We start from the raw sequence: 443092 nt of genomic DNA, 5'->3' as shown, positions 1-443092 counted from the left end.
GCGCAGAATCACCAGGCCGACGAGGGCGACTGGACCAACCGCAAGCTTGCCGCGATGCAGGTGTGGCGCGAATGGCTGCCGGTCGGCGAGCAGCCGTGGAAGACATACGAGATCGGCGACTTGGCGACCTACTACCGCACCGACACGCGCATGATTGCGCGGTCGAAGCCCTATGACGCTGGCAGTTTCATGCGTGCGGCCGATCCGGCAAAGGCCTTTGCGGAATTCCATGACGGGCCGTGGCGCGATCCGGCAATGACGATGCTCGGGACCGAGCAGGAAAGCTGGCTGTACCACCGGTTTGCACAGGAAAAGGCGTTGTGGTCGGTGCTCGGCGTTGGCACGAACATGGGGTATAACTATCTGCCCGAGACCGCGATGGCGACGATTTCGCCCGATTCGCCGCAGCGCAACCGCGACTATGTGAAAACCGGGGTGACGGCGGCGAAAGCCGGCCTGCCATACAATTTCGACAATTGGGGCGGCTATCCGGCGGCACGGTCGCGGCTATTGGGCGCGGCGCAGCGGCACGGACGCGACCTCGTGGTGGTGACAGGGGATAGCCATAATGGCTGGGCCTATGATCTGCCCGAAGGCGGCAAACCGGCGGGGGTCGAATTCGGCGGCCACAGCGTGACCTCTCCGGGTTTCGAACAGTCGACCAAGGGCATCGACCCGAAAACAGTTGCGGCGGCGCTGATGAACGCGTCGAATCCGGAGCTGCGCTGGGTCGATACATCGAATCGCGGCTATATGCGCCTGTCGCTGACCCCGCAGGCCGCGACCAATGAATGGGTGTTCATGGATACCGTCCTCGACCTGTCGCGCGGAACCAAAGAATCGAAGCGGATGCGGGTGCGCCCCGGGCGGCGGACGCTGGAAGCGGTGTAGCGATATCGGTGGGACGCGGCTTGTCGCAGGGGCGCGCTTGCGGCTAACCGGTGACGCCAAGCACAGGGCAGCGATCCGCCTGTGCAACCGGAGTTCATCGTGACCGATCCAATCGTCATCGTCAGCTACGCCCGTACCCCCATGGGCGGTTTTCAGGGCGCGCTCGGCAGCGTTGCCGCCACCAGCCTCGGCGCGACTGCGGTCAGAGCCGCGATCGAGCGCGCAGGCGTTGCGGGCGTCGATGTCGACCAGATCGTGATGGGGTGCGTCCTGCCCGCCGGTTTGGGGCAGGCCCCGGCACGGCAGGCGGCACTGGGGGCCGGGCTGCCGCTGTCGATCAACGCGACCACCGTCAACAAGATGTGCGGATCGGGCATGCAGGCCGCGATGATGGCGCACGACATGCTGGCGGCGGGGACGGCGGATGTGGTGGTCGCGGGCGGCATGGAGTCGATGTCGAACGCACCGTATCTGCTGACCAAGCACCGCGGCGGCGCGCGGATCGGGCATGATGCGGTCAAGGACTCGATGTATCTCGACGGCCTCGAGGATGCCTATGATCCCGGCAAGCTGATGGGCGCGTTCGCCGAGGATTCGGCGCGCGATTACCAATTCACCCGCGAGGCGCAGGACGGCTATGCGCTGCGTTCGCTCGACCGCGCCAACGCCGCCATCGGATCGGGCGCGTTCGCGGGCGAGATCGTCGCCGTCGAGGTGCAGGCACGCGGCGGCAGCACGATGGTCGATACCGACGAACAACCGGGCAAGGCGCGCCCCGACAAGATTCCGACGCTCAAGCCCGCCTTTGCCAAGGACGGCACCGTCACGGCGGCGAATTCCAGCTCGATCAGCGACGGCGCGGCGGCACTAGTCCTGACCCGCCAGAGCGTGGCTGAGGCCAAGGGCCTGCCGATTGTGGCGCGCGTTGTCGCCCATGCCGCCCACGCGCACGAGCCGTCGAAATTTACCACTGCCCCGGTGCCTGCCATCCGCAAGGTACTCGAGAAGGCAGGCTGGAGCGTCGACGATGTCGATCTGTTCGAAGTGAACGAGGCGTTCGCCGTGGTCGCTATGATCGCGGCCAAGGAACTGGGCATCCCCGACGACAAGCTCAATGTGAACGGCGGCGCGACCGCGCTCGGCCACCCCATCGGTGCTTCCGGTGCGCGGATCATGACCACCCTGCTCGGGGCACTCCGCAATCGTGGCTTGAAGCGCGGCGTCGCCTCGCTATGCATCGGGGGCGGCGAAGCGACCGCGATGGCCGTGGAGCTGGTCTGACCAAGGACATTGCCTCGATAACCAGGGACGGAGAGCGTGCAGCCCTGTCTGCGGCGCTGCGCCGTGTTGCCGAAGGCGACCGCGCCGCGCTTCAGGAGGTCTATCGCCGGACCTCGTCGAAACTCTTTGGCGTGTGCCTGCGTATCTTCCCCGAGAAATCCGATGCGGAGGACGCGTTGCAGGACGCATTCGTCAATGTCTGGCAAAAGGCGGGGAGCTTCGATCCCGCGCGCGCCAGCCCGATCACCTGGCTGGTGACGTTGACGCGCAACCGCGCGATCGACCGGTTGCGCGCGTCGGGCAAGCGGCTGACTGCGCCGATCGAGGCGGCGTATGACGTCGCCGACGACACGCCCGATGCCGAGGCCTGCCTGATCGCGGCGGACGACCGCGCGCGGATCGCGACCTGTATGGAGACACTGGCTTCGGGGGATGCCACCATGATCCGCACCGCCTTTTTCGAAGGGGCCACGTATAACGACATCGCCGACCGCGCCGCGATGCCGCTGGGTACTGTCAAGAGCCGCATCCGCCGCGCACTGATGAAGTTGAAGGATTGTCTGGCGTGAATCCGGACGACGATATCCTCGCCGCCGAATATGCGCTCGGGCTTCTCTCGCCGGAGGAAGCGGCGGCAGCGGAACTGCGGATGAAGACCGACGCGCCGCTCAGCCTGCGCGTGACGTGGTGGCGCGATCAGCTCAGTCCGCTTGCCGACGAGGCCGTCGCCGAGCCCGACGTTCATGTCTGGCGCGGCGTCGAAACGCGGCTGGGCGTCAATGACAATGCCCCCGATGCGGCGCGCCCGTGGAAATGGGCGACGGGCGGCATGGGTGCAGTCGCGGCGGCCTTGCTGGCCGTGATTGCGTTGCGCCCCGGACCTGCGCCGCTGCCTGCGTCCGTGCCAGCTTCGGTTTCGGAACCACCCGCGCCGATTGTCGCTAGTCTATCGGGTGAGCGCGGCATGGCAGTGACAATTGCCTATGAGTCTGGAACACGGCGTATGCTTGTCACGCCAGTTAAGCTGGATCCCGGCAAAGGGGATGCCGAGCTGTGGATCATTCCCGCCGGGGCAACCGTGCCGGTTTCGATGGGCGTTATCGACGCCGACCGCGCCACAACTTGGATAATGCCCGGCCCCAACAGCGCGGCTCTCGTCGGCGTCGGCGCGACGTTTGCGATCTCGCAAGAGGCCAAGGGCGGTTCGCCCACCGGCAGCGCGCAGGGCCCGATTGTCGCCAGCGGAAAGATTATTCGCGTTTGATTTTCATCGGATGCGTCCGGATGGGCGTCTCCTTCGTATCTGCCCCGTAGCCCTCCAGAGGCTGCCGCTAGATTTCGAGGAGTATCCCCCATGAAGACCCTGTTCCGCGCTGGCGTCGCCGCGCTCGCGCTCGCAACGCTGTCCGGCCCCGCGCTTGCCAAGCCGATGATGAAAAACCCGATGGTCGGTGGTGCCGCGATGTACCCGACGAAAAACATCGTGGAGAACGCCGTCAATTCGAAGGACCACACGACTCTGGTCGCCGCCGTCAAGGCTGCGGGCCTTGTCGAGACGCTGATGAGCGCAGGCCCGTTCACCGTTTTCGCGCCGACCAATGCCGCCTTTGCCAAGCTCCCGGCCGGGACAGTCGAAGCGCTGGTCAAGCCCGAGAACAAGGGCACGCTGACCGCGGTCCTGACCTATCATGTCGTTGCGGGCCGCATGACCGGCATGGATATCATGAAGGCGATCAAGGCAGGCGGCGGCAAGGCCGTGCTGACCACGGTCAACGGCGGCACCCTGACCGCCAGCATGATGGGCAAGACGCTGATGCTGACCGATGCCAAGGGCGGCATGAGCCATGTCACCATCGGCAATGTCATGCAGTCGAACGGTGTCATCCACGTCATCGATTCGGTGCTGCTGCCGTAAAGGCTTTGCGGGCTTAATCCTCCTGCCCGCATCGGTGGGGTCCGGCGTTCTCCACCCCCCCAATTCGGGAACGCCGGGCCCCGTTTTTGCGTCTAGGCTTGAGTTTCAGCCGTTCCGCTGCTACGCGCGCCGCTCTTCACCTGCCGTGACCGGCGGGCGATTCTCTATTCCAGTTACGGAGCCGTCGGTTTTTTATGCAGATCATGGTGCGCGACAACAATGTCGACCAGGCGCTTCGGGCGCTGAAAAAGAAGCTTCAGCGCGAAGGCGTTTATCGCGAGATGAAGCTGCGTCGGCACTATGAAAAGCCGTCGGAAAAGCGTGCGCGCGAGCGTGCCGCCGCTGTCCGCCGCGCCCGCAAGATGGACCGCAAGCGCCTCGAGCGCGACGGCGTTAAATAAATGTCCGAAGTGACCGCGGTCCCGATCGCGCCCACCAAGCGTAGCTGGCTGGTGTGGCTGGTCGGTGCGATCGCGGTCGCGGCATTGTTCGGCATCGTGCTGGCGTGGACCGGTACGGCCAAGACTGTTGCCGAAGCCGGAACCGCCGAGCAATTCCTCGCCTGGCACAAGGGGCGCCCCGGTGTCGTGACGACGGCGAGCGGCCTTCAGTACCAGGTTATCAAAAAGGGTGAGGGCGGCGCGACCCCGACCGACGCCGATGTGGCGCTGGTCAATTACAAGGGCAGCTTGCGCGACGGGAAGGTCTTCGACCAGGCCCAGCGCGCGCCGTTCCCGGTAACCGGCGTCGTCGCCGGTTTTTCCGAAGCGCTCAAATTGATGCCGCGCGGTTCGACCTATCGCATCTGGATCCCGCCGACGCTCGGCTATGGCGCACAGGCGCAGGGCGATGCGATCCCGGCCAATTCGCTGCTGGTGTTCGATGTCGACATGATCGATTTCAAGAACCAGGCCGAATTGCAGGCGCAGATGCAGGCGATGCAGGCACAGGGACAATTGCCCGGAGTCGGCGCCCCGCGCTGAACGAGGCACGGCTCAGCGCTGCAGACCTCAACCCAATTCGATAGACAAGCGATTAGGTTCACCCGAAGCCCCAAAGACACCGCGCTTGGGGAGTCTTCGGGGCTTCGGGTGAACCGTTTTTCCGATTTGTCAGCGCGGCCAATGCCTGCGGCGCTGGTTTCCGTACCGGTCAAACGATACGCCAGCCCAGCGTCTGCCCCGCATGGAACGGCACGATTTCCGTCCCGACCAGCGGCAGCCGTTCGGGGACGGTCACGGCGCGGCGTTCGAGCGTCACTGTCCCCTCGTTGACCGGCAGCCCGTAAAACGCCGGACCATGGAGCGACGCGAAGCCCTCGAACCGGTCGAGCGCGCCTTCCTCATCGAACACGGTCGCGTAACTCTCCAGCGCGAAGGGCGCATTGAAGATACCCGCGCAGCCGCAGGCCGATTCCTTCACGCCGACCGCATGCGGCGCGCTGTCCGTGCCAAGGAAGAACTTGGACGATCCCGATACCGCCGCCGCGCGCAGCGCCAGCCGGTGAACCTCGCGCTTGGCGACGGGCAGGCAATAGGCGTGCGGACGGAGGCCGCCGTCGAACATCGCGTTGCGGTTGATGTGCAGATGCTGCGGCGTGATCGTGGCGGAGAGCGTCAAATCGCCCGCCACCACGAAATCGGCGGCTTCCTTTGTCGTGATATGCTCGAACACGGTCTTGAGTGCGGGAAAATCGCGGCGCAGCGGCGCGAAGATGCGGTCGATAAACACCGCCTCGCGGTCGAACACATCGACGTCGTGCCCGGTGACTTCGCCGTGGATCAGCAGCGGCATCCCCGCCTTCTGCATCGCTTCCAGCACGCCCCGGATGTTGGCGATATCGGTAACCCCATGCGCCGAATTGGTCGTCGCATGGGCGGGGTAGAGTTTGCACGCCGCGAAGACGCCGGTTTCGAACCCGCGCACGATCTCCCCGGCATCCGAACTGTCGGTCAGGTAACAGGTCATCAGCGGTTCGAAATCGGTGTCGGTCGGCAATGCCGCCATGATCCGCGCCCGAAACGCCTCGGCAGCGGCAACCGTCGTCACCGGCGGCGACAGGTTCGGCATGACGATGGCGCGCGCGAACTGTGCGGCGGTATAGGGCGCGACCGACGCCAGTATCTCGCCATCGCGCAGATGGACGTGCCAGTCGTCGGGGCGGCGGATGGTGATGCGGTCGGTCAACGACAACTCCGGCTTGGGTATTGGTCGGCGAGTCCCTAGCTTGGCCGAATGACATCGACCACCCTGCCCCCGACTTTGCCAACGACTTTGGCCGACCGCGCCCTGATCCGTTTGTCGGGCGAGGGCGTCCGTGATTTCCTGCAAGGCCTCGTCACAAATGACGTGTCGGGCAAATTGCCGGTCTGGGCGGGATTGCTGACACCGCAGGGCAAGGCGCTGTTCGATTTTATCGTTTGGGCCGACGGCGACGATGTGCTGGTCGATTGCGAAGCGACGCAAGCCGAGGCACTGGCGCGACGGCTGAAGATGTACCGGCTACGGCTGCCGGTCACGATAGAGATCGATCCGGCGCTCGCAGTGCATTGGGCACAGGATGGCACAAGCGGCGTCCCCGACCCGCGCGATGCGCGCCTGGGTCGCCGCTGGATCGGGCCGCCCGACTCTCCTGTGACCGGCTGGCACGCGCATCGTCTGTCGCACGGGATCGTCGAAGGGCTGGCGGAACTCGGCAGCGATGCGACCCTGTGGCTGGAGGCGAATGCCCGCGAGCAGAACGGCGTGAGCTTCACCAAGGGCTGTTATGTGGGCCAGGAAAACACAGCGCGGATGCATCACCGCAGCAAGGTCAACCGACGTCTGGCGGTGGTGAAGGCGGACGCGGAGCCCGAGGGCGCGCGGGCGTATTATCCCGAACTGGGCCTCGCCGTGGTGCGCGAACGGGTCGGCTGAGTAACTTCTTCGCCGAGCGCCAGCGAGGTGCTCCTTCGAGCGAAGCGAGAAGCAACACAATCTGACCGCCGTTCTCGCTAACGCTCGGCGAGGGGCATCACTTCTGCAACCGGGCTTCGATCTCGGCGATAAGGGCATCGACGGTTGACAGCAGGTCCAGCCGTTCCGCCGACACCAATGTTTCAACCTGCCCACTGCGCTCGACGAGCACCACGGGTAACGCGAGGTCGCGATAGGGCGAATCGTCCTTGTGATAGAACATGCTCGGCACCGGCAGCGCCTTCAGCCACGCCCGCCAGCGCGGGTCCATCGTGAAAGCACCATAGGTGATCGCGCACAGGCTGCACGGATAGGTCGACGGCGACAGCGTCTTGTGCACCGAATCCATGATAGCCTGCGCGATGCCGCCATCGGCGTTGTAAATGAAGATCAGCCGGTCGGGCGGGTCGATTTGCGTATCTGCCATAATGTCAGGAATCCGATCCCCATCCAGACGATATTGAGGACAGCGGAAGGCAGCGCGCCGTTCCAGCCGCTGTTGACGACGAACCCGGCGGCACCCGCGACGTTCATCCACTGATAGGCGCGCGACCTGCCGTCCAGCTTGCCGGTCGAGAGCAGGATATAGGCGGCAAGGATGAGCAGCGCTCCGGCCCAGCCGACGGCTTCGATCAAGGGGGTAAATACTGTCATGTCGCGCCCCCTAGACCCTGTCACTGGAACCGGCCAGACTTGGGCGCAAAGGGGACTGAAAATGCAGCGAGTTTTGCTGGCCGCTATGGCGCTGACGCTTTCGGGGACGGCGCTGGCAGGCCCGCCCACAGCCGAGCGCGAGGCCGCCGCCTATGTCGCGCACATCGCCACGATCGACAGGGCAGGACCACGCCTCATTAGCGTCATCGCGGTCAACCCCGACTGGCGGGCGCAGGCACGGGCACTGGACCGGGAGGCCACGCGCGGGCCGCTCCATGGCAAGGCAATTCTGATCAAGGACAATATCGAAACGAAGGACCGCATGGCGACCACGGCGGGGTCGATGGCGCTTGCTGCCAATTTCGCCAACCGCGACGCGCCGCTGGTCGCGCGACTGCGGCGCGGCGGGGCGCTGATCCTCGGCAAGACCAACCTGTCCGAATGGGCCAACATCCGATCTAGCCGGTCGATGAGCGGGTGGAGCGCGATCGGCGGCATCGTCCGCAATCCTTACGCGCTCGACCGGACGGCATGTGGCTCGTCGAGCGGCAGCGGAGCGGCGATTGCGGCGGGCCTGGCATGGGGCGCGGTCGGCACCGAGACCGACGGGTCGATCGTTTGTCCGGCGTCGATCAACGGCATTGTCGGGCTGAAGCCGACCGTCGGCCTCGTGTCGCGCACGCATGTCGTGCCGATCAGCCATTCGCAGGATACGCCGGGACCGATGACACGGAGCGTGCGCGACGCCGCGCTGATGCTGACGGCGATGGCGGGCAGCGACGCCGCCGATACGGCGACCGCACAGGCCGACACGCGCAAGGCCGACTATGCCGCCGCGCTGACCGGCAGTGTTGCGGGCGTGCGGATCGGCGTCCTGCGCGGTCAGGTCGGCGACAATCCGGCGGTGAAGGCGGTGTTCGAAGCCGCGCTGGCGAAGCTCGCGGGTGCGGGCGCGGTGCTGGTCGATATCGCCAGGGTCGATGTGCCACCGGGGCTGGGGAAGGCCGAAGGGCTGGTCCTTTACACCGAGCTTAAGGTCGATCTCGACGCCTACCTCGCGACGACGCCGACGACGGTGAAAACGCGGACGCTCGCCGAGTTGATTGCTTTCAACCGCGACCATGCCGCGAAAGAGATGCCGTTCTTCGGACAGGAAACCTTCATCAAGGCACAGGCGACCAAGGGATTGAGCGATCCCGACTATCTCGCCGCGCTGAAACTGTCGCGCGACGGCGCGCGGGGCGTGCTCGACCGGCTGATGGCCGATAACAAGGTCGCGCTGCTCGTCGCACCGACGCAGGGCCCCGCCTGGATGATCGACCCCGTGCAGGGCGATCAAGCCGAAGGACCGAGTGCCTCCTCGCTCCCCGCCATGTCGGGCTATCCGCATCTGACCGTGCCGATGGGACAGGTGATGGGCCTGCCGGTCGGGCTGTCGTTCATGGGTCCGGCGTGGAGCGAGGGCGCGCTGCTCAACGCGGGCGATGCCTATGAGCGGGTGCGCGGACCTTTCCCCAAACCGACTTTCGCGCGGACAGTATCGGCGACGCTCGATCCGCCGCGCCGCTGATCGGCGGCGATCTCCCCTTCCAGCTCGAGCAATTCCTCGCGGACGTGCAGCACCGCGACGGCGATCCGCGTCTCGCGCAGGAACAACACCATCGCGCTCGCCAGCAGCGCGATGGCGACGACAAACAATACCGCAATCGCATCGCCCAGATTGAAATCGATCAGCTCGCCGACGAACAAGGTGATGACCAGCAGGCAGACCGCGAGACCGCTGGCCGTCCCGAGATAGATCGCCCGGCTGGCGAGGTTCATACGCTTTTCGATGACGCGCAGTTCTTCGACGAGGCGGACCCGTTCCGCGCCGCGCGCCGCGCCGTGCAGCGCCTCGATATCCCGCGACCGGTCGACGACGCGGGCGAGCCGTCCGGCAATCACATTCAGGAACGCCCCGATCCCCGCGAGCAGGAAAACCGGCGCAATCGCGAGCTGGATCGTACGCGCCATATCGGACCCGTTAAGCAGGTCGTTCATGCGCCGGCCCTCGCATCGAAGGCCGCCAGCGCGGTGCGGACGCTGTCGGGCAGAGGGCGCGGGCGGTGGTCGGACAGGTCGATATGGACGGCAACGAGTTCGATGCTGGCGCGCAGATCGTCGCCCGTTCCCGCGCCATGGATTTCGACGAGGGTCGTCATGCTGGTCGTGCCTAAGCGCGGGGTGCGCGCCATCACATCAATTTCCTCATCGGCGAGGATCGGCTTGCGGAAATTCACCTCGGCCTTGGCGACATGGCATTCGACCGGCGCGTCGTTCCACAAGCCGGCCGCACGGATCGCCCGCCAATATTCGGTGACCGCGACATCGGCATAGTCGAGGTAGCGCGCGTTGAAGACGACCGCCTGCGGATCGACTTCGCCCCAACGGACGCGGAACCGGCAATGGTGGGCGAAATCGGCGCGTGCCATCAGCGAAGCTCCACGAGATTTCTCGCTTCAAGCTCGCTCACGACCCGCGTCCAATTCAATTCGAACAAGGCGAGCAGTTTGGCATTTGCGAGGTTGCCGCATCGGACCCAGACGACGCGTTCGACCGAGGCACCATATAATACGACAAAATCGTCGTCCTTTGTGACCAATACGGCTTCCGTTGCCCGCACCATTTCGCAGATGAAGTCGTCCGGCTTCGACCTCAATCCGTGGTCGAACACATGCGATGCCGTGCAATCGGCTTGCTCACCAATCCAGCGGGCAAGTGCCGGCGGAAGTTGTTCGTCGACGATGAAGTTCAAACGCTCAGTCCGGCCAATCTCATTCGGCTGCAATTGCGAACGGGTGGCTGCTCAATTCCGCGCCATAAGCCAAACAGGCCTTGATATCTTCGTGCGCGACATAGGGAAAATCAGCCACGATCTCGTCGGCGCTATCCCCGGCGGCCAACGCGCCAAGGATATCGACGACGCGCATACGGGTGTCCTTGATGCACGGCTTTCCCCCGCATACGGCAGGGTCTGCGCTCAATCGAGGATAGCCGGGGATTTCCATAGGCATTTAATACGCCAAGTCGGAATCAACCGCAAACCTACGCCGTCCGCGCGCCGGTATTCACGCCCATGCTCGCCAGATATTTCCGTACATTGCGCGCCGCCTGGCGGATGCGTTGTTCGTTTTCCACGAGCGCAATGCGGACGAAGCCCTCGCCGTCCTCGCCGTAACCGACACCGGGCGCGACCGCGACTCCGGCATGCGTCAGCAACTGCTTCGAGAATTCCAGACTGCCGAGATGCGCGACCGCAGGCGGCAGCGGCGCCCAGGCGAACATGCTCGCGCGCGGCGGCGGGATGTCCCAGCCCGAGCGCGCGAAGCTTTCGACCAGCACGTCGCGGCGTTTGTGATACAGCTCGCGGTTCGTCTCGACGATGTCCTGCGGGCCGTTGAGCGCGGCGCAGGCGGCGGCCTGAATCGGCGTGAACGCGCCGTAATCAAGATAGGATTTCACACGCGTCATCGCCGCGATCAGCTTCCTGTTGCCGACCGCGAAGCCGATGCGCCAACCCGCCATCGAATAGGTTTTCGACAGGCTGGTAAACTCGACCGCAACGTCCTTTGCACCCTTCACTTGCAGGATCGAGGTGGTGGGGCAGCCGTCGTAATAGAGCTCGGAATAGGCGAGGTCGGACAGCACCCACACCTTGTTCTCGCGTGCCCAGGCGACGAGGCGCTCGTAGAAATCGATGCCGACCGTCTCCGCCGTGGGGTTCGACGGATAGTTGACCACGAGCACCGACGGGCGCGGCACCGTGAATTTCATCGCGCGGTCGAGCGCCTCCCAATAGCGTTCGTCAGGGGTGGTCGGCACGCTGCGGATGGTGGCCCCGGCAATGATGAAGCCGAAAGTGTGGATCGGATAGCTGGGGTTCGGCGCGAGCACGACATCGCCGGGCGCGGTGATCGCGGTGGCGAGACTGGCGAGCCCTTCCTTCGACCCCATCGTCACCACGACTTCGCTCTCGGGATCGAGATCGACCCCGAATCGCCGCGCGTAGTAATTCGCCTGCGCCTTGCGGAGCCCCGGAATGCCGCGCGATGCCGAATAGCCGTGCGCGTCGGGTTTCTGCGCGACCTCGACCAGTTTGGCGATAACATGCGGCGCAGGCGGCAGGTCGGGATTGCCCATGCCCAAGTCGATAATGTCCTCGCCGCCCGCACGTGCCGCTGCCCGCATCGCGTTGACTTCGGCGATGACATAGGGCGGCAGGCGCTTCATGCGGTAGAATTCGTCGGACATTATTCTCCCTTTCGACGATGCTCCTTACGCCATTCACGCGCGAACGTGAATCCCGTATGGAACGCCAAGGACGAGGAGTCGCCGATGGCCGATAATCCGGCACCGATTGCCGAAACAACCGGGGCATCTGCCCCCGATCTGAAGTCCGGCGTCCGCGCCATCCTCGACGGCTGGGGCGCAATCCTCAAGCCAGTTGCCGAGGCAAACCGTGACAAGGTCGATCCGCGTGACAAGAGATTCTCCGCGCCCGAATGGGACCATCCCGTCTTCGACCTGATGCGGCAGGGCTATGCGATCATGGCCGAAACGATGATGGCGACGATCGACAATGTCCCCGGCGATCCCGACCAGAAAGCGCGGATGACGTTTGCGATGCGGACGCTGGTCGAGGCGATGTCGCCGGCCAATTCGCCCTTCACCAATCCGGTCGCGCTCGACCGGGCGCTGGAGACCAACGGCGCGAGTCTGGCCGCCGGGTTCCAGCATCTGATGACCGACATGCAGCGCGGCCAGTTGACGCACACGTCGCCGACCGCCTTCGAAGTCGGCGTCAATATCGCGACGACACCGGGCAAGGTCGTCCACGAAACGCCGATCTACCAGCTGATCCAATATGCGCCGACGACGCCGACGGTGGCGAAAACGCCGCTGGTGATCTTTCCGCCGTGGATCAACCGCTTCTACATTCTCGACCTCGCGCCCGAGAAAAGCTTCATCCGCTGGGCGGTCGCCGAAGGACTGACGGTGTTCATGGTCAGCTGGAAATCGGCCGATGCGTCGATGGCCGAGGTGACCTGGGACGACTATATTGCCGCACAGATCGACGCCATCGACACGATCCGCGACCTGCTCGACGTGAAGTCGGTCCACACCATCGGCTATTGCGTGGCGGGGACGACGCTGGCCGCGACGCTGGCGGTGCTGGCGGCCAAGGGGAAAGCGAAGAAGGTCAAGTCCGCGACCTTCTTTACCGCTCAGGTCGATTTCAGCGAGGCGGGCGAACTCCTCAATTTCGTCGATGACGCCAATATCGCCATGATCGAGCAGCTGTCGTCGGGCGGATTTCTCGACGGTCGCTATCTGGCGCTGACCTTCAACCTGCTGCGCGGCAAGGATTTGATCTGGGACACGGTCATCAAGAACTACCTGCTGGGCAAGGACTATCCGTCGTTCGATCTGCTCCACTGGAACGGCGATACGACCAACCTGCCCGCGAAATGGCACAAGGCCTATCTGACCGACCTGTATCGCGACAACCGGCTGGTCGTTCCCGGGGCGATATCGGCGCTGGGCGAAGGCATCGACCTGACGAAGATCGAGACGCCGGCCTATATCCAGTCCGGCCGCGAGGACCATATCGCGCCGCTGGCAAGCGTGTGGAAGCTGACCGAACACCTGCGCGGGCCGTTGCGCTTCGTGCTGGCCGGGTCGGGGCACATCGCCGGCGTCGTCAATCCGCCATCGGCGCAGAAGTACCAGCACTGGATCGACGGGCCGATGACGGGACTCGACGATTTCGTGGCCGGTGCGACCGAGGTCAAAGGAAGCTGGTGGCCCGACTGGATCGCCTGGATCCGCGATTTCGGCGCAAGCGAAGTGGCTGCGGAAGGCGCACGGATACCGGGCGAAGGCAAACTCGCCGCCATCGAGGATGCGCCGGGACGCTACGTCAAGGCGCGCTAAATTCATCAAGTTCGCCCATATCGATGAGCGGGGGCGGGCGCGCGGCGTAACGTTTATGTTGCAGTGCAACAAAACCCTTGCAATCCTGATTCGTTGCGGTATATTGTGCACTGCAACATAAGTTCAGGAGGCCGTTTTGGCCAAAGTTCCGACGTCGAAAAAGCCGGTGACCAAGGCCTTGAAGCCCGTTGTTACCGCAGCTGCGAAGCCGGTGGCTGCTGCCCCCGCCGTCGCGAAAAATGCCCCGGTTCCGGCCAAGCCCGTTGCGGCGAAGCCGGTGGTTGCCGCTGTCGTGGCACCCAAGCCGGTCGAAGCCGCACCGGTCGTCGTCCGCAAGGTCGAGCCGGCGAAAATTGCCGAGACCGCGAAGGTCGAGGCCGTCAAAGCCGAAACCCCCGCAGTCGAATTGCCCAAGGTCGAAGCCGTCAAGGTCGAGACCGTCGTTACCGAACCCAAAATCGAAACCCCTGCCGCTGCGCCAGTCGAGGCTGCGGCTCCCGTGAAAGGACCTACCATGACCGATACCGTAAAGAGCGTTGCCGAAGACATGCAGAACCGCGCCACCGCCATGTTCGGCGATGTGAACGCCCGTGCCAAGGACGCCATGTCGAAGGGCACCAAGGCAATCGAAGAGCTCGTCGAATTCTCGAAGGGCAATGTCGAGGCGCTGGTCGCTTCGGGCCGCGTCGCCGCCAAGGGCGCCGAGGACATCGCGAAGTATTCGGCCGAGTACGGCCGTACGTCGGTCGAGAAGGCCAATGCGACCGCGAAGCAGTTCGCCGCCGTCAAGTCGCCGACCGAATTCTTCCAGCTGCAGGGCGATGTCGCCAAGCAGACGCTGGACGCGCTGGTTGCCGAAGGTTCGAAGTTCACCGAGAACTATCTGAAGCTGCTCGGCGAGATCGCCCAGCCGATCTCGAACCGCGTTGCGGTCGCTGCCGAGAAGGTGAAGACGACCGTCGCTGCCTAACTTCGTAGCGTAAGCGTAGGAAAGGCCGTGCCGGGCGACCGGCGCGGCCTTTTCTTTGCCCGCCACCCTTGTCGCACGGCCCCGCTTTGCCATATTCTGCGGAACAGATGATTCCGCAGATGGCCTCAGACGACAGATCGAATGACGACGGACGCGGCACCGGTGTCGGCGTTGCGACGCGGACGCGTACCCGCACCAAGCAGCCGCAGCCCTATAAAGTGCTGATGCTCAACGACGATTACACGCCGATGGAATTCGTCGTGCTGTGCCTGCAGCGCTTTTTCCGCATGAGCCTGGAGGACGCGACCCGCGTGATGCTCCACGTCCACCAGAAGGGCGTCGGGGTATGCGGCATTTTCAGTTACGAAGTCGCCGAAACCAAGGTGACGCAGGTCATGGACTTTGCGCGGAGCCAGCAGCACCCGCTGCAATGTACGCTGGAGAAGGCGTAGCGCGTGATGCCGTCGGGTTCGGCCTTTCTTCGAGCGTAAGCGAGAAGCCCGACCGAGCGCCAGCGAGGTTTCCTGCCGCAAGCAAGCATTCTCGCTGACGCTCGAAGGAGCACCTCGCTGGCGCTCGGCGAAGAGCGACTTCATATCCTCGTTGTCCGCTTGGCGCGACGGCCGGGGCCGCCGCGCCTCACATGGATTAACGGTGCAGGTCGAACCGGTCGGCTTCCATCACCTTCACCCAGGCCGCGACAAAGCCCTGGACGAAGCGTTCGGCCCCGTCGTCGCTGGCATAGACTTCGGCCAGCGCGCGCAGTTCGGAATTCGACCCGAAGACGAGGTCGGCACGCGTCCCCGTCCATTTCGGCTGCCCATCGACCAGCGCCTCGAACGTCTCGGACTGGCGGTCGAGCGGACGCCAAGTCGTGCCGAGCGCCAGCAGGTTGACGAAGAAATCGTTCGTCAACGTGCCGACCCGGTCGGTCAACAGCCCGTGCGTCGTCCCCTTGTGCGTCACGCCCAGCACGCGCAGACCGCCGACCAGCATCGTCATTTCGGGCGCGCTGAGGTCGAGCAAATTGGCGCGGTCGACCAGCAGATATTCGGCAGGCAACCGGCTGTCGGGGCTCTTGTAGTTGCGGAAGGCATCGGCGCACTGTTCCATATGCGCGAACGAGTCGACATCGGTCTGGCCCTGCGTGGCATCGACCCGGCCCGGCGTGAACGGCACGGTGATCGTACGCCCCGCCGCCTTTGCCGCCAGCTCGATGCCGACTCCGCCCGCAAGCACGATGATGTCTGCGACCGACACTGTCTTGCCACCGCTGTTGAACCCCGCGGCAATCGCTTCGAGCTTGTCGAGCACCGGGCCGAGTGTCGCGGGGTCGTTGCCCGGCCAGTTGCGCTGCGGCTCGAGCCTGATCCGCGCCCCATTCGCCCCGCCGCGCTTGTCGCTGTGGCGGTAGGTCGAGGCCGAGGCCCAGGCGGTCGAGACAAGCTGGGTGACCGACAGCCCGCTGTCGGCGATCTGCTGCTTGAGCGCCGAAATGTCGTTCGCGTCGAGCGGCGCGCCGTTCGGCGCGGGCAGGGGATCCTGCCACAACAGGGTTTCGGCGGGGACCTCCTTGCCGACATAGCGGCTCTTCGGCCCCATGTCGCGGTGCGTCAGCTTGTACCAGGCGCGGGCAAAGGCGTCCGCGAATCCGTCGGCGTCGTTCAGGAAGCGGCGCGAGATCGTCTCATAGGCAGGATCGACCCGCAGGGCGAGATCGGTGGTCAGCATCTGCGGCTGATGCGTCTTCGACGGATCGTGCGCGTCGGGAACCGTCCCCGCGCCGCCGCCATTTTTCGGCTGCCACTGGTGCGCACCTGCCGGGCTCCTGGTCAGTTCCCACTCATGGCCGAACAGCGTCTCGAAATAGCTGTTGTCCCATTTGGTAGGCGTCGGTGTCCAGGTGACTTCGAGGCCGCTGGTGATCGTGTCGCCGCCATGCCCGGTGCCATAGCTGTTCTTCCAGCCCAGCCCCAGTTCCTCGAGCGAGGCCCCTTCGGGTTCGGCGGAGACATATTTGCCGGGATCGGCAGCCCCGTGCGTCTTGCCGAAGGTATGGCCACCCGCGACCAGCGCCACCGTCTCCTCGTCGTCCATCGCCATGCGGGCAAAGGTTTCGCGGATGTCGCGCGCCGACGCGGCAGGATCGGGATTGGCATTCGGTCCTTCGGGATTGACGTAGATCAGCCCCATCTGCACCGCCGCCAGCGGGTTTTCGAGCTCGCGGTCGCCGGCATAGCGTTCGTCGCCCAGCCATTCGGCCTCCGGACCCCAATAAACGTCCTCATCGGGCTCCCACACATCGGCACGACCGCCCGAAAAGCCGAAGGTTTTCAGCCCCATCGATTCGAGCGCGACATTGCCGGTCAGCACGAACAGGTCGGCCCAGGAGATCGACTGGCCGTATTTGGCCTTGATCGGCCAGAGGAGCCGCCGCGCCTTGTCGAGGTTGGCGTTGTCCGGCCAGCTGTTGAGCGGGGCGAAACGCTGTTGCCCACCGCCCGCGCCGCCGCGCCCGTCGGCGACCCGGTAGGTGCCCGCCGCGTGCCACGCCATGCGGATCATGAACGGACCGTAGTGGCCGAAATCGGCCGGCCACCACGGCTGCGACGTCGTCAGCATCGTGGCGATATCGGCCTTCAGCGCGTCGAGATCGAGCGCGGCAAAGGCAGCGGCATAATCGAAATCGTCGCCCAACGGGTTGGCGACGGCAGGGTATTTGGCGAGGATGCGGAGGTTGAGCCGTTTCGGCCACCACACCTGATTCTGGCCGCCCTGGGTCGGATGTGCGACCCGGTCGTGCGCGATCGGACATTTGAGGCCGGCGGCGACCGCGCCGTCGGTGTTCATTTCGGCAACAACGGCATCGTCATGATTTACTTCGGCCATGTCAGCTCTCCTCTGGCAGGTTGCACATCACTTACGAATTCGGGTCGGCCGCCGCCGCACAGGGCGCGCAGAGTCCGCGATAGATCACTTCGGCCTCGTCGATGACGAAACCGCGCGCGTCCGACGCCTCAAGGCAGGGTGCCGAGCCGACCGCGCAATCGACATCGGCGACCAGCCCGCAGGCACGGCACACGATGTGATGATGGTTGTCGCGCGTCCGCGTCTCGTAGAGCGCGGCCCCGCCGTCGACGACGTCGATCCGCCGCAACAGCCCGGCGCGGGTCAGGTCGGCAAGGCAGTCATAGACAGCCTGATGCGACACACCCGGCAGGACGACCGAGACCGCCTCCAGCACCGCAGCGGCGCTCGCATGGGGCTTGAGATCGACGGTCGCCAGAACGGCAACCCTTTGCCGGGTGACGCGCAGCCCCGCGTTGCGAATCAGATATTCGGTTTCAGGGCGCGGCGACTCAGGCACGGATCGAACATATCCGTTATTTTGAATCATTCAAATAAAGAATTCAGCTCCGTCAGCGCGGCGACGGGTAAAGATAACGCGCATCGAATTCGGCGATCCGGTGCAACGCGGCGAGATCGTGGACAACGACTTCGCCGCCTGCAAAACTGACGATCCCGCCTTCGCGCAAACCGCGCAGCACGCGATTGGCATGGACATTGGTCATGCCGCAGGCCGAGGCGAGATCGGCCTGTTGCATCGGCAGCGCAAAGCGCAGGCCGTCGCTCAGGCCGACCATCTGCAGGCGTAGCCCGATTTCGGCGAAGAAGTGGGCGATGCGGCCGTTCGCCCCCAGCCGCCCCAGCCGGAAAATCCATTCGCGGTGCATCGCGGCGTCGAGCAAAGTGCTGAACCACAGCAGCCGCCCGAGATGGGGATAGTCGATCACCAGCCGCTCGATGGTCGTGTGCGGATAGCTCGCCACCGTGCACGCGGTCAGCGTCGCGACATCATGATCGAGCTCGTGCATCGGATAGCCGTGCAGATCGACGAAATCGCCGGGCACATGCAGTGCGACCAGCTGGCGGCTGCCGTCGAGGCCGTCCATATAGCGGCAGACGAACCCGTCGACGAGCAGCATGCTGCGCTCGACGCGGTCGCCGTGGCGAACGAGATCGTGGCGCGCTGGAAAGGTAAGCACCGACCCGATCGAGCTTTCGAGGACGTCGATTTCGGCCGCGCTCAGCTCTTCGCGGTGGCGGCCCATCAGGAATCGACCGGTTAGCATGTCCGTTCCCTACCCGATGCGGACTCGTTTCGCACTTGATCTATGTTGTTTGTCCGAAACGATTTTTCGGCCACAGCCCCGCCTCCCATTGTTCGGGAAGAGTGAAGGAAAGCGTAGATGACGGCAATCGACAAGGACTATTATGTCCGGCGGGCGCAGGAGGAACGTGCGCGTGAAAAGGCGGCAACGACACCCTCATCCCAAAAGGCGCACGCCGAACTGGCCCGGGAATATGAGAAGATGCTGCGCGACCTGAAGGACGAACCGGCGCGCTGACCTGCGCTCGCTTGCGCGCAGGCGCGGGCACGCTTAACCCGCGCACATGGACCGTATTCTCATTCGCGGCGGCAACAAGCTGTCGGGCCGTATCCACATTTCGGGCGCTAAAAACGCCGCGCTGACGCTGATGCCGTGCGCGCTGCTGACCGACGAGCCGTTGACCTTGCGCAACCTGCCGCGCCTCGCCGATGTCGACAGCTTCGGGCATTTGCTCAACCAGCTCGGTGTCTCGACGCAGATCGAGGGCGCGCGGCCCGAAGATTTCGGGCGGGTGATGACGATGCGCGCGGCGCGCGTCACGTCGACCATGGCCCCCTATGACATCGTGCGGAAAATGCGGGCGTCGATCCTCGTGCTCGGGCCGCTGCTCGCGCGGATGGGCGAGGCGACGGTGTCGTTGCCGGGCGGCTGCGCGATCGGGACGCGACCGATCGATTTGCACCTCAAGGCGCTCGAGGCGTTCGGCGCGGAGATCGAGATCACGCATGGCTATGTGAAGGTGAAAGCGCCGAATGGCCGTTTGCCGGGCGGGCGGGTGCGCTTTCCGGTCGTATCGGTCGGAGCTACCGAAAATGCGCTGATGGCGGCGGCCCTCGCCAAGGGCACCTGCGTGATCGAGAACGCGGCGCGCGAACCCGAGATCGTCGATCTGTGCCGCTGCCTGGTGGCGATGGGCGCGCGCATCGACGGGATCGGGACGGAGACGCTGACCATCGAGGGGCGCGACCGGCTGCACGGGGCGACCTATGCGGTGATGCCCGACCGGATCGAAGCCGGCAGCTATGCCTGTGCTGCGGCGATCACCGGCGGGTCGGTCGATCTGGTCGGTGCCGATTACGACGAGATGGGGGCGACGTTCGACGCGCTGCGCGAAGCAGGCGTGACGGTGACGCATGAACACGGCGTGGTGCGGGTGTCCGCCACCGGCCCGCTCGCCCCGCTGACCCTGTCGACGGCGCCTTATCCGGGCTTTGCCACCGACATGCAGGCGCAGTTCATGGCGATGCTGTGCAAGGCCGAGGGCGCGTCGATGCTGACCGAGACGATTTTCGAGAACCGCTACATGCACGTGCCCGAACTGGCGCGCATGGGGGCCGATATCACGGTCACCGGGCGGTCGGCGCTGGTGCGCGGCGTGCCGGTGCTGACCGGTGCGCCGGTGATGGCGACCGACCTGCGCGCGTCGATGTCGCTGATCATCGCGGGGCTGGCGGCGGAGGGTGAGACGCAGGTCCAGCGGGTCTATCACCTCGACCGCGGTTACGAGCGGCTGGAGGAGAAGCTCGCGGCGGTGGGGGCGGACATCGAGCGCGATTCCGACGGTTGAGGTGACCGAAGCCGATTTTCTCGCGCTCCTCCGCCCGCTGGCCACGCATCCGGCGGCGCGGGGATTGCTCGATGATGCCGCGGTACTGGGCGATTTGGTGTTCACGCACGACGTGCTGGTCGAAGGGGTGCATTTCCTACCAGATGACCCGCCCGAGGACGTCGCGTGGAAATTGCTCGCGGTGAATTTGTCGGACCTGGCCGCCAAGGGAGCCGCGCCGTTGGGCGTGCTGCTCGGCTATCCGCTGGGCGATCCCGATTGGGATGCCGCATTCGTGCGCGGACTGGAGGCGGCGCTCGCCGGTTTCGAGGTCGCGCTGTTCGGCGGCGATACGGTGAAGGGGCCGCGCGTGCTCTCGCTGACCGCCATCGGGCGCGCGGCGGTGGCCCCTGCGCGCAGCGATGCGCGGGCCGGGGATGCGTTATGGGTGACGGGCGTGATCGGGTGCGCGGGGCTGGGGCTGAGCGGCGATCCCGCGTACCTCGACGCTTACCGCCGCCCGGTGCCGCGCCTTGCCGAAGGGCTGAAATTGGGTCCCATCGTCACCGCGATGATGGATGTGTCGGACGGCCTGTTGATCGACGCGCGACGCATGGCCGTGGCGAGCGGGCTGGCGGTCGAGATCGACCTCGACGCGGTACCCGTGGCGGGCGAGCGGATGGCGGCGGTGACCGCAGGCGACGATTACGAACTGCTATTTGCCCTGCCCGCCGGGGTCGAGCCGCCGGTGGCCGCGACCTGCATCGGCAGCTTTGCAATCGGCAGCGGCCTGACGCTGCGTGACGCCACCGGTCCGGTCGCGCTGCCCGAAAAGCTGGGATGGCAGCACGGCATATAAACTTGCCTTTATGTGTGACGCCCGCCTATAGGCCCGCTCGAAAATGCCGCGCGGGGTCGATTGCGCGTGCCGGATATACGGGGAAGAACTCGCCATGAACTTCATTCTGATCGCCATTTTGTGCGGCTTTGCTGCCGTGCTCTACGGCATTGTCACCAGCCGCCAGGTCCTCTCGGCCTCGCCGGGCAACGCCAAGATGGTCGAGATCGGCGCGGCAATTCAGGAGGGCGCGCAGGCCTATCTGACCCGCCAGTACCGCACGATTGCCATCGTCGGCGTTGTCGTCGCGGTGCTCGTCGGGGTTTTCCTCAATGTCATTCCGGCGGTCGGCTTCGTGCTCGGCGCGGTGCTGTCGGGCGCAACCGGCTTTATCGGGATGAACATCTCGGTACGCGCCAACGTCCGCACCGCGCAGGCGGCTTCGGTCGGCCTTCAGGAAGGCCTGACCATGGCGTTCCGTGCGGGGGCGATCACCGGCATGCTGGTGGCGGGCCTCGCGCTCCTCGCGATTGCGGTGTTCTTCTGGTATCTGACCGGTCCTGCCGGCTATGCCCCCAATGACCGCACGGTCATCACGGCGCTGACCGCGCTGGCACTCGGCGCGTCGCTCGTGTCGATCTTCGCGCGTCTCGGCGGTGGTATCTTTACCAAGGCTGCCGACGTCGGGGCCGATCTGGTCGGCAAGGTCGAAGCCGGAATCCCCGAGGACGATCCCCGCAACCCCGCCGTCATCGCCGATAACGTCGGCGACAATGTCGGCGACTGCGCGGGCATGGCCGCCGATCTGTTCGAAACCTATGTCGTGACTTTCGGCGCGACGATGGTGCTGGTCGCGATCACGCTGGCGGCGACGACCAGCGCGGCGGAACTGATGGCGCTGATGACCTTGCCGCTGCTCGTCGGCGGTGTCTGCGTCCTGACCTCGATCATCGGCACCTATTTCGTGCGTCTGGGTTCGTCGAAGAACATCATGGGCGCTATGTACAAGGGCTTCCTGGTGACCGCGATCCTGTCGGCGGTAGCGATCTGGTTCGCGACCGATGCGGTGCTCGGCGGCATGGAAACCACCATCGGCGCCAGCGTCGACGGCACCGGCGGCTTTACCGGGCGTATCCTGTATTATTGCATGTTCCTGGGGCTGGTCATCACCGGTCTGCTGATCTGGATCACCGAATATTACACCGGCACCAACTACCGCCCGGTCCGCAGCATCGCCAAGGCGTCGGAAACGGGCCATGGTACCAACGTCATCCAGGGGCTGGCGATCAGCCTCGAAGCGACGGCGCTGCCGACGTTGGTGATCGTGATCGGCATCATCGTCGCGTTCAAGCTGGCGGGCCTGATCGGCATCGCCTTCGCCGCGACGTCGATGCTGGCGCTGGGCGGCATGGTCGTGGCGCTGGATGCTTATGGTCCGGTCACCGACAATGCGGGCGGTATCGCCGAAATGGCGGGCATGGACGACAGCGTGCGTGAAAAGACCGACGCGCTCGACGCGGTCGGCAACACGACCAAGGCCGTGACCAAGGGCTATGCCATCGGTTCGGCGGGTCTGGCAGCGCTGGTGCTGTTCGCGTCGTACACGGCGGACTTGCGCGAGTTCTTCCCGCAGATGAATGTCAACTTCAGCCTCGAAAATCCGTACGTGATCGTGGGTCTCCTGCTCGGCGCGTTGTTGCCGTATCTGTTCGGCGCGATGGGCATGACGGCGGTCGGCCGTGCAGCGGGCGAAGTCGTCACCGACGTGCGCGACCAGTTCGCCAAGAACCCGGGCATCATGACCTACGAGGTCAAGCCCGATTACGCCCGCACCGTCGATCTGGTGACCAAGGCGGCGATCAAGGAAATGATCCTGCCGTCGCTGCTGCCGGTGCTCGCCCCCATCGTGGTCTATTTCGCGATCTATGCGGTTGCGGGGCAGGCCGATGCATTTGCAGCCCTGGGTGCACTCCTCCTCGGCGTGATCGTCTCGGGCCTGTTCGTGGCCATCTCGATGACCTCCGGCGGCGGCGCGTGGGACAATGCCAAAAAGTACATCGAAGACGGCAACCACGGCGGCAAGGGCAGCGAAGCCCATAAGGCCGCGGTCACCGGCGACACGGTGGGCGATCCGTACAAGGATACGGCGGGCCCGGCGGTGAACCCGATGATCAAGATCACCAACATCGTCGCGCTGCTGCTGCTCGCAGCGCTCGCGCACGGGGCGATGTAACACAGGTGTAAATAGTTATGCGGCGGCCTTGTCGGCTGCCGCCCCGATACGCTAGCCCCTCCGCAATCAACCGATTCCGGAGGGGTTTCCGTGTCCAGATTTCTTGCAGGCCTGCTAGTTTCAGTCGCCGTCGCAGCGGTGCCGACAGTCGTTAAAGCACAAGGCGCGAGCTCTCCCAATGCCATTTCAACCCCGGCGGCTGCTGCCGCCGGACGTTATCCGATCTGGGTATTTGGGAAGAAGGTCGCATTTCGCGGTCCGAGCATATCGCCAGACGGCACGAAGCTCGCCGTGCAATTTGCCCGAAACGGAAAGGGCGCGATCGGCATCATCGACCTCGCAAAGCCCGGGACGCCACCAACGTTCGTCATGTCGACCGATGAAGTTAGAGAAACGGGTGATAGGACGGTCGATGGTTATACGTGGGTCGGAAACGATAACATAGTAATTACGCTGATTTCCCGAGAAACGATTGGCGGACAGCTAGGCGACGTCACTCGGCTAATCGGTTATAACCTGAATCGCAAAAACGTCATTCCGCTTGCGTGGGACGGAGCAGTCTTTTCGGCTGACGACGTTCTCTACATCGACCACGACAAGGGCACTTTTCTGCTCCAACGCGAAAGCAATGCCTATGGCACTGAAATGATGCGAAATCCTGAGGTCGTGTCAGTGGACGTCAACACCGGCAAGTTCTCGGTCGTTCAGCGTCCCAATGCGATCGTCGGGAACTGGCATGCAGATGCGACCGGCGTGATCCGCGCCGCCGACGCAGGAGATAGCAGCACCGACACCTCTGGTAGGCGCCGCCTTCTTTATCGCTCGAACGGTAAAGAGCCGTTTCGCACAGTGCTGAATGAAGCCGATGCTACTTTCACGGGAACTCAAGTCACACCGTCCTTCTTCCTGCCGGAGCCTGACAGCGCATTGTCGCTCAACAATAAGGACGAATATCGTCGGATTTATAAGCTCGATATGAAGACAATGAAGCTCGGCGACGTCGTATTTGAGCGCCCGGGCTATGATGTGGGCGGCATCGTGACGAATTGGGACGACACCAAGGTCATTGGATACCGATACACCGATACGCGTAATCGGACCGTATGGATCGACAAGGACTGGCAGGTTATCCAGTCGCTAATGGATGAACAATTCGGGCGAGGAAATGCTCAAATCGCGTCGCGCGACAAGAAGGATGAAAAGCTCGTCTTCTATGTCGCGAAACCCAGTCAGCCGGGTGGTTACTATCTGTTCGACACAGTTTCAGGAAAACTACAGTTGATCGGATGGCGCGATGCCGTATTTAAGGACGCAGACCTGAACCCTTCGACGATGATCACCTACACGGCACGGGACGGGACCAAGATTCCTGCGCTCGTCACCCTTCCACGAGCACGTCTCGGCCAGAAAAATCTTCCTGTTGTCGTCCTGCCGCATGGAGGCCCCTTTGGCCTTCGTGATCGAGAGTCCTTCGATACCGAAGGGTCGTGGCATCAGGCGCTTGCCGAGCAAGGTTATGTCGTAATCAAGCCTAACTACCGCGGGTCGGGCGGCTATGGCAAAACCTTCACACTCAAGGGCCGCACTCCCGAGGGCTATGGCAAGACGATGCAAGACGATCTCAACGATGCGGTCGCGTGGTTCGCCAAAGACGGCCTGATCGATCCTAAACGGGCCTGTGTCATGGGCTGGTCGTACGGCGGCTATGCTGCAGCACGTGGCGCGCAGCGGGATCCCGACCTATGGCGTTGCGCGGTCGCGGGTGCGGGCATTTACGACGTACCGATGATGACACGCTGGGACAAGGAACACCTGAGCACCTTCAGCGCGAAATTCCAGGCGACGTCGAACGATCCTGAAGGCATATCTTCAGCACGTCATACCGACAGTAAGTGGGCACCGATCCTCATCGTTGCCGGCCTCCGCGATCAGCGCATTCCCATCGAACAGTCGCGGACGCTGGTGTCCCGGCTGAAGGCATCTGGCAAGAAGGACGGCGTCGATTTCCGTTACGTCGAGCAACCCAAGGGGACGCACCAACTTCCTTACGAGGAACTTCATGTGCAGTGGCTTGAGGAGGCGCTGGGCTGGCTCGAGCGTTGGAACCCCGCCTATGTAGCAACCGACAAGGACAAGCCGTTGCCTTTTATTGCCGTCGACATGTCTTTAAAACCGAAGGCGATGTGACCGGTACTATCCGGTCACCGCGCTTCCCTTCGCGCAACCCTTCGGCTATGGGGCCGTCACTTTCGTGACACAGGTGTGAAAAGGGCTGCATGGCCAAGGAAGAACTTCTCGAAATGCGCGGCACGGTGCTCGAGCTGCTGCCCAATGCGATGTTCCGCGTGAAGCTGGAGAACAACCATGAGGTTCTCGGCCATACGGCGGGCAAGATGCGCAAGAACCGCATCCGCGTGCTGACCGGCGACGATGTGCTGGTCGAAATGACGCCCTACGACCTGACCAAGGGCCGCATCACCTATCGCTTCATGCCGGGTCGCGGCGGCCCCGGCCCGTCCTGACCTGCGTCCGGGGAAACCCGGTGCGTTTGATCCTCGCCTCCGCCAGTCCGCGCCGCCTCGATCTGCTGGCGCGGATCGGCGTCGTTCCCGATGCCATCGACCCTGCCGACTTCGACGAGGCCCCGTTGAAAGACGAGACGCCGCGCGCCCATGCGGTGCGGCTGGCGCGCGACAAGGCGCTTGCTGTGGCGGCTCGCCATCCGGGCAGCGTGGTGCTCGCCGCCGACACGGTGGTGGGGGCGGGACGCCGCATCCTGCCCAAGGCCGAGGATGAGGGCGTCGCGCGGTCGTGCCTGACCCTGTTGTCGGGCCGTCGCCATCATGTCTTTACCGCTGTAGCCGTCGTCGATGCGGAGGGGCGGTTGCGCGAGCGGCTGTCCGACACGCGGCTGTCATTCGCGCTGCTGACGCCTGTAATGATCGACAGCTATATCGCGGGCGGTGAATGGCGCGGCAAGGCGGGCGGCTATGCGATCCAGGGGACCGCCGAGGCGTTCGTGCGCGATCTGGCGGGCAGCCATTCGGGCGTCGTCGGGCTGCCGCTGTTCGAGACGCGTAATCTGCTGCGCAGCGCCGGAGTCGTCGTTGTCTGAGTGGCTCTACGAGGACGGCATCGGCGAGGCGCGGGCCGCGCTGGTCGAGAATGATTGCATTGTCGAGGCACTGATCGAGGTCGAGGGAACGGGGCCGCGCGCCGGGACGGTGGTCGAGGGGCGGCAGACCGCCATTGCGATTCCCGCGCAGCGCGGGTTCGTCACACTTGCAGACGGCAGCGAGGTGCTGGTCGAGCCGCTGCTGCGCGCGTGGACGCAAGGCGCGCTGGTACGGGTCGAAGTCACCCGCGAGGCCATTCCCGAACGCGACCGGGCCAAGCGCGCGAAAGGGCGACCCGCGCCCGACACGGCGCTGGCCGACGGACCGGGTTTGCTGGCCCGGATCACGGCAACGGGAATCCCGGTCCGCACGCTGGCCTTACATGAACCTGACGTCCTCGAAGCTGCGGGGTGGAGCGAGCTGATCGAGAGCGTGCAAACCGGCCTGTGGTCCTTTGCGGGCGGCGAATTGCGGATCAGCCCGACCCCGGCGATGACCCTGATCGACGTTGACGGGCATCTCGAACCCGCCGGGCTCGCGCTGGCGGCAGCGACGGCGGCAGGCAGGGCGATCCGGGCGTTCGGCATCGCGGGGTCCATCGGCGTGGATTTTCCCACTCTCGGCGGCAAGGAGGCACGCACCGCCGTCGCCGCCGCCTTCGATGCCGCGCTGCCACCGCCGTTCGAGCGGACAGCGGTCAACGGTTTCGGTTTCATGCAAGTCATCCGGCCCCGAACGCGCGCCTCGCTGATCGAGCATGTGCAGGGCGATCCAGACGGGCATGCCGCCCGCGCGCTGCTGCGCCGGGTGGGGCGCGAGGGACGGACGGGGGCAACGACCTTGGTCGCGCACCCGCGCGTCACGGCGGTCCTCGACGCCCACCCCGACTGGCTCGACCGGCTGGCCCGACTGCTGGGCGGACCCATCGGCTTGCGAAGCCAGGCGACGACGCCCATGTCGGGCGGATATGCCGAGCGCGCCTAAACCCTGTCCGATCTGCGCCAAGCCCCCGGTGCCCGCGCACGCCCCGTTCTGCTCGCAGGGGTGCCGCGACCGCGACCTGCTGCAATGGCTCGACGACGGCTATCGCATCCCCGGTCCGCCCACCGATGACGCAATGGACTCGCTCGGGCTGGACAGGGACGATATCGCCTCGCTATAGGCGCGGCCTTCGCGGGCGTCTGCTCCGTGTGCCCGGGTAGCTCAGTTGGTAGAGCATGCGACTGAAAATCGCAGTGTCGGCGGTTCGACCCCGTCCCCGGGCACCATTTTCTCCCAGACAGCAGCGGGGCAATCGCTAGGCAGCGAGCCGCCCCGCCACCATCCGCGCGATGGCGGCAAAATCATGGACAACGACCGGTGCGCCCGCACGGCGCAGGATCGCCTCATGATCGGGTCCGCAATGCTGCCCCACAGCCAGCCCGACGACCTGCGCGCCCGAGGCGACCGCCCCGGTGACGCCTACGGGCGAATCCTCGATGATGAGGGTGCGGGCGATATCGGTACCGATCTGTGCGGCGGCATGGAGATAGATGTCGGGGGCAGGCTTGCCGCGCGTCACATGCTCGCGCCCCGAATAGATGTGGGGGCCGAAGGCGTCGCGCAGCCCGATGTGTGCCAGATGGGTCTCGATCCAGTGGGAGGTGCTCGACGAGGCGATAGCGCGCGGCAGGTCGCCGGACAGGCTGCGGACGAACGCGATTGCCCCTTCGACCGCGTCGATCCCCTGTGCCAGCACCCGCGCATCCTCGGCCTGACGCTCGGCGTGGAAGGCATCGGGGACCGGCCCGCCGATATGCCCCGCCACTGCATCGAGAAAATCGCGACCGCCGAGTCCCACGAACTTGGCCAGTGCCTGATCGACCGTGGTCGGGTAGCCGAGCCCGGTCAGCGTCCGCGCAATCTGGAGATTGCCCGCATATTCGCTTTCGATCAGCACGCCGTCGAAGTCGAAGATAATCCCGTCGATGTTCATCCCCGCGCCCCGAACAGCGCGGTACCGACGCGGATGTGCGTCGCGCCAAGGGTAACGGCAGTCGCATAGTCGCCCGACATGCCCATGCTGAGGCCCGGCAAGCTATGGTCGGCAGCGAGCTTGGCCAGAAACGCGAACCATGGTGCGGGGTTAAGACCGGCAGGGGGGACGCACATCAGCCCCTTGACCGGCAGTCCGGCATCACGGGCACTGGCAAGGAGTGCAGGCAGCTCGCCGACCGCACAACCGCCCTTTTGCGGCTCGTCGGCGAGGTCGACCTGGATGAAGCAGTCGGGGAATTTGCCGTTCTGCGCCATCGCCTTGCCCAGCGCCGCGACCAGCGAGAGACGGTCGACCGAATGAATGGCGTCGAACAGCGCGACGGCCTCGGCGGCCTTGTTCGACTGGAGCTGGCCGATGAGATGGAGTTCGACACCGGGATAATCGGCGCGCAGTCCGGGCCATTTGACGGCGGCTTCCTGCACCCGGTTTTCGCCGAAGACGCGGTGTCCGGCCTCGAGCAGCGGACGGATTTCGTTGGCGCTGTGCGTTTTCGACACCGCGATCAGCGTCACGGCATCGGCGGAACGCGCGGCGCGCAGCGCGGCCTTGTCGATGGTCGCGCGAACGGTGGCTAGACGGTCGGCGGGAGTTGCGGTTTCGGTCACGCGCCGCGCTATAGGAGGGCGATGCGATCCCGCAAAGCACCCTTGCCCCGGCTGTGGCTGATGACCGACGAGCGCGGCGGCGACCCGGTCGTGCTGGCGCGGAAATTGCCCAAGGGTGCCGGAATCGTGTTCCGGCACCATGCGACGCCGGCCGGGGAGCGGCGCACGCTGTTCGAGCGGGTCAGGCGCGTGGCGCGACGGCGGCGGCTGGTAGTTTTGCTGGCAGGAATGCCCGGGCAGGCGCGGGCATGGGGAGCCGACGGCGCGCACCACCGTTCGGCCTTGCCGTCGAAGGGACTGCGGAGCGTTGCGGTCCATAACCGGTGCGAAATGGCGCTGGCCATGCGGGTCCGGGCCGATCTGGTCTTCATCTCGCCAGTCTTCGCGACGCGCTCGCATCCGGGCGCACGGTCGCTGGGCGTCGTGCGATTCGGGTTGCTGATCGGCGACCAGCGTCAGCGCACGATTGCGCTGGGCGGCATGACTGCGGCTAAATTCAGAAAGCTAGGCGGAATGGGGGCCCAAGGTTGGGCCGCAATCGACGCGTTCAACTAATTAAAAGCGGAACGCAGTGCCCACATAGACCGCCTGGCTGTCGCGGCGGGTGTCGCTCTGCGGCAGCAACCGGTCGCGGTCGGCGCGGTAACGGACGCCCGCCGTCACATCGAGGTTGCGCGTCAGCGAATAGGAACTGCCGAAATCGACCGACACGCCCGACCCGCCGAGAACTGTCCGCGCCGCCGGACCCGACGTGCGGTCCGCCGCCACCTGAACCCGCGTCGTCAGGCGCTTGGTGGTGTAGCTGACCCCGACATCGACCGTCTCGCGGCGTCCAAGGCCCGCCAGGTCCATTTTCTGCATGTCGCCGGTAACCGCGAATTTGCGCCAGCCGACCGCGGCACCCAGATTATAGGCAATCGGCGCGATCGACGAGGTTGCGGGCTGAACCAGATCGGCCTGATCGCCGACCGCGTCGGGACGATTCGTCCGCGCGCGCACCGCGACCGTCACCGAACGGTTGAGCCGCACCGACGAAGCAGGCGTGAAGCGAAAGCCGCTGCTCGACAGACCCGAACGCGACAAGGCGGCGGCAAGCCGGGCATCGGTGGCGGCGGGGGTGAACGAACCGATTCCGTCGCGCAGACCGAGCGAGGCCGGTGCCTTAGCCGGAAGCGCTGTCGTCGAGGCACCGAAGGCAGGCGTCAGCAGGGCGAGCGACGCCACAAGGGCACCCCCTGCCAGTCCTGCCAAAATCCGCCCCTGCGTCATCGAACGACTCGATTCCCTGTGTTTTTCCGATGCCTAACATAGGCCGTGTACGATTCGGTTCTACCCCCGGCCGACATTTATTGCGCCGCTGTTGCACCAGGCACACACATTGTAACGCCCGGAGCAATCGATTTTGCGCTCGTCCGGCAATCCGCCCCCCCAATCCGCGATGACGATGCCGTGCTTGCGGGCGCGGCGATAGCGCACTAACGCTCTTCGCCAGCCTGCCAAGGCCCGATATCCAAGGACAATTCCGCCGATGATCCGCCGTTCCGTACTCGCCGCGATGATATTGGTCGCCCCGCTCGCTGCCTGTGGCAAGAAGGAGCGGCCCGGCCGCGTCGCCGATCTCGCCGCATCGCGCACGACGACGATCGGCATCAACAGCTATTTGTGGCGCGCTGCGCTCGACACGGTCAGCTTCATGCCGCTGGTCCAGACCGATTCGAACGGCGGCGTCATCGTCACCGACTGGTACGCCAATCCGAATTCGCCCGGCGAGCGGATGAAGCTGACCGTGACGATCCTCGATCAGGACCTGCGCGCCGATGCCGTCCGCGTCGCCGCCAGCCGCCAAGTGCAGCAGGGCGGCGGCTGGATCGACGTGCCGGTGCAGGCCGCAACGGTGCAAAAGCTCGAAGACATCATCCTGACCAAGGCCCGCGACCTGCGCCGCAACGCCATCGCGGGGTAACGCTTCCCTTATGAGTACGCGCTTCAACCCGCTTGCCGCCGACAAGCGCTGGCAAGCCGAATGGGAGGCGCGCCAGTCGTTCGCCGCCGATTCGTCGAGCCCCAAACCGCGCGCCTATGTGCTCGAGATGTTTCCCTATCCGTCGGGGCGCATCCACATGGGCCATGTCCGCAATTACGCGATGGGCGACGTGCTCGCGCGCTACAAAAGGATGACGGGGCACGAAGTGCTCCACCCGATGGGCTGGGACGCCTTCGGCATGCCCGCCGAAAACGCGGCGATGGAGCGCAAGGTGCATCCGGGCGACTGGACCCGCGCCAATATCGCCGCGATGCGCGCGCAGCTGAAGCGGCTGGGCCTGGCGATCGATTGGTCGCGCGAACTCGCGACCTGCGAACCTGACTATTACGGCCACGAACAGGCGCTGTTCCTCGACCTGTACAAGGCGGGGCTGGTTTACCGGAAAGAGTCCGCCGTGAACTGGGATCCGGTCGACATGACCGTGCTCGCCAACGAGCAGGTGATCGACGGGCGCGGCTGGCGGTCGGGCGCGCTGGTCGAGAAGCGCAAGCTGAGCCAGTGGTTCCTGAAAATCACCGATTTCGCCGAGGAACTGCTCGAAGGCCTAGATAGCCTGGACCAGTGGCCCGACAAGGTGCGGCTGATGCAGGAAAACTGGATCGGCAAGTCGAAGGGCGTTCGCTTAAGTTTTGCGCTGTCCGACGGCAGCGACAGCATCGACGTCTACTCTACCCGCCCCGATACGATTTTCGGCGCGAGTTTCCTCGCCATCGCCTGCGATCACCCGATTGCGCAGGAAATGGCAGTGCGGCGGCACGCGCTTGAGGTGTTCATCGAGGAGTGCCGCAAGGGCGGCACCACGGCGGCGGAGATCGAAACGGCGGAAAAGCTGGGGTTCGACACCGGGCTGACTGTCGATCACCCGTTGATTCCCGATGCAAAGTTGCCTGTGTTCGTCGCGAATTTCGTGCTGATGGACTATGGCACCGGCGCGGTCATGGGCGTGCCCGCGCACGACCAGCGCGATCTGGATTTTGCGCGCAAATACGAACTGCCGGTGCGGCGGGTCGTAGCCGACGGCGATGACGTCGATCCTTATTTCCGGGGCAACACCGCGTTCAACGGCGACGGCGTGATCGTCAATTCGGGCTTTATCGACGGGATGTCGGTCGGCGATGCCAAGGCCGCCGTCATTGCGCGCGCCGAAGTCGAAGGCTGGGGTGAGGGGCAAACGCAATACCGGCTGCGCGACTGGGGCGTCAGCCGCCAGCGTTACTGGGGCACGCCGATCCCGATCATCCATTGCGAGTTCTGCGGCGTGATGCCGGTACCGCGGTCGCAATTGCCGGTGGTGCTGCCCGAGGATGTGACGTTCGACATCCCCGGCAACCCGCTCGACCGCCATCCGACGTGGAAGCACGTCGCCTGCCCGAACTGCAACGAACCTGCGCGGCGCGAGACCGACACGCTCGATACCTTTGCCGATTCGTCGTGGTATTTCATCCGCTTCGCCAGCCAGCCCAAGGATGCGCCGTTCGACCGGGCGGAGGCCGAAAGCTGGCTGCCGGTCGGGCAATATATCGGCGGGGTGGAGCACGCGATCCTGCATCTGCTCTACGCACGCTTCTGGACGCGCGCGCTCAACCGCATCGGCAAGATCGGGATCACCGAGCCTTTCACCGGGCTGTTCACGCAGGGGATGGTGACGCACGAGACGTATCGAGCTCGACTCGAAAGGGCCGAAATAGAGGCTGTTGCTGCTGGGAACTTGGAAACGACCACAACCTATATGTGGGTTGCTCCAGATGAGATTGCTGAAAAGGACGGCAAACTCGTCTGGCCAGCAATGATGGATGCTCCTGTGGAACGCGGTCGCATCGAGAAGATGTCGAAGTCTAAGCGCAACACCGTCGATCCCGAGCCAATGTTCGACCATTATGGTGCCGACGCGGTGCGGTGGTTCATGCTGTCCGACTCGCCGCCCGAACGCGATTTGCCGTGGAGCGAAAGCGGAATCGAGGGGACATGGCGCTTCGTCCAGCGCCTGTGGCGGTTGTTCGACGCGGAAACGGGCAACGCGGGCGCGGATCCGGCCATCGACCGTGCGCTGCACCGCGCCATCGCGGGCATCGGCGCGGATATCGACGGTCTGGGCTTCAACAAAGCGGTCGCCAAGGTCCACGAACTCGCCAATGCCATCGAAAAGGCCGCACCGTCCGCGTCGCGTGACACGGCCATCGAAACACTGATCCGCCTGATCGCGCCGATGTTGCCGCATCTGGCCGAGGAAGCCTGGGCGGCGCGCGGGAACACCGGGCTCGTCGCCGACGCGCCCTGGCCCGAGGCCGATCCGGCGCTGCTGGTCGAGGACTCAATCACCGTCGCACTTCAAGTCAACGGCAAGCTGCGCGATACGATCACCGTCGCCAAGGGGACCGACAAGGCCGAAATGGAGCGCCTCGCGGTCACCAATGCCAAGGTATTGGCGATCCTGGCGGGCGCGACGCCGAAGAAAGTGATTGTCGTGCCCGACCGCTTGGTCAATCTGGTGGCATGACCCGCTCGCTTTTCCTCGCGCCCCTGCTCCTGCTCTCGGCCTGCGGTCTTCAGCCGCTGTATTCGGGCGGCAATGCCGGGCCGGTCGCGGCAACGCTCGCGGGCGTGTCGGTCGCACCGATCGAGGGCAAGGCGGGCTGGCTGATGCAGGCAGCACTTGCAGACCGCATTCAGGCCGCAGGAAGCCCGCGCTACAGCCTGAAGGTCGAGCTCGACGACAAGATTACCGGCTTCGGTGTGCGCCGCGACGATGCGGTGACGCGCGAACGGCGGACTCTGCGCGCGCGCTATCAACTCGTCGAGACAGCGACCGGGCAGACCGTGCTCGACGCGACCGCCGGATCGGACGCGGGGATCGACGTGGTGTCGTCGGACTATGCGACGATTGCTGCCGAGAATTCGGCGCTGGAGCGTTTGACCGGGGTCGTCGCCGACCAGATTGTCGCGCGTGTGGCGCTTTATGCCCGGCGAACGGCGGACGCGCCGGCCAAGTGAAGGCGAACGAGGCCCAGATCGGGCGCGCGCTCGACGCCCCGGGCTCCGACTGGAAACTCGCGCTGCTCTACGGACCCGACGAAGCCGGATCGCGCACACTTGCCGACCGGCTGGCCGCCGCGATGGGCGCCGATGCCGAACGGGTCGATCTCGATGGCGCGACGCTGAAGGAAGACCCGGCGCGGCTGCCCGATGAGGCAACCGCGATCACGATGTTCGGCGGCCCGCGCTGGATCCGCGTCACCGGCGGCGAGGAATGCCTGCGGGCGGTCGAGGCGCTGCTCGACGCGCCCGAGGGCTGCCCCGCCGTGCTGGTCGCGGGCAATTTGCCCAAGACCTCGGCACTGCTGAAACTCGCACTGGACGACAGGCGCGTGCTCGCTTTCCAGAGCTGGAAGCCCGAGGGGCAGAAGGCCGACGCCATTGCCACGCAGACCGGCCGCGCGATGGGCGTGCGGCTCAGCCCCGATGCGGCGCGGTTGCTGGCGGATGCGACGCAGGGCGACCGCGCGCTGATGATGCGCGAGCTCGAAAAGCTCGCGCTTTATGTCGATGCCTCGCCCGATCGCCCCCGCCCGGTCGAACGCGCCGATATCGAAGCCGTGGGCGCGGCCATCGACGTGCGCGAGGCATGGGACACGGTCGATGCGCTGTTCGACGGCAAGGTCGCCGAGCTGGCGCAGGAAATTTCGGGCGAGGCGGCGGTCGAGGTCATTCCCGGACTGCGGGCGGTCAACCGGCGCGCGCTGATGGTTGCGCGCGCCCTGTCGGCGCGACGCGGCGGGCAAATGCCGCGCGGCAACAAGCGCGAATTAGATGCCGTCGAGCGTGAGGCGCGCCACTGGTCGCCCGACGCCGCCGCGACCGCGCACCGTCTGGCGATGGAAGCCGAAGCGGGCGTCAAGATGCCGGGGACAGCAGGCGACGTGCTCGCCCATGCCGCGATGCTGGGCATGGCCCGCGCAGCAGCGCGGCGGCGCTAGACCGGCCCGCCGCTCAGCCGCTGGCAGATCATGTCGAGCTGATCGAGCGTGGCATAGGACACGTTCACTGCCCCTGCCCCACCCTTGTGGCTGATCGCGACTTTGAGGCCCAGCAGGTCCCCAAGTTGCCGTTCGAGCAGCGCGATGTCGGCGTTCGAACCGCGTTCGGGCATCGATTTATATTCGATGGGTGCGGGTTTTTTCGCTTTTTTTACAATGGCTTCGACCGCGCGCACCGACAGGCCTTCGGCGACGATTCGCTCGGCCAGCGCTTCGGCACCATCGAACCCCACCAGTGCACGGGCGTGGCCCATCGACAGCCGTCCGTCAGCCACCATCGCCCGCACCGGCGCGGGCAGGTCGCCCAGCCGCATCAGATTGGCGATGTGGCTGCGCGACTTGTGCAGCAACTTGCCCAGCGCATCGGCGCTGTGGCCATGCAGGTCGATCAGGCGGCGATAGGCCTCGCCTTCTTCGATGGCGTTCAATTGTTCGCGCTGGATATTCTCGATCAGCGCGATTTCGAGCGTCGTCCCTTCGTCGAAAACGCGGACAATGGCAGGAATGCTGTGCAACCGCGCCGCCTGCGCGGCCCGCCAGCGGCGCTCGCCCGCGACGATTTGATAACGATCGCCGACGGGGCGCACGACAATCGGCTGAAGCACGCCGCGCGTGCCGATCGACGCCGCGAGTTCGCCCAGCGCTTCTTCGTCGAAATGGCGGCGGGGCTGGCCGGGGTGCGGGGTAATATCGGCAATCGCAATTTCGCGGACGCCATCCAGGCGGTTGGTTTCGACCGGCGTCGCGTCGCCGAGCAGCGCCGACAGCCCGCGCCCTAGTCCCGGCGCACGGCGCTTTGGCGTGATTGGCTCAACGTTGTCGCTCATGCCGCTTTCGCCTGGACGAGCGGCGGCAGCCGACCGAGCAGTTCACGTGAAAGCGCCATATACGCCTCCGAGCCGGCACAGCGCATGTCATAGATCAGCGCGGGCAGCCCATGGCTCGGCGCTTCGGACAGCCGCACGTTGCGCGGGATGACGGTCTGGAATACCGCATTGCCGAGGCAGGCGCGCACGTCCTGCGCGACCTGTTCGGTCAGGCGGTTGCGCCGGTCGTACATGGTCAGCGCGACGCCCAATATGCCAAGCGATGGATTGAATTTGGCACGAATGCGCTCGATCGTCTGGAGCAACTGCGACAGCCCCTCGAGCGCGAAAAATTCGCACTGCAGCGGCACCAGCAAAGACTGCGCCGCGACCATCGCGTTGATGGTCAGCAGGCCGAGCGACGGCGGGCAATCGATCAAGCAGATGTCCCAGCGTGCATCGGCGGCCGCACCGAGCGCCAGCCGCAGGCGATCGGTGCGGTTCTCGTAATCGACGAGCTCGATTTCCGCGCCCGACAGGTCGACGGTCGCCGCGATCAGGTCGAGCCCAGGCACTTTGGTCGGGATCACGGCCTCGGCCAGCGTGCAGTCGCCGGTCAGCAATTCATAGCTCGACCGCAACCGGTCGCCGTGATGGACACCAAGGCCGGTCGACGCGTTCCCCTGCGGATCGAGGTCGATCAGCAAGGTGCGCCAGCCCATCGCGGCGAGCGCCGTGCCGACGTTGATCGCCGTCGTCGTCTTGCCGACGCCGCCCTTCTGGTTCGCGACGCAAATGGTAATCACCGTCGCACCCCTTTAGGTTTGACGCCGTGCGCGACGATAATCGCGCTATCGGGATCGGTGACGCTCGGTTCCATGTGAAAATTACCGTGCCACGTCGTCGCCACCGACGCCAGTTCTTCCGCCGCTGAACGACCCTTTGGCAGGATCCAGCATGTTTTTCCGTGGGAAAACCTGTGGGCAAGTGCGAACAGACGCGGCAGCGGCGCGAACGCCCGCGCCGTGATGACGTCGACAGGCGTCTCCGGGACAAGTTCGAGCCGCGCGGCCTCGATCCGGACGTTATCGAGTCGCAGGGCATCGGCGGCGCGCTGCAGCCAGTCGGTACGAAGCCGTCGCGACTCGACGAGGATGACCGGCGCTTCAGTGAGAATGGCCAGAACCAGTCCCGGCAGACCGGCCCCGCTGCCTAGGTCGAGCCATGACCCGGCATCGGGCGCAAGCCGCCAGAGCTGCGCCGAATCGACGATGTGGCGCGCATAGACATGATCGAGGCTGGCCGCGCTGACGAGATTCTGGCGACCATTTTCCTCGTGCAGCATCTCGACGAACCGGTCGATCCGCGCCAGCGTTTCACGTGAAACACCCAGATCGGCGAGCCATGCCTTTGCCGCATCCTCATCCATGGGCGCGCTTGGCCGTCACCATGATGGCAGCCAGCGCCGCGGGCGTCACGCCGCGTACCCGTCGCGCCTCGCCCAAAGTGCGCGGACGCGCGCGGGTCAGGCGTTCGACCATCTCGTTCGACAGGCCGGGAATGCTTGCCCAGGCGAGGTCGTCCCCAAGGTTCAATCCGTCACTCGCCGATAGGCTTCGCCGCTCCGCTTCTTGGCGAATCAGATAGGGTGCATATTGGGCGTCGACGGCGATTTCGGCGGCGACATCGACGGGCACGTCTTTGGCTCCGGCCATCGCACGGTCGAGATCGTCGCGGCGTTTGGTCCACCACTCTTGCCGCGCCTGACCCACACAGCCGACCGCCACACCCGCGTCGGTCAGCCGGGTCGGGGCATTGTCCGCCCGGAGCGCCAGCCGGTATTCGGCGCGCGAGGTCAGCATGCGATAGGGTTCGGTCGCGCCCTGCAAGACCAGATCGTCGATCATCACGCCGATATAGCTTTGCTCGCGCCCGAGCCGCAGCGGCGCGGTGCCCCGCGCATGAGCCGCAGCATTGACGCCGGCGACCAGCCCCTGCGCCGCCGCTTCTTCATAGCCCGTAGTGCCGTTGATCTGCCCCGCGCAGAACAGCCCCGACAACGCCGACAGCCCCAGCCGATGGTCGAGCGCACGCGGATCGAGATAATCATATTCGACCGCATAGCCGGGAACGACCACGTCGACCGCTTCGAGCCCCGCTATCGTCCGCAGCATGGCGACCTGCGTCTCGACGGGCAGCGATGTCGAGAGACCGTTCGGATAGATCAGGTGCGAGTCGACTCCCTCTGGTTCGAGAAAGACCTGATGCCCGTCGCGGTCGCCGAAACGCAGCACCTTGTCCTCGACCGAAGGACAGTAGCGCGGCCCCTGCCCCTCGATCGCACCGGAGAACAGCGGCGAAGCCTCGAGACCTGCGCGGATCGCATCATGCGTGGCCAGGTTGGTCCGGGTAATCGCACAGAACAATTGCGGCAGCGCGCGCTGGCCCAGCGGCGACATCGTCCAGCCGTCTTCGTCCGACAGTTGCCGTTCGAGCCGCGACCAATCGATGGTCCGCCCGTCGAGCCGTGGCGGGGTGCCGGTCTTGAGCCTTCCGATAGGCAGGTTCAGCGCACGCAGCTGATCCCCCAGCGTTGTCGCCGCCCGCTCGCCGACGCGCCCGCCGACCTCGGTTTCGCGGCCACGAAACATCTTCGCATTCAGGAACGTGCCCGTCGCCAACACGACCGACGATGCGGCAATTACCGTCCCATCGTCGAGCACGACCCCGGCGACTTGCCCCGAGGCGAGATTCAGCGACGCTACCCCAGCTTCGATGACGTCGAGGTTCGGAATCTCCGCCAAGAAAGCGTGAATGGCGGCGGCATAGCGCGCGCGATCCGCCTGGATGCGCGGCCCCTGCACCGCAGGCCCCTTCGACCGGTTGAGCATCCGGTAGTGAATAGCCGCCCTGTCCGACGCACGCCCGATCAACCCGTCGAGCGCATCGACCTCACGGACGAGATGCCCCTTGCCCAGCCCACCGATTGCCGGATTACACGACATCGCCCCGATCTTCGCCGCGTCGAAGCTGATAAGTGCCGTCCGCGCCCCGCAGCGCGCCGCAGCAGCCGCAGCTTCGGTTCCGGCATGGCCGCCGCCGACAATGATCACGTCATAGGTCACGGCAAGCCCTTAACGCGCTCCCGTTTCACGTGAAACTCATTTCCCGATGCAGAAGCGACCGAACAGTGTGTCGAGCATCGCTTCGGTATCGGCGGCACCGGTAATGCGGTCGAGCGCGCGCATGGCGGCGCGGAGGTCTTCGGCGCGGAGCACATCGTCGCTCTGGACACTGGCGCCGGTCAAGGCGGTGCTGGCTGTGCGGATATGGGCCTGCTGGACCGTAGTCAGCGCGAGGCTACCGATAGCGGGGAGGAGGAGACTCGCGCGCTCGACGAGCAGCGCGATCAATGCAGTCATGTTGTTCCCGGTAACGGCGGACACATTGAGATCGGTCGGCAGGCGCGCGCCGCCGAGATCGCTCTTGGTCCCGATGCGAAGAACGTGATCGCCTGCAGGAGCCTCCGCCGGTTCGCCGAGCCATAGCAACACGTCGCTGCGCGCGATGGCAGCCTCGGCGCGCGAGATACCGATGGCTTCGATCGCGTCGTCCGTGGTGGCGCGCAATCCGGCCATGTCGACAAACACGACCGGCATGCCACCCAGGCTGACCGGCGTTTCGATGACGTCGCGGGTGGTGCCCGCGACCGGCGAGGCGATCGCGGCCTCGCGGCCAACCAACGCATTGAGAAGCGTGGATTTTCCGGCATTCGGCGGTCCGGCAATGCCGATCCGGACCCCGTCGCGGAGGCGTTCGGCGGGCGGGTTGGCAAGCGCCGCTCCGAGCTCGTCCGCCAACACGCCGCAATCCCGCCGCAGCCCCATGTCGCCGTTCCCGACATCGTCCTCATCGGCAAAATCGATCTGCGCCTCGGCGCGCGCGGCGAGCTGCAGCAGGCGCGCCTGCCAGCGTTCGACTTCGCGGCGCAGCCCGCCCTCGGCCAGCACCAACGCCGCCGTGCGCTGGCGTTCGGTTTCGGCGCTAAGGAGATCGGCAAGTCCTTCGACCTGGGTGAGATCGAGCCGCCCGTTCTCGAACGCGCGACGGGTAAAGGCGCCGGGTTCGGCGGAGTGCAAGCCGTCGATCTCCGACAACGCCGCCTCGACCGCCGAAACGACCGCGCGTCCGCCGTGCAGGTGCAGTTCGACCAGATCCTCGCCGGTCGCGGTGTGGGGTCCGGGGAACCAGAGAATGAGCGCGGTATCGAGCAACGCGCCGCTGTCGGGATGCCGCAACGGCCGCACCACAGCCATCCGCGGATCGGGCACGGCCCGACCGGAAAGCGCCGACAGCGCGTGCACCGCACGTGGCCCACTGACCCGAACAATCGCAATCGCCGAAGGCAATGCCCCGGTCGATCTTGCAAAGATGGTGGGTCGCTCCGTCACGACTTGGGACGCGCCGCAGGGCATCGGATTTGTTTCACACGAAGCTCACGAAGACGCGAAGGACGAAGAGCGAAGGAAAGGGGACGAACCTCTTTGTGCCTTCGTGAGCTTCGTGTGAACCACGCTCTGCTAAAACCGACCAAAAGCCTGCGGCGCAAAGGGTGCTATTTCTTGCCCGCACCCGTCACATTGTCGAACAGCTGGGTCCACATCTTCATGCCGGTTTCGCCCATCGGCATCCAGTTTTTCATCATGCCCTCCAGCGTGTCGCGGGACACGCCGCCGGTTTTCACCACGTCGAGCATCTGGCCGATATAGGCATCGTGCACCGGCGTCAGGTCGGGCAGCCCCATGAACCGCCGCGCTTCCTCGGGCGTGCAATCGACGTCGACGGTGATCTTCATGGGTTCGTCCCCTTCGCGCGCCGTTATGCGGGCAAGACGGACGGCCCGCAAGCCAGCCGCTCAGCCGCCGATCAGCGCCTGCGCCGTCGGCGCGAAGTCGTGCCAGCCGTCGTAGATCATCTTGCCCGCGACATAGATGATGATGATGAGGCCACCCCAGGCGATCCAGCGATAGCGCTCGATATATTTGGCGATGACGTTGGCCGCGATCCCCATCATGGCGACCGACAGGATCAGGCCGATGACCATGATGCCGGGGTGTTCGCGCGCCGCGCCCGCGACGGCGAGGACATTGTCGAGGCTCATCGAGACATCGGCGACCGCGACCGCCCAGGCGGCACTGGCGAAGCTCTTGGCGGGGCGGATGCCGCTATGCTCGTCGCCCGACACTTCGTCGGAACCGCCGGGCGCGCCCTTGGGCTGCAACTCGCGGTACATCTTCCACGCGACCCACAGCAGCAACAGGCCGCCGCCGAGGACAAGACCGTATTCCTTGAAGCGTTCGAGGCCGTAGAGCACCGCAACCGCGAACACGATCCGCAAGAGGAGCGCGGCGAGGATGCCGATCGCAATGACTTTCTTGCGCTGCTCGGGCGGCAGACCGGCTGCCAGCGCACCGACGATAATCGCATTGTCGCCCGCCAACGCGATGTCGAGCAGCACGACCGTGCCGAATGCCGTCATGGCCGACGCCGTGCCGATGTTCTGGAAGTCGGAGACGATATGGCTCCACAGCCACGACATCGACATGGGTTCGGTCGCGACGGCAGCGAGTATCGGCATAAGGGTCAGCATGGGGACGTAACGATCCCGGCGATCAAGAGTTCATCGAATCGAAGAAATCCTCGTTCGTCTTCGAGTCCTTCATCTTGTCGAGCAGGAATTCCATCGCGTCGGTGGTGCCCATCTGCATGAGGATGCGGCGCAGTACCCACATTTTCGAGAGCTTGTCCTTGGGCAACAGCAGTTCTTCCTTGCGGGTGCCCGACTTGCCGACGTCGAGCGCGGGGAAAATGCGCTTGTCCGCGACCTTGCGGTCGAGGACGATTTCGGAATTGCCGGTGCCCTTGAACTCTTCGAAGATGACTTCGTCCATGCGGCTGCCGGTGTCGATCAGCGCGGTCGCGATGATCGAGAGCGAACCGCCCTCCTCGATATTGCGCGCCGCACCGAAGAAGCGCTTCGGCCGTTGCAGCGCATTGGCATCGACGCCGCCGGTCAGCACCTTGCCCGACGACGGCACCACCGTGTTGTAGGCGCGGCCCAGACGCGTGATCGAATCGAGCAGGATGACAACGTCCTTCTTGTGCTCGACGAGGCGCTTGGCCTTTTCGATCACCATTTCAGCGACTTGAACGTGGCGCGTCGCGGGCTCGTCGAAGGTCGAGGAGACCACTTCGCCCTTCACGCTGCGCTGCATGTCGGTGACTTCCTCGGGCCGCTCGTCGACGAGCAGGACGATCAGGAACACTTCCGGATGGTTATCGGTGATGGCCTTGGCGATGTTTTGCAGCATCACCGTTTTGCCCACGCGCGGCGGGGCAACGATCAGCGTGCGCTGACCCTTGCCCTGGGGCGAGACGAGGTCGATGACACGCGCCGACTTGTCCTTGACGGTCGGGTCGAGCGTATCGAGGCTGAGTTTCGATTCAGGATAGAGCGGCGTCAGATTGTCGAAATTGACCCGGTGACGTACCGCTTCGGGGTCGTCGAAATTGACGGCGGTCAGCTTGGTCAGCGCGAAATAGCGTTCGCCGTCTTTGGGCCCGCGGATTTCGCCCTCGACGGTGTCGCCAGTGCGCAGGCCATGCTTGCGGACCTGATTGGGCGAGACATAAATATCGTCGGGGCCGGCGAGATAATTCGCTTCGGGCGAGCGCAGAAAGCCGAAACCGTCCTGCAGCACTTCGATGGTGCCGATGCCCATCACCTGTTCGCCGTTTTCGGCTTGCTCTTTCAGAATCGCGAACAGCAAATCCTGTTTGCGCAGTGTCGACGCGCTTTCGACGCCCAGCGATTCGGCCATCTCGACCAGATCGGCAGGCGATTTTTTCTTCAATTCTTTCAGATGGATCATGTGTATTTCCGGGAGATAGGCAACGCCGTAAAGGGTCGCGCGAGGACGCCGAGGACCGGCACTCGATGCAGCAGACAGGACGTCGCTGCTGGCGAGGATGTCGGCGCGAGCGGCACGAAAGTCAAGGCTTCTAGAACGGGCGGACGATCACCAGAATGACGATGACGATGGTGGCCAGGCTCGGAATCTCGTTGAGCAACCGCAATGTCCGGCCCGACGCCGTGCGCTGCCCCGCCGCCAGTTTGCGGGCGTAACCGACCATCCACATGTGGAACCAGGTGAGACCGACGACGCTCAGGAATTTCAGGCGGAACCACCATTCCCCCGATGCGCCAATGTTCACGATCAGCGTCAGACCCAGGGCCCAGACGGCGACCATCGCCGGATTCATGATGATGGCGATCAACCGCGCCTCGCGGTGCGCCCAGAGTTTTTCCTCCGCCGAACCGGGTGCCGCTTCCTGATGATAGACCAGGAATCGCGGCAGCATGAACAGACCCGCCATCCAGAAGATCACGAACACGACATGCGCGGCCTTGACCCACAGATAGGCCGATCCGAGCATACCGGTGCCGAACCAGTCGAACATGGTCTAGCGGCCCCGCACCTGCGCCAGCACGGCTTCGACATGGGCAATCGGCGTGTCGGGCACGATCCCGTGGCCAAGGTTGAAGATATGCGGGCGGCCCGAAAACGCTTTCAGGATGCGGTCAACAGCGTCGTGGAGTTGCGGCCCGCCCGTAACCAGCGACAGCGGATCGAGATTGCCTTGCACCGGCATGCCTGACGGCAATGACGCATGCGCCCATTCGGGATCGACCGTTTCGTCGACGCCGACCGCATCGACCCCGGTTTCGCGGGCATAGGCAGGCAGCTTGCCGCCGGCACCCTTGGGAAATCCGATGACAGGCGTGTCCGGATGCGATTGTTTGAGCGCGGCGACGATCTTCGCATTCGGCGCGATCACCATCTGCTCGAACTGGCGCGGTGACAGGCTCCCCGACCAGCTGTCGAACAGCTGCACCGCATCGGCCCCGGCGTCGATCTGCGCGCGGAGATAACCGATCGTCGTCTCTGCAATCGCATCGAGCAAGGCTGCGACACGCTCGGGCTCACGGTAGCTCAGCCGCCGCGCTTCGGCCTGTTCACGGCTCCCCTGCCCCGCGATCATATACGTCGCAACCGTCCAGGGGCTGCCCGCAAAGCCCAGCAGCGCCTTGTCAGGGGCCAGAGCCGCCTTGACCCCTGCAACCGTCCGGAACACCGGCTCGAGCCGCTCAGGCGCGGCTGTGAGGCTTTCCAGCAAGGTATCGAGCAGCTTGGGCGCCAATCGCGGGCCTTCGCCTTCCTCGAACCACAGATCCTGACCCATCGCATAAGGCACGACGAGGATGTCGGAAAACAGGATCGCCGCATCGAACCCGAACCGTTTCAGCGGTTGCAGGGTGACCTCGATCGCTGCTTCGACATCATAGACAAGGTCTAGAAAACCACCCTTTTCGGCGCGCAAGGCACGATATTCGGGGAGGTAGCGGCCCGCTTGACGCATAAACCATATCGGAGGCCGTTCGGTCGCTTCGCCGTTTAACACGGTCATGATCGGCACGTTTATCGGGTCGGCCAAGCGGTCTTCCTATCCTAGATTCTTAGAGAAGGTTGATGAGAGTTGATGGGCGTCGATTGACGGGGTTTATGCGGTGTTCGGGATTCTGCCAACAGTTTGACCCGTGGCGATCCGCAGATACCCGCCGATTCGCGCTGATTCGCACCCGTTATCCACATGTGCCCGGGCAAATGATGCGGCTGTGCATGACTCGGGGGAAAGGCATTCAGCCATCGGGGGCGATAACCCTGCCGGATTCCGCCCGCACCGCTGTCTTTGCGCTTTTCCCGCGACTTGTGCACAGGGGCCGGCGTGGCGCGGCTTCATCTCCATCTGCTGTCGGACTCGACCGGCGAAACGCTCGAAACCGTGGCCAAGGCCGCGCTGGCGCAGTTCGACGATGTCGAATCGATGAAGCATTTCTGGCCGATGGTCCGCAGCGAAGGCCATTTGCAGCGGATCATGGGCGATATCGGCAAACACCCCGGGTTGGTGCTGTTCACGTTGGCCAACCATAGTTTGCGGCGCAAGCTCGAGGATATGTGCGCGGCGGCCGGGTTGCCCGCTCTCGCGCCGCTCGACGCCGTCACCGATACGCTGTCGTCGATGCTCGGCCAACAGATGACCGCGCGGGTCGGCGGACAGCATACGCTCGACGCGGCCTATTTTGCGCGCGTCGATGCGATCCAGTTCACCATTGCGCACGACGACGGTATCGGCTGGGAGAATTGGGAACAGGCCGACATCGTGCTGGCCGGCGTCAGCCGGACCTCGAAGACGCCGACATCGATCTATCTCGCCAATCGCGGCTACAAGACCGCAAACATCCCTATCGTTGTCGAATCGCCGCCGCCCGAGCTGCTTTACGACCTCAAAAATCCGCTGGTCGTCGGTCTCGTCACCAGCGCCGACCGGTTGATCCAGATCCGCCGCAACCGGTTGCTGTCGCTTAACCAGGCCCCCGAAACCGATTATGTCGACGAGGATAAAGTCGCGGCAGAGCTGGCGTACGCGCGGCGGATGTTTGCCGACAATGCCTGGCCGGTGATCGACATGACGCGGCGGTCGATCGAGGAAGCAGCGGCCGCAATCATCAACCTGTGCAACGAACGGCGCGGCACCGTCTGATGCTGGTGCTGGCGTCGACCAGCGCGTCACGGCGCGCGATGCTGAGTGCGGCAGGGGTTGTGCACGAGGCCGTGTCGCCGGGCGTCGACGAGGACGCGGCGAAAGCGGCGCTCAGGCATCTCGACGGGCGCGGGCTGGCCGATGCGCTTGCCGAACTCAAAGCCGTCAAAATCTCGTCGCGCCGTCCCGGCGACCTCGTTCTTGGCTGCGATTCGACGGTCCAGCGCGACGATGGGTTGCTGATCGACAAGCCGGGCGAAGGGCTGGCTGAACAATTGCGCGCGCTATCGGGCCGCACGCACCGGCTGCACAGCGCAGTTGTCGCAGCGGAGAATGGCGTGCCGGTGTGGCGGCACGTTGCCCGGGCGACGATGACGATGCGCGCACTGTCGGACGATTTCATCGCCGGGTACGTCCTGCGCGAGGGCACGGCTGTCGCGGGCTGCGTCGGCGGTTACCGGATCGAGGGCGCGGGCGTGCAGCTGTTCGACCGCATCGACGGCGACCACTGGACGATCATGGGCCTGCCGCTGCTGCCGCTGCTTGGCTGGTTGCGCGTGCGGGGCATGCTGGCGTCATGACGCGGCCCTATGCCGAGGTCATCGGCGACCCGATCGCCCAGTCGAAGTCGCCGGTCATTCACAATTTCTGGCTGGAGAAGCTCGGCATCGATGCCGAATACCGCCGTTGTCAGGTGCGTCCGGACGAGCTCACCGATTATTTCGTCCAAAGGCGGGGCGATGCCGCCTGGCGAGGGTGCAACGTTACGATGCCGCACAAGCTCGCAGTAATGGATCTGGTGAGCGACCTGTCCCCGCTTGCGCGAAGGGTGGGAGCCGCGAACGTCGTCATTCCCCAGGACCTTGGGCTGGCGGCGGGCAATACCGATGCGACGGGATTTGCCGAGCCACTGGCCGGCAGGCGTTTCGACCATGCCATTGTCGTCGGGGCGGGCGGGGCCGCGCGTGCCGTGCTCGCGGCGCTGGCGGGACGGGCGACATGGATCACGATCCTCAACCGTGATGCCGACAAGGCGCAGGCGCTGCTCGACGAGCTCGTCCCTGCGGGCGCTGCGACCGCGCTCGACGGCACGATCGACCAGCCTGCCGACCTTCTCGTCAACGCCTCATCGCTCGGCATGGCGGGTCAGCCCGACCTGCCCGATCTTGAGCGGCATGTCATGCCGGATGGGCTGGTTTACGATCTTGTCTATGCGCCGCTCGAAACGCCGCTCCTGAAGGCGGCACGCGCTCGGGGTCTGGCGACCATCGACGGGCTGGAGATGCTGATCGGTCAGGCCGGCGAGGCTTTCGAGCGTTTTTTCGGGGCACCTGCGCCGCGCCAGTACGACGCCGAGCTCCGCGTGTTGCTTACCCCGGATCGGGGTCCGCGGCAGGCCTTATGAAAACCGTCGGCCTCACCGGCTCCATCGGCATGGGCAAATCGACCGTTGCGGCGATGCTGCGCGACCTCGGCGTACCGGTGTTCGATGCCGATGCGGCGGTGCATGAATTGCAGGGTCCGGGCGGGCGACTCGTCGCTGAAATCGAATCCGCCTTTCCGGGCACCACCGGGGCGATGGGCGTGGATCGCCAGAAGCTCGGCGCGCTGGTGCTCGGTGACGATGCAGCGCTCGCCCGGCTGGAGGGTATCGTCCATCCGGCAGTGGCGGCGGACCGGGCCGCTTTCCTTGCCGCGCACGCCGATGCACCGCTCGTTGTGTTCGACATCCCGCTCCTGTTCGAAAAGGGCGGCGCGCAGGCGCTCGAGAGCGTGATCGTGGTGTCCGCCCTGCCCGAGATCCAGCGCACCCGCGTCCTAGCCCGCCCTGGCATGACACCCGAAAAATTCGACTCGATCCTCGCGCGCCAGCTGCCCGATGCCGAAAAGCGCGCACGCGCCGATCATGTCATCGACACCGGCGCGCCGCTCGACGCCACGCGCGCGCAGGTTGCAGAGGTCGTCGCTTGTATCTTGGGACGCGAAGGCCGATAGTCGGGTCTCAATGCGCGAAATCGTCTTCGATACCGAGACAACGGGCCTCGACCCCAACCAGGGCGACCGGATCGTCGAGATCGGCTGCATCGAGCTGGTAAACCGGTGCGAGACCGGCAACACCTTCCACGCCTATTTCAACCCGCAGATGGCGATGCCGAGCATTGCCGAACAGATCCACGGCCTGAGCGATGCATTCCTCGCCGACAAGCCGCTGTTCGAGGATGTGGTGGAGGATTTGCTCGATTTCATCGGCGACGATCCGCTGATCGCGCACAATGCGATGTTCGACTACGGGTTTCTGAACGCCGAGCTCGGGGGTTGCGGGCGGCTGCATCTGCAGCGGTCTCGGATCGTCGACACGCTCGCGATCTCGAAAACGCGTCACCCGGGGGCCAAGCACAGCCTCGACGCGCTGTGCACCCGTTACGGCATCGACCGCAGCCACCGCGTCCAGCACGGTGCCCTGCTCGACGCGCAATTGCTCGCGCAGGTCTATGTCGAGCTGACCGGTGGGCGGCAGATCGGCCTCGACATGGCCGGACCCGAGCCGATCCGCCCGGCAGTCGCGGCATTGATGCCGTCGTCACCGGTTTCAGGCCGTCGTCCGCGCCCGCACCGGCCGTCCGAGGGAGACATTGTCCGCCACCGTGCGTTTGTCGCGACGCTGACCGATCCGGTCTGGGCGTCAGGCGACGACTGGGTGGCGGCGGAAGTGGTTCAGTAGCAAGGAGAAGTCGACATGGACATTCGTGTTTCCGGGCATCAGGTCGCCACTGGCGAAGCGCTCCGCACCCATGTCGACACCCGCATGCAGGGCATTGCCAGCAAATATTTCGCGCGCGCCATCGGTGCCAATGTGACGCTGGGTAAAGGGCCGCATGACAACGGCTTTTCGTGCGACATTGTCGCGCATGTCATGCACGGCGTGATCCTGAAGGGGCACGCGACCGCGATGGAGGCGCATCCCGCCTTCGATGCGGCGGCCGAAAAGATCGAGCGCCAGCTGCGTCGCTATGTCCGCCGGTTGAAGGACCATAACGGCCCCGCCGCGCCCAATGGCGATGCGCTGGCAGGAGCGGTCCCCGACAATGCCCGCTACACCGTGTTCGAAGCCGACGAGGCCGAGGAAGTCGCGAGCGACCACCCCGTGGTGGTGGCCGAGACGCGGGTCGATGTGCCCGAGGCGAGCGTGTCCGACGCGGTGATGATGCTGGACCTGCGCAACACCAATGCGCTGATGTTCAGGAACGCGGGCACCGGCGCATTCAACATGGTCTACCGGCGCGGAGACGGCACCATCGGCTGGGTCGAGCCCTTGCTTAACTGACCGATTTGGGAAAAGGGGCGCGTCAACACGTCTTCATCCGGAACATCTATGACCGAACTTTCCCACTTCTTCGCGCCCGGCGCGGTGGTGGCCGCTTTGCCTGTGTCGGGCAAAAAGCCGCTTTTTCAGTCGCTCGGGCAATTGGCCGAGCAGGTTTACGGGATCGACCAGCAAAAAGTCGTCGAGCGGCTGACCGAGCGCGAGCGACTCGGCTCGACGGGGTTCGGTGCCGGCGTCGCGATCCCGCACGGCAAGATCGACGGGTTGGACAAGGTCATCGCGATTTTCGCGCAGCTTGCCCAACCTATCGATTTCGCGGCGGTCGATGACATGCCGGTCGATCTCGTCTTCATGTTGCTGTCGCCGGTCGATGCCGGGGCGGATCATCTGAAGGCGCTGGCCCAGGTCAGCCGCGCGCTGCGCGACCGCGCTTTTGTTGCGAAACTGCGCGGGGCGTCTTCGGACGATGCGCTGGGGGTGCTGTTCGAGGGCGGCGAAACGCGGGATGCCGCCTGAGCCGGCCTCGCAAGGTGCGGCCGCGCACCACCGCGCGCTCGAATCGCTCTACGCTGCCGCGCCGATCAACCGCCTGTTCCCCTCGACGCTCAGCATCACTGGCGAGGGGACAGCGACGATCCGTTTCGATGTCGGCGAGAATGTCTATCACGCGGGCGGCGCGGTGCACGGCACGGCCTATTTCAAGATGCTCGACGATGCGGCCTTCTATGCCGCGAACAGCCTGGTCACCGACCGCTTCCTGCTGACCACCGCCTTCAACCTGTTGTTCACCCGGCCCCTGAAACAAGGGCCGGTGGTTGCCGAGGGGCGGTGGATCAGCGGGCGGCGGCGGGTGTTCGTGGCCGAAGCGCGGCTGGTCGACGCCGATGGCGAGGAAGTCGCGCGCGGCACCGGCACCTTCATGCGCTCGCAAATCGCGCTGTCGACCCTCCCCGGCTACGCCCGATGAGCCTGACATGACGGCACGCCTGACCAGCGCGATGCTGGTGTCGGCGCTGGTCCGGCGGGTGGGGGCCGAAGGCGGCAATGCCGTGGTGGTTGCGAAGGGCGATGCGACGGCGGGGTCTATCCTGCTGATTTGTCTCGACAAAGGTGTGCGGACGGCGTTCCGCGAGCGCCTGCTGGGGGTCGATGGCGGCTATGGCTGGGCCGAGGTGGGACCGAAGCCGGACGCCGATTACGAAGAGGTCGAGTCGTGGCTTTCCCGTCGCCGCGCGCGTGACCCCGACCTGTGGATCGTCGAACTGGACATCCCGAATGCAGAACGCTTCGCCGCCGAAACGAGTGGCGACGATTGACTTTTTGCAGTGCAGCATTCTAGGCAAAATCCATAAACGCGCAGTCGTGTCGATCTGGGTTTGCAAAGTAAGAGCGAACCGCCGCACGCCGTACGCAGTCGGAAGGGCCGACCGGGGCATTTGTTTCTCGCCCGGCTTATGGTCGCCCAGCCGCATAGTGCAGATTGTAGATGTTCGATTTTCTCCGGGTTGCAGGTCTTGCAACCCTTGCGCTCGGTGCCGCTGGGGCATCGGGTGAACTTCCGGCGGTCGCCAAAACCGCCTTTTCGGTTCAGGCCGTGACCACAGATCCGCTGCCTGCCGCCCCGGTAACGCTGCCGCTGCCCGAAGATGTCCGGGCCCAGGCCGAAGTCGAAGCCGTTACGCCCGCTCTTGTGCCTGCTATCGAGGAGCCCCGCGCCGAATCGCTGGCCGCGTTGGTGCGCCGCCACGCCGGGGGCGAAACCGCCGACCGCGAACAGAATTGCCTGGCGACCGCCATTTACTTCGAGTCGAAGGGCGAACCGCTCGACGGCCAGCTTGCCGTGGCAAATGTCATCCTGAACCGCGCTCAATCGGGCCGCTTTGCCTCGACCATCTGCGGTGTCGTGCTTCAGCGGGGCCAATTCTCGTTCGTGCGCGGCGGTGCCTTGCCCGTGATTTCGCGCGACAATGGCAACTGGCGCACGGCGGTTGCCATTGCCAAGATCGCACAGGACGACCTGTGGGATTCGTCGACCGAAAACGCCCTGTACTTCCACGCCCGCCGCGTTGCGCCGGGCTGGCGGATGGCGCGGGTCGGGACGATCGGCAACCACGTCTTCTACCGTTGAATTCAGCTTGCATCGTTCTTGGCCTGTTCTAGGTTGAGGCGATGCTCGCCACGCCTCAGGACCGGCTGATCGCCGCCCATGTCGTGCGCGGCACGACGCGGCTGCTCGCGCGCGAGGACTGCCTGGCGGTGGCCGAAGTGGCGCTCGGCAACGGGCGTCGCGCCGATCTGATGGGCCTGTGTCCCCGGGGGCTGGTAACGATCGTCGAGGTAAAGGTGTCGCGTGCCGACCTGCTCGGCGATGCGAAATGGACCGAGTATCTCGACTATTGCGACCGGTTTTTCTGGGCGATTCCCGCCGGGTTCGACGCGGCGCTGCTCGACCGGCCCGAATTGCTGCCCGAACGCGCCGGGCTGATCGTCGCCGACCGTTACGATGCGGCCATCGTCCGCGCGCCCGAACAGGTGCCGCTGGCCGCATCGCGCCGCCGCGCCGAAACCCTGCGCTTCGCCCGCCGCGCCGCCCGCCGCCTGATCGGCGACCTCGACGACTCAGCAATGCCCTCGCTGTAACGGTTGCGGCACGATGTAGCGTCTGCTACATATCGTGCGAATGTTGGCGACGGGAGCGCACAATGACCGGATTCCGGACCTACCTCGTTGCGATGGGACTGGCGATCTTCCTCTACACCGCCGTCGTCATCGCGAACCACGGCCCCGATCTGTTGCCGGTGTTCTTCGGCGACATGGCCAAGATGGCCTGGCCCGGCCAGTTCAACCTCGACTTCATGTTCATGCTGACCTTGTCGGCGCTATGGGTCGCATGGCGGCACGGGTTCAGTGCAGGCGGCCTCGCCCTCGCCTTCCTTGCCGCGATGCTCGGCTCGGCGTTTCTGAGCGTGTATTTGCTGGTCGTCAGCTTTCAGGTGAAGGGGGATGTGCGGGCACTATTGTTGGGGGTGCGGGCGTAGGTCGCGGCTGCCTTGCGACATCACCGTAACCGCAATATCCTCTTGGCATGATCTCGGCTGCCGCTCTCGACCCCCATCGCACCGCTGTTCGCGCGCTGGCCGACCGCTACCGCACCGCGAACCCGCGCGTTTTCGGGTCGGTGCTGCACGACCGTGCCACAGCGGACAGCGATATCGATATTCTCGTCGATGCCTTACCGGGTGCGACGCTGTTCGATCTGGGCGGCTTGCAGGTCGAGTTGCAGGAACTCCTCGGCGTTCCTGTCGATCTGCTGACCGCGGACGACCTGCCGCCCCGGTTTCGTGATAGCGTGCTCGCCGAAGCCCGCCCGATATGAGCGTACCGCCGCCGGGCGAACTCGTCGGCCATATGCGCGAGGCGGCAGAACAGGCGTGTCTCTATATCGAAGGGTTGGATAAGGACGATTTTCTTGAGGACAAGCGGACTCAGCAAGCGGTCATCCTCAACCTGATCATTCTCGGCGAAGCGGCGACCAAGCTCATGGACCGCTACCCCGCCATCGCCGACGCCAACCCGGCGATCCCGTGGAAAAGCATGCGCGGCATGCGAAACCGAATTGCCCATGGCTACTACGACATCAATCTCGATGTGGTGTGGGACACGGTCTCGACGGCACTGCCGGAATTAATTGTCGTGTTGGGCGAGGCGGACGGATTGTAACGGTACGCTTGCCACGCAGCACGACTGTTTTCCGCAGTCGGCCAAATACTGCTGAGTCTTGTCGTGAGTACTAACCTGCAATAGGCTCAGCGAATGAGCGCGACCTACGACCACCCACCTGAGTCGACAAGGGCGCGCTACGTCATCCGATTTCAGCGAGCGGCGCGTGACGCCGGAACATTGGCACCATATTTCGATAGCGACAATTTGGGCGATGCGACCCGCCAGCTTAAGGATGCCTATCGCCTATCGACGCGGAATTGTCGGTATTGGATCGAGATTGTGTATCAATGACGTAATTATCGATGTTCTAATTAAATTGAAGTGCAGTATTTTAGATAAAGTTTCCTACTGTCGCTCCCCCAGCTCGCCATTTATCTAAGATGTAATCGAGCACTTCCTGATCATACACCAGTGAGCACATAGCCATTATCTGAGAACCTGCAATCGTTAAGCGAACCTGACCCATTTGAATCTTTTTTTCAGAATTCAGTGTAACAATTACTAATCGATTCGAATATGTCATAGGGATTTCTTGGGTTTTTGCATTAACCTCAAAACCAGCTATATGATTGAAATCCAATAGTCCCAGATCACTTAGATCTGAAAGATACTCAAAATCTATCCCATTTTTACCAAAAATAGGATTTTCTAGATCGTCTACAAACACCATCAATCTGTTACCGATAGAAAAACAGAATCGAGTCAGTTTCTGAAAATTTGCTGCTTCTGTTCTTCCCAACGTTGACAATAGGTCAATTGTCTTTTTATTATAACTTCCGGGATGATTGGCTTCTCCTGCTAGTATCGCTGACCAAATTCTTTGCATTTCACTATCGGATACATTTCGACACCGAGCAAAGAACTCGGTTAGCCAATCCTCCTCGATATCCTGTGGGCGCGCGCTCTCTGAGACAAACTCTGTTGCCTGAGCAGTTATTGATTCAATGTTTTCCTGCCGACGCCCCTCTTCTTTGACCAACCGCTGAATCGCTCGTTGCTCAACTTCAGTTACTTCAATCCGCGCCTCCGCCCGTGCGATATCTGCACGGCCTTCCGCGCGAGCAATACGTTCGATCTGCCAAGGCCTCGCGATCCCTCCCACGGCGTCGGAAACCCGCTCAATTAATATCTCGACCGGCTTGGCGAGTGCGCCGAGGTTTAGATTGATCAACGAGCCTTCGGACATACTCTATTCCGCCGCCACGCTCGTCACCCCGAACATGTCGACCTCGCTCACCCCGACATCCTCGTTTGCCGCCGCGTTCGCCGCTTTCGCCCCCTTACGGGCGTCGAAGCTGCCCCAGACGTCGCCCCAATTGCCACGCGTTGCTGCCTTCGAATATTCGGTCGCGCGGGTTTCGAAGAAGTTGGCGTGCTCGACCCCGTTGAGCAGCGGCGCGAGCCACGGCAGGGGGTGTTCGTCGATCATGAACATCGGCTTGAAGCCCATCTGGTCGAGCCGCCAGTCGGCGATGAAGCGGACGTATTTCTTGATGTCCTTGGCGGTCATGCCGGAGACAGGACCATCGGCGAAGGCGAGGTCGATGAACGCATCCTCCAGCCGCACCGTCGTCTGGCAGCAGTCGAGAATGTCGTCCTTCACGGCCTTGGTCAGGCACTGGCGTTCGGCGCAAAAGGCGTGGAACAGCTTGATGATCCCCTCGCAATGCAGGCTTTCGTCGCGCACCGACCAGCTGACGATCTGCCCCATGCCCTTCATCTTGTTGAAGCGCGGGAAGTTCATCAGCATCGCAAACGACGCGAACAGCTGAAGCCCCTCGGTGAAGCCGCCGAACATCGCGAGCGTTCGCGCGATATCCTCATCGCTGTCGACGCCGAAGGTGCCGAGATAATCGTGCTTGGCCTTCATTTCCTCATATTGGAGGAACATGCCGTATTCGCTTTCGGGCATGCCGATGGTGTCGAGCAGGTGCGAATACGCCGCGATATGCACCGTTTCCATATTGCTGAACGCGGCCAGCATCATCTTGATCTCGGTCGGCTTGAACACGCGGCCGTAATGTTCGTGATAGCAATTCTGCACCTCGACATCGGCCTGGGTGAAGAAGCGGAAGATCTGCGTCAGCAGGTTGCGCTCGTGATCGGTCAGCTTCTGCGCCCAGTCGCGGCAATCCTCGCCCAAAGGCACTTCCTCGGGCATCCAGTGAATCTGCTGCTGGCGTTTCCAGAAGTCATAGGCCCACGGATATTCGAAGGGCTTGTACTGGTTGCGCGCGACGGTGAGGGACATGAGGTTTACTCCGGACAGCTATTTTTTAAGAGGAACATCGACGACGGTAAGACGAGGCTCGCCCCCACTGTAGACATGAAACCAAAACGCCTTTTGTGACGGTTTTGCAGCAGGAGCGAACTTCATACGCATGGCAGAGATTTCGCAGAACCGTTCGGCAAGCCCAGGCGTATCATTAGTTGCCAGCACTTCGCACAACCCGGGCATCCCTTCCTTCGAGACGCTCAACAGAAGTAACGAACTTTTGGTTTGCGCTAGGGGAGTCGTGGGGCGCCCGTCGCCGGGAGAGGGTGGCGCACTCGGTATCATAAACCAAGCAGGCAGATACAGTCCGAGCTTTGCCATCCGCTGGAAAGGATCATTTATCATATGCTTGACGCCCTGAGCATAGGCGTCGGGCGTGAAAAAGCTGAAGGCAACCAATATTGCCATCAGCGAAAACAGGCTCAGCTTGCGGCGTCCCAGCTGTGGAGCGTCCACGCGTACGCAATCAGGATTATTGCCGCTGCGGCCAGCATCGTTGCCGCGATCCGGTGACGATAGATCGCGGCTTCGGTCCGCGCCCGGCGCCGGACCAGCCATATCGACCCCGCCGTACACAGCAGCGCGACGAGCGCCATCAACAGGGGTGCAGTCATCCCGGGGTCCTTCGCATGGCATCGCTGCACCCAATGGCGCGCCAATGCGTTGGGTTCCCGTCACCCCCGCAAAGGAGTTATTTTCATGGTCGATCTTTCCCGGATCAAGGAACATGACGAAGTCATCGGCGCCGATGGCGTCCATGTCGGCACCGTCGACCACGTTGACGGCCACCGCATCAAGCTGACCAAGGCCGACAGCGGTGCCGAGGTTGTCGAAGGCAGCGGAGGCCATTCCGGACATCACCATTATATCTCGACCGGGCTGATTGCTGGCGTCGAGGACGGCAAGGTCCGCTTGTCCGCCAACGCCGATGTGGCGATTACGTTCGAGGAAGAAGAACAGGACGGCTGAACCGCCTGCCCACGACACGAAGTCTCGCGCGCCATCACTGGCACGCGAGGCATTCGTCGTAATCCTTGGTCTCCAGCTCGATCACCGGCGGCAAGGCGGTGTTGTCGGCTTCGACTCCGCCCGCAAAGCCTGCGCGCTGGACGCTTTTCGAGCGCAGATAATAGAGCGACTTGATGCCCAGCTCCCACGCGCGGAAGTGGAGCATCAGCAAATCCCATTTCTCGACATCGGCCGGGATGAACAGGTTCAGCGACTGCGCCTGATCGATGAACGGCGTGCGGTCGGCGGCGAGTTCGAGCAGCCAGCGCTGGTCGATCTCGAAGCTGGTTTTGTAGGTCGCTTTTTCGTCCGTATCGAGGAAGTCGAGGTGCTGGACCGATCCGCCCTGTTCGAGGATCGAATTCCACACCGCGTCGCTGTTCTTCGACTTGGTCGACAGCAGCTTTTCGAGATACGGATTGCGGATCGAGAACGACCCCGACAGCGTCTTGTGGGTGTAGATGTTCGCCGGGATCGGCTCGATGCACGCACTCGTCCCGCCGCAGATGATGCTGATCGACGCGGTGGGCGCGATCGCCATCTTGCAGCTGAACCGCTCCATCACGCCGCGTTCCTCGGCATCGGGGCAGGGGCCGCGCTCCGCCGCCAGCAGCATCGAGGCTTCCTCGGCCTTGGCGCTGATGTGCTTGAAGATTTTCAGGTTCCACGACTTCGCCATCGCGCCCTCGAAGGGCAGATTGCGCGCCTGCAGGAAGCTGTGGAAGCCCATGACGCCCAGACCCACCGAGCGTTCGCGCGACGCGCTGTACTTGGCGCGCGCCATTTCGGGCTCGGCGCGGTCGATATAGTCGGTCAGGACATTGTCGAGGAAGCGCATGATGTCCTCGACGAACATCTTGTCGCCGTTCCATTCGTCCCAGGTTTCGAGGTTGACCGACGACAGGCAGCACACCGCCGTGCGATCGTTGCCGAGGTGATCCTTGCCGGTCGGCAGGGTGATTTCGCTGCACAGGTTCGAAGTGGAAACCTTCAACCCCAGTTCGCGGTGATGGCGCGGCATCGCGCGGTTCACCGTGTCGCCGAAGACGATATAGGGCTCGCCGGTCGCGAGCCGCGTTTCGACCAGCTTCTGGAACAGGCTGCGCGCATCGACCGTCTGGCGGACGCTGTTGTCCTTGGGACTGCGCAGCTGCCATTCGGTCCCGTCGCGTACCGCTTCCATGAATGCATCGGTCAGCAGCACGCCGTGATGCAGGTTCAATGCCTTGCGGTTGAAATCGCCGCTGGGCTTGCGGATTTCGAGGAACTCCTCGATCTCGGGGTGCGACACGTCGAGGTAGCACGCGGCCGACCCGCGGCGCAGCGACCCTTGCGAAATCGCCAAGGTCAGCGAGTCCATCACGCGCACGAACGGAATAATGCCGCTGGTCTTCCCGTTCAGGCCGACCGGTTCGCCGATACCGCGCACCGCGCCCCAATAGGTGCCGATCCCGCCGCCGCGCGCCGCCAGCCAGACATTCTCGTTCCAGGTGTCGACGATCCCTTCCAGGCTGTCGGGCACCGAATTGAGATAGCAGCTGATCGGCAGCCCGCGCCCCGTGCCGCCGTTCGACAGCACCGGCGTCGACGGCATGAACCACAGCCGCGAGATGTAATCATAGAGCCGTTGGGCATGTGGCTGGTCGTCGGCATAGGCCGACGCCACGCGCACAAACAAATCCTGATAGGATTCACCAGGCAACAGATAGCGGTCCTTCAGCGTCTCCTTGCCGAAATCGGTGAGGAGCGCATCGCGCGAATGATCGACCTCGACCGCGAACAGGCGCGGATGCACGCCCTCGATCGGCGCGGCATCGGCCTTGGCCGTCGCCGTTGCGGCGCCTGCCATCGCCTCTGCGATCAACTCCGCCGTGTCCGCACTCATGTCCGCTCTGCCATCGTTATCCCTGAAATCCATCGCCCCGATCCCCGTTCCGCCGCGCCCGTTTATTTTCGACTCACATCCGACTCGGGGCCAAACCCCGATCCTACACGTTTTCGGGGCTGCGAGCGAACAAAACGGGAATTTTCCCCGTTATCCACAGCGCGCAGGTCGCCAGTGCGGAATCAAGGTCCGCAAACGCGACATACAAGCTGTAGTATTGGCTCCCTGCCCCGAACCGCTAGCTATAGTGGCTCAACCATTTTGAGACGCAAGAGGGTAAATTACGGTGTCACCATTCGGTTCGTCGCAGATTCGATTCGTTTCGTCGTTGCTGCACCGCAGCGACGCGCCGGACTTGCGTCGTTTTCGTGACGCGCAAGGGGGTATGGCGCGCAGGAAAAAAGATTTCTTGCGACACAGTGATTTACGATTCGACGTTCACAACGCCAGCGATACGGTTATCCGGTCGCCCTCGACCAGTTTCTCGGACTTACGCACAGCGGCCTTCACCGGCAGCAAATAGCCTTTGACCTCCTTGCTCGGGAACAGCGAGGTGCGCCACTCGGTGCCGCCGATGCGGGCCGTCACATAGACCGATCCCCAGGCCGCCATTCGCCCCGGCGCGGCGGCACGAATCGCGTCGGCGATATCCCCGTCGATGGTGACGAAATGCCACGCCATCGTGCTCGCGGTTCCGTCCTTGGTTTTCCCGCGCCACAGCCAGAGCGGCCCGGTGAAGGTCCAGCTGCCCCCGGCGGGCACGCCCTCGCCCAGTTCCTCGCGCAGGAAACGGATCAGTTCGGGATCGGTGGGCAACTGGCTTTTCACGGGGCGCTCCGGCGCATAGGGGCAGGTGACCATAGCGGGGCCGAGCCATGACCGTCACCATATCCGAATCCGATCTCATCGAAAGCGTCGCCGACGCACTGCAATACATCAGCTATTTCCACCCGATGGATTACATCCGCGCGCTGGGTGCCGCGTACGAGGTTGAACAGGGCCCCGCCGCGAAGGACGCCATCGCGCAAATCCTGACCAACAGCCGCATGTGCGCCGAGGGGCACCGGCCGATCTGCCAGGACACCGGCATCGTCACCGTGTTCGTCAAATGGGGCCAGCAGTGCGTGCTCGACAGCACGCGGTCGCTGCAGGGCGTAATCGACGAGGGTGTCCGCCGCGCCTATCTCCACCCCGAAAACAAGCTGCGCGCCTCGATCCTCGCCGATCCCGCCTTCACGCGGGTGAATACCAAGGACAACACGCCTTGCGTGATGTCGGTCGAAATGGTCCCGGGCGCGACCGTGAGCATCGACGTCGCGGCCAAGGGCGGCGGCAGCGAGAACAAGTCGAAGTTCAAGATGCTCAACCCCAGCGACAGCATCGTCGACTGGGTGCTCGAAATGGTCCCACAAATGGGCGCGGGCTGGTGCCCGCCGGGGATGCTCGGCATCGGCATCGGCGGCACGGCGGAAAAGGCGATGTCTCTCGCCAAGGAATCGCTGATGGGCCATATCGACATGGCCGAGTTGAAGGCGCGCGGCCCCCGCACCGACGTCGAGAAGCTGCGCGTCGAGATTTTCGACAAGGTCAACGCGCTCGGCATCGGCGCGCAGGGCTTGGGCGGGCTCGCGACGATCCTCGACGTCAAAATCCTGGATTACCCGACGCATGCCGCGTCGAAGCCGGTCGCGATGATCCCCAATTGCGCCGCGACCCGCCACGCGCATTTCACTTTGGACGGCAGCGGGCCGGTCTTCCTAGAAACCCCGAACCTCGACGACTGGCCCAAGGTCGACTGGCAGCCCGATGCGGCGTCGATCCGCGTCGATCTCGACACGCTGACCGCCGCCGACGTGCAGGGCTGGCAACAGGGCGACCGGCTGCTCCTCAACGGCAAGATGCTCACCGGCCGCGACGCCGCGCACAAGCGCATCGCGGATATGCTGGCGAAAGGCGAGCCGCTCCCCGTCGAATTCGCGGGCCGCGTCATCTACTACGTCGGCCCGGTCGACCCGGTCGGCGAGGAAATCGTCGGCCCCGCCGGCCCGACGACGGCGACGCGCATGGACAAGTTCATGGACATAATGCTCGAGCAAGGCCTGCTCGCCTGCGTCGGCAAGGCCGAACGCGGCCCCGCCGCAACCGCCGCGATCGCCAAGCACAAGAGCGCGTACCTGATGGCCGTCGGCGGCGCGGCCTACCTCGTGGCACGCGCGATCAAGGGCTCGAAAGTCGTGGGCTTCGCCGATCTCGGCATGGAGGCGATCTATGAGTTCGAGGTGAAGGATTTCCCGGTGACAGTCGCGGTGGATAGCGCGGGGGCGAATGTCCACACGCTCGCGCCGCAAATGTGGAGCGCGAAGATCAGGGAGGAGCGGTTGCTGGAGGGGGTGTGAATCACGTCTCCTCGAGATCGTCCTTGCGTCCGCTTGCAGGTGCAATCCATTCAAGGACAATCGTCGGCAGCATCATTCCTGATCCAGTGAATGACATGATCAGGAAAAAGCCCTTAATACCGCCTTTCAAATCCATATAAACTATAACCGGTAGAAGCAGGACAATCGCTCCGAATATCATCAGCACATAGCTGGCTTCATAGGCGCGGCTGCGCAAGCCGAGTTCGCGTTCGTCGAGATCAGGCCGGTCGTCGTTCCACGGCAGACTAAAGCGGACAATGCGTTCATAAGGCGAAGCACGCACGACGCACTCGAGTACCAAAGCAGCGACCCAAAGGATTAAGCCCGCAGTCCAGATCGGTCCTTCCAACCTGTCCATGCCGATCATGAATGCGCCGACAAACATCGCGAGGCACGCCGCGACCCCAAGTCCTGCTCGATGATTTGTAAAGGTCTTCATCGTGGCTCTCCCGCCGTTTTGAATGCTGGTGCTATTCATCGTCATCGACCGGCGCAGGCATCGTCCAGCTCAGGGCGAGCATCGATACGTTCGCGGCAATGCTGATCAGGAAGATGTAGAGCAGTTGCCAATGCGTCGGCTCGGTCGGTTGCCAAATCGGCGGAAGCATCCCGCTGAGCGAACGCACCATGCAGCCGACAACGACGAGAGTGAGCGCCCAGCTGACACCGATCAGCCGCGCCTTGATATAGCTCGCCCGCTCGCGCTCATCGTAGGGCGCATTCGCACTCTTGCCCCGCATCGGCCCAAACCACTGCACTATGAGTGTGGTGACGAAGGTCATCATCATAACGGAAAGGGCAAATTTCGATCCTGCAATAGCCATGGCCAATGCGACGACCGATGCCGCGATTAACAAGGCCGGCAGAAATTTTCTCGGCCGAGGCCGCTGATTGACCTCGCCGCGCATCATCGCCGGGAAGGGCGTCTTTTCCGAAATGGCATCCAGGCGCCCTATGATACGATCAAATGAATTCGACATCGTTATTCTCCAGTCCGTCGCAGCACCGCCGCGACGCTTTCAAAAGGCTCGAAGGAAAACATCAGCTCGACCCGGACATCAAAGTAAGCGGCAATCCTCATACCGAGCTCGAGACTCGGGTTGTAATCGCCCCGTTCGAGGTAGCCGATAGTCTGTGGGTTGACCCCAACCGCCTCGGCCAGCTCCTTACGTGAAATACCGCACTCGGCGCGAAACAGGGTAATGCGATTATGGATATAGGGCACGAAATGTCTTCTGAATCATTGTTTCATTGTGTTTAAACAACATATTATAATTCTTGTCAACAGATCCTCCTACGCACGTGGTCTAGCCTCCTTCGCCTGCTGCCACGCGCTCGACGCTTTGTCCGCCCGGTGCGCGCTCCTGCCCAGCAGCAAGGCCGGCGTTTGCCTTGGTGCAGTTCCTCCGCCGTCCGCACGATGTGCCGCGCGCAGGTGACGGGTTGTTTGGCGTCAAGGGTTCGGTAATGAACTCGTTGCGACCGAGCAGAGTCAAGCTTTGCCACCGCGCCACCGCCGCTACATCGGCGGTCAGCGCCGCGCGCAGGTCGTCGGGGAGCGGGTGGGCGGTGCCGTCGTGGAGCGTGTCGGGCATAGTGTTAGACTGTCCCTGAGGGCGGGCTTGCACAATTCCTCCCCAGCGAAGCGCATGGGAGGTGCCCGCAGGGCGGAGGGGCCGCCGCGTTCAGCGGCGGACGGTGTTTCGGGTGGCGAGACCGTCGCTCGCTGCGCTCGCGCCCCTCCGGCGCATTCGCGCCACCTCCCCTGCGCTGCGCTGGGGAGGAGTTCTGCGGTCGTCGAAGATCGCTCAGCAGTTCTCGTATTTCCAGTTCCGCTTCTTGCCTTCGACCAGCCATTCGACCGTTTGGGCGACCCGCGCCGCGACCGTTGCCTCGCGTTTCGCCTCGCCGACCCATTCGCAATATTCGCGGCGGTGCGAGGGGGCGAAGGCGTCCCACGCTGCCTGCGCTGTCGGGTTCGCGGCAAGGGCGGCTTGAAGCGCCGGCGGCACGGGGAGCTCGGCGCGCGGCTTTCTCTCGGTCATGTGTTTGGGCGCGATGCCCGCGTCGATCAGCGCGCAGGCCTTGCGGACCATGTCAGCCAGCTCAGCATCGGGCGGCAGGTCGGCCAGCGACGTCAGCCGCCCGAACGACTCCATGGCGCTGTCCTCGACCTCGGACAGCCCGGTGACGGCCGCGCCATGCCAGAAGCCGAAGGTCGCATGCCCCTTGAACGCCGCCATCCCGGCGACGAGCTTCCCCTTCCACAGGAACGCCGGGTGCGACCATTTGACCGCTTCTTTGATGCCCGGCTGCGCAGCGTGGACGATGTCGCGGGCGTGGTTCAGGATCGGCTGCGCGAAGGCGGCGCGCGACGCGATATAGGCGTCGATGGCGGGTAAACATTGCGGGTCCATATTGCCTCCCTCAGAGAGCAAGGGACTGTCCCCACTTGGGGACTGTCCCTCTTTACCTTGGCAGGGGACAGTCCCTAAGTGGGGACAGTCCCCGATCTGCTAACCGACTGGCACGCATTTGCCCGTGCCCGGTCCGGCAACGACACGGCCGGGCTTGGCACCGGTGTGCTCGCCATCCTTCAGCACCTGCACCCCGTTGACGAAGACGTGGCGCATACCGACGGCATATTGCTGGGGTTTGGCAAAGGTCGCGGTATCGCCGACCGTCTTGGGATCGAAGATCGCCATATCGGCGTAATTGCCGACTTTCAGTGTCCCGCGCCGTGCAATCCGCAGATTCTCTGCCGGAAGCCCCGACAGCCGCCGCACCGCATCCGCCAAGGTCAGCGTCTTTTCGTCGCGGGCGTATTTGCCCAGCACCCGCGCGAAATTGCCGTAAGCGCGCGGGTGCGTGCTCGACAGCATGAACACGCCCTCATTGGCCTGGCTAGATGCGTCCGAGCCGAAGCTCATCCACGGCAGCGCGGTTTCGCGCGCGACGTTTTCCGGGCGCATCGAGACATAGGCGACCTGGATGCGCGTGCCGTCGGCGACGATCAGGTCGGCCATCACCTCTTCCGGCCGCTGGCCGCGTTCGCGCGCGACGTCGCCCAGTGTCTTGCCGACCAGCGGGCGCAGGGCGGCGGTCTTGAAGGCGAGCAGCGTGACCTTGTCGGGTTCGTTGACGACGAGGCTGGTGTTCTCGCCGACCTTGCCCTCGCGCATTTCGGTCAGCGCCCGGGCGCGCAATTCGGGCTGCTTCAACCGCGCGACCCACGCCTCGATCCCGCCTTCCTGAATCCACAGCGGCATCGCCGCGTCGAAGCCGGTCGAGCTGGCCGGATAGGTGTACATGTCGGCGGTGATTTTCAGGCCGCGCGCCCGCGCCGCCTCGACCCGCGCGATGGCGGCGTCGATCTTGCCCCAATTGGCGCGGCCCGATTGTTTGAAGTGATAGATTTCGGCGGGTGCGCCCGATTTTTCGGCGATCTCGACCAGCTCGTCGATCGCTTCGATCAGGCGCGGCCCCTCGTCGCGGATATGGCTGATATAGCTGCCGCCGCACGATCCCGCCGCCTTCATCAGCGCGATCAGCTCGGGCGTCTCGGCATAGCTGGCGGGGGCGTAGATCAGGCTGGAGCCGACGCCCAGCGCGCCCTCGTTCATCGCGGTGCGGACAAGCGCCTGCATCCGCCTGAGCTGCGCGGGGGTGGGATCGACATCGTTTTCGCCGAGCACGTTGATCCGCACCGTCGTCGCACCGACGTAGCTGGCGATATTGGGGGTGATGCCGCGCATCGTCAGCCAGTCCTGATACTGGCGCAGGCTGGTCCAGCCGATGGGGAATTTGATGTCCCCCTGCCGCCGGGTGGCGTTGGCTTTCATCTCGGGGTTGAGCGGTCCCATCGACGAGCCTTCGCCCATCACTTCGAGAGTGACGCCTTGTTTGGTGTCGCTCATCCCGCGCCCGTCGGCGATCAGCGATTCATTGGCCCAGCTGAGCATGTTGATGAAGCCGGGTGCGACGGCGAGGCCCTTTGCATCGACTGTGCGTTTGGCCGTGCCGCGTACTTTGCCGACCGCGACGATCCGGTCGCCCTTGATCGCAACATCGCCCTTGTATGGCGTGCCGCCGGTGCCGTCATAGATCGTCCCGCCCCGGACGATAAGGTCATAGGCGGGCGGGGGCGCGGCGCCCGTGAGCAGCAATGCGGCGACGATCGGTATCCGGCGCATGGTCATTTCCCCTTGGCTAATTGCTCCTCGACCGGCGTAAACGCCGAATGCGCGCCTTTGCCGGTCGCGTCGTCGGGCACGGCGGTAGCAAAGAACGCCACGCCCTTGCCGCGCTTCCTGTCGATCCACAGCCCCGAGCGCAGCCCGTACGCCTCGCCCGCATGGCCGATGCGGCGCACGCCGTCGCCGAACAGGTCGTCATGGCAATCGGGCATGTTGGGCGTGGCGAGGATCTGCACGGCGAGGCCATAGCTGCAATAAAATCCGCCCTCGGTATCGCCATTGCCGCCGTCGAACGTCCAGTGCGGCTTCGCCATTTCGGCGAGCGAGGCGGGTTTGAGAAAGCCGGCCCCGCGCTTTACAAACAGCTGCCCGATCCGTGCCAGATCGCGCGCCGAAATCCGCATGCCCCCCTGCGGGCTGAACAGCGCACCATTGCTGCCGGGGGTGTAGGCGTTGAGGTCGCAGGGCGTCGTCGCTTGCAACAGCCGAACCGGGCAGTCGGGGCGCAAGGTCGCAAAGCCATCGGTCCGCACCGGCCCGCCTGCGTCGTAAAGCACGACCTTGCGTGCGAGCTTGGCGTCGCTGCACATTGTCCAGTTGTAGCACGCGTCGATCTTCAGCGGCTTGAACACCAGCCGCGCCATCAACCGGTCGAACCGCTCGCCGGTCGCCGCCTCCATCACGCTGGCAATCACCGGGAAGTTGAGATTGCTGTAGCGGAACCAGTTGCCGGGATGGTGCTCAACGTCCCACGCCCGCCGGTCGCCCAGCCGGGCGCGGACGCTATCCCCGAGCGGGATCGCGTAATCGGCATCGTCGCGCAGGCCCGAGGTGTGCGACAACAGCATCCGCAGCGTCATCGGCACTTCGGGGAAGTCGGGATTGCGCAGCGTCCAGCCGAGATAGGCCGACACATCGCGGTCGAGGTCGAGCTTGCCTGCCTCGACCAGCCGCATCACCCCCAGCGCGACGACCATTTTCGACACGCTGGCGACGCGCACCGGATCGTCGACAGTCGCGGCGCGCGATGTTGTCTTGTCGGCGATCCCCGTCGCAGTTGCGTGCGTGATGCGCTGCGCATTGAACTCGGCCCGCGCGGTGGCGACAGGCGCGGTCGCGACGCTTGCCGTTGCAAACAGAAACGCTATCGCTGTCATCACAGTCAGAGTGGCGAGGCGGGATGCGGCGCGCAATAGTATATGTGGGGCGCGGCCTGTTGTGGCTGGCGGTGGCGCTGTGCCTCGCGATCGTCATCGTCCCCAAATTCCTCGACCGCATCTATTATCAGGGGCCGGTCAGCGCGCACTACGACGGCGCGCGGTTCTTCAATCCCGATGGCGACGATACGCTGGCCCCGCCGGGCGGGCGCAGTCGCGGTAATTTCCTGATCCGCTATCTGTTCGGCACCGACGAACGCCCGCCGTGGCCCGACAAGGTCGATGTCACGCCTGCCAAGCCCGAGCGCCGCGTCGAGGGCGAACGGATGGTGGCGACCTGGGTCGGTCATGCAACCTGGCTGATCCAGACCAATGGGCTGAACATCCTGACCGATCCGATCTGGGGGCCGACTGCAGGCCCCTTCGGCTTCGGCCCGCGCCGGGTGGCGGAACCCGGCATCCGTTTCGAGGATTTGCCGCCTATCGACCTCGTCGTCATCAGCCATAATCATTACGACCACATGGATTTGGGAACACTCAAGCGGCTTTGGGACCGCGACAGCCCGCTCATCGTGACGAGCTTGGGGAATGATGCACTGATCCGCAGCATCGGCGCACAGGCGGTTGCGCTCGACTGGGGCGAACGCCGGGGCGTCGTGAATCGGTGCTTTGTGCCACCGGGTTACCCTCAGGTTAAATGTGAGCCGAAATTGAAAGCGGAAGTCGTCGTCACCCGCAACCATCATTGGGGCAGCCGCTGGTTCGCCGACCGCAACCGGGCGCTGTGGTCGAGTTTCACGGTCGTGCTGCCCAAGGGCGGCAACTTGTTCTTCGCGGGCGATACCGGCATGGGCGACGGGCAATGGCCGCGCGAGGCCGCAAAGCTCGGCCCCGTGCGCCTCGCGCTCATCCCCATCGGCGCGTTCCGCTTCGTGCCCGGGCAAATGGGCATCGGCAGCCATATCGGCCCCATCGACGCCGCCGAAGTGTTCGACCGGCTCGGCGCGGCGCGTGGCCTCGGCATGCACTGGGGCACGTTCCGGCTCAGCTACGAGGCGTACGACACGCCGCCGAAACTGCTCGCCGAAGTGATGAAGTGCCGGGGTCAGACCGGGTTTGCGACGTCGGGGATCGGGGTGCCGGTCGAGGTTGCGCCCTATGCGAAACCGATTCCGGCCAAGCCTCAGGGCGATCTGGCAAGCTGCCTGAAATCGCCTGCGGTTACAGCGCTGCGTTGAGACGTTTTTCTTCGCCGAGCGACAGCGAGGTGCTCATTCGAGCGTTAGCGAGAAAGCGCGGCTTGCGGTGGAAGACCTCGCTCGCGCTCGGCCGGGCTTCTCGCTTACGCTCGAAGAAGAGCGAGAATCGAAGCCGGAATCACCGGCTCCCCGGGCGCCCCGCGCGCATTTCTTCGGTGCGCTCGATGCGCTCGGCCATCACGTCCCATGCGGCGGCAGCGCGCAGGCAGCGGTCGCGGACATTGTCGAGGGTGGCGGCGGCGGCATCGGTCGCGGCCTTGGTCGCCTGGGTGCGGTAGAATTCGAGAGGGCTCATGGCTGGATCGAATCCTTTTAGTAAGACGTAGAAAAGAAAACGGCGGCGGCAGGGTAAGCCCCGTGCCGCCGCCGCCGGTAGCTTGTTAGGCCGACTGCAGGTTCACAGCCGAGGTCTTGCCGCGCTTGTCGGTTTCGAGCTCGTAGGTGACGCGCTGGTCCTTATCGAGGGTGCGCATGCCGGCACGCTCGACGGCCGAGATGTGCACAAATGCATCGCCCCCGCCGCCTTCCGGCGCGATGAAGCCATAGCCCTTGTCGGCATTGAAGAATTTAACGGTTCCGGTGATCATATCGGGCATTCCTTAGTCCGAATTGACGGGCATGGTCCAAAGGCGGGCCATCCCGGCGTCGTGAAGCAAGTTCAGGGACAAAGGGGGGCGTAAGCGGCCCGATATCCGTCGCAGGCGACGTTCAGCACAACCGGTATAGGGCGTGCGGCCCCAAATAGCAAAAAGCAGCTATCAGAGGTCGACGGCAAGCTGCGCGACGAACGTTCGGCCCGGTGAATAGGTGAAGCCGCCGCTGTTGCTGACCAGCCAGCCATATTCGTTGAAGACATTGGTCACCTGTACGCGGAACAGCGCCGCCATGCCGCCGATGCTGGTGCGGTAGCGCGTGCCGAGCGCCAGCGTCGTGCGCGCCGGGGCGACCAGCCGGTTCGCCGTGTTGCCGACCCGCGACGACAGGCTCTCGATCGCACTGTCGAACGACCAGTGCGTCTGGCCCGCCGGTTTCCAGTCGAGATTGAGGATGCTCCGCCGCCGCACCGAGCCGACCGGACGCGGGCCGATACGCCCGCTCGTCACCGCCTCGCCCGAAATACGCGAATCGAGCAGCACGGTCCCCGCGACCATCGACAGGCCCGGCAGCAACGTCCCCGTCAGCGACAGTTCGACCCCGCGATTGTCGACGGTGCCGAGCTGGCCGAAGCGGAGCGCCGGATCGAGGCCGAAATAGGGTTTCTTCACGCTGAACACGCCCGCGACGAGCGTGATCCTGGGCGTGACCGCGACGCGCACGCCCGCTTCGGCCTGTTCGGTGATGATCGCGGGCGGGGCTTCGTTGCGGTTGGTGGCGATATCGGGCGCGATCAGGCTTTCCTCCAGCCCTTTCACATAGCCGCCGAACAGGGTGAGTTGCCGGGAGAGCACAACCGATCCGCTTATGTTGTAGAGCATGGGCGTACTCGACACGGCAAGGTCGGCGACCGCAGGATTGGCGAAATCGACCGCCTTGCGATAATCGCTGCGCGAGACCGACAGGCTGAGCGCGCCGCGTCCCGGCCAGTTGAGGCTGTATCCGACCCCCAGCGTCATCTGTCGCACGCGGTCGTGGTCGTTGGCGCCCAATGTATAGCTCGGCCGGGCGCGCAGGTCGGGCGCGTTGACGGTGCTCGCCCCCAGCGCAATCGTCGCCTGCCCGCCGAAATCGCGGTCCTTGGCGCGGCCCCGTGCCGAGGCGATCAGCCGGTGCGTGACCGGCCCGGTCGCAAAACTGCGCGTCACGCGCACCTCGCCCGACACCGACACGTCTGCATTGTCCGCGTCCGCAATGATAACACGGCTCGCCACGCTGCCGTCGGGCCGCACGCCGCGCATCAGGTCGGAGAACGACGACCCCGTGACCTTGGCCGAACGGAAGACGCCCGCCTCGATCCGCCAATCGCCCAGCGGCAGTTTGCCGACAAGGCCGCCGAGATTGGAGTAGCTGCTCTTGCGATCCCAGTCCTGCCCGAGGAAGATACCGCGCGCCATCGCGGGTGGCAGCTCGTCGCCTGCCGGGAACAGATTCGGTATTGGATCTTCGTCCCGTCCGCCGAAACCGCCGAAAAAGCCGACCAGCTCGGCCCCGCTTTTGCCCTGCCAGCGCAACGTCGCGCCATAGCCGCGCAGGTTGTTGTGCCCGCCTTGCGGCTGGGCAAAGCGCCGCGCGATCAGGTTCGCCGACAGCGCCAGCCCGGGTGCCAGCGGAATATTGGCATCGAAAGAGCCGAACAGCCCGCCGAAAGCCGCGCGCTCGAACTCGACGCCGAACGCCAGCTTGTCGGGCGTTTCGCGAAGCCGGTAATCGACGACACCGGTGGGTGCGGGGAAAGGAAATCCCTGCGCGGTGATGCCGACGCGGATCGTCGATCCCTCGATCAGCCGGCTGGTCGGACGTTCCTGCTGGTCGAAATACAGGCCGTCGATGCGCGCATTGCCCGCCTCGACCGGATTGAACCCGCGGACATCGTCGTTCTGGTAGAGGCCGATACGCTCGTTGCCGATCTGGCTGCCGAACGCATCGCTCGCCGAAGTGACGGCATTCTCCTGCGTACGCTGCGCGCCTGCGGCGGTGGCCCCGCAGGCGAACAGGGCCGCGCAGGTCGCACGGCGCAACGATCGACGCAAAACCAGTCCCCTATTTGGTCGGTGCCGTCCCCGGATAGGCAATGCCGAGCTGGGCCAGATAGCTCGGATATTTCTTCGGATCGTAATAGAATTTTTCCATCGAAGGACGCAACCGCCGCATCGTTTCGGTATTGAGCCAGATCGCGGGCTTGTCCGATGCGGTGATCACCGGATCGTATTTCTGGTCTTTCAGCTGGACGTTCTGCTGATAATCCTTCGCATCGGCGATCAGCTTGGGCGTGGTCATCAGGTCGAGCACGGTCATCGCCACCGCCTTTGCCCCTGCGACCGCGCCCTTGTGGGCGATGGGCGTCGCCATCGCGATGGCGCTTGTCTTGTGGTGGCCGATCATGCTCGGGATGTTCGACGGGTAACGGATCGTGATCGTCGGCACGTTCCACATGATGTCACCGATATCGTCCGACCCGCCGCCCGTCGGCACGCGTTCGTTCGTCGGTCCGTTCATTTCACCGATCGTCGTGGCCAGCGGTTTGATCGTGCGCTTGAGTCCGGTCTGTACGGCCTTGGTGAACGCCTGGTCGTCGTCGGTCCATTTCGGCATGCCGACCGCCTTGATATTGGCATAGGCGGCATCGGCCATCGGCTTGTTGCCATAGTTCGGTGCGGCATAACCAAGCACTTGGCGCGTAACCGTCGTCTCGGTTGCCTTGGCGGCGGATTCGGCCACCGTGTTGCCGATTTCGTACAGGTCTCGGACCTGCTGGAACCCGTTCTGGCGGAAATAATACCACACCGCCGCCCTGTCGGGGACGACATTGGGCTGCCCGCCGCCGTTCGAGATGACATAGTGCATGCGCTGGCTGAGCGGCAGATGTTCGCGGCGGTAATTGAGCGCGACGTTCATGATCTCGACCGCGTCGAGCGCCGACCGCCCGTCCCACGGGTTCCCCGCGGCGTGCGAGGTCGATCCGGTGAACGTATATTCGACCGACACCAGCGCGTTGCTGCCGCCCAGCCCCCAGCTGGTCGAAAAATCGCTCGAGACATGGGTGAAGATGTTCGCATCGACGCCCTTGAACAGGCCCTCGCGGACATAATAGGCTTTGGTGGCGAGCAGTTCTTCGGCGACGCCGGGCCACAGCATCAGCCGCCCCTTGATCCCGTGCTTGATCATCGTTTCCTTGGCGGCGAGCGCGGCGGCGATGATCAGCGGCATCCCCGAATTATGCCCCTCGCCATGTCCCGGCGCACCCTCGACCATCGGCTTCAGCGAGGTGATGCCGGGATATTGCGAAACGCCGAGCAGGCAATCGACATCGCTGCCGAGCGCAATCAGCGGGCCGCCTTCGCCCCAAGTCGCGGTCCAGGCGCTCGGGATGCCCGCGACTCCCTTGGTGATCTTGAACCCGTTCTTGGCGAGAATCGCGGTCAGATATTCCTGCGTCTTGAACTCCTGGAAACCGGGCTCGGCAAAGCTGAACACCGAATCGACCATCTCCTGGACGAGCTTGGCCTTGGCATCGACAAGTGCTGCAGCTTCGGTCTTGAGCGCGGGGTCGGCCTGGGCAAAGCCGGGGCTGGCAACGATCGTGGCAGAGGCAAGCAACAGGGCCTTGGCGTAACGGCAGGTGCGGTTCGGCATGGGATCTCTCCTTGACGGCGGCTTGGGCGGGTGGACTAGAGGCTGAAGCGGACACCGAGGCGGAACACGCGCCCCAGCACATCGTAGAGCAGCCGGTTGGTCTGCGGATAGGCGGGCGTGTTGTTGCCGGTCGGCCCGTTGCCGACCAGCGCCGGATCGACGTTGAAGACGTTCTTGACCGCCAGAAACACCTGTCCCTTCGCATTGTCGATCTTGAACGAATAGTTGATGTTGAAATCGGTGTAGAAGGTGCCCGCGATCCGGTTCTGGTTTACCGTGCGATTGGCGACCGTCGAGACCGGGCAGTCGGTGCTGCACACGACATAGCTGTTGTCATAGACGCCGCTGCTGACCCCGCGACCGATGACCTGAAAGCCGAGTCCGGAGTCGAAGTCGTATCCGGCCGACACGCGATAGGTCCATTTGGGCAGCCCGCCACCGTTCTGGCCCGCCGCCTCGGTCGGCACATCGACGCCGTTGTTGGTGTACAGGCTGATCGCGTTCGAGGCGAGGGCGCGCAGCGCGAGCGTGCCCGGGCCGATCTGTTTGCGATAGCTCGCCTCGATGTCGATGCCGCGCGTCTTGATGCTGACGAAATTGATCGGTTTGATCTCGATGCTGGTGACCAGCAGCCCCGGCGTCGTCACGCCGCGCCCGCCGGTCGTCGAAATGAACGAGCAGGCACTGGCGAGGTTGAGCGTATAGCACTGGTCGATCAGCGTCTGCGCGGTGAGCGACGAGATGGCACCACTCAGCGTGATGTCGAAATAATCGACCGACAGCGCAAATCCCGGCAGGAAACGTGGTGTCAGGATGACCCCCGCGCCATAGGTCTTGGCCACTTCGGGCACGAGCGCCGCATTGCCGACAGTCGATTCGTTGAACTGGTCGGCGCGAACGGTGCCGTTGGCCAGCGGCACGTTGACGGTGTTGGTGCGCCCGACACCCGGCGCGAACAACTCGCCCAGATTCGGCGCGCGGATGTCGCGTGAAATGGTGCCGCGCAGCTTGATGTCGTCGATCATCTGCCAGGTGAGGCCCGCTTTCCACGTCGTCACCGTGCCCGATGTCGAATAGTTGGTCACGCGGAACGCGCCGTTGAAATCCATGCCCTTGAAGAGTGGCACAACGGTTTCCACGAACGCTTCCTTGACGTTGTACTGCCCCTTGGTCGGCAGGTAATTGCCGTAAATCCAGGTGCCGGTGGTGACGCCATTGGCCACGATCGGCTGGAACAGCGGATCGACGAAGCCATCGACTTCCTCCTTGCGATACTCCGCGCCGAAGGCGAGCGAGACCGGCCCCGCCCAGATGTTGAACAGGTTGTTGGTCGAGAAATTAAGCGCGGCCACATCCTGCGTCAGCGACTGGGTGCGAAGCGGCTGCTGGCCATTGTACAAGACGTAATTGATCGCCGCCTGACTCGCGACGCCGATACCGAGCCGGTTGAGCGGGACGCAGCCATTGGTCGGCGCGGTCAGCGTCGAACGGCAGACGATGGTCCCGGCAGCCACGCCGATGGCGTTCCCGGCAGGCGCGAACACCGCATCGGTCGCCAGTGTCATGCGCGCCAGGTTCCACGCATTGGTCAGCAACTCGTTGGTTTTGACGATACCCTTTTGGTAATAAGCGTCCCAGCTCCATTCGGCCCCGATCGCTTCGAACTTGCCGCTGCCGCCGATGACGTAGCGATACACCTCGCGGGTGTTGTCGCTGCCCTGTGGCGGGATGTCGATATTGCTGGTGCCCAGTGCGACCGTCGAAACCCTGGTTGCCGCTGTCGGCTGGCTGGCGTTATAGGCGTTGACGCTGGCGATGAACGCGGCGGGCAGATAGGCGTTGATAAGGTTGCCGTTGGCCGTCGTCGGCGCGACCTGGATCGTGGTGCCGGTCGTCGGCGTCTGCTGGTAATAGCTCTGGCCGCGGTATGTGCTGTACGCGAACTGGCCATAGAGTTCGAAGGCAGGCGAAAATTCGTAACTCAATCGTCCGAACACACTCGACCGCTTCTCCGCCGGGAGGAGCGTCGCGCTCCCCCGGTGGCCCGCGCTGGTGATGTTGTAGTCGCCGCCGACCATCCACTGGCCGTTGGTCGGACCGAAGGCGAGCTGGTTGACCGTGGCCCGCCCGGTCGACGGGTCGATCGTCCCGAAATAGGTGCCCCGGAACGGCCCGGTGCTGATGAGGCCGCCCGGCGTGAACTGGCTCGTGCCGATGCCGGCCTAGATGAGGCGCGCCGGATAGCAGATTGTCGAGGCCAGCGCGTCGGTGCAGCTTGCCGCGACATAGGCAGGATTGTCGATCTGGAAGAACCCCGAGTTGTTCCACGCACGGTTGATCGTCTGGATGCCCTTTTGCGTAAACACCTCGCCGCTGAGCAGGATATGGCCCTTGCCCCCGGCGAACGGCAGGCCGCCCGTCACCGAAATCTTGTGATTGGCGCCATCGCCATAGGTCGTGACCCCGTATTCATATTCGCCCTTCAGCCCCGTAAATTTCTTGTCGAGGATGAAGTTGACGACGCCTGACACCGCATCCGATCCATAGGCCGAAGACGCTCCGCCGGTTACGACTTCGACCCGTTCGATCAGCGCTTGAGGGAAGGTGTTAACGTCGACCGTGCCGGTTGTGGCAGAGGCGACCGAGCGCTGTCCGTCGAACAGCACCAATGTGCGCTGGGCACCCAGATTGCGGAGATTGACGGTATTGATTCCGGCAGCGCCGTTGCTCAACGATCCGTTGCTGGTCGCCGCCGTCCCGCTGCCACGCACGGCGGGCAGCGTGTTGACGAAATCGGAGATGTTGGCCGGAGCTTCGGCCTGGAGTTCCTTGGTGCTGATGACGCTGACCGGGGTCGGCGCGCTATACCCGTCGCGGACGATGCGCGTACCGGTAACAACGATTTCGCCGCCCGCTTCGGCGGTTTCCGTCTCTGCTGTTTCAGGGACCGGAACCGGTGCCTGCTGGGCGAGACCCGGCGCGGCCCAAACGATACCGAGTCCGGCAAGCAGCGCGCGATGTGAAATGGCCATGAAGTCCCCCTTGGCTGGCAGTTCGCCTTGCTCGGGATCCTCATTGTGTCCTTGGCCATCCGGCGCGTCCTCCCCAGAACGCGGCAGCCGTCTTGACAAATGCAAGCTAGCAAGAAAGCCTTGCGCGTGTTGAGCAGAATAAGAAGAATTAAGGGGAGTTTGCGCTGAATTCTGGCATGAAAAGGGGTTTTCATGAAGGAATCTCGCGCGGTCCTGCTGGATGACGCCGACTATCGAATCATTTCCGCCTTGTCTGACGATGCCCGTGCCTCCGACGTGTCGATCGGCGAGCGCATCAACCTGTCGAGCAGCTCGGTCGCGCGGCGGCGAAAGTCGATGGAGGAAGCGGGGGTTATTTCTGGGTACGAGGTGCGCCTCGACCCTTCGCGGCTGGGGTTCAGTGGTGTCGTGGTGGTCTCGGTCGAATTGACCTCCCAGGCAGAAAACGTGCTCGTCGATTTCGAGCGCGAGGTGCTCAAAAGCACGGCCATCTCCTATTGCGGCTTCGTCTCGGGCGACACCGACTTCCTGCTGCTTATCCATGTCAGCTCGTTCAACGACTATGACGCGATTTATCGGCGCGAGCTGTCGATCCTGCCGCACGTCGCGCGCATCCGCAGCAGTTTCGTGCTGCGCCAAGTCGCGAATCGCCTCAATCCGCCTGCCATTCTGACCCGGCGCTAAAATCGCGCGCGACGCGGCGTTTATTTGCCCATTTCTTGTATGAATTCGTCAAAAACCGGCGTTCTGCCGCACAAATCGCGCAGAGTTTAGGCCCGTTGCAATAAACAATTGCCGTATTCGCCATTTTCCGGCCCTTTTACCGCACGCTAGCCGCAATCGATAGCAAGACGGCACTGGGGAGCATGTCCTGATCGCACACGGGTCGAGATCGGGGGATTTGCATGATTACACGCCGCGCAGTGCTCGACGCTCTGGGAAAGACCGGGGGCGTCGCCGCGACAGCCAGTGCGATGCAGGCGATGGGGATGTTCGGTGTCGCGAATGCCGCGCCGCTGCCCGATACCGGTGCAGGGTTCGGCGGCGGCAAATCGGTCGTCGTGCTTGGGGCCGGGATCGCGGGACTTGTTGCCGCGCACGAGCTTGAAGAACGCGGATTTTCGGTGACCGTTCTCGAAGCGCGCCAGCGCGTCGGCGGGCGTGCATGGACGGTACGCGACGGCGACAAGATCGAGATGATCGGTGAGGAAACCCAGACCGCCAAATTCTCCGACGGCGTATATTTCAATGCTGGACCCGCGCGGTTGCCCAGTTTCCACCAAGGCATCCTCGGCTATGCGCGCAAGTTCGGAGTGCCTCTCGAGGTCGAGGTCAATTCGAGCCGCTCGGCCTATGTCGTTGCCAACAACGGCGACAAATTGCGGATGCGGACCGCGATCAACGACACCCGCGGTCATATTTCAGAATTGCTGGCGAAAGCGATCAATCAGGGGTCGCTCGATCAGGCACTGACGCCCGAGGACAAGTCGAAACTGCTGCCGTTCCTCAACTTCTACGGCGATCTCGACGAGAAGGGGAATTTCAAGGGCACCGTCAGGTCGGGCTTCGGCAAGGCACCCGGGGTGCTGACCTTCGAAGAGCCGCCCGAACCTACACGGCTGGGCACTTTGCTCGCCAACGACCAGCTCCGTTCCACCTTGTTCGAAGACCAGCTCTACATGCAGGCGACGATGTTCCAGCCGGTCGGCGGCATGGACCAGATCAGCGTCGGCATCGAACGCAATCTGAAGCGCCGCGCGATCCGGGGGGCCGAAGTCCAGCGCATCCGCCACGATTCCAAGGGTGTCGAGATCGTCTTCCTCGACAAGGCGAGCGGGGCGAGCCGCACGCTCAAGGCCGATTATTGCGTCTGCACCATCCCCTTCCCGGTACTGGCAAAGATCGACAGCAATTTCGCCAAACCGGTCGCGACCGCCATCGCCAGCGTGGTCTATGACAATTCCAACAAGGTCGCATTCGAAGCCCCGCGCTTTTGGGAACGCGAGCAAATCTATGGCGGGATCAGCTTCGTTGGCGGCGAGACGTCGCTGATCTGGTATCCGTCCTGGGGTCTGCACAGCGAACGCGGCATGATCCTCGGTTGCTATAGCTCGGGCGCGGCGGGTGCGAAGTTCGTCAAGCGCCCGATCGCCGAACAGATCGCGATGGCGCGCGCCGCGATCGACAAAGCACATCCCGGCCACGGCAAGGATTGCGTCAATCCGCTCGCGGTCAACTGGAAGAAAGTGCCCTACAGCCTCGGCCCCTGGCCGAACTGGAATCCGAACCAGCAGGGACCGCAGGAATCGCACAACGACAGCGCCGAATTCAAATTGCTGTGCCAGCCCGACGGCCGCGTGTTCTTTGCCAGCGCCGCGCTCAGCCAGACGCCCGGCTGGCAAGAGGGCGGCATCCAGTCCGCCCATGCCGCCGTTGCCGCACTCGCCAAACAGGTCAGCGCCCGCGCGCCGACCGAACCGAGCCGCCTCGCGGCCTGAGACAGGAGGACAGAACCGATACTTTCCGGTGGTTTCGCAGGAACGAACCAACACAGCCGGGCATCAAGTGGCAATGTGCTCGACGCGCCGCTGACGTTCAGCCCCTATGGGATCAACGGTGGCTATTATTATGGCCGGGTGAACTTCAAGTTCCGACTTGTGCCGCGACGACCGGGGCGGGCCGCAGGGTCCGCCCCCTTTTCGATCATAGGAGAGAAGGCAATGACTTCGTTGTTCAAATTATCTGTCCTGGCTGCGACCGCCTTGTGCGGCACGTCGGCGCTCGCCGCACCGATCGTGCGCCACACTAACCCGCCACCCGCGCTCATCCTGGGCGGCGTCACCATCCCTCCGGGTGCCGAAACCGTACTGCTCAGCGGCCAGCTCGCCAATCCGATCGTCGAGGGCAAGACCGCAACGATGGAGGATTATGGCGACACCAAAACGCAGACGATAAGCACGTTCAACAAGATCAAGGCGGCGCTCGCCAAGCTCGGCTATTCGATGTCCGACATCGTCAAGCTGACGGTGTTTGTCGCCGGCGATCCGAAGCTTGGCGGCAAAATGGATTTCATGGGCTTCAACGCCGGCTATAAGGAGTTTTTCGGGACGGCGGAAAACCCCAATCTGGTTGCGCGCTCGACGGTGCAGGTCGCTGCGCTCGCCGGACCCAATTTCCTGATCGAGATCGAAGCGATTGCAGCGAAGGCGCCCAAGGGAAAATAGCTGCTCCCCAGTCCTATGCGGTCGGACGTGCGTTTCAGCCGTCCGACCGCGTACATTACACACTTGATACGATGTATCATCAAGTTTAGGGGCGGTGCAGCATTTCCAGGAGTTTCCATGCGTAAATCCGCCCTGCTCGCCTCTGCTGCTCTTGTCGCGTTCGCCGCGCCCGCGGTGGCCGAGGATACGCCGCCCGCGAATCACGCCGAAACCCCCGTCGAAATCATTGTCACTGCCCCGTTCGAGCGCGACCGGGCCGATGTGTTGTCGGGGACATCGGTTGTTACCGGCACCGAACTCATGCGCGACCTTCGCCCCACCATCGGCGACACGCTGGCGCACCAGCCCGGGGTATCGGCGACCTCGTTCGGCCCCAACGCCTCGCGCCCGATCCTGCGCGGGTTCCAGGGCGAGCGTGTCCGCGTGCTGACCGACGGTATCGGCAGCATCGATGTGTCGAACACCAGCGTCGATCACGCCGTCGTCATCAACCAGCTGACTGCCGACCGTATCGAAGTGCTCCGCGGCCCCGCTGCGCTGTTGTTCGGCTCGTCGGCCATCGGCGGTGTCGTCAACGTTATCGACAGCCGCATCCCGCGCAAGGTGCCTGACGAGGTCGTGCACATAGACGGCATCGCCAGTTACGGATCGGCATCGGAAGAACGTTCGGCGAGCGGCACCATCGACGTGCCCGTTGCGGGCAAGCTCGTTTTCCATGTCGATGGCAGCTACGCCAAGACCGGCAACCTCGACACCGGCGGGTTCATCCTGTCGCCGGCATTGCGGGCCCAGGCGCTTGCCAACCCCGATGCCGATATTCGCGGCCTGGCATCGTTGCGCGGCAAATTGCCCAATAGTGCCGCACGAACTTGGGACGTCGGCGCAGGCGCGGCGCTGATCACCGACGGCGGCAATCTGGGCTTCAATGTCAGCCATTACGACAGCCTCTACGGCGTGCCGCCGCGCTATTCGCTCGATCCCGCTATCGAGACCGAACAGGTCCGGCTCGCGGTCCAGCAGACCCGCGTCGACGGGCGTGCCGAAGTGAATATCGGTGGTGCCTTCCTCGACAAGATCCGCTTCCGCGGCAGCTTTGCCGATTACAAGCATTCGGAGATCGACGACACTGGGGCCATCGGCACGACCTTCCTCAACAAGGGCTGGGAAGGACGTCTGGAATTCGTCCAGGCCAAGCGCGGCGCGTGGCAGGGGGCGAGCGGCATCCAGGTCGCCATTCGCGACTTCGATGTGATCGGCGACGAAGCGTTCGTCCCAAAAAACACCACCAACCAGACGGGCCTGTTCACGCTGCAATCGTTCGATCTGGGGCCGTTCAAGGCCGAACTCGGCGCGCGCTACGAGCACACAAAAATCCAGGCCGACGCCAGTGCCAGGCTGGGTAATCCTGCATATATCCGCAGCTTCGATGCCTTTTCAGGCTCGCTCGGTGCCAGCTATGCTCTGAGTTCGAGTTTGAAGATCGGCCTGTCGGGATCGCACACCGAACGCGCGCCGGGGGCCGAGGAGCTCTTCCCTAATGGCCCGCACGCGGGCACCCAGGCCTTCGAGATCGGCAATCCGAATTTCAGGAAGGAAACCAGCAACGGTATCGAGGCGACCTTGCGCGGCGAAGGCACTGGCTACAGCTTCTCGCTCGCCGCCTATCACAACTGGTTCGACAACTATATTTACGAGGTTCAGACCGGCGCGGTGCAGGACGACCTGCCGGTGTTCCAGTTCAACCAGGCTTCGGCAACCTATTACGGCTTCGAGGGCGAGGCGTCGGTCAAGCTCGCCCAGCTCGGCGACTATGCGATCAATCTCGACGGCGTCGGCGATTATACCCGCGCGACCGTATCGGGTGGTGGCCCCGTCCCGCGCATCCCCCCATTGCGCCTGCTCGGCGGGCTGGAGGCGCAGTCGGACCGGATCGATGCGCGCGCCGAAGTCGAATGGACCGCCGACCAGAACCGCGTCGCCGCCTTCGAAACCCCGACCAGGGGCTATACGATGGTCAATGCCAGTCTGGCCTGGCACCCGCTCGGCAAAGGCAACCGGACGAGCGTCGTGCTGTCGGCCAGCAACATCTTCAACGCCGAGGCGCGCCGCCATGCGAGCTTTCTGAAGGACTTTGCGCCGCTTGCCGGTCGCGACGTCCGCGTCAGTGCACGGTTCGCGCTCTAGGCTCTACAGCTGGTGCCCCGTGCGGTCGCGCTTGGTGGCCAGATAGTGTTCGTTGTGCGGATTGGCGGGCAGCCGGTGCGCGACGCGTTCGATCACGGCGATGCCATGCGCTTCGAGGCCCGCGACCTTGGCCGGATTGTTGGTCAGCAGCCGCACCTTGTCTTGCCCGAGCAATGTGAGCATCCGTGCGGCAACCCCGAAATCGCGGGCATCGACGGCAAAGCCGAGCCGCAAGTTGGCGTCGACCGTGTCATACCCCTGATCCTGCAACTGGTACGCGCGCAGCTTGTTGATCAGGCCGATGCCGCGCCCTTCCTGCCTCAGGTAGAGCAGGATTCCCCAGCCGCTGCGGACGATTTCGCTAAGCGCCACGCGCAATTGCGGGCCGCAGTCGCATTTCAGGCTGCCGAGCACATCGCCGGTCAGGCACTCGCTGTGCAGCCGCACGAGCGGCGGCGAGCCGTCCGGCGAGCCGAGGATCAGCGCGACGTGCTCCGAAATCGTCTCGGGGCTGCGGAATGCGATAATTTCGGCGGCGTCGTTCGCTTCGACCGGCAGGCGCGCCCGTGCGACGATCGCCAGCCGGTCGGCGCTATCATAGGCGGCAACATCCGCGCTGGTCGTCGTGACGTCCGCCGGTCCTTCGGTCGCCACGAAGAATGCCGGCAGGATTCCGGCAAGCCGCGCCAGTTCGAGCGCGGTCTGCGCTGCTGCCGGATCGACGAGCGGCAAGGCGCGGAACGGCCCCTGAAACGGATTGGCGAGATCCGTCGCCGGATCGGCGAGCGCGCGCGCGGCAGGCAGGTCGAGCCACGGCGTCCGCGCGACGGTAACAGGGGCCGTACTGTCGGCTGCGGCCAGCTGGTTCGCCAGTTTCAGCGTTGCGGCGCGAGACCCGGCGAGCAGGATATACGCCTGTCCGTCCGGATCGAAAGCCGCCAGCCGCGCGCTGTCGGCCGTTTCGATGGCGAGCAGCTTCAGCGCGCCGACCGCCACCGGCCAGCCCCGGCGCAGCGCGTCGATAGCGCGGGCTGCGGACCTGGGATCGCTCAAGCGGCGAACTCGGTCACCAGCGGAACGTGGTCCGACGGCTTGTCCCAGCTGCGGCAGGGTTCGTGGACTTTGTGCGCGACGGCCTGCGCCGCAACGTCCGCCGTTGCCCACATATGGTCGAGCCGACGTCCGCGGTCCGATGCCGCCCAGTCTTTCGCGCGGTAGCTCCACCAGGTGTAGAGCCGCGCCGGTGCGGGCACGAACCTGCGCCCGAGGTCGGTCCAGTTGCCCGCCGCCTGCAACCTGTCGAGCGCCGCGACTTCGATGGGCGTATGGCTGACGACGTCGAGCAGCGCCTTGTGGCTCCACACATCGCTTTCGAGCGGGGCAATATTGAAATCACCGACGATCAGCGTGCGGTCGCGGACCCCTTCGGACCAGCGCGTCATCCGCTCGACGAAATCGAGCTTCTGCCCGAATTTGGGGTTGAGCGTGCGGTCGGGAATGTCGCCACCGGCGGGGACATAGACATTCTCGATCCTCAGGCCCGCAAACGCTCCCTCGGTCAGCATGATCCCGATATGCCGCGCCTCGCCATTGTCCTGCCAGTCGTGGCGCAGGTCGTCGGTAAAGGGGATGCGCGACAGCGTCGCCACGCCGTGGTGCATCGGCTGGCCGCAGATCGCGCGGTGCATATAGCCGAGCGGCGCGAACAGGTCGTGCGGAAAGTCCCCGTCGCGCGCCTTGGTCTCCTGCAGGCACAGCACATCGGGCGCTTCTTCGCGCAGAAACCGCTCGACGATCTCGCGGCGAAAGCGGACCGAGTTGATGTTCCAGGAAGCGACCTTGAGCGTGGCGGACATGGCAGGCGCCTTAGCGACCCGCCAAGTCCGATGCTAGCAGCCGCTTTACTTCGCCGTCGGTGCCGCTGCCGCCGCATTGCTTGGCAGGCCGCCGAGTTGCGTAACCAGCTTGGTATAGGCGTCGAGATAGGCGAGCAGGATCACCTGACCGATGGCCGAATCCTGATAACCGCCGCCCGCTGCGCCGCCGAATGCGCCGCCGGCAAAGCCGCCGCCGCCCGCGCCCCAGCTCCAGTCGGTCTTGCGGGCATAGCCCTGGGTCAGCGCTTCCTCTTCGGTCGTGCGTGCGTTGACCACTGACAGCGTGACCGTCGCCTCGCCCTTCTTGACGTTGATGCCGCCCGCGATCGCACCGACCGCACGGCCGAAGCCGCCGAACATGCCGCCGATGCCGCCGAGTACGGCCCCCGCGCCGCCGCCGCCCGAGTTACGGTTGGCCGTCACGATATTGGGCTCGAGGAAATAGTCGGCGGCCTTGACCTGGCCCTTGCCGAGGTTCGATCCGCCCTGCAGCTCGCCTTGATCGGCCATCGCACGCTCCATCGCCCGGCTCTGCATGCTGCGACCGCGGTTGACGAGGCCGAAGCAGCCCGACTGCTGGACGAACACCTTGATGATCGCCTCGGGGCTGCCGAGGTTATATTCGCGCCACCACTGGTTGTCGGGTTCGACGATGGCGATGGTGCCGAGCCGCTTGGTGCAGGTCGGAATTGCGCGCTCGGCGCGCTCCTGATCGCGGCGCGCGGACGACGCGCCCTTGGTCGTTCCGTCCTTGTACGTGCGGCCCGACGATGACATGTCGGTCTGGGCCAGGGCAGGTGTGGCAGCGAGCGCGGCAACGGCGACGCCCAAGATCATTCGACGCATGATGTTCCCCTCAACGCATGGGCGTCCGGCATGGCGGTACAGCCCATGAAACGACGTGCGACCCCGTTTCGAAGCGCCCTGATAGCAGCGCCGTACTGCCTTCGCCAGCGGGAATGGTACGCGGTTGCGGAATTGCCCGTCATTGCAGCAGGATCGCCGGTTTGACCGGCACCTTCGCGCTTCTTAAGCTGGCACTGCGTTTGGGAAGGCGGTCGGGCATGATCGGACACTGTCGCGCAGGGTTGCTGTTGGCGTTGCTGGGGTGTGCCGCGCCGGCGTCGCTCGTCGCTGCGCCGCCTGCCGAGGCGCCCGCTGAGACAATGGTCTGCGATTCGTCGAAAGTGAAGCTGTTCGGGTCGATGCTGCTGGGCAGCCGGTTCGACTCGGTCGCCGACAGCAAGCTCGGACGGCTAGGGATTTCGGGCCTCGACAAGCTCGCGAAACTGGCCGGATCGGTCAGCGACAGCATCGGGCGACGGCTTGACCGTGACGAGCGACGGCAGGCGCAGGCGGCGACGACAATTGCGGTGTGCCGTGGAAAGCCCGGCGAGACCGTCAAATGGGTGAGCGCAAACAACACTGGCGTCAGTGGCAGCTCGACGGTGGCGCGGCGCGATGAGCTGACCGACGGATCGACCTGCATCATGGTGCGTGACGTCGCACTGGTCGCGGGCGAAGAGGTGAAGGTGACGCGGCGGCTATGCCGCAAGCCTGGGGAAACCGGCTACAAGGCAGCGTCGTGATCAGGTGGCTGGCGATGGCGGGCGCTGCGGCGCTGCTCGTAGGCGCGGCGGACAAGCGCAACCCGACCTGCCCTGTCGATCCGAACTGGTCGACGAACGAGACGATGAAGCTGAGCTTTCGACAGGACGGCGGTCGGCGTGTCCTGTTTGCTGAAGGGGCCGTCGATCCCGGACTTCCGGCACGGCTGGCTGCCGCGTTCAAGCGATACAAGCCGATCGAGGAAATCCGGCTGCGCTCGCCGGGTGGCGATGCGCTTGCGGGCAATCAGGCGGGGGCGCTCATCCGCAAGGAAATGGCGGCGACGCGGATTCCGGCAGGCTGGACCTGTTTCAGTGCCTGCAATTTCGTGTTCATGGGCGGCGCGGTGCGGTCGGTCGATCCCGGCGGGGTCTTCATGGTCCATATGTTCACGATCACCGCCGATGGTGGCGTCCGTGCCGAGGCGATGACGCAGAGCTATGACAAGGCGGTGCAGGGGATTGCGGAAGTCGAACAGAGTTCGGCACTTCTCGCCAGCGAGGACAACGCCTTCCTGATCCGCATGGGCGTGTCGCGCAAGTTGCTGACCGAGGTGATGTACCGGCAAAAGGCGGTGCGGGGAAAAGGGCCGGACCAGTCGACCCGCCGCTGCCTGACGCCCGACGAACTGCGGCGCTACAGCGTGACCAACGCCGACTGACTTGGCGCATGCCGTGCGCTCGGCTAGGCGCGGCGGATGACCCCGCTCGACAAGATCCGCAACTTCAGCATCATCGCCCATATCGACCATGGCAAGTCGACGCTCGCCGACCGGCTGATCCAGACGACCGGCGGGCTGACCGCGCGCGAAATGTCGGCGCAAGTCCTTGATAACATGGACATCGAGAAGGAACGCGGCATCACCATCAAGGCGCAGACCGTGCGCCTCGACTGGAAGGGCTACGAGCTCAACCTGATGGACACGCCGGGGCACGTCGACTTCGCCTATGAGGTCAGCCGCAGCCTTGCCGCGTGCGAAGGCGCGCTGCTCGTGGTGGACGCGGCGCAGGGGGTCGAGGCGCAGACGCTCGCCAACGTCTATCAGTCGATCGAGCAGGACCATGAAATTGTCCCCGTTATCAATAAGATAGATCTGCCCGCCGCCGAGCCCGAGATGGTCCGCAAGGAAATCGAGGAGATCATCGGCCTCGACGCCAGCAACGCCATCCTCACCAGCGCCAAATCGGGCATCGGCATCGAGGACGTGCTCGACGCCGTCATCGAACGCATCCCCGCGCCGAAGGGCGACCGCGACGCGCCGCTCAAGGCGATGCTCGTCGACAGCTGGTACGACCCTTATCTCGGCGTCGTCATCCTCATCCGCGTCATCGACGGCGTGATCCGCAAGGGGCAGGAAATCGTCTTCATGGCGGCGGGGACCAAGCACCTCGTGGATCGCGTTGGCTGCATGCGGCCGAAAATGGAAATCCTCACCGAAATCGCCGCGGGCGAAATCGGGTTCATCACCGCGCAGATCAAGGAAGTCGCGCAGACCCGCGTCGGCGACACGATTACCGATGTGAAGCGCCGCGCCGCCGAGCCGCTCCCCGGCTTCAAGGAAGTCCAGCCGGTGGTGTTCTGCGGCCTGTTCCCGGTCGACGCCGCCGACTTCGACAAGCTGCGCGAAAGCATCAGCAAACTGCGCCTCAATGACGCGTCGTTCAGCTTCGAGACCGAAAGCAGCGCCGCGCTCGGCTTTGGCTTCCGCTGCGGCTTCCTCGGGCTCCTCCATCTCGAGATCATCCAGGAACGGCTGACCCGCGAATACGACCTCGACCTCATCACGACCGCGCCCAGCGTCGTGTACAAAGTCCATATCGCGCACAGCGACGAGACGATCGAGCTGCACAACCCGGCCGACATGCCCGAGCCGAACCGGATCGCGATGATCGAGGAGCCGTGGATCGAGGCGACGATCTATGTCCCCGACGAATATCTCGGCAGCGTGCTGAAACTCTGTCAGGACCGGCGCGGCATCCAGAAGAACCTGACGTACGTCGGCGGCCGCGCGCAGGTGACCTATGAATTGCCGCTCAACGAAGTCGTGTTCGATTTTTACGACCGGCTGAAATCGATGTCGAAGGGCTATGCCAGCTTCGACTATCACCAGACCGGCCACCGCGAGGGCGACCTCGTCAAAATGGGCATCCTCGTCAACGAGGAGCCGGTCGACGCGCTCAGCATGATCGTCCACCGTGGCACCGCCGAGGTGCGCGGCCGCGGCATGGTCGAGCGGCTGAAGGAACTCATCCCGCGCCACTTGTTCAAAATCCCGATCCAGGCGGCAATCGGCGGCAAGGTGATCGCCCGCGAAACGATCAGCGCGATGCGAAAGGACGTGACCGCCAAATGCTATGGCGGCGATGCGAGCCGCAAGAAAAAGCTGCTCGAAAAGCAGAAGAAGGGCAAGGCGCGGATGCGCGAGTACGGAAGCGTGAGCATCCCGCAGGAGGCGTTTATCGCTGCGTTGAGGATGGGGGAGGAGTGAGGCGGAGCTAATCGCCGGGAGGCAGACCGAACTTCGCCCGATATTTCCTACGACCGGCTACATTGCTGGCTCGGGTAATGTGATATTCGTTTCCGATCTGTTCGATTTCCACATCTTCGTCGGCACCAAAGGGCAGAGGAAACCCTTCCGGGAAGGTGATGAAGGCACCCTCGTCGTCACCTTCTATCCGGACAATCGCCGTGTCTGTCATAGGACATTTTTACCAGCAATTTTGTGACGTGACAATCGCTCTTGTTCCGTCTACGTTCTCCCTGGCTCTCGGCAAATTGCAGAGCTAGGGTAAGGAGGCGCAATGGGAATGAGCTTCGCCGCTCTTCGCCAAAGAGCTGGATTGGACCTTGCCGACGTGATTAGCGAATTTGCCGCGCTTCCCGAAGTGGCCCATTCGTGGGAAACCGGTGAGACGTCCCCGCCGCCTCAGGTTACGCAGTCACTGAAGCTGGTCGGCGATTTTCGCCCCTCGGTGCCTGTGTCAGCGAAGCCGGCTGCATTTCGCTTTATCGACCTGTTCGCCGGGATCGGCGGCTTGCGAAAGCCGTTCGAAGAGATTGGCGGTCGCTGTGTCTTCACCGCTGAATGGGATCGCTTTGCACGTGAAACATATGCGGCGAATTTCGCCGATGAGCATGGCGATCACGAATTCGCTGGCGATATTCGACCCTATGCCGCTGATCCGGCGAGAGTGCCGTCGCATGACGTGCTGCTGGCTGGTTTCCCGTGTCAGCCGTTTTCAATCGCAGGCGTTTCCAAGAAGAACTCACTAGGCCGTCCGCACGGTTTTCTTTGCGATACGCAGGGGACGCTGTTTCACGATCTTGCCAAGATCATTGCCCACCATCGTCCTTCGGCTTTCCTGCTGGAGAACGTGAAAAACCTTGAGCGCCATGATGGCGGGAAAACCTTCGCAACGATCCGCCATGTTCTCGAAGAAGAGCTCGACTACAAGGTTCAATACCGGGTCATCAGTTCAGCGCCGTGGGTGCCGCAAAAGCGCGAACGGATTTTTATGGTCGGCTTTCGCGACGATACCGATTTTGATTTCAGCCAGCTAGTGATTCCCGACGGCCAAAACCCGGTTTTGGGAGACATTCTCGAAAGCGATCCTTCACGCAAATATACGCTGAGCTGGCACCTCTGGAATTATCTGCGCGAGTATAAGGCAAAGCATCAGAGCGCGGGTAACGGGTTCGGCTATTCGATGTTTGGCCCGACCGATGTGTCACGCACGCTTTCGGCCCGTTATTACAAGGATGGCTCGGAATGCCTCATCGCCCAACCCGGCGGAATTCCACGTCGTCTGACCCCGAGAGAATGCGCGCGCCTGATGGGGTTTGACACCTCGACGGGGAGCGATTTCCGTATTCCCGTTTCTGATACCCAGGCATATCGCCAGTTTGGCAATGCTGTCGTCGTGCCGGTCGTGAGAGCCGTAGCCCTGCTCATGGCGCCGCATATCGTCAGTGCGCTGGCTGCCAAGGAAGGCAAGACGGCGACCGCTCGGGGTGGCTGACGTCGTTTCCTCTGCAACGCGCAGCCGGATGATGGCGGGAATTCGAAGCAAGAATACCCGGCCCGAAATCATCATTCGGCGAGGGTTGCATCGGCGGGGGTTCAGATTTCGACTTCATGTCGGGGCGCTTCCGGGGCGACCTGATCTTGTATTACCGCGCTATCGAGTGGTTGTGTTTGTGAACGGCTGTTTCTGGCATGGGCATCTGTGCCGCCTCTTCAAATGGCCGAAATCTCGGACACAATTCTGGACCGACAAGATCCACGCGAATGTTGCGCGAGACGTAGCCAACCGTGCTCTGTTGAGGTCGTCTGGTTGGCGTGTCGGGACGATTTGGGAGTGTGCGTTGAAAGGGCCTGGCAAATTGCCAATCGACAAGGTGCTGGACATCGCGTCAGTATGGTTACGAAGTGCGGAACCGGAACTAGAAATTGCAGGGCAATGAAGCGAGGACATCTCTCCGATTACTTTGAGGGCGTTGCTGTCAAGACGTTGAGCGCCGTAGAGACTGATCCTAGCCGATCACATCAACACGAGTTCGGCACGACGGAAAAAATGCGACGCTTCCTTGGCGCAAGGCAGCACAAATTTGAAGCTTCGTACATTTGGCTGTCGGGTGAGCAGGAGTCGCTGCCCGAGTACGGTTCTGCGACGATGTATGATTCTCGTCTGAATCAGCCTCATCGAGGGGCGGAATGGCGGATCTACTACGACACTAACGCAGTCACCGCGCTTATGAGAGAGGGTGATACCCTCTTTGTAGCCAAGCGATCAGACAACCATCTGATCTTTATCGTCGTGCCACAAAGCAGTGAAATCCTGAGCCAGCTTCTGTGGCTATTTGGCTTCGAGCACCAGCCCGGCTTGCGCTTTGTTGCCGCTGAATTTGAAGGTAGCGAGGGCGGAGGTCTCGATTTTGCAGCGCGGTTGATTTTGGATGAGATCGGGGTCGAGTACGAAGATCCAAATGCCAACTCTCTAGATTCAATCATTGCCCAGTTTGGCACCACGCTTCCAACAACTGCAATTTTCTCAAAACTCGCTCGCGACACGCTTCCGGAAGTGGATGCCTTTGCGTCCCCTGACCTCGCGCTCATGGCTTGGCTCGATCATGAGGAGGCCATGTTTCGACGGCTCGAAAGGAATGTTGTCCGGGAACGGATTGAACAGGGCTTCATGAGTGGCTCGGAAGTCGATGTTGACGGATTTCTGTCTTTCTCACTGACCGTTCAAAACCGCCGCAAATCGCGAATGGGGCTATCCTTTGAGCATCATCTTGCCGCCCTGTTCGATTGTCATGGCCTGAGCTGCGCTCATCCGGGGCGGACAGAGCGTGGCAACAAGCCCGATTTCATCTTTCCCGGGCAAGCGGCCTATGCTGATCCGGCGTTTCCGGTCGACGCCCTGACGATGCTGGCGGCCAAATCGGTGTGCAAGGAGCGCTGGCGACAGGTCTTGCCAGAGGCAGACCGGATCACGTCGAAGCACCTTGTCACGATCGAACCGGGCATTTCACCCGCGCAGACTGACCAGATGCGCGCGCACGACCTGCAACTCGTCGTCCCGCAAGCGTTGCATTCCAGCTACCAGCCGCAGCAGCGGCAATGGTTGTGGCAGATTGCCGATTTTATCGCATTGGTCGCCGAACGTCAGGCCACCGCAGGCTAATCCTCCCCCACCCCCACATCGCGCCAGTCGGGCTCGTCCTCGTTGTACTCCACGAAATCCTCGTCGTCGGGGATCAGCTTTTCGAGTTCGCCGATATAGGGGTCCGACTTTGCGCCGACGCTGAGGAAGGCGGGGCCGGGGTCGTCTTTGGGGAGCGTCGCGTGGTGCTGGGCGGCGGCGTCGGCCAGCATTTTCTGCATTGCCTCGATTTCGGGGAGGGTCATCTGGACGGGGTCGAAATGCTGGAGGATGGCGGCGTTGGCATCGTCCTTTTCGGCGCGGGTGGGGAGCGGGACGGTGTAGCTCGCGGGGTTCCCGCTCAGCCGGTCAGCGGCGGGGTCGAAATAGCTGGCGGACAGGCGGCGGCCGTCTTCGCTGCGCGCGTTCATGCGCAGGCAGAACATCAGCAGGCGGTCGTTCTTCTTGCGACGGAACCCCATCAGCTTGCCCGCGACGAAGACCGGGACGAGCTGCCCCTCGATCGCGCGTTCGAAGGCAATGTCCTTCAGGCGCTGGACGCCGAAGTCGAGCGCGGCTTCCCACGCGCGGCGGAACCCCTCGGCACCGGGCTGGCGGCGGAGGTAATAGGCGCCCTCGGGTGACATGTTGACCTGGCGGCAGGCGCGGCTGACGCTGCCGGTGTCGGCGAGCGCGGCGATGAACGCGCGCTGGCGCTCGGGCGTCCAGCCGTCATGACGGTATTTGCGGGGAACGGCGGCGAAGTCGGGCAACGGCTCGCCGTGGTTGGGGGCATTGGGGGTGCGGTCCTGCATGGTCGCTGGTCTCTCCGGCGGGAAATGCCGGAACAAACCAGAAACGATTGCTGTAGGACAGCACTATTTTGCCGGGCCGCGGGCAAAGCCCGCGTCGTCAGTCGCGCTGCCGCGCGCTGGCCGGGCATTCGCGCGGCTCTTCGCCTAAAGCGACGATTGCTACGCAATCCCCGCTTTAGTGCTCGGCGCGCTCAGCCCATATTTTCAGGAACGATTCCACCGCTACCGTGACCTCGCGGGCGATGGTTTCGGCGTCGGGGGCGGGGCCCATGGCGAGGATGACGGGCTGGAAGCTTTCGGCCTGGCACAGCGCGACGAATTGCAGCGCGGCGCGCATCGGGTCGCCCGCGCGGAGCCGCCCGTCGGCCATGGCGGCGGCGAAATAGGCGGCGAGCCGCGCCTTGCCGCGTTTGGGGCCGCGCTCCCAGAACAGGGCGGCCAGCTCGGGAAAGCGCCCCGCCTCGCCGGTGACGACGCGGTGGAGATCGATAATCGGCGCGGACAAGATCGTCGCCATCAGCGCCGACGCAAAGATTTCGAGCGTGGGCGCGACCGGTGCCCCGGGCGGGAGTTCGATCGACAGCGCGGTGCCATAACGCTCGACGATGTCGTCGACGACGGCGGCGAACAGCTCTTCCTTGCTGCGGAAATGCGACCAGAGCGTGGTTTTCGACCCGCCGACGGTCGCCGCGATCGACGACATCGAGGTCGCGCCATAGCCCTGCGCGAAAAACGCCGCGCGCGCGGTGGCGACGATGGCGGCACGCTTGGCGTCGCGCAATTCGTCGTGCGCGGACGGCGGTGCTTCGGCGAGGGCAGCTTCGGATGACATATTTGTGATACTAGATGGTATCATTGCAATTGACAACTGGTTTCGGCTGGGGCATCGCAGCGACGATACCGCGCGGTACGCCCCTTTTCGAGTCGCTTGCATGAATGCTCGTTTTGCCCTGATTGTCCCCGTGCTGCTGGCGGCGTGCGCGCCGGTGCCGCAGCTCGGCTCAGCGCCGGTGCCGCGCAGCGCGGGGTCGTTCGCGTCGGCGCAGTCGCTGCCTGCGAGCGCCGTCGACTGGCCAGTGGATCGCTGGTGGACGGGCTTCGGCGACGCGCAGCTCGATACGCTGGTTGCCGAGGGGCTTAGCGGATCTCCCGATGTGGTGCTGGCGGCGGCGCGGGTGCGCAGTGCCGAGGCGCTGGCGCAGCAGGCAGGGGCGGCGCTGGGGCCGAGTCTGGCTATCGACGGCGCGGTCGGCGGTATCAAGCAGAGCGAGAATACCGGCATTCCGCCCGCGTTCGTGCCCAAGGGAGTCATCGACAACGGGCGGCTGACGGCGGCGCTGAGCTTCAACCTCGATCTGTGGGGCAAGAACCGGGCGGCGCTGAAAGCCGCGCGGGGCGAGGCGGTCGCGGCAGCGGTCGATGCGGCGCAGGCGCGGTTGCTGCTGACGACGGGAATCGCGGCGGCCTATGCCGATCTGGCGATGTATCACGAACAGCGCGACGCGGCGGCGGCGGCGTTCGAGGTGCGGACGGCGACGGCGCGGCTGACCGCGCAGCGGGTGCAGGTCGGCAGCGAGACGCGCGGCGGGCAGGCGCAGGCCGAGGCGCGGGTGCCCCAAGCCCGTGCAGACGTGCTGGCGCTCGACGAAGCGATCGCGCTCACACAGAACCGGCTGGCGGCGCTGGTGGGGGCAGGGCCGGACCGGGGGCGGACGATCTCGCGCCCGGTGCTGCGCGCGGTGCCGGTGGGGGTGCCCGCAGGTGCCGGGATCGATCTGGTCGGGCGGCGGCCCGATCTGGTCGCGGCACGGCTGCGGGCCGAGGCGGCGGGCGACCGGATCAAGGTCGCGCGCGCCGATTTCTATCCCAATCTCAATCTGACCGCGCTGGTCGGCCTGCAATCGCTCGGCCTCGGGCAATTGTTCGATGGGGGATCGAGCTACGGCAATGGCGGGCTGGCGGTCAGCCTGCCGGTGCTCGACGCGGGACGGATTCAGGGGCGCTATCGCGGCGCGCGGGCGGATTATGATGCGGCTGTGGCGCGCTACGATGCGACGCTCGTCACCGCGCTGCGCGAAACCGCCGATGCGGTGACGAGCCGTAATGCTGCCGATGCGCGCGTGGCCGCGCTGCGCGGTGCGCTGGCATCGGCCACCGATGCCGCACGGATCGCGCGGCTGCGCTATACGGGCGGGCTGTCGAACCAGCTCCCCGTGCTGACCGCCGACGACACGCTGGTCGGCGTCCGCCGTGCGGTCGCCGACGCCGAAAGCCGCCGCACCGCGCTCGACATCGCGCTCATCCGCGCGCTCGGCGGCGGATATCGCGACACCCGACTTGCTTCAGGAGCCAAGTAATGGCCGACGCTTCCCCCAATGACATGATTGTCGCCGAAACACCTGCGGTGATCGAACCCAGCAAACGCGCGCGGTTGCTGCGGATGCTCGGCATTGCCGTCGTCGTGGCGGCGTTGGTCTGGGGCGTGTGGTATTATCTGACGCAGGCGGGGCGGGTCGAAACCGACAATGCCTATGTCGGCGCGGACACCGCGCAGGTCACGGCGCTGATCTCCGGCCCGGTCGCCGAAGTCCGCGTCGGCGGCACCCAGATAGTGCGGAAGGGCGATGTGCTGGTCGTCCTCGACCCGGCCGATGCCAAAGTCGATGTCGCGACGGCAGAGGCGGCACTATTTCAGGCGCAGCAGCGTTACGGACAGGCGGCGGCGCAGGTCGGCTCGGCACGCGCGAAACTCGCCTCGCGCGGGGCCGATATCGCGCAGGCCCGGGCACGGGTTGCCGAAGCCAATGCCGGATATGAGCGCGCACGCGTCGAACTCGCGCGGCGCGAGGCGCTGGCTGGCAGCGGTGCGGTATCTGCCGATGAATTGAGCGCCGCGCGTGCCGCTTTTGCCACTGCGCGCGCCAGCCGCGATCTGGCGGGTGCGGGCGTCGCCTCGGCGCAGGCCACGAGCCTTTCTGCAGACAGCGACCTAATCGCGACCGAAGCCCTAATCCGCGGCACCAGCATATCGACCGCACCCGATGTGGCGGCAGCGCGGGCGCGGCTCGATGCGGCCCGGCTCAATCTCGAGCGCACGGTCATCCGCGCGCCCATCGACGGAGTGGTCACCAACCGTCAGGTCCAGATCGGCCAGCGCATCGCGGCAGGGGTGCCGATCATGACGATCGTTCCCGTCGCGCGCGCCTTCGTCGACGCGAATTTCAAGGAGAGTCAGCTGCGCCGCGTCAGGGTCGGTATGCCGGTCGAGCTCACCTCCGACTTCTATGGCAGCAGCGTCGTTTTCCATGGCAAGGTCGCCGGGTTCTCGGGCGGCACCGGCGCGGCGTTCGCGCTGATTCCGGCGCAGAATGCCACCGGCAACTGGGTGAAGGTCGTCCAGCGCCTGCCGGTGCGCGTCTCGCTCGACCCGGACGAGGTGCGCGCGCACCCCTTGCGCGTCGGCCTCACGATGACCGCGACCATCGACACGCGCGGCAAGTAATTGTGAGCGCGGCGCTCGACGAGGTGCAGCCGCTTTCCGGCTGGAAGCTCTATCTGGCCGGTTTCGCGCTGGCGCTCGCCAATTTCGTTGTCGTTCTCGACGTGACGATCGCCAATGTCTCGGTGCCGCATATCGCGGGCGGGCTGGCGATCTCGCCGACGCAGGGCACCTGGGTGATTACCAGCTATTCGGTGGCCGACGCGATCAGCGTGCCGCTTACCGGCTGGCTCGCGGCGCGGTTCGGCACGGTGCGCTGGTTCATGCTGTCGTTGATCGGATTCGGGCTGTTCTCCTTTCTGTGCGGCGTCTCGCGCAGCCTCGAAACGCTGGTCGTGTTCCGTATCCTTCAGGGATTGTCGGGCGGGCCGTTGATGCCGCTGACCCAGGCGCTGCTGATCCGGATTTTTCCGAAACACATGACGGCCGCCGCAATGGGGCTTTGGGCGATGACGACGGTGTGCGCGCCGATTGCCGGACCGATTCTGGGCGGCACGATCAGCGACAACTGGTCGTGGCCGTGGATCTTTTTCATCAACCTGCCGATCGTCGGTTTCTGCATCTTCATCGCCCACCGCATGGTCAAACCGTTCGAAACACCGACGGCACGAACGGGAATCGACATTGTCGGCCTGATCCTGCTGGTGGTCTGGGTCGGCGCGTTCCAGCTGATGCTCGATACCGGCCGCGAGAACGACTGGTTCCGGAGCAGTTTCGTCATTGCCATGGCTGTGACGGCGGTCATCGGCTTTGCCGCGTTCGTCATCTGGGAACTGGGCGAGGCGAACCCGATCGTCGATATCCGGGTCTTTCGCCATCTCGGCTTCACGATCGGTACGGTGGCGGTGGCGCTGGGCTTCGGCGCGTTCTTCGCCTCGGTGGTGCTGACACCGTTATGGCTGCAACAGGTGGTCGGCTATTCGGCGACCGAAGCCGGCTATGCGACCGCGTTCGTCGGGGTGTTCGCCGTCATCATGGCGCCGTTTGCCGCGCGGCTGGTCGGCAAGATCGATCTGCGGATCTCGGTATGTGCCGGGATCAGCTGGCTCGCCGCGATGTCGCTGCTGCGCGCGGGATGGACGACCGACTCGGACTTCTGGCAATTGGCGATGCCGCAGTTGTTGCAGGGCATCGGCATGCCGTTCTTCTTCATCGGCCTGACCGCGTTGGCGCTGGCAGCGGTCAAGCCGTCGGAGACGACCTCTGCAGCCGGAATCATGAGTTTCGTCCGGACCTTGTGCGGCGCGGTCGGCACGGCAATGGCGACGACCGCCTGGGACAATGCCAGCCGCGTCAGCCGTTCGGACATGGTCGGACGGCTCAACGGCGCCGATGCGACGATGAATTCGCTGATGGCGAAGGGCATGAGCAGCGATCAGGCGCGGGCGGTGCTCGACCGGCTGGTCGATGCCCAGTCGGCGACGGTCGGCGCAGTGCAGGTGTTCTTCTACGCCTTTGCCGTGTTCATGGTCGCAGCCGGGATCGTGTGGCTCGCCCCGAAAGCGAAGGGATCGGCCGCCGCAATGAGCGCGCACTGACGGTCGTCACTGACGGCCTTCCGTACCTTGGCAAGGGACAGTCCCCGACGGGGACAGTCCCCAATTCCGGTCAGGAACGACGCTCTAGCGCGGCCCTTGCACCGGTTTCGCGACGACCGGTTTGGCCTCCATGATCTCCTTCAGGATCATCGCCGAACGCGGATCGCGCGCGGCATAGGCCTTTGCCGAAAGGCCTGCGGCATTGTCGGGCTTGTTCGGATTGGCACCCGCCGCGAGCAGGATGCGGACGCTGGCGAGATCGCGGTTCTGCACCGCGCGGATCAGCGGCGTTTCGCCGCTGCCGTTTGCGACATCGACTCCGGCGCGGCGCGCCAGCAGCGTCTGGATGCCGTCGGTCCAGCCCAGCTGCGTTGCGATCAACAGCGCGGTATTGCCCTTGCCGTCGCGCATGTCGGGATTGGCCCCGCGCTGGAGCAGAAACCCCAGCCACAGCGAATCGCGTCCCGCCGTCACGATATGCAGCGCGGTTTCGCCGGTCGATCCGTCGCGGGTGTTGACGATGACGGCACCGCTGCCGGGCTTGTTGAGGAATTCGGTGACCTTGGCCCCGTCGCGGTCCTTGACCGCCTTCAGGAAGTTATAGCTCTCGGAGAATTGCGCGTGCACCGCGACCGGTGTGGCGAGCGCCGCGAGGACGACAGCGGCGGGAAACAGTGATCGGTTGGTCATGATACCCCGGTTCATGCAGCTTCAGGACGTGGCAAGCGTCTTGCGTGGCTGTGGCTAACAACGCAAGGCTGAGCAGGTGATGAACCTGCGTCCCCCTTTAATCGCGCTGTTGTTGCTGGCCGGATGTCAGGCGGCGTCGGTGCCTGCCCCGCTCGAGGGTGCCCGCATCGGCGGGCCGTTCGCGCTGACCGACCAGAACGGACGGACGCGTACCGACCGCGATTTCGCGGGAAAATACCGGATCATGTATTTCGGCTATACGTTCTGTCCCGATGTTTGCCCGGTCGATGTCGCGCATCTGGTCGCGGGCTACCGGGCGTTTGCCAAAGCCGATCCGGCGCGGGGCGCACGGGTCGTTCCCATTTTCGTCACCGTCGACCCGGCCCGCGATACGCCCGAGGCGCTGAAGGCGTTTACCGCCGCGTTCGATCCCGCACTGGTCGGGCTGACCGGGACACAGGCGCAGGTCGATGCGACGACCAGGGCCTATGCGGTCGTCGTCCAGATCCAGAAACCCGCACCCGGCAATCCCAATTATCTGGTCGATCATAGCCGCGCCGCCTATCTGATGGACCCGGACGGCAAGCCGCTGGCGCTGTTGTCGCAGGACGCCAAGCCCGACGTCATTGCGGGCGAGCTGTCGAAATGGGTGAAGTAACCGCCCCGGCGGCCGGTCGTTTCTGGGAAGACACGCCGCTCGACAAGCTGGACCGTGGCCAGTGGGAGGCGCTGTGCGACAGCTGCGGCAAATGCTGCCTGCACAAGCTGGAGGATGAGGAAACCGGCGAACTGTTCCCGACCAATGTCGCCTGCCGCCTGCTCGACCGGCGCTCGGGCCGCTGTTCGGACTATCGCCACCGCCACGCGTTCGTGCCCGATTGCGTGCGATTGACTCCGGCCAAGCTCAAGGAGCTGGAATGGCTGCCGGTGACCTGTGCGTACCGGTTGCGCGCCGAGGACAAGCCGTTGCCGTCATGGCATTATCTGAACTCGGGCGACCCCGAAAGCGTGCACCGCGCGGGCATGTCGGTGCGGGGATGGACGATCAGCGAGACCGATGCAGGCGATCTGGAATATCATCTCGTCGACCGTATCGTCTGACCCGGTTTTGCCGGTGTTCAGTGGCGGCGGGCGGACCCGCGCGCTGACGGTCGTGCGCCGCGCGTCGGTCAAGGGCATGAAGCTGAGCGTCGATCCGCGCGATGCGACGGTCCGGCTGACGCTCGGCAAGCGCGCCGCGCTCAAGCCCGCGCTGGGCTGGGCAGCGGACAAGCGCGCCTGGATCGAGGCCGAACTGGCGCGCTTGCCGCAGGCGCAGCCGATCGTGCCGGATATGGTGTTTGGGTTGGGTGACGTGCCGGTTCGGATCGATTGGAGTGCCGCGCTGCCTAGAGCGCCCCGGCTGTGTGCTCCTGCGGAAGCAGGAGCCCTGCCGACCGTGGGAAATTTCGCGCCGCCAATGCTCCTGCGTTCGCAGGAGCACAAGGTTTTGCGGGTCGGTGGTCCACGCGAACAACTGTCTGCGCGGGTGTTACGCTTCCTGCGGAGTTACGCGCTCGACGTGCTGGAAACCGACACCCGCGCGCTCGCTGACACCCATAGTATCACCGTCAATCAGGTCGCCGTCGGCGATCCGCGCGGGCGCTGGGGCAGTTGCGCGGCGTCGGGCGATATCCGGTACAGCTGGCGGCTGATTCTGGCACCCGAGGACGTGCGGCGGGCGACCGTCGCGCATGAAGTCGCGCACCGCGTGCACATGAACCACAGCCGCGCGTTCCACGACGAGGTGGCACGGCTATATGGCGGCAATCCGTCGTCGGCGCGGCGCTGGCTGCGCGCGCACGGCACCGCGCTTCACTGGTTCGGGCGCGAGGGCTGAACGCCAGCAGGACAAGGGACTGTCCCCTCTTGGGGACTGTCCCTCCTCACGCATGGGGGGACAGTCCCCAAGAGGGGACAGTCCCCAAACTCGTTGGGAATTAGCGGGGCGGGGACTCGCGCGGCGGCACCGGTGGTGCCGCAGGGGGCGGAACTCGCCCGCTTTTCCCGACCGCCTCGTCGATGAATTTCTGGTCGAGGCGCGGCGCCGGATTGGTGTCGGGGCTTTCGACGCGTTCCTCGCCCGACTGGTCCATCGGGTCGCGGTCGGTTCCCTCCAGCCCGGTGCCCGGCGGCAGTCCTTCGTCGGCATTGCCGAAATAGGCTTCCTCATCGGGTTCGAGCTGCCATTCGGGCAGGGTGACGGCGGTCTGGAAGGCTTCGACGGGACGTTTGGCGACCGCGACGGTCATATATTGGGCGAAGGCGCGCGCGGGATTGCGGCCGCCCTGCAGCCCTGCGACGGGCTTGTTGTCGTCGCGGCCCATCCACACGCCGGTGGTAAGGCCGCTGGAAAAGCCGAGGAACCAGCCGTCCTTGTTCGACGTGGTCGTGCCGGTCTTGCCCGCCACCGGCCGGCCGATCTGCGCGGCTTTGCCGCTGCCGGTGTTCACCGCGGTTTGCAGCAGGTCGATCATCTGTGCCGCGACCTGCGGCGCGACCAGCACGTGATTGCCCTCGGCACGGTGTTCGTAGAGCACTTCGCCGCCCGCCGTCGTCACCTTGGTAATGCCGTAAGGTGAAACCGCCATGCCGTTGCCGCCGACGCTGGCGAACGCACGGGTCATGTCGATCAGGCGGACGTCCGACGTGCCGAGCACCATCGAGGGATGGGTGTTGATCGGGGTGGTGATGCCGAAGCGGCGCGCCATATCGGCGATCGTCGAGGTGCCGACCTCTGCCCCCAGCTGCGCCGCGACCGTGTTGATCGAATAGGCGAACGCCGTCCGCAGGCTGATCTCGCCCGAGAATTTGCGCGACGAATTGCGCGGCTTCCAGCCGTTGATGTCGACTTCCTGATCGACGACCATGTCGGCGGCGGTATGACCGGCTTCGAGCGCCGCCAGATACACGAACAGCTTGAACGCCGATCCCGGCTGGCGGACCGCCTGGGTCGCGCGGTTGTAGATCGAGCCGACATAGTCCTTGCCGCCGACCATCGCGCGCACCGCGCCGTCGCGGTCGAGCGAGACCAGCGCGCCTTGCGACCCTTCCGGCGTATTTGCGACGATCGAGGCATCGGCGGCGCGCTGCATCGTCAGGTCGAGCGTCGTCCACACATCGATGGGCTCTCCGGTCGGGTCGATCAGCGTGTCGAGCTGCGGCAGCGCCCAGTCGGTGAAATAGCGCACGCTGTTCTGCTGGGCCTCGGGCGCGAACACGATCTTGCCGGGCGCGGCAGCGGCAATCTGGGCATCGCTGACCAGCCCCTGTTCGCGCATCAGGCCGAGCACCACGCCCGCGCGCCCGACGGCCGCCTTGGCATCCGCCGTAGGGGAGTAGTTCGACGGTGCCTTGACGAGGCCCGCGATCACCGCCGCCTCGCCCAGCGACAACCGGTCGGCAGGGTGACCGAAGAATTTACGGCTTGCGGCATCGACCCCGTAGGCGCCGCCGCCGAAATAGACGCGATTGAGATAGAGTTCGAGGATCTGGTCCTTCGAGAATTTACGCTCGAGCGCCAGCGCGAGGACGATCTCGCGCATCTTGCGCGTCCAGGTCTTGTCGTTGGTGAGGAAGACGTTGCGCGCGAGCTGCTGGGTGATTGTCGAGCCGCCTTGGGTGAATCGCCCCTTGGTCGCGCGCACATAGAATGACCGCACGATGCCGAGCGGATCGACGCCGGGATGCTGGCGGAAACGCCGGTCCTCCACCGCGACCATCGCGGTCTTCATCGTCTGCGGCAGCTGGTTATATTCGAGCCACTGGCCGAAGCTCGGCCCCATCGACACCAGCACCGTGCCGTCGGCGGCATGGACGCGGATCATCTGGCCGTTGGGCGAGGATTTGAGCTCGGAATAGCTCGGCAGACCCGAATAGGCGACCGACACCGCGACGATCATCGCCACGATGCCCACCACCGCGCCGACCAGCCCGATGCGGATTACGCGACCGGGCCAGCCCTTCCACCAGCCGGCCTTCCACCAGCCGGATCGGGAAGAAGGAGCAGGGGAACGCACGGCCATCGGCTGCGGGGGCTACGCGCTAATCCGTCGTGCCACAAGTCGGCGCGTTGCGCGGATCACTGGCCCTCGAAATCGAGCGCGACGCTGTTCATGCAGTAACGCAGGCCGGTTTCGGCGGGGCCGTCGGGAAAGACATGGCCGAGATGGCCGTCGCATTTCGCACAACGGACTTCGGTACGGACCATGCCGTGGCTGACATCGCGGTGCTCGACGACGGCGTCGGTATCGGCGGGCTTGATGAAGCTGGGCCAGCCCGATCCCGAATCGTATTTGGCGTCGCTTTTGAACAGCAACGCGCCGCAGCCCGCGCAATGATAGTCGCCGGGTGCCTTGTTGTCGTTATAGATGCCCGCGAACGCGCGTTCGGTGCCGCCCTCGCGCAGGACATTATATTGTTCGGGCGACAGGCGCTTGCGCCATTCGGATTCGGGCAGGTCCATCTTTTCCATGGCACCTAAATGGCGACCCGAGCGGATCGGTTCAATCCCCGATCCGCGTCAGCCGCGCGGCAAATCCGGCAAGCGCAGGGAACGCGTTCAGCAGCGGCACCGCGAGCCGCGCCATCGCCGGTCGTTCGCCCTGATGCCAGAGCATCGACGCGACCGCGACGGGGCGTCGGGAGCGCGCGGCGAAGCGGCGCTGATAATCGGGGGCAGCATCGGCACCGCCCGCATGAAAGGCAGCAGCGGCAGCAGCCCCGCTGGCAAGCGCAATGCCCATCCCTTCGCCCGCCAGCGACGGGATAACGGCGGCCTGATCGCCGAGGCGGAAGAGTCCGGGCGCGGTCGAATCGGTGCGCCAGCCATAGGGAACGGCAGCAATCGCATCGGCAGCGGGCGCTTCCGACAGGAAAGCGAGTCGCTCGCCAAGCTGTGGGTGGTCGTCGCCAAGCTGGCGGAGCAACGTCGCGGCATCGCCCCCGGCCTCGGCGAAGCGCGACTTGCGGAGCGCCATGCACAGATTGGCGCTGTCGTCCTCCTGCAATAACAGTCCGGCATAGCCGCCCTCGAACAGGTGCAGTTCGATGGCGTGTTCGAGCAGTTTGCGAAGCGCAGGATGCGGGGCGAGGCGGATTCGCAGGCCCATCGGCGCATCGCCCGCCGGTTTGGGCCGTCCGAAGCCGCGCACGTCATGTTTGCCGGTCGCGAGGAAAAGCGCCTCGGGCGCGAAGTCGCCGCTGTCGGTCTTGAGGATGCCATCGGCGTAGCTGCGCGCGGTAATCCCGCGTTCGAGGACTGCCCCGGCCTCGATGGCAACCCGCTGCATCACTGTGTCCAGCCGGTGGCGCGAGACGCCGATGGCTAGGTCGGGCAGGCGGGCGGTGGCGCGTTGTTGCCGGTGAAAGACGCGGACTTCGGCAATGGGGTGCGCTTCGAGGCCGCCGACGCCCAGCCGGTCGAGCCGGTCGAGCGTCTGCCAGCTCAGGAATCCGCCGCACAGCGCATCGCCGGTTTCGCGGGTGCGCTCGATCAGGTGTGGCGACGCCCCGCCGCGCGCCAGCGCAATCGCCGTCGCGCACCCGGCAGGGCCAGCGCCCAGGATCAGCGGATCTTGGCGACGCATAGCCGGAAGGGGAAAATGCGCTCGACACGCGCGCCCGCGATGCCTGCTTCGGCAAGGATCGGCGGCCATTCATCAGGGCGGTAGCTTCGCGCGATCGAGAGTTGGCCGTCGTGGCGCACGATAGGGTGCCAGCGCATCAGGCGGGCGAGCAGCGGAAAGCCCAGATATGCGAAACCATGGCGGTGGAGGTCGTTGACGAACCAGCCCTCGGCCGATTCGGTCTCCATGAAGCGCAGGAAATCGACCAGCTGCTCATGCGTCATATGGTGCGCGACGAGGCTGGAGAGGACGATGTCCCAGTCCTGTCCGGCGAGGTCGGCATAGTCGCCCGTCCGGTAGTCGATGTTCAGCTCTGCCGGAGTTGCGTCGCGGGCCGCCAGCGCGCTGCGCGGATTGAGGTCGACCCCGACAAGCGTCAGCTCGACATGAGGGTCGCGTGCGCCCCAGCGTGCGAGCGCGCGCAGCATGTCGCCGTCGCCGAAGCCGACGTCGAGAATCTTGAGCGGCACCGGCCCGATCCGCACCCGGTGTCCCGGTCCGGCGCGGTCCTGCGCTGCACGCAACAGTCGCGCGGCTTTGCGCCCCCGCACCTCGTGGACGAAGCGCAAGGTCGGTCGCCGCGCCAGGGTCAGCGTATTCACCCGGGCGAGGTCGTGGACGACGGCGGCATAGGTCGCAGGATCGAGATCGTCGGCATCCATCAGCTCCTCGGCGATGGCGCGGCTCTCAAGCATCAGTCGGTCCAGCCGAAGCGCAGCCCTTCGGCGGCAAGCCCCGGGCCGAAGGCAAGCGCGACGCCCTGCGCCGGCCGCTGTGCAAACAGCCGTTCGAGGACGAACATCAGCGTCGATGACGACATATTGCCGTTGTCGGCGAGCACCGCCCGCGAATCGGCCAGCGCCGTCTTGTCGAGGCCGAGGCCCGATTCGACCGCGTCGAGGATCGAACGCCCCCCGGCATGGACTGCCCATCCGTCGATTGCGGCGGCGTCCACGCCGCCGGTCAGTGCTGCGCGCGTGTCGGGCACGGCGAGCGCCTCGGCAATCCGCCCCGGCACTTCGCCCGACAAATGCATGGCAAAGCCGGTGTCGCCGATCGCCCATTCGATCAGGCCGGCACTGTCGGGCAATGTCGCGGCAAAGGGGGTATCGAGTGCCAGCCCTGCGCCACCCGATTCGACAATCGCCGCCGCCGCCCCGTCGCCGAACTGGAGCATGGCGAGGAGCGGTTCGAGCGTCGTTGCGGGCTGAAGGTGCAGCGTGGACAGCTCGACGGTCACGACCAACACCCGCGCGTCCGGCTCCGACCGCACGATATGGCGCGCGGTTTTCAGGGCGGTCACAGCGGCATAACAGCCCATGAAGCCGATCAGGACGCGCTCGACCGACGGTTCGAGGCCCAGTCGCGCTGCGATCACCTGGTCGAGGCCGGGCGCGGTAAAGCCGGTGCAACTGGCCACGACGATATGGGTGATGCGGCCGAGCGTGCCGAGCTTGTCGATGGCGGCGAGCGCGAGTTTGGGCGCATGTTCGGCATAGAGTGCCATCCGCGCCGAGGTCGGCGGCATCAGGCCGTCCGCATAGAACCCGTCCGGCCCGACCGGCGATCCGCCCCCAACGGTTGTCGGCAGCACCGACCAGCGACGCCCTATCCCCGACCGCTTGGCCATGCGGTCGAACACGGCGGCTTCGCGCGGGTCGTGGATGCGCGTCCGCGCCCAGTCGATGAAGGCGGTGTGGATATCATGACCGGGCGTCGCACAGGCGATGGCGGTAAGGCGGGGCGGGACCGGCAGCGACTGTCTCATGGATAGCGGAACGCGCGACCTGCGTTCGCGGGCCAATATGGGGTAGTTAACCGATCATTGAAAGGCGCGCCTTTATGGGGCGATCATGGATCCGCGCGCGTTCCTTGTTTTGCCGTTGCTGCTGCTGGCGTCGCCGCTGGCGGCCGAGTGCCGGTTGTGCGCGCCCGATTCGGCCCCGGTTACGAAGGCAGAAGTGCGTCCGCTCAATATCGAGGTCGAAACCGCGCTGGACTTCAGTCGTGCCGCCGGCACCGGCGCGGGCGGCAGCATCGCCATCGACGAGCGTACCGGCGCGCGGCGTGTCGCGGGGCTGGCCGACCTCGGCGGGATCGCGATCAAGGGGACGGTGCGCCTGACGGGCGCGCCGTTCGCGCGGGTCCGGGTCAGCCTGCCGCCGAGCGTCCGGCTTCTTGCCCCCGACGGCAATAGTGCCGAGGCCGTCGATCTGAAGACCGACCTGCCGCCCGACCCGATGCTCGACGCGTCGGGCGAACTGCGTTTTTCGTTCGGTGGACGTCTGGTGGTGTCGGGCAGCGCGGCAGGCGAGTTTCGCGGCCGCATTCCGATTGTCGCGGATTATCAATAGGCTGTTAGCCTTCAGATGCCTCCGGAACGGCGAAATTATTGAAGCGCCGTTAACCACCCGCCGAAAGCGTTCCTGAACGGACGCCCCCCATAAGCGACAGGGTGTGATCGGGGCGTGGGGCTCCGCGCCACTCGTGATGACCACACCTTTCGGGGGACCAGATTACTATGACCAAGACTTTCAAGGCGCTCGCGCTCGTCGGCGTTGCCGCTCTCGGCTTCAGCGGCTCGGCCGCCAATGCGGCGACCGCGTCGGCAACCGCGCGTGCCAGCATCCTCAAGCAGATCACCGTCACCAAGACGTCGGATCTCGACTATGCGACGATCGTGACCGGCGCTGCCGCCTCGACCGTCATCGTGACCCCGGCCGGTGCGCGCACCTGCGGCGTCGGCCTGACCTGCACCGGCACCGCGACGGCGGCGGCGTTCACCGTGGTCGGCACTGTCGGTTCGGTGGCGACGGTTTCGGTTCCCGCGACGGTCACGCTGACCTCGGGTGCGAACACGATGACCTCGACGCTGGTGTCGTCGACGGCGCTCATCACGCTGGCTGCGTCCAACAGCTTCAACGTCGGCGGCACGCTGGCGGTCGGCGCGAGCCAGGCGGACGGTGTGTACACCGGCTCGTTCACCGCGACGGTCGACTACCAGTAAGCGATTCGTAGTTGGAAAAGGCCCGTCGCCCCCATGGGGGCGGCGGGCTTTTTCGTGCCCCGGTCAGGGTTACCGGTAATTTAACCCAAATCGGATAGGCCGTTGGACAGTTCTCAATAGTCCCGGACCCGTCTTTCATGATCCCGACCCGCACGATCGCTTTCGCCCTAGCCGCCACGATGCTCGCGCAACCGGCGCACGCGGCCGGCGACCTTCTCGTTGCCCCGACGAGGGTCGTGCTCGAAGGCGGCCGCGGGACCGAGGTTATCCTCAACAATGTCGGCAACACGCCGGCGACCTACCGCATCTCGCTCGAACTGCGCCGGATGACACCCGAAGGGCGGCTCGAAGAAGTCGTCACCGGCACCGAATCGGCCAAGGAAAAGGCCGTGCTGGCGATGGTCAGCTATGCCCCGCGCCGCGTCACCCTGCCGCCCAACCAGCCGCAGGTGATCCGCGTCGGCGCGCGCATCGCGCCCGAGCTGCCCGATGGCGAATATCGCGCGCACATGCTGTTCCGGGCGGTGCCCGATGCCCAGCCGGTCGTGAACGGCCCGCGCGAAGGCGTGTCGATCGCGCTGACCCCGATCTACGGCGTCACGATTCCGGTGATCGTCCGCAAGGGCGCGCTGAAGGCCACGGCCGCCATTTCGAATATCCGCCTCGCGCGCTCCGCCGGAGAAACCGCGCTGGCATTCGATCTGTCGCGCAGCGGCGATCGCTCGGTCTATGGGCGGGTGCGGGTGACCAAAGCCGGGGTGGCGAAGCCGGTTTATGAAGCACGCGGGATCGCGGTCTATGCCGAATTGTCGGCGCGCACCGTCGCGCTGCCGCTGCCGCCCGAACTCGCGGCGACGCTGACCGGCCCGGTCACGGTCCAGTATCTCGAAGACAATGATACCGGCGGCCTGATCGCCGAAGCCCAGGGCGTGCTGCGCTAGAGCAGCAGGGCCGGGGGCGACGATCATGATCCGGCGGATGCGAGCGGGGCTGGCGGCAATTGCCGCCATGGCGTCGCTGGCGCACGCCGCGCCGGTGCAGGCTGCTGCCTGGTCGCCGAATGCCGACGACGCCCTGCTTTTCGACGTTCGTACCGGTCCGTATCGTGTCGGCGACGGGGTACGCGGCTATGCAACGCCGACCGGCACCTGCGTCGATCTCGCCGATGTGCTGATCGCGCTCGATATTCCGATCCGCCTCGACAAAAAGTCGCGCCGCGCAACCGGCTGGGCGTTCGACGAGCGTCACATCGTGACCATCGACCGGGCGAGCGGTATAGAACAAATCATGAACAACAAGCGCGAAGTTGCGCCGGACGACATTCGCGACACGCCCGAGGGCTGGTGCGTCTCGACCGTCGCACTGTCGCGCTGGTTCGGCGCGACTTTTGCTGCCGATACCAATAACGCGCTGCTCGTCGTCAAGGCCGACCGCAAACTGCCGCCCGAAGCCGCGGCGGAGCGCCGCGCCCGCGCCGCGACGGCGCGCCCCGATGCGAGTTTCGATCTCGGACAGCTCCCGCAATCGCGGATCAGCTTCAAAGGGGCAAAGCCGCCTGCCGTGGATGTCGTTGCCAGTATCGGCGGCTTGCGCGACCGGCTCAGCGGTAACCGCCTCGACGCGCAATACGAACTCTATGCGGCGGGCGAAGTCGGCCCGGTCGCGTACAACGCCCGCCTGTCCTCGGACCGCAGCGGCCTGCCCTCGACCTTGCGCCTGCAGGCCTATCGCACCGATCCCAAGGGCGGGCTGCTGGGTCCGCTCAAGGCCACCACCGTGGCGGCGGGCGATGTCCAGGGCTTTTCGACCCCGCTGGTGGCGGTGTCGAGCGCAGGACGCGGGGCGATGATCACCAACCGCCCGGTCGAACGGTCGGACCGGTTCGACAAGATCGACCTGCGCGGCGAACTCCCGCGCGGCTGGGACGCCGAACTCTATCGCAACGGCCAGCTCATCGCCTTCGCGCAGGACCGCGCCGACGGCCGCTACGAATTTCTCGATGCGGCACTCCAATACGGGCAGAACCGGTTCGAGGTCGTGCTCTACGGGCCGCAGGGGCAAATCCGGCGCGAGGTGAAAAGCGTACCGGTCGGCTTCGACTCGATCCCGCCGCGCAAGACCTTTTACTGGGCGGGAATCAATGAGGACGGCCGCGATCTGATCGACCTCGGGCGAAGTCCCAGCTTCGGGCGCGGCGGCTGGCGCGGCACCTTCGGGCTGGAGCGCGGACTCGACGCCAGGACGTCGGTGGCCGCGTTCGCGCACAGCCTCGTCGTCGACGGCCTCGGTCGCCAGAATTATGTGGAGGCGTCGTTGCGGCGCGCGCTCGGCTCGGCATTGCTCGAAGTGTCGGGATCCGCAACGTCGGGCGGCTATGCCTTCCGCGCCCAGGCGATCGGCGAGATCAGGAAGACGCGCTACACGATCGAGACGATCTGGGCGAACGGCTTCCGTTCCGACCGGCTGCAGGCCGGGGTCACGGGCCTGCATTCGATCACCTTCGACCAACTGTTCGGTAACGGACGCTCGACGATACCGGTCAGTATCACAGCGCGGCTGACGACGCGGTCCACGGGGACCGACACGCTCGATGTCACATCGCGCGTCTCGGCCAATGTCGGGCGGGTCTCGCTCACCGGCGAGCTGCGCTGGCGCGACGATCTGGTCAAGTTCGGCCCCGATCCGCCCGGTGTCATGGAGGCAGGGCTGCTCGCCAACGCGCGGATCGGGCGGGTCCGGCTGCGCGGCGAGGCGCGCTTCCGCCTCGCCCCCGAAACCCGTTTCGACAGTGCGACGCTGGTCGGCGAATGGGCGGCGGGCAAGGCGCGCGATGCCTATGACGACAGCAATGCCTCGTGGCGCGCGGAAATCGGCTATGACCGGGGCCTCGGACGGGGCCGGGTCGGCATGGGCTATGTCCGCCGCTTCGACCGGCTCGCGCTGACCGCAAGCGCCGAGGCGGCGACCGACGGGTCGGTGGCGGCGGGCCTCAACATCGCGTTCAGCCTGGGGCCGGACCCGCGTGCCGGACGCAGCATCCGCATGACCTCCGAAAAACTCGCCTCGCGCGGGACCGCACTGGTGCGCGTCTATCGCGATCTCAACGCCAACGGGCGTCATGACTTCAGCGAGCCGTGGGAAAAGGACGTGGCGGTGACCGCGGGCCGCGTACCGGTCGACAAGCCGACCGACGCGCGGGGAGAGGCACTGGTCGACGGACTCGAACCGTTCCAGCCGGTGCTGATCGGGATCGATTCGGGGTCGCTGCCCGATCCGATGGTCCAGCCGTCGCTGCCCGGCATGGTGGTGACCCCGCGCCCCGGCGTGGTCGCGGTGGTCGAGCTGCCGCTGGTCGGGGCAGGCGATATCGATGGGACACTAGTGCGCGCAGGCGGCGGCTCGATCGAGGGGGTCGATCTCGAACTGCTCGACATCGAGCGCCGGGTGGTGGCGAAGACCCGCACCGACTTCGACGGGTTCTTCCTGTTCGAACGCGTGGCTTACGGGCGCTACACCGTCCGGATCGCGCAGCTCGCGGCGGATGCGGTCAAATTGTCGCCGGTGCTGGCGGGGGTGGCGGACGTCGGGGCGAACGCGCCGTCGGCACATCTGGGGGCGGTGGCGGCGGAACCGGCGACGGTGCGGGCGGCGGGGAAGTGAGCTGGCTGCGGAAACCATCTGGCCCCATGCGTCGCCCCGGACTTGATCCGGGGTTTGGCTTCTTCTTTTGGATGGGTGCGCCGTGGCGAAGCCACGTCGTCGGTCCTCGCTGTAGCGCGCCCGGCCCCCTTCGCTTCGCTCGGGAGTTTCGCGGCTGAAATCGTCCCCCGGACGATTTCATGTCGGCGAAACTGGTGCGGTCGAGAAGACTCGAACTTCCACGGCCTTTCGGCCACAACGACCTCAACGTTGCGCGTCTACCAGTTCCGCCACGACCGCACAGTCAAGCACCCCTGCCGGTGAGGGCAGGCGCAGGTAGGAGCGGCCCCCTAGCAAAGCGATGCGGGCGTAGCAATGCCCCCGTACGTTGCGGTCTCCGGGCAATTATTTCGCGGTCGCGCCGATGAAAACGAACTTCATCTTGATGGCGTTCTTGGGCGGATTGACCGTCGCCGAATCGAACGGGATCGACTTGCGCGGTCCGAGCGTCGCGGCGGGGCGCGGGATCGTCCAGCTATAGACGACGCGCCCCTGCCCGTCGCGCATCTCGACCAGGATGTCGTACAACGGCTGGTCGCTGTCGGTCGGATTGACGACGCGGCCCGAGACGGGGAGCACCACCGCACCGCTCGCCTGGGTGCGCGGCGCGTCGGCCTTGGCCATGATGAGCAGCGGGACATCGAACTCGCCGCCGCCGAAACCGAACAGCGCCATCACCCGCGCGGGGCCGTACCATGCAACCGCGCCGCCGAGCCCCGCCAGCACGACCGCGACCGCGACCGCATAGACCGTCCACAGCCTGGCGGGATTGCGGCGCGCCCGGAACGGCGGCTCATGGGCATAGGCGTCATAGCCCTCGTCTTCCGTCGCTTCGGGTTCGGCGACCGGGGGCAACACAGCGGCAGGAAGCGGTGCCGGTGCCACATCGGGTGTCGGCAATGGCCGTGCGACAGCAGGAGGTGCAACCGGCGCGACCGGGGGTGCGGACACCGTGGCGGCCCGCTCAACCAGATCGAGCGGCGGCAATGCGGGCGGATCCTGGAACCAGCTGTGGCGGCACGACGCGCAGCGGACCTGCCGCCCGGTCGCCCCGACGGCACTGTCGGGCACGACATAGCGCGTGCGGCAGGCAGGGCAGGACAGGATCACCGGGGTACGCGTCTCATAAGTGTCTGACGGTAAAGCACCCTTGCCGCCATGCTGGCAAGGCCGCTCTGACGTCCGTCTTTACCTAAACCCCCCGGCTATGCGATTGGCACAGAGGGCAAAAGGTTATTAGACGGGCGCGCATGGCCAATATCGTCCAGTTCGACAATGTCGGCCTGCGCTACGGCACGGGTGCCGAAACGCTGTCGGACGTGTCGTTCTCGCTGGCGAGCGGCAGCTTCTATTTCCTGACCGGCCCGTCGGGCGCGGGCAAGACATCGCTGCTGCGGCTGCTCTACCTCGCCCAGCGGCCCAGCCGCGGCGCGATCCGGCTGTTCGGCGAAGATCTGGTGACGATGCCGCGCGACCGCCTGCCCCGGCTGCGGCGGCGGATCGGGGTGGTGTTCCAGGATTTCCGGCTGGTGCCGCATCTCTCCGCTTTCGACAACGTCGCGCTCCCCTTGCGCCTTGCGGGCACCGACGAGCGCGAGATTGCGGCGCCGGTGGAGGAAATGCTGGCGTGGGTCGGGCTGTCTGACCGGGCGTCGGCGCGCCCTGCGACACTGTCGGGCGGAGAGCAGCAGCGCGTGGCGATTGCGCGCGCGGTGATCGCGCGGCCCGATATTCTCGTCGCCGACGAGCCGACCGGCAATGTCGATCCCGAAATGGCCTTGCGCCTGCTTCACCTGTTCGACGGATTGAACCGGCTGGGCACGACCATCGTCGTCGCGACGCACGACCTGCACCTCATCGGACGCATCCCTTCGGCGCAGATGATGCTGCTCGACAAGGGGCGGCTGTCAGACCCGACCGGCAGCCTGCGCTATCCGCCGCTATCGCCGGGCCCGATGGGCGGGATGGGCGCATGATGCCGGCCATCGACGGCGCGCCGCGCCGCGTCCTGCCCGAGGGGCGCTTCGCGGGGCCGATGCCCTGGGTGATCGCGATCATGATGTTTCTCGCGGTGCTGGCCGCCGCTGCGGCGCTGGCGATCAGCCACGCGGCGGGCGCGATGCAGGGGGCGATTGCCGGACGCATCACCGTGCAGGTGGTCGAAGCCAATCCCGATGTCCGCGCGCGCCAGCGTATTGCCGTCGCGGGCGAACTGCGGCGGCAATCGACCGTCGCCGAGGTGACCGAGATCGGCGATGCCGAAGTCCGCGACCTGCTGACACCCTGGCTGGGCAGCGACCGGCTCGATGCCGAACTGCCGGTTCCGGCACTGATCGATGCGACCCTGACCGACAGCTCGCCCGCCGCCGTCGCCGATATCGAGCGCACGGTGAAGGCGCTGGCACCGGGCGCGCGGGTCGACCGCCATGCCGACTGGCTCGGGCCATTGGGCGGGCTGCTCGACAGCCTGCGCTGGCTGGCGGTGCTGCTCGTCGTGCTGACGGCGGCGGCGACGGCGGCGGCGGTGATCCTCGGCGCACGCGCCGCGCTCGACCAGCACCGCGCGACCATCGACGTCATGCATCTGATGGGGGCAACCGACCGCCAGATTTCGCGCCTGTTCGAACGGCGCGTCGCGCAGGACGCGATTTCGGGGGCGGCGTTGGGTTTTGTCGTGGCGATCCTTGCGCTCATCCTGATCGGCTGGCGGATCAGTGCGGTCGAATCGGCGCTGGTCGGGAGCGGGACGCTCGGCTGGCTCGACTGGTTGCTGATCGCGGTGCTGCCGGTCGCCGGCGTCGCGCTGGCAATCGGTGCGGCGCGGCTGACCGTGCTGCGCTCGCTGGCGCGCATTTTGTGATCCGCTTCGTTATCCGTGTCGCGGCGCTGCTGCTGCTCGGCTGGATGCTCGGCTTTGTCGCTTATGCGGTCTTCCTGCCGCGCGCCGCCGATGCCGCGATCAAGACCGATGTGATCGTCGTGCCGACCGGCGGCGTCGGGCGCACCGTGCGTGGCGCGGCGATCCTGAAGGCGGGCGGGGCCAGGCGGATGTTCATAAGCGGCGTCGCCGCGACGACGCGCGCGCGCGACATTGCTGCCGAAAACCATCTCGATCCGCACCTGTTCGATTGTTGCGTCGATCTGGGCCGCGAGGCGAGCGACACCCGCTCGAACGCCGAGGAAACGGCGGCATGGCTTGCCGGACGCAAAGCCAAAAGCGTCCGCCTGGTGACAACCGACTGGCACATGGCGCGGGCGCGGTTCGAACTCGACCGGGTGCTGCCCGCCGACATCCGCGTGATCGACGATGCGGTCGACAGCGAGGCCGGGTTCGGCGTGCTGATGCGCGAATATAATAAGTATCTGTTGCGGCGGGTCGCGGTGCTGGCGGGATGGTGAGTCTGGTCCGGTCGGTCGTCTATACCGTCGTTTTCTATCTCGGCAGCGTGGTGTTCACCGTTGCGGCGTTCGCCAGCATTCCGTTCGGTCGCCCGACGATCTATTTCGCGCCGCGCGGCTGGGCGCAGTTCCATTACTGGTGCATGCGCTGGCTGCTCGGCATCCGCGTGGTAGTAGAGGGCGCGCTGCCGCAAACCGGGGCGATCGTTGCGCTCAAGCATGAAGCGATGCTGGAGACGACCGAGATCCTGCGCCTGTTCGACCGGCCCGCCGTGGTATTCAAGGCCGAACTGCTCCGCATCCCGCTCTGGGGACCGGCGGCGGTCGCGCACGGCGTGATCCCGGTGGCGCGCGAAACCGGCGCGACCGCGCTACGCCGGATGTTGAAGGCCGGGCGCGAGGCGGTTGCCGAAGCCCGCCCTGTCATCATTTTTCCCGAAGGGACGCGGGTGCCGCACGGCGAGCCCGCCCCGCTGCGTCCCGGCGTTGCAGGCCTTTACAAGGCGCTCGACCTGCCGGTCGTGCCGGTCGCGCTCGATAGCGGGCGGCTCTGGTCGCGGCGCGGATTCGTGAAGCACGCGGGCGTTGTGACCTTCCGGGTCGGCGAGACGATTCCGACGGGGTTGCCACGCGAAGAGGTGGAGGCCCGCATCCACGCCGCGATCAACGCGCTGAACCTGTGATCTTTGCGTTTGGCACCCGGGGACCGTCCCCCGCCAAGGTGAGGAGGGACAGTCCCCAAGAGGGGACAGTCCCTTGCACTTGAACCGACCAGCAATATTTTGATGCTTAGTGGTCGCTGCGCCCGAAATCGGGCCGCGCATCGTCCTGTCCCTGTTCGATGATCGAGCGCCGCACCGCGCGGGTGCGGGTGAACAGCTCGAACAGCGCATCGCCGTCGCCCCAGCGGATCGCACGCTGGAGCGCGGTCAGGTCTTCGCTGAACCGCTGGAGCATCTCGAGGACGGCATCCTTGTTGGTCAGGAACACGTCGCGCCACATGACGGGGTCGGAGGCGGCAATGCGGGTGAAATCGCGGAAGCCGCCGGCCGAATATTTGATGACTTCGGACTGGGTGACGCTTTCGAGGTCCGACGCGGTCCCAACGATGGTATAGGCGATGAGATGCGGCAAATGGCTGGTGATCGCGAGCACCAGATCATGGTGTGCGGGGTCCATGATCTCGACGTTCGAGCCGAGCCGCTCCCAGAACGTCGAGACCCGCGCCACCGCCGCGTCGGGCGTGCCGGGGGCGGGGGTCAGGATGCACCAGCGCTGGTGGAACAGCGCGGCAAAGCCTGCCTCCGGCCCGCTGCGCTCGGTCCCCGCGACGGGATGGGCGGGGACAATGACGTTGTCTGGCAGTGCTTTCGCCAGCGCCTCGGCCACGCCTGCCTTCGATGAGCCGACATCGCTGACGATGGCGTCGGCGGGTATATCGGCGACCAGCGACGCCGCGACGTCGCCCATCACACCGACGGGGACGCACAGGATGACGAGGTCTGCATCGGTCACCGCCGCACCCGGCGTATCGGCGACATCGTCGCACAACTTCAGCGCACGAACCGTTTCGCGCACACCCACGTCGGCATCATGGCCGGTCAGCCGCACTGTCGGCATTGCATCACGCACCGCACGCGCGACCGAGGAACCGATCAGGCCGAGGCCAATGATAGAGACGCGTTCGAACGGTAGCATCCGGGCGCGCTAGCCGCTTGATGCTTGCGCTGGCAAGGCTTGCCCCCTAGCCGCGCCGGTATGGACGACCGTTTCGGCCTCAACCGCCGCGTGACATTGCCGGGGCCGCTCGCGCTCGACGGCGGCGGTACGCTGTCGCCGGTCGAACTCGGTTACGAAACCTATGGCGAATTGAATGCCGATACGTCGAATGCGATCCTGGTTTGCCATGCGCTGACCGGCGACCAGCATGTCGCGAGCACCCATCCCATCACCGGCAAGCCCGGCTGGTGGGCGCGCATGGTCGGCCCGGGCAAGCCGCTCGATACCGACCGCTTTTGCGTCATCGCGGCGAATGCCATCGGCGGGTGCATGGGATCGTCGGGACCGCAGACCGTTGCACCCGACGGCGCGCCCTTTGCGATGCGGTTTCCCGTCATCACCGTCAGCGATATGGCGCGCAGCCAGACCCTGTTGATGGATTACCTCGGCATCGACCGGCTTCATGCCGTCGTCGGCGGGTCGATGGGCGGGATGCAGGCGCTCAGCTGGGCGGCGCATTTCCCCGAACGGGTCGGCGCGGCGCTGGTCATCGCCTCGACCGCCAAGCACAGCGCGCAGAACATCGCCTTCCACGAAGTCGGGCGGCAGGCGATCATGGCCGATCCGAACTGGCGCGGCGGCGATTATTATGCCGACGGGGTCTCCCCCTCGGCGGGGCTGGCGGTCGCGCGCATGGCGGCGCACATCACCTATTTGTCCGAAACCGGGCTGACCGAAAAGTTCGGGCGGCGCTTGCAGGAGCGTGACGCCAAGACTTTCGGCTTCGACGCCGATTTCCAGGTCGAGAGCTATCTGCGGCACCAGGGGTTGAGTTTCACCGACCGCTTCGATGCCAACAGCTATCTCTATATCACCCGCGCCATCGACTATTTCGACCTGGCCGAGGAGTTCGGCGGGCGGCTGGCGAACGCGTTCAGGGACAGCAAGACGCGCTTTGCCATCGTCAGCTTCGACACCGACTGGCTGTACCCGACGGCGGAGTCGAAATCGATCGCGCACGCGCTGAACGCCGCAGGCGCGCCGGTCAGTTTCGTCGAGCTGTCGAGTCCTTACGGCCATGACGCCTTTTTCCTCGACGTCCCCGCGCTCGACCGCGTGGTAAAGGGGTTTCTGGAGGCGGGGGTATGAGCGGGATCGAGGTGACCGATGACCGCGCGCGGATCGACATCGATCTCGCCTATCGCTGGTTGCAGGACACTTATTGGGGGGCGGGAACCGACCGCGCGACCTTCGACCGGGCGGTCGCCAATTGCTTTTGTGTCGCGGCGTTCGCGGGCGGGGCGCAGTGCGGCTTTGCCCGGGCGATCACCGACTATGCGACCTTTGCCTGGGTGTCCGACGTCGTCGTCGCCGCGGACGCGCGCGGGCAGGGGATCGGGCGCGCGATGGTCGCCTATATGCTCGGCCATCCGCAGCTTCAGGGTTTGCGCCGCTGGAACCTCAACACCCGCGACGCGCAGGGCGTCTATGCGCCATTGGGGTTTAGCAAGGTGGCCGATGGCAGTGCCTATATGGAGCGGCTCGACCCCGCCTATGCCGCCAGCGTGACGCCGGTGCCCCAATGACCTTGCGCCCCGACCTTGCGATCATCGCCGATCACGTCCGCGCAGGCGCGCGTGTGCTCGATATCGGTTGCGGCGACGGCGCGCTGATGACGGAACTGCGGATCAAGGGCTGCGACGCGCGCGGGATCGAGATCGACGGGGCCGACGTCACGGCGGCGCTCGAACGCGGGCTGTCGGTAATCCAAGGCGACGCCGACACCGACCTTGCCGATTATCCCGATGCCAGTTTCGACTATGCGATCCTCAGCCAGACGTTGCAGACGACGCGGCGGCCCGACCTCGTCATCGAGCAGTTGCTCCGCATCGGCGAGCGCGCCTTCGTGTCATTCCCCAATTTCGCGCAATGGCGCATCCGGCTTGCGCTGATGTTCGGCGGGCGGATGCCGGTAACCCGGCAATTGCCGTCGCGCTGGTACGACACGCCCAATATCCATCATGTGACCATCGACGATTTTCGCGGTTTCCTTGGCGAACGGGGCGTGCGGATCGAGGCGCAATGGTTCCTGCGCGACGACAAGGCGATCTCGAACGCTGCGGCAAACATCTTTGCCGAGCATGCGGTGTTCTTGTTATCGCGCTAGCCCGTCGCGGAGCAGCGCATTCGCCGCGCCCGCCACGGCGTCGAGATCGGCGCCATCGGCCATGACGCCATAGCGCAGGCCCAGAAACACGTTCATTCCCATGATTGCCCAGGCCTCGACCTCGCCGATGCCGTCGCGCAATTCGCCCGTGGTTGCGCCTTGCTTCAGGCGCGCCCCGATGCGCGAGGCGGCGTTTTCATAGTGCGCGCGGTAGCTGGCCGGATCGACGAATTCGGATTCGTCGATGATGCGGTAGAGTTCGCGGTGCTCGCGGGCAAAGCCGATGAACGAGGCGAGCACCGCGCGCTCGCCGTCGAGCACGCTGGTCGCGCCCTGGCTCGCGGCGGCACCGACGATTCCGACTTGCGTGCTCATGTCGCGGACCAGCGCGCGGAACAGCTCGTCCTTCGACGAGAAATAGGTGTAGAAACTGCCGAGCGCGACGCCCGCGCGGCTGGTGATCCCGACGATCGAGGTCTCGTGGAATCCGCGCGTGCCGAATTCGGCGGCGGCAGCGTCGAGGATCGCGCGCAACGTGCGTCGACCGCGTTCGGTACGCGGGGTCTTGTCGCTTTCGGCCGCCGTCCCGACTGTTGCCCCCCCTGTTGCAACTGCGCCACGCTCACCCATCAATTCGTCCCCCGCTCCCTGCGCGTTTCATTCCGTAGTTGAAACATGGTTCAACTTTCACTATTCCCCGTTGCCAACGAGCGCAAGATGTCCTGCGCCAGCCTTTGGGGAGAGCTTAAATGGCAAACCGGTTCCGCATTGCATTGTTTTCAGGTGTCGCGCTGGTCGGCACCCTAGCCACGCCGGCATTCGCGCAACAGCCCGCCGAGACCGGAGACGGCGATATCGTCGTCACGGCGCGCCGCCGCGAGGAAAGCCTGATCGATGTGCCGATTTCGATGACGGCGATTTCGGGCGCGCAGCTCGAACGCACAGGTGCCATCGACATCACCGACGTCGCGGCCAGCGCCCCCAACGTGACGCTCGAAGTGTCGCGCGGCACCAATTCGACGCTCAGCGCCTTCATCCGCGGCGTCGGCCAGCAGGACCCGGTCGCCGGTTTCGAAGCCGGTGTCGGTCTCTACCTCGACGATGTCTATCTCAACCGCCCGCAGGGGGCCGTGCTCGATATCTACGATGTCGAGCGGATCGAAGTGCTGCGCGGGCCGCAGGGGACGCTCTACGGGCGCAACACCATCGGCGGCGCGGTCAAATATGTGACGCGCAAACTGCCCAACAAACCCGCGCTGTCGCTGCGCGCGGCCTATGGCAGCTACAACCAGGCCGATGGCGTGATCAGCGCGAGCGTGCCGGTGGGCGACGGCACGCTGCGCCTCGGCGGCGCGGTCGCCAAGCTCACCCGCGACGGGTTCGGGCGCAATCTGACGACCGGCCTGTCGAACTATAACAAGAACGTGCTGGCCGGACGCCTGACCGCCGAAGTGCACGGCACCGACATCTTTGCCCGGGTCGCGGCGGATTACACCCGCGACAAGAGCAACACGCGCGGCGGCCACCGGCTGATCACCTCGCTGGCAACCGCGACGCCGGTCCTCGCCAATGTCTATGACAGCCGCGGCGCGCTCGTCGCCCCGACGCAGGATGTCGAGGCTTACGGCCTGTCGCTGTTCCTTGAGGGCAAGCCGACCGACTGGCTGACTGTCCGCAGCATCACGGCCTATCGTCAGGACGATTCGGCGACGCCCATCGATTTCGACGCGCTCCCCGCTGTCGATGTCGATGTCCCCGCCTTCTACAACAACCGGCAAACCTCGCAGGAACTGCAGTTGCTGATCGACTCAGGTCGCTTCAACGGCCTGATCGGTGCCTATTACCTCAATGCCAAGTCGCGCACGGTGTTCGACGTGCGTCTGCCGGGCACGGTCACCGCGCTCACCTTCGGCAATGTGTCCACCGACACGGCGGCGATCTTCGGCGATTTCACTTATGACCTGACCGACCAGATCAGCCTGTCGGCGGGCGGTCGCTACACTTGGGACAAGCGCACGTCGCAGATCCAGCGCAACGTCTATCTCGGGTCGTCGCCGTTCTTCGGCGGCACCAGCGCGCCGATCGTTCGCCAGACCGATTTCAACGGCTCGGCCGATTTCAAGCAGTTCACGCCGCGTGCCTCGATCAGCTTCAAGCCCACACCGAACCACAATATCTACGCCAGCTATTCGAAGGGGTTCAAAGGCGGCGGGTTCGACCCGCGCGGTGTCGGCACGGCGGCCCCCGATTTCAACGGCAACGGCATCAACGGCGCAGGCGGCGATCAGGCCGATATCTACCGCTTCCTGTCGTTCCGGCCCGAAAAGGTCGACAGCTATGAAATCGGCTGGAAGGGCGCATTGTTCGACCGTGCGTTCACCTTCGCGCTGTCGGCGTTCCACGCCGATTACACCGATGTGCAGGTGCCTGGTTCGGTCGGCCAGACCGTGAACGGGATCCAGACCTTCGTCGGCATCACCACAAACGCGGGGCGCGCGCGCTTTCGCGGGGTCGAGTTCGAGGGCAATCTGGTCGCGCGAGATGCGTTCATCGACGGCGCCAAGCTGGGCCTGCAGGTCGCAGTCGGCTATATCGATGCGCGCTACACCCAGTTCATCGACGCGCGCGGCATCGATGTCGCCAACCGTCGAGCGATCCAGAACACGCCCGATCTGACGATTTCGGAAACCCTGTCGTACAATGTGCCGATTGGCGGGGGTTCGCTGAACATGTCGTCGACGCTCTCCTATCGTGGCGATTCGCAGCAGTTCGAGCTCGCCACCCCCGGCCTCGACCAGCCGCGCTACACGTTGCTCGACGCGAGCCTCGTCTACACGGCGGAGAACGACCGCTGGTCGGTCGGCATCCATGGCCGCAACCTGACCAACCGCCGCTATATCGTCGCGGGCTACAACTTCCTGCGCCAGAACCCCGACACCGGCGCGTTCATCCTCGCCAACGGCACGCCGGGGATCAACTCGACGCTCGGCAACGAAGGCGTGTTGACCGCCTACTACGGCAACCCGCGTCAGGTGTTCGCGACGGTCGGACTCAAGTTCTAACGGTCACGTCCATGCGGAAAGACCGCGCCGCGCCGGGGGCGATGCCCATCACCCCCGGCTTGTCGCGGAAGTCCCCGGAATAGCCCTCGGGGTCGGCATGTCCGGCCCAGGGTTCGATGCAGACGAACGCGGCACCGGGCTTGGTCCAGATGCCGAGGTGCGGCGTGTCGGGAAACGCGATGTCGAGGTGCGGGCCGTCGGGTACGCCATAACTCAGGCGACGGCTGTCGAGGTCGGTCCAGACCAGCGCGTCGTCGGCGAACAGGGCGTCGGTCAGGGCGAAGCTGTTGCCGTCCACTGGCGAAGGCTTCGGGTCGGGACCGATCAGTCCCTCCGGCGTGACACGGCGCAACGGCGCTGGCTCGTCGCACTCGAACACGACCTCGTGCGCGGCCCGCTCCGCGCCGGGCAGCGGCCAAGCGAAGGCGGGGTGATAGCCGAAGCTCGCGGGCAGCGGCGCGTTGCCCGGATTGCGGATTATCACGGTCATCGCCAGCGTGTCGCCCGCCACCGCGAACAGCACGTCGAGCGTGAACGCGAACGGGTACATTGCCCGGGTCGCGGGGCTGTCGGTCAGGCGGAACCGCACCGAACTGGCGTCATGAGCCACGACTTCGAAGCGCACACGCCGCGCAAATCCGTGCTTTTCTAGGGTGTAGCTCTGCCCGTCGACGCGCAGCATGTCATCGTTCAGCCGACCGACAATGGGGAACAGCAACGGCGCACGACCCGACCAGAACGCCGGATCGCCCGACGACATATACTCGCGGCCCCGAACGTCGGTCAGCGACTGAAGCTCTGCCCCCTGCGGGTCGATCCGCGCGGTGAGCGCGCCGGACGAAATCCCGATCATCGCGCCTGCACCTTGCGCCAGGCGTCGATCACGGCGGCGACGCTGGTTTCCCCCTCGGCCATCGTTGTTGCCATCGAACAGACCGACGCGCGCAGGACCCATTGGCCGCGCCATTGCGACGCCCCGAAAAAGGCGACGCCGTCGCGCTGGATCTGCTCGACGGTCGCGAGGGTCAGCGCATCGTCGTCGCCGAAGCGGACCATGAACTGGTTGAGCGTTACCGGGACGACTGCTGCGATGCCGGGTTCGGCGTCGAGACAAGCCGCCATGTGCACGGCGACCGCGCAGTTGCGCTCGACCATTTCGGCGATGCCGCTGCGCCCCAGCGCCTTGATCGTCGCCCAGGTCGCAAAGCCCCGCGCGCGGCGCGACAGTTCGGGGACATAGGTCGAGGGGTCGCGGTCGGACCCTTCGGCTGGCGGCAAATAGCTCGCCGAAATCGCCATCGCCCGGGCATGCGCCCCGGCATCGCGGACGATGGCAAAGCCGCAGTCATAGGGTGTCTGCAGCCATTTATGCCCGTCGGTTGCCCAGCTGTCGGCAGCCTCGACCCCGGCGGTCAGGTGCTTGCGCGCCGGTGCCGCCTGCGCCCACAATCCGAACGCGCCGTCGACATGGACCCATGCACCTCTGGCATGGGCCATCGGCACCAGCGCGTCGAAGGGATCGCAGCCACCCGTATTGATCTGTCCGGCCTGCAGGATTGCGATGACCGGCCCGTCGGACTCATCGAGCGCCGCCGCGAATGCGTCGGGCAGGATGCGTCCCAGATCGTCGCACGCGACTTCGCGCACCCGCCGCGCGCCGAGGCCGAGATATTTGAGGCCGGAATAAACGGTCGCATGGGCGTCGGCCCCGATCAGCACCGTCACCGGCGGCGCGCCGAACAGGCCGTCGGCTTCGACGTCCCAGCCGGTCCGGCGCAGCACTTCGCTGCGCGCGGCGGCAAGGCACACGAAATTCGCGACTGTCGCGCCCGTTACCACGCCGACTGAGGCGTCGCGGGGCAAATCCAGCAGGTCGAGCACCCAGTCGCAGGCAACCGCCTCCACCGCAGCCGCCGCCGGGGCCGCTGTCACATTGGCGGCGTTCTGTCCCCAGGCCGAGGCCAGCCAGTCCGCCGCGACGCCGACCGGGTGCGAATGGCCGATCACCCAGCCGAAGAAGCGCGGCCCAGTCTGCGCGCGAATGCCGGGGGTGGCCAGCCGGACGAGCTCGTCGATGATTGCAGCGGAGTCGCCGGGTTCCTCGGGAACCGGTGCCGCAAAGGCCGCATGGATCGTCCGGTAATCGGCGACCGGCGTGTGTTCGGCAACGGCAATATCGCGGCGGTACGCGGCGGCAGCATCGGCGGCGGCCTGTAGCGCGGCAAGATCGGACGGCGTCATTCGGCTCTCCTCGCGTCGCTCATACCGCCACGCGAGGCCTGCGCCATCCCGCATCTTGCGCCTGAATTTAGCCGCGCAGAACGGCACCCAGCTTCGCCGCCGCCGCCACGACTTTTGCCGCAATGGCGGTCAGATCGTCCTCGGTGAAGCTCTTGTCGACCGGTTGCAGCGTCACTTCGACCGCGAGCGATTTCTGCCCCTCGGGCACGCCGGTGCCGGTGAACATGTCGAACAGCCGCGCGTCGGCGATGACGCCCTTGTCGGCGCCCTTGACTGCGCGAACCAGCGTGTCGCTCGCCAGATCGAGCGGCACGAGGAAGGCAAAGTCGCGGCGCACGACTTGCAGTGCGGGCGGGGTGTAAGCGGCGCGCATGAAGCCGGTCTCGCGTTTGGTTGGAATTGCGTCGAGATGAATCCCCGCCGCGACGACCGGCCCATCGATGCCGAACGCCTTGGCCGTCGTCGGGTGAATCACGCCAAAGCTTGCCAGAACCGTTTTAGGACCGAGCCGAAGCGTTGCCGATTGGCCGGGATGATAGAAATTCCCTGCCTCGCCCATCACCTGCAAATTATCGACAGGTGCACCCGCCGCCCTCAGCAGTTCGATGCACAACGCCTTTGCGTCATAGGCGTCGAATGGCTTTGCCTTGCCGCCCTGCCAATCGCGTGGTGCCCGCTCCCCTGCCATGACAAGGACGAGCGTGGGGTGTTCGCCATCGGCCAGATAGCGACGACCGATTTCGAACAGGCGGACGCTGTCGGCACCCCGGTCGAGATTGCGCCGCGCCGCCGAGAGCAGCCCTGGCAGCAGCGAGGGCCGCATGACCTTCAACTCTTCGCTGATGGGGTTTTCCAGAACCCAGTGGCCGCCGCCGACTGCCGCCGCTTCATTTTCGGATATGAACGACCAGGTGATCGCCTCGTTGAGGCCAAGGCTGGCGGCGGTTCGCCGCATCCGACGCTCCAGCTTTTGGTCAGCCGTTGCCGTCGGACGCGCCACGCCGTCGGTGCGGGGCAGCGGGGTCGAGACGATGTTGTCGAGCCCGACGATCCGCACGACTTCCTCGACCAGATCGGCGGGGCCATCGACGTCACGCCGCCAGCTGGGGATGGTGACGGTCCAGTCCGTCGCCGCTGCAAAGCCGAGGCGGTCGAGGATCGCCCGCTGCCGATCAGGCCGAACGTCGATGCCGCCGAGCTGCGCGCACAACCCCGGGTCGTAGGACAATGTCCGCACCTCGAGCGGCGGCGATCCGGCGCGAACCATCTCCGACGGCGCGCCCCCGCAATGCTCGACGATCAGCCCGGTCAGAATCGCGACTGCATCTTCGAGGAACGCCGGATCGACCCCGCGTTCGAATCTCGTCCGCGCGTCGCTGGTCAGCGCAAGCGTCTGGCCGGTTTTCGCGATGCCTTCGGGCGTGAAATAGGCGACTTCGAGCAGCACATCTGTCGTGTCGTCGGCAATGCCGGAGTGCTCGCCGCCCATAATGCCCGCGACGTCATGGACTTCGTTGGCATCGGCGATGACCGTCATCTCGGGCGTGAGCGTGTAGGTCTTGCCGTTGAGGACCGTCACCGTCTCACCGTCGGTCGCGCGGCGGGCGACGAGCGCACCGCTGAGCTTCGCCATGTCATAGGCATGGCTCGGCCGCCCCAGGTCGAGCATGACGTAGTTGGTGATGTCAACGAGCGTCGAGATCGAGCGCTGCCCGACGGCCTTCAAACGGCGCGCCATCCACTCGGGCGCGGTGCCGTTGGTGACACCGCTGATCGTGCGGCCGTAGAAAGCCGGACAGCCCTCGGCGTCGTCGGTCCGGATTTCGATCTTGCTCGGCCCGTTGCCCACAATCTCGGGCACCGCCAGCGGCTTGAGCGTCCCCAGCCCTGCCGCTGCCAGATCGCGGGCGATGCCACGCACGCCCATGCAGTCCTGCCGGTTCGGGGTGACTGCCACGTCGAACACCGGATCGTCGATCCCCGCATAACCCGCGAACGACGCGCCGACGGGGGCGTCGGCAGGCAGCTCGATGATGCCGTCATGCTCGTCGCCGAGTTCGAGCTCGCGCACCGAACACATCATGCCGTTCGATTCGACGCCGCGGATCGCCGCGACTTTCAGGACCATGCCGTTCGACGGCACGACAGCCCCCGGCGCGCCGAACACGCCGACGAGACCCGCCCGCGCATTGGGCGCGCCGCAGACGACCTGCAACGGCCCGTCGCCCGCATCGACCGACAGCACTTGCAGCTTGTCGGCCTGCGGATGCGGCGCGGCGGTCAGCACGCGGGCAATGCGGAACGCCGACAGTTTCTCAGCCGGATTGTCGATCCCCTCGACCTCCAGCCCGATCGCGTTGAGCGTGTCGGCGACTTGATCGACGGTCGCGTCGGTGTCGAGATGCTGCTTGAGCCAGCCGAGCGTGAACTTCATGCCCCGACTCCTGCCGACAAAGTGGGCACGTCGAGCGCGCCGAAACCGTAATGCTTCAGCCAGCGGTTATCGCCGTCGAAGAACGCACGCAGGTCGTCCATCCCGTATTTGAGCATCGCCAGCCGGTCGACGCCGACGCCGAACGCGAAGCCGCTATATTCGTCGGGGTCGATCCCGCAGGCGCGCAACACGCGCGGGTGCACCATCCCGCTGCCGAGCAACTCCATCCAGCCGCCGGTTCCGCCCAGCACGCGTTTACCCTTTTCGATGCTGAACCCGACATCGACCTCGACCGAGGGTTCGGTGAACGGGAAATAGCTCGGGCGCAGGCGCAGGACGATGTCGTCGCGCTCGAAAAACGCCTTGAGGAAAGTTTCCAGCGTCCATTTCAGATGGCCGAGATGGATGCCCTTGTCGACGACCAGCCCCTCGATCTGGTGGAACATCGGCGTGTGCGTCGCGTCGCTGTCCGACCGGTACACGCGCCCCGGCGCAATGATGCGGATCGGCGGCGCTTGTGACGTCATGGTGCGGATTTGCACAGGCGACGTGTGCGTACGGAGCACCTTCGCCTCCTCGCCCCCGGCAGCTTCGAGGTAAAATGTATCGTGCATCGCACGCGCCGGATGCGTCTCAGGCATGTTGAGCGCCGTGAAATTATGCCACTGGTCCTCGATCTCGGGTCCGGTCGCGACGGCAAAGCCCATATCGGCGAAGATTTCGGCGAGTTCGTCCATGACCTGGCTGACCGGATGCACCGACCCACGCGGCGTTGCGGGCGCGGGCAGGCTCATATCGAGCCGTTCTGTCGCGAGGCGCGCTTCGAGCGCGGCCCCCTCCAGTTGAGCTTTGCGCGCCGCAATCGCGTCGGTCGCGGCGACGCGTAGCCCGTTGATGCGCGGGCCCTCGGCCTGACGCTGCTCGGGCGTCATCCCGCCGAGCGTCTTCAACAACGCACTGATCGACCCGCTCTTGCCGAGCAGCGCGATCCGCACCGCTTCCAGTGCGTCGAGGTCGGTGGCAGCGACAATTTGTGCGGTGATTTCGTGTTCGGTCATGGCCCCAGCCCCATCAAGCAAAAGGGCGCGAGCGGCAACCCGCTCACGCCCCGATGCGCTTTTCGTTACGAATGCGGTTTAGGCTGCCTTGGGCAGTGCCGCCTTCGCCTGCGCGATGATGGTGCTAAACGCTTCGCCCTCGTGCATCGCCAGATCGGCCAGCACTTTGCGGTCGAGTTCGATGTTCGCCAGCTTCAGGCCGTGCATGAACACGCCATAGGTCAGGCCCTCCATACGCACGGCGGCGTTGATGCGCTGGATCCAGAGCGCGCGGAAATTGCGCTTCTTCACCTTGCGGTCGCGATAGGCGTATTGACCTGCCTTTTCGACCGCCTGCTTGGCGATACGGATCGTGTTCTTGCGGCGGCCGTAGTACCCCTTTGCCTGCTCCAGAACCTTCTTGTGCTTTGCGTGCGTTGTTACGCCGCGTTTGACGCGTGCCATCTACCGGGCTCCCTTATGACAAGCCGTACGGTGCCCAGGCCTTGACGGTGGCCGTATCGGCCTTCGACAACAGCTTGGTCCCGCGGTTCTGGCGGATGTACTTGGCATTGTGGCTGATCAGGCGGTGGCGCTTGCCAGCGACGCCGTGCTTCAGCTTGCCGGTCGCGGTGAGCGTGAAGCGCTTCTTCACACCGCTCTTGGTCTTCAGTTTGGGCATTTTCGTCCTTTCGAATGACGTCCCTGAAGTCGCCCTGGCAGCCCTTTCAGCCAGGCGATTCGTAGCGGGTCGTGCTTTGAAGCGGCGGCCTATGGGCAAAAGCGGGTGCAAAAGCAAGTCGTCAGGTGGCGAGCGCCGCGACCGCATCCTCCAGCCGCGCCGGATCGCCGAGCGCGATGACATCGCCCGCGCTGTCGGCGTTGAGCGGATCGCCGGCCCAGTCGCACATCGTTCCGCCCGCGCCTTCGACGACGGGGACGAGCGCGGCATAGTCGTGGAGCTTCAGGCCTGCTTCGACGACGAGATCGATATGTCCTGAGGCGACAAGCCCATAGTTGTAGCAATCGCCGCCATAGATCGGCCCTTGTCTAAGGTTGGAGGCGGAGGCCTTGGCAACCAGACGCAAGAATGCTTCGCCTTCACCCTCATTGAACAAGTGGGGGCTTGTGGTTGCGATCTTGGCGCCGTCGAGTCTTGGGCATCGGCGGCTGGTGGCGGGTTTTCCGTTAAACAGGGTCGGCCGGCCGACAACCCCGACCCAGCGTTCGCGCGCCACCGGCTGGTCGATCACGCCGATGACCGGCCACCCCTCCTCGACCAGCGCCACCAAAGTCCCGAAAATCGGCCGCCCCGCCATGAAGCTGACCGTCCCGTCGATGGGGTCGAGCACCCAGCTCCGCCCCGTCGCGCTGTCCTTGACCCCATATTCCTCGCCGATGATGCCGTCGCGCGGATATTCAGCCTCGATGATCCGCCGCATCGCCGCCTCTGCGGCGCGGTCGGCCTCTGTCACGGGCGAAGCATCCGCCTTGGTCTCGATATCGAAACGGCTCCGGAAAAACGGACGGATTGCGGCCCCCGCCGCATCGGCGAGGCGTTCGGCAAGATCGACGTCGGCAGGACGCATCGATTTCCCCTATCCGCCGACGACGGCATGGGCGCGGACGGGAAACGTGCCCATGCCCTTGATGCGCGGCGGCGCGGCATGGAATGTGAAGCCGGTCTCCGGCAACTGCGCGAGGCCGGTCATATGCTCGACGATCGGGATGCCTGCGGCCAACAGGATCGAATGAACCGGACGGGTGTTGCCCGAAACATCATCGATATTGTGCGAATCGATCCCGACCAGCGCCGCGCCGCCGTCGCGCAGGGCTTCGGCCGCGTCGGCGGTCAGGAACGGATGGTCGCTGAAATAGGTGTCGGTGCGCCAGTGCCGGTCCCAGCCGGTGTTCACAAGCACGGCCTTGCCGCGGACATCGATCCCGGCAAAAACGCCCGCGTCGATCGCGGTCTTTGCCGTCCGCACGACCAGTCCGGGGAGTGCCGAGACGCGTTCGAGCGGCAGTTCGCTCAAATCCGCGCCATCGGCATAACGGTGGAACGGCGTGTCGAGATAGGTGCCGGTGTTGGCGACCATGTCGATCCGGCCGATCTGGAATTCGGTGCCCGCCGCATAATTGGCGCGCGACGCCTCCCGCGACCAGTAATCGCAGATGACCGGCGCGGGCAGCCCTTTATAGGTCACCATCCCGTCTTCGATGATGTGGTTGAGTTCGATGAGGCGACGGGTTGCCATGCGTCAGTCGAACAGCGAGCTGACCGAGCTTTCGTCGGCAATGCGCTTGATCGCCTCCGCCACCAGCGGCGCAATCGTCAGCAGGCGGATGTTCCTGGCCGCATTGGCCGCTTCGGGCGGCTGGATCGAGTCGGTGACGACGAGTTCGCGCAGCACCGACCCCTCGACCCGCGCCACCGCCCCGCCCGACAGGACGCCGTGCGTTACATAGGCCACGACGTCAGATGCGCCCGCGTCGCGCAGCGCCTTGGCCGCATTGCACAGCGTCCCCGCCGAATCGACGATATCGTCGATCAGCACGCAGAACCGGCCGGTCACATCGCCGATGATGTTCATGACTTCGCTCTCGCCCGCTTTTTCGCGGCGCTTGTCGACGATGGCGAGCGGGGCGTTGTTGAGGCGCTTTGCCAAGGCCCGGGCGCGAACCACGCCGCCGACGTCGGGGCTGACGACCATCAAATTATCGGTCGGAAAGCGCGCTTGGATGTCTGCGGCCATGACGGGTGCGGCGAACAGATTGTCGGTCGGGATATCGAAGAACCCCTGTATCTGCCCAGCGTGCAGATCGACCGACAGCACCCGGTGCGCGCCCGCCACCGTGATCATATTGGCGACCAGCTTGGCTGAAATCGGCGTGCGGGGCCCAGGTTTGCGGTCCTGCCGCGCATAGCCGAAATAAGGGATGACGGCGGTGATCCGCTTGGCCGACGCGCGTTTCAGCGCATCGATGCAGATCAGCAATTCCATCAGATTGTCGTTCGCCGGAAACCCGGTCGACTGGAGCACGAACACATCCTCGCCGCGGACATTCTCGTGGATTTCGACGAAGACCTCTTCATCGGCAAAGCGGCGCACGCTCGCCTCGGTAAGCGGCATCTCCAGATATTCGGCAATCGCCTTGGCCAGCGGCAGGTTGGCGTTTCCGGTCAGCAGCTTCATGTCGGTCCCCTGTACGCCAGCCCCTTAATCCGCGCTTGCCCGGTGTCAAAGGCAAAGCCTAGAGCGAGGGGCATGACGGCCACGCTTCCAAATCGTTTGACCATAGCCATTGCCCAGATGAGCCAGCGCGTCGGCGATCTGGCGGGTAACGCCGATGCGATGCTTGCTGCGCGCGGGCGTACCGCTGCCGACCTGATCGTTTTCCCCGAACTGCAGCTGATCGGCTATCCGCCCGAGGACCTGGTGTTGAAACCCGCGCTGGCCGAACGTGCCGCTGCGGAACTCGCGCGGCTGGCGGCGGCGACGTCCGACGACGGCCCCGCCATGCTGGTCGGCAGTATCGAGCGGGTGGACGGCAAGCTCTACAACATCCTCGCGCTGTGCGAGGGGGGTCGCGTGACCGCGACGACCCGCAAGCACGAGCTGCCGAACTATGGCACATTCGACGAAAAGCGCATTTTTACGCCCGGTCCGCTGCCCGAGCCGGTGGTGTTCAAGGGCGTGAAGTTCGGCCTGCCTTTGTGCGAGGATATCTGGTTCCCCACCGTTTGCGGGCATCTGAAGGCGCGGGGCGCGGAACTGCTGATCGCGCCGCATGGCAGCCCGTACGAGATCGACAAGGACGACCTCCGCGTCGCGGGCGTTGCGGGCGTACGCGTGCGCGAAACGGGGCTGCCGCTCGCGTTCGTCAACCGCGTCGGCGGGCAGGACGAGATCGTGTTCGACGGCGCATCGTTCGTGCTCAACGCCGACGGATCGGTCGCGCACCAGTTGCCCGACTGGGAAGAGGCGCTGGTCGAGACAGTGTGGACGCGTGGCGCGAACGGCTGGGTTTGCGAACCGGGCGTCGTCGCCGCGCTCGATCCGCATCCGGCGGATACCTATCACGCGATGCTGGTCGGCCTGCGCGACTATGTGAACATCAACCGCTTCCCGGGCGTCGTGCTTGGCCTGTCGGGCGGGATCGATTCGGCACTGTCGGCGGCGGTCGCGGTCGATGCGCTGGGGGCCGACCGCGTGTGGTGCGTGATGATGCCCTCGCGCTACACGGCGGACATTTCGGAAAGCGACGCTGCAGCATGCGCGCGGCTGCTCGGGTGCCGGCTCGACACCATCCCGATTGCCGAAGCCATGACGGCATTCGATTCGATGCTGTCGGGCGTGTTCGAAGGGCGCGCGCCCGATCTGGCCGAGGAGAACATCCAGTCGCGCATTCGCGGCCTGACCCTGATGGCGATCAGCAACAAGTTCGGCCCGATGCTGCTGACCACCGGCAACAAGTCCGAGATGTCGGTCGGCTATGCGACGATCTATGGCGATATGGCGGGCGGCTATTCGGTGCTCAAGGATGCTTACAAGACTACGGTCTTCGCACTGTCGCGCTGGCGCAACGCCAACAAACCGCGCCTTGGCCTCGGTCCCGACGGGCCGGTGATGCCCGATCGCGTCATTACCCGGCCCCCGTCCGCCGAATTGCGCGAAGACCAGCGCGACGACGATTCGCTGCCGCCCTATGACGTACTCGATCCCATCCTGCGCGGGCTGGTCGAGGAGGAACTGTCGGTCGCCGACATCGTCGCGCACGGGTTCGACCGCGACACCGTGATCCGCATCGAACGTCTTCTCTACGTGGCCGAATACAAGCGCCGCCAGTCGCCGCCGGGGGTGAAGCTCGGCAGCCGCAATTTCGGCCGTGACCGGCGCTATCCGATCACCAATGCGTTCCGGACGAGCTAGACAGCCATCGAGTTCTGGCTATTATTATGGCCAAAGGAAAACGCTATGCGCCAGGTTCCCCTCGCCACGGTAAAAGACAGACTGTCTGAGTATGCAGCTGCTGCGGCGGCAGGAGACGAGATTGTCGTAACCCGTCACGGGCGGCCCTATGTCCGGCTGGTTGCGCTGGCCGATGACGAGGCCGAACGACGTCGTCGCGGCGCCGAGGCGGCCCGGAAGCTGGCGGAGTTGGGGGACGAGGTGCTGCGGCGGCATGGCCCTACCTCGATTGAAGAAATCGTCGGCTGGATCAACGAGGACCGCCGTTGAAGGTCGTCATCGATGCGTCAGCGCTACTGGCGACAGTCCTTCCAGAACAGAATCGAAGCCTTCGCGACACGACGTCGGCAATGCTTGCCGGGCACGACCTTATCGCACCGCCGGTCTGGCCAGTCGAGATCGTCGGCGGACTAGCCAAGGCCGAATGGATGCAACGCATTTCATCGGACATTTGTGATTACTCCTGGTCCATATTGATCGAGGTTTTCGGCGCGGTCGAAATTGCCGTTCCAGCTGAGCTGTCGGCGATCTTGGCAACCTGCCGCCAGCATCAGCTGCGTGGCGCAGACGCCACCTATCTTGAGCTTGCCGTTCGTCTAGGCATCCCTCTGCTTACCGGCGACAAGGCGCTCGCGCGCGCTGCAAGGGCAGCTGCTGTCGATCTTTTGTACGATCCCCACGCATGACCATCACCCGCTTCGCCCCTTCGCCGACCGGTCGGCTCCACATCGGCAACATCCGCACCGCACTCCATTGCTGGCTATGGGCGCGCAAGCACGGCGGGCGTTTCCTGCTTCGCATCGACGATACCGATGCGGCGCGCTCGACCGAGGCTTTCGTCGACGCCATCCGTACCGATCTCGACTGGCTCGGCCTGGCCCGCGACGGCGAGGAGCGCCAGTCGGCGCGGCTCGCCCTGTACGAAACGCAGTTCGATCTGCTGCGCGCGGCGGGTCGCGTCTATCCCTGTTACGAAACGCCCGAAGAGCTGGACCTGCGGCGCAAGGTGCTGCTCGGACGCGGCCTACCGCCGATCTATGAGCGCCCCGCGCCCGATACACCCGTGCCGGCCGACCGCGCGCCGCACTGGCGGTTCAGGCTCGATCATGACGCTGCGATCGCGTGGACCGACCTGATCCGGGGACCGCAGCATTTCGATCCCAAGACCATGTCCGATCCGGTCGTGCGCCGCGCCGACGGGTCGTGGCTGTATCTGCTGCCCAGCGTCATCGACGACATCGACATGGGCGTGACGACGGTCGTGCGCGGCGAAGACCATGTGTCGAACACTGCGTCGCAACTCCAGATGTTTGCCGCACTCGGCAGCGCGCCCCCGGCGTTCGCGCATGAGGCGTTGCTCGTCGGCAGCGAGGGCAAGCTGTCCAAACGCCTCGGCAGCCTCGACTGCGATGCGCTGCGTGCCGACGGTATCGAGCCGCTGGCGGTGGTGGCCCTGCTCGCGCGCCTCGGGACCAGCGATCCGGTCGAGCCGGTCGAAAGCGTTGCGCCGCTGGTCGACGGCATCGACTTCGCCCGTTTCGGCCGAGCGCCCGCGCGGTTCGATATTGCCGAACTCGAATCGCTCAACGCCAAGATGCTGCACCAGACGCCCTATGCGGCGGTGGCGGCACGCTTGCCGGACGGCATGGGCGAAGCGGCCTGGACCGTCATCCGGCCGAACCTGACCCGCCTGTCCGATGCGCACGACTGGTGGCGGATCGTGACCGGTCCACTCGCGGTGGCGGCAGCGCCCGAAGACGCGGACTTCCTGAGTGCGGCAGCCCGAATCGCCGCCGGTCTCGACTGGACGGCCGACCCGTGGCGCGCGCTGACGACCGCGCTGAAGGAGGGGACCGGGCGCTCCGGCAAAGCGCTGTTCCTGCCGCTGCGCCGCGCGCTGACCGGCCTCGACCATGGTCCCGATATGGCGGCGTTGTTGCCGCTGATCGGACGTTCCGAAACGGTGCAGCGGCTGTCCGCCTAAATTATTTGCATCTTAAATAAAACATTATATCATCGCATGCGTGAGCGGGGCCGGGTCGCGGCGTTGCTCGGAACAGGAGGATGTCATGCATGCCCCCAACACTGCCGGACCAGGCGGCTATCTCGACAAGAAGAGCCGTCACCCCGGCCTGCTCGCCGCTGCTGTCGTGCTGCACGTCGGCCTGCTCGGGACGATCCTGAGCTATCATCCCGAACTTCTGGTGAAGCCCGAAGACCCGATGGTCCTCAAGAAATTCCCGCCGATCCAGCAACCGCCGCCGCCCGAACCCGACAAGAAGACGACCAAACCGCAGACAAAGGTCGATCCCAAGCCACAGACCGAACAGCCCAAGGTCATCGTGCCGACCGAACCGACCGGCGAACGCTGGCCCGAACCGCCGCCGCAACCCCCGACCGATCCCGGGCACGGCGATGGCGGCACCGTCAAGGCCGACCCGCCGCCGCTACCGGTCCTGACCGGTGCGGGGATCGACTCGCGTTTCGCCCGCGATCTTCAGCCGCCCTATCCGCCCAATCTCGAGCGGATGGAAGTCGAGGGCAGCGTCACGGTGCGCGTCCAGATCGGTCCCGACGGGCGCGTTGCCGCTGTCGAACTGGTGCGCCCGGACGATCCTGGCTTCTTCGCCTCCACCCGCGACTGGGCGCTCAAACGCTGGCGCTTCAAGCCGGCGACGCGCGACGGCGTGGCAGTGGCGAGCTGGCTGACCAAGACGGTGCAGTTCCGCATCGTCCGCGACAGGTAAGCGCAACTGACGGGTCAAGCGACTGGAACAGGGCGGGGATCGGGCCTATCTCCTGTAACGATGGCCTTTCTTCCCCGCCCTGTACGCCCCACGCGCGCGCTTGCCGACCTCTGGGGTTTCATCCGCGCACGGCGGCGGCATGAGTTGGCCTTCGGCCTGCTTGCAGTCGGGATTACCGCGCTGTGGTTCATGATGATCTTCGACAAACTTAACCCGCCGCGTGAATGGCGACCGCCCGAAGTGATGTACGTCAAGCAATGGCCGAAAACGCGGACTGCTGCCGATGTCCGCGCGCAACAGGCCATCGACGCCCCCCGCGAGAAAGCCGAACGCGAGGCGCTCGCGGCGGCGAAGAAAAAGCGGCAGGACGAATATAAGGCGCTCGCCAAGCGACTCGGCATTTGAACGACGACGCGCGCTGGATGGGCGCAGCGCTGGCGCTCGGGACGCGGGGTCTGGGCCGGACCGCCCCGAACCCTTGCGTCGGTTGCATCATCGTCAAGGACGGACGCGTCGTCGGGCGCGGCTGGACGCAACCCGGCGGGCGGCCCCATGCCGAGGCGATGGCCGTGGCCGAAGCGGGCGAGGCGGCGCGCGGCGCAACGGCGTATGTCACGCTGGAACCCTGCGCCGCCCCGGGACGTGGTCCGGCCTGTGCCGAGGTGCTGATCGAAGCCGGGATCGCGCGGGTCGTCGCAGCGATCGGCGATCCGTTTCCGGCAGTGGATGGCAAGGGGCTCGCGCGGCTTCGCGCTGAGGGTATCGACGTGACGGTCGGCCCCGGTGCGGTCGAGGCGACGCGCAGCATGGCGGGTTTCCTGACCCGCCAGCGCCTCGGGCGGCCGCATGTAACGCTCAAGCTGGCCCTCTCGCTCGACGGCGCGGCGGCAATGGGCGACGGGCGCAGCCAGTGGATTACCGGGGCGGCGGCGCGCGCGCACGCCCATGTCGAGCGCGCCAGTGCCGATGCGATTCTGGTCGGGCGCGGAACATGGGAGGCGGATGCGCCCAAGCTCGACGTCCGGTTGCCGGGACTCGAAGACAGGTCGCCGCTGCGGGTCGTGTTGTCGACAAAAAAAGAAGCCCTCTCCCCGCACGTCATCACGCTCGATGAAGTAGCCGGCCTTCCCGCCGACCGCCTCCTCGTCGAGGGCGGCATGGCGACCGCTGCCTCGTTCCTGCGCGACGACCTGGTCGACCGGCTGCTGATCTACCGTGCGCCGGTCCTCATCGGTGGCGGGCGCACGCTCGGCGATATCGGCCTCGGCGACCTGTCCGACGCGCACGGGCGCTGGACGCGGATCGACAGCCGCCGCCTTGGCAGCGACACGCTCGACGTTTACGAGCGCGTCAGGGGATAAGCGCATATGTTTACCGGCATCGTCACCGACATCGGCACCGTGACCGATAGCGCCGAACGCGGCGACCGGCGCGTTACCGTGCGCTGCGCGCTGGATCTGGACAGCATCGCTATCGGCGCATCGATTGCCTGTTCGGGCGCGTGCCTGACGGTCGTCGACAAGGGCGCGGACTGGTTCGCGTGCGACGTGTCGGGCGAAAGCGTGTCGAAAACGGCGGTGGGCATGTGGGATACGGGCCGTCGGCTCAACCTCGAACGCGCGCTGAAAATCGGCGACGAACTCGGCGGGCATATCGTCACCGGCCATGTCGACGGGGTCGGCACGGTCATCGGCGTGTGCGAGGAGGGCGGCTCGCACCGCGTCGGCATCCGCGTGCCCGCCGGGATTGCCCCGTTCATTGCACCCAAGGGATCGATCACGCTCGACGGCGTCTCGCTGACCGTCAACGGGGTCCGCGATGCAGAGGACGGCACCCATTTCGCGGTCAACATCATTCCGCACACCTGGAACGTCACGACGCTGGGCGATCTGGTCGCGGGTCGGGAGGTCAACCTCGAAATCGATGTGCTGGCCCGCTACCTCAAGCGAATGCGCGATTTCGACACAGCTATGTGAAACTTCGATCTTGAAAGTCACATTGTAGTGTGACACGATCGGTGAATGAGCACATCGACCATCGAGCGCATCCGCGCAGAAGTCGCCGAGCGCGGCATTTCACGTTCGGGGCTGGCTCGCGCCGCCGGACTTCACGCCAACACGTTGCGCGATCTCGATGCGCCCGACTGGAACCCGACGGCGGACACGCTCGGCAAGCTCGAACGCTATCTGTCGGCGAACAGCGACCGTCCCGCGCTCGTCCCCATCGAGGAAATCATCGACGAGGCCCGCAACGGCCGCATGTTCATCCTCGTCGATGACGAAGACCGCGAGAATGAGGGCGACCTGATCGTTCCGGCGCAAATGGCGACGCCCGATGCGATCAATTTCATGGCGACGCACGGCCGCGGCCTGATCTGCCTCGCGCTGGCCAAATCGCGCGTCGAGGCGCTCGGCCTCGAACTGATGAGCCGCAGCAATGGCACCCGCCACGAAACCGCCTTCACAGTGTCGATCGAGGCGCGCGAAGGCGTGACGACCGGGATTAGCGCCGCCGACCGCGCCCGCACCATCGCGGTCGCCATCGATTCGTCGAAGGGGAAGCAGGACATCGTTACCCCCGGCCATGTCTTCCCGCTGGTCGCGCGCGACGGGGGCGTGCTGGTCCGCACCGGCCATACCGAGGCGGCCGTCGATGTGTCGCGACTCGCGGGGCTCAATCCCTCGGGCGTGATCTGCGAGATCATGAAGGACGACGGCACCATGGCGCGGATGGACGACCTCGTGTCGTTCGCGCGCCTGCACGGGCTGAAGATGGGGACGATCCGCGACCTGATCGCCTATCGCCGCAAGCATGATCACCTGATCGAGCGCCGCGCCGAGATTACCTTTACCAGCCGCTGGGGCGGCGACTGGCGCGCGATCACCTTTTTCAACAAGGCGACCGGCGACGAAACGCTGGCGCTGGTCAAGGGCCGCATCGACCCCAACACGCCGACGCTCGTCCGGATGCACACCATGTCGATGTTCGTCGACGTGTTCGGGGAGGAGAACGAGCGGACAGGGCTGCTGCCCGGCGCGATGCAGGCCATTGCCGAGGAAGGCTGCGGCGTGCTGGTGCTTATCAACCGCCGCACCCCCGATTCGACCAGCCGCTTCATGCAGCTGCGTGCGGCCGGCAAGGGCGCGGGCGCACCCGAGGTCGAGGAACTGCGCGATTACGGCGGCGGCGCGCAAATCCTGACCGAACTCGGCGTCCATGACATGATCCTGCTGACCAACACGCATCACACGCTTGTCGGCCTCGAAGGATATGGCCTGTCCATCGTCGGCGAACGGCCGATCCCCGGCACCGGGGGCGAGTGAGTCCGGTCACGCTCGGCCTGTGGCTGGCAGGGTTCTCGGCGCTGACGACCGCACTTGCCCATGCCTCGATCAAATCGGGGCAGGACAAGCTGGCGGTGCAGGCGTGGGTGCGGTTGGTGGGCCTGACCATTGCGACGCCGCTCGCGATCTGGACCGGTCTGCCGCCGGATTATCTTTGGCCGTGGCTGATCGCGGCGGCGGCAACGCATGCGGTTTATCAGGCGGTGCTCAGCTTCAGCTACAGCGTCAGCGATTTCTCGGTCGCCTATCCCATTGCGCGGGGCAGTGCGCCGATCCTGACCGCGGTCATGGGCGTGTTGCTGCTTGGCGATACCCTCGGCCCCTGGCTGGTCGGCGCGATTGCGGTTGTCAGTACCGGTATCGTCATGCTCGCGGCAGGCGGGCGCGTTTCGCGGCACGGCCTGCTGCTTGCCGTTGCTACGGGCATGTTGACCACCGTCTATTCGGTGATCGACGCGCGGGGCATGCGATTGTCGCCCGACCTGCTGACGTTCATCGCGTGGTTCTTCGTACTCGACGCCGTGGCGATGCCGCTGCTGTTCGCGGTGCTGCGGCGCGGTGCCGCGCCAGCGGCGTTCCGCGCCGACTGGAAACCGGGGCTGTCGGCGGCGATCATGGCCCCGGTCTCGTTCGTCCCCGCCCTCTATGCCTTTGCGCTTGCGCCGGTGGGGGCGGTGTCGGCGATCCGCGAGGCCAGCGTACTGGTCGGCATGCTGGTCGCGGGCCGCGTGCTCGGCGAACGGGTTGACGCGCGCCGCCTGATCGGGGCAGCGCTGATTACCGCCGGGATCGCCGGCATCGTTGCGGCTTCGGCGCATTAGGGGACATAGACATGGCAAAATTCCTGATCGTCGAGGCGCGCTTCTACGACCATCTGAACGACATGCTCGTCGCGGGCGCCCGTGCCGCGCTGGAGGATGCGGGGCATCACGCCGATGTCATCACCGTGCCCGGCGCGCTTGAAATTCCCGGCGCGATTTCGCTGGCGGCGGAGAGCGGCCGTTATGACGGCTATGTCGCCATCGGCGTTGTCATCCGCGGCGAAACCTATCATTTCGAAATCGTCGCGGGCGAGAGCGCGCGTGGCATCATGGCGCTGACCATGGACGGCATTGCCATCGGCAACGGCATATTGACGGTCGAGAACGAGGCACAGGCGCTGGTGCGTGCCGATCCGAAACAGAAAGACAAGGGCGGCGAGGCGGCCAAGGCGGCGCTGGCATTGCTCGACCTGAAAGGACGCTTCGGATGAGCGGCTACCCTGTCCTCGAAACCGAACGCCTGATCCTGCGCCTGCCCGAAGCATCCGACCTCGACGGCTGGAGCGCGATGAATGCCGATGCAGAGACCATGCGCTTCATCGGCGGCACAAAGTCGCGGCCCGAGACCTGGCGGATGCTGTGCACGATGCGCGGGGCCTGGGACATCAAGGGGTTTGCGATGTTCTCGGTGATCGAGCGGGCGACCGGCGCATGGGTCGGGCGGCTGGGGCCGTGGGAACCCGAAGGCTGGCCGGGCAAGGAAGTCGGCTGGGGCGTCGCGCCGCAGTTCACGGGGAAAGGCTATGCATACGAAGCCGTCGTCGCGACCATGGACTATGTGTTCGACGTGCTCGGCTGGCCCGATGTCATCCATACCATCGACGCTGCGAACACCCGCTCGATTGCGCTGGCGCGGCGGCTCGGTTCGACCAACCTCGGGCCGACGCGCCTGCCCGAACCGTTTCAGGACGCGCCGGTCGATGCCTGGGGGCAGACGGCGGCGCAATGGCGGGCGCGCCGGAACTAATTCCTCCCCAGCGAAGCGCAGGGGAGGTGGCGCGAATGCGCCGGAGGGGCGCGAGCGCAGCGAGTGACGCTGTTCGCTTGGAGAGACCGTCCGCCGCTGAACGCGGCGGCCCCTCCGCCCTGCGGGCAGTTTCGGCTTGGACCGCCCCAGGCGGTCCAAGCCCCGTCCGGGGGACGGGGCGACCCGAAACTCCCCTGCGCTTCGCTGGGGAGGAATGAGGATCATTGCACCTCGGCGCGATTATGCGTCCTCGCGCGCCAGCACCGGATAGTCGGTGTAGCCCTCCGCCCCCGGCGAATACCATGTGCGAAAATTGTCGGGCGCAATCGGCGCGTCGGCGCGCAGCCGCGCGACCAGATCGGGGTTCGAGATATAGGGCCGCCCGAAACTGATGCCATCGGCGAGGCCACTGGCGATATCGGCCTCGGCGCGCTCGAGGTTGTATTCCTGATTGAGGATCAGCGGTCCCGGGAACACCTTGCGGATATGCGGCGACACCCGCGGCACATCGGTTTTGCCGAAATTTCCGAAATCCTTTTGCTCGCGCAGTTCGAGGAAGGCGATGCCGATCTCGCTCAGCGCCGCCGCGGCGGCAGTAAACAGCGCAACCGGGTCCGAATCGTCGGCCCCTTGCGTTTCGCCATTGGGCGACAGGCGCACACTGGTGCGGTCCGTACCCACCGCATCGGCCACCGCCTGCGTTACCTCGCGCAGCAGGCGGATGCGGTTCTCGATCGGGCCGCCATAGGCGTCGGTGCGGAAATTGCTGTTGTCGCGCAGAAACTGGTCGATGAGGTAGCCGTTCGCGCCGTGGATTTGGACGCCGTCGAAACCCGCGCGGATCGCGTTCTTCGCTGCATGGACATAATCGGCGATGACGCGCGGAATCTCGTCGAGGCGCAGCGCGCGGGCCGGTTCGTAGGGCTTTTTGCCGGTCGCGGTATGCGCGTCGCCGGGCGCGGTCGTGTCCGACGCCGACACCGGCTGCGCGCCGCCGAGGAAGTCGGGGTGGACGAGGCGTCCCATGTGCCACAGCTGGAGGATGATTCGCCCGCCCGCCGCGTGCACCGCCGCCGTTACCGGCTGCCACGCCGCAACCTGTTCGTCGGACCAGATGCCGGGGGCCGAGGGCCAGCCGAGGCCTTCCTGTGTAATGCCGGTGGCCTCCGCAATCAGCAGTCCGGCGGTCGCACGCTGGCTGTAATAGTCGGCCTTGAGCGCGGTCACCGGCACATGGCCCGCTTCGCTGCGCCCGCGCGTCAGCGGAGCCATCAGGATGCGGTTGGGGGCGGCAATCGCGCCGAGCTGGATGGGGTCGAACAGGGTCGGCATAAGATAGATGCGCCTTTCATACGGGTTTCAATCCGGAACCCATGCGATATGGGCACGCATGGCCAGCCGTCCACCCCAAGAAAATCTGCTCGGATCGAAAGCCGATCTCGCTGCGCTGCTTGGGGCCAGCGCGCTGCTTGCATTGGGACCGATGTTCGTGCGCCTTGCCGATGTCGGGCCGGTGTCGTCGGCATTCTGGCGGATGGCGATTGCCTTTCCGCTGCTTGCCGTCATGGCGCGGTTCGGTCCGCGGTCGCGAGGGGCGATAACCCCCGCGCTAATTGCCATCATCGCCGCGTCGGGCGTGCTGTTCGCCGCTGATCTCGCCAGCTGGCATGTCGGCATTACCCAGACCAAAATGGCGAACGCCACGCTGCTCGGCAATTCGGCGACCTTCATCTTCCCGCTTTACGGGTTTCTCGTTGCGCGGGCATGGCCGACGCGAAGACAGAGCGTCGCGCTGGCGATGGCGGCGACGGGTGCGGCGCTGCTGATGGGGCGCAGCGCCGAACTTTCGCCCGAGCATCTTGTCGGCGACCTGCTGTGCCTGCTCGCGGGGGTATTCTACGCGGCCTATTTCATCGCCATCGAACGTGCGCGGGCGACGCTGGCTCCCCTGCCTTTGCTGGCGGCCTCGACGCTGGCCAGCGCGTTGCCGCTGCTGGGGTTTGCGCTGCTGCTCGGCGAAGCGGTCTGGCCGTCGAACTGGACGCCGCTGGTCGCGCTGTCGCTGTGCAGCCAGGTCGTGGGGCAGGGCTTGCTGGTCTATGCACTGGGCCGGGTCAGTCCGCTGCTGATCGGTCTGTCGTTGCTGACCCAGCCGATCATTGCCGCGCTCGTCGGCTGGCTGGTGTTCGACGAGACGCTGGGCGTACTCGACGTGACGGGCGCGCTGCTCGTGGGGCTGGCGCTCGTGCTCGTGCGCGATCCGGCGACGGAGGCAAGCAAGGCGGACTGAGGCCCCGATTGCGTCGCCCGCGCCTTTGCCATAGCCGTTTCGGGCGATGACCCCGTCCGACGCCCGAGCTGTTGTTGGCAAGATGCTGGCCCCGCTGGCGTTGGGCACGTTCCTCGATGCCGTCGCGGCGAGCCGCCCGCTCGAACAGGGCGGCGATGCCGCGCATCTCCGGACCGGACTGCTCGGCCCCGATCCCGAACAGACCATTCTCGCGGCCTTTGCGACGCATGCCCCAACCCTCGATTGCCATGCGGTCGCACCCCAAGGGCCGCCGCCCGGTCCTGCCGTGGTCGCGGATGCGGCGGCGTTCCGCGCGCTGATCGACGCTTATCACGCGCGCGGCTATACGGTCCGCCTCCCCGATGTCCGCGCGTTGTCGCCCGCGTTGCAGCACTTTGTCCGTGCACTCGAAATTGTACTCGACCAGCCGGTCGACACGTCGATATTCTGGAGCCGCGTGGGGGCACGCGCGAAAATCCATTACGACAACAACGACAATATCGCGATCCAGCTGGCGGGGCGCAAACGCTGGTTCGTCTCGACCGATGCGGCGGGGTTGCAGAACCCGTGGCGCGATATCGCCGAGACACCCCCGCATCTGGAGCGGCACAATGTCGTCGATGCGGCGCCCGGCGACCTGCTCTATATTCCGCGTGGCTTGCCGCACAGCGTCGCCTCGACGACCGAGTCGATCCATGTCGCGATCCTGTTCACGCCGCTCACCCTGCGCGCAGCGATGATCGCGGCGATCGACCATCTGGCCGAAACCGCGCGTCCGTTGCGCGCGGCAGCGGGCAGCGCGAACGACCTTGCCCGCGCCTTTGCCGATCTCGCCGAGCGCTGCCGACAGCCGCAATTCGTCGAGGCAGCGCTTGAACGGCGCAGCGGACGGGCGGTCGCCGATCTCGCGCGGCTCGTGCCGCCGGTCGCGGCACCGGTGCTGGGGGTAACGACGCGCGTCCGTCATGCCGCGCTGTCGGCGGCGCACCTGCGCGAGGCCGGGGCGACCATCGAACTCGCGCTTCCGGGCGGACGCATGGCGCTCCACGCAGGAGCCGCGCCCGCGCTGCGCTTCATCCTCGCGACACCGGCTTTTGCCGTCGGCGACCTGCCCGGCCTGACGCCCGACCTGGCCGTAGCGCTGGTCGGGCGGCTGATCGAAGCAGGTCTGCTCGAACCCGAGATTTAGTTGCCGAGGATGCCCTGCGTGACCATCGCGTAGAGCATCGGGATCGACAGGATGGTGTTGATCCGGCTGAACATCATCGCGGTGGTCGCCGCCTTCGCCTTTGTATCGGCATCCGCCTCAACGATTCCCAGCGCCTTTTTCTGGTTCGGCCAGATCAGGAACCAGACGTTGAACGCCATAATCAGACCCAGCCACATGCCGAGGCCGATCAGCCTGAAGCCGGGCTGGAAAGTCAGCGCCGGGATGAAATAGCTCGAAAACCCCTGCGCCGGCGGCGTGCAAGCGACAACGACGCCCATCAGCACGGTCATCAGGGCCGCCCAGCGGAACCAGAACAGCGCGGCAGGCGCGATATATTTCGACACGCCCGGCTTCAGTTCGGCCGGGACCGACGGCATCGTCGGGATTTGCACGAAATTGAAATAATAGAGCAGGCCGATCCACATCACGCCGAACAGGACGTGCAGATAGCGAAAGAGCCCGTTGAGATAGGGCGATGTTTCGGTACCGCCGTGGAATGCGAAGATCACGATGACGAGCAGCGCGAATCCGACGATCAGCGCGTTGCCCAGCTTGCCCAAGAATTTTGCCATGTCCTAGCCCCTGCGACGTTGAGAAGCGCGCCCCTGCACGCCGTTGACGCGCGACGCCTAGCAGCCCATTTCGCCTGTGTCACCGATGCCGTGTCACCGATGGAGCGTAACTTGGCCGACCCCACCCTCGACGAAATGCGCGTCATGCTTGCCGCCGAGCTGCCGCGCCATGCCGGGTTCGACGGCTGGACGCCGGTGGCGCTCGACGCGGCGGCAGCGGCCATGGGCATCGATCCGGCAATCGCGCGCCTCGCCTTTCCCGGCGGCGCGGTCGACATGATCGACGCCTGGTTCGCGCATGTCGACGCGGCGATGCTGGCCGACCTGCCGCCCGAGAAACTGGCCGCAATGAAAATCCGCGCGCGGATTGCGGCGCTGGTCGAGGCGCGGCTGGATCTGGTGGCGGTCGATATAGAGGCGTTGCGGCGTGCGCTCGCCGTGCTTGCGCTGCCGCAGAATCTGGCGCGGGCGGCCAAACTCAACTGGCGCGCGGCGGACGCGATGTGGCGCGCGGCGGGCGATACCGCGACCGATTACAACCATTATACCAAGCGCGCGATTCTCGGCGGCGTTTATGCCGCGACGGTGATGGCGATGCTTGCCGACGAGAGCGAGGACCGCGCCGACACCCGCGCGTTCCTTGGTCGCCGGATCGAAGGGATCATGCGCTTCGAAAAAGCCAAGGCGCGTTTCTCGCATTCGGCGCCGGAGCGGATCAGCCTTGCGCGGTTTCTGGGGCGGCTGCGCTATCCCGCCGTCTAACCCTCCAGCCCGAGGCGACGGACGAGCAGCGCGAGCACCGCCAGCAAGGCGGCGGGCAGCAGCAGCGACGCAAGGCCGAAGACCGGAAACAGTGCCGCACCGAGGACAGCGCCCGCAACCAGCCCCAGCCACAACATCGCATAGGGTACCCAGCTCCAGCGGTCGCCGCCCGACAGCGCCGTGCCCAGCCGTTGTCCGAACTTGACCAGGGTGCCGGTCATATAGGTCAGCCCGATCTGCACCTCGCCTTCGGCTTCGAAAATGGCGTTCTCCGCGCCCATTGCCAGCGCCATCAGGCCCAGCGCGACATGCAATTGCCCCAACGACGACAGCACCATGGCGCTGACCAGCGACACCGCGACAAAGGCGATGACAATCGACCGTTGATGACGGCCTGCACGCCGTCCGACCAGCGAACCAGTGACGACGCCGACGACAAAGACCGCGATCAGGACCAGTGCAGCGGCAGCGTCGGCTGCGCGCTCGACGGTTCCGACGGCCAGACGCGTCGAATTACCGCTCATGAACGACACGAAGAAGCCCTTGCTCGCCAGAAAGCCGGTGGCATCGACATAGCCCGCCACCGCTGCGAGGCTGGCGGCGAGCGCCCGGGTTCGCTGGTCGTAGCGTGTCACGCGCGATCGCTAGCGCATCTCCATCCGCAATTCGACCCGCACCCTACTGGCAATCGCCAGACGATACTGATAATCGCTCGCAAGTGACCCTTGCGGACCTTCCCTTTCAGCGCGAAGCCACGATTTCCAGCATCGACTGGCCGTCGCTGACCGAGCGCGACGGACGGCGTTTGCGCGAGTTGGGCTTCGACGAGGGGGTCGCGGTAGAGCCGCTCCACGGCGCAGGACTCGTTGCACGCGATCCGCTCGCCGTCCGCATCGGCCGGATGACGGTGGCCATCCGCCGTGCCCATGCCGCCGCGATTTCGGTCGAGCCGGTCCAGTGAACGCAGAGACACGCATTGTCGCGACCGAACCGCCAATGGTGGCGCTGGTCGGCAATCCCAATGCCGGCAAGTCGGCGCTGTTCAACGCGCTGACCGGGGCGCGGCAAAAGGTCGGAAATTATCCGGGCGTCACCGTCGAGCGCCATGCCGGTCGCCTGACCATGGCCGACGGGCGACCGGTCGAACTGGTCGATCTGCCCGGCACCTACAGCCTGACGCCGTCGAGTCCCGACGAACAGGTGACCCGCGACACGCTGATGGGCCAGCAGGCGGGCGAACGCGTGCCGTCGGTGCTGGTCGTGGTCGTCGATGCGGCCAACCTCGACAACCATTTGCGCTTCGCGATGGAGTTGATCGCGCTCGGGCGACCGGTCGTCGTCGCGCTCAACATGTTCGACCTGGCGACCCGCGACGGGCTTGCCATCGATGTGCCTGCGCTCGCGCAGACATTGGGCGTAGCGGTCGTGCCGACGGTGGCCGTTCGGAAACGCGGGCTGGACGAGTTGAAGCTGGCACTCGATGCCGCCCTGACCGGGGCACCCGACCGTCCGCACATAATTCTTGAAGAGCCGACCCTTGCCGAGCGCCAGCGCCATGCGCGGCGCATTGCCAAAAGCGTCACGGTCGAATCGGGGACGGCGCGGCGCTGGACCGAAAGTATCGACCGTGTCGTGCTGCATCCCGTCGCCGGGCCGCTGATCCTTGCCGCATTGCTCTTCGTCATGTTCCAGGCGGTGTTCAGCCTTGCCGCCGTCCCCGCGGACCTCATCGATGGATGGATCGGCAGCCTGCAGGACAGCATCAAGGCGGCCCTTCCCGACTCGATCCTGCGCTCGCTGCTGACCGACGGGATTATCGCGGGCGTCGGTGCGGTGGTCGTTTTCCTGCCCCAGATCCTGATCCTGTTCGCCTTCATCCTCGTGCTCGAAGCGTCGGGCTATATGGTCCGTGCCGCCTTCCTGATGGACCGGCTGATGTCGCGGGTCGGCCTGTCGGGGCGCGCGTTCATTCCGCTGCTGTCGAGCTTCGCCTGCGCGATCCCCGGCATCATGGCGACGCGCACGATCGACGATCCGAAAGACCGGCTGACGACGATCCTGATCGCGCCGCTGATGACCTGTTCGGCGCGGCTGCCGGTCTATGCCGTCATCATCGCGGCGTTCATCCCGTCGCGCACGGTCGGTCCGGGCATCGGTCTGCAGGGGCTGGTGCTGTTCGCGCTCTATCTTGCGGGAATCCTCGGCGCGCTGTTCGCCGCACTGTTGTTGCGGCGGACGGTGACGAAGGGCGGCGCGCAGGGTTTCATGATGGAAATGCCCAAATACCAGCTGCCGGTGCTGCGCGATCTCGCGCTCGGCCTGTGGCAGCGCGCCTGGGCCTTTCTGAAGCGTGCCGGGACGATCATCGCCTTCACGACCGTGGTGCTCTGGGCATTGCTCAGCTTTCCGCAGGTGCCTGCCGGATCGGCGAAGAGCCAGATCGACCATTCGATTGCGGGGCGCATCGCCGACGGCCTCGCCGTCGTCGTCAAGCCCATCGGCTTCGACCGCGACATTGCGCTGGCGCTGATCCCCGCCATGGCGGCGCGCGAAGTTGCGGTGTCGGCGCTCGCGACCGTCAACGCCATCGACACGGCGGACGAGGGCGCGCGCGACCAGTCGCTCGCCGCCTCGCTCCGCAACAAATGGTCGCTGCCGACGGCGCTCGCCTTCCTCGCCTGGTTCGTCTTCGCGCCGCAGTGCATTTCGACGATTGCCGTCGTCCGGCGCGAGACCAACGGGTGGAAATGGCCCGGCTTCATGCTAGCGTACCTGTTCGCGCTGGCCTACGCGGCGGCAGGGATCACATATTGGAGCGCGGTGGCGCTCGGACTTTAGGGGAAGAACGTGGCAGGCAGCGTCAACAAGGTCATTCTCGTCGGCAATCTGGGCAAAGACCCTGAGTCGCGGTCGTTCCAGAACGGCGGCAAAGTGGTGTCGTTCAGCGTCGCGACGTCGGAAAGCTGGAAGGACAAGAATTCGGGCGAGCGCAAGGATCGCACCGAATGGCACAATGTCTCGATCTTCAGCGAAGGCCTGGCCCGCGTCGCCGAACAATATCTCAAAAAGGGGTCGAAAGTGTACCTCGAAGGCCAGCTCGAAACCCGCAAGTGGCAGGACAAGGACGGCAACGACCGCTACACGACCGACGTCGTGCTGCGGAATTTCAACTCGTCGATGGTCCTGCTCGACGGTCGTGACAGCGGTGGCGGATCGCGTGGCGGCGGCGGTGGTGGCGACGACTGGAACCGCGACGAGGGCGGACGCGGTTCGGGCGGCGGCAATTATGGCGGCGGCGGAGCTTCGCGCGGTGGCGGAAGCCGTCCGAGCGCGTTCGATTCGGACTTGGATGATGATGTGCCGTTCTGAGCTTGTGTCGGCCCGGACCTGATTCGGGCCTAGGCTGCCGGTGGCGTGAGTTCCCGACGAAGAAGCCCAGCCCCGGATCGAGTCCGGGGCGACGTGGCTATTGGTTTCCCAGCATCCCCTTCAGCCCGGCAAACGGTCCGGCGTCCGCGCCCGCTGCCCATTTGCGCTCCTTTTCGCGCGCCCGCTCGACCGCGCAGCGCGGAAAAGGATCGAGCGCAAGGCCCAGCGTCTGCGCGACCGCTTCGCCCAGATCGACCGCGCCGCCGTCGATCTCGATCAGGTCGCAATCGCCGTCGCTGAGTTCGGTTTCCTCGGCTTCGCTTGCGAGCAGGGCAGGATCGACGAAGCGCAGGGCAAATGCCTCGTCGATGCGCGCTGCCACCGGCTCGCCGGTCACGACGCAGCTCTGCACGACATCGCCGCGCAATCGCCCGACGGCCTCGATGCCCAGCGCGCACGCCGTCAATACGGCTGTAGCGCCCAGCGCTTCCAGCGCCTCCAGCCCAAAGCGGGTCGCCAGCGCCGCGCGCTCCGCTGCGGTGGCCTCGACGCACACCTCGCGCGGTGCCGACCCGATCGTATCGAGCGGATAGCGGCGGCTGAACTCGGGCTTCACGAAATATTGCCCGCAAGCAGCGCATCGAGCGGAACGCCGTCGATCCGCTCGCGCAGCCCGGTCAACGCCGCCACCGCCGCCTCAGCATTTGCGGGCGGTTCGCCGCGCCACAGTGTCCGGCCCAGCGTCGCGGCATCGAACCCCGCGCGATAGGCACCCAGCCGCCCGCCGACGACGGCCATGATGCCGCCGACCTGCTTGCCGACGACCAGGTCGCCGAAGCCGATCTCGCGGATCTGGCCGTCCATATCGGTAATGAACGCCTCGGTCAGCCGCACCGCTTCGACCTCGCGCCCTTCGCGTTCGAGCCGCAGCAGGACGAGCGACAGGACGAGCGATACCATGTCGAATCGCCCGTCGACCGTGTCGGGGACGCCATAGCTCGCGTACCAGTGCGGCTGGCGCGCCTCGGTCACCACGGCGGCATAGAGCGCCTCCAGCCCGTCGTCGTCGCGCCCGAACAAGCGGGCCAGAAACCCGCTCTTCCGCTCTGTGCTTGCCGTTGCCCTCATCTTTGGCATATTGCGGCGCGACCGCGCGGTTGCAATGTCGCAAAGCCGTGCGCCGACGTTCGAAGAGTATTTTTCCATGGCCACACGGCGCATCGTCCCCCTTTTGTCGCTTGCGACGCTCGTGCTTGCCACCGGCTGCGCGCGCGTGCCCGGGCATCAGGGTTTCATTATCGATTCGCAACTTGCTGCGACGGTGAAACCGGGGGTCGATAACAAGGCATCCGTGCAGGGGACGCTCGGCCGCCCCAGCTTCATCGGCCAGTTCGACGCCAACGACTGGTATTATGTGTCGCGCGACACGCGCCAGCTGGCGTACAAGGTGCCACGCCCTTCCGGCCAGACGATCCTGCACGTCCGTTTCGACGGCACCGGCAATGTCGTGGCGACCGATTCGACCGGTCTGGAAAAGGTCGCGATGATCCGTCCCAACAAGGACCAAACCCCGACGCTGGGCCGCAACCGCAGCTTCTTCCAGGAGATCTTCGGTAATATCGGTCAGGTCGGCAGCGTGGGCCGCGGCGGCGGAACGACGGATAACCCGGACGGCAATTAGCCTTCGCGGTCAGTCGGTTATTACGTCGATTGCGAGCGTGATCGCGCCCGTAATCGCGATTCCTACGATTGCGTAAGGTCCGGCGTCCAGTGCGTAAGCCAATCCAGTCGCCGGTATTGTAAGCGAGAGGGAGCCATAGCGCTTCCACGCTCGGTTCATAACGCTAACGTGCCACCCCGCCCGCTGCGAGCACGGCGAGTGTCACCAGCTCGCTCGCAGTCGAAGCCATCGTTGCGATCTGGACGGGCTTTTCCATCCCGATCAGCATCGGCCCGATCACCGAATCGCCGCCGAGTTCGCGCAGCAGCTTTGCCGACAGGTTCGCCGATTGCAGCCCCGGCATGATAAGGACGTTGGCCGGACCCGACAGGCGACTGAACGGATAGCTGGCCATGACCTTGGGATTGAGCGCCACATCGGGCGCCATTTCGCCCTCGAACTCGAATCCGACATTGCGCTTTTCGAGCGCGGTCACCGCGTCGCGCAAGTTGGTCAGATACGAGCCTTCCGGATTGCCGAAGGTCGAGTAGCTGAGGAATGCCACGCGCGGTTCATGGCCCATCGCGCGCGCGACGGCGGCGGTCCCCTCGGCAATATCGGCGAGCTGTTCGGCATTGGGCCGTTCGTTGACCGTGGTGTCGGCCATGAACACCGTGTGCGACTGGCCGACCAGGACATGGACGCCGAACGGGATACGCCCCTCGGCATGGTCGAGCACGCGGCGGACCTCGCGCATCGACTGTGCATAGGTGCGGGTGACGCCGGTTATCATCGCGTCGACTTCGCCCATCTTGAGCATGAGCGCGGCAAAGACGTTGCGGTCCTGGTTGACCATCCGCTCGACTTCGCGGCGGAGGTAGCCGCGCCGCTGGAGTCGCTCGTAGAGTTTCTCGACCATCGCGGGGACCAGCGGCGAATTGCGGCTGTTGACCACTTCGAAGCTCTCGGGCTTGTCGACACCCAGCGCGCGCAGCCGTTCGTGGACATCGTCGCGCCCGACCAGCACCGGAATGCCGTATCCACCGTCGCGGAAGGCGATGGCGGCGCGCAGCACCACTTCCTCTTCGCCTTCGGCAAACACCACGCGCTTGGGATGCGCGCGCGCGCCTTCATAGGCGAGGCCGAGGACCGAGGTCGTGGGGTTGAGGCGCGCGCGGAGCGAAGTGCGATACTCGTCCATGTCGAGGATCGGCCGCGTCGCGACGCCGGTATCCATTGCCGCCTTGGCGACGGCTGCGGGCACGACCTCCATCAGGCGCGGATCGAAAGGCGCGGGGATGATATAGTCGCGCCCGAAGCTGTGCGCGCGGCCCCCGTACGCTGCGGCGACTTCCTCGGGCACTTGCGCGCGGGCGAGTTCGGCGATTGCGTTGGCCGCGGCGATCTTCATTTCCTCGTTGATCGCCGTCGCGCGCACATCGAGTGCCCCCCGGAAAATGAACGGGAAGCCCAGCACATTGTTGACCTGGTTCGGATAATCCGAGCGTCCGGTCGCGACGATGCAGTCGGGGCGTACCGCTTTCGCATCGGGCGGCGTGATCTCGGGATCGGGGTTGGCCATCGCAAAGATGATCGGCTGGTCGGCCATTTTGGCGAGGAACGCCGGGGTCAGCGCATCCTTTGCCGACAGTCCGAGGAAGATGTCGGCCCCGACCAGCGCCTCTTCGAGGCTGCGCGCCTCGGTCTTTGCGGCATGGGCGGACTTCCACTGGTCCATGCCCTTTTCGCGGCCCTGATAGATAACGCCCGACCGGTCGCACATGATGACATTGTCGTGGCGCACGCCCATCGCCTTGATGAGTTCGGTGCACGCGATCGCCGCTGCCCCCGCGCCGTTCACCACCACCTTGACGTCCTTCATGTCGCGCCCGGTCAGCATGACCGCGTTGATCAGGCCGGCGGCGGTAATGATCGCCGTACCATGCTGGTCGTCGTGCATGACCGGGATCTTCATCCGCTCCTTCAGCGCCTGCTCGATGATGAAGCATTCGGGGGCCTTGATGTCCTCCAGATTGATGCCGCCGAATGTGGGTTCCATCAACGCGACGGCATTGATGAACGCTTCGGGGTCTTCGGTCGCGAGTTCGATGTCGATCGAATCGACATCGGCAAAGCGTTTAAACAGGACCGCCTTGCCCTCCATCACCGGCTTCGACGCGAGCGCGCCGAGATTGCCGAGGCCGAGAATCGCGGTGCCGTTGGAGATCACCGCAACGAGATTGCCCTTGGCCGTGTAATCGTAAGCGGTGGCAGGATCTTCGGCGATGGCGCGCACCGGCACCGCAACGCCGGGGGAATAGGCGAGGCTCAGGTCGCGTTGAGTCGCCATCGGCTTCGACGCGACGATCTCGATCTTGCCGGGCCGTCCCGACGAATGGAACAACAGCGCCTCGCGATCCGAAAACGCGACATTCGATTCTTCGCTCATGCGCTAATCCCCTCTGCCCTTCCCCTACGTCATGCGCGCCTTGCGGGGAAAGCCACTTTCGCAGTTTCGCGGGGCGTGTATGCAAATTGGGTGACGTCCGCACCCACTCCGATGATGGCGCAATATCATGCGCTGAAGGCCGAAGCGCCCGATTGCCTGTTGTTCTACCGGATGGGCGACTTCTTCGAGCTGTTCTTCGAGGATGCAAAATCCGCCGCCGCCTGCCTCGACATCGCGCTGACCGCCCGCGGAGAGCATGACGGCGAACGCGTGCCGATGTGCGGCGTGCCGGTTCATGCGGCGGATGCGTATCTTGCCAAGCTGATCCGGGGCGGGTTCCGCGTTGCGATTGCCGACCAGGTCGAAAGCCCCGCCGAGGCGAAAGCGCGCGGCGGCAGCAAGGCACTGGTCGCGCGCGCCATCGTCCGGGTGGTGACGGCGGGAACGCTGACCGAGGATGTGCTGCTCGATGCCAAGGCGAGCAACTGGCTGGTCGCGGTGGTCGCGGTCGGCGAGACCGTCGGGCTGGCAGCAGCGGATGTGTCGACGGGCGCGTTCGAGCTGTGCGAGGTCTCGGGCGCGCAGCTCGAAGCGGAGATTGCGCGTTACAGCCCCAGCGAAGTCATTTGTGCGCCTGCGGAAGCAGGAGCCCTGGCGGCCAAGGCTCCTGCTTCCGCAGGAGCACAAATCGTCCCGCGCGAACAACGCGATTTCGACTCGGCCAAGGGCGAAGCAAAACTCAAGGCTCTCCACGACGTCGCGACCCTCGACGGATTCGGCGCGTTCACGCGGGCAGAACTGGCGGCAGCGGGCGGGCTGCTGTCCTATCTCGATCACGCCGGAAAGGGCACGCTGCCCTTCCTCGCCCCTCCGGTGCGCCGCACTACTGCCGAGCACATGGCCATCGACGCCGCGACGCGCGAGAGCCTCGAACTCACCCAAGCGGCAGGCGGCGGGCGCAAGGGGAGCCTGCTCGACACCATCGACCGCACCGTCACGGGCGCTGGCGCGCGGATGCTGGCCAGCGATCTGTCCGCACCGCTGACCGACCGCGCCATGATCGACGCGCGGCTCGATCTGGTCGCGCACTGGGCCGGGGACGGGATCGGGCGCGAGGAATTGCGCGCCACCTTGCGCGCCATCCCCGATGTCGCCCGTGCCTTGGCGCGATTGTCGGCGGGGCGGGGATCCCCGCGCGATCTGGGGTGCTTGCGCGACGGATTGGCGCGCGCCTGGGAGCTGCGCGAACGGCTCGACCAGCCGCACGTGCCGCCACTGTTGCGCGCGCTTCTCCCCGCGCTCGCCGGGCATGGCGCGCTGATCGACAAGCTCACCCGCGCGCTGGTCGCCGAGCCGCCGGTCGATGCCGCGAACGGCGGCTATATTGCGCACGGGTACGACGCCGCGCTCGACGACCTGCGCGACGCAGGCGGGATGGGGCGGCGCGAGATTGCCGCGCTGGAGACCGCGTTCCGCGACCGCACCGGCATCGCCAGCCTCAAAATACGCCACAATGGCGTGCTCGGCTATCATGTCGAAGTGCCCGCGCGCGCCGCCGACCCGCTGATGGACGCCGCCTCGGGCTTCACCCACCGCCAGACACTCGCCGGGGTGGTACGCTTCAACGCGCCCGAACTCCACGAAGTCGCGATGCGCGTGACGCAGGCGGGCAGCCATGCGCTGGCCGCCGAAGCGGCGCATTTCGAGGAGCTGACCGCGCTCGCGCTCGCTTCGGCCCGCACGATCTCGGCGACGGCGGCGGCGCTTGCCCGGCTCGATGTCGCAAGCGCCAACGCGCAGGCAGCGGTCGAGTGCGACTGGTGTCGCCCGCACCTCGTCGATCACCCCTGTTTCGAGGTCGCGGGCGGGCGGCATCCGGTGGTCGAGGCCGCCGTCGCGAAATCGGGCGCGCGCTTCGTCGCCAACGACTGCGCGCTCGACGCCAGCGACCGCCTCTGGCTCGTCACCGGCCCCAATATGGGCGGCAAATCGACCTTCCTGCGCCAGAACGCGCTGATCGCGGTGATGGCGCAGGCGGGGTGCTTCGTCCCCGCCAAGCGCGCCATGCTCGGGTTGGTGGACCGCCTGTTCAGCCGCGTCGGCGCGTCGGACAATCTCGCGCGCGGGCGCTCGACCTTCATGGTCGAAATGGTCGAAACGGCAGCGATCCTTGCCCAAGCGACCGAACGCAGCTTCGTCATCCTCGACGAGGTCGGGCGCGGCACCAGCACCTATGACGGGCTGGCGATTGCGTGGGCGGTGGTCGAGGCGGTGCACGAGGTCAACCGCTGCCGCTGCCTGTTCGCGACGCACTATCACGAACTGACGCGGCTGGCCGAAAAGCTCCCCGCACTGTCGCTCCACCACGTCCGCGCGCGCGAGTACAAGGGCGACCTCGTGCTGCTCCACGAACTCGCGCAGGGGCCAGCCGACCGCAGCTACGGCATCGCCGTCGCGCGGCTGGCGGGCATGTCCCCCGCCGTGCTGGCGCGGGCGAAATCGGTGCTGGCAAAACTGGAGGCAGGCCGCGCGGCGACCGGCGGACTCGCGGCGGGGCTGGACGACCTGCCGCTGTTTTCGGCTTTGGTCGAGGAAGCAAAGGTCGATCCGCTGCGCGAGGCCTTGGATGCGATCCACCCCGACGCGCTCAGCCCGAGGGAGGCGCTGGAGGCGTTGTACAGGTTGAAGGGGGTGGGGGAGGAGTAAGCGACTACAAAAGTGCGGGTTGCGAAACCGCAACCGAAAGCGGTGCGTGTCGGACGCGAGCGATCGTCTCGATATCCTCGTCGAGCATCAGGAAATCGGGGATCGGTACAGGATCCACGTTCTCCAGCATTTCAGGTGCGACGCGCAACTTATCGCGCAATTCCATCAGCAGTCGACCCAGCACATTCCGTCCTGCGAAGCGGTCATCGTCCTGTGTTGTTGCGCCCCAAAAGTCGTCCTTGCGCGAATCCTCGACGATGGGACGGTCGCCCGTGTCGAGGAGCAACGCCGAAAATCGTGTCCAGTTTTGCGCGAGCTTGACCCGAAGCACCCATTTCATAACGGCTACACGAACATCGTCCCAATCGGGCCGAGACTGGCTGCGGTAGGGTTTGCTCCGCATCTTCGCCGTCATCGGGCTGGCCTCATCGAGGATCATTTGCTGAATCTCGGGCAGATGCGGAAACCGGCAGGCCTGATACAGCGCTTCGACGGTCTTGATCGAATGCCCGTTGACGATCACCGGAAAGCCGGGGGCCATGTTCGACAACCCGCCGAATGCCTCGCCCGTCCGGCGGAAACTGACCACATCCCGGCGTTGATACAGGCGCGTCTCGACCATGGGCATCGTCAATTCGTTTTCCTCGGGAACAGCGGATACCATGGATCGCCTGCCCATAAAACCAGCGGCGTATTGTTGGCGCAATTGCGGTAAGTAACCACCATCGAGCCGAAGCCCATGATCGGCATCATGCTCCGCCCGAGCGGTCGCATATATACGTCGAAATCCGGGCACATCTTCCGCACCTCGACGCCCTGCCGCATGAATTCCTGTTCGAGCAGGTGTCGCCCTTCGTTGCCGGAGAACAGTTGTCGGGCACCGACCTGACTCCCCGACCTGAACACCGGATCCCACGACAATGTGACCATATACTCGGCACAGTGATCGTCGGCGGGCACGACCGCAGGGCGAACGACGTCGGAACTGTCGGTATAAAGCTTGCGATCCTCATAAGTAATCGCGTGCCTGATTTTCAGGGTGAGTGCCTTGCCAGATTGCGCGATCGCCTCGTTCAGCGCCATTTCGGTCTTCCATTTGCCGTAGGCGTGACAGGCAATGACGATCACGATCAGTTCGCCCTGTGCGGGTGCATCGGTTTCGATCCAGTGGCGGAGATCGGCGCCGATCCGGCCCCCTGAAAACAGCGCGTCGTCGACATATACGAATCGTGACGGCGCGTTCGATCCGCATTCTGCAAGGCAGAGGCTGCATTTGTCTTTCAGGGCGGCATCGAAAAGTGCCAGCAGGTCGCGCTGGCTGTTGCCGTCGGCCTGCACGTCGAGAAGCTTCGTCGACTTCCAGAATGCGGCAGGATCGCTGCCGGTCAGTGGTCCGTTCGTGACGACATTCCGGGCAAAACCGATGACGCGCGCCTTGGAAAAATATGTCTTCTGAAGGACGTGAGCCAGCTCCGTTAGCAACGGATTCTGCGTCGGCGCGGGAAACTGCCCGATCCAATGGGCAATGCGGGCCGCATCGATTGGCGGTATTTCACCAGCTCTATAGTCGCCCACGATAGCGGCAAGGCGAGCCAGAAGGGTTTGATCGAGGGCCACGCGCAATATCTAACGTCGGGCAACTATTGTGCAAACTGTGCGCATAGCCCGACGCAACCCCCGTGACGCCGCCCACTCCCTCCTCTATGCCCACCCCCATGTCCGACCGCCTCGACACTATCCCCAACCGCCGTGCTATCGTCGACCGGCGCGTCCTCGCGGCGGCGCTTGAGGAGCTGACCGGCGACGGTACCGCACTGCGCCAAGCGGGGGCGGCGTTGCTGCGGCCTGCGCTCGATGCAGGACGGGCCGAGATTGCGCGGCGGCTCGAGGAGCATCCGTCGCAGGGTGCGCAGGCCGCCGCCGCACAGGCGTTCCTGACCGACCAGATTTTGCGGCTGCTCTATGATTTCACGACGCAGCGGCTGCACCGCCTCTCGAATCCGACCACATCCGAGCGGCTGGCCCTGATGGCGGTCGGCGGGTACGGGCGCGGCGAGATGGCGCCGTTTTCCGACGTCGACATCGCCTTTCTGACGCCGTGGAAAGCGACGGGGTGGAGCGAGGCGGTCATCGAATCGATGCTCTACACGCTCTGGGATCTGGGGCTGAAGGTCGGGCATTCGTCGCGCTCGCTCGACGAAATGGTGCGGCTGGCGAAGAGCGACCTGACCATCCGCACTGCGCTCCTCGAAGCGCGCTACGTCTGGGGCGACCAGGGCGTGTACGATGAGGCTGCGGCGCGTTTCGACCGCGAAGTCGTGGCGGGTACCGCGCGGACGTTCGTCGCTGAAAAGCTCGCCGAACGCGACGCGCGACACAAGCGCATGGGCGACAGCCGCTATGTCGTCGAACCCAATCTGAAAGAGGGCAAGGGCGGCCTGCGCGATCTCCACACGCTGTTCTGGATCGGCAAATACCTCCACCGTGTCGGCACCGTCGCCGAGCTGGTCGACAAGGGGTTGCTGACGGCAGCCGAGCTCCGCAGTTTCCAGAAGGCCGAAAATTTCCTTTGGGCGGTGCGCTGTCATTTACACAGCGTTGCCGGGCGCGCCGAGGAACGGCTGACCTTCGACGTCCAGTCCGAAATCGCGCGGCGGATGCGTTATCGCGAGGCGACCGGGCGCTCGGCGGTCGAACGCTTCATGCAGCATTATTTCCTGACCGCCAAAGCCGTCGGCGACCTGACCGGCGTGTTCCTCGCGCACCTCGACGACAGCCTCGCGCCCAAGGGGCGGCGCTTCGGCGGGCTGGCCGGGTTCATGAAGGCGCCGCGCCAGTTGAACGGCTTCGTGCTCGATCGCGGGCGGCTGACCGTGCCAAACGACAACTGGTTCCGCACGGACCCGGTGCGGCTGGTCGAGCTGTTCGCCGTCGCCGATGCCCAGGGTCTGGAAATCCATCCGACCGCTATGCGGGCGGCGGCGCGCGACGCGCGGCTGATCGAGGCCCGCGTGCGCACGGACAAGCGCGCCAACGAGCTGTTCCTCGGCATCCTCACCTCCCCGCGCGATCCCGAAACGGTGCTGCGCTGGATGAACGAGGCGACGGTGTTCGGTCGCTTCGTGCCCGACTTCGGCCGGGTCGTCGCGCAGATGCAGTTCGACATGTATCACCATTATACGGTCGACGAGCATTCGATCCGCGCCATCGGCCTGCTCTCGCGGATCGAACACGGGAACCTTGCCGAGGATCACCCGCTCGTCACCGCCATCCTCAAATCCACATCGATGCGCCGCGTGCTCTACGCGTCGGTGCTGCTGCACGACATCGCCAAGGGGCGCGGCGGCGATCACAGCGTGCTCGGCGCTGAGGTTGCGATGAAGCTGTGCCCGCGTTTCGGGATGACGCCGGCCGAGACCGAGACGGTGGCGTGGCTGGTGCGCCATCACCTGCTGATGTCGGCGACCGCGTTCAAGCGCGATCTGGCTGATTTCAAGACGGTGCTCGATTTCGCCGAGCTCGTGCAGTCGCCCGAGCGGCTGCGGCTGCTGCTTGCGCTGACCGTCGTCGATATCCGCGCCGTCGGGCCGGGGGTGTGGAACGGGTGGAAGCGACAGCTGCTCGGCGACCTGTTCAACGCGGCGGAGGAAGTGCTGCGGCTCGGCCACAAGCAGACCGGTCGCGCCGAGCGGATCGCGGCGAAGCAAGCCGATCTGCGCGCGTCGCTCGGCTGGGATGCGGCCGCCTTCGCGACCTATGCCAGGCGTTTGCCCGACGGGTACTGGATTGCCGAGCCCGACGATGTGCTGGCCGCCAATGCGCGCACCGTCGAGCGCGCGGGCGACGCGCCGCTCACCGTCGCGGCGCAGGTCTATCCGTCGCGCGGGGCGACGTTGGTCAGCGTCTATGCTGCCGACCATCCCGGGCTATTCTACCGGCTCGCCGGCGCGATCCATCTGGCGGGCGCGAGCATCATCGATGCGCGCATCCACACGACGCGCGACGGCATGGCGCTCGACAATTTCCTCGTGCAGGATCCGTTCGGGCGGATGTTCGACGATGCCGACCGGCTGAAGCGGCTGGAAACGGCCGTCGGCGATGCGCTGGCGAACCGCGGCCGCCTTGCCGAACGTCTGGCCGCCCGTCCGCTCGCGCGCACGCGGGCCGATGCCTTTGCGATCGAGCCCAATGTGCTGATCGACAACAAGGCGTCGAACCGCTTCACCGTGATCGAGGTCAATGCCCGCGACCGGCCCGGCCTGCTCCACGCGCTGGCGCATGCGCTGTTCGAATCGAAAGCGACGATCCGCTCGGCGCATATCGCCACCTATGGCGAGCGCGCGGTCGATACCTTTTATGTCACCGATCTGCTCGGCGGAAAGATCGACGGCACGCTGCGGCTGAAATCGCTCGAACGCCGCCTGCTCGACGCTGCAGAGGGGCTGGGTATCGCCGTCGCTGCATAGAAAAGGGGCGGCGCGTCCTGCGACGCACCGCCCCCTTTTTCCGTATCGACCCGCTCAGAATTTGAAGCGGGCGGTGATGCCATAGGTGCGCGGTTCGGCGAGGAACACGCCGTACAACTGCGTCGAGGCGACATAGGTGCCGTTCTGCACCGAATTCGCCCCTGCGCTGGTCGATGTGGCGGGCAGGCCGGTGGCGCGGGTGCCGCCACCCTGCAGCGGCGCATCGAAGCTCACCTGCTGGTAGTTGGTGTCGAACACATTCTGCGCCCAGACTTCGATACCCCATTTGTTTTCGGACCCGCGGATGCCCAAACGGGCATTGACGATGGCCACGCCGTCCTGCTGCTTTTCGCGGTCGAGGTCGGAACCGGTGTTGACGTCGCTCTGGTAGCGCATGTCGGCGTACACCAGCCCGCTCAGCCCGCTGTTGCCCAGCGGCGGCGTCCACGAGACCGACGCGGTGGTCACGATCTGCGAACTGTTCGACAGACGCGATCCCGGCAGGTTGTTCAGCGCGGCGGGCAATGCCGTGCCGTTGATCCCGACCAGATCATTGCCATAGGTCGTGTTGACATAGGTGAGGCCCAGATTGACGCCGAGATGCCGTGCCGGACGCAGGAACGCCTCCATTTCGAGACCCGCCGATTGCACGCCCGATTTCAGGCCGCTGGTGCAGACGCCCGTCGCACTGTCGGCGTCGCGGTCGGCAAAGTTCAGCGACGTCTTACAGGCGTTGATGTTGACGACGATGAAGTTGACGCCGTTGAAGGTGTTGAGCTGGAACCCGGTGAAGTCCTGCCGGAACGCGGCGATGTTCAGGTCGATGCCGTTACCGTTCCATTTATAGCCGAGCTCGTACGAATTGACGAGTTCGGGCTCGAAGGTCAGCTGCTGCAGGTTCGGCGCGCCATAGGTCAGGCCCGACCGGTCGAGGTTGAACCCGCCCGCCTTGTACCCGCGCGAGAAGCTTGCGTAGACCAGCAGGTTGTCGACCGGCTTGAAGCTGAGCACGGCGGTGCCGGTGATCCGGTCCTCGCTCTTCTTCGCGCCTGTCTGGCTGAAGCTGCCGCCCGGGACGTTGGGGATGACACACGGCAGTGTCGCCAGCCCGGCCAGCGGCGAGGCGCGCAGACCCGCGCAGATCGTATTGTTGTCGCGGAACGTCGCGTCGAGGGTCTTTTCCTCGTTGGTGTAACGCGCGCCCAAGGTCAGGCTCAGCCGGTCGGTGAAGCGGATCACATTGTGCGTGAAGAACGCATAGTTGCGGCTGGTCTGGTTATAGGTGTCGTTGAGGCCGACGCCGACCAGCGTTCCGGCCGGTTGGCCGATGGCGGCTGCCAGCGAACCGAAGCCCGGGCGCAGCGGATTGGCGTTGAGCGCGGCGAGCGTTGCGCTGCCCGTCGCAGTTGCCGTTGCGGCCAGTACCGGCTGGTTGACGCAATTGCCGGTCGGCGTCGGCGCGAGTGCCGAAGGCAGGACGCTCGCAAACAACAGGCAGTTCGCGTAGCGTTCGTAATCCGCACCATAGGTCAGATTGTCGGTGAGGTTCAGCTTTTCATTGGCGAAATAGGCACCGACCAGCCAGTCGAGCTTGTCCCCGAACGCCGAGCCCTGCAGCCGCAGTTCCTGGGTGAAGGTCTTGAAGCTCTGCGTCGCGCCGCCGTTGTTGAGGCGCTTCAGGATATCGAGGTTGTTGAAGTCGGCGTCCTGCCCACGCACCAGCTTCCAGTCGCGATAGGCAGTGATCGAGGTCAGCGTGGCATCGCCGAACTTCCAGTTGATTTCGGCCGACACGCCCGCGTCGCGGACATTGCCCTGGTAACCGACGCCCGGCGTCAGCGCGGTCGTGCGCGCGAAGGTATTGTCGCTGATGATACCGCCCAGCGCACGTTCGATCCCCGCGATCGAGTTGGGCGAGCTGACCAGCGTCCCGTCCGCCGCGCGGGTCAGGTTCTGCGCGGGCAGATAGGTCGCGCCACAGCATTCCTCCTTGCGGTCCGAATAGTCGCCGATCAGGCGGATCGAGAAATCGTCGTTCGGCTGGAACAGCAACTGGCCGCGCAGCAGGTAACGGTCGCGGCCGTTGATCTTGCGGCCCGACACCACGTCGGTCAGGAAACCGTCGCGCTTGAAATAGATGCCATCGAGGCGTGCCGCCACGGTTTCGCCGAGCGGTCCGGTAATGCCGCCGCCGACGCGGATGGTGTTATAGCTGCCATAGGTCGCTTCGGCCTCGGCCCCGAAATTGAATTCGGGCTTTTTGGTGATGACCGAGATCAGGCCCGCGCTGGCATTGCGCCCGAACAGCGTGCCCTGCGGCCCGCGCAGCACTTCGATGCGGTCGACGGCGCCCAATTCAGTCAGGCCGACGCCGGCGCGGTTGCGATAGACGCCGTCGACGAAGGTCGCGACCGAGCTTTCGAGGCCCGGGTTGTCGCCGACGGTGCCGATACCGCGGATACGTGCGCCGCCCGCGCCCGCTTCGGACGAGGTCGACGAGACGAGCAGCGAGGGCGACAGCTGGTTGAGCGCGCGGATGTCGCTCGCCCCCGAATTCTGGAGCGACTGGGCCGTGACCGCCGACACCGCCAGCGGCACGTCCGACAGCGCTTCGCTGCGGCGGGTCGCGGTGACGATGATGTCGCCGGTGCTTTCCTCCTGCGCGGCTTGCGGTGCTGCGCCCTGCTGGGCCACGGCAGGGGACGCAAACGCAACAGCGGCAACAACCGGTGCAGCCGACACCAACAGGCGGAATTTGGACATTGCTCTCTCCTCGAACCGGGAATTGCCATCCCGTTTGGCCGGGTGCTTAGAGCAGGTCGGGTGCCGATACCAGTAATCGCCCGCAAAACTGCGGTTTTCGGGCTTTTACGCGGCTTTTTTGCAACAGTGTAACGATGGTGACGCTACGGAAAGCGCTACTGCTGTTTGGGCGCGATCACCATCAGCATCTGGCGACCCTCCATACGGGGGTGCTGTTCGACCTTGGCGATCTCCGCCGTGTCGCCCTGGACCCGGATCAACAGGTTCATGCCGAGCTGGCCGTGGCTCAACTCGCGGCCGCGAAACCGCAGCGTGACCTTGACCTTGTCGCCCTCGCCGATGAACTCGTGGATCTTCTTCATCTTCGTATCATAGTCATGATCGTCGATGTTCGGACGCATCTTGATCTCCTTGATCTCCTGCGTCTTCTGCGATTTGCGCGCGATGTTGGCCTTTTTCTGGGCCTCGTATTTGAACTTGCCCACGTCGAGGAATTTCGCGACCGGCGGGTCGGCGTTCGGCGACACTTCGACCAGATCGAGTCCGACTTCACGCGCCTGTTCGATGGCCTCGCGGGTGTAGAGCACACCCAGGTTTTCGCCGTTCTCGTCGATCACCCGCACCTTCGGCGACTGGATGAATTCGTTGAAACGCGGGCCGTTCATCGGGACAGGCGGCGCACCCAGCGGGCGGCGCATCATCGGCGGTCGGATAGTGTCTTCTCCAAAAATGGTCATGCCCATGGCTGTGGGCAGTCGGTCACTTAGGGCGTCGTCGCGCTCTTGCAAAGGGGACGCCGGAGTTAACCCGGCTTTAGCAGCACAACCGTTACTTGGCGGCAACAGTCGGACGATGCGTCCGGCCCTGTCGGAGACGCTCTTGGCCTCGATGGCCCCGCCCCTGTCGCGTTCGCGGCGACTTGCGATCCCGCCGGTTGCGGTGGCCGTCGCCTTGTTGCTGCTGCTCGTCCTGCCCAATCCGGCGGGCTATGTCGGCGGCGGCGGCGACGACTGGTATTATGTCGAGGCCGCGCGCTGCGCGGCGGCGCACGGCTGGTGCCTGCCCGAAACGCATTGGGCGGCGCGCTGGCCGCTGGTCGCGCCGATGGGCCTGTCGTTCGCGCTGTTCGGCGACGGCTGGTGGCAGGCGGCACTGGTGCCGTTGCTTTACAGCCTGCTGGCGGTCGCGATGTTCGTGCGGCTGGTGGAGCGCCGTTGGGGTGCGCGCGCGGCGCTGATCGGCGGCATTGCCTTCGTAGCGACGGCCTCATTCGCCAAGGGCTTGCTCCAGCCCAATGTCGAGACAGTCGAACTCGCGCTGCTGCTGACGGCCGCGAATGTCGCGTCATCGGCGTGGCGGCGCGGCGATAGCCGGCTGTGGCTGGCGGCGGGCATCTTGCTCGGCTTTGCCGCACAGGCGCGGATGACGAGCCTGGTTTGGCTGCCGATCGGCGCGCTCGCGCTGGTTCTCGCGCCGCGCGCGCGGCGTCGCTTTGCGCTGCCGGTCCTCGGCGGCTTTGCCCTGCCGCTGGCAATCGAGGCGCTCGTCTACGGACTATGGGCGGGCAAGCCGTTCCTCAGCCAGGAACTCTCCGCCGCGCATACCCGCATCGCGTCGAGCGAACTGCCGACAAGCGTCGATCTGACCCGCTCGCCGTTGTTCAATCCGCAATTCATCGGCGGCTGGCACCCGGCAATGGACATCCATCTCCACTGGACGGTCGACGGCATCGTCAACCTGCTGGCCAATCCGCAGATGGGGCCGGTGCTGCTAGCCGCGCTTGCGGCGATCTGGCTGCGGCACAAGGCGCTGAACTGGCGGCACCCTGCCGTGCTGCTGGCAGTCGTCGCCGCGCTTTACACCGGTGCGCTGATCTACGGTCTTGCGATCGATCCCAAGGCGCGGATGTTCCTGCCGGTGGCCGCGCTCGCCGCCGCCATTGTCGCGCGGTTGGCAACCGATCTATGGGATGCGGGCGAGCGGTTGCTTGTTGGCGGGCTGATTGCGGCGCTGGTGCTGGTCGGCGCCATCGAGACCGACAAACGCTTCGATATGGGCCGGGCGGGTCCGCTCGCGGCCGACTGGGCGCGCGCGCAGCCCGGCGATGTCGCGGTCGAGGATGCGACGCGGCGGTTTCTCACTTTCAATCCAACGGTCCGCGCGCTGCCGGTCGAACCGGCACCGGCACGGCACCTGATCGTGCTGGTCGCGGGTTCGTGCGCCGAAGCCGCGCCTGTGGTCGAAGCGCCGCAGGACTGGGTGCTGTCGCGCGCGGCCGACTTCGGTCGCCCGAACGACCCGCTCAACCTGTGCGAATTCCGCCGAGTGCGTTAAACGGGAATAATTCTTCTTCGAGCGCTAGCGAGAAGCCCTGCCGAGCGTCAGCGAGGTACGCGCCGCACCGCTTCTCGCCCACGCTCGAAGGAGCACCTCGCTCGCGCTCGGCGAGGAAAAAGCCTCCGCCTCTTCAGCCCAGATAGTCTGCCAGCAACGTGTTCGCCCTCGGGCCGTCCCAATCCATGCCACCCGAAATCCGCCAGACTTCCTTGCCGTTCGCATCGTAGAGCACCGTCGTCGGCAACAGCCCGCCGCCGAAGGCGAAGCCGAGGTTGTTTTCGGCATCGCGATAGGGCTGGAGGTTGGCGAGCTTCGCCTTGGCCCACCATTCGGGCACCGGATCGACGGCTTGCTTGGCGCTGTCCTGATTGACCACCATCACGCGTAGCTTGCCCTTGGTGCGCGCCGCCAGCCGGTCGAGCGAGGGCATTTCCTTGACGCACGGCCCGCACCATGTCGCCCACAAATTGACCAGCAGCGGCTGCCCCTTGAAATCGGCGAGCGTCGTGGCTTTGCCCTCGGGCGTCTTGAAGCCGTCTTTCGGCATCGCCGCGCCGCGCTGCGCCATGTCGAGCGTCCCCGCCGGTTCGCCCCCAGCGGGTGCCGCGGCGGTCGCCGTCGCGTTGGGTTGCGGCTGGGGGGTCGATTGCTTATCGCAGCCCGCAAGAAGCAGGGCGGGCACGAGACAGACGATGAACGAGCGCAAGGACAGCTCCAATGCCATGTGGGGCGGGCGCTTTGCCGAGGGGCCCGCGTCCGTGATGCGTGCGATAAATGCCTCGCTGCCGTTCGACAAGCGGCTGTGGCGGCAGGACATTGCCGCGTCGAAGGCGCACGTCGCGATGCTGGGCGCGCAGGGCATCCTGACAGCCGCCGATGCTGCGACAATATCGGAAGGGCTCGACCGGGTTGCAGCCGAATACGCAACAGGTGCGCTCCCCGACGATCCCGCGCTCGAAGACATCCATATGGCGACCGAAGCGCGGCTCGCCGAACTGATCGGGCCGGTCGCGGGCCGCCTCCACACCGCACGCAGCCGCAACGATCAGGTCGCGACCGATTTCCGTCTCTGGGTGCGCGATGCGCTCGATGCGGTCGATACGGGATTGCGCGCTTTCCAGTCGGTGCTGCTCGACCGTGCCGCAGAACACGCCGATGCCGTCATGCCCGGTTTCACGCACCTCCAGAGCGCGCAACCGGTGACGCTCGGCCATCATCTGATGGCATGGCATGAAATGGTCGCACGCGACCGCTCGCGCTTCGCCGATGCGCGCGCCCGGATGAACCGCTCGCCGCTGGGCAGCGCGGCACTGGCGGGGACGGGCTTTGCCATCGATCGTGCGATGACGGCAATGGCATTGGGCTTCGATGGCCCGACCGCCAATTCGCTCGATTCGGTCAGCGACCGCGATTTCGCGCTCGATTATCTGTCGGCGGCGGCGACCTGTTCGATCCACCTCAGCCGCATGGCCGAGGAAATCGTCATCTGGGCGTCGCAGCCTTTCGGGTTCATTACCTTGCCCGACCAATGGTCGACCGGCAGCTCGATCATGCCGCAAAAGCGCAATCCCGATGCGGCGGAGCTGGTGCGCGGCCATGCCGGACGCATCCTTGGCTGCCACACCGCGCTGATGGTCACGATGAAGGGGCTGCCGCTCGCCTATTCGAAGGACATGCAGGACGACAAGGAGCCGGTATTCGAGGCACACGACCTGCTCGAACTGTCGGTCGCTGCGATGACGGGGATGACGGCGGCACTGACCTTCCGGACCGACCGGATGCGGGCACTGGCCGAGGCGGGGTTCTCGACCGCGACCGATCTTGCCGACTGGCTGGTCCGCGAGGCCGATGTGCCGTTCCGCGAGGCGCACCATATCACCGGCCGCGCGGTCAAGGCGGCGGAAGAGCGCGGCTGCGGCCTCGTCGATCTGCCGCTCGACGTGCTTACGGCCATAGATTCGCGCATCGACGCGCGCGTGTTCGGCGTGCTGACCGTCGACGCCTCGGTCGCATCGCGCACCAGCCATGGCGGAACCGCGCCGGTCAGGGTAAGGGAAGCCATTGCCGCCGCCCGGGCGGCCCTGGAGAAGAGCGCATGAAGCGCTGGATCGGTCTTGTCGGCGTTCTCGCCCTTGCTGCCTGCGGTCAGGTCGCGCCTTTGCGTCCGCAAGTCGGCGCATCGCTGCCGCCCAAACCGGCGGCGGCGGCCAAAACGCCCGATGCCGAATCGCTGACCACACCCAGCGACCAGTCGCGACCCAAACGCAACGACGAGCTGCTGCAAAGCTCTGAGAAGCGCGCGCCCGACAAATTCGATCTCCCCCCTTCAGGCTGAATCCATGAACCATTTCCAGTTCCGTGACGGCGAATTGTTCGCCGAGGACGTCCCGCTTGCCCGCATCGCGGCAGAGGTCGGCACGCCGGTCTATGTCTATTCGCGCGCGACGCTCGAGCGCCATGCGCGGGTGTTTTCGGAGGCGGTGGCGCAAGCCGGTGATGTCGAGGTCGCCTTCGCGCTCAAGGCCAACCCCAATCTCGCGGTCGTGCGGGTGCTCGCCAAAATGGGCATGGGCGCGGACGTCGTGTCGGGCGGCGAACTCGACCGCGCGCTTGCGGCGGGGATGACGCCCGACAAGATCGTCTTTTCGGGCGTCGGCAAGACCGATGACGAGATGGTCCATGCGCTCGACACGGGCATCGGCCAGTTCAACATCGAATCGGAAGAGGAAGGGCGCGATCTTGCCGCACTCGCCGCCGCGCGGGGGCTGACCGCGCCCGCGACGTTGCGCGTCAATCCCGATGTCGATGCGGGGACGCACGCGAAGATCTCGACCGGCAAGGCCGAGAACAAGTTCGGCGTCGCGATTTCGGACGCGCCTGCAATCTTTGCGCGGCTGTCGGCATTGCCGGGGCTGAACCTGCGCGGCGTCGCGCTCCACATCGGCAGCCAGATTTTCGACCTCGCCCCGCTCGAGGCCGCCTTCGCGCGCGTCGGGCGACTCGTCGCCGATCTGCGTGCGGCCGGCCATGCGATTACCCATGTCGATCTCGGCGGCGGGCTCGGCATCGCCTATCGCCCCGACGACGTGCCGCAGGAGCCCAGTGCCTATGGCGCCATGGTGGCCCGCGTCACGCAGGGCTGGGGCGTGAAGCTGATGTTCGAACCCGGCCGCATGATCGCGGGCAATGCCGGTGTGCTGCTGACCCGTGTCATCCGCGTCAAGCCGGGCTCGGTGCACCCGTTCGTCGTCGTCGATGCCGCGATGAACGACCTAGCCCGTCCCGCGCTCTACGATGCCTATCACCATTTCGAACCCGTTACCGCGACCACCGAAACGATGACCGCCAACCTCGTCGGCCCGGTGTGCGAAAGCGGCGATACCTTTGCGATGGCGCGCGAGACCGGCGTCGTCGCGCAGGGCGACCTCGCCGTGTTCCGCACGGCGGGCGCGTACGGCGCGACCATGGCCTCGACCTACAACAGTCGCGCCATGGTCCCCGAAGTGCTCGTCGACGGCGACCGTTACGCGGTGGTCGCCGACCGCATCCCCGCCGCGACGATCATGGGCGCGGAACGCGTGCCCGACTGGCTATAGCCGGACTCCGAAGCGCGGCCCGACGAACGCCATCGCCAGATAGAGTGCGATCGTCAACGCGCATCCAGCGATCAGCGCTGTCCAGAATCCCTTGCCGTTCCGCAGCAGCACCGGAACGACGAGGAACATCGGCAGCGACGGCAGCACGTACCAGAACGTCGCCCGGGCATGGTCGGCCAGCCGCACCGGATCGGCGGTGTCGTGCCACAGCCACATCATGCCGAGGATCGAAATGAGCGGCAGCGACGCGACCAGCGCGCCGATGCCGGGACTGCGCCGCGCAATCTCCGACACGGCAGCGACGATCAGCCCCGAAAGCGCAGCTTTGACAGCGAAGTAAAGCATGGCCCCTATTGTCCCAATGCGAGCTTGGCGAATAGCGTAAAGCTCTTCGGGTTGCGCCCGTAAGCCGCATTAAGGGCGGCGGGCTTGGCGTAGAGGCTTGCCGTCCCGCCGAGCGTCAGGCCGAAGGCGCCGATAGGTATCGTGTAGCCATAGCCCAGCGTCGCTTTGGTGACCGTAAAGCTGCGTCCCGCCAGCGGGTCCGGCGTTTCGAACAACTCCTCGTTGTCCACCGTCTCGACTCGCCCGAACACCGCATGGCGCGGGGTGATGTCGAAATTCGCCTCGGCCAGAAACGCGCCATGCGCGTCGCCGCCGTGCACCTTGTGCGAATAGGCCACCGTCACTGCCAGCCGTGCATCGGCATAATGTACGGCACCCACTGTCCGCCGCTCGTTCTCGCCCGGGTGCGTTGTCTCCGGTTCCTTCAGAAAGCCGTGCGACAGCGACACCGCCCAGTTCGGCGACGGCGTCCAGGTCGCGCGGACGCTCCATGAATCGAGCTTGGGCGTTTCGATATTCCAGCGGCTTTCGTCGGGTTCGCGGCCGCGAAAGGCAGAGGCTTCGACCTGCCAGCGGGTGCCGCTAAGCCCCGCCGTCACGACGCCATAGGTAATATGGGTCGAATCGAACCAGTGGTGCGTGATCGGCGCTTCGGGGTTCAGCCGCGCCGAGCGCCGGTGCATGAATGCCGACGGCCCGAGCGCAGGTTCGGCGACCGGCCCGCCGTAGAGAAAGCCGCGCACGCCGCCGAAATCGTGATCAACCCGCGCCGACAGTTCCATGAACAGGTCGTGCGGATGTTGGCGATCGACCAGCGGGACGCCGCCCGCTGTCTCGCCGGTCGCGAACAGGTTCGGGTAACCGCGAGCGCCCATCAACGGATCGAGACTGAGCATCGTACGGAACTGGATGCGGGTCTTCGGCGACAGGTCGCGCGATGCCTCGGCCATCGCCATTGAGGTCACGAACGCCTGACTGTCACCGCGCGGACCGCCTTGGTTGCTATAGGTGCCCCAGGCATAGCCGTGGAGCATCACCGTCCACTCGCCGGGCATGAAATGCAGGCCGTGCATCATGCCTTCTTTTCCCGGCAACCGGCCCGTCCCTGACCCTTCGGCAAAATCAGGCGTAATCGGCACCGTGCCACAACTGGCGGTCTCGCAAGCTGCCATGCCTTCCATCATCCCGTCCATCTTGGACATGTCATGTCCGGCATGGGGATCGGCTGCGGGAGCGGGCGTCGGTGCTGGCGTAGGTGCGGGCATATGCTGGCTATGGTTCATGCCCTGCATCTGCGCGACTGCGGGGGCGGCAATCAGCGTCGCGGCCGCGCCGAGCGCGACCGTCAAAATACGGGTGTTCATTGTCGAAATCCTGTCTCGAACCGGAAAAATGGTCTTGGCGGAGTCAGGCTTCGAATCGGGGCGGGGGCGGGTCGAGCGCGGTGACGCGTGTCGTCAGTGTCCGGTGGACGATAATGTAGCGGGCGGTCGCGGCCATAGGCGTGGCAGGTGCGGCGAACGCAAAACGGATGGGCGTCGCGCAGCCGACACAGGCGTCGGAGACATGTGCTTTGGAGGGCTGATGCTGGTCATGCGCCATACCGACATGATGCGCCGCAGTTGCGGTCAAAGGCACTGCGGCGGCGCAGTGCGGCACCACCGACCCGAATGCGAGCGCGAACACCAACAGGAAACGCCACAGGGCCATTTGACGACCATAGACTTGCGTACAGATTCGCGCCAGTCGGACCAGCGATGCACAGCCTGCCGCTCTTCGTCCGTCTTGCCGGTCGCCCGGTTGCGCTGATCGGCAGCGGTCCGGCTGCCGAGGCCAAGCGCCGGTTGCTCGACCGCGCCGGGGCGGTGGTCGTGGACGAGGAACATGCAGTCGCGCTCGCCATCGTCGCCGATGGGGATGAAGCCGCCACCACGCGGCTCAAGGCGCGCGGGGTGCTGGTCAATGTCGTCGACCGGCCCGAGCTGTGCGATTTCACGCTTCCGGCGATTGTCGACCGGTCGCCGGTGATCGTGGCGGTCGGCACCGGCGGCGCGTCGGCGGGGCTGGCCAAGGCCTTGCGCCAGCGTCTGGAGACTTTGCTGCCTGCCGCGCTCGGCCCGCTTGCGACCGCACTGGAGGAGGCGCGCACCACGATGCGTGCGCGATGGCCCGATGCAGTCGAACGACGTCATGCGCTCGACACGGGCTTTGCGACCGGCGCCGCGCTCGATCCGCTGGCAGAGGGGCATGACGTCGCAGGCTGGCTCGGCGCGACGGCAACGCCGACCGCGCGGCATGAAGTCATCCGCCTGGCGTCGCCCGATCCCGACGAGCTCACCCTGCGCGCGGCGCGCCTGCTGGGCGAGGCCGATGCGATCTGGCATGACGCCAAGGTGCCGACTGCCATTCTCGACCGCGCCCGCGCCGATGCCGAACGCCATGTCGGCGCGCCACCTGCGGACGAGCGCCCCGGCCTGACCCTCGAAGTGCGTTTCGCATGACCGCGCGCAGCTATGTGGTCGACAAGGGCACGGCGCGCACTGTCACCCGCGATGAGGCGACGGCTGCGCTGGGCAAGGCAGACTTCGTGTGGGTCCATTTCGATGACTGCGACACGACGACCGAAGCGTGGCTCAGCGGTCCCGGCGCGCTGGTCGATCTCGTCGTTTCGGCACTCGTCGCGACCGAGACCCGGCCCCGCACCGATGCCATCGACGGCGGCGCGCTGGTCAATCTGCGCGGGCCCGACGCCGATGTCGCGACCAATCCCGACATGCTCAGTTCGATCCGGCTGTGGGTGGCCAAGGGGCGCGTCTTTACCGTGACCCGCCGCGATCTGGCCGCGCTCGATGCGGTCGAGGCGCTGATCCAGTCGGGCGCGGTCCGCGACCCCGGTGATTTCGTGTCGATGCTGGCGAGCGAGATCACCGCCGAACTCGATCCCGATGTCGCCGAGTTGGGCGATACGCTCGACGACTGCGAGGAAATGGTCGGCGGGCGCAACGCGCTGACCCTGCGCCGCACGATTGCAAAGGTACGCAGCCGCGCCATCGGTTACCGCCGCTTCATGGCCCCGCAGCGGACCGCGCTCGAAAAGCTTGCCGGCTTCGATGTTGCCTGGCTGGAACCCGACGACCGGCTGCACCTGAACGAAGCCGCCGACCGCGCGGCGCGGATGGTCGAAGAACTCGAGGCGATCCGCGAACGCTCGGCCTTGCTGCACGAGCAATTGACCGACCTGCGCGCCGAACTTGTCGATACGCGGGGCCTTGTGATTTCCGTGGTGGCGCTGGTGTTCCTGCCGCTGACCTTCCTTACCGGGCTGCTGGGGATGAATGTCGCTGGCATCCCCTTCGCCCACGAACCCTGGGCGTTCGGCGGTGTGGTTGGCGTTTGCGTTGCCATTGCCATCGGCGTTGCCTGGTATTTCATCCGGGCCAAATGGTTCCGCTAGGGGTTTCGACAGGAGAACAAGATGCTGACCATCCATCACCTCAACAACTCGCGGTCGCAGCGCATCCTGTGGCTGCTCGAGGAACTCGACCTGCCGTACGAGATCGTGCGCTATCAGCGCGACGCCACGACCAGCCTCGCCCCGCCCGAGTTGCAGGCGGTGCATCCGCTCGGCAAGTCGCCGGTGCTGACCGAAGGACCGGAAGGCGCGCGCGCCACGATCATCGAATCGGGTGCCATCGTCGATTACATCCTGCGCCATCATGGCGGCGGACGGCTCAGCCCCGCGACCGACAGCGCGGACTATGACGCCTATGTCCAGTGGCTGCACTATGCGGAAGGGTCGGCGGCGCTGCCGCTAATGATGCGGCTTTACACGTCGCGACTGGGCGAGGCCGGTGCACCCCTCCAGCCGCGCATCGACAGCGAGCTCGCCAACCATCTCGGCTATGTCGAGGCGTCGCTGGCGGGGCGTGACTGGCTGGTCGGGGACAGCCTGACCGGGGCCGATATCCAGATGAGCTTTATCGGCGAGATCGCGGGCGTTTACGGCCTGCGCGCAAAATACCCCAACATGGACGCCTGGGTGAAACGCTTCCAGGCACGCGATGCCTATAAGCGGGCGCTGGAAAAGGGCGGTCCCTATAGTTTTGCGTGAACCTCGCCGAAGGCACATCAGCGCTGCCGACAGATTGCAAGGGGTTCACACGAAGCTCACGAAGTCACGAAGCAGTGAGCACTTCTTTGTGCCTTCGTGAGCTTCGTGTGAAACATTACTCCCTGCGGACACTGGATCGACTGCCTGCAACGCTAAGCCAAAAGTTCGATGTCCCAGTACAGCCAGTCGCGCCAGCTCTGGTGCAGGTAATTCGGCGGAAAGCTCTTGCCATGGTCCTGCAATTGCCAGCTCGTCGGGCGGATCGGGCTGATATGCAGCGGCATATGCGCCTGTTTGGGCGTCCGTCCGCCCTTTTTCAGATTGCACGGCGCGCAGGCGGTGGCGACATTCTCCCAGGTGGTGCGGCCCCCCTGTGCGCGCGGGACGACATGGTCGAAGGTCAGATCCTTGGACACGCCGCAATACTGGCACTGGAACCGGTCGCGCAGGAACAGGTTGAAGCGGGTGAAGGCGGGATGCTCCGACGGCTTCACATAATGTTTGAGCGCGATCACCGAGGGCAGCTTCATCGCAAAGCTCGCCGAGCGCACTTCGCGTTCGTAATGGTCGACGATATCGACGCGGTCGAGGAACACCGCCTTGATCGCGGTCTGCCACGGCCACACCGATAGCGGATAATAGCTCAGCGGTGTGTAATCGGCGTTGAGCACCAGCGCGGGGCAGCCGTCGAGATGACGCGTTTCGGGATCGCGCGCCGCTTCCTGGATAGCTAGGACGTCGGGATGAAACATCTTCGGACGCGCGCTCCCCTGGTTTTCCCAAAAGACCCCAATGCCGCGTCTCTCACCCGCAACGATGACATGGGCATGACAGCATTTACTACCGCTCGTGGTCAAGGGGGTAAATGTGGCTGAACACCCCCAAGATATTGTGACGCGCTTTGCGCCGTCCCCCACCGGTCGATTGCACCTCGGCCATGCGTTGTCGGCGGTGCTGTCGCACGACTTCGCGCGGGCGCACCGCGGACGGTTCGTGCTGCGGATCGAGGATATCGACACCGCGCGCTGCCGGACGGAATTCACCGACGCCATTCTCGACGATTTGCGCTGGCTGGGGATCGACTGGGACAGGCTCGACATCCAGACCGATCGCGCGGCCGATCATGCCGCCGCGCTCGACCGGTTGCAGGCGATGGGGCTCCTCTATCCCTGCACATGTACCCGCGCGGAAATCGCGGCCAGCGCGAGTGCGCCCCATGGCGGGGCGGGACCGATCTATCCGGGAACATGTCGCGGCCGCACCGATGCGCCCGAGGGGGCGGCGTGGCGGCTCGACATGGCGAAGGCGTCGGCGATCGTGGGGGTCTCGGGCCGACACGACGATGTCGTCCTCGCCCGCAAGGGTCTGGGCGTCGCCTATCACCTCGCCGTCGTGGTCGACGATGCAGCGGCAGGGGTGACCGATGTCATCCGGGGAGCGGACCTGTTGTCGGCGACACCCGTACAAAACCTGTTGCAGGTGCTGCTCGGCCTGCCGGTCCCGCGCTACACCCATCACCCGCTCGTCGCCGGCTCCGATGGCAAACGGCTGGCGAAACGGACACCGGGGGCGACGCTGGCCGATCTGCGCGCTGCCGGGGCCGACCCCGCCCTCCTCCGCAATGATTTGCGTTCGGGGCGGTTGCCGGTTGGATTCGGCTGGGCGGACGCCTAGATAGTCGCCATGCAAACGCTCCTTGTCATTCTCATCGTGCTCGCGGCCATTGCGGCGCTCGTTTCGCTCATTCGCGGGATTGTCAGCTTTCTGCAGACGACCGAGGCCGAACTCAAATCGGATGCTGGGGGGCCAAGCGTATCGAGCCAGAAACAGAACAAGATGATGTTCGCGCGCGTCGGTTTTCAGGCGATTGCGGTGATCCTCTGCGTCATTCTGCTCGCGCTCAATCGTCAGTAAGTCGTTGGTTAAACTCAATAAAATCTACACGCGTACCGGCGATGACGGCACCTCGGGCCTCGTCGACGGCAGCCGTGTTTCAAAGGCTTCGGCGCTGATGACTGCCATCGGCGATGTCGACGAAGCCAATAGCCTGATCGGTGTCGCCGCCGTCCTGGCCGAGGGCGCGATGTGCGTGAACTTGGCGAAGATACAGAACGACCTGTTCGATCTGGGTGCCGATATCGCCACACCCGACAAGCCGGTCGAATGGACGCCGCTGCGGGTTGTCGATGCCCAAGTGGACCGGCTCGAAGCCGAAATCGATGCCATGAATGCGCATATCGCGCCGCTGACCAGTTTTGTCCTGCCCGGCGGATCGGCGCTGGCCGCCGCGCTGCACGTCGCCCGCGCCGCCGCCCGCCGCGCCGAACGCAGCGCGGTCGCGGCCAATGCCGCAGAGCCGCTCAACCCACAGGCGCTCGCCTATCTCAACCGCCTGTCCGACTGGCTGTTCGTCGCCGCCCGCGCCGCCAACGCCAATGGCGTCGACGATGTCCTGTGGGTGCCCGGCGCGTCGCGCGCGTGAAATAAGTTGATCTGCGCGTAACCGGAACGATATCGTTCCCGAACTGTTCGGACAAATCGTTCAGATGAGCCGTCGGCAGGAACAGGGTGTGATAAGCCAGCAATCCACTGCAACTGCATCTGACTTGCTGCGCGACTTGTTCGTCGCGACCCGAACCGAAAGCGTCGCCCGGGCTGCGCCGCTCTCCGATGCCGAGGCGACGATCCAGTCGATGCCCGATGCCAGCCCCGCCAAATGGCATCTGGCGCATACGAGCTGGTTTCTGGAGACGTTCGTCCTGCGCGATTTCGTGAAGGGCTACGCGCCGTTCGATCCCGCCTATGCCTATCTGTTCAACAGCTATTACGACGCGGAAGGGGACCGGCACGCGCGGCCCCGGCGCGGGATGCTGGCCCGGCCCGCGCTCGACGAGATTTTGGCGTACCGGGCCCATGTCGACACCGCCGTGATAGCGGCATGGCCGACGCTGCCGCCCGTCGCGCGCAACCTGATCGAACTCGGCTGCCACCACGAGGCGCAGCATCAGGAACTGCTGCTCACCGACATTCTCCACGCCTTTGCGCAAAACCCGCTCGAACCGGCGCTTTGGACGCTGCCACCCGCGCGCCGCCCGTCCGCCGCCGTTGCTGCGCCGGGGTGGGTCGCAGGGCCGACCGGCATCGTCGGGATCGGCCACGGCGGGCAAGGGTTCGTCTTCGATTGCGAAGGACCGCGCCACAAGGTGTGGCTCAACCCGCACGCCGTTGCCGACCGCCTCGTCACCAATGCGGAGTGGCAGGCGTTCATCGACGGCGGCGGTTACCGGCGGTCCGAGCTTTGGCTGTCCGACGGCTGGGCCTGGGTGCAGGCCGAAGAGATTGCGGCACCGCTCTACTGGCACGGCGGCACGGCGTTCGGCCTCCACGGTCGCCAGCCGCGCGACCCCGCCGCATGCGTCCGGCATATCGGCTTTTACGAAGCCGACGCCTACGCCCGGTGGGCGGAGGCGAGATTGCCGACCGAATTCGAATGGGAGGCGTCGGCGGCTGCTTTGCCCGATGCGTTCGGCGAGGTCTGGCAGTGGACCGCTTCGGCCTACCTCCCCTACCCGGGCTTTCGTATCGCCGAGGGGGCCGTCGGCGAATACAACGGCAAGTTCATGAGCGGCCAGATGGTCCTGCGCGGATCGAGCTTCGCAACGCCCGATGGAACCAGCCGGATCACGACGCGTAATTTCTTTCCGCCGACCGCGCGCTGGCAGTTCAGCGGGCTGCGGCTGGCAAAGGATCTGTAATGCTGCTTCACGACAGTGCCGCGCCGCCGGTGGCTGATCCGGCGTTTCGGGGCGATGTGCTCGCCGGCCTTGCCCAGCCGCAAAAGGCGGTTCCTGCGCGCTGGTTCTACGACCGGACGGGGTCGGAACTGTTCGAGGCGATCACCGCGCTCCCCGAATATTATCCGACCCGCGTCGAGACGGCCCTGCTGGCGGCGCATTGCAGCGAGGTCGGAACCCGCCTCGGGCCGGGTCGCGCCGTCGTCGAATTCGGCTCGGGGTCGTCGGTCAAGACGCCGCACCTGCTGCGCGCGGTCGCGCCATCGGCCTATGTGCCGGTCGATATCTCGGGCGATTTCCTGCGCGCATCGGCGGCGGCGCTGGCCGCGGATTTCCCGGCGCTGCCGGTCATCCCGCTCGAGGGCGATTTCACCCGGCCGCTGGCCTTGCCTGCTGCGGTCGCCGCCGCACCGAAACTCGGATTCTTTCCCGGTTCGACCATCGGCAACATGATCGCGCGCACCGCGACCGACCTGCTCCGGACGATGCGCACGTCGCTCGGGACCGGCGCGATGCTGTTGATCGGGATGGACCGGGTGAAGGATGTCGACATCCTGCTCGCCGCGTATGACGATGCGGCGGGTGTGACCGCGCGCTTCAACCTCAACCTGCTGACCCGCATCAACCGCGAACTGGGCGGCTCGATCCCCGTCGAGGCATTCGCGCACGAAGCGCGCTGGAACGACCGCTATGCGCGCATCGAAATGCACCTCGTCGCGACCCGCAATGTGGACTTCACGGTCGAGGGACAGCCGTTCGCCATGCCTGCCGGCGCGACCATCCACACCGAGAACAGCCATAAATACGGCCCCCGCGATGCCCGGTTGCTCTTGCGCGCAGGCGGCTGGTCGCCGATTGCCGAATGGACCGACGCAGCGGACAGCTTTGCGCTGATCCTTGCCGAGGCCCGGCCGGAAAAGTCCGCGCCCTAGGAGAAACCGATGAAGACGATTGGCGTGATCGGCGCGGGACAAATGGGCGCAGGGATCGCGCAGGTCTCGGCGGCGGCGGGATATCGCACGTTGCTCTCCGACCGCGATGTGGCGCTGGCGGAAAAGGGCAAGGCGGGCATTGCCAAGGGGCTAGGGCGGCTGGTCGAAAAGGAAAAGATCACGGGCGAGGCGCGCGACGCGACCCTGGCGCTGATCGAGCCGGTCGGCGATGTCGCGGCGTTCGGCGATTGCGATCTGGTGATCGAGGCGGCGACCGAGCGCGAGGAGATCAAGCGCGCGATTTTTGCCGACGTCGCTAAAGTGCTGCGCGCCGATGCAATTCTGGCAACCAATACCTCGTCGATCCCGATCACGCGCCTTGCCAGTGCCTCGTCCGATCCGGCGCGGTTCATCGGGGTGCATTTCTTCAACCCGGTGCCGGTTATGGGGTTGATCGAGGTCATTCGGGGTCTCGCGACCAGCGACGCTACGGTGGCGGCGGTCGAGAGTTACGGCAAATCGCTTGGTAAAGAGATTGTCCACGCCAACGACGCGCCCGGCTTCATCGTCAACCGCGTGCTGATGCCGATGCTCAACGAGGCGTGCTTTGCGCTGGGCGAAGGGGTGGCGACGATCCGTGACATCGACACGGCGTGCAAACTCGGCCTCAACCACCCGATGGGGCCGCTGACGCTCGCGGATTTCATCGGCCTCGATACGTGCCTCGAAATTTGCCGGGTGCTATTCACCTCGACCGGCGATCCCAAATTCCGTCCTGCACCGCTGCTCGTCAAATATGTCGAGGCGGGGTGGATCGGGCGGAAGTCGGGGCGAGGGTTCTATGACTATGCGGGGCCGGAGCCAGTTCCGACGCGCTAACTATTGACATCTCTGTCAGTTAGGTTGCACCTTGCAACCAAACAGCACGGGAGAGGTGCCATGGCGACCGCAGCAATCGAACGCCCCGACGACCAGTTCATGATCGGCCCCGACGCGGCCGACCGGCTCGATGTGACTCAACCGCATTTGTACACGAGCCACACATGGCACGCACCTTTCCGCGAGCTGCGCGACGCGGGCGGCATTTACTATTGCGAGAACGGCCGGTTCGGGCCGTATTGGTCGATCTCGACCTACAAGCCGATCGTCCATGTCGAGGCGCTGCCGAAGATCTTTTCATCTTCCTGGGAAGTCGGCGGCATCACGGTCGCGGGCGACCCCGAGCGGATCCTCGACGGCGAAGTGCGGATGCCGATGTTCATCGCGATGGACCCGCCGCAGCACAACGCCCAGCGCCGCACGGTTGCGCCCGCCTTTACGCCCAGCGAAATCGTGCGGATGCGCGATGATGCGGTGGCGCGGACGTCCGAGGTGCTCGATGCACTGCCCATCGGTGAGACGTTCGACTGGGTCGAGCGGGTATCGATCGAACTGACCACCGGCATGCTCGCGCGGCTGTTCGATTTTCCCTGGGAGAACCGGCACAATTTGACGCGCTGGTCGGATGCGCTCGGCGATGTCGAGGCATTCGGGACGTTCGAGGACCGGCAGAAGCGGCTGGCGACCGCATTCGAAATGGGCACGGCGTTCCACGCGCTGTGGGAATCGAAAAAGAACCAGCCGCAGACCCCTGATCTGATCTCGATCATGCTCCATTCGGACGCGATGGCGGCGATGGACGACGGCGAATTCATGGGGAATCTGATCCTGCTGATCGTCGGCGGCAACGATACGACGCGCAATTCGATGACCGCTTATGCCCACGGCCTTGCACGTTTTCCGGACGAACGGGCGAAGCTGGAAGCCGACCCGTCGCTGATACCCAACACCGTCAGCGAACTCATCCGCTGGCAGACCCCGCTCGCGCACATGCGCCGCACGGCGACCGAGGATACCGAGATCGACGGGCACCAGATCAAAAAGGGCGACCGCATTGTGTTGTGGTACATCTCGGCCAACCGCGACGAGAGTGTGTTTCCGGATGCCGACCGGATCATCGTCGACCGCGAGAACGCGCGGCGGCATTTGTCGTTCGGCTATGGCATCCACCGCTGCGTCGGCGCGCGCGTCGCCGAGCTTCAATTGATTGTGCTGCTCGAGGAAATGGCGAAGCGCCGCCTGCGCGCGGTACCGCAGGGCGAACCGGACCGCGTGCCCGCATGTTTTGTGAACGGCTATCGCTCGCTGCCGGTGAAGCTGGAACGCTATTAATTTCCCTCTCCCTTTGGGGAGAGGGCCCTCGCGCTCCAGCGCGGGAGGGTGAGGGCAGTGCGCTGCTAGTTGAAGCATTGCTATCCCTCACCCCGCCGCGCCTGAGGGGCGCGTGTCGCCCTCTCCCAAAAGGGAGAGGGATAAAAGGAAGTGAAACTATGCAGCTGCCCGAACCGTATATCCCGCAACCCCAGGGAGAAGACGCCATGACCCTCAATCGCCGCAGTTTCGTGACCGCCTCCAGCACGCTCGCCCTCGGCGGCATCTTCGCGACCGCTGCCTGTGCGAAGGCGCCCGCGCGCACGTATGAAATCACGCTGACCGATGCCGAATGGAAAAAGCGTCTGACCCCGGCGCAATACCGGACGCTGCGCCAGGAAGCGACCGACCAGCCCGGCCAGTCGCCGTTCCTCAACGAGCACCGCGCGGGCATCTTCTCGTGCGCGGGCTGCAACCTCCCCAATTTCTCGTCGAAGACCAAATTCGACAGTGGCACCGGCTGGCCGAGCTTCTGGGACCATCTGCCCAATGCAACCCTGACCAATGTCGACCGGACCCTGGGGTTCGAGCGTGTCGAAGTCGTCTGTCGCCGCTGCGGCGGGCACCTTGGCCATGTCTTTGACGACGGACCGAAGCCGACCGGCAAGCGCTATTGCATGAACGGCACGGCCTTGAAGTTTACTCCCGGAGGCGCCTAACACCGGGTCCATGGGGCTGATTTTCTGGGATGCGGCGCTGCGCGGCGGAGCGATTACGCTGTTCGCATTGCTATCGTTCCTGTTCGTGCGCGACTGGCGGACCTCGCTGACGGCACGGATGGGGGCGATTACCTGTCTCGGCGCCGTCGCTTACACGGTGTTGATCGCCATCGACGCGGCGGGACCGACAGTCCCGTGGCGATTGCCCTTCCATCTGATCAGCCTGGCCACGCCCGCGTTGTTCTGGTTGTTCGCGCTCAGCTGGTTCGATGACGATTTCCGACTGCGAAAATGGCATATTGCTACAGTGGTGCTGGTCGTCGTGGCGGGCTTTACGGCGAATTACCTCTATTTCGTGACGCAGAGCCGTATCTGGTTCGTCGCCATCGGCTGGCGCACGATCAGCACTGGGCTGGTTGTCGCCGCCATCGTCACGGCCTTACGCGGATGGAAGACCGATCTTGTCGAAAGCCGCCGTCGTGCGCGGTTGGCGCTCTCGCTTGCCATCGGCGCGGTCATCCTTTGGATCGTCTTTGCCGAACTGCCGCTCCGGAACTGGCCGCCGCCCGTCGGCTGGCGTGTGGTCAATGCCGCCAGTCTGTTCCTTCTCGCCGCAGTCCTTGCCGCAACGATGCTCGGCTGGCGGGACCGTGCTTTGCTGTCGGCTCCGGCCAAGCCGTCGGGCGAGGCACCGCGACCCGAAACCGACGATGCCCCGCTGCTCGCCCGGCTCGACACCGACATGCGCCACGAACGGCTGTACCGGCAGGATGGATTGACCATCACGGCGGTGGCGGCGCGCATGGGCGTGCCCGAATACCGGTTGCGCCGCGCCATCAACCAGGGGCTCGGCGCACGCAATTTCAATGCGTATCTGAACGGGTTCCGGATCGGCGAGGCTGCCGACGCGCTGGCCGACCCGACCCAGCGCGAGGTGCCGATCCTGACCATCGCGATGGATGCCGGGTTCGGAAGTCTCGCGCCGTTCAACCGCGCGTTTCGCGATGTCCATGCCTGCACGCCCACCGAATACCGTGCGCGGGCGAGCATGCGCTGATCGGATTTCGCGATTCGACCGGTCGATTCCGCCAATCGCGTAGTCGCCGGTGCCGCGGGGCGGTAGCAGCCGAGCCGGATCAGGAGGACCGCCATGCTGCCCGACAATATCACGATGTACGACGCCGCCCGTCACGTCTTCCCCGACGTGTTCCTGTTCGATGGCGGGCGCTATGTCATCGCGACACTCGTCATGTCGGCGATCCTGTGGCTGGTGCACCGGACAGGCTTGCGCGTCCGGATCATCCAGTCGCGGCGAGCGACCCGCGCCGATTATATCCGCGAGATCTGGACCTCGGCGCGCAGCGTGCTGGTCTATGCACTGGTCTTCACGCCCGTGCTGTGGCTGAAATCGCACGGTTACGGCCCTGGCCCATGGACGGGACCGACCGGCTGGCTGGCGATGTCGCTCTATGTGGTTGTCCTGCTGGTCGTGCACGATGCCTGGTTCTACTGGACGCATCGCCTGCTCCACACGCCGCGCTTGTTCCGGAAATGGCATCGCACCCATCACAAGACGGTCACGCCGACGCCGTTTGCGGCTTACGCCTTCGACTGGCGCGAGGCGGTGGTGCAGGCAGGGATGCCGGTCATCTGGCAATTGACGATCCCGACGCCCAACGGCGCGTTCTTCGCGTTTCTCGGCATCATGATCGCGCGCAACGTCTGGGGCCATAGCGGCACCGAACTGCACCACCGGGGTTTTGCCGATCACTGGTTCTGGGGGCTGTTCACCACCGCCACCCACCACGACCTGCACCATTCGGGCGGGTTCGGGTCGAACTACGGCCTGTACTTCACCTGGTGGGACCGCGTCTGCGGCACCGAGCACCCGCGCTACCGCGAAATCTTCCGCGAGATCACATCGCGCGGATCAATGCACAAATCTGGCGACGACGTCGCGGTAGCTGCGTGACACCTTCACCGAGGCACCCGATTCGAGCACCAGAAAGCATTCGCCGTTGGTGTGCGGCTTGACCTGCTTGACCAGATCGAGGTTGACGATGGTCGACCGGTGGACCCGCTGGAACCGGCGCGGGTCGAGGCGGCGTTCGAGATCCTTCATCGTCTCGCGCAGGATCAGCGTGTTTTCGGCGGTGTAGATGCACATGTAATCGCCCGCGGCGTCGATCCGTTCAATATTGTCGACGTCCACGCGGAAAATCTGGCCGCGGTCCTTGATGTTGATCAGCTTTTCGAACCGGTTTGCCGCAGGGGCGTCGCCGCCGTCGCTGCCCAGCTCCGCGCCCAGTTCCTCCGCCGCCTCGGGCGCGTGTTCGGTCAGCACTTCCATCAGGCGACCGGCTTCTTCCACCCCGCGCTTTTCGGCGAGGCGCTGGCGGACGCGGTCGAGCGTGTCGCCCAGTCGCGCTTCCTCGACCGGCTTCATCAGATAATCGGCGGCCTGCGCCTCGAACGCGCGGATCGCGTGGTCGGCATAGGCCGTGACGAAGACGAACAGCGGCGGCTCGACTTCCATCAGCCCCTGGACCACCGAAAATCCGTCGAAGCCGGGCATCTGGATATCGAGGAAAACGAGATCGGGCTTGTTGGTCTTGATCGACCGGATCGCCTCGCGCCCGTTCGAACAGGTGTCGACGATTTCGACATCGTCATGAGCGGCCAGCCGCAGTTCCATGCCCTGGATGGCCAGTTTTTCGTCGTCGACGAGGATCGTTCTTATGGTCATGCGGCCTCTAGTCGTTGCGCCTCGACGACCATCGGGATTTCGACGGTGACGACAAATCCCCCGCCGGGGGAATTGCCGCTGTCGAAGCGGTGGTCGGGCCCGTAAGCCTGCATCAGCCGGTCGCGGATATTCGCGAGGCCGACGCCGGTCGAATAGCTGGGGCGGACGGTCGCATCGTTCAACCCCGGACCCGTATCGGACACGGTGATCTGCACCCGTTGACCGGTGAGCCGCGCGGCAATGGCGATTTCGGCACCCTCTTCCTGCGGCGTGACCGCATATTTGATCGCGTTTTCGACGAGCGGCTGGAGCAGCAGCGACGGCAGCCGCGCCTTGGCCGCGCGCGGATCGAGGTCGAACCGCGCCTGCAACCGCTCCTCGAAGCGCATTTTTTCGATGTCGAGATAGAGCTTCAGCGTCTCGAACTCCTGTTCGAGCGTCACCTGCGCCTCGGGCTCGTTGACGAGCGTATAACGCAGGAACGACGACAGCCGCCCGAGCATCGCATTAGCCCGGTCGTTCTGCTTGAGCAGCACCAGGGTCGAGATCGAATTGAGCGTGTTGAACAGGAAATGCGGGTTGAGCTGGTAGCGCAGCATAGCGAGCTGAGCCGACGAGGCGGTTGCCTCCAGCTTCAGCAATTGCAGCGTCTGTCGCTCGGCGATCAGAAAGAAATTGATGCCGTAATACAGCGCCGACCACGCACCCAGCAGTAGGGTGTTGAGCGTGGCGGAGCCGAGGAACAAGTCGATCTGGACGACGTTGCGTCCCTCGCTGACCATCGTGTAGACCCAGGCGTCGATGACCGAATAGGCTCCGACCGCCACGGCCACCGTCGCCAGCGACCCCGTCCAGATCACCAGCGGCGACTTGCGGATCAGCCAGCGATAAACCGCCGCCATGACCAAGGTCATCGAATAGCCGGTGGCGGCCGACACCAGCACCTGGATGACGACAGGCAGGCCGACCCCGTTGGCAATACCGCTGGCAATGCGGAGCGCCAGATAGCCGGTCCAGCCCGCACCCTGCAGCATCCAGAAGGCGCGGTTCTTGTCGTCGAAAAACGCGGCCGGAGAGGTGGAGACAGTCGCCATCGACGGCAGCCCTAGTCGATTATCGCCCGCGTTGGTAGGATGCGGCAAAGCGAGAAGGAGCGAGAGCGATGGCCGACATCGAAACCCATGCCGATCATTCGGCCGAACCGCGCGCCAAATTCCGCGCGATGACCGAAGGCACGCAGGAGGACTGGACGGCGATTGCCGGGCATTTTGTGCCGTTTGCCGCCGATGTCGCGACGCGCGTGCTCGATCATCTGAAATTGCTCGACGGCGACTATGGCGGATTCCCCGTCGACCGGCTGACGCACAGTTTGCAGACCGCGACCCGCGCGCACCGCGATGGACGCGGCGAAACCTATGTCGTCATGGCGCTGCTTCACGACATCGGCGATACATTGGGCAGCTACAACCATCCCGATGTCGCCGCCGCGATCGTGAAGCCGTTCGTGACGCCGGAGGAACACTGGATTTGCGCAAACCATGGCGCGTTCCAAGGTTATTACTATTTCCACTATATCGGCATGGATCGCAACGCGCGCGAAGCGTTTCGGGGTCACGAACATTTCGCGGCGTGCGAAGAGTTCTGCGCCAAATACGACCAGGCCGCGTTCGACCCCGATTACGCGCACGAACCGCTCGAGTTCTTCGAGCCGATGGTCCGCCGGGTGATGGCGCGCCCGTTGCAGGGGATGCTGGCGCGGCTGGCGGATTGAGTCCAAAAAGCAAACCGCCGCCCCTCGCGTGAGGAGCGGCGGCTGTCTTTCGCCGGTAGGGGCGGGTCTTAGAAGCCGACCTGCACCGAAACGCTGAACGCGCGCGGCGAACCCGGCTGATAGGTCGGGTTCGAACCACCGATGTTCGTCGTCGTCGCAATGCCCGGGATGAGCCCTGCAATGTTCGTCGGCAGCGAGGTCTGGCTGTTGATCGAGCCGAGATACTGCGAGTCGAACAGGTTGGTCACATTGACCTGCACGAACGTCTTGGCGAGGCCCCATTGCTTCAGGCTGATCCGCGCATCGAGGTCGAACGTGTTGTAGCCCGGCACGAACTGGTCATTGAGGTCGGTCGCATAGCGGCTCGTCACCTGCTTGAAGTTCATGCCCAACGTTGCCGGTCCGTAGTTGAACGACGCGCGATAGCCGTATTGCCACTGCGGTGTTTCGACCAGCTTCTTGTCGGCCAGCGGAACCGTGTAAGTGACGCCCCCGACGCTCGCCAGCACATTGTCCTTGTAACGTGCGTCGATGTACGAGGCGAAGCCGTTGAAGCTGAACCACGGGAACGGGTTCACGCTAAGGCTCGCTTCCACGCCCTTGATCTCGACGCGACCGACGTTGCGGTCGACCGAAATGCCGGTGTCGGGATCGAATGCGGTGACGATCCGGTTCTTGAACTTGTTCAGGAAGCCGCCGAGCGATGCCCGGATCGGACCCGAGGTATAACGGATACCGATATCGAAGTTATCGGTCGTCTCCGGCTGCACCGTCACAGTCACGCCGCGATAAAGATTGTCGGTACGCGGCGCCGACAGCCCCTGTGCGAAGCTCGCATAGATGCTGACCCGGTCCATCGGACGGACAGTGATGCCGACGTTGGGCAGGATCTTGTTGTAGTTATAGGTCTGACGGAACGGCGCGTAGACCGCATTCGCCGGTGCGGCGAGCGTGCTTGTCGTGCCGGGCACCACATACAGGAAATTCAGCGCATTGCCGCCGGTCGGTATCGCCAGCGCGGTCGTACCGAGCGTGCGGCTGGTACAGATCGGGTTGCCGGTCGTAAGCTGGGTGTAGCAGAACTGGTTCAGCTCGCGGTGGAAGAACGGCGCGCGCACACCCAGCATAACCTCGAGTTTGTTGTCGAAGAACTTGCCGCGATACTCGCCCGAAATCTGGTTGAGCAGCGCGATCGAGAACCGGTCGCGGCCGCGCAGGAAATAACTGTTGTTGTCGTTGACCTGCAGGTTGGGCTGACGGCCGCCGAACGAATAGATCGGGTTGCCCGCAGCGTCGTGACGACCCCATTCCGCCGTCTGGCGGTGGCGCGCATTGTCATACGCATAGGCGATACGGACATACTGGTCTTCCATGAAATCCCAGCGTAGCGACGACAACAGCGTGTAGCGGTTCGTGTTGGTGTTGTTCGGCGCGTAGAAAGATACGGTGTCGAGCGTATCGCCGTCGCCGCTATAGTCGACGCCGCCGGTGGTTACGCCGGGGTTGTAGCCACGGGCGCGCGGATCGGTCTCCGACATCGTCGTGTAGCCGCCGCCGTTGGCGAGGACGTACTGGTAACCGGCATCGACCGTGAAGGTCAGCGCGTCGGTCAGCGAGAACTTCGAATTGAAACGGATGTTGCCGGTGTTCGACGGGTTGACGCGGGTGCCATAGTAATTGCCGCAGCCGGTATCGAAGCCGGTCGCGGTGCCTGCAGCGGTCTGCGTTGTGGTCGAGATGCCGGTGGGGATCAGCGTCGACGGCTGCGAAACCGTCGCGTCGCTCTGCGCGGTGCCGCCGACGAATACTGCCCGCGCGCACGCCGCGTTGTTGTCGAAGGTGAGTCGACCGTTGGTCCGAAAGTCGTAATCGGCCTGCGACAGGGTGATCGCGCGGAACGAGGCGTTGCGGTTCTGGTTGTAATGGCCCGCAATCGAGATGAAGTCGCCGTTCGACCCCAGTTCCTTGTACAGGCGGATGTTGTACTGTTCCTTGGCGATTTCGCCGGTGCCGCGGAACTTGTCGTTGCGCGCGCCCGCGGCCGTGATGAACGCGCGGATGCCGGTGCCAAACAGGTCACCGGTTTCCAGCTTGCCGAAGATGCGGTTATAGGTGCGGCCTTTGTACGACATGCCATAGGCCCCGACGATCATCGCACCGGGTTCTTCGCTGGGGATGATCGAACGATAGTTGATCGTGCCGCCCGACGAGGCCGCCGTCGGCGAATCGACGTCGGTCGTGCCCTGATTGACGTTGACCGAATCGACGATTTCGGGATCGCCCGCCTGGTTCGAGAAGATCGCATAGTTACCCGAGTCGTTCAGCGGCAGGCCGTCCCAGGTGAACGAGATACGGTTGCCGTCGAAACCGCGGATGCGGACGTTGCCGCCCGACGAACCGAACGGGTCGTTGTTGGTAAAGTTGACGCTGGGGACCACGTTGATCGCCTGCAGCAAGGTCTGTCCGGGGGCTGCGGTCCGCAGCACGTCGTTGTTCAGCACGGTGCGTGCCTTGGGCGTATCGGGGACTTCGATACCGTTGATCGCGGTGCGCGTCTGCGAACCGGTGACGACGATTTCCTCTTCGGCATCGATCGTGCCGGTCGACTGGGCGAACGCCGAGCCCGAAAACGACAGCGCAGCAAATGCCACGCCGAAATACAGCTGATGCTTCATATGCTTACCCCTAGCGGATCCCGATGGACCGAATACGGCGACCATGCGCCGTTGAGGCGCCCCTGATGTGCTTATGTTGCGCTCGCGTGACAGCGGCAACACCCATGGTTGAGGAACGATGAATCCTTCATTGTGCGTTGCAAAAAAGCAACGCTTTGCCCCCTCCGGATAGCTGTCTGTGGATCGTTCAGGGGATAAGGATTGTATCGATCGCTGAGGGAAGCAGGTCGGGATAATCGGCCGTATAATGCAGCCCCCGGCTTTCATGCCGCCCCAGCGCCGACCGCACGATCAGATCGGCGACCTCGACCAGGTTGCGGAGTTCGATCAGATCGGGGGTGACGCGGAAATTGCCGTAATAATCAGCAACCTCTTGCCTGAGCAGCGCAATCCGGTGGGCGGCGCGCTCGAGTCGCTTGGTCGTTCGGACGATTCCGACATAATCCCACATGAACCGCCGGATTTCGCGCCAGTTGTGCTGGACGACGACTTCCTCGTCCGAATCGGTGACGCGGCTTTCGTCCCACGCCCGGACGTGCGGAGGTGCGACACCGGGATGGGACAAGATGTGCTGCGCCGCCGACTCGCCGAACACGAAGCATTCAAGCAGCGAATTCGATGCCAGCCGATTCGCGCCGTGCAGCCCCGACTGGCTGACTTCGCCTGCGGCATAAAGGCCGGGCAGGTCGGTCCGCCCGTCGAGGTCGATCAGCACGCCGCCGCAGGTATAATGCTGGGCCGGGACGACCGGGATCGGGTCGCGCGTGATGTCGATCCCCAAGCCCATGAGCTTGTCGTAGATATTGGGGAAATGCCCGCGCACGAAATCGGGATCGCGGTGGCTGATGTCGAGGTGGACATAATCGAGGCCGAGCCGTTTGATCTCGTGGTCGATGGCACGCGCCACGATGTCGCGCGGGGCGAGTTCCTCGCGCGGGTCGAAACGCGGCATGAAGCGGCTGCCATCGGTCGGCAGCTTCAAATGCCCGCCCTCGCCGCGCACCGCTTCGGTAATCAGGAAATTCTTGACCTCCAGATTGTAGAGGCAGGTCGGGTGGAACTGCATGAATTCCATGTTCGACACCCGCGCGCCTGCGCGCCACGCCATCGCGATGCCGTCGCCGGTTGCGCCGCGCGGGGCGGTCGAAAACAGATAGCACCGACCTGCGCCGCCGGTGGCGAGCACCGTGGCGGGCGCCGTGATGGTTTCGACATGGCCGGTCGCGCGATTGAACGCATAGACGCCCCAGACGCGCGGCGCCTCGCTGCCGCCCTCGACATGCTTCTGGGTGATCAGGTCGATGGCAACCATGTCGGGCAACAGCACGATGTCCGGATTGGCACCGGCCGCCTTTTCCAGCGCCTGCTGCACCGCCCAGCCCGTCGCGTCGTCGACATGGACGATGCGGCGATGGCTGTGGCCCCCTTCGCGGGTCAGGTGCCAGCGATCCGATTCTCCGGGATTGAAGGGGACCCCCAGTTGCGCCAGCCGTTCGATGGCGGCGGGCGCGTTCTCGACGACGAACTCGACGGTCGCGCGGTTGTTGAGGCCCGCGCCCGCGATCATCGTGTCCTCGACATGGCTGTCGAATGTGTCGCCGGGTTCGAGCACCGCCGCGATCCCGCCCTGCGCCCATGCCGTGGACCCTTCGGACAGCCCGCCCTTGGCAATCACCGCGACGCGCTTGCCCGCGCCTGCCAGCGTCAGCGCCGCCGTCAGCCCGGCAGCGCCGGAACCGATGACGAGGGCGTCATAGGGGTTAGCCAATCGCTTCGGCCCGGGTCAGGGCGAGGAAGACATTTTCCAGATCGGCCTCGCGGGTCGAGACATCGACGATGCCCAAACCGGCATCGTTCACCGCTGCGATGACATCGCCCGCATTGGCCTGCGCCTTCGAATAGGTGATCGTCAGGATGCGCTCGCCCTTGAGCTCTACTTGCTGGAAGAACGCCGAAGCAGGCGCTTCGGTCAGGTCGCGGTCCACGGTGATCTCGACCACTTTCTCCTGCGCCATGCCGACCAGTTCGCGGGTCGGCTTGTTCGCGATCAACTGGCCGTGGTTGATGATCGCAATGCGGTCACACAGCGCCTCGGCTTCTTCGAGGTAGTGGGTTGTGAGCACCACCGTCACGCCCTGCCGGTTGAGGTCGCGGACATAGTCCCACAGCTGCTGGCGCAGTTCGATATCGACGCCTGCCGTGGGTTCGTCGAGCACCAGCACCGGCGGCGTGTGGACCATTGCCTTGGCGACGAGCAAGCGCCGCTTCATCCCGCCCGACAAGGTGCGGGCATAGGCGTGCGCCTTGTCTTCGAGGTGGACCGCGCGCAGCAGCTCCATCGACCTGCGGCGGCTTTTGGGCACGCCGTACAGCCCGGCCTGAATCTCCAGCGCCTCGAACGGCGTGAAGAACGGATCGAACAGGATTTCCTGCGGCACGATCCCGATCGACGCCTTGGCGTTACGCGGATGTTCATCGATATCGAAACCCCAGACCCGCGCGCTACCACCCGTCTTCATCACCATCCCAGACAGGATGTTGATCAGCGTCGATTTGCCCGCGCCATTGGGGCCGAGCAGACCGAAGATCGACCCGCGCGGCACATCGAAACTGACGCCGTCCAGCGCGCGCTTGCCCCCGGCATAGGTTTTTTGCAGGTCGGCGATCTCGATAGCGGCGATACTCATGGCTTCAGCGCATAACGCGGTCCGGGGCGCACACAAGCCATTGCGGATGCGGCATGTCGTAGTGAAGGCGTCGTTAACCCTGATGCACTAAAGCCACAGCCAACAGACTGTGACGGGGACGATATGACCATAAGAATGACAGACGCACGACGAGCGTTGTTGGCGCTGGCGTTAACGTTCCCACTGGGGGTAGCGAGTGCGGCCAATGCCGCGACGCAGGCCTCGACGATCCGTACGACGCTTCGCAAGCCGGTAACGATCACCTGGCTGCGCGATCTGGATTTCGGGCGGATCGTCGCGACCGCAGCGGCAGGTACGGTCACGGTCGACCCTGACACCGGTGCGCGGTCTGTGACAGGCGGTCCCGTGCTCGCGGGCGGATCGCCGCAAACCGCGCGTTTTCGCGTGGTTGCGACACCTTCGACGCTCGTGCTCATCACCCGCAATGCCCTGCCGGTGCTCACCCGCGCGGGCGGCGGCGCGACGATGCCGGTAACGCTGATTACTATGAACGGCGCGGTCAATCCGGTGACCACGCCGGTATCGGGAACCTTCGACGTCGATATAGGCGGCGCGCTGTCGGTGGCGGCGAGCCAGGCAGACGGCAGCTACAGCGGCACCTTCCAGATCAACGCAGATTATCAGTAGCGGACCCCCTCACAGCGTTACCGACACATTAACTCTGCGCGTTGACGCCGATTTATCTCCCGTCGGTGCAATAAGTGACCCGTGGGGACAATCGCAACATATCGGCTGGGCCGGATCGCGGCGGCGTGCGCGCTGGCGATCTGCTCGGGCAGCAGCTTGCAAGCGGCGACACAGGCGGCAAACGGCAAGGCAATTACCTTGCGACCGTTGTCGATCGTCAAACTGCGCGACCTCGATTTCGGGCGGCTTGCGTCGGGAACCACGGCCGGGACCGTCGTGATCGACCCGACCACCGATGCGCGCAGCACGACCGGCGGGGTACTGGCTGCGGGTGGAACGCCGCTCGCCGCGCAATTCTATACTTACGCCACCGGCAACCAGACCTTGCAAGTGACGCGCGGGCCGTTGCCCGTGCTCAACCGCGCAGGCGGCGGGGCGACGATGAACGTGACGCAGCTCACGCTCAACGGCCCGGTATTGAGGATCATAGGCGCGGCGGGGCTGCTCGACCTGCGCGTCGGCGGCACGCTTGCGGTTGCCGCGAATCAGATGGACGGCACTTACTCGGGCAATTTCGACATCACCGTCACCTATTTCTAGGCGAGCAGAGTCGCGGCCTTCCAATTATCGATTCGTATCCGTCACGTTAACCAGTACTGCCAACCCGACCTACACAGCCGCGCGGCTAGAGCGATGGTGTGGGGCAAAAAATTCTCTCCTTGGGTGCACTGGTGACGGGCGCAATCCTGCTGACCGGCGTTGCCGATCGGGCGGATGCGGCGACGCGCGCCGCGAACGGCCGCGCACGAACGCTGCGACCGATTGTGCTCGCCAACTCGCGGGCGCTCGATTTCGGGACGCTGATTACTGGCGTGACGGCGGGAACGGTGACGATCAACCCGCGCACGGACGCCCGGACGCGAACCGGTGGCCTCAGCCTTGTCGGCGGCGGCGCCCCGGGGGCGGCGCGCTTCACCGCGACGGGGACGCCGGCGGTCAACGCGTTCATCACCATCGGCACCGCGCCGGTGCTGACGCGGGTTAGCGGGACCGAGACGATGACGGTCAGCAATATGACGCTCAACGGCGGGCGCACCCGGCGCATTCCGGCAAGCGGCATCCTCGATGTGCGCGTCGGCGGTCGGTTGAATGTCGCCGCCAACCAGCGCGACGGGCTATATTCGGGCAGTTTTAACCTGACCGTCGATTATCCCTGATTTTCTCGGCCCTAAAATTTCCGACCCTGATTGATTTTGCGCCGCGCTCGGCTAACGGCGACGGCATGATCGCGCCGCCTGAAACGTTTCGTGTCGCTACCCGTCGGACCACCTGCGACGGATCGGGCGACGGCATCCCCGCCGCACTCGGCCATCCGCGCGTCTGGCTGGAGATCGACGAGACGGGCTTCGTCGACTGCGGCTATTGCGATCGGCGCTTCGTTCTGATCGGCGGGCCGACCGACACGGCTGAATCCTCAACGCGCGCTTAACCAGCGCCGCCAACTGCTTCGTCACCGCTGGCCGCTAGCTACGGCACCGTGGGGCAACATCGATTCTTTAGGCGACTGTGCGTCGTGGTCGTCATGCTTTCGGTCGGCTGGGCCATGCCCGCGCTTGCCGGAAGCGGCGCGGGGACCGCGAAAACGAGCGTACTCGGGCCGGTCGCCATGCTCAATACCGCACCGCTCGATTTCGGTGGTATCGTTCCGTCGGGCGGCGGCACTGTGACAGTCGACGCGCAGACCGGCACGCGCAGCGGCACCGGGGTGGTGCTTGCTGGCGGCACCGTGTCCAACGCGCGCTTCATCGCGACCGGCACGCCCAACCAGGTTGTGACCATCGCACTCAACCCCACGCCGATCGTCGTTGTGAACGGCGCGAACAACATGTCGATCAACCAGATTCGGGTCAGCGTGAACGGTGGCGGACCGCAGCCCGTCGGTCCCAATGCCAACCTTGGCCCGCTCGGCGTTATCAACTATGCGGTCGGGGGACGGCTGACCGTGGCAGGTAGTCAGGCCGACGGCCTGTACACCGGCACCTTTACCCTCACGATGGACTATCAATAGCGGTTCACGCGACCTATCTCGGGCGGCATGAACACCGATCCCCGCGCCTTGCTCTACGCCGACACCCTCGACCCAGCCGAAGCGCAGCGCCTGACCCGCGACGCGCTGTCCGCCTGCGACGATGGCGAGCTTTATCTGCAATATCGCACCAGTGAGTCGTTCGGCTTCGACGACGGACGGCTGAAAATCGCCGATTACGGCTCCGCGCGCGGCTTCGGGCTGCGCGGCGTCTCGGGCGAGGCGACGGGCTTTGCCCATTCGGACGATGTCTCGCCCGCCGGCATCGCGCGCGCCGCCGCCACGCTCAAGCTGCTCGACCCCTCGGCCAGCGGCCACGCCCAGCCCCCGCGCAAGAGCAACCGCCACCTCTACACCGATGCCGAACCGCTGGGACTCGTCCCCTTCGCCGACAAGGTCGCGCTGTGCCAGCGGATCGACGCCGCCGCGCGCGCCCGCGACCCGCGCGTGGTGCAGGTTTCGGTCGGCCTGTCGGGCACCTGGAACGTGGTCGAAATCGTCCGCGCCGACGGCTATACCGCCACCGACATCCGCCCGCTCGTCCGCCTGAACGTCAGCATCGTCGCGCAGCGGGGCGAGCGCCGCGAATCGGGCAGTTTCGGCATGGGCGGCCGCTACCTCTACGACCGGCTGTTCGACGAAGCCGTGTGGAACCGCGCCATCGACGAGGCGCTGAAACAGGCACTGGTCAACCTCGATTCAGTTGCCGCCCCTGCGGGCGAGACAACGGTGCTGCTCGGCCCCGGCTGGCCCGGCATCCTGCTCCACGAAGCGATCGGCCACGGGCTGGAGGGCGATTTCAACCGCAAGGGCACATCGGCGTTTTCGGGCCGCATCGGCGAGCGCGTCGCCGCCCCCGGAGTCACCGTCGTCGACGATGGCTCGATTCCCGACCGGCGCGGCTCGCTCAGCATCGATGACGAGGGCACATCGACCGGCGAGACCGTGCTGATCGAGGACGGCATCCTGCGCGGCTATATGCAGGACCGGCTCAACGCGCGGCTGATGGGCGTCGCGGCCACCGGCAATGGCCGCCGTGAAAGCTACGCCCACGCCCCGATGCCGCGCATGACCAACACCTTTATGAAGAACGGCACCGACGACCCCGCCGAGCTGCTCTCGCGCGTCAAGAAAGGCATCTTCGCCAAGAGCTTCGGCGGCGGCCAGGTCGATATCGTCAGCGGCAAGTTCGTGTTCAGCTGCACCGAGGCGTATCTGATCGAAAACGGTGGCATTGGCGCGCCGATTAAGGGCGCGACACTCATCGGCGACGGCCCCAGCGTGCTGACCAAAGTCAGCGGCATCGGCAACGACTTCGCGCTCGACGAAGGCGTCGGGGTGTGCGGCAAGGGCGGGCAGAGCGTCCCTGCGGGCGTAGGCCAGCCTACACTGTTGATCGACGGGCTGACGGTGGGCGGGACGGCGGCGTAGCCGGTCAGAAGCCCTTGAGCATCAGGTCGAGCGCCCCGGCGATTGCATAATCCTCGCTCGCCAACGATGTGATCGGACGCCCCAATGCGCTGCTCGGAACACTTGCAACAAAGTGGGGGTGCAATGTGAATGACTGACCTTCGATGTCGAAGCGGGGGTTCAGTCGGGGGACTGCCAAAGGCGCAATCTCCGGCGGCAGAAGGGGAATGACCACGCGCGTTCGATAGTCGTCGAAAATGTCCGATTGAACATCGACAACAAATCCAGTCCCGTCCGGATCACGGAAGACGTCGTACCGTGCCATTCAAAATTGACGAAAGCGCGAAAGCGGAATGCCATGCTTTTCGACAAATGCGTTGTGCGAATCGATGGCCGCGCGATTTTCAGCACGCCAGCGCGCTTCTCGCGCCCTTTTTATCTCGCTGACCAAACCGAGCTCACACGCTTTGGACACATTAATGCCCAAGGCGCGCGCATCGTCCACAGCGCGCGCGTCCAGAGTGACATTGGTCGGTCGACGGTTGGGGTTCACTTTGCTTGCCATGCGCTTTTTGTATGTGCATAGAAAACGCGCGTCAACTGAGTGCATAGCGATGTCCGATTTCACCGATCACGTCACCGACGACCATGCGGCGTTCATTGCGAAACAGCCGGTGTTCTTCGTCGCAACCGCTGCCGATGGCGCGCGGATCAATCTTAGTCCCAAGGGGATGGATTCGTTTCGCGTGTTGGGGCCGAAACGGGTCGGCTATCTCGACGTCGGCGGATCGGGGAACGAAACCCACGCGCATCTCGCCGCCGACGGGCGCGCGACGATCATGTTCTGCGCGTTCGACCGGCCCGCGCTGATCCTGCGGATTTACGCGCGGGGGCGGGCGGTCCTGCCGCAAGACGATGGCTGGGATGCGCTTGCTGCCCATTTCACGCTGTTGCCCGGAACCCGCCAGATTTTCGAGTTCGATGTCGACAGCGTCCAGACCAGCTGCGGCTGGGGCGTCCCGTTCATGACGCTCGACCGCGAACGCCAGACCTTGTCGAAATACCACCGAGCGGACGACCCCGAAAAGCGGCTGCGGACACAGGCCAAACGCAGCAAGACCATCGACGGCCTGCCGGTGCGCGCCCAAACTAGGATGCCGTGGCACGAGGCACAGGGCTAGTGGCGCTGGTCGAACTGGCGAACTACCCCAATGCGATGGAGGCAGCGATGGTCAAGGGGCTGCTCGAGGCCGAAGGGATCGACGCCGTGCTGTTCGATCACGGCATGAATATCGCGGACTCCTCGGGCTGGCTGGTGCCGGTCCGTGTCATGGTGCTCGACGAGGATCTGGCTGCCGCCCGGGCAGTTCTGCCTATTAGTTAGGCAATTCCACCTTCGCATCTGCACAAACGTTAAGCGACGCCTAAGGGTCGCCCGAGCCATGTGCCCTCGACGCACTGCGCCCGGAGACTGGCACGCCTCTTGCTGCACTGCATCACGGACAAGCCAGCAGGGGGCCGAATGAAACTCGTCGTTGCGATCATCAAACCGTTCAAGCTCGACGAGGTGCGCGAAGCCCTGACCGAGCTGGGCGTGACGGGCATGACCGTCACCGAGGTCAAGGGCTTCGGTCGGCAAAAGGGCCAGACCGAGATTTACCGCGGCGCAGAATATTCGACCAATATGGTGCCCAAGCTGAAGGTCGAGGTTGCCTGCGGCACCGACCTGAGCCCACGCGTCGTCGAGGCGATCCAGGCCGCTGCCAACACCGGCGCCATCGGCGACGGCAAGATTTTCGTGCTCGACATCGGCGAAGCCGTGCGGATCCGCACCGGCGAGACCGATGCGAACGCGCTCTAAAGAGAGAAGGGGGAACAATGAAACTCTCGACACTGATCAAGGGCGGTAGCGCGGCGCTGATGGTGCTCGTCGCCACCACGCCCGTCCTCGCCGACCTCGTCAAGGCACCCGATGTCGCCGCCCAGGCGACGATGGTGAACAAGGGCGATACGAGCTGGATGCTCACCTCGTCGGTGCTCGTCCTGATGATGAGCATCCCGGGCCTCGCACTGTTCTACGGCGGCCTCGTCCGCACCAAGAACATGCTCAGCGTGCTGATGCAGGTCTTCATGATCGTCAGCGTCGCCGGACTCGTCTGGTGCTGCTGGGGCTATACCATGGCGTTCACCAGCGCGGGCAGCGTTGCGCCCGCGTTCGTCGGCGGATTCTCCAAGGCGTTCCTAATGGGCGTCAACGGCGGCACCTACGCCGCTACGTTCAGCAACAACGTCTACCTGCCCGAGTTCGCCTTTGTCGTCTTCCAGATGACCTTTGCGATGATTACGCCGGCTCTGATCGTCGGGGCATTTGCCGAACGGGTGAAGTTCTCCGCTTTGATGATCTTCGTCGTCGCGTGGCTGACGATCGTCTATTTCCCGATCGCCCACATGGTCTGGTACTGGGCAGGCCCGGACTTCCTGCCCGACGCGCCGACCGATTACGGCTATCTCTGGGGTATGGGCGCGCTCGACTTCGCGGGCGGGACCGTCGTCCACATCAATGCGGGCATCGCGGGCCTCGTCGGCTGCCTCGTCATCGGCCCGCGCCTCGGCTTCGGCAAGGAAGCGACGCCGCCGCATTCGTTGGTGATGACCATGATCGGTGCCAGCCTGCTGTGGGTCGGCTGGTTCGGGTTCAACGCGGGGTCGAACCTCGAAGCGAACGGCGTCACCGGGGTGGCGTTCATCAACACGATGGTCGCAACCTGTGCCGCCGCCGTCAGCTGGGCACTCATCGAGCAGCTCCATCACGGCAAGCCGTCGATGCTAGGTGCAGCAACCGGCGCGGTTGCGGGCCTGGTAGCGATTACGCCGGCCAGCGGGTTCGCCGCACCGATGATGTCGATCGCGCTCGGCTTCATCGTCTCGCCGATCTGCTACTTCTTCGTCGCGACGGTGAAGAACAAGCTGAAGTACGACGACACGCTCGACGTGTTCGGCGTCCACTGCGTCGGCGGGATCGTTGGGGCGTTGGCCACCGCCGTTGTCGCCGATCCGGCGCTCGGCGGGCAGGGCTTCTTCGACTATACCGTCTTCCCGGCGGGCGTCGGCGCCTATGACATGGGCGCGCAGCTGCTGACCCAGATCAAGGCGGTGCTGGTCACTTTGGTGTGGTCGGGTGGCGTCTCCGCGATCCTGTTCTACGCGCTCAAATTCACCATCGGCCTGCGTCCCAGCGACGATGCTGAGCGCGAAGGACTCGACCTCTCCGAACACGGGGAGCGCGCTTACAACTATTAAGCAGCTTGGGGTCGGTGGCGGCGGGTCCTCTCCCCTTAGCCGTCGCCTACCCCAAACCAGGTTCCTCCTGCGAACCACTCGGCCCGGAAGAGCAATCTTTCGGGTCGTTTTTTGTGCGTAGGTCGGGACGGATCAGCGCAAGCGTTGCGAAGCAACGTGCCGCCTGAGCCGACTACGGCCAAGCACGGCCGGCGGCATCAGCCGACCGACGGCTTGGGCTTTGCCCAAGTCCGCCTGTCCAGCACGCCCTCACCTCAGAAAATATTTCCGTTCGCCGCCACCAATTGCCCCGCTAAGAGTTGTGCCGAACGATGAAGGGGCAAAAGGTGCAACTCGACCAGGACGCGCTGATCGACCGGCGGGTGTTCCGCACGACCGTCATCATTCTGGCGACGGCGGCGGCGGCCTATGCGATGTGGAAACTGGCCGACCTGTTGTTGCTGGTGTTCGCCTGCGCGCTGATCGGACTCATTTTCTTCAATCTCGCGCGGTGGATGGTCCAGCGCACCGGTCTCAATTTCGGCATTGCGCTCGCCTTGTCGGTCGTGGGCATCCTTGCGACCTTGGCCGGCGCGTTCTGGTTCTTCGGCAATTCGCTGTCGGGCGAATTCGCCGAACTTGCCCTGCGGCTGCCCGCCGCCTGGGAAGTGTTCCGTGCGCGCTTTGCCGAGACGCCGATCGGGGCCGAGTTCTTTCGCCGCGCGGGCGATCTCGTCCCCAGCGGCCAGAGCATTGTCGGCTTCGCGACCGGCCTGCTGACCAGCCTTGGCACTATCGTCTCGGCGCTGGCCATCGTCATCGTCGGCGGCATCTATCTCGCTGCCCAGCCGCGTCTCTATGGCAAGGGCGTCATCATGCTGACCCCCGAATCGGCGCGCGGCAAGGTGACGCGGACCTTTATCGCGGTCGCCCATTCGCTCAATGCCTGGCTGCTGGGCCAAGGGATCGGCATGGTCTTCGTCGGGGTGGCGACGACGCTCGGCCTGTGGCTCGTCGGCGTCCCCGCCGCGCCCGCGATCGGGCTGGTCGCGGGCCTCTGCGAATTCGTGCCCTATCTTGGCACCATCGTCGTCGTCCTGCCCTCGGTTATCCTCGCGTTCGGCCAGAGCACGACCATGGGTATCTGGACCATCGTCGTGCTGGTGGCGGTGCAGCAGATCCAGGGCAATGTCGTGATGCCGCTGTTGCAAAGCCGCATGGTAGAACTGCCGCCCGCGCTGACGATCTTCAGCCTGGTGGCGCTCGGTGTCCTGCTCGGACCCGTAGGCGTCATCCTCGCCACGCCGATCACGGTGGTCGCGATGGTCATCGTCAAGGCAGTCTATGTGAACCCCAGCGACCTCGAACCCGACGAGCGCGAGGAACTCAAGGGCGCGTCCTAGAAGGGATTACCCCTTGGTGCTCGGGTGCAGGCTCGTCCCTGCCCGCCCGCCGCGCAGCGCGCCGAACCAGCTGAACGGGTTGTACCAGTGCTGCGATCCGTCGAGCGAGAAACTGATGAACTCGGCGCGGCCGCCGAGGTTCTCCCACGGTAACGGCCCACCGAGTCCGCCCTGCGCCTCAGCCACGCGGCTGTCGGCCGAATTGTCGCGATTGTCGCCCATCAGGAAGACATGGCCTGCCGGGATTGTCGTCGCGGGATAATCGTCGACCGTCGGGTCGTAGCCCAGGTCGATCGTATCGTAGCTGCGCCCGTTGGGCAGGGTTTCGCGCACCACCGGCAGCGCACAGGTCACCGACCCGTCGGCGGCAGCGGTGCGGTAATCGGCGTATTTCGGGTCGGTGCACGGTTCGTCGGCATCGACCGGGATGGGGCGCAAGGTTACCGGGCCGCGCTTCACCGGCACGCCGTTCAGGATGACGATGCCGCCGCGCACTTCGATCCGGTCGCCCGGCAAGCCGATGGCGCGCTTGATATAGTCCTGCGACTTGCCCGGCGGCGAGGCGATGACGACATCGCCGCGTTCGGGCAGGCTGCCGAACAACCGCCCCTTCATCGCGGGCAGCTGGAACGCCCAGCTGTCGACGGTCTGGCGCAGGACCAGACTGCGGAAAATGTTCACCGGATTGGGGATCGTCGGCGAGACGTAAGAATAGCCATAGGCGAATTTGCTGACGACGAGCTGGTCGCCGACCAGCAGCCCCGGCATCATCGATTCGGACGGAATGTAGAACGGCTTGGCAATGAAGCTGTGGAAACCGAGCACCGCGAGCAGCAACAGGCCGATGCTTTTCGCTTCCGCCTTCCAGTCGGTCTTGGGCATTTCCTTCACCGTTGCGGGCGCGGCTTCGGCGGGAAGGACGGTGTCGGAGGTGGCTTCAGTGGTCACACGGCTACTTTCGGCAGGTCTTCGGCCTTCACGGCCTCGATAATGACGAACGCCTGCGCCCATGGATGGTCGTCGGTGAGCGTCAGATGAACCCGCGCCTCATACCCGTCCGGAATCAGCGCGTCGAGCGCGACCTTCGCCCCGCCTTCGAGCGCGAGCGTCGGTGCGCCCGAGGGGGCGTTGATGACGCCGATGTCCTTCATGAACACGCCGCGTTTGAACCCGGTGCCGACAGCTTTGGAGAAGGCCTCTTTGGCGGCGAAGCGCTTGGCGTAGGTGCCTGCCTTGGTGAACGGACGCCGCTGCGCCTTGGCGCGTTCGAGCGGGGTGAACACGCGGTTCTCGAACCGCTCCCCGAACCGGTCGAGCGAATTCTGGATGCGCTCGATGTTGCAGAGATCGGAACCGAGGCCGACGATCATAGGAAGAAGTTGTTTCCACGCGAAGGCGCGAAGGCGCGAAGAGATTGCGGCGCGAAACAGCCGAACCACAAATCAGAAAAAACGATGCGATTGGGGTGCGCTTCGCGCCAAGTGACGTGCCGACGCCTTCGCGCCTTCGCGTCTTCGCGTGGCAAACCTTCTTTTCTCACCGCGCCGACTCCATCAGCGCCTTCATGCGTCGCACGCTTTCCTCCAGCCCGATGAAGATCGCCTCACCCACCAGATAATGCCCAATATTCAGTTCGGCGAGCTGCGGGATCGCAGCAACCGGCACGACATTGTCGAAAGTAAGCCCGTGCCCCGCATGCGGCTCGATACCGTTCTTGACGCACAGCGCGGCGGCGTCGGCAAGGCGGCGCAGCTCCGCGCCGTCCGCATCGCCATGCGCGTATTTCCCGGTATGCAGCTCGACCACCGGTGCGCGCAGGCGGAGTGCGGCGTCGATCTGGCGGGCATCGGGTTCGATAAACAGGCTTACGCGGATGCCCGCATCGAGCAATTGCGCGACCAGCGGCGCAAGGTGGTTGTGCTGCCCCGCCGCGTCGAGTCCGCCTTCGGTCGTGCGTTCCTCGCGCCGTTCGGGGACGATACACGCCGCATGAGGCCGGTGGCGCAGCGCGATGGCAACCATTTCCTCGGTCGCCGCCATTTCGAGATTCACCGGCAGCGCAGTTTCAGCCATCAGCATGTCGAGATCGGCATCGCGGATGTGCCGCCGATCTTCGCGCAGGTGCACGGTGATCCCGTCACCGCCTGCTTCCTCGACGATCCGCACCGCGCGCATTGGGTCGGGATGCTCACCCCCGCGCGCATTGCGGATGGTCGCGACATGATCGATGTTGACGCCTAACCTCAACGTCATGCCGCGCGGCTCCCGGGCTTGGCGGCAGGAATGGCCGCGAGCTCGGGCGGCAGCGCATCGGCAGCATAGGTCGGGACCGACAGGCGGATAAGCGGATAGAAGGGCACCCCGAGGTCCGCGGCTCCGTCGGACCGGTCGACCAGTGCAGCGGCAGCGACCACGACACCGCCCGCGCGATGGATGGCGGCAATCGCCTCGCGCGAACTCAGCCCGGTGGTGACGACATCTTCCATCATCAGCACGCGCTGACCGGGCGACAGGCGGAAGCCCCGCCGCAGCTCGAACACGCCCTCGGGCCGCTCAAGGAATACTGCTTCGACGCCCAGCGCGCGGCCCATCTCGTGCCCTGCGATCACCCCGCCCATCGCGGGCGACACGACGATGTCGATGGCCAGATCGCCGGGCAGGCGGGCTGCCAGCGCCTCGGCCAGCCGCGCGCCCCGTTTCGGATCGGCCAGCACGCGCGCGCATTGCAGGTAACGGGGCGAGCGCAGCCCCGACGACAGGATGAAATGCCCCTCGAGCAGCGCGTCCGCCGCCCTGAATTCCGCCAGCACCTCGTCGTCGGTCACCTGTCGCTCCCTTGCGCTTTCGACGGTTTCCGTAAGCGCGGCATCGGACAGTGACAACCACGCTGTGCAGATGCAGCAAAAACACGGCCCTAACCGCTTGAGACTGGCGGCACCCGCGCGTATAGGCCGCGACTGTGACGGTCCCCCGCGCGTATCCCCGCGCCGGACCACGCGCCTAAAGGGATTGATTTCGTGAGACTGCTGACACCTGTGCTGATCGCTCTCGGGCTGGCGTTTTCTGCCCCCGTGATCGCCCAAGGAACGCCTGTCGCCGCTACGGCAACGGCAACCAATGCGACTGTTGCGGCTACGCCCGCCATCGCTGCACCGGCGGAACTCAAACCGGTCGCCGATATCGGCCAGCCCATCCCCAATGGCTATGCGCTCCAGCCGCAGGTCACCAAGAACGGCGAATTCGCGCTGTGGATGCACAACTGGCTGTTGATGCCGATCATCACCGCGATCTCGATTTTCGTGCTCGGCCTGCTGTTCTGGGTCGCGTTCCGCTATCGTCGCGCCGCCAATCCGGTGCCGTCGACGACGTCGCACAACACCCTGATCGAAGTGATCTGGACTCTGGTGCCGGTGCTCATTCTGGTCGGCATCTCGATCCCGTCGATCGGCCTGCTTGCCGCGCAGTACAAGCCGGTCGGCAAGGATGCGGTGACGATCAAGGCGACGGGTAACCAGTGGTTCTGGTCGTACACCTATCCCGATCACGGCGATTTCGAGATCGTGTCGAACATGCTGACCGACGAACAGGCCAAGGCAAAGGGCGAACCCCGCCTGCTGGGTGTCGACAACCGCATCGTCGTGCCGGTCGGCGTACCCGTGCGCGTGCTGACGACGTCGAACGATGTCATCCATGCCTTTGCCGTGCCCGCGCTGTGGACCAAGATGGACGCCGTTCCCGGCCGCATCAACGAAACCAGCTTCACCATCGAAAAGCCCGGCGTTTACTACGGCCAGTGCAGCGAACTCTGCGGTGCGCGCCATGGCTTCATGCCGATTGCCGTCGAAGCGGTGCCTGCAGCGCAATTCGCACAGTGGATCGCGTCGAAGGGCGGCAAGATGCCGGGCAGCAAGCCCGCGGCGACCGAACCGGTCGGCACGGCAACGCCGCAAGCGCCCGCACCCGCCGCCCCTGCTCCCATCACCCCGGCGCCCGTCGCCGCGACCAAGGGTTGACCCCGATGACTGCTGCAACCGCAAACGCCTTTCAGGCTCACGCCGACGACCACGCGCATGACGCGGACCACAAGCCCGGGTTTTTTGCCCGCTGGTTCATGTCGACCAACCACAAGGACATCGGGACGCTCTACCTGATCTTCGCGATTACCGCCGGGATTATCGGCGGCGCGATTTCGGGCCTGATGCGAATGGAACTGGCGCAGCCCGGGATTCAATATCTCGGCATGTGGACGTCGATGATGGGCGGCGACGGGTCGAACCTCAACGAAGCGCTCCATATGTGGAACGTGCTCATCACCGCGCACGGCCTGATCATGGTGTTCTTCATGGTCATGCCCGCGATGATCGGCGGCTTCGGCAACTGGTTCGTGCCGATCATGATCGGCGCGCCCGACATGGCCTTCCCGCGCATGAACAACATCTCGTTCTGGCTGCTGGTACCCAGCTTCTCGCTTTTGCTCGGTTCGTCGTTCTTTTCGGGCGGCACCGGCATGGGTGCAGGCACCGGCTGGACGGTCTACGCGCCGCTGTCGACCGTCGGGTCGCAGGGTCCGGCTGTCGATATGGCGATCCTGTCGCTCCACCTCGCGGGTGCCTCGTCGATTCTCGGCGCGATCAATTTCATCACGACCATTTTCAACATGCGCGCGCCGGGGATGACACTGCACAAGATGCCGCTGTTCGTGTGGTCGGTGCTGGTCACCGCCTTCCTGCTGCTACTTGCCCTGCCGGTGCTCGCGGCGGCGATCACGATGCTGCTCACCGACCGCAATTTCGGTACGACCTTCTTCGATGCGGCGGGCGGCGGTAACCCCGTCCTTTACCAGCATCTCTTCTGGTTCTTCGGCCATCCCGAAGTGTACATCATGATCCTGCCGGGCTTCGGCATCGTCAGCCAGGTGATCTCGACCTTCTCGAAAAAGCCGGTCTTCGGCTATCTCGGCATGGCGTACGCGATGGTCGCGATCGGCGTTGTCGGCTTCATCGTGTGGGCCCACCACATGTTCACCACCGGTCTCAGCGTGAACATGAAAATGTATTTCACGGCGGCGACGATGGTGATCGCGGTGCCGACCGGCATCAAGATCTTCAGCTGGATCGCGACGATGTGGGGCGGCTCGCTGTCGTTCAAGACGCCGATGATGTGGGCGATCGGGTTCATCTTCATGTTCACCGTCGGCGGCGTGACCGGCGTCGTGCTCGCCAACGGCGGCATCGATACGTACATGCAGGACACTTATTACGTCGTGGCGCACTTCCATTATGTGCTGTCGCTGGGCGCGGTGTTCAGCCTGTTCGCGGGCTTCTATTACTGGTTCGGCAAGATGTCGGGGCGGCAGTACAACGAGTTCCTCGGCCAGGTGCATTTCTGGATGTTCTTCATCGGCGTGAACGTGCTGTTCTTCCCGATGCATTTCCTCGGCCTCGACGGCATGCCGCGGCGCATTCCGGATTATCCGGACGCCTATGCGTACTGGAACCACATCGCCACGACCTATGGCTATTCGCTGATGGCGCTGTCGATGGGCGTGTTCTTCGTGAACCTGTTCTGGTCGCTGCTCGCGGGCAAAAAGGCGGAAGGGAATTACTGGGGCGAAGGGGCGACGACGCTCGAATGGACGCTGTCGAGCCCGCCGCCGTACCACCAGTTCGAGACGCTGCCGGTGGTGGACTGATCTAAAGCCCCTCCTCCTTTAGGGGAGGGGTTGGGGTGGGGAGTCTGAACGCTTCCCATGCTAACAGTTGGAGGGTGGACAGGCCCCACCCCAACCCCTCCCCTAAAGGAGGAGGGGCTAAGGACGCAAAATGACCACGACCGCCCTCACGACATCGCTCCCCGCCGATTGGCGCGATTTCTTCGCGCTGACCAAGCCGCGTGTCATGCGTTCGGTCGTTTTCACGGGACTATGCGGGATGATCGCGGCCCCGGTATCGCTGCCGCCCGCGCTCGCTTTCACTGCCGTGCTGTGCATCGCGATGGCAGCGGGCGCGGCGGGCGCGCTCAACCAATGGTATGAGGCCGACATCGACGCGATGATGCGCCGCACCGCCAGCCGGCCGCTCGCGGCAGGGCGCATGGACCGCCAGGCCGCGCTGCATTTCGGCGTTGGACTCGGCGTCGCGTCGGTGCTCATCATGGGGCTGGCGACCAACCTGCTCGCCGCCGCGCTGCTAGCCGGGTCGATCCTGTTTTATGTGTTGATCTACACCGTCTGGCTGAAGCGGATCACGCCGCAGAACATCGTGATCGGCGGGGCGGCGGGCGCGTTTCCGCCGCTGATCGGCTGGGTCGCGGCGACCGGGCAGGTCGACCTGCTGCCCGTCCTGATGTTCACGTTCATTTTCCTGTGGACCCCGCCGCACAGTTGGGCTTTGGCGCTCCGCATCCGTGACGATTATGCCGCAGGGACCGTGCCGATGATGCCGGTCGTGGCGAGCGCGCGTAGCACTCGCCTCCAGATGCTCGGCTATGCCGTACTGATGGCAATCGTCGCGGTCGCGCCTTGGCCGCTCGGCCTGACCGGTGCGTTCTATGGCATGACGGCGCTGATCGGCTCGATGATCTTCCTCGCTATCAATATCCGGGTCGTCACCGATGCCGCACCGATGCCCAAGGACATGCGTTCGGAAAAACTGCTCTTCCTCTATTCGATCGGCTATATGCTCGTGACCTTCGCCGCACTCGCGCTCGACCGGACGGTCTTCGCATGACTCCCGACGATCCGAACCGCGCCGAGTTCGATCGCCGCCGCAAGTCGCGCGCCATTGCGACCGCGCTGATCCTCGGGGGGCTTGTCGCGCTGTTCTACTTCATCACGCTTGCCCGCATCGGCTCGACGGTTTCGTAATGGACCCGATCCGGCGCACGGCATTACTGGCAGTGATCGGCGTCGCCGGCATGACCGGCCTCGGTTTTGCCAGCGTGCCGCTCTACCGGATGTTTTGCGAAGCGACCGGCTTCGACGGCACGACGCAGCGCGCCAATGGCCAGCTGGTGCGCGCGGTGCCCGGCAAGACGGTCGAAATCCGCTTCGACGCCAATCATGTGCCGACGCTCCCCTGGTCGTTCGCGCCCGAAAAGCCCGACCAGATCGTGACCATCGGCGAAAAGAACATGGCGTTCTTCACCGCGACGAACCATGCGCGCTATCCGGTCACAGGGCGCGCGACGTACAATGTCACGCCGAGTGCGGCGGGCGGCTATTTCGCCAAGGTCCAGTGCTTCTGCTTCACCGAACAGACGCTGCAACCCGGCCAGAGCGTGCGGATGCCGGTCATCTTCTACGTCGATCCCGGCATTGCCAAGGATGTCGATGCGAAGGCGATCCAGGCGATCACGCTCAGCTACACCTTCTACCCGATAGACGACGCGCGTGTGCGCGGTTAAACGACCAGCAAACCAGACTCTCGACAAGACTAGGGACGAACCATGGCCGGTGCCAAGAACCACGATTACCACATCCTGCCACCCAGCATCTGGCCGCTGGTCGGGGCGTTTTCGGCGCTGATTATGGCGTCGGGCGGCATCATGTGGATGCACAAGGCCCCCTCGGGCGGGCTGGTGTTCGGGCTCGGCTTCACCGCGATCCTCGCCACCTTCTTCGGCTGGTGGGCGCAGGTCGTGAAGGAAGCGCACGCCGGCGACCACACCCCCGTTGTGTCGCTCCACCTGCGCTACGGTATGATCCTGTTCATCGCGTCCGAAGTCATGTTCTTCGTCGGCTGGTTCTGGGCCTGGTTCGACTTTTCGCTGTTCCCCGCTGCGCTCGATGTGGTGAAGGATCATGCGACCGGTGCGATGACGGTGACCAACATGGTCGGCCAGTCGGGCGCAGCCGCTATCGAGCAATGGCCGCCCAAGGGGGTCGAGATCATCGACCCGTTCCACTTCCCGCTGCTCAACACGCTGATTCTGCTGTGTTCGGGCACCACCGTCACTTATGCGCACCACGCGTTGATCCACGGCGACCGGCAGGGGCTGAAGACCGGTCTCTGGGCGACGATCCTGCTCGGCATCCTGTTCTCGAGCATTCAGGCGTACGAGTATGTCCACGCGCCGTTCGGCTTCAAGGGGCTGAACTATAGCGCGGCGTTCTTCATGGCGACGGGCTTCCACGGCTTCCACGTCATTGTCGGCACGATCTTCCTGATCGTCTGCCTGATCCGCAGCTACAAGGGGCACTTCACCCCGCGCCAGCATTTCGGCTTCGAGGCGGCGGCGTGGTACTGGCATTTCGTTGACGTTGTGTGGCTGTTCCTGTTCATCGCCGTCTATGTCTGGGGCGGCTGGGGCGCACCGGTCCACGGAGGCTAAGTGAGCCGCTGGCACCTTGCGCAGATCAACGTCGGGCGGCTGGTCGCCCCGCAGGACGACGCGCAGGTTGCCGGTTTCTTTGCCGAGCTCGACCGGATCAATGCGCTCGCCGATGCGAGTCCGGGCTTGGTCTGGCGGATGCAAAGCGAAAGCGGCAACGCGACCGATATCTTGCCGACACCCGACCCGCGCTTCATCGTCAACATGTCGGTGTGGACCGATGCCCAAGCACTGTTCAACTATGTCTATCGTACCGGGCATACGGAAGTGATGGCGCAGCGGCGGCAATGGTTCGAACGGTCGGACGCGACCTATCAGGCATTGTGGTGGGTGCCCGCGGGGACCGAACCGTCGATCGAAGAAGGGCTGGCGCGTCTGTGGCGGCTCGACCGCTTCGGGCCGACCCAACAGGCCTTCACCTTCAAGGCGCGCTTCCCCGTACCGGGATTGCCCGGTGCGCCCATCGATATGAATCCCGACCCGTGGTGCGCGGGTCGCGCCTGACGCCCTTTGGTGGCACTCCCTCCCGATAACCTTGCGGTGCTCGCGCTGAGGGGCGGCTGTCCGCAATGCGGCGCGCGCACGCTGTTCGGCGGCATGATTTCCTTCGCGCCGAAATGCCGCGCTTGCGGCCTCGATTATGCGGCGTTCAATGTCGGTGACGGGCCGGCGGCATTTCTGACCTTGATCGTCGGCGCGCTGGTCGTGATCGGCGCGGTCAGCCTCGAACTGGCCGTCGGTCCGCCGTTCTGGGTTCACCTGCTGATCTGGCCCGCCGTCACGCTCGGCCTGGTCATTGGCGGCTTGCGCGTGGGCAAGGCGGCGCTGCTCATTTCCGAATACCGCAACGCCGCGCGCGAAGGTAAGCTTCGCCCATGAAGCGCCTGCCACTTCTGCCAACCCTCGTCGTCGGCCTCGCTGTTCTTACCATGATCGCGCTCGGTGCGTGGCAATTGCAGCGGCGCGGGGAAAAGGCCGCGCTGGTCGCGCGCTATGCGGCGAACCTCAACCTGCCACCGATGGCTTATCCAGAACTGGCGCCAGTCCCGGCCGAAGCAATGTTCCGCACGAGCCAGGTCCGGTGCCTCCGCGTCGCCAACTGGCGTAGCGAGGCCGGACGCTCGGCACAGGGACGCAGCGGGTATCGCCATATCGCCGATTGCGTGACGGGCGCGGAGGGGCCGGGCGCGCTCGTCGATCTCGGCGTGTCGTCCGACCCCGCGCAACAGGTCGCATGGAACGGTGGCACCGTCGATGGTGTCATCACGACCGAGCCGAACCATGCCAGCCTGATCGGGCGACTGTTCACACGCGAGCCGGCACTGCGTCCGATGTTGGTCGCCACCGCCCCCGCAACCGGTCTTGCCGCCAGTGCCCCGCCCGATCCGTCGGACGTGCCGAACAATCACTTCGCTTATGCCGTGCAATGGTTCGTGTTCGCGGGGGCTGCAGCGGTGATCTATACAATGGCTCTGCGGCGAAAATCGAAGTCTGGCTCGGGTAGTTGACTCTTTGTTCGGACTCATGATTACCTGACACTTCTGTCAGGGGAGAGTCGTATGTCGAAATGGGTATGTAAACCGGATGGCTCGATCCAGTGCGAGGACATCGCCGGTACGCCGCTTGACGTTGCCAGAAAACAACTTGCAGCTATTATCGGCGCTGACGAAATTCTCAATGCTGTCCAGAAACATGTCATCGTTCCGCAGACGTGCGGCTTGCCTACGGGTACGCTCAACGCATTCGAGTTGACCGACACCGGATATTTCATCCTTTTTCACGGCTTTGTCGGTCCGCTTGGATTCAAGGACTGTCCTCACGAAATCGCCGCAGCGCTCGGGGATGGCGCTGTCGCTGCGGGGCCTCTGGCAGCTGGGGTTGTCAATCGTATCTCCGGGCTGACCAGCGTTCACACGACACCGGTTTTGATCCGTGATCTTCTCGGACGGATGGTTCGCGCCTACCATCCCGGAGACGCGCTTACCGAAGATCTGAGACCTGAACGGGTGAACATCGAAATCGCCAACGGTCGCATCGCCGATATCTGGTTCGGTTAGCACGCCCTCGTCGCACTCGCGGTCGTCAGGCGGCGTCGTGAAAAATGATGCCGAGAGTGAAGCGCTCGCCTGAGTGTAGCTTGCTAACCCCGTGGCGCATTTGCACCCGATAGGGACCGCGCGCGCCCTGCACCGGTCGCTCGCGCACCGGAAACACCACCGCGTCGCCCTGTCGTAACGGCACGACGGCGGCGCGCGATTGCATGCGCGGGCGCTGTTCGGTGAGCACGAACTCGCCGCCGGTGAAATCGCGTTCCGGCTCCGACAACAGGATCGCGACCTGCAACGGAAACACCTCCGCCCCGTACAAATCCTGATGCAACGCATTCCAGTCGCCGGGTCCGTAGCGCAGCAGCAACGGCGTCGGGCGGGCTTGCCCGGCGGCATGGCACCGCGCGCGGTATTCGGCGTGGGTGGCCGGGTAGGACTTCCCCGTCCCGAGCACTCCAGCCCAACGATTGGCGATCTCCGCCAGTGCCGGATACAGCCCCGCGCGCAACGCCTGCACCGCCCCAGGCAAGGGATCGCCGAAATACCGGTAAACCCCCCGCCCAAACCCGTGCCGCGCCATGTTCACTTCGCTGCGAAAGAGGGTGGGGGTGGTCCATGCGACCCGCATCGCGGCGCAATCATCGGCGGAGAGAAGCGAGGGGAGAACGGCCCAGCCGTCATCCGACAGCGATTGGGCGAGCGCGGTGGGGTCTGAGATCATGCTGGCGGTACTAAGCGGTTTCGGCGATCAAGCGTCCCGAAACTTGCGTCCGAAGTTCAGGCAGCGCGCTTTTGCACGGTGAGTTCTAAGTCTAACGCGCCCAAAACTGCTGTGAGCGTTTCAAGCGTCGGATTCCCGTCTTCGGACAGCGCCGTATAAAGCGCCTGTCGGCCAAGCCCTGTCTTGCGCGAAATCTCTGTCATCCCCTTGGAGCGAGCGACGACTCCTAAAGCGCGCGCGATGTGGGTTGGATCATTGCCCTCCATTGCCGCCTCAAGAAAATAGAGAATATCCTCTCCTGACTCGAGATAGTTGGCAGGGTCAAAGGGGCGAAGTTCCATCACTAAACTCTATCTCGGCCTTGAGCCGCTTTGCGTTTGCAATATCTCGTTGCTGCGTTCGCTTGCCACCACCGCACAACAGAATGACAATCTCGGTCCCGCGCTGGCAAAAATAGACGCGATAGCCCGGCCCATAATCGATCCGCATTTCCGAGATGCCGCTTCCCGCACTTTTCACATCTCCGAAATTGCCGTCTGCGGCTCTTAACAGTCGGTCGGTAATTTTTGCCAACGCGCGGCGATCACGTAGCAACGGCAGCCATTCCGAGAAAGCCGCAGTCTGCGCTACGCGGAACTTATGTCCTTCATAAAGGACATTTGTCATTGCGTCAACATCGAACGCCATCAAACCTAAATCCTTCTATTGGTTTGATGCTAAAATAGCGGAACGGATTGATCAGCAACAGCGCACCCTATCGCCCCTTGCCCCACTTCCGCTGCGTCTTCCCGAACCGGTCCTTCCGCGTCCCTGCCTTGCCCTCGTTGCTCCGCCCCATGATCGGGGCCGCCGACACGGCCACCCCCGGTAGCCCCAGTTCCTCCGCCTCAAGCGACCGGATTTCGTCGCGCAATCGTCCGGCGGTTTCGAACTCCAGATCGCCTGCGGCTTTCCGCATCTTCTTTTCGAGGTCTTCGATGTACGCGCGCAAATTGTGGCCGACCATGTGGGGGCGGTCCTCATCGATCTCGATCGTCACCTGATCGCGCGATGACAAGTGACTGATCACATCACCGATGTTGCGCTTGATCGTTGCGGGGGTGATGCCGTTCGCGGCGTTATACTCCAGCTGCTTCTCTCGCCGCCGGTCGGTTTCGCGGATCGCGCGTTCCATGCTGCCCGTCATGCGGTCGGCGTAGAGGATGACCCGCCCATCGACGTTGCGCGCGGCACGGCCGATGGTCTGGATCAGCGAGGTTTCGGAGCGCAGGAATCCTTCCTTGTCCGCGTCGAGAATGCACACCAGCCCGCATTCGGGAATGTCGAGCCCCTCGCGTAACAGGTTGATCCCGATAAGAACGTCGTACACGCCCAGCCGCAGGTCGCGGATCAGCTCGATGCGCTCCAGCGTCTCGACGTCGCTGTGCATGTAGCGGACCTTGATTCCGGCTTCGTGCAGATATTCGGTCAGATCCTCGGCCATCCGCTTGGTCAGCGTGGTGACGAGCGTCCGATAGCCCGCCGCCGTCGTCTTGCGGACTTCGTTGATGCAATCGTCGACCTGATCCTCGACCGGCTTGATCTCGACTGGCGGGTCGATGAGTCCCGTCGGGCGAATAACCTGTTCGGCGAAAACGCCGCCGGTCTGCTCCATTTCCCACGCACCGGGGGTGGCGGAGACGCACACCGTCTGCGGGCGCATCGCATCCCATTCGTTGAAGCGCAACGGCCGGTTGTCGATCGCCGACGGCAGGCGGAACCCGTATTCGGCCAGCGTCAGCTTGCGGCGGTGATCGCCACGCGACATGCCGTTGACCTGGCCGATGGTGACATGGCTTTCATCGACGAACAGCAGCGCGTTTTCAGGCAGATATTCGAACAGGGTCGGCGGCGGTTCGCCCGGCATCCGCCCGGTCAGGAAGCGCGAATAATTCTCGATCCCCGCACAACTGCCGGTCGCCGCGATCATCTCGAGGTCGAAATTGGTGCGCTGTTCCAGCCGCTGCGCTTCGAGCAATTTGCCCTCGATCACCAGTTCCTTCAGCCGCTCGGCCAGCTCGTGCTTGATCGCCTCCATCGCCTGTTTCATCGTCGGCCCGGGCGTGACGTAGTGGCTGTTCGCATAGACGCGCACATAATCGAGCAGCGCGGCCTTCTTGCCCGTCAGCGGGTCGAACTCGGCGATGCTTTCGATCTCGTCGCCAAAGAACGAAATGCGCCACGCGCTGTCCTCGTAATGCGACGGGAATATCTCGAGATTGTCGCCGCGCACGCGGAAATTGCCGCGCTGGAATGCGGCGTCGTTACGCTTGTACTGGAGCGCGACGAGCTTCCTGATGATTTCCGACTGCTCGACCGTCTGCCCCTTTTTCAGGTCGAAGATCATCGCCGAATAGGTCTCGACCGACCCGATGCCATAGAGGCAGGACACCGATGCCACGATGATCACATCGTCGCGTTCGAGCAACGAGCGGGTGGCCGAATGCCGCATCCGGTCGATGCTCTCGTTCACCGAGGATTCCTTCTCGATGTACGTATCCGACCGCGCGACATAGGCCTCAGGCTGATAATAATCGTAATAGCTGACGAAATATTCGACCGCATTGTCGGGAAAGAACGACTTCATCTCGCCATAGAGCTGCGCAGCAAGGATCTTGTTCGGCGCGAGGATCAGCGCGGGCCGCTGCAGTTCCTCGATCACCCGCGCCATGGTGAAGGTCTTGCCGCTGCCGGTGACGCCAAGCAGCACCTGGTTGCGTTCGCCGGTCAGCGCGGTGTCGACCAGCTCGGCAATCGCCGTCGGCTGGTCGCCCGCCGCCGTATAGTCGGACACGACCTTGAAGCGCTTGCCCCCTTCGACCTTGGGCGGGCGGGCAGGGCGGTGCGGGACGAAATCCGCCGCTGTTTCGGGTTCGTCGAGACTCGTGCGGATAGCGATGGACATAAAGGGAACGATAGGGGGTGGGAGCTTTGGTTACAACGATCTCGATTCTACAGGACGGAATATGTCGTGCAGGTGGCAATCGGCCAGCAACTCCTCCGGACGGCTTTCGGTTGCTTCGATTATCCGGTCGAGAAATTCATCCCACGAGTCCGCGATGACATACATGTCCACGTCGTCGCGCCCGAAGACGATGACCTGTGCTTTTTTGCCCCTTTGGCCCGGGTCGAAATCGATACCGATATAGTTGCCGCCATGATCTTCGATGACAGGCAGCCATTTGATATGAAAATACTTTTTCCGGATCGCCCGGGTAGGGTAGCTGGTAATGTCCAGCTCGCGATCGAAATTGTAAAAGGTCCGCTTCACCTTTGTGGTGCCGTCACCGAAGATGGCAAATTCCAGCTCGTCCCATCTGTAAGTCTCGTATTCGAGCTTATGGAGCTTTGCAGCCAGCTCCATAACCTCAGATTGTCGGTCAGGCTGAACATCGAGAATAATGCATTCCTCCTCCGACGTCCTTGCCTGCTGAAAGAAGTAGGGGCCGCCATAGGAATCTGCCGAGCAGTCCAACGTCAGCTTGTGCCAGCGACCGTCTGAGCGGCGGGCGCAGCCTAGCCGCTCGATTTCGGCGCGGTGGATGGAGGCGATTGCGTCGATGATGGTTTCAGAACGCTCCGGATCGTCAACATAAGGATCGGGTGGTTTGATCAGGTCTTTGGAGAATTCGAGGCTGGCAATGACCCTCTCCACTGTCATGACTCCATGCCCGATGAAGGCAGCGTTGTTTCCAGTGCTGGCTCCGCCATAACTGGCAAAGAGTTCAACCAGCTCCGGTGGAAGCGGCTCTCCCAGAAGATTTTCGATATCGGCGATCCGTTCAGGCGATTTGACCGCAACCAAAGCGCACCCGATGTCGGCACCGCTTGCGGCATACCACCGAATGATTTGTTCGAATTTGGCGATAGTGCTCATCGATCGTCTCTGATTCGCCACTCCGGGAAAAGGAGAAGAACATAAATCGAACAGAAATGCTATTGGTGTTATCGTAGCGGATTGAATCATCTCGGCGAGCCGATATGTTTCGTCGTATGCGGGCGCTTCGCCCTGACTGACAACGGGGAGAAACGACAATGATCGGCTATGTCACCGTCGGGACCAACGACATCGCCAAGGCGCGCGCCTTTTACGATGCGCTGCTCGCCGAACTGGGCGCGACGCGGATGATGGAATTCGGCGACGAACTCGGCGGCTTCACCATGTGGGGGGCGTCATGGGACAAGCCGGCGCTCGCGGTGACGGGCCCTCATGACAAGCAGCCCGCGACGGCGGGCAACGGCAATATGACCGCGTTCATCCTCGACACCCGCGCCAAAGTCGATGCGCTCCATGCCAAGGCGCTGGAACTCGGCGGCAGCGACGAAGGCGCGCCCGGCCTGCGCGGCGACGACGGGCCGCAGGCGTTCTACGGCGCGTATTTCCGCGATCCGGAGGGCAATAAATTCTGCGCGTTCCGCACCGGCCCTGCGTCCTGATGCGCGCGGCCCTCGGCTGTGGTCCGGCCCTGTTGCTGGCAAGCTGCGGTGCGCCCGAGTCCGGCCCGGAGGTCGTGCTCGATCGCGGCATGTGGAAAATCACCACCGAATTCAGCACGCCGAAGGTCGATGGGTTGAGCGTCGACGACCTGCGTGCCAAATTTCCCAAGAACAGCGAGATCAGCGAATGCACCCAGCCAGTGCTCGCAGGGGGTCGGGCGTTGCTGCGCCGCCTGTCGCTGTCGGGCGGTTGCGCGATCGACAGTTCGACGATCGAAAACGGCGTGGTGAAGGGGGCGGGGCTGTGCGACAGCATCATCAACCAGCGCGCCGTCAAGGCCGACAAGCTCGAGACCGACAACTGGCTCAAGATCGACGGCACCTATGCCCCCGATTATGCAAAGATAGAGGGCGACATCGTCGTCACCATGACCGAGGATAGCGGTTCGACCGCGCGCTTTACCGCGGCGGTCACCCACACCGCCGAACGTACCGGAGACTGCAAATGATGCCTGTCCGACTGTTGCCCGCCCTTGCCCTGGTTCTGGCTACGCCCGCGCTCGCCGAGCCCGATTATGCCGCCGCGATCCGCGCCGATTACGATGCGTCGGGCGCGGCGCTGTTCGACTATTTCCATCGCAATCCCGAACTGTCGTTCAAGGAGGTCAACACCGCCGCGCGCATGGCGAAGGAATTGCGCGCGATCCCGGGCATCGTCGTGACCGAGAAAATCGGTGGCACCGGCGTCGTCGGGGTCATGAGCAACGGCGCGGGGCCGACGGTGCTGGTCCGCGCCGACATGGACGGACTGCCGGTCGAGGAAAAGACCGGGCTGAGCTATGCGTCCAAGGCGCACCAGGTCGGCGTCGATGGCGTCGATTCGCCCGTCATGCATGCCTGCGGCCATGACACGCATATCACCGCGATGGTGGCGACGGCGAAGCGGCTGGCGGCGATGAAGGACCGCTGGTCGGGCACGGTGCTGTTCATCGTCCAGCCTGCCGAGGAACGCGTCGGCGGTGCGAAGGCCATGCTCGCCGACGGGCTGTATACGCGGTTCAAAAAGCCCGATTACGCGCTCGCCTTCCATGTCGCGTCACAGCTTGCGGCGGGCAAGGTGTCGGGGTCCGAAGCGATCCAGTATTCCTCGTCGGACTCGGTCGATCTTACCGTGCGCGGCGTCGGCACGCACGGCGCGGCACCGCAGCTGGGCAAGGATCCGGTCTATATCGCGTCGCAGATCGTCGTTGCGTTGCAGGGGATCATCAGCCGCGAGAAAGGGCCGCTCAGCGCCGGGGTCATCACCGTCGGCGCGTTCCATGCCGGGACGAAGCACAACATCATTTCGGACCACGCCGACCTGCAGATTACCGTGCGGTCGAACGACACGCCGACGCGCGACCTGCTGATCGCAGGGATCGAGCGCGTGGCCAAGGGCGTGGCGGCGGCGAACGGTGCGCCCGAACCGGTCGTGAAGGTCGTCGAATCGACGCCGGTCACGACCAACGACGCGCCGCTCGCGCGGCGGATCAATGCGGCGTTCGTCCGTGAACTAGGCGCAGCAGCAGTGCCCAAATTCGAACAGAAAGACATGGGGGCCGAAGACTTTGCCCATTTCGTCGCGCCCGACCTGAAAGTGCCGGGCTTTTACTTTGCGGTTGGCGGCACGCCGCAAGCGGCCTTCGATGCGGCCAAGGCGGGCGGGCCTGCCGTGGCGGGCCATCACTCGGGGCTGTTCAAGGTCGATCCGAAAGCCAGCGTGGTCACCGGCGCAACCGCGATGACGGTGGCGGTGATGGAGTTGCTGGGGAAGAAATAGGGCTACGCCTAACCCCTTCGACACAGTGGAAGGGGTTAGGCACCCTCCAGATCGCGCCCTCTCGTCTCGGGCAGCATCCAGAACGCGCAGGTCATCACCGCGAAAACGGCGGCGGCGTACCAGTAGAATCCGCTCTCATGCCCCGCCTTTTTGAACGACAGCGCGACGAATTCGACCGACCCTGCGAGGACCGTGTTGCCGACCGCATAGGGAAAGGCGACGCCCAAAGCCCGGATGTACGGCGGGAACAGTTCGGCCTTCACCACGCCGTTCGTCGCGCCATAGCCGGCCTGCAATGTGGTCAGCACGAGCAGGATAAGCAGCGCGACCAGCGGTACGGTCGTGACGGCAATGGTCGAGAACACCGGCACGACGAGCAGGGTGAGACTGACGCCTGCGATCATCAGGCAGCGCTTGCGGCCGATCCGGTCCGAAATCGCGCCCCATACCGGCTGCATCAGCACCGACCATAGCAGCACGCCCATCATGATGAAGGTCGCGGTCAACTCGTCGAACTTTGCGGTCCCTTGCAGGAATTTGAGCATGTAGGTCGTGAAGGCATAGCTCGCCATGCCGCCGCCACCCGACATGATCGCGACGAGGATGACCGAGCGCTTGTGGTCGCGCCACAGCTTCCTTAGCGTCGAAGGCGAATCTTCGACGACATGGTCGCTGCCGGCAAGGTTTTCGAAGGCGCGCGTTTCCGCCAGATTGCGGCGGATCATGAACACGCCGACTGCGAGCATTGCGCCGATGACGAAGGCAAAGCGCCATGCGCCGCCCCTGATTGCCTCCTGCCCGATGGTCAGCTGCATCGTCAGCGACACCAGCAGCGCCAGCAACTGGCCGCCGAGCAACGTCGCATATTGGAAGCTCGACCAGAAGCCGCGTCCTTTGTCGGGTGCCATTTCGGAAAGGTAAGTTGCGCTCGACCCGTATTCGCCGCCGATCGACAGCCCCTGCACGATCCGCGCGAGCACGAGGATGATCGGGGCAGCGATCCCGACCTGCGCGTAAGTCGGGGCAGCAGCGATGACGAGCGACCCACCCGCCATCAGCGCGACCGACAAGGTCAGCCCCGCCTTGCGCCCGCGCCGGTCGCCGTACATGCCCATCAGCCACGCGCCGATGGGCCGCATCGCAAAGCCGAGCCAGAAAATCCCCGCCGTATTGAGCAGCTGCGCCAGCGGGTCGGCCTTGGGGAAAAAGGCGGGCGCGAAATAGATCGCGAAAATCGTGAAACTATACCAGTCGTACCATTCGACCAGATTGCCCGCCGACCCGCCGATGATCGAGCGCAGCCTTTTGGTGTCGATGGCCATGCGCCGTTCCCCCTTCAAGTCGTGGCGGTTATGCGACGAAGCGGCGGCGGGGGGCAAGCGGCGCGGCTTGTGTCGGCGCGCGCGGGGCAATAGGCCTTGCGGCATGAAGCGTGCGGTCGTCACGATCCTTGTTGTTTCGCTTGCCGGGCTGGCGGGCTGCGTCGCGCCGCCCGCGCAACCGGCCGATCCGCGTCCGGTCTCGCGGCCGACGGTTGCGCCACTGCCGACAGTCGCGCCGGTTGCTGTAGCCGAAGGCGCGGTTGCGCCCGGCGTCTGGACTTATGGCAGCGACGCGCGGGGCTCGCGCGCCCTGTTCGGACAGGCGGGCAGCGACGCCCTGCTCGTCCTGCGCTGCGACCGCGCCGCGCGCCGTGTCTATCTCTCGGTCCCGGGTAATGACGCGGGCACGCTGACCTTGCGCGCGAGCAATTTGGTCAAGGGCGTGGCGGCGCGCCCGACCGGCGCAACGCCCGCCTATGTCGCGGCCGAACTCGCGCCGACCGATCCCGTCCTCGACGCGCTGGCGTTCAGCCGAGGGCGCTTCTCGGTTGCGATCGACACGCGGCAGACGACGGTGCCCGCCTGGCCCGAATTCACGCGTGTCGTCGAGGATTGCCGCGCCTGACATTTGCTGCGGCGCGAAGTTCCGAATCATGACGGCATAAATTTTTTTCCACAAGTCCTTGATTGGCGACTCGCAATGATTCAGATTCGTGTCGTGGCCGCTTTTGGTCACGGGCTTTTAGCGAAGGGAGGTGATCCGATGTCTCATGGTTCAGCTTGTGGCACGGAGAATTTCGTTCGGGAGCATGCCGCCTAATCACTGAAGCGGCCATGGTCTCCCGGGCTCGAGATTTCATCTCCGGCCGCTGACCATGCAAAGGGTCGCCGGGGCGTAAGGCGCTCCGGCGGCCTTTTCTTGTTGGGCCGCGCCCACGAAATAGCCGAGCTATTTCGGGCCACCTGCGGCCCAACCGGACGGCGGGGCCAACAGCCCCGACCGACGACGACACGGCTTTGCCGGGTCGGAAACCCCTGCCGTAGAAATGACTGAAAGGCTGTGGATTGCAGACAGTCCGGTTTTGTCGAAAACAACATCTTAGTTGACGCTAGGCTTTCTAAAGAGCCATGCGACCAAGGCACTGAGCGCGGCGACACCAAATATGAATGAGGATCCGTAGTTCAACTCAAACGGCTGATTAGGATGTTCAAACTGACCGAACAGCCACGCAGCCGGAAAAGACACTGCACACCCTGAGACTACCCAAGTAACGCAGTTGTCGAAAACCCTAGCCCGTTGGACGCCCATGCTCATGAGCCAAACCAGCAGCGCTGAGGCGGGAAAGGCGAATATCGCAGCGATCATAATCACGCCGGGCGCACCCATCATGGCTATCACCAAGGGCGTCAGACCGTGTTCACTATTGTATGGAGTTGCGCCTGCCACACCAAGAAAAACTAGGACGGTTGCGCTCGATAACCCGACGCCAGCAATTGCGCCCGCGATAGTCGCCTTCGCCCTTGCGTAGGTAAGAGTTCCAGCGTTCACCCGCTCATACTAGTTGAACACAAACCTTGCGCCAAGCTTTCGGCGGTTTTTGGCGACACGAAAGAAGCGGTCGGCAACCGGTATTGGGGCGTAATCCGCCGTTCATCTCCGCGACGCCACGTAAAAAAACCGCTGTCCTACACGACAGCTTTCGTGTTTTGTTCCTTCACGAGTCGTTGCTCGCCTTGAAATCGTCGAACGCCCTGATTGACGCCCATGATGGCGAACGCATGCGCGTGCCCTGTCGGGCCGCGTGTCACGCGTCGAAAACATGTTTCAAGTGTGACCTTTGTGACCTTTGGCGGAAATCTGGGGTTTTTGGCGCGCTCGGTCCGGGACGGCGCGGCGGCCCCTACACCCCGTCCCCCGCGATCCACGCCCGCACTTTCGCTTCCAGTACCGTCATCGGCAGCGCGCCGGTCATCAGCACCTGGGCGTGGAACTTCTTCGCGTCGAATTTGTCGCCCAGCTTGGCCTTCGCCTCGGCCTTGAGCTTCAGGATCGTCAGCTGGCCGATCTTGTACGCCAGTGCTTGCCCCGGGATCGCGATGTAGCGTTCGACCTCGATCGTCGCATCGGTGCGGCTCATCCCCGAATGCGCGAGCATGTACTCGATGGCCTGGTCGCGGGTCCATTTCTTGGCATGCAGCCCCGAATCGACGACCAGCCGCAGCGCGCGCAGCATTTCGTCGTCGAGCCCGCCGAAGCGCTGATACGGGTCGGTCTCCATCCCCAGTTCGGGCCACAGGGTTTCGGCATAGAGCGCCCAGCCTTCGACGTACGCGGTGTTGCCACCGAAGCGCATGAATGAGGGCAGCGCCGTGTTTTCCTGCGCGAGGCTGATCTGGAAATGATGCCCCGGCACCGCTTCGTGCAGGTACAGGGTCTCGCTGCCGACTTTCGAGCGCGAGGGCAGGTCGTAGCTGTTGTAATAGAACACGCCCGGCCGCGACCCGTCGGGCGTCCCCTGATTATAGCTGCCCCCGGCATCGGTCTTCTCGCGATATTCGGGCACGGCACGGATTTCGAGCGGCGTCTTGGGGATGGTCGAGAATTGCTCGCGGACGCGCAGGTCGACGCGCTTGCCGACGCTCAGGAACTCGTCGCGCATCTCGTCTTTGCTCTTGAACTTGACGGCCGGATCGGCGCGCAGCTTGTCGAAGAACTGCGGGAGTGTGCCGGTAAAGCCCACCTTGGTCTTGATCGCCTCCATTTCGCGCGTGATGCGCGCGACTTCGGACAACCCCAGATTGTGGATCTGGTCGGGCGTCATCGGCAGGGTCGTGTTCGATTCGATCAGGTAGCGATACAGCGCAAGGCCACCCGGCATGTTGACCAGCCCAACGCCCTCGCGCGCGACGGGCAAATACTCGTCCCTCAGAAAGTCGCGCAGCCGGGTATAGGCGGGGAAAATCGCGTCGCGCACTGCTGCCGTCGTCTCGGCGGTCAGCCGCGCGCGGTCGGCGGCGGAAATGCTGTCCGGAAAATTCTTGAGCGGGCCGACATAGGCCGATCCCTCGACGCCGCCTTTCAGCTGCAGGTCGAGCTGGTCGATGACGTTGCGGACGATCAATTTGGGCTGGACGACGCCCGTCTTCATCCCCTCGCGAAACCGCGCGATGGCGACGTCGAGCTGCGCGGCGAACTGGCGGTGGCGTTTGATGTTGTTTTCGTAATCGGCAACCGTTTTGAACGGGGCCGCACCCTGGCCCGAGGACAGGTCGGGGTAGAAGGTCTGCACCCCGAAGAAATGGTCGATCGGGCGCACGTCGCGCAGGCGGCGCATCGCGGGGGTGAGGCCCGCCATGTCGATCTCGGTGGTGCGCTTGAATGTGTCATAGGCGATCCGGTCGGTCGCGTTGAGGCGGGTGCGGTCGATGCGGGCGAGCGCGGCGAGGTCGGTCTTGTCGGCGCGGAAATTCGCTTCGCTCGCGGCGTCCGAAAAGAAATCGCCGAGTTGGTCGGCGTAGCGCAGGTCGCCGCGGAACAGCGCGTTGAGCGGCTGGCGCTTGAGCAGCGCCTCGTCGCTGTCGCGGAAAACCTGGCTGAGTTGCTCGGCGGGCGTGGCCGCAGCGAGCGGCGCGGCAAGCGCACTCAATGAAACGGCGACGGGAATCAGGTAGCGGCGCATGGCGGGAACTCCGTGGGGCACGTGTATTGCCTCGCTAGCACGGTCGTTCGCGGATACAAGCGGGGCCGGTGCTTTCGCACCGGCCCCGTCGCCAGCTTCCCGGGTTACCAGTAGAAGTTCCGGTAGACGTCGATGACATAGCCGCTGCGGATGTCGATCAGCAGCACGTCATTGTAATGCCGCACCCAGCGCTGGTTGAAGCCGGGACGCGGCAGGCGATAGCGGCTGTAGTCGTTGATGTAATAGCGCGGCGCGTAATAGCCGACGCCGATCCGGATACCGGGACGGAACGACTGGTAGCGGTTGTCCGAGCGCCAGCCATAGCCGCGATAGAGATCGCGATTGTGGTTGCGGTACTGGCGCCAGTCGTCGCGACCCCAATTGCCATTGCCGTCGCGTCGCGCGTCGCGGTAGTCCTCGCGGTATTCCTGGCGGGCGCCACGGTATTCGCGGCTTTCCTGACGGATCGCGCGCGGGTCGCCGCTGCGATAGGCGCGGTTCAGGTCGCCGCGCTCCTGACGAATGTCCTGACGGTCGCGCTGCAGTTCGCGGCGCTCCGAAGGATTGATCTGTGCCTGTGCCGCCACCGGCACGAGCGTCGCGGCAAGAAGGCCCGCAATGATGGTCTTACGCATGATGTTACTCCTTTGTGCGTCCATTACTGAACGACTCAGGGGATACATCCCTTCCACTGAACGGCGCGGGAACGGCACGGACAGCCGCGCGAAAGGTTGCGAATCGTCAAAACCAGAAGCGTTCCCGGTACCATTTGGTGACGATGTTCTTGATGCCCGCCGTCACCGGGACGCTCTCGTGCAGGGTCTGCGGGTTGGGCTTGCCGTCGGCGTCCATGTTGTTCCAGGCAAGCAACATGCCGGTGCGCGGCGTCACCTTGAAACCGGCGTTCGAAAACCAGGTGTCGCCGCCGCCCGCCGGCTGGTCGAGATAGATCATCGCGGTCCAGCACCGCTGCCCGCCGCGCGCCTTTTCGTCCTGCCAGTACGGCATGTCGTAGGGGAAATAGTCATGGTGCGCCTTGAACTGCTGGCCCACCGCATAGCGTTGCCCCTGCAATGTCTCGCCCTGGCGCGGCTTCATGCCCATCAGCTGGCAGATGCGTGCGTCGATCGTTTCGACGAACGGGTTCCAGCGGTCTAGGTCGCAGCTTTCGCTGGTGCGGAAACCGGGGTCGGGCTGGGCGGACAACACTGTCGAGGGCTTGCGGTCGGCATCGATCATCGCGATCAGCCCGCCGCATTCGCGCGCCGACAGGAAATTCTGGAGTAGATAGACTTCGGCCCCGATGCCGGGGACGACCTGCATGCCGGGTGCCCTTTTCAGCCGGGCGGCGGTCGATTTGCCGATTTCGGCGAGGCGCGCTTCGGACATCGCGTTAAAATATCCGACCGTTCAACGCCATCTGCCCCGCCATCGTCATCGCCAAGTTTTGCGGCCCGAGGATAAACGAAAGCGGGGCAAGGTTTCCAGTGGCTATTCGCTACCAGAAGAAGTCGTAGATCGCGTCGACGACCTGTCCGGTCCTGAGATCCACCAGCAGCACGTCGTCGTAGTAGCGGACCCAGCGATAGGGGCCGTACACCGGCGGCAGGCGATAGCTGTACGGATCGTCGATCCAGTATTGCTGGTCATAGAGCACGTACGACAGGCTGAACCCGACCGAGAAGCGACGATAACCATAGTTCCAGCCGTACGGCGCATAATAACGGTCGCCATAGAACAGGTCGCGGTTGGAGCTGCGGTAGCGCTGCCAGTCGTAGCGCTGGTCGCGCCGCCAGTCGCGGGTCCAGCTGCGGTTCCAGTCGCGATACTGGTTCTGCCACTGGCTGCGCTGGTCGAAGCGGTTGTTGTTGCGCCCGTCGTTCCGCCACGTGTCGTTACGACCGTTATTGTTCCACTGGCCGTTGTTGTTCCACTGGCCGTTGTTGCGCCAGCTATCGTTGCGTCCGTTGCCGTTCCACTGGCGGTCGTTACGCCCGCTCTGCCACGTGTCGTTGCGACGACCGTCATTGCGGTTCTGGCCATTCCAGCTGTTGTCGCCGTTCCAGTTGCGATTATCGGGCTGCTGGACGCCGCCGACGTCGGTGGAGGTGCCATTGCCCTGACCGCCATTGCGCCATGTGTCGCGACGCTCTTCGCGGTTCTGCCAATTGCCCTGCGGCTGGACAGGCGCGGTCGCGACCGGCGGCGTCGGGTGCGTCCAGCCTTGCTGGCCACCCTGCGGAGTCTGATTGCGCGCCGACCAGTCGGGACGCTGCTGCCCCTGCCACGTGCGCGTACCGCCACTGTCGCCCCGGTTCCACTGGCGCTCGGCCGGGGCGGCCTGCGGAACGGGAGCGGCGGGGGCCTGATAAACCGGCGCGGCCTGTTGCGGGCGCTGCCAGCCACCCTCGGCACGGCCCTGTCCGCCGTTCCACTGCGGGCGGGGCGTTTCGGCGTTGCCGCCGCCCTCGGCGCGCGGGCCACGTTCGCCGCGCTCACGCTGCGCCATCTGCACCTCGACCCGCTGCGGGATCGGCGTCGGCTCGGCAGCGGTTGCCCCTTCGGCCATGCGGCGGCTCTCGCGCGGTTCTTCCTGCGCGAGTGCGGGGGTAAAGGCAGTCGCTGCCAGCAGTGCAGCTAAGGCGAATGACTTTTTCATGGATATCGTTCCGTGGAGCGCGCGTGCACCATTGTCGCTGCGTCCCATACCGCCGATGTGCGCGAGTCGGGCTGAACGAAGTCTGGCGCGACGCTTAATCTGCGTGAAAGCAAATTACTTTGCGACCGGCGGCGATAGCGCAGGCACGCGCCGCGCTGCATCGCGGGGATCGATGCCGGGCGGCGGTGCGGCAACGATCGTTTCCTCGCCACGCGCCGCCCGCGCCGCACGGTGGATCGCTTTGCGGAGCCGGATATAGGCGCCGCAGCGGCAAATGTTGGTGATCGCGGCATCGATGTCGGCGTCGGTCGGGTGGTTGTTGGTGGCCCGCAGCAAGGCCGCAGCGGTCATCACGATGCCCGGCGTGCAGAACCCGCATTCGGGCACCTGCTCGGCGACCATTGCCTGTTGCACCGGATGGCTGCGGTCGCGCGACAGCGCCTCGATGGTGGTAACGAAGCTGCCCTCGACCTGTTTCAGCGACACCGTGCAACTCCGCACCGCGCGCCCGTCGATATCGACGGTGCACGCCCCGCAATCGCCGGTGCCGCACCCGTATTTGGTCCCCGTGAGATTCGAGGCATCGCGCAACGCCCAAAGCAAGGGCGTCGCCGGGTCGACCCGGTATTTGATCGGCTGGTTGTTGACGGTGAGACTAGTCACGCCAGCTGCGGTCCGTCCGGTCGATCATCCGCACCATCGCATCGAACTCGGCCTTGCCCGGACCGCCGGGAATCTGCGTCATATACAAGTCGCGCTGGTGGATCGCGACGACCTCGGGTGGTACGACGATGGCCTTGCCCGCCGACAGTGTCGCGAGCGCGATCTCGCAGGCGCGCTGCAGCGCCCAGTGCTTCAGGAATACCTCCGGCAATGTCTTGCCCATCGCGACGATACCGTGGTTGCGGAGCAGCATCATCGACTTGCCGCCGAGCGACTCGAGGAAGCGCGGCCCCTCTTCGTCGCGCACGGTCACGCCCTCGAAATCATGATAGCCGAGCTGCCCGACGAAGTTGCAGGCGTAGAAATTGACCGCCTGCAATCCGCCTTCCAGCGACGCCATCGCCATCCCTGCCGTCGTGTGGGTGTGTGCGATCGCATGCGCGTCGGGGATATGCTTGTGGAACAGCGCGTGCTGAACGAACCCGGCGCGGTTCACATGCCATTCGGTGGGCGCGAGGATATTGCCGTCGATATCGATCTTGACCAGGCTCGACGCGGTGATCTCGCTGAAATGCATGCCATAGGGGTTGATCAGGAACGCGTCCTCCTCGCCCGGCACTTTCACGGTGATGTGGTTGAAGATCAGCTCGTCCCATTTCATGTGCGCGAAGATGCGGTAGCAGGCGGCAAGCTCTTGGCGGGCGGCCCATTCGGCATCGGACATGGTTGCGGTCTTGAATGCGGTCGCCATGGCGTCTCTCCTCTGGACGCCGCCCATGCCATGACGGGCGGCGCGCGGGCAAGGGTTGGACATTTCGCCGCCGCCGCGCCAGCTTGGACGCATGGAGCAGGGGAACAGCGAGGGCGACCGGCGCATCCGGCGCGTGTGCATCGTCGGCGGCGGGTCGGCGGGGTGGATGGCAGCGGCGGCGCTGTCTAACGCGCTCCAGTGTGGCGTCGAGATCACGCTGATCGAAAGCGAGGAGATTGGTACGGTCGGCGTCGGCGAGGCGACAATCCCGCCGATCAAATTGTTCAACCAGTCGCTGGGTATCGACGAAGGCGACTTCGTCCGGGCGACGCAGGGCTCTTTCAAACTCGGCATCCAGTTCGTCGACTGGGCCAAGGTGGGCAATCGCTATTTCCACCCATTCGGCACCTTCGGGGCGGAGTTCGACGCCGTGCCGCTGCACCATTACTGGCTGCGCGCGCATGCGGCGGGCACGGCGGGGCCGCTCGACGACTATGCCATGGCCTGGGCTGCAGCATCGCGCGGGCGCTTCGATGTGCCGTCACCCGACCGCCAACTGGTGCAATCGACGTTCGACTATGCCTATCACTTCGACGCCGGACTCTATGCTGCGTTCCTGCGCCGCTATGCCGAGGCCAAGGGCGTGACGCGGTTCGAGGGAAAGGTCGAGCAAGTCGCGCTGCGTGGTGCCGACGGGTTCGTCGAAAGCGTGCAACTCGACGATGGGCGAACTGTGGCCGCCGACCTGTTCATCGATTGCTCGGGCTTTCGCGGGCTGCTGATCGAAGGCGCTTTGGCGACGGGATATGACGATTGGACGCATTGGCTGCCCTGCGACCGCGCCGTCGCGGTGCCGTGCACGCGGGGCGAGTTCACGCCCTATACGCGCAGCACGGCGCGCGCGGCGGGGTGGCAGTGGCGCATCCCACTCCAGCACCGGACCGGCAACGGCTACGTGCATTGTAGCCAGTTCATCGGCGGGGACGAAGCGACCGCGACGCTGATGGCCAATCTCGACGGCGAACCGCTCGCCGACCCGCGCGTGCTGCGTTTCACGACCGGCAAGCGGAAACAGGTCTGGAACCGTAATGTCATCGCGGTCGGCCTCGCGAGCGGGTTCATGGAACCGCTTGAATCGACGTCGCTCCACCTGATCCAGACCGCGATCACGCGATTGCTCGCGCTGTTCCCCGACCGCGATTTCGATCCGCTGGGGGTCGCCGAATACAATCGGCTGACGGCGGAGGAATATGCCCGCATCCGTGACTTCATCATCCTGCATTACAAGCTGACGACGCGCGACGATGCCGAGCTATGGCGTTACTGCGCGGCGATGAGCATCCCCCACGAACTGCAGTGGAAGATCGACCATTTTCGCCGCTCCGGGCGGCTGGTGTCGGCGGGGCCGGAACTGTTCCTCAACCCCAGCTGGCTCGCGGTGCACATCGGCCAGTTCAACATCCCCCAACGCTGGGACCCGATGACCGACCTGCGCGCCGTCGACAGCGACCGGATGCTTGCCGGACTAAACCGTGTGATGGGCGAGGCGGCGGATGCGATGCCGACGCATCAGGCGTTCATCGACCGGCATTGCAAGGCGCCCGCCCTTTAGGCCGGTTCCTCTACGCGCAGCATCGCGAGCGCCGCCAGCACTAACACCCCGGCCGCAAACGCCATCGTCCAGATCGGCTCGGTCGGGAAAAACCGCTTCATGATCGACCCCATCACCGTGGCGACCAGCAATTGCGGCACGACGACGAACACGTTGAACAGCCCCATATAGATGCCGAGCTTGTGCTGCGGCAGCGCGGAGGCGAGGATTGCATAGGGCATGGCCAGGATCGACGCCCAGGCAATGCCGATGCCGATTTCGCTGACCAGCAGCATCTGCGGATCGCCGAATACGAAGAAGCTCGCATAGCCTGCCGCGCCGCACAGCAACGCGACGACATGCGTCCGCACCTTGCCGACGCGGCTGCTGAGGAACGGCAACAAGGTCAGAGCCGCCACGGCTGCCACGCCATTGTACGTCGCGAATAGCACATCGACCCAGCTCGCGCCGTTCTGGAACTCCGGCGTCCCCGGCCCGCTCGCACCGAAAAACACCTGTGCCACGACGGGCGTCGTGTTGATCCACATGATGAACAGTGCCGACCAGCTGAAGAACTGGACGAGAGCGAGCCGCTTCATCAGCGGCGGCATGCCCGAGAAGTCACCGACGATATGGCTCAGCATGTTCGACGTACTGCCGCCGCGCGCGAGCAGGATCGCGACAATGCTCGCAATGCCATAAGCGGCAAGCAGGCCGCCGAGCAGATAGACTTCCTTCTCCAGCCCGAACTGCGCGACGGCGACGACTACCGCGAGACCTGCCACGATCCACAGCCCGCAACTGCCGAAGCTGCGCGCCGCCAGCGCGCGCATCGTATGGCCGTGCTCCTCGGCGATCGCGCCGTCGAACGCTGCCATCTCGTCCGGCGAATATTCCTTCGTGGTCAGCACCGTCCAACACACCGAGAGGAACAGCGCTACCCCGCCGAACCAGAAGGCATAGCGCACCGTATCGGGCAGCATCCCCGCCGGGGCTTCGTTCGAGACACCCGCCAGTTCGAGCGCCCAGGGGAAGATCGACCCGACCACTGCGCCCGCCCCGATGAAGGCGGTCTGCACGGCATAGCCCGCGCTATGCTGGTCCTTCCGCAACATGTCGCCGACGAAGGCGCGGAACGGCTCCATCGAAATGTTGAGCGAGGCGTCGAGCACCCACAGCATCACGGCGGCGAACAACAGCACCGGTGCCTCGGGCATCACCAGCAGTGCAAAGGCGGCAAGGATCGCGCCGGCAAGGAAATAGGGCCGCCGTCGCCCGAACCGCCCCAGCCAGGTGCGGTCGCTCATATGGCCGATGACCGGCTGCACCAGCAGTCCGGTCAGCGGCGCGGCGACCCACAGCGCGGGCAGGTCGTCGAGGCTCGCGCCCATCGACTGGAAGACGCGGCTCATATTGGCGTTCTGCAGCGCAAAGCCGATCTGGATACCGAAAAAGCCGAACGAGATGTTCCACAGGCCCCAAAAGCCCTGACGCGGCTTCTCCGCCGTCCTGTGCATCGTCGCTCTCCCCGTACAGCTGGTTTCAGCCTTGGGGCCGTGAGTGACAGAGCCATGCGCGCGCTTCAATGCGCGCATACGAATACATCAGCTGCCTGACGATTTCCGCACCACCAGCCGCGCGGGCAGCACGCGGCTTTCCGCCGTCCCCTCGCGCACCAACCGCAATACGGTGTCGACCAGTGCCGCGCCCGCTTCGCCCGGCTGCTGCGTCACGGTCGTCAGTGGCGGGTTGGCGAGGCCTGCCGACAATATGTCGTCGAAGCCGGTGATCGCGATGTCTTCGGGGATGCGCTTCCCCGCTTCCTGCAATGCCCGCATCGCACCTAGCGCGATCAGGTCGCTCGCCGCGACGATCGCGTCGAACGATTCGCCGCGCGCGATCAGGCGTTGGGCGGCGTCATGGCCCGATTCCTCGGTGCTGGTCGCGTCGACCTGCAAGGTCAGGCTGCGCGACAGGCCTGCTGCTTCCAATGCCTGCGAATAGCCGGTGTAGCGGTCGAGGAATTCGGGGTAGCCGCTCGATGCAGTGCCGAGGAACGCGATCCGGGTGCGTCCGCCCGCGATCAGATGCGCGGTCGCATCGCGGCTGCCCTGCACATTGTCGCACCCGACGACGACCTCGCGCGCGCCGGGCTGGACCGATCCCCAGCGGACGAAATGCGTGCCCTGCTCGACCAGTTTGCCCAGCCGCGTCTCGTAATCATGGTAGTCGCCGTACCCGAGCAGGATCAGCCCGTCGGCCTTGCGGCTGTCTTCGAAATCGACGTGCCAGTCGGCGGACGATTGCTGGAAAGAGATCAGCAGATCATAGCCGCGCGTCGCGCAGGTCCGCGTGATCGCCCCCAGCATCGACAGGAAGAACGGGTTGATCAGCGAATCATCGGGGGTCGGATCCTCGAACAACAGCAGTGCCAGCGTGTTGCTGTGCCCCGACCGCAGGTTGGTCGCGTTCTTGTCGACCTTGTAGTTCAGCTGCGTTGCGATCGCCTCGATCCGCTTGCGGGTGGCTTCGCTGACACTCGGGCTGCCGCGAAGCGCGCGCGACACCGTCGGCTGCGAGACGCCTGCCAGTTCAGCGATGTCGAACGATGTCGGCTTGTCCATGTTGCGTGGTGCGTCTTCGACGCCACACCCCTCCCTATCGCTTTGAATACGTATGTAGGGCGCTTCCCGTTTGAAAGCGACTGGCCGATTAAGCGACCGTTACATGGATCGTGGCGGGCATCCCCCGCTGCGCGTCGGTATCGGAGCAACCGGTGCCGGAACGGGGAGGATAATGATGGTTTCTTTCGCTCGCGCCCGTGCGCTCGGCTTCGGTGTCAGTACGCTTGCGCTCGTCGCGGCGGCGATGCCCGCGCTCGCCCAGACGACGCCTGCCCCTGCTGCCGAAGAAGGCGACACCATTGTCGTCACCGGCTTCCGGGCCAGCCTCGAAAGCGCGGCCAAGACCAAAAAGAATTCGGACCAGATCGTCGAATCGATCACGGCGGAGGATATCGGCAAGCTGCCCGACAATTCGATCGCCGAATCGATCTCGCGCCTGCCGGGCCTGACGTCGCAACGCCTCGACGGCCGGTCGAACTCGATTAGCATCCGCGGCTTTGCGCCGGACTTCTCGACGACGTTGCTCAACGGTCGCGAGCAGGTGTCGATCAACGACAACCGGGGTGTCGAATACGATCAATATCCGAGTGAAGTTATCGGTCGCGTCGATGTGTACAAGACGCCGAATGCCCAGCTGATCGGGCAGGGCCTGTCGGGCACCGTCGATCTCCGCACGATCAAGCCGCTCGCCTATGGCAAGCAGGCCATCACCGTCGGTGCGCGGGCCGAGTATAACGACAACGGCAAGCTGAATGCGGGCAGCAAGAGCTGGGGCTATCGCGTCAATGCGCTGTATGTCGGCCAGTTCGCCGACGACACCGTCGGCGTGATGCTGGGCATCGCGCACATCAACCAGCCCAACCAGGTCAAGAAATTCAACGCCTGGGGCTATCCCAATGCGACGCCGAGCGCGGTCGTGATCGGCGGCTCGAAATCCTATGTCCAGTCGACCGACACCCAGCGCACCGGCGTCGTCGGCACACTCGAGTTCAAGCCGACCGATAGTTTCTCGACGTCGTTCGACGTGTTCTATTCGAAGTTCAAGGACAACCAGATCCTGCGCGGTATCGAACTGCCGCTCTACTGGTCGGCGGCGACGCTCCAGCCTGGCTTCACCACGACCAACGGTCTGGTCACCGCCGGGCAGTTCAACGGGGTCAAGGGCGTCGTCCGCAACGACGCCAACGTGCGTGAGGCCGACACCTGGTCGCTGGGCTGGAACGGCCAGTACAAGGCCAATGGCTGGATCCTGACCGGCGACGCCGCCTATTCGAAGGTCGACCGCAGCGAACTCGTCCTCGAAACCTATTCGGGCACCGGCCGCAATGCGGTCGGCGCGACCGACAATATCCGCTTTACCGAGGGGTATGCGGGGGCGGTGTTCACGCCGTCGCTCAACTATGGCGACTATAATCTGATCCAGCTGACCAGCCCGCAGGGTTGGGGCGGCAACATCACGCCCGCGACCGGCCCCGGCATCGTCAACGGCCAGGACGGCTATTACAACAACCGCCTCGTCAAGGACGAGCTGAAGCAGTTCCGTGCCAGCGTGGAGCGCGAGCTCGACAGCAGCTTCCTGAAATCGGTCGAGGCCGGTGCTGCCTATACCGACCGTTCGAAGAGCCTGACCCCGAACGAGTTCTTCCTCGGGCTGAAGGCGAACACCAACGGCACGACCAGCGTGCCGATCCCGACCGACCTGCGTCTCGGCACGACCAACCTCGCATTCCTGGGCCTCGGGCCGATGGTCAGCTACGACCCTGTCCGCCTGCTCAATTCGGGCATCTACAACCAGATCCGCAACCCGAATTCCGATGTCGCGGTGAAGGGCTGGAGCGTCAGCGAGAAGGTGTTCGCCGCTTATCTGATGGCAAAGATCAGCGCCGATGTCGGTTCCGCGAAACTGACCGGCAATATCGGCCTGCAATACCAGAACACCGACCAGAGCTCGGTGGGCACCGCGACCAGCGGCGCGCCGATCGTGCTGGCCGCGCCGATTTCGGGCAGTGCCAAGTTCGGCAACTGGCTGCCCAGCCTCAACCTGTCGTTGCGGACGCCGACCGACTGGGTGGTCCGTCTGGGGCTTGCGCGCCAGCTCGCACGGCCCCGCATGACCGACATGCGCGTCTCGTCGAACTATTCGTTCAGCGTGGCCCAGGCGCAGGCAGGCGTCTCGCCGTTCAGCCGCGAAGGCGGCAACATCAACCTGCGTCCCTGGGTCGCCGATGCGCTCGATATTTCGGTCGAGAAATACTTCGGTGGGGGCGGCTATGTGGCACTTGCGGGCTATTACAAGAACCTGAAAAGCTACATCTACAACGCGGTCATTCCGTACGACTTCACCGGATTCCCGGTGCCGATCAATCCCGCAACGAACCAGCCTTACGTCCTGACCGCCGCGCAGCGGATCGGCCCGGCAACGGTGCCGCAGAACGGCACGGGCGGGTCGCTGTACGGCGCCGAGTTCTCGTTCCAGCTGCCGTTCAAGACCTTGAGCGAAAGCCTCGACGGCTTCGGGCTGACCGGCAGTGCGTCGTATACGAAGAGCGAAATCCTCTCGAACGGACCCGGCTCGAATGCTGACGACCTGCCCGGCTATTCGAAATGGGTGGCAAGCGTGACCGGCTATTTCGAAAAGAACGGTTTCTCGGCCCGGACCTCGCTGCGCTATCGCTCGTCGTTCCTCGGCGAACTGTCGGGCTTCGGCGGCGACCTGACGCGGCGGCGCGCCAATGGCGAGACCATCGTCGACGCGCAGATCGGCTACGAGTTCCAGGAAGGGTCGTCGCTCAAGGGGCTGTCGCTCCTCGTCCAGGGCACCAACCTGACCGACGCGCCGTTCCGGACGTTCAATCCGGGGCAGGAAAATCAGGTCATCGACTACCAGACGTTCGGACGTCGCTTCCTGTTCGGGGTGAGCTACAAGATGTAGCCTTCCGGGTCGCCACCGCCGTCGGCCGTCCCCCCGGCCGACGGCGGACTGGCACCAGTTGATAGGGAAGATGTCATGTCGCGCGGGTCCGTCCGGAACATCGTCATTGTCGGCGGCGGGACCGCAGGCTGGATGACGGCAGCGGCGCTCTCCCGCTTCCTCGAACGCGGCTATGCGGTCACGCTGGTCGAATCGGATGCGATCGGCACGGTCGGTGTCGGCGAGGCAACGATCCCGATGATCCGCCTGTTCAACGAGGCGCTGGGCATCGACGAAGCCGATTTCCTGCGCGCGACGCAGGGCACATATAAGCTCGGCATCGAATTCGCGGGTTGGGGTGGTGAAGGGCTTGGCCCGGACCACCGCTACATGCACGCCTTCGGGCCGGTCGGTCGTCCGCTGGGCCTCGTGCCGTTCCACCATTATTGGCTGCGAACGGGCGGCGCGGACCTCGGCACCTACTCACTCAACGAAACCGCCGCGCGCGCGGGCAAGTTCGCGCATGTGTCGCCGCAACCGGGTTCACCGGTGCCCGACATGCCCTATGCGTTCCACTTCGACGCGGGGCTCTACGCCGCCTATCTCCGCCGCTACGCCGAAGCGCGCGGTGTCGTGCGCGTCGAAGGGCGGATCGCGGGTGTCGAGCGTGACGGCGAAAGCGGCGGCGTTGCTGCGGTGATGCTCGATGGCGAGCGTGGTATCGCGGGCGACCTCTTCATCGACTGCTCGGGTTTTCGCGGGCTGCTGATCGAGGAGGCGCTGGCGACCGGCTACGACGACTGGACGCACTGGCTGCCCTGCGACCGGGCGATGGCGGTGCCGTGCGAAAGCGGCTCGGACGGCCTCACACCTTACACCCGCGCCACCGCGCGCGCGGCAGGCTGGCAATGGCGCATCCCGCTCCAGCACCGCACCGGCAACGGTTACGTTTATGCGTCGGCGCATCTGTGCGATGACGAGGCTGCTGCCACCTTGCTTGCCAACCTTGATGGCAAGCCGCTCGCCGATCCGAAACCCCTGCGCTTCACCACCGGCGCGCGGCGCAAATTCTGGAACCGGAACGTCGTCGCGATCGGCCTCGCCAGCGGGTTCATGGAGCCGCTCGAATCGACCAGCATCCATCTGATCCAGACCGCGATCTCGCGGCTGCTGGCGTTTCTGTCCGACGACCAACTCGGCGCGGCGGAAGAGGCCGAATACAACCGCCAGACGCGCGTCGAGTACGAGCGCATCCGCGATTTCCTGATCCTCCATTATCACGCCAACGGCCGCGACGAGCCGCTGTGGCGGGCTTGCCGCGACATGACGCTACCCGACAGCCTGACCGAGAAGCTGGAACTCTGGCGCGAAGGCGCGCGCATCCACCGCCGCGACGAGGAATTGTTCACGCAGGACGGCTGGGTGCAGGTGCTGATCGGGCAAGGGATCGTCCCGTCCGCATCGCATCCGCTCGCCGGACAACTCTCACCTGAAGAGTGCGCCGGGTTTCTTGCCAGCGTTCGCGATGTCGCAACACGGGCCTCAGCACAGATGCCCGACCACGCCGACACCCTCGCCCGTTTCTGCGGGTCCGCGTCCTCCCCCATGAAAGCCGTTGCGTAATGCGTATCCGTTCCGCCCTGTTCGCTGCCGCCTCGCTCGCCGCAACGCCGCTCGCCGCGCAGGACTATCGCGCCCGTCCGCCCGAGGCCGAAGTCGTCTATTTCGTGCTGCCCGACCGGTTCGAGAACGCCGATCCGAACAACGACACGGGCGGTCTGAAAGGCGACCGGATGAAGACCGGTTACGACCCGACGGCCAAGGGGTTTTACCATGGCGGCGACCTGAAGGGGCTTACCAGGCGGCTCGACTATATCCAAGGCCTCGGCGCGACCGCGATCTGGGTCGGGCCGATCTTCAAGAACAAGCCCGTACAAGGCGGCCCCGGCGAGGAAAGCGCGGGCTATCACGGTTATTGGGTGACCGACTTCACTCAGGTCGATCCGCATCTGGGCAGCAACGCCGAGTTCAAGGCGCTGGTCGATGCGGCACATGCGCGTGGTTTAAAAATCTATATGGACATCATCGTCAACCACACGGCCGACGTGATTGCCTATCGCGAATGCCCGACCAGCGCCTGCCCCTATCGCAGTCGCGCCGATTATCCGTACCAGCGCAAGGGCGGCGTCGCCGGCGCGGCCATCAATCCGGGCTTTGCGGGCGATGCCGTGCAGACCGCGGGCAATTTTGCGAAGCTGACCGACATGTCGTTCGCCTATACGCCGTACCTGCCCAAGGGCGAAGAAGCAGTGAAGGTGCCCGCGTGGCTCAACGACCCGCGATATTACCATAATCGCGGCAACACGACCTTCGCGAACGAAAGCTCGACGATGGGCGATTTCGTCGGCCTCGACGATCTGATGACCGAGCAGCCGCGCGTGGTGAGCGGCATGATCGAGATTTTCGGCGGCTGGATCGACCGGTATCAGGTCGACGGGTTCCGTATCGACACCGCGCGCCATGTGAACCCCGAATTCTGGCAGGCGTTCGTGCCCGCGATGCTGGCGCGGGCCAAGGCGAACGGCATTCCGAATTTCCATATCTTCGGCGAAGTCTCCGACCATGACGTCCGCCCGGCCAAGCTGGCGCAGCACACCATCGTCGACCGGTTTCCTGCTGTCCTCGATTTCTCGTTCCGTCAGGCGGTGGTGGAAACCGTGGCAGGGACGCGCGGTACCGACGCGTTCGAGCAACTGTTCGACGGCGACGCGATCTACGCAAAGGGGTTCGACACGGCGAAAATCCTGCCGACGTTCACGGGCAACCATGACGACGGGCGCTTTGCGACCTTCGTCCGCCGCGCTTTCCCGCAGGCGACCGACGACGAAATCCTCAAGCGGGTGATGCTGTCAAACGCGATGCTGCTGACCCTGCGCGGGGTGCCGACGATCTATTCGGGCGATGAGCAGGGCTTCATTAGCGACGGTAACGACCAGGACGCGCGCGAGGACATGTTCGCCTCGAAAGTCGCAAGCTACAACGACAACCGGCTGCTCGGCACGACCAACACGACGGCAATCGCCAATTTTGCGACCGGCCACCCGATCTACCGCCAGATTGCCGCGCTCGCCAAGGTGCGTCTCGGCCAGAAGGCGCTGACCGGCGGGCGGCAACTTATCCGCGCGCGCGGCGAAAAGCCCGGGCTGCTTGCGATATCGCGCTTCGACCCTGTCACGGGTCGCGAAGTCCTGCTCGTCTTCAACACCGCCACCGCGCCCGTCGAGGCGAACGTGCAGGTCGAGACCGGTTCCACCGGGTTCAAGGCGCTGGTCGGCACCTGCGCACTGACCGCGTCCGCGCCCGGCAGTGTGAAAGTTGCGCTGGCACCGCTCGCCTATGCCGTTTGTGCTGCGGATTCATCCAAGTGAGCGAGCCGCAACGCGCGGTCGCACCCGGCGCGAAGCATGAATGGTGGCGCGGCGCGGTCATCTACCAGATCTATCCGCGCAGTTTCGCCGATGCGAACGGCGACGGCATCGGCGATCTGGCGGGCATCACGGCGCGGCTCGACCATGTCGCCTCTTTGGGCGTCGATGCGATCTGGCTGTCGCCGTTCTTCGCCTCGCCGATGAAGGACTTCGGTTACGATGTATCGGACTATCGCGCGGTCGATCCGATTTTCGGAACGCTCGATGATTTCGATGCTTTGATTGCGCGCGCGCGCGACCTCGGCCTGAAAGTCATCATCGATCAGGTCTATGCCCATACCAGCGACAAGCACGACTGGTTCGCCGAAAGCCGCGCGAACCGCGAGAATAGCCGCGCCGAATGGTACGTCTGGGCCGACCCGAAGCCCGATGGCACCCCGCCCAACAACTGGCAGTCGGTGTTCGGCGGCCCGGCCTGGACGTGGGACGCGCGGCGCGGGCAGTACTATATGCATAACTTTCTGAGTTCGCAGCCGCAGCTCAACGTGCATTTGCCCGCCGTTCAGGACGCGCTGGTCGATGTCGCGCGCTTCTGGCTCGACCGGGGGGTCGACGGGTTTCGCATCGATGCGATCAACTTTGCGATGTTCGATCCCGAATTGCGCGACAACCCGCCGGCACCTGCGAGCAATCGCCCGCGTTCGCGCTCGTCGGAATTCCAGATCGCGAAACACAATATGTCGCATCCCGACATCCCGGTGTTCCTCGAACGGATGCGCGCGTTGACCGACAGCTATCCCGACCGCTTCACCGTCGCCGAAGTCGGCGGGAACCACGCCGAAGCCGAGATGAAGGCATTCACGCAAGGGAATGCGCGGCTCAACAGCGCCTATGGCTTCAACTTCCTCTACGCGCCGCATCTGACCCCCGCGCTGGTGCGCGAGGCAATGGAGGAATGGCCCGACGATGTCGGCACCGGTTGGCCGAGCTGGGCCTTCGAAAACCATGATGCGCCGCGCGCGGTGTCGCGCTGGACGACCCCCGAACACCGCGACGCGTTCGCGCGGCTCAAGATGCTGCTGCTGATGTGCCTGCGTGGCAATGTCTTCGTCTATTACGGCGAGGAACTGGGCCTCGATCAGGTCGAGATCGCGTTCGACGAATTGCAGGATCCCGAGGCGATCGCCAACTGGCCGCTGACCTTGAGCCGCGACGGCGCGCGCACCCCGATGCCCTGGGCGCGCGACGAAGTGGGGGCGGGGTTCACCACCGGACGCCCCTGGCTGCCGCTCGGCGTCGCCAACCGCGCGCGCGCGGTCGATGTGCAGGAGGGCGACGCGGACTCGCTGCTCCACCTTACCCGCCGCCTGATTGCGTTTCGGGGCGACAGCCCGGGGCTGCGCTGGGGATCGGCGCGGGTGGTGACCGCCGAGGGCGACCTGCTCGTCATCGAGCGCATCGAGGCGCGTGAGCATCTGCTCTGTGCGTTCAATTTCGGGAGCACGCCGCTCGACTGGTCGCCGCCGCAGCCCGACCGCTGGCGGGTGGTGGAGAGCGTCGGAACAATCGATTGCGGAAAGATTGGCGGGCTGTCAGGTCTCGTCGCAAGGAGAGTGGCATGACCGCAAAATTGCTCGTTTCGCTGGTTGCGCTGGCTGCGGCCAACCCCGCGCTCGCCGAGGTTGTCGCCCAAGCGCAATCGCCGGGCAAGACCGTCGCGGTAACAGTGTCGATAGATAACGACGGCCGCCCGAGCTATGCTGTTCGGTATAAGGGGAAAGCGCTGCTCGACAACAGCGCATTGGGCTTCCTGTTCACCGATGCGCCGAAACTCGACCGCAGTTTCAAGCTGGTCGATGCTGCGACGTCGGCAAGCGACAGCACCTGGACGCAGCCGTTCGGCGAGTGGACAACGATCCGCGACAACCATACCGAGCTGCGCGTCCGCCTGCGCGAGAGCAAGAATTTGGCGCGCGAAATGGTCGTCACCTTTCGCCTGTTCGACGACGGTATCGGCTTTCGCTACACGCTGCCCGCGCAGCCCAATCTGAAGCGCGTCAACATCGCCGAGGAGCTGACCGAATTCGCGTTCGCCGAGGACGGCACGGCGTGGTGGAAGCCCGCCTATGGCTGGAACCGCGAGGAATATCTCTACGAAAAGACGCCGATCAGCGCGGTCGGGACGGCGCAGACTGTGGCGACGTTCAGGCTGGCGAGCGGCACGCATGTCGCGATCCATGAGGCCGCGCTGACCGATTATTCGGCGATGAACCTTGCGCGTTTTTCGGGGACGAAGCTGAAGGCGTCGCTGACCCCCGGGTCGGGTGCGCCGAAAGTGACGCGCGACGCCGGTTTCTTGACGCCGTGGCGCACGATCGCCATCGGCGACGACGCGGCGGGCCTCTACAAGGCAAGCCAGATTACGCTGAACCTCAATGAGCCGAACAAGCTCGGCGATGTATCATGGATTCAGCCCGGCAAGTTCGCCGGCGTCTGGTGGAATATGATCAAGAACGAATGGACATGGGCGCGCGGGCCGAAGCACGGCGCGACCAATACGAATGTCCGCCGCTACATCGACTTCGCCAGCGCGAACGGAATCCCGAATTTGCTCGTCGAGGGCTGGAATGTCGGCTGGGACGGCGACTGGTTCGGCAATGGCACCGACATGCAGTTCGACACCCCCACCGAGGATTTCGACGCGAAGGCGCTTGCGGCTTACGCCAAATCGAAAAAGGTCCGCCTGATCGGCCATAACGAGACCGGCGGCTCGTCGAGTCATTACGACAGCCAGCTCGACCGTGCGTTCAAATTCGCGTCGGACCACGGCATGATGGTGGTGAAGACCGGCTATGTCACCGACGCGGGCGAGATCGAGCGGGTCGACGCCGACGGCTCGAAGCACCGCGAATGGCACGAGGGCCAGTGGATGGTGAACCACCACCTCCGCGTCGTCGAAACCGCCGCCAAATATCATGTCGGCATCGACAGCCACGAGCCGGTCAAGGACACCGGCCTGCGCCGCACTTACCCGAACTGGGTGTCGCGCGAAGGCGGACGCGGGATGGAGTATATGAGCTGGGCAGGCAAGAACCCGCCCGAGCATGAGACCAACATGGTCTTCACCCAATTGCTCGGCGGCCCGATGGATTTCACGCCCGGCATTCTCAGCCTCAAGGGGTCGGACAACAGCGACATCCCCTCGACCATCGCCAAACAGTTGGCGAATTACGTGATGATCTATTCGCCCTTCGTCATGGCCGCCGACACGCCCGAGGCCTATGCGAAATATCCGGGCCCCTTCCAGTTCATCAAGGACGTGCCGACCGACTGGTCCGACACCCGCGTGCTGGCGGGCGAAGTGGGCGACCTTGCCGTCATCGCGCGCCAGCAAAAGGGGCGCGAGGACTGGTTTCTCGGCGCGATCACCGACGAGGAGGCGCGTAACGTGACGGTGAAGCTCGATTTCCTGACGCCCGGCAAAACCTACACCGCACAAATCTATCGCGACGGCGACGATGCCGATTACCGCACCGACAAGCGCCACAGCATTGTCATCGAGACGCGACGTGCCACAAGCGCGGATGCCATGACTTTGCGGCTCGCTCCGGGCGGCGGTCAGGCAATCCGCTTCATCGCGGGCAAATAGGGGAAGATCGCAATGGCAATGGGCGCAACGGCAACGACGACGCATCCGGGCGACGACCAGGGCGTCAACGCGCCGGGTCTCCAGCTCTTCGTCTTTGCGCTGTTCTTCATCTTCGGCGGGATCACCAGCCTCAACGATGTCATCATCCCCAAGCTGAAGGAGCTGTTCACGCTCAACTATTTTCAGGCGATGCTGGTGCAGTCGGCGTTCTTCGCCGCCTATTTCGTCATCGGCCTGCCCGGTGCGGCGCTGGTCAAGCGGCTTGGTTACATGCGTTCGGCGGTGGCGGGCCTGCTGACGATGATGGTGGGCTGCCTGCTGTTCATCCCGGCCTCGCAAACCGCTGTATATGGCGTCTTTCTGCTCGCGCTGTTCGTGCTGGCGAGTGGGGTGGTCATCGTCCAGGTCGTCTCGAACCCGCTGATCAGCCTGCTGGGTCCGGCGAAGACCGTGCACAGCCGCCTGACCTTTGCCCAAGCGTTCAATTCGCTCGGCACGACGGTGTTTCCCATCGTCGGTTCGGCGCTCATCCTCGGCAGCCTTGCCAATGTCAGCGCCGCCGATCTGACCGGCGCGGCGCTCGACGCCTATCGTACTGCCGAGACACAGACGATCGTGCGGACCTATGCGGGCCTCGCGATCGCGCTTGCCGCTGTCGCAGGGGTCGTGTGGCTTTTCCGTAACGCGCTGAAGGGCGAGCAACACGAACAAGGGTCGATGTTCGGCGGCTTTAGCCTCCTCAACCGCCCGCGCTTCGGCTTCGGGTCGCTGTGCATCTTTCTCTATGTCGGCGGCGAAGTCGCGATCGGTTCGTTGATCGTGAACTATCTGATGCAGCCGGGCGTCATGGGTCTGGCCGCCGCTGCCGCAGGAACAATGGTCAGTCTCTATTGGGGCGGCGCAATGGTCGGTCGTTTCATCGGGTCTGCCGTGTTGCGCGTGGTCAGCCCGGGCAAGGTGCTGGCGTTCGACGCGGCGGCGGTCGTCGTGCTTCTCTTCATTTCCGCCAACACCAGCGGCATCGTGTCGGGCTACAGCCTGCTCGCCATCGGCCTGATGAACTCGATCATGTTCCCGACGATCTTCACTTTGGCGTGCGAAGGGCTGGGCAGCCGCGCGGCGGACGGGTCGGGCATCATCAACGTCGCCATCGTCGGCGGGGCCGTCGTGCCGCCGCTGACCGGCTTCGCGGCGGATGCCCTGGGCAGCCTGCGCCTGGCGCTCATCATTCCGGCGATCTGCTACGCGATCATCGCCGCCTTCGGCCTCTACGCGGCGCGCCACCGGGCCTAGCGAACCGGCAACCGCCCCATTTGGGGCTATTGCCAAATCCCCGGGGCGGCATAGGCACATGCCACATGCATCGCGCGCTCGATTTCCTTGGAGCCCTGCGTCGGGCGGAGGCCGATGGCGAGATGCTGCGCCCGTTTGCCGACGACCCAGAAGGTTTCGGCGCGGCCATCGACCATTATCCCGGCGAGCTCGCCGCGCTGATTGCCGAGGGCGGCGCGACAGCGGCCGGGACCGTTGCCGACCTGCATTCGGATGCGTTCGCCTCGGCTGCGGCGCAGCGCGACGGCAGCATTGTCGTCGCCGACGCACGTTTTGCCGACTGGCTGCACGATTCGGACCTGATCGCGCGCATCCTGAGCGAGCTGACCGACGACCCCCGGGTGGCGGCGATTGCCGACGGGCGCAATGGCCGCCCGGTCGCGATTGCCGCCGCGCGGGCGGCCAGCGCGCGCCGCTGGCCGGTCGCGCCCGAAGTTGCCGCGGCGGTGGAAGCAGGGCGCGCTTCGCATGTCGTGCTCGCGTTCAGCCCGGGCGACGACAGCTGGGCGGCGGCGGCCAAGGCCTATGCGTTGACCGCGTCCGAGGTCCGCCTGTTGCGCGCGTTGGCGAGCGAGGGTGAATTGCGCGCGGCGTCGGGGCGGGTCGGCATCGCCTATGAAACCGGGCGCAAGCTGGTTGCCTCTGCGATGCGAAAGACCGGCGCATCGCGGCAAAGCGACCTCGTCCGTTATGCGCTGTCGGTGGCGGCGGGCGACATCACCCCGCCCGCGCATACCGAAGCGTTGTTCGCCGAGCTGTTCGGTTTGCGGGTGCGTGAAGCCCGTCTCGCCCGCGAGGTCGCGAACGGTGCGACGCGGAACGCCGCCGCAGCTCGGGTCGGCGTTTCGTCCGCCGGCACCAAAGCTGCGCTCAAGGCAGTTTATGCCGCCTGCGGCGTGTCGAGCGCCGTCGATCTCAGCCGGATCGTCGCAGAAGTCGATGCGCTGGCGGGGCTGGCCGACGCCTGCGACGTCGTCTTCCATTTGCCCGGTCGTCCGAGCGGCGACCCCCTACGGTTCGTGCCGCGTCCGACGGGCGGACGCATTGCCGTGTCCGATCACGGTCCCGCAGACGGCATGCCCGTAATCGTGTTTCATACCACGACCGGCGGCCGGGCGCAGTCGCCCCGGTTGCTGGCCGCGCTGCGCGAGCCTGGTATCCGTGCGATTGTCGTCGAGCGACCCGGCTATGGCCTGACCGATTCAGTCGGGACCGACATCTGGGCGGCGGCGGCCCGCGATGTCGCGGCAGTGCTCGATGCGCTCGATATCCCGCGCGCGCTGATCCTGTCGCGCGGCGGCGCGCAACCGGCGGTGGTCACCGCATCGCAACTCGGCACGCGCATCGCCGGGGGCATCCTGCTCGGACCCGACCCGCCCGTCGAACTCGACCGTGCGCGCAGCGGCATGATGGGCCGGACCAAGGGGTGGGTTTATGACACCCCGGCCATGCTCGAACCGCTCGCCGCGATCCTCTCGCGGCGGACCAGTTCGGACCAGATCGCGCGGATGATGCGCGAAAGCGTGCGCGGATCGGCGATCGATCAGGCGGTCTGCGACGATCCGGCGGAAATGGCGGCGCTCGTCCGGGGCGGACGGCAGTCGGCGCTCGGCATGCGCGGCTTCGTCATGGAGCATGCCGCCCAGGGCGCACGCCTGCCGCTGCCGGTCCTTGCCGATGGCACCAACTGGACGGTGATGAGCGGCGCGCAAGACCCGTTGTACTTTGCGGAGGACGCGCGCGATTATTGGCTGGGGCGATTGCCGGGTTGCGCTTTTGTCATTGAACCCGATGGCGGTCGGTTCCTGCACGCGACGCACAGCGCACAGATCGTCCGCCGACTGCAGAGCCTGTGGGTGCAATCGTGAAGAGTCGAATGGAGGGGGCCGGTCGGCGTGATCGCGACGGGCGGCTGGCGGAGACGGCGAGATTCGAACTCGCGGTAGCGGTTACCCGCTACGACGGTTTAGCAAACCGTTGGTTTCAGCCACTCACCCACGTCTCCGGCTGGCAGCGAGCGACGGCCTATAGCGAGCGGCAGGGAAGCGATCAACCGCCGCGACCGGCCCGTGACGTGCTTTCGTTCCGCCGCGAAATCGACTCGGGTCACCGCGCGATTCATTGCAGCGACAGGTAGCATCGATTCTAAGGCGCTCGAGCTGTGTCCGCGAAAGGGGCGTCGAATGTACAGGAACCTGGCCGGATGGCTGATCGCGGCACTGGCCGTCATCGCCGCCCCTGCCGTCGCGCAGGTCAAAACCATCGATCCCAATACGGCGGCCGCACAAAACGATGTCGCCCCGCTCCCCGGCGAGCGGGGTACGGCGGTCAATCCGCCCGCGACTCCGACGGCACCCGCCCCGTCGCAACCCACCGACATGCCGCTGTCGACGCCGCCGGCCGTGCCCTCGAATATGGCTGCACCGCCCGCCTCGACGCTGGCGACGCAAAAGACGCCGACCTATCACAAGGACGACCTGATCGGTGCCGCCGAGGGCGTGTTCGGCAAGGGTGCGGCGGGTCTCGCCGGGATCATCGAGCGCATTCTTGCCGACCAGGGCGAGCCCAATGCCTATATCGCGGGACGCGAGGCCGCGCTCGCGCTGGTCGTGGGCTTGCGCTACGGCTCGGGCACGATGAAGCATTCGGTCGAGGGCGAGCGCCCGGTATACTGGACCGGGCCGTCGATCGGCTTCGACGCGGGCGGCGACGCGACCAAGGTCTTCACACTCGTCTATAATCTCTACGACAGCCAGGATCTCTACAAACGCTATCCGCAGGCCGAGGGCCGCGCCTATTTCGTCGGCGGTTTTTCGGCGACCTATCTGCGGCGCGGCAGCGTCGTGCTGATCCCGGTGCGGCTCGGCGTCGGGGCGCGGCTGGGCGTCAATATCGGCTATATGAAGTTCAGCGAAAAGAGCCGCTGGCTGCCGTTCTGAGCTTGCGGGCGGCGCAGTCGTCGCGGCGGTGCGACACCGCACTAGCCCGCGTGCCTCCCCGCCGCTAAACCGCCCCGCAGATGACTGCCAACCACCTCTATCTTGTCGACGGCTCGGGCTATATTTTCCGCGCTTACCACCGCCTGCCGCCGCTGACCAATATCCGGGGCGAACCGGTCGGCGCGGTGTACGGCTATACGACGATGCTGTGGAAACTGGCAGCGGACCTGACGGCTGCCGATGGCCCGACGCATATGGCCGTCATTCTCGATGCGTCGTCGAAGACGTTCCGCAACGACATGTACGACCAGTATAAGGCGCACCGCCCGCCGCCGCCCGAAGATCTGGTCCCGCAGTTTCCGATGATCCGCGATGCGACCCGCGCGTTCTCGATCCCGTGCATCGAGACCGAAGGGCTCGAAGCCGACGACATCATCGGCTGTTACACCAAAGCGGCACTGGCAAAGGGTTGGCAGGTCACAATCGTTTCCTCCGACAAGGACTTGATGCAGCTGATCGAGCCGGGGGTGGATTTGCTCGACACGATGAACAACCGGCGCATCGGGCCGGACTATGTCGTCGAGAAATTCGGCGTCGGCCCCGAACGGCTGGGCGATGTGCTGGCGTTGATGGGCGACAGCGTCGACAACGTGCCCGGCGTCCCCGGCGTCGGCCCCAAGACGGCATCGAAGCTGATCGTCGAGCATGGCGATCTCGAGGCAGTGCTGGCGGCGGCATCCGCGATGAAGCCGGGGAAGTTGCGCGACAACCTCATCGAACATGCCGACATGGCGCGGTTGTCGCGGCGGCTGGTCGAACTCGAATGCGGGGTCGATCTGCCCGAACCGCTCGACGATCTGGTGCTGAAGGGCATTCCCGAAGAACCGCTGCGCGCGTTCCTGTCGCACCACGGGTTCAAGTCGCTGCTCGCCAAAGTCGGCGGGGCGAGTGCCATCCCGAGCGGCAACGGCGGCACGGCGGCGCGCGCCGACGCCGACGCCGAACTGCCGGTCGATACCACGCCGTTCGATCTCGACAGCTATGACTGCGTAACGACGCTGGAACGGCTCGACCAGTGGATCGAGACGGCGCGCACGGCCGGGCTGGTCGCCTTCGACACCGAAACCGACGGCCTCGATGCGACGCAGGCGCGGCTGATCGGGTTCAGCCTGTGCGTGACGCCGGGACGCGCTTGCTATGTCCCGCTCGCGCATGGTGGCACCGACATGTTTGCCGAACGGCCGGAGCAGGCCCCGTTCGACGCGGCGGTCGCGCGGCTGAAGACATTGCTCGAAGACCCGTCGGTGCTGAAGGTGGCGCACAACGCCAAATACGACATGACGATATTGGCGCGTCACGGGATTGCCGTCGCGCCCTATGACGATACGCTGCTGATGAGTTTCGCGCTCGACGCGGGCAAGCAGTTCAACCATTCGATGGACGAGCTGGCGTCGCTTCACCTCGGCCATAAATGCATCGCCTTTGCCGAGGTGTGCGGCAAGGGAAAGGCGCAGATCAGCTTCGACCAGGTGCCGTTGCGCGACGCGACGCGCTATGCCGCCGAGGACGCCGATGTGACGCTCCGGCTCTACCACCGTTTCAAGCCGCGCCTGTCGCGCGAGGCGGCGACCGTCGTGTATGAGCGCGTCGACCGCCCGCTCGTTGCCGTGATCGGCGAAATGGAGCGTCACGGCATCAAGGTCGACCGCGAGGAACTGGCGAAACTGTCCGCCGAATTCGCGCACGATATGGTTCGGCTCGAAGGCGAAATCCATGCGGCGGCCGGCGGGCCGTTCCAGGTCGGCAGCCCGGTGCAATTGGGGCAGGTGTTGTTCGACCGCATGGGCCTGAAGGGTGGGCGCAAGGGCAAGACCGGCGCTTATTCGACCGATGTCAACGAACTCGAACGGCTGGCGGGCGAAGGCGTCGAAGTAGCGCGCAAGGTGCTCGATTGGCGGCAGGTTTCGAAACTCAAATCGACCTATACCGACGCGCTGCAGGCACAGATCAATCCGGCGACGGGGCGCGTCCACACCAGCTACAGCCTGGTCGGCGCGCAAACCGGGCGGCTGTCGTCGAACGACCCCAATCTGCAAAATATCCCCGTCCGCACCGAGGCCGGACGCCGCATCCGCGATGCGTTCGTGGCGGAACCGGGCAATGTCCTGCTCAGCGCCGATTATTCGCAGATCGAGCTGCGCCTCGCCGCGCATATGGCCGATGTGCCCGCATTGAAGGCAGCGTTTGCGAATGGCGACGACATCCACAGCCTGACCGCCGAGGAACTGTTCGGCGAGGTCAACCGCGACACGCGCGGCAAAGCGAAGACGATCAACTTCTCGATCCTCTACGGCATCTCGCGCTGGGGGTTGGCCGGGCGCATGGGGACGACGGCGGACGAGGCGCAGGCGCTGATCGACCGTTATTTCGAGCGCTTCCCGGGCATCAACCGCTACATCGCCGAGACGTTGCAGCATGTGAAGGAAACCGGATTCACCAGCACGCTGTTCGGGCGGAAAGTCTGGTTCACCAACATCGATTCGAAGGTTCAGCACGAGCGCCAAGGTGCCGAGCGCGCCGCAATCAACGCGCCGATCCAGGGCACCAGCGCCGACATCATCAAGCGCGCGATGGTCCGGATGACGCCCGCGCTCGTCGCGGCAGGGCTGCCCGATGTGCGGATGCTGCTGACGGTCCATGACGAACTGGTGTTCGAACTACCCGAGGCGCAGGTCGCGGCGGCGAGCGACGTCATCCGCGCCGTCATGTCGGGCGCTGCCGAGCCGCTGGTGAAACTCGACGTGCCGCTCGACGTCGAGATCGGTACGGGCATGAGCTGGGGCGCGGCGCATTGACCGATTCGAGCGCCGACCTCGCGGCGCTGGCGAAGGGCGGGAAAACCAATGTTTTCGGGTTTTTGCTGCGTCTTGCCGCGCGCATCCCGTTCCTGTTCATCGCCGGGCGCATCTACGGACCCGAGGCGCTGGGGCGACTTGCCTATACCGTCATCGTCATCGAGTTTGCGGCCCAGCTTGCGACACTCGGACTCAAGCGCGGGCTGGCGCTGCAGCTGACCAATGAAGATCGCGACGCGGCGCACATCGCCTGGGACGCGCTGCTCGTCGTGCTGGCGGCCTCGGCGATATTCACGGCGCTGCTCGTCAGCTTTCCACAGGCGATGTTCCCGAACAGCGCGATCCGCGGCCTCGACCGGATGATGGGCGGGCTGGTGTTCGTCATTGCCGCGACCGAGATCATGCTCGCGGCGCTTGCCTATCGCTTCGATGTCGCGGCAACGGTGCGCGCGCGGGCGCTGGTCGAGCCCTGGACGCTCAGCATAGCGGCGGCGGTGCTGTCGTTCTGGTCGCTCAAGGACGGGTTGCTGGTGTCCTATGCCCTGTCGATGGTCGGTGCGTTCGGCGCGGCGCTGGTGCCGTTCGTGCGGAGCTACGGTTGGCCGCGCAAATGGGTGCCAAGTTCCTATGCGCTGCGAAAGCTGGTGCGCCGCAACCTCCCGCTCGCCGCGTCCGATGCGATCGAATGGGGGTCGCGCCGTGTCGATGTCGCGATTCTGGGGCTGTTCGTGGGGCCGGCTGTTGTCGGCATCTATTATGTCGCGCAGCAGCTCGCCTCACTGCCGCAAAAGCTGAAGACGAGCTTCGATCCGGTGCTGGGGCCGGTCATTACGCGCAACCTGGAACTGGGCGACCGGCGCGCTGTGGCGGCGGCTATCTGTCGCGCGGGGTTCTGGATCGTCGCCGCGCAGCTCGGAATTGCGCTGGCGCTCGGTATCCCGGGGGCGGCGATCATGGGCCTGATCGGCAAGGCCGGGGTGTTCGTCGGGGGCAACGGCATCCTCGCGATGCTCCTGCTCGCCGAAGTCTTGGCGGCGCTCGCTGTCGTCAGCGAATCGGCGCTCGTCTATATCGCGCGCTACCGCAATCTGGCGATTTCGCTGACCGCGCTGGGGCTGCAGATCGGATTGTCGTTTGCTTTCATTCTGCTGGCGAAGGCAGAGGGGTGGCCGGCGGTCTGGATGGCGATGGGGCCGGCGGTTGCGCTGGCGATCTCGATCGGTGTCGGCGCGGTCGCCAAGGCGTGGCTGGCGGCGCGCGAACTCGGGGCACCGATCGTCATCCTCCGCTGGCCGATGCTGGCCGCCGCCGCGGTCGCCGCTGCCATCGGCGGGATTGCCACCGGCACGCCCGAATGGAGCGAAATCCTGATCGGCATTCCGTCGATGCTCGCGATCTACCTCTGGATCATCTGGCGGTTCGCCTTCGAGCCCGAGGACCGCGCCTTGTTCCAGCGGACGGCGCGCGATCCCGGCTGATTGCATGGGTGCAGCCGCCCGCGCATAGTGGGCGCGTGATCGTGCCCGCGAACCTCAGCAGCGAAACCGTGACCTCGGTCCGACACTGGGACGATTATCTGTTCAGCTTCCGTCTGACGCGTCCGCCGTCGTTCCGCTTCAACGCGGGGGAGTTCGTGATGCTCGGCCTGATGAACGGCGAAAAGCCGCTGCTGCGCGCCTATTCGATGGCGTCGCCGACTTGGGACGAGGAAATCGAGTTCCTGTCGATCAAGGTGCCCGACGGCCCGCTGACCTCGCGCCTGCAAAAGATCGTGCCGGGCGATCAGGTATTGCTCGGCAAGAAACCGACCGGCAGCCTGGTCGCCGACGCGCTGCTGCCCGGCAAACGCCTGTTCATGCTGGCGACGGGGACTGGCCTTGCCCCGTTCATGAGCGTGGCGCGCGAACCGGATATCTACGACCGTTTCAACCAGCTGGTGATCGTGCATTCGGTGCGGCAGGTCGTCGATCTGGCGTATCGCGACGTGCTGGAGGCGCGACTGGCCGACGATCCATTGGTCGGCGAATTGGCGGTCGAGCGATTGCACTATGTCCCGACCGTAACCCGCGACGACTTCCACACGCGTGGCCGCATCGGCGATGTGATGGAATCGGGGAAGCTGTTCGAAGGTCTCGACGGCCCAGCGAAGTTCGATCCCGAAACCGACCGCATCATGATGTGCGGATCGATGGCGATGATCCGCGATTTCGCCGCGCGCTTTGAGGCAAGGGGCTTCATCGAGGGAGCTCACTCGCATCCCGGCCATTATGTGATCGAGCGCGCTTTCGTCGGCTGATCAGTGCCGGAAATGCCGCATGCCGGTGAAGATCATTGCCAGCCCCGCCGCGTCTGCCGCTGCGATCACTTCGTCGTCGCGGATCGAGCCGCCGGGCTGGATCACGCAGGTCGCGCCCGCTTCGACTGCCGCGAGTAACCCGTCGGCGAAGGGAAAGAATGCGTCCGAAGCGACCGACGAGCCGATAGTGAGTGGTGTCGCCCAGCCCGCCTTCTCCGCGGCATCTTTCGCCTTCCATGCGGCGATGCGCGCCGATTCGAGGCGGTTCATCTGCCCGGCGCCGATGCCTGCCGTCGCGCCGTCCTTGGCGTAGACAATCGCGTTCGATTTGACATGCTTGGCGACCGTCCAGGCAAAGCGCGCGTCGCGCAGTTCCTGTGCGGTCGGCTGGCGCTTTGTCACGACCTTCAGCATGTCGTCGCCCAGCACGCCGGTATCGCGCGATTGCAGCAGGAAGCCGCCCGCAATCGACTTGAGCGTCAGTCCCGGTCTTTGAGAATCGGGAAGGTCGCCCGTCAGCAACAGCCGCAAATTCTTCTTGCGCGCGAACACAGCGCGCGCGGCTTCGTCGGCGTCAGGTGCGACCACCACTTCAGTGAAAATCTCGGCAATCGCCGCCGCCGTCGGGCCGTCGAGCGGCCGGTTGCAGGCGATGATCCCGCCGAACGCGGAGACGGTGTCGCAGGCAAAGGCGGCGCGATAGGCGTCGAGTAACGTCGCCGCGCTGGCGACGCCGCACGGATTGGCGTGCTTGACGATAACGACCGCAGGCGCGTCGCCCCGAAATTCCGACACCAGTTCGAGCGCGGCGTCGGCGTCGTTATAGTTGTTGTAGCTGAGCGCCTTGCCCTGGACCTGTTCGGCCTGCGCGATTCCTTTGGTGGCTGGTCCAGCGGGCACATAAAGCGCCGCGCGCTGGTGCGGGTTCTCGCCGTAGCGCAATTCCTGGTCGAGCCGCATCGGGATGCTGACCTTTTCGGGGAACATCTCGCCCTGGTCGGCAAAGGCGAACCATGACGCGATGGTCGCGTCATATTGCGCGGTCAGGGCATAGGCCTTGGCCGCAAACCGCTTGCGCTGGTCGAGCGTGGTTTCGCCGCTTGCGACAGCGGAATAGTCAGCCGGGTCGGTCACAATGGCGACGCTCGCATGGTTCTTCGCTGCCGAACGGACCATCGAAGGGCCGCCGATGTCGATATTTTCGATTACTTCGTCGCGTTCGGCACCGCGCGTCACGGTCTGGGCAAACGGGTAAAGGTTCACCACGACCAGATCGATGGGCCCGATGCCATGCGCCTCCATCGCGGCGACATGCTCGGGATTGTCGCGCACCGCGAGTAGCCCGCCGTGCACGGTCGGGTGCAGAGTCTTGACTCGCCCGTCCATCATTTCGGGAAAACCGGTCAGGTCGGAGACGTCGCGGACGGTCAGCCCGGCGTCACGGAGCGTCTTGGCGGTGCCGCCGGTGGAGACGAGCTCGACGCCATGGGCGGCGAGCGAATGGCCCAGTTCGACGAGGCCGGTCTTGTCGGAGACCGAGAGTAGCGCGCGTTTGATTTTAACCGTCGTCACTTTTCTTCCTTCGTCGCCTCAGACTTGATCCGGGGCTTGGCTTCCTCTTGGCTGGCTTCACGACGAAGGCAGCCTAGGCCCGGATCGAGTCCGGGCCGACGCGTTCCTTTGGGTTACCCCGCCCGTTTCAGCAGCCACGCCACGCTCGTGCCGCCCGCCGGGGCTTCGCCCTCGATCACGAACTGCTGCGTGGCATGCGGCCGCCCGTCGGCATCGACCCAGAGCGAATCCTCGACCGACAGCTTGCCGCCGCGACAGCGGAACTGCCACAGCGGCCCTTGCGCGATGCGGAGCAACGCGGCCTGGCCGTCGGCGGTCGGGGTGACTTCGACACCGGGTGCGAGGTGAAAGCGGATCGCGAACGCGGAGGTCGCGACCTTGCGGCGTTTGGGGGCAGGGAGCAGCGCATCCTCGCCGCGCAACTCGCGCCCGCTGGCCGACAGCGCCAGTGTGCGCTTGTGGATCAGCCCGAAGCGGCGCGCATAGCCATCGTGACTGGCGTCGATCCGGCTGCCGCCTTCAAGCTCCTCGCGATCGACTTCGACCGAGCCGACGCCGGCACCCAATGTTCCGTCGGCATGGATCGCGGTCGAATTGCTGTCGCCCAGGGTCAGCGTCGAATGCGCCGCCGTCGTCCGCAGCGCCTTGGCAAGGTCGGCAGGAATGACGCTGGTGCCGCCGGTATTGCCGCAATTGACGATCAGGCGCTGTGCGCCGTCGGAAAGTTCGAATGCGAGCGTGGAGGCGCAGCCGCCCTTGGCAATGCGGCTCGGCGGGGGCGGAGCCATGTCGGCGACGACAACGGTCTGACCGCCCGCCATGCGCTGATAGCCCCAATCGCGGGCCTGGCGCAGCGGACGGGTGCGGACGCGCGATGCCGTGACCACCGCATCGATCCGCGCGGCCGAAATCGGTCCTGCGCCCTGCCAGCTCGACAGCGCGCTATCGCCCATCTGCACGCCGATGAGCGCAGCAACCGCGCGGCTGAGCGCGTCCTGCACGCCTGCGGGCATCTCGACCCGGCGAACGTCATAGACCGCGGCCAGCATCGACAACAGCTCGACCAGATCGACCTGATCGGCAGGTGCGCGGGTGACGATCCCGCCATCGGCACTGATGCCGGTTGCCAGCGCTTTACCCAGCCCTGTTTCGCCGAACGCGCGACGTGGATCGCCGCCGGGGATCAGCAGTCCTGCTGCAACCACACCGCTCCAGGCGGCAATGCGGGCGATCCCGGCGGGCGCGCGATCCGCCCCCCGGTCGAGATGCCGCGCGCCGCGTGCCAGCGTATTGAGCACGGCGCTGCGGTAAACGAGGTCGGTCGATGACAGGATCAGCGGCGCGTGTGCCGCCCAGAACAGCATGCGCCAGCCGACCCGGTCGGGCGACCAGGCGGGATCGGTAACTTGCGTACCGTGGCAGTCGAGCCAGACGCGCATCAATGCCTCGGCGATTTCGGCACCTTCGGTACGGCTTACCCCCGCCGCCAGATCGCGCAGCCAGGCGAAGCGTTCGATGTGGGTCGCCAGCGCGGGCGAGGCGCCGGTGCCGGTAAAATCGACATCGGCCAGCGCGAGGCGCTCGCGACCCCGGACCATCAGCCCCTCTACGAGCTGCCGACCGGCCTCGGGATTGCCCGCGACCGGGTCTTCGGGGACGGCAAGCAGTTTCAACGGATAGCGCCCGTTGAGACGCAGGCCGTGCAACGGGGTGCGCCACGTCAGCCGGTAGAGCGCGCCCGTCAGCCGTTCGCCGAGCGACAGGCCCCGGTCGCCCGCGCGTACCAGCCGCTTGCCCGATTCGATCTGGATTGCGGCGGCCTCGTCGGTCAGGAATTCGCTCGGGTCGCGGTCGCTCATCCCGCAGCCAGTGCCCCGGCTTTGAGGCCCGCAATATTGGTGGCGTAGTGGTCCGGTCCGCCCTTGAATGTCGCGGTCCCGGCAACGAGCACATCGGCACCGGCGGCAACGATGCGTGCGATGTTACCGTCATCGACGCCGCCATCGACCTCGAGCCGGATGTCGCGCCCGCTTGCGTCGATCATCTTGCGGATGGCGGAAATCTTCCTGAGCTGGCTTTCGATGAAACTCTGTCCGCCGAAGCCGGGATTGACGCTCATGACGAGGACGAGGTCGATCTCGTCGATGAGATAATCGAGCATCTTGGCCGGCGTAGCGGGGTTGAGCGAGACCCCCGCCAGCTTGCCGAGCGCCTTGATGCGCTGAACGGTGCGGTGCGCGTGCGGCCCCGCCTCGGGATGAAAGGTGATGACATCGGCCCCCGCCTCGGCAAAGGCGTCGAGGAAAGTGTCGACCGGTGAGATCATCAGATGGACATCGAGCAGAAGCGTGGTGTGCGGGCGCAGCGCCTTCACGACCATCGGCCCGATCGTGATATTGGGCACGAAATGCCCGTCCATGACATCGACATGCACCCAGTCGGCCCCGGCAGCCTCAATGGCGCGAACCTCCTCCCCCAGCCGCGCGAAATCGGCGCTCAGAATCGACGGGGCGATGCGGACGGGATGGGACATGGGTGCAAGGCCTTAGTCAGCCGAATGGGGGGGGGCAAGCGGGTGGCGTAGGGAGAAGGGGTTTAACGCGAAGGCGCAAAGAAGAAGGGAAGGCGCGACGAAAGCGCACTGCCTGCGTCATCCCGCGAAGCGGCAATCATAATCGCCCGCATGACCACGGGTGAATGCCCGCTGGCGCGGGAAAGACGTGGCAAGAGCCAAAATCTTTGCGTCTTTCCTTCTTCTTTGCGCCTTCGCGTTAAACCCTTCTTCCCATCCTTCAGGGCCGTCGCAAACGCGCCATGAAGAATCCGTCACGCCCCGGCACCGGCAGGATGCGGACCCAGCCTTCGGGGGCGGGGACGACGCCGGGGGGGAGTTCGTGCGCGCCGACCGGATCGATGACCAGATTGCTCGCCGTAACGATCTTTTCGCCCTCTTCGGGTTCGAGCGAGCAGGTCGCGTAGACCAGCCGCCCGCCGGGTGCGAGCCAGTCGGCGGCGCGGGCGAGCATGCGCGTCTGGAGCCCGGCGAGCGCGGCGATGTCCTTGGGTCCGATGCGGTGGAGGACATCGGGGTGGCGCGCGAAGATGCCGGTCGCGCTGCACGGCGCGTCGAGCAGGATGGCATCGGCAGGCGCAGCGGGCACCCATGTCATGACATCGCCGATTTGGATGTCGGCGGCCAGCTTCGTTCGTGCCAGATTTTCGCGGAGCCGTTCGGCGCGTTTGGCATGCTGTTCGACGGCGATGACGTTCCAGCCCGCAGCGGCGAGCTGCATCGTCTTGCCCCCGGGAGCCGCGCACAGGTCGAGCACGGTGCGGCCGTTGCCTGGTCCCAGCAGGCATGCGGGGATGGCGGCGGACAGGTTTTGTACCCACCAGTGGCCCTCCGCATAGCCCGGCAAGTCAGCAACATTGTGCCCGCGCGGCAGGCGGCGTTGGCCGGTCCCGATGTCCTCGCCGCCGACGCCGCCGTCTTCATTGAGGTCGCGCAGGGTCAGGTCGAGCGGCGGCGGCACGGCCAGCGCACGGGCCGCATCGCCGAGCATCGCATAGCCCCATGCGGCCCCCCAGCGCTGGCGAACCGCTTCGGGCAGGGTCGGGACTTCGGGCAGCAGGCTCCCTCGCCGCATCAGCGTGCCGAACACGCCGTGGACCAGCCGCTTCGGTCCGCCTTCGACCATCGGCAAGGCGGTCGCGATGGCGGCGTGGGGTGGCGTGCCGAGGACGAGCGTCTGGACGAGCGCGATCCGCAATACGGTGCGCGCCTTGGCATCGCCGGGCAGCGGCTGCGCCGTCGCCGAATCGATCAGCGCGTCGAGATCGGGCAGGCGGCGGAAAACCTCGCCCGCAATCGCGCGCGCCAGCCCTTCGTCGGATGGCGCGAGCCCGTGCGCGGGGAGCGCGTCGAACCGCTGGCCGCGCCGCAGCACCGCGTCGATCATCCCCATCGCGGCGCGGCGCGCGGGGAGTCCGGTCGCTGTTCCGGCGGGGGTTTCAGCCATGGGGTCGCTCACCTATATCTGCCCCCATGTCGAAACGCCCCGATCATGTCCGCGCGCCCGCTTATCTGTCGAAAAGCCCGCCGGTGCCGGTCCCCGAAGAACCCAAACCCGCCGTTGAGTATGGCGGTCCCAAGGGGCACGAACCCACGCGTTATGGCGATTGGGAAGCCAAGGGCATCGCCTGGGATTTCTGAAGGCGTCACCCCTCGCCCCGCAACGGTCTTGCCAGCAGCGCAGCCACCACTTCGCGCGCGCTGCGTCCGTCCTCGATCATGGCGCGCACGGCCTCGACAACCGGCATGTCGACGCCCAGCCGGTACGCTTCCCGGGCGAGCACCGGTGCGGTGAATGCCCCTTCCGCAACGCTTGTGCCGACCCCGATCAACGTGTCGGCGCGCGCCCCTTCGCCCAGTGCCTTGCCGAGCGTGAAGTTGCGCGACTGGGTCGATGAACAGGTCAGCACCAGATCGCCCAGCCCCGACAATCCCGCCATCGTGTCGGCCCGACCGCCCCGCGCCACGCCGAACCGGGTCATCTCGGCAAAACCGCGCGCGATCAGCGCAGCGCGCGCGTTCTCGCCCAGCCCCAGCCCCGCGACGATGCCGCAGGCAATGGCGATCACATTCTTGACCGCCCCGCCGATCTCCGCGCCGATAATGTCGTCGGAAAGATAGGGCCGGAAATGCGGGCGGGCGAGGCGCTGGATCAGCGCGCGGCCGGTCTGGTCGTCTGTGGTCGCCAGCGTGACGGCGGTCGGCTTGCCGTTGGCGACCTCGGCGGCGAAGGTCGGGCCGGACAAGACCGCAATCGGCGCACGCGGGTGGAGCGTGCTTGCCACTTCGGTCATCAGCCGCCCGGTCGAGGCCTCGATCCCCTTGGCACACAGCACCAGCGCGCGCGGGCCGACGGGCGTGCGGGCGAGCACGCGGGCGACATATTGCGCGGGCGCGGCGACGAGAATGGCGTCGCAGGCATCCATCCGGCCGGGATCGGTCGTCGCCTCGATCGACGGCGACAGAGGGATGCCGGGCAGGAACAGCCGGTTCTCGTGCGCCAGATTGACGGCACTGATGACCTCGGGCTCGCGTGCCCATAGCAGGACGGGCTCGCCGTCCGCCGCCGCCAGTTGCGCCAGCGCCGTGCCCCATGCGCCTGCACCGATGACGCCTATTCTCATGCTTTCACTCCTGCGCCACGGACGGTTTCGGCTGCCGGGTCGAGCGGCCAGCGCGGGCGTGCCGCCACGTCGAGGCCGTCGGTCAGGCCTAGCGCGAACCGTTCCGCCCCGGCCCAGCCGATCATCGCGGCATTGTCGGTGCACAGCCACAGCGGCGGTGCCACGAAGCGCAACCCATTGTCACCCGCCAGTGCGGCAAGCGCCGCGCGGATTGCGGTATTTGCGGCAACGCCGCCCGCGACGACGAGCGCGGTGGCTTCCGGTGCACGCTCGATGGCGCGGCGGGTGCGGTCGATCAGGCAATCGACGACCGCCGCCTGAAAACTCGCGGCAATGTCCTGCGGGCGGTGGGTTCCGGCATCGCGCGCGCGCAAAACAGCGCTTTTGAGACCTGCGAACGAGAAATGCGGTTCGGGCGACCCGAACAGCGGGCGCGGCAGCGGCACCGCCTTGGGTTCGCCCTCCGCCGCCGCGCGCTCGACGGCGGGTCCGCCGGGGAAGCCGAGACCGAGCAATTTCGCCGTCTTGTCGAACGCTTCGCCTGCCGCATCGTCGATCGTCGTTGCCAGCCGACGGTAGCGCCCGACGCCATCGACGCTGAGCAACTGGCAATGCCCGCCTGAGACCAGCAGCAGCAGGTAGGGGAATTCGAGATCGGGGTCGGTCAGGCGTGGGGACAGCGCATGCCCCTCGAGATGGTTGACCGCGATCAGGGGCTTGTTCGCCGCATGGGCGAGCGCCTTGGCGGTCACCAGCCCGACCATCACGCCGCCGATCAGTCCCGGCCCTGCCGTTGCGGCAATCGCGTCCAGATCAGCAAGCGTCAGCTTCGCATCGGCCAGCGCCGCCTCGACCAGTGGCATCACCGCCTCGACGTGCGCGCGCGCCGCGATTTCAGGGACGACGCCACCATAGGGGGCGTGTTCGCGCTCCTGCCCCGCCAGCCGGTGCGACAATATCTGCCGGTCGCCGGTAATGACGGCAGCGGCAGTCTCGTCGCAGCTCGATTCGATACCGAGAATGAGGGGGGACTTGCACGACACGCGCGCTCCGCTAGCACGAGCGGCGACATGACTGCCAGTTCCCCGAAACTACGATTAGGCACGCGCGGCTCGCCGCTTGCGCTCGCCCAGGCCCATATGACCCGCGCCGCGCTCGTTGCCGCGCATGGCTGGACCGACGACGATGTCGAGATCGTCACGATCACGACCGACGGTGACACCATCCAGGACCGCCCGCTCGCCGAAATCGGCGGCAAGGCGCTGTGGACCAAAACGCTCGACCGCGCGCTGATCGAGGGGCGCACCGATGCCAGCGTCCATTCGATGAAGGATGTCGAGACGATCCGGCCCGAGGGGATCGCGCTGGTGGCGATGCTCGAACGTGCCGATGTCCGCGACCGGCTGATCGGGGCGGACAGTATCGACGCGCTGCGGCAGGGCGCGGTCATCGGCACCGCCAGCCCGCGTCGTGCGGCGCAATTGCGACGACTGCGGCCCGACCTGAAGATCGTCTCGTTCCGCGGCAATGTGGCGACCCGCATCACGCGGGTGGAAAATGGCGAGGCCGATGCGACGATGCTGGCGGCGGCGGGCCTCGACCGGCTGGGGCATCCGGGTGTCGGCGCGGCAGTCGATATCGACGCGATGCTGCCTGCGGTCGCGCAGGGCGCGGTCGGCATCGAGTGCCGGAGCGACGACGCGACCACGCGCCAGTATCTGACGGCGATCGACCACGGTGCGACGCACGCCTGTGTCGCTGCGGAGCGCGCGCTGCTCGCGGCGCTCGGCGGCAGTTGTCATTCGCCGGTCGGGGTGCTGGCGCGCTTTGACGGCGAGCTCATCCATCTGCGGGCAGAAATCCTGACCGAGGACGGGGCAGAGCATCGCGGCGGGGCAAAAGAGTTTGTGGTCGGCGACACCGATGCACCCGCACGGCTGGCAGCCGAACTGCTCGACGGCGCATCGCCCGGGCTGGCTGCGCTTTTTTCGTGCGCGTCCTGATCGTCCGACCCGCGCCGGGCAATGAGGCAACGGCGGAAGCAGTGGCGGCGATGGGTCTGGAGCCGGTCGTCGTCCCGTTGTTCGAGATTGTGCCGCTGGCATGGGAAGCGCCCGACCCTGCCATTTTCGATGCGGTCGTCATGACCAGCGCCAATGCGGCGCGGCATGGTGGTGCGGGACTGGCGCACTTCACGCATCTGCCGCTGTTTGCGGTCGGCGAGGCGACCGGGGAAGCCGCACGGGCAGTCGGATTCGGCGATGTGCGTATAGGGTTAGGCGACGCAGCGGATTTAGCAGATCTTGTCGTCCAAGCAGAACAAGGGACTGTCCCCTTGGGGACTGTCCCTCCCCAAGCGAAAAGGGGACAGTCCCCAAGGGGACAGTCCCTTGTCCAAATTCTCCACCTCACCGGCAGCGATCACCGTTCGATTCCAACCGAGGCGAGCATGACCGTCGTCACCGTTTACGAATCCCGCGTCTTAACCCCCTCCGCGCCGCTCAACGCCGACATCGCCCTTGTCCACTCCCCGCGCACGGGCAGCCGCCTCGCCGCACTGACATCCGACCGGGCAAGCATCCGGATCGTCGCGATCAGCCCCGCTGCCGCTGCTGCCTGTGGGTCGGGTTGGGCGGCGGTCCACATCGCCGACATCCCCCGTGAACACGCGATGCTGGCAACTCTGGCCCTTGTGTGCGAAGCGGCGGCAAGCAGCGAACAGGTCGAACACCATGACTGACGACAGCTATGAAACGGCCGAACGCCGACCGCGCCCGTTCCGCAATGCGCTGATCGTCGCGCTGCTCGCGTTCGTGATCGGCGCGGTGGCGGTGACTTGGGCGCTCACCCAATGGGAACCGGCGCGCCGCCTGATCGTGCCCGCGACGACCGCCAGCCCGACGACCCGCCCGCTGACGACCGCACCCGCGCCGGCACCAGTTGCCACGCTGACTTCGGTCCCCGCCGCACCCGTGACGCCCGAAGCCGTCGCGGTCACCGAATCGCGGGTTGCCGGTCTTGAGGCGCGGCTCGCCCAGATCGACGCGCAAGCCGCCAACGCGTCAAACAACGCCGCGCGTGCCGAAGGGCTGCTGATCGCCTTTGCCGTCCGCCGCGCGATCGATCGCGGTGTCGGCCTCGGCTATCTTGAGGGGCAATTGCGCGAACGCTTTGCCGAGAGCCAGCCCCGCGCGGTCGCCGCGATCATCTCGGCGGCACAGGCTCCCGTGACGCTCGACATGCTCCGCCAGCAACTCGACGCACTCGCCCCGTCGCTGGCGGGGGGCGGCCCCGACGAAAGCTGGGGCAGCGCCATCCAGCGGACCATGGGCGGCCTGTTCGTCGTCCGCAAAGCGTCCTCGCCCTCGCCCGCCGCCGACGACCGCCTCGCGCGCGCGCGTCTCGCGCTCGACGGCGGACAGGCCGATACTGCGCTTGCCGAGATTGCGCGCCTGCCGTCGCGCGCGGCCGCCACCGACTGGATGGCAGCGGCGCGGCGTTATAGCGAGGCGCACCGCGCGCTCGACATTCTCGAGGCGGCAGCGTTGACCGCACCGCAATCCGTTTCCCCCGCAACCACAGGAACCACGCCGCAATGACGATCGAAGCCGAATGGTGGGACTATGACGACACCGACGAACTGGCCGAGGCGATTGCGGGCGATATCGGCTTCATCATCGATTCGGCGCTCGACGCGCGCGGCTCGGCGCTGATCGCGCTACCCGGCGGCAAGACGCCGATTGCGGCGCTCGACCTGCTCGCCGCGCAAAAGCGCAAGTGGAAGGATGTGACGATCATCCCGACCGACGACCGGCTGGTCGAGGTGACCTCGCCTTTGTCGAACGTGGCGATGCTGGCGAAGAAATTCCTGCCGCTCGGTGCGCGCGTGGTGCCGCTGACGTCGGAAAAGGCGAGCGATTACAGGGCGGCGGGCCGTGCGGCGGATGCGCGCCTGGCCGACTTGCCGTTCCCGCTCGATCTGGTGTGGCTGGGCATGGGCGCGGACGGGCATACCGCGTCGATCTTTGCCGGACCCGACCTCGACGAGGCCCTGAACGGGCCGAAGGAGAGGCGCGCGCTGGGCGTGATGCCCGATCCGATGCCGCAGGAGGCGCCGGTGGCACGGGTGACTTTGTCGAAAGCGGCGATCCTGTCGGCGCGGTCGCTGACGATGGCGATAACGGGCGCGGACAAGCGGGCAGTTTTGGAGCGCGCGATTGCCGAGGGGCCGGGGAGTTCGGTGCCGATCGGGCGGGTGCTGGGGGATTCGGATTTGGCGGTTGATATTCATTGGAGCGCGTGAGGCGTGCGTGCCGCACGCCGGTGCTGACCAGCGCAGCGTAAGTCAGCACACGCGCTCCCGGACGGCCTCGCTAGAGCGAGGACCGACGACGTGGCTTTGCCACGGCGGGACCAATTGGTATTAGCAACGTGGGGAAGCGCCTTGCCGACCAGTTCAGCAAATCTCTTCGCGGCCTCCAAGTCATATACCTACGCTATGAAGCTGCTGCTGCCGTCGCTGATCGCCGGTGATCAAGCGCCCGCTATGCCATTCTACCTGCTGGCCGGTTTTGCGGTTGAGCTAGCTTTCAAAGCAGTCATTCTTCGCTCCGGACGAGACGAATCAGTGCTTCGTAAGGCGGGTCACCGCCTCGATGACTGCTATAAGCTTGCCCAAGAGAGTGGTTTCCAGCCGACTGACAGGGAGTCGACGGACAGGCTGGTTGCCGGTCTAAGTCAGTCCCATCGCGAGCTGAGCTTTCGGTACGTTCCCGATGTTGAAGTAATTACGGTCATTAACCCTGTGCGGGTATCAACAGTACTCGCGGCATTGCTGAATGACATCGAACATAAGGTTGATGTCTGGCAAGATAATGACACTGACGGCATTTAGAAATGGCCACGGGCAAAGCCCGTGTCTTCGTCGGTCGGCGCTTAGCGCCGCCGGCCGCGCTTGTGCGTCGGCAACTTAACTTCGTTAAATTGTGCGCGCACGGCGCGCTGGAGCGGGCGAAGGGATTCGAACCCTCGACCCCGACCTTGGCAAGGTCGTGCTCTACCCCTGAGCTACGCCCGCTCTGGCGTCGTGTGACCGGACCGCGCAATGTCGCGCTGCCCGTCGGGTAGGGCGCGGCTGATAGCGGCAGTCGCGCGCCCGCGCAATCCCCTTGGCATATCGCCTTTTCTCCCCACATAAGGGCGCAGGGATTCGGAGAGTTTTGTGGCGACTTTGGGAATGAGTGCGGCCGAGCGCGAGGCGATCGAGACGTTCAAGCGCGACGTGATCGAGCCGTCGATGACCTCGCTCGTCATCCTCGATTTCTGGGCCGAATGGTGCGGGCCGTGCAAGGCGCTGACCCCGCTGCTCGAGAAGGTGGCCGCCGATTACGCCGACCGCGGGGTGTTGCTCAGAAAAATCGATGTCGACGCGAACAAGGCGATTGCCGCGCAGTTTCGCGTCCAGTCGATCCCGACCGTCTATGCGGTGTTCCAGGGACAGCTCGTCGCCGACCTGACCCCCGCGCGCACCGAAGGCGCGATTGCCAAGATGCTCGACCAGTTGCTGAAGCAACTGCCCATCCAGGGCGAGGCGCAGGCACTCGATGCCGAAATCGCGCCGCTGATCGCGATGGGCGAGGAGGTTCTGGCAGCTGGCGATGTCGAGCGTGCCGCAGGGATTTTCGCGCAGATCGTCGAGATGGCCCCCCATGATGCCGAGGCGCTGTCGGGCTTTTTGCGCGCGCAAGTCGCGCTCGGACAGATCGACGAGGCTGAAGCGTTTCTGGCCGACCTGCCGCCCGAGCTCGCGAAAGACCCCGCCATCGAGCGTGCAGCATCCGCCGTGGCGCTCGCCCGCGACGTGAAGCCGGTGGCCGATCTTTCGGGGCTGATCGCTGAAGTTGCGACAGTGCCCGACGATCACGCCAAGCGCTTCGAGCTTGCCAATGGCCTGATGGCCGCAGGCGACCGCGACGGCGCGGCGGACCATCTGCTTGAGATCATCCGTGCCGACCGCGAGTGGAACGACGGCGCGGCCAAAGCGCAGCTTCTGAAGGTGTTCGAAGTCGTCGGCGTCATGGACCCTTGGGTCTCGGCACAGCGGCGGCGACTGTCGGCGGTGTTGTTCACATGACTGTGTCGACTTCGGGGTCGGAAACGACGACGCGACTGTCGATCTTCCCGCTGGCCGGGGCGCTGCTCTTTCCGGGCATGCAATTGCCGCTGCACATTTTCGAGCCCCGTTACCGCGCCCTGGTCAGCGACGCGATGGCGCGCGACCGGCGCATCGGGTTGATCCAGCCGAAGCCGCCGACCGTGCGTGCCGAGGTCGAGCTGCCGCAGCTGTTCGACATGGGGTGCGTCGGCAAGATCGCGCATGTCGAGGCGATGGACGACGGGCGCTACAACATCGTGCTGGAGGGGCTGGCGCGGTTCCGACTGGTCCGCGAGCTCGATGTGACCACGCCGTTCCGTCAGGTAGAGGCGGTGCTCGAAGAGGTGCACGACGACGCTCCGTTGGCAGGCGTGCAGCGCGCCGACCTCGAAGGCGAATCGCGCCGCTTTGCCGAGGCGCAGGGCTATGCGGTCGATTGGGAAGCGGTCGGTCGGCTCGATGATGAGGCGCTGGTCAACGGCATCGCCCAGATCGCCCCGTTCGACGCGGCGGCGAAACAGGCGCTGCTGGAGGCCCCCAATCTGGCGATGCGTGCGGACCTGATCGTGCAGCTGATGCGATTCTTCGGGCGGCATGACGGCGAAGAGCGGGTGACGTTGCAGTAGAAGAAGGGGTTTAACGCAAAGGCGCGAAGGGAAGAATAAGACGCGAAGAGAGCGCTCCCCGTCGTCTTTCCCGCGAAAGCGGGCATCTAGCCCCTCAACGAATGGCGTGAAATCGATACCCGCTATCGCGGGAAGAAGGTGGCGAGAGCTGAAACCTTCGCGTCTTCCCTTCTTCTTAGCGCCTTCGCGTTAAACCCTTTCTAGAAAAATCAGACTGTCATCCCCGCCAGCAATTTCGGCAATTTCCCTGTCTCACCGCGCGCCTCAGCCATGAACATTGCTTTCAGCGGCGCGATCCGCTGCACCGCGCCCAGTCCGAAACGACGAACCTTGCTCGCGGTCTTGCCGGGGATGCCGAACAGGCGGGTCAGCGTGTCGGTTGCGGTCGCGACCATCAGCGTGTCGAGACTGCGCCAGCGCTGGTAGCGCTCGAGCAGCATCGCGTCGCCCAGATCCATCCCCGTCCGCGTGCCGTCGACCAGCACCTCGACCAGCGCGGCCACATCGCGGAAACCCAGGTTCAGCCCCTGTCCGGCAATCGGATGAATACCGTGCGCGGCATCGCCGACCAGCGCGAGGCGGGCGTCGGTGATCCGCGCGGCGTGGTGGAAGCCCAACGGATAGGTCGAGCGCGGCGCAGCAGACGACAGGTCGCCGAGCAACCCGCCCGCGCGCTTGGCGGCCTCTGCCGCAAAGGCCGAATCGCTGAGCGCCATCACGCCCGCCGCATCCTTTGCGGCCACCGTCCACACCAGCGCCGACCGGTTGCCCGGGAGCATCGGCAGCAGCGCAAACGGGCCATCGGGATAGAAAATCTCGTGCGCGACATTGTCGTGCGGAATGTTGTGGTCGAACGCGGAGATGATCGCGCTATGGTCGTACTGCCAGCGTGCGACGCGAATGCCCGCTGCGGTTCGTGTCGGCGAATTGCGCCCCTCGGCGGCGATCAACAGGTCCGCGCGATAGAGGCTGCCGTCGTCGAGCGTGACGACCGCGCCGCCGGTATCGCGTGTAACGGCTACGGCGCGGTTCGGAATTTTCAGCATAACGTTCGCCGCCTTGCTGGCGGCTTCGTGCAGCGTTTTGCGAAGCACACGGTTTTCGACCATCGTCCCGAGCGCGCCCTCATCGGGCGTGAAGTCGAGCGCGTCGCGTTGCGGCCCGTCGCGCACTTCGATGCGCCGGATCGGGCAGCCATGCGGGCGCAGCGCATCGGCAATGCCGATTGCCTCGAGCATGTTCCAGCTCGCGCTCGCAATCGCGGACGCGCGTCCGTCGAAGGTCGGGGCAAGGGTCGTCGCAGGGGGTGCTGGGTCGATCACTACGGAAGAAATACCGTGCGCGTCGAGCGCAAGTGCGGTGGTCAGGCCGACAAGCCCGCCGCCAAGGATCATCGTGTCGCTGCGTTCCATGGCGACACTGTCTAGGGACGACGGTGGACAGCAGCAATGGCCGTGATCGGACCTTAAGCCGCGCGCCGCCGCTTGCTGCGCCGATCGCGCTTGTCGCGGTAGAGCGCGCGGTCGGCGACTTGCATCAAGGCAGAAACACCGGACCCGTCGGCGGGGCCGCTGGCAACGCCGATACTTGCCGAAACTGTGACGATTGCTTCGCCCACCGCATAGGGCAGAGCGATGACCGCGCGTACGGCGTCGATCTCGGCGGTGACTTGGGTCGGATCGACCTGCCCGTCGAAGATCAGCGCGAATTCGTCGCCACCCAGCCGGGCGATGCACGTCGCGCTGCCCGCCACCATTGTCGTGCGTTGGGCGACCTCGGCCAGCACCGTGTCGCCTGCCTGATGGCCATGGCCATCGTTCGCCGCCTTGAATCCGTCGAGGTCGATCATCGCGACCGTGACGGGCGTTCCGGCTGCAAGCAGCTCCTCGAGACACGCAGCGAAAGCACGGCGATTCTTGAGGCCGGTCAGCGCGTCGGTCCCGGCCAGTAGAGCGATCTCATGCTGCAATGTCAGCATTTTCACCGTCTCGGCGAATTTGGTAAGGACGAGACGCCCCTGGAGCAGCCCGATCAGAACCAGCATAACCGCCATCGACCGGATGCCGAGATTGGGGAACAGCAGCATCTTGACGACCAGCGGACCCAGCGCTCCGGCCATTGCCGCAATCGCCGCGCGTGGCACGCTGGTCAGGCAATTGGCACTGACCAGTGCCACCAGTGCGACGAACACCGGCGCGACCACGCAGTAAAAGCGTTCGGTCTCGACAAAGGCACTGACCCCCCACAGCCCCGCGACCAGTCCGAGGCCGCCCGCCAGCGGCACCGCGCGGCCGAGCTTTCCCCAGATCTCCGGAATAGACAGGTCGCTCGTACGCCGTCGCCAGCGGATCAAGTGGACGATCGCACTGACCAATATGATGCCGGGCGGGGTCAGTTGCTGCCACAACGGCAAATCGCCCATCACCGCGACCGCCATTGCCAAGGTATTGGCAGCAATCGTCAGGTGAAGCAGCGGGGTAAGCCCGTGCAGCCGTTCGTACTGGAGGCGGATCAGGTCGTTCCGGATGGCGGACGGCGCGCCTTCCGGGAAGGGCGCGGCGAGACTGGCGAGCCGGGCAAATCCGCTGCGCTGTGTCTCCGCGTCGTCCGCCACCGTCGTCCCCCACCGATTGCCCGGTGGTGGCTAGGGTGAAGGGCCTAACATCGTGTTAACCGTGACCGCGGCCCATTCAGAGCGGATAGCCCATGGCGACATCGCAACGGTCGTAGGTCGCGCCGTATTTCGCCATCACGCCTGCGTCGTGGACGAAGCCGAGTTTTTCATAGAGGTGGATTGCGGCTTCGCATTTGTGGCTGGTCAGCAGATACAGTTCGCGCGCGCCCATCTCCTTGGCCCGCGCAATGGCGTGGACGAGCAGGAATTCGCCCGCCTTTTTGCCGCGCGCCGCGTCGGTCACGCCCATTTTGGTGAGTTCAAAGGCCGCTTCGCCGGTTTTTTTGAGCGCGCAGGTGCCGATAATGCCGCTGCCTCGGGCTTCCACGAACAGGATCGTCCCGCCCGCATCGACGATACGCGCGCGCGGATTTTCGAGGATATCGCGGTCGGTCGGCTCCATCACAAACATGGCCTCTATCCATTCAGCGTTGATCCGGTGGAAATCGGCAGCGAGGGCGTCAGTGAACTCGATCAGCGAAAGCGCGTTAGTCATCCCTGCTGCGTATCGTCTCCACCGCGCGGCGCAACCGCTGCGACCTCAGACGGCGATATTGCGCGCGGGGTGCTTGCCGGTGATGTTGCGGTAAAAGGCGAAGGCGGGGGCCATGTCGGCCTCGTAATCGCCGGTCGGTACAATCACCGGTCCCAGCCCCGAAGTGCGCGTCGGATAATCCATGAAGCCGCAGACGATGGGCACGCCTGCACCCAGCGCAATCTGGTAGAAGCCGCTCCGCCATTTGCCGACTGCGCCGCGCGTCCCCTCCGGGGCAATTGTCAGCACGAAATCGTCACGGCGCGCGAACTCGTCGACCATCTGCTGGACGGTGTCCTTGGCTGTTGCACGGTCGAGCCGGACACCGCCGACCTGGCGCATGAACCCGCCCATCGGCCAGCGGAACAGCGATGATTTGGCGATGAAATGGGTGCGAATTCCAAGCGCGTGCGTAACGCCGAGGAAATTGGGAAAGTCCCAGTTGCTGGTGTGCGGTACCGCAATCAGGACGAAACGCTGCGGTTCGGGTACAGTCCCGACCGACGTCCAGCCGCCGCGCCGGTAGAGCATAACCAGCAAGCGCCGGAGCAACCGTGCGGCAAGGCCCGGTGCCTCGTCCACGGCTTCGACACGGCTCATCGTTTGCGGACGAATTCGGCGCGCAGGACCAGCCCCTTAATCCCTTCGTACCGGCAGTCGATCTCTTGCGCGTCGCCGGTAAGCCGGATCGATTTGATGAGCGTTCCCCGCTTGAGCGTCTGGCCTGCACCCTTCACGGTCAGATCCTTGATCAGCGTTACCTGGTCGCCGTCGGCCAGCAGATTGCCAACCGCGTCGCGGACTTCGACCGTGTCGCCGGGCGTCGCGGTCGCGATTTCGCCCGGCGCGACCCACTCGCCGCTCGCTTCGTCATAGACGTAATCGCCCTCGGCCATCTTTCTATCCAAACGCTATTTGATCGTGACCAATCCCGACGTCCCCGTCTTGCTCGACGGGTTGGAAGCATTGGTTTTCGGCGCTTTTTCGGCCTTGGGCTTGCGCGCTTCCTTATTCGATTTCTTCTGGCCTTTGGCCATGGCGATTCTCCTTTACGCGCGGCGGTAGGGCATTCGGCCACGCTTGGCCAATCGCCTCGGCGCGCCCCTGTATGCACGGGGTATCGCCAACGTCTTGTAATCGTTCTACGCCTGCGCCAGCATGGGGCCTCAGGTACCGTGCCTGACTGTATTCAAGCGACGAATTTCGTGAGGGAGGAAACAACACATGGCTGACAAGAAACCCAATGCGCTGATGACGCCGGTCAAGGTCTCGGGGGATCTCGCCGCGATCACCGGCCAGGGTCCGATGCCGCGCAGCCAGATCACGTCGAAGGTCTGGGAATATATCAAGAAGCACAACCTGCAGGATGCCAAGGACAAGCGCACGATCAATCCCGATGCGCTGCTCGGCAAGGTCATCGGCACCGCGCCGATTTCGATGTTCAAGATGACGGCTGCGGTCAGCAAGCACATCGGCTGACCCCCACCGGGTTCGACAAGGGCGGCGGCGAAGAGACTTCGCTGTCGCCCTTCGTTTATCCGGCGCTTTTCCGAAACGGCCAGTCGGTCGCGCCGGCGGCCCACAGGCCCCACCATACAATTACCGGCTGCAGCGCCAGGCGCGGGCCGTGGTACCACCAGCTCAATGTCGTCCCGCCCAGCGCGATATTGTTGACCGCATGGTTGATATTGGCCGGAAACACGCAGATCGCATAGGCGGCAAAGGCGATGCCCGCAGCTTTGTGCAACTTCGGCACGAACAGCAGTGCGAGTGCGCCCGTGATCTCGCAGACTCCCGTTGCCACAACGACGTCATGAGCGAATGGTACCCAGCCCGGCGTGATCCGCACGAATCCGCCTGGGGTCGCAACATGCGCGATCCCGGCGACTAGATAGGCCAGCGCCAGCACGATCCGCGCCACGGTGCGGACCGGCTCGCGGGCACGTCGGGGTTCAGAAGCCGGGATGACGTCGCGCAATCATATCGAACACGGCGGAGTGCAGCGGCTGGACGAACTTGCAACCGAACCCGCTATTGTCGCGCCAGGCGACGATGGCTTCCATTGCGGAAAAACTCGGCAGGGTCAGATAAACGCGGGCGCCGACCGCTACCTTAAAGATGCAGTCGGTACGAAACCCGGTCAGCGATAGATCGTGGACATCGACATCCATCCGGGACCCGCCGAACTCGCGGAGGTGTGCGGCGATGACAACGGACTTTCGATCCGCCACGCGCCCGTTGAGGGGGGGAGGGGGCTGTACCCGCATAGCGCCGAGCATAATATGTCAGAAACTGTTACGCCACTGTTTACGATTGCTTCGTAATGCGGCCGCACTACTTATACCAGTGTAAGTAAGGGGATGGATGATGGCGCGCGCCGACCGATTCGAAGCGAATCCGCACTGGTTGCCGATGCAGCCCGCGCGCAGCCTCGACCATATTCCCGGCGAGGATGGCTGGATGCCGATTCTGGGCACCACGCTGAAACTGCTTGCCGATCCCCCCGGCTATGTCCGGCGGATGCACGCCAAATACGGGCCGGTGTACCGGCACAAGAGCTTCGGCGGGCGCAATGTGACGCTGCTGGGGCCGGACGCCAACGAGCTGGTGCTGTTCGACCGCGACAAGATCTTCTCGTCCGAACAGGGCTGGGGGCCGATGCTCAACCTGCTGTTCCCGCGCGGATTGATGCTCATGGATTTCGAAAAGCATCGCGTTCACCGCCGGACTTTATCGGTCGCGTTCAAGCCCGAGCCGATGAAGCTCTACGCCGAAGCGCTGAACGAGGGCATCCGTGCCCGCGTGGCCCAGTGGTCGGGCAAGGATTTCGCTTTTTATCCGGCGATCAAGGAACTGACGCTCGATCTGGCCGCGACGTCGTTCCTCGGCATTCCGTTCGGCCCGGAGGCGGCGAAGATCAACCAGGCGTTCGTCGATATGGTGCAGGCGTCGATCGCGGTCATCCGCGCGCCGATCCCCGGCACGGCGATGGGGCGCGGGGTTGCCGGGCGTAAATATCTGGTTGAATATTTCGGTGAAGAAGTGCCGAAACGCCGTGCGGGCACTGCCGAGGACATGTTCTCGCAAATCTGTCGCGCCACCCATGAGGACGGGACGCAGCTATCGGTCGACGAGATTGTCGATCACATGAATTTCCTGATGATGGCCGCACACGACACGATCACCTCGTCGGCGACATCGCTGATGATGCTGCTCGGCCGCAATCCCGAATGGCAGGTCAGGTTGCGCGAGGAGATGCTTGGGCTGGGGGTCAATGGCGAAGACCTGCCCTATGAACGGCTCGGCGACCTCGTGCTGACCGACTATGCCTTTAAGGAATCGATGCGGATGATGCCGCCGGTACCCTCGATCCCGCGCCGTGCGGTCAAGGATTTCGAGTTCCGCGGCCACAAATTCCCGAAGGGCACTTTTGTCGGGATCAACACCCATTTCGTCCACCATATGGCCGAACACTGGCCCGAACCCGACAAGTTCGATCCGATGCGCTTTTCGCCCGAAGAATCGCGCGGACGGCACAAATATGCCTGGGCTCCGTTCGGCGGCGGCGCGCATATGTGTCTGGGGCTGCATTTCGCCTATATGCAGGTCAAGATACTGGCCTGGCACATGCTGCGGACTCACCACGTCGACGTCGCGGCGACATCGGGCGTCGAGTGGCAGGCCTGGCCGATCCCCAAACCGCGCGATGGGCTGCCTGTCACACTAATTGACGTTTAAACCGTTTTGAAATTGTTCACAATTTTCGCTTAACGCGGTGCCACGGTCGCTTGGGGAGATCGGGAGTCGTGATGAACAAGACCAATGCCGTGCCACTGGACGACCGCCGCTCGCGGCGGGCCGACGTCCGCCTGCCCGCGACCATCGATGCGGGGCCGGGGCGGTTTTATCCGGTGATCGTACACAATGTCTCGGCGCACGGGGTCATGGCCGAACTGACCGCAGCACTGGTGCCGGGGCGCCCCGTGACCGTGACCATGGTCGGCCTCGACAAAACGGCCGGCCGTGTCGCATGGCAGCGCGACGGCCATGTCGGAATCGCCTTTGCCGAGCCGCTCACGCTCGACCAGATCAACGCGATTCTCTGAACGCGACAGAGCTAACGTAATTATGACGCGGCGCTGATAGGATTTCCGCCATGCCGCGCACTTTGCTCCTGTTGCCGCTTGCCCTGTTGTCGGGGTGTGGGTCGTCGCCGTCGGGCAAGGCCAACGCCAGCGACGTCGATCCGGCCGTGACCGCGGCCCTTGCCGATCCGTTGATGGCCGATCCGCAGCTCGACCGGCGCTCGAACGATGGCGCGTTGCGCCCCGCCGACGAACCCTATCGCGCAATGGTCCCGCCGGGGTCGCCCGACCCGCTGCGCGACGATGCGCCGCCGACATTGCTCGCCCGTGTCCGCCCCGCCATGGGTGATGGCTTTACCGGGTGCGGAGTCGATGTCGCCTATAGCTATGGCTGGGCGGCACGCTTGTCTCCCGATCTCACTCTGCCCGCCGAGGCTCAGGTCGCCGAAGCCGCCGGGAACGACACGGCGAAATGCCGGCTGCGCCTCGTCGCCTATTCGGCGCCGCTGACCGCCGAGGCGATCCTCGACAGCTATCGCCGCACCGCAAGGACAGGCGGCTATACAGCCAGCGAGCGCCCGAAGGGACCGGCAACTGTGCTGACCGCCAGCCGCAGTCGCGACGGCGCGCGCTTCATGGTCAGCGTGAAACCCGCAGGGAGCAACACCACCGTCGATCTTGCCGACAACCGGGGGCGATAGGCTGACCCGCTAGCCGCGCGCGCCGCCACGCGCTAGGGCGCGGGCATGAACGGATTGTTGGCAGTAATGATCGGCGGCGCGCTGGGCGCGGGAGCCCGGTATCTGGTCGGCGGCGCATTTCTGCGCGCGCTCGGACCGGGCTTCCCTTGGGGAACGCTGGCGGTCAATCTGGCGGGCGGATTGCTGATGGGGTTGCTCGTCGGGATACTCGCGCGCAGCAGCAGTGGCGGCGAACAGGCCCGTTTGCTGCTCGGTGTCGGCGTTCTTGGCGGATTTACGACTTTCTCGGCGTTCGGTCTCGAAACCTGGCTGATGATCGAGCGGGGGCAGATGGTCGTCGGTTTCGCTTATGTCGCCGCCTCGGTCGTCGGCGCGGTGACGCTCACCGGTGTCGGTCTCCTGCTGGCACGCAGCGCATGAGCAAGGCCAGCGACACCGTCCGCCAGTTCACCGTCGGCACCGACGACGATGGCATCCGCCTCGATCGCTGGTTCCAGCGCCATTTGCCCGAGGCCAATTTCAACATCGTGTCGCGCTGGGCGCGGACCGGGCAATTGCGGCTCGACGGCGCACGCGCGACGCCAGGGGACCGGGTGATGACGGGTCAGGTGATCCGCGTCCCGCCTGCCGACGGCGCGGCGCAAGCCGAGCGTGCTCCCAAGCCCAAGCGGCCGGTCAATCCGCTGAGTGCCGACCAGACCGAATTCGCGCAAAGCCTGGTCGTCCACCGCGATGCCGCCGCGCTGGTCCTCAACAAGCCGCCGGGCCTCGCCACACAGGGCGGGACGGGCACGACCGAGCATGTCGACGGTCTGCTCGATGCGCTGGTGTTCGACGCGGAGGGTCGGCCCAAGCTCGTCCACCGGCTCGACAAGGACACCAGCGGCGTTTTGCTGGTCGCGCGCTCGTCGCGTGCGGCGGCGCATTTCGCCAAGGCGTTTTCAAGCCGCACCGCGCGCAAGGTTTATTGGGCGATCGTGGTCGGCATCCCCGAAGTCAACGACGGCTGGATCGACCTGCCCATCGGCAAGCAGCCCGGTACCGGTGGTGAGAAAATGCATGTCGACGAGAAAGAGGGATCGCCTGCGCGTACACGTTACCGCGTCGTCGACCGCGTCGGCAATCGCGCGGCCTGGGTCGAGCTGCAACCGCACACCGGCCGCACCCACCAGCTGCGCGTCCATATGGCTGCCATCGGCCATCCCATCGTCGGCGACGGCAAATACGGCGGACGCGAGGCGTTCCTGACCGGCACGATCAGCCGCAAGATGCACCTCCATGCACGGCGCCTCCGTGTCGATCACCCCGATGGCGGCCAGATCGACATGCGCGCGGAACTGCCCGAACATTTTGCCGCGACGATGATCGATCTCGGCTTCACCGTCGCCCACGGCGATGCGCTGCCGCTCGACGAAGTGAAATTCTCCGAAACGCCGGAGGGCAAGCGCCGTCTGGTCGCCAACAAGGCCAAGGCGGCGCGCAAGGAACGCAAGGGCGAACGCCGCGCGCGCGGCACCCGCTGATGCATCCGACGCGCCTGTTCCACTGGGACGACGAGGCCGCGATGCTCGACCTGATCGACCGCGTCGCTTTTACCCGTCTGTTCCTGACCACGCCCGACGGTCCCCGTGTCGCGCATGTGCCGGTACTGGTGACGCCTGCCCGGACGCTGCGCTTCCACCTCGCAAACACCAATGCGCTGGTCCCCCATCTGGACGGTGCGACGGCGCTGGCGCTGACCGAAGGGCCGAACGCCTATGTCAGCGCGAACTGGTATGTCGACGTGCGCGGCGCGGTGCCGACGTGGAATTACCTGTGCGTCGAAGCCGAGGGGCCGGTGCGGCGGCTCGACCGAAGCGACCTGACCGCGCTGCTCGATGCGCTGTCGGCGCGTCTCGAACCGCGCGTGGGCGAGGACTGGACCCGTGCCAAGATGGAGCCGCCGCGTTTCGAGGCGATGCTGAACGCGATTACCGCCTTCGAACTGACCATCTCCGAGCTGCGCGGTACGTGCAAGGTCAGCCAGAACAAGTCCGAAGCTGAAATTAAGGGCGTGCTGCGCGGCATGGCAACCAATGGTGCCGACGACATGGCCGACGCGATCCGGGCCGCACGCGCATGACCCGCCCACATATGACTCGTCTGGCCGTGTTCGACTGCGACGGGACGCTGATCGACAGCCAGATCAACATTTGTCTCGCGATGGAGGCGGCTTTCGCGCAGTCCGGGATCGCCGCACCGTCGCGCGGTGCTATCCGCCGGGTGGTGGGGCTGAGCCTGGTCGAGGCGGTCGCGATGTTGCTGCCCGAGGCCGAACCGGCGCTGCATGAAGGTGTCGCCGCCGACTATAAGCGCGCGTTTCAGGGCCTGCGCGCGGGCGGATTGATCGACGAGCCGCTGTTCGACGGGATCGCCGATGTGCTCGACAATTTGCGCGACGACGGCTGGTTGCTGGGGGTCGCCACGGGGAAATCCGACCGGGGTCTTGCCCTCGCGCTCGATCACCACGGGCTGAGCGATCATTTCGTCACGCTCCAAACCGCCGACCGCCACCCGTCGAAGCCGCACCCCTCGATGGTCGCGACCGCGATGGCCGAAGCCGGGGCAGACGCTACAGGCACTGTCGTGATCGGCGACACCAGCTTCGACATCCTGATGGCGTTGAATGCAGGCGCGCGCGCGGTCGGTGTGGCATGGGGCTATCACGATGCCGCCGAACTGATTGCCGCAGGGGCCCATGCCCTTGCGCGCCGCCCCGCCGATCTCACTGCATTGCTGGAGGCCGCATGACCGAAGATTTGGCGAAGAAGCGCTTTTTCACCCTGACGGCGCTCCGTTTCAGCGGCGTGGTGTCGGCGTTCATCGGCATCGCGATCATCTCGAAACGCTGGATCGAACCTGCCGATCTGATCGGCGGGTTGTTCCTGGCAAACGCGCTGATCGATGTGCTGGTCGTGCCACCGATCCTGATCCGGCGGTGGCGCAGCGAGCCGTGAAGCGGTTCTGGAAGGATGTCACGGTCGCGGACAGCGCGATCCTGCTCGACGGGCGGGCGATGAAAACACCCGCGCGCGCGCCGCTGATACTACCGACGGCAGCGCTTGCCGAAGCGGTGGCGGACGAATGGCGCGCTGTGGGTGATAAAGTCGATCCCCGCGCGATGCCGCTCACCGGTTTCGCCAATGCCGCCATCGACAAGGTTGCGCCGGACGTGGCGAGCTTTGCGGCGGGACTGGCTGCTTATGGCGAGACCGACTTGCTGTGTTACCGCGCCGAAAACCCGCCCGAACTGGCGGCGCGCCAAGCCGAAATCTGGGATCCGCTGCTCGACTGGGCGCGAACGCGCTACGATATCGCGGTCGTCGTGACGGCGGGGATCGTCCACCGCGCGCAGCCGCCCGAAACACTGGTGCGCCTGTCGGCCGCCATAGCCGCGCGCAGCCCTTTCGAACTGGCTGCGCTCTCGCCCGTGGTCAGCATCGGCGGGTCGCTGGTCGTGGCGCTGATGCTTGCCGAGGCTGCGATTGCCCCAGACGCTGCCTTCGACGCCACTCATCTCGACGAGCTGTGGCAGGCCGAGCTGTGGGGCGAAGAATGGATGGCGGCCGACGCGCGCGCGCTGCGCCGCGCCGATTTCGTCAGTTCAGGCCGGATGCTGGAGCTGCTTCGCGCGGCATGAACCAGCGGATCAGGACGAACGCGCCCAGCGTGAACGCCAGAAACTCCTCGACGCCCAGGAACACCCACCAAGCCCACGGCATGTAGAAATTATATACCGGCAGCGAGAAGGCGAAATACAGCACCGTTGCCGCCGCGAACAACATCATGGTCCGCATCCGGCTGGCGAAATCGGGCAGGCGCTGCACTGCCATGCCGACGAGGAACATCACGATAATCGACAGGATCAGGCCGGTGATCAGCGAGGTCCCGTCCATCGGCGGAAAGCCGCTGGTGTTGAAATGGACCAGCGCGACCGGCCCCTTGCCGAGCAGCACAGTCCCCGCCGCCGTCTCGGGCGAGGGGATGAAATAGGTGCCGGTCCCGGTCGCGGTCAGCCCGCTGGCAAGGGCCGCCTGTACTTGCGCGGTTTCGGCCTCGCCGAGTTCGGTGAACGCGAGCTTGCCGATGGGCGTCGCCCAGGCCAGCGCGCCAACGATGAACTGGACAAGTCCGGCAATCACGCTGCCGATTAGGATGCGGATCATGATGTCTCTCCCCTGATGGGGGCGAGACTAGCGTTCAGCCCGGTCGCGTCAAACTGCGGACGAACCCGATCAGGCTAGTCTGGCGGCTGCGCTTCAGGCGCTCCGACTCGAGAATCGACGCGACATCGCGGAAACAGCGGTCGACATCGTCGTTGACCAGCACATAGTCATAGCCGTCCCAATGGCTGATCTCGTTCGCGGCGCGGGCCATGCGGGCGTCGATCACCTCGTCCGAGTCGGTCCCCCGCGCGCGTAACCGGCGTTCGAGTTCGTCAAGCGAGGGTGGGAAGATGAAGGTGCGGACGACATCGCCACCGGCCTGCTGGAACAGCTGCTGCGCGCCCTGCCAGTCGATATCGAACAGGACATCGCAGCCCTTGGCCAGCATCGCCTCCACCGGCGCTTTTGGCGTGCCGTAGCGATGGCCGAAGACATGCGCCCATTCGAGGAATTCTTGATCCGCGACCATCTCGCGGAACCGTTCGACCGTCACGAAATGATAATCGACCCCGTCGACTTCGCCGGGCCGCATCGGCCGCGTCGTCGCCGACACCGACATGGCGAGGTTGTCGTCGGAGGCAAGCAGCTTGCGCGCAATCGTCGATTTGCCAGCACCGGACGGCGAGGACAGGACGAACAGGAGACCACGGCGGGTGAACGGCAGGATCGCGGGCATGGCTGCCCATGCCCGCGCGCTGGCGCTGCCGTCAACTGGTCAACTGTCGCCTAGGCGACAGGTTCGGGCGTCTTGCGTGCGTCGAGCGCATTTTTCACAAGCATCGCCCCGCCTGCGAGGATCGCGAGCGGCAGGACGCGCTTGACGAGGGCGGGCGCAAGTGCGCCGAGCAGCGCACCCTTCACGCCGCCTTCGCCATCCGCGCGGTCGATCTTGCTGCCAATGATGGCCCCGATAACTGTTCCGAGCATGTCCGAATCCTCCGCTGGTTCGCGGGCTTCAGCGCACGGGCGGCGGATTGGTTCCCGTCATCAGATCGGCGCGCACGACGCGGTCGAAGGTGGCGGCATCGACCAGGCCGAGCGCCAGCGCCGCCTCGCGCAGGGTCAGGTGTTCGTGATGGGCATGCTTGGCGATTTTCGCGGCATTGTCGTACCCGATTTCGGGCGCGAGCGCGGTGACGAGCATCAGCGAACGGTCGACGAGTTCGGCGATGCGCGCGCGGTTCGGCTCGATCCCCTCGACGCAGCGTTCGGCGAAGCTGGTCATGCCGGTCGCGAGCAGGTTGATCGAGCGCAGCACGTTGGCCCCGATCAACGGCTTGAACACATTGAGTTCGAGATGCCCCTGCATCCCGCCAACAGTCACCGCGACATGATTGCCCATGACCTGCGCGGCGACCATCGTCAGCATTTCGCACTGCGTCGGGTTGACCTTGCCCGGCATAATCGAGCTGCCGGGCTCGTTTTCGGGGAGCATGAGTTCGCCGAGGCCGGAGCGCGGGCCAGAGCCGAGAAGACGGATGTCGTTCGCGATCTTTGTGAGGGCAACCGCCAGCGTGTTGAGACTGCCCGATAGCTGGACCAGAGCATCATTGGCCGCGAGCGCCGCAAAAGGGTTGGGCGCAGGCCGGAACGGTAGATTCGTAAGCGTCGAAATCTCGCGCGCCATGGCGGCCGCAAACCCGGTGGGAGCATTCAGCCCGGTCCCTACCGCGGTGCCGCCCTGCGCAAGTTCCAGACAGTCGTCGAGCGCCGCGTCAATCCGCGTACGGCAGGCCTGAAGTTGCGCGACATAGCCGGAGAACTCCTGCCCCAAAGTCAGCGGCGTCGCATCCTGCAAATGCGTGCGGCCGATCTTGACGATATCCCGCCATGCCGCTGCCTTCGCCGACAGCGCATCGCGCATCACGTCGAGTGCGGGAAACAGGCCGTGCGTCACCGTCCGCACCGCCGCCACATGCAGCGCCGTCGGGAAACTGTCGTTCGACGACTGGCTCATGTTGACATGGTCGTTCGGATGCACCGGCGATTTGCCGCCGCGCGTGCCAGTCAGTGCCTCATTGGCAAGGCCTGCGATCACTTCGTTGACGTTCATGTTGGTCTGGGTGCCGCTGCCGGTCTGCCAGATAACGAGCGGGAACTGGTCGTCGTATTTGCCCGCCGCAACCGTCGCTGCCGCCGCTTCGATGGCGTCGGCCAGTTTCGCGTCCAGCCCGTGTGCGCGGTTCACTCGTGCTGCTGCCTGCTTCACCAGCGCCAGCGCGTGGACGATCTCGACCGGCATCCGCTCGCGGTCGCCGAACGGGAAATTCGCAATACTCCGCTGCGTTTGTGCGCCCCAATAGGCGTCGACGGAAACTTCGATGGGGCCGAAGCTGTCGGTTTCGGTGCGGGTCATGCGCCCTCCCGGCGTTATTTCTTGCGCTTGAAGTCCACCGCGACGACGTTCGACCCGTCCTCAATCGGCTCCGCAATCGGTCCGTCGTTCTGCGCCGCGTCGTGCGCTGCCGGGCCTTCGCCCTCGCCCGACACCTGGAACTGCAACGCGAAATCGACGGCGGGATCGACGAATGCAGTGACCGCCGCAAACGGAATGTGGAGCTTTGCCGGAATGCCGCCGAAGGTCAGCCCGACCTGAAACGCGTCGGGGTGCACTTTCAAATCCCAGAACTTGTTCTGGAGCACGATGGTCATCTCGTCGGGAAAGCGCACGGTCAGGTGCTGCGGAATTTCCACCCCCGGCGCACCGGTCTTGAACGTGATATAGAAATGATGCGCGCCGGGCAGGTCGCCGTCCGAGCCGATCTGCCCCAGCACGCGTCCGACGACCGCGCGCAGTGCCTCCTGCACGATTTCGTCATAGGGAATCAGGCTGTCGGGTTGATCGTCGCTCATCGCCGCGCTTGGTGGACGGCGCGCGGGCAGCGGTCAAGGTGCGTTGCACCGCGCGGCGGGGCGTCTATAGGCAGCCCATCATGCGAACAGGCACGGTTCACCGCGCAACGGCGGAAACAAGCATCGACGTGCGCGTCGATCTCGACGGGACGGGCGCGTACAACGTGTCGACCGGTATCGGCTTTTTCGACCATATGCTCGAACAGCTGTCGCGCCACTCGCTGATCGACATGGACGTGAAGACCGTCGGCGACCTGCATATCGACCAGCACCACACCGTCGAAGATACCGGCCTCGCGATCGGCGAAGCGGTGGCACAGGCGCTTGGCGAAAAGCGCGGCATCCGCCGCTATGCCGACGCCCTGTCGCCCATGGACGAGACACTGACCCGCGTCGCGCTCGATATCTCGGGGCGGCCTTTCCTCGTCTGGAAAGCCGAATTCTCGCAGAAACGCCTCGGCGAAATGGATACCGAGATGTTCGAGCATTTCTTCCATTCGTTCGCGCAGACTGCGGGGCTGACGCTGCACGTGGAGTGCCTGTACGGGTCGAACAATCACCATATCGCCGAAAGCGCGTTCAAGGGACTGGCGCGGGCGCTGCGCGAAGCGGTCGAGGTCGACCCGCGCAAGGCGGATGCCATTCCATCGACGAAAGGCGTGTTGTGAGGCGAGCATGTGCTCCTGCGAAAGCAGGAGCGTTGGAGGCGGTCGGCAGTTCTCGGCGACAGGGCTCCTGCTTTCGCAGGAGCACAGCATGGCAGGTATAGCGCTGATCGATTACGGCGCGGGCAATCTCCAGTCGGTGCTCAATGCGCTGAAAGCGGCGGGGGCAAGCGATATTGCGGTCACGGCGGACCCGGCAGAGGTGCTGGCGGCCAAACGCATCGTCCTCCCCGGCGTCGGGGCGTTCGCGCATTGCATGGGCGCGCTGTCGGCGATCCCCGGCATGATCGACGCGCTGACCGAAAGCGTAATCGAGCGCGGACGGCCGTTCCTCGGCATTTGTGTTGGCATGCAGCTGATGGCCGACGCAGGGCACGAGCACGGCGTGACCAAGGGGCTGGGCTGGATCGGCGGCCATGTCGCGCCGCTGGCCGCCGCGCCGGGGCTGAAAATTCCGCACATGGGCTGGAACGATGTGGTGCCCGCAAGCGCGCATCCGTTGATCGAGCCGGGCGAGGCGTATTTTCTCCACGGCTATGCTTTTTCGGGTGAGGACGTGCTGGCGACGACCGAGCATGGCGGGAGTGTCGTGGCCGCCATCGGGCGCGATAATATGACGGGCGTGCAGTTCCATCCCGAAAAGAGCCAGTCCTACGGCATTGCAACGTTGAAGAGGTTCCTGAAATGGCGGCCGTAAAACTCCTCCCCAGCGTAGCGCAGGGGAGGTGCCCGCAGGGCGGAGGGGAGTTCGAAGTCGAACGCGCCCCGCGCGTTCGAGGATCGTCCGGGGGACGATCCGACTTCGAACTCGCGTTCAGCGGTGGACGGTCTCTCCAGTGGCGACAGCGCCGCTCGCTGCGCTCGCGCCCCTCCGGCGCTGCGCGCCACCTCCCCTGCGCTTCGCTGGGGAGGATTTAGTGACCCTGATCGTCTTCCCCGCCATCGACCTCAAAAACGGCCAGGTCGTCCGCCTTGCCGAGGGCGATATGGACCGCGCGACCGTCTATGGCGACGATCCCGCGCGCCAAGCGATGCTGTTTGCCGACGCGGGCGCGGGGCATCTCCACGTCGTCGATCTCGACGGCGCGTTCGCGGGCCGCGCGGTCAACGCGCAAGCGGTCGCGTCGATTGTCGAGACATTTCCCGGCCATGTGCAGGTTGGCGGCGGCATCCGCACGATGGCGGCGGTCGAGGGCTGGTTCGACCGCGGGGTCGCGCGCATCGTCATCGGCACGGCGGCGCTGACCGACCCGCAGCTGGTGCGCGATGCCGCAGCGGCGTTCCCCGGCGGCGTGGTCGTTGGCGTCGATGCGCGCGACGGGTTCGTCGCGACCCAAGGCTGGGCCGATGTCTCCGACGTGCCCGTCCTCGACATGGCCCGCCGTTTCGAAGACGCGGGTGTCGCCGCACTGCTTTTCACCGATGTCGGCCGCGACGGGATGCTGAAGGGGTGCAACGTGCAGGCGACCGTCGATCTGGCGCGCGCGACCGACATACCGGTGATCGCGAGCGGGGGCGTCGCGGGAATTGCCGATATCCGGATGCTGTCGCTGTTTGCGAAGGATGGGATCGAGGGCGTGATTACGGGGCGCGCGCTCTACGACGGGCGGCTCGATCTGGCGGCGGCGCTGGCCGTGGCGGCGGCTGGATGACCGACGGCGCACTTGGACTCTGGGGCGTAATAATCTGCGCGGCCTTCGCATTCGCGATCTGGATCGATTGGAAGCGGGGTGAAATTGGGTTTGGACCCGTGGTGCGGGTCAATCGCGAGAAAAATCATGCAGCTTTTGCCGCTGTCATCCTGTTGGAACTAGTACTTTTGAGCGCTTTGGCTCTTGCGACATTTTCAATGGTGCACGGATGACCGTCCGCGTCCGCGTTATCCCCTGCCTCGACGTTCAAAACGGTCGTGTTGTCAAAGGCGTCAACTTCGTCGAACTGCGCGATGCAGGCGACCCGGTCGAGGCGGCGCGGGCATACGATGCGGCGGGGGCGGACGAGCTGTGCTTCCTCGATATCGGCGCGAGCCATGAGGGGCGCGACACGATTATCGACGTCGTGCGCCGCACCGCCGAAGTGTGTTTCATGCCGCTGACCGTCGGCGGTGGCGTGCGGAGCGCCGACGATGCCCGCGCGCTGCTGCTGGCGGGCGCGGACAAGGTGGCGGTGAACTCCGCCGCCGTCGCGCGGCCCGAGCTGGTTGCGGACATCGCCGCGCGTTTCGGCAGCCAGTGCGTCGTGGCTTCGGTCGACGCGCGGCGGGTGGACGGTCATTGGGAAGTCTTCACCCATGGCGGCCGCCGCGCGACCGGGATCGATGCCGTCGCCCATGCCACCCGCCTGGTCGAGCTCGGCGCGGGCGAGTTGCTCGTCACCTCGATGGACCGCGACGGGACGAAAATCGGCTACGATCTCGATCTGACCCGCACGATTGCCGATGCGGTCGCTGTGCCGGTGATTGCGTCGGGCGGGGTCGGCACGCTCGACCACCTTGTCGCTGGCGTTCGCGACGGCCATGCCGATGCCGTGCTGGCCGCCTCGATCTTCCATTTCGGCGAGGCCAGCATCGACGACGCGCACCGGGCGCTCGCCGCCGCCGGGCTTCCGGTAAGGAATTCGGCGGTTCGTAAAGCTTTGTGACCTGTCCCGAATCGAACCTTTGCGTTCATATTACCGTCTATATGGCACCGCAGCATTCCGGTAGAACTGCTGCCGCCGCCATGGAGTCGCCCGTCGTGTTCGCCCGTTCTGCCCTTGCCGTCCTGATCCTGTCGATGGCAGCGCCTGCCTTCGCGCAGAGCGGGAGCGTGCAGATTCCCGAGCCCGGCGATGCCGCGCTGTTCGTGGTGGCGGTGGTCGGGCTGATTATCGGGCGGCAGGCGTCGCGCCGCGCACCGAAGCGCGATGACTCGCCGGACGACACGCAAGCTTGACGCGCAGGCCGCGCCGCCGCTTAACGGGCGCGTGACCGATACCCTGACCAAACTCGCTGCCACCATCGCCGCGCGCCGTGCGGGCGATCCGGCGGCGTCCTATGTCGCCAAACTTCTCGCCGGTGGCGCGCCGCTTGCTGCGCGCAAGCTCGGCGAGGAAGCGGTCGAGACCGTCGTCGCCGCGCTGTCGGGCGAGGCGGCGGAGCTGACCGGCGAAGCGGCCGATCTGCTGTTTCACCTGCTCGTCCTGCTGGAGGTACGCGACGTGCCGTTCGCCGATGTGCTCGCCGAACTCGACCGGCGCGAGGGCGTGTCGGGGATCGCCGAAAAAGCCGCAAGGAGCGCTTGATGCCCATCGACGCGACCGCGCCCTATGACGAGCAGAATATCTTCGCGAAAATCCTGCGCGGTGAAATCCCCAACCGCACAGTGTACGAAGACGAATTCGCGCTCGCTTTTCACGACATCGCCCCGCAGGCACCGGTTCACATCCTCGTGATCCCCAAGGGACGATATGTCTCGTGGGACGACTTTACCGCAAAGGCGGACGATGCCGAGATTGCGGGCTTCATCCGCGCGGTCGGCCGTGTCGCGCGCGAAGCGGGACTGGTCGAGCCGGGCTATCGCCTGCTCGCGAACATCGGGGTGCACGGTCATCAGGAAGTGCCGCACCTCCATGTCCATCTCTTCGGTGGTCGGTCATTGGGACCGATGCTCGCGCGCTAACCGCTTGCGCGCTCGCGAAAGCCGGTTAGGTTCGCCCGCAACGAGGTACACACCCAAGGGGACCCCCATGATATTCGGTCGCGTCAAGTCGCTCGACGCCATTTTGGCAACAGCGGAGAAAAAGGGCCTGCACCGCACGCTCGGTGCATTCCAGTTGACGATGCTGGGCATCGGCGCGGTCATCGGTACCGGCATCTTCGTTTTGACGTCCGAAGCCGCGCAAAAGGCGGGGCCGGGCATGCTGCTCAGCTTCGTCGTCGCCGGGTTCGTCTGCGCGGTCGCCGCCCTTTGCTATTCCGAACTGGCGTCGATGGTGCCGGTTTCGGGGTCGGCCTATACCTACACCTATGCCGTCACCGGCGAGCTGCTGGCCTGGATGGTCGGCTGGGCCCTGATCCTCGAATATGCGGTCGGCGCCAGCGCGGTCGCGGTCGGCTGGTCGAACCATTTCGTCGGCTTTCTCGACAGCGCGGGGGTCCACCTCCCAAGCGCATTGCGAAATGCCAATGCCCTGATGGCGCATGCCTCCGTCGCGTTCGGCACACCGACGAACGCCGACTTGCAAACGGCGATGAGCACCGGCGGCTGGATCAACATTCCGGCCATTGTCGTGGTCGGGTTCGTCACCTGGCTGTTGGTCATCGGCACGACCGAGAGCGCGCGCGTCAATGCCGTTCTCGTGGCGATCAAGATCGTTGCGCTGACCGCGTTCATCTTCCTGACACTGCCTGTCCTCAACGGTGCCCATTTCGGTGGACCGAACGAGCCATTCATGCCCACCGGAACGACCGGTGTGCTGGGCGCTGCTGCCTCGATCTTCTTTGCCTATGTCGGTTTCGACGCAGTTTCCACGGCAGCCGAAGAAACTAAGAACCCGCAGCGCAATGTTCCCATCGGCCTGATCGGGTCGCTGGGCATCTGCACGCTGTTCTACCTGCTCGTTGCGTCGGGCGCGATCGGCGCGATCGGCGCGCAACCGGTGATGGGCCCCAACGGCCTGCCGCTGGCACCGGGATCGGCCGAACTTGCCGGACGCTGCGCCAATATCGCGGCCAGCGGCGCGCTGGAGCCTCTGGTATGTTCGAAAGAAGCGCTGGTCCATGTCCTTGAGGTCATCGACTGGCCGCTGATCGGCCGGTTGGTCGGCCTGGCCGCCGTGTTCGCTTTGCCATCGGTCGTGCTGATGATGATGTTCGGCCAGACCCGCGTGTTCTTCACGATGGCGCGCGACGGCCTGCTGCCCGAAAAGCTTGCCTCGATCCATCCGAAGTACCGTACGCCGCACGTCGTCACCGTCGTGACCGGCTTTGCGGCGGCCTTTGCGGCAGCGGTCTTGCCGGTCGGCAAGCTCGCCGATTATTCGAATGCGGGGACGTTGTTCGCGTTCTTCATGGTGGCGGTATCGGTCATGGTGCTGCGCCGGACCGATCCGGGCCGCAAACGTCCGTTCCGGACGCCAGCGGTGTGGATCGTCGCGCCGCTCGCGATTATCGGCTGCGTCGGCCTGTACGTCTCGCTGCCGTGGACCGCGATCCTCGTGCTGCCGGTGTGGGGCGCGATCGGCCTGGTGATTTACTTCCTCTACAGCCGCAGCCGCAGCCATGTCGGGCGCGGGTTGGTCGAAGTGCACGAACTCGACGCCGACGCCCCGCACAGCCCCGGCACAGCATAATAGCGATCCGAACTGGCGTCAGCCCAGTCGCGCGTCGACCAGCGCCCTGAGGTCCGCCTCGGGGCGCGGGCCGTAATGACCGATGCACTCGGCGGCGCAGATCGCGCCCATCGTCAGGCTGTCGGCGAGCGAGCGCCCTTCGAGCTGTCCGGCAAGGAAGCCGCTGGTGAAGGTGTCGCCGGCACCCGTCGTGTCGACGACGCGCGCGACCGTCTCTGCCGCGATTTCGGCACGCTCGCCGCCCTGTACCGCAAGCGCCCCGTTCGCGCCGCGCGTGACGACCAGGGTCGGCACCTTGACCGACAGCGCGGCAATCGCGCTTTCGAGGTCGTCGGTCTGCATCAGCGCCGCGACTTCCTCGTCGTTGCAAAACAGCGTGTCGATGATCCCGTCGTCGATCAGCGACAGGAAGTCGTCGCGGTAAATGCCCATCAGGTAGAGCGCGGACAGCGCGAAGAACACCTTGCACCTGCCGCGTTTCGCCGCCGCCATAGCGCGCTTGATCGCGGCCTGCGGCTCGGGCGCATCCCACAGATAGCCCTCGATCAGCAGGTATTTCGCGCGTCCGATCATGTCCTCGTCGATGGCCGATGCGGGCAGGCGGTGCGCCATGGCGAGCGCGGTATTCATCGTCCGCTCTCCGTCGGGCGCGATCAGGATCAGGCAGCGCGCGGTGGGCGGCGGCCCGGGCTGCGCAGGCACGTCGAACGCGATGCCCGTCGCGCGCATGTCGTGGGTGAACACTTCGCCCAGCTGGTCGTCGGCAACCTGCCCGATGAACGCGCACGCGTGACCGAGGACGGCGAGCCCCGCGAGCGAATTCGCCGCCGAGCCGCCCGAAATCTCGCGCGCGGGACCCATACGGTCGTAAAGCGCCACGGCGGCGTCGCCGTCGATCAGCCGCATCGACCCGCTTTCGAGTCCCTCGGACGCCAGAAAGTCGAGGCTCGCGCTCGCGATCACATCGACAATCGCATTGCCGATTGCCACCACATCGTACCGCGCGTCCGTTGTCATGCCCGTCTCCACCCGAAAGCGCGCCGCCTAGCCGTGCCGACGATTGACGGCAAGGGCGACACAGGCCAGCAGGGCACCATGCGCTCGCTCATTGCCCTGATCCCGCTGCTGGCCTCGGCCTGCGCCGCGACCGTCGATGCCCCTGCGCCGCCGCTGGCGGTCACCCGCAGCCCCCCGATGATCAAGACCGGCCTCGACCGCGTGTTGGGCCAGACCGCGCGCGGCCTGACCGCGCTGTTCGGCGAGGCGGACCAGGACGTGAAAGAGGCCGAGGGTGCTCGCCGGATGCAATTCGCCGGGCCGATCTGCATTCTCGACGCCTATCTCTATCCGGCGCGCTCGGGCGAGAGCGAAGTCACCTATGTCGATGCGCGCCAGCCCGACGGCCGCGATATCGACCGCGCCAGCTGCGTCGCGGCGCTTACCCGGCGGAAAGAGGCGCGCTGAGTTCGGCGAGTGCCCAGCGCGCTGCGTCGGCGACGACCTCGCTTTCGTCACCTGCCAACCGCTCAAGCACCGGCACCAGCCGCGCGTCGCCGCTGTTCCCTGCCGCGATACAGGCATTCCGCACCATCCGGTCGCGGCCGATGCGCTTGATCGGCGAACCCGCAAATACCTGACGGAATGTGGGGTCGTCGAGCGCGAGCAGGTCGGCGAGTTCGGGCGCGGCCAGTTCGGCGCGCGGGGCGAAGGCCTTGTTGGCTGCGGCGTTCTTGGCGAACTTGTTCCATGGGCAGACCGCCAGGCAATCGTCGCAGCCATAGATGCGGTTGCCCATCGCACGGCGGAACTCGTGCGGGATCGGCCCCTTGTGCTCGATGGTCAGATACGAAATGCAGCGCCGCGCATCGAGCCGGTAGGGGGCGGGGAAGGCGTCGGTCGGACATGCCCGCTGACAGGCATCGCAACTGCCGCAGCGGTCGGGATGGGGTGCATCGACCTCCAGATCGAGTGTTGTCATGATCGCGCCGAGGAACAGCCAGCTGCCGTGGCCGGTCGAGACCAGATTGCTGTGCTTGCCCTGCCAGCCGAGCCCCGCCGCCGCCGCCAGCGGCTTTTCCATGACCGGCGCGGTATCGACGAACACCTTGACCTCGCCCCCGGCGGTCTCGACCAGCCAGCGGGCCAGCGCCTTGAGCGCACGTTTCACGACGTCATGATAATCGGCCCCTTGGGCATAGACCGAGATGCGCCCGACGCTGCTTTCGTCGGCCAATCGTAGCGGGTCTTCGGCAGGCGCATAGCTGATCCCGAGCGCAATGACCGAGCGCGCGTTGGGCCACAGTCCCTGCGGCGCGGCGCGTTGGTCGGCGCGTCCCTCCATCCAGTCCATCGTGCCGTGATGGCCCGCCGCCAGCCAGTCGCCGAGCGGCATCCGCCCGTCATGCGCGTCCGCGCGCGCAATCCCGCAATCGGCGAAACCAAGCATTTTTGCCTGTGCCTTTAGGGCTTTGGTCAGGGATGGTTCGCTAGTCACACCATGACCAATAGCTTTTTCGCACCCGGGGATGAACCGTGCTTCGACAAGACCGCGTCGCTGTCGCTATGGATGCGTGCATGACCGCATCCCCTGCCATCGAAGCCTTCAGCCTGATCAAGAATTTCGGCAGCACCCGCGCCGTCGACGGGATCGACCTGAGCGTACCTGCGGGCAGCATCTATGGCGTGCTCGGCCCGAATGGCGCGGGTAAGACGACCACCTTGCGGATGCTGCTCGGCATTATCGACCCTGATGCGGGGCACCGCCATGTGCTGGGTCACGAACGCCCGCTCGAAGCCGCGCCGCTCGTCGGCTATCTGCCCGAGGAGCGCGGGCTGTATCCCTCGATGACCGCGCGCGAAGCGATCGCGTTCATGGGCGCGCTGCGCGGATTGCCGCTGGCGGAGGGACGTCGCCGCGCCGATGCGCTGCTCGACGAACACAACCTCGGCCATGCCGCGAAGAAAACAGTGCGGACCCTGTCGAAGGGGATGGCGCAGACGGTGCAATTGCTCGGCACGCTGATCCACAAGCCCAAGGTGATCGTGCTCGACGAACCCTTCTCGGGACTCGATGCTCTCAATCAGGGACGGCTCGAAACGCTGATCCGGGGACAGGCAGCGGCAGGGGCGACGATATTGTTCTCGACGCATGTCATCGCCCATGCCGAACGCCTGTGCGAGCGCATCGCGATCATCGCGGGCGGCAAGGTGCGGTTCGAAGGCGCGGTGGACGAAGCGCGCAACCGGCTGCGCCCCGTTGTCCGGCTGCGGACGCGGGCCAGCGACGGGCCGTGGCGTGCCGCGCTGCCTGCGGATGCCGGTACCGGCCCGGACTGGCGGTTCGAACTGCCTGCCTCGGGGATCGAGCCGTTGCTGAAGGCGCTGGTCGACGGCAATGCCGGGATCGACAGCCTGTCGATCGAACGCCCCGGCCTGCACGACGCCTTTGTCGCGATTGCGGGCGCAGAGGCCGCGGCCGCGCTCGACGAACCGACCGCCAAGGAAGCCGCGCTATGAACAATTTCCAGCGCCTGTTCGCCGCCGCGCTGGTCATTGCGCGGCGCGACTATGTCGCGACCGTCTGGTCGCGCTCGTTCGTCATGTTCCTCTTGACCCCGATCATTGCCATCGGTTTCGGCGGGGTCATCGGCAGCATCGGTAACCGGGTCGACGAGGCGGCGATGAAGCCGGTCGTTGCGGTGGTCGCGCCAGCCGCCGCCTTTCCCGCCTTTCGCGCGGCGCAGACGCGACTCGACGACCGCATCGAGCAATATCCCGGTCTGCGACTGGTCGCCGCTGCAGGCGACCCCGACCGCCAGGCCGCAGCGTTGCTCGGCGAAGGCGGTCGCGCGCCGACGCTCGTCCTGACCGGCTGGCCCGGCAAGCTGCGGCTGCACGGGCCCGATGCCAAGCTCAAGGATATGGCGTCGGACGTCGAGATGTTGGCCGAGGAAGCCGCGCTCGACGCTCAGCTGGCCAGAGGCGGACAGGCCCGGCCCGCCGTCACGCTCGAACAGGTGCCGACCCGGCCGGTCGCGACCTCTTCGGCGGCCAGCCGCCACCTGCTGGGCCGTGCGGCGCAGACGATGCTGTTCATGCTGACCATCCTGCTCGCGGGCATGCTGTTGTCGAACCTGGTCGAGGAAAAATCGAACAAGGTGATCGAAGTGCTGACCGCCGCCGTGCCGGTCGATGCGATTTTCCTCGGCAAGCTGGTGGCCATGCTCGGTGTGTCGGTGACCGGTATTGCGATCTGGGGCGCGGCGATCGGGGTCGGGCTGGTCGGCTATCTGGGGACCGGCGCACTACCCGCGCCGGCGATGGGCTGGCCGATGCTGATCGTGCTGGGGGTCGCCTATTACGTCAGCAACTACATGATTCTCGGCGGCATTTTCATCGGTATCGGCTCGCAGGCGGCCAGCGTGCGCGATGTGCAGACCCTGTCGATGCCGGTGACGATGCTCCAGCTGGCGATTTTCGCGCTCGGCTCGGCGGTCGTGAGCAGCCTCGATTCGCCGCTCGGCGTGTTCGCGGCGATGTTTCCGCTGTCGTCGCCGCTGACGATGATCGCGCGCGCCGCGCAGGAAGCGGCGCTGTGGCCGCACCTGCTCGCGCTGGCGTGGCAGGCGCTGTGGGTGGTCATCATCATCCGTTTCGCCGCACGGCGGTTCCGGACAGGCGTGCTCAAATCAGGGTCGCCGCCGAAGGAGCGGCGCTGGTTCGGACGGCGGTTGCGGGCTTAGCTAAACTGGGCTAAGTTGCGGCCTATGACCTACGTCAACGTCCATCAGGCGAAGTCCAACCTGTCGCGGCTGCTCGATGCCGTCGAAAGCGGAGCCGAGACTGAGATCGTGATCGCCCGAAACGGCAAGCCTGTCGGACGTCTGGTCCCGATGGCGAAGCCGCGCAAAGTGCTGCTTGGGCTGGCAGCAGGCAAGTATAACTTCGACTACGAGGCCTTTCAGGCGCTCGATGCCGATGTTGCGAAACTATTCGAAGACAGTGCAGACCCTTTCGGCGAGCGGTTGCAGCGGCCTTGAGGCTATTGCTCGACACGCATATCGCGGTGTGGGCGATCCTGGGTTCGCCGCAGCTTCCCCGGCGCGCGCTCGAACTCCTCGAGGATGATGACCATACTCATTGGGTCAGCACCGTCAGCCTCTGGGAAATCGCAATAAAGAACGGCCTTAAGCGGGCAAAGACGTCTCGCGTTGGCATCTCAGCTTCTGACGCCAACGTCGAATTCGAGCGCGCCTTGTTCCAGCCTCTCGCAATTTCCGTTGATGCCATCCAATCGATCGAGGACCTGCCGCCGCATCACGGCGACCCCTTCGACCGCTTGCTCATTGCACAGGCTCGAACCGAGTCGATGCACTTGCTTACGCACGACAAGACGCTTGCCGCCTATGGCGACTTCGTTCTCGTCGTCTGACGGTCAACCCGGCAGCAATAACCCCGCGAGCGCCGCCGACATCAGGTTTGCCAGACTTCCTGCCGCCAGCGCTTTCAGCCCGAGCTTGGCGATGAGGGGGCGCTGGTTCGGCGCCAGACTGCCGGTCGAAGCCATCTGGATCGCAATCGACGAGAAATTGGCAAAGCCGCACAACGCAAAAGTGACGATGGCGACCGTGCGCGCCGACAGATCCTTCATCTGGCCCAGATCGATGAATGCAACGAACTCGTTGAGCACCACCTTCGTGCCGAGCAATCCGCCCGCCGCCGCTGTCTCATGCGCAGGGATGTTGAGCAGGTACATCAATGGCGACAGGATCGTGCCGAGGATCATCTGGAAGCTGAGATCGGGATAGCCGAACAGCCCGCCGATCGCGCCCAATATGCCGTTCGCCAGCGCGACCAGTGCCACGAATGCCAGCACCATCGCCGCGACCGCGACCGCGATCTTGACACCGGTCTGAGCGCCCATGGCCGCAGCCATGATAAGGTTGGCCGGTTCTTCCTCGGGATCGACCGGCGCGACGGCCATCCCGTCGCCGTCGGCGACCGCGCCCGCAACGGCAAGCTCGTCGGGCATGATAATCTTGGCCATCAGCAATCCACCGGGTGCCGCCATGAACGAGGCCGCCAGCAGATACGGCAGCGAAGCCGGCCCGAGCAGCGCCGCATAGGCGGCAAGGATCGTTCCCGCGACGCCGGCCATGCCGACCGACATCACGCAGAACAGCTGCGACGGGGCAAGGCTCGCCAGATAGGGGCGGATGACCAGCGGCGATTCGGACTGGCCGACAAAGATGTTGGCGGCGGCGCAGAGCGCCTCGACCTTGGAGACGCCGACGACCTTTTCGATACCGCCGCCGACCCAGCGGATCACGAACTGCATGATGCCGAGGTGATAGAGAACGGCGACAAGCGAGGCGAAGAACACGATGATAGGCAGCGCGGAAAAGGCAAAGGCGTTACCGAAATTCGGGTCGGTCGCGAGGTTGCCGAAGATCAGCCGCGTCCCCGCGCCCGCATAGCCGAGCAGCGCGCTGACCCCCATCGCCAGCCCTTCGATCATCGCTTTGCCCGCGGGCACGTAGAGGACCAGCACGGCGAGCGTCGCCTGCAACGCGAACGCCGCGCCGACGACACGCAGGCGAATCGCGCGCCGGTTCGACGACAGCAGCACGGCAATGGCGAGAATGACCGCGATGCCCGCGATACCGATCAGGATATGTTCCACTTGACCCCCTGGATATTGTTTGCCGCACGATGCGGTTGCGTTGCGGGCAAAAGCAAGTAGCAACCGCGCGATGGACAAAACCACCGCTGCTATCCCCCGCTCGCTGTTCGTGCTTGCCATCTTTTATGGCGGGATGGTGCCGCTCGGCGGCTTCCTCGGCGCGAAACAGGTGGCGCTCGGGCCGCTTGCGGTCGAGGCCGGAATCTTCCCGTTTCTGACGCTGATCGCGGTGTCGAGCGCCATCGCACAGCTTCACGGGAAGGCCATCGCCAACCGCATGGTCTATTACGGGTTCGTGCCGCTGGTGATCGCGATCCTGCTGTCGTGGCTCGTCCTGCAACTGCCGACCGATCCGGGCATGTACGAACCCGCCAAGGAAGCATTTCCCGTAATCGTCGGGCAAAGCTGGCGGATGATGGCGGCGGGCATTCTCGCTTACGGGACCTCGGTCACGCTCAACATCTGGATTTTTGCGCGCCTGGCGGGGGCCGAGGGGCGCTTTGCCGAAGTGCGCGGGATGATCGCGGCGGTACTGTCGCAGATCGTCGATACGCTGATCTTCATTACCGTGTCATTTTATGGCGTCCGTCCGATCATGGATCTGATGCTCGGGCAGATGCTCGCCAAGATCGTGCTGTCGATCGTTGTCGTGCCGCTCATCATCGGGGGCGTGGTCCGGCTCGGCAAATGGCTCGACACGACGGACACCGCGAAATGAGCCGTCACGATCCCGACGTCAGCTTGCTGGCCAAGGCGGAAACGCTGGTCGAGGCGCTGCCGTATCTGCAACGCTATGCCGGGCAGACCTTTGTCGTGAAATACGGCGGCCATGCGATGGGCGATCCGGCGGCGGCAGAGGATTTCGCCGAGGACATCGTCCTGCTGAAGGCGGTCGGCATCAACCCCGTCGTCGTCCATGGCGGGGGCCCGCAGATCGGCGCGATGCTGAAAAAGCTGGGCGTGACGAGCGAATTCGTCGGGGGCTTGCGCGTCACCGACAAGGAAACCGCCGATGTCGCCGAAATGGTGCTGGGGGCGATCAACAAGCAGATCGTCGGCTGGATCGCGGCGGAGGACGGGCGTGCCGTCGGCCTGTCGGGCAAGGATGCGGGGCTGGTGCTTGCCGAAAAGGTCGCCCACCGCGAGGCAGACCCCAATCGCGGCATCGAACGCAATGTCGATCTGGGGTTTGTCGGCGAACCGGTGAAGGTCGACCGCACCATCATCGATACGCTGTCGGCGTCGGGGGTCATCCCGGTGATTGCACCGATTGCGCCCGACGCGAGCGGCCAGACCTATAACATCAACGCCGACACCATGGCGGGCGCGATTGCGGCGGCGCTCGGCGCATCGCGGCTGTTCCTGCTGACCGATGTCGCGGGTGTGCTCGATAAGGCGGGCGAGTTGCTGACCGACCTCGATCCCGCAAAGATCGCGGCGTTGCGCGACGACGGCACGATCACCGGCGGCATGATTCCGAAGCTCGAAACCTGCGTGACAGCCGTCGAGGGCGGCGTCGATGCGGCCGTCATCCTCGACGGGCGCGTGCCGCATGTGATGCTGGTCGAAGTCTTTACCGCCCGCGGCGCGGGGACGCTGGTTCACAAATAGGGCGCACCCCGCTATCTGGGGCGACAGCGCCCAAGCAGCGGGAATCCTGTACCTATGAACACCGTAATCCAGATTGCTCTTTACCTGCTGACCCTTGCGACATGGGTGATCATCATCCAGGCGGTGATGTCATGGCTGATCGCGTTCAACGTGATCAACACGCACAATGATTTCGTGCGGCAGGTGTGGACGACGCTCGACCGTATCACCGAGCCGCTGTACCGCCCGATCCGCCGCATCATGCCCGATTTCGGGGCGCTCGACCTGTCGCCGATCGTCGTGCTGATCTGCATCCAGATCCTGCGGATCGTTCTCGAGGGCCAGATCCAGCCGACCTATATTTCATGACGGCCGCCCTGATCGACGGCAAGGCGCATGCGGCGGCGCTGCGCGCCGATGTCGCGGCAGGCGTTACGCGGCTGGGTCGCGCGCCGGGGCTGGCGGTCGTGCTGGTCGGTGACGATCCGGCGAGCGGCGTTTATGTCCGGGCGAAGGGCAAGGCGTGCCGCGAGGCCGGAATGGCGAGTTTCGAACACCGCTTGCCCGCCGAGACGACGCAGGACGCGTTGTTGGCGCTGGTGCGCCGCCTGAACGCCGATCCGGCGGTCGACGGGATTCTCGTCCAGCTGCCGCTGCCTGACCACATCAATCCCGACGCGGTGATTGCGACCATCGACCCCGACAAGGACGTCGACGGCTTCCACCCCGTCAATGTCGGGCGACTGGCGAGCGGGCTGCACGGCTTCGTGCCCTGCACACCGCTCGGCTGTCTGATGCTACTCAAAGACACACTCGGTGACCTGTCGGGTCTGGAGGCGGTCGTGGTCGGGCGGTCGAACATCGTCGGTAAACCGATGGCGCAGCTGTTGCTCGGTGCAAATGCTACTGTGACCGTCGCGCATTCGAAGTCGCGCGATTTGCCTGCGCTGTGCCGCAGGGCCGACATACTGGTGGCGGCGGTCGGGCGACCCGGGATGATCCGGGGTGACTGGGTGAAGCCGGGCGCCACCGTCATCGACGTCGGCATCAATCGTGTGGAAGGGGGGCTGGTCGGCGATGTCGCCTATGACGAGGTCGCCGCCCATGCCGCGCATATCACGCCCGTTCCCGGAGGCGTGGGTCCGATGACCATTGCCTGTCTGCTCAGGAATACGCTGACTTCCGCCGAACGTCGCCGGATGAAGGAAGCCGCCTGATGATCGCGCTCGCCTTGCTCGTAGCCGCACCGGTGGCCGCGTCGAAACCGCCACCGCCTGCCAAGCCCGCAGCTGTCGCGCTCAGCCCCGTCGACGCCATTGCGGCTGCTGAACGCGCCTTTGCCCGTCGCGCGCAGGTCGAGGGGCAGTGGAAGGCGTTCCGCCTCACCGCTGCGCCCGACGCGATCATGTTCGTCCCCGATGCCAAGCCGGTCCCCAAGGCGCTGGCTGGGGCGACCGAACCTTCGGTGCCGGTGATGTGGTGGCCCGGTACCATCGCGCCATCTTGCGACGGGACGCTCGGCCTGTCGACCGGCCCCTGGGTGCGTGCGGCATCGGGCGGGCACGGCACTTTTTCGACGATCTGGAAACGGACGGCCACCGGTTATCGCTGGATGCTCGATCATGGACGGCCGACGCCGAAACTGGTGCCTGCGGGCAACACCCCGACGCTGGTCGCGCCGGTATGCGGCGGCGCTTCGACAGCGGCGTTGCGTGAGGCCGATTACGACAAGCTTGCCGCCGGTGTCGCCGCGCGTGCCGGGGTGGACGGGGCCGCTGCCTTTGCCGCCAATGCGGCGAGCGACGTGCTGGTCCAGAGCGAGGAAACGATGCCCGCGCGCGGCAGTGCGGCTTTGCCCAAAACCACCTTCGGGGCTGCAATCGCCTCGGGCCATTCGGACGACTGGACCCTGGCCTGGGCCTCGCGCGCGCTGCTCGGCGGACAGGCGGGCGCGCACGACCTGCGCGTGTGGCAATGGCGCGGCGCGGCGGGATGGAAACTGGTCGCCTATGAAACGATCGGGCTGAAATGATCGAACTCTTCATCTCGGCACTGGTGACGTTTTTCGTCATCATCGACCCACCGGGGTGCGCGCCGATATTCGCCAGCCTGACGAACGGGACGCCCCTCGCGCACCGCCGCGCGATGGCAATCCGGTCGACTTTGGTCGCGGCAGGAATCCTGTTCGCCTTTGCGCTCGTCGGAAAAGCGTTCCTCGGCGCGCTTCACGTCAGCCTCGACGCCTTCCGGATTGCGGGCGGTATCATGCTGTTCATGATCGCGCTCGACATGGTCTTTGAAAAGCGCACCGAGCGCCGCGAAAACCGCGCGCAGGAAGTGATGGCGACCGAGCATGACGACATCTCGATCTTCCCGATGGGCATCCCGATGATTGCGGGGCCGGGGTCGATTGCGTCGGCAATGCTGCTGACCAGCCGTGCCGACGGGTGGGGCGAACGCGGTGTGGTGCTCGCCGCACTGGCGACAACTTTGCTGGTGACGATGATTTCGCTGCTACTGGCGGGGCCGCTCATGAAAATCCTCGGCAACCGCGTAGAGGCGATGATCACGCGGGTGTTGGGCGTCATCCTCGCCGCGCTCGCCGCGCAGTTCGTGATCGACGGCGTGAAGGCGAGTTTCGCCTAGGCGCTACTTCACCCGCCACAGCAGCAGCGGCGACTCTTTGGGCAGGGGCACTGGTTCGAGCCAGTCGAACTTCGTGCCCGTCGCCAGCTGCGAATAAAATCCCTTCGGCGACCGCGCACGGTACACGGTCGATTCGCTCATGTTCGGGCAGGTCATCAGCAATGTCGCGCCGTGGCGTTTGATCGTTGCGCGGGCGTTCTCGGGCGTCCCGTCGAAGGCGTGATGCACATCGAGGATCGCGCCGCCGTTGCGGTGGTACGGCCCGGCAATCGCCTTGTGATGGGTGACGGTAATCAGGCGCGGCCCCAAATCGACGAAGGTGAAGATCGTCGTCGCGGGCAATTTGGCAATGGGGTTCAGCGCGGGGAGCGTCGGACAGCGCCCGTTCGCCTTCTCGATGGCCTTGCTGCGCACCGTGGCCTTTTTGCCGGGGACCTGACCGATGACATATTGGACGCCCAGCCCCGAAACCAGCAGCACCACGGCCGCAACCCCGATGGTGCGCGCGAGCATCGATGGGCTGCGGCGGAGTGCAGGCACGGCCAGCCAGATCAGCGCGGTCGCGCCGGGGACTGCCGTCAGTTGCGCCGCCGCGCCCATCCGCGTCTGCCACAGCAGCAACAGCATCGAGGTCAGGCTGATCAGCGCAATCGGTGCCCAGACCGCGAACTGCGGCGTGCCGCGCGCGCGCAAAGTGGCAATGATCGCGCCGATGACGCCTGCCAGTGGCAAGGCAAGCGTGCCGACCATGACCTGCCAGTCCTTGGTGTAGAGCGGCTTGAATTCGTTGATGTTCTTGAGCCAGCTCTCGTAGAGTTCGGGCGACACCTGTTCGGGCCGCCCCAGGCACTGCGGCGCGAGCAGCGCGAACCCCGCCGCCAGCACCACGCCGCCCAGCGCCGCCGCACCCAGCCGCCAGCGCCAATCGTCGCGCTTCAACTGCGGCAACAGCCACGCCAGCCATCCCGCCGCAACCATCGTTCCCAGCCACACCGGCGACAGCACGTCGCAGCGCGGCACGGCATTGTCGTAGCTGGCAAAGCCGAGATAACCGACCGCACAGCCCACGGCGAGCGACAGGCCGTAGGCCGACAGCCGTTCGCGATCCTCCGGCTGCCACACCCAGCGCAGCACGGTCGCCGCGCCGACGATGACGAGGAACGGCAGCAGCTCGAGGCCGATGACCAGCGATGCGGCGCTTGCAATGCCGGTGACGATGCCGCCGCGCCGCGCCTGCGGGTCGGCGATGCCCGCGATGCTGAGCATGAGGAACGTCAGCTGCCAATTATGGTGGTCGATCCGCATCGGCATGAACATCGACAACGCCGCCCAGCAGCCGGTTGCCGCCAATCCCGCTGCGAGCAGCCCCGCATTGGGCGCGACCAGCCGCCGTGCCGCGAGCGCCAGCGCGAACAGGGTCAGCCCCAGCGGCAGCATCGGCGCGACCGCCGCCGCAAAGCGTTCCGCCGTCGCCCCGTCGACGAAGAACCGCGCGCCCCAGTCGAGCAGCGCGATCGGCAGATCGACGAGGCGGCTCCAGTGCATGTTGAACCCCTCGGGCGGGTTCAATTTATACTGGCGCAGATCGTACCAGCCCTGTCCGTTCAACAGTGCGCGGACCTGCGACATCCGCATATTGTCATCGGTGTCGGGCAGCGAGAACCACTTGATCATGCCCCAGCGGAACTGGACCAGCCATACCATGGTCGCGACCCAGATCGCGGCGACCAGTGCACGCCAGTGGCGGTCGAGCCATGCCGCGATCCGCGCCTCGGCGGTCGCCGGTCCTGCTTCGATTTCGTCCATTTGCCTGTGCGACCCTAAATCCTCGACGTGGCCGCGCATAATCTTTACCGGTGCCGCTGCATAGCGCGGGGAACACGCCCCATCACTTGCGGACCGGAACGATGAGCGACCACGTCTACAACACCGATTTCTACGACTATATCGACGACGGCAGCCGCGCCTCGGCACGTACGGTCGCGCCCTTGCTGCTCGCCGAAATGAAGATCGACAGCCTGCTCGATGTCGGCGCGGGGCACGGGGCCTGGGCGTCCGAATGGATGGCGGCGGGCGTGGCCGATGTGCTCGCGGTCGACGGCGACTATGTGAAGGTGGACCAGCTGGTCATCCCGGCGGGGAATTTCCTGGCGCACGACCTGATGCTGCCGCTCGATCTCGGGCGCAAGTTCGACCTCGTGCAAAGCCTCGAAGTCGCCGAGCATCTGCCGCATGCCAAGGCGGCGACTTTTGTCGAAACGCTGACCCGCCACGGCGATGTCGTGCTGTTTTCCGCCGCCGTCCCGCATCAGGGCGGCGAGCATCATGTCAACGAACAACCGCCCGAATATTGGCGGCAACTATTCAAGGCGCGCGGGTTTGCGGCGTTCGACTTCCTGCGCCCGCGCCTTGCCGACCAGAAACAGGTCAAGGGCTGGTACAAGTTCAACTCATACCTCTACGCCAACGAGGCGGGGCAGAAGCGGCTGTCGGACATCGTGCTGGCTAGCCGAGTCGAGGACGGGCGCGCGCTCGAGATCGGCGGCGATTTCGTCTGGAACGCGCGCCGCGCCATGGTCCGTCTGATCCCGGCGGGGCTGGTCAAGCCGGTCGCCATGGTAAAGGCGAGCGTCGAGGCACGCGTGCGCGGGCGGGCGGGGTAGCTTTCTCTTCTCTTCCCCGAGCGAAGACGGGGGGCACCTTCGAGCGCAGTCGAGAAGCCTAACCGCGTGGAAAGATGCCTCGGCTTCGCTCGGCAAAGTCCCTCGTCTTCGCTCGGGAAAGAAACTTAGAGTTGTCCATGAACCTCACCCTCCCCACCGACCCCGCTGCCCGCGCCGCCTTCTGGCAGCTCGTGCGCTATGGCATCGTCGGCGGCCTGATCACGGCGGGCGGGCAGGCGATCTATTATCTCGGGGTCGAATGGTTCGTGATCGATCCGAACGTGTCGATCGGCATCGCCTTCGTCATCGGCGTGATCGTCGGCTATTTCGCGCATGGCTGGATCAGTTTCGCGGGCCACGGCGAGCGCGAGAACCACGCGCAAATGTCGACGCGGTTCATCGCGGTGAACCTGTTCGGCTTTGCGATGAATTCATTCTTCGTGTGGCTGCTGGTCAAATATCTGCACGGCCCGACCTGGTGGCCGATCGTGCCGAATATCGTGTTCACGCCGCTGGCAACGTTCTGGATGCACCGGAAATGGACTTACGGCGGATAGCCCGTTTGGGTTCACACGAAGCTCACGAAGGCACAAAGGAAGAAGGAAGGGAGCTTGCCGCGTAGCGGCCATTCTGTCTTCGTGACTTCGTGAGCTTCGTGTGAACCCCGGCTATTTCTCGACAGGCGCGCTGTCCGACGCATCGATCCCCAGCGTCGCTTTCGCCACGCTCCCACCCGCAATGTTCTGGACGATGTAGAGCGGCCGGTTCTTCGCCTGCGTATACAGCCGCCCGATATATTCGCCGATCATGCCGAGCACGAACATCTGGATCGCGCCAAGCACGACGACGACCAGCATCAGCGAGGTCCAGCCCGCGATGGCCTGGCCCGCAATCCAGGACGCGAAGATATAGATGACGAGCAGCACCGACCCCGCCGCCAGCCACAGCCCGGCATGGCTCGCGAGGCGCAAGGGTGCGGTCGAAAAGCCGGTCAGCGCGTCGAGCGCGAAGCGGATCATTTTCGACAACGGATATTTGGTCTCACCGGCAAAACGCGCTTCGCGGCTATAGGCGAACGGCACCTGCCGGAACCCGCCCCAGGCGACCATCCCGCGCACGAACCGCGCCTGTTCGGGCATGGCGAGGAACACGCTCAGCGCGCGCCGCGTCATCAGCCGGAAATCGCCCGAATCGAGCGGGATATCGACATCGGTCGCGCTTTTCAGCAGGCGGTAAAACGCCGCAGCCGTCGCCTTTTTGAACACCGTCTCGCCCGCGCGTTCGGTGCGGACGCCATAGACGACATCGGCCCCTTCCCTGACGAGCGTTTCCATCATCGGCCCGAGCAATTCGGGCGGGTCCTGCAAATCGGCATCGACGACGAAGATATGCTCGCCCCGGCACAGGTCGAGCCCCGCCGTCAGCGCCAATTGGTGCCCGTGGTTACGCGACAGGTCGAGCGCGACGAGGTGCGGGTCGGTGGCCGCGAGACCTGCCATGATCGACCAGCTCGCGTCGCGCGACCCGTCGTTGATCAGGACGATCTCGTAATCCTCGCCGACGACGGCTTTGGCCGCCGCGCCCAGCCGCGCGTGCAGCACGCCGAGGCAGTCGGCCTCGTTGTAACAGGGAACGACAATCGAGAGTTTCGGCGCGGTCATTTGTCGATCCGGTAAAGCACGGTGCGGTCGTCCGCAAACAGCGGCGTCAGCCCAGCATAGCGCGGAAGTGTTGCGGGGCGGTAACCGATCAGCCAGACCAGATCGAACCGGTCGCGCGGGAAATCGGCGATGCGCGCGGCCAGCGCAGGCCGCAGGTCGCCGCAACCCATGACCAGCTGCGACGGATCGCTGTTGTAGCGCGTGCCCCGTGCGGCGAGCGGGACCAGCAGTTGCGCCCCCGGCACATCCCATTGCCCGTTGGTGAACACGTCGCGCCGGACGATGGCAACGCCGTCGAGATGGTCGACGCGCGGACGTCGCCATGGCACGTCGCAGGGGAATTCGGTGAAGACAGCGACGCGGGCACCGCGCGGCATCAGGTCGAGCGCCTTCAAATGGCGGGCATAATCGGTGTCGTACTGCGCGAATCCGGCCGTCGTCGCGGCGATGCGGACGCCGAATACGAGCGCTGCGCCGAGCGCAATCACAGCGGCCAGTCTTCCCGTGGCCTCGACCGGCCGGATCGCGAGTAGCGCGACCATGAAAACGACGGGCCACAGTCGCGCATCGGAAAAAGCGGAGCCGAGCAGCTGATAAGGCAACACCAGTAGCGCGATCAGCAGGAACAGCGCGGCAAGGCCCAGCGACCTGTCGACCACGAACGCCTTCGACCGCACCCCGGCATAAATCAGCAGCATCGCCGCGATCAGGCAGCCCATGTCGAACCATTGGTGCTGGTCGCGGAGCGTCCAGGTCAGCGCCAGCGCTTTGTACCCGAAGTCGAACCAGCCGAGCGTTGCGGCGGCGGCCCCTGCCGTGCCGTAGCTGAGCGCTGCCATCAGCAACAGCGGCAGGCCGAGCGGAAGCAGGCCTGGGATGGCGCGGGGCCAGACCTTCACCGGGCGACCGGCGACGGTGCGCGCCACGATCAGCACGGCGAACACGGCCCAGCCATAGATGTGAACGACCCAGAGGAGGACGGACAACGCTCCCATCGTCACCCCCGCGAAGGCGGGGGCCCAACTCCTGAACTGCCCACCCGTCGAAACAACGGGAGTTGGGTCCCCGCCTTCGCGGGGATGACGATAATAGTGCGCCGCCATATGCAGCGCACACGCCACGCCCAGACAATAGTTCACCAGCCCGTATTGCCATGGATAGGCCATCGCGAACGGGAATGCCGCCCATGCCGTCGCGGGCAGCACCCCGTGTGCCGCGCGCGCCAGCCGTGCCATGCCGGTGATCGTCAGGATCAGGATCAGTCCCGCCAGCACCCGTGCGCCGCCTTCGATGCCGAACACCCGCCCCAGCGGCTCCATCAACAGGTCGCTGCCGAGATTGCCGATCAGTCGCCAGTGATAGGCCCAGTTCGCCTGTAACGCCGGACTGTCGCCGAGGTGGAGCTGGACATGATACCGCCCGATATGCCCGACAAGGTCGATCAGCGGCGGGATGGTGACCACCCAGAGCGGGATCGTCGCGGCGAGCGCGGCCAGCGCCACCGCCCCGCGGCTTTGCCACCACTGGCTCATCGCTCGATCCGGTAGAGCACGTCGGCGCGGTCGCGCCACACCGGCGTCATCCCTGCCGTCAGCCGCGCGTCGTAACGCGGCGGGTCGATCAGCCAGACATAATCGAACGCCGCGCGAGGGAGCTTGGCCAGCGCTTGATCGGGCGTCATCCACGGTGCGCCCTTGCACGGGGCGGGGACCGTCAGCTGCGACGGATCGACGACGAAGCCGGGGGCGTCGGTCTTGGTAATCAGCATCAGATTCGCGCCCGATACGTCCCACTGGTCGTTCGAAAAGGCGTGGCGGCGGACCATGGCGAGCGCGGACAGATGCTCCAGCCGGTTGGTCGACCATTCAAGGCCGCAGGTCCGCCGCGTGAACGCCGCGACTCGCGCGCCTTCGGGCAGGTGGTCGAGCGCGGCCAGCGCGCGGTCGTAGCGCGTCGAGGCGATGGCCATGCTCGCGGTGTGACCGGCGATACGCGCGGCGAAGAAGCTCAGGCCGATGACGGCCAGCGTGGCGAGGAACTTCGGCGACGTTTCCGCCTTGGGTCGGATCGCCACGATTGCAATCGCGATGAGGTAAGGCGTCAGCCGCATATCGGCATAGGCCGATCCGAAGATGATGCGCGGCAACAGGACATAGACCGCGAGCAGGACCAGCGCGCTGGTCGCCAGATTGCGCGACCAGCCCAGGGCCGCGTTCCGCAGCGCCACGAAAATCAGGCCGATCACGACAGCGAGCGAAGCAAGGTCGAACGCCTGCCAGCGGTCGCGCAAGGTCGTCAGCACCCACAGCGACTTGGTCCCCCAGTCGAACCAGTCGCCGGTCATGTCGGTCGCAGTCGAGCGCCACAGCACCATCGGGACCAGCGGCAACGCCATCGGCAGGCAGGCAAACACCGCCGCGACACCTGCGGCGATCCAGCCCTTGCCGAGGTCGCGCTGGCGGATTGTCTCTGCCGAAAAGCACAACAGCCCGAGCAGCCCCCAGCCAAAGGTGTGCGCGGTCCATACGACACAGGCGAGCGGCAGGAACACGAAAGGTCGCCATTTGGCTACGCCGGTTCGCGCCATCCGCAGCCAGAGTGCGAATGACAACAACGCCAGCGCCATCGCCAGCGAGAAGTTCACGAACCCGAAAACGAAGGGATGCCCCCACATCAGCGGCAGCGCAAAGAATGCGGTCGGCGGCACCCGCCCGTGCACCTCGCGCGCGATCCACAACAGCCCCGCGACCGCCAGCGCGGGAATGGCCATGACGATCAGCTTGGTACCGAGCTCGACGCCGAACAATCGTCCCAGCGGTTCGATGAGCAAATCGACGCCGAGGTTGCCGATCAACTGCCAGCGGAACTGGAACCATTGTGCGAATGGGGCCGGATCGAGCTGGACGGCATAGCGGCCCATATGCCCAGGGAGATCGACTAAAGGCGGGATCGGCGGGTAGACGAGCGGGACGAGCGCTAGCAGCACACAGAGCGCGAGCACGCTCCGGCGGTTCCACCAGTCGGGCGGTGTGAGCGTGGCGGGAGCGGTTGGGTTCACACGAAGCTCACGAAGGCACAAAGGAAGAGGAAGCAGGAAAGGGTGCGTCGCGGAAGTAGTTGTTCGCGACGCGCTTGAAGCCGCCTTCCTTCATGAGCTCGACATTGAAATTGAGGAGCAGGCCCAACGGACGGTCGGTCAGGCGGAGATATGTCAGCAGCTGCTTGCGATGAAGCCCGGAAAGCTCATCGACCGATTTGATCTCGACGATCAGCCGATCGTCGACGAGCAAATCGAGGCGAAAGCCTTCGGCAAGTTTCCGGCCTTCGAACTCGATCCCGATGGTCTGCTGGCGGACTACACTAAAGCCACGCGCGACCAATCCGTCCGCCAGGACGGCTTCATAAACCGACTCCAGCAATCCCGGTCCGAGCGCTTTATGGACGCGAAGCGCGCAATCGATCACCGCTGAGGCTATCGCCTCGACCCGCTCGTCCACGCTTCGCCCCTTCTTTCCTTCTCTTACTTTGTGCCTTCGTGCGCTTCGTGTGAACCGAAATCTACCGATCCCGCCGCCCGAGCAGCCGCAAGCGCAGCGCGTTGAGCTTGATGAACCCTTCCGCGTCGCGCTGGTCATAGGCGCCGGCGTCGTCTTCGAACGTCACGACCTTTTCCGAGTACAGCGAGTTCGGCGACTTACGCCCGGTCACGATCACGCTGCCCTTGTAGAGCTTAAGGCGGACCGTCCCCGAAACCTTCTCCTGCGAATGGTCGATGGCTGCCTGCAACATCTCGCGCTCGGGGCTGAACCAGAAGCCGTTATAGATCAGCTCGGCATAGCGCGGGGCCAGCTCGTCCTTCAGGTGCGCTGCGCCGCGATCCAGTGTAAGTTGCTCGATGCCGCGGTGCGCGAGGTGGTAGATCGTCCCGCCCGGTGTCTCGTACATGCCGCGCGACTTCATGCCGACGAACCGGTTCTCGACGAGGTCGAGCCGCCCGATCCCGTGCCGCCGTCCGTACTCGTTGAGCGTTTCGAGCAACGTCGCGGGCGACATCCCCACGCCATTGATCGCCACCCCGTCGCCGCGCTCGAAATCGACGGTGATGACCTCCGGCGTGTCGGGCGCGTCCTCGGGATTGACGGTGCGCGAGTAGACGTAATCCGGCACTTCATCCCACGGGTTTTCGAGCACCAGCCCCTCCGACGAGGTGTGGAGCATGTTCGCGTCGGTCGAAAACGGGGCCTCGCCGCGCTTGTTCTGCGGGATCGGAATCTGGTGCGCTTCGGCGAACGCGATCAGCGCGGTGCGGCTGGTCAAATCCCACTCACGCCACGGCGCGATCACCTTGATATCGGGGTTCAGCCCGTAATAGCCGAGCTCGAAGCGGACTTGGTCGTTGCCCTTGCCGGTCGCGCCATGGCTGACCGCATCGGCCCCCACCATCTTGGCGATCTCGATCTGGCGCTTGGCGATCAGCGGGCGTGCGATGCTGGTGCCGAGCAGGTACAGCCCCTCGTACAGCGCATTGGCGCGCATCATCGGGAAGACGTAATCGCGGACGAACTCCTCGCGCAGGTCGTCGATGAAGATATGCTCTTCCTTGACCCCCATCAGCCGCGCCTTGGCCCGTGCGGGTTCCAGCTCCTCGCCTTGCCCGAGATCGGCAGTGAAGGTCACGACCTCGCATTGATAGGTCTGCTGAAGCCATTTCAGGATGACGCTGGTGTCGAGCCCGCCCGAATAGGCGAGGACGACCTTGTTGATGGCGGCTTTGTCGGTTCCCGGCACTTGGCAACTCCCGTGATTCGTGGTGGCCTCATAAGGGTGCCGACTCGGGGAGGGAAGCATGGCCGAAACCAAGAGCAAACCGACGTCGGTGAGCGTCCCCGATTTCCTCGCAGCGGTCGACAATCCGATGCGCCGCGCAGACGGCGAAACGCTCTGTGCGATGCTGGCGCGGATGACCGGCGAGCCACCGCAGATGTGGGGGCCGTCGATTATCGGCTTCGGCAGCTATCGTTATAAATACGACAGCGGCCATGAAGGGACGTCGTGCCGGATCGGCTTTTCGCCGCGCAAGGCCGAACTGGTACTCTACGTCCTGTCGGGTGCCGAAGGCGAGGCCGACCGGCTGGCGCGGCTCGGCAAGCACAAGACTGGCAAATCATGCCTGTATATCAAGCGACTGTCGGACGTAGACATGGCGGTCCTTGAGGAACTGTGCGTGGCCTCGCTCGCGTCGATGGACGCGCGTTATCCGCAGTCCTGAGCTGCGGTTTCGTTCAACTGGGGTAAATGTCGGCGGCGTAACCTCGCGCGCGAAATCATGATGACTGCGGGAGGTTGCGCATGAAGATCTGGCAGGTAGTGGCGGTATCGGTGGCGGCGGGCGTAACGCTCCCCGCGCTCGCACAAATGGCCGAAGGGCCGGTGACGCGGGCCGAGGTCGAGGCGCGGGTCAAGGACCGGCTCGGTCGACTCGACGCCGACAAGAACGGCACGGTGACGCGTGACGAAATGATGGCCTTTGCCAAGGCTCGGATGGAGACGCACGCGGACGATGATTTCGCCGCGATGGACACCGACAAAAACGGCAGCATCAGCCGTGCGGAGTTCGATGCCGCGCGCGCCAAACGCGGCTTTCCGCATGTCGTCCGGATGGAACGACGCGGTCCCAATGCGATGATGGCCCCGCCGCCTCCGCCCGAGGGCGCGGCGACCCCGCAACCGGCCCCCGGCCCCGACGGCAAGCCCGTGCTGCGCGAACGGATGCGCGTGAAGATGATGGACGGCCGCAGCGGCATCGTCATGGCCGATGGCGACGGCAAGGGCATCGTCATTGCCGACGCGGTAAAAAAAGCCCTCGACCGCTTCGACGCCGCCGACACGAACAAGGACGGCAAACTCTCGCCGGAAGAACTTAAGGCGCAGCGCGGGACGTGGCGGACGAAGGTTAGCTGAGCATTGTGAGGGGCCGTCGGTCGTTCGTTCCTCGCACTATCGATGCCCCTCCGAAAACAGCTGCACATAGGGAAAGTATTGCCACACCCGGTATCGTTCCTGACCGGTAATCTCCACCAATAGGTCGGCCTCGACAAAGCGTGCGATCAGGTCGGCGGCCGCAGGAAAGGTAACACCGAGCTTATCCATAACTGCGCGATTGTCGATGAAGGGATGCTTGTACAGATCCTCGAGCACGCGCAGGCCGTTACCGGCAGAGCGCCCGAACCGGTCGGTGACGCGGCGGCGATGGTCTTCGCGCAAAGCGACGATGGCACGCGCCGTTTCGGTTGCTTCCAGACTGACCGACGCGACGCCTTCGAGGAAGAACCGGATCCATTCTTCCCATTCGCCCCTGTCGCGGATGTTCTGGAGCAGTTCGTAATAGCGTGTGCGATGCAGTTTGAACCAGTGCGACAGGTAGAGCACCGGTTTGAGCAATATCTCCTTCTCGCACAAATAAAAGGCAATCAATAGCCGTCCGACACGACCATTGCCGTCGAGGAACGGATGGATCGTTTCGAACTGTGCATGGATCAGACCGATCTTTACCAGCGCGGGAATGTCGCTTTCGGCGTGGACGAATTTCTCGAGATCGGAGAGCAGGTTTTCCACCTCGTGCGGCGGAGGCGGCACGAAAATTGCGTCGGCAAGTGTCGAGCCGCCGGGGCCGATCCAGTTCTGGCTGCGCCGCAACTCCCCGGGACTGGCATGATTGCCACGTACGCCCTGCATCAGTTTTTCGTGAATTTCGCGGATCAGGCGAACTGAAATCGGTAATTCGGGTAACCTGCTCAAGCCATGGTTCATTGCGCGGACGTAGTTGAGGACCTCGCCGACGTCGCTTGGGCGACCTGTGTCTTGGATGGCGGCTTCTGCTTCGAGCAGGTCGTTGAGGGACGATTGCGTGCCTTCGATCTGGCTGGAAAGTACGGCCTCCTTGCGGACATACATGAAGACGAACATGTCGGGATCGGGCAAAGTCTGAATGGACCCATCAAGTCGCCCGAGCGCTCGGTCTGCTTTCGAAAGTGCGGTTTGCATTGCGCCGTCGATCAGGATCGGCGGTCGAGGCGGCAACGGCTCGGGCATGAAGGCCGAGAACCGGTTTGGCTGCCGTACATAGCGGCCAGCCCTTAATTGGGTCGCCATTTCTGATCCTAATCAATTTCTGGCTTTGATTAGGGGTTTCAGTTCCCGCTAGTCAAGGACAGACTTTGATTAGAGCAAGGGTTTTGCTGTAAGCAAGGGCTGTCTGCATCTAGCGGCATGTAGCGCGGCTAATGAAAGGCTGCGTTGAGCCGCGCCTCCTCCATCGCCAGATACTCCCGTGTCACCGGCAGTACCCGCCGGTCCTTGGCATATTGCAGCTGGTACACGCACAGCACACCGTGTTCGAACGCGCTGGTGCAGCCCGCGAGGTAGAATTGCCACATGCGGAAGAAGCGCGCGTCGTACACGCTCTCGATCTCCGCGCGGCGCGCCATGATCCGCGCGTACCAGGCGCGCAGCGTCCAGGCGTAGTGTAGCCGCCACGTCTCGCAATCGGTCTGGATCAGGTTGCTGCGCTCGCTGCCGTCGGTGATTTCGCTGAGCGCGGGCGCGTAGCCGCCGGGGAAGATGTATTTCGACGCCCAGGCATCGGTCGTCCCCGGCCAGCCCATCCGCCCGATGGTGTGAAGCAGCATCACCCCGTCATCGGCGAGCAGTGCGCGGCATTTGGCGAAAAACGCGCGGTAATGCGGGGGGCCGACATGCTCGAACATGCCGACCGACACGATCCGGTCGAAGCTGCCAGTGACATCGCGGTAATCGACCAGTTCGAATTTGACCCGGTCGGCGACGCCGCGCCGTTCGGCGTCGGCGCGGGCATATTTAAGCTGCTCCTCGCTCAGCGTGATGCCGGTGACGTCGCAGTCGTATTTGTCGTGCAGATAGAACGCCATGCCACCCCAGCCGCAGCCGATGTCGAGCACGCGCATCCCCGGCGCGAGCGCGAGTTTCGCCGCGATATGCGCCATTTTGTCGCGCTGGGCCTGATCGAGGCCGACGTCAGGTGAGGTCCAATAGCCGCAGCTGTATTGCCGGTTTTCGTCGAGGAAGAGGTCGTAGAGCCGGTCGTCGAGGTCGTAGTGATGCGCGACATTGCGCTTCGACTTGGCGTTCCAGTTCCACCTGTCGAGCTTGCCGCGCAGCCTTCCGAATGCGCGGTCGAACCAGCGCGCATCGTCGAAGCCGCCGCCTTCCTCCCACCGGCTGTTGAGCCGCAACAGGCTCAGCAACCCCATGATGTCGTCGTTTTCGACGATCAGGCGGTGGTCCATATAGGCCTCGCCGCCGCCGAGTTCGGGTTTCAACACCACATCGCGCGCTACTTTCGCGTCGGCGAGGCGGACGGCGATGTCGGGAAAACCCTCGGCCGATGTGCCGACCTTGCTGACATTACCCTTGTGATCGGTGACGGTCAGGGTGCCGCGTCTGACGACTTTGGACAGGAAAGTATCGAGCAGGGACATGGTGCCTCTTGCAATCAATCAAACATCGTCAGCCCGGACTTGATCCGGGCCTAGGCTGCTTCACTTCGTTTCCAGATCAGAAGAGAAGCCTAGCCCCGGGTCAAGCCCGGGGCGACGGGAGGCGCTTCTTAGGCACCAGCGTACCATTCATAGCCCGCGCCGTCTTCCCAGAAGCCCCCCTTGCCGCCGTACACGGATTTCAGGCTGGCAACCGCTTCGATGCGCTGGACATATTTCGCCTGTTTATAGCCCAGTTGCCGCTCGACGCGCAGGCGTAAAGGCGCGCCGTTCATCACCGGCAGCGCTTGATCGTTGAGGTTCCAGGCGAGGATCGTCTGCGGGTGATAGGCGTCGAGCAGGTCGAAGCTTTCGTAATAGGGCGTCCCGTCGTTCGCGTCGGCACAGTGGAACACGATGTAGCGCGCCTCGGGCTTGAGGCCCGCCCCATCGAGCAGCAGCTTGACCGGTACGCCCGTCCATTTCGCAATCGCGCTCCATCCCTCGACGCAGTCGTGGCGGGTGATCTGGGAGCGCGCGGGCATTGCGCGCAACTGGTTGATCGGCAGCACTTGGGGGCGGGCGACCAGCCCGTCGATAACCAGCGTCCAGTCGCGGAATTCGGTCGCGATATGACGCGCATAGGCGTCCCCGACCGGCATCCGCGTCCCGTTCGACCGGAAAATCGGCGAACGCTGGTTCGGGGCGAATTCCTTCGCCAGTGCCATGCGGTCCTGCAGCGACCGGTGGACGATATAATTGGCATCCTCGCCGAGTTTGAGCACCTCGCGAAACTGCGGGTTGTTACCCAGCGCATCGCAGCCCGACAGGATCATGCCGCTGCCCGCGACCATGCTGCCGACCAGAGCGCGCCGTGTCAGAATACCGCTCATGCCGCTTCTCCTGCCAGTTCGGGGGCCGGTTCGGGTGCGACCCGTGGCTTGCGGTCGTGCGGCACCCGGAACTTGCCGGTAATCATCGACCGGATCTCGTTATACGGCCCGGCCAGCACGACCAAGGTTAGGTGCACCACGATGAACCCGCCAATTCCCATCGCGCATAAGAAATGGACCGAGCGCGCCGTTGCGCGTCCGCCGAACAGATCGATGGCCCAGCCGGTCAGCGGCGATAGCCCAGGGTTCAGGCACAGGCCGGTCAGGATCAGCAGCGGGATCAGACCGAACAGCACGAGGATATAAGTGATTTTTTGCAGCGTGTTATAGTTCAGCGCCGCCGCGCCGGTTGGAAATTTGAGCTGCGCGTGGTGGACGATTTCCTCAATCAGATGCTTCGGGGCCAGTTCGCCGCGTTTCAGCGCTAGATCTCGCTGGATATGCCGGTTGAGCAGGCCGACGATCACAAAAGCGAGGAAGCCGAAGGCCAGCACCCAGGCAAAGGCCAGATGCCAGTGGCGTGACAGCGCGAGGTTGTAGGTCGAGGGAATGGTGATCCAGCCGGGAAAGCGTCCCTGCGGCAGCCAGTGGGTCAGATCGAGCCACGGCGTATCGAAATTCGCGCCATACTGTCCCCAGTAAAGGCGCGGGTGCGCGTTGGAGATCATCAGGCCCGACATAAGCATGACGAAGATTGCGACCGCATTGGTCCAGTGCCAGACCCGCGTGAACAGCCGGTGCCGCTTGACCAGTTCGCCGCCCTGAACCTCGACCGCTTCGCTCATCTGTTGTCCTCGTCGCCGCGCACCCCAGCATCGCGCGGACAAGCTTCGTCGGCAAGCGCGAAAAGGTTACGTATAGGCGCGCAAAAAGAACACGATTGTCGTCGCCCCGGTGACAGTGAGCGTCCACAGCCGGACCGCCAGCGGCGGCAGGCGGTTGCCGACTTTGGCCCCCAGCCACCCGCCGACGATCGCGCCGACGAGCATCGGCAGGCACACCGCCCAGCGCACCATGCCGAACCAGATGAAGACGATGGCGGCGGCGGTGTTGGCAATCGCCAGCATCAGCGTGCGCGGGGCCATCATCCGGTGCGGCGGCAAATTGGCGAGCAGGCCATAGGTCGCCGTCGTCATGATGCCGACCCCGCCACCGAAATAGCCGCCGTAGAGGCCGAGCAGGCTCTGCGCGACCAACAGCGTTGGCGTCCCGATTGTCACCCGGTCGTGGAGCCACGCTGCGGCGCGCTTGCCGAAGGCGATGGCGAGGAATGCGATCAGCAACAGCCAGGGGATGATGATGTCAAAAATCCGCGTCGGGGTGACGACCAGCAACAAACTCCCCGCCAACCCCCCGGCAAAAGTAATCGCCGACAGCGTCCGGATCGACACCCCGCCCAGCGGTTCCAGCCCGTCGCGAAACCCCCATGCCGCCGTCATCGCCCCCGGCTGCAAGGCGACATTGCTGGTGGCGTTGGCGACCGGGGAGGGCAGCCCCAACGCAATCAGCGCGGGCATCGTCGCGAACGTGCCGCCCCCGGCAAGCGCATTCATCGCGCCACCGACTAGCCCCGCGCCGCCCGCCAGCGCCATTCCCTGCCACATGTCCATCACCGCCTCCCATCGACAGGTCGCGCGACAAAAGCAATCGAGGGTTGAGCGTGACGATTGCCCCTGTCAGTGTCAGCGAGACTAATTTTGCCGGGGGCATGACGGTGGACGCAGCACTGATCGACCGTGTCTATGAATGTTCGGTGGTGCCCGAACTCTGGCCCGACATCCTCGACGATGTCGCCGGACAGGTCGATGCGCGTGGCGGGTTGCTGTTCTCTGCACGCCGCACGCTCGACTGGACGGCTTCGAAAAGCCTGACCGATGTTTTCCAGACCTATGTCGCCGATGGCTGGTTCGCCAATTGCGACCGCCGCGTCTGCATCATGAGCCAGGCACAGCCGTCGTTCTTTGTCGAACATGATTTCTGGTCCGAAAGCGATCTCGACCGGACACCGATCTACCGCGACTTCTTCCGGCCGCGCGGACTCGGCTGGTCGGCGGGGACCGGGCTGAAAATGCCGACCGGCGACAATGTCGTGTTCAGCATCGAACGCGATTTCGAACGTGGCCCGATCGAACGCGACTATGTCGACCATCTCAATGCGCTGCGCCCCCATCTCGCGCGCAGTGCGTTCCTGACCGCGCGGCTGGGGATGCAGCGGATCGCGGGCGCGACCGAGACGCTGACCGCCATCGGCCTGCCGGCGGTGGCGCTCGACGCCGGGGGTGCTGTGGTCGAGGCCAACGAGCTTGCCCAGGGGCTGACGGGCCATTTGCGCTGGGGGTCGCAGAACCAGCTGGTCCTGACCGACAAGCGTGCCCGCCAGTGGCTGCACGACGGGCTGGCCGCGCTCGGCGATCCGACGGCGACCGTGCCGAGTTCCTTTCCTGTCCGCAATGCCGATGATGTGCCCGAGCTGGTCGCGCATCTGCTGCCGGTCCGGCGGTCGGCGCAGGACATATTCGGCGGCGGTTTCGCCCTGTTGTTCCTGACGACGCTCGGCGGCAAGCGCGCCCCCGACGCGGCGTTGCTCAGATCGCTATTCGACCTGACCCCTGCCGAGGCGCGCGTCGCGGCGGGCCTCGCCGAAGGGCAGTCGCTTGAGGAGATCGCGCTTGCCAGCGGCATTGCCTTCGAAACCGTTCGCAAACAGTTGCGCGGCGTGTTCGAAAAAACCGGCTGCAACCGCCAGGCCGAAGTGGCAACACTGCTCGCCAGCGTGAAAGTCGGCGAAGGGGCCTGAAGCTTACCCCAACGCCGCCTGCTTTTCGTCCGCCAGACGGTCGAGTTCCGCGCGTGACTTCTTCTCGCTCGCTGTTTTCAACTGTCCGCATGCCGCGTCGATGTCGCGGCCGCGCGGGGTACGCACTGGCGCGCTGATCCCCGCGTCGAACACGATGTTGCTGAACGATTTGATGCGCTCGGGCGTCGACGTGTCATAGGCTGCACCGGGCCAGGGGTTAAACGGGATCAAATTGACCTTGGCGGGCAGGCGGTAGTGCTTGATCAGGCGTACCAGTTCGTGCGCGTCGGCGTCGCTGTCGTTCTTGTCCTTGAGCATGACATATTCGAACGTGATCCGCCGCGCGTTGTTCGCGCCCGGGTAATCGGCGCAGGCCTGAAGGAGTTCCTCCAGCCCGTATTTGCGGTTGAGCGGGACGATCTCGTCGCGCACTTCCTTGGTCACGGCGTGGAGCGAGACCGCCAGGTTGACGCCGATTTCCTCGCCTGCGCGCGCCATCATCGGCACGACGCCGCTGGTCGACAGCGTAATGCGCCGCTTGCCGAGCGCGAGGCCGTCGCCGTCCATCACGATCTTCAGCGCATCGCGCACCGCGTCGAAATTATACAGCGGCTCGCCCATGCCCATCATGACGATATTGGTCAGCAGCCGCCCGTCCTGCGTCGACGGCCATTCGCCCAGCGCGTCGCGCGCCAGCATCACCTGCCCGACGATCTCGCCTGCGGTAAGGTTGCGGACCAGCCGCATCGTCCCGGTGTGGCAAAAGCGGCAGTTGAGTGTGCAGCCGACCTGCGACGAAACGCACAAGGTACCCCGGTCGGCGTCGGGGATGAATACCATCTCGAAGTCCTGCGCGTCGGGCGTGCGGAGCAGCCATTTACGCGTGCCATCGGTCGAAACCTGCGCCTCGACGATTTCGGGCCGTCCGATCACGAACCGCTCGGTCAGCCACGGCTGCTGCGCGCGCGCGATATCGGTCATCAGCGCGAAATCGGTGACGCCGCGGTTATAGACCCAATGCCAGATCTGCTTGGCGCGCAGCTTCGCGCCCTTGGCGTCGAGGCCCGCCGTGGTGAGGGCCTCGCGCATCTCCACTTTGCTCAGACCGACGAGATCGATCTTGCCATCGGGGCGCGGTTCGGCGGGCCGCGCAACGGGGACGGGGTCGATGTGGCCGGGACTGGACATAAGGGGCGTCATCGAGGATTCCTTGGGGGCGACACGGCATTCCGGACTCCGTCACAATTCGCGACAAGATCGGAAGCGGCAGGCGCGCCCATGGGGTCGAGAACCACGTCGATCCCCTCTCTCCGAGCGAGCTTTACGGCTGGGACGAAATCAGCATCGGCAGCAACGAGCACGATTTGGCTGACTTGTCGTTTGAATGCCATCGAGGCAACATCAAGACCCAGCCGCATATCGACCCCTTTCTGAACCGTATCCAGCTCAAAATCGTCATCCGTCGGGGCGAAGGATGAACTGTCAGCCAGCCACCGCTCGACCGAAAGCGGTTTGACGCGCCATCCAAATTGGTCGTTGAGACGTCCTAACCTCAGGGCCACTTTTCGAACATTCAACAGTGCTTCGTGGATCGCCAACCGCGATTTTGCAACGTCCGTTCCCGCGAGATTTAGAGCGCGCTTGGAAATCGGCAAATGAGTTCGCTTTGTCAGCGGCTGGCAATCATAAAAAAATATTCGATAAAGAAGGTCGGACTCAGTCCATTTCGTATCAAGAAACTTTTGATCATCAACAGTCGAGATTAGGCCGGCAGGACTCCAACCGCCGTCCGATATTGAAATATGGGCTGCAGCGAGGAACATCAGACCGACCGAGACATCTCGCGGATTGTGTGGGTCAAGTTCGGGGTAGCGGTGCTTAAAGCGGCGCAAGAAAAATGCGCCATCAACTACGACTGCCGTCCGCATTTCAAAGTCGCCAGATACAAGTTGTCCCCGGGGACAGGCCTTGAGTTGATATCTGCCCTTTCGGACGCCTCAAGACGGTCGCCGGGGACCTGATCTGAGCTATATGCAATATTAGCTTAAAAAAGTCAACCTTTCACCGCCGCGCGCAGCCAAGCGCCGCCGCGTCGATCGCGGTTGCTGCGCCCTTCAGCGCATAGGTTTCGGCAAAGCCGCCGCCGGTCGCGGCGACGCTGGCAACGCTCATCGCGCGCGCGCTGCGCATCGTAGCGACAATGGCGGCGTCGGTGCGGGCGTCGGGGGCCCAGGCGTCGGCCCCCGAACCCGCTAGCGCGAAGCGTCGCTCGCCGACGATCAGCGTGACCGGCGCATCGGCGCGGCGTTCGCGACCGAGTCGTACGTAGAATTGTCCGCGCGCCCTCGCCTGCGGCCAGCTGCCGACGCTGGCAAAGGGTTGCCACTTGCCGCCGCCGCCGCGCACGGGCTGGGCGATGGCGAAGCAGCGCAGGGGTTGCTCGTCACGGAATGCCGCCCAGCCGTCGAAACTGCCGAGCGCGGTACGCGCCGTCGCCGGGGCGGTGCACAAGGTCACGAGAGCCAGCAAGGGGATAGCGCGCCGCATTGCTACTGCTTTGCGGTCGTTGCCCGCGCGCGCAACTTTTTTCTTGCGAGCCGGGAACCCGACGCGCCGTGCGCCGTTTGAGCGCCAGTCCACCCCCCCGGACGAGTAGTTGCGTTGCGTACCCTTCCCGGCGGCTCGAGTCCCTCGCCACCGGGAAGCGGCGCGGCAGCCTCTCCGCTTCAGGCAAACGGCACGACGGTATTGGCCGCATCATGGCCGATATCGGCGCGACCGAGCCAAGCAATACCCGCCACCCGGCACCAATGACGCGCGACATCGACCTCATCCACCCCGAAGTCCGGCACATTGTCGGGGATCGGCGCGCAGCGACCGAGCCTGATGCCCGCGCACGCCCGCACATTGGCGCTCGAGGTGACATGGAACAGCGTCCGGTCGATGCGGTACATTTCCTCGGCCACTTCCTCGATCATCAGCACGTGTCCCGCGAGATCGGGCTCGAGCGGGGTACCAAGCAGGTTGGAGAGCACGGTCAGGTTGAACGCCACTTGCGGGTGCGGGGCGGGCACCGGCGCGCGTAGCCAGTCCAGCGTCCGCACCACCGCCGCTTCGCCGCCGTCGCGCACGATGTCGCTCGGCATCGGAGCGTGGACGGGCTTGCCGATGCCGTTCCTGAGCAATCCGGCAAGCAGAAACCCGCCGTCGCTGTACCCGAGGAAGGTCTTTGTGCGCGCCGCGTCGCCCATGCGTGCCACGGCCGCTTCGGCGATCCGGTTCGCGCCATAGCCGCCGCGCCCGAACCAGACGGCGTCGAACGCCGGATCGTTCGCGACCTCGACCAGCGCATCTTCGCGGGCGGCGTCGGGACCGGCGAAATGCCCTTCGGACAGGAAACACTGCGGGTGGAACACGATCTCGGGCGCGTCGTCGCCATATCGGTCGGCTGCCAGCGCCGCGATCCGCGCAGGGATTTGCGGTGAAACGGTATTCGACGGTGCGACAACGGCGATACGCATCTTGCTCCCCTGAAGTTTCGCCACGATAGCGAGCGGATGGGCGAATACACGGGCAAAACATATTTTTTTGTAGGGATCGGCGGCAGCGGCATGATGCCGCTTGCAGAGATCGTGGCCACACAGGGCGCGCGCGTTGCGGGATCGGACCGGTCGCTCGACCAGGGGCGGCTGGGTGCGAAGTTCGCGGGACTGGCAGCGCGGGGCATCGGGCTGCACGCGCAGGATGGGAGCGGGATCGTCTCCGCAGAGCAGATCGTCGTGGCGTCGGCGGCCATCGAGGCGACCGTCCCCGACATCGTCCGCGCGACCGAACTCGGCTGCGCGCGGATGACGCGGGCGGAATTGCTCGCCGAACTGTTCAATGCGGCACCGGTGAGCATCGCGGTTGGCGGGACCAGCGGCAAATCGACCGTCACCGGCATGATCGGCTGGATATTGGATCAGGCGGGCCGCGACCCGACGATCATGAACGGCGCGATCATGAAGAACTATGGCACCGGCGCGCGCGTGGGCGGCGGACCGGTGTTCGTCAGCGAGGTCGATGAAAGCGACGGGAGTATCGCACTCTATCGCCCGACGGTGGCGGTGCTCAATAATGTCGCGGTCGACCACAAGTCGATGGAGGAACTGCGCGCGCTGTTTCTCGACTTCCTTCACGCATCGTCGCGCTTCGCTCTCAACAGAGACAACAGCGAAGCGTATGGCTTGCTGTTCCCGGAAGCCACTCGGGGTTTTGATGAACGAAGGCCTGGGGTTCGATCAGGCGAGAGTCTGGAGACTAGCGGAACCTTTGGATTCGGCGGACGACCAGACTGGCACGGTGCTGAGGTCACTGAGTTAGCCGAGGGGATCGAGTTTACGGCAACCTATAACGACGAATCCGCTCGTGTGGTTCTTGCCGTCCCCGGTCGTCACAATGCGTCGAACGCGTTGGCCGCAATCGCGGCAACCAAGATCATAGGCATTCCATTGGCAGAGTCCGCCAAAGCCCTCGCCACCTTCACCGGCCTGAAGCGCCGCATGGACGTGGTCGGCACCGTGAACAGCATCACAGTGATCGACGATTTCGGCCACAACCCCGACAAGATCGCCGCGACCCTGTCGGCGCTCCACGCCTTTCCCGGGCGCTTGCTCGTGTTTTTCCAGCCGCACGGCTATGGCCCCTTGAAACAGATGGGCCGCGAGCTCGCCTATGCATTCCGCGAAAATCTGGGCGATGGTGACCGGCTGATTGTCAGCGACCCGGCCTATTTCGGCGGCACGGTGGACCGCACCACCGGCAGCGAAACGCTCGTCGATGCGATCGGCGTGCAGGCCGAACACATCGCCTCGCGAGACGCCTGCGGCGGTCGCCTGCTCGCCATCGCGCAGCCCGGCGACCGCATCGTCATCATGGGTGCGCGCGACGATACGCTGTCCGATTTCGCCGCCGGGTTGCTGGCAAGCCTCGCTTCCGCCTAAGCTGCACGCAAAAGGGGAACTCGCTTGGCCAACCGCCTGACCTTCCAGATCATGATCGGGCTCGTGCTCGGCATCGTCGTCGGTACGATCATGCACGAGGCAATAGGCACACAGATGTTCGTTCAGTTTGGAAAACTGATCGGGTCGAACATCACTTGGGTTCCGAGCACCGACGACATTGCCGAGGCGTCGAAGTGGTTCAAGATGATCACCGACATCTTCCTTCGGCTGATCAAGATGATCGTCGCGCCGCTGGTGTTCGGCACGCTTGTCGCGGGCATCGTCCATATGGGCGACAGCGCGTCGCTCGGCCGCGTCGGTGCCAAGACCATGACCTGGTTCATCGGCGCAACTTTGGTGTCGCTCACGCTCGGCATGATCCTGGTCAACACGCTTCAACCGGGCGTGAACTCGGGTCTCGATCTGGCGAAGGCGGTCGGCGCGTCGGGCATCGACGCCAAGCACGTCGACATGTTCACCACGATCACCGAGATGGTCCCGAAGTCGATCTTTGAGGCGATGGCGAACACGACCATGCTCCAGATCGTCATTTTCTCGGTGTTCTTCGGCGTCGCCCTGTCGGCGGTTGGCGAGAAGGGGACGCCGATCGTCAAGGGCGTCGATGCGCTGGTCGAAGTGATGCTGGTCGTCACCAATTTCGTCATGCGCGTCTCGCCGCTCGCGGTGTTCGCGGCCATGGCGAAGGCGGTGTCGGTCAACGGCCTCGAAGTGCTGATCACTTTCGGGAAGTTTATCGGCAGCTTCTATCTCGGGCTGGCGGTGCTGTGGGCGACGCTGATCTTTGCGGGCTTCCTCGTCATCGGCCCGCGCATCGGCCAGCTGATCCGGTACATCCGCGATCCGATCCTGCTCGCCTTTTCGACCGCGTCGTCGGAGGCCGCCTACCCCCGCACGCTCGAGGCACTCGACAAGTTCGGCGTGCCCAACCGCATCTCCAGCTTCGTGCTGCCGCTGGGCTATTCGTTCAACCTCGATGGCTCGATGATGTACATGACCTTCGCATCGATCTTCATCGCGCAGATCGCGGGCATCAACCTGACGACCGAGCAGGAGATCACGATGCTGTTGACCCTGCTCGTTACGTCGAAGGGCATGGCTGCGGTCCCCCGCGCGTCGCTGGTCGTAATCGCGGGCACCATGGCGCAATTCGGGCTGCCCGAGGCGGGGCTGGTACTCATCCTCGCTGTCGATCAGTTCCTCGACATGGGCCGCACCGGTACCAACGTCGTCGGCAACGCCATTGCGACGGCGGTCGTGGCCAAGTGGGAGGGACAGCTCGACAAGCCGGACCCGACCCCTATCGACAGCGCGCATGCCCCCTCATCCCGCCTCGGCACCGCCCATCCCGCCCCGCGCGAGGGTGAGCCGGGCGGCGTCAGCTAAGGAGAACACCCAAGTGATCGACCGCATCTTCCTGTCGCACCCGCGCACTGTCGGCGAAAGCTATTGGGAGCATTTCCGCGTCGCGGGCAGCTTCGGCACGGCGATGGTCGGCGGCGGGATCAAGGCGATGATCCATGCGGTCTTACCCAACGCCTATGAAACGGCGGGCAGCGACACCATCCGCCGCCTCCACACGATCATGGTCGAAAAACGCGGCGCGAAGCGCGACGCGACGATGGAGATGCTGAGCGTCGAATGGGTGATCTAACACCCGGCCTTGCCCTGTCACGGCGCGATGGCAGCGGCCCGACGGTCGCCTTTCTCTCCGGTTACCAGTCCGACATGCAGGGGACAAAGGCGGTCGTGCTCGACGAATGGGCGCAGCGCAGCGGGCGTGGCTATGTCCGGTTCGACTATCGCGGATGCGGGGCAAGTCCCGGCGCGTTCGAGGATTTCACGCTGGAGGACTGGTTCGCCGACGCGCTGTCGGTGATCGACGCGACGCCGGGGCCGGTCGTGCTCGTCGGGTCGTCGATGGGCGGGTGGCTGATGCTGCTCGCGGCGCTGGTGCGGCCTGAAAAAATCGTCGGTCTGGTCGGGATTGCGGCGGCGCCCGACTTCACCGACTGGGGATATTCGGACGTTGAAAAGGCCCAGCTGATGCGCGGCCACGATGTCTTGCAGCCCTCGGCTTATGGCGAACCGATGTTGACGACCGCGCGCTTCTGGGCCTCGGGACAGGCGCTGCGGCTTCCGGCGGGCGACATCGCGTTCGACGGCGCGGTCCGGCTGCTCCACGGGCAGGCGGACGACGAAGTGCCCTGGCGGCATTCGGTCGATCTCGCCGCGCGGCTGCGTTCGGCGGACGTTCAGGTGACTTTGGTCAAGGACGGCGACCACCGCCTGTCGCGCCCGCAGGACATCGCCCTGTTGATCGCGGCCATCGAAAGCCTGACATGATCCTGCCGCTCCTCCTCGCCGCCCAGACTGCGGCGGCAGCGCCCGTCGCTGCGCCCGCCGCCCCGGTCCAGACCACCGACCAGCAACGCTTCGAGGCGTGCACGGCACTGGTCGAGACCGATCCCGTGCGCGCTCTCGATCAGGCGGGGGCGTGGCGCGTCAACGGCGGCGGGTTGCTGGCGCGCCATTGCGAGGCGCTGGCGTACGTCGCGCAAAAGCGCTGGGTGCCCGCCGCCACCGCGTTCGAATATGCCGCGCGCGATGCCGATACGAAAAGCGACGGGCGCGCGGCGAATTTCTGGGTGCAGGCGGGCAATGCTGCGCTGGCTGCGAACGATTTCGCGCGCGCGCGCACCGCGTTCGACGCGGCGCTGGTGCGCGGTCAGGCGGCGGGAGCGGACCTCGGCGAGGTCTATCTCGACCGGTCGCGGGCGCGGTTCGGCCTGAACGACAAAAAGGGCGCGCGCGACGATATCGATGCCGCGCTGAAACTGGTGCCCGCAGATCCGCTGGCGTGGCTGCTCTCGGCGACACTCGCGCGACAGTCCGGCGATCTCGACCGTGCGGCGACCGATATCGAGGAAGCGCAGAAACGCTCGCCCGACGACGCGCAGGTCGCGCTGGAGGCGGGCAATATCGCGATCCTGTCGGGCAGCGCGGCTGCGGCGCGGGTGGCGTGGGAAGCGGCGGTCAAGAACGCGCCCGACAGTTCGGCGGGAAAAGCGGCGGCAGAGGCCTTGTCGAGACTCGGCCCTGCGTCCTAAGCGGGCGGCCATGAAATACCTCCACACCATGATCCGCGTGTCGGACCCGGTTGCCACGATCCGCTTTTTCGAACTGCTGGGCCTCGAGGAGCTGCGTCGCTTCGACAGCGAACAGGGCCGGTTCACACTGATCTTCCTCGCCGCGCCCGGCGACGAGGACGCGCAGGTCGAACTGACGCACAATTGGGACGAGAAAGGCTACGGCGAAGGCCGCAATTTCGGGCATCTCGCCTACCGGGTCGACGATATCTACGCGACCTGCCAGCGGCTAATGGACGCGGGCGTGACGATCAACCGCCCCCCGCGCGACGGGCACATGGCGTTCGTGCGCTCGCCCGACAATATCTCGGTCGAGCTGTTGCAGGGCGGCGCACGCCTTGCGCCGGCGGAGCCTTGGGCGTCGATGCCCAACACGGGGCATTGGTGAGACATTTTCCGACTTCCCTGAGCTTGTCGAAGGGCCTTCTTCTTTTCTTCCACAGCGGAGAAAGAAGGGGCTTCGACAGGCTCAGCCAAGTCGGTTAGGGGGCGGCATGCTCGACGTCGTCCGCATCTCCGTCCTCAGCGACAATTATGTCTGGCTGGTCCACGAACCAGCGTCGGGCGCGACGATGGTCGTCGATCCGGCGGTGGCTGCGCCGGTGCTGGCGGAGGCCGAAGTACGCGGGTGGCGGATTACCGATATCTGGAACACGCACTGGCACCCTGACCACACCGGCGGCAATGCCGAGATCAAGGCAGCGACGGGGTGCACGATCACCGGCCCCGTAGCGGAGGCCGAACGTATTCCGACGCTCGATGTACTGGTGCGCGGCGGTGACACGGTGCGGCTGGGTGCGGTCGCGGCGACGGTCATCGACGTGCCCGCGCACACCGCCGGACACATCGCCTACCACTTCGCGAGCGAGGACGCGGCGTTCGTCGGCGATACGTTGTTCGCGATGGGCTGCGGGCGGCTGTTCGAGGGGACGGCGGCGCAGATGTTCGACAATATGGCAAAGCTCAGCCGCCTGCCCGACGCGACGACGGTCTATTGCGCGCATGAATATACGCAATCGAACGGTCGCTATGCGCTGGTCGCCGAACCCGACAACGCCGCGCTGGTCGCGCGCATGGCCGACGTCGACGCCATGCGCCTGCGCGGCGAGGCGACCGTGCCGACGACGATCGCGCTCGAAAAAGCGACAAATCCCTTCATGCGCGCCGCGACCGTCGAACAGCTCGCCGAACGCCGCGCTGCCAAAGACAATTTCCGGGGCTGACACGTCACATGTGCGAAATCGACTATCTCATCATGCCGCAGCCGATCTCGACGACGGGAACAGGCGTCCCGAACAACGAAGCCGAGCTGCTCGGGCGTCTCAAACCCGGCACCGTGTTCATGATGGGCGACAATCCCGCGCTGCCCCAAATGCCGACGCAGCCGACGCTCGTCGATTTCATCGAGCGGCGCGGGTCGGACATTACCGTCCGGCACCTGCTGTCGAGTGCGACGCGCGCGGCCAACGACGGGCATGAGGACAAGGTCGTGATGGCCTGCCTGCTCCACGATATTTCCAACCTGTGCTTCATCCGTGCCGACCACGGCTATTGGGGCGCGCAGATGATCGCGCCCTATGTCGACGAGGAAATTGCCTGGGCGGTCGAAAAGCATCAGGCGCTGCGCTATTTTGCCGATGAGTCGGTCGGATATGCCTATCCCGAGAGCTATGTCCGCTTCTTCGGCCCCGATTATGCCCCGCCCGCATATATCCGTCGCGAGGCCGAAGAGGCGCGGCAGCATAAATGGTATATGACGTCGCGCCTCGTCACGCTTTATGATATCTACTTCTTCGAAGACACGACCGTGCCGCCGATCGAACCGCTGCTCGATGTAATCGGGCGGTGTTTCCGCCAGCCGGAACAAGGGCTGGGGTTCGACGGTTCACCGGTCGCGCATATGTGGCGGACGATGATATGGCCGAACAACTTTCTGTAATGCGCGCGCTGGCGCTCCTGCCGCTGGTGGCACTCGTGTCGTGCGCGTCGACGGTGCAAAGCGACAGCGCCGACCGCGCGAAGCTCGACACCGAACTTGCCGCGCGCACCGCAGGCAAACCGCAGACCTGCATCCGGCTCGACGAGGCGGTGGGAACCCAGGCGTATCGCGATGTGCTGGTCTATCGCCCCGGGCGTCGCGTCACCTACGTCAATGCGGCACCCGGATGCACGGGGAACGACACGGACCCGATTTTCGTCAATGAGGTGCACGGCAGCCAGCTGTGCCGCGGCGACGTCATCCGGACGGTCAGCCGCACCGGGGGGTTTCAGACGGGCTTCTGCATCCTCGGCGACTTCACGCCTTACCGGGCGGCTCCGCGCTAGTCGGGCCTGATCGCGCCGTTCTCGACGGCAAGCCAGCTGGCATTCGTACCGATTGCTTCGAACGGCTCGCGCTCGGTGCCAGTCAGCCAGACCTGACCGCCGCCCGTTGCCAGCCGGTCGAACAGTGCGGTGCGGCGCACCGGGTCGAGGTGCGCGGCAACTTCGTCGAGCAGCAGCAGGGGGCGTCGGCCGTGAGCCTCGGCAACCAACTCGGCGTGGGCGAGTATGATGCCGATCAGCAGCGCCTTTTGCTCGCCGGTCGAACTCGACGCCGCGGCCACGCCTTTGTCGAGGTGTGTGACGATCAGATCCTGCCGATGGGGTCCGGTGAGCGTGCGGTTCGCGGCGGCATCGCGGCTCCGGCCCCCGGCCAGCGCGCGCACGAAATCTGCACCCGCGTCGAAGCCGTCGAGCGCCAATCCGGCCCGGGCGAACGGCCCGGTCGGTGTGTCCGCGAGGCGCTGGCCGAGGCTGTCGATCAACGCTGCCCGACGCGCCGCGATGGCCTGGCCATGTTCGACCATCGCCGCCTCCAGCGCCGCCAGCCACTCTGCGTCGGGCCGCTCGCCGGCGAGCAGCCGGTTGCGCTGGCGCATCGCCGCTTCGTAGCGGCTCGAGTCATGCGCGTGCCCGGGATCGAGCGCGAGGACCAGCCGGTCGAGGAACCGCCGCCGCGACCCCGCGCTTTCGGCGAACAGCCGGTCCTGCGCAGGCGTCAGCCAGACGAGCGACAACCATTCGCCCAGCGCCGCCGCCGATGCCGTCGCGCCATTGATCCGGACGACACGGCGTTCGGGCTGTGCGGCAAGCGTGCCGGTGCCGAGTTCGACGCTTGAGTCCCCCGAGCCCAGCCTCGCGCTTACCCCGAAACCGCCCGCACCGCCGTGTCGCGCCATTTCGGACAGCGCGGTTCCGCGCAGCCCCCGCCCCGGTGTCAGCAGCGAAATCGCCTCGAGCACATTGGTCTTGCCCGCACCATTGTCGCCGGTGAGCACGACAAACCCCGGCCCCGGCGCGATCAGCGCGTCGGCATAGGACCGGAAATCGGTCAGCGAGAGGCGGGTAATCGGCACGACAGCGGTGCTAGCGGGTTCGCCACGCCCTGCAAGCACGCGGACACATTGCGGCCCCGAAGCGTTTCCCTCTCAAGATTATGGGGAATTAAAAATGCGCGTAATTATTCTGCTGGGTGCTTTGGCGCTGGCCAGTGCCGCAACTGCCCGCCCGCAAAAGGCCGAACCCGCACCGCCGGGACCCCCCAAGGAGAACGCCGGGCAGGTGATGGGCGACATCGCCACCCAGCCGCTGCAAGACCTCAACGTCAAGAACAAGCGCCTTCCCGAGGTACTCGAACTGGCGCGGGGTAACCCTTATGGCCTTGAAGGCCTGCGGAGCTGCGCCGTCATCAACCGTGACATCGCCGCGCTGAGCAACGTGCTCGGTATCGACATCGACACCCCTGAGGATCGCCGTCCCGATCGTGGTCGTCAGGCCGCCAACGTCGGCAAATCCGTCGTCCAAGGCCTGATCCCGTTTCGTGGCGTCATCCGCGAAGTCACGGGTGCGGCAGGGGCACAACGCGAATGGGACGCGGCGGTCGACGCGGGCATTGCGCGCAGGGGATTCTTGCGCGGCGTGGCCCGGATGCGTGGGTGTAGACTGGCTGCCTAGCCGCTCACACCCGCATCGGCATCAGGACGTACAGCGCCTCGGCCTTGTCGTTCTCGCGGATCAGTGTCGGTGCGGCGGCATCGGCCAGGTGCACTTCGACCGTGTCCGATTCAATCTGCGACAATATGTCGGAAAGATATTTCGCGTTGAACCCGATTTCGAAGCCCGCCGCGCTGTAGTCGCCCGGGACTTCCTCGGTCGCGGTACCGTTCTCGGGCGAGGTTACCGACAGCGTGATCTTGTCGCGGTCGAGCGCCATCTTCACCGCGCGGGTCTTTTCGCTGGCAATCGTGGCCACGCGATCGACGCCTTGCAGGAAGCTCTTGGGGTCGATGGTCAGCAGCTTGTCGTTCCCGGTCGGGATGACGCGGCTGTAATCGGGGAAGGTGCCGTCGATCAGCTTCGACGTCAGCACGGCGTGACCGAGCGTGAAGCGGATTTTCGACGCCGACAGCGACACCGCGACCGACCCCTCGACCTCGTCGAGCAGCTTACGGAGCTCGCCGATGCATTTGCGCGGCACGATGATGTCCGGCATCCCTTGCGCGCCTTCGGGGCGTGCGATGGTGACCCGCGCCAGCCGGTGGCCGTCGGTCGCGGCGGCCTTCAGCACATCGTCGGCGACATGCATGAAAATGCCGTTGAGATAGTAGCGTGTCTCCTCGGTCGAAATCGCAAAGCGCGTCTTGTCGATGATCTGGCGCAGCTTGGCGGCAGGCAGCTCGAAGCTGGTCGGCAGCTCGCCCTCGGCAATGACCGGAAAATCGTCGCGCGGCAGGGTCGGCAGGTTCGACTTGTAACGGCTGGCGGCGATGTGCAGCCGCCCTTCCGCCGCCGACAGCGACACTTGGCTCCCCTCGGGCAGCTTGCGGACGATTTCGAACAAGGTGTGCGCCGACACAGTCGTGGTGCCGGGCTGGTCAATCGCGGCCTCGGCCTCGTCGACGATTTGCAGGTCGAGGTCGGTCGCCATGAAGCGGATCGTGCCGTTGTCACCGGCTTCGATCAGGACGTTCGACAGGATCGGAATGGTATTGCGGCGCTCGACCACCGACTGGACATGGCCCAGGCTCTTGAGCAGTGCCGCGCGTTCGATCGTCGCCTTCATTCTGTGTCCCACCCCGGTGTTCAGGTTCGGCCTGTGTAATAGTCTGATCGTCATGGCGGCGATTCGCGGCCCCCGCAAGAGGGGGAGGGGCGCTATCTGACGACGGCGTGCGCCGCACGGCTCGCCAGCCGTTCGACAGCGGCGGCGTGGATCCCCGGCGCGCACGCCAGCACCCCGAACATTTCGCCCTTGGTCGAGTTGAACCGCAGCTTGCGGCCCAGCGCATCGGTCACCGTCGCGCCTGCTTCCTCGGCGATCAGGGCGGCGGCGGCGATGTCCCATTCATGGCCCCAGCGCATCGCGGCGAGCAGGTCGGCGTCGCCGCGCGCCACCATTGCCATGCGGAGCGCAATCGAATTGGGCTTGTCGACCATGACGAGATCGAGGTCGCCCTTGGGCAATATGTCGGCGGGCACGCGCGCCCCGGAAAGCGTGGCGCGGTCGCTGGCACGGATCGGTGCACCGTTGAGCGTCGCGCCTTCGCCCAGTGCCGCTGCCCAATGCTCGCCGCGCGCGGGTGCATCGAGAACGCCTGCGATGACGCGACCGCCCTCGACCAGCGCGACCGACACCGCCCAGCCGCGCCGCCCGCGCACGAAATCGCGGGTGCCGTCGATGGGGTCGACCACCCAGACGCGCGGGACGAGCAGGCGTTCGGCGCTGTCGGCGGTTTCCTCCGACAGCCAGCCTGCCTCGGGGTCGATGCCACCCAGCCGTTCGATCAGCAGCGCGTCGAGCTCGATGTCGAGCTCGGAGACGACTTCGCCCGGCACCTTGTCCCAATGCGCGAATTCGCCGCGCCATCGCGCCATCGCGACCTGCCCCGCTTCGCGGGTTGCGGCCGATATGGCGTCAAGGAGCTCGTTACTCACCGGCGAGCGTCATCCCGTCGATGCGAATCGTGGGCGCGTTGGTCGTATAGCGGAACACCAGATCGTCGGCGGGAATCAGGGTGGCGAACATGTCCTTCAGATTGCCCGCAATCGTGACTTCCGCAACCGGTCCTGCAATTTCGCCGTCAACGATACGAAAACCCGACGCCCCCCGGCTGTAATCGCCGGTCAGCCCGTTGACGCCCATGCCGATCAGCTCGGTGACATAAAAGCCGTCGGCAATGTCGGCGATCAGCGCAGTGGGCGAGACGTTGCCCGCTGCCATGTGCAAATTGCTGGTGCCCGCGCCCGGTGCGCCTGAGACGCCGCGCCAGGCGTGGCCGGTCGGCGCGATCCCCAGCTGGCGCGCAGCTGCGACATCGGCGATCCACCCGGTCAGCACGCCATTGTCGATCAGCGCGGCCGGCTTTGTTGCAAGCCCCTCGCCGTCGAACGCGCGGCTCCGCATCCCGCGTGCGCGCCACGGGTCGTCGACGATCGAGATGCCCGGGGCGAACACCGCCTCGCCCAACCGGTCGATCAGGAAGCTCGTCTTGCGCGCAATCGCCGCGCCGGTGATCGCGCCCGCAAAATGGCCGAGCAGCGAATTGGCAACCCGCGGCGCAAAAACGACCGTCATTGCCCCGCTCTTCAGCCGGACGGGATCGAGCCGCGCCACCGCGCGCCGTCCGGCTTCCGCACCGATGGCGCTGGCGGCGTCGAGGTCGTCCAGATGCCGCGTCGAATGGCTGTAGTAGTCGCGCTGCATCCGCGCGCCTTCGCCGACGAGCACGCTTGCCGACACGCTATGGCTGCTGCCGCCGCGCGCGCCGCCGAAGCCGGTCGAGGTCGCAATTGCGGTGATGCCGGTGCCGTGGCTCGCGCCGCCGCCTTCGCTGTTGGTGACACCCTCGACGGCGCGGGCGGCGTCCTCTGCCTCCAGCGCGCGCAGTTTCAGCGCATCGGGTTCGATCTCGATTCCGTCGTTGCCGTCGAAATCGTCGAACGGGCCGGTCGCAAGCCGCTCCGCCGGGGCGAGCGCTGCAAACGGGTCTTCAGGTGCAAGCCGCGCCATCGCCACGGTGCGCTCGACCAGCGCGGCAATGGCGGCGGGCGACAGATCGCTGGTCGACGCACTGGCGGAACGCGAACCCACGAACACCCGCAGGCCGAGATCGCCCGATTCGGAGCGCTGGATATCCTCGACCTTGCCCAGCCGCACCGACACTTCGGTCGAGCCGCTCGACACGACAACGCTGTCGGCGGCGTCCGCGCCGGCGCGGGTCGCGCGGGCAACGATATCGGTAGCGTGGTCGAGCGCTTGTTCGGGGGTCAGCATGGCTCGCGCTTAGGCAGGCTGTCGGGAGAGGTCAAAGCCCGACGACAAGGCAGGCTAGTGCGACCAGCAATCCAGTGAAGCGGTTCGACCGGAAGCGGGTGAGCGCGCCCGCGCCGTCGGCGGGGTCGAGCGTCACGACTTGCCAAAGCAGATGTACCGCTGCGGGAGCAAGCGCGACCAGCGCCAGCGGATCGGGCCGGATCAGCCAGAATGCGCCGCTCCACAGCGCCAGCGCGAGCGCGTAGAACAGCGCCACGCCCTCGCGCACCCGGCCGCCCAACGCCCGTGCCGAGGACCGTACGCCGATCAGCGCGTCGTCCTCGACATCCTGCAGCGCGTAGATGGTGTCATAGCCGATCACCCACGCCATGCTGCCCGCGTAAAGCAGCCACATCGCCGGATCGGCGCGGCCCGTCACGGCGGTCCAGCCGACCAGCACACCCCAGCTGAACACAATGCCCAGCCACGCCTGCGGCCACCAGGTTATGCGTTTCATGAAGGGGTAAGCGGCAACCAGCGCGAGACTGGCCACCGCGACGGCCGCCGCAAAGGGCGTAAGCTGGATGAGGACGATGAGGCCGATCAGGCTCAGCAGCACGAGCCACACCCACGCCGCGCGCAATGTAACCGCGCCGCTCGGCAGCGGACGGCTGCGCGTCCGCGCCACCGATGCGTCGAGATCGCGGTCGACGATATCGTTATAGACGCAACCGCTCCCGCGCATCGCCATCGAGCCCAGTGCGAACCACAGCAGCAACGGCCAGTCGCTCGTCAGGCCCCCCGCGAGCAGCACGGCCCAGGCGCAGGGCCAATAGAGCAACTGCCACCCGATCGGCCGGTCGAAGCGGGCGAGCAGGGCAAACGGACGCAATGCGGCGGGCAACCACGCGACAAATCCTCGATGCTCGCTGTCGGGCGTGGCGGTGGCTGTCTCGGTCATGCTAGGCTCCCATAATGCCCGCAACCCCCGCCTGGCCACTGCAAAGCGCCGTCCGCCTCTTCGTCGAAACGCCGCTGTCGCAGGGTGCGGTGCTGACCATCGGCGGTCCGCAGGCGCATTATTTGCTGAACGTCATGCGGATGAAGGTCGGCACGGTCCTCAAATTGTTCGACGACGCGACCGGCGAATGGGCCGCAGAGGTCGTCGCCACCGCCAAACGCGATATCACGCTGGCGGTCACCACGCTCCTCCGCCCGCGCGAGCCGGTGCCCGATTTGTGGCTGGGCGCGGCCCCCATCCGCCGCGCGCGGTTCGATTTTCTGGCAGAAAAGGCCTGCGAACTCGGCGTCGCGCGGCTCACACCGGTGCTCACCCGCCGCGCCGTCGTCGACAAGGTCAAGCCCGAACGCCTCCGCCTCCAGATGATCGAGGCCGCCGAACAATGCGGACGCACCGCGCTGCCCCTGCTCGATCCCGAGACCGGCCTGGCCGACTGGCTGTCGAGGCTCGACGACCGCACGCTGTTCTTCGCCGACGAGACCGGCGGCGCGGCCGCTGCCGGGAGCTTCGCCGCGCATCCTGGCGCTGCCGCGATTCTGGTCGGTCCGGAGGGCGGCTTCGACGAGACCGAACGCGCGCTGGTCCGCGCCCACCCTCACGCCGTCGCCATCTCGCTCGGCCCGCGCATCCTGCGCGCGGAGACGGCGGGGATTGCGGCGATTGCCGCGTGGATGGCGGTTGCCGGCGACTGGCCCGCTATTTGATTCGCACGCGGAACTTCAGCTGGAAGCTGGTGTTCGCCGCAAATGTCCCGCCCGGTGCAAAGCGCAACGCGTTCACATTGGTGTCGTACCCCGCCGACGGCGTGTAGGCATAGGTCGATCCACCATTGTTCGAATAGGTCACCCCCGCGCCCGTCAGCGTCACCCCGCTGGTACCCGGCACGAACTCGAAGTTCGTGGTCAGCGGCCCCGCATCGTCGATGTCGCCGTTGTAATAGGTGAGCGTCGAAGCCAGCACATCGGTGATCGCCGGCAGGTCGGCGGTCGCGAGGTTCGAATCGTTCGAGTTGGTGACGGTCAGCGTGTAGATCAGGTCCGCGCCGGGAGTAAGCTTGGGGTTGGTCGTCCCGTTCTGCGGGTCGGACCATGGCGCGCTCGTTTTCGTCATGGTCAGCGTCGGCAGGCGGCAGAAGGCGACGGTCTGGATGCCGTACGCCTGCTGCCCGGTCGTGTTTTCGCCGGTCGTGAAGGGATAATTGCCGTAACGAAAGGTTGCGCTCCGGACCGGCTGGACGAAGCTGGCCGTCAGCGTGCCGGTGGCCGCATTGTTGGCGCTCGCACCCGTTCCGACGCCTTCGTTGGCGGTCTGGCTGAACGGCGTCGTCGCTGCGCCCAATGCCATCGACGAACTGGCGTTGGTCTTGGCACCCGCGCCGTTATCCGTGCTCCACGGCGTGACGATCGATGGCACATAGGTGCCGGCCGGCGACGTTCCCGACACGTACATCCAGTCGCGATACTGGTTGGCGGCGAAATCGATGTCATTGATCTGGACGGCCAGATCGCGAACGACGACGCCCGCACCGAAATCGAGCGTCGTCGCGACGACATTGGTTGCACCGGTTATGCTGGTCGTGCGCGCCCCGAAAATCGCACCGATGACCAGGTTATTGGTGACCGTGCCATCCGTGATCAGGTTGCCGATTGCAGGCACCGACACGCCGCCCACTGTGGTGTTCGGGGACGCCGTGCCGTTGACCGCGAAGCTGACGGTGAAACTCTGGCTCTGCCCCAAACCGTTGGTTGCCGTGTAGCTATAGGAGCTATCGTAGCGCAGCGTCGCGGCGGCTGCCGTCCCGAACGAAAAGCTGAAACGGTTCGCCGCCGGACAATCGGCAAGCGCGGGCATCGCCGAACCTGTCGCCAGCGCAAGCGTCAATAGTCGAACGGCAGTTCTCATCGATTGGCGTCTATCCGATACCGGCGCAAAAAACGTTAATGCGCGGCATCGCCCGATCGTCAACTATTGTTGCCGCGCTCCGTTGCATTTTGCCACTGGATAGGCCGGTTCGACATCGCTAGGGCGGCGGACATGAGCACGCGAACCGCCTCTGCCGCCGACGATCCCGTCATCGAATCGCGCGCCGACCTGCTTGAGGTTTTTGCCAAGGGCGAAAAGCCGCGCGACCGCTGGCGGATCGGTACCGAGCACGAGAAGTTCGTTTACTTCACCTCGGATCACCGCGCGCCGTCCTATGAGGAAAAGGGCGGCATCCACGCGCTGCTGATCGGCCTGACCCGCTATGGCTGGGAACCGGTGTACGAGGGCGACAACATCATCGCGCTGTCGGGCAGCGACGGCAGTGTCAGCCTCGAGCCTGCGGGCCAGTTCGAACTGTCGGGTGCGCCGCTCGAAAACCTCCACCAGACCTGCGCCGAAACCGGCCGTCACCTGACGCAAGTCAAGGAAGTCGGCGACATGCTCGGCCTCGGGTTCCTGGGGCTGGGCCTCTGGCCCGACAAACGCCGCGACGAACTGCCGATCATGCCCAAGGGGCGCTACAAGATCATGCTCGACCATATGCCGCGCGTCGGCAGCATGGGCCTCGACATGATGATGCGGACCTGCACCATCCAGACCAACCTCGACTATTCGAGCGAGGCCGACATGGTGAAGAAATTCCGCGTGTCGCTGGCGCTGCAACCGCTCGCGACCGCGCTGTTCGCCAATTCGCCGTTCCTCGAGGGCAAACCCAACGGGTTCCTCAGCTATCGCAGCCACATCTGGACCGACACCGACCCGCACCGCACCGGCATGCTGCCCTTCGTATTCGACGACGGGTTCGGGTACGAACGTTACGCCGATTATATGCTGAATGTGCCGATGTATTTCGTGTTTCGCGACGGCGGGTACGTCGATGCAGCGGGTCTCGACTTTAAGGATTTCCTGAGCGGGAACCTCAGTGTCCGCCCCGGCGAAAAGCCGACCAAGGACGACTGGAACGACCATCTCTCGACCGCTTTCCCCGAAGTACGGCTGAAGAGCTTCCTCGAAATGCGCGGTGCCGATGGCGGCCCGTGGAACACAATCTGTGCGCTTCCCGCCTTTTGGGTCGGCATCCTCTATGACCAGACCGCGCTCGATGCGGCGTATGATCTGGTCAAGGACTGGAGCATCGCCGAGCAACAGCAATTGCGCGACGACGTCCCGCGCCTCGCGCTCGATGCCCGCGCGCCGGGGGGACGGTCGCTGCACGATGTTGCGCGCGAGGTGATGAAAATCGCCGATGCGGGACTGAAGGCGCGCGCACGGCTCAACGGCGTCGGCGACAGCGAGCAGAGCTTCCTCAACCCGCTCCACGAAATCGTCGCGAGCGGCAAAGTGCCCGCGCAACGGTTGCTCGACAGATACCACGGCGAATGGGGCGGGGATTTGTCACGCATCTACGGCGAGATGAGTTTTTAGGAAGAAGGGGCTTCGACAAGCTCAGCCAAGTCGGTTGGAGAGGGCTGTTCTCATTCCGACTTGGCTGAGCTTGTCGAAGCCCCTTCTTCCTTCGGCCACAAGATTTCACCTGACATTCAGCAATCGTTGGCGCAAAATGCGACTGGTTTGGGAGAACCCGTGTGGTCAAGTCGCGTTTCGCCAGTGCAGCCGTCGCCTGCTCGCTGATCCTGTCGGGTTGCGGCGGTGGCGATAGCGGGGGCAGTACCGCGACGACGGGCTCCACCACGACCACGACGACAACCACGACCTCCGGCTGCTCGCTGCTCGAACGGCAGAACTGGGCGTTTTCGGTCCTCAACGAATGGTATCTCTTCCCTGAAACCCTGCCGGCCAGCCTCAACCCCGCCCCCTATGCCACCGTCACCGACTATATCGACGCATTGACCGCGACCGCGCGCAGCCAGAATCGCGACCGGTATTTCACCTATCTCACCTCGATCGCGTCGGAGAACGCGTTCTTCTCCTCGGGGTCGAGTGCCGGGTTCGGTTTCCGCGTCGCCAATGACGCGACCGCGCGCCGCAGTTTCATCATGGAATCTTTCGAAGGGACGGCGGCGCTCGCGGCGGGCATCGACCGCGGCGACGAAATCCTCGCTATCGGCGACACGCCGACGACCCTCCGCAACGTGACCGATATCATTTCAGCGGAGGGCGCAGCGGGCGTCACCAGTGCTTTCGGGCCGAGCACGGCCGGGGTCACCCGCACGCTGAAAGTTAGCGGTGCGGCGGGCACGCGGACGCTTACCATCGCCAAGACCGACTACACCCTGACTCCGGTGTCGTCGCGTTACGGCGCGCAAGTCATCACCGACGGGGGACTGCGCGTCGGTTATCTCAACCTGCGGACGTTCATTTCGACTGCCGATCCGGCGTTGCAGGCCGCGTTCAGCAATTTCCGCGCGCAGGGCATCACCAATTTCATCATCGATTTCCGCTACAATGGCGGCGGGCTGGTCTCGACGGCGGAACTGATGGGCGATCTGCTCGGCGGCAACCGGAACGCGTCGGACGTCTTTTCGCTGACGACCTTCCGCGCGTCCAAATCATCGCAGAATTCGACCCGCCGCTTCGCCCCGGGCAGCCAGTCCGTATCTCCGGTCAAGGTCGCCTTCATCGGCACGGGCGCGACCGCCTCCGCCAGCGAACTCGTCATCAATTCGTTCATTCCGTATCTCGGCACCAACATGGCGCTGGTCGGGGCCAACACCTACGGAAAGCCCGTCGGCCAGATCGCACTCGACCGCAGTGCCTGCGACGACCGTTTGCGGGTGGTGGCGTTTTCGACGCGCAATTCGGCCAATTCGGACAGCTATTTCACCGGGCTGGCGAGCACCGTGCCAGTGACGTGCAAGGCGACCGACGATTACACCAAGCCGCTCGGCGATGCGGCGGAGGGATCGACCCGCGCGGCGCTCGATTTCCTGCAAGGGCGGACGTGCACGGCGATTTCGGCGACGGATGGCAAGAACGTGGCGGCGCGCAGCCTGACGCCCGAGCCGAAGCTGGAAATGCTGACCCCCGCTGCGCCCAGTCCCGCCCAGCGCGAAGTGCCGGGAGCGTTTTGAGGTGATCGCTGTGAGGGGACTGTCCCCCCTTGGGGACTGTCCCCGGCGGTAAAAGGGACAGTCCCCGAGGGGGGACAGTCCCTGGCACCCGATTGGGAAAGCCTTCCCCCATCGGCGACAACCCACTACTGCGCTCCCTATGACCCGCACCCTCACCTGCGATCTCGCCATCACGGGCGGCGGCCTCGCGGGCGGGCTCCTCGCCTACGCACTCTCGGTCAAACGCCCCGACCTGAACGTCCGCCTGATCGAGCCCGAAACGCGGTTCGGCGGCAATCACGTCTGGTCGTTTTTTTCCGCCGATATCGCGCCCGAGGATCGCTGGATCGTCGAACCGTTTATCGATCACGAATGGGACGGATACGACGTCCGTTTCCCCAAACACCGGCGGCGCTTCGATACCGGCTATGCCTCGATCCGGTCGGAAAACTTCGACACGAAGCTGCGCACGCTGCTCCCTGCCGACTGGCCGGTGAAGGCGGGCGCGGTCGATCTGTCGCCGACGCGGGTGTCGCTCGATACGCAGGTTACCGTCGCGGCAACCGGCGTCATCGACGCGCGCGGGGCCGCCGACGGACGGTTCCTCGATGTCGGCTGGCAGAAGTTTTTGGGGCAGGAGCTGCAATTGTCCGCCCCGCACGGCCTGACCGCGCCGATCATCATGGACGCGAGCGTGCCCCAACTGGATGGCTATCGCTTCGTCTATGTCCTGCCCTTCGGCCTCGACCGCCTGTTTATCGAGGACACTTATTACAGCGATGGCGCCGCCATCGACCGCGACGAACTCGCACAGCGCATCGCCGATTACGCCAAGGCGCAGGGCTGGGATGTGACCGCCGTGCTCAGCGAAGAGAATGGCGCGCTACCGGTGACTCTCGGCGGCGATTTCGAGGGATATTGGGCTTCGGGTGGCGATGCTGCCAAAATCGGCATGCGCGCGGGCATGTTTCAGGCGGCGACCGGCTACTCCTTGCCGCTCGCGGTTCGCACTGCTGCAAAAATAGTTTCGATGCAGGACTTGTCGGGCGAGGTCCTAGCGCGCGAGCTGCACGCCTTTGCCGCTGCCGAGTGGCAGATCGGTAAATTCTACCGCCTTCTCAATCGGATGGCGTTCCGCGCCGCCGAGCCCGCCGAACGGTTTTTGATCTATCAGCGCTTCTACACGCTGCGTCCAAAGCTCATCGAACGCTTTTATGCGGGCAAATCGACCCTATTTGACAAGGCACGCATCTTGGCGGGGAAGCCGCCAGTCCCTATCGGACGTGCGTTGAAGGTTCTTCAGGAGACTTGAGTTGAAGCGCGCGGTAGTGATCGGGGCCGGTTTTGGCGGCCTCGCACTGGCAATCCGGCTGCAATCGGCCGGCATCGAAACCACCATAGTGGAAAAGCGCGATAAACCGGGCGGGCGCGGCTATCACTGGGTGAAAGACGGCTTCACCTTCGACGCGGGGCCGACGGTGATCACCGATCCCGATTGTCTCGAACAACTCTGGGCGCTGTCGGGGCGAAAGCTCAGCGACGACGTCACCCTGATGCCGGTGATGCCATTCTACCGGCTCAACTGGCCCGATGGCACGAATTTCGATTATTCGAACGACGAACCGGCGCTGAATGCCGAGATCGCCAAGCTGAACCCCGACGACGTCGCGGGCTATGCCAAGTTCCTCGAATATTCCGCAATGGTCTATCGCGAGGGCTATCTGAAGCTCGGCACCGTTGCCTTCCTCGATTTCAAATCGATGCTGACGTCGGCGCCCGCGCTGATGAAGGCACAGGCGTGGCGCAGCGTTTATTCGATGGTTTCGACGTTCGTGAAGAACGAGAAACTGCGCGAGGCACTCAGCTTCCACACCCTGCTCGTCGGCGGCAACCCGATGAAAACCAGCGCGATTTACGCGCTGATCCACAAGCTGGAAAAGGACGGCGGTGTCTGGTTCGCCAAGGGCGGCACCAACGCCCTGATCGCGGGGATGGTGACGCACTTCGAACGGCTGGGTGGCGTGCTGCGCCTTAACGATGCGGTCGCCGAGATCGAGACGCAGGGCGACAAGGTCACCGGCGTTCGCACCGAAAGCGGCTGGCGCACCGATACCGATGCGGTCGGGTCGAACGCCGACATCGTCCACAGCTACCGCGATCTGATGCCGTCGAACGCCCGCGCCCAGCGCGCGACCAAGGCGCTCACCCGCAAGAAATACTCGCCCTCGCTGTTCGTCGTGCATTTCGGGATCAAGGGCACTTGGCCGGGCATCCCGCACCACAATATCCTGTTCGGCCCGCGCTATCACGGGCTGCTCAAGGACATCTACGACCACGGCGTGCTAAGCGAAGATTTCAGCCTATACCTCCACCATCCGACCGTCACCGACCCGTCGATGGCGCCCGAGGGGTGCTCGACCTTCTACGCGCTCGCCCCCGTGCCGCACATGGGCAAATTCCCCGGCGACTGGGACGGCCATGTCGGCGAACGGTTCAAGGAAAGCATCCTCGACGAGATCGAAAAGCGGCTGATCCCCGACATCCGCAGCCGGATCATGACCGAGTTCTACTATGCCCCGACCGATTTCGGCCGCGACCTGAACGCGCATATGGGCAGCGCGTTCAGCCTCGAACCATTGCTGACCCAGTCGGCTTTCTTCCGCGTGCACAACCGCGACGACGCGATTCCGAACCTGTATTTCGTCGGCGCGGGCACGCATCCGGGGGCGGGGATTCCGGGTGTCGTGGGAAGTGCGAAGGCGACGGCGGCGTTGATGCTGGAGGATCTGAGGTGAGCACAGCTAAATCCTCCCCTGCGCGCAGACGCAGGGGAGGGGGACCATGCGAAGCATGGTGGAGGGGCGAGCCCCGTTCCAACAGCGTGCTCGGCGTTGCAAGTGCATCCGCCCCTCCACCACGCCCTACGGGCGCGGTCCCCCTCCCCCAAGTCTTCGCTTGGGGGAGGAATTGGTGAAGCGCCTCGCCGTCTATTGCGGCTCGGCCACCCCCGCCGACCCGGTCTATATCGAGGCCGCGCGCGCCGTCGGCCATGCACTGGCGACGCGCGGGATTGGCGTTGTGTACGGCGGCGGGCGGCTCGGGCTGATGGGCGCGGTCGCCGATGCGGCGCTGGCGGCAGGCGGTGAAGTGATCGGCATCATTCCGCAGGCGCTGGTCGATGCCGAAGTCGCGCATCGCGGCTGCACTGAGCTGCGCGTCGTGTCGGGGATGCACGAGCGCAAGGCGCTGTTCACCGATCTGTCCGACGGCTTCGTCACGCTCCCCGGCGGGGTCGGGACGATGGACGAATTGTGGGAAGCGATCAGCTGGGCGCAATTGGGCTATCACGAAAAACCTGTGGGCGTGCTCAATGTGGGCGGCTTTTACGACGGGCTGATCGCGTTCAACGCGCATATGATCGAGGTGGGTTTTATCCGGCCGCAACATGCCGGAATCATGATTGCGGACCGCGATCTGGACGCGCTGCTCGACCGGATGGCGGCGTATGAGCCGCACGACACGATCTTCAAGATGACGGCGGCGCAGCTCTAATGGATCGCGCCGCCATTGTCGCGGCGGCGGCGGAGTCGATTGCCAGGGGTTCCAAATCTTTCGCGGTCGCCTCCAAACTCTTCGACCGCACCACCCGCGAACGCGCCTGGCTGCTCTACAGCTGGTGCCGCCGCTGCGACGACCTCGCCGACGGGCAGGATCATGGCGGCGAGCGGCAGGTCGTCGTCGATCCGATGGCGCGGCTCGGCACGATCCGCTTCCTCACCGACGCCGCGCTCGACGGACAGGAGACCGGCGACGCAGCGTTCGATGCGCTCGGCATCGTCGCGCGCGAATGCAAAATCCCGCGCCGCTTCATCGACGACCACATCGCCGGGTTCGCGCTCGATGCCGAGGACTGGTCGCCGCGCAGCGAGGACGATCTGCTCCGCTATTGCTATCATGTCGCGGGCGTCGTCGGCTGCATGATGGCGGTGGTGATGGGCGTCGATCCGGCGGACGACGAAACGCTCGACCGCGCCTGCGACCTCGGCCTCGCTTTCCAGCTTGCCAATATCGCGCGCGACATCAGCGAGGACGATGCCGTCGGGCGTTGCTACCTGCCGCTCGACTGGCTGGTCGAAGCCGACATCCCCCCCGGCGAGCACATGCGCCCGCATTACCGCAGCCGCCTGGCCGACATGGCGTGGTGGCTGGCGAATATGGTCGGCGAGTATGAGGCGTCGGCGCGGGTCGGCGCGGCGCGGCTCCCCTTCCGCGCGCGCTGGGCAGTGCTGGCGGCAGCCGGCATCTATGGCGATATCGCGCGCAAGGTCGACGCGCTCGATCAGGCGGCGTGGGACCACCGCGTCATCACGACAGGCGGCGAAAAGGCGGGCTGGGTCGCGCGCGCCTTCGGTCAGGCGCTGGTCAACCGCCCGAAGGCCGTCAGCCGCGACGGCCTGTGGCAGCGGCCCCGATAGCGGCGACTATATTGCGGCCTTCATGGCTGCGTAGAGCGACCAGCGCGCCGACGGGATCGCGGGCCTGCAATTCACCCAAGTCTTCCGGCTTCACCCGCGCCAGCATCCGTCCCGCAGGGGTCCGTGCGATGACGGCGGCGACTGACGCCTGCCCCTTGGTCATCGTCATAGTGTAGCTCTCGACCACACCTTCGCCGTCACCCGATAAAGGGGCTGGCAGGTCGGTCGCGTGCAGGTCGCGCTGCGCGTCGGCGCTCGAAACCGGTTGCCAATCCTCGGGCGGTGACGCCGAATAGACCCCGACCGCCGCCTTGCTCAGGAACCCGCCGTTCGCCAGCACCAGCCCGTATGCGCCCGGCTCGTCCCGCAGCCGCTCCACCATCGTGGCGATCGCATGCAGCGAGTAACTGTTCCCCGGCCCACCGAAGAACGGCAGCCCGCCGGTCACCGTTGTCGCGCGCACCACCGGATCGATCCCCAATGCCTCGGCCCCAAGTTCCACCGCGCAGGGGAAACAGCTATAGAGATCGAGCTGTGCCATCTCCGCCGCCGTCCTGCCGGACGCGGCCAGCGCGAGCGCCACCGCGCCCTCGAACACGCGCGACCGCGACAAATCGGGCCGCTGCATGACCGGCGCGTCGGCCAGTTCGGCATGGCCGTGGAGGAACACGAACTTTGCCGGATCGATCCCGCGCGCCGTCGCTTCGCCCACCGTCGTCACCACCACCGCCGCGCCCTGGTTCACCGCATCCTGCGCGACGTGCCATTTGAGATAGGGGTCGGCGACGGCATAATTGTCCGCGCTTTCGGTGGCGAGAAAGTCCGCCGATCGCGCCGCCGGAAACTGCGAATAGGGATTACCCGCCGCGACGTCCGACATCGGTGCCAGCACCGCCGCCATCCGCGCCCGCCACGCCGCCCGGTCGAACCCCCGCCGTGCCCGCAAGGCGTGCTCGAACACCGGGTAGGTCGTGACCGGCATCCCCAGCCCATTGGCGATCTCGTACGGGGTCAACAGCATCGCGCCGGTCCCGCGATCCTCGAAATCGCCGTCGGCGCTGTCCGCCCAGTCGAGCGCTATCCCCGCCCGTATCGCCAGCTTCGCCGCCGCCGTCGCCTCGCCGCTCGCGATCAACACCGCCCGCGCCGCGCCGCCATGGACCAGCGCTGCCGCTTCCGCGACCAGCGCCTGAGGCTGATCGCCGCCCGTCACCGAATAGACATGGGCGGCCCCCGATATCCCCAGCCGCGCCGCGACCGTCCCCGGCGGATTGGCACAACGCCCGAACGGCCCGCCGCCGCTCGATAGCGAATCGGCCATCGTGCGGATAACGACTACCCGGTCGATCGCCGCCGCCATGCCCGCCACCCCGGTATCGTCCAGCGCCGCCGTCCCGCCACGCACCGCCATGCCGATGGGGCTGGGCGCATTCGCCACGGCCCCGCCCGCCCAAGGATCGACGGCTTGCCCGACCCCGACGAGCACGGGGGTGTGCGGATCGATCACGCCGTCGCCGGGGCCAGTTGCCGCCGCAGCAAGACTTTCAGCACGATGAACACCAGCCCCGCCACCCCTGCGCATGCTGCATGGATCAGCCAGAATTGCGTGACAGGCATAATCTCCAGCCATCCGCCGATATAGCCGACCGCCGAATTACCCGCGAAAAACGCGAGGTAATACAGCCCGATCACCGTCGCGTTGATGCTCTTGGGTGCCAGCCGCGCAAACAGCGCGAGGCTGACCGGCAGCAGATTGGCGAAACCGATCGAGTTCAGGACATGGAACATCACCGGCCAGAACAGCCCGATCTTGCCGCCCGCCGGTTGCGTCGCCGCCGCCATGACGAGGCACAGTGCACCCGCCAGCGAGAACGCCGAGCCGATGATCATCTTGCCCAGCTCGTCGGGCTCGCGGTGGCGCTTGCCGTACCAGCGCCAGAACAGCGCGACGATGGCGAGAAAGCTGACCGACACCACCGCATCGAGTGTCACCAGCCATGTCGTCGGCAGCGTCGTCCCGCCGAACTTGAGGTCGAAATTGGCGTCGCCCCAGACCAGATAGGCGTTGAAAATCTGGTTATTGGGCACGATCGCAATCGCCATCACCGGGATAAGGAACAGCAAGGCGATCAGCGCGCTCCAGTCGTTGCTGCTCAACCCGATCTTCGGCGTCGCAATGGTCGCGCGCGGTTGCTCGGGCGGCAAATATTTTTGCCCCGACAGATAGATAACCAACCCGATCAGCATCCCGACCCCTGCCGCGCCGAAGCCCCAATGCCAGCCGAGCTTCTCGCCAAGGGTGCCGACGATCAGCGGCGAAGCAATCACACCGGCGTTGATGCCGAGATAGAAAATCTGGAACGCGTCCGCGCGCCGCAAGTCCTCGGGCTTGTACAGCGCACCGACCTGGCTCGCGATATTGCCCTTGAACAGCCCGACCCCGATGACGAGCGCGAGCAAGGCGAACAGGAACAGCGGTTCGCTCGCCATCATAAAATGCCCCGCCGACATCGTCAGCGCGCCGATCAGCACCGTAATCCGCTTGCCCAGCCAGCGGTCTGCGATCAGGCCGCCCGCAATCGGCGTCAGATAGACAAGCGCGAAATAGCCGCCGGTGATCGCACTCGCCAGCGGCTGTCCGTCCATCCCGCCGAAAAACGCGCGGACATGCTCGAAGCCGATGACACGGGCGATGCGGTCGGGCTCGAGCAGATATTTGACCATGTACAGCGCGAGCAGCGCCTGCATGCCGTAATAGCTGAACCGCTCCCACGCCTCGGTAAAGGCGAGATACCACAACCCCGGCGGGTGGCCGAAGAAGTCTTTGCGCTCGGTCAAGTTTTCAGGGGCGGGCGCAGTGGTGTCGGCGATTGTCATGCAGCAAATTGTTCTTTCTCAGCTGAACAGCCAGTGACCGAGCAGGCGGTCGAACGGAAAGGTGAAGAACCCCGCGACCAGCAGCGCGCCCGTCACCATTCCGCGCACCGAACTGCGGTGCTGGCGGACATTGTGGGTGCGCGCGCTCCATACGATCAGCGGCACCTGAAACAATGTCCACAGCGACAGGATATGGATGAAGCTGAACCCGCCGTGGTTGATGTCGCGGATGAAGAAACTGCTAGCCGCCGTCGCCAGCATCGCCACCACCCACACCCAGCCGAGTTGCCGGTGCAGGGTATCGCCGCGCCGCCGCAACAGCATCACCGGGGTCAGCGCGACCGCAATGACAATCGTCAACAGGTGCGGCCACACCATCGCCGGGATCATCCCCCATTGTGCCCGCCCCTTGGCCACCGCGACCACTATGCACGCGAGCAGGACCACCGCGCCGACCGACAGCACGCGCTCGAACGGGTCGGGCGTCAGCGGCTTGCCATAGGGCGCGCGCTTCGGCTTTTCGATGATCGTGGCCACCCACACCTCCGGCTTGGCTGAGCTTGTCGAAGCCCCTTCTTTCCTTTTGCCCTTAGCCGGTAGAAAAGAAAGCCCTTCGACAAGCTCAGGGAAGTCGGAACATGAGATTGCGCCTCGCTTTTGCTGCGGCCCTTGCCGTCGCCACCCCGGCCCTCGCAACCCCCTCCACCGACCTTAAGGCGTTGATCGACGCGCATTGGGACTGGGCGATGAGCGAAAGCCCGACCTATGCCTCGGCGCTCGGCGACCGGCGCGGCGACGGCAAGCTCGGCGATATCAGCCTCGCCGCAGCCGACCGCTCCGCGGCGCGCGCCGACGCGTTCGCCAAGCAACTCGCCGCCATCCCCGACACTGGCCTGTCCGCATCCGAACGCACCGACAAGGCGATCCTGCTGCGGATGCTGACCGAGCAGGTCGAGGGCAATGGCTTCGGCCAGCGGATGATGCTGTTCACCACCTATGCCGGCTGGCACCAGAATTTCGCGGGGCTGGGCGAAAATTCGCCGTTCAATACGGTCGCCGATTACGGCAGCTATCTCGCGCGCCTCGCCGCCTATCCCGCGCTCAATGGCGAGGCGATGAAGATCACGCGGGCAGCGGTGGCGGCGGGCTACGCACAACCCTGCGCGGTGCTCGGCAATGTCGAGGCATCGATCACCGGCCTGATCGCGCCGAAGGTCGAGGCGTCGCGCTTCTACAAACCCTTCCTCGGCAACGCGCCCCAGGGGATGGCCTCCGCAGACTGGACCGCGATGAAGGCGCGCGCGGCCACGCTGATCCGCGACACGGTCGAACCCGAATACCGCAAGTTCGCGGAGTATTACGCCAAGGACTATAAGCCCAAATGCCGCGCCACCGTCGGCATTTCGGCGACGCCGCAGGGCGAGGCGTACTACGCGCTGCAGGTCCGCATCCACACCACCACGAACCTGACACCCGACGCGATCCACAATATCGGCCTGTCCGAAGTCGCGCGTATCCGCGCCGAAATGGATGCGGTGGCGAAAGGCGCGGGCTTCCCCGACCGCGCGGTCTATGTCCGCGAACTCCGCACCAACCCCAAATATTTCGCGAAAACACCCAACGAGCTGCTCGCCGCTGCCGCGCGTCAGGCCAAGACCATCGACGGCCTGATGCCGCGCCTGTTCGGCAAACTCCCGCGGCTTCCCTATGGCCTGCGCCCGATCCCGGCCGAAACCGCGGAGGGCACGACCACGGCCTATTACAACCCCGGCTCGCCGCCTGCGGGCATTGCCGGCTTCTACTACGTCAACACGTCGAAGCTCGACCAGCGCCCCTTGTGGGAACTCCCCGCGCTGACCGCGCATGAGGCGGTCCCGGGCCACCACAACCAGATCGCGCTGCAACAGGAAATGGACCTGCCGAAGTTCCGCCGCTACCTCGCCGGGTTCACGGCCTACACGGAAGGGTGGGGCCTCTACAGCGAACACCTCGGCATCGAGCTCGGCCTCTACGATACGCCCGAAAAGAACATGGGGCGCTTGAGCTACGAAATGTGGCGCGCCTGCCGCCTGGTCGTCGACACCGGCCTGCATTCGAAGGGCTGGACCAAGGCACAGGCGGTCACCTTCATGCGCGACAACACCGCGCTGACCGATGCGAATATCGACGCGGAGGTCAACCGCTACATCTCATGGCCGGGGCAGGCGCTGGGCTACAAGCTGGGCGAACTGAAACTGAAGGAACTGCGTGCGCGGGCCGAAAAGGCGCTGGGGCCGAAGTTCGATGTGCGGGCGTTTCATGACGCGGTGCTGTCATCGGGCGCGGTGCCGCTCGATGTGCTGGAGGCGAATGTGGCGGCGTGGGTGGCAGCTAGCCGTTAGGTTTCTATTGCTGTGCAAGCACTGGCTTGCACACAAGCGAGCTTCGCCTTATCTTTTAGCCGAGGAGCCGCCACGATGACCGCAACAGCCCGACGCAATCAGACTGCCATCACTATCCGCAGCGCGCGTGCAGCCGAACGACTCGCCCTGTTGACCCGTGACGGCCGCAGTCAGGCGAGCGTCGTTGAGGAAGCGCTGGACCGGATGCCGCTGCCCGCGGTTGCGGATCGCGCACGAATCCGTGAGGAAATCCGCCTGCTGCTGGCCAGAGTACCGAAAGGGACTTACCCGACGATGCAGGAAATAGACGCCGAGATGTATGATGAGAATGGCATGCCACGGTGATCGTCGACACGTCGGCACTTGCGGCAATAGTGTTCGACGAGCGCGGCGCAGATGCGCTGCTCGATGCGTTATTGAGTGAGCGCGGCCTGCTTCCCGCACCGGCACAAACCGAATTTCAGCGCGTCGCGGCCCTGCGCGGTGCAGGCTTCGACGATATTGCGAGCGATCTGCTCGGCAAGCTCGAAGAGGCCGGACTTGAAGTCATCCCCTATGATCGCACCCATGCCGCCATCGCTGCGCGCGCCCACGGCGCATATGGCAAGGGTAACGGTACCGGCGGGCAGCTCAACCTGCTCGACCTGATGGTCTACGCCGTCGCCAAGGATCGCGAGCTGCCGATCCTGTTTACCGGCAGGGATTTCACGAGCACCGATGCGGCGGTACATCCGGCAAGTCGGACTGACGGGTAGCGACAAGTTTTCGGTCGTTCGACACCAAGATTGCCCTGCCCAAGAGCTGCCATTCATGGCAACAGCATCGAATGCCTAAGTTCTACACCGTCGATGTCTTTACGAACCAACGTTTTGGCGGAAATCCTCTGGCCGTGGTTATGGATGCAGAAGGGTTGGATCAAACCGTAATGCAGGCGGTCTCGGCCGAGTTCAATTTGAGCGAAACGACGTTTGTTCTGCCTCCCGTCGATCCCGCGAACACGGCGCGAGTCCGCATCTTCAACCGCACGGCTGAAATGCCGTTCGCTGGGCATCCGATGGTCGGCACTGCCTTCGTTCTCGCGGGCATGCAACCAGAGCTGATCGACGCTGTTTTCGAAGTTCCCGCCGGACTCGTTCGTGTCAGGATCGACCGAGACGACGATGGTGCTCCCCTTGCTGCTACGATTGCCGCCCCGCAGCCGCTTAGCGTTGCAGGGACGGTTGCACCTGATGTCATCGCCAAGGTGTTGGGTCTCGATCTTACCGACATCGTGACCTCAACGCACTCGCCGACCATTGCATCAAACGGCAACTCGTTCGTGATTGCGGAAATATCTCGCGACGCTCTTGGGCGCTGCGCCCCCGATCTCGATGCTTTCCGCGCTGCTCGTTCCAGTCATCCCCAAATGGGAGGCCGTTTCGCCGTCCATGTTTATTCCAAGGATGGGCGCACCATTCGCGCGAGGATGTTCGCACCACTTTCAGGGACTTGGGAAGACCCGGCGACAGGTAGCGCGAATGCTCCTCTTGCCTGCCTGCTGCTGTCATTCGAACCTGGGGTCGATTCTGCACAATTCGAGATTCACCAAGGCGTCGAAATGGGGCGGCCAAGCCTGTTGCACGTCGAGGCACGCCGCTCCGCACAAGGCATCGTGGCAACGCTGGGCGGCTCGTGCGTCTCCGTAATGGAAGGTCAAATCAGCGTTTGAATGAATGGCTTTCGCCTCGTTCATTTCGAAAGCCGACGTTCCGGACTCCACAGCACTACGGTCGTCCACCGACGCTCGTCGGCCGTCTAATAAAGATTCTACCTTGCCGCGCCGCTGGGAGAATTTGGATCGCCCGAAACCACTGTCCTACACGCCGATCATCTGTCATCCGCGAGTCGCGGCCTGCTCTTTGGCAGACATGCCTGGCTCTTTGTCGCGTCGACTTTCGCTGCCGCTAAGGCGCAGCTTCGCAATTGGCGTACACGGGTTCGCTCGTCGGCGTTGAAAATTACAAGTTCGCGGCACGGGCGATCGTCGCGGACAACACGTTTCAGGTGTGACCTTTGTGACCTTTGGCGGATTTCCGCCATTCCGGCACGACCCGCATGCCGCGCAGCCTTACCGGTTCGGCGCGCTGCTCTCCACCGCGTCTTGCTGTCGCTGGCGTTTCGCGTCGCGCATCTGTTGCGCCCAGCAGCCGGTCCAGCCGCCTGCGCCGACGGCCGAACAACTCCCCGTGCCGGTCGCCGACCCGGCGTTCAGTGTGTCGTTCGCCTTGGCGGCCCAGCTCTGGTTTTCGGGTGTGATCAGGATGGGCGTCCGCAGCTCCTTGGGGATGCGATAGCGTTCGCCCTCGGGCCGCCGCGTGCACACGACGATCTGCTCGCCGCTCGCATTGGTCGGGCATTTGTCGTTGCCGTACAGCACCAGCACCCGGTCAGTCTGTTGCGCCAGCGCCGGGGTGCCGAGCATCGGCGCAGCGAGGGTGGAGATGCCCAGGGCGATTGCGAACAGCTTTTTCATGGGAACCTTTCTCTCACGGCACGCATGAACGCACGATTGCCGATTTGGTCGCGCTTGACCAGACTCAGATGCGTTTCGATGCCGCAATCGCGACACGGCAGCCGAGCCGGATCGCGGCGGTCATCAGCGGATAGGCGGGCGCGCGCTCGGCCCCTGCCGCCATCGCCGTCGCCTTGTGCTCGACTTCGTCGGCGCGGAAATCGGCGATGGCCTCCGACAATTCGGGGTCACTGTCGCCCAGCGCCTCCAGCTGTTCGCCGTAATGATTGTCGATCTCGGTCTCGATTGCCGCCGTACACGCCATCGCCGCCTCCGGCCCGATCAGCGCGGTCGCCATGCCCAGCCCATAGCCCGCGATGTTCCAGAACGGCTGGAGCAGGGTCGGTCGCACGCCGCGCCGGGCGATCATCGCGTCGAAATGCTTGCGGTGGCGCTCCTCCTGGCTCGCCATTGCGGCAATCGCACGCGCGGCGGGGGTGCGCGTCCCCATGATCGCCAGCTGCCCGGCATAGATGCGCGTCGCGCCATATTCGCCCGCCTGGTCGACGCGGATCATCGATTCGGTATCGGGATTCATCGCGCTTTCCTGACCATTGCCAGCACCGCCAGGCCGCCCAATATCGAAAAGATCGCGTTGAACCCGGCGAGCGATATGGGCCCCAGCGTCCATTGCGGCATGTCGCAGCGGATCAGCGGCGCGCGCATGATATCGTCGAGGCTCGCCCCCGCTGCCGTCGACGAGCATGGCGGCCCCGCCCACCAGTGGTATTCGACCCCGGCGTGGAACACGCCGGTGGCGCCCGAGGTCAGGATGGCCAATGCGGCGAGCGCAACAGCCACGTTCCGCGCCGGGGGCTTGGTCGCAAAGCCGAGCAGCGCCAGCGCAATCGCAGCATAATGCGGCCAGCGCTGCCAGTGGCACATCTCGCACGGGTAGAGTCCGCCGAGGTACTGCGACCCCAGCGCCCCCGCCATCAACAGCGCGGGGACGGCAAGCGCGAGAATATTGGCACGGGCAAGCGACGTCACCGGCGCGCCGCCACCTTGGTGGGAGCGGGCAGGCTCGCCAGCCGCGCGATCGACTTCAGCGCATAGTCGAGCTGGAAGTCGCTGATGCCCTTGGCCTTCAACTGCTCCGCCGTCATCGCAAAGCGCGGGTCGGGCTTGCTGTCGTCCTCGAGCACCGAATTGTCGACCTTGGCCTCGTTGATCAGGTGGCGGCGCAGATCGGCTTCGCGGAAGCGCGGCCGCGTCTTGTAATCGGCGTCGGACAGTTGCGGCACCTTGATGTCGGGCTCGATCCCGCCTTCCTGCACGCTGCGGCCCGACGGGGTGTAGTAACGCGCAGTGGTCAGCCGCAGCGCCGTCGTGTCGTCGAGCGGGATCAGCGTCTGCACCGACCCCTTGCCGAAACTGCGCTCGCCCATAACGAGGCCGCGGTGGTTGTCCTGCAAGGCACCCGCGACGATTTCCGCCGCCGAGGCCGAGCCGCTATCGACCAGCACCACCACCGGCAGGCCGTGTGCCGCGTCGCCGGGCTTGGCAAAATAGCGTTCGATATCGCCCTTCGCGCGGCCGCGTTGCGACACGATCTCGCCGCGTTCGAGGAACTGGTCGCTCACCGAAATCGCCTCGTCGAGCAACCCGCCGGGGTTCGAGCGCAGATCGACGACATAGCCGAGCGGCTGATGCCCCAGCGCCTTGTCGATGCCCATCAGCGCGGCGCGCACGCCCATGCCGGTGTTCTTCGAAAAGGCGTTGATGTTGATATAGCCGACCTGACCCTTCACTTCCCATTTCACCGGCTTCAGCTCGATGACTTCGCGGGTCAGCGTCACGTCGAACGGCTTGTCGCGACCGCTGCGGACCACCGTCAGCTTGATCTGCGTGCCGGGCTTGCCGCGCATCTGCTCGACCGCCTCGTCCAGTGTGCCGCCGAAGATCAGATTGCCGTTCAGGTGCGTGATGAAATCGCCCGCCTTGATCCCCGCCTTGTACGCGGGGGTATCCTCGGTCGGCGTCACCACCTTGACCGCGCCGTCCTCCATGGTGACGGTCAGGCCGAGACCCCCGTAATTGCCGTCGGTCTGCGTCCGCATCTGCGCGAAATCGCGCGTGTCGAGATAGCCCGAATGCGGGTCGAGGCTCGCTAGCATCCCGTCGATCGCGCCCTTGATCAGCTTCTTGTCGTCGGTCTTGTCGACATAGTCTGCGCGCACCCGCTCGAACACCGCCATAAAAGCGTCGAGTTCCTTATAGGTCGAGTTATCGACCGCTGCGAAGGTCGCCGTGGTGGCCGGGATGAGAGCAAGCGCGGAAACCGAGATCAGCGCGCGAAGGGGGAAACGGGGCATGGATTGTCCTTGGGAAGTTGCGCCCAAGATAGCGTGTCGCGGGGCTGCGTAAAGCTATCCCGCCAGTTTCGCGATATCGACCGGTGTCCCGCGACGGCGCAGCTCGACCGTCACCGTCGGGCGGTCGGGGCCGGCGCGGCCGACGGGCGCGCCCGGATCTACGCTGTCGCCAACCTTGACGTCGAGCGCGGCAAGGCTGGTCAGCAACGTCGTCCATCCCAGCCCATGGTCGATGACGACGATATTGCCATAGCCGCGAAACGGTCCGGCAAAAACGATGCGCCCGCTGGTGGGTGCCACAACCTGCGCCCCGGCACGTGTCGCGATGGTCAGGCCGCGCGCCCGAACCCCGGCGTCGGACACTTCGCCCAGACCTGTAACGACCTGCCCGACGACCGGCAGGCGATAGGCCGGAATGGCTGTACTCGCGACTGCCGTATCGCTGGGCAAGGCGCGCGCCGCCGAGGGTTGTGCCGGACGCAGGATCGGGCCGGGCAGGCTTTCGAGCCGCGCACGTATCGCGTCGGCGTCTTCGATCCGCCCCATCAATTCGCCGATGTCACGCGCTTCCTCGCCCATGGCGATGGCGCGGTCCTGTTCGGCCATCGCGCCGCTGGCAAAGCGCGACGATTCGGCGCGTTTACGGGCCTCGAGCGCGGCCAGCTGCTGGCGCTGGGCGATCAGGCGGTTCTGCGCGCCGCGCTCTTCGGCCAGCGCGGCATCGGCGGCAAGGCGCAGCTGCCGCCCTCGTTCGACGTCGGCACGCAAGTCCGCCGTGCGGGCGCGGACGACGGGCAAAACCGAGGCGAAAACGGCATGGACATGGACCATGTCGCGGATCGAGCCCGGCTGGACCAGAGCGAGCGCAGGCGGCTTGCGTGCCATCGTCTGCAACGCGGCGACCAGACGAACGGTCGGCCCCTGCTTTTCCGCAAGCCGCGCGCGCTGGCCGGCGCGCAGCTGCTCGACCACGGCAATGCGCGCTTCCGCCGTATCGATATCGGCTTCGGCGGACTGGATGCGGGCGGCGACGGCGGCAGCAGAAGCGCGGATTTTAGCGGCTTCGTCGCTGGCGGCGCTGGCCGCCGATTCGAGTCGTGTGGCGCGCTCGGCGGCGCTGCGGGCGGCGCGTTGCGCCCGGTCGAGTGCGGCGCGTTCGGTGGCGATATCCTGCGCGACGACCCCAGCCGCCATCAGGGCGGACAGAGCGACGGCAAGGGCAATTCTCAACTGGCGGCCCCGATCAGTCTGCCGAACTTGGCCTCATAGGCAGGGATATCGCCCGCACCCAGCAGCCGGGCCTGCTCGACCCAATTGTCGCGGGCGACCCGCCCGGCAAAGTCGCCCAGCCGCTCGTCGACGGCCGCAATGTCCGTCGCCGACCACGCGGCAATCTGGTCGTAATGGGTAATGCCCATGTGGATCAGCATGCGCGCGAGCTTGGGGCCGATCCCCTTGATCTGCAACAGATCGTCGGGATGGACATCGGGGTCGAGCCGGACCTCGAAAGGGAGCGGCGGAAAGGAAGCGCCCGCGACACCGCCGGTCGGTGAAGGTTGCAGGGTCCGGGCCAGCGTCTGCGTTGCTTTCTGGCCGATCTCTATCCGCGGCAGCTCGACATGGCGACGCGAACTCAGGATCCAGAAGCCGGTCGCGGCCCCGATTGCGGCAGCGATCGCAAACACGACCCAATAGGCGGAGATCAGATCGACCATATGAAACCCATTAACACCCGAAACAACCGAACGCACGACCCGCGCTCAGTCGATCATTTCGCCCATTTTCCAGATCAGCCACGAAGATGCCAGCCCCAGCAGGTAAGCAACCATCGCAAGTCCGAACACTTCGACCCACAAGTCCAAGATCACGCTGGAGCCCCCCCTACTAGCTGGTCGTGCCGGACATCGTCAGTACCCGACCGAAAACCCGTGCGGAGGGGCACCAGCCGCACCGCTGTCGGCTGCCCAGCGTACATCGGCAACACCGGGTACATTCCGCGAGATGGCGAGGGCCAGCCGCCGGTCGCGTTCGGCAAGCGGGCCGGATAGCACCACGATGCGGCGCATAGCCGGCTCGTTCTGGACTTCGACCTCGACACGGTCGAGCTGTCGCGCGTCGAGAGTTGTGCGGACGCGGTGTTGCAACTGGTCCACATAACGGCGTCCCGAACCCATCGGGCCGAAGACCATCGCCGTGAACAGGACCGTCAGGCAGCAGCCCGCGATCAATTTAATAATATCATGCCGGTTCACATGCGCCCCAATCTTAACATTCGCTGCAAACGACGTTACAATTGGCGCTAAGTAACCTATTCGTATTGGATGTAAAGTGGACCGACACTTACAGAAAGAATTTACAATTGTTGGCGGTCCAGCTCGCGCCAACCAATATCGGTCCGCCAATAGCCGTCGATGAAATCGATTTCCGCAAGTGCTGCATAAGCGTTGTCGCGCGCCGCCCTCAGCGATGTGCCAGTACCGGTGGCCGCCAGGACGCGCCCCCCGGATGCGACCAGGCCTTCTGTTGTCGCCCGAACACCTGCCATAAAAACCAGCGTGCCATCGGTTGGGCTCAGCCTGCCAAGGACAGATCCGCCCAATGACGGAGCTGCAGGATATCCGCGCGCGGCAAGAACAACGGTAAGCGCTACGTTGGAGTCGAATGTTAGCGAACTGACATCGTCCAGTTTTCCCGTCGCGGCGGCCAGCATCAGGGCGGCAAGATCGCCGGTGAAACGGGGAAGCAATACTTGTGTTTCGGGGTCGCCGAAGCGGGCGTTGTACTCGATCAGTTGCGGCCCTTTGTCCGTCAACATCAGCCCGGCAAAGAGCACGCCCACAAAGGGGGTGCCGCGCGCGGCCATTGCCGCCACCGTAGGCCGCACGATTTCGTCCATCGCCCGGGCTTCGAGCTCGGGGGTCAGCACCGTTGCCGGGCTATAGGCGCCCATCCCTCCCGTATTGGGACCGGTGTCGCCTTCGCCGATGCGCTTGTGGTCCTGCGCCGTACCGAAGGGGATAACGGTCGTGCCGTCGGTAATGGCAAACAGGCTGACTTCCTCGCCGGTCAGAAACTCCTCGATCACAACGGCCTCGCCCGCCACGCCGAAGCTGCCGCCGAACATGTCGTCGAGCGCGGCTTCGGCTTCGGCGGTCGTGTCGGCGATCACCACGCCTTTGCCGGCGGCCAGCCCGTCAGCCTTGATGACGACCGGCAAGCCGAATCCGGCAAGCCCTGCGCGCGCGGCTTCCTTGTCGTGGTAGCGTACGTAGGCCGCGGTCGGAATCTTCGCCGCCGCGCACAAATCCTTGGTAAATCCCTTCGAACCCTCCAGCTTTGCCGCCGCGCAGCTCGGACCGAAGCAGGGGATGCCTGCCATGTTCAGGCTGTCGGCGATCCCGTCGACCAGCGGGGCTTCGGGGCCGACGACGACGAGTCCGATGAGGTGACTGCGGCAGAAGCCGATGACGGCCCCGTGATCGGTCGGGTCGAGCGCAACCAGTTCGGCGTGCTGCGCGATGCCGGGGTTGCCGGGCGCGGCATAGAGCGTATCGCAAGTCGCCGATTGCGCCAGCTTCCACGCCAGCGCATGTTCGCGTCCGCCCCCGCCCAGCAGCAGGATGTTCATGCCCGACCCCCAAGAATTGGAAAACAGCGCGCTGCTAGCCGACAGCGGCCCCGGCGACAATTCCGCGCCGTTCAGCGTGACCGAATTGTCCGGAAGGCTGAAACGCCATGTCGAGGACGGCTTCGGCCATGTGCGGGTCCGTGGCGAGATCTCGGGGTGGAAGCGGGTGGCGTCGGGCCATTGCTATATGGCGCTGAAGGACGATGGCGCGGCGCTCGACGGCGTGATGTGGAAAATGTCCGCCGCGCGGCTGGCGTTCGCGCCGGCCGACGGGGTCGAGGTCGTCGCGACCGGCAAGCTGACCACCTACCCGGGGCGTTCCAAATACCAGATCATTATCGACCGGATGGAGCTGGCCGGCGAAGGCGCGATGCTGGCGCTGCTCGAAAAGCTCAAAGCAAAGCTGGCGGGAGAGGGGCTGTTCGATGCAAACCGCAAACGACCCTTGCCCTATCTACCGCGCGTGATCGGTGTCGTTACCTCGCCGACCGGCGCGGTGATCCGTGACATCCTGCATCGGCTGGCCGACCGGTTCCCGGTGCAGGTCGTCGTCTGGCCGGTCTTGGTGCAAGGTAACGGTGCCGCCGAACAGGTCGCCCGCGCTGTGCGCGGATTTTCGGATATGGCGGGCGGCCCGGCGCCGCGTCCCGATCTGGTCATCGTTGCGCGCGGCGGCGGATCGGTCGAGGATTTATGGAGCTTCAACGACGAGGCGGTGGTGCGCGCTGTTGCGGCCTGCACCATTCCCGTCATCTCGGCGGTCGGGCACGAGACCGATACCACATTGTGCGACTTTGCTGCCGATGTCCGCGCGCCAACGCCGACAGCGGCCGCCGAAATGGCTGTGCCGGTGCGGCGCGAATTGCTGGCCAATGTCGAGGCGCTCGCCACGCGAAGCCTCCGCATCGTTCACCGTTACCGCGAGCGCGGCGGCGAGCGGCTGGCGGCGGTTGCGGTACGGATGCCCGACGCCGAGACCCTGCTTGCGAGCCAGCGCCAGCGCACCGACGACCTCGGCGAGCGGCTCAGGCGGGGTCTCGCCAAATCGCTGGCCGACGCGCGCGGCGACCTCGCCCATGCCTCGGGTGCGCTGCGCCCGCCGTTGCTTGCCGCGCGGCTCGCGAAGTCGGGCGCACAACTCCGGGCCGTCCGTCTCGATCCTCGCCTTGTCGCCCGCCCGCTCGCCGACGCGCGCGACCGCATCGACCGGCTGTGGCGGATCGCCGATTCGCTCAACCCCGATGCCGTCCTCAAACGCGGCTATGCCCGGGTGGAAAACCGCACCGGCGCTTCGGTCACGACGACCGGAGTCGCACGCCGGGAAGGGGCGCTGGCGCTGGTCTTTGCCGACGGGCGGATCGATGTCCATGTCGATGGCGGCGGTCCCCGGCCTGCGGCGAGAGCAGCCCGGACCGCGCCCGAACAGGCGAGCTTCCTCTAGCGAAAAAATGCCATCGGCGCTAAATGGCGTTCGATGTTGATGTCCCCCTCGGGCCGCCTCGCGCGGCTGCACTATATGGCCAATGGCTTTCGCGTCCTCGTGCAGGGCGATCATGTCCTTTGCGCGGTCAGCGGCGAACGGATCCTGCTCGACGATCTGCGCTATTGGAGCGTCGCGAAACAGCAAGCCTATGCCAGCGCTGCGATCTCGACGGCGGCGCTGAGCGCGTGACGCGGCTCGGCGCGGGCGCGTTCGCGGCTTCGGTCGCGGTGCTGGCGGGCAGTTGCATCGCGCCGGTGCCGCGTGAGGCGACGGCCGCCGCAGCCCCTGCGCCACCGCCGATGCATGTCGCCCCGCCGCCCCGCACACCCGAGGTCCGCAGCGGCCCGATCGTGCTGACCGGCGTCGCGGTGCAGGGCGGCATCATGCTCGGCCAGCTCGCGCCCGGCACGCTGAACCTGACGCTCGACGGACAGCCGGTGCGTGTCGCGCCCGATGGCAGGTTCATCATCGGCTTCAACAGCGACGCCGCCCCTACCGCGATGCTGCGCGCGACAGCCCGCGACGGACGCGGCGTCGAGCTGCCGCTCAAGGTCGAGCCGCGCGCCTGGCGGGTCGAAACGATCGCGGGCTTGCCGCGCTTTGCCCAGCCTTCCGCCGAATTCGCGCGACTGCGACCGCCCGAACTCGCCCAGATCAATGCTGCAAGGCGGATCGACGGTGGCGCTGACGGATGGCGGCAACGCTTCATCTGGCCGGTAAAGGGGCGCATCTCGGGCCTGTTCGGGTCGAGCCGCGTCTATGCCAATGGCGAAAAGGGCGCGCCGCATTCGGGTGTGGATGTCGCGCGCCCGACCGGCACACCGGTTGTCGCGCCCGCCGACGGTGTCGTCACCCTCGCCGCCGCCCAGCCTTTCACGCTCGAGGGCAAAATCCTGATGATCGACCATGGCATGGGGCTGAACAGCGCTTTCCTCCATCTCTCGCGCCATGACGTGAAGGTCGGCGACCGCGTGCGGCAGGGGCAGGTGGTCGGGGCGGTCGGCATGACCGGCCGTGCCTCGGGTCCGCACCTTCACTGGGGCATGAAATGGCTCGACCGCCGCATCGACCCGCTGTTGCTGGCGGGACCGCAATAACGGGCTTGCCGAACCGCAACAGCGCTCAGCCGATCCGTTTGGCCTGCACCCGTCGCCCCTTTTCGACGGTCGCGAAATAGGCCCCCATCAAGCCTTTTTCGATCAACACTTTGCGGCCCGGCAAGGGATCGCTGAACGCCGAGCTAGCCTCGACCGTCTCCCATACCGCGCCGCCCTCGACGGTAAACCGCCATTTTCCGTTGCCGATCGACCGCCCTGCGGTGACGACTGTGGCCAGTTCTTTCGCGTCCGCCGTATCTTCGGCATTGTCGGCCTTGCCGGTCAGGAAGCCGATCCGCGGCAGGGTGAAGCCGAACAGCCCCTTGCGCGCCTTTCGCACTTCGGTGCGCTCGACGACGACGACATCGCCGCTGGCGGTGGCCGCCGACAGCGCATCGACCGCACGGTCGTAGCACGCCAGCCGCGCGGCAGCATCCGTCACCGCGCGACAGGACTGCAAAGCGGTCACCGGTTTGGCGGCGGGAACGGGCGGAGTTGGTGCGGCCCCGATGGCAGGCACAGCAATCAGGACGGCGCAGGTGGGCAGCAGGAAACGCATCATCGAAACTTCTCTCCGCAAACTCGACCCGCATCATGCGGCGCGGCAGGCGGGATGACAAACCTGTGTCACAAATACAACAATCGGGCATCAAACGGGCGTCGCGCCCCAGTGCGGCGTTGCAATCAGGGGCGCGATTCTCCTAGACGCCGCCCATCTGGCGGGAGGATTCCGCCCGTTTCCGTGTCCGGAAACGTAACACGCAAAGGTTTCAAACGGCGGCGAAAGCCACCGAAACTAGGGGATACAACCACATGGTTACCAAGGCTCTCCGCCGCAATCTGCTGGCGACGACCATCATCGCGGGTTCGCTCGCTTCGGCACCTGCCTTCGCGCAGACGCCCGCCCCGGCTGCTGCCGAGGAAGACACGATCATCGTCACCGGCACGCTGATCGCCAACCCCAACATCGCTTCGTCGTCGCCGATCACGGCCGTGGGCAGCGAAGAGCTTCAGCTCCGCCAGACCAACACCGCCGAACAGATCCTGCGCGAAATTCCGGGCGTCATTCCGGGCAACGGCCAGCAGGTCAACAACGGCCAGTCGTCGTCGGGTTCGACGCTGAACCTTCGCGGTCTCGGTTCGAACCGTAACCTCATCCTGCTCGATGGTCGTCGCACGGTTCCGGCCAACTTCAACGGCACGGTCGATCTGAACAACATCCCGCTCGCCCTCGTCGACCGCGTCGAGGTTCTGACCGGCGGCGCATCGAGCACCTATGGTGCCGACGCCATCGCGGGTGTCGTCAACTTCATCACCAAGCGTGACTTCGCCGGTTTCGCCGCGCAGGCCTCGGAGCAGATTTCGGCAAAGGGCGACGGCAACACGCTCCGCGTCGACCTGACGATGGGGGCCAATTTCGACGACGGTCGCGGCAACGCGGTCCTCGGCATCGGTTATATCGAAACCGACCCGATTTATCAGGGCGACCGCCCCGTTTCGATCTTCGGTATCTCGTCGACCTCGGGCGTTGCGTCGGGTTCGTCGTTCACCTCGACGCCGACCGTGCTTTCGGACACGCGCTATGCGACGGTTGTCCCCGGCAGCGACGGCGACATCCAGATCAACGCCGCCGGTACCGCGCTGGTGCCGTTCTACAACGGTTTCAACTTCAACCCGTACAACATCTTCCAGACGCCGTTCCGTCGCTACAACGCCTATGCGGCGGCGCGCTACGAAATCTCGGATTCGATCGAGGTTTACAGCCGCGCGATGTTCTCAAAGAACACCACGCAGTCGATCATCGCGCCGTCGGGCATCTTCGGCAACGTGCTGAACATCAACCCGACCAACCCGTATCTGACCGGCACGATCAAGGATCAGGTCTGCGCCGCTAACGGTTTCGCAACCGTCGCGCTGTGCAATGCGGCAACCACGCTCAGCCTCGGCGGCGTTTACCGTCGTGCCGTCGAACTCGGACCGCGTATCAGCACCTATGTGACCACCGTGTTCGATTACACAGCCGGTGCGCGCTTCAACATCACCGACACGCTGAAGTTCGACTTCTCGGGTTCGTATGGCGAGAGCGAGAATATCGAAACGCGTGGCGGCTATTACGCCAACTCGCGCGTGCAGCAGGCATTGCTGGCGACCAGTACGACGGCGTGCACCAGCACGGCGAACGGCTGCGTCCCGCTCAACATCTTCGGTCCGGCGGGCAGCATCTCTTCGGCGATGAACGCCTTTGTCGGCGGCGTGACCAGCAGCGTCGCAAACCGCTCGACTCTGGCGCAGGTCAACGGCGTGCTGTCGGGCGACTTCGGTTTCACCATCCCGTCGGCATCGGAACCGGTGTCGTTCGCGGTCGGCGGCGAATATCGCAAATATTCGGCGACGCGTGCGCCCGATAACCTTGCGGCTATCCCGGGCGAACTCGGCGGTGCCGGTGGTGCTGTGACCGCGTTCTCGGGTGGCTATGCTACCAAGGAAGTGTTCGGCGAACTGGCGGTGCCGATTGCCAAGGATCAGCCCTTCTTCGACGAGCTAACGCTTCAGGCGGGCGCGCGCTATTCGAGTTCCAAGACCGACATTGCCGGCGCGCTGTCGAAAGGTGCCACCACCTACAAGGTCGGCGTGACCTGGGCGCCGATCAGTGCGCTGAAGTTCCGCGGAACCTACAGCCGCGCGGTTCGTGCCGCCAACATCGGCGAATTGTTCGTTCCGGCTTCGACCGGGCTGACCAGCCTGCTCGTCGATCCGTGCGCAGGTACGGCACCGGTCGGTAACGCGAACCTGACGGCGGTTTGTATCGCTCAGGGTGCAACGGCGGCGCAGATCGGGCTCATCCAGAACCCGAGCGCGGGCCAGGCCAATGCCACCGGCGGTGGTAACCCGAACCTGAACCCGGAAAAGGCCGACACCTTCACCGTCGGCTTGGTCATCCAGCCGCAGGACGTGATTCCGAACCTAACCTTCTCGATCGATTATTACGACGTGCGGGTGAACGACGCGATCACGTCTGCGACCTCGTCGGATGTGCTCGGTGCGTGCTTCAACACCATCACGGCGGCATCGGCGACCTCGGCGGCGTGCACGGGCATTCGTCGTAACGTGGTGAACGGTCGTCTGTCGGGCACCTCGACCGCGACCAACCCGATCCTGGGTCTGCCGACTCCGTTGACCAATGCCGGTCGTCTGGCGACGGCAGGTATCGACTTCAAGCTGGGCTGGCGTCACGATTTCGACGTGTTCAAGTTCAACTACGACTTGAACGGCAACTGGACGCGTACCGCCCAGTTCCGTGCGTCGCCGACCGGCTTCAACCGTGAGTGCGTCGGTTACTACAGCGCCAACTGCTCGTCGCAGAACGGTGCGCTTCAGCCCAAGTGGAGCTGGACGCAGCGCGTGACCTTCGGCTTCCCGGATGTCGATCTGTCGGTGCTGTGGCGTCACATCGGGGCCATGAAGTACGAAGGCCAGGCCGACGATTTCGCCGCGCGCGGGTTCACGGCGACCAGCCGCAACCTGTTCAACGGCACGATCTCCGGACCGTCGCCGCTTGCGGGCCAGACTGCCAACTTCAACCAGATCCCGGCGTTCGATTACTTCGATCTGTCGGCGCGCTTCTCGATCACGAAGGAACTGCAGCTCACGCTCACCGCCTTCAACATCCTGAACAAGGCGCCGCCGGTCGTCGGTTCGGCTGCTGGCACCACCGGCCAGAACTCGGGCAACACCTTCCCGTCGACCTACGACCCGATCGGTCGCCGGTTCGCCGCGACGGTTAACGTCCGCTTCTGATCCTTCGGGTCAGTCGAAAGACAAGATAGGGCGGTCCTTCGGGGCCGCCCTTTTTTGTCGAACTCCTCCCCTGCGCTACGCTAGGGAGTAACTTACGTTAAATCAGTGGTGCAGGCAGTTCCGCTGCGATGCCCGCGTCGCGCGCCACGACGTCGGCCCAGATCGCGACCTTTTCGATCTCCTCGCCGTGGACCGCTTCGCCCGCCGCACGGTCGCTGCCGCGCTGGCCCTCAGCGAAAACGGTGCCGTCCTTGGCATTGCGCGCAAAGACGTCGGCAACAATGGCATCCGTGGTTGCGTCGTCGAGATCGAGGCCGAACAACGCGGCACTGGCACGCAACGCGGCGTGCGGCCGCGCCACCAGCACGTCGCTGTCGAGCGTTCGCACGCGGTCGGGCCAGCGCGTCGCCATCGTCTGAAACAGCTTCTTCTGCGCGAGCCATCCGACGGCGGCAGCCTGCAAGTCGGTATGGAGCAGATAGTCGCGGGGGTTGAAGCCGAGATCGACCGTGCCGTCGGCCAGTTGCTTGGCCAGCAACTCGCGCACCCACAGCCGCCCCCACATCCCCTTGCGCGCGATCGAGGCGAGGAACCCGCGCAGCGGTGCGTAGAGCAGCACCGCCTTCGCATCCGGCCGGATGTTCATCATTGCCTGGGCCAGACCGTTGACCACGTTCGATGGCTTGACGATCATGGCCTCGCCCGCCTCGAACGGACGCGCAAGCAGCGTCAGCGACTGGTCGAGCATTCTGCCGATGGCATGCTGATCGCCGCCCCGGTGCCGCCAGCCGACCATGTCGGCCAGCAGCTGCGGCTCTTTCAGCGAAGACGCCAGCCCGGGCCGGTCGAACGCATTCGCCAGCAGGGTCGAACAGCAATAGGCGGAATGAAAGATGAAGTGCAGCGGCGCAGGGTGCAGGGCGGCTGAAAGCACGTCGCCGCGCGACAACACGGTCGGGGTCGAGGCTGCCGTCAGATGGGCGTCGACGAGGAACGGCTCTCGCCGTCGCACCGCGCGCGGTACTTCGATCATGTGGATCGCGTCATGGGTTTCGTCATAGCGATGCGCCAGCCATTCGGGCGCAAGCACGGCGCGGGCCGGGGGCGTCGTCATGTGTCGGGCGTAACAGCAACCGCACCGAGCGTCCACGCCGCCTTGCGCGCGCCCCGTCATTGTGTTTTGCGGGTAAGCCTATGAGCGAACTTGCCCCGCCTGTTATGGAACTGCTGACCGCTGCGGCCGCTGCCCGCCAGCGCGGCGACGGGCGGGAAGAGGGGCGGTTGCTCGAGAATGCCTTGCGCCTCGCACCCGGCGAGCCGCGCATTCTCAACATGCTGGGGACGCATGGCCTTGCCAACGGCGATCCGTCGGGCGCGCGCGACCGCTTTCGTGCCGCTGCCGTCGCCGATCCGAGTGAGCCGACCCTGTGGATCAATGTCGCGACCGCTTGTCGCATGCTCGGCGACGATGCGGGCGAACGTGCCGCCCTCGGCGCGGCGCTCGACATCGACCGGCGGCACTTCGTCGGCCAGCTGCGCCTTGCCGAGCTCCACGAACGACGCGGCGACTTGCGCGAAGCGGCGCAGGCGTGGAGTGCGGTTGTCCAGCTTGCCGCGACGATCGATCAGCCGCCGCCCGGAATTGTCGATGCCAAGGCCCGCGGCCGCGCCTTTCTCGCCGCGCACAACAGCGCGCTCGATACCGCGCTCGACGCGGCGCTCGGCGACCGGCTTTCGGCCATGGGCCCTGCCGCCCGCCGCTTCCGCGCCTGCGTCGATCACAGCCTTCATGGCCGCACCATCTATCGCAACGAATGTGCGGGCGTGCATTTCCCCTTCCTCCCCGCCGACGAATTCTTCGACCGCGATCTCTTCCCCTGGCTGTCGGCGGTCGAGGCGCGGACCGACGCGATCCGGGCCGAGGCGCTGGCGATCATGGCGGGCGGCGGCGCAGCGATCCGCCCCTATGTCCGGATGGACAAGGGCACGCCCGACAATAAATGGACTGCGCTCGACGGCTCGCTCGACTGGAGCGCGTGCTTCCTGTGGGAATACGGGGTTCGCAACGATGCGGTGTGCGACCTGTGCCCCGAAACCGCCGCCGCGCTCGACCTCGCCCCGCAGAACCGCGTCGTCGGCAAGGCGCCGTCGGCGTTCTTCTCGATCCTGAAACCGGGCGCGCATATCCCGCCGCACACCGGCGTCACCAATACCCGCGCGATCATCCATTTGCCGCTCGTCGTGCCCGACGGGTGCCGCTTCCGCGTCGGCGGCGAAACGCGCGAATGGCGCGAGGGCGAGGCTTTCGCGTTCGACGACACCATCGAGCACGAAGCGTGGAACGACAGCGACAAGCCGCGCATCGTCCTGATCTTCGACGTCTGGAACCCGCATCTGACGCCCGACGAGCAGGCGCTGCTCGCCGATTTCTACGCGATTACCGACCCTCAATAACCGTCGAGCGCGGCGATCGCATTCGGGATATGCGCGGCATAGTTGCGCCAGCGCCCCGACGAACGGTCGTTGAGCGGCTGGCGAACGGCCCAGGCGCTCGCCGTGCGGACCGCGCCTTCCGCGGCTTGTCCCGCAAGGCACGCCGCTTCAGGCTCGAGTCCGCAAAATTCGAGCAGGCCGCGCATCGCCGGTTCGGGATCGCGGACCACCGCGTCATAATCGAAATCGAAAATGTCGTCGGCGTAGAGCATACGCCAGTGATCCATCAGCCGCCGGTAGCCCCTGTAGTAATGCACCGCATCGTCGAGCGCGAAACCGTAGGAAATGCTGTCGTCGAAATAGAGGAAGAACACCGACAGGATATTGTCGAGCGCATGACGCCTAGTGTGGATAATTTTCGCGTCCGGAAACAGCGTCTTGATCAGGCCGATGTGGAGGAAATTGGCGCATAATTTGTCGGTCAGCACGTCGGCAGCCGGGAAGCGCGCCTGCACGTCGCGCAACACATCGCTCCGCAATTCGTCGAGCATTGCATCGGGCAGCGCCGCGACTGCCGCCGGATAGGGCTGGAGCCGCGCGGCGACCAGCGCCGGGATCGTCTCGAGTTCGCCGCCCGCCGTCACCCGGCTGTGCCGCGCGAGCAGACGTTCGCACAAGGTCGATCCCGACCGGAACATCCCGCAGACGAACAGCGGCGGATCGCCCCCCAGCGGCGCGGCGTGGCGGTGGCCGTGCGGGAACGCGCGGATCAGGTCGTCGATCAGCCGGTCGTGTGCGACCCGGTCATAGCGCAATGGTGGCGGGACCAGCGCCTGTGCGGTGCGGTTCGCCCGGACGAATGCCGCGAAAGCTGCATCGTAGTCCCCCGTCGCGTCGCGCGCGTGGCCGAGTGCGAACCCGATCTCGGCTGCCTCGGCCGGCGGCAATGGCCGCGTCAGCAACGCGTCGAGCCGTGTTGCTGCCGACGCCGCGTCGCCGGCGATCACGTCGAGTGCGGCAAGCCGGGCGTGGGCGCGCCCGCATGCGGGATCGATCCGGGCGGCCTCGGCATAGGCCAAGCGTGCCGCTGCCGCGTCGCCGCGATCCTCTCCCGACAGGCCCAGGTTCAGCCAAGCGGGCACGAACGCCGGATTGGCGGCAATCGCCTTGCCCAGTTCGACCTCGGCGGCGTCGGGGTCGTGGAAATGCTCGGCAAGGATGGCCGCGCGGTTGACATGAACCGCTTCCGGTCCCGACACCCCGCAGGCCAGTGCGCGTGAATAGCTGTCGAGCGCACCGGCAAAATCGCGCTGGACACGTTGGAGATAGCCGAGATTGTACCAGGCGTCGGCGCGTGCGGGCACCCGATCGAGCAGGGCGCGATAGGCCATGATTGCACCCCCAACATCGCCCGCGCCTAGCAAGGCGTCGGCATGCGCCTGCAAGGATGCGGTGCTGACGGGGTTCTGGGTCATGCCGGATGCGCTCATGGCGCAGGGGTCGGGATAATGCCAGCGCCGCGCGCCCCATTGACGGACGGTCTTTGGACTTGCGACAAGGACGGCATCGATTGTCCCGGGAGTACGTCCATGTTGCGCCATATGCCGGTTGTTGTCCTGCTGTGCCTTTTGCCTGCGACACTGGTCGCCGAAACCAAGACTGCGACACCGGCCGCAAAGGGTCGCGACGATCCCGATCGCGTCATTTGCCGTCGTGAATCGATTACCGGGTCGCTGGTCCAGACGCGCAAAGTGTGCATGACCCGCGCCGACTGGATCGCGCGGTCGCGCGGCGCGCAAGAGGCGGGACAGCAAATGCAGGATGCTGGTCGCATCAACTCGTGCGGCGCCACCGAACCCGGAAGGTGCTGACCAACCGGGGTTCTGGAGCGCCCTTCATCTAAGCGGGATCGGGGACTGTCGCCGTTCTAATCCCGCCAGCGTCGCGCGCCGATCCGGATCTTGACCACCGGACCCAGCGCTTCGGCACTGTCGCCGAGCGCAAACCCGTAGTCGTCCCCCGATAGGGTCCACCCGCCGTCTTTCCAGTCGGCCAGCAGGCGCGGGTCGATCGCCAGCGTCACCGATTGCGACGTCCCCGCCGCCAGCGACACGCGGCGATACCCCGCCAGCCGCTGCTTCGCTTCGCCGCCCCGCGACACCAGATAGAGTTGCGCCACGGTCGCGCCGTCGCGCCTGCCGGTGTTGGCAATAGTAAAGCTGGCGCTCAGCCCCGAAACTTTCAGGCCCGACGCTGCAAAGGTCGTATAGCTGAGGCCGTGCCCGAACGGGAACAAGGCCTTGTGCCCCTTGCGCGCGTTCCAGCGGTAGCCGACGTCCGAGCCTTCGATGTCGTAATCGGCGCTGATTGCATCGCCGGGCTTTCCGGCCCCACTGAAATCGGTTTCGATCGTGCCGAGTCCGTCGAGTTGCGGACGCGGCAGATGGTCGAGGCTGGCGGGAAAAGTGATCGGCAAACGGCCGCTCGGGTTTGCGTCGCCGAACAACACGGCCGTGATCGCCTCGCCCCCGCGTGCGCCGGGATACCAGGCCTCGACCACTGCGGCGGTCCGGTCGAGCCACGGCATCAGCACCGGCCCGCCAGTCTCGAGCACGACGATCGTGCGGGGATTGGCGGCGGCGACTGCCGCGATCAGGGCATCCTGTCCGTTCGGCAGCGACAGATCGGGCTGGTCGATGCCCTCGGTCGCCCATTGGGTGGCAAAGACGATGGCGACATCGGCCTTTTTCGCGTCGGCAACGGCCGCCGAGACATAGCGTCCGTCGTTGAAGCTGATCGCCGCGTCCTTCGCCCGCGCCTTGATGGCCTTGAGCGGCGCACTGCGGTGGTATTGCTGATTGACGAACTGGGCGAACGGTCCGTCGCCGCCCATCGGCACGACAGCCGCAGGCCCGCCTGCGCCCTGCACCTGCGCCGACCCTGCGCCCGACAGCACACCGGTATCGGCATAGCCGCCAATGACCGCGATGCGTTTCGCGCCGGCGGCGAGCGGCAACACATCGCCGCGGTTCCGCAACAGCACGATCCCCTGCCGCGCGACTTCCTCGGCGACCCCGGCATTGGCAGCAAGATCGATGCTGCCCCCCTTGGCCACCGGATGTGTGTCGAGACCGTTGGCGTAGATCGCGGTCAGAATGCGCCGATTCATGTCGTCGCGCCGCCGCGCATAGGCAGGGTCGGTCTTTGCCGCTTCGGCCAGCGGCGCGGCAAAGAAGACCTTCGGGTCGAGCTGCGCGCCCGATTGCTGGTCGAGCCCGTTGAGGGCAGCCCCCAGCCCGGGCACCGCGCCCCAATCGGACATGACGAACCCCTTGTAGCGCCAGTCCTGCTTTAGCACCTTGTTCATCAGCCAGTCGCTGTCGCACGCCTGCTTGCCGTGGACGCGGTTATACGCGCACATCACCGATCCCGGCTGACCGCGCTCGATGCCGATCTGGAACGCCAGCAAGTCGCTCTCGCGCGCCGCGCTTTCGGATATTTTCACATCGACGAATTTGCGCCCCGTTTCCTGCCCGTTGAGCGCGAAATGCTTGATCGTCGAAATGATGTTGGCCGACTGGATACCGGCAATCGATGCGCCGACCAAAGTACCGGTCAGCAGCGGGTCTTCGCTCAGATATTCGAAAGTGCGCCCGTTGCGCGGGTCGCGCATCAGATTGGCTCCACCGGCGAGCAGCACATTGAACCCCTTGGCCCGTGCCTCACCCGCAATCGTCGCGCCGCCGCGCCGCAGCAAGTCGGGATTCCATGTCGAGGCCATCGCCACGCCCGACGGGAGCGCCGTCGCGCCGCCGTCGCCGCGCAACCCCATCACCCACGAGACGCCCAGACTCGCATCGGTTTCCTTGAGCGCCGGAATTTTCAGCCGGGCGATCCCCGCAACATAGCCTGCGCCCAGCACCGAATCGGCGGGCAGTTTTGCCCCCGGGCCAAGCGGCAAAGCCATATAGCCATAGGTCAGGACCGTCTTTTCGTCCGCTGTCATCTGCGCGACCGTTGCTGCCGCGCGCGCCTCTGCCTTGGCCATATCGGACGCCGGCGAAGGCTCGGACTGTGCCTGCGCCATCGCAGGGAAAACCAGTGCCGCAAGGGCGGCTGACCGCAGGAATGCCGTGTTCGTCATCGCTCTCCCATCCCGTCGTTATTGGCAGCCCGCGCTGCATTCCGGTCACGCTACCGCGCCGACGGGCATCGGACCAGTGCCGCCGCACATCGATGCCGCAACAGCGCCCCCTCGATGCGGAGAGGTCGCTGCCGGTGACGAGCGGAGACGGTATCTGGTGGAGGGCGTCAGGATCTGGTGGAGGGCGTCAGGCGGAATCATTCGCCCGACGCCGGGAGCCACGTAGAGGTTAATACGGAACGCCGGAGGTTCGAAGGCGCCGCTACTGCCTCAACAGGCAGCCGGGTCGGCGAGACATTTGACGCGATGTTCCTGTGCCTTGCGAAGCTCGATCTCCGCATTGATCGCCGCCGTACGCTCGGCGTCGGTCGACGGCTTGGCAGTATCGACAGCCTGCTGCGCGACCGCGATCGCCTGTCCCGCGCCGGTTTCCTTGCCGTATTTGAGCTGGGTGAGCGCGCCGCTGTCATCGAGCACCAGGTCGAAGCTCTGCTTGCCGAAAACTGCCGCATGAGGGATGGGGATCTGGTATTTCGTGCCGAGCTGGCCGACGGGTAATGCGCTTGTCCACATCGGTATGGGTTTGTCCTCGATCGGGCACTGTTTCCGGTCGTTGCTGATCGAAATTTGAAGCGCGGTGGGGCGTGGCTGCCGTGCGGTCAGCGTTGCATAGTTGCCCATTGAGGCAATCTTGGTGACTGGTGCCGAGATCTGGGCACTCGCCGTATGCTTGACGCAAATTGTTCCCAAAAGCGCGCTGTAGTCGGAGCGGAGCTGCTTGTCCTGCGGAACAGGAAGCAGCTCGAAATCATATGCCTGCTCGTCAGGCAGCGGTATACCCTTGTCGTCGGTCAACCGGTTCGACGCGATATTGCCTGTATAGGCGATTGTCATCGGATTGTCGCCAAACAGGCGCGTGAGCTTTGCGCACTGCTGCTCGACTTCCGTCTGCGATGGCGTGCCGAGGGGTTTGACGCCGCTCTCGGTATTGGCCTTTGGAAGAAAAATGGAGGATGCTAGCGATAGCGCGGCCTTCAAAATGCCTTCGCCCTGTCCTGTCGACGTGGCGTTGACCGAAGCGAGGCGTTGGTCGGCAGTGAATTTCAGATCGAGAGTGGTGTCTGAAAACGCCCCGTCAAGCTTCGATGTATCCAGCGTCCCGGGCGCGGTGGGATCGGCTCGATAGCTTACATCGAGTTTGGGCAAGTCGACGATGTGCGGGTGGTTGTCCTTGTCGCATTTGACCGTGCGGACGACCGTGACCTGCGCGTCCGTCCGAGCCATTAAATAGCCGATTGTGGCGTGGGGGGTATTCGCGCATCCGGTGACTGTCACGGCGCAGAGCGTGATTGCAGGCAGCATCTTCATGATCGTTCCCCTCGTCGGCAATTGCATTTTAAAAAGAAGTGGGCGGGTACGTCGCGTCACGGGTTTTCCGCGACCCATTGCTGGATCTTCGCCTTTACGCCGGGCGTCATCCTGAGCGCCCAGTTATGTCGCTCGTCGTCGTCCCCGCCGGTGTGAATGCCGACGATCGACGGTTGGGCGACATCCGTTCCGCCGAGCCAGACGGGCGCTCCGCTCTGTCCCCGGCCGGTATCGATTCCATGGTAGAAAAAGGTCGGCGAGACCTCGCCGATCTGTGCGGTAGCGCGGTGCTGGACCTCCCCGCCGTCGATGTCCGTCGGATAGCCAGAAATGGTTGCCGCCTGCCCCGAAAGCTCGGCGTTCGTCGCGGCGTTTAGGTCGAAATAGCGGGGAAAATCGAAAACGGCCCCGGAAAGCTGGATGCATCCCAAATCGAGCTGCGATCTCTTGACGCTCTCCACCGGGTTTGTGTCGATGAAGCTTCGCCATTCATCGTGAACATGGAAATCGGCAGATTGGACATGACCAAGCGCATTGCCCTGACGATACCCTATCCAGATGTCCGCCATGATGCCCATAGCGGGGCCGTCGGCTCTGTCCCGCCGCTCCCAACCGACTTCGTACAGGTTATGGCCGGCCGTGATAATCGTCTTCGGACCGGCAAACCAACCTGTGCCGATCACCGGTTCGCTGATGGGCTTGTTGTTGCGATCGGCGTAACGGATCTCCAGTCGGCAAATGCGCACCCACGGGTAGACACCGACCTCGAACGCGCCTTGCATCAGACGGTCGTCGGGTAGCAGTACCTTTAATGGACCCAGCGATTGCAGACCCCCAATCACCTTGCCCATATCCAGCTTGCTCTGGGCGTCCTCGCCGAAAGTCCGCACCGGCGTCAGGGTCGAGCGGCGGAAATAGTCTTTCAGCTGCGCGAATTCTGTTTCGCTCAGCGTGTCGGCGGGCGGGGGCGTTTTCATGCCAGCGACTTCAGAAAGCCGATCGACGGCGCGAAATAATATTCGCCGCCGCGCATGTGGACGAACTGTTCGAACTGGAACGGCCAGGTCGGCGCGGTCGCGTCGCCCCATCGTTCGCGCCACAGCTGCAGGTCGCGGTCGCCCTGGCCGATCACGGGATCTAGGCCGGGATCGCGTCCGAAGACAAAGCCGGGATTATTGGCCCAAAGCGACTGGGTGAACTCGAACTGGCGGCCGATATCCTGGTTGAACGCCATGAAGATCAGGCCGACGCCGTGATCCGGCTTGGTTGCGTCGATGTCGTTGGTCCAGACGTCGGACCGTTCGCCGAACGGAATGCCCCGGCGCGGCATCAGATGCTGGCGCTCGCTGTCGCCGTCGCCGGTATCTCCACGCGGGTTGGTTTTGCGGATATGCGCCTGGAACGGGCATTTGAGACCGTCCGGATCGTTGCCCGTCGCGGGTTCTGCATAGTTGAAATTGTTGGTTGCGTTGGCGGGCATGTCGCTGCCGGACAGCGCGACGGGCGTTCCGTTCTCGAACCGCCCGACGACCATCGCGCCGGCGCGTTCGCGATCGACAATGTGTGCGGCAGTGGCGAGCGCCCTTTCGGCAATCTTGAACCCGCGCACATCCTGCTCGAGCTTGCGATAGACCAGATAGCTGCCGAAGCTGTCGGGCGAGACACCATGGGGATCGCGGACCAAGGCGATGTCGCCGGGGCCGAACGCAGGGTTCCAGCGGTCGATCCCCATTTGTGCGGCCTCGTCGGCGACATCGTCGGCCAGCATCAGCGGCTGGCTGATGCCATCGACATAACCGAAATGCTCGTGGCCCTTGCCGCCGGGTCCTCTCAGCGCGCGCCCGACGTCGCGACCGACGATCGCGATTCCGCCAGCGTCGAGGATCGGCAGAAAGCCGGTTTCGGCGGCAGCCGCTTCGGTATCGTTGACATCGGCGATGATCGTCAGCGCATCGATTGCTTCGGCGTGATGCGGCTCCCAGGCCGATACATCCGGGTCGGCGAGATCGCCGCGGTGCCGCATGCCATCGCGAAACGCGGGATCGTCCGGTGGAGTCAACCCGAGCTTCGCGTACCCCGAAGCCGACAGATACAGGAAGATGACGGTACCGCCGTCCTGCGCGCCGCCCGACTTTCTGGCTGCTACCTGCCGGAGCTGAGCGAGCGCCGACAGCACATTCTCGCCGATCCGGGCGAGCGCGGGCTTGGTCTGCTCGGCAGTGCCGTCGAACCGGAGCAGCAGATGGATGCTGTGGTCGCGGCCGTGATGCTTCAGAATATGGCCCTGGAGTTCGGCAAGCATCGGCGCAAACCGGGCATCTCGCCAGTCGATCGGCACGCTCAGATCGGTATCGGTTAATGCCATCGGACATCCCTCTTTGTGTCGCCGACGACACCGGTCGCCCACGGATGAAAGTAAAAACGCAACGCAACGCAACTCGCCCGGAGAGATTCGGAGCCGGACAGCTGCCTCCGTTAGGCAGGAATAGTTCGGGCGGCGTGATCGCGGCGTTCGCCTTGCGTGAAAAAGTGCGTGAATAGTGCGTCGGCGCGTCTATTCATTTGGCGTGCACGGGGGGCCAATGCATGCCGATTCGACCGGAATTGTTCAGACTCGAATTGCTGGGTCCGCTTCGATTGTTTGCGCCTGACCGGCGGCGGATCGACATATCCAGCAGGAAAGGCATGGCGTTGCTCGCGCTTCTCGCTACCGCCCCCAGCGGCGAACGGACGCGGAACTGGCTGGAGGACCGGCTGTGGAGTTCGCGCGCGCCGCAACAGGCAAAGGGCAGCCTGCGCCGCGAGCTCGCCAACCTGCGCCAGTTGCTTGCAGTTGGTGGGGAGAGCGCCATCGCGGCCGACCGCGATCGGGTGTCGCTGCAGCTCGACCGGTTTTCGATCGATATCCGCGAGGCCGGCGATCCCGATGTGACCGGGACGTTACTGGCCCGGTCGCAGTTTCTCGAAGGACTCGATATTCCCGGCGAGGAGGGGTTCGAGGACTGGCTTCGCAACGAGCGCGCGCGGTTCGGGACGCTGCCGACTGGTCCGGCGACGCTCCGGCCGCTTCCCAAAAATGTCCTCGATCTATCGAAGCCGCCTGCAGGGTTCGGCGGGCGGGCGGCGATCGCGGTCCTCCCCTTCGCCAATGCAACGGTTGATCGGGCCCTCGACATCTGGGCCGAGGGGTTGGCCGAAGACCTGATCGACCGCCTGTCGCGGCTGCGCTGGCTGCCGGTCATCGCTATGGGGTCGGCCAGCGAACTGGCGGCACTCCAGCTGACCTCGAGCGCGGCAGCGGCGATGGTCGGGGCCAGCTATGTCGTCCGCGGCCAGCTGGTTATCCGCACGGGGGTGCCCGCTCTTCAGATATCCTTGTTCGATACGAGACGGTCGCGGCTGCTGTGGTCGGAACAGCGACCCGTCGGCGATGTCGCCGCAACGGGTCAGGTCGGGGTGCTGGCGCGCGAGATCGTGGCCCGTCTCGACGCCCATGTCGATACCGCCGAACAGACCGAGCTCATCAATCGTAGCCTGGACGGACTCGATGTCGATGAGATGGTCTGGCGCGCGCGGTGGCATCTCTGGCGACTCTCACGCGATGACGCGGCAATTGCGGATAGACTTCTTGCCGAAGCCTTGTTGCAAAGGCCGAACTCAGCAGAGGTGCTCATCCAGGCAGCCTACGCCAAGGCTTGGTCGATCTGGTCGCGCCGCGACGGCACCGAAAAAATTGCCGTGCTGCGCGCCATCGCACTGCGCGCCGTCGCAGCCGACCGCTTTGACGGACGCGGATACCTCTTGGTCGGCATGGCCGAGATGTGGATGCGAAATCACGGGCGCGCAAAAGGGCTGATCGGCGATGCAATCAGGCTGAATCCCAGCCTCGCCCGCGCCTATGCACAACTCGGCAGTTGTCATTATCTTTCGAACGTGCCTGCCGCTGCCTTCGAGCCGCTTGAGATGGCGCTGCGTCTCAGCCCGGTCGATGGCCAGACATTCTACGTCCTCGGGGAAATCGCCGTGTCGCATTTCATGCTCGGCAACTACGATCGGGCGCTGGATTATACCGATCTCTCGCTCGCCCGCCGCCCCGGCTACGCGCTCGCCCATACGATCCGGGTCAACAGCTTGGTGAAGCTCGGTCGGGTGTCCGAAGCGCGCTTGGCCCGCAGCGAGCTTTCGGCAGTGAGACCGCATTTCACATCGGCTGAACTGGATTGGCTCCCTTTTGCCGATTCGGCCTGGAACGCGATGCTTAAATCCGGCCTGCTCACCGCAGAATCAGCTGAGAGCTGAACTTTTTGCCGGACGGCGATGGGGGCATATATGTGGAAACTGAAATATCCCGATGCGATCATCGCCGCCCAGCAGGCAGACCGGAACCGGCCGCCCGCACCGCTTGAGCTGTTCGATTTCCAGAGCATGGCAGTCCGCAGCCGGATCGCACAACGCCTGTGGCGTGTCGCCTTTCGACGCGTGATGCCCGCCATTTTCGCCCTGCTGCGAACATTCTGGCCCAATCCCCGCATCGGCAGACTCATCATCGTCACCCGCGAGGCGGATGTCCGTGAAGTCTTGCGCGACAACATCCATTTCCCGAATTGCTACGCGCTGGAAATGACCGAGCTAGGCGGCGACCAGAATTCGGTGCTCGGCATGGAGGGTGCCGAGCATGAGGCGCTCCGGGCGGCTCTCCACGGCCAGTTCAAACCCGATGACATTGCCGATATCGCGCGATGGACCGAACATCATGCCACCGCGTTGCTCGATGCCAGCGACGGCCGGATCGACGTGATGCGCGACCTGATCACGCGTTGTTCAACCGAAGTGTGCTGCACCTATCTGGGCGTGACGGCGGGCGATCCCGACACCTTCGCCGAATGGACGATGGCCGTGTCGGCACTGTTGTTCGGCGACCCGTTCGGCGACCCTAATACGCGCCGACAGGCGCTGATCGCCGCCGCGCACCTGCGCGCCGCCTTCGACGATGCCATCGCGCGCGTCGAGGCCAACAATGTACAGCACCCGAACAGTTCCCGCGAGCGGGCGACCCTTGTCGACCGGTTCATCACCGATGCCCATATGAAACCGAAGCTGGCGCGGGCTTCGTTGATCGGCCTGACGACGGCGTTGATCCCGACGGTCACGCTCGCCTGCGGCAATATTCTCGAGGAACTGATCGACAATCCCCGCCTGATGGCCGCTGCGATAAAGGCGGCGCGGGCGAACGACCGGGAAGCACTCAAACTCGCTTTGCTCAAGGCCGCCCGCCGCAATCCCGCACTCTCGCCGGGGCAGTGGCGCAGCGTCGGCCAGGACGCCACAATAGCCGCAGGCAGCTGGCGCGCCCGTAAGGTACGCAAGAGCGATATCGTTCTGGTCGCGGTCATGTCGGCGTTGCGCGACGGCCGCGTTCCCATGGAAACCGACGAGGACATTGCCCGTGCCGCCTGGTTGATGTTCGGCGACGGGCCGCATGTCTGCCTCGGCGCAGAGATTGCGATGACCCAAATGGTCGAAATCTTCGCGGTGCTGCTCCGGCGGGACGGGCTCGGAACCGCGCCGGACCGAGACGGGGAAATGATGCGGACCGGCCCTTTCCCGACCCGGCTCGACATGGTGTTCGACGACCCGGGTACCGGTCAGTCGATGATCATCATTACGTCGCCGGTACGTGATGGTACCGCACTCGATGCCCTCATCCGCCAGCTCGAAGCTCTGGGCAATCCGGCGCACCCGCAAGCAGCCGAAACGCTGAAGGCGACCGGGCTCGTCCATTTTGCGTCGCTGTCGGCGATCGAGGCGGGCCCCGACGACGACACGCCGATCCTGTTGTTCGAAATCAATGCCGATGGCGGACAGGACCGGGCGATCGGGGCGGTGGCCGAACACGCCTTTGAATGGCTCGCGCCGGTTTATGCCCATTGTAACCCGGACGGAAGCCAGCCTGCCGATGCCGCCGCGCTGGCGGGGCGGCTGCGCGCGGAGGCGCGCAATCTGCACTGCTACCCCTGGGGTTCGACCGGCCTGCACTTCAACGGCACCGAAGAATTCTCGGTCGCCGATGTCGCGCGGCAGGAGCAGCTGGCAGATTTTTCGCGCGACGCCATTGCGCATTTCTTTGCTGGCAATCTGGGGCATTTCACCCCGCACCTCACCAGATCGACCCGCGCAATGGATGCGCTGACCCATGTCCGGCGGTTCGTGAAACAAGACAGCTTCTACGGGCTGCGGCGCGGCCGTTGGCGACAGCTTTTCGAACGCGCAACGCCGCTGCGCTACGCGATCAGCCGGCCCGGCCGCAAACGTCTGAAGATCGCCGACTGGGTGGCGCCGGAATCGATCTGGTCACCGCTGTGGCCGTTACTGTGGTCGGCGGCGTTCCGGCCCTTCCTCGTCGGATTTATTGCGCTCTATGCGGGCACGGTCGCCTCGTTCATCTGGGTGCATTGGGAGATGACCCCGCCGACCTTCCTCGGCTGGCTTTGGACCGTGACCGGGGCGCTGGTCGGCAGCCTGGCGACGATCGTGCTGGCCACGACCGCGCTGGTCGCCGCGCTGATCTTCCTGCTGCGCTGCCACGAGAAACACGATCCGGTCGACGAGCGCGCACCCGAGCTTGGCAATATCCGGAAAATCGCTGCCCGCGAGGACGCGCCGGGTTACGAACAGAACCACATCATCGCGGTCATGCCCTTCAAGCCCGGGCTGTTCCGCCGCTTTGTTTTTGCCTTTGCACTGTGGGGCATCAAACAGAGCATCGCGTTCTGGTTCAGGCCGGGGTTCGTGGTCACCATGGGCACCATCCACAAGGCCAAATGGCTGCGGGTGCCCGAAACCAACCAGTTTGTCTTCCTGTCGAACTACGATGGCACATGGGAGAGCTATCTGGAGGATTTCATCACGCGCGCCCACCAGGGCCAGTCGGCGGCGTGGGGCAATGGCGTCGGCTTTCCGCGCACCCGCTACCTGATCAATGAAGGCGCTGCCGACGGCGACCGGTTCAAACGCTGGGTCCGCCGCCAGCAGCGGCCGACAGCGTTCTGGTATAGTCGCTTTCCGCACCTCACCACGAAACAGATCCGCAATAATGCGCTGATCGAGGACGGCCTGGCGCGGGCGGCGAACGACACCGACGCGCAGCGCTGGCTGACCTGTTTCGGCTCGGCGCAGCGCGAGGACGGCGAACTCGAATCGCACGAAACGCAATCGATCGTCTTCACCGGATTCGGCAAGCTGGAATATTCGACCAGCCTGCTGGTCCGGTTGCCGGCCGATTCCGGCAAACGGCAAGCATGGCTCGAGGCACTCAGCGGAATCGTCTTTACGACTCCCGACGCTTTTGTCGGCCTGCCCAAGCGCTGGGAATACGACCAGGGTGCTGAAAACCGTCGTCCCGAAAGCCGGACGACCAAGGCCGCGCAGTCAGGCACGGAGGTCCAGTACCGCCTCCCTGCCGAAGCCCGGATTGCGTTCGGCGACCGCCCGGTCGAACGTGGCGGCGCCGTCCTCGGCTTGACCGCTGCCGGACTGCGCCGGTGCGGGATCGATCCGCGCACCGGATTCGACGCCTTTCCCGCAGCTTTCGCCATGGGCATGGCAGCGCGGACACGGGTTTTGGGCGATGGCGGGAGCGCGGCCTGGCTATGGAACGATGGCGAACAGGACGAACGCGCCGTCGATGCCGTCATCACCATCTATGGGAGCGAAATCGACGTTCCGGGGGCGTCGCCGGCGCCTCCTGCCGACGCACACCGGCAACTCGTCGATAGCCACCGGCTTATGCTCGAAATTTTCGGCGGACACATCATTCATGCTGTCCCCTGCACGCCGGTATCCACGCCGGAACATCCAGCAGAGGAGCGGCGCGAACATTTCGGGTTCCGCGACGGCATTTCGCAACCCGTCATCCGGGGCAGCCTACGGTCTGCTGTCCGGCCTGCGCCTCGCGACCTGATCGCGCCCGGGGAGTTCCTGCTGGGCTATCGCAACGACCAGGGCTATTTTCCGCCGCCAATCGTGGTCGGTGCCGAACAGGATGTCCGCAACGACCTGCCGACGGTCAGTGCGGTCGAATCGAACCGGTTCCCGCGCTACGGCGCGAATTCGAGCGCGGCGGAGGCGCGCGATCTGGGCCGCAATGGCAGCTTCATGGTGCTGCGCCAGCTCGATCAGAATGTGCGCGGTTTTCGCCAGTCGTTGGACGATCATGCCCACGACCTTGCCAAGCGATATCCGGAACTTGCCGGGGTTACCGGTGCCAACATCGACGGCGACTGGGTCGGGGCAAAGCTCGTCGGACGCTGGCCGAACGGCGCGCCGCTGGTCGGCAACCCGACCGGCCCGTGCCACGTCGCCGCGAACGAGGCCCCGGATAATGATTTTACCTATGGGGTGGACGATCCGCGCGGGCTGCAATGTCCGCTGGGGGCACACATCCGCCGTGCCAATCCGCGCGACAGCCTGGAACCCGGCGACGCCAGCGAGCAACAGATCACCAATCGCCACCGATTGCTCAGGCGCGGGCGCAGCTATGCCTATCGCCCGGATGCAGGCGAAGAGAAGAAGGGGCTATTGTTCATGGCGCTGTGTGCCGACATCGAGCGGCAGTTCGAATTCGTGCAGCACACCTGGCTGAATGCGACCTCGTTCCACGGGTTGAAGGACGAACCGGACCCGCTGCTGGGCAACCCGCGCGGGTCGAAAGGAAAACTAACCGTCCCCGTAGCGCCGGGACCGATCCAGATCGACGGGATCGCGTCCTATGTCTCGCTTCGTGCCGGTGGCTATTTCTTTCTGCCCAGCCGGGCCGCAATCCAGTTCCTGATCTCGCTCGCTGCGCGGAGATAGGGACGGCATCGGGTCGTCAAGTGCCGGCTGCGTAAACGGGATAGCTGGCGGAGCGGCAGGGATTCGAACCCTGGAGGAGGCTTGCACCCCCTACTCACTTTCCAGGCGAGCGCCTTCGACCACTCGGCCACCGCTCCGCATGCACTGGAACGGTGCCGCCTAGACAGGCGCGCGTGCTTAGGCAAGGTTGGGCCGATGAAGAGGATCGCCTTGCCGCTCGCGCTGCTTGTCCTGTCCGGGCAGGCCCCCGCCCCCCCGCCTGCGCCCAAGGTGCTGGCCCCGTCGGAAATCGTGGCGGCGGCACCGGCGGCGGACTGGGTCGCGATTGAGGCGTCCGACCTGCTGGTGATGGACCTCGCGCCCGACCGCGATGGCAACAAGCGCCGCGTCGTCATCCAGCTGATGCCGCCGCCGTTTTCGCAAGGGTGGGTCGGCAACATCCGCAAGCTGGCCGCCGCGCGCTTCTGGGACGCGACGAGCATCAACCGCGTTCAGGATAATTATGTCGTGCAATGGGGCGACGCAAACGCCGAGGACAAGGCGAAGGCGAAGGGGTTGCCGCCGGGTTTGGCGAAGGTGTCGCAGAGTGATTACGCAATCGACTTTTCGAAGGTTCGGTCTTGGCACACCGTCTCTACCGTTAAGTCATCGCAACGGTCGCCGAGGTCGTACAGCCCTGTTGATGGGAAAAATGACGTAAGCAGCGATGCCTACGCTTGGCAGACCGAGATTGCGAATGGCTGGCCCGTCGGAACTGACACGGAAACTGTTTGGCCCGTCCACTGCTACGGCATGGTCGGAGTCGGGCGCGACATGCCGCCCGATACGGGGACGGGGGCGGAGCTTTACACCGTCATCGGCCATGCGCCGCGCCACCTCGACCGCAATATCGCGCTGGTGGGCCGCGTGATCGCGGGGATCGAGCATCTGTCGAGCCTGCCGCGCGGGACGGGGCCGCTGGGGTTCTACGAAAAGCCCGAGCAGCGCGAGGGGATCGTCGCGGTGCGGCTGGGCAACGAGGTCGCCGACCTGCCGCGCTACCAATATCTGTCGACCGAAAGCGCGAGCTTCGCCCGCTACGCCGCCGCGCGCGCCAACCGCCGCGACGCGTTTTTCATCCATCCCGCAGGCGGGGCGGATATCTGCAACATTCCGGTGCCGGTGCGGAAAGTGCCTTGAGTTGGAGCGCGCCCTCCCGCTACCGACTCGGCTGAGCTTGTCGAAGCCCCTTTCTTCTCTTCTTCCTCGCGTCGTGCGGAGAAAGGCAGGCTTCGACAAGCTCAGCCAAGTCGGGTGGTTGCTGGCGCTCACGATTCCAGCCACCGCCCCCGCACAACAGGCCGCTGTCACCCAGGCGATTATCCAGCAGCCATTCGGCCAGAAACCGCCACCTCCGCCGCCGCCCGCGCCGACGCCGGAGCAGCAGCAACAGCTCGACCGCGAGCATCACCGGCTGCCGAGCTGGCTCTATCGCGGGCTGGTCGCAGCGGCGGCGCGCACCGACGAGGCGGTCGAGATCGACACGCCGGTGACGGGGTACGGCAATGAGGCGCTGTGGGATGTGCCGGAATTGCCGGTTCGGGTGGCTGCAAAGCCGCTGCCGCGGGCCGCGTCACGCCGGACGCAGCACCATCGTGTCGCCCTCGATACTCACGCCGCCCAAGGTCGCCAAAAAGCTTTGCCCCAGCAGCGACATGTCGCCGTCGCCGCCGATCACCACGCCGCGCACGTCGCGCGCCTCGATATTGCCGACCGCGACCCGGTCCAGACTGACCGACCGTAAGGCGATCTCCCCGCCCGCCCCGCGCCCGATCTGGTTGAAATCATTGGCGGAGAAAAACATGCCCGCGCGCTGCGCGTCGGCCTGGGTCAGGGCAACGCTCGACGCGCCGGTATCGACCATGAAATGGATGGTCGCGCCGTTGACGGTCGCATCGGCATAGAAATGCCCGTCGGCTTCGCGCTGCAGGACGACGACGTCGCGGGCGCTTGCGCTCGCATCGGGGGTGTCGGAACGATCGTCGGCGGTGTCGGACGTGTTCGCCTCGGCGCGCGGCGGCGTGCTGCTCGCGGGCGGGCGCGACGACAGCGCGACCCCGGCGATCAGCGCGAGCACAACAAGGGCCGGTTGCTTGACCATATCCGGCGTGCCTAGCACCGCGCCCGTTACGATCCGGCTTCGCGGCACGGTTAACGATTTGCAGCCACGGGCAACCGCCGCTACGCGCTGCGCCATTATGGAATACATCAGCACCAGAGGAAACGCGCCCGCGCTTGGGTTCGAGGATGTCACGCTTGCGGGCCTCGCGTCGGATGGCGGCCTATATGTGCCGCGCGAGTGGCCGGTGCTGACCGCAGGGGAGATCGCGAGCCTCGCGGGCAAATCCTATGTCGAAACCGCCGTCACGGTGATGCGGCCGTTCGTCGCGGGGGCGCTCGACGACGACGCGCTGCGGGCTCTGTGCACCGAGGCCTATGGACGGTTCGATCATGCGGCGGTGACGCCGCTCGTCCAACTCGACGCGCAGCACTGGTTGCTCGAACTGTTCCACGGCCCGACCCTGGCGTTCAAGGATGTCGCTCTGCAACTGCTCGGGCTGTTGTTCGAACGCTTCCTCAGCACACGCGACACGGCGCTGACCGTGGTCGGCGCGACCTCGGGCGATACCGGGTCCGCCGCGATCGATGCGCTGGCGGGGCGCGACAAGGTCGAGGTGTTCATGCTCCACCCGGCGGGTCGCGTGTCCGATGTGCAGCGGCGGCAGATGACGACGGTGCTCGCGCCCAACATCCACAATATCGCGGTCGAAGGCGATTTCGACGACGCGCAGCGGATCGTGAAGGCCATGTTCGCCGATAGCGAGGCGCGGGGCCGGTTGAACCTGTCCGCCGTCAATTCGATCAACTGGGCGCGGCTGATGGCGCAGGTGGTCTATTATTTCTACGCTGCCGTCCGGCTCGGTGCGCCCGACCGGCCCGTCGCTTTCTCGGTGCCGACGGGCAATTTCGGCGATGTGTTCGCAGGGTATGTCGCGGCGCGGATGGGGTTGCCGGTGGCTCGGCTAATCGTCGCGACCAACGTCAACGACATCCTTCACCGCGCGCTGTCGTCGGGCGATTACAGCTGCGAGCGCGTCGAGCCGACCGCCGCGCCGTCGATGGACATCCAGGTGTCATCGAATTTCGAACGGCTGTTGTTCGACTTGTCCGGCCGCGACGGCGCCGCGCTGGCGGGGATGATGGACGAATTCGAAACGACGAAGAAGCTGTCGATCCCTGCCGATATGCTGGTGTCGGCGCGCGACCTGTTCAGCAGCGCGCGGGTAGACAGCGACGGCATGGCGATGGCGATGCGCTGGGCGCATGACAAATGCGGCTATGTCGTCGATCCGCACACGGCCATCGCCCTGTCGGCGGCGCGCTCCGACGATTTGGGCGATGTGCCTGTCGTGACGCTCGCTACCGCGCACCCCGCCAAGTTCCGCGAGGCGGTGGAACGTGCGACCGGCATCCGCCCGGCACTGCCCGCACGGGTCGCGGGATTGTTCGACCGGCAGGAACGCTTCGACACGCTGCCTGCGACCTTGGACGCTATAAGGGCATATGTTCTGGAACGGGCCGGGTGACGGGTTTCACGCGAAGGCGCAAAGAAGAAGGAAAAGGCGCGAAGCGCTCTCAAAATCTTTGCGTCTTTCCTTCCTTCTTCTTTGCGCCTTCGCGTGAAACCATTCGCGCCTTCGGCACGGGCGCTTTTTCCCGATGAATGTACACACCCTCATCGGCGAGCCTTGGGATCATTACGCCCTCATCGACAGCGGCGAGGGGCGCAAGCTCGAGCGGTACGGGCCGTATCGCTTCATCCGGCCCGAACCACAGGCGATGTGGGTACCCGCGACGTCGGATTGGGACGCGGACGGCGAGTTCGTCCCCGGTGCGGACGAGGACGGCGGCGGGCGCTGGGTGTTCGAACGCGATGTGCCCCGTGCGGGTTGGGAGCTGAGCTGGGACGATCTGACCTTCACCGCACAGACCACGCCGTTCCGGCATCTGGGCTTCTTCCCCGATATGATGCCGGTGTGGAGCTGGGCGCGCGAGCGGCTGGCGGGGTACGATGCACCCCAGGTGCTCAACCTGTTCGGCTATACCGGCGTCGGCAGCCTCGCGCTTGCATCGAAGGGCGCGAGTGTCACCCATGTCGATGCCTCGAAGAAGTCGGTCGAAGCGGCGAAGGCCAATGCGGCGACAAGCGGGCTGACCGACAAGCCCGTCCGCTGGATCGTCGACGACGCCGCCAAATTCACCGCGCGCGAGGGGCGGCGTGGGCGGCGCTATGACGGGATTATCCTCGACCCGCCGAAGTACGGGCGCGGACCGGAGGGCGAAGTGTGGCAACTCGAACGCGATCTCGCCCCGCTGATCGCCGGTGTCCGTGCACTGGTCGACGACAAATCGGCATTCGTATTCCTGACGGTTTACGCCATCCGCCTGTCGGCACTCGCCATCGGGGAGCTGCTGCAACAGGCGTTCGGCGACCTGCCCGGACGCGTCGAATGTGGGGAACTCGGCGTGCGCGAGGAAGCGCGCGGGCTAGTTCTGCCGACCGCGATCTGGGCGCGCTGGGTCCGGGATTGAGGGATCGCTGGCGGCTCTTTCCCTGAACTCGGCGAGAAGGTCCGCCGGGATAAGCCGCATTGCGTAGCGGATGCCGAACGGCACCACGACAAAGTCATCGAGCCAGCCGATCAGCGGGATAAAGTCCGGAATAATGTCGATGGGACTGATCGCATAGGCCGCGACCAGCCCCACCACGACCTTGGCCATGCGCGGCGTGCGCGGGTCGCGCGCGGCGATCCACAGCACCTTGGCATCGCGCGCGATCAGGCGCAGCTTTTCCTTGGGCGACAGCTTCATTCGCGGCCTGCCCGCAAAGCCGCGCCCGCCGCGAACGGGGTTAGCGCCACGAGCAGCAGCGATGCCGCCGCGAGAAGTTTCAGCGCGCCGCCGTCGATGGGCGCAAGGCTGCCTGCGCCGAAAATCAGGATCGGAATAGCTAGCGGCAGCATCAGCAGACCCGTCAACGCCGAGGTGCCCTTGAGGCCGGTCGTCAGACTCGCGACCAGCACCCCGAGCGCGGCCAGCCCGGGCGTACCGAGCAACAGACCGATCTCCAATTTCATCAGCACTGCCCCGTCGAGATTAAGGAGCGCGCTCGCCGGCACCGCCGCCAGCATCAGCGGCAGCGCAAAGCCCACCCAATGCGCCACCATCTTCGCCGCGACGACCAGCTCGTCGCTGATGCCGCGCACCGCCAGCTGGTCGAGCACCCCCGCTGCCGCGTCGGGCGCAACGAGGCGGTCCACTGGCAGCAATGCCGCGAGCAACGCTGCGACCCACAGCATCCCGCCGCCGCTCTTGCCCAGCAGCACGGCGTCGGGGCCGACCGCGAACGGGTAGAGCGTGGCGACCAGCAGGAAGAACACGACCGGCATCGCAATGCCGCCGCTGGCCAGTGCGCGCGACAGGTCGCGGGCGACGAGGCGGACGAACACGCTCATCCCAGCACCAGCGATTGCGCGTCTGGCAGGGCGAGCGCCTGATGCGTGGCGACGACCGCGATCCCGCCGCGCAGCCGGTGCGTCGCGATCAGCCCTTCGAGGATCGTCACGCCTGCCGCGTCGAGGCCATTGGCAGGCTCGTCGAGCAGCCAGATGGTCGCGCCGCTGGCCAAGGTCCGTGCGAGCGTCGCGCGACGGCGCTGGCCGGTCGAGAGCATTCGCACCGGGACTTGCGCGAGGTGCGCCATATCGACGCTTGCAAGCGCATCCTTGACACTGCCGCCGTCGATATCCGCCCAGAATTGCAATGCCCGGGAGAGCGGCAGCGCGGGGTCGAGCGCGGGTGCCTCATCGGCCAGCGCCACATCGCCGTCGCGGGTCACGACGCCGGCCTCCGCCCGCAACAAGCCTGCCGCCACCCGCAACAGGCTCGACTTGCCGACGCCATTGGGGCCGCCGACCGTCAGCACATCGCCCGCCCCCAGCGCAAAACTTACGCCCGAAAACAGCACCCGCCCGCCGCGCGCGCAGGTGACGTCGGCGAAAGACAGTCCCACCCTCACGACTTCCCTGAGCTTGTCGAAGGGCCTTCTTCTATCCCGAACATTCGCCCGCGCTGAAGACGAGCAGGCTTCGACAAGCTCAGCCAAGTCGGCTGTGGGGGGCCTGCCCCCCAATCAGGCAACCGCCTCCTCCAGCGCATGCATATCGGCGTCGCTCAACCCGAAATGATGGCCGACCTCGTGCACCACGACATGCGCGACCAGATGGTCGAGCGCTTCACCGGTCTCGCACCATTCGTCGAGGATCGGGCGGCGATAAAGGTGGATGGTCGCGGGCACGTCACCGGTCTGCGCGGGCTCGCCGATGGGGCGGCCCGAATAAAGCCCCGACAGGTCGAGCGGGCTTTCGATCTCCATCTCGGCGAGAATGCGGTCCTCGGCAAAATCCTCGACGATCAGCAACACGTCCGCCAGATGCGCCGCGAACGGCCCCGGCAGCCGGTCGAGCGCCGCCCGCGCCAGCCGTTCGATATCGTCCAGCGAAGGAGGGATTTGACCGGAGGCGCTCACCCCTGCGACATAGCCGCAACCAGGGGACACGCAAATGATCGAACAACTCGACGAAGACGAACGCGCCGCGGCGCTCGATGAACTCGGCGAATGGGATTACGACGAGACGCGCGACGCGCTGACGCGGGCGTTCGTGTTTGCCGATTTCGTCGAGGCGTTCGGTTTCATGACCCGCGTCGCAATCCTCGCCGAAAAGGCCGACCACCACCCCGAATGGTCTAACGTCTACAATCGCGTCGACGTGCTGCTCACCACACACGATGCGGGCGGCCTGTCGGCGCGCGATGTCGCGCTGGCGCGGGGAATTGAGGCGTTGCTGGAGTAGGGTGCGGTAATGTCGCCGAGGAGAGTAGAACAGTTTAGACCAACGCCTTTCCGGTCACGCTTTCCGCGCCCAGAGACCTGTTTGGACAGGCATAGTTGCATGTCACTGGCGTCGCTAAGACAATGAAAGTGTATCATCATAGAAGGGGATTGATTCGCGTGTCCAAAGCGAAGGCCTTTGAGATTTTACGTCTCGTGCCCCGTCCGGTTTTTATCGTAATGGTTCTCTTCTTAGTATTTTTGGCATGGATGATTTGGGGAGCGACGGCGCGCTTTTGGGCTGTGTGGGCTGGTGCGATTGAGCCCTATGAGACAGTTGTTGCAGCAAGGACTGCTGCTGCTGGTGCTTGGGGCGACTCTTTCGGTGGTTTTAACGCGCTTGTGGGAGCAATTGGTACAAGCGCGGTAGCTGCCACGTTATACTTACAATACCTCGCTTTAGGAGAGCAGCAAAAGGATCAGCATCTTTCTCGTTTTGAAGGAAATTTCTTTAAGCTGCTCGACCTTATGCGAAGCCTCAGAGCTGAATTGGTCTACCAACAAACATCCTCTTTTATATCAACAAAGTCAATGTACGCTATGAGCGGCAAACAAAGCTCGCACGCGGCGATTGAAGCTGCTTACTATGAAGTAAACTATTGGGCCTTTAAAGCTCATTCAGGAAGTAAAAAGATCAGTAAAAATGTAGTTGCAGCTCAATATAACAACTATGTGCAGGCAAGATATGAATTTTGTTTTGCTCCATATTTTAGAATTATATATACGATACTTAATAATATCGGAATAGACCATAGGTTAAACAAAGATGAAAAGGCATACTATGGAAATATTCTCAGGTCTCAGCTAACTAGTTTTGAGGTTGGATTGATTGCGTTCAATTCAACCTCAAAATACTCAAAAGACCTTTCCAGCTTAGTGACAGAATTCAGGCTTCTAAAATACCTCCCACTCAAAAGACGTCGCATATTGACCGGGATATTTGAGGAAGATGCATACGCTGAACGTACTTAGGTTGTCTCACTCCTTCGGCGACAGCCGCTTCGGCAATAGCCACGGCGCCCAGGTAGTTGCCAGCTTCAGCCGCCGCGCGGTCTTGCCGACGAGCGTGTGGACCTTCTTGCCATGCGCTGCGTCCCACACCGCCTGCGCGACCTGTTCGACCGGCGTGAACTCCAGCCCCGCCTCGCGCACCACATCGCGGATCGCGACGTTCGATCCCGAGGCGGTCGCGTTCAGCAGCGGGGTGTCGATGAAGCTCGGCATGATCGTCCGCGCCTTGACCCCCGCATCCTTCCACTCGCGGTCCAATGATTCGGTCATTGCGCGGACGCCGAACTTCGTTGCCGAATAGGCCGACATGCCCGCGCTGGCGTAAATCCCCGCCGCCGATGACGTGCTGACCAGCGCGGAACCGGGCGTGTTCTTGAGATACTGAAAGCCGACCTGCGCGCCCCAGAACACGCCCTTCAGGTTGATGTCGATCACGCGCTCGACATCGCGGGCGTCCATCGCCTCGAGCGCACCGCCGGTGCCGATGCCGGCATTGTTGAACAACACGTCGAGCCGCCCGCCGGTATGTGTGGCGAAATCGGCCAGCGCCGCCTCCCACGCATCGCGGTCGCGGACATCCATTACATGCTGGCTGCTCATGCCCTTGGGCAGTAGCGCCGCCGTTTCGGCCAGCCCCGCTGCGTTTACATCGGCGAGGCCGACGAACCAGCCCTTGGTCGCGAAAAGCTGCGCGGTCGCGCGGCCGATGCCCGATCCGCCGCCAGTGATGAAAATGCTCTTTTGCATCGCTTTGATTTCTCCCCTGACCGGTGTCACACCGCATCGCGTGGACGTGCACAAGCCCCAATCCGGTCCGGCGGTGACGCTGACCGGCGTGACGAAACGTTACGGCGGCAAGCCCGCGCTCGACGATGTGTCGCTCGACGTTACGGCAGGCAGCTTTGTCGCGCTGGTCGGCGGGTCGGGGTCGGGCAAATCGACCTTGATCCGCACGATCAACCGGCTGGTCGATCCCGACGACGGACGGGTGCTGATCGACGGCAAGGACGTCTGCGACAGCGCGCCGCCCGCGCTGCGCCGTCGAATCGGCCACGTCATCCAGGGGGTCGGGCTGTTCCCGCATATGAGCGTCGCCGCGAATATCGCGATCGGGCTGCGGATTGCAGGCGTGCGGGATACCGCTGCCCGGGTGATGGAATTGCTCGACCTCGTCGATCTGCCCCGCGACTTCGCCGCCCGCGCCCCGGCGACGCTTTCGGGCGGGCAGCAACAGCGCGTCGGCGTCGCCCGCGCGCTGGCGACCGCGCCGGGGCTGATGCTGCTCGACGAACCGTTCGGCGCGCTCGACCCGGTGACGCGCGACGCGCTGGCGCGCAGTTACCGTGCACTGCACGACCGGCTGAGCTTGACCAGCATCATGGTGACGCATGACATGGCCGAAGCACTGCTGACTGCCGACCGGGTGGTGGTGCTCAAGGGTGGTCGCGTCGTCGGCGATGCGAGTCCCGCCGAATTGCTACGCGGTGGCGGCGGCGAGGAGGCACAGGCGCTGGTCGCGGTGCCTAGGGGACAGGCCGAGCGCATGGCCGCGATGGTGCGCGCATGATCGACCGCCTTCTCCCCCTGATCGCGTCGCACATCCTGATCGCCAGCGCGGCGCTCGCGCTTGGGCTGCTCCTCGCGCTACCGCTTGGTGTATTCGCGGCGCGTCACCGGCGGGCCGAGAAGATCGTGCTGGGGTTTGCGAGCCTCGTCCAGACCATCCCCTCGCTCGCATTGCTCGCGCTTTTCTATCCGCTGCTGTTGGCGATCCGCACATTGACCGGTGCGCCGATTTCACCGCTCGGTTTCCTGCCCGCACTGCTCGCCCTCACGCTCTACGCCTTGCTGCCGATCCTGCGGAATACGGTTGTCGCCCTGCGCGGCCTCGACCCCGATATGCTCGAGGCCGCCGACGGGATCGGCATGACGGTTTGGCAGAAACTATGGCTGGTCGAGGCGCCGACGGCGTTGCCCATGGTCATGGCGGGTGTCCGCACCGCCGCCGTCTGGACCATCGGCGCGGCAACGCTCTCGACGACGGTCGGCCAGCCTTCGCTCGGCGATGTGATCTTTTCGGGGCTGCAGACGCAGAACTGGGAGCTGGTCATCTGGGGCTGCCTTGCCGCTGCCGCCTTGGCTCTGACGGCGGACGCGCTGCTTTCCTTGGCCGAACGCGGGATATCGAAGGGCCCGCGCATCCTGTGGATCGTCGCGCTCGCGCTGTTCCTCGCCGCGCCGGTTGCCGCGCTCGTCTCGCAAATTCGCCCCGCCCAGCAGACCGTGACCATCGGGGCGAAGAGCTTCGCCGAACAATATATCCTAGCCCGTCTGATCGGCCACCGGCTGGAGGCGGCGGGCTATGCGGTGCGCTACAAGGAGAACCTCGGTTCCGCCGTCGTGTTCGGCGCAGTGACGTCGGGCGAGGTCGATGTCTATGTCGATTACGCGGGCACGCTGTGGACCAACGAGATGAAGCGCATCGACAACCCGCCCCGCGCGGCGATGGTTGCGGGTGTGACGACGTGGACGAAGGCGCAGCGCGGCGTCACGACGCTTGGCCCGCTCGGGTTCGAGAATGCCTATGCGCTGGCGATGCGGGGCGACGTCGCAAAGGCAAAGGGTATCGCCAGCATCGACGACCTGCGCGGTGCAGCGGGGTCGCTGACCTTGGGTGCGGACCTCGAATTTCTCGACCGCCCCGAATGGGCGACGATCCGCAAGACCTACGACCTGCGCTTTGCCCGCCAGCGCACCTTCAATCCGACCTTCATGTACGACGCCCTCAAATCGGGCGACGCCGACGTCATCTCCGCCTTCTCCTCCGACGGCCGTATTGCTGCCGACGGGCTGGTCGTCCTCAGCGATCCGCGCGGCGCGATCCCCAGCTATGACGCGCTGTTGCTGCTCGGCCCGAAAGCGGCGCGCGACGCAAAACTGGTCGCCACGCTGCGTCCTTTGATCGGCGCGATCCCGGTCGATGCGATGCGAAAGGCCAATTTCATGGTCGACCGTGCCAAGGACAAGACCAGCCCCGATGCTGCGGCGCGCTGGCTTGCAAAGGCCCTGCGGCGTTAGACGAACAAGTCGACTGTAATCACCGGCGGCGGGGTGGGGAGCTGGAAGACGAAGTCCTGATCGGCCTGGTATCCGGCGATGCCATTGGCGTCAGCGACCAGGAAAACATTGCCGGCGAGTGTGCCCGACGTCGGTGTGTACAGCACTGCTTGCCCGGCACCCATCTGCCCCGCGCCGATGGCGGCGGCGAGGTCGGCGTTGAAGCTGCCGGTGCTCAACGCGCCGCCCGCCACGGTCGCGGCCACGCCGGAGATGGTCCCGGGCAGGTCGATCTTGTCGACGCCGTTGGTCAGCCCGACCAGCCGGTCCCAGCCCGACCCCGTCGATTCATTGGCTCCATTGTACGCAAACATGTCCGCGCCACCGCCGCCGGTCAGCGTATCCGCCCCGGTATTGCCGAAGAAATAATCGTTGCCCGCGCCGCCGGTGAGTGTGTCACTGCCGCTGCCGCCGAAGAACCGCAGCGTTCCGTCGGTCTCGGCTGCCCCGTTGACGACGAGGTTGGTCGTGGTCGACAGGCCGAACAGGATCCGCTGCTGCCCGGCGGGTGTGAAGCTGTCGGCGACGGTGATGTTGAACGTGTTGGGCGTCCCCACCGGGCCGCGAAGCATGACGAACACCTCAACATCCTCGCGGCTGGTCAGGGTCAGCGTATAGTCGCCGTCGAGCGCGAGCTGGTCGTTCGCGCCCGTCCCGCCATGCACCGTGTCGGTCGCGCCATATTTGCCGGGTCCGAAGTAGAAGCCGTCCGCGCCCGCCCCGCCATTCAGCGTGTCGGTGCCGAGGCCGCTGTAGACGATGATATTGCCGTCGAGTTCCGCCGAGCCGTCGACTGCCAGGCTCTCGCCCACACCCAGATTGCCGCCGAACACCGTGAATGTCGTTCCCGCCGCGACCGTCGCATTGTTGATGACGATGTCATAGCTGCCGCCCGGCAGGACGGCCAGAACATCGACATCGACCAGCGTTGTGGCACCCAGCACCAGCCGGTTTGCGCCGGTGTAATTCCCCGTAATGCCGACCTGGTCGTTCGCGCCGCCGCCGCCGTTGACGCTGTCGGCCGCCGTCAATTTCGCGCCGAAGTTGAACGAATCGTCGCCCGCACCGCCGTTCACCGTATCGACGCCGCCCTGCCGCAGGTCGAAGCTGTTGTTGGCAGCATTACCGATGATCGTATCGTTGCCGCTGCCGCCGACCGCGTTTTCGATAATGACGCCGCGAGCGATCGTGACGTTGCCGGTACGGCCGCCCACGTTCGAAAAGGCCTCGGTATTAAGGTCGATCCGCTGCGTCTGCGTGAACCCCGAATAGTCCAGGGTGTCGATCCCGCCGTCGTCGAAGATCGTATAGGAAATATCGGGGTTCTGGCTCGCGTCATAGATGGCGCGGCCCGATGTGTTGTTGAAGCCGTAGGTCGTATTGCCCGTCCGCGTCGTCGTCGCATTGCCGTACAGGCTGGTGGTTGCGATCTCGTCCGCCACCATCGGGCTCAGGATGAATTCCTGGGTGAAGCCGAGTCCTTGGAAATAGCTGTTTTCGGTCTGGCTGAAGTACGACATGACCGTCGTCGCCCAGGCGTCGTTGAGGTAGAGCGCGTCGGTCGCATAGTTTGCGTTGCCGTTGTAGTTGCCGGCATGACCCAGCCCGAGGACATGCCCGATTTCGTGGATGAAGGTTTGGAACGAATAGCTGTTCAGTGCGAAGTTCCCGCGATTCCAGGTCGACTGTACGTTGACCGTGCCGCTTGTCGTGATACCTCCTGAGTAGCTCGCGTTGGCAAAGGCGCCGGTCTGGTTATCGGTAAAGCTAATTTGCCCGCCCGACGTTACCTCGGCGAAAACGATCCCCGTCACGTCGCTCCAGAGGTTGAACGCCTCGCGCGCGAGATTCATCGCCGCAGCAGAGATTGTGCCCAGATTATAGGTAAGCGTGCCGCCCGGCGCGACGTTGAAATGGTGCGTCGATCCACCCCAATAGCCGCTGGAAAGCTGGGTCGCGATCTGGTCGTTCGTGAAGAGCACGAGCGGCGGCGTTGTAAACGCGGTCAGGATAAAGCTGCCGGTCGAGGCACCGGTTGGCGGCGGATTGCTGCCCGAATATGTGCCGACATCGAGGTAATAGGTGCCCGTCGCCGTCGGGGTGAAACGGATCGCCGAATAGCCGTATTCCCCCGCATCGTCATTGGTCTGCAACTGCGCACCGGCCCCGTCCCGCAGGGTCAGCCGCGTGTCGACGCTACCCGGCGGCGCGCCGTCACCGCTTAGCGGGACGGCGCTTCCGGTGCGGAAGATATAGGTTTCCCCTGCCGTCAGCGCGATCGCATACCAGTCGCGGTCGCCGACGGTGTCGATGTTGCCGGCGATGCCGCCGCCGACGGCCAGCGTCGCCGTAGTGGCTGTGGTCTCCACCACCGCATCGCCAGCGAACGCCGGTACGGCCGTCAGCGACAGGTGATACGTGCCCGCGCTGGACTGGCCGCCACCGGCAAACGTGCCCGCGTCGATGAAATAGGTGCCGGTGACCGTCGGCGTGTAGCTGATCAGCGAATTCGTGCCGTCGCCACTGTCGTCGTCGTCGGTAATTCGTGTCCCGGCCGCATCGCGCAGCGTCAGGAACGGGTCCGCGCTCGACCCGCTGACCGACGTGGTGTGGAAGACATAAGTCGTGCCTGCGGTTAGCGTGACGCGGTACCAGTCATGGTCGGTCGCGGTTTCGATAACGACATCGACGCTCGACCCGGGCACGATCGGAGCAGCGCTCGACGAATTGCCGGGGACCGAATCGGCGAAGTCGGGCCCGCGGGCAAAATCGGGTTCGGCCAGTATGAAGTCCGGACCATCGGCAGGCACGGCACGCGGCGCGGCGGTCAGGTCGCTGTTCCATAACCCCGGTTCGGCATTCTGGCAGAACGCCGTGGCACAACAGCTGCATCCATAGTCGGCCATGTCATCTCCCTTCCGGCGCGGCCAGGCGCGCGATGCCCCGCGCCGCATCGCCTGCCAGCTTGTCGATGTCGGAGCTTAACATTTTCCTGTCGGACACGGCGAGTTGAAAAGGCGGCATTTCCTGCGCCCTGCCGCGGCGAAGCCGTATGACCTTCGCGCTCGCAATGCCCTGCGGCAGGAAGCGCAGCTCGACCGCATAGCCGTCCGTCGGCCGGATCGCGCTGATCGTCGTCGCCTGCCTCATCGCGGTGCCGAGCGCCGTGATGAAACGCGCACAGGCCTCGGCATCGGACAGTGCGACGACCTTTCCGCCGCTAGCGGTACACATAACCGGAACCGGCACAGCCGATACGGGTATGCCCGTCGCCGCCAGCGCCGAAATTGCCATGGTGATCCCCTTGCCCATGGGCCCTTGCTAAGTCAGTCGTGGGTTGCCGTCGAGCGCCACAACCTCGATCCGGCTTGCAACAGGCTCCGACCGGGCCATATCGGCGTTACGGGTCGACCGGCCTTGCCCCTGTCGAACAAATCTGGAACAGACTGCTCCCCATGCTTACACATATCTCGGTTCGCGGCGCGCGCGAGCATAACCTCAAGGACGTGTCGGTCGATCTGCCGCGCGACAAGCTGATCGTCATCACGGGGTTGTCCGGTTCGGGCAAATCATCGCTCGCGTTCGACACCATCTATGCCGAGGGGCAGCGGCGCTATGTCGAGAGCCTGTCGGCCTATGCGCGCCAGTTCCTCGAGCTGATGCAAAAGCCCGATGTCGACCATATCGAGGGCCTGAGCCCCGCGATCAGCATCGAGCAGAAGACCACCAGCCGCAACCCGCGCTCGACGGTCGCCACCGTGACGGAGATTTACGATTACATGCGCCTGTTATGGGCGCGCGTCGGCATTCCCTATTCGCCGACGACGGGCCTGCCGATCAGCGCGCAGCAGGTCAGCCAGATGGTCGATCGCGTGATGGCGCTGCCCGAGGGGACGCGGGCGTATCTGCTCGCGCCGGTCGTGCGGGGGCGCAAGGGCGAGTACCGCAAGGAGCTGCTCGAGTGGCAGAAGGCGGGGTATACGCGGGTCCGGATCGACGGCGAATTCTACGACATCGACGCGGCGCCGGTGCTCGACAAGAAGTTCAAGCACGACCTGGAGGTCGTGGTCGACCGCATCGTGGTGCGCGAGGGGATAGAGAGCCGCCTCGCGGACAGTTTCGAACAGGCGCTGAAGCTGGCCGACGGGCTGGCCTATGTCGATCCGGCGGACGTTCTTCCTCCCCAAGCGCAGCTTGGGGAGGGGACCCGCGACGCGCAGCGTCGGGGGGGAGGGGTATCGGGCGATGGAGAGCTACCCCTCCCCCCCCAGCCTGAGGCTGGCGGGTCCCCTCCCCCCGCTTCGCGCGAGGAGGACAAGAAGAAAGCAGGCGAATACGCGCCGGAAGGCCGCATCACCTTCAGCCAGAAATTCGCCTGCCCCGTCTCCGGTTTCACCATCGCCGAAATCGAACCGCGCCTGTTCTCCTTCAACGCCCCACAGGGGGCGTGCCCGGCGTGTGATGGCCTCGGCGAGAAGCTCCACTTCGATCCCGCGCTCGTCGTCCCCAACGAAAATCTCAGCATCAAAAAGGGCGCGGTCGTACCCTGGGCTAAGTCCAACCCGCCCAGCCCCTATTACATGCAAGTGCTCGGCAGCCTCGCCGCGCACTATAACTTCAGCCTCGACACCCCCTGGAACGAGCTGCCCGAGGATGTCGTCACCGCCATCCTCTACGGCACCAAGGGACAGCCGGTCGTCCTGAAATTCATCGACGGCCGCAAGTCGTACGAGGTCAAGAAACCGTTCGAGGGCGTCATCGGCAACCTCGACCGCCGCATGCTCGCCACCGACAGCGCGTGGATGCGCGAGGAGCTGGGCAAATATCAGAATGCACAACCGTGCGAAGTCTGCGGCGGCGCGCGGCTCCGCCCCGAGGCGCGCGCGGTCAAGATTGCGGGCGAGGACATCAGCGTCAGCACCCGCCGCGCGGTCGGCCCCGCGCTCGAATTCTTCCAGTCGCTCCCCGAAAAACTCAACCCGCAGCAAAACCAGATTGCCGAACGCATCCTCAAGGAAATCGTCGAGCGCCTCGGCTTCCTCAACAATGTCGGCCTCGACTATATCAACCTTGACCGCACCAGCGGCACCCTGTCCGGCGGCGAGAGCCAGCGCATCCGCCTCGCCAGCCAGATCGGCAGCGGGCTTAGCGGCGTGCTCTACGTCCTCGACGAACCCAGCATCGGGCTTCACCAGAAGGACAACGACCGCCTCCTCTTCACGCTGCGGCGTCTGCGCGACCTCGGCAACACCGTCATCGTCGTCGAACATGACGAGGACGCGATCCGCACCGCCGACTGGGTGGTCGACATGGGGCCGGGCGCGGGCGTCCACGGCGGCGAAGTGGTGGCGGAAGGGGTGTTGCAGGACATCCTCGACAACACCGCCAGCATCACCGGCGATTACCTCAGCGGCCGCCGCAGCGTCGCCGTCCCCGCGAAACGCCGCAAGGGCAATGGCAAGAAACTGACGGTCAGCGGCGCGCGCGCCAACAATCTCAAGAACGTCACCGCCAGCATCCCGCTCGGCACCTTCACCTGCATCACCGGGGTCAGCGGCAGCGGCAAATCGAGCTTCACCATCGACACGCTCTATGCCGCCTCCGCCCGCGCGCTCAACGGCGCGCGGATGCTCGCCGGGCATCATGAAAAGATCGACGGGCTGCAATATCTCGACAAGGTCATCGACATCGACCAGTCGCCGATCGGCCGCACCCCGCGCAGCAACCCGGCGACCTATACCGGCAGCTTCACCCAGATCCGCGACTGGTTCGCGGGCCTCCCCGAAAGTGCGGCGCGCGGCTACAAACCCGGGCGGTTTTCGTTCAACGTCAAGGGCGGCCGATGCGAGGCGTGCACCGGCGACGGCCTGATCAAGATCGAAATGCACTTCCTGCCCGACGTCTATGTGACGTGCGACGTGTGCCACGGCGCGCGCTACAACCGCGAGACGCTGGAGGTGAAGTTCAAGGGGCGCAGCATCGCCGATGTGCTCGACATGACGGTCGAGGACGCGGTCGAATTCTTCAAGGCAGTGCCCCCCATCCGCGACAAGATGGCGATGCTAGCCGAAGTGGGCCTGGGCTATGTCAAGGTCGGCCAGCAGGCGACGACGCTGTCGGGCGGCGAGGCGCAGCGCGTCAAACTCGCCAAGGAACTGTCACGCCGCGCCACCGGCAGCACGCTCTACATCCTCGACGAGCCGACGACCGGCCTGCATTTCGAGGACGTCCGCAAACTGCTCGAAGTGCTCCACGCGCTGGTGGAACAGGGGAATACGGTCGTGGTGATCGAGCATAACCTGGAAGTGATCAAGACGGCGGACTGGGTGATCGACCTGGGCCCGGAAGGCGGCGTGCGCGGGGGAGAGATCGTGGCCGTCGGGACGCCGGAGAGTGTGGCGAAAGAGGCACGGTCGTATACCGGGCACTATCTGGCGCCGTTGTTGGGGATGGAGAGTGTGGGGGCTTAACGAGCGCCTCTCACTTACAGGAAAAGCCGGCACTCGCCTCAAGTGCGGGGGTAAGGCCGGTGATTACTGCCTTCCCTCGATCGGGTAGCAATCGTATATTAACACTCGTTTCAGCCTCTGATCGGGGTAAAAAATTCGTCGAAAGTTGATGTTGACGGTTGCTCCCGTTTTATCTGCGTACTGAACGAGAAATCGCGATAGCGTAGGGATAGTTCGAGCCGTAGCGGTTTTTGGCGCGCGAAAAGGCACTGTGCGACCGAGGTCATGGAAAAATACTCGTCCGGACCGCCCGTTCACGTTTACAGCGCCAACGGACACATCCTGAACGTCCAGTTCTTCCGCCTCTTCCTCCGTTTCGAGATACTCTCTCGTTTCTGAATTTAAAAGCGTCGCTGGATACCCATCAGACTTGATCGATATTTTTTTACCTCGTGAGTCGATCCACGCATGGCCCCGCCTCAAACTGGGTTCGACGGCCTCTGCAAGTACGTCGATGTCGCCTGCTGGAATGATCGTATCACCGACAGTCAAGTCGCGCTCGGCCACCTGCCCGGTAGCTCGACGGATGACGCGTCTAAGCAATTTTGAAGCCTTATCTGCCAGAGCATTTGCCTGTCCGGCATTTCGCGCCACGGTCGAGAAAATGAGACCCAGACTTCCGGGTTCAGTGCGCTCAAAATAGTATTTGATGTCTTGCGAAAAGGGACGCCGAAAACGTACTTTCCCAGTCGCCGCATAGTGTGCAACTAGTCCAGCAACGCGCGTGATTCCAGCTATTGACTCCACGCCCTCATATGCCTCGATATGATGCTGGTTCGCTTCTGCGCCATCAAATTTAATTTCCATCTAGCCACCCCTCAAAACCTCGTCGTTATCTAGATTATAAAAAGCTAGAGAGACAACCATTACTATCGCACTGAGGATGGTGGTGGCGATTACGCTCCAATATTGTAACTCTGGGTATCGCCCCGAAATTTGATTGTCATAATCGTATATGAAATAACCACCTGAAATGATTGGCATTAGAAAAATAGCCAAATATATAAGCCCCATTGATGCCATTGATAGGAAATAAACTGTTCGAAAATAGATGGAGACCGACGGTCGATCAATCAAAGATTGTGTCGTTGTACTCCATTCTTGTCCGCCTTTCAGCGTACGGTACATAAACTCTGAACGATCTCCCCACTCTCTATCGCAGATCGCTCTAAGGTAACGGTCAAACACTCGCTGATCCAAAAATCTCACACAGGCGATGCAGAACGATAACTGAGAGGCAACGCAAAACAAAAATAGCCCATATGGTAGTTCAAATACTTTTTGATCAAAAAGGACCAAATCAATCCTGAGCCCAACCACCTTAATGCTGTAAAGCAGGGCTAAGCCAATTGAAATCGCGAATAGTCTGTTGCTTTCTTTTAGAGCAGCGTTATGCGCTTCTACTAGGCGTTGTATGACTTGCTCGGTCGAACCTATGCCTGTTGCGTCTGGCTGCCACTGACCCGAGATTATGCTACGCAGTATATTCCTTGAGACCGGCGGCTGGGTTTCCGCCTGTGTCACTCGGCCGCCTCAACCAACACCGCCTCGCCACCTACCCGCGAATTATGCGCGTAGGTGTCCCACCCGATCTCGTAGTCCTCGGCTTGATTGCCCCACACCGTCCAGCCCTTGCGCGGGCCGCGCGCGAAGATTTCGAGGCGTTTGGCGGGGCTGCAAGATTCGATCAGGTCGTACATTTCGTCGGGCTTACGGCTGTGCTCGCGCTTGCGGGTGCCGAGCAGGTTGACCTGCCGCCGCCCCGCCGGGCCGGTGCGCGCATTCTTGCCGCGGATACCGAACAGGCAGAGTTCGGTAACGTTGCGGAAATAGAAACCGACGCCACGCCCGTCCGACCCGCCGTCCTTGCGGATTTTATGCCAGACGATGTTGGATTTGTAGTCGAAGCCCCAGGCCTTCATCACCGCCAGCCCCTCTGGCAGCAGCGCATTGGGCACCCACAGATACAGGTGCGCCGGATCGGCGGCGCAATCGGCAACGGGCAGCGCCATGATGTCGGGCAGTTCCATCGTGTCGTAACGCGACAGGCGGCGATGCTCGGGGGCCATCTTGCCGGTGCGATTCTGGAACCGCCACGGCGGATCGGCGAGGATCGTCGAGAAGCGCTTGCCCTTCGTCGCCAGCGCGAAATCTTCGGCGGCAGTGGTCGGTTCGTAATCAGCCATTGTCGTCGTCCCCAGCGCCGCCTGCTACGATTGGTGCATCATCTTCGACATAGCAATCGCGCGTGATGCCGAATGCCAAGATCGGACAGCCACCCCCGCCGCCGCCTTCAAGGCGGGGCAGCAGCTTGTCCATGTGGGTCGTCGAAGCGCCGTATTTCGTGCCGATGCCGAGACCCTTGAACAGCGTCTGCAAATGGCTTGCGCGGGTCACGATGATGCCGACGTCGATCACGCGCAGGTCGAACAACAGGCGGAAATTGTTCAGGTCACGGTCGAAGAACGGATCCTTGTTGTTCCACTCGATCTCAAGGCCAACCCGTCCCTTGAAACAATCGACCTTGTGCGTCGGCGAGTCGCGCTCGTCCTCATCGACCTTGATGCGCGTGGCGAACTTCCGTTCGACCCAGCCCCGTTCGGTCAAAAACCCGTCGAATCGTCCGGCGATGCTCGACTTGGCCCCGCCACCGCCAAGCACTTCGCTGCGCCGAAATTCAAAGGCACGAAGTGCGGCGATCACATCCCGCCATTCGTCGGGGTGCGCCGTCTCAAGGATGCCCGTCGCGTTGCGCCACTCATGCACCTCGAATCGGTCGGCGATGTCGGGCGGGATGAGGTGCGTGGTGACCATGTCACAGACATGGAACGGAACGTGAATCGAGGCAAGAGTGAATGAAGCGGTGGTTCATCCGAAGCACCGAAGACCCGGTCTGCTTTGGTCTCTTCGGTGCTTCGGGTGAAACATTGGGCGTGCCGTCACGGCGAGATTGGTTTTACGCGAAGGCGCGAAGGCCGCGAAGGGGGTGCACTTCTTCGCGACGTTGACCTACGGTCGCCTTCGGCCCTGCGCCTTCGCGTGACACAACCTTCCTTCTTTTCCGGTATCGCAAAGGTCGCTGGACCCCGGATCAAGTCCGGGGTGACGGGCGAATGGTTGATGCTGCACGGCTCCTCCGCCAATATGAGCCGTGACCGAACCACCCTCCCTCTGGCGACCAGAATTCCTCGACGCGCTGCGCCTGCTCGCAACGGTCAGCGATGCGATGGCGGTGCGGGGATTGTCGCGGCCGATCCTCGTGGGTGGGGCGGCCGCGGAATATTATTCGCAGAGCGAGATTGCGACCGGCGATTTCGACCTGTGCCATCCGGCGCAGGACGAGCTGGAGGCGGAGATGCAGCGGCACGGATTCGTCCGGCCATCGGGCGCAGGCAAATCGCTGCGCGGGTGGGTGCATCCCGCGCTCGGTCTTGGCTTCGAGATCGTCGCCGATGTGCCGATGGACGGGAATGTCGATGCGGCGCACATCGTGCTGATCGAGCAGCTCGTGCCCGAGGGCGATATCGCCATGATTTCGGTCGAGGATTTGATCGCCGACCGGATGGGCCAATATGCATCGGGCACGGCGCGCGACCGGATCGATCAGGCGCGCGATCTGCTCCGGCTTAACCCCGACGTCGATAAGGTGTATCTCGACCGCCGTATCCGTGAAGAAAGCTTTGGCGATTATGGCGTCGACGACATCAAAAGCTGACAGCGCCGACTGGCCGGGCAAGCGGATCGATCATGCCGAATATGGCGCAAAGCTCGCCGCGCGGCGGGCGGAACTGGGCTATCCCGAACTGCCCCGAAATTCCGGCGCGAACCGGACCGAGTCGAAACAGGCCTTGCTGAAGGCCATCGACGACGCGGCGGCGAAGCAGGGGTTTTGCTGGTAGCGCCTTTCGGTGCGCTAGTTGAGCAGCGCGAGCAGCTCGGGGCGACCGTTGGCGGTGGTGCCGCGCTGCATGAACAGCTTCGATTCATTGGCCATCGTGCGGTCGAGATAATAGACTTCGTCGCCCAGCGTGTCGTAGCCGGCATCGAGCGTGAACGACAACATCAGCGGCTTCTGGCGGAGGTCATCCGGCCGGTCGCCGAACAGGGGCTGCGCGGTCACCGAAGTCAGCGATGCATAGACCGGCCCGTTCTCGCCGCCGAAGCGGAACGACTGGCCGATCGCCGACTCCCACACATCCGACTCGGTTTTGGTGCTGAGCGACGCCTGCCCGAGCAGCTTGTCGACAACGCTCGTCAGCGAAGACGATCCGCCGCCGGTGCCGCATCCGCCGAGCAGCGCGACGGGGCCGAGCAGGGCGGCGCCTGCGGCGGCGCTTCCGATGAACGAGCGACGTGTCGGTACTGTTTCTGGCATGCCGTCCCCCTGACAGTCCGCAATGGTAACCGATATTTTCGGAATTTAACAGTCAATGACGTTTAGGCGACAGGGTGTAGGTGCGGCAAACATTGCATAATGCCCCATGGCGGGACGCCGGAGCGCTCTAGTTCGAATTTTGGAGCGTATTCAGCGTGTCGGCCATCTGGCGCATCTGTTCGTCGTCGACCGGCGCGCCGGTAATGTCGGTTGCGGTTGCGCTGTTGCCCGGCGGCGCGGGGTCGCCGAGCAGGTCGGCCACCTGCCAGCACACGAACACGACAAAGGCCACCGCCCACCAGCGGTTGCCGAAGATCCTGCGCGATGTGAACGGCCACATGCGTGCCATCCTAGCGCGCGGGGGTTAACGTTCCTTGCGGTAACGCGCGACGAGGTGGTCGAACACCGCGACATGGAGCGCGCGGTCGAAGGCGGCCCCGTAGCTGTACCCCTCGGCCCAGGCGACGCGCGCCTCGAGCCCGGCGAGGCCGGGAATGGTGACCGTCACCAATTGCCCGACATTGAGGCGAAAGCTGGTCGAGAAGCGGAATCCGGTCAGCGACAGGTCCTCGACCTCGATGTCGAACCGCTGCGACGAGCCGAGTTCGCGCAGCGCGGCCTCGAGTTTGACGTCGAGCCTTGCGGCATAGCGATTGTCGCGACGGGCGAGTTGTGGACGCATAACTACCTCACTTGGAGGCATGTTTATACGGCCGCGAACCTTGCCACGGAGTAAAGGTCCATAATCTTTGACAAAATCCGGCTATTTCGCGCCGCGCTTGCCGCCCAGCGCCTGGACCGCCGCCAGCGTGCCCGTGATATGCCCCTCGGGCTTCATTTCGGAATGGACGAAAGCGACCTTGCCGTTCTTGCCGATGACGAACGAGGTGCGGTTCGAAAGCGTCGCGCGCATCGGCAGGACGACGTCGTAATCGGCGATCATTTTGGGGCTGGCGACCGCGACCGCGAATTTGTTGCGGCAGGCCTCGACCGAGAATTCGGTGAGCTTGTCGACCGCGCCCGCCGAGACGCCGATGACCTGTGCGCCCGCTTTCGTGAATTGGTCGTGCGCGTCGGCGAAGGCCTTGGTCTCGATGGTGCAGCCTTGCGTGAATACCGCCGGGAAGAAGTACAGCACGACCGGCCCTTTTTTCAGCGCCTTGCTGAGCTGGAACGCGAAGGGCTTGCCGGCGAGCGCGCCCTGGGTCGTGAAATCGGGCGCGGGGGCACCGACCGGCAGTGCGGCAAGTGCGGGGGTCGAAAGCGCGAGCACGGTTGCGGCGAGTGCGGTACGGATCATGGCGTGTCTCCTGCGGGGGGTTACGCCCTGCCTAACGCGGATCGGCGGGCGGACCAAGTGCAGCAACAGGGTAAACGTGCCGTTGCGAGGCAATCCCGGTGCGGCACGGTGTCGCCGCGCGCAGGACATGGCCCGAAACGCCCGGTCCGCGCACCCCGTAAATATGGTTTCGCAAATCCTAATGCTGCTGGCGCTGGCCACCACAACGCCTGTCGAGGGGGCCGGCGGGGCGCGCGCCGAAGCGCGTGTCAGTGCGACCATCCAGCGTGGCGTCACGCTGCGCGCCGAGACGGTGACGAGTGAAATCCGGCTGCTGCCCGCCGCCGCACGCGCATCGCGTCCTTGCATCTCTGCCGACAAACCTGAGCCGGAATGCCGCCTGATCGTCTACGATCTGCCGTAAGGCAGTGGACTTGGGCGCGTTGACGCCCCACATCGCGCCGCATGCCGCCGATTGTCGAGGCGAACGACGCTGCCCCTGCCGGGTTCGCGACGCTCCGCCGCTTCCTCCCCTATCTCTGGCCCGCCGATAACCGCGCATTGCGGCTGCGTGTCGTCGCGGCGCTGCTGCTGGTGGTGGTGTCGAAGGGCGTGACGCTCTCGATGGGCCTCGTTTATAAGGCCGCCATCGACCGGATGGTCCCCGCGCTCAAGCCCGAGGTCCAGATCGCGATTGCGCTGGTCGTCGCCTATGCGGGCGCGCGCTTTGCGGGGGTGCTGTTCGACAACTTCCGCAATGTGATTTTCGAGCGCGTCGGGCAGGACGCGACCCGGCATCTGGCCGAACATGTCTTTCAGCGGCTCCACGCGCTGTCGCTGCGTTTCCACCTCGACCGGCGCACCGGCGCAGTCGCCAAGGTCATCGAACGCGGGACGAAGAGCATCGACACGATGCTGTATTTCATGCTGTTCAACATCGCGCCGACCGTGCTCGAACTCGTCGCGGTCTCAGTGTTCTTTTTCTTTTCGTTCGGCTGGCAGCTGGTCGTCGCGACCTGGGTGATGGTCGTCGCCTATATCGTGTTCACCCGCACCGTCACCGACTGGCGGGCCAAGCTGCGCGAACAGATGAACGAGATGGACACCGGCGCGGCGGCGAAGGCAGTCGACTCGCTATTGAACTATGAAACAGTCAAATATTTCAACGCCGAAGCGCGCGAGACCGCGCGCTATGCCGGGGCAGCGCGCAACTACGCCAATGCCGCCGTCAAATCCGAAAACTCGCTCGCATGGCTCAACGTCGGGCAAAGTCTCATCACCAACCTGATGATGGCTGGCGCCATGGGCTATGTCGTTTTGGGCTGGGCGCAGGGAAGATTCACGACCGGTGACGTCGTGCTGGTCAACACCTGGTTGTCGCAACTCTTTCGCCCGCTCGACCTGCTCGGCATGGTCTATCGCACCATAAGACAGGGGCTGATCGACATGGCCGCGATGTTTGCGCTGGTCGATACGAAGGCCGAGGTTGTCGATATCCCCGGCGCGCTGCCGCTGACAGTCGGCACGGGCGAAGTGCGGTTCGAGGGCGTACATTTCGGCTATGAGCCGTCACGCGAAATCCTCCACGGCATCGATTTCACCGTGCCCGCGGGCAAGACGCTCGCCGTCGTCGGCCCCTCTGGCGCGGGCAAGTCCACCCTCGCGCGGTTGCTGTTCCGCTTCTACGACACGACCGGCGGGCGGATTCTGATCGACGGGCAGGACATCGCCAAGGTCCAGCAAGCGACCCTGCGCGCTGCGATCGGCATCGTCCCGCAGGACACCGTGCTGTTCAACGACACCATCGGCTATAACATCGCCTATGGACGCGACGGCGCTGATCAGGCGCAAGTCGAGGAAGCCGCGCGCGGTGCCGCCATCCACGGCTTCATCGCCTCGACCCCCGACCAGTACGCGACCAGGGTCGGCGAGCGCGGCCTGAAACTGTCGGGCGGCGAGAAACAGCGCGTCGCCATCGCGCGCACCCTGCTCAAAAACCCGCCGATCCTGATCCTCGATGAGGCAACCAGCGCGCTCGACAGCCGCACCGAGGCCGAGATTCAGGCCACGCTCAAAGCCATCGCCGAACGCCGCACCACCATCGTGATCGCGCACCGCCTGTCGACAGTGGTCGATGCCGACGAGATCGTTGTGCTGGAGGCGGGAAATGTCGCCGAGCGCGGTACGCACATGGCACTGCTCGCGAAGAACGGGTTGTACGCGGAGATGTGGGCGCGGCAGGCAGCGGAGCAGGACGAAGCGGTTGCCGCCGCGTAGCGCGGACTATCCCAACCCATCCTCGCGCAATTTCAGTACGGCATTGAGCAGCGGGGTCTGCGCCTTTTCGAACTGGCCCGGCGTCATGCCGATAAAGTGGCGGAACTCGCGGTTGAGGTGCGATTGGTCGGAAAAGCGCAAGGCAGCCTGTGCCTCTTCGTCGGGGTGGCTGATCCCCCGGACGACGGCGGCCATATCGAGGAACCGGCTGCGGCGCAGGATGACCTTGGGCGTCAGGCCGAAGGCCGCGCAGCAGCGCCGTTCGAGCGCGCGTGCCGACAGGCCGCACTTGGCAGCAGCATCGGCAACGCGGATCGTGCTGTCGGTGCGCGCGATCTCCTCGAAGACGGCCATTGCCGCATCGCGGGCATAGCTGCCGACATGGGCGAGGCGCGTGCGTACAACACTCTCGATAGCCGCGACGATCCCGGCATCGTCGACTGCGGCAACGATGCGGTCGTGAAGGGTCGCCGCCGCATCGCCCCAGAAATCGCCGAGCGCGAACATCGCATCGGCGGTGTCGCTTGCCTTGCGGTCGAACAGCGCCGCCCAGCCGCTCGGGCGGAGGGCCACACCGACCACGGTGAATGGCCCCCGGACGCGAACGCCGAAGCTGCGGCTGTTGGGGCCGAACAGGATCGACGGACCTTCGCGCCGCCACTCGGGTTCGTCGCCGTATTTCGCCGACCAGTCGCCCTTCAGCAAAACGCGGACCATCGCGCTTTCGGAGATCAACCGGTCGATCAGGACGAAATCGTCGGGCAAAGCGGCGTGAAACACGAAAAACTGCCGGACATAGGGCAGCAGGTCCTCAGGCGGCGCAAAGTTGTGCGATTGCAGCATGTTGGCTGCGCTTTCCCCCGATGTCGCGACCCTGTTGCCGCCATTGCGCGCCAGTGGGACGAATGCAAGCGCCGACGGCGTCTCAAACGCGCATTTCCCTTGGGTTTTGGCCCGGGCGTCCCTATAGGCTGGGCATGGAAACCACACCCGAAAACGGCGCCGATACGCCGCGCGACAACACCCCCAACGCAAACGATTACGGCGCCGACCAGATCAAGGTGCTGAAAGGGCTCGACGCGGTCCGCAAGCGTCCCGGCATGTACATCGGCGACACCGACGACGGGTCGGGGCTGCACCATATGGTGTTCGAGGTTTCGGATAACGCCATCGACGAGGCGCTGGCGGGGCATTGCGACAAGATCCTCATCCAGCTGAACCCCGACGGATCGGTGTCGGTCGAGGACAACGGTCGCGGCATCCCGACCGGCATCCACAGCGAAGAGGGCGTGTCGGCGGCCGAAGTCATCATGACGCAGCTGCACGCGGGCGGAAAGTTCGAGAACACATCGGACGAGAATGCCTATAAAGTGTCGGGTGGGTTGCACGGCGTCGGTGTGTCGGTCGTCAACGCGCTGAGCGAATGGCTAGACCTGACGATCTGGCGCGATGGCGAAGAGCATTACATGCGTTTCGCTTACGGCGATGCCGTCGCACCGCTCAAGGTCGTTAGCCCCGCACCCGAGGGCAAAAAGGGGACGAAGGTCACGTTTTTCCCCAGCCCCGCGACCTTCAAGATTACCGAATTCGACTTCGAAAAGCTCGAGCATCGCTATCGCGAACTCGCCTTCCTCAACTCGGGCGTCCGCATCTTCCTCGCCGACGCACGCCATGCCGAGCGGATCGAGCACGAACTCTATTACGAGGGCGGGATCGCTGCCTTCGTCAAATATCTCGACCGGTCGAAGGCACCGCTATTCCCTGAACCCATCTCGGTCACCGGTCAGCGCGACGACATCGGCATCGACGTCGCGCTCGAATGGAATGATTCCTACTACGAAAACGTCCTCGCCTTCACCAACAACATCCCGCAGCGCGACGGCGGCACGCATATGGCGGCCTTCCGCGCCGCGCTGACCCGCACGCTCAACAACTACGCCGACAAATCGGGGTTGATGAAGAAGGAAAAGGTCACGCTGACCGGCGAAGACATGCGCGAGGGGCTGACCGCCATCGTCTCGGTCAAATTGCCCGACCCGAAATTCTCGTCGCAGACCAAGGACAAGTTGGTGTCGTCCGAAGTCCGTCAGCCGCTCGAATCGCTGATGAGCGACAAGATGGCCGAATGGCTGGAGGAAAACCCGGCGAACGCGCGCGCGATCATCCAGAAGGTCATCGACGCCGCCGCCGCGCGCGAGGCCGCCAAAAAGGCGCGCGAAGCGAGCCGCAAATCGGTGCTCGGCATCGCGTCGCTCCCCGGCAAGCTCGCCGATTGCCAGGAGAAAGACCCGGCCAAGTCCGAACTCTTCCTGGTCGAAGGCGACTCTGCCGGCGGCTCGGCCAAGCAGGGCCGCGACCGCCATTTTCAGGCGATCCTTCCCCTGCGCGGCAAGATTCTCAACGTCGAGCGCGCGCGTTTCGACCGGATGCTTGGATCGAAGGAGATCGGCACGCTCATCCAGGCCATGGGCACCGGTATCGGGCGCGACGATTTCAACCTCGAAAAGCTGCGCTATCACAAGATCATCATCATGACCGACGCCGATGTCGACGGCTCGCACATCCGCACATTGCTGCTGACGTTCTTCTATCGCCAGATGCCCGACATCATCACCAACGGCCATCTCTTCATCGCGCAGCCGCCGCTCTACAAGGCGGCGCGCGGACGCAGCGAAGTCTATCTGAAGGACGATGCCGCGCTCGACGATTTCCTCGTCGAGGCGGGGGTGGCGGTGTCGCGGCTCGACTCGCCGCTGGGGCAGCGCACCGGGGCCGATCTGCGGACCCTGGTCGATCATGCGCGGCGGATGCGGAGCCTGATGCGCTATGTCCCGCGCCGTTACGATCCGGCGATCGTCGAGGGGCTGGCGCTGATGGGCGCGCTCGACCCGGCGCTGCGCGACGACCAGCGCGCGTCCGCGCTCAATCTGGCGGCGGAATGGCTGAACCGTGCCGATCTCGAAGCCAAATGGAGCGCGACCATCGGTGCCGACGGCGACTATGTCCTGCGCCGGCTGTGGCGCGGGGTCACCGATCACAATGTCATCGATGCCGCCTTCCTGATGAGCCAGGAGGCGCGCCGCCTGCACACTTTGGTCGCCGAACAGGCGGAAAATTACGCGCAGGTTGCGCGCCTTGTGACGGTCGCCAAAACGGCGGTCGCGCAGGCCGAGGAAGAGGCGGTCGAGGAGGAGAGCGACGACGGCGAAACGGCAGTCGCGACCGTCGATCCCAAGGGCGCGCCGGTCTCGCGGCCCTCCGACCTGCTCGACGCGATCCTGACCGTCGGGCGCAAGGGGCTGAAGTTCCAGCGCTACAAGGGTCTGGGCGAAATGAACGCCGAACAGCTGTGGGAAACCACCCTTGACCCCGAGGCACGCTCGATGCTCCGCGTCGAAATCGCGCAGGCCGATGCGGCGGACGAAATTTTCACCCAGCTCATGGGCGACGTCGTCGAACCGCGCCGCGACTTCATTCAGGAAAACGCGCTGAATGTGGCCAATCTGGATGTGTGAGGCAGAGCGGCAAGTTTTGCTCTAGGCATCGGGCAGCGGCCTCGGGCGATGGTTTTCGTCGAGCGCCACAAAGGTGAAGACGCCCGACGTCACCTTGACTTCGGTCTGGCCGCGGTCGCGGCCCGCGATGACGTCGAGCCGGATCGCGACGGAGGTGCGTCCGCGCCGCTCGACCCGCGCATAGATCGAGATCAGGTCGCCGAGCAGGATGGGCGCGATGAACTGCATCGTCTCGATGGCAACGGTCGCGCAGGCACCTTGCGCGATACGGCCCGCGACGATGCCGCCTGCGATGTCCATCTGGCTCAGCACCCAGCCGCCGAAAATATGGCCGTTCGAATTGATATCGGCGGGGCGCGGCGCGACGCGCAGAACGGGGTCGTTTTCGGTCATCGTTCCTCCTCGGGACGGGTCGGGTCGTCGATGCTGTCGTCATGGCCGCTGCCCGACGACAAGAAGACGAGGCCCATAAGGGCTGCCGCCAGCAACACCGAAAAGAAAATTCCGCCGGCGGCAAACAGCGTCCCGAGCAGCGGCATGGCGCCGATGGCGAGGTACAGCGCACCGAGCCCGATGACGACCGCGCCGAACGAGGCGAGCGTCATCCACAGCATCAGCCGCCGGTAGCGGCCCCACGCAAAGCGCGCGTAATCGGCGTTGTCGAGTTGCGAATCGTTCAAGCGGCTTTCCTTTCCGGCGTGTGCGTGGAATTATCCCCCCAGCGACCGGTGCAGAGTCGCCTGTAGGAGATGCGCCGATGACTGTCAGGGCCATAATTTCGGGCAAGGACGGCGGGGTGACCTCGATTGCGCCCGATGCGACCGTTGCCGATGCCGTGAAGCTGCTCGCGACGTTCCGGATCGGGGCCGTACCGGTGACCGATGCGACCGGCGTGATCGGCATTTTTTCGGAGCGCGACGTGATCTACGGGCTCGAGCGCGATGGCGCGGCGGCGCTCGACAAGCGCGTCGGCGATGTGATGACCTCACCAGCGCTGACCGTGGAGCCCGATGCGCCGGTGATGTCGGCGCTGTCGATGATGAGCCGACGGCGCATCCGCCATTTGCCGGTAGTCGAGGGCGGCGCGATGGTCGGCTTTGTATCGATCGGCGACCTCGTCAAACACCGCATCGACAAGATCGAAAGCGAAGCCGCGGCGCTCCGGGATTATATCGCGAGCTAGCTTCGCACGATTCCCGTCGCGGCAAACCCCAGCGGCTCGTCCGGCGGCGTCCCCGGCTGCGACAATTCGCGTTGCCAGACGCCGACGTCGATCCACTGGCCGTTCTTGAAACAGACCTCGCGGTACACGCCCGCACGACGGAACCCCATCGCCTCGTGCAGCAGGATCGCCTTGTCCTGCGGCATTGTCAGTTGCGAAATTGCCTGGGTGTAATTCATCGCCGTCAGCGTCGACAGCAGTGCGCTGTACAGGGTGCGGCGGATGCCCTGCCCCTCGAGCTCGCCCGCGACATAGCAGGCCGTCTCGACCGAGAAGCGGTACGCGTTGCCGGGGCGCGTGGGCTTGGCAAAGGCATAGCCCAGCACCAGCCCGCTCTCGCCGTCGCACGCCACGATCCACGGATGGGTATCGCCCGCTGCCGTGATCCGCGCGCGCATCTCTTTGGGCGTCGGCGGCAGGCTTTCGAACGACACCGCGTTGGTCACCACATAGGGGCCGTAGATGCCGAGCAGCGCCTGGGCATCGTCGGGCGTGGCGGGGCGCAAATCGATCATGCGCCCATCCATGCGGTCAGCAACTGCATCACGGTTGCCGGTTTCACCGGTGCCGCCGCCACCGGGCATTCGAGGCAACGCGCCTGCACTACCGACGACGCCATCATCGTGCGGGCATCCTCGACAGCGCCCGCCAGCGTGGCCATGCGCGCCCGCGACAGCGTCGACAGCAGGTCGGTCGCGCCGCCCTCTTCTTCGTCGGGCCCGAATATTGCGGCAAAGGCCTCGCGCCAGCCGGGCTGCTTGTCGAGCCACACCGCATGCGGCTCGGCTGGGTCGAGCTTGGCAAGGCGGGCTGCCTCGGTAATCGCGTCGTCGACGCCGCCGAACGCATCGACCAGCCCGAGTTGCCGCGCGGTGCCGCCGTCCCAGACACGGCCCTGCGCGATGCCGTCGACCTTTTCGGGCGTCATCTTGCGCGCGCCGCCGACCAGATTGAGGAACCGCTTGTAGCCGGATTCGATGGCGGTCTGGACCACGCCGTCGAACGCGGCATTGGTGCCGCCGACCACATCGGGCTGCCCGGTCAACGGTGTCGTGGCCACGCCGTCGGCGGTGATGCCGATTTTCTTCAGGCCGTTCTCGAACGTCGGGATGATCCCGAAAATACCGATCGATCCGGTGATCGTCGAGGGTTCGGCAAACACCTTGTCCGATGCCATCGCCACCCAATAGCCGCCCGATGCGGCGACATTGCCCATCGACACCACAACCGGCATCCCCTTGGCCCGCGCCGCAACCAGCGCGGAGCGGATCCGTTCGGACGCCAGCGCCGATCCGCCGGGCGAATCCACCCGCAGCACCAGCGCCTTGTATTTGCCTGATGCCACCGCCTTGTCGACGATCTTGCCGATGGTCTCGCCACCGGCAGTCCCGGCCTCGGCCTCGCCATCCTGGATGATGCCCGCCACCGTCACGACGCCGACGGCCTTGTCGCCGGTCTTGCGCGCCTTGGCGGCGATATAGGGTTTCAGCTCGATCCGGGCATAGGCCTGTTCCTTGCGGCCCGCGCCCGCGATCTGCGCGACGCGCTTGTCGAAGGCGGCGCGGTCGGCGAGCTTATCGACGATTCCGGCTTTGAGCGCTGCCACGGCGGTATCTCCGCTGGCCGCCACCGCCCCGGCTGGATCGGCGATGAAGGCCGCCAGCTGCGCCTTGGGCCGCGCCTTGCCGACTTCGGCCTGCCAGCCCTGCCACAGCGACGCGTAGAGCGCAGTCGCGGCCTCCTTGGCGGCGGGCGATTGTTTGTCGAGGATATAGGGTTCGACCGCCGATTTATACGTGCCGACGCGATAGACATGGACGTTCGCGCCGACCTTTTCGAGCAGGCCCTTGTAATAGAGCCGCGATCCGCCCGGCCCTTGGAACAGCGCCAGCCCCATCGGGTCGAGCCAGATTTCGGACGCATGCGCCGCCAGCTGATAGGCGTCGTCGCTATAGCCGGTCGCGAACGCCAGCACTGGCTTCTTCGCCTTGACCTTGTCGAGCGCCGCGCCGACATCGCCGAGCGCGACCTGCCCGCCGCCGGTGAAGCCGTCGAGGTCGAGCACCACGGTCTTCACCCGGTCGTCGGTCGCCGCGGCGTCGAGCGCGGCGATAATGTCGCGCAGGCGGTATTGCTTCATCTGGCTGCCGCCGGTCAGCGCCTCGGTCGGGCTGATGCTTGCCGGTTGCTCGACGATGCTGCCTTTCAGCTCCATCACCAGCGCGCCGGTGCCGATCGATTTCGTCCCCGGGCGCGCGGTGAGTGCGGCGGCCAGCGCGCCGAAAAACAGCAGCATGAACAGCAGGACCAGCCCGTCCTTGATCCCGACCAGAATGCGCCACGCGCCGCGTACCAGATTCATCGCCCGAAAATCCCTGAGTGTCCTGCCATGCTCATACAGCGCGCGGTAGCCGAGCGGCGGCAGGGGGTAAAGTGCAGGTTCGGGCTTAACCCGCTTCGGTCGCAACTCCAGCGTCCAACTGCGCGACCACCCAGTCGTTTGTCAGCACGTCGATAACGAGGTGAACCCGGTCGGTCGTGCCGCCGTTGTGGACGTAATGCGGGTCGGCGAGACGCAGATACCAGACGCTGCCCGGAGCCATATCGACCGCGACCCGGTTCAGCAGAAATACAACATCGTCATTGGTGATCACCGGCACGTGGATGCGCGCGCGACCGAGGGCCGCATCGAGGTCGAGGTCGCTGTGCTCCTTGATCGTCGACCCTGGCGTCAGGCGCATCAGCCGTGCCGACAACATAGTGCAGTCGAACTGTGCGAGGACCGCACGCAGACAGGGCGCGTGGTCGAGCCAGGGCGTGTCGACATAATCGGTCGCCACCGGGTCCGAATAGATCATCGCCACCGGATGCGTCGCCCCTCGCTTGGCACGCAGCGGCAGAACGTCCCATTTGCCCTCGTAATTCTGCGGCACGAAATGGCGGGTCCAGTCGGTCGTGTCGAAGGCGGCGAGGTCCGCCTGCAAGGCTGCGGGGTCGAAAGCGAAGGGGAGGCGCACGCGGTCGGGCCAGCGGTCAGTGACGCAGGACGGTTGCTCGTCGATCGGCCGGGTCACGACGTCAGACGATCCGAACCATTGCCGGATAGGCCGCCAGTGCCGCGTCGGCTGTCAACAGCGTCATCCCTTCGACCATGGCTTGCGCCACCAGCAATCTGTCGAACGGGTCGTTGTGCAGCCGTGCGAGTGTGCCGACACGCATCGCGTGTTCGCTCGTTACCGCCAGCTCGCGATAGCCCGCCTCGCGGAAACGGCGCAAAACCAGCGCCGGGTCCGTGCGGAAATCGGGGCGACCGAGCGCGTATTTGATCGCGATTTCCCAGATATTCACAGTGCTGAACGCGACGTCGTCGTCCCCATTTTCGATCATATCGGCGATGTCGGATGGCAATTTTTCAGGCGACTCGCCGACCCAAAGCAGAATATGCGTATCGAGAAGCAGGCTCATCGCTGCGGAATGGTCAGCTCGCCGAGCATACCCTCGATCTCTTTCTGAAACATCGTGTCGAAATCCTCGGGGACGTCGATCTGCCCGCGCAAAAATCCCAGTTTGCGCTTGGAGCGTGCCTCCGGATCGTATGGCACGACACGCGCAATCGGCTTTCCGCCGCGCGCGATTACCACTTCCTCGCCCGACTCGACGCGCGTCAGGACACGCGAAAAATGTGTCTTGGCTTCATGGACGTTCAGCGCGGTCATATCTTCGACTTAGTCCATCGAACCTAGTCCGTCAATTCACGCTCAGCGAACCCTTGACGCTCCATGCGGCGCTGCCCATATGCCCCTTTGCTGGCACTCGCACTCGCTGAGTGCTAACGCGCGAATCACGCTCCTCCCGGGGCATCAACAAAGGGCAAATCATATGGCATTTCGACCCCTGCACGACCGCGTGCTGGTCCGCCGCATCGAAGCGGAAGAGAAAACGGCTGGCGGCATCATCATTCCCGACACCGCCAAGGAAAAGCCCCAGGAAGGCGAAATCGTCTCGGTCGGTTCGGGCACCAAGGCCGAGGACGGCACCGTGACCCCGCTCGACGTTAAGGCGGGCGACAAGATCCTGTTCGGCAAATGGTCGGGCACCGAGGTCAAGCTCGACGGCGAAGACCTGCTCATCATGAAGGAAAGCGATATTCTCGGGATTGTTGGCTGACGCCAACGGGCTCGGGATCGCAGCCTGATTCGATAGTGTTTCAGGTGTGACCTTTGTGACTTTCTGAACGACAACCAATTTTGAAAGGGTTTCCAAAATGGCAGCCAAGGACGTAAAATTCAGCCGCGACGCGCGTGAGCGCATTCTGCGCGGCGTCGACATTCTCGCCGATGCGGTGAAGGTAACGCTCGGCCCCAAGGGCCGCAACGTCGTCATCGACAAGTCGTTCGGTGCCCCGCGCATCACCAAGGACGGCGTCACCGTCGCCAAGGAAATCGAACTCAAGGACAAGTTCGAGAACATGGGCGCACAGATGGTCCGCGAAGTCGCGTCGAAGACCAACGACGTTGCCGGTGACGGCACGACGACCGCGACGGTCCTCGCCCAGGCGATCGTGCGCGAAGGCATGAAGTCGGTTGCAGCCGGCATGAACCCGATGGACCTGAAGCGCGGCATCGATCTCGCCGTCATCAAGGTTGTCGAGGACATCAAGGCGCGGTCGAAGCCGGTTTCGGGCACGGCTGAAATCGCGCAGGTCGGCATCATTTCGGCCAACGGCGACACCGTCGTCGGTGAAAAGATTGCCGAAGCGATGGAAAAGGTCGGCAAGGAAGGCGTCATCACCGTCGAGGAAGCCAAGGGCCTCGATTTCGAGCTCGACGTCGTCGAAGGCATGCAGTTCGACCGCGGCTACCTTTCGCCTTACTTCATCACCAACCCGGAAAAGATGTCGGTCGAACTCAACGACCCCTACATCCTGATCCACGAGAAGAAGCTGTCGAACCTGCAGGCGATGCTCCCGATTCTGGAAGCCGTCGTCCAGTCGGGCCGTCCGCTGCTGATCATCGCCGAGGACATCGAGGGTGAGGCGCTTGCCACGCTCGTGGTGAACAAGCTGCGCGGTGGCCTGAAGGTCGCCGCCGTCAAGGCACCGGGCTTCGGCGATCGCCGCAAGGCGATGCTCGAGGACATCGCGATCCTGACCAAGGGCGAGATGATCTCGGAAGACCTCGGCATCAAGCTCGAGAGCGTGACAGTGGCGATGCTGGGTTCGGCCAAGCGCGTCACGATCGACAAGGACAACACCACGATCATCGACGGTCTGGGCGATGCCGATGCGATCAAGGGCCGCGTCGAAGCGATCCGTCAGCAGATCGAGAACACGACGTCGGATTACGACAAGGAAAAGCTGCAGGAACGTCTGGCCAAGCTGGCCGGCGGTGTTGCGGTCATCAAGGTCGGCGGCGCGTCCGAAGTCGAAGTCAAGGAGCGCAAGGACCGCGTCGACGATGCGCTGCACGCAACGCGCGCAGCCGTCGAAGAAGGCATCGTCCCCGGTGGCGGGACGGCGCTGCTCTATGCGACCAAGGCACTCGAAGGGCTGACCGGCATCAACGACGACCAAACGCGCGGCGTCGACATCGTCCGCAAGTCGCTGACCTCGCTGGTTCGCCAGATCGCGGCCAACGCCGGGCATGACGGTGCGGTGGTCTCGGGCAAGCTGCTCGACCAGTCGGACACATCGTTCGGCTTCAACGCCTCGACCGACGTGTACGAGAATCTCGTCACGGCGGGCGTCATCGACCCGACCAAGGTCGTCCGCACCGCGCTGCAGAACGCAGCATCGGTCGCGGGTCTGCTGATCACCACCGAAGCGGCTGTTTCGGAAATGCCCGAAGACAAGTCGCCCGCGATGGGCGGCGGCATGGGCGGCGGTATGGGCGGTATGGGCGGCATGGACTTCTAGTCCGAGAACGGCCGGGAATAGCGATGCTATTCCCGGACTCGTTCCGGACCGGACGGCGGGCTTCGGCTCACCGAAGTCCCGACCGACGAAGCAGCGGCTTTGCCGCTGCCTGCTAGTCTAACCGAAAAAGCCGACAGCCGGGGCCTCACCGCCCCGGCTGTTTCGCGTGTATCGCTAACGCTAAATCAACCCTGTCCGCGTAGCACGGACAAACGATGCGTCCGTCGCTCCGCCATCTGGTCCAGTCCGAAGACCCTGTGCCGTCCGGCTCGGTGCTCGCGCGCCTGTCGGAATCGCTGGCGGCGATGCGCGGCCATGGGCGCGGCGACGGCCATGACGGCGACCCGCTGACCGACCGCGAGGGATTGCTGGGCGATGTCGAGGCGAGCCGCAAGGCATGGTTCTGGGCCACCGACAGCGACGGAAGGATCGCCTATCTGACGCCGCGCATGATCGCCGACCTGCAGCTTGCCGACGACGACCTTTCGACGCTTGCCCTGTCCGATCTCGTCGCGCCCGAAGGTGGTTCCGAAGGGGGTTCGGTCGCCCGGACGCTGGGCTTTCACTTCGGCGGCCGCACTGCCTTTGCCGATGTCGCGGTGCAGGCCGCGCACGACCCTGCCGTCTGGTGGTCGCTCAGCGGTCGCCCGATGCTCGACGCGCACGGAGCCTATGCCGGGTTCCGCGGTTTCGCGCTCGATCTGTCGGGATCGCGCCGCGCCGATGCCGAAATTGCGCGGCTTGCCCATTATGATTCGCTGACCGGCCTGCCCAATCGCGTGCTGATGCGGCGGACCTTGCAGGCCGCGCTCGAAACCGAGGGAAAGCTGAAAGGGCAGGGCGATTGCGGGCTGTTCATGCTCGACCTCGACCGGTTCAAGGGCGTCAACGATACGCTCGGGCATCCGGTCGGCGATGTGCTGTTGCAACAGGTCGCCCAGCGGCTGTCGCATGTCGTCGGCGACCATGGCTGTGTCTGCCGCCTCGGCGGCGACGAATTCACGGTGGTCGTCCCCGATGTCGACGACCGCGAAAATCTCGCCCGACTGGCCGATGCCGTCATCAAGCGGTTGTCGTTTCCCTATACCATCGGCCCTTCGACGATTTCGATCGGGGCATCGGTCGGCATCGCCATTTCACCTTTCGACGGCGAGGATCCCGACGAATTGCTCCGTAACGCCGACCTCGCGCTGTACGACGCGAAAGCGGCGGGGCGTGGCGTCCACAGTTTTTACCAGCCGCAGATGCACCGCGATGCCGACGACCGCCGCCTGCTCGAGGACGACCTGCGCGAGGCGCTCGCCAAGGGCCAACTACGCCTCGCCTATCAGCCGGTGTTCGATCTCGCGACCGACCGGCCCTGCGCGTTCGAGGCGCTGGCCCGCTGGGACCATCCCGAACGCGGCGAGATTTCACCGTCGCTGTTCATCCCGATTGCCGAGGAAATCGGCATCATCGGCCCAATCGGCGAATGGGTATTGCGGACCGCGCTCGCCGAGGCCGCGCACTGGCCCGACGAAATCCGGATCGCGGTCAACATCTCGCCGCTCCAGTTCCGCAGTGCACAGCTTCCCGCGCTGGTCTCGAATGCGCTGGCTGCGTCGGGCGTCGCGCCCGACCGGCTCGAACTCGAACTGACCGAAGGCGTTTTTGTCGCCGAGGGCGACCGTATCGATGCGATGTTCGCGACGATCAAGCAGCTCGGCGTCCGCTTCGCGCTCGACGATTTCGGCACCGGCTATGCGAGCCTCGCCAATCTGAAACGCCTGCCCTTCGATACGATCAAGATCGACCGGTCGTTCGTGCGCGGCCTGTCGACCGACGACGGCGTCGACATGCGGTTCATCTCGGCAATCGTGGCGCTGGCCGAAAGCCTCGGCATGACGACGACCGCGGAGGGCGCGGAAACGGCGGGCGAGATATCGGTCATACGGTCGCTCGGCTGCTCGCGGGCACAGGGCTATATTCTGGGCAAGGCCATGGACGGCGGGCAGGCAGCGGCGCTGATTGCGGCGCGCAGCGGGCGCACCCTCGACGCCGTCGAGCGCGAGCCGCGCGCGGCGCTCCTTCGCCGGGGCCAGCTATGCAGCGAGGGCGAAACGCATCCGGTGCGCGTCCGAAATATCTCGGGCGGCGGTGCCATGATCGAGATTGATCCCGATGCGAAGATCTCGAACGCGGTGGTGCTGAAACTCAGCGCGGCCGAGCAATTCCCAGCCACGGTGCGCTGGGCGCACGATCGCCGTATCGGCGTGGCGTTCGAACAGCGTATCGATGTGACACGGTTCTGGCACAACGAGCCGCCGACCGACTAGACTTCCCCGTTTGCGCTACTGGCGCGTCGCATTCTCGCTTTGGGCGTCGAGCTTGTCCGCTGCGGCGTTCAATTGCGCCGCCTCGCTCGGCGTGACGCCGTCGGTCCGGTTGGCGCTGCTGCATCCGGCGAGCATCAGGGCGACAAGAAGCAAGGTTCGCATCGCGCGATCATGCGCTGCGCCCGCTTCGCGCGCTACAACAAAAAAGGCCGCCCGGTTGCCCGGACGGCCCCTTTCGGTTCAGCGGTAACGCTTACTTCTTCAGCGTGTTGCCCGCGTCGGTCATCGCGTTGCCGGCAGCAGCCTTCATCTTGTCGGCGGCCGATTCGACCTTGTTCCCGGCGGCGTCGGCAGCGTTCGAGATGCTGTCCATCGCATTGTCGGTGGCGGCGTCGATCGAGTTGATCCCGGCAGCGGCGGTCGCGTTGACGTCCGTCGCGACGGCATTGGCGGCTTCGGCGGTTTCGTTCTTCGCGGCAGGCGAGCACGCGGCGAGCGTGGCGGCGGCGGCGATCACGGCAACGGTAACGATCTTCTTCATGAGAGACATCCCTCGGTCAGGTTGATAACGGGCCGCGTATTCGCGACCCCCGTTGCGTTGTCGCTCCGGCACGGAACGCCAGATAATGGCTTTTGCAGACTATGGCAAGAAAAAGGCAAAGGTCTTTTTCGCCGTCCACAATCCGCAACATTGACCGCATATAAAGATTTCTTTATATGCGCCTGTTATGACCGCCGCTGTGGATATCTTTCGCGCCCTTGCCGATCCGACACGGCTGCGGATTGTTGCCTTGCTGCGGCGGATGGAGCTTTCTGTGGGTGAACTTGCCCAAGTTCTGGGACAGAGCCAGCCGCGCGTGTCGCGTCACGTCAAGATCCTCGTCGATGCCGGTGTGGCGGCGCGGCGGCGCGAGGGCAGCTGGGTGTTCCTGACCCCCGCGCCGAGCCCGATCGCAGTCCCCCTGTTCGCGCTGATCGACGCGGGCGGCGAGGACCATTGGGCGGTTGCCGATGCGGCACGGTTGAACGCTGTCCGCGCTGACCGTGCAACGGCGGCGGAACGCTATTTCGCGGGGCATGCCGAACAATGGGATGCGATCCGCTCGCTCCATGTCGCCGACAGCGCGGTCGAGGCGCACATGCGCGACCTGCTCGGGTCGGGGCTGGGGCGGCTGGTCGATATCGGGACCGGCACAGGCCGGATGATCGAATTGCTTGGCGTTTCGGCGACCCATGCCACGGGCATCGACCGCAGTCCCGAAATGCTCCGTCTCGCCCGCGCCAAGCTCGCCGATGCGCCGACGCCGGTCGATTTCCGCCAGGCCGATGTCGCCGAACTCCCGCTTGCTGATGCTAGCGCGGATACCGTCGTGATGCACCAGGTGCTGCACTATATCCCCGCGCCCGAAGCCGCTTTGCGCGAAGCCGCGCGCATCGTTGCCCCCGGCGGACGTTTGCTGATCGTCGATTTCGCCAGCCACGACCGCGAGGAACTGCGGACGCAGGACGCGCATGCGCGTCTCGGCTTTTCCGACGCCCAGATCGGCGGCTGGCTCGGCGCATCGGGTCTGTCGCTGACAGACACCCACGAACTCACCGGCGGCGAACTGACCGTCAAACTCTGGTTGGGCACCCGACCCGCCGTTGCCAAGGCTCTAGCCGCATGACCCTCTCGCTCACCCAACTCGAAGAAGCGCGTCGCGCGCTCGGTGCGCCGCTCTACGCCGATGTAGCGGGCGACGCGGTGGTGTCGTTCGAATTCTTCCCGCCCAAAACCGACAAGATGAACGAGACTTTGTGGGACTCGGTGCGGATGCTCGAACCACTTGCCCCGCGCTTCGTCTCGGTCACCTATGGCGCGGGCGGCTCGACGCGTGAGCGCACCCATGCGACGGTCGCACGCATCGCCAGCGAAACCAGCGTCCCTGCTGCTGCGCACTTGACCTGCGTCGGCGCGTCGAAGGCCGAGATTGCCGATGTCGCGCACGCTTATTGGGACGCAGGTGTGCGCCACATCGTGGCGCTGCGGGGCGATCCCCCCGTCGCGGGCGCGAAGTTCGAGCCGCATCCCGACGGTTATCGCAATGCGGTCGAACTCGTCGCGGGGCTGAAAACACTTCACCCGTTCGAGATCTCGGTCAGCGCCTATCCGGAAACCCATCCCGACGCCGATTGTGCGCAGAGCGATCTGGACAATCTCAAGGCCAAGCTCGATGCCGGGGCCGACCGCGCGATCACCCAGTTCTTCTTTGCGCCCGAAACCTTCTTCCGCTTCCGCGACCAGGTTGCCGCTGCGGGGATCAGCGCCGAAATCGTGCCCGGCATCATGCCCGTGTCGACCTTTGCCGCGACCAGCCGCATGGCTGCAATGTGCGGCACCGACGTGCCCGCTTGGATGGGGCGGTTGTTCGAAGGACTCGAGGAACTGCCTGCCGCGCGCCAGCTCGTGTCGGCGACGATCGCTGCCGAGCTGTGCCGCCGCCTTTACGCGGGCGGCACGCGGCATTTCCATTTCTACACGCTCAACCGTGCCGAGCTGAGCTTTGCGATTTGCCACATGCTGGGGCTGCGGGCGCAGGGCGTCGGACTGGAGAAAGCAGCATGAGCGCGCGTGACGACCTGTTTGCGGCGGCCGCGACCCGCATCCTCATCACCGACGGCGCGTTCGGGACCGAGATCCAGAACTGGAAGCTGTCCGAAGCCGATTATATGGGCGACCTGGCGCTCGCCAAGGACGCCAAGGGCAACAACGACATCCTCGCGCTGACCAAGCCGAGCGTCCCCGACACGATCACCCGCGCCTATCTCGACGCGGGATCGGATATCGTTTCGACCAACACGTTCAGTGCCAACCGGATCAGTCAGGCCGATTATGCTGCTGAACATCTGGTGCGCGAGATCAACGTCGCCAGCGCGCAAATCGCCCGCAAGGCAGCGGACGAATATGCCGCCCGCGACGGGCGCAAGCGGTTTGTGGCGGGCGCGATCGGGCCGACGAACAAGACGTTGTCGCTCAGCCCCGACGTGAACGATCCCGGCTACCGCGAAATTACCTTCGACTATCTGAAAGGCGTTTACCGCGAACAGGTCGACGCCCTGATCGAGGGCGGCGTCGATTTCATCCTGATCGAAACCGTGTTCGATACGCTGAACGCCAAGGCGGGCATCATGGCCGTGCTCGACGCGCAGGAGGCGCTCGGCCGCGAGATCCCGATCATGGTGTCGATGACGCTGACCGACCTGTCGGGCCGTAACCTGTCGGGCCATACGGTCGAGGCGTTCTGGCACGCGGTGCGGCATGCAAAGCCTGTTACCATCGGCCTCAATTGCAGCTTCGGCGCATCGCAATTGCGCCCGCATGTAAAGGTGCTGTCGGCGCTCGCCGATACGCTGATCATGGTTTACCCGAATGCGGGCTTGCCCAACGATCTGGGCGAGTATGACGAGCTGCCCGAGCAGACGGCGGCGCTGGTCCACGAATGGGCCGATGCGGGGCAGGTCAATATCCTTGGCGGCTGCTGCGGATCGACGCCTGCGCACATCGCGGCGATGGCGAAGGCGGTCGCGAGGCTGGAACCACGGCGTTTGCCGGGAGTGGCCGTAGCGACAAGGCTGGCGGGGCTGGAACCGATGACTTTGGCGGCATGAGCTGTGCTCCTGCGAAAGCAGGAGCTCTGGCGATGCGACCTGACACTTGAGAACATGGCTCCTGCTTTCGCAGGAGCACAGCTTGCTTGGAACGAACTTGGACACCCAACCCCTCCCCACTTTCGTCAATATCGGCGAGCGCACCAACGTCACCGGTTCGGCGGCGTTCAAGAAGCTCATCATGGCGGGCGATTACGCCAAGGCCGTCGAGGTCGCGCGCCAGCAGGTCGAAAACGGCGCGCAGATCATCGACATCAACATGGACGAGGGGCTGCTCGACTCGCTCGTCGCGATGGAGACCTTCGTCAAGCTGATCGCCGCCGAACCCGATATCGCGCGGGTGCCGTTCATGATCGACAGCTCGAAATGGAGTGTGATCGAGGCGGGGCTGAAGTGCGTTTCCGGCAAGCCCATCGTCAATTCGATCAGCATGAAGGAGGGCGAGGAACAGTTCCTTCAGCAAGCGCGCAAGTGCATGGCCTATGGCGCGGCGGTCGTCGTCATGGCGTTCGACGAGGCGGGGCAGGCCGATACCAAAGACCGCAAGATCGAGATTTGCGAGCGCGCCTACAAGCTGCTGGTGGGCATCGGTTTTCCGCCCGAGGACATCATCTTCGACCCGAACGTGTTCGCGGTGGCGACGGGGATCGAGGAGCACAATAATTACGCGGTCGATTTCATCGAGGCGGTGAAGGTCATCAAGGCGCGCTGCCCGCATGTCCATTTTTCGGGCGGGCTGTCGAACCTGTCGTTCAGTTTTCGCGGCAACGAGCCGGTGCGCCGCGCGATGCATTCGGTGTTTCTCTACCATGCCATTCCCGCCGGACTCGACATGTCGATCGTTAACGCGGGGCAGCTCGACATTTACGACGCCATCGACCCCGAGCTGCGCGAAGCCTGCGAGGATGTGATCCTCAACCGTCCGGCGCGCAGCGACAACGAGACACCGACCGAACGCCTTGTGACGCTCGCCGAGAAGTTCCGCGGTACCGACGCCGCGACCGAAAAGGCCGCCGAGGAATGGCGCGGCTGGCCGGTGACCAAGCGGCTCGAACATGCGTTGGTCAAGGGTATCGACGCCTATGTCGTCGACGATACCGAGGAATGCCGCCAGCAATTCGCCCGCCCCATCGAAGTCATCGAAGGCCCGCTGATGGACGGCATGAATGTCGTGGGCGACCTTTTCGGCAGCGGCAAGATGTTCCTGCCGCAGGTGGTGAAATCGGCGCGTGTCATGAAAAAAGCCGTCGCGCACCTCATCCCGTTTATCGAAGCCGCGAAAGAACCCGGTGCGCGCGCCAAGGGCAAGATCATTATGGCCACCGTCAAGGGCGACGTGCACGATATCGGCAAGAACATCGTCGGCGTCGTGCTCCAGTGCAACGGGTATGAGGTCATCGATCTCGGCGTGATGGTGCCGTGGACGAAAATCCTCGAAGCCGCGAACGAGAACGACGCCGACATCATCGGCCTGTCGGGCCTGATCACGCCCTCGCTCGACGAGATGGTGACAGTCGCCGAGGAAATGCAGCGCGCGAAAATGTCGATGCCGCTGCTGATCGGCGGGGCCACGACGTCGAAGGTGCACACCGCGCTTCGTATCGACGAGGCCTATGACGGGCCGGTGATCCACGTCCTCGACGCGAGCCGCGCGGTCGGCGTCGCGACCGCGCTGGTCAGCGACACCGGTCGCGATGCCTATGTGAAGGGGTTCGCCGACGACTATGCGCATGTCCGCGAGGTGCGCGCGGGCAAGGGGCAGAATGCGCTGATCGTGATCGAGGACGCGCGGGCGAACAGCTTCCCGTACGACCATCATCTAAAGCCGCCGCCGCCCGAGCAGCCGGGGGTGCATGCGTTCGGCAATTGGGATTTGCGCGATCTGGCCGATGTCATCGACTGGACACCGTTCTTCCGCGCCTGGGAATTGCATGGGAATTATCCGGCGATCCTGACCGACGAAGTCGTCGGAGAAAGCGCGCGGAGTCTCTGGGAAGACGCGCAGGCGATGCTTGCGAAGATCATCGACGAGAAATGGCTGACCGCCAAGGGCGTTGCGGGCCTGTGGCCGTGCCGTCGCGAGGGCGACGATGTGATTGTGCACGCAGAACTCGGGACTGTCCCCCCTTGGGGACTGTCCCCTGCGATCAAACCGGGGACAGTCCCCAAGGGGGGACAGTCCCCTGAAGGCGATTATTCCCATGTCCGCCTGCCCTTCCTGCGCCAGCAGATCGCCAAGCGCGAGGGCCGCGCCAATATGTGCCTCGCCGATTTCATCGATCATGACGGCGACTGGATCGGTGGGTTCGCGGTCGGCATCCACGGCATCGAGCCGCATCTCGCGCGGTTCCAGGCCGACAAGGACGATTATTCGGACATCCTGTTGAAGGCGCTGGCTGATCGTTTCGCGGAGGCCTTTGCCGAACGCCTGCACCAGCATGTCCGCACCACGCTCTGGGGCTATGCGCCGGCCGAGCAGCTGACCAACGAGGCCCTCATCAAGGAAGAATATCGCGGCATCCGTCCTGCACCCGGCTATCCGGCGTGTCCGGACCACTCGCTCAAGCCGATGCTGTTCGACCTGCTCGATGCACCGGCGCACACAGGGCTGACCTTGACAGAGAGCTTTGCGATGTTCCCGACGGCAGCGGTCTCCGGCTTCTACTTCGGCCATCCGCAGGCCGAATATTTCGGCGTGGCGCGCGTCGGTGAGGACCAGTTGGCCGATTATACCGTGCGGCGCGGCGTCGATCCCGATACGGCACGCCGTTGGCTGCGTCCCAATCTGGATTGAACGTCGCGCGACTGGTATCGGGCGGCATGGCCCACCGTTTCCGCTCGCTCGCCCTCGTCCTGATCGCCGCGCCCGCGCTTGCCCAATCGGGCGGTAATTTCCGTGTCGAGGAAACCGGACGCAGTTTCTACCGGCTCGACGATGCGGTGAAGTCGCTGGGAGAAGGCAGCGGCACGATCACCGTCGCGCCCGGCCGTTATCCCGACTGCGCGGTGTTCGGCGGCGCGAACATCACCATCCGTGCGGCAGAACCCTCGACCGCGATTTTCGAGGGCGGCGCATGCGACGGCAAGGGGACGCTCGTCTTGCGCGGCCTCAGCGCCACCGTCGACGGGCTGGTGTTCAAGGGCATCCGCGTGCCCGACCGCAATGGCGTCGGCATCCGGCTGGAAAAGGGCGACCTGACCGTCACGCGCTCGACGTTCATCGATTCCGAACAGGGCATCCTGACCAACGACGATCCGCAGAACAATATCCTCGTCGAACGGTCGACGTTTGCCGGCCTTGGCGGATGTCCGGGCGGCATGTGTTCGCATTCGATTTATGTTGGCGGCGCGGGGACGCTGACCGTCGACCGGGTCCGCTTCGAGCGCGGCACCGGCGGGCATTATCTCAAGAGCCGCGCGGCGCGGACGATCGTCACCAATTCCAGCTTCGACGATTCGGCCGGACGCGAGACCAATTATGCCATCGACCTGCCCAATGGCTCGACGGGTCGCATTGCGGGTAATGTCTTCGTCGTCGGCAAGAACAAGGAAAACCACAGCGCGATAATCGCGGTTGCCGCCGAATCGCGTGTGCAGCCATCGGCGGGGCTTGTGGTCGAGGGCAACGATGCCTCGATTGCCCCCGGCGCGGGCTATGGCACGACGTTCGTCGCCGACTGGAGCCGCGAACCGCTCAAGATCGGCGCGAACAAGCTCGGTGCGGGGATCAAGGTAACCGACAGTCGCTAGTTAGCGGGACAGCTGCTCGCCGGACCCGCAATCAGGTCGAGGCAACGGCCGTCGATCTCGGCCTTGGGCACCGTCAGCCCGATCAATGCCGCCAGCGTCGGCAGGATATCGACGGTCTCCACGCTGTTGGGCTGCTCGTACGGCATCAGTCCCTTGCGCCAGAACAGCATCGGCACGCGGCGGTCGTAATCCCAGGGGCTGCCATGGGTGGCGGTATAGGGTCCTCCCGCGACACGCGCGGAAATCGGCGTGATGCGCGGTTTCAGCACGACCACGAGGTCGCCCGACCGACCCTTGTAATAGGACGACCGTGCCCGCTCGATCAGGGTCCATGTTTCGGGCGGTCCGCTGGCGGGGGCCGTGGCCTCGATCTCGGCGGCGGTAAAGACGGCCTGAACCTGGGAACTGGCAAGGAACAGCGCGCGAGAGCGTGCCAGCGCCGGGGCCTTTTTGTCAGCCGGTATCGACGCATCCAGCCAGAAGTCGCCCGCCGATTCCGACCCCATCAGCGCCGGACGGGAAAGTCCCAGTTCGGTCGCGACCAATGTGCCGACACCCTTGGCCGTCAGACTGTCATCGACACGTGCCGCTTCGGGCAGGGCGTTCTGCACATTGCGTTCGACCACATCGTGCCCGCCGTGATCCGCAGTCAGAACAACGGCGTAATCGATCCGCGCCCGGTCCAGCCGCGCGAACAATTTGCCGAGCTGCGCGTCGAGCGCCATCAACTGAAGGCACATCTCGCTGCCCTCGGTGCCATAGACATGACCGACCGTATCGGTCGATGACACGCCGATCGCGATCAGGTCGGTCGCGGCCCCGCGACCGAGTTTCAGGTCATCGATCAGGTCGCCCGCCAGCATCACGGTCGCGGTATCGGCTTCGGGCGAGGCGCGGAACAGGCGCTTGTCGCCTGCCGGTCGCGCAAAGCGCCCTTCGCCGACCGATTTGGTCGCGTTGATCGCGATGGTGCGGCTGTGTGCGGCGCAGAGCGGCGAAAGCGGCATCGGTCGCATGGGTCGGGCCAGCGCGGCATCGATGGCGGCATTCGCCCTTGCAACGGCGGCGGGAGGTGGCGAGAGGTGATCCGACAGCGTCTCGAACCGGGCATAATCGCGCGGGTTCAGAAACCAGATCTGGTCGGTCCGGTGCCCGCCCATCATGATCGCGGCGCGATCCTTGCCCGCGACAGCCACGACGCGCGAAGCCGGATTGATCGCCTTCATCCGGTCGCCGAGCGTCGGCACCATCAACGTCACGGGAGAGGGGACGTAATCCTTCGAACTGCTCGATCTGCCCTTGGACACATCCTCCGCACAGTAAACATTGCTATCGGGGCGGCTGGTAATGGTCTGATCCACCCAGCCGTTTGCGACGATCCCGGTGCGCGACGGATGCGAACCGGTCAGGATCGTCGAATGGCCTGGGCACGTCTCGGTCGCGGCATGGCTCTGATATCCGCTCGGGAAAACGACGCCGCCGGACAAACGCTTCAGGCCGCCGGTGAAATGCCCGCGGTATTCGGCAAACAGGTCGGCAGAAAATTGATCGACAGAGATCGCGACGATCAGCTTGGGCGGCGGTGGCGATTGCGCGAGCAAGCCGACGGGAAGAGCCGCAAGCGCAAGAACCACAAGGCGTCGGATCATCGGTAAGTGCCTTTCACCGTATCGAAATCATCGCGCCGACCGTATGGAGGTGCCGCGAGGGAGACAAGCGCGACATGACGGCACGGCGTTTCAGTCTGGTGACATTGGTATTGGCGGTGACCGCGCTGTTCGGCGTGGTGCCGTTGCGCGCCGAGCCGAACCACATCGTCGCGACGCTGGTCGCCGAGAGCGCAACGCCCGCGCCTGGCAAAACGGTCATGCTCGCGGTCGCGATGCAGCCCGAACCCGGCTGGCACGGCTATTGGTCGAATCCGGGCGAAGCGGGATTCGAGCCGCGCTTCGACTGGAACCTGCCTAAGGGCGCGACGACCGGGTCGGTGTCGTTCCCGGTGCCGCAGCCGCTCGTGGTCGGCGGGCTGATGAATTATGTTTTTGAGGGGCCGCACGCGCTGCTTGTGCCGCTGACGTTGCCGGAGGGGCTGGCGGCGGGGACTAAATTGCCTGTTGCGCTCAAGCTCGACTATCTTGCCTGCACCGACCAGATCTGCGTGCCGCAGCGGGCGGAGCTTTCGACCGTCTTGACTGTCGGCGATGGGACACCCGATGCGCGCGTGCGGTTCGATGGCTGGCGGACGAAGTTGCCGACGCCGCTCGGCGCGACCGTGCGGTTCGAACGCGCGGGAAAGCTGTTGCGGTTCGCCATTCCGTTTCCGGCGGGTGCGGCGCTCGTCGAACCGCACTTCTTTCCAGCGGCAAATGGCCTGATCGTCGATGCCGCGCCACAAAAATTCGGGCGCGACGGGGATTTGCTGGTCGCCGAACTGGCCACGACCGGTGACGAATCGAAGCCGGTGTCGGGCGTCCTGTCGACCGGTGAGGGGCGCGGACTGACGATCGCAGCGTCGCCGGGAACGGTGCCCCCCTTACCGGCGTCCGAAACCGGCTGGTCGGCGATTCTGCTCGCGCTCGGCGGGGCGGTGCTCGGTGGCCTGATCCTCAACATCATGCCCTGCGTCTTCCCGATCCTGAGCTTGAAGGCGTTGAGCCTTGCCAAGGCGGGCGGGGACGAACGATCGGCGCGGCGTGATGCCTTGGGCTACACGTTGGGGGCGGTGCTGGTGTGCGTCGCGCTCGGCGGGGCGATCCTTGCGCTGCGGGCCGCCGGGTCGAGTGTCGGCTGGGCCTTTCAGCTTCAGGATCCGCGCGTCATCGTCGCGCTGCTGGTGCTCGTCACCGCCATTGCGCTCAACTTTGCCGGTCTGTTCGAGCTGCCGACGGTCGGCGGTGGCCTTGCGAGCACCAACAGTGTCGCAACCGGCGCGCTGGCAGCATTCATCGCGACGCCGTGCACCGGGCCGTTTATGGGCGCGGCGCTGGGGGCGGCGCTGGTGCTGCCGACGGCGGCGGCGCTTGCGGTGTTCGCGGGGCTGGGATTGGGCCTTGCGCTGCCGTTCCTGCTGCTCGGCTTCATCCCCGCGCTGCGGCGCGCCCTGCCGAAACCCGGCGCGTGGATGGCGACGATGCGGCGCATTTTGAGCGTGCCGATGTTCCTGACCGCGCTCGGGCTGGTCTGGCTGCTCGGTCGGCAGGCGGGGAGCGACGCCGTGACGGTCGGTCTGCTCGGGGCGCTGGCAGCGGCGCTCGCGTTCTGGTGGGCCGGATTGCGGCAAGCGAAAGGAAAGGGTGGCCTTGCCTTTGCCGCACTCGCGGCGGTGGTCGCGTCCGGCCTGGCCATTGCCTGGCTCCCGGCGGCGACGCCTGCCGGGGCCGCTGCACCGACTGCACTCAACGCCGAACCGTTCAGCGAAACCCGGCTCGCCGCCCTGCGCGCCAAGGGGCGCCCGGTGTTCGTCTATTTCACCGCCGACTGGTGCCTGACCTGCAAGGTCAACGAGCGGGTCGCAATCGAACAACCTTCGGTCGAGGCCGCTTTCAAGACGAGCAATGTCGCGGTTCTCGTCGGCGACTGGACCCGCAGCGATCCGGCCATCGGACGGTTCCTCGAAGCGCAGGGCCGCTCAGGCGTGCCGCTCTACCTGTTCTACCCCAAGGGCGGGGAAGCACAGACCCTGCCGCAGGTGCTGACACCCGGGACACTCACGGCGCTCGTTACTTCGCCTTGAACGCGCGCTTCCCGCCGATCCAGGTCTCGCTGACTTTGGTCGCGCGCAGTTGGGCGGGGGTCGACAGCAGCGGATCGACATCGACCAGCACGAAATCGGCGCGATAGCCAGGCGCGAGACGTCCGATGCGGTCCTCGGCCTGCCCCGCAAACGCTGCCCCTGTCGTGAACGCCGCGAGCGCGGCTTCGCGCGAAATGCGTTCCTGTGGCTGCCACCCCCCGAACGGCTGGCCATCGGCCCCCTCGCGGGTGATCGCGGCAGCAAGGCCGGGGAAGGGGTTGGCGCTTTCGACCGGCACGTCGGACCCGAAGGCGAGCACGCTGCCGTTCTTCAGCATCGACGCCCAGGCATAAGCCCCCGCCAGTCGCGGCGGATCGAGCCGCGCCTCGGCCATTTTGCGGTCGCTGGTCTGATGGACCGGCTGCATCGAGGCGATAATCCCGTTCTTGCCGAACCGCGGCAGGTCTGCCGGATCGACGATCTGGGCATGTTCGATCCGCCAGCGGCGGTCGCCCTTGTAGGTCTGGACCAGCTCCTCGATCGCGCCGAGCACCTGCGCGTTCGCAGCATCGCCGATGGCATGCGTCGCGACCTGCAGATTGTTCATCGCCGCGCGGCTCATGATGTTGCGCATCTTGGTATCGTCGAGGAAGCACAGCCCCGTCTGTCCCGGTGCATCGGCATAAGGTTTTTTGAGACATGCCCCGCGCGAACCGAGCGCGCCATCGGCGTACATCTTGATGCCGACCATCCGCAGCCGGTCGTCGTAGAGCCACGGCGTCGGCCCCGACCCCGCCACCGACAGCGCAGTGTCGATGCTGTTGGCATAGGAAATGATGCGGACGCGCAGCGCCCCCTTGTCGCCCGCGCGGCGCATCGCGTTCCAGTCGTCGGGACTGGTGCCCATATCGGCAATCGCGGTGATGCCGAGCGAGAGCAGCACATCCTGCGCGCTCGCCAGCGCCAGTTCGCGTTCGGCGGGCAGCGGCTGCGGCACCGCCTTTTCGACCAGCGCGGAAGCCGCATCGACGAGCACGCCTGTGGGCGCGCCGCTCGCGAGCTTCTCGATACGCCCACCCGGCGGCGACACGCTCTTGGCGGTCACCCCTGCTGCGGCAAGCGCCGCCGAATTCGCCCAGACAGCATGCCCGTCGACGCGTTCGAGCAACACGGGTTTGTCGGCGACCACCGCGTCGAGATCGGCGGCAGTCGGAAAGCGTCCAAGGCCCCAGACTTCCTGATTCCAGCCGCGCCCGATGATCCAGCGACGTTCGGGATGCGCCTTGGCATAGTCGGCGACCTTCGCCTGCGCCTCCGCCAGTGTCTTCGTCTCGCTCAGGTCGAGCGTCAGCGCGGCGATGCCCAGTCCCATGACATGGCCATGCGCGTCGAACAGGCCGGGCAGGAGCGTGCGGTTCTTGCCGTCGAGCCGCCAGTCGGCGCGCCAGTTCTTGTCGGTCGAGGGCTTTTCCCCCTGCCGGATCAGTCGTCCGACCTTGCCGTCCGCCGTGACGGTCAGGCCGGTGAAGCGGACTACCTGACCTTTATCGTCCAAAGTGATGCCATTGACGTTGTCGACCAGTCCGTCGGCGACGGCGGGGGTGCCAAGCGCAAGCAAAATAGCCGCAGTGATTGCGCGCGTAATTTGACTAACTTTGCCTATATCGAACCCCAGATGGCGGTCGGGATTGCGGGCAGCAGCGAAAAGCGGGGTGGGGGTGTTACGCGTCATGCATCGACGATGACAGATCGCGGACGTGTAGGACAGAGGCAACGGAACGCATGTCGGGGACCAAGCGTTGCCGTAATGATCCGCCCCGGAAAGACCTTGTATTTAATGCCGAGTACTACGACCTCCAACGCCGAGCGAGGCGCAGAAATTCCCATGAGTTCCCCAGTTGCAGACCCGCCGCTTTTATCGGGACTTGCCCCCGAGGGCAGCGATGACGGGATGTCGGACGCCCTGCGCGAGAGCAATGCGCGGTTCGCGATCCTGACCGACGCAATGCCGCAGATGGTGTGGTCGACGTTGCCTGACGGGTTCCACGATTATTACAACGCGCGCTGGTACGAATTCACCGGCGTCCCCGTCGGATCGACCGATGGCGAAGGCTGGAACGGCATGTTCCACCCCGAAGACCAGGACCGCGCATGGGGTCGCTGGCGGCACAGTCTGGCAACCGGCGAGCCGTATGAGATCGAATACCGCTTGCGCCACCACAGCGGTGCCTATCGCTGGACCTTGGGCCGTGCGCTGCCTGTGCGCGACGATGCGGGGCAGATCACGCGCTGGATCGGCACCTGCACCGATATCGACGACCAGAAGCGGGCGAACGAGCAGAATGAGATACTGAGCCGCGAGCTGAGCCACCGGATCAAGAACATCTTCGCGGTGATCGGCGGGCTTATTGCCTTGTCGGCGCGGCGCAATCCGCAAGCCAAATCCTTTGCCGACGAGCTACGCGGTCGCATTACGGCGCTGGGGCGCGCGCATGAATTCGTGCGGCCGCACAGCGACGAGTCGCAGCCCATCGTCGGTATTGTGACGCTCAAGACGATGCTGGGCGACTTGATGAGCGCCTATCCCGCCCGCGACGAGGGGCGGTTGCAGATCGAGGGCGACGACATCGGTCTCGACGATCGCGGGGCGACGCCCATCGCGCTTGTCTTCCACGAACTGGCGACCAACGCCGCCAAATACGGCGCGCTGTCGGTTGCCGGGGGCCATGTCGCCATCGAAACGCGTCGTGTCGGCGACAGCATCCTGATCAGCTGGACCGAAAGCGGGGGACCGCAGGTTGCAGGCCCGCCCCAGAGGCAGGGCTTCGGTACGCGCCTGACCGATATGAGTGTGGTGCAACAGCTCGGCGGGTCGCTGGAACGCGAATGGCTACCAGGCGGCTTGCGCGTGAACATCGGCGTCAAGGCAGAACGATTGGTCCGAGGTTGAAAAAGCCGCCAGCAGGACCAGGCTAGGCGGCTCGGCGAAACAGCCTCAGGCCTTGCGGGGGACGAACCGTGCGGTCCCCCGCCTTCACGCGCAAGGCGTAATCGACCGCTGCCTTGACCGACGCTTCGTCGGTCGGCTTGGTGAGGACGCCGATAGCGCCCGCTATGCCCTCGCCCAGGATGCGCGGATTTGCCGTCACGAAGAGCACGGCGACATTGCCGAGTTCGCACAACCGCATGCCGATTTCGGGACCGGTCAGGCCGTCGCGCAGGTTGAGATCGACGAGCGCCAGATCGATAGGTTGTGCCGCCAGCTCCATGGCGGTGTCGAGGTCGGGCGCAATGCCCACCACCTGGTGGCCAAGGTCGCCGAGCACAGCTTCGACTTCGCAGGCAACCAGCATCTCGTCTTCGACAATTAAGACCTTGGCGTTCATCTCACTGGCCGTTTGTGACAGGGTTGTCAGTCCAGAACGGCGATGAGGCGAAGCGGTTCCACGATAGATCGTCGACCGTAACGATTATTCACAAATAACCGGCAGGGTGTCAGTCCTGTTTGAGCCGCCGCACCAGCGCGCTCGTATCCTGTCGCCCCCCGCCGATGCCCTGCACTTCGGCGTAGAACTGGTCGACGAGCGCCGCCACCGGCAAGGTCGCGCCGTTCGCGCGGGCCTCGTCGAACGCGAGGCCCAGATCCTTTCGCATCCAGTCGACGGCAAAGCCGAAATCGAATTCGTCGCGGACCATCGTCGCCCAGCGGTTGGTCATCTGCCAGCTCCCTGCCGCGCCGCCCGAAATGCTCTCGTACACGCGGTCGAGGTCGAGGCCGGCGGCCTGGGCAAAGCGAAGCGCTTCGCTCAACGACTGGATGGTGCCCGCAAAGGCGACCTGGTTGCACATCTTGGTGGTCTGGCCCGCCCCCGGCGCACCGACATGCACGATGCGGCTCGAATAGGCCTGCATGAAGGGGGTGGCCGCTGCGATCCCCTTTTCGGTGGCACCGCACATCAGGGTCAGCGTGCCGTTTTGCGCGCCGACCTGTCCGCCGGTCACCGGCGCATCGACGCTGTGCAGGCCCATGCCCTTGGCCTCGACCGCGAGCTGGCGCGCGATCTTGGCCGAGACGGTGGTGTGGTCGATGAACACGCAGCCCTTGGCCATGGCGCGAAACGCCCCGTCGCGGCCCAACGTCACCGACGCGAGGTCGTCATCATTGCCGACACAGGCGAGCACCGCCTCGACGTCTTTTGCTGCCTCCGCCGGACTATCGACGGCGTTAGCGCGACCCCGCCCGTGTTCGGCGACCCAGGCATCGGCCTTGCTACGTGTACGGTTATAGACGGTAAGGTCGTGCCCTGCAGCCGCCAAGTGCTTGGCCATCTGCCCGCCCATGACGCCCAGCCCGATGAATGCGAGTTTTGCCATGGTCACGGGGCATAGCGGGCGTTTGCGGGGTGCGCCAGATGACGTTAGGGGCGCGAGCCAAGGGAAGAAGTGTGTTTCACGCGAAGACGCAAAGAGAGAAAAAGACGCAAAGGCTGTGCACGATATCGAAAAACTCATCTCGGTTACGATAGACTGCGGCTTTCGCATCCATAAGCGGCTGGGTCCGGGCTTGTTCGAGACAGTTTATGAGGCGCTGTTGTACGAGGCCTTGGTCCGCGAGGGGTTGAGCGTCGAGCGACAAAAGGTCATCGATATCGTCGTTGACGGCCTGACAATTCCGAATGCGTTTCGCGCCGACCTGTTCGTTGAAAACACGTTGCTGATTGAGGTCAAGGCGGTGGAACAGGCTTTGCCTGTTCATAAGAAACAGGTGTTGACCTATCTGCGGGTGCTGGACCTTCCGCTGGGGCTGATCACAAATTTCGGCGAAGCCATGTTCAAGACGGGAATCCACCGAGTGTTTAATCCCCTTTGCGTCTTCCCTTCTTCTTAGCGTCTTTGCGTGAAACAACCTTCTTCCCACTCGTCAGGTACAACAGAATGACTAACGCTACGACCTCGCCTCCCGTCACTCTCGAAGACGTCCGCGCCGCTGCCGCGCGGATTGCGGGGAAGGTCGTGCGGACGCCGACGCTCAAGAGCATTACCCTGTCGAAAATGACCGGGGCCGAGGTCTGGCTGAAGTTCGAGAATCTGCAGTTTACGGCCGCGTACAAGGAACGCGGGGCGCTCAACAAATTGCTGCTGATGGGCGACAATGCGCTGAAGAACGGCGTGATCGCGGCATCCGCAGGCAATCACGCGCAAGGACTCGCCTATCATGGCGCACGGCTGGGGGTGCCCGTCACGATCGTGATGCCGCGCACGACGCCGACGATCAAGGTGACGCAAACGCAAGGGCACGGCGCAACCGTGGTGCTGGAAGGCGAGACGTTCGACGCCGCCTATGCCCATGCCCGCACGCTGGAGACCGAACGCGGACTGACCTTCGTTCACCCGTTCGACGATGCCGAAATCATTGCGGGGCAGGGGACGATCGCCCTCGAAATGCTGGCGGATGCGCCCGACATCGACTGCCTTGCCATTCCCATCGGCGGCGGCGGGTTGCTGTCAGGCGTGGGCACGGCGGCCAAGGCACTGAAACCCGGACTCGAAGTGATCGGCGTGCAGGCCGAACTCTATCCGTCGATGTACTCGCTCCTTAACGGTCTCGACATGCCCGCCGAGGGCGACACTTTGGCCGAAGGGATCGCGGTCAAGTCGCCGGGACTACTGACCCGCGAGATCGTGCGCGCGGTTGCCGACGACATCGTGCTGGTCGCCGAACGGCATCTGGAAAAGTCGGTCGCGCTGCTGCTCGAAATCGAAAAGACGGTGGTCGAGGGGGCAGGCGCTGCGGGCCTGGCCGCGCTGCTCGCGCATCCGGAAAAGTTCGCGGGCAAGACCGTCGGTATTGTCTTGTGCGGCGGTAACATCGACACGCGGCTGCTGGCGAACGTCCTGCTGCGCGACCTCGCGCGTTCTGGGCGGCTGGCGCGTCTCCGCATCCGGTTGCAGGATCGACCGGGCGCGCTGTTCCATGTCGCGCGCATTTTCGACGAGCAATCGGTCAACATCCTCGAATTGGCGCACCAGCGCATCTTCACCAACTTGCCGGCGAAGGGGCTGAGCCTCGACGTCGAATGCGAAACGCGCGACCGTGATCACCTCGACCGGCTGGTCGCAGCACTGGTCGCGGCCGGTTACGAGGTGACGCTGATCGAGCTGGGGTGACGCGCGCGGCGTTAACCCACTTTGATGGTAAATCAGCTTTTAATGCGCGCCCGCGCGTCGCATAACCCCGCCTGTGACCGCGCCGTTCCGCTTTCCCCGTTTCTTTGTGACGACCCCGTCGCCGTGCCCGTACCTACCGGGGCGGACCGAGCGGAAGGTCTTCACCGAGCTGGTCGGCCCCGATGCGGTCGAGTTGAACGAGGCGCTGGCGCAAATCGGATTTCGCCGTAGCCAGGGGGTCGCGTACCGCCCCTCGTGTCTCGATTGCGGCGCGTGCGTTTCGGTGCGCGTCCTGACCCAGGAATTCGAGCCGAGTGCCACGCAGCGCAAGCTGATGAAGCGGCACGCCGATCTGGAAGTCACTGCCTGCCGCCCCTGGTCGACGCAGGAGCAATACGATCTGATGCGCCGCTACCTCGACTCGCGCCACGCGGGCGGCGGGATGGCGGGGATGGACGAACTCGACTTCGCCGACATGGTCGAGCATTCCGCGGTCGATACGCAGATCATCGAATATCGCGAGCCTTCGGCCGGCGACCGCCCGGGCAAGTTGGTCGGCGCGTGCATCACCGATCGCTCGGGCGACGGCGTTTCGATGATCTACAGTTTCTTTGCGCCCGAAGAGGAGGGGCGCGCGGGACTCGGCACCTTCATCATCCTCGACCATATCGAGCGCGCGGCGATGGCGGGCCTCAGCTATGTCTATATGGGCTATTGGGTCGCGGGATCGAAGCGCATGGAATATAAGGCGCGCTTCCAGCCGATGGAGCGGCTCGGACCCGCAGGCTGGCGGCGGATGACCGAAGCCGATGTCGCGCAGTCGCTGAAGGCCGAAGGCCTGCCGGGCGCTCCGGACGGGCGGAAATTCTAGGCGCTCATAAACGGCGGGTCGGCGATTGCCATGCGGCTTTCGGTCATCATCCTGCCCCAGTCGGCGGACAGCCGGTTGAAATAGGGGTCGTCCTCCGACAGGCGCAGGCGGATTTGCGCGCGTGCGGGATCGGCCGGGACAACCGCCAGGTCGAGCGGGCGACCGACCGACAGGTTCGACCGCATCGTCGAATCGAAACTGATCAGCGCGACCTTGACCGCCTCGTCGAGCGACGTGTCATAGGTCAGCGCGCGGTCGAGGATCGGCTTGCCGTACTTCAGCTCCCCGATCTGGAGGAAGGGCGCGTCGGGCGCGCATTCGATGAAATTGCCCTCGGCATAGATCTGGAACAGCATCAGGTCGCTCCCCGAGTCATTGGCGCCGATGCGGCCGCCGACCAGTACCGACGCACTGGCGTTGATCTTGCTGCCTTCGAGCGTCGCGCCGATGGCGCGCTTGGCGGTCGACAGCGCCTCGCCGACCAGCTGGGCGACGCGGAACATCGTCGGTTGCGCGGCAATGGTGCGGGGGACGCCGCTTTCGTCGAGGCAGGGTAGTCCTTCTTCGAGCAGCGACAGCATCGACTGGGTGACCGACAGGCTGCCCGCCGTGCAGGCAAAGATCGTGCGCTCGTCGGTGTCGGCGAGCACATGCAGCTTTTTATAGATCGAGATATTGTCGATGCCTGCATTGGTGCGCGTGTCGGCGACCAGCACCAGTCCGTCGCGAACGAGCATGCCGACGCAATAGGTCATTGCTGCTGGCTTCCTCGCTCTTGGCCCGCAGCATCGACGCGGATATCGACATCGAGCTCCTCGATCCCGCCGCCGGTCCGCGTCCCCGAAACCGGCGTACAGTCGTAAGCGTCGAGGCCGACCGCGACGCGGACATAGCTTTCGTCGGGCGAGGTGCCCGAACTCGGGTCGAGCCCGACCCAGCCGAGCCGGTCGATGTTGATCTCTGCCCAGTAGTGCGCCGATCGCCGCAGGCCGCGATTGGGGCCGTGGAGGCTGTGGCCCGAGACGATCCGCGAAGGACAGCCGCTGGCGCGCGCGACCGCGACGAGCAGATGCGCCGCGTCGCGGGTGGTGCCGTGCCCGCTGTCGAGGATTTCGCCGGGGGTGCGCCCGACGGGGCCGCGTCCTGCCTCGATCCGGATCGCGCCGCCGACGGCGGTGTTGAGGGCGTGGATGCGCTCGAGCCAGTCGCTGCCGCGCATCATCCGGGCGAAATCGCGGGTGGTGTCGCAAACCTCGGTCGAAGGGGTCGTCCGGGTGAAGTACAGCGGCGGCAGCGGCTCGTGCGCGCCGCTAACGACGCCGGCCTGATCCTCGGTCAGCACTTCGCCGCGCACGGTCAGCTCGAGGCGCTCGATGGGGCCGTCGATATAGAGCATCGTCGTGGGGTTGCCGTAGCCGTCGAGGCCGGTCCTGAGGCGTGCATCGCAGTCGACGTCGATCCGCCAGTCGATGACGGTCTGCGCGGCATAATCGCTGGGCGTCACGCGCAAGAGCTGCACGACGCGCGCCTGTGGGACGCTGAAGCGGTAGCGGGTGTGATGGTCGATGCTCAGCCGCATGTCACAAAAACCTGAACTGCTTCGAGATCGCCTGGTCGAGCGCGGCGTTCTCCTCGATGAACGTCTCGACGAACTGGTGCAGCCCGCCCTTGATCACCGCTTCGATCTTGGTTTCGCCGAGCCGTGCGTGACGCAGCCGCGCGAGGCGATCTGCCTCGCCCTGAAAGCCGGTCTGCTTGCCGAGCGCATTGAGGTGGAGCACGACTTCCTCGGCACTGGCGGCGAGCGAACGCGGCAGTTCGCGGCGCAGGATCAGCAATTCAGCCACCGATTTCGCCTCCAGCCCCTCGCGGTAGAGCCAGCGATAGGCATTCACCGCCGCGAGCGTTTGCAGGATCGTGGTCCATTGGTCGCGGTCGACCGCGCCGCCGACGCGTTCGCCCTCGGGCAGCAGGATATGGTATTTGACGTCGATCAGCCGCGCGGTGTTGTCGGCGCGCTCGATGGTCGCCCCCAGCCGGATCAGCCATGACGCCGGGTTGCGGAGCATCCGCCCTATGGCGCCCTCGAACCCGCGCGTCTCGTTCTGCGCCTGCTCCATCAGGGTCAGTGTCGCCTGGGTGTCGCCGGGCGAGGTGCGCCCGTTGAACAACAGCCACGCCCGGTTGATCGTCGCCCACGCATCGCGGCTGAGCGCGGTCCGCACGGCCTTTGCATTGCCGCGCGCCAGATCGAGACAGGAGACGACCGAGCCGCGATGGGCATTCGACAAGGTCAGGAAACGCGCGACGTTCTTGGGAGTCAGTTTCTCGCCGGTGGCCTTGAACGCGGCTTCGGCCTCGATCACCGCCAGCGCCGAAGCCCATGCCGCCTCGCCCGCCGGTCGCGAGGACAGCGCATCGAGGCGTACCGTCGCCTCGACGAGCCGCGCGGTGAATTCGGCGCGCTCGACATAGCGGCCCATCCAGTAGAGCGAGGCGGCGGTGCGCGAGAGCATTACACCGCGTCCCCCTCGTCCATCAGGACGAACGAGTCCTTCGTGCCCCCGCCCTGGCTCGAATTCACGACCAGCGATCCTTCGCGCAACGCCACGCGGGTCAGCCCGCCGGGAACGACCTTCACGCCATTCGTGCCCGACAGGACGAACGGGCGGAAGTCGACGTGGCGCGGCGCGACGCCGCTTTCGACGAGCGTGGGCACTGTCGACAGCGCCAAAGTCGGCTGCGCGATATAGCGGTGCGGCTCGGCGACCAGCGCGGCGCGGAAGTCCTCGATCTCCTTTTTCGATGCGGTCGGCCCGACCAGCATCCCGTATCCGCCCGACCCGTCGACCAGCTTCACGACCAGCTCGGCCAGATTGTCGAGGACATATTTCAGCGCCTGCGGTTCGCGGCAGCGCCAGGTCTCGACAATCGGCAGCATCGGCTCGCCGCCCGCGTAATATTTCACGATCTCGGGCATGTAGCTGTACACCGCCTTGTCATCGGCAATGCCGGTGCCGGGCGCGTTGACGATGGCGACCTTGCCCGCGCGATACGCCGCGATCAGGCCGGGGACGCCCAGCATCGAATCCGGACGGAACACCAGTGGATCGATATAATCGTCGTCGATGCGCCGATAGATGACATCGACCCGCACCCGGCCCGTGATCGTCCGCATCCAGACAATATCGTCATCGACTTCGAGATCGGCGGCCTCGACCAGTTCGATCCCGAGCGAGTCCGCCAGAAAGCTGTGCTCATAATAGGCCGAATTGAACCGTCCGGGCGTCAGGATGACACACACCGGGTCGCTGCCCGCGCCCGCCGGCGCAACCGAGCGCAGGGTCTGGAGCAGGCTGTCGCCATAGCTGTCGACGTGCTGGACGTTGTAGTTGCGGAACAGTTCCGGACACAGCCGGATCATCGCTTCGCGATTTTCGAGCATGTACGATACGCCCGACGGTGTGCGGGCATTATCCTCGAGCACGAAAAACTCGCCGGGGCCGGTGCGGACCAGATCGATACCGCAGATGTGCGACCAGATGCCGTGCGGCGGGCGGCTGCCGACGATCTCGCCGCGGAACTGCGGGTTGGCGAGAATCAGTTCGGGCGGAATGATCTGGGTTTTTTCGTTCAGGATGCGCCGCGCGCCGTAAATGTCGTCGAGGAAAGCATTCAGCGCCTCGACCCGCTGGACGATCCCCGCGCTGAGCTTGTCCCATTCGGAGCGCGTGAACATGCGCGGCACGATGTCGAACGGGATGATCCGTTCGGCCGACTCTTCGTCGCCATAGACCGCAAAGGTGATGCCGAGTTGGCGAAAGGTCGCCTCTGCCGATTTTTGCCGCCGGTCGAGTTCGGCGCGCGGCGTTTCGGACAGCCATTTGGCAAGGCCAGCGAATTCGGGGCGCGACGATTGCGCGCTGCCCGTGCCCCAGATTTCGTCGAACGGCTGCTGCTTCATTGAGCGACAGACTGCGCGGCTTTGCGGCGGTGCACAAGAGGGGGCGGACAGGGATTTTGCGGGGGAACAGACTCGCGCGTGTCGGCGTTCACCCTTCGATATCGTCCCACCGCCGAAACGACTGCAATGCACAACCAGCCCTTTACCCAAGCCCACCCCCTGATCGACAAGCTCAACCACTTCATCTCGAATCCGCAATTCCCCTGTGTCGGCGCGAAATCGGCGCTGGCGAAGCAGCAGATCAAGGCCGTGGTCGCGCGGTCGATCACCAGCGGGTGGAACGACCTGACCATCCATGCGGCGCTGATGAAATTCGCCGGCGATTACCGTCGCAACCGGCGGCTGTTCCAGTCGCTCGCGGTGATTTTCGAAGGCCCGCGCACGATCGATGAAGCCTGTTTCGAGGAGTCGATGTGGAAGCGTATCCAGTCGGTCAGCGACAAGGATGTCTGGCTCGGCCAGAAATACGACAGGAACGTCAGTCCGGACCCGGGCAACCCGCATTTCTCGCTCAGCTTCGGCGGCGAGGCGTTTTTCGTCGTCGGCCTGCATCCGCACGCCAGCCGCAAGGCGCGGCGGTTCGTTGCGCCGACGATGATCTTCAACCTGCACGACCAGTTCGAGCGGCTGCGCGCCGAGGGCCGGTACGAAAAATTGCGTGCATCGATTCTTGACAGGGATTTGAAACTGGCTGGATCGATCAACCCTATGCTGGCCCGACATGGCGAGCATTCGGAGGCTCGCCAATATTCGGGACGGGTGGTCGACAACGACTGGGGCTGTCCGTTCGCCTATCAGGGGAGACTGCGCGATGCTGCTTGAACGGATTAGGCCTGCAACCACCACGTCGCGTATCGAGCCGCGCTCGGGCGTCGCCTTCACGATGCGCGCGGGGCAGACGCTGACGGTGACCGATCCGCTGGGGCGGCAGGTTGCCGATCTGCTGGCATTCAACGCAAACGATGTGCGCGAGGCGATCTCGTCGGGCCGCACGCTCGATTATGCGTCGAAGCTTAATCTGACCACCGGCGACACGTTGTGGTCGAACCGGTCGACCCCGATGCTGGAGATCGTCGAGGACACCGTCGGACGGCATGATTTTCTGCTCACGCCGTGTTCGAAGGACACCTTCCGCATCATCTACGGCCACAAGGAGCCGCATCGCGGCTGTTTCGGCAATCTTGCTGCCGCGCTCGCGCCTTTTGGTGTCACCGAGGACATGATCCCGGTTGCGTTCAACTGTTTCATGAACGTGCCGATCAAACCAGACGGCAGTTTCGAGGTGCTGCCGCCGATCAGCGGACCCGGCGACTATATCCGCTTCGAGGCGAAAATGGACCTGATCGTCGGACTCACCGCCTGTTCGGCGCTGCAATCGAACGGGGGGAGTTTCAAGCCGATCGACTGGGCAATCGACTGAATTCCTTTCCGTAACTTGTCAAAGCGGGTCGATAACGAACAAAAGGGTCGCCTGTACTTCACGGGGGTGAACCATGTTGCAGTCGTTCAACGCGCTTCAGGCAAAATTTCTCGAAGCGATGACCGAAGCGTTGTTCCACGATGTGGAGATGGCGATCCCCGCGCGTCAGGTCGTCGATAACCTGCAATATCAATTCGGGCTGGTCACCGGCAGCAAGCCCGGCGAGATTGCCCTGATGATCAATGCGCTGTCGATCGTGCTGGGCGGGCCGTTGTTCCTGCTCCAGAGTCCGGCAGAGCGGGCAGAGGTTATGCGGAGCCGGTTGCAGGAGACTCGGATCGATTTCCTCCAGGACATCGCCCGCATCCGCAGCATCGTCTATTCGGGTTATTATGGCCATTGGCAGGGGCTGACCCAGCAGGACAATATTGCCAATCCGGTCCATGCCCAGATCGGTTTCACCCTTCCCGAATTCCGCGACCGCAGCGCGCCCGGCGAAGTGCCGATTACTTTCGTCCCCGGCCGCGACCTGACGCATGACGATTTGCTGGGGCAGGACGCGCTGCCGGACGAAGTCGATGTGATCGTGGTGGGTTCGGGCGCGGGCGGCGCGGTCGCCGCCGATGCGATGGCGGGGCATGGCCATGACACGCTGATCCTTGAAGCAGGGCCGCATTATCCCTCGTCGCGGATCAGTCACGAGGAACGGCGGATGACGTCGCGGCTGTTCGTCGATGGCGGCATCCAGTCGAGCGCCGACAACGACTTCATCGTGTTTCAGGCGCACTGTCTGGGCGGCGGGACGGTCATCAACAATGGCATTGCCCTGCGGATGGACGAACCGTTGCTTTCGCATCCCAAGGCCCCCGATGTCTTTGCCAAATGGCACGAGATCGGCGCGCCGGTCGACAAGGCGGCCTTCGATGCGTCCTACGCCGCCGTCGAAGCGCGGTTGCAGGTCGAGCGCATCGATCCGATCAGCGGGCGCAACAATGGCACGCACTTGATCGACGGCTGGAAAGCCTATGCGGCGTCGACCGGCGATCCCGACGATCTTGCGGCGCCGACCGCGTGGTTCACCAAGAACTACGGCCCGAAGTCTGCCGGTGCGGAATGCGCCTATTGCGGCTATTGCAACACCGGCTGCCCCTATGGCCGCAAGCACGGCATGGCGCAGTCCTATCTGATCGACGCGCACCGCAAGGGTGCGCGGATCGCTGCCGAGGTGCGCGTCACGCATCTCGTCTGGCGCGACGAAGAGGCAGGCGGCAAGCAAGTCGCCGACGGGGTGCAGGTGATGCTGGCCGACGGACGGTCGCGGTTCGTGCGCGCCCGCAAGGGGGTGGTGATTGCGGCGGGAACGATGGCGTCGAGCCGCATTCTCGACGCGAGCGGGATCGAGGGCACCGGCGAGGGGATTTCGCTTAACATCGCGTCGCCGGTGCCCGCGCTCATGCCCGAGGACCGGCCGATGCGCGCGTGGGACGAGGACCAGATGGCGACCTATGTCGACCGCGGCGATTTCCTGATCGAATCGCATTTCCAGCCGCCGATGAGCATGTCGAGCCTGATGCCCGGCTGGTTCGGCGAACATGCACGGCGGATGCAGAATTACTCGCGGATTGCCTCGGCGGGGATATTGTTCCCGGCGGACCGGCGCGGGCGTCTGGTCGGGGGCAAGCTGAGTTTCAAGCTTCAGGCAGATATCGATTTACCGCTCGTCCGCCGCGCGCTGGCCGCATTGGTGCGCGTGCATTTCGCGGCAGGGGCGATCGAGGTCTATCCGGCGGTGCTGCGCGGCATCACGATCCGGCCCGGCGACGATGTGGAGGCGATGCTGGAAGACGCGATCCGCGAGGCGGACGATATCACCTTGTCGAGTTCGCACCCGCATGGCGGCAATGCGATGAATGTGGATCCCGCCAACGGCGTCGTCGATTTGGACTGCCGCGTACACGGCACGACCAATGTGCTGGTCACCGACGCCAGCGTCCTGCCCAGCTGCATCCGCGTCAACGCGCAGCTGACGACAATGGCAATGGCGCATTATGCGACGGCGCGAAGCGACCCGTTCGGTACTTGATACTAAGCCGGATCAGGCAACCGCCGCCAGCGTCACCTCATCTGCGTCGCGTAGCACATAGCCACGGCCCCAGACGGTTTCGATGTAATTGTCGCCGCCGCAGGCAAGGCTCAGCTTCTTGCGGAGCTTGCAGATGAACACGTCGATGATCTTGAGTTCGGGCTCGTCCATCCCGCCATACAGGTGGTTGAGGAACATTTCCTTGGTAAGCGTGGTGCCCTTGCGCAGCGACAGCAGCTCGAGCATCGCATATTCCTTGCCCGTCAGGTGGACGCGGGCCCCGTCGACTTCGACGGTCTTGGCATCGAGATTGACCGCGAGCTTGCCGGTGCGGATGACCGACTGGCTGTGCCCCTTCGAGCGGCGAACGACCGCATGGATGCGGGCGACGAGTTCGTCGCGGTGGAAAGGCTTGGTGACATAATCGTCGGCACCGAAGCCGAAAGAGCGCACCTTAGAATCCATTTCCGAAATGCCCGACAGGATCAGCACCGGCGTCTGCACCTTGGCGACGCGCAGTTTCTTGAGCACGTCATAGCCGTGCATGTCGGGCAGGTTGAGGTCGAGGCAGATGATGTCGTAATCATACAGCTTGCCGAGATCCAAACCCTCTTCGCCCAGGTCCGTCGTATAGACGTTGAACCCTTCCGAAGAGAGCATCAGCTCGATGGCCTTGGCCGTGGTCGGCTCATCCTCGATCAGCAAAACGCGCATGCGACGCCCCTTTATCCTGCATTCCCCCGTGCAACGCCGGTGCGGCGCGACACGACTTCATTAACCAAATACCGAATGAAGGGAAAAGGTTAATTTTGGATTAAGTGGCGGAAATGCACGAGTCGCGCGCAGTGCGGGCACGGCGCATGCTGCGCCGCCCTCGCACAAGCGCGGCCGGCGACGCGCAGCGATCGACCGACGGCGCGGCCCTTCGACTGCCTGCAAGGCAGGCACTCAGGACATGCTTTGCCGCGACGCTCTCCTACTTTCCCAAAGCGTTTGTAAGAAACCCCAACAAAACCTCCACCCGCCGCGGTCGCAGCCGCCCTGGCGGCGTCACCAGATGCAATCCGATCGGCGGCAGCGCCCATTCCTTCAGCACTTCGACCAGCCGCCCGTCGGCCAGCCGCGACGCCACGATGAAATCGGGCGCGACCGCGATCCCCAGCCCCGCCTCGAGCGCGTCGAGCATCACATCGCCGTTGTTGGCGCGCAGCCGTCCCTGTGTCTTCAGCACCGTCTCGCGTCCGTCGTTATGGGTGAGCACGAGTTGTGCAGAGGTCGGCGACATGGTGTAGCCGAACAGCGCGTCTGCGGGCACGTCGCCGGGATGTTGCGGACTGCCGTGCGCCGCGACCCAGCTCGGGCTGGCAACAATGGGGCGGCGGACATCGCGCAACTTGCGCGCGATCAGGCTGGAGTCCGCAAGCGCGCCGATGCGGAGCGCGGCGTCATAACCGTCGCCGACGAGGTCGACGCGGGAGTCGCTGAGGTTCAGCTCGACCGAGATCGCGGGATGTTCGGCCATGAACTGCGCAACCACCGGGCCAACCTCGGCGAGGCCGAAACTCATCGGCACCGCGAGGCGTACGAGGCCCGAGGGCAGTCCCGCTTCCTCGCGCGCGCATTCCTCCGCCTCGACCGCGCTCGCCAGTATGTCGTGCGCGCGGGCGACCAGCGCGGCGCCGCTGTCGGTCAAGGTCAGGCGCCGCGAGGTACGGTGGAACAGCGCGATGCCCAAGCGGGTTTCCAGCCGGGTGATCGCTTTCGACACCGTCCCCTTCGACAGGCCGAGCGCTACCGCCGCGCCGCTGAACGAGCGCTGCTCGGCGACCGTCGCGAACACCGCCCATCCTTCGAAATCTGGAAGTGCCATTTTTGGAAACCGTGCCTTTCCGATGTTTCCATTTACGTGACATTCATGCCGCCTATATCGAGCGGCATCAACCCCCGACGGGAGACCCGTAATGACTATCCTGACTGCCGATACCGCGACCCTCGAGGTCCGCCCCTTTGCCGGACTCGGCCATGCCGACCATGGCTGGCTCGACGCGCGGCACCATTTCTCGTTCGGCGACTATCGCGATCCCGACCGTATGGGCTGGGGCAGCATCCGGGTGTGGAACGACGATGTCATTGCGCCCAAGTCCGGCTTCCCGCCGCACCCGCACCGCGACATGGAAATCATCACCTATGTCCGCACCGGCGCGATCACGCATGAGGACTCGATGGGCAACAAGGGCCGCACGGGCGCAGGCGATGTGCAGGTGATGAGCGCCGCTTCGGGCGTCCGCCATGCCGAATATAATGTCGAGGACGTGCCCACGACCTTGTTCCAAATCTGGATCGAGCCGACCTCGCGCGGCGGCGAGCCGTCCTGGGGTGCGAAGCCCTTCCCGAAAGGCGACCGCTCGGGCCGCTGGTCGGTGTTGGCGAGCGGCTTCGGCGATGCCGACGCCCTGCCGATCCGCACCGACGCCCGCGTGATGGGCGCGACGCTCGGCGCGGGCGAACGCCTGACCCACGAGGTTGGCAACGGCCGCCATGCCTATCTCGTCCCCGCAACAGGCCGCATCGCGGTCAACGGCGTCGACGCCGACGCCCGCGACGGCATTGCGCTGGGTGCAGGCACTTACACGATCGCCGCGCGCGAGGACGCCGAACTCGTCCTCGTCGATGCTGCTTAAAGGAGACTCAATATGGCGAAGGTTCTTGTCCTTTATTACTCCACCTACGGTCACATCGCTCAAATGGCCGACGCGATTGCCGAGGGTGCGCGCGGCGCAGGGGCGAGCGTGGACGTGAAACGCGTGCCCGACATCGAAGGCGTGCAGGTCGCGCGTCCCGACGATGTACAGGCAACAGTGGCCGAACTCGCGGGCTATGACGCGATCGTTGTCGGCACCGGTACCCGCTTCGGGCGGATGTCGGGACCGATGGCGAGCTTCCTCGATCAGGCAGGCGGGCTGTGGGCGACCGGTGCGCTCAACGGCAAGGTCGGCGGGGCGTTCACCTCGACCGCGACGCAGCACGGCGGGCAGGAAACGACCTTGTTCTCGATCATCACCAACCTGTTGCACTTCGGCCTGACCATCGTCGGTCTCGACTACGGGCATCAGGCGCAGATGGGCCATGACGAGGTCGTCGGCGGCGCGCCCTATGGTGCGACGACCATCGCGGGCGGTCGCGGCGAGCGCCAGCCGAGCGAAGCCGATCTCGCCGGCGCGCGCTATCAGGGGCGGCGCGTGGCGGAAGTCGCGGGGAAGCTGTTCGGCTGAGGTGGCACGCCCGCCCGCCCTGTTCGTTTCGCACGGCTCGCCGATGATGGCGATCGAACCCAGTCCGGCGCGGGATTTCCTCGCCGGACTGGGGGCGGAACTGGTGCGTCCGCGCGCCATCCTGATGCTGTCTGCGCATTTCGACATGCGGGTGCTGACGGTCACCGGCAGCGCGCAACCACCGACGATCCATGATTTCGGCGGATTTCCCGACATCCTCTACCGGCAACAATATCCCGCCCCCGGCGCGCCCGCTCTGGCACAGGAAATCGCCACCCTGCTTGCCGGGGCAGGTCATGACGTGCAGGTCGATCCGGATCGCGGCCTGGATCACGGCGCATGGGTGCCGCTCATGCTGCTGTATCCCGGGGCCGACATTCCGGTCGTCCAGCTTTCTATCGACAGCCGTGAAAGCGCGGCTTGGCACGTCGCGCTCGGCAATGCGCTGGCTCCGCTCCGCGACAGCGGTGTCCTGATCGTGGGTTCGGGCAGTATGACGCACAATCTGCGCGCTTTCTTCACCGAGCAACCCGCCATCGACGCGCAGCCGCCCGAGTGGGTGACCGGCTTTGCGGACTGGATCGATGCGCGGCTGATGGAGGGTGACGCGGCGGCCGTTACCGACCTTATGGCACGCGCGCCTTTCGCCGCGCGCAACCACCCGACCCCCGACCACATCCTGCCGTTGCACGTCGCGATGGGGGCGGGCGGCGTGCCGTTGCATGCCCGCCGCCTGCACCGCAGCACGACCTATGGCGTACTGGCGATGGACGCCTATGCGTTCGACTAATCGGTCCGGCGGTGGCATGGGTCCGCCATGCTGCTCGCCGACCGTGTCCTGTTCATCGATGCCGAGGCGATGGTTCTCGACAAGCCCGCCGGGTTGCCGGTCGACCGTCCGCGCGACGGGTCGCTCAGTCTGGAGAACCATATCGATGCGCTTCGCTTCGGGTTCGAGCGTCTGCCGCAGGCCGTCCACCGGCTCGACCGCGACACCTCAGGCTGCCTGCTGCTCGCGCGCAACCCGCGCATCCACAAGAAATTTCAACAGGCGTTCGAACGCGGCGAGGTGACCAAGACCTATCTCGCGGTGCTCGACGGCATCCCCAAGGAAGCCGACGGTCGGATCGACTTGCCGCTCAACAAGGTCAGCACCGCGAAGGACGGCTGGCGGATGATCGTCGAGAAACGCGGCAAGCCGTCGGTGACGAATTGGGAAGTGGCCGGTTTTGCGAACGGGCGCGCACTAGTGCGCTTTACGCCCGAAACGGGGCGGACGCACCAGCTGCGCGTCCATGCCGCAAGCGGGATCGGCGTGCCGATCCTCGGCGATCCGGTGTACGGCAACGGCGGCACCCCGATGCTGCTCCACGCCTACAGTCTGTCGGTCCCGCGCGAAAACCATCCGGCAGTGGCGGCGACCGCGCCATTGCCGCAGAGCTTTATCGATTTGGGTTTCAGCTATGGCTGACGCCCCGCCGCAGCTGCCCGAAGACGCGCTGGAGGAAGTGTTCCTCGCCGGAACCGGGCCGGGCGGGCAGAATGTCAACAAGGTCGCGACCGCCGTGCAGATGCGCCTCGACGTGTTCGCGCTGCGCCTGTTGCCGGCGGTCTATGCGCGGCTGAAGGCGCTGGCGGGCAGTCGGTGGACCAACGACGGCGAAATCGTGATCATGGCGCGCAGTCACCGCACCCGCGAGGCGAACCGCGCCGATGCGCGCGAGCGGCTGGCGGCGCTGGTCGCCAAGGCGCACATCGCGCCGCAGCGGCGGATCAAGACGCGGCCCTCGAAATCGGCAAAGGAAAAGAGGATGGTCGGGAAAGCCGTGCGCGGCGAAGTGAAGCGCGGACGCGGAAAAGTGAGCCTCGACTAGATGTACGACTTGAAAACCACCGCGACCGACAAACCCGCGCTCTACCGCGACCTGCTGTCCGCTGCCGATGCGCTAACCGCAGGGGAACCGGATGCCGTCGCCAACATGGCCAACGTCGCGGCGCTGCTGTTCGACTGGCTGCCGGGACTCAACTGGGCAGGGTTCTACCGCAGCATCGGCAGCGAACTCGTGCTGGGGCCGTTCCAGGGCAAGGCGGCGTGCATCCGTATTCCCTTCGGACAGGGGGTGTGCGGCGCGGCGGCGGCGCGCGCGACGAGCCAGCTGGTCGCGGATGTCCATGCCTTTCCCGGCCATATCGCCTGCGATGCGGCCAGCCGGTCCGAACTGGTTGTGCCCGTGATCGCGGGCGGCGCGGTGATCGCGGTGATCGACCTCGACAGCCCCGATCTGGCGCGGTTCGACGGCGAGGATCGCGACGGGATCGAAGCGCTCGCGACGCTGCTGGCACTGCGCATCTGCCCCTGAACGGGACAGGTCGGCGCACGGTCGCCGCCTTTCAAAAACGACCCTGGAATGCTAAACATGCCATTAAGCAAATGGCGGAAATGCCCGCGTTTTGTGCGAATTGTTACGGAGCATTTACCATGGCAAGGCTTGCAATTGCTGGCGTTATCGGCGCGCTGACCCTGATCCCGACGGTCGCGATGGCACAAATGGACTCGCGAGTCGGCGCGCCGCCGATGCCTGCGATGCCGCCGATGGCCGCGCCGATGCCGCATGGCCCGGGCGCGATGCCGCAGATGCCGCCGATGGCGCGCCCCGCGATGCCCCCGATGGGCCAGCCGCAAATGCCGCCGATGGGACGCCCCGGCCCGATGCCCGGTCCGGGCGGCGACCGCTGGGGCGCGGTTCCCGGCGGCTGGGGCGCGTATCGGGCGCCTGCCTATGGCTATACGCTGCCGCCCTACTGGACGGCGCCGACCTATTATATTTCGGATTACGGCGCATTCGGTCTGCCAGCCCCCGCCTGGGGCTTCGGCTGGTCGCGGTATTACGACGATATGGTGCTGACCGACCGCTGGGGCCGGGTCTATGACTGGCGCGACGGGCGAGACATGCGCGGCGACGACCGGGGCGATTATCGCCCGCGCAAGCGCGACAAGAGCGGCATCGTCGGCGCGGTCATCGGTGGCGCGGTCGGCGCGCTGACCGGCAATTTGATCGCGGGCGCGGGCAGCCGTCTGGCGGGCTCGCTGATCGGCGGCGGCCTCGGCGCGCTCGCGGGTCAGGCGATCGACAGCGGCAAGATCGGCGGACGTGACGGCTATGACGACGGTCGTTACGGGCGCGGCGGCCATTATGGCGGCGGCTACCGGATGCAGGGCCCGCATTGGTCGATGGGCGAGAGCGGCGGCGGCTATTATGGCGGCTGCGGTTGCGGCCAGACGGTGACGACGACCACCACCACGACCTATGCAATGCCGGTGGTGACCCGTCGGGTCAGCTATGTCACCGAATATGTCCGTGTGCCGGTGAAGCAGCGCGTCCGTTATGCGCCGGTGCGGACCAAGGAACGCTATCTCGGCGGGAGTTGAGTTGAGCAAGGGACTGTCCCCGCTTGGGGACTGTCCCTCCTCACCTTGGCAGGGGACAGTCCCCAAGTGGGGACAGTCCCCTAGTTGTACATCTACCGCGCCGCTGCCAGCCCGCCGAACGTCACCAGACTCTCCGCACCGTCCTTCGACAGCGCCGACACACCGACGAAATGGTCGTCGACGATCAGGCCTTTCAGCACTTCGCTCGCCGCCGTCGCGGGCACGTCGCGCGAGAATTCCCAGTTCGGCCGGTCGGCGCGCCGCCAGCGCAGGCGATAACCCGCCGCACCCGCCACGGCGGTCCATTTGACGGTGGTGTCGGTCGACACCGCGCCCTCCAGCACGACCGACGCAGGCGCGCCCGGCGCGGCGGCAAGCTGGCGCAGAACCGCGACGTTCAGCGCGGTCACTTTCGCCAGATAAGGGAAGTCCATCCGGTCGGCGGTGTCGCCATAGACGCGCCCGCCTTCCGTTCGCAGGTTCTGGTGCTGGGCATCGTAATTCTCGACACCGACGCTGAAGCGCACCGCGGGATATCCCGCCTCGAGCAGCGCCGTGTGGTCGCCGCCGCGTCCGAAGCGGTCGGGACGGCGGATGAGGAACGCCGCCAGTCCGCCCTTTGCGCCTGCCGCGACATCGCCGACCCGCTTCGCCAGCGCGCGCGACGAACTGTCGTCCTCGCCGCCCGAGGCGCGGCGCAGCTTTGCGGCGGCAAGATCTTCCGACGCCCGCGCACCCTCGCTGAACACGCGCACCCGGTCGGCGACAATGCGCCCGTCCTGCCCGCGCGTGTTCCCGACGATGTCGTTGTTGAGCATCGCCGCGACCTGCCAGCCGCGCGCCTTGGCGGTGTCGGCCAGCAATTTGCCGCCCCACAACCCCTGTTCCTCGCCAGACAGCGCCGCATAGACGATGGTCGCGCTATGGCGCTCCTTCGACAGGATTCGCGCCGCTTCCATCACCAGCGCGACGCCCGAGGCATCGTCGTTCGCGCCGGGCGCGTCGCCGGTCGCATCCATCGGGTCCGAATTGCGGCTGTCGATGTGCCCTGCGACAATGACGATATGGTTCGGGTCGCCGGTCCCGCGCTGGATGGCGAGCACATCCTCGACAATGACGCCGTTCGGGGCGCGCGGCCCCTCGAACCGGGCGCTCGGGCGGTCGACCGCGATGCACCCGCCGCACGCCGCCGACAGTTTCGCGAACTCGCCCGCCGCCCAGTTCCGCGCTGCGCCGATGCCTCGCTTCGGGTCGGTCGTGGAGGAGGCGGTATGGCGCGTGCCGAACGCGGCGAGCGTATCGACGGTGGCGCGCAGCTTGGCAGGGTCAGGGGCAGGCGCAGCGGCGATCAGGGCGAGGGCGGGGAGTGGGACGAGAAGTGCTTTCATCTGAACACTAAGACCTTCTTCCAAACCAAAGTCGAGTGTGGGGTCGGCGTAAGAAGGTGTTTAACGCGAAGGCGCGAAGACGACGGGAAGGCGCGAAGGGTTCGGGCTTGCCTCGGCCTTCCGCGCTAGCGGCACCAAAAACCTGGAACGGGCGGCATGAGGTCTGCTCCGCTGACGCGGGCAGGTCGAATGAAGAGCGCTC

The 443092-nt window shown here is 65.0% G+C and carries 461 protein-coding genes and 5 tRNA genes (1 of these 466 cut by a window edge); 257 read left to right on the top strand and 209 right to left on the bottom strand.

Features of this window, described 5'->3' with window-relative positions; genetic code table 11:
- The 7 genes from M0209_RS14545 to M0209_RS14515 form a co-directional block, all read left to right on the top strand.
- Positions 1 to 891 carry the 3' portion of an alkaline phosphatase gene (locus tag M0209_RS14545; RefSeq protein ID WP_258888998.1) on the top strand. 747 nt of this gene lie to the left of the window's left edge, so only the last 891 of its 1638 coding nucleotides appear in the window; the start codon falls outside the window, past its left edge; the stop codon is at positions 889 to 891.
- A 96-nt stretch (positions 892 to 987) separates the two neighbouring features.
- Positions 988 to 2172, top strand: coding sequence for an acetyl-CoA C-acyltransferase (locus M0209_RS14540; protein WP_258889656.1), 1185 nt, complete (start codon positions 988 to 990; stop codon positions 2170 to 2172).
- Positions 2124 to 2741, top strand: a complete 618-nt coding sequence (locus M0209_RS14535) for a sigma-70 family RNA polymerase sigma factor (RefSeq protein ID WP_258888997.1) — start codon at positions 2124 to 2126, stop codon at positions 2739 to 2741. Before M0209_RS14540 ends, M0209_RS14535 begins: the two co-directional genes overlap by 49 nt.
- The gene (locus M0209_RS14530) at positions 2738 to 3436 is read left to right on the top strand and encodes an anti-sigma factor domain-containing protein (protein WP_258888996.1); all 699 of its coding nucleotides are present in this window, start codon (positions 2738 to 2740) and stop codon (positions 3434 to 3436) included. The genes M0209_RS14535 and M0209_RS14530 overlap by 4 nt, the downstream gene beginning before the upstream one ends.
- A gap of 90 nt (positions 3437 to 3526) precedes the next feature.
- The gene (locus tag M0209_RS14525; protein ID WP_258888995.1) at positions 3527 to 4087 is read left to right on the top strand and encodes a fasciclin domain-containing protein; all 561 of its coding nucleotides are present in this window, start codon (positions 3527 to 3529) and stop codon (positions 4085 to 4087) included.
- Positions 4088 to 4281: 194 nt separating this feature from the next.
- The gene (rpsU, locus tag M0209_RS14520; RefSeq protein WP_258888994.1) at positions 4282 to 4488 is read left to right on the top strand and encodes a 30S ribosomal protein S21; all 207 of its coding nucleotides are present in this window, start codon (positions 4282 to 4284) and stop codon (positions 4486 to 4488) included.
- The gene (locus tag M0209_RS14515; protein WP_258888993.1) at positions 4489 to 5070 is read left to right on the top strand and encodes an FKBP-type peptidyl-prolyl cis-trans isomerase; all 582 of its coding nucleotides are present in this window, start codon (positions 4489 to 4491) and stop codon (positions 5068 to 5070) included.
- A gap of 169 nt (positions 5071 to 5239) precedes the next feature.
- Here M0209_RS14515 and pyrC read toward each other — a convergent pair whose 3' ends face one another.
- Positions 5240 to 6274 (bottom strand): dihydroorotase, encoded by a 1035-nt coding sequence (pyrC, locus tag M0209_RS14510; protein WP_258888992.1) that lies wholly within the window; start codon positions 6272 to 6274, stop codon positions 5240 to 5242.
- Positions 6275 to 6322: 48 nt separating this feature from the next.
- Here pyrC and M0209_RS14505 point away from each other — a divergent pair, with 48 nt between their 5' ends.
- A complete protein-coding gene (locus tag M0209_RS14505) occupies positions 6323 to 7003 on the top strand; it encodes a folate-binding protein YgfZ (protein WP_258888991.1) in 681 nt (226 codons plus the stop codon).
- Between the two features lie 97 nt (positions 7004 to 7100).
- Here M0209_RS14505 and M0209_RS14500 read toward each other — a convergent pair whose 3' ends face one another.
- Together M0209_RS14500 and M0209_RS14495 are read right to left on the bottom strand one after the other, a co-directional pair.
- Positions 7101 to 7469: a hypothetical protein gene (locus tag M0209_RS14500; RefSeq protein ID WP_258888990.1), complete on the bottom strand. Its 369-nt coding sequence runs from the start codon at positions 7467 to 7469 to the stop codon at positions 7101 to 7103.
- Positions 7433 to 7696: a CBU_0592 family membrane protein gene (locus M0209_RS14495; RefSeq protein ID WP_258888989.1), complete on the bottom strand. Its 264-nt coding sequence runs from the start codon at positions 7694 to 7696 to the stop codon at positions 7433 to 7435. The genes M0209_RS14500 and M0209_RS14495 overlap by 37 nt, the downstream gene beginning before the upstream one ends.
- 61 nt (positions 7697 to 7757) lie before the next feature.
- Here M0209_RS14495 and M0209_RS14490 point away from each other — a divergent pair, with 61 nt between their 5' ends.
- Complete coding sequence (locus M0209_RS14490) at positions 7758 to 9266, top strand: amidase (protein WP_258888988.1); 1509 nt, start codon at positions 7758 to 7760, stop codon at positions 9264 to 9266.
- Here the strand turns inward: M0209_RS14490 and M0209_RS14485 are convergent.
- The 5 genes from M0209_RS14485 to M0209_RS14465 are packed head-to-tail and all read right to left on the bottom strand — an operon-like array spanning position 9185 to position 11986.
- Positions 9185 to 9736: a DUF2721 domain-containing protein gene (locus M0209_RS14485; protein ID WP_309547069.1), complete on the bottom strand. Its 552-nt coding sequence runs from the start codon at positions 9734 to 9736 to the stop codon at positions 9185 to 9187. The genes M0209_RS14490 and M0209_RS14485 overlap by 82 nt on opposite strands.
- Positions 9733 to 10167, bottom strand: a complete 435-nt coding sequence (locus M0209_RS14480; protein WP_258888987.1) for a thioesterase family protein — start codon at positions 10165 to 10167, stop codon at positions 9733 to 9735. Before M0209_RS14480 ends, M0209_RS14485 begins: the two co-directional genes overlap by 4 nt.
- Complete coding sequence (locus M0209_RS14475; RefSeq protein WP_258888986.1) at positions 10167 to 10490, bottom strand: DUF5615 family PIN-like protein; 324 nt, start codon at positions 10488 to 10490, stop codon at positions 10167 to 10169. Before M0209_RS14475 ends, M0209_RS14480 begins: the two co-directional genes overlap by 1 nt.
- Positions 10491 to 10509: 19 nt before the next feature.
- Positions 10510 to 10743, bottom strand: coding sequence for a DUF433 domain-containing protein (locus M0209_RS14470; RefSeq protein WP_258888985.1), 234 nt, complete (start codon positions 10741 to 10743; stop codon positions 10510 to 10512).
- Between the two features lie 37 nt (positions 10744 to 10780).
- Positions 10781 to 11986 carry an LL-diaminopimelate aminotransferase gene (locus M0209_RS14465; RefSeq protein ID WP_258888984.1) on the bottom strand — a complete coding sequence of 402 codons (1206 nt, stop codon included), beginning with the start codon at positions 11984 to 11986 and terminating at the stop codon, positions 10781 to 10783.
- 84 nt (positions 11987 to 12070) lie between these two features.
- Here M0209_RS14465 and M0209_RS14460 point away from each other — a divergent pair, with 84 nt between their 5' ends.
- From M0209_RS14460 to clpS, 3 genes are all read left to right on the top strand, one after another.
- Complete coding sequence (locus M0209_RS14460; protein WP_408988238.1) at positions 12071 to 13669, top strand: PHA/PHB synthase family protein; 1599 nt, start codon at positions 12071 to 12073, stop codon at positions 13667 to 13669.
- Between the two features lie 136 nt (positions 13670 to 13805).
- Positions 13806 to 14639, top strand: coding sequence for a phasin family protein (locus tag M0209_RS14455; protein WP_258888982.1), 834 nt, complete (start codon positions 13806 to 13808; stop codon positions 14637 to 14639).
- A 119-nt stretch (positions 14640 to 14758) separates the two neighbouring features.
- Complete coding sequence (clpS, locus tag M0209_RS14450) at positions 14759 to 15091, top strand: ATP-dependent Clp protease adapter ClpS (RefSeq protein ID WP_258888981.1); 333 nt, start codon at positions 14759 to 14761, stop codon at positions 15089 to 15091.
- Between the two features lie 196 nt (positions 15092 to 15287).
- Here clpS and katG read toward each other — a convergent pair whose 3' ends face one another.
- The 3 genes from katG to M0209_RS14435 form a co-directional block, all read right to left on the bottom strand.
- Positions 15288 to 17489, bottom strand: a complete 2202-nt coding sequence (katG, locus tag M0209_RS14445; protein WP_408988237.1) for a catalase/peroxidase HPI — start codon at positions 17487 to 17489, stop codon at positions 15288 to 15290.
- A 70-nt stretch (positions 17490 to 17559) separates the two neighbouring features.
- Complete coding sequence (locus M0209_RS14440; RefSeq protein ID WP_258888979.1) at positions 17560 to 18006, bottom strand: Fur family transcriptional regulator; 447 nt, start codon at positions 18004 to 18006, stop codon at positions 17560 to 17562.
- Positions 18007 to 18058: 52 nt separating this feature from the next.
- The gene (locus M0209_RS14435; protein WP_258888978.1) at positions 18059 to 18772 is read right to left on the bottom strand and encodes a Crp/Fnr family transcriptional regulator; all 714 of its coding nucleotides are present in this window, start codon (positions 18770 to 18772) and stop codon (positions 18059 to 18061) included.
- Between the two features lie 117 nt (positions 18773 to 18889).
- On the opposite strand from M0209_RS14435, the gene M0209_RS14430 reads away from it, so the two are divergent.
- The 10 genes from M0209_RS14430 to M0209_RS14385 all read left to right on the top strand — a co-directional run bounded on the left by M0209_RS14430 (position 18890) and on the right by M0209_RS14385 (position 27812).
- Positions 18890 to 19048: a hypothetical protein gene (locus M0209_RS14430; RefSeq protein WP_258888977.1), complete on the top strand. Its 159-nt coding sequence runs from the start codon at positions 18890 to 18892 to the stop codon at positions 19046 to 19048.
- A 46-nt stretch (positions 19049 to 19094) separates the two neighbouring features.
- Entirely contained in the window at positions 19095 to 20378 is a 1284-nt protein-coding gene (gene murA, locus M0209_RS14425; RefSeq protein WP_258888976.1) for a UDP-N-acetylglucosamine 1-carboxyvinyltransferase, read from the top strand.
- 1 nt (position 20379) lies between these two features.
- The gene (thiL, locus tag M0209_RS14420) at positions 20380 to 21216 is read left to right on the top strand and encodes a thiamine-phosphate kinase (RefSeq protein ID WP_258888975.1); all 837 of its coding nucleotides are present in this window, start codon (positions 20380 to 20382) and stop codon (positions 21214 to 21216) included.
- A 94-nt stretch (positions 21217 to 21310) separates the two neighbouring features.
- Positions 21311 to 23428, top strand: coding sequence for a sodium-translocating pyrophosphatase (locus M0209_RS14415; protein ID WP_258888974.1), 2118 nt, complete (start codon positions 21311 to 21313; stop codon positions 23426 to 23428).
- Between the two features lie 138 nt (positions 23429 to 23566).
- On the top strand, positions 23567 to 25615 hold the full coding sequence (locus M0209_RS14410) for a S9 family peptidase (protein WP_258888973.1): 2049 nt from the start codon (positions 23567 to 23569) through the stop codon (positions 25613 to 25615).
- An 89-nt stretch (positions 25616 to 25704) separates the two neighbouring features.
- Positions 25705 to 25950 carry a translation initiation factor IF-1 gene (infA, locus tag M0209_RS14405; RefSeq protein WP_258888972.1) on the top strand — a complete coding sequence of 82 codons (246 nt, stop codon included), beginning with the start codon at positions 25705 to 25707 and terminating at the stop codon, positions 25948 to 25950.
- Between the two features lie 20 nt (positions 25951 to 25970).
- Positions 25971 to 26543 carry a nucleoside triphosphate pyrophosphatase gene (locus M0209_RS14400; protein WP_258888971.1) on the top strand — a complete coding sequence of 191 codons (573 nt, stop codon included), beginning with the start codon at positions 25971 to 25973 and terminating at the stop codon, positions 26541 to 26543.
- A complete protein-coding gene (locus M0209_RS14395; RefSeq protein WP_258888970.1) occupies positions 26536 to 27528 on the top strand; it encodes a ribonuclease in 993 nt (330 codons plus the stop codon). The genes M0209_RS14400 and M0209_RS14395 overlap by 8 nt, the downstream gene beginning before the upstream one ends.
- Positions 27512 to 27706, top strand: coding sequence for a DNA gyrase inhibitor YacG (locus M0209_RS14390; RefSeq protein WP_258888969.1), 195 nt, complete (start codon positions 27512 to 27514; stop codon positions 27704 to 27706). Before M0209_RS14395 ends, M0209_RS14390 begins: the two co-directional genes overlap by 17 nt.
- A gap of 30 nt (positions 27707 to 27736) precedes the next feature.
- A tRNA-Phe gene (locus tag M0209_RS14385) sits at positions 27737 to 27812 on the top strand.
- Between the two features lie 29 nt (positions 27813 to 27841).
- Here M0209_RS14385 and M0209_RS14380 read toward each other — a convergent pair.
- On the bottom strand, positions 27842 to 28519 hold the full coding sequence (locus M0209_RS14380; RefSeq protein WP_258888967.1) for an HAD family phosphatase: 678 nt from the start codon (positions 28517 to 28519) through the stop codon (positions 27842 to 27844).
- The gene (locus M0209_RS14375; RefSeq protein ID WP_258888966.1) at positions 28516 to 29187 is read right to left on the bottom strand and encodes a YggS family pyridoxal phosphate-dependent enzyme; all 672 of its coding nucleotides are present in this window, start codon (positions 29185 to 29187) and stop codon (positions 28516 to 28518) included. The genes M0209_RS14380 and M0209_RS14375 overlap by 4 nt, the downstream gene beginning before the upstream one ends.
- A gap of 21 nt (positions 29188 to 29208) precedes the next feature.
- Between M0209_RS14375 and M0209_RS14370 the strand changes: the two genes are divergently transcribed.
- Positions 29209 to 29742 carry a thiamine phosphate synthase gene (locus M0209_RS14370; protein WP_258888965.1) on the top strand — a complete coding sequence of 178 codons (534 nt, stop codon included), beginning with the start codon at positions 29209 to 29211 and terminating at the stop codon, positions 29740 to 29742.
- Here M0209_RS14370 and M0209_RS14365 read toward each other — a convergent pair whose 3' ends face one another.
- Positions 29743 to 30456 (bottom strand): porin, encoded by a 714-nt coding sequence (locus M0209_RS14365; protein WP_258888963.1) that lies wholly within the window; start codon positions 30454 to 30456, stop codon positions 29743 to 29745.
- A 259-nt stretch (positions 30457 to 30715) separates the two neighbouring features.
- Between M0209_RS14365 and M0209_RS14360 the strand changes: the two genes are divergently transcribed.
- From M0209_RS14360 to M0209_RS14345, 4 genes are read left to right on the top strand one after another with little or no spacing between them, the layout of a single operon-like run.
- Entirely contained in the window at positions 30716 to 31150 is a 435-nt protein-coding gene (locus M0209_RS14360; RefSeq protein WP_258888962.1) for a DUF3576 domain-containing protein, read from the top strand.
- Positions 31151 to 31160: 10 nt separating this feature from the next.
- Entirely contained in the window at positions 31161 to 33728 is a 2568-nt protein-coding gene (gene leuS, locus M0209_RS14355) for a leucine--tRNA ligase (protein WP_258888961.1), read from the top strand.
- A complete protein-coding gene (gene lptE, locus M0209_RS14350; protein WP_258888960.1) occupies positions 33725 to 34222 on the top strand; it encodes an LPS assembly lipoprotein LptE in 498 nt (165 codons plus the stop codon). The genes leuS and lptE overlap by 4 nt, the downstream gene beginning before the upstream one ends.
- On the top strand, positions 34219 to 35205 hold the full coding sequence (locus tag M0209_RS14345; protein ID WP_258888959.1) for a DNA polymerase III subunit delta: 987 nt from the start codon (positions 34219 to 34221) through the stop codon (positions 35203 to 35205). The genes lptE and M0209_RS14345 overlap by 4 nt, the downstream gene beginning before the upstream one ends.
- On the opposite strand, the gene M0209_RS14340 is transcribed toward M0209_RS14345, so the two are convergent.
- The 10 genes from M0209_RS14340 to hemE all read right to left on the bottom strand — a co-directional run bounded on the left by M0209_RS14340 (position 35202) and on the right by hemE (position 44600).
- A complete protein-coding gene (locus M0209_RS14340) occupies positions 35202 to 36092 on the bottom strand; it encodes a ParB/RepB/Spo0J family partition protein (protein WP_258888958.1) in 891 nt (296 codons plus the stop codon). The two genes, M0209_RS14345 and M0209_RS14340, sit on opposite strands and share 4 nt — an antisense overlap.
- Entirely contained in the window at positions 36089 to 36877 is a 789-nt protein-coding gene (locus tag M0209_RS14335) for a ParA family protein (protein WP_258888957.1), read from the bottom strand. Before M0209_RS14335 ends, M0209_RS14340 begins: the two co-directional genes overlap by 4 nt.
- Positions 36874 to 37500 (bottom strand): 16S rRNA (guanine(527)-N(7))-methyltransferase RsmG, encoded by a 627-nt coding sequence (rsmG, locus tag M0209_RS14330; RefSeq protein WP_258888955.1) that lies wholly within the window; start codon positions 37498 to 37500, stop codon positions 36874 to 36876. The genes M0209_RS14335 and rsmG overlap by 4 nt, the downstream gene beginning before the upstream one ends.
- Positions 37493 to 39196, bottom strand: a complete 1704-nt coding sequence (mnmG, locus tag M0209_RS14325) for a tRNA uridine-5-carboxymethylaminomethyl(34) synthesis enzyme MnmG (RefSeq protein WP_258888954.1) — start codon at positions 39194 to 39196, stop codon at positions 37493 to 37495. Before mnmG ends, rsmG begins: the two co-directional genes overlap by 8 nt.
- Positions 39197 to 39232: 36 nt before the next feature.
- Positions 39233 to 40546 carry a tRNA uridine-5-carboxymethylaminomethyl(34) synthesis GTPase MnmE gene (mnmE, locus tag M0209_RS14320; RefSeq protein ID WP_258888953.1) on the bottom strand — a complete coding sequence of 438 codons (1314 nt, stop codon included), beginning with the start codon at positions 40544 to 40546 and terminating at the stop codon, positions 39233 to 39235.
- Positions 40547 to 40686: 140 nt separating this feature from the next.
- Entirely contained in the window at positions 40687 to 40926 is a 240-nt protein-coding gene (locus M0209_RS14315) for a DUF6489 family protein (protein WP_258888952.1), read from the bottom strand.
- Between the two features lie 60 nt (positions 40927 to 40986).
- Positions 40987 to 41721: a YjbE family putative metal transport protein gene (locus M0209_RS14310; protein WP_258888951.1), complete on the bottom strand. Its 735-nt coding sequence runs from the start codon at positions 41719 to 41721 to the stop codon at positions 40987 to 40989.
- 22 nt (positions 41722 to 41743) lie between these two features.
- Positions 41744 to 43000 (bottom strand): transcription termination factor Rho, encoded by a 1257-nt coding sequence (gene rho / locus M0209_RS14305; protein WP_258889655.1) that lies wholly within the window; start codon positions 42998 to 43000, stop codon positions 41744 to 41746.
- Between the two features lie 133 nt (positions 43001 to 43133).
- Positions 43134 to 43592, bottom strand: coding sequence for a CopD family protein (locus M0209_RS14300; protein WP_258888950.1), 459 nt, complete (start codon positions 43590 to 43592; stop codon positions 43134 to 43136).
- Positions 43593 to 43595: 3 nt separating this feature from the next.
- Complete coding sequence (hemE, locus tag M0209_RS14295; protein ID WP_258889654.1) at positions 43596 to 44600, bottom strand: uroporphyrinogen decarboxylase; 1005 nt, start codon at positions 44598 to 44600, stop codon at positions 43596 to 43598.
- A 318-nt stretch (positions 44601 to 44918) separates the two neighbouring features.
- Between hemE and M0209_RS14290 the strand changes: the two genes are divergently transcribed.
- The 14 genes from M0209_RS14290 to M0209_RS14225 all read left to right on the top strand — a co-directional run bounded on the left by M0209_RS14290 (position 44919) and on the right by M0209_RS14225 (position 52779).
- A complete protein-coding gene (locus tag M0209_RS14290) occupies positions 44919 to 45734 on the top strand; it encodes a pyruvate, water dikinase regulatory protein (protein WP_258888948.1) in 816 nt (271 codons plus the stop codon).
- Entirely contained in the window at positions 45734 to 46315 is a 582-nt protein-coding gene (locus M0209_RS14285) for a nucleoside triphosphate pyrophosphatase (RefSeq protein WP_258888946.1), read from the top strand. Before M0209_RS14290 ends, M0209_RS14285 begins: the two co-directional genes overlap by 1 nt.
- On the top strand, positions 46312 to 47139 hold the full coding sequence (locus tag M0209_RS14280) for a shikimate dehydrogenase (protein ID WP_258888945.1): 828 nt from the start codon (positions 46312 to 46314) through the stop codon (positions 47137 to 47139). Before M0209_RS14285 ends, M0209_RS14280 begins: the two co-directional genes overlap by 4 nt.
- Positions 47136 to 47729, top strand: a complete 594-nt coding sequence (coaE, locus tag M0209_RS14275; protein WP_258888944.1) for a dephospho-CoA kinase — start codon at positions 47136 to 47138, stop codon at positions 47727 to 47729. Before M0209_RS14280 ends, coaE begins: the two co-directional genes overlap by 4 nt.
- Positions 47730 to 47739: 10 nt before the next feature.
- Complete coding sequence (gene dnaQ, locus M0209_RS14270; protein WP_258888943.1) at positions 47740 to 48456, top strand: DNA polymerase III subunit epsilon; 717 nt, start codon at positions 47740 to 47742, stop codon at positions 48454 to 48456.
- A gap of 15 nt (positions 48457 to 48471) precedes the next feature.
- The gene (gene hpf / locus M0209_RS14265) at positions 48472 to 49059 is read left to right on the top strand and encodes a ribosome hibernation-promoting factor, HPF/YfiA family (protein WP_258888942.1); all 588 of its coding nucleotides are present in this window, start codon (positions 48472 to 48474) and stop codon (positions 49057 to 49059) included.
- Between the two features lie 48 nt (positions 49060 to 49107).
- Positions 49108 to 49575: a PTS sugar transporter subunit IIA gene (locus tag M0209_RS14260; RefSeq protein ID WP_258888939.1), complete on the top strand. Its 468-nt coding sequence runs from the start codon at positions 49108 to 49110 to the stop codon at positions 49573 to 49575.
- On the top strand, positions 49565 to 50026 hold the full coding sequence (locus M0209_RS14255) for a PaaI family thioesterase (protein WP_258888938.1): 462 nt from the start codon (positions 49565 to 49567) through the stop codon (positions 50024 to 50026). The genes M0209_RS14260 and M0209_RS14255 overlap by 11 nt, the downstream gene beginning before the upstream one ends.
- 7 nt (positions 50027 to 50033) lie before the next feature.
- Positions 50034 to 50375: a DUF1491 family protein gene (locus tag M0209_RS14250; protein ID WP_258888936.1), complete on the top strand. Its 342-nt coding sequence runs from the start codon at positions 50034 to 50036 to the stop codon at positions 50373 to 50375.
- 170 nt (positions 50376 to 50545) lie between these two features.
- Complete coding sequence (locus M0209_RS14245) at positions 50546 to 51187, top strand: cell wall hydrolase (protein WP_258888935.1); 642 nt, start codon at positions 50546 to 50548, stop codon at positions 51185 to 51187.
- A gap of 41 nt (positions 51188 to 51228) precedes the next feature.
- Complete coding sequence (locus M0209_RS14240; RefSeq protein WP_258888934.1) at positions 51229 to 51699, top strand: MmcB family DNA repair protein; 471 nt, start codon at positions 51229 to 51231, stop codon at positions 51697 to 51699.
- A gap of 62 nt (positions 51700 to 51761) precedes the next feature.
- Positions 51762 to 52097 carry a hypothetical protein gene (locus tag M0209_RS14235; RefSeq protein ID WP_258888933.1) on the top strand — a complete coding sequence of 112 codons (336 nt, stop codon included), beginning with the start codon at positions 51762 to 51764 and terminating at the stop codon, positions 52095 to 52097.
- A 47-nt stretch (positions 52098 to 52144) separates the two neighbouring features.
- Positions 52145 to 52435: a nucleotidyltransferase family protein gene (locus M0209_RS14230; protein ID WP_258888932.1), complete on the top strand. Its 291-nt coding sequence runs from the start codon at positions 52145 to 52147 to the stop codon at positions 52433 to 52435.
- The gene (locus M0209_RS14225) at positions 52432 to 52779 is read left to right on the top strand and encodes a DUF86 domain-containing protein (RefSeq protein WP_258888931.1); all 348 of its coding nucleotides are present in this window, start codon (positions 52432 to 52434) and stop codon (positions 52777 to 52779) included. The genes M0209_RS14230 and M0209_RS14225 overlap by 4 nt, the downstream gene beginning before the upstream one ends.
- 334 nt (positions 52780 to 53113) lie before the next feature.
- Here the strand turns inward: M0209_RS14225 and M0209_RS14220 are convergent, their stop codons facing one another.
- From M0209_RS14220 to M0209_RS14205, 4 genes are read right to left on the bottom strand one after another with little or no spacing between them, the layout of a single operon-like run.
- Positions 53114 to 53968 (bottom strand): DUF2806 domain-containing protein, encoded by an 855-nt coding sequence (locus M0209_RS14220; RefSeq protein ID WP_258888930.1) that lies wholly within the window; start codon positions 53966 to 53968, stop codon positions 53114 to 53116.
- Positions 53969 to 53971: 3 nt separating this feature from the next.
- Positions 53972 to 55033, bottom strand: a complete 1062-nt coding sequence (locus tag M0209_RS14215; RefSeq protein ID WP_258888929.1) for a ribonucleotide-diphosphate reductase subunit beta — start codon at positions 55031 to 55033, stop codon at positions 53972 to 53974.
- An 18-nt stretch (positions 55034 to 55051) separates the two neighbouring features.
- On the bottom strand, positions 55052 to 55513 hold the full coding sequence (locus tag M0209_RS14210) for a hypothetical protein (protein ID WP_258888928.1): 462 nt from the start codon (positions 55511 to 55513) through the stop codon (positions 55052 to 55054).
- Positions 55480 to 55671 (bottom strand): hypothetical protein, encoded by a 192-nt coding sequence (locus tag M0209_RS14205; RefSeq protein ID WP_258888927.1) that lies wholly within the window; start codon positions 55669 to 55671, stop codon positions 55480 to 55482. The genes M0209_RS14210 and M0209_RS14205 overlap by 34 nt, the downstream gene beginning before the upstream one ends.
- Before the next feature lie 85 nt (positions 55672 to 55756).
- Here M0209_RS14205 and M0209_RS14200 point away from each other — a divergent pair, with 85 nt between their 5' ends.
- Entirely contained in the window at positions 55757 to 56026 is a 270-nt protein-coding gene (locus M0209_RS14200; RefSeq protein ID WP_258888926.1) for a DUF2171 domain-containing protein, read from the top strand.
- Between the two features lie 34 nt (positions 56027 to 56060).
- Here M0209_RS14200 and M0209_RS14195 read toward each other — a convergent pair whose 3' ends face one another.
- Entirely contained in the window at positions 56061 to 57983 is a 1923-nt protein-coding gene (locus tag M0209_RS14195; RefSeq protein ID WP_258888925.1) for a ribonucleoside-diphosphate reductase subunit alpha, read from the bottom strand.
- 405 nt (positions 57984 to 58388) lie between these two features.
- Entirely contained in the window at positions 58389 to 58778 is a 390-nt protein-coding gene (locus M0209_RS14190) for a DUF1905 domain-containing protein (RefSeq protein WP_258888924.1), read from the bottom strand.
- A 47-nt stretch (positions 58779 to 58825) separates the two neighbouring features.
- Here M0209_RS14190 and M0209_RS14185 point away from each other — a divergent pair, with 47 nt between their 5' ends.
- Positions 58826 to 60346 carry a fumarate hydratase gene (locus M0209_RS14185; protein WP_258888923.1) on the top strand — a complete coding sequence of 507 codons (1521 nt, stop codon included), beginning with the start codon at positions 58826 to 58828 and terminating at the stop codon, positions 60344 to 60346.
- Between the two features lies 1 nt (position 60347).
- Here M0209_RS14185 and M0209_RS14180 read toward each other — a convergent pair whose 3' ends face one another.
- The 7 genes from M0209_RS14180 to M0209_RS14150 form a co-directional block, all read right to left on the bottom strand.
- Complete coding sequence (locus M0209_RS14180) at positions 60348 to 60806, bottom strand: hypothetical protein (protein WP_258888922.1); 459 nt, start codon at positions 60804 to 60806, stop codon at positions 60348 to 60350.
- A 31-nt stretch (positions 60807 to 60837) separates the two neighbouring features.
- Complete coding sequence (locus M0209_RS14175; protein WP_258888921.1) at positions 60838 to 61347, bottom strand: hypothetical protein; 510 nt, start codon at positions 61345 to 61347, stop codon at positions 60838 to 60840.
- A gap of 2 nt (positions 61348 to 61349) precedes the next feature.
- Positions 61350 to 61592 carry a helix-turn-helix transcriptional regulator gene (locus tag M0209_RS14170; protein ID WP_258888920.1) on the bottom strand — a complete coding sequence of 81 codons (243 nt, stop codon included), beginning with the start codon at positions 61590 to 61592 and terminating at the stop codon, positions 61350 to 61352.
- An 82-nt stretch (positions 61593 to 61674) separates the two neighbouring features.
- Complete coding sequence (locus M0209_RS14165) at positions 61675 to 61962, bottom strand: YdeI/OmpD-associated family protein (RefSeq protein ID WP_258888919.1); 288 nt, start codon at positions 61960 to 61962, stop codon at positions 61675 to 61677.
- Positions 61963 to 62175: 213 nt separating this feature from the next.
- Complete coding sequence (locus M0209_RS14160) at positions 62176 to 62784, bottom strand: YdeI/OmpD-associated family protein (RefSeq protein WP_258888918.1); 609 nt, start codon at positions 62782 to 62784, stop codon at positions 62176 to 62178.
- A 99-nt stretch (positions 62785 to 62883) separates the two neighbouring features.
- Positions 62884 to 64560 (bottom strand): amidohydrolase family protein, encoded by a 1677-nt coding sequence (locus M0209_RS14155; protein ID WP_258888917.1) that lies wholly within the window; start codon positions 64558 to 64560, stop codon positions 62884 to 62886.
- Positions 64561 to 64562: 2 nt separating this feature from the next.
- Positions 64563 to 65720: a serine hydrolase gene (locus tag M0209_RS14150; RefSeq protein WP_258888915.1), complete on the bottom strand. Its 1158-nt coding sequence runs from the start codon at positions 65718 to 65720 to the stop codon at positions 64563 to 64565.
- A 23-nt stretch (positions 65721 to 65743) separates the two neighbouring features.
- Here M0209_RS14150 and M0209_RS14145 point away from each other — a divergent pair, with 23 nt between their 5' ends.
- Positions 65744 to 66958, top strand: coding sequence for an MBL fold metallo-hydrolase (locus M0209_RS14145; RefSeq protein ID WP_258888914.1), 1215 nt, complete (start codon positions 65744 to 65746; stop codon positions 66956 to 66958).
- Between the two features lie 139 nt (positions 66959 to 67097).
- Here M0209_RS14145 and M0209_RS14140 read toward each other — a convergent pair whose 3' ends face one another.
- From M0209_RS14140 to M0209_RS14115, 6 genes are all read right to left on the bottom strand, one after another.
- Positions 67098 to 67274 carry a hypothetical protein gene (locus tag M0209_RS14140; protein ID WP_258888913.1) on the bottom strand — a complete coding sequence of 59 codons (177 nt, stop codon included), beginning with the start codon at positions 67272 to 67274 and terminating at the stop codon, positions 67098 to 67100.
- 85 nt (positions 67275 to 67359) lie between these two features.
- Positions 67360 to 67566 carry a cold-shock protein gene (locus tag M0209_RS14135; RefSeq protein ID WP_258888912.1) on the bottom strand — a complete coding sequence of 69 codons (207 nt, stop codon included), beginning with the start codon at positions 67564 to 67566 and terminating at the stop codon, positions 67360 to 67362.
- A gap of 171 nt (positions 67567 to 67737) precedes the next feature.
- Positions 67738 to 69666: a TonB-dependent receptor gene (locus M0209_RS14130; RefSeq protein ID WP_258888911.1), complete on the bottom strand. Its 1929-nt coding sequence runs from the start codon at positions 69664 to 69666 to the stop codon at positions 67738 to 67740.
- A gap of 10 nt (positions 69667 to 69676) precedes the next feature.
- Positions 69677 to 71269 (bottom strand): peptidase dimerization domain-containing protein, encoded by a 1593-nt coding sequence (locus M0209_RS14125; protein ID WP_258888909.1) that lies wholly within the window; start codon positions 71267 to 71269, stop codon positions 69677 to 69679.
- A gap of 35 nt (positions 71270 to 71304) precedes the next feature.
- Positions 71305 to 73347 (bottom strand): TonB-dependent receptor, encoded by a 2043-nt coding sequence (locus M0209_RS14120; protein ID WP_258888908.1) that lies wholly within the window; start codon positions 73345 to 73347, stop codon positions 71305 to 71307.
- Positions 73348 to 73491: 144 nt separating this feature from the next.
- Positions 73492 to 74301: a TonB-dependent siderophore receptor gene (locus M0209_RS14115; RefSeq protein ID WP_258888907.1), complete on the bottom strand. Its 810-nt coding sequence runs from the start codon at positions 74299 to 74301 to the stop codon at positions 73492 to 73494.
- 192 nt (positions 74302 to 74493) lie between these two features.
- Between M0209_RS14115 and M0209_RS14110 the strand changes: the two genes are divergently transcribed.
- The 4 genes from M0209_RS14110 to M0209_RS14095 all read left to right on the top strand — a co-directional run bounded on the left by M0209_RS14110 (position 74494) and on the right by M0209_RS14095 (position 79709).
- Positions 74494 to 74985, top strand: coding sequence for an Lrp/AsnC family transcriptional regulator (locus M0209_RS14110; protein ID WP_258888906.1), 492 nt, complete (start codon positions 74494 to 74496; stop codon positions 74983 to 74985).
- Positions 74986 to 75206: 221 nt separating this feature from the next.
- The gene (locus tag M0209_RS14105; protein WP_258888904.1) at positions 75207 to 76799 is read left to right on the top strand and encodes an FAD-dependent oxidoreductase; all 1593 of its coding nucleotides are present in this window, start codon (positions 75207 to 75209) and stop codon (positions 76797 to 76799) included.
- Between the two features lie 222 nt (positions 76800 to 77021).
- Positions 77022 to 77525, top strand: coding sequence for a RidA family protein (locus tag M0209_RS14100; RefSeq protein WP_258888902.1), 504 nt, complete (start codon positions 77022 to 77024; stop codon positions 77523 to 77525).
- A gap of 117 nt (positions 77526 to 77642) precedes the next feature.
- The gene (locus tag M0209_RS14095) at positions 77643 to 79709 is read left to right on the top strand and encodes a TonB-dependent receptor (RefSeq protein ID WP_258888901.1); all 2067 of its coding nucleotides are present in this window, start codon (positions 77643 to 77645) and stop codon (positions 79707 to 79709) included.
- 3 nt (positions 79710 to 79712) lie between these two features.
- Here the strand turns inward: M0209_RS14095 and ribA are convergent, their stop codons facing one another.
- The 3 genes from ribA to M0209_RS14080 are packed head-to-tail and all read right to left on the bottom strand — an operon-like array spanning position 79713 to position 82432.
- Complete coding sequence (gene ribA, locus M0209_RS14090; RefSeq protein WP_258888899.1) at positions 79713 to 80762, bottom strand: GTP cyclohydrolase II; 1050 nt, start codon at positions 80760 to 80762, stop codon at positions 79713 to 79715.
- The gene (locus tag M0209_RS14085; RefSeq protein ID WP_258888898.1) at positions 80759 to 81565 is read right to left on the bottom strand and encodes an exodeoxyribonuclease III; all 807 of its coding nucleotides are present in this window, start codon (positions 81563 to 81565) and stop codon (positions 80759 to 80761) included. Before M0209_RS14085 ends, ribA begins: the two co-directional genes overlap by 4 nt.
- A gap of 45 nt (positions 81566 to 81610) precedes the next feature.
- A complete protein-coding gene (locus tag M0209_RS14080) occupies positions 81611 to 82432 on the bottom strand; it encodes a CsgG/HfaB family protein (RefSeq protein ID WP_408988207.1) in 822 nt (273 codons plus the stop codon).
- 218 nt (positions 82433 to 82650) lie between these two features.
- Here M0209_RS14080 and M0209_RS14075 point away from each other — a divergent pair, with 218 nt between their 5' ends.
- From M0209_RS14075 to lepA, 3 genes are read left to right on the top strand one after another with little or no spacing between them, the layout of a single operon-like run.
- Positions 82651 to 83175 (top strand): hypothetical protein, encoded by a 525-nt coding sequence (locus tag M0209_RS14075; protein ID WP_258888897.1) that lies wholly within the window; start codon positions 82651 to 82653, stop codon positions 83173 to 83175.
- Positions 83172 to 83855, top strand: a complete 684-nt coding sequence (locus M0209_RS14070) for a hypothetical protein (protein WP_258888896.1) — start codon at positions 83172 to 83174, stop codon at positions 83853 to 83855. Before M0209_RS14075 ends, M0209_RS14070 begins: the two co-directional genes overlap by 4 nt.
- Positions 83856 to 83891: 36 nt before the next feature.
- On the top strand, positions 83892 to 85682 hold the full coding sequence (gene lepA / locus M0209_RS14065; protein ID WP_258888895.1) for a translation elongation factor 4: 1791 nt from the start codon (positions 83892 to 83894) through the stop codon (positions 85680 to 85682).
- A gap of 7 nt (positions 85683 to 85689) precedes the next feature.
- Here lepA and M0209_RS14060 read toward each other — a convergent pair whose 3' ends face one another.
- Complete coding sequence (locus tag M0209_RS14060) at positions 85690 to 85893, bottom strand: hypothetical protein (RefSeq protein WP_258888894.1); 204 nt, start codon at positions 85891 to 85893, stop codon at positions 85690 to 85692.
- Positions 85894 to 85995: 102 nt separating this feature from the next.
- Between M0209_RS14060 and dcm the strand changes: the two genes are divergently transcribed.
- Genes dcm through M0209_RS14045 form a run of 3 tightly spaced genes read left to right on the top strand, consistent with a single transcriptional unit; the run spans position 85996 to position 88881 of the window.
- Positions 85996 to 87213 carry a DNA (cytosine-5-)-methyltransferase gene (gene dcm / locus M0209_RS14055; protein WP_258888893.1) on the top strand — a complete coding sequence of 406 codons (1218 nt, stop codon included), beginning with the start codon at positions 85996 to 85998 and terminating at the stop codon, positions 87211 to 87213.
- Between the two features lie 28 nt (positions 87214 to 87241).
- A complete protein-coding gene (locus tag M0209_RS14050; RefSeq protein ID WP_309547088.1) occupies positions 87242 to 87658 on the top strand; it encodes a very short patch repair endonuclease in 417 nt (138 codons plus the stop codon).
- Positions 87655 to 88881 (top strand): type II restriction endonuclease, encoded by a 1227-nt coding sequence (locus M0209_RS14045; RefSeq protein ID WP_258888891.1) that lies wholly within the window; start codon positions 87655 to 87657, stop codon positions 88879 to 88881. The genes M0209_RS14050 and M0209_RS14045 overlap by 4 nt, the downstream gene beginning before the upstream one ends.
- On the opposite strand, the gene M0209_RS14040 is transcribed toward M0209_RS14045, so the two are convergent.
- Positions 88878 to 89654: a hypothetical protein gene (locus tag M0209_RS14040; protein WP_258888890.1), complete on the bottom strand. Its 777-nt coding sequence runs from the start codon at positions 89652 to 89654 to the stop codon at positions 88878 to 88880. The genes M0209_RS14045 and M0209_RS14040 overlap by 4 nt on opposite strands.
- 175 nt (positions 89655 to 89829) lie before the next feature.
- A complete protein-coding gene (locus M0209_RS14035; RefSeq protein WP_258888889.1) occupies positions 89830 to 90486 on the bottom strand; it encodes a TetR/AcrR family transcriptional regulator in 657 nt (218 codons plus the stop codon).
- 100 nt (positions 90487 to 90586) lie between these two features.
- Between M0209_RS14035 and M0209_RS14030 the strand changes: the two genes are divergently transcribed.
- Genes M0209_RS14030 through M0209_RS14020 form a run of 3 tightly spaced genes read left to right on the top strand, consistent with a single transcriptional unit; the run spans position 90587 to position 94691 of the window.
- Complete coding sequence (locus M0209_RS14030; RefSeq protein WP_258888888.1) at positions 90587 to 92011, top strand: efflux transporter outer membrane subunit; 1425 nt, start codon at positions 90587 to 90589, stop codon at positions 92009 to 92011.
- On the top strand, positions 92011 to 93156 hold the full coding sequence (locus M0209_RS14025) for an HlyD family efflux transporter periplasmic adaptor subunit (protein WP_258888887.1): 1146 nt from the start codon (positions 92011 to 92013) through the stop codon (positions 93154 to 93156). Before M0209_RS14030 ends, M0209_RS14025 begins: the two co-directional genes overlap by 1 nt.
- A 2-nt stretch (positions 93157 to 93158) precedes the next feature.
- The gene (locus M0209_RS14020; RefSeq protein ID WP_309547068.1) at positions 93159 to 94691 is read left to right on the top strand and encodes a DHA2 family efflux MFS transporter permease subunit; all 1533 of its coding nucleotides are present in this window, start codon (positions 93159 to 93161) and stop codon (positions 94689 to 94691) included.
- Positions 94692 to 94775: 84 nt separating this feature from the next.
- On the opposite strand, the gene M0209_RS14015 is transcribed toward M0209_RS14020, so the two are convergent.
- Positions 94776 to 95381 carry an ankyrin repeat domain-containing protein gene (locus tag M0209_RS14015; RefSeq protein WP_258888886.1) on the bottom strand — a complete coding sequence of 202 codons (606 nt, stop codon included), beginning with the start codon at positions 95379 to 95381 and terminating at the stop codon, positions 94776 to 94778.
- A 79-nt stretch (positions 95382 to 95460) separates the two neighbouring features.
- Between M0209_RS14015 and M0209_RS14010 the strand changes: the two genes are divergently transcribed.
- The 3 genes from M0209_RS14010 to M0209_RS14000 are packed head-to-tail and all read left to right on the top strand — an operon-like array spanning position 95461 to position 97260.
- Positions 95461 to 96039 carry an SCO family protein gene (locus M0209_RS14010; protein ID WP_258888885.1) on the top strand — a complete coding sequence of 193 codons (579 nt, stop codon included), beginning with the start codon at positions 95461 to 95463 and terminating at the stop codon, positions 96037 to 96039.
- Entirely contained in the window at positions 96027 to 96482 is a 456-nt protein-coding gene (locus M0209_RS14005) for a YcgN family cysteine cluster protein (RefSeq protein WP_258888884.1), read from the top strand. Before M0209_RS14010 ends, M0209_RS14005 begins: the two co-directional genes overlap by 13 nt.
- A complete protein-coding gene (locus M0209_RS14000) occupies positions 96439 to 97260 on the top strand; it encodes a M48 family metallopeptidase (protein ID WP_258888883.1) in 822 nt (273 codons plus the stop codon). Before M0209_RS14005 ends, M0209_RS14000 begins: the two co-directional genes overlap by 44 nt.
- A 100-nt stretch (positions 97261 to 97360) precedes the next feature.
- Here M0209_RS14000 and M0209_RS13995 read toward each other — a convergent pair whose 3' ends face one another.
- From M0209_RS13995 to M0209_RS13975, 5 genes are read right to left on the bottom strand one after another with little or no spacing between them, the layout of a single operon-like run.
- Positions 97361 to 99445, bottom strand: coding sequence for a transglycosylase domain-containing protein (locus M0209_RS13995; RefSeq protein ID WP_408988206.1), 2085 nt, complete (start codon positions 99443 to 99445; stop codon positions 97361 to 97363).
- Between the two features lie 56 nt (positions 99446 to 99501).
- A complete protein-coding gene (gene msrB / locus M0209_RS13990) occupies positions 99502 to 99894 on the bottom strand; it encodes a peptide-methionine (R)-S-oxide reductase MsrB (RefSeq protein ID WP_258888882.1) in 393 nt (130 codons plus the stop codon).
- 31 nt (positions 99895 to 99925) lie between these two features.
- Positions 99926 to 101008, bottom strand: a complete 1083-nt coding sequence (locus M0209_RS13985) for an NAD(P)/FAD-dependent oxidoreductase (protein ID WP_258888880.1) — start codon at positions 101006 to 101008, stop codon at positions 99926 to 99928.
- A complete protein-coding gene (locus M0209_RS13980; RefSeq protein ID WP_258888879.1) occupies positions 100987 to 101742 on the bottom strand; it encodes a methyltransferase domain-containing protein in 756 nt (251 codons plus the stop codon). Before M0209_RS13980 ends, M0209_RS13985 begins: the two co-directional genes overlap by 22 nt.
- Positions 101742 to 102815, bottom strand: coding sequence for a type III polyketide synthase (locus M0209_RS13975; RefSeq protein WP_258888877.1), 1074 nt, complete (start codon positions 102813 to 102815; stop codon positions 101742 to 101744). The genes M0209_RS13980 and M0209_RS13975 overlap by 1 nt, the downstream gene beginning before the upstream one ends.
- Positions 102816 to 102900: 85 nt before the next feature.
- On the opposite strand from M0209_RS13975, the gene M0209_RS13970 reads away from it, so the two are divergent.
- The 4 genes from M0209_RS13970 to M0209_RS13955 all read left to right on the top strand — a co-directional run bounded on the left by M0209_RS13970 (position 102901) and on the right by M0209_RS13955 (position 107714).
- Positions 102901 to 103401: a DUF4402 domain-containing protein gene (locus tag M0209_RS13970; protein WP_258888876.1), complete on the top strand. Its 501-nt coding sequence runs from the start codon at positions 102901 to 102903 to the stop codon at positions 103399 to 103401.
- Between the two features lie 167 nt (positions 103402 to 103568).
- Complete coding sequence (locus M0209_RS13965; protein WP_258888875.1) at positions 103569 to 104054, top strand: DUF4402 domain-containing protein; 486 nt, start codon at positions 103569 to 103571, stop codon at positions 104052 to 104054.
- A gap of 137 nt (positions 104055 to 104191) precedes the next feature.
- Positions 104192 to 104995, top strand: coding sequence for a molecular chaperone (locus M0209_RS13960; RefSeq protein WP_258888874.1), 804 nt, complete (start codon positions 104192 to 104194; stop codon positions 104993 to 104995).
- 25 nt (positions 104996 to 105020) lie between these two features.
- Positions 105021 to 107714, top strand: coding sequence for a carboxypeptidase-like regulatory domain-containing protein (locus M0209_RS13955; RefSeq protein WP_258888873.1), 2694 nt, complete (start codon positions 105021 to 105023; stop codon positions 107712 to 107714).
- A gap of 192 nt (positions 107715 to 107906) precedes the next feature.
- Here the strand turns inward: M0209_RS13955 and M0209_RS13950 are convergent.
- Both M0209_RS13950 and M0209_RS13945 read right to left on the bottom strand, forming a co-directional pair.
- Positions 107907 to 107993: transfer RNA gene (locus M0209_RS13950), tRNA-Leu, on the bottom strand.
- A 105-nt stretch (positions 107994 to 108098) separates the two neighbouring features.
- Positions 108099 to 108863 carry a zinc-ribbon domain-containing protein gene (locus M0209_RS13945; protein WP_258888872.1) on the bottom strand — a complete coding sequence of 255 codons (765 nt, stop codon included), beginning with the start codon at positions 108861 to 108863 and terminating at the stop codon, positions 108099 to 108101.
- Between the two features lie 140 nt (positions 108864 to 109003).
- On the opposite strand from M0209_RS13945, the gene ftsE reads away from it, so the two are divergent.
- Genes ftsE through M0209_RS13925 form a run of 4 tightly spaced genes read left to right on the top strand, consistent with a single transcriptional unit; the run spans position 109004 to position 111835 of the window.
- Positions 109004 to 109729, top strand: a complete 726-nt coding sequence (gene ftsE / locus M0209_RS13940; protein WP_258888871.1) for a cell division ATP-binding protein FtsE — start codon at positions 109004 to 109006, stop codon at positions 109727 to 109729.
- Positions 109726 to 110613, top strand: coding sequence for an ABC transporter permease (locus M0209_RS13935; protein WP_258888870.1), 888 nt, complete (start codon positions 109726 to 109728; stop codon positions 110611 to 110613). The genes ftsE and M0209_RS13935 overlap by 4 nt, the downstream gene beginning before the upstream one ends.
- Positions 110614 to 110657: 44 nt before the next feature.
- Positions 110658 to 111152, top strand: coding sequence for a YdcF family protein (locus tag M0209_RS13930; protein ID WP_258889650.1), 495 nt, complete (start codon positions 110658 to 110660; stop codon positions 111150 to 111152).
- Positions 111146 to 111835 (top strand): 1-acyl-sn-glycerol-3-phosphate acyltransferase, encoded by a 690-nt coding sequence (locus tag M0209_RS13925; protein ID WP_258888869.1) that lies wholly within the window; start codon positions 111146 to 111148, stop codon positions 111833 to 111835. The genes M0209_RS13930 and M0209_RS13925 overlap by 7 nt, the downstream gene beginning before the upstream one ends.
- A 106-nt stretch (positions 111836 to 111941) precedes the next feature.
- Here the strand turns inward: M0209_RS13925 and M0209_RS13920 are convergent, their stop codons facing one another.
- Entirely contained in the window at positions 111942 to 112850 is a 909-nt protein-coding gene (locus tag M0209_RS13920; protein ID WP_258888867.1) for a prephenate/arogenate dehydrogenase family protein, read from the bottom strand.
- A gap of 60 nt (positions 112851 to 112910) precedes the next feature.
- Here M0209_RS13920 and M0209_RS13915 point away from each other — a divergent pair, with 60 nt between their 5' ends.
- Genes M0209_RS13915 through metW form a run of 3 tightly spaced genes read left to right on the top strand, consistent with a single transcriptional unit; the run spans position 112911 to position 115038 of the window.
- A complete protein-coding gene (locus tag M0209_RS13915) occupies positions 112911 to 114020 on the top strand; it encodes a homoserine O-acetyltransferase (RefSeq protein WP_258888866.1) in 1110 nt (369 codons plus the stop codon).
- Positions 114017 to 114457 carry a GNAT family N-acetyltransferase gene (locus tag M0209_RS13910; protein WP_258888865.1) on the top strand — a complete coding sequence of 147 codons (441 nt, stop codon included), beginning with the start codon at positions 114017 to 114019 and terminating at the stop codon, positions 114455 to 114457. Before M0209_RS13915 ends, M0209_RS13910 begins: the two co-directional genes overlap by 4 nt.
- The gene (metW, locus tag M0209_RS13905) at positions 114454 to 115038 is read left to right on the top strand and encodes a methionine biosynthesis protein MetW (RefSeq protein WP_258888864.1); all 585 of its coding nucleotides are present in this window, start codon (positions 114454 to 114456) and stop codon (positions 115036 to 115038) included. Before M0209_RS13910 ends, metW begins: the two co-directional genes overlap by 4 nt.
- Here the strand turns inward: metW and M0209_RS13900 are convergent.
- A complete protein-coding gene (locus tag M0209_RS13900; RefSeq protein WP_258888863.1) occupies positions 115027 to 115668 on the bottom strand; it encodes a TetR/AcrR family transcriptional regulator in 642 nt (213 codons plus the stop codon). The two genes, metW and M0209_RS13900, sit on opposite strands and share 12 nt — an antisense overlap.
- Positions 115669 to 115787: 119 nt before the next feature.
- On the opposite strand from M0209_RS13900, the gene M0209_RS13895 reads away from it, so the two are divergent.
- A complete protein-coding gene (locus M0209_RS13895) occupies positions 115788 to 118100 on the top strand; it encodes a TonB-dependent receptor (RefSeq protein ID WP_258888862.1) in 2313 nt (770 codons plus the stop codon).
- Here M0209_RS13895 and M0209_RS13890 read toward each other — a convergent pair.
- From M0209_RS13890 to M0209_RS13850, 9 genes are all read right to left on the bottom strand, one after another.
- Positions 118090 to 118953 (bottom strand): aldose 1-epimerase family protein, encoded by an 864-nt coding sequence (locus M0209_RS13890; protein ID WP_258888861.1) that lies wholly within the window; start codon positions 118951 to 118953, stop codon positions 118090 to 118092. The genes M0209_RS13895 and M0209_RS13890 overlap by 11 nt on opposite strands.
- Complete coding sequence (locus M0209_RS13885; RefSeq protein WP_258888860.1) at positions 118950 to 120341, bottom strand: pyridoxal-dependent decarboxylase; 1392 nt, start codon at positions 120339 to 120341, stop codon at positions 118950 to 118952. The genes M0209_RS13890 and M0209_RS13885 overlap by 4 nt, the downstream gene beginning before the upstream one ends.
- Before the next feature lie 67 nt (positions 120342 to 120408).
- Positions 120409 to 122775 carry a phenylalanine--tRNA ligase subunit beta gene (gene pheT / locus M0209_RS13880; protein ID WP_258888859.1) on the bottom strand — a complete coding sequence of 789 codons (2367 nt, stop codon included), beginning with the start codon at positions 122773 to 122775 and terminating at the stop codon, positions 120409 to 120411.
- Entirely contained in the window at positions 122772 to 123833 is a 1062-nt protein-coding gene (gene pheS / locus M0209_RS13875) for a phenylalanine--tRNA ligase subunit alpha (RefSeq protein ID WP_258888857.1), read from the bottom strand. Before pheS ends, pheT begins: the two co-directional genes overlap by 4 nt.
- Positions 123834 to 123911: 78 nt before the next feature.
- Positions 123912 to 124277 carry a 50S ribosomal protein L20 gene (gene rplT, locus M0209_RS13870; protein WP_258888856.1) on the bottom strand — a complete coding sequence of 122 codons (366 nt, stop codon included), beginning with the start codon at positions 124275 to 124277 and terminating at the stop codon, positions 123912 to 123914.
- A 13-nt stretch (positions 124278 to 124290) separates the two neighbouring features.
- Positions 124291 to 124494, bottom strand: coding sequence for a 50S ribosomal protein L35 (rpmI, locus tag M0209_RS13865; RefSeq protein WP_258888854.1), 204 nt, complete (start codon positions 124492 to 124494; stop codon positions 124291 to 124293).
- A 121-nt stretch (positions 124495 to 124615) separates the two neighbouring features.
- Positions 124616 to 125401: an inositol monophosphatase family protein gene (locus tag M0209_RS13860; protein WP_258888853.1), complete on the bottom strand. Its 786-nt coding sequence runs from the start codon at positions 125399 to 125401 to the stop codon at positions 124616 to 124618.
- Positions 125402 to 125410: 9 nt separating this feature from the next.
- A complete protein-coding gene (locus M0209_RS13855; protein WP_258888852.1) occupies positions 125411 to 126070 on the bottom strand; it encodes a cyclase family protein in 660 nt (219 codons plus the stop codon).
- Positions 126071 to 126073: 3 nt separating this feature from the next.
- Positions 126074 to 127009 carry a ribose-phosphate pyrophosphokinase gene (locus tag M0209_RS13850; RefSeq protein ID WP_258888851.1) on the bottom strand — a complete coding sequence of 312 codons (936 nt, stop codon included), beginning with the start codon at positions 127007 to 127009 and terminating at the stop codon, positions 126074 to 126076.
- A gap of 72 nt (positions 127010 to 127081) precedes the next feature.
- On the opposite strand from M0209_RS13850, the gene M0209_RS13845 reads away from it, so the two are divergent.
- The 12 genes from M0209_RS13845 to M0209_RS13790 all read left to right on the top strand — a co-directional run bounded on the left by M0209_RS13845 (position 127082) and on the right by M0209_RS13790 (position 136664).
- Positions 127082 to 128746 (top strand): NAD+ synthase, encoded by a 1665-nt coding sequence (locus M0209_RS13845; RefSeq protein WP_258888850.1) that lies wholly within the window; start codon positions 127082 to 127084, stop codon positions 128744 to 128746.
- 45 nt (positions 128747 to 128791) lie between these two features.
- Positions 128792 to 129055 carry a type II toxin-antitoxin system Phd/YefM family antitoxin gene (locus M0209_RS13840; RefSeq protein ID WP_258888849.1) on the top strand — a complete coding sequence of 88 codons (264 nt, stop codon included), beginning with the start codon at positions 128792 to 128794 and terminating at the stop codon, positions 129053 to 129055.
- A complete protein-coding gene (locus tag M0209_RS13835) occupies positions 129052 to 129471 on the top strand; it encodes a type II toxin-antitoxin system VapC family toxin (protein ID WP_258888848.1) in 420 nt (139 codons plus the stop codon). The genes M0209_RS13840 and M0209_RS13835 overlap by 4 nt, the downstream gene beginning before the upstream one ends.
- Positions 129468 to 130769 (top strand): glutamate--tRNA ligase, encoded by a 1302-nt coding sequence (locus tag M0209_RS13830; protein WP_258888847.1) that lies wholly within the window; start codon positions 129468 to 129470, stop codon positions 130767 to 130769. Before M0209_RS13835 ends, M0209_RS13830 begins: the two co-directional genes overlap by 4 nt.
- A gap of 85 nt (positions 130770 to 130854) precedes the next feature.
- Positions 130855 to 131532: an energy transducer TonB gene (locus tag M0209_RS13825; protein WP_258888846.1), complete on the top strand. Its 678-nt coding sequence runs from the start codon at positions 130855 to 130857 to the stop codon at positions 131530 to 131532.
- Positions 131533 to 131592: 60 nt separating this feature from the next.
- Complete coding sequence (locus M0209_RS13820) at positions 131593 to 131937, top strand: hypothetical protein (RefSeq protein WP_258888845.1); 345 nt, start codon at positions 131593 to 131595, stop codon at positions 131935 to 131937.
- Between the two features lie 17 nt (positions 131938 to 131954).
- Positions 131955 to 132893 carry a bifunctional diaminohydroxyphosphoribosylaminopyrimidine deaminase/5-amino-6-(5-phosphoribosylamino)uracil reductase RibD gene (ribD, locus tag M0209_RS13815; RefSeq protein ID WP_258889649.1) on the top strand — a complete coding sequence of 313 codons (939 nt, stop codon included), beginning with the start codon at positions 131955 to 131957 and terminating at the stop codon, positions 132891 to 132893.
- A 6-nt stretch (positions 132894 to 132899) separates the two neighbouring features.
- Positions 132900 to 133508 carry a riboflavin synthase gene (locus M0209_RS13810; protein ID WP_258888844.1) on the top strand — a complete coding sequence of 203 codons (609 nt, stop codon included), beginning with the start codon at positions 132900 to 132902 and terminating at the stop codon, positions 133506 to 133508.
- Between the two features lie 45 nt (positions 133509 to 133553).
- A complete protein-coding gene (ribB, locus tag M0209_RS13805; RefSeq protein WP_258888843.1) occupies positions 133554 to 134855 on the top strand; it encodes a 3,4-dihydroxy-2-butanone-4-phosphate synthase in 1302 nt (433 codons plus the stop codon).
- Entirely contained in the window at positions 134852 to 135697 is an 846-nt protein-coding gene (locus tag M0209_RS13800; protein WP_258888841.1) for a DMT family transporter, read from the top strand. The genes ribB and M0209_RS13800 overlap by 4 nt, the downstream gene beginning before the upstream one ends.
- Before the next feature lie 11 nt (positions 135698 to 135708).
- Positions 135709 to 136128: a 6,7-dimethyl-8-ribityllumazine synthase gene (gene ribH, locus M0209_RS13795; protein ID WP_258888839.1), complete on the top strand. Its 420-nt coding sequence runs from the start codon at positions 135709 to 135711 to the stop codon at positions 136126 to 136128.
- Positions 136125 to 136664, top strand: a complete 540-nt coding sequence (locus M0209_RS13790) for a GNAT family N-acetyltransferase (protein ID WP_258888838.1) — start codon at positions 136125 to 136127, stop codon at positions 136662 to 136664. The genes ribH and M0209_RS13790 overlap by 4 nt, the downstream gene beginning before the upstream one ends.
- A 240-nt stretch (positions 136665 to 136904) precedes the next feature.
- Here the strand turns inward: M0209_RS13790 and M0209_RS13785 are convergent, their stop codons facing one another.
- Positions 136905 to 137996: an alkene reductase gene (locus M0209_RS13785; protein ID WP_258888837.1), complete on the bottom strand. Its 1092-nt coding sequence runs from the start codon at positions 137994 to 137996 to the stop codon at positions 136905 to 136907.
- 58 nt (positions 137997 to 138054) lie between these two features.
- Here M0209_RS13785 and M0209_RS13780 point away from each other — a divergent pair, with 58 nt between their 5' ends.
- Positions 138055 to 138954 (top strand): DMT family transporter, encoded by a 900-nt coding sequence (locus M0209_RS13780; RefSeq protein WP_258888836.1) that lies wholly within the window; start codon positions 138055 to 138057, stop codon positions 138952 to 138954.
- A 46-nt stretch (positions 138955 to 139000) separates the two neighbouring features.
- Positions 139001 to 140143, top strand: coding sequence for a cupin domain-containing protein (locus tag M0209_RS13775; protein WP_258888835.1), 1143 nt, complete (start codon positions 139001 to 139003; stop codon positions 140141 to 140143).
- Here the strand turns inward: M0209_RS13775 and M0209_RS13770 are convergent.
- Positions 140140 to 140736 carry a urate hydroxylase PuuD gene (locus M0209_RS13770; RefSeq protein ID WP_258888834.1) on the bottom strand — a complete coding sequence of 199 codons (597 nt, stop codon included), beginning with the start codon at positions 140734 to 140736 and terminating at the stop codon, positions 140140 to 140142. The genes M0209_RS13775 and M0209_RS13770 overlap by 4 nt on opposite strands.
- A gap of 99 nt (positions 140737 to 140835) precedes the next feature.
- On the opposite strand from M0209_RS13770, the gene M0209_RS13765 reads away from it, so the two are divergent.
- Positions 140836 to 141498: a COQ9 family protein gene (locus M0209_RS13765; protein ID WP_258889648.1), complete on the top strand. Its 663-nt coding sequence runs from the start codon at positions 140836 to 140838 to the stop codon at positions 141496 to 141498.
- Here M0209_RS13765 and M0209_RS13760 read toward each other — a convergent pair.
- Positions 141495 to 142133, bottom strand: coding sequence for a YoaK family protein (locus M0209_RS13760; protein WP_258888833.1), 639 nt, complete (start codon positions 142131 to 142133; stop codon positions 141495 to 141497). The genes M0209_RS13765 and M0209_RS13760 overlap by 4 nt on opposite strands.
- 83 nt (positions 142134 to 142216) lie before the next feature.
- Here M0209_RS13760 and M0209_RS13755 point away from each other — a divergent pair, with 83 nt between their 5' ends.
- The 3 genes from M0209_RS13755 to ssb are packed head-to-tail and all read left to right on the top strand — an operon-like array spanning position 142217 to position 144867.
- Positions 142217 to 142459: a FeoA family protein gene (locus M0209_RS13755; RefSeq protein WP_258888832.1), complete on the top strand. Its 243-nt coding sequence runs from the start codon at positions 142217 to 142219 to the stop codon at positions 142457 to 142459.
- Between the two features lie 35 nt (positions 142460 to 142494).
- Positions 142495 to 144336, top strand: a complete 1842-nt coding sequence (locus tag M0209_RS13750) for a ferrous iron transporter B (RefSeq protein ID WP_258889647.1) — start codon at positions 142495 to 142497, stop codon at positions 144334 to 144336.
- A gap of 9 nt (positions 144337 to 144345) precedes the next feature.
- Positions 144346 to 144867 carry a single-stranded DNA-binding protein gene (ssb, locus tag M0209_RS13745; protein WP_258888831.1) on the top strand — a complete coding sequence of 174 codons (522 nt, stop codon included), beginning with the start codon at positions 144346 to 144348 and terminating at the stop codon, positions 144865 to 144867.
- Positions 144868 to 144964: 97 nt separating this feature from the next.
- Here the strand turns inward: ssb and M0209_RS13740 are convergent, their stop codons facing one another.
- Entirely contained in the window at positions 144965 to 145483 is a 519-nt protein-coding gene (locus M0209_RS13740; protein ID WP_258888830.1) for a DUF177 domain-containing protein, read from the bottom strand.
- Complete coding sequence (locus M0209_RS13735) at positions 145480 to 145995, bottom strand: ubiquinol-cytochrome C chaperone family protein (protein ID WP_258888829.1); 516 nt, start codon at positions 145993 to 145995, stop codon at positions 145480 to 145482. The genes M0209_RS13740 and M0209_RS13735 overlap by 4 nt, the downstream gene beginning before the upstream one ends.
- Positions 145996 to 146071: 76 nt before the next feature.
- On the opposite strand from M0209_RS13735, the gene M0209_RS13730 reads away from it, so the two are divergent.
- A complete protein-coding gene (locus M0209_RS13730) occupies positions 146072 to 146548 on the top strand; it encodes an outer membrane protein assembly factor BamE (protein ID WP_258888828.1) in 477 nt (158 codons plus the stop codon).
- A gap of 163 nt (positions 146549 to 146711) precedes the next feature.
- On the opposite strand, the gene M0209_RS13725 is transcribed toward M0209_RS13730, so the two are convergent.
- Complete coding sequence (locus M0209_RS13725; protein ID WP_258888827.1) at positions 146712 to 148976, bottom strand: NADP-dependent malic enzyme; 2265 nt, start codon at positions 148974 to 148976, stop codon at positions 146712 to 146714.
- A gap of 111 nt (positions 148977 to 149087) precedes the next feature.
- Here M0209_RS13725 and mutS point away from each other — a divergent pair, with 111 nt between their 5' ends.
- Positions 149088 to 151682, top strand: a complete 2595-nt coding sequence (gene mutS, locus M0209_RS13720) for a DNA mismatch repair protein MutS (protein ID WP_258889646.1) — start codon at positions 149088 to 149090, stop codon at positions 151680 to 151682.
- A 4-nt stretch (positions 151683 to 151686) separates the two neighbouring features.
- Here the strand turns inward: mutS and M0209_RS13715 are convergent, their stop codons facing one another.
- Both M0209_RS13715 and M0209_RS13710 read right to left on the bottom strand, forming a co-directional pair.
- Entirely contained in the window at positions 151687 to 152310 is a 624-nt protein-coding gene (locus tag M0209_RS13715) for an NADAR family protein (protein WP_258889645.1), read from the bottom strand.
- Positions 152311 to 152312: 2 nt separating this feature from the next.
- Complete coding sequence (locus tag M0209_RS13710; RefSeq protein ID WP_258888826.1) at positions 152313 to 153305, bottom strand: hypothetical protein; 993 nt, start codon at positions 153303 to 153305, stop codon at positions 152313 to 152315.
- Between the two features lie 92 nt (positions 153306 to 153397).
- On the opposite strand from M0209_RS13710, the gene M0209_RS13705 reads away from it, so the two are divergent.
- Positions 153398 to 156148 (top strand): [protein-PII] uridylyltransferase, encoded by a 2751-nt coding sequence (locus tag M0209_RS13705; RefSeq protein WP_258888825.1) that lies wholly within the window; start codon positions 153398 to 153400, stop codon positions 156146 to 156148.
- Positions 156149 to 156202: 54 nt separating this feature from the next.
- Here M0209_RS13705 and M0209_RS13700 read toward each other — a convergent pair whose 3' ends face one another.
- The gene (locus tag M0209_RS13700) at positions 156203 to 158911 is read right to left on the bottom strand and encodes a TonB-dependent receptor (RefSeq protein WP_258888824.1); all 2709 of its coding nucleotides are present in this window, start codon (positions 158909 to 158911) and stop codon (positions 156203 to 156205) included.
- 155 nt (positions 158912 to 159066) lie between these two features.
- The gene (gene infC / locus M0209_RS13695) at positions 159067 to 159612 is read right to left on the bottom strand and encodes a translation initiation factor IF-3 (RefSeq protein WP_258888823.1); all 546 of its coding nucleotides are present in this window, start codon (positions 159610 to 159612) and stop codon (positions 159067 to 159069) included.
- Between the two features lie 151 nt (positions 159613 to 159763).
- Here infC and M0209_RS13690 point away from each other — a divergent pair, with 151 nt between their 5' ends.
- Positions 159764 to 161245, top strand: a complete 1482-nt coding sequence (locus tag M0209_RS13690; protein WP_258888822.1) for a glycosyltransferase family 39 protein — start codon at positions 159764 to 159766, stop codon at positions 161243 to 161245.
- Between the two features lie 133 nt (positions 161246 to 161378).
- Here M0209_RS13690 and M0209_RS13685 read toward each other — a convergent pair whose 3' ends face one another.
- Positions 161379 to 161930, bottom strand: coding sequence for a TlpA disulfide reductase family protein (locus M0209_RS13685; protein WP_309547067.1), 552 nt, complete (start codon positions 161928 to 161930; stop codon positions 161379 to 161381).
- Between the two features lie 40 nt (positions 161931 to 161970).
- On the opposite strand from M0209_RS13685, the gene argH reads away from it, so the two are divergent.
- The 3 genes from argH to lysA are packed head-to-tail and all read left to right on the top strand — an operon-like array spanning position 161971 to position 164844.
- The gene (argH, locus tag M0209_RS13680) at positions 161971 to 163347 is read left to right on the top strand and encodes an argininosuccinate lyase (RefSeq protein WP_258889643.1); all 1377 of its coding nucleotides are present in this window, start codon (positions 161971 to 161973) and stop codon (positions 163345 to 163347) included.
- Positions 163344 to 163583, top strand: a complete 240-nt coding sequence (locus M0209_RS13675; protein ID WP_258888821.1) for a hypothetical protein — start codon at positions 163344 to 163346, stop codon at positions 163581 to 163583. Before argH ends, M0209_RS13675 begins: the two co-directional genes overlap by 4 nt.
- A 4-nt stretch (positions 163584 to 163587) precedes the next feature.
- Positions 163588 to 164844 (top strand): diaminopimelate decarboxylase, encoded by a 1257-nt coding sequence (gene lysA / locus M0209_RS13670; protein WP_258888820.1) that lies wholly within the window; start codon positions 163588 to 163590, stop codon positions 164842 to 164844.
- Here the strand turns inward: lysA and M0209_RS13665 are convergent.
- Genes M0209_RS13665 through M0209_RS13655 form a run of 3 tightly spaced genes read right to left on the bottom strand, consistent with a single transcriptional unit; the run spans position 164839 to position 166899 of the window.
- Positions 164839 to 165189 (bottom strand): DUF3147 family protein, encoded by a 351-nt coding sequence (locus M0209_RS13665; protein WP_258888819.1) that lies wholly within the window; start codon positions 165187 to 165189, stop codon positions 164839 to 164841. The two genes, lysA and M0209_RS13665, sit on opposite strands and share 6 nt — an antisense overlap.
- A gap of 5 nt (positions 165190 to 165194) precedes the next feature.
- Positions 165195 to 166553: a hypothetical protein gene (locus M0209_RS13660; RefSeq protein ID WP_258888818.1), complete on the bottom strand. Its 1359-nt coding sequence runs from the start codon at positions 166551 to 166553 to the stop codon at positions 165195 to 165197.
- A gap of 43 nt (positions 166554 to 166596) precedes the next feature.
- Entirely contained in the window at positions 166597 to 166899 is a 303-nt protein-coding gene (locus tag M0209_RS13655) for a hypothetical protein (protein ID WP_258888817.1), read from the bottom strand.
- 47 nt (positions 166900 to 166946) lie between these two features.
- Between M0209_RS13655 and M0209_RS13650 the strand changes: the two genes are divergently transcribed.
- From M0209_RS13650 to M0209_RS13640, 3 genes are read left to right on the top strand one after another with little or no spacing between them, the layout of a single operon-like run.
- Positions 166947 to 167690, top strand: coding sequence for a bifunctional precorrin-2 dehydrogenase/sirohydrochlorin ferrochelatase (locus M0209_RS13650; protein ID WP_258888816.1), 744 nt, complete (start codon positions 166947 to 166949; stop codon positions 167688 to 167690).
- Complete coding sequence (locus M0209_RS13645; protein WP_258888815.1) at positions 167687 to 168643, top strand: zinc transporter ZntB; 957 nt, start codon at positions 167687 to 167689, stop codon at positions 168641 to 168643. Before M0209_RS13650 ends, M0209_RS13645 begins: the two co-directional genes overlap by 4 nt.
- Before the next feature lie 21 nt (positions 168644 to 168664).
- A complete protein-coding gene (locus tag M0209_RS13640) occupies positions 168665 to 169300 on the top strand; it encodes a glutathione S-transferase family protein (protein WP_258888814.1) in 636 nt (211 codons plus the stop codon).
- 152 nt (positions 169301 to 169452) lie between these two features.
- Here the strand turns inward: M0209_RS13640 and M0209_RS13635 are convergent, their stop codons facing one another.
- The gene (locus M0209_RS13635) at positions 169453 to 170052 is read right to left on the bottom strand and encodes an HNH endonuclease (protein WP_258888813.1); all 600 of its coding nucleotides are present in this window, start codon (positions 170050 to 170052) and stop codon (positions 169453 to 169455) included.
- Between the two features lie 115 nt (positions 170053 to 170167).
- Here M0209_RS13635 and gluQRS point away from each other — a divergent pair, with 115 nt between their 5' ends.
- The 10 genes from gluQRS (at position 170168) to M0209_RS13585 (ending at position 178907) form a co-directional block, all read left to right on the top strand.
- Positions 170168 to 170974, top strand: coding sequence for a tRNA glutamyl-Q(34) synthetase GluQRS (gene gluQRS, locus M0209_RS13630; protein WP_258888812.1), 807 nt, complete (start codon positions 170168 to 170170; stop codon positions 170972 to 170974).
- Positions 170975 to 170983: 9 nt separating this feature from the next.
- Positions 170984 to 171214, top strand: a complete 231-nt coding sequence (locus tag M0209_RS13625) for a twin transmembrane helix small protein (RefSeq protein WP_258888811.1) — start codon at positions 170984 to 170986, stop codon at positions 171212 to 171214.
- Between the two features lie 4 nt (positions 171215 to 171218).
- Complete coding sequence (locus M0209_RS13620) at positions 171219 to 171782, top strand: cob(I)yrinic acid a,c-diamide adenosyltransferase (RefSeq protein WP_258888810.1); 564 nt, start codon at positions 171219 to 171221, stop codon at positions 171780 to 171782.
- Positions 171783 to 171846: 64 nt separating this feature from the next.
- Complete coding sequence (egtB, locus tag M0209_RS13615; RefSeq protein ID WP_258888809.1) at positions 171847 to 173055, top strand: ergothioneine biosynthesis protein EgtB; 1209 nt, start codon at positions 171847 to 171849, stop codon at positions 173053 to 173055.
- Positions 173055 to 174026 (top strand): L-histidine N(alpha)-methyltransferase, encoded by a 972-nt coding sequence (gene egtD, locus M0209_RS13610; protein ID WP_258888808.1) that lies wholly within the window; start codon positions 173055 to 173057, stop codon positions 174024 to 174026. The genes egtB and egtD overlap by 1 nt, the downstream gene beginning before the upstream one ends.
- Positions 174027 to 174035: 9 nt before the next feature.
- Positions 174036 to 174905, top strand: a complete 870-nt coding sequence (locus tag M0209_RS13605; protein WP_258888807.1) for a 3-hydroxyacyl-CoA dehydrogenase NAD-binding domain-containing protein — start codon at positions 174036 to 174038, stop codon at positions 174903 to 174905.
- A gap of 60 nt (positions 174906 to 174965) precedes the next feature.
- A complete protein-coding gene (locus tag M0209_RS13600; RefSeq protein WP_258888806.1) occupies positions 174966 to 176237 on the top strand; it encodes a cytochrome P450 in 1272 nt (423 codons plus the stop codon).
- 206 nt (positions 176238 to 176443) lie between these two features.
- Entirely contained in the window at positions 176444 to 176935 is a 492-nt protein-coding gene (gene msrB / locus M0209_RS13595) for a peptide-methionine (R)-S-oxide reductase MsrB (RefSeq protein WP_258888805.1), read from the top strand.
- A gap of 10 nt (positions 176936 to 176945) precedes the next feature.
- The gene (locus M0209_RS13590; protein ID WP_258888804.1) at positions 176946 to 177992 is read left to right on the top strand and encodes an AraC family transcriptional regulator; all 1047 of its coding nucleotides are present in this window, start codon (positions 176946 to 176948) and stop codon (positions 177990 to 177992) included.
- Between the two features lie 93 nt (positions 177993 to 178085).
- On the top strand, positions 178086 to 178907 hold the full coding sequence (locus M0209_RS13585; RefSeq protein WP_258888803.1) for a sterol desaturase family protein: 822 nt from the start codon (positions 178086 to 178088) through the stop codon (positions 178905 to 178907).
- Here the strand turns inward: M0209_RS13585 and M0209_RS13580 are convergent.
- Both M0209_RS13580 and M0209_RS13575 read right to left on the bottom strand, forming a co-directional pair.
- Positions 178866 to 179681, bottom strand: a complete 816-nt coding sequence (locus M0209_RS13580) for a LytTR family DNA-binding domain-containing protein (RefSeq protein ID WP_258888802.1) — start codon at positions 179679 to 179681, stop codon at positions 178866 to 178868. The genes M0209_RS13585 and M0209_RS13580 overlap by 42 nt on opposite strands.
- The gene (locus M0209_RS13575; protein WP_258888801.1) at positions 179678 to 180775 is read right to left on the bottom strand and encodes a sensor histidine kinase; all 1098 of its coding nucleotides are present in this window, start codon (positions 180773 to 180775) and stop codon (positions 179678 to 179680) included. The genes M0209_RS13580 and M0209_RS13575 overlap by 4 nt, the downstream gene beginning before the upstream one ends.
- Positions 180776 to 180843: 68 nt before the next feature.
- Between M0209_RS13575 and M0209_RS13570 the strand changes: the two genes are divergently transcribed.
- Entirely contained in the window at positions 180844 to 181452 is a 609-nt protein-coding gene (locus M0209_RS13570) for an HD domain-containing protein (protein WP_258888800.1), read from the top strand.
- 68 nt (positions 181453 to 181520) lie between these two features.
- On the opposite strand, the gene M0209_RS13565 is transcribed toward M0209_RS13570, so the two are convergent.
- From M0209_RS13565 to M0209_RS13555, 3 genes are all read right to left on the bottom strand, one after another.
- Positions 181521 to 184127 (bottom strand): TonB-dependent receptor domain-containing protein, encoded by a 2607-nt coding sequence (locus M0209_RS13565; RefSeq protein ID WP_258888799.1) that lies wholly within the window; start codon positions 184125 to 184127, stop codon positions 181521 to 181523.
- Positions 184128 to 184314: 187 nt separating this feature from the next.
- The gene (gene nadB / locus M0209_RS13560; RefSeq protein ID WP_258888798.1) at positions 184315 to 185895 is read right to left on the bottom strand and encodes an L-aspartate oxidase; all 1581 of its coding nucleotides are present in this window, start codon (positions 185893 to 185895) and stop codon (positions 184315 to 184317) included.
- Positions 185888 to 186814: an ABC transporter ATP-binding protein gene (locus tag M0209_RS13555; RefSeq protein ID WP_258888797.1), complete on the bottom strand. Its 927-nt coding sequence runs from the start codon at positions 186812 to 186814 to the stop codon at positions 185888 to 185890. Before M0209_RS13555 ends, nadB begins: the two co-directional genes overlap by 8 nt.
- 159 nt (positions 186815 to 186973) lie before the next feature.
- Between M0209_RS13555 and M0209_RS13550 the strand changes: the two genes are divergently transcribed.
- From M0209_RS13550 to tldD, 6 genes are all read left to right on the top strand, one after another.
- A complete protein-coding gene (locus tag M0209_RS13550) occupies positions 186974 to 187462 on the top strand; it encodes a DUF4402 domain-containing protein (protein ID WP_258888796.1) in 489 nt (162 codons plus the stop codon).
- A gap of 81 nt (positions 187463 to 187543) precedes the next feature.
- Complete coding sequence (locus tag M0209_RS13545) at positions 187544 to 188062, top strand: DUF4402 domain-containing protein (protein WP_258888795.1); 519 nt, start codon at positions 187544 to 187546, stop codon at positions 188060 to 188062.
- A 131-nt stretch (positions 188063 to 188193) separates the two neighbouring features.
- Positions 188194 to 188679, top strand: coding sequence for a DUF4402 domain-containing protein (locus M0209_RS13540; RefSeq protein ID WP_258888794.1), 486 nt, complete (start codon positions 188194 to 188196; stop codon positions 188677 to 188679).
- Positions 188680 to 188744: 65 nt separating this feature from the next.
- Positions 188745 to 188951 (top strand): zinc-finger domain-containing protein, encoded by a 207-nt coding sequence (locus tag M0209_RS13535; RefSeq protein ID WP_258888793.1) that lies wholly within the window; start codon positions 188745 to 188747, stop codon positions 188949 to 188951.
- A gap of 93 nt (positions 188952 to 189044) precedes the next feature.
- On the top strand, positions 189045 to 189530 hold the full coding sequence (locus M0209_RS13530) for a DUF4402 domain-containing protein (protein ID WP_258889642.1): 486 nt from the start codon (positions 189045 to 189047) through the stop codon (positions 189528 to 189530).
- 27 nt (positions 189531 to 189557) lie between these two features.
- Positions 189558 to 190979 carry a metalloprotease TldD gene (tldD, locus tag M0209_RS13525; RefSeq protein WP_258888792.1) on the top strand — a complete coding sequence of 474 codons (1422 nt, stop codon included), beginning with the start codon at positions 189558 to 189560 and terminating at the stop codon, positions 190977 to 190979.
- Positions 190980 to 190983: 4 nt separating this feature from the next.
- On the opposite strand, the gene M0209_RS13520 is transcribed toward tldD, so the two are convergent.
- Both M0209_RS13520 and M0209_RS13515 read right to left on the bottom strand, forming a co-directional pair.
- Positions 190984 to 191283 carry a CcdB family protein gene (locus M0209_RS13520; RefSeq protein ID WP_258888791.1) on the bottom strand — a complete coding sequence of 100 codons (300 nt, stop codon included), beginning with the start codon at positions 191281 to 191283 and terminating at the stop codon, positions 190984 to 190986.
- Positions 191284 to 191523, bottom strand: a complete 240-nt coding sequence (locus M0209_RS13515) for a type II toxin-antitoxin system CcdA family antitoxin (RefSeq protein WP_258888790.1) — start codon at positions 191521 to 191523, stop codon at positions 191284 to 191286.
- A gap of 49 nt (positions 191524 to 191572) precedes the next feature.
- Between M0209_RS13515 and M0209_RS13510 the strand changes: the two genes are divergently transcribed.
- The 5 genes from M0209_RS13510 to M0209_RS13490 all read left to right on the top strand — a co-directional run bounded on the left by M0209_RS13510 (position 191573) and on the right by M0209_RS13490 (position 195640).
- Positions 191573 to 192139 carry a pyridoxamine 5'-phosphate oxidase family protein gene (locus M0209_RS13510; protein ID WP_258888789.1) on the top strand — a complete coding sequence of 189 codons (567 nt, stop codon included), beginning with the start codon at positions 191573 to 191575 and terminating at the stop codon, positions 192137 to 192139.
- Positions 192118 to 192342: a DUF2007 domain-containing protein gene (locus tag M0209_RS13505; protein WP_258888788.1), complete on the top strand. Its 225-nt coding sequence runs from the start codon at positions 192118 to 192120 to the stop codon at positions 192340 to 192342. The genes M0209_RS13510 and M0209_RS13505 overlap by 22 nt, the downstream gene beginning before the upstream one ends.
- A 138-nt stretch (positions 192343 to 192480) precedes the next feature.
- On the top strand, positions 192481 to 192819 hold the full coding sequence (locus M0209_RS13500) for a P-II family nitrogen regulator (protein WP_258888787.1): 339 nt from the start codon (positions 192481 to 192483) through the stop codon (positions 192817 to 192819).
- 59 nt (positions 192820 to 192878) lie between these two features.
- A complete protein-coding gene (locus M0209_RS13495) occupies positions 192879 to 194258 on the top strand; it encodes an ammonium transporter (protein ID WP_258889641.1) in 1380 nt (459 codons plus the stop codon).
- Between the two features lie 326 nt (positions 194259 to 194584).
- Entirely contained in the window at positions 194585 to 195640 is a 1056-nt protein-coding gene (locus M0209_RS13490) for an AI-2E family transporter (RefSeq protein WP_258888786.1), read from the top strand.
- 6 nt (positions 195641 to 195646) lie between these two features.
- Here M0209_RS13490 and lepB read toward each other — a convergent pair whose 3' ends face one another.
- The 4 genes from lepB to pyrE form a co-directional block, all read right to left on the bottom strand.
- Positions 195647 to 196522: a signal peptidase I gene (gene lepB, locus M0209_RS13485; protein ID WP_258889640.1), complete on the bottom strand. Its 876-nt coding sequence runs from the start codon at positions 196520 to 196522 to the stop codon at positions 195647 to 195649.
- Positions 196523 to 196584: 62 nt separating this feature from the next.
- Positions 196585 to 197010, bottom strand: a complete 426-nt coding sequence (gene acpS / locus M0209_RS13480) for a holo-ACP synthase (RefSeq protein WP_258888785.1) — start codon at positions 197008 to 197010, stop codon at positions 196585 to 196587.
- 166 nt (positions 197011 to 197176) lie between these two features.
- Complete coding sequence (locus tag M0209_RS13475; protein WP_258888784.1) at positions 197177 to 197893, bottom strand: pyridoxine 5'-phosphate synthase; 717 nt, start codon at positions 197891 to 197893, stop codon at positions 197177 to 197179.
- Positions 197890 to 198465: an orotate phosphoribosyltransferase gene (gene pyrE, locus M0209_RS13470; protein WP_258888783.1), complete on the bottom strand. Its 576-nt coding sequence runs from the start codon at positions 198463 to 198465 to the stop codon at positions 197890 to 197892. Before pyrE ends, M0209_RS13475 begins: the two co-directional genes overlap by 4 nt.
- Before the next feature lie 192 nt (positions 198466 to 198657).
- Between pyrE and coxB the strand changes: the two genes are divergently transcribed.
- From coxB to M0209_RS13420, 10 genes are all read left to right on the top strand, one after another.
- Positions 198658 to 199653 carry a cytochrome c oxidase subunit II gene (gene coxB, locus M0209_RS13465; protein WP_258888782.1) on the top strand — a complete coding sequence of 332 codons (996 nt, stop codon included), beginning with the start codon at positions 198658 to 198660 and terminating at the stop codon, positions 199651 to 199653.
- Between the two features lie 5 nt (positions 199654 to 199658).
- Positions 199659 to 201332, top strand: coding sequence for a cytochrome c oxidase subunit I (gene ctaD / locus M0209_RS13460; protein ID WP_258888781.1), 1674 nt, complete (start codon positions 199659 to 199661; stop codon positions 201330 to 201332).
- A gap of 130 nt (positions 201333 to 201462) precedes the next feature.
- A complete protein-coding gene (locus tag M0209_RS13455) occupies positions 201463 to 202368 on the top strand; it encodes a heme o synthase (RefSeq protein WP_258888780.1) in 906 nt (301 codons plus the stop codon).
- Positions 202365 to 202505, top strand: coding sequence for a hypothetical protein (locus M0209_RS13450; protein WP_258888779.1), 141 nt, complete (start codon positions 202365 to 202367; stop codon positions 202503 to 202505). Before M0209_RS13455 ends, M0209_RS13450 begins: the two co-directional genes overlap by 4 nt.
- Positions 202505 to 203044, top strand: coding sequence for a cytochrome c oxidase assembly protein (locus M0209_RS13445; protein WP_258888778.1), 540 nt, complete (start codon positions 202505 to 202507; stop codon positions 203042 to 203044). Before M0209_RS13450 ends, M0209_RS13445 begins: the two co-directional genes overlap by 1 nt.
- A gap of 42 nt (positions 203045 to 203086) precedes the next feature.
- A complete protein-coding gene (locus M0209_RS13440; RefSeq protein ID WP_258888777.1) occupies positions 203087 to 203971 on the top strand; it encodes a cytochrome c oxidase subunit 3 in 885 nt (294 codons plus the stop codon).
- Positions 203972 to 204475, top strand: coding sequence for a DUF3291 domain-containing protein (locus tag M0209_RS13435; RefSeq protein WP_258888776.1), 504 nt, complete (start codon positions 203972 to 203974; stop codon positions 204473 to 204475).
- Between the two features lie 6 nt (positions 204476 to 204481).
- Positions 204482 to 204850, top strand: coding sequence for a DUF983 domain-containing protein (locus tag M0209_RS13430; RefSeq protein ID WP_408988205.1), 369 nt, complete (start codon positions 204482 to 204484; stop codon positions 204848 to 204850).
- 50 nt (positions 204851 to 204900) lie between these two features.
- The gene (locus M0209_RS13425; RefSeq protein ID WP_258888774.1) at positions 204901 to 205479 is read left to right on the top strand and encodes an SURF1 family protein; all 579 of its coding nucleotides are present in this window, start codon (positions 204901 to 204903) and stop codon (positions 205477 to 205479) included.
- A gap of 51 nt (positions 205480 to 205530) precedes the next feature.
- Positions 205531 to 206028, top strand: coding sequence for a hypothetical protein (locus tag M0209_RS13420; protein WP_258888773.1), 498 nt, complete (start codon positions 205531 to 205533; stop codon positions 206026 to 206028).
- 25 nt (positions 206029 to 206053) lie between these two features.
- Here M0209_RS13420 and M0209_RS13415 read toward each other — a convergent pair whose 3' ends face one another.
- The 5 genes from M0209_RS13415 to M0209_RS13395 all read right to left on the bottom strand — a co-directional run bounded on the left by M0209_RS13415 (position 206054) and on the right by M0209_RS13395 (position 210656).
- Positions 206054 to 206740, bottom strand: a complete 687-nt coding sequence (locus M0209_RS13415) for a 2OG-Fe(II) oxygenase (RefSeq protein WP_258888772.1) — start codon at positions 206738 to 206740, stop codon at positions 206054 to 206056.
- 56 nt (positions 206741 to 206796) lie between these two features.
- On the bottom strand, positions 206797 to 207081 hold the full coding sequence (locus tag M0209_RS13410) for an addiction module antidote protein (RefSeq protein WP_258888771.1): 285 nt from the start codon (positions 207079 to 207081) through the stop codon (positions 206797 to 206799).
- Positions 207062 to 207427 (bottom strand): type II toxin-antitoxin system RelE/ParE family toxin, encoded by a 366-nt coding sequence (locus M0209_RS13405; RefSeq protein ID WP_258888770.1) that lies wholly within the window; start codon positions 207425 to 207427, stop codon positions 207062 to 207064. Before M0209_RS13405 ends, M0209_RS13410 begins: the two co-directional genes overlap by 20 nt.
- Positions 207428 to 207494: 67 nt before the next feature.
- The gene (gene uvrB, locus M0209_RS13400) at positions 207495 to 209684 is read right to left on the bottom strand and encodes an excinuclease ABC subunit UvrB (protein WP_258888769.1); all 2190 of its coding nucleotides are present in this window, start codon (positions 209682 to 209684) and stop codon (positions 207495 to 207497) included.
- A gap of 30 nt (positions 209685 to 209714) precedes the next feature.
- Entirely contained in the window at positions 209715 to 210656 is a 942-nt protein-coding gene (locus M0209_RS13395) for an SMI1/KNR4 family protein (RefSeq protein ID WP_258888768.1), read from the bottom strand.
- Positions 210657 to 210814: 158 nt separating this feature from the next.
- Here M0209_RS13395 and M0209_RS13390 point away from each other — a divergent pair, with 158 nt between their 5' ends.
- Genes M0209_RS13390 through M0209_RS13380 form a run of 3 tightly spaced genes read left to right on the top strand, consistent with a single transcriptional unit; the run spans position 210815 to position 213035 of the window.
- Positions 210815 to 211216 (top strand): VOC family protein, encoded by a 402-nt coding sequence (locus tag M0209_RS13390; protein ID WP_258888767.1) that lies wholly within the window; start codon positions 210815 to 210817, stop codon positions 211214 to 211216.
- Complete coding sequence (locus M0209_RS13385; protein WP_258888766.1) at positions 211216 to 211725, top strand: hypothetical protein; 510 nt, start codon at positions 211216 to 211218, stop codon at positions 211723 to 211725. Before M0209_RS13390 ends, M0209_RS13385 begins: the two co-directional genes overlap by 1 nt.
- Complete coding sequence (locus tag M0209_RS13380; protein ID WP_309547066.1) at positions 211722 to 213035, top strand: amidohydrolase; 1314 nt, start codon at positions 211722 to 211724, stop codon at positions 213033 to 213035. Before M0209_RS13385 ends, M0209_RS13380 begins: the two co-directional genes overlap by 4 nt.
- A gap of 35 nt (positions 213036 to 213070) precedes the next feature.
- On the opposite strand, the gene M0209_RS13375 is transcribed toward M0209_RS13380, so the two are convergent.
- Entirely contained in the window at positions 213071 to 214357 is a 1287-nt protein-coding gene (locus M0209_RS13375; RefSeq protein WP_258888765.1) for an MFS transporter, read from the bottom strand.
- 103 nt (positions 214358 to 214460) lie between these two features.
- Between M0209_RS13375 and M0209_RS13370 the strand changes: the two genes are divergently transcribed.
- A complete protein-coding gene (locus M0209_RS13370) occupies positions 214461 to 214982 on the top strand; it encodes a hypothetical protein (protein WP_258888764.1) in 522 nt (173 codons plus the stop codon).
- Positions 214983 to 216258: 1276 nt separating this feature from the next.
- On the opposite strand, the gene M0209_RS13365 is transcribed toward M0209_RS13370, so the two are convergent.
- From M0209_RS13365 to M0209_RS13340, 6 genes are all read right to left on the bottom strand, one after another.
- Positions 216259 to 218037, bottom strand: coding sequence for a DUF885 family protein (locus M0209_RS13365; protein ID WP_258888763.1), 1779 nt, complete (start codon positions 218035 to 218037; stop codon positions 216259 to 216261).
- A gap of 104 nt (positions 218038 to 218141) precedes the next feature.
- Positions 218142 to 218672 carry an RcnB family protein gene (locus M0209_RS13360; protein ID WP_258888762.1) on the bottom strand — a complete coding sequence of 177 codons (531 nt, stop codon included), beginning with the start codon at positions 218670 to 218672 and terminating at the stop codon, positions 218142 to 218144.
- Between the two features lie 106 nt (positions 218673 to 218778).
- Positions 218779 to 219426 (bottom strand): 2OG-Fe(II) oxygenase, encoded by a 648-nt coding sequence (locus tag M0209_RS13355; RefSeq protein ID WP_258888761.1) that lies wholly within the window; start codon positions 219424 to 219426, stop codon positions 218779 to 218781.
- 109 nt (positions 219427 to 219535) lie between these two features.
- Entirely contained in the window at positions 219536 to 220696 is a 1161-nt protein-coding gene (locus M0209_RS13350) for an RcnB family protein (protein ID WP_258888760.1), read from the bottom strand.
- Positions 220697 to 220810: 114 nt separating this feature from the next.
- A complete protein-coding gene (locus M0209_RS13345; protein WP_258888759.1) occupies positions 220811 to 221359 on the bottom strand; it encodes a (2Fe-2S)-binding protein in 549 nt (182 codons plus the stop codon).
- On the bottom strand, positions 221352 to 222110 hold the full coding sequence (locus M0209_RS13340) for a class II aldolase/adducin family protein (protein ID WP_258888758.1): 759 nt from the start codon (positions 222108 to 222110) through the stop codon (positions 221352 to 221354). Before M0209_RS13340 ends, M0209_RS13345 begins: the two co-directional genes overlap by 8 nt.
- Before the next feature lie 91 nt (positions 222111 to 222201).
- Here M0209_RS13340 and M0209_RS13335 point away from each other — a divergent pair, with 91 nt between their 5' ends.
- Entirely contained in the window at positions 222202 to 223722 is a 1521-nt protein-coding gene (locus tag M0209_RS13335; RefSeq protein WP_258888757.1) for a tryptophan halogenase family protein, read from the top strand.
- Here M0209_RS13335 and M0209_RS13330 read toward each other — a convergent pair.
- Both M0209_RS13330 and M0209_RS13325 read right to left on the bottom strand, forming a co-directional pair.
- Positions 223719 to 225218 carry an MFS transporter gene (locus M0209_RS13330; protein ID WP_258888756.1) on the bottom strand — a complete coding sequence of 500 codons (1500 nt, stop codon included), beginning with the start codon at positions 225216 to 225218 and terminating at the stop codon, positions 223719 to 223721. The genes M0209_RS13335 and M0209_RS13330 overlap by 4 nt on opposite strands.
- An 87-nt stretch (positions 225219 to 225305) precedes the next feature.
- A complete protein-coding gene (locus M0209_RS13325; RefSeq protein ID WP_258888755.1) occupies positions 225306 to 226325 on the bottom strand; it encodes a LacI family DNA-binding transcriptional regulator in 1020 nt (339 codons plus the stop codon).
- A 175-nt stretch (positions 226326 to 226500) separates the two neighbouring features.
- Between M0209_RS13325 and M0209_RS13320 the strand changes: the two genes are divergently transcribed.
- The 7 genes from M0209_RS13320 (at position 226501) to M0209_RS13290 (ending at position 239513) form a co-directional block, all read left to right on the top strand.
- A complete protein-coding gene (locus tag M0209_RS13320; protein ID WP_258888754.1) occupies positions 226501 to 229257 on the top strand; it encodes a TonB-dependent receptor in 2757 nt (918 codons plus the stop codon).
- Between the two features lie 75 nt (positions 229258 to 229332).
- Positions 229333 to 230859 (top strand): tryptophan halogenase family protein, encoded by a 1527-nt coding sequence (locus M0209_RS13315; protein ID WP_258888753.1) that lies wholly within the window; start codon positions 229333 to 229335, stop codon positions 230857 to 230859.
- A complete protein-coding gene (locus M0209_RS13310; RefSeq protein ID WP_258888752.1) occupies positions 230859 to 232664 on the top strand; it encodes an alpha-amylase family glycosyl hydrolase in 1806 nt (601 codons plus the stop codon). Before M0209_RS13315 ends, M0209_RS13310 begins: the two co-directional genes overlap by 1 nt.
- Complete coding sequence (locus tag M0209_RS13305; protein ID WP_258888751.1) at positions 232661 to 234286, top strand: alpha-amylase family glycosyl hydrolase; 1626 nt, start codon at positions 232661 to 232663, stop codon at positions 234284 to 234286. Before M0209_RS13310 ends, M0209_RS13305 begins: the two co-directional genes overlap by 4 nt.
- Positions 234283 to 236313 carry a glycoside hydrolase family 97 protein gene (locus M0209_RS13300; RefSeq protein WP_258888750.1) on the top strand — a complete coding sequence of 677 codons (2031 nt, stop codon included), beginning with the start codon at positions 234283 to 234285 and terminating at the stop codon, positions 236311 to 236313. The genes M0209_RS13305 and M0209_RS13300 overlap by 4 nt, the downstream gene beginning before the upstream one ends.
- 12 nt (positions 236314 to 236325) lie before the next feature.
- Positions 236326 to 237606 carry a sugar MFS transporter gene (locus M0209_RS13295; protein ID WP_258888749.1) on the top strand — a complete coding sequence of 427 codons (1281 nt, stop codon included), beginning with the start codon at positions 236326 to 236328 and terminating at the stop codon, positions 237604 to 237606.
- A gap of 65 nt (positions 237607 to 237671) precedes the next feature.
- Positions 237672 to 239513: an alpha/beta fold hydrolase gene (locus tag M0209_RS13290; RefSeq protein ID WP_258888748.1), complete on the top strand. Its 1842-nt coding sequence runs from the start codon at positions 237672 to 237674 to the stop codon at positions 239511 to 239513.
- A gap of 45 nt (positions 239514 to 239558) precedes the next feature.
- Here M0209_RS13290 and M0209_RS13285 read toward each other — a convergent pair.
- Positions 239559 to 239650 (bottom strand) — tRNA-Ser (locus tag M0209_RS13285).
- 178 nt (positions 239651 to 239828) lie between these two features.
- Here M0209_RS13285 and M0209_RS13280 point away from each other — a divergent pair.
- The 4 genes from M0209_RS13280 to M0209_RS13265 all read left to right on the top strand — a co-directional run bounded on the left by M0209_RS13280 (position 239829) and on the right by M0209_RS13265 (position 245735).
- The gene (locus M0209_RS13280) at positions 239829 to 240584 is read left to right on the top strand and encodes a DUF1134 domain-containing protein (protein WP_258888747.1); all 756 of its coding nucleotides are present in this window, start codon (positions 239829 to 239831) and stop codon (positions 240582 to 240584) included.
- An 80-nt stretch (positions 240585 to 240664) separates the two neighbouring features.
- Positions 240665 to 243439: a DNA polymerase I gene (gene polA / locus M0209_RS13275; RefSeq protein ID WP_258888746.1), complete on the top strand. Its 2775-nt coding sequence runs from the start codon at positions 240665 to 240667 to the stop codon at positions 243437 to 243439.
- Positions 243436 to 244917 (top strand): lipopolysaccharide biosynthesis protein, encoded by a 1482-nt coding sequence (locus tag M0209_RS13270; RefSeq protein ID WP_258888745.1) that lies wholly within the window; start codon positions 243436 to 243438, stop codon positions 244915 to 244917. The genes polA and M0209_RS13270 overlap by 4 nt, the downstream gene beginning before the upstream one ends.
- A 35-nt stretch (positions 244918 to 244952) precedes the next feature.
- Positions 244953 to 245735 (top strand): ferredoxin--NADP reductase, encoded by a 783-nt coding sequence (locus M0209_RS13265; RefSeq protein WP_258888744.1) that lies wholly within the window; start codon positions 244953 to 244955, stop codon positions 245733 to 245735.
- Here M0209_RS13265 and purH read toward each other — a convergent pair whose 3' ends face one another.
- From purH to M0209_RS13245, 4 genes are all read right to left on the bottom strand, one after another.
- Entirely contained in the window at positions 245736 to 247307 is a 1572-nt protein-coding gene (purH, locus tag M0209_RS13260; RefSeq protein ID WP_258888743.1) for a bifunctional phosphoribosylaminoimidazolecarboxamide formyltransferase/IMP cyclohydrolase, read from the bottom strand.
- 113 nt (positions 247308 to 247420) lie between these two features.
- The gene (locus M0209_RS13255; RefSeq protein WP_258888742.1) at positions 247421 to 249166 is read right to left on the bottom strand and encodes a heparinase II/III family protein; all 1746 of its coding nucleotides are present in this window, start codon (positions 249164 to 249166) and stop codon (positions 247421 to 247423) included.
- Positions 249163 to 249840: a ribulose-phosphate 3-epimerase gene (gene rpe / locus M0209_RS13250; protein ID WP_258888741.1), complete on the bottom strand. Its 678-nt coding sequence runs from the start codon at positions 249838 to 249840 to the stop codon at positions 249163 to 249165. Before rpe ends, M0209_RS13255 begins: the two co-directional genes overlap by 4 nt.
- A 259-nt stretch (positions 249841 to 250099) precedes the next feature.
- The gene (locus M0209_RS13245) at positions 250100 to 251326 is read right to left on the bottom strand and encodes an RsmB/NOP family class I SAM-dependent RNA methyltransferase (protein WP_258888740.1); all 1227 of its coding nucleotides are present in this window, start codon (positions 251324 to 251326) and stop codon (positions 250100 to 250102) included.
- Positions 251327 to 251352: 26 nt separating this feature from the next.
- Between M0209_RS13245 and M0209_RS13240 the strand changes: the two genes are divergently transcribed.
- Positions 251353 to 251520, top strand: a complete 168-nt coding sequence (locus M0209_RS13240; protein ID WP_258888739.1) for a DUF1674 domain-containing protein — start codon at positions 251353 to 251355, stop codon at positions 251518 to 251520.
- 5 nt (positions 251521 to 251525) lie between these two features.
- Here the strand turns inward: M0209_RS13240 and M0209_RS13235 are convergent, their stop codons facing one another.
- Both M0209_RS13235 and tsaD read right to left on the bottom strand, forming a co-directional pair.
- On the bottom strand, positions 251526 to 252503 hold the full coding sequence (locus M0209_RS13235) for an NAD(P)H-dependent glycerol-3-phosphate dehydrogenase (RefSeq protein WP_258888738.1): 978 nt from the start codon (positions 252501 to 252503) through the stop codon (positions 251526 to 251528).
- Positions 252500 to 253546, bottom strand: a complete 1047-nt coding sequence (gene tsaD, locus M0209_RS13230) for a tRNA (adenosine(37)-N6)-threonylcarbamoyltransferase complex transferase subunit TsaD (protein ID WP_258888737.1) — start codon at positions 253544 to 253546, stop codon at positions 252500 to 252502. The genes M0209_RS13235 and tsaD overlap by 4 nt, the downstream gene beginning before the upstream one ends.
- A 27-nt stretch (positions 253547 to 253573) precedes the next feature.
- On the opposite strand from tsaD, the gene hemC reads away from it, so the two are divergent.
- From hemC to M0209_RS13205, 5 genes are all read left to right on the top strand, one after another.
- A complete protein-coding gene (gene hemC / locus M0209_RS13225) occupies positions 253574 to 254506 on the top strand; it encodes a hydroxymethylbilane synthase (protein ID WP_258888736.1) in 933 nt (310 codons plus the stop codon).
- On the top strand, positions 254494 to 255243 hold the full coding sequence (locus tag M0209_RS13220; protein ID WP_258888735.1) for a uroporphyrinogen-III synthase: 750 nt from the start codon (positions 254494 to 254496) through the stop codon (positions 255241 to 255243). The genes hemC and M0209_RS13220 overlap by 13 nt, the downstream gene beginning before the upstream one ends.
- Positions 255236 to 256102, top strand: a complete 867-nt coding sequence (locus tag M0209_RS13215; RefSeq protein ID WP_258888734.1) for a hypothetical protein — start codon at positions 255236 to 255238, stop codon at positions 256100 to 256102. The genes M0209_RS13220 and M0209_RS13215 overlap by 8 nt, the downstream gene beginning before the upstream one ends.
- Positions 256099 to 256806, top strand: coding sequence for a 6-phosphogluconolactonase (pgl, locus tag M0209_RS13210; RefSeq protein ID WP_258888733.1), 708 nt, complete (start codon positions 256099 to 256101; stop codon positions 256804 to 256806). The genes M0209_RS13215 and pgl overlap by 4 nt, the downstream gene beginning before the upstream one ends.
- Before the next feature lie 195 nt (positions 256807 to 257001).
- Positions 257002 to 257397: a hypothetical protein gene (locus M0209_RS13205; RefSeq protein WP_258888732.1), complete on the top strand. Its 396-nt coding sequence runs from the start codon at positions 257002 to 257004 to the stop codon at positions 257395 to 257397.
- Between the two features lie 108 nt (positions 257398 to 257505).
- Here the strand turns inward: M0209_RS13205 and M0209_RS13200 are convergent.
- Positions 257506 to 257580 (bottom strand) — tRNA-Gly (locus M0209_RS13200).
- 144 nt (positions 257581 to 257724) lie between these two features.
- On the opposite strand from M0209_RS13200, the gene M0209_RS13195 reads away from it, so the two are divergent.
- Together M0209_RS13195 and M0209_RS13190 are read left to right on the top strand one after the other, a co-directional pair.
- Positions 257725 to 258636, top strand: a complete 912-nt coding sequence (locus M0209_RS13195; protein WP_258888731.1) for a tetratricopeptide repeat protein — start codon at positions 257725 to 257727, stop codon at positions 258634 to 258636.
- A complete protein-coding gene (locus M0209_RS13190; protein WP_258888730.1) occupies positions 258633 to 259283 on the top strand; it encodes an LON peptidase substrate-binding domain-containing protein in 651 nt (216 codons plus the stop codon). Before M0209_RS13195 ends, M0209_RS13190 begins: the two co-directional genes overlap by 4 nt.
- Positions 259284 to 259492: 209 nt before the next feature.
- Here the strand turns inward: M0209_RS13190 and M0209_RS13185 are convergent, their stop codons facing one another.
- The 6 genes from M0209_RS13185 to M0209_RS13160 form a co-directional block, all read right to left on the bottom strand.
- A complete protein-coding gene (locus M0209_RS13185; protein ID WP_258888729.1) occupies positions 259493 to 260695 on the bottom strand; it encodes a UbiH/UbiF/VisC/COQ6 family ubiquinone biosynthesis hydroxylase in 1203 nt (400 codons plus the stop codon).
- Positions 260696 to 260748: 53 nt separating this feature from the next.
- Positions 260749 to 261897 (bottom strand): diguanylate cyclase, encoded by a 1149-nt coding sequence (locus M0209_RS13180; RefSeq protein WP_258888728.1) that lies wholly within the window; start codon positions 261895 to 261897, stop codon positions 260749 to 260751.
- Positions 261898 to 261973: 76 nt separating this feature from the next.
- Positions 261974 to 262453 carry a GNAT family N-acetyltransferase gene (locus M0209_RS13175; RefSeq protein ID WP_258888727.1) on the bottom strand — a complete coding sequence of 160 codons (480 nt, stop codon included), beginning with the start codon at positions 262451 to 262453 and terminating at the stop codon, positions 261974 to 261976.
- 45 nt (positions 262454 to 262498) lie between these two features.
- Positions 262499 to 263092, bottom strand: a complete 594-nt coding sequence (locus M0209_RS13170; RefSeq protein WP_258888726.1) for a lysophospholipid acyltransferase family protein — start codon at positions 263090 to 263092, stop codon at positions 262499 to 262501.
- Complete coding sequence (locus M0209_RS13165; protein WP_258888725.1) at positions 263089 to 263388, bottom strand: alkylphosphonate utilization protein; 300 nt, start codon at positions 263386 to 263388, stop codon at positions 263089 to 263091. The genes M0209_RS13170 and M0209_RS13165 overlap by 4 nt, the downstream gene beginning before the upstream one ends.
- A 15-nt stretch (positions 263389 to 263403) precedes the next feature.
- Positions 263404 to 263529: a hypothetical protein gene (locus M0209_RS13160; protein WP_258888724.1), complete on the bottom strand. Its 126-nt coding sequence runs from the start codon at positions 263527 to 263529 to the stop codon at positions 263404 to 263406.
- A gap of 187 nt (positions 263530 to 263716) precedes the next feature.
- Between M0209_RS13160 and M0209_RS13155 the strand changes: the two genes are divergently transcribed.
- Positions 263717 to 263971, top strand: coding sequence for an SWIB/MDM2 domain-containing protein (locus M0209_RS13155; protein WP_258888723.1), 255 nt, complete (start codon positions 263717 to 263719; stop codon positions 263969 to 263971).
- Positions 263972 to 264026: 55 nt separating this feature from the next.
- On the opposite strand, the gene M0209_RS13150 is transcribed toward M0209_RS13155, so the two are convergent.
- Together M0209_RS13150 and M0209_RS13145 are read right to left on the bottom strand one after the other, a co-directional pair.
- Entirely contained in the window at positions 264027 to 264470 is a 444-nt protein-coding gene (locus M0209_RS13150; protein WP_258888722.1) for a DoxX family protein, read from the bottom strand.
- The gene (locus M0209_RS13145) at positions 264445 to 264759 is read right to left on the bottom strand and encodes a PilZ domain-containing protein (protein WP_258888721.1); all 315 of its coding nucleotides are present in this window, start codon (positions 264757 to 264759) and stop codon (positions 264445 to 264447) included. The genes M0209_RS13150 and M0209_RS13145 overlap by 26 nt, the downstream gene beginning before the upstream one ends.
- A gap of 100 nt (positions 264760 to 264859) precedes the next feature.
- Between M0209_RS13145 and M0209_RS13140 the strand changes: the two genes are divergently transcribed.
- The 9 genes from M0209_RS13140 (at position 264860) to M0209_RS13100 (ending at position 270957) form a co-directional block, all read left to right on the top strand.
- Complete coding sequence (locus tag M0209_RS13140) at positions 264860 to 266230, top strand: cytochrome P450 (RefSeq protein ID WP_258888720.1); 1371 nt, start codon at positions 264860 to 264862, stop codon at positions 266228 to 266230.
- 71 nt (positions 266231 to 266301) lie between these two features.
- Positions 266302 to 266598: a PilZ domain-containing protein gene (locus M0209_RS13135; protein WP_258888719.1), complete on the top strand. Its 297-nt coding sequence runs from the start codon at positions 266302 to 266304 to the stop codon at positions 266596 to 266598.
- Positions 266599 to 266648: 50 nt separating this feature from the next.
- The gene (locus M0209_RS13130) at positions 266649 to 267278 is read left to right on the top strand and encodes a hypothetical protein (RefSeq protein ID WP_258888718.1); all 630 of its coding nucleotides are present in this window, start codon (positions 266649 to 266651) and stop codon (positions 267276 to 267278) included.
- Between the two features lie 45 nt (positions 267279 to 267323).
- Positions 267324 to 267698, top strand: a complete 375-nt coding sequence (crcB, locus tag M0209_RS13125) for a fluoride efflux transporter CrcB (protein WP_258888717.1) — start codon at positions 267324 to 267326, stop codon at positions 267696 to 267698.
- Positions 267695 to 268801: an RluA family pseudouridine synthase gene (locus M0209_RS13120; RefSeq protein ID WP_258888716.1), complete on the top strand. Its 1107-nt coding sequence runs from the start codon at positions 267695 to 267697 to the stop codon at positions 268799 to 268801. The genes crcB and M0209_RS13120 overlap by 4 nt, the downstream gene beginning before the upstream one ends.
- Positions 268801 to 269400, top strand: a complete 600-nt coding sequence (locus M0209_RS13115) for an FMN-binding negative transcriptional regulator (RefSeq protein ID WP_258888715.1) — start codon at positions 268801 to 268803, stop codon at positions 269398 to 269400. Before M0209_RS13120 ends, M0209_RS13115 begins: the two co-directional genes overlap by 1 nt.
- Before the next feature lie 11 nt (positions 269401 to 269411).
- A complete protein-coding gene (locus tag M0209_RS13110) occupies positions 269412 to 270068 on the top strand; it encodes an HAD-IA family hydrolase (RefSeq protein WP_258888714.1) in 657 nt (218 codons plus the stop codon).
- Entirely contained in the window at positions 270065 to 270274 is a 210-nt protein-coding gene (locus M0209_RS13105) for a hypothetical protein (RefSeq protein WP_258888713.1), read from the top strand. The genes M0209_RS13110 and M0209_RS13105 overlap by 4 nt, the downstream gene beginning before the upstream one ends.
- Positions 270271 to 270957 carry an ATP12 family chaperone protein gene (locus M0209_RS13100; RefSeq protein ID WP_258888712.1) on the top strand — a complete coding sequence of 229 codons (687 nt, stop codon included), beginning with the start codon at positions 270271 to 270273 and terminating at the stop codon, positions 270955 to 270957. Before M0209_RS13105 ends, M0209_RS13100 begins: the two co-directional genes overlap by 4 nt.
- Here M0209_RS13100 and M0209_RS13095 read toward each other — a convergent pair.
- From M0209_RS13095 to M0209_RS13075, 5 genes are read right to left on the bottom strand one after another with little or no spacing between them, the layout of a single operon-like run.
- Complete coding sequence (locus tag M0209_RS13095) at positions 270917 to 271483, bottom strand: hypothetical protein (protein ID WP_258888711.1); 567 nt, start codon at positions 271481 to 271483, stop codon at positions 270917 to 270919. The genes M0209_RS13100 and M0209_RS13095 overlap by 41 nt on opposite strands.
- Positions 271484 to 271517: 34 nt before the next feature.
- The gene (gene gmk, locus M0209_RS13090; RefSeq protein WP_258888710.1) at positions 271518 to 272159 is read right to left on the bottom strand and encodes a guanylate kinase; all 642 of its coding nucleotides are present in this window, start codon (positions 272157 to 272159) and stop codon (positions 271518 to 271520) included.
- Between the two features lie 50 nt (positions 272160 to 272209).
- Complete coding sequence (locus tag M0209_RS13085; protein WP_258888709.1) at positions 272210 to 272410, bottom strand: hypothetical protein; 201 nt, start codon at positions 272408 to 272410, stop codon at positions 272210 to 272212.
- Between the two features lie 28 nt (positions 272411 to 272438).
- Positions 272439 to 273839: a class II fumarate hydratase gene (gene fumC, locus M0209_RS13080; protein WP_258888708.1), complete on the bottom strand. Its 1401-nt coding sequence runs from the start codon at positions 273837 to 273839 to the stop codon at positions 272439 to 272441.
- A 14-nt stretch (positions 273840 to 273853) separates the two neighbouring features.
- Positions 273854 to 274336: an SspB family protein gene (locus M0209_RS13075; protein WP_258888707.1), complete on the bottom strand. Its 483-nt coding sequence runs from the start codon at positions 274334 to 274336 to the stop codon at positions 273854 to 273856.
- A gap of 80 nt (positions 274337 to 274416) precedes the next feature.
- Here M0209_RS13075 and hisB point away from each other — a divergent pair, with 80 nt between their 5' ends.
- The 9 genes from hisB (at position 274417) to M0209_RS13030 (ending at position 280332) form a co-directional block, all read left to right on the top strand.
- The gene (gene hisB, locus M0209_RS13070; protein WP_258888706.1) at positions 274417 to 275004 is read left to right on the top strand and encodes an imidazoleglycerol-phosphate dehydratase HisB; all 588 of its coding nucleotides are present in this window, start codon (positions 274417 to 274419) and stop codon (positions 275002 to 275004) included.
- Positions 275005 to 275092: 88 nt separating this feature from the next.
- Positions 275093 to 275698, top strand: a complete 606-nt coding sequence (gene hisH, locus M0209_RS13065; RefSeq protein WP_258888705.1) for an imidazole glycerol phosphate synthase subunit HisH — start codon at positions 275093 to 275095, stop codon at positions 275696 to 275698.
- A 220-nt stretch (positions 275699 to 275918) separates the two neighbouring features.
- The gene (gene hisA, locus M0209_RS13060; RefSeq protein WP_258888704.1) at positions 275919 to 276653 is read left to right on the top strand and encodes a 1-(5-phosphoribosyl)-5-[(5-phosphoribosylamino)methylideneamino]imidazole-4-carboxamide isomerase; all 735 of its coding nucleotides are present in this window, start codon (positions 275919 to 275921) and stop codon (positions 276651 to 276653) included.
- Complete coding sequence (locus M0209_RS13055; protein WP_258888703.1) at positions 276650 to 276865, top strand: hypothetical protein; 216 nt, start codon at positions 276650 to 276652, stop codon at positions 276863 to 276865. The genes hisA and M0209_RS13055 overlap by 4 nt, the downstream gene beginning before the upstream one ends.
- Positions 276862 to 277641, top strand: coding sequence for an imidazole glycerol phosphate synthase subunit HisF (hisF, locus tag M0209_RS13050; RefSeq protein WP_258888702.1), 780 nt, complete (start codon positions 276862 to 276864; stop codon positions 277639 to 277641). Before M0209_RS13055 ends, hisF begins: the two co-directional genes overlap by 4 nt.
- A gap of 80 nt (positions 277642 to 277721) precedes the next feature.
- Positions 277722 to 277934, top strand: coding sequence for a hypothetical protein (locus M0209_RS13045; protein WP_258888701.1), 213 nt, complete (start codon positions 277722 to 277724; stop codon positions 277932 to 277934).
- Between the two features lie 31 nt (positions 277935 to 277965).
- On the top strand, positions 277966 to 278283 hold the full coding sequence (locus M0209_RS13040) for a phosphoribosyl-ATP diphosphatase (RefSeq protein WP_258888700.1): 318 nt from the start codon (positions 277966 to 277968) through the stop codon (positions 278281 to 278283).
- On the top strand, positions 278283 to 278660 hold the full coding sequence (locus M0209_RS13035) for a histidine triad nucleotide-binding protein (protein ID WP_258888699.1): 378 nt from the start codon (positions 278283 to 278285) through the stop codon (positions 278658 to 278660). The genes M0209_RS13040 and M0209_RS13035 overlap by 1 nt, the downstream gene beginning before the upstream one ends.
- A gap of 67 nt (positions 278661 to 278727) precedes the next feature.
- Positions 278728 to 280332: an amino acid permease gene (locus tag M0209_RS13030; RefSeq protein ID WP_258888698.1), complete on the top strand. Its 1605-nt coding sequence runs from the start codon at positions 278728 to 278730 to the stop codon at positions 280330 to 280332.
- 18 nt (positions 280333 to 280350) lie between these two features.
- Here the strand turns inward: M0209_RS13030 and M0209_RS13025 are convergent, their stop codons facing one another.
- Positions 280351 to 281349: an adenosine kinase gene (locus M0209_RS13025; RefSeq protein ID WP_258888697.1), complete on the bottom strand. Its 999-nt coding sequence runs from the start codon at positions 281347 to 281349 to the stop codon at positions 280351 to 280353.
- A gap of 33 nt (positions 281350 to 281382) precedes the next feature.
- Between M0209_RS13025 and M0209_RS13020 the strand changes: the two genes are divergently transcribed.
- Positions 281383 to 281796: a hypothetical protein gene (locus M0209_RS13020; protein ID WP_258888696.1), complete on the top strand. Its 414-nt coding sequence runs from the start codon at positions 281383 to 281385 to the stop codon at positions 281794 to 281796.
- Here M0209_RS13020 and queG read toward each other — a convergent pair.
- Positions 281771 to 282826, bottom strand: coding sequence for a tRNA epoxyqueuosine(34) reductase QueG (gene queG, locus M0209_RS13015; RefSeq protein ID WP_258888695.1), 1056 nt, complete (start codon positions 282824 to 282826; stop codon positions 281771 to 281773). The genes M0209_RS13020 and queG overlap by 26 nt on opposite strands.
- An 80-nt stretch (positions 282827 to 282906) precedes the next feature.
- On the opposite strand from queG, the gene M0209_RS13010 reads away from it, so the two are divergent.
- The 4 genes from M0209_RS13010 to M0209_RS12995 are packed head-to-tail and all read left to right on the top strand — an operon-like array spanning position 282907 to position 285763.
- Positions 282907 to 283848: an ABC transporter ATP-binding protein gene (locus tag M0209_RS13010; protein WP_258888694.1), complete on the top strand. Its 942-nt coding sequence runs from the start codon at positions 282907 to 282909 to the stop codon at positions 283846 to 283848.
- Entirely contained in the window at positions 283845 to 285074 is a 1230-nt protein-coding gene (locus M0209_RS13005) for an ABC transporter permease (RefSeq protein ID WP_258888693.1), read from the top strand. Before M0209_RS13010 ends, M0209_RS13005 begins: the two co-directional genes overlap by 4 nt.
- A 24-nt stretch (positions 285075 to 285098) precedes the next feature.
- Positions 285099 to 285371 carry a type II toxin-antitoxin system Phd/YefM family antitoxin gene (locus M0209_RS13000; protein ID WP_258888692.1) on the top strand — a complete coding sequence of 91 codons (273 nt, stop codon included), beginning with the start codon at positions 285099 to 285101 and terminating at the stop codon, positions 285369 to 285371.
- A 5-nt stretch (positions 285372 to 285376) separates the two neighbouring features.
- A complete protein-coding gene (locus M0209_RS12995; protein WP_258888691.1) occupies positions 285377 to 285763 on the top strand; it encodes a type II toxin-antitoxin system VapC family toxin in 387 nt (128 codons plus the stop codon).
- Between the two features lie 3 nt (positions 285764 to 285766).
- Here M0209_RS12995 and M0209_RS12990 read toward each other — a convergent pair whose 3' ends face one another.
- Positions 285767 to 287014 (bottom strand): NupC/NupG family nucleoside CNT transporter, encoded by a 1248-nt coding sequence (locus M0209_RS12990; protein WP_258888690.1) that lies wholly within the window; start codon positions 287012 to 287014, stop codon positions 285767 to 285769.
- Positions 287015 to 287084: 70 nt separating this feature from the next.
- Here M0209_RS12990 and M0209_RS12985 point away from each other — a divergent pair, with 70 nt between their 5' ends.
- From M0209_RS12985 to M0209_RS12960, 6 genes are read left to right on the top strand one after another with little or no spacing between them, the layout of a single operon-like run.
- Complete coding sequence (locus tag M0209_RS12985) at positions 287085 to 287732, top strand: queuosine precursor transporter (RefSeq protein ID WP_258888689.1); 648 nt, start codon at positions 287085 to 287087, stop codon at positions 287730 to 287732.
- Entirely contained in the window at positions 287729 to 288625 is an 897-nt protein-coding gene (argB, locus tag M0209_RS12980; RefSeq protein ID WP_258888688.1) for an acetylglutamate kinase, read from the top strand. The genes M0209_RS12985 and argB overlap by 4 nt, the downstream gene beginning before the upstream one ends.
- A 54-nt stretch (positions 288626 to 288679) precedes the next feature.
- A complete protein-coding gene (locus tag M0209_RS12975) occupies positions 288680 to 288973 on the top strand; it encodes a YggT family protein (RefSeq protein ID WP_258888687.1) in 294 nt (97 codons plus the stop codon).
- Positions 288970 to 289821, top strand: a complete 852-nt coding sequence (gene folD, locus M0209_RS12970; RefSeq protein WP_258888686.1) for a bifunctional methylenetetrahydrofolate dehydrogenase/methenyltetrahydrofolate cyclohydrolase FolD — start codon at positions 288970 to 288972, stop codon at positions 289819 to 289821. Before M0209_RS12975 ends, folD begins: the two co-directional genes overlap by 4 nt.
- Complete coding sequence (locus M0209_RS12965; RefSeq protein WP_258888685.1) at positions 289821 to 290636, top strand: hypothetical protein; 816 nt, start codon at positions 289821 to 289823, stop codon at positions 290634 to 290636. The genes folD and M0209_RS12965 overlap by 1 nt, the downstream gene beginning before the upstream one ends.
- Positions 290633 to 291250 (top strand): MarC family protein, encoded by a 618-nt coding sequence (locus M0209_RS12960; protein ID WP_258888684.1) that lies wholly within the window; start codon positions 290633 to 290635, stop codon positions 291248 to 291250. The genes M0209_RS12965 and M0209_RS12960 overlap by 4 nt, the downstream gene beginning before the upstream one ends.
- A 3-nt stretch (positions 291251 to 291253) precedes the next feature.
- Here M0209_RS12960 and M0209_RS12955 read toward each other — a convergent pair whose 3' ends face one another.
- Positions 291254 to 293056, bottom strand: coding sequence for an AcrB/AcrD/AcrF family protein (locus tag M0209_RS12955; protein ID WP_258888683.1), 1803 nt, complete (start codon positions 293054 to 293056; stop codon positions 291254 to 291256).
- Between the two features lie 101 nt (positions 293057 to 293157).
- Here M0209_RS12955 and M0209_RS12950 point away from each other — a divergent pair, with 101 nt between their 5' ends.
- Entirely contained in the window at positions 293158 to 293913 is a 756-nt protein-coding gene (locus M0209_RS12950; protein ID WP_258888682.1) for a methyltransferase domain-containing protein, read from the top strand.
- A gap of 137 nt (positions 293914 to 294050) precedes the next feature.
- Positions 294051 to 294470, top strand: coding sequence for a GtrA family protein (locus M0209_RS12945; protein ID WP_258888681.1), 420 nt, complete (start codon positions 294051 to 294053; stop codon positions 294468 to 294470).
- Between the two features lie 111 nt (positions 294471 to 294581).
- Here M0209_RS12945 and M0209_RS12940 read toward each other — a convergent pair whose 3' ends face one another.
- The 5 genes from M0209_RS12940 to M0209_RS12920 all read right to left on the bottom strand — a co-directional run bounded on the left by M0209_RS12940 (position 294582) and on the right by M0209_RS12920 (position 300362).
- Positions 294582 to 295574 (bottom strand): glycosyltransferase family 2 protein, encoded by a 993-nt coding sequence (locus M0209_RS12940; RefSeq protein WP_258888680.1) that lies wholly within the window; start codon positions 295572 to 295574, stop codon positions 294582 to 294584.
- Positions 295571 to 297106: a hypothetical protein gene (locus tag M0209_RS12935; protein WP_258888679.1), complete on the bottom strand. Its 1536-nt coding sequence runs from the start codon at positions 297104 to 297106 to the stop codon at positions 295571 to 295573. The genes M0209_RS12940 and M0209_RS12935 overlap by 4 nt, the downstream gene beginning before the upstream one ends.
- Positions 297103 to 298632, bottom strand: coding sequence for a hypothetical protein (locus M0209_RS12930; protein ID WP_258888678.1), 1530 nt, complete (start codon positions 298630 to 298632; stop codon positions 297103 to 297105). The genes M0209_RS12935 and M0209_RS12930 overlap by 4 nt, the downstream gene beginning before the upstream one ends.
- 7 nt (positions 298633 to 298639) lie before the next feature.
- Complete coding sequence (locus M0209_RS12925) at positions 298640 to 299071, bottom strand: GxxExxY protein (protein WP_258888677.1); 432 nt, start codon at positions 299069 to 299071, stop codon at positions 298640 to 298642.
- Positions 299072 to 299132: 61 nt separating this feature from the next.
- Positions 299133 to 300362, bottom strand: a complete 1230-nt coding sequence (locus M0209_RS12920) for an argininosuccinate synthase (RefSeq protein WP_258888676.1) — start codon at positions 300360 to 300362, stop codon at positions 299133 to 299135.
- Between the two features lie 58 nt (positions 300363 to 300420).
- Here M0209_RS12920 and M0209_RS12915 point away from each other — a divergent pair, with 58 nt between their 5' ends.
- Positions 300421 to 300843 carry a DUF1801 domain-containing protein gene (locus tag M0209_RS12915; RefSeq protein WP_258888675.1) on the top strand — a complete coding sequence of 141 codons (423 nt, stop codon included), beginning with the start codon at positions 300421 to 300423 and terminating at the stop codon, positions 300841 to 300843.
- Positions 300844 to 300923: 80 nt separating this feature from the next.
- Positions 300924 to 301535: a calcium-binding protein gene (locus M0209_RS12910; protein ID WP_258888674.1), complete on the top strand. Its 612-nt coding sequence runs from the start codon at positions 300924 to 300926 to the stop codon at positions 301533 to 301535.
- A gap of 36 nt (positions 301536 to 301571) precedes the next feature.
- On the opposite strand, the gene M0209_RS12905 is transcribed toward M0209_RS12910, so the two are convergent.
- The 5 genes from M0209_RS12905 to M0209_RS12885 form a co-directional block, all read right to left on the bottom strand.
- A complete protein-coding gene (locus M0209_RS12905; protein WP_408988236.1) occupies positions 301572 to 302666 on the bottom strand; it encodes a Fic family protein in 1095 nt (364 codons plus the stop codon).
- 188 nt (positions 302667 to 302854) lie between these two features.
- Positions 302855 to 304090: a cyclopropane-fatty-acyl-phospholipid synthase family protein gene (locus tag M0209_RS12900; protein ID WP_258888672.1), complete on the bottom strand. Its 1236-nt coding sequence runs from the start codon at positions 304088 to 304090 to the stop codon at positions 302855 to 302857.
- Between the two features lie 128 nt (positions 304091 to 304218).
- Positions 304219 to 304980: a molybdopterin-dependent oxidoreductase gene (locus tag M0209_RS12895; protein WP_258888671.1), complete on the bottom strand. Its 762-nt coding sequence runs from the start codon at positions 304978 to 304980 to the stop codon at positions 304219 to 304221.
- Complete coding sequence (locus M0209_RS12890) at positions 304977 to 305765, bottom strand: cytochrome b/b6 domain-containing protein (RefSeq protein ID WP_258888670.1); 789 nt, start codon at positions 305763 to 305765, stop codon at positions 304977 to 304979. Before M0209_RS12890 ends, M0209_RS12895 begins: the two co-directional genes overlap by 4 nt.
- Before the next feature lie 66 nt (positions 305766 to 305831).
- Entirely contained in the window at positions 305832 to 306590 is a 759-nt protein-coding gene (locus M0209_RS12885) for a sulfite exporter TauE/SafE family protein (RefSeq protein ID WP_258888669.1), read from the bottom strand.
- Positions 306591 to 306640: 50 nt separating this feature from the next.
- On the opposite strand from M0209_RS12885, the gene M0209_RS12880 reads away from it, so the two are divergent.
- On the top strand, positions 306641 to 307777 hold the full coding sequence (locus tag M0209_RS12880; RefSeq protein ID WP_258888668.1) for a helix-turn-helix transcriptional regulator: 1137 nt from the start codon (positions 306641 to 306643) through the stop codon (positions 307775 to 307777).
- A 3-nt stretch (positions 307778 to 307780) separates the two neighbouring features.
- Here the strand turns inward: M0209_RS12880 and rlmN are convergent, their stop codons facing one another.
- From rlmN to M0209_RS12860, 4 genes are all read right to left on the bottom strand, one after another.
- Positions 307781 to 308977, bottom strand: a complete 1197-nt coding sequence (gene rlmN, locus M0209_RS12875) for a 23S rRNA (adenine(2503)-C(2))-methyltransferase RlmN (protein WP_258888667.1) — start codon at positions 308975 to 308977, stop codon at positions 307781 to 307783.
- A complete protein-coding gene (locus M0209_RS12870; RefSeq protein WP_258888666.1) occupies positions 308974 to 309705 on the bottom strand; it encodes an NYN domain-containing protein in 732 nt (243 codons plus the stop codon). Before M0209_RS12870 ends, rlmN begins: the two co-directional genes overlap by 4 nt.
- 133 nt (positions 309706 to 309838) lie before the next feature.
- Complete coding sequence (locus M0209_RS12865) at positions 309839 to 310324, bottom strand: hypothetical protein (protein WP_258888665.1); 486 nt, start codon at positions 310322 to 310324, stop codon at positions 309839 to 309841.
- Positions 310325 to 310503: 179 nt separating this feature from the next.
- On the bottom strand, positions 310504 to 311298 hold the full coding sequence (locus tag M0209_RS12860) for an LD-carboxypeptidase (RefSeq protein ID WP_258888664.1): 795 nt from the start codon (positions 311296 to 311298) through the stop codon (positions 310504 to 310506).
- Positions 311299 to 311334: 36 nt separating this feature from the next.
- Here M0209_RS12860 and M0209_RS12855 point away from each other — a divergent pair, with 36 nt between their 5' ends.
- The 9 genes from M0209_RS12855 (at position 311335) to M0209_RS12815 (ending at position 318251) form a co-directional block, all read left to right on the top strand.
- On the top strand, positions 311335 to 312759 hold the full coding sequence (locus tag M0209_RS12855) for a glutamate ligase domain-containing protein (protein WP_258888663.1): 1425 nt from the start codon (positions 311335 to 311337) through the stop codon (positions 312757 to 312759).
- A gap of 24 nt (positions 312760 to 312783) precedes the next feature.
- Positions 312784 to 314163: a dicarboxylate/amino acid:cation symporter gene (locus M0209_RS12850; protein ID WP_258888662.1), complete on the top strand. Its 1380-nt coding sequence runs from the start codon at positions 312784 to 312786 to the stop codon at positions 314161 to 314163.
- A gap of 13 nt (positions 314164 to 314176) precedes the next feature.
- Entirely contained in the window at positions 314177 to 314431 is a 255-nt protein-coding gene (locus tag M0209_RS12845) for a DUF6356 family protein (protein ID WP_258888661.1), read from the top strand.
- Entirely contained in the window at positions 314419 to 315123 is a 705-nt protein-coding gene (locus M0209_RS12840) for an alpha/beta fold hydrolase (protein ID WP_258888660.1), read from the top strand. Before M0209_RS12845 ends, M0209_RS12840 begins: the two co-directional genes overlap by 13 nt.
- Positions 315120 to 315887: a tetratricopeptide repeat protein gene (locus M0209_RS12835; RefSeq protein ID WP_258888659.1), complete on the top strand. Its 768-nt coding sequence runs from the start codon at positions 315120 to 315122 to the stop codon at positions 315885 to 315887. The genes M0209_RS12840 and M0209_RS12835 overlap by 4 nt, the downstream gene beginning before the upstream one ends.
- A 10-nt stretch (positions 315888 to 315897) precedes the next feature.
- On the top strand, positions 315898 to 316314 hold the full coding sequence (locus M0209_RS12830) for a VOC family protein (protein WP_258888658.1): 417 nt from the start codon (positions 315898 to 315900) through the stop codon (positions 316312 to 316314).
- A gap of 106 nt (positions 316315 to 316420) precedes the next feature.
- Complete coding sequence (gene gloB, locus M0209_RS12825) at positions 316421 to 317149, top strand: hydroxyacylglutathione hydrolase (RefSeq protein ID WP_258888657.1); 729 nt, start codon at positions 316421 to 316423, stop codon at positions 317147 to 317149.
- 8 nt (positions 317150 to 317157) lie between these two features.
- The gene (locus tag M0209_RS12820) at positions 317158 to 317865 is read left to right on the top strand and encodes an HD domain-containing protein (RefSeq protein ID WP_258888656.1); all 708 of its coding nucleotides are present in this window, start codon (positions 317158 to 317160) and stop codon (positions 317863 to 317865) included.
- Complete coding sequence (locus M0209_RS12815) at positions 317844 to 318251, top strand: hypothetical protein (RefSeq protein WP_258888655.1); 408 nt, start codon at positions 317844 to 317846, stop codon at positions 318249 to 318251. The genes M0209_RS12820 and M0209_RS12815 overlap by 22 nt, the downstream gene beginning before the upstream one ends.
- Here M0209_RS12815 and recF read toward each other — a convergent pair.
- Positions 318248 to 319324, bottom strand: coding sequence for a DNA replication/repair protein RecF (gene recF, locus M0209_RS12810; protein ID WP_258888654.1), 1077 nt, complete (start codon positions 319322 to 319324; stop codon positions 318248 to 318250). The two genes, M0209_RS12815 and recF, sit on opposite strands and share 4 nt — an antisense overlap.
- Positions 319325 to 319418: 94 nt before the next feature.
- Here recF and M0209_RS12805 point away from each other — a divergent pair, with 94 nt between their 5' ends.
- A complete protein-coding gene (locus M0209_RS12805; protein ID WP_258888653.1) occupies positions 319419 to 319922 on the top strand; it encodes a hypothetical protein in 504 nt (167 codons plus the stop codon).
- Between the two features lie 4 nt (positions 319923 to 319926).
- On the opposite strand, the gene dnaN is transcribed toward M0209_RS12805, so the two are convergent.
- From dnaN to ubiA, 4 genes are all read right to left on the bottom strand, one after another.
- Positions 319927 to 321030, bottom strand: coding sequence for a DNA polymerase III subunit beta (gene dnaN, locus M0209_RS12800; protein WP_258888652.1), 1104 nt, complete (start codon positions 321028 to 321030; stop codon positions 319927 to 319929).
- 92 nt (positions 321031 to 321122) lie between these two features.
- Positions 321123 to 321902 (bottom strand): inositol monophosphatase family protein, encoded by a 780-nt coding sequence (locus M0209_RS12795; RefSeq protein ID WP_258888651.1) that lies wholly within the window; start codon positions 321900 to 321902, stop codon positions 321123 to 321125.
- On the bottom strand, positions 321895 to 323241 hold the full coding sequence (locus M0209_RS12790; protein ID WP_258888650.1) for a TldD/PmbA family protein: 1347 nt from the start codon (positions 323239 to 323241) through the stop codon (positions 321895 to 321897). Before M0209_RS12790 ends, M0209_RS12795 begins: the two co-directional genes overlap by 8 nt.
- A gap of 31 nt (positions 323242 to 323272) precedes the next feature.
- The gene (gene ubiA / locus M0209_RS12785) at positions 323273 to 324181 is read right to left on the bottom strand and encodes a 4-hydroxybenzoate octaprenyltransferase (protein WP_258888649.1); all 909 of its coding nucleotides are present in this window, start codon (positions 324179 to 324181) and stop codon (positions 323273 to 323275) included.
- A 14-nt stretch (positions 324182 to 324195) separates the two neighbouring features.
- On the opposite strand from ubiA, the gene M0209_RS12780 reads away from it, so the two are divergent.
- Positions 324196 to 324945, top strand: a complete 750-nt coding sequence (locus M0209_RS12780; protein WP_258888648.1) for a 16S rRNA (uracil(1498)-N(3))-methyltransferase — start codon at positions 324196 to 324198, stop codon at positions 324943 to 324945.
- On the opposite strand, the gene M0209_RS12775 is transcribed toward M0209_RS12780, so the two are convergent.
- On the bottom strand, positions 324938 to 326143 hold the full coding sequence (locus M0209_RS12775; RefSeq protein WP_258888647.1) for a hypothetical protein: 1206 nt from the start codon (positions 326141 to 326143) through the stop codon (positions 324938 to 324940). The genes M0209_RS12780 and M0209_RS12775 overlap by 8 nt on opposite strands.
- A gap of 132 nt (positions 326144 to 326275) precedes the next feature.
- On the opposite strand from M0209_RS12775, the gene M0209_RS12770 reads away from it, so the two are divergent.
- The 6 genes from M0209_RS12770 (at position 326276) to M0209_RS12745 (ending at position 333710) form a co-directional block, all read left to right on the top strand.
- Positions 326276 to 327649 carry a glutamate--cysteine ligase gene (locus M0209_RS12770; RefSeq protein WP_258888646.1) on the top strand — a complete coding sequence of 458 codons (1374 nt, stop codon included), beginning with the start codon at positions 326276 to 326278 and terminating at the stop codon, positions 327647 to 327649.
- A 161-nt stretch (positions 327650 to 327810) separates the two neighbouring features.
- Positions 327811 to 329256 carry a S41 family peptidase gene (locus M0209_RS12765; protein WP_258888645.1) on the top strand — a complete coding sequence of 482 codons (1446 nt, stop codon included), beginning with the start codon at positions 327811 to 327813 and terminating at the stop codon, positions 329254 to 329256.
- A 139-nt stretch (positions 329257 to 329395) separates the two neighbouring features.
- On the top strand, positions 329396 to 330547 hold the full coding sequence (gene crtY, locus M0209_RS12760; protein WP_258888644.1) for a lycopene beta-cyclase CrtY: 1152 nt from the start codon (positions 329396 to 329398) through the stop codon (positions 330545 to 330547).
- 1 nt (position 330548) lies between these two features.
- The gene (locus M0209_RS12755) at positions 330549 to 332030 is read left to right on the top strand and encodes a phytoene desaturase (RefSeq protein WP_258888643.1); all 1482 of its coding nucleotides are present in this window, start codon (positions 330549 to 330551) and stop codon (positions 332028 to 332030) included.
- 175 nt (positions 332031 to 332205) lie between these two features.
- On the top strand, positions 332206 to 332787 hold the full coding sequence (locus M0209_RS12750) for a TIGR00730 family Rossman fold protein (protein ID WP_258888642.1): 582 nt from the start codon (positions 332206 to 332208) through the stop codon (positions 332785 to 332787).
- The gene (locus tag M0209_RS12745) at positions 332787 to 333710 is read left to right on the top strand and encodes a phytoene/squalene synthase family protein (protein WP_258888641.1); all 924 of its coding nucleotides are present in this window, start codon (positions 332787 to 332789) and stop codon (positions 333708 to 333710) included. The genes M0209_RS12750 and M0209_RS12745 overlap by 1 nt, the downstream gene beginning before the upstream one ends.
- Here the strand turns inward: M0209_RS12745 and M0209_RS12740 are convergent.
- The 3 genes from M0209_RS12740 to M0209_RS12730 are packed head-to-tail and all read right to left on the bottom strand — an operon-like array spanning position 333676 to position 337124.
- Positions 333676 to 335217 carry a hypothetical protein gene (locus M0209_RS12740; protein ID WP_258888640.1) on the bottom strand — a complete coding sequence of 514 codons (1542 nt, stop codon included), beginning with the start codon at positions 335215 to 335217 and terminating at the stop codon, positions 333676 to 333678. The genes M0209_RS12745 and M0209_RS12740 overlap by 35 nt on opposite strands.
- Positions 335214 to 336587, bottom strand: a complete 1374-nt coding sequence (locus M0209_RS12735; RefSeq protein WP_258888639.1) for a peptide MFS transporter — start codon at positions 336585 to 336587, stop codon at positions 335214 to 335216. The genes M0209_RS12740 and M0209_RS12735 overlap by 4 nt, the downstream gene beginning before the upstream one ends.
- A gap of 18 nt (positions 336588 to 336605) precedes the next feature.
- Positions 336606 to 337124, bottom strand: coding sequence for a DUF2306 domain-containing protein (locus M0209_RS12730; protein WP_258888638.1), 519 nt, complete (start codon positions 337122 to 337124; stop codon positions 336606 to 336608).
- Positions 337125 to 337225: 101 nt separating this feature from the next.
- Here M0209_RS12730 and M0209_RS12725 point away from each other — a divergent pair, with 101 nt between their 5' ends.
- From M0209_RS12725 to M0209_RS12710, 4 genes are all read left to right on the top strand, one after another.
- Positions 337226 to 338968 (top strand): DUF885 family protein, encoded by a 1743-nt coding sequence (locus M0209_RS12725; RefSeq protein ID WP_258888637.1) that lies wholly within the window; start codon positions 337226 to 337228, stop codon positions 338966 to 338968.
- 75 nt (positions 338969 to 339043) lie between these two features.
- Complete coding sequence (locus tag M0209_RS12720) at positions 339044 to 339313, top strand: hypothetical protein (protein WP_258888636.1); 270 nt, start codon at positions 339044 to 339046, stop codon at positions 339311 to 339313.
- A complete protein-coding gene (locus tag M0209_RS12715) occupies positions 339310 to 339723 on the top strand; it encodes a type II toxin-antitoxin system VapC family toxin (protein WP_258888635.1) in 414 nt (137 codons plus the stop codon). The genes M0209_RS12720 and M0209_RS12715 overlap by 4 nt, the downstream gene beginning before the upstream one ends.
- Before the next feature lie 71 nt (positions 339724 to 339794).
- The gene (locus M0209_RS12710; RefSeq protein WP_258888634.1) at positions 339795 to 340676 is read left to right on the top strand and encodes a PhzF family phenazine biosynthesis protein; all 882 of its coding nucleotides are present in this window, start codon (positions 339795 to 339797) and stop codon (positions 340674 to 340676) included.
- Between the two features lie 399 nt (positions 340677 to 341075).
- Here M0209_RS12710 and M0209_RS12705 read toward each other — a convergent pair whose 3' ends face one another.
- The 8 genes from M0209_RS12705 to purD form a co-directional block, all read right to left on the bottom strand.
- The gene (locus M0209_RS12705; protein WP_258888633.1) at positions 341076 to 341480 is read right to left on the bottom strand and encodes a hypothetical protein; all 405 of its coding nucleotides are present in this window, start codon (positions 341478 to 341480) and stop codon (positions 341076 to 341078) included.
- Between the two features lie 64 nt (positions 341481 to 341544).
- The gene (locus M0209_RS12700) at positions 341545 to 342057 is read right to left on the bottom strand and encodes a demethoxyubiquinone hydroxylase family protein (protein WP_258888632.1); all 513 of its coding nucleotides are present in this window, start codon (positions 342055 to 342057) and stop codon (positions 341545 to 341547) included.
- Positions 342054 to 342509 carry a disulfide bond formation protein B gene (locus M0209_RS12695; RefSeq protein WP_258888631.1) on the bottom strand — a complete coding sequence of 152 codons (456 nt, stop codon included), beginning with the start codon at positions 342507 to 342509 and terminating at the stop codon, positions 342054 to 342056. Before M0209_RS12695 ends, M0209_RS12700 begins: the two co-directional genes overlap by 4 nt.
- On the bottom strand, positions 342506 to 343834 hold the full coding sequence (locus M0209_RS12690; RefSeq protein ID WP_258888630.1) for a S41 family peptidase: 1329 nt from the start codon (positions 343832 to 343834) through the stop codon (positions 342506 to 342508). Before M0209_RS12690 ends, M0209_RS12695 begins: the two co-directional genes overlap by 4 nt.
- Positions 343835 to 343888: 54 nt before the next feature.
- A complete protein-coding gene (locus M0209_RS12685; protein WP_258888629.1) occupies positions 343889 to 345028 on the bottom strand; it encodes a murein hydrolase activator EnvC in 1140 nt (379 codons plus the stop codon).
- 32 nt (positions 345029 to 345060) lie between these two features.
- Positions 345061 to 345549, bottom strand: coding sequence for a helix-hairpin-helix domain-containing protein (locus M0209_RS12680; RefSeq protein ID WP_258888628.1), 489 nt, complete (start codon positions 345547 to 345549; stop codon positions 345061 to 345063).
- Positions 345550 to 345741: 192 nt separating this feature from the next.
- Positions 345742 to 346062, bottom strand: coding sequence for a BON domain-containing protein (locus M0209_RS12675; protein WP_258888627.1), 321 nt, complete (start codon positions 346060 to 346062; stop codon positions 345742 to 345744).
- 125 nt (positions 346063 to 346187) lie between these two features.
- The gene (gene purD, locus M0209_RS12670; RefSeq protein WP_258888626.1) at positions 346188 to 347462 is read right to left on the bottom strand and encodes a phosphoribosylamine--glycine ligase; all 1275 of its coding nucleotides are present in this window, start codon (positions 347460 to 347462) and stop codon (positions 346188 to 346190) included.
- On the opposite strand from purD, the gene xseA reads away from it, so the two are divergent.
- The 3 genes from xseA to M0209_RS12655 are packed head-to-tail and all read left to right on the top strand — an operon-like array spanning position 347461 to position 350042.
- Positions 347461 to 348903: an exodeoxyribonuclease VII large subunit gene (gene xseA / locus M0209_RS12665; RefSeq protein WP_258888625.1), complete on the top strand. Its 1443-nt coding sequence runs from the start codon at positions 347461 to 347463 to the stop codon at positions 348901 to 348903. The genes purD and xseA overlap by 2 nt on opposite strands.
- Positions 348904 to 348936: 33 nt before the next feature.
- Positions 348937 to 349134 carry a DUF2093 domain-containing protein gene (locus tag M0209_RS12660; protein WP_258888624.1) on the top strand — a complete coding sequence of 66 codons (198 nt, stop codon included), beginning with the start codon at positions 348937 to 348939 and terminating at the stop codon, positions 349132 to 349134.
- Positions 349131 to 350042: a M23 family metallopeptidase gene (locus M0209_RS12655; RefSeq protein ID WP_258888623.1), complete on the top strand. Its 912-nt coding sequence runs from the start codon at positions 349131 to 349133 to the stop codon at positions 350040 to 350042. The genes M0209_RS12660 and M0209_RS12655 overlap by 4 nt, the downstream gene beginning before the upstream one ends.
- Before the next feature lie 25 nt (positions 350043 to 350067).
- Here the strand turns inward: M0209_RS12655 and M0209_RS12650 are convergent, their stop codons facing one another.
- Complete coding sequence (locus M0209_RS12650; protein WP_258888622.1) at positions 350068 to 350604, bottom strand: hypothetical protein; 537 nt, start codon at positions 350602 to 350604, stop codon at positions 350068 to 350070.
- A 251-nt stretch (positions 350605 to 350855) separates the two neighbouring features.
- Between M0209_RS12650 and M0209_RS12645 the strand changes: the two genes are divergently transcribed.
- Positions 350856 to 353840 carry a TonB-dependent receptor domain-containing protein gene (locus M0209_RS12645; protein ID WP_258888621.1) on the top strand — a complete coding sequence of 995 codons (2985 nt, stop codon included), beginning with the start codon at positions 350856 to 350858 and terminating at the stop codon, positions 353838 to 353840.
- 97 nt (positions 353841 to 353937) lie between these two features.
- Here the strand turns inward: M0209_RS12645 and M0209_RS12640 are convergent, their stop codons facing one another.
- On the bottom strand, positions 353938 to 354954 hold the full coding sequence (locus tag M0209_RS12640) for a hypothetical protein (RefSeq protein WP_258888620.1): 1017 nt from the start codon (positions 354952 to 354954) through the stop codon (positions 353938 to 353940).
- Positions 354955 to 355034: 80 nt separating this feature from the next.
- On the opposite strand from M0209_RS12640, the gene M0209_RS12635 reads away from it, so the two are divergent.
- Positions 355035 to 356294: an aspartyl/asparaginyl beta-hydroxylase domain-containing protein gene (locus tag M0209_RS12635; protein WP_258888619.1), complete on the top strand. Its 1260-nt coding sequence runs from the start codon at positions 355035 to 355037 to the stop codon at positions 356292 to 356294.
- Here the strand turns inward: M0209_RS12635 and M0209_RS12630 are convergent.
- A complete protein-coding gene (locus M0209_RS12630) occupies positions 356288 to 357748 on the bottom strand; it encodes a sulfotransferase (RefSeq protein ID WP_258888618.1) in 1461 nt (486 codons plus the stop codon). The genes M0209_RS12635 and M0209_RS12630 overlap by 7 nt on opposite strands.
- A gap of 114 nt (positions 357749 to 357862) precedes the next feature.
- On the opposite strand from M0209_RS12630, the gene M0209_RS12625 reads away from it, so the two are divergent.
- Complete coding sequence (locus M0209_RS12625) at positions 357863 to 358144, top strand: hypothetical protein (protein ID WP_258888617.1); 282 nt, start codon at positions 357863 to 357865, stop codon at positions 358142 to 358144.
- A gap of 56 nt (positions 358145 to 358200) precedes the next feature.
- On the opposite strand, the gene M0209_RS12620 is transcribed toward M0209_RS12625, so the two are convergent.
- The 4 genes from M0209_RS12620 to M0209_RS12605 all read right to left on the bottom strand — a co-directional run bounded on the left by M0209_RS12620 (position 358201) and on the right by M0209_RS12605 (position 364150).
- Entirely contained in the window at positions 358201 to 360417 is a 2217-nt protein-coding gene (locus tag M0209_RS12620; RefSeq protein WP_258888616.1) for a glycoside hydrolase family 3 protein, read from the bottom strand.
- Positions 360418 to 360687: 270 nt separating this feature from the next.
- Complete coding sequence (locus tag M0209_RS12615) at positions 360688 to 361785, bottom strand: hypothetical protein (RefSeq protein WP_258888615.1); 1098 nt, start codon at positions 361783 to 361785, stop codon at positions 360688 to 360690.
- Positions 361786 to 361841: 56 nt separating this feature from the next.
- Complete coding sequence (locus tag M0209_RS12610; protein ID WP_258888614.1) at positions 361842 to 362762, bottom strand: serine protease; 921 nt, start codon at positions 362760 to 362762, stop codon at positions 361842 to 361844.
- Positions 362759 to 364150 carry a peroxidase gene (locus tag M0209_RS12605; protein ID WP_258888613.1) on the bottom strand — a complete coding sequence of 464 codons (1392 nt, stop codon included), beginning with the start codon at positions 364148 to 364150 and terminating at the stop codon, positions 362759 to 362761. The genes M0209_RS12610 and M0209_RS12605 overlap by 4 nt, the downstream gene beginning before the upstream one ends.
- Before the next feature lie 320 nt (positions 364151 to 364470).
- Here M0209_RS12605 and M0209_RS12600 point away from each other — a divergent pair, with 320 nt between their 5' ends.
- Both M0209_RS12600 and M0209_RS12595 read left to right on the top strand, forming a co-directional pair.
- Positions 364471 to 366084 (top strand): hypothetical protein, encoded by a 1614-nt coding sequence (locus M0209_RS12600; protein WP_258888612.1) that lies wholly within the window; start codon positions 364471 to 364473, stop codon positions 366082 to 366084.
- A 30-nt stretch (positions 366085 to 366114) separates the two neighbouring features.
- Entirely contained in the window at positions 366115 to 370638 is a 4524-nt protein-coding gene (locus tag M0209_RS12595) for a Dyp-type peroxidase domain-containing protein (RefSeq protein ID WP_258888611.1), read from the top strand.
- 45 nt (positions 370639 to 370683) lie between these two features.
- Here M0209_RS12595 and M0209_RS12590 read toward each other — a convergent pair.
- Positions 370684 to 370775, bottom strand: a tRNA-Ser gene (locus M0209_RS12590).
- A 58-nt stretch (positions 370776 to 370833) separates the two neighbouring features.
- On the opposite strand from M0209_RS12590, the gene M0209_RS12585 reads away from it, so the two are divergent.
- Positions 370834 to 371817: a peptidylprolyl isomerase gene (locus M0209_RS12585; RefSeq protein ID WP_408988204.1), complete on the top strand. Its 984-nt coding sequence runs from the start codon at positions 370834 to 370836 to the stop codon at positions 371815 to 371817.
- Between the two features lie 433 nt (positions 371818 to 372250).
- Here the strand turns inward: M0209_RS12585 and M0209_RS12580 are convergent, their stop codons facing one another.
- Complete coding sequence (locus M0209_RS12580; protein WP_258888610.1) at positions 372251 to 372886, bottom strand: TIGR02281 family clan AA aspartic protease; 636 nt, start codon at positions 372884 to 372886, stop codon at positions 372251 to 372253.
- Here M0209_RS12580 and thrC point away from each other — a divergent pair.
- Both thrC and M0209_RS12570 read left to right on the top strand, forming a co-directional pair.
- Complete coding sequence (gene thrC / locus M0209_RS12575; RefSeq protein WP_258888609.1) at positions 372876 to 374264, top strand: threonine synthase; 1389 nt, start codon at positions 372876 to 372878, stop codon at positions 374262 to 374264. The genes M0209_RS12580 and thrC overlap by 11 nt on opposite strands.
- A 133-nt stretch (positions 374265 to 374397) precedes the next feature.
- Complete coding sequence (locus tag M0209_RS12570) at positions 374398 to 375270, top strand: class I SAM-dependent methyltransferase (RefSeq protein WP_258888608.1); 873 nt, start codon at positions 374398 to 374400, stop codon at positions 375268 to 375270.
- Here the strand turns inward: M0209_RS12570 and M0209_RS12565 are convergent.
- The 4 genes from M0209_RS12565 to M0209_RS12550 all read right to left on the bottom strand — a co-directional run bounded on the left by M0209_RS12565 (position 375226) and on the right by M0209_RS12550 (position 377266).
- Positions 375226 to 375549 (bottom strand): YkvA family protein, encoded by a 324-nt coding sequence (locus tag M0209_RS12565; RefSeq protein WP_408988203.1) that lies wholly within the window; start codon positions 375547 to 375549, stop codon positions 375226 to 375228. The two genes, M0209_RS12570 and M0209_RS12565, sit on opposite strands and share 45 nt — an antisense overlap.
- Positions 375546 to 376193 (bottom strand): heme exporter protein CcmB, encoded by a 648-nt coding sequence (locus tag M0209_RS12560; protein WP_258888607.1) that lies wholly within the window; start codon positions 376191 to 376193, stop codon positions 375546 to 375548. The genes M0209_RS12565 and M0209_RS12560 overlap by 4 nt, the downstream gene beginning before the upstream one ends.
- Positions 376190 to 376756, bottom strand: coding sequence for a heme ABC exporter ATP-binding protein CcmA (ccmA, locus tag M0209_RS12555; RefSeq protein ID WP_258888606.1), 567 nt, complete (start codon positions 376754 to 376756; stop codon positions 376190 to 376192). Before ccmA ends, M0209_RS12560 begins: the two co-directional genes overlap by 4 nt.
- 114 nt (positions 376757 to 376870) lie before the next feature.
- Complete coding sequence (locus M0209_RS12550) at positions 376871 to 377266, bottom strand: metallopeptidase family protein (protein WP_258888605.1); 396 nt, start codon at positions 377264 to 377266, stop codon at positions 376871 to 376873.
- Between the two features lie 34 nt (positions 377267 to 377300).
- Here M0209_RS12550 and M0209_RS12545 point away from each other — a divergent pair, with 34 nt between their 5' ends.
- Both M0209_RS12545 and M0209_RS12540 read left to right on the top strand, forming a co-directional pair.
- Entirely contained in the window at positions 377301 to 377591 is a 291-nt protein-coding gene (locus M0209_RS12545; RefSeq protein ID WP_258888604.1) for a 4a-hydroxytetrahydrobiopterin dehydratase, read from the top strand.
- A 158-nt stretch (positions 377592 to 377749) separates the two neighbouring features.
- Positions 377750 to 378601 (top strand): putative phage abortive infection protein, encoded by an 852-nt coding sequence (locus M0209_RS12540; RefSeq protein ID WP_258888603.1) that lies wholly within the window; start codon positions 377750 to 377752, stop codon positions 378599 to 378601.
- Positions 378602 to 378607: 6 nt separating this feature from the next.
- Here M0209_RS12540 and M0209_RS12535 read toward each other — a convergent pair whose 3' ends face one another.
- Positions 378608 to 379387 (bottom strand): SDR family oxidoreductase, encoded by a 780-nt coding sequence (locus M0209_RS12535; protein WP_258888602.1) that lies wholly within the window; start codon positions 379385 to 379387, stop codon positions 378608 to 378610.
- 46 nt (positions 379388 to 379433) lie between these two features.
- On the opposite strand from M0209_RS12535, the gene M0209_RS12530 reads away from it, so the two are divergent.
- Together M0209_RS12530 and M0209_RS12525 are read left to right on the top strand one after the other, a co-directional pair.
- Entirely contained in the window at positions 379434 to 380207 is a 774-nt protein-coding gene (locus M0209_RS12530; protein WP_258888601.1) for an ATP-binding cassette domain-containing protein, read from the top strand.
- Positions 380204 to 381718: an ABC transporter permease/substrate-binding protein gene (locus M0209_RS12525; RefSeq protein WP_258888600.1), complete on the top strand. Its 1515-nt coding sequence runs from the start codon at positions 380204 to 380206 to the stop codon at positions 381716 to 381718. The genes M0209_RS12530 and M0209_RS12525 overlap by 4 nt, the downstream gene beginning before the upstream one ends.
- Here M0209_RS12525 and M0209_RS12520 read toward each other — a convergent pair.
- Positions 381715 to 384663 carry a M10 family metallopeptidase C-terminal domain-containing protein gene (locus M0209_RS12520; protein ID WP_258888599.1) on the bottom strand — a complete coding sequence of 983 codons (2949 nt, stop codon included), beginning with the start codon at positions 384661 to 384663 and terminating at the stop codon, positions 381715 to 381717. The two genes, M0209_RS12525 and M0209_RS12520, sit on opposite strands and share 4 nt — an antisense overlap.
- A gap of 1 nt (position 384664) precedes the next feature.
- On the bottom strand, positions 384665 to 385069 hold the full coding sequence (locus M0209_RS12515) for a hypothetical protein (protein WP_258888598.1): 405 nt from the start codon (positions 385067 to 385069) through the stop codon (positions 384665 to 384667).
- A gap of 143 nt (positions 385070 to 385212) precedes the next feature.
- Here M0209_RS12515 and uvrA point away from each other — a divergent pair, with 143 nt between their 5' ends.
- A complete protein-coding gene (gene uvrA / locus M0209_RS12510; RefSeq protein ID WP_258888597.1) occupies positions 385213 to 388227 on the top strand; it encodes an excinuclease ABC subunit UvrA in 3015 nt (1004 codons plus the stop codon).
- 63 nt (positions 388228 to 388290) lie between these two features.
- Here the strand turns inward: uvrA and M0209_RS12505 are convergent, their stop codons facing one another.
- From M0209_RS12505 to M0209_RS12490, 4 genes are read right to left on the bottom strand one after another with little or no spacing between them, the layout of a single operon-like run.
- Positions 388291 to 389073, bottom strand: coding sequence for a hypothetical protein (locus tag M0209_RS12505; RefSeq protein WP_258888596.1), 783 nt, complete (start codon positions 389071 to 389073; stop codon positions 388291 to 388293).
- On the bottom strand, positions 389074 to 389790 hold the full coding sequence (locus tag M0209_RS12500) for a hypothetical protein (protein WP_258888595.1): 717 nt from the start codon (positions 389788 to 389790) through the stop codon (positions 389074 to 389076).
- Positions 389787 to 390452, bottom strand: coding sequence for an MT-A70 family methyltransferase (locus M0209_RS12495; RefSeq protein WP_258888594.1), 666 nt, complete (start codon positions 390450 to 390452; stop codon positions 389787 to 389789). The genes M0209_RS12500 and M0209_RS12495 overlap by 4 nt, the downstream gene beginning before the upstream one ends.
- On the bottom strand, positions 390445 to 391080 hold the full coding sequence (locus M0209_RS12490) for a BglII/BstYI family type II restriction endonuclease (RefSeq protein WP_258888593.1): 636 nt from the start codon (positions 391078 to 391080) through the stop codon (positions 390445 to 390447). The genes M0209_RS12495 and M0209_RS12490 overlap by 8 nt, the downstream gene beginning before the upstream one ends.
- Before the next feature lie 337 nt (positions 391081 to 391417).
- Between M0209_RS12490 and M0209_RS12485 the strand changes: the two genes are divergently transcribed.
- Positions 391418 to 391981, top strand: coding sequence for a hypothetical protein (locus M0209_RS12485; RefSeq protein WP_258888592.1), 564 nt, complete (start codon positions 391418 to 391420; stop codon positions 391979 to 391981).
- A complete protein-coding gene (locus M0209_RS12480; protein WP_258888591.1) occupies positions 391956 to 392165 on the top strand; it encodes a hypothetical protein in 210 nt (69 codons plus the stop codon). Before M0209_RS12485 ends, M0209_RS12480 begins: the two co-directional genes overlap by 26 nt.
- A 14-nt stretch (positions 392166 to 392179) precedes the next feature.
- On the opposite strand, the gene M0209_RS12475 is transcribed toward M0209_RS12480, so the two are convergent.
- From M0209_RS12475 to M0209_RS12460, 4 genes are all read right to left on the bottom strand, one after another.
- Positions 392180 to 392641: a hypothetical protein gene (locus tag M0209_RS12475; protein ID WP_258888590.1), complete on the bottom strand. Its 462-nt coding sequence runs from the start codon at positions 392639 to 392641 to the stop codon at positions 392180 to 392182.
- 127 nt (positions 392642 to 392768) lie between these two features.
- Positions 392769 to 392981 carry a hypothetical protein gene (locus M0209_RS12470; RefSeq protein ID WP_258888589.1) on the bottom strand — a complete coding sequence of 71 codons (213 nt, stop codon included), beginning with the start codon at positions 392979 to 392981 and terminating at the stop codon, positions 392769 to 392771.
- A gap of 24 nt (positions 392982 to 393005) precedes the next feature.
- The gene (locus M0209_RS12465; protein ID WP_258888588.1) at positions 393006 to 393323 is read right to left on the bottom strand and encodes a PilZ domain-containing protein; all 318 of its coding nucleotides are present in this window, start codon (positions 393321 to 393323) and stop codon (positions 393006 to 393008) included.
- Positions 393324 to 393404: 81 nt separating this feature from the next.
- Positions 393405 to 393941 carry a peroxiredoxin gene (locus M0209_RS12460; protein ID WP_258888587.1) on the bottom strand — a complete coding sequence of 179 codons (537 nt, stop codon included), beginning with the start codon at positions 393939 to 393941 and terminating at the stop codon, positions 393405 to 393407.
- Positions 393942 to 394104: 163 nt separating this feature from the next.
- Between M0209_RS12460 and M0209_RS12455 the strand changes: the two genes are divergently transcribed.
- Positions 394105 to 394344, top strand: a complete 240-nt coding sequence (locus M0209_RS12455; protein WP_258888586.1) for a hypothetical protein — start codon at positions 394105 to 394107, stop codon at positions 394342 to 394344.
- A 41-nt stretch (positions 394345 to 394385) separates the two neighbouring features.
- The gene (locus M0209_RS12450; RefSeq protein ID WP_258888585.1) at positions 394386 to 396197 is read left to right on the top strand and encodes an ABC transporter ATP-binding protein/permease; all 1812 of its coding nucleotides are present in this window, start codon (positions 394386 to 394388) and stop codon (positions 396195 to 396197) included.
- A gap of 6 nt (positions 396198 to 396203) precedes the next feature.
- On the opposite strand, the gene M0209_RS12445 is transcribed toward M0209_RS12450, so the two are convergent.
- Positions 396204 to 397040 (bottom strand): helix-turn-helix domain-containing protein, encoded by an 837-nt coding sequence (locus M0209_RS12445; RefSeq protein WP_258888584.1) that lies wholly within the window; start codon positions 397038 to 397040, stop codon positions 396204 to 396206.
- A 134-nt stretch (positions 397041 to 397174) separates the two neighbouring features.
- Between M0209_RS12445 and gyrB the strand changes: the two genes are divergently transcribed.
- Positions 397175 to 399712: a DNA topoisomerase (ATP-hydrolyzing) subunit B gene (gyrB, locus tag M0209_RS12440; protein WP_258888583.1), complete on the top strand. Its 2538-nt coding sequence runs from the start codon at positions 397175 to 397177 to the stop codon at positions 399710 to 399712.
- A gap of 21 nt (positions 399713 to 399733) precedes the next feature.
- Here the strand turns inward: gyrB and M0209_RS12435 are convergent, their stop codons facing one another.
- Together M0209_RS12435 and M0209_RS12430 are read right to left on the bottom strand one after the other, a co-directional pair.
- Positions 399734 to 400105, bottom strand: a complete 372-nt coding sequence (locus M0209_RS12435; RefSeq protein WP_258888582.1) for an acyl-CoA thioesterase — start codon at positions 400103 to 400105, stop codon at positions 399734 to 399736.
- Positions 400102 to 400392 carry a hypothetical protein gene (locus tag M0209_RS12430; RefSeq protein WP_258888581.1) on the bottom strand — a complete coding sequence of 97 codons (291 nt, stop codon included), beginning with the start codon at positions 400390 to 400392 and terminating at the stop codon, positions 400102 to 400104. Before M0209_RS12430 ends, M0209_RS12435 begins: the two co-directional genes overlap by 4 nt.
- A 77-nt stretch (positions 400393 to 400469) precedes the next feature.
- On the opposite strand from M0209_RS12430, the gene M0209_RS12425 reads away from it, so the two are divergent.
- Entirely contained in the window at positions 400470 to 400895 is a 426-nt protein-coding gene (locus M0209_RS12425; RefSeq protein WP_258888580.1) for a CBS domain-containing protein, read from the top strand.
- Here the strand turns inward: M0209_RS12425 and M0209_RS12420 are convergent.
- From M0209_RS12420 to M0209_RS12400, 5 genes are all read right to left on the bottom strand, one after another.
- Positions 400892 to 401449, bottom strand: a complete 558-nt coding sequence (locus M0209_RS12420) for a GNAT family N-acetyltransferase (RefSeq protein ID WP_258888579.1) — start codon at positions 401447 to 401449, stop codon at positions 400892 to 400894. The genes M0209_RS12425 and M0209_RS12420 overlap by 4 nt on opposite strands.
- Positions 401446 to 403296, bottom strand: a complete 1851-nt coding sequence (gene sppA, locus M0209_RS12415) for a signal peptide peptidase SppA (protein WP_258888578.1) — start codon at positions 403294 to 403296, stop codon at positions 401446 to 401448. Before sppA ends, M0209_RS12420 begins: the two co-directional genes overlap by 4 nt.
- A gap of 85 nt (positions 403297 to 403381) precedes the next feature.
- Complete coding sequence (locus M0209_RS12410) at positions 403382 to 404008, bottom strand: aspartyl/asparaginyl beta-hydroxylase domain-containing protein (protein ID WP_258888577.1); 627 nt, start codon at positions 404006 to 404008, stop codon at positions 403382 to 403384.
- A 4-nt stretch (positions 404009 to 404012) separates the two neighbouring features.
- Positions 404013 to 404399, bottom strand: a complete 387-nt coding sequence (locus tag M0209_RS12405) for a type II toxin-antitoxin system VapC family toxin (RefSeq protein WP_258888576.1) — start codon at positions 404397 to 404399, stop codon at positions 404013 to 404015.
- Positions 404396 to 404650, bottom strand: a complete 255-nt coding sequence (locus M0209_RS12400; RefSeq protein ID WP_258888575.1) for a type II toxin-antitoxin system Phd/YefM family antitoxin — start codon at positions 404648 to 404650, stop codon at positions 404396 to 404398. The genes M0209_RS12405 and M0209_RS12400 overlap by 4 nt, the downstream gene beginning before the upstream one ends.
- Positions 404651 to 404813: 163 nt before the next feature.
- On the opposite strand from M0209_RS12400, the gene groES reads away from it, so the two are divergent.
- The 3 genes from groES (at position 404814) to M0209_RS12385 (ending at position 409163) form a co-directional block, all read left to right on the top strand.
- Positions 404814 to 405101, top strand: a complete 288-nt coding sequence (gene groES, locus M0209_RS12395) for a co-chaperone GroES (protein ID WP_258888574.1) — start codon at positions 404814 to 404816, stop codon at positions 405099 to 405101.
- Positions 405102 to 405198: 97 nt separating this feature from the next.
- Positions 405199 to 406848, top strand: coding sequence for a chaperonin GroEL (groL, locus tag M0209_RS12390; protein WP_258888573.1), 1650 nt, complete (start codon positions 405199 to 405201; stop codon positions 406846 to 406848).
- Positions 406849 to 407063: 215 nt separating this feature from the next.
- Positions 407064 to 409163, top strand: a complete 2100-nt coding sequence (locus M0209_RS12385) for an EAL domain-containing protein (protein ID WP_258888572.1) — start codon at positions 407064 to 407066, stop codon at positions 409161 to 409163.
- A 15-nt stretch (positions 409164 to 409178) separates the two neighbouring features.
- On the opposite strand, the gene M0209_RS12380 is transcribed toward M0209_RS12385, so the two are convergent.
- Positions 409179 to 409325, bottom strand: a complete 147-nt coding sequence (locus M0209_RS12380) for a hypothetical protein (RefSeq protein WP_258888571.1) — start codon at positions 409323 to 409325, stop codon at positions 409179 to 409181.
- A 91-nt stretch (positions 409326 to 409416) separates the two neighbouring features.
- Positions 409417 to 409704, bottom strand: a complete 288-nt coding sequence (locus M0209_RS12375; protein WP_258888570.1) for a hypothetical protein — start codon at positions 409702 to 409704, stop codon at positions 409417 to 409419.
- A gap of 187 nt (positions 409705 to 409891) precedes the next feature.
- On the opposite strand from M0209_RS12375, the gene M0209_RS12370 reads away from it, so the two are divergent.
- The 5 genes from M0209_RS12370 to M0209_RS12350 all read left to right on the top strand — a co-directional run bounded on the left by M0209_RS12370 (position 409892) and on the right by M0209_RS12350 (position 416561).
- Positions 409892 to 410830, top strand: coding sequence for a metalloregulator ArsR/SmtB family transcription factor (locus tag M0209_RS12370; RefSeq protein WP_258888569.1), 939 nt, complete (start codon positions 409892 to 409894; stop codon positions 410828 to 410830).
- Positions 410827 to 411768: a methylenetetrahydrofolate reductase [NAD(P)H] gene (metF, locus tag M0209_RS12365; protein WP_258888568.1), complete on the top strand. Its 942-nt coding sequence runs from the start codon at positions 410827 to 410829 to the stop codon at positions 411766 to 411768. The genes M0209_RS12370 and metF overlap by 4 nt, the downstream gene beginning before the upstream one ends.
- Positions 411765 to 412811, top strand: coding sequence for a homocysteine S-methyltransferase family protein (locus M0209_RS12360; protein ID WP_258888567.1), 1047 nt, complete (start codon positions 411765 to 411767; stop codon positions 412809 to 412811). Before metF ends, M0209_RS12360 begins: the two co-directional genes overlap by 4 nt.
- Positions 412812 to 412908: 97 nt before the next feature.
- On the top strand, positions 412909 to 415605 hold the full coding sequence (gene metH, locus M0209_RS12355) for a methionine synthase (protein WP_258888566.1): 2697 nt from the start codon (positions 412909 to 412911) through the stop codon (positions 415603 to 415605).
- Positions 415606 to 415631: 26 nt separating this feature from the next.
- The gene (locus M0209_RS12350) at positions 415632 to 416561 is read left to right on the top strand and encodes a right-handed parallel beta-helix repeat-containing protein (RefSeq protein WP_258888565.1); all 930 of its coding nucleotides are present in this window, start codon (positions 415632 to 415634) and stop codon (positions 416559 to 416561) included.
- On the opposite strand, the gene M0209_RS12345 is transcribed toward M0209_RS12350, so the two are convergent.
- Positions 416558 to 418210, bottom strand: coding sequence for an alkaline phosphatase family protein (locus tag M0209_RS12345; RefSeq protein WP_258888564.1), 1653 nt, complete (start codon positions 418208 to 418210; stop codon positions 416558 to 416560). The genes M0209_RS12350 and M0209_RS12345 overlap by 4 nt on opposite strands.
- A gap of 74 nt (positions 418211 to 418284) precedes the next feature.
- Between M0209_RS12345 and M0209_RS12340 the strand changes: the two genes are divergently transcribed.
- Positions 418285 to 420294 (top strand): protein-disulfide reductase DsbD, encoded by a 2010-nt coding sequence (locus tag M0209_RS12340; RefSeq protein WP_258888563.1) that lies wholly within the window; start codon positions 418285 to 418287, stop codon positions 420292 to 420294.
- Here M0209_RS12340 and M0209_RS12335 read toward each other — a convergent pair.
- Positions 420281 to 422026 (bottom strand): amidohydrolase, encoded by a 1746-nt coding sequence (locus M0209_RS12335; RefSeq protein WP_258888562.1) that lies wholly within the window; start codon positions 422024 to 422026, stop codon positions 420281 to 420283. The two genes, M0209_RS12340 and M0209_RS12335, sit on opposite strands and share 14 nt — an antisense overlap.
- Positions 422027 to 422179: 153 nt before the next feature.
- Here M0209_RS12335 and M0209_RS12330 point away from each other — a divergent pair, with 153 nt between their 5' ends.
- Positions 422180 to 423244 (top strand): sensor histidine kinase, encoded by a 1065-nt coding sequence (locus M0209_RS12330; RefSeq protein WP_408988202.1) that lies wholly within the window; start codon positions 422180 to 422182, stop codon positions 423242 to 423244.
- Between the two features lie 22 nt (positions 423245 to 423266).
- On the opposite strand, the gene M0209_RS12325 is transcribed toward M0209_RS12330, so the two are convergent.
- Positions 423267 to 423701, bottom strand: a complete 435-nt coding sequence (locus M0209_RS12325; RefSeq protein ID WP_258889637.1) for a response regulator — start codon at positions 423699 to 423701, stop codon at positions 423267 to 423269.
- Between the two features lie 88 nt (positions 423702 to 423789).
- Complete coding sequence (locus tag M0209_RS12320; protein ID WP_258888561.1) at positions 423790 to 424668, bottom strand: NAD(P)-dependent oxidoreductase; 879 nt, start codon at positions 424666 to 424668, stop codon at positions 423790 to 423792.
- Here M0209_RS12320 and M0209_RS12315 point away from each other — a divergent pair.
- From M0209_RS12315 to M0209_RS12305, 3 genes are all read left to right on the top strand, one after another.
- Positions 424634 to 425182 carry a GxxExxY protein gene (locus M0209_RS12315; protein WP_258888560.1) on the top strand — a complete coding sequence of 183 codons (549 nt, stop codon included), beginning with the start codon at positions 424634 to 424636 and terminating at the stop codon, positions 425180 to 425182. The genes M0209_RS12320 and M0209_RS12315 overlap by 35 nt on opposite strands.
- A gap of 47 nt (positions 425183 to 425229) precedes the next feature.
- Positions 425230 to 426462 (top strand): threonine ammonia-lyase, encoded by a 1233-nt coding sequence (locus M0209_RS12310; RefSeq protein ID WP_258888559.1) that lies wholly within the window; start codon positions 425230 to 425232, stop codon positions 426460 to 426462.
- Positions 426463 to 426535: 73 nt separating this feature from the next.
- Complete coding sequence (locus tag M0209_RS12305) at positions 426536 to 427333, top strand: arginyltransferase (protein WP_258888558.1); 798 nt, start codon at positions 426536 to 426538, stop codon at positions 427331 to 427333.
- Here M0209_RS12305 and M0209_RS12300 read toward each other — a convergent pair.
- Genes M0209_RS12300 through M0209_RS12285 form a run of 4 tightly spaced genes read right to left on the bottom strand, consistent with a single transcriptional unit; the run spans position 427330 to position 431297 of the window.
- On the bottom strand, positions 427330 to 428088 hold the full coding sequence (locus M0209_RS12300) for a peptidase (RefSeq protein ID WP_258888557.1): 759 nt from the start codon (positions 428086 to 428088) through the stop codon (positions 427330 to 427332). The genes M0209_RS12305 and M0209_RS12300 overlap by 4 nt on opposite strands.
- The gene (locus tag M0209_RS12295) at positions 428085 to 428912 is read right to left on the bottom strand and encodes a transglutaminase family protein (protein WP_258888556.1); all 828 of its coding nucleotides are present in this window, start codon (positions 428910 to 428912) and stop codon (positions 428085 to 428087) included. Before M0209_RS12295 ends, M0209_RS12300 begins: the two co-directional genes overlap by 4 nt.
- 1 nt (position 428913) lies before the next feature.
- Complete coding sequence (locus tag M0209_RS12290) at positions 428914 to 429849, bottom strand: alpha-E domain-containing protein (RefSeq protein ID WP_258888555.1); 936 nt, start codon at positions 429847 to 429849, stop codon at positions 428914 to 428916.
- Positions 429849 to 431297 (bottom strand): circularly permuted type 2 ATP-grasp protein, encoded by a 1449-nt coding sequence (locus tag M0209_RS12285; protein ID WP_258888554.1) that lies wholly within the window; start codon positions 431295 to 431297, stop codon positions 429849 to 429851. The genes M0209_RS12290 and M0209_RS12285 overlap by 1 nt, the downstream gene beginning before the upstream one ends.
- Before the next feature lie 126 nt (positions 431298 to 431423).
- Between M0209_RS12285 and gntA the strand changes: the two genes are divergently transcribed.
- The 3 genes from gntA to M0209_RS12270 all read left to right on the top strand — a co-directional run bounded on the left by gntA (position 431424) and on the right by M0209_RS12270 (position 434800).
- The gene (gntA, locus tag M0209_RS12280; RefSeq protein ID WP_408988235.1) at positions 431424 to 432119 is read left to right on the top strand and encodes a guanitoxin biosynthesis heme-dependent pre-guanitoxin N-hydroxylase GntA; all 696 of its coding nucleotides are present in this window, start codon (positions 431424 to 431426) and stop codon (positions 432117 to 432119) included.
- Positions 432109 to 432717: an urea carboxylase-associated family protein gene (locus M0209_RS12275; protein WP_258888552.1), complete on the top strand. Its 609-nt coding sequence runs from the start codon at positions 432109 to 432111 to the stop codon at positions 432715 to 432717. The genes gntA and M0209_RS12275 overlap by 11 nt, the downstream gene beginning before the upstream one ends.
- Positions 432718 to 432790: 73 nt before the next feature.
- Positions 432791 to 434800, top strand: a complete 2010-nt coding sequence (locus M0209_RS12270; protein WP_258888551.1) for a GMC family oxidoreductase N-terminal domain-containing protein — start codon at positions 432791 to 432793, stop codon at positions 434798 to 434800.
- 12 nt (positions 434801 to 434812) lie between these two features.
- Here M0209_RS12270 and ctrA read toward each other — a convergent pair whose 3' ends face one another.
- Complete coding sequence (ctrA, locus tag M0209_RS12265; protein ID WP_258888550.1) at positions 434813 to 435514, bottom strand: response regulator transcription factor CtrA; 702 nt, start codon at positions 435512 to 435514, stop codon at positions 434813 to 434815.
- A gap of 262 nt (positions 435515 to 435776) precedes the next feature.
- Entirely contained in the window at positions 435777 to 436670 is an 894-nt protein-coding gene (locus M0209_RS12260) for a LysR family transcriptional regulator (protein WP_258888549.1), read from the bottom strand.
- Positions 436671 to 436761: 91 nt separating this feature from the next.
- Between M0209_RS12260 and M0209_RS12255 the strand changes: the two genes are divergently transcribed.
- The 7 genes from M0209_RS12255 to M0209_RS12225 all read left to right on the top strand — a co-directional run bounded on the left by M0209_RS12255 (position 436762) and on the right by M0209_RS12225 (position 441502).
- Complete coding sequence (locus M0209_RS12255) at positions 436762 to 437481, top strand: pirin family protein (RefSeq protein ID WP_258888548.1); 720 nt, start codon at positions 436762 to 436764, stop codon at positions 437479 to 437481.
- Positions 437482 to 437493: 12 nt separating this feature from the next.
- The gene (gene wrbA, locus M0209_RS12250) at positions 437494 to 438072 is read left to right on the top strand and encodes an NAD(P)H:quinone oxidoreductase (protein WP_258888547.1); all 579 of its coding nucleotides are present in this window, start codon (positions 437494 to 437496) and stop codon (positions 438070 to 438072) included.
- A 1-nt stretch (position 438073) separates the two neighbouring features.
- The gene (locus M0209_RS12245) at positions 438074 to 438862 is read left to right on the top strand and encodes a class III extradiol ring-cleavage dioxygenase (RefSeq protein ID WP_258888546.1); all 789 of its coding nucleotides are present in this window, start codon (positions 438074 to 438076) and stop codon (positions 438860 to 438862) included.
- A gap of 27 nt (positions 438863 to 438889) precedes the next feature.
- Positions 438890 to 439543: an RluA family pseudouridine synthase gene (locus M0209_RS12240; protein WP_258888545.1), complete on the top strand. Its 654-nt coding sequence runs from the start codon at positions 438890 to 438892 to the stop codon at positions 439541 to 439543.
- The gene (arfB, locus tag M0209_RS12235) at positions 439536 to 439946 is read left to right on the top strand and encodes an alternative ribosome rescue aminoacyl-tRNA hydrolase ArfB (RefSeq protein ID WP_258888544.1); all 411 of its coding nucleotides are present in this window, start codon (positions 439536 to 439538) and stop codon (positions 439944 to 439946) included. Before M0209_RS12240 ends, arfB begins: the two co-directional genes overlap by 8 nt.
- Entirely contained in the window at positions 439947 to 440432 is a 486-nt protein-coding gene (locus M0209_RS12230) for a GAF domain-containing protein (protein ID WP_258888543.1), read from the top strand. It begins immediately after the preceding gene.
- A 119-nt stretch (positions 440433 to 440551) separates the two neighbouring features.
- Positions 440552 to 441502 (top strand): RcnB family protein, encoded by a 951-nt coding sequence (locus M0209_RS12225; RefSeq protein ID WP_258888542.1) that lies wholly within the window; start codon positions 440552 to 440554, stop codon positions 441500 to 441502.
- A 92-nt stretch (positions 441503 to 441594) separates the two neighbouring features.
- Here the strand turns inward: M0209_RS12225 and M0209_RS12220 are convergent, their stop codons facing one another.
- The gene (locus M0209_RS12220) at positions 441595 to 442890 is read right to left on the bottom strand and encodes a M28 family metallopeptidase (protein ID WP_258888541.1); all 1296 of its coding nucleotides are present in this window, start codon (positions 442888 to 442890) and stop codon (positions 441595 to 441597) included.
- Positions 442891 to 443092: the final 202 nt, after the last annotated feature.

Origin of the sequence: Sphingomonas sp. SUN039, from assembly GCF_024758725.1 — a bacterium.
Lineage (GTDB): Bacteria > Pseudomonadota > Alphaproteobacteria > Sphingomonadales > Sphingomonadaceae > Sphingomonas_O.
This window is presented reverse-complemented; position numbering and strand designations above follow the sequence as displayed.

What these genes read in the sequence shown, in the direction of transcription:
- M0209_RS14155 (WP_258888917.1), bottom strand. Translation starts at nt 64,560, where the DNA reads ATGCGCCGGATACCGATCGTCGCCGCATTGCTGCTCACGGGCGCCGCG.
- M0209_RS14080 (WP_408988207.1), bottom strand. Translation starts at nt 82,432, where the DNA reads ATGCGTCGAATGATCTTGGGCGTCGCCGTTGCCGCGCTCGCTGCCACA.
- M0209_RS13155 (WP_258888723.1), top strand. Translation starts at nt 263,717, where the DNA reads ATGGCTGACAAGAAACCCAATGCGCTGATGACGCCGGTCAAGGTCTCG.
- M0209_RS13885 (WP_258888860.1), bottom strand. Translation starts at nt 120,341, where the DNA reads ATGACGCCGTCCGATCTTGCCGCGCTACAGGCCGCCGCCGATGCTGCC.
- M0209_RS13000 (WP_258888692.1), top strand. Translation starts at nt 285,099, where the DNA reads ATGACCTACGTCAACGTCCATCAGGCGAAGTCCAACCTGTCGCGGCTG.
- polA (WP_258888746.1), top strand. Translation starts at nt 240,665, where the DNA reads ATGACTGCCAACCACCTCTATCTTGTCGACGGCTCGGGCTATATTTTC.
- M0209_RS12535 (WP_258888602.1), bottom strand. Translation starts at nt 379,387, where the DNA reads ATGCAAAAGAGCATTTTCATCACTGGCGGCGGATCGGGCATCGGCCGC.
- hisF (WP_258888702.1), top strand. Translation starts at nt 276,862, where the DNA reads ATGACCGTCCGCGTCCGCGTTATCCCCTGCCTCGACGTTCAAAACGGT.
- M0209_RS13640 (WP_258888814.1), top strand. Translation starts at nt 168,665, where the DNA reads ATGCTGACCATCCATCACCTCAACAACTCGCGGTCGCAGCGCATCCTG.
- ftsE (WP_258888871.1), top strand. Translation starts at nt 109,004, where the DNA reads ATGGCCAATATCGTCCAGTTCGACAATGTCGGCCTGCGCTACGGCACG.
- M0209_RS14490 (WP_258888988.1), top strand. Translation starts at nt 7,758, where the DNA reads ATGCAGCGAGTTTTGCTGGCCGCTATGGCGCTGACGCTTTCGGGGACG.
- M0209_RS14390 (WP_258888969.1), top strand. Translation starts at nt 27,512, where the DNA reads ATGCCGAGCGCGCCTAAACCCTGTCCGATCTGCGCCAAGCCCCCGGTG.
- sppA (WP_258888578.1), bottom strand. Translation starts at nt 403,296, where the DNA reads ATGAATCTGGTACGCGGCGCGTGGCGCATTCTGGTCGGGATCAAGGAC.
- M0209_RS13565 (WP_258888799.1), bottom strand. Translation starts at nt 184,127, where the DNA reads ATGAAGCATCAGCTGTATTTCGGCGTGGCATTTGCTGCGCTGTCGTTT.
- ubiA (WP_258888649.1), bottom strand. Translation starts at nt 324,181, where the DNA reads ATGACCGAGACAGCCACCGCCACGCCCGACAGCGAGCATCGAGGATTT.
- M0209_RS13820 (WP_258888845.1), top strand. Translation starts at nt 131,593, where the DNA reads ATGGCCTTTCTTCCCCGCCCTGTACGCCCCACGCGCGCGCTTGCCGAC.
- M0209_RS14025 (WP_258888887.1), top strand. Translation starts at nt 92,011, where the DNA reads ATGGCCGACGCTTCCCCCAATGACATGATTGTCGCCGAAACACCTGCG.
- M0209_RS13455 (WP_258888780.1), top strand. Translation starts at nt 201,463, where the DNA reads ATGACCACGACCGCCCTCACGACATCGCTCCCCGCCGATTGGCGCGAT.
- M0209_RS12475 (WP_258888590.1), bottom strand. Translation starts at nt 392,641, where the DNA reads ATGCCAGAAACAGTACCGACACGTCGCTCGTTCATCGGAAGCGCCGCC.
- M0209_RS12745 (WP_258888641.1), top strand. Translation starts at nt 332,787, where the DNA reads ATGGATCGCGCCGCCATTGTCGCGGCGGCGGCGGAGTCGATTGCCAGG.
- M0209_RS12895 (WP_258888671.1), bottom strand. Translation starts at nt 304,980, where the DNA reads ATGAGCGGTATTCTGACACGGCGCGCTCTGGTCGGCAGCATGGTCGCG.
- M0209_RS12515 (WP_258888598.1), bottom strand. Translation starts at nt 385,069, where the DNA reads ATGGGCAAGGGGATCACCATGGCAATTTCGGCGCTGGCGGCGACGGGC.
- M0209_RS13915 (WP_258888866.1), top strand. Translation starts at nt 112,911, where the DNA reads ATGGACGACCGTTTCGGCCTCAACCGCCGCGTGACATTGCCGGGGCCG.
- M0209_RS14200 (WP_258888926.1), top strand. Translation starts at nt 55,757, where the DNA reads ATGGTCGATCTTTCCCGGATCAAGGAACATGACGAAGTCATCGGCGCC.
- tldD (WP_258888792.1), top strand. Translation starts at nt 189,558, where the DNA reads ATGAACACCGATCCCCGCGCCTTGCTCTACGCCGACACCCTCGACCCA.
- M0209_RS12310 (WP_258888559.1), top strand. Translation starts at nt 425,230, where the DNA reads ATGACTAACGCTACGACCTCGCCTCCCGTCACTCTCGAAGACGTCCGC.
- M0209_RS14280 (WP_258888945.1), top strand. Translation starts at nt 46,312, where the DNA reads ATGACGCGGCCCTATGCCGAGGTCATCGGCGACCCGATCGCCCAGTCG.
- M0209_RS13135 (WP_258888719.1), top strand. Translation starts at nt 266,302, where the DNA reads ATGAACAAGACCAATGCCGTGCCACTGGACGACCGCCGCTCGCGGCGG.
- M0209_RS13245 (WP_258888740.1), bottom strand. Translation starts at nt 251,326, where the DNA reads ATGGCTGAAACCCCCGCCGGAACAGCGACCGGACTCCCCGCGCGCCGC.
- mnmE (WP_258888953.1), bottom strand. Translation starts at nt 40,546, where the DNA reads ATGCCCTGCGGCGCGTCCCAAGTCGTGACGGAGCGACCCACCATCTTT.
- M0209_RS13985 (WP_258888880.1), bottom strand. Translation starts at nt 101,008, where the DNA reads ATGCGTCGCCAAGATCCGCTGATCCTGGGCGCTGGCCCTGCCGGGTGC.
- M0209_RS12915 (WP_258888675.1), top strand. Translation starts at nt 300,421, where the DNA reads ATGGCCGAAACCAAGAGCAAACCGACGTCGGTGAGCGTCCCCGATTTC.
- M0209_RS13730 (WP_258888828.1), top strand. Translation starts at nt 146,072, where the DNA reads ATGGCCACACGGCGCATCGTCCCCCTTTTGTCGCTTGCGACGCTCGTG.
- ribH (WP_258888839.1), top strand. Translation starts at nt 135,709, where the DNA reads ATGGCAAAATTCCTGATCGTCGAGGCGCGCTTCTACGACCATCTGAAC.
- M0209_RS12455 (WP_258888586.1), top strand. Translation starts at nt 394,105, where the DNA reads ATGGTTTCGCAAATCCTAATGCTGCTGGCGCTGGCCACCACAACGCCT.
- M0209_RS12420 (WP_258888579.1), bottom strand. Translation starts at nt 401,449, where the DNA reads ATGATCGATTTGCGCCCCGCCACGCCCGACGATGCCCAGGCGCTGCTC.
- M0209_RS13395 (WP_258888768.1), bottom strand. Translation starts at nt 210,656, where the DNA reads ATGAGCACTATCGCCAAATTCGAACAAATCATTCGGTGGTATGCCGCA.
- M0209_RS13335 (WP_258888757.1), top strand. Translation starts at nt 222,202, where the DNA reads ATGGAGCAGGGGAACAGCGAGGGCGACCGGCGCATCCGGCGCGTGTGC.
- groES (WP_258888574.1), top strand. Translation starts at nt 404,814, where the DNA reads ATGGCATTTCGACCCCTGCACGACCGCGTGCTGGTCCGCCGCATCGAA.
- M0209_RS13010 (WP_258888694.1), top strand. Translation starts at nt 282,907, where the DNA reads ATGACCGCATCCCCTGCCATCGAAGCCTTCAGCCTGATCAAGAATTTC.
- M0209_RS14500 (WP_258888990.1), bottom strand. Translation starts at nt 7,469, where the DNA reads ATGGCAGATACGCAAATCGACCCGCCCGACCGGCTGATCTTCATTTAC.
- M0209_RS13850 (WP_258888851.1), bottom strand. Translation starts at nt 127,009, where the DNA reads ATGAAGCTGCTGACCGGAAACGCCAACCTGCCGCTGGCCAAGGCGATT.
- M0209_RS14470 (WP_258888985.1), bottom strand. Translation starts at nt 10,743, where the DNA reads ATGGAAATCCCCGGCTATCCTCGATTGAGCGCAGACCCTGCCGTATGC.
- M0209_RS13235 (WP_258888738.1), bottom strand. Translation starts at nt 252,503, where the DNA reads ATGAGAATAGGCGTCATCGGTGCAGGCGCATGGGGCACGGCGCTGGCG.
- pheT (WP_258888859.1), bottom strand. Translation starts at nt 122,775, where the DNA reads ATGAAGTTCACGCTCGGCTGGCTCAAGCAGCATCTCGACACCGACGCG.
- M0209_RS13515 (WP_258888790.1), bottom strand. Translation starts at nt 191,523, where the DNA reads ATGGCAAGCAAAGTGAACCCCAACCGTCGACCGACCAATGTCACTCTG.
- M0209_RS13310 (WP_258888752.1), top strand. Translation starts at nt 230,859, where the DNA reads ATGCGTATCCGTTCCGCCCTGTTCGCTGCCGCCTCGCTCGCCGCAACG.
- M0209_RS13785 (WP_258888837.1), bottom strand. Translation starts at nt 137,996, where the DNA reads ATGCCGACCCTGTTCGACCCCATCCAGCTCGGCGCGATTGCCGCCCCC.
- M0209_RS14145 (WP_258888914.1), top strand. Translation starts at nt 65,744, where the DNA reads ATGCGGCGCGCAATAGTATATGTGGGGCGCGGCCTGTTGTGGCTGGCG.
- M0209_RS13810 (WP_258888844.1), top strand. Translation starts at nt 132,900, where the DNA reads ATGTTTACCGGCATCGTCACCGACATCGGCACCGTGACCGATAGCGCC.
- M0209_RS14315 (WP_258888952.1), bottom strand. Translation starts at nt 40,926, where the DNA reads ATGAAGATCACCGTCGACGTCGATTGCACGCCCGAGGAAGCGCGGCGG.
- M0209_RS12275 (WP_258888552.1), top strand. Translation starts at nt 432,109, where the DNA reads ATGCTGCTTGAACGGATTAGGCCTGCAACCACCACGTCGCGTATCGAG.
- arfB (WP_258888544.1), top strand. Translation starts at nt 439,536, where the DNA reads ATGGCTGACGCCCCGCCGCAGCTGCCCGAAGACGCGCTGGAGGAAGTG.
- M0209_RS13600 (WP_258888806.1), top strand. Translation starts at nt 174,966, where the DNA reads ATGGCGACCGCAGCAATCGAACGCCCCGACGACCAGTTCATGATCGGC.
- M0209_RS13920 (WP_258888867.1), bottom strand. Translation starts at nt 112,850, where the DNA reads ATGCTACCGTTCGAACGCGTCTCTATCATTGGCCTCGGCCTGATCGGT.
- M0209_RS12315 (WP_258888560.1), top strand. Translation starts at nt 424,634, where the DNA reads ATGACGCCCAGCCCGATGAATGCGAGTTTTGCCATGGTCACGGGGCAT.
- M0209_RS12945 (WP_258888681.1), top strand. Translation starts at nt 294,051, where the DNA reads ATGAACCTCACCCTCCCCACCGACCCCGCTGCCCGCGCCGCCTTCTGG.
- M0209_RS13700 (WP_258888824.1), bottom strand. Translation starts at nt 158,911, where the DNA reads ATGTCCAAATTCCGCCTGTTGGTGTCGGCTGCACCGGTTGTTGCCGCT.
- M0209_RS13535 (WP_258888793.1), top strand. Translation starts at nt 188,745, where the DNA reads ATGATCGCGCCGCCTGAAACGTTTCGTGTCGCTACCCGTCGGACCACC.
- M0209_RS12345 (WP_258888564.1), bottom strand. Translation starts at nt 418,210, where the DNA reads ATGATCCGACGCCTTGTGGTTCTTGCGCTTGCGGCTCTTCCCGTCGGC.
- M0209_RS13570 (WP_258888800.1), top strand. Translation starts at nt 180,844, where the DNA reads ATGGCCGACATCGAAACCCATGCCGATCATTCGGCCGAACCGCGCGCC.
- ctaD (WP_258888781.1), top strand. Translation starts at nt 199,659, where the DNA reads ATGACTGCTGCAACCGCAAACGCCTTTCAGGCTCACGCCGACGACCAC.
- M0209_RS12870 (WP_258888666.1), bottom strand. Translation starts at nt 309,705, where the DNA reads ATGCGGACGGCAGTCGTAGTTGATGGCGCATTTTTCTTGCGCCGCTTT.
- gntA (WP_408988235.1), top strand. Translation starts at nt 431,424, where the DNA reads ATGCACAACCAGCCCTTTACCCAAGCCCACCCCCTGATCGACAAGCTC.
- M0209_RS13690 (WP_258888822.1), top strand. Translation starts at nt 159,764, where the DNA reads ATGCGTCCGGCCCTGTCGGAGACGCTCTTGGCCTCGATGGCCCCGCCC.
- M0209_RS13325 (WP_258888755.1), bottom strand. Translation starts at nt 226,325, where the DNA reads ATGGACAAGCCGACATCGTTCGACATCGCTGAACTGGCAGGCGTCTCG.
- argH (WP_258889643.1), top strand. Translation starts at nt 161,971, where the DNA reads ATGTGGGGCGGGCGCTTTGCCGAGGGGCCCGCGTCCGTGATGCGTGCG.
- M0209_RS12505 (WP_258888596.1), bottom strand. Translation starts at nt 389,073, where the DNA reads ATGGAAATTAAATTTGATGGCGCAGAAGCGAACCAGCATCATATCGAG.
- lepA (WP_258888895.1), top strand. Translation starts at nt 83,892, where the DNA reads ATGACCCCGCTCGACAAGATCCGCAACTTCAGCATCATCGCCCATATC.
- M0209_RS12520 (WP_258888599.1), bottom strand. Translation starts at nt 384,663, where the DNA reads ATGGCCGACTATGGATGCAGCTGTTGTGCCACGGCGTTCTGCCAGAAT.
- M0209_RS13500 (WP_258888787.1), top strand. Translation starts at nt 192,481, where the DNA reads ATGAAACTCGTCGTTGCGATCATCAAACCGTTCAAGCTCGACGAGGTG.
- M0209_RS12225 (WP_258888542.1), top strand. Translation starts at nt 440,552, where the DNA reads ATGGCAAGGCTTGCAATTGCTGGCGTTATCGGCGCGCTGACCCTGATC.
- M0209_RS12565 (WP_408988203.1), bottom strand. Translation starts at nt 375,549, where the DNA reads ATGAAGCTGTCGCCCAAGGAAAAGCTGCGCCTGATCGCGCGCGATGCC.
- dcm (WP_258888893.1), top strand. Translation starts at nt 85,996, where the DNA reads ATGGGAATGAGCTTCGCCGCTCTTCGCCAAAGAGCTGGATTGGACCTT.
- M0209_RS13860 (WP_258888853.1), bottom strand. Translation starts at nt 125,401, where the DNA reads ATGCGTCCTGCCGACGTCGATCTTGCCGAACGCCTCGCCGATGCGGCG.
- coaE (WP_258888944.1), top strand. Translation starts at nt 47,136, where the DNA reads ATGAAAACCGTCGGCCTCACCGGCTCCATCGGCATGGGCAAATCGACC.
- M0209_RS12480 (WP_258888591.1), top strand. Translation starts at nt 391,956, where the DNA reads ATGGCGTCGACGACATCAAAAGCTGACAGCGCCGACTGGCCGGGCAAG.
- M0209_RS12300 (WP_258888557.1), bottom strand. Translation starts at nt 428,088, where the DNA reads ATGACCTATTGCGTCGGCATGCTCGTTCGCGACGGACTGGTGCTGGTC.
- M0209_RS12595 (WP_258888611.1), top strand. Translation starts at nt 366,115, where the DNA reads ATGTGGAAACTGAAATATCCCGATGCGATCATCGCCGCCCAGCAGGCA.
- M0209_RS13320 (WP_258888754.1), top strand. Translation starts at nt 226,501, where the DNA reads ATGGTTTCTTTCGCTCGCGCCCGTGCGCTCGGCTTCGGTGTCAGTACG.
- M0209_RS13105 (WP_258888713.1), top strand. Translation starts at nt 270,065, where the DNA reads ATGACCGAAGATTTGGCGAAGAAGCGCTTTTTCACCCTGACGGCGCTC.
- rplT (WP_258888856.1), bottom strand. Translation starts at nt 124,277, where the DNA reads ATGGCACGCGTCAAACGCGGCGTAACAACGCACGCAAAGCACAAGAAG.
- M0209_RS12720 (WP_258888636.1), top strand. Translation starts at nt 339,044, where the DNA reads ATGACCGCAACAGCCCGACGCAATCAGACTGCCATCACTATCCGCAGC.
- M0209_RS13055 (WP_258888703.1), top strand. Translation starts at nt 276,650, where the DNA reads ATGACCGACGGCGCACTTGGACTCTGGGGCGTAATAATCTGCGCGGCC.
- M0209_RS13085 (WP_258888709.1), bottom strand. Translation starts at nt 272,410, where the DNA reads ATGCTCGGAACAGTTATCGGGGCCATCATTGGCAGCAAGATCGACCGC.
- M0209_RS13660 (WP_258888818.1), bottom strand. Translation starts at nt 166,553, where the DNA reads ATGAACACCCGTATTTTGACGGTCGCGCTCGGCGCGGCCGCGACGCTG.
- M0209_RS12855 (WP_258888663.1), top strand. Translation starts at nt 311,335, where the DNA reads ATGGGCGAATACACGGGCAAAACATATTTTTTTGTAGGGATCGGCGGC.
- M0209_RS14060 (WP_258888894.1), bottom strand. Translation starts at nt 85,893, where the DNA reads ATGACAGACACGGCGATTGTCCGGATAGAAGGTGACGACGAGGGTGCC.
- ribD (WP_258889649.1), top strand. Translation starts at nt 131,955, where the DNA reads ATGGGCGCAGCGCTGGCGCTCGGGACGCGGGGTCTGGGCCGGACCGCC.
- M0209_RS14005 (WP_258888884.1), top strand. Translation starts at nt 96,027, where the DNA reads ATGGGTGAAGTAACCGCCCCGGCGGCCGGTCGTTTCTGGGAAGACACG.
- M0209_RS13380 (WP_309547066.1), top strand. Translation starts at nt 211,722, where the DNA reads ATGATGCCTGTCCGACTGTTGCCCGCCCTTGCCCTGGTTCTGGCTACG.
- M0209_RS12525 (WP_258888600.1), top strand. Translation starts at nt 380,204, where the DNA reads ATGATCGACCGCCTTCTCCCCCTGATCGCGTCGCACATCCTGATCGCC.
- M0209_RS14015 (WP_258888886.1), bottom strand. Translation starts at nt 95,381, where the DNA reads ATGACCAACCGATCACTGTTTCCCGCCGCTGTCGTCCTCGCGGCGCTC.
- M0209_RS12260 (WP_258888549.1), bottom strand. Translation starts at nt 436,670, where the DNA reads ATGGCACTTCCAGATTTCGAAGGATGGGCGGTGTTCGCGACGGTCGCC.
- M0209_RS12660 (WP_258888624.1), top strand. Translation starts at nt 348,937, where the DNA reads ATGTTGATGTCCCCCTCGGGCCGCCTCGCGCGGCTGCACTATATGGCC.
- M0209_RS13190 (WP_258888730.1), top strand. Translation starts at nt 258,633, where the DNA reads ATGACTGTGTCGACTTCGGGGTCGGAAACGACGACGCGACTGTCGATC.
- M0209_RS14105 (WP_258888904.1), top strand. Translation starts at nt 75,207, where the DNA reads ATGATTACACGCCGCGCAGTGCTCGACGCTCTGGGAAAGACCGGGGGC.
- M0209_RS13280 (WP_258888747.1), top strand. Translation starts at nt 239,829, where the DNA reads ATGTACAGGAACCTGGCCGGATGGCTGATCGCGGCACTGGCCGTCATC.
- pheS (WP_258888857.1), bottom strand. Translation starts at nt 123,833, where the DNA reads ATGACCGAACACGAAATCACCGCACAAATTGTCGCTGCCACCGACCTC.
- M0209_RS13605 (WP_258888807.1), top strand. Translation starts at nt 174,036, where the DNA reads ATGAAGACGATTGGCGTGATCGGCGCGGGACAAATGGGCGCAGGGATC.
- M0209_RS14115 (WP_258888907.1), bottom strand. Translation starts at nt 74,301, where the DNA reads ATGGCCATTTCACATCGCGCGCTGCTTGCCGGACTCGGTATCGTTTGG.
- M0209_RS14415 (WP_258888974.1), top strand. Translation starts at nt 21,311, where the DNA reads ATGAACTTCATTCTGATCGCCATTTTGTGCGGCTTTGCTGCCGTGCTC.
- M0209_RS13030 (WP_258888698.1), top strand. Translation starts at nt 278,728, where the DNA reads ATGATATTCGGTCGCGTCAAGTCGCTCGACGCCATTTTGGCAACAGCG.
- M0209_RS13930 (WP_258889650.1), top strand. Translation starts at nt 110,658, where the DNA reads ATGCTCGGCTTTGTCGCTTATGCGGTCTTCCTGCCGCGCGCCGCCGAT.
- M0209_RS13770 (WP_258888834.1), bottom strand. Translation starts at nt 140,736, where the DNA reads ATGGCAAAATTCTTGGGCAAGCTGGGCAACGCGCTGATCGTCGGATTC.
- M0209_RS12975 (WP_258888687.1), top strand. Translation starts at nt 288,680, where the DNA reads ATGAACACCGTAATCCAGATTGCTCTTTACCTGCTGACCCTTGCGACA.
- M0209_RS14285 (WP_258888946.1), top strand. Translation starts at nt 45,734, where the DNA reads ATGCTGGTGCTGGCGTCGACCAGCGCGTCACGGCGCGCGATGCTGAGT.
- M0209_RS14150 (WP_258888915.1), bottom strand. Translation starts at nt 65,720, where the DNA reads ATGACAGCGATAGCGTTTCTGTTTGCAACGGCAAGCGTCGCGACCGCG.
- M0209_RS14435 (WP_258888978.1), bottom strand. Translation starts at nt 18,772, where the DNA reads ATGCTAACCGGTCGATTCCTGATGGGCCGCCACCGCGAAGAGCTGAGC.
- M0209_RS13075 (WP_258888707.1), bottom strand. Translation starts at nt 274,336, where the DNA reads ATGAGCGACGATCAACCCGACAGCCTGATTCCCTATGACGAAATCGTG.
- M0209_RS12905 (WP_408988236.1), bottom strand. Translation starts at nt 302,666, where the DNA reads ATGCCCGAGCCGTTGCCGCCTCGACCGCCGATCCTGATCGACGGCGCA.
- M0209_RS12220 (WP_258888541.1), bottom strand. Translation starts at nt 442,890, where the DNA reads ATGAAAGCACTTCTCGTCCCACTCCCCGCCCTCGCCCTGATCGCCGCT.
- egtD (WP_258888808.1), top strand. Translation starts at nt 173,055, where the DNA reads ATGCTGCTTCACGACAGTGCCGCGCCGCCGGTGGCTGATCCGGCGTTT.
- M0209_RS13115 (WP_258888715.1), top strand. Translation starts at nt 268,801, where the DNA reads ATGCATCCGACGCGCCTGTTCCACTGGGACGACGAGGCCGCGATGCTC.
- M0209_RS12820 (WP_258888656.1), top strand. Translation starts at nt 317,158, where the DNA reads ATGTGCGAAATCGACTATCTCATCATGCCGCAGCCGATCTCGACGACG.
- M0209_RS12610 (WP_258888614.1), bottom strand. Translation starts at nt 362,762, where the DNA reads ATGAAAACGCCCCCGCCCGCCGACACGCTGAGCGAAACAGAATTCGCG.
- M0209_RS13315 (WP_258888753.1), top strand. Translation starts at nt 229,333, where the DNA reads ATGTCGCGCGGGTCCGTCCGGAACATCGTCATTGTCGGCGGCGGGACC.
- M0209_RS12960 (WP_258888684.1), top strand. Translation starts at nt 290,633, where the DNA reads ATGATCGAACTCTTCATCTCGGCACTGGTGACGTTTTTCGTCATCATC.
- M0209_RS14365 (WP_258888963.1), bottom strand. Translation starts at nt 30,456, where the DNA reads ATGACGCAGGGGCGGATTTTGGCAGGACTGGCAGGGGGTGCCCTTGTG.
- M0209_RS13360 (WP_258888762.1), bottom strand. Translation starts at nt 218,672, where the DNA reads ATGCGTAAGACCATCATTGCGGGCCTTCTTGCCGCGACGCTCGTGCCG.
- M0209_RS13205 (WP_258888732.1), top strand. Translation starts at nt 257,002, where the DNA reads ATGAAGCTGCTGCTGCCGTCGCTGATCGCCGGTGATCAAGCGCCCGCT.
- metW (WP_258888864.1), top strand. Translation starts at nt 114,454, where the DNA reads ATGACCTTGCGCCCCGACCTTGCGATCATCGCCGATCACGTCCGCGCA.
- M0209_RS13960 (WP_258888874.1), top strand. Translation starts at nt 104,192, where the DNA reads ATGATCCCGACCCGCACGATCGCTTTCGCCCTAGCCGCCACGATGCTC.
- M0209_RS12770 (WP_258888646.1), top strand. Translation starts at nt 326,276, where the DNA reads ATGAGCACGCGAACCGCCTCTGCCGCCGACGATCCCGTCATCGAATCG.
- M0209_RS13530 (WP_258889642.1), top strand. Translation starts at nt 189,045, where the DNA reads ATGCTTTCGGTCGGCTGGGCCATGCCCGCGCTTGCCGGAAGCGGCGCG.
- murA (WP_258888976.1), top strand. Translation starts at nt 19,095, where the DNA reads ATGGACCGTATTCTCATTCGCGGCGGCAACAAGCTGTCGGGCCGTATC.
- M0209_RS13955 (WP_258888873.1), top strand. Translation starts at nt 105,021, where the DNA reads ATGATCCGGCGGATGCGAGCGGGGCTGGCGGCAATTGCCGCCATGGCG.
- uvrB (WP_258888769.1), bottom strand. Translation starts at nt 209,684, where the DNA reads ATGTCCATCGCTATCCGCACGAGTCTCGACGAACCCGAAACAGCGGCG.
- M0209_RS14010 (WP_258888885.1), top strand. Translation starts at nt 95,461, where the DNA reads ATGAACCTGCGTCCCCCTTTAATCGCGCTGTTGTTGCTGGCCGGATGT.
- M0209_RS14110 (WP_258888906.1), top strand. Translation starts at nt 74,494, where the DNA reads ATGAAGGAATCTCGCGCGGTCCTGCTGGATGACGCCGACTATCGAATC.
- M0209_RS13140 (WP_258888720.1), top strand. Translation starts at nt 264,860, where the DNA reads ATGGCGCGCGCCGACCGATTCGAAGCGAATCCGCACTGGTTGCCGATG.
- rsmG (WP_258888955.1), bottom strand. Translation starts at nt 37,500, where the DNA reads ATGGATGAGGATGCGGCAAAGGCATGGCTCGCCGATCTGGGTGTTTCA.
- M0209_RS13350 (WP_258888760.1), bottom strand. Translation starts at nt 220,696, where the DNA reads ATGAAAAAGTCATTCGCCTTAGCTGCACTGCTGGCAGCGACTGCCTTT.
- M0209_RS12270 (WP_258888551.1), top strand. Translation starts at nt 432,791, where the DNA reads ATGTTGCAGTCGTTCAACGCGCTTCAGGCAAAATTTCTCGAAGCGATG.
- M0209_RS14215 (WP_258888929.1), bottom strand. Translation starts at nt 55,033, where the DNA reads ATGTCCCTCACCGTCGCGCGCAACCAGTACAAGCCCTTCGAATATCCG.
- lptE (WP_258888960.1), top strand. Translation starts at nt 33,725, where the DNA reads ATGACCCGCTCGCTTTTCCTCGCGCCCCTGCTCCTGCTCTCGGCCTGC.
- M0209_RS13555 (WP_258888797.1), bottom strand. Translation starts at nt 186,814, where the DNA reads ATGAGTATCGCCGCTATCGAGATCGCCGACCTGCAAAAAACCTATGCC.
- M0209_RS13725 (WP_258888827.1), bottom strand. Translation starts at nt 148,976, where the DNA reads ATGAGCGAAGAATCGAATGTCGCGTTTTCGGATCGCGAGGCGCTGTTG.
- M0209_RS14505 (WP_258888991.1), top strand. Translation starts at nt 6,323, where the DNA reads ATGACATCGACCACCCTGCCCCCGACTTTGCCAACGACTTTGGCCGAC.
- M0209_RS13575 (WP_258888801.1), bottom strand. Translation starts at nt 180,775, where the DNA reads ATGGCGACTGTCTCCACCTCTCCGGCCGCGTTTTTCGACGACAAGAAC.
- M0209_RS12330 (WP_408988202.1), top strand. Translation starts at nt 422,180, where the DNA reads ATGAGTTCCCCAGTTGCAGACCCGCCGCTTTTATCGGGACTTGCCCCC.
- M0209_RS12295 (WP_258888556.1), bottom strand. Translation starts at nt 428,912, where the DNA reads ATGCGGCTGAGCATCGACCATCACACCCGCTACCGCTTCAGCGTCCCA.
- M0209_RS12735 (WP_258888639.1), bottom strand. Translation starts at nt 336,587, where the DNA reads ATGACAATCGCCGACACCACTGCGCCCGCCCCTGAAAACTTGACCGAG.
- M0209_RS14030 (WP_258888888.1), top strand. Translation starts at nt 90,587, where the DNA reads ATGAATGCTCGTTTTGCCCTGATTGTCCCCGTGCTGCTGGCGGCGTGC.
- M0209_RS14495 (WP_258888989.1), bottom strand. Translation starts at nt 7,696, where the DNA reads ATGACAGTATTTACCCCCTTGATCGAAGCCGTCGGCTGGGCCGGAGCG.
- clpS (WP_258888981.1), top strand. Translation starts at nt 14,759, where the DNA reads ATGGCCTCAGACGACAGATCGAATGACGACGGACGCGGCACCGGTGTC.
- M0209_RS13590 (WP_258888804.1), top strand. Translation starts at nt 176,946, where the DNA reads ATGGGGCTGATTTTCTGGGATGCGGCGCTGCGCGGCGGAGCGATTACG.
- M0209_RS14370 (WP_258888965.1), top strand. Translation starts at nt 29,209, where the DNA reads ATGCGATCCCGCAAAGCACCCTTGCCCCGGCTGTGGCTGATGACCGAC.
- M0209_RS12790 (WP_258888650.1), bottom strand. Translation starts at nt 323,241, where the DNA reads ATGCTGACCCCCGAACAAGCGCTCGACCACGCTACCGATATCGTTGCC.
- M0209_RS14195 (WP_258888925.1), bottom strand. Translation starts at nt 57,983, where the DNA reads ATGGATTTCAGGGATAACGATGGCAGAGCGGACATGAGTGCGGACACG.
- M0209_RS12700 (WP_258888632.1), bottom strand. Translation starts at nt 342,057, where the DNA reads ATGAATCCCGATACCGAATCGATGATCCGCGTCGACCAGGCGGGCGAA.
- lysA (WP_258888820.1), top strand. Translation starts at nt 163,588, where the DNA reads ATGAACCATTTCCAGTTCCGTGACGGCGAATTGTTCGCCGAGGACGTC.
- hemE (WP_258889654.1), bottom strand. Translation starts at nt 44,600, where the DNA reads ATGACCGTGTTAAACGGCGAAGCGACCGAACGGCCTCCGATATGGTTT.
- M0209_RS12545 (WP_258888604.1), top strand. Translation starts at nt 377,301, where the DNA reads ATGATCGAACAACTCGACGAAGACGAACGCGCCGCGGCGCTCGATGAA.
- M0209_RS13025 (WP_258888697.1), bottom strand. Translation starts at nt 281,349, where the DNA reads ATGACAACGGACGCGCGGTACGATGTGGTGGCAATCGGCAATGCGATT.
- M0209_RS14205 (WP_258888927.1), bottom strand. Translation starts at nt 55,671, where the DNA reads ATGACTGCACCCCTGTTGATGGCGCTCGTCGCGCTGCTGTGTACGGCG.
- M0209_RS13895 (WP_258888862.1), top strand. Translation starts at nt 115,788, where the DNA reads ATGGCAAACCGGTTCCGCATTGCATTGTTTTCAGGTGTCGCGCTGGTC.
- M0209_RS12805 (WP_258888653.1), top strand. Translation starts at nt 319,419, where the DNA reads ATGCGCGTAATTATTCTGCTGGGTGCTTTGGCGCTGGCCAGTGCCGCA.
- M0209_RS13215 (WP_258888734.1), top strand. Translation starts at nt 255,236, where the DNA reads ATGACTGACGACAGCTATGAAACGGCCGAACGCCGACCGCGCCCGTTC.
- M0209_RS14340 (WP_258888958.1), bottom strand. Translation starts at nt 36,092, where the DNA reads ATGAGCGACAACGTTGAGCCAATCACGCCAAAGCGCCGTGCGCCGGGA.
- M0209_RS12470 (WP_258888589.1), bottom strand. Translation starts at nt 392,981, where the DNA reads ATGTGGCCGTTCACATCGCGCAGGATCTTCGGCAACCGCTGGTGGGCG.
- M0209_RS12465 (WP_258888588.1), bottom strand. Translation starts at nt 393,323, where the DNA reads ATGCGTCCACAACTCGCCCGTCGCGACAATCGCTATGCCGCAAGGCTC.
- wrbA (WP_258888547.1), top strand. Translation starts at nt 437,494, where the DNA reads ATGGCGAAGGTTCTTGTCCTTTATTACTCCACCTACGGTCACATCGCT.
- M0209_RS14250 (WP_258888936.1), top strand. Translation starts at nt 50,034, where the DNA reads ATGACGGCACGCCTGACCAGCGCGATGCTGGTGTCGGCGCTGGTCCGG.
- M0209_RS14245 (WP_258888935.1), top strand. Translation starts at nt 50,546, where the DNA reads ATGTTCGATTTTCTCCGGGTTGCAGGTCTTGCAACCCTTGCGCTCGGT.
- M0209_RS12600 (WP_258888612.1), top strand. Translation starts at nt 364,471, where the DNA reads ATGGCGTTGCTCGCGCTTCTCGCTACCGCCCCCAGCGGCGAACGGACG.
- rpe (WP_258888741.1), bottom strand. Translation starts at nt 249,840, where the DNA reads ATGTCCCATCCCGTCCGCATCGCCCCGTCGATTCTGAGCGCCGATTTC.
- gyrB (WP_258888583.1), top strand. Translation starts at nt 397,175, where the DNA reads ATGGAAACCACACCCGAAAACGGCGCCGATACGCCGCGCGACAACACC.
- M0209_RS13375 (WP_258888765.1), bottom strand. Translation starts at nt 214,357, where the DNA reads ATGGCCATCGACACCAAAAGGCTGCGCTCGATCATCGGCGGGTCGGCG.
- M0209_RS13110 (WP_258888714.1), top strand. Translation starts at nt 269,412, where the DNA reads ATGACTCGTCTGGCCGTGTTCGACTGCGACGGGACGCTGATCGACAGC.
- M0209_RS13970 (WP_258888876.1), top strand. Translation starts at nt 102,901, where the DNA reads ATGGATCCGCGCGCGTTCCTTGTTTTGCCGTTGCTGCTGCTGGCGTCG.
- M0209_RS14165 (WP_258888919.1), bottom strand. Translation starts at nt 61,962, where the DNA reads ATGCCCGACACGCTCCACGACGGCACCGCCCACCCGCTCCCCGACGAC.
- M0209_RS13790 (WP_258888838.1), top strand. Translation starts at nt 136,125, where the DNA reads ATGAGCGGCTACCCTGTCCTCGAAACCGAACGCCTGATCCTGCGCCTG.
- M0209_RS12865 (WP_258888665.1), bottom strand. Translation starts at nt 310,324, where the DNA reads ATGCGGCGCGCTATCCCCTTGCTGGCTCTCGTGACCTTGTGCACCGCC.
- M0209_RS12405 (WP_258888576.1), bottom strand. Translation starts at nt 404,399, where the DNA reads ATGAGCCTGCTTCTCGATACGCATATTCTGCTTTGGGTCGGCGAGTCG.
- M0209_RS13035 (WP_258888699.1), top strand. Translation starts at nt 278,283, where the DNA reads ATGCCCATCGACGCGACCGCGCCCTATGACGAGCAGAATATCTTCGCG.
- M0209_RS14040 (WP_258888890.1), bottom strand. Translation starts at nt 89,654, where the DNA reads ATGCAGGACCGCACCCCCAATGCCCCCAACCACGGCGAGCCGTTGCCC.
- M0209_RS13910 (WP_258888865.1), top strand. Translation starts at nt 114,017, where the DNA reads ATGAGCGGGATCGAGGTGACCGATGACCGCGCGCGGATCGACATCGAT.
- M0209_RS14085 (WP_258888898.1), bottom strand. Translation starts at nt 81,565, where the DNA reads ATGTCCGCCACGCTCAAGGTCGCTTCCTGGAACATCAACTCGGTCCGC.
- M0209_RS12635 (WP_258888619.1), top strand. Translation starts at nt 355,035, where the DNA reads ATGAGCGAACTTGCCCCGCCTGTTATGGAACTGCTGACCGCTGCGGCC.
- mutS (WP_258889646.1), top strand. Translation starts at nt 149,088, where the DNA reads ATGATGGCGCAATATCATGCGCTGAAGGCCGAAGCGCCCGATTGCCTG.
- rpsU (WP_258888994.1), top strand. Translation starts at nt 4,282, where the DNA reads ATGCAGATCATGGTGCGCGACAACAATGTCGACCAGGCGCTTCGGGCG.
- hemC (WP_258888736.1), top strand. Translation starts at nt 253,574, where the DNA reads ATGACTGCCAGTTCCCCGAAACTACGATTAGGCACGCGCGGCTCGCCG.
- M0209_RS13300 (WP_258888750.1), top strand. Translation starts at nt 234,283, where the DNA reads ATGACCGCAAAATTGCTCGTTTCGCTGGTTGCGCTGGCTGCGGCCAAC.
- M0209_RS13420 (WP_258888773.1), top strand. Translation starts at nt 205,531, where the DNA reads ATGTCGAAATGGGTATGTAAACCGGATGGCTCGATCCAGTGCGAGGAC.
- M0209_RS12370 (WP_258888569.1), top strand. Translation starts at nt 409,892, where the DNA reads ATGACCGCCGCTGTGGATATCTTTCGCGCCCTTGCCGATCCGACACGG.
- M0209_RS12290 (WP_258888555.1), bottom strand. Translation starts at nt 429,849, where the DNA reads ATGCTCTCGCGCACCGCCGCCTCGCTCTACTGGATGGGCCGCTATGTC.
- crcB (WP_258888717.1), top strand. Translation starts at nt 267,324, where the DNA reads ATGAACGGATTGTTGGCAGTAATGATCGGCGGCGCGCTGGGCGCGGGA.
- M0209_RS13900 (WP_258888863.1), bottom strand. Translation starts at nt 115,668, where the DNA reads ATGGGTGAGCGTGGCGCAGTTGCAACAGGGGGGGCAACAGTCGGGACG.
- M0209_RS13825 (WP_258888846.1), top strand. Translation starts at nt 130,855, where the DNA reads ATGCATGCCCCCAACACTGCCGGACCAGGCGGCTATCTCGACAAGAAG.
- M0209_RS13845 (WP_258888850.1), top strand. Translation starts at nt 127,082, where the DNA reads ATGACGGCCACGCTTCCAAATCGTTTGACCATAGCCATTGCCCAGATG.
- msrB (WP_258888805.1), top strand. Translation starts at nt 176,444, where the DNA reads ATGACCCTCAATCGCCGCAGTTTCGTGACCGCCTCCAGCACGCTCGCC.
- M0209_RS13520 (WP_258888791.1), bottom strand. Translation starts at nt 191,283, where the DNA reads ATGGCACGGTACGACGTCTTCCGTGATCCGGACGGGACTGGATTTGTT.
- M0209_RS13495 (WP_258889641.1), top strand. Translation starts at nt 192,879, where the DNA reads ATGGTGCTCGTCGCCACCACGCCCGTCCTCGCCGACCTCGTCAAGGCA.
- msrB (WP_258888882.1), bottom strand. Translation starts at nt 99,894, where the DNA reads ATGGAAAAGATGGACCTGCCCGAATCCGAATGGCGCAAGCGCCTGTCG.
- M0209_RS14160 (WP_258888918.1), bottom strand. Translation starts at nt 62,784, where the DNA reads ATGGACCCGCAATGTTTACCCGCCATCGACGCCTATATCGCGTCGCGC.
- M0209_RS12645 (WP_258888621.1), top strand. Translation starts at nt 350,856, where the DNA reads ATGGTTACCAAGGCTCTCCGCCGCAATCTGCTGGCGACGACCATCATC.
- M0209_RS13385 (WP_258888766.1), top strand. Translation starts at nt 211,216, where the DNA reads ATGCGCGCGGCCCTCGGCTGTGGTCCGGCCCTGTTGCTGGCAAGCTGC.
- M0209_RS13995 (WP_408988206.1), bottom strand. Translation starts at nt 99,445, where the DNA reads ATGGCCGTGCGTTCCCCTGCTCCTTCTTCCCGATCCGGCTGGTGGAAG.
- M0209_RS13160 (WP_258888724.1), bottom strand. Translation starts at nt 263,529, where the DNA reads ATGGCCAAAGGCCAGAAGAAATCGAATAAGGAAGCGCGCAAGCCCAAG.
- M0209_RS13095 (WP_258888711.1), bottom strand. Translation starts at nt 271,483, where the DNA reads ATGATCCGCATCCTAATCGGCAGCGTGATTGCCGGACTTGTCCAGTTC.
- acpS (WP_258888785.1), bottom strand. Translation starts at nt 197,010, where the DNA reads ATGATCGTCGGCCTCGGTTCCGATCTCTGCAACATCGAGCGCATCCAG.
- M0209_RS13365 (WP_258888763.1), bottom strand. Translation starts at nt 218,037, where the DNA reads ATGCGCCGCTACCTGATTCCCGTCGCCGTTTCATTGAGTGCGCTTGCC.
- M0209_RS12320 (WP_258888561.1), bottom strand. Translation starts at nt 424,668, where the DNA reads ATGGCAAAACTCGCATTCATCGGGCTGGGCGTCATGGGCGGGCAGATG.
- M0209_RS13635 (WP_258888813.1), bottom strand. Translation starts at nt 170,052, where the DNA reads ATGTTTCATCCCGACGTCCTAGCTATCCAGGAAGCGGCGCGCGATCCC.
- M0209_RS12380 (WP_258888571.1), bottom strand. Translation starts at nt 409,325, where the DNA reads ATGCGAACCTTGCTTCTTGTCGCCCTGATGCTCGCCGGATGCAGCAGC.
- M0209_RS12685 (WP_258888629.1), bottom strand. Translation starts at nt 345,028, where the DNA reads ATGGCGGCTGGGGTCGTCGCGCAGGATATCGCCACCGAACGCGCCGCA.
- M0209_RS12935 (WP_258888679.1), bottom strand. Translation starts at nt 297,106, where the DNA reads ATGAGCCAGTGGTGGCAAAGCCGCGGGGCGGTGGCGCTGGCCGCGCTC.
- M0209_RS13330 (WP_258888756.1), bottom strand. Translation starts at nt 225,218, where the DNA reads ATGCACAGGACGGCGGAGAAGCCGCGTCAGGGCTTTTGGGGCCTGTGG.
- folD (WP_258888686.1), top strand. Translation starts at nt 288,970, where the DNA reads ATGACGGCCGCCCTGATCGACGGCAAGGCGCATGCGGCGGCGCTGCGC.
- M0209_RS12460 (WP_258888587.1), bottom strand. Translation starts at nt 393,941, where the DNA reads ATGATCCGTACCGCACTCGCCGCAACCGTGCTCGCGCTTTCGACCCCC.
- uvrA (WP_258888597.1), top strand. Translation starts at nt 385,213, where the DNA reads ATGCTTACACATATCTCGGTTCGCGGCGCGCGCGAGCATAACCTCAAG.
- M0209_RS12815 (WP_258888655.1), top strand. Translation starts at nt 317,844, where the DNA reads ATGGCCGAACAACTTTCTGTAATGCGCGCGCTGGCGCTCCTGCCGCTG.
- M0209_RS12335 (WP_258888562.1), bottom strand. Translation starts at nt 422,026, where the DNA reads ATGACGCGTAACACCCCCACCCCGCTTTTCGCTGCTGCCCGCAATCCC.
- M0209_RS14125 (WP_258888909.1), bottom strand. Translation starts at nt 71,269, where the DNA reads ATGCCGAACCGCACCTGCCGTTACGCCAAGGCCCTGTTGCTTGCCTCT.
- M0209_RS12570 (WP_258888608.1), top strand. Translation starts at nt 374,398, where the DNA reads ATGAATGTACACACCCTCATCGGCGAGCCTTGGGATCATTACGCCCTC.
- M0209_RS12360 (WP_258888567.1), top strand. Translation starts at nt 411,765, where the DNA reads ATGAGCGCGCGTGACGACCTGTTTGCGGCGGCCGCGACCCGCATCCTC.
- M0209_RS12620 (WP_258888616.1), bottom strand. Translation starts at nt 360,417, where the DNA reads ATGACGAACACGGCATTCCTGCGGTCAGCCGCCCTTGCGGCACTGGTT.
- M0209_RS14460 (WP_408988238.1), top strand. Translation starts at nt 12,071, where the DNA reads ATGGCCGATAATCCGGCACCGATTGCCGAAACAACCGGGGCATCTGCC.
- M0209_RS14240 (WP_258888934.1), top strand. Translation starts at nt 51,229, where the DNA reads ATGCTCGCCACGCCTCAGGACCGGCTGATCGCCGCCCATGTCGTGCGC.
- thrC (WP_258888609.1), top strand. Translation starts at nt 372,876, where the DNA reads ATGGAATACATCAGCACCAGAGGAAACGCGCCCGCGCTTGGGTTCGAG.
- M0209_RS14095 (WP_258888901.1), top strand. Translation starts at nt 77,643, where the DNA reads ATGCGTAAATCCGCCCTGCTCGCCTCTGCTGCTCTTGTCGCGTTCGCC.
- M0209_RS14260 (WP_258888939.1), top strand. Translation starts at nt 49,108, where the DNA reads ATGACCGAACTTTCCCACTTCTTCGCGCCCGGCGCGGTGGTGGCCGCT.
- pgl (WP_258888733.1), top strand. Translation starts at nt 256,099, where the DNA reads ATGACGATCGAAGCCGAATGGTGGGACTATGACGACACCGACGAACTG.
- M0209_RS14035 (WP_258888889.1), bottom strand. Translation starts at nt 90,486, where the DNA reads ATGTCATCCGAAGCTGCCCTCGCCGAAGCACCGCCGTCCGCGCACGAC.
- M0209_RS13510 (WP_258888789.1), top strand. Translation starts at nt 191,573, where the DNA reads ATGTCCGATTTCACCGATCACGTCACCGACGACCATGCGGCGTTCATT.
- M0209_RS14120 (WP_258888908.1), bottom strand. Translation starts at nt 73,347, where the DNA reads ATGGTCGGCGGCGACTACAACATCACCAGCGCGGGCCACCGGGGGAGC.
- M0209_RS14255 (WP_258888938.1), top strand. Translation starts at nt 49,565, where the DNA reads ATGCCGCCTGAGCCGGCCTCGCAAGGTGCGGCCGCGCACCACCGCGCG.
- M0209_RS12425 (WP_258888580.1), top strand. Translation starts at nt 400,470, where the DNA reads ATGACTGTCAGGGCCATAATTTCGGGCAAGGACGGCGGGGTGACCTCG.
- M0209_RS12630 (WP_258888618.1), bottom strand. Translation starts at nt 357,748, where the DNA reads ATGACCCAGAACCCCGTCAGCACCGCATCCTTGCAGGCGCATGCCGAC.
- M0209_RS14465 (WP_258888984.1), bottom strand. Translation starts at nt 11,986, where the DNA reads ATGTCCGACGAATTCTACCGCATGAAGCGCCTGCCGCCCTATGTCATC.
- M0209_RS12605 (WP_258888613.1), bottom strand. Translation starts at nt 364,150, where the DNA reads ATGGCATTAACCGATACCGATCTGAGCGTGCCGATCGACTGGCGAGAT.
- M0209_RS13390 (WP_258888767.1), top strand. Translation starts at nt 210,815, where the DNA reads ATGATCGGCTATGTCACCGTCGGGACCAACGACATCGCCAAGGCGCGC.
- M0209_RS12495 (WP_258888594.1), bottom strand. Translation starts at nt 390,452, where the DNA reads ATGGCTGATTACGAACCGACCACTGCCGCCGAAGATTTCGCGCTGGCG.
- M0209_RS12350 (WP_258888565.1), top strand. Translation starts at nt 415,632, where the DNA reads ATGGCCCACCGTTTCCGCTCGCTCGCCCTCGTCCTGATCGCCGCGCCC.
- M0209_RS13855 (WP_258888852.1), bottom strand. Translation starts at nt 126,070, where the DNA reads ATGGCAACCCGTCGCCTCATCGAACTCAACCACATCATCGAAGACGGG.
- M0209_RS13475 (WP_258888784.1), bottom strand. Translation starts at nt 197,893, where the DNA reads ATGACGTTGAGGTTAGGCGTCAACATCGATCATGTCGCGACCATCCGC.
- M0209_RS13410 (WP_258888771.1), bottom strand. Translation starts at nt 207,081, where the DNA reads ATGGAACTTCGCCCCTTTGACCCTGCCAACTATCTCGAGTCAGGAGAG.
- M0209_RS13765 (WP_258889648.1), top strand. Translation starts at nt 140,836, where the DNA reads ATGGAGCGTAACTTGGCCGACCCCACCCTCGACGAAATGCGCGTCATG.
- fumC (WP_258888708.1), bottom strand. Translation starts at nt 273,839, where the DNA reads ATGACCCGCACCGAAACCGACAGCTTCGGCCCCATCGAAGTTTCCGTC.
- M0209_RS13965 (WP_258888875.1), top strand. Translation starts at nt 103,569, where the DNA reads ATGACCAAGACTTTCAAGGCGCTCGCGCTCGTCGGCGTTGCCGCTCTC.
- M0209_RS14185 (WP_258888923.1), top strand. Translation starts at nt 58,826, where the DNA reads ATGACCGTCACCATATCCGAATCCGATCTCATCGAAAGCGTCGCCGAC.
- hisB (WP_258888706.1), top strand. Translation starts at nt 274,417, where the DNA reads ATGCGAACAGGCACGGTTCACCGCGCAACGGCGGAAACAAGCATCGAC.
- M0209_RS14230 (WP_258888932.1), top strand. Translation starts at nt 52,145, where the DNA reads ATGATCTCGGCTGCCGCTCTCGACCCCCATCGCACCGCTGTTCGCGCG.
- M0209_RS12690 (WP_258888630.1), bottom strand. Translation starts at nt 343,834, where the DNA reads ATGCCCCGTTTCCCCCTTCGCGCGCTGATCTCGGTTTCCGCGCTTGCT.
- M0209_RS13240 (WP_258888739.1), top strand. Translation starts at nt 251,353, where the DNA reads ATGTCGAAACGCCCCGATCATGTCCGCGCGCCCGCTTATCTGTCGAAA.
- egtB (WP_258888809.1), top strand. Translation starts at nt 171,847, where the DNA reads ATGAGCCGTCGGCAGGAACAGGGTGTGATAAGCCAGCAATCCACTGCA.
- M0209_RS14075 (WP_258888897.1), top strand. Translation starts at nt 82,651, where the DNA reads ATGATCGGACACTGTCGCGCAGGGTTGCTGTTGGCGTTGCTGGGGTGT.
- M0209_RS12955 (WP_258888683.1), bottom strand. Translation starts at nt 293,056, where the DNA reads ATGGACGAAATCGAAGCAGGACCGGCGACCGCCGAGGCGCGGATCGCG.
- M0209_RS12900 (WP_258888672.1), bottom strand. Translation starts at nt 304,090, where the DNA reads ATGTCCCTGCTCGATACTTTCCTGTCCAAAGTCGTCAGACGCGGCACC.
- M0209_RS12725 (WP_258888637.1), top strand. Translation starts at nt 337,226, where the DNA reads ATGAGATTGCGCCTCGCTTTTGCTGCGGCCCTTGCCGTCGCCACCCCG.
- M0209_RS14220 (WP_258888930.1), bottom strand. Translation starts at nt 53,968, where the DNA reads ATGTCCGAAGGCTCGTTGATCAATCTAAACCTCGGCGCACTCGCCAAG.
- M0209_RS14300 (WP_258888950.1), bottom strand. Translation starts at nt 43,592, where the DNA reads ATGTTCGACTGGTTCGGCACCGGTATGCTCGGATCGGCCTATCTGTGG.
- hisH (WP_258888705.1), top strand. Translation starts at nt 275,093, where the DNA reads ATGGCAGGTATAGCGCTGATCGATTACGGCGCGGGCAATCTCCAGTCG.
- M0209_RS13415 (WP_258888772.1), bottom strand. Translation starts at nt 206,740, where the DNA reads ATGATCTCAGACCCCACCGCGCTCGCCCAATCGCTGTCGGATGACGGC.
- M0209_RS14360 (WP_258888962.1), top strand. Translation starts at nt 30,716, where the DNA reads ATGATCCGCCGTTCCGTACTCGCCGCGATGATATTGGTCGCCCCGCTC.
- M0209_RS14225 (WP_258888931.1), top strand. Translation starts at nt 52,432, where the DNA reads ATGAGCGTACCGCCGCCGGGCGAACTCGTCGGCCATATGCGCGAGGCG.
- M0209_RS14480 (WP_258888987.1), bottom strand. Translation starts at nt 10,167, where the DNA reads ATGGCACGCGCCGATTTCGCCCACCATTGCCGGTTCCGCGTCCGTTGG.
- M0209_RS12985 (WP_258888689.1), top strand. Translation starts at nt 287,085, where the DNA reads ATGGACAAAACCACCGCTGCTATCCCCCGCTCGCTGTTCGTGCTTGCC.
- M0209_RS13750 (WP_258889647.1), top strand. Translation starts at nt 142,495, where the DNA reads ATGGTGGCGCTGGTCGGCAATCCCAATGCCGGCAAGTCGGCGCTGTTC.
- M0209_RS13425 (WP_258888774.1), top strand. Translation starts at nt 204,901, where the DNA reads ATGATCGCGCTCGGTGCGTGGCAATTGCAGCGGCGCGGGGAAAAGGCC.
- crtY (WP_258888644.1), top strand. Translation starts at nt 329,396, where the DNA reads ATGACCCGCACCCTCACCTGCGATCTCGCCATCACGGGCGGCGGCCTC.
- M0209_RS14235 (WP_258888933.1), top strand. Translation starts at nt 51,762, where the DNA reads ATGACCGGATTCCGGACCTACCTCGTTGCGATGGGACTGGCGATCTTC.
- hpf (WP_258888942.1), top strand. Translation starts at nt 48,472, where the DNA reads ATGGACATTCGTGTTTCCGGGCATCAGGTCGCCACTGGCGAAGCGCTC.
- M0209_RS13130 (WP_258888718.1), top strand. Translation starts at nt 266,649, where the DNA reads ATGCCGCGCACTTTGCTCCTGTTGCCGCTTGCCCTGTTGTCGGGGTGT.
- M0209_RS13355 (WP_258888761.1), bottom strand. Translation starts at nt 219,426, where the DNA reads ATGTCCGAAGCGCGCCTCGCCGAAATCGGCAAATCGACCGCCGCCCGG.
- dnaQ (WP_258888943.1), top strand. Translation starts at nt 47,740, where the DNA reads ATGCGCGAAATCGTCTTCGATACCGAGACAACGGGCCTCGACCCCAAC.
- M0209_RS12255 (WP_258888548.1), top strand. Translation starts at nt 436,762, where the DNA reads ATGACTATCCTGACTGCCGATACCGCGACCCTCGAGGTCCGCCCCTTT.
- M0209_RS13175 (WP_258888727.1), bottom strand. Translation starts at nt 262,453, where the DNA reads ATGACTAACGCGCTTTCGCTGATCGAGTTCACTGACGCCCTCGCTGCC.
- M0209_RS14050 (WP_309547088.1), top strand. Translation starts at nt 87,242, where the DNA reads ATGATGGCGGGAATTCGAAGCAAGAATACCCGGCCCGAAATCATCATT.
- groL (WP_258888573.1), top strand. Translation starts at nt 405,199, where the DNA reads ATGGCAGCCAAGGACGTAAAATTCAGCCGCGACGCGCGTGAGCGCATT.
- M0209_RS12640 (WP_258888620.1), bottom strand. Translation starts at nt 354,954, where the DNA reads ATGACGACGCCCCCGGCCCGCGCCGTGCTTGCGCCCGAATGGCTGGCG.
- M0209_RS12835 (WP_258888659.1), top strand. Translation starts at nt 315,120, where the DNA reads ATGATCCTGCCGCTCCTCCTCGCCGCCCAGACTGCGGCGGCAGCGCCC.
- M0209_RS13665 (WP_258888819.1), bottom strand. Translation starts at nt 165,189, where the DNA reads ATGCTTTACTTCGCTGTCAAAGCTGCGCTTTCGGGGCTGATCGTCGCT.
- M0209_RS13705 (WP_258888825.1), top strand. Translation starts at nt 153,398, where the DNA reads ATGTCCGACCGCCTCGACACTATCCCCAACCGCCGTGCTATCGTCGAC.
- M0209_RS13405 (WP_258888770.1), bottom strand. Translation starts at nt 207,427, where the DNA reads ATGGCGTTCGATGTTGACGCAATGACAAATGTCCTTTATGAAGGACAT.
- M0209_RS12400 (WP_258888575.1), bottom strand. Translation starts at nt 404,650, where the DNA reads ATGACCGCGCTGAACGTCCATGAAGCCAAGACACATTTTTCGCGTGTC.
- M0209_RS12780 (WP_258888648.1), top strand. Translation starts at nt 324,196, where the DNA reads ATGCCCGCAACCCCCGCCTGGCCACTGCAAAGCGCCGTCCGCCTCTTC.
- M0209_RS13675 (WP_258888821.1), top strand. Translation starts at nt 163,344, where the DNA reads ATGAAGCGCTGGATCGGTCTTGTCGGCGTTCTCGCCCTTGCTGCCTGC.
- M0209_RS14430 (WP_258888977.1), top strand. Translation starts at nt 18,890, where the DNA reads ATGACGGCAATCGACAAGGACTATTATGTCCGGCGGGCGCAGGAGGAA.
- M0209_RS13650 (WP_258888816.1), top strand. Translation starts at nt 166,947, where the DNA reads ATGCACAGCCTGCCGCTCTTCGTCCGTCTTGCCGGTCGCCCGGTTGCG.
- M0209_RS13295 (WP_258888749.1), top strand. Translation starts at nt 236,326, where the DNA reads ATGGCAATGGGCGCAACGGCAACGACGACGCATCCGGGCGACGACCAG.
- M0209_RS14175 (WP_258888921.1), bottom strand. Translation starts at nt 61,347, where the DNA reads ATGTCGAATTCATTTGATCGTATCATAGGGCGCCTGGATGCCATTTCG.
- M0209_RS12585 (WP_408988204.1), top strand. Translation starts at nt 370,834, where the DNA reads ATGAAGAGGATCGCCTTGCCGCTCGCGCTGCTTGTCCTGTCCGGGCAG.
- M0209_RS13715 (WP_258889645.1), bottom strand. Translation starts at nt 152,310, where the DNA reads ATGCCCATGGTCGAGACGCGCCTGTATCAACGCCGGGATGTGGTCAGT.
- M0209_RS14000 (WP_258888883.1), top strand. Translation starts at nt 96,439, where the DNA reads ATGCAGGCGATCTGGAATATCATCTCGTCGACCGTATCGTCTGACCCG.
- M0209_RS12940 (WP_258888680.1), bottom strand. Translation starts at nt 295,574, where the DNA reads ATGACCGCGCCGAAACTCTCGATTGTCGTTCCCTGTTACAACGAGGCC.
- M0209_RS12490 (WP_258888593.1), bottom strand. Translation starts at nt 391,080, where the DNA reads ATGGTCACCACGCACCTCATCCCGCCCGACATCGCCGACCGATTCGAG.
- M0209_RS12910 (WP_258888674.1), top strand. Translation starts at nt 300,924, where the DNA reads ATGAAGATCTGGCAGGTAGTGGCGGTATCGGTGGCGGCGGGCGTAACG.
- M0209_RS13975 (WP_258888877.1), bottom strand. Translation starts at nt 102,815, where the DNA reads ATGAGACAGTCGCTGCCGGTCCCGCCCCGCCTTACCGCCATCGCCTGT.
- M0209_RS13780 (WP_258888836.1), top strand. Translation starts at nt 138,055, where the DNA reads ATGGCCAGCCGTCCACCCCAAGAAAATCTGCTCGGATCGAAAGCCGAT.
- M0209_RS13370 (WP_258888764.1), top strand. Translation starts at nt 214,461, where the DNA reads ATGAAGCGTGCGGTCGTCACGATCCTTGTTGTTTCGCTTGCCGGGCTG.
- M0209_RS13830 (WP_258888847.1), top strand. Translation starts at nt 129,468, where the DNA reads ATGACCATCACCCGCTTCGCCCCTTCGCCGACCGGTCGGCTCCACATC.
- M0209_RS13005 (WP_258888693.1), top strand. Translation starts at nt 283,845, where the DNA reads ATGAACAATTTCCAGCGCCTGTTCGCCGCCGCGCTGGTCATTGCGCGG.
- M0209_RS13450 (WP_258888779.1), top strand. Translation starts at nt 202,365, where the DNA reads ATGACTCCCGACGATCCGAACCGCGCCGAGTTCGATCGCCGCCGCAAG.
- M0209_RS12830 (WP_258888658.1), top strand. Translation starts at nt 315,898, where the DNA reads ATGAAATACCTCCACACCATGATCCGCGTGTCGGACCCGGTTGCCACG.
- M0209_RS12340 (WP_258888563.1), top strand. Translation starts at nt 418,285, where the DNA reads ATGACGGCACGGCGTTTCAGTCTGGTGACATTGGTATTGGCGGTGACC.
- M0209_RS12240 (WP_258888545.1), top strand. Translation starts at nt 438,890, where the DNA reads ATGCTGCTCGCCGACCGTGTCCTGTTCATCGATGCCGAGGCGATGGTT.
- M0209_RS13340 (WP_258888758.1), bottom strand. Translation starts at nt 222,110, where the DNA reads ATGGCGACCGCATTCAAGACCGCAACCATGTCCGATGCCGAATGGGCC.
- katG (WP_408988237.1), bottom strand. Translation starts at nt 17,489, where the DNA reads ATGAACACCGACGGCGCGGTCGCCGCCGGCCTCAAATGTCCGATCGCG.
- M0209_RS12705 (WP_258888633.1), bottom strand. Translation starts at nt 341,480, where the DNA reads ATGAAAAAGCTGTTCGCAATCGCCCTGGGCATCTCCACCCTCGCTGCG.
- gmk (WP_258888710.1), bottom strand. Translation starts at nt 272,159, where the DNA reads ATGCCCGCGATCCTGCCGTTCACCCGCCGTGGTCTCCTGTTCGTCCTG.
- M0209_RS12840 (WP_258888660.1), top strand. Translation starts at nt 314,419, where the DNA reads ATGGGTGATCTAACACCCGGCCTTGCCCTGTCACGGCGCGATGGCAGC.
- M0209_RS13775 (WP_258888835.1), top strand. Translation starts at nt 139,001, where the DNA reads ATGACCCCGTCCGACGCCCGAGCTGTTGTTGGCAAGATGCTGGCCCCG.
- M0209_RS13935 (WP_258888870.1), top strand. Translation starts at nt 109,726, where the DNA reads ATGATGCCGGCCATCGACGGCGCGCCGCGCCGCGTCCTGCCCGAGGGG.
- M0209_RS13145 (WP_258888721.1), bottom strand. Translation starts at nt 264,759, where the DNA reads ATGCGGGTACAGCCCCCTCCCCCCCTCAACGGGCGCGTGGCGGATCGA.
- leuS (WP_258888961.1), top strand. Translation starts at nt 31,161, where the DNA reads ATGAGTACGCGCTTCAACCCGCTTGCCGCCGACAAGCGCTGGCAAGCC.
- M0209_RS12285 (WP_258888554.1), bottom strand. Translation starts at nt 431,297, where the DNA reads ATGAAGCAGCAGCCGTTCGACGAAATCTGGGGCACGGGCAGCGCGCAA.
- M0209_RS13255 (WP_258888742.1), bottom strand. Translation starts at nt 249,166, where the DNA reads ATGAGCGACCGCGACCCGAGCGAATTCCTGACCGACGAGGCCGCCGCA.
- gloB (WP_258888657.1), top strand. Translation starts at nt 316,421, where the DNA reads ATGCTCGACGTCGTCCGCATCTCCGTCCTCAGCGACAATTATGTCTGG.
- argB (WP_258888688.1), top strand. Translation starts at nt 287,729, where the DNA reads ATGAGCCGTCACGATCCCGACGTCAGCTTGCTGGCCAAGGCGGAAACG.
- M0209_RS12650 (WP_258888622.1), bottom strand. Translation starts at nt 350,604, where the DNA reads ATGATGCGTTTCCTGCTGCCCACCTGCGCCGTCCTGATTGCTGTGCCT.
- M0209_RS14535 (WP_258888997.1), top strand. Translation starts at nt 2,124, where the DNA reads ATGCATCGGGGGCGGCGAAGCGACCGCGATGGCCGTGGAGCTGGTCTG.
- rpmI (WP_258888854.1), bottom strand. Translation starts at nt 124,494, where the DNA reads ATGCCCAAACTGAAGACCAAGAGCGGTGTGAAGAAGCGCTTCACGCTC.
- M0209_RS13585 (WP_258888803.1), top strand. Translation starts at nt 178,086, where the DNA reads ATGCTGCCCGACAATATCACGATGTACGACGCCGCCCGTCACGTCTTC.
- M0209_RS13445 (WP_258888778.1), top strand. Translation starts at nt 202,505, where the DNA reads ATGGACCCGATCCGGCGCACGGCATTACTGGCAGTGATCGGCGTCGCC.
- metF (WP_258888568.1), top strand. Translation starts at nt 410,827, where the DNA reads ATGACCCTCTCGCTCACCCAACTCGAAGAAGCGCGTCGCGCGCTCGGT.
- M0209_RS12775 (WP_258888647.1), bottom strand. Translation starts at nt 326,143, where the DNA reads ATGAGAACTGCCGTTCGACTATTGACGCTTGCGCTGGCGACAGGTTCG.
- M0209_RS14135 (WP_258888912.1), bottom strand. Translation starts at nt 67,566, where the DNA reads ATGATCACCGGAACCGTTAAATTCTTCAATGCCGACAAGGGCTATGGC.
- M0209_RS12890 (WP_258888670.1), bottom strand. Translation starts at nt 305,765, where the DNA reads ATGAGCGAAGCGGTCGAGGTTCAGGGCGGCGAACTGGTCAAGCGGCAC.
- M0209_RS13625 (WP_258888811.1), top strand. Translation starts at nt 170,984, where the DNA reads ATGCAAACGCTCCTTGTCATTCTCATCGTGCTCGCGGCCATTGCGGCG.
- M0209_RS13120 (WP_258888716.1), top strand. Translation starts at nt 267,695, where the DNA reads ATGAGCAAGGCCAGCGACACCGTCCGCCAGTTCACCGTCGGCACCGAC.
- ctrA (WP_258888550.1), bottom strand. Translation starts at nt 435,514, where the DNA reads ATGCGCGTTTTGCTGATCGAGGATGAGCCGACCACGGCCAAGGCCATC.
- M0209_RS14380 (WP_258888967.1), bottom strand. Translation starts at nt 28,519, where the DNA reads ATGAACATCGACGGGATTATCTTCGACTTCGACGGCGTGCTGATCGAA.
- M0209_RS14140 (WP_258888913.1), bottom strand. Translation starts at nt 67,274, where the DNA reads ATGAGCCCTCTCGAATTCTACCGCACCCAGGCGACCAAGGCCGCGACC.
- M0209_RS13290 (WP_258888748.1), top strand. Translation starts at nt 237,672, where the DNA reads ATGCATCGCGCGCTCGATTTCCTTGGAGCCCTGCGTCGGGCGGAGGCC.
- M0209_RS12885 (WP_258888669.1), bottom strand. Translation starts at nt 306,590, where the DNA reads ATGGACATGTGGCAGGGAATGGCGCTGGCGGGCGGCGCGGGGCTAGTC.
- ribB (WP_258888843.1), top strand. Translation starts at nt 133,554, where the DNA reads ATGAGCACATCGACCATCGAGCGCATCCGCGCAGAAGTCGCCGAGCGC.
- M0209_RS14100 (WP_258888902.1), top strand. Translation starts at nt 77,022, where the DNA reads ATGACTTCGTTGTTCAAATTATCTGTCCTGGCTGCGACCGCCTTGTGC.
- M0209_RS13840 (WP_258888849.1), top strand. Translation starts at nt 128,792, where the DNA reads ATGCGCCAGGTTCCCCTCGCCACGGTAAAAGACAGACTGTCTGAGTAT.
- M0209_RS12435 (WP_258888582.1), bottom strand. Translation starts at nt 400,105, where the DNA reads ATGACCGAAAACGACCCCGTTCTGCGCGTCGCGCCGCGCCCCGCCGAT.
- M0209_RS12450 (WP_258888585.1), top strand. Translation starts at nt 394,386, where the DNA reads ATGCCGCCGATTGTCGAGGCGAACGACGCTGCCCCTGCCGGGTTCGCG.
- M0209_RS13980 (WP_258888879.1), bottom strand. Translation starts at nt 101,742, where the DNA reads ATGCTTGAGAGCCGCGCCATCGCCGAGGAGCTGATGGATGCCGACGAT.
- M0209_RS14525 (WP_258888995.1), top strand. Translation starts at nt 3,527, where the DNA reads ATGAAGACCCTGTTCCGCGCTGGCGTCGCCGCGCTCGCGCTCGCAACG.
- M0209_RS12615 (WP_258888615.1), bottom strand. Translation starts at nt 361,785, where the DNA reads ATGAAGATGCTGCCTGCAATCACGCTCTGCGCCGTGACAGTCACCGGA.
- infC (WP_258888823.1), bottom strand. Translation starts at nt 159,612, where the DNA reads ATGATGCGCCGCCCGCTGGGTGCGCCGCCTGTCCCGATGAACGGCCCG.
- rlmN (WP_258888667.1), bottom strand. Translation starts at nt 308,977, where the DNA reads ATGACGCCCCTTATGTCCAGTCCCGGCCACATCGACCCCGTCCCCGTT.
- M0209_RS12385 (WP_258888572.1), top strand. Translation starts at nt 407,064, where the DNA reads ATGCGTCCGTCGCTCCGCCATCTGGTCCAGTCCGAAGACCCTGTGCCG.
- M0209_RS13170 (WP_258888726.1), bottom strand. Translation starts at nt 263,092, where the DNA reads ATGAGCCGTGTCGAAGCCGTGGACGAGGCACCGGGCCTTGCCGCACGG.
- M0209_RS14045 (WP_258888891.1), top strand. Translation starts at nt 87,655, where the DNA reads ATGAAGCGAGGACATCTCTCCGATTACTTTGAGGGCGTTGCTGTCAAG.
- M0209_RS13925 (WP_258888869.1), top strand. Translation starts at nt 111,146, where the DNA reads ATGGTGAGTCTGGTCCGGTCGGTCGTCTATACCGTCGTTTTCTATCTC.
- lepB (WP_258889640.1), bottom strand. Translation starts at nt 196,522, where the DNA reads ATGCCCAAGACCGACTGGAAGGCGGAAGCGAAAAGCATCGGCCTGTTG.
- M0209_RS13580 (WP_258888802.1), bottom strand. Translation starts at nt 179,681, where the DNA reads ATGACCATAAGAACGATCCTCGTCGACGACGAAAAACTGGCCATCCAG.
- M0209_RS13185 (WP_258888729.1), bottom strand. Translation starts at nt 260,695, where the DNA reads ATGGAACGCAGCGACACGATGATCCTTGGCGGCGGGCTTGTCGGCCTG.
- dnaN (WP_258888652.1), bottom strand. Translation starts at nt 321,030, where the DNA reads ATGAAGGCGACGATCGAACGCGCGGCACTGCTCAAGAGCCTGGGCCAT.
- M0209_RS12230 (WP_258888543.1), top strand. Translation starts at nt 439,947, where the DNA reads ATGTACGACTTGAAAACCACCGCGACCGACAAACCCGCGCTCTACCGC.
- M0209_RS12445 (WP_258888584.1), bottom strand. Translation starts at nt 397,040, where the DNA reads ATGCTGCAATCGCACAACTTTGCGCCGCCTGAGGACCTGCTGCCCTAT.
- M0209_RS13645 (WP_258888815.1), top strand. Translation starts at nt 167,687, where the DNA reads ATGACCGCGCGCAGCTATGTGGTCGACAAGGGCACGGCGCGCACTGTC.
- M0209_RS13735 (WP_258888829.1), bottom strand. Translation starts at nt 145,995, where the DNA reads ATGAGGGCAACGGCAAGCACAGAGCGGAAGAGCGGGTTTCTGGCCCGC.
- infA (WP_258888972.1), top strand. Translation starts at nt 25,705, where the DNA reads ATGGCCAAGGAAGAACTTCTCGAAATGCGCGGCACGGTGCTCGAGCTG.
- M0209_RS13045 (WP_258888701.1), top strand. Translation starts at nt 277,722, where the DNA reads ATGGAGTCGCCCGTCGTGTTCGCCCGTTCTGCCCTTGCCGTCCTGATC.
- M0209_RS12710 (WP_258888634.1), top strand. Translation starts at nt 339,795, where the DNA reads ATGCCTAAGTTCTACACCGTCGATGTCTTTACGAACCAACGTTTTGGC.
- M0209_RS12860 (WP_258888664.1), bottom strand. Translation starts at nt 311,298, where the DNA reads ATGCGTATCGCCGTTGTCGCACCGTCGAATACCGTTTCACCGCAAATC.
- M0209_RS12580 (WP_258888610.1), bottom strand. Translation starts at nt 372,886, where the DNA reads ATGTATTCCATAATGGCGCAGCGCGTAGCGGCGGTTGCCCGTGGCTGC.
- M0209_RS13165 (WP_258888725.1), bottom strand. Translation starts at nt 263,388, where the DNA reads ATGGCCGAGGGCGATTACGTCTATGACGAAGCGAGCGGCGAGTGGGTC.
- M0209_RS14515 (WP_258888993.1), top strand. Translation starts at nt 4,489, where the DNA reads ATGTCCGAAGTGACCGCGGTCCCGATCGCGCCCACCAAGCGTAGCTGG.
- purD (WP_258888626.1), bottom strand. Translation starts at nt 347,462, where the DNA reads ATGAACATCCTGCTGCTGGGCGGGGGCGGACGCGAACATGCGCTGGCG.
- M0209_RS12375 (WP_258888570.1), bottom strand. Translation starts at nt 409,704, where the DNA reads ATGAAGAAGATCGTTACCGTTGCCGTGATCGCCGCCGCCGCCACGCTC.
- M0209_RS12625 (WP_258888617.1), top strand. Translation starts at nt 357,863, where the DNA reads ATGTTGCGCCATATGCCGGTTGTTGTCCTGCTGTGCCTTTTGCCTGCG.
- M0209_RS12680 (WP_258888628.1), bottom strand. Translation starts at nt 345,549, where the DNA reads ATGGTCGATCTGATCTCCGCCTATTGGGTCGTGTTTGCGATCGCTGCC.
- M0209_RS13440 (WP_258888777.1), top strand. Translation starts at nt 203,087, where the DNA reads ATGGCCGGTGCCAAGAACCACGATTACCACATCCTGCCACCCAGCATC.
- xseA (WP_258888625.1), top strand. Translation starts at nt 347,461, where the DNA reads ATGCCCGACCCCCAAGAATTGGAAAACAGCGCGCTGCTAGCCGACAGC.
- M0209_RS13655 (WP_258888817.1), bottom strand. Translation starts at nt 166,899, where the DNA reads ATGGCCCTGTGGCGTTTCCTGTTGGTGTTCGCGCTCGCATTCGGGTCG.
- M0209_RS14180 (WP_258888922.1), bottom strand. Translation starts at nt 60,806, where the DNA reads ATGAAGACCTTTACAAATCATCGAGCAGGACTTGGGGTCGCGGCGTGC.
- M0209_RS13890 (WP_258888861.1), bottom strand. Translation starts at nt 118,953, where the DNA reads ATGATCGGGATTTCGTCCGGCGCGCTCACCGCGCGGATCGACCCGCAG.
- M0209_RS12950 (WP_258888682.1), top strand. Translation starts at nt 293,158, where the DNA reads ATGAGCGACCACGTCTACAACACCGATTTCTACGACTATATCGACGAC.
- M0209_RS12560 (WP_258888607.1), bottom strand. Translation starts at nt 376,193, where the DNA reads ATGAGCGTGTTCGTCCGCCTCGTCGCCCGCGACCTGTCGCGCGCACTG.
- M0209_RS12965 (WP_258888685.1), top strand. Translation starts at nt 289,821, where the DNA reads ATGATCGCGCTCGCCTTGCTCGTAGCCGCACCGGTGGCCGCGTCGAAA.
- M0209_RS14310 (WP_258888951.1), bottom strand. Translation starts at nt 41,721, where the DNA reads ATGCTGACCCTTATGCCGATACTCGCTGCCGTCGCGACCGAACCCATG.
- M0209_RS14485 (WP_309547069.1), bottom strand. Translation starts at nt 9,736, where the DNA reads ATGAACGACCTGCTTAACGGGTCCGATATGGCGCGTACGATCCAGCTC.